This window comes from Acinetobacter sp. FDAARGOS_515 (assembly GCF_003938865.1).
Lineage (GTDB): Bacteria > Pseudomonadota > Gammaproteobacteria > Pseudomonadales > Moraxellaceae > Acinetobacter > Acinetobacter ursingii.
This window is the reverse complement of the sequence record NZ_RKIX01000003.1, coordinates 1845108-2306480: the sequence shown is the minus strand read 5'-3', so window position 1 is coordinate 2306480 and position 461373 is coordinate 1845108. Positions and strand designations below refer to the sequence as shown.

Here is a 461373-nt window from a genome sequence, read left to right as displayed (position 1 = left end):
TGGATACTTCGGTTTCACATTTATCAATATCTGCATCTTCAATATCCCCACGCTGCAATCCTTTTACGGGTTTATACGTGATTTCATTATGAGTAACTTCTTTTTCAGCACTTGTGAAGTACCATGCTTTTGAGCCGAAATTAAACTGGAATAAATCCTTTTTTGATCTGAATAAAATCATGGGGATAGCTCCAGAATTGGCACAACAGCCTCAACAATGTCTGCGCCAAGAAAATTGAATTCAACCGAATCAGAATTAAGACGATAAAGACCTAGATAGCTTATACGCTGAATATTGACTGGCGGTTCAGGGTTAAGGGTTAGGACTTTGTTATCTGCTGCGCTCGAAACATAAGTAACCTCATGTGCTGACCAAACATCATTTGCTTTAATCGCAATGTGTTTGCGTGAGATGAGGTAATTATCATCTTTTACGGTGATAGTTGATCCAGATCGAGAAACTAAATTTAGATTTTGTTCGTAAGTGGGCAGCCAAAATTGATTTAATTTTCCGCGTCTGCGGTAAAACCATTTTTTGTAATCATTAAATTCTTGTCGTGTTTTGATGATTACACGTAGGTTTTTCAAGATCTGCGGATTTAGCCAAGGCGTGAATTGCCCAAACAAGCCAGTATCGCCATCAACTATACTTTGTAATTGCGTAAATGAAATGTCCAGATAATCCCCATCAAGCAGCAATGGTATAAAATAAAGATCATCTCCTTTAAATTGCTCAGGATCTGGTGAGTTTTCATACTCAGGGTTATCAATAACTCTAAAGTTCACTGTCGACTTCATCATCAAGCCATTGATCTGACTTCCAACATCTCCATCAATAATGCATCTACGAATCGGCGTAATTGTCGCATTGGTTGCGGTGATTGCTTGGTTTAGTCGATACCCGTCAACATATACAGTTTCTTCATCAATTACTTGATAACGCCCAATCTCAGTAATTTCTACAACAATTTTCCCTTCGTTTGAATCAATTAGAGCCAAACTTTTGGCGGGCATGTAACCGAGTTTTAAGCTTGTATCAAATTCAATGAAGTCTTGATTGTTTATATCTGGAATAACCTCTCTCTCTAAAACTTGCGGAATGGCAAATTCTTTTCTCAGTCCTTCATATAAGCTGTTATACAAGGGTGCGATCTGGTTATATACAACCACATAAGGCATGGTGAAAGATTGCCGCGCCTGATCTCGCAACGGAATTCTTTCTTCAGCACTTCCATCGTAAGACGCATGAACATCCGTTTTAAATTCCAGTCGCTCCTTGGTTTCAAGTAAAGGGCAATTTGTGAGCAAAATAAGCTCTCCAAAACTTGTATTGATTTTCATAAATTGCTCACAATAAAAAACCGACCATAGTTGGTCGATTAAGAAATTGACGTTTCATCAACCCAAGGAGAGTTTTCCAAAATTATATGCATCAATTGAATTAATGTTAACCACAATCGATGTTCCAGCTTGTGAAGGGATAACTTTATCTCCGATGTAATACTGAGCATCAGTCAAATACAGTTTATGAATATTCTCAATTAAGTTGCTTTGCTCTTCATCTTCCTCTATTTCTCCTTTGGTTAATGATTGTAATGTTAAATCCTCAAAAGCTTTGAGGGTTGCATTTTGTTTAGCTTCCAAGAAAACACTTCTTGGCACTGGTCTACCAGAAATAATAACCCCATTGCATGCTAGTGTGATTGAATCACCACCATTACGGAAACGCTCAGGATCAGATTTTACAACAAGTGCTAGAAGTCTTATTTCTGTATTTCTTAAATCATTCATATTTTACCTTTATTATCAATTAGAAGTACCCTATTTAAGGCACACCTAACATACCACGAATTGTAGATTTGTGGAGTTTGATAAAGTTCATAAATACCTTAGCTCCATAAGGATTTGCCATGGCTTGTGGAATTTCCTTAGGGTCAATGAAGTTGTTAATAGTGAACTGACCAATTGATTCAGTGGCATTTGAGGACTTCTCATTTGCACTTTGCCTTTCATTCAAATAACGTGTTAAGTCTTGATTTTGCTGAGGATTCAACACTCGCTCACCGCCATCCAAAAGCCATGTTCCCTCTTTTGGAATATTGTCTATACCGTTGTGGGCCATGCCAGTAATACTAGGCGTAAATGCCTGCAAGGCGGCTTGTAGGACACCTGTTTGTGCTGTAGCCATTCCTACTGCGGGTAGGTTGTAGGGGAATGGTGCTGAAGCCCATGCTGCCGAAATTGCAGTATAGCCATTCATAATCACACTTGCCAAATTTGCACTTTTTTGAATTGCAACCATTGCAATATAAGCATCTGAGCTTTCCCCTGCATAACCTTTAATCAAGTCCCCCATTGATCCAAAAACAGAACTCATAGCTGATAAATTGCTAGAGTAAAGTTGGGTGTTTAACTCAATCTCCTTTTGATTGTAGTCTGTAGTTAATTCGGATTTGGCTTTGAGATATTGCTCATGAGCTTGCAAAAGCTGTGCGTTACGATCATTCTCATCTTTGATTAAATTAATACCTGAAACTTGATTGTTATAAGCATCATTTAACCCACTCATGTCTGAAGAATATTGATTTTGCAAACTATACCGAGCATACGCATCCGGATTTTGTCTCTGCATTAGTGCTTGAGCTGCATTTTGACCGTATTGAAAAACACTGTCAGATGCTTGATTCAGTGTACGAAACTGGTTCATGTCGTTCGCTTGTAGCAACTTTTTACGGTTTTCATCAAGCAGCTCACCATTTGCGAGAATTTCTTCGCGTTCACGCTGATAACGCTTAACAACAATCTCAGTTTCATTCAGATATGCTTCAAATGCAGATTGAACTTGTTCATCCTGCTCCCGTCGAACAGCCGCAATTTCAAAATCGCGCTTGCGCTGCAATCCAGATATTTCCTTAGCTCGTTCCTGCTCGTTGATTTTTGTACTGGTTTTAGCCAGCTCAATTTGACGCGCATAATAGTCTTCAAGCTGTTTAACACGATCTGTTTCAAATGCAGTCAAATTTGCATAATCCTCTTCACGTTGTACTTTAAGCTGTGTGGATTGCTCTTTATACAAGGCATCTTCCTGAGCTAAACGTGATTTTAATTCAGCCGTTCCAGTATAAGCTTGAGTTATTTTCTCAATCCGATCTTGATGATCTTTAGCAAGTTTTTCTGCGTCAGTATAATACTGAGCGTCAATCTCCTTGCGTTTATCATCCAGATCTTTCTGAGCTTGAGCCGCCAGTGTTTGTTGAGCCAAAATATCTGCCTGAGTTGGCATCAGAATTGAATTATCGACACTAGACTTGCCGTTTACACCTGCAAACCATTTTTGAAAGCCTGGAACGTATCCCGCAACCTCATTACGTTTACCTTGCGATAAACCACCTGCCAAATAATCCTGTAAGCCACCTGCCCCTGCGTTATAAGCCATTAATGCTTTTTCAAGCGATCCAAATGATTTGAGGTTCTTTTGAATATCCTGTGCAGCCGCTGTAGCCTGCGCCTCAACCGAACTATTAGAGCTGAGTCCATATTGTTTTCTAAAAATAGAGGTTGTTTGGAATAAACCTTTTGCGCCAGTAGGGCTAATCGCACTTGCATTACCAGAAGATTCCTTTAAAACCAAAGCCGCCAAAGTACCCGCAGGTAAACCGTATAGACCTTCAATCTGTGCAAAATTATTCGCTTTAGCAATTCCCTGAACTTTAGCAATAGCCGCAAGTTCGGATTTGTTAAAACTATAATTTTTAAGATTAAAGTTTTTCATGGTTGCATCAACAACAGCCTGCGGCAATCCAACTTTAAATGCATTTTCTCCATTGGCACTAGACTGAGCATCAGCTAAAGCATTGGCTTTATCAACACCAACACCACGACCCACTAAGCTCTTGATATACAAGTCACGTGAAGCATCTTTACTCAGTTGGGTGATATATTCACGTTGCTTTTGGGTTAAGTTCATCCAAGCTTTAGCTGAATCATTAACAACTGTAATTTGATCTTTTTGCGACTGATTCACCGCATCCGTTGAAGTTTTTAAAGAATCAACAACATTCTTTTGCGCATCCATTTTAGCTTTTGCATCAGTAGCAGCATTAGAGTATTTGACCATATTGGCGTTATAAACATCTGTCACATCAGATAATGAGCCGATCCGATTTGCCAATTCTTCCGCACTAATTCCACCTTGTAAAAATTGTTGTCGCCATTCGCGGATTTTATCTGCCGATTCACCTTGTTTTAATACCGTTTCTGCCAAGCTACTTGCATAAGACGCAACCTGATTTTTTGCCGCCTCATAAGCCTCGGTGTCTGCCTCTAGGTCTTTTGCCGCATCATAAGCGAATGCTCGTTGCTTAGCTTGACTTAAGCTATTGTAATGACCAACCAAATCACTAATAGATTTACCCTGCATATCAAATGCATCGGTAGCATCTTCGGTTTTGCGGGTCATGGCATAGTATGTGCCGCCAGCAATAGCTACTTGGACACCTAAAGCGATTAAACCTAATGGCCCACCCACTAGGCTTAACATTGCTCCACTTAGTCCACGTGTCACAGTGGTTAGGGTGATAGTTTCTCCCGCCATTCGCGCAAGTGCAACTTGATAACGTGTGTACTGAATTAAACTTACAGCCGCTTGATAACCTGCAATACCGAATGCGGCAGCCAAACGAACACCAACCACCGTTGCTAAAGCAGTAGCACCCGCCTCAACTTTGTCCCAGTTTTCAGCTATAGCTTCAATGACAGGAATAGCATCATTAATGAGTGTAGCCTGCAAGCCCTGCCACTGCAAATCTAAAAGTTGTAAATTAACTTTTGCTTCAGCAAGGCTTTTAACCATGTCGTCAGACATGATTGCGCCCGTTTTTTGCGCTGCATCACCCCAGAACTTAAAGCCCTGACCATTCTTTTCTAACAATGGAATCAGTAGCGAAGAATCACTAATAATCTGTTCCATATAAAATTTCATGTCATTAGCTGATGCGCCTGCTTTTTCTAATGAATTATAGAAAAGCTGTAGCGCCTCTGGCCCTGATAATTTTTGAAATTGTTGGATCGTGACACCTATTCGTGGTGCAATGTTGGTGAAGAAGTCGGCTAATGGCCCACCGCCAGTTTGCTGGAAATCTCCAATTCTGTCCTGCATGTCTTTCATTTTGTCTGCAAAAGACTCAATCGAAATACCCGCAGTTTCAGCACCCTTAGCGTAATACTGAAATTGGCTAACAGATGCATTGGCAAGCTTAGAGAATCTTTGAATATCATTGCCCGCATTAATCACCTTTTCACTATAAGCAACCATACCCGCAACAGATAGGCCGCCAACGGCAAGGCTCAATCCTTTTACCGCTATGGATGCAACATCCATTGATTCGGCTATACCTTTTCCAGAATTTCGAGCCTGACGCTCTGCCTTGTTTAGTGGTTCGCTGAAACTTGCTGTTCTGGCAACAAGATCAAGTGTTAGGCGGCCTAATGATGCTGTTGCCATGGTTTTCTCCAAATTTTGGGTAATAAAAAACCCACTCAATTGAGTGGGTCATATGAAAAAAAATTCTTACTTCGCAGACATTTGTATTGATGTTCCTAGACCTGACTGAGCTAATCGTATGGTGTATCCATCGCATTTGTAATTGTATTCCTCGGCCTCACCGTATTTATGATCTTGCTCTTTGTGATATGTCCAATTAATTTTTGGCAAGTCATACAAATCTATAATCACACGCTTCACCTTTTCAAAATTAAAATTATCAAAATCAAGTGCGACTCCGAAAGCATTTATCTTATAGCTATCACGATTGTAATTAATAAAATTAATTCCACTAATAGGCTCCCCGTAAAACCATTCTTTTTCAAATTTAGAATCAACAAAAACTGATCGCGTCTTATCGGATAATTTATTGATTATAGAGTTGTCTACTTCCACCGCCTTGTGTCTTCTAGCTAAATCGTTAACAGATTCTCCTATAAAAATATCCGCTATTTTTATTTTCTCTACAGGAACTAAACAAACCGCAGAATGTGCATTAACTGTAACTAAAGTCATTGATACTAATAATCTTCTCTTCACACAAAACCCCGTCAAATTATGTTTTGATGAGGTTATAATACTTCCAAAATTAAATCCATCTTAAGAAATCCATAAAATGTCAGAACAAATTAAAGACTTCACCAGACCTGATTACAAAAATCCAGTTATGGATATGTGGGAATTTTTCAATGAAAATCCCCATTTCACCTTATTAAAATATATCCCAATTAAAGGCGGGATAAGGTGTTTGTATGTGGTGGTGAGTTAATCATTTGCCAATCATACTATTCAAATAATCCTCAGCATTCATTTCAATGACTTTTGGTTTTTGTTCGTGGGGCATAAACACATAAGGTGAAATTTCCTTGCCGTTTTTACCCCGATTTGAGTTTGCATAGAATGCCAATACATTGCCTATAGCCTGCTCGATGCGTCTACCAATATTTAAGCTGCCGCGTTTCAGGCGATACGCTTTCCATATCGCCATTTCACTTAAACTGATGTTTCTTTCTGCTTCTTCGATGGTTTTGCCGCCGATTCCGTTGAGGACGAGTTCGCAGAGGAGTTCGTTTCGTTCAAGCTCTTCGTCCGTGACTTTCCCATGAAGTTATTCACATCATCTGCAAGTTTATACAAAGCAGCAATAAATGAAGGATCAGAATCATACACTTCTTGATGAGAATCAAAAAATGGAGTGCCCTTTTCATCAATGCAAATACTGCCAAGTAATTGACTTGCTTGCAATTGATCAGAGTCAATGGATTTTAATTTAGATTTTTCAGGATCGTCGTAATTGATATCCCAATCAAAGGCTTTGGCAGCATCACGACCAGCTTTAAAGCTCATGCGCTTGATAAAGACTTGGCCTTCAAGATCAACCACATCGTCAATCTGTAAGTCTTGATTTTTTGAGAGTTCTTTAAGCTCATCGATGTTTTGTGGTGTAACAACAACTGACCATTTCACTGTACGCTCAATTGGTGCGCCTGATTTTGTGATATTTTTCGCTTTTTTAAAATCAACTTTAGCCATTTTAATTCTCAAAAGTAAAAGCCCCTTTCGGGGCTAGATATTAGGTTTTAGGGGTGAATGCAACAGTTGTTTCACGCTCTAAAGTTACGGTGTAACCTACTAAAGCGTCTGCTTCAAAAGATGGAACTGGTGTAGAGATACCGCCTTTAAAAGACCACCATGAACGTGTAGCAGGCAATGTAACCACGGCACCTGCCGCTGTTGGTACTGCCGTACTTTCAGATGAACCTAGATAAAATTGCAAACCATCTTTTTTATCTTCGGCCCATTCAATCATCTTCAAATGCGATTCGTTTTCTGTGTCAAGGTTAAAACCTAGTGAACCCTGAGCAGGATCAGCCAAACCAGTGAGATAAGATTTGCTTTGTGTTTCGTCTAAGCATGTCTTCTCGATTCGAGTAGTTGAATCACCTCCTAGGTCAATTGCAGTTAGACATGCAAGTTGTGTGATAGTTGTTCCGTCGAATGCGAATACATTCGTACCTTGAACGCGGACTTCTGCCATGAGTAGTACTCCTCAATTTTAGGCATAAAAAAAGCACCCAGTTGGGTGCTATGTGGAAAATTCTATTTATCGATCTACAAACCAATTCGCATCAAATCCACGGCTAAAAAGCTTTGTGTCGATTTCATATCCGCTGATTCGTGGATTTAATATATAACTTTGGTTTTCTAGAGCTTTTCGGATTGCGTCACGGCCCTCGTAGGCGCGTTTTTGGTTAGTGTCATAGACCATTACTTGGTACATGATGTGATCGGTCTTTGCAGGGCAATCAAGGCTATTTTCAGCATTGCCGCCGACCTCTTGCCATACTGCATATGGTGTTGATGTTCCTATAGGCGCAATGTCTTCATAGATGCGAAGGTTGTCACCAAAGATGGCTTTGACCGCTGCATCCGCATTCAAAGTTTTGTATATAGGTAGATAAATCATAGGTTCGCCAATTCCTTATCTAGTTCAGCATCGAATACTTCTGCAAACTTATTTGTGACTTGCTGAATATTGTTTGCCAATGCAGGGCGCATGAATGGAACAGCAGTAACGCCTGATTTTCCGTACTCGATCCAGCGCCAATGTCGCGTATCACCACCGCTTGTTGGTTTTGGATTGGGATTTGAAAAAGATGCTCCACCATCCACACCAACTCGCATTACAATCTCATTGGGATTTCGAGTTTTACCAGCTGAAACTTTTATATTTTTGAAGATCTTCTCACTTGTTTCGGGATCATCAATTGCTTTAGCATTGTTACGAGCAGCATCACGTACGATATTCATTGCTTGTCGTGCAGCTTTACGAGCAATACTTTTTGTTCTTCGAGGATTAGCAAGTTTTTGAAGTTTACTTACCACATCATCAAGACCTCTAATCTCAACATCTACTCCTGCCATAGTTTTCTCCAAGTGTAAAAAACCACTCGGAAGTGGCTTTATAAAGTAGACATAAATACTATTATTTGATCTTCTATTGCTTTTAAGGCAAGACTTGGGGTTTCTCCAAATGCATAATAATCAGCATGGTCCTTAATGTAGTCAAAAGCTCTTAACGCATCATCATCACCCGCATCTAAATCATCAAATCTCTCCACAAATATTTCATGATCATCTCGGCAAACAGCAGCAGCCATCCAAGATTTATCTGATCCACCACCTCCATAGCGCAACCATCCAACCATAAAGACGTATCTTCCACTTACAAATGAATCAAACATTTTATTCTCCTTTAAACCACCTAAATTATGCACTATTTAGGCTTTTCCAAGCCTTGCCCCAACAAGAAAGTACAATAAATATTGCCTGTCTCATTATCATCAAGCGCTTGGCTTTGGATTGAAAAAGTTCGACCCTTCCAAATGACCTGCATCGTCGTGTTAATGTCTTCTCGATAGCGGATTTTCATTCGAGCAACCACTTCGGATTGATCAGCCTGAGCCGAAATTAAATCCTTAGCCGACAATGGTGTGACTTTAGCCCAAAGCTTTTTGTATTCTTGCCAAGAGCCTTCGATTTCAAAACCATCTTCATCTCGACCACCAGCAACGTAGTGTTGGATGGTGACTCGATGACATAGTTCGGGTGTTAAATCTGACATTTAAACCCCCATAATTCTAAACTTCTGCAATAGATCCCAATATGCCTGAGGTTTGCCGTCTGTACTTCGACTATAACGATATTGGACGTAAATCAATCTTGCTGAATCCAGCCAATCGTTATCTAAGATATCAGTTTCATTAATTCGATCAGCCTCAGCTACAATCACTTTCCGATCTAAATCGTTTTGAATTACCTCTTCTGCATCCGCAATCCATTTTAAAATCAACGAATCTTCATGATCTTCGTCAATACGACAGTGTAGTTTTGCCTGATCTAAATCAATCATTCTGATTTCACCTGTTTACTTGTTTTGACTGGCTTTTTTTCTTCCTGAAATTCAACCAAAACACCTTTATCAACCAAGTGTTTTACTGAAACTGGATCCGCTTCTCGAGTGTCGCCACTTTTATAAAACTGATCACCAAAATGTTCACGCTTCACTTCGTATTTCATTTCATGCTCCAAAAGGAAAGGAGCTTTTGCTCCTTTCCAATCAAGGTTAAACAGCTGGTGCTAAGTTGCCGTAAACAAATGCTTCAGGACGGTAAACCGCTAAAGCCAATCGTTCCTCAGCAAGGATTGTTACCAAGTTCTTAACGAAATCATCTTCGTTCTCTGTTGCCACCTCTACACGAGATAACCAACGGTCAAAGATTTGGGCGCCCATTGAGAACGCACCTGTTAAAAACTTACCTGCTGTGATTGCCTGAGTTGCCACTACAGGTAATCCCCACAATGTTGGGTTCAATGTACCTTGAGGATTGCCGATAATGTACTGACCTGTCGTATCTTTCAAAGTTTCGATGCTTGCCCAGTCAATCGGGTTAAGTACATGACCACTTGCTGGATATTCAGCTAAAACCGCTTGAAGCATTGCATAGCGCAAAGTATCAATTATGGTCTCAGATGATGGAGTTACGCCTGTTGGACGAACATAATCAGTTGCTTGAGGGATAATCCCTAACAAGTTTTGACCCGTTCCATCGCCATTAAGGATTTGTTGCTCTTCTTTAAAAGCTAACCCATAGCGCAAACGACCATCAATGTAAGACTGCAATTGCGAAGCATCATCAAGAATTTGGCGCGATGCCTTCATGTAATGAGCAATTACTTTTGCTGTGGTACTAACAAGATCAAATTGAATATCTGACTGAGGTTTTAATGCAGCTTCGGCAACCATGCCAGCATTATTGGTAAAGCCTGTTTCTTTTACATACTCAAGCGCATTACCATCCATACGACCTTGCATTAATAGGTCGCGAATCGTTAACTTGCGATCAGGTGGTGCGATGATACCTGCAAGACGAGTGGTTTGAACTAAATCACCAGCCGAACCTGCTGCATTAGTATTTGCAGATGTGATTGTCGCCTTAATTTCAAGATTTGCTTTACCGCGCTGACCTGCTGAACCACTTAGAGATTTGAATTGCTCTGATTCAACGAACTGACGACCTAAAGACTTTTGTTCTTCAGGTTGATCATTAGGACGACGAGCTAATTTTTGTTCCAATTCATCTAAGCGCGCTTTTGTTTCATTAAGCTTGGTAATTGCTTCGTCTGCTGTTTGTTTTGCGCCTTCAGCAATCTTGTCACCATGTTCACGTTTACCCTTGAACTCTTCGGCAATACCTTTGACTTCATCGACTTGTTTTTTAAACTCTTGAGCGAGTTGTTCTAAATTTTGATCAGACATTACTGACTCCTTTTAAAATATTTAAAGCATTTGTGATTGATTTCGCTTCTTTGATTTCTTCCTCTGACTCGCTCAGAAGAGGACGCAACCCTTTGCTTGCGATTGCAACGGATTGCGATTTTGAAAATCCTGACTCTCTCAAGAATTTTTCAAATTCAGGTAATGTTGGCAGTTCGCCTTCATCTAATTTTGATTTGACAGAACTCACCAATGTTTGTGGATTTGATGGGAAAGCAACAATTGACCCCTCAATTAGCTCAAGCTCTAAAAGCTCTCTAATATTTGTACTTGGGTCACGCTTAAATCTTTTTGTTATATAGCCAATCGACATGCCATCAATAGCGCCCACCTTCATTAATGCATAGGTTGCTTGCGCTCTAGGAACATCTGCATTAAGCAATTTACCCTCTACATATAGACCTTTTTCATCCTCTTGCATTAAGGTGAATATGCCAATCGGCTCTGATGGGTTGTGGTCCCAGAAGATTGCTGGATATTTCCCTTTTTCTTGCCAATCCGCGATTGTTTTAAGAAAAGCGCCTTTACGGATGACATCGCCATGCGAGTCAACATTGTCGAATACTGCTAAATAACCCGAAAAAAAACCGCCCTCCTGGACGGCTTGATCTTTCATTTTGAAACTTATTCTATTCATTGAGGATTCCCCTGATTTTCTCCAAGTGGCACCATTTGCATTTGCACTGTTAGTTTGTCTGCCGCTGGATCTGTTGATGCTGGCAAATCCTCCAACTCACGCGCTTCATTTCGTGTCATTAAGCCGTTCTGAGTCATCTTCACGTAGAAATCACCACGTTTAGCCACATCAGAGCGTAGCAAGCCATCTACGGAGAATTTAGGACGGTATTTGTATTTGTCTTGTGGTAAAAGCAACTTACGAGCAATTGTTTGTTCATAGCGGACTAACTGAGGATTGAGCGCATAAGTAAGAAACCCTTGATTCGTTTGCTCTAAACTTGATGCCCATGAGCTTGCTTTGCTTGTATGCCCAATTAATTGCGGTGGAACACCAAAAGCGCGACAGATTTCCTCGATTCCAAAGTAACGTGATTCAAGAAGTTGAGCATCAACAGGATTGATGCGGATGCTGCTGGCACCTGAAACCTTCATGCCAGCTTCAAGAATCATGTACTTTCCTGAATTTTCAGCTTTACTGAACTCAGAAAGACTCGCTCTCATGCGTTGGCGCTGATCAGTTGTTAGTGTCTGCTCGCCTGTTTCTAGGAAACCACCTACTTTTAAACCATTTTTAAACCAGTCTTGAGCTTGGTTATTAGCATCAAATTGCATACCAATGGTTTGAGCAAAAAACTGTATAGCAGACAGACCTACAAGCCCATCTAAAGTGAATCCTTTAAAGTGAAGAATCTTGTCTTCAGAATAAATTGTGGTCTTGCCGTTTTCAGTGTAATGAAACTCAATTGAACCTGATTTATTGCGCTTCACAATCATTTCACTTGGGAAAAGTGGCTCTAGGGCTATCACTTCGCCATTTGACCGCTTTGTGATTAGGTTGTATGAGTTCCCCCACAAGTCTAAACAAGCGCTTTGTACCTGCCAAAACTCACTAGCACACATGTCAGCATTCGGCGAATCATGCAAAATACGATAAAGATAATGGTCAACAGCTATACGCTTTTCACTATCATAAAGTTGAAGAGGCAGTGTTGAGATAGTTTCAGCACGTAATTTCACACACGCCCAAACCGCTGACAGTTTTAAAGCAGTCTCAGGTGTTACAACTGCTCCACCCGACGAAATATAGCTATCAAAAGGATAAGAAGTATCACCTTTTTTTAATTGTGTTCTTCCAGTCAATCGTGACCAGAAACGAGTCCAAAAACCCGTGTCTTGTAAATCGCTCATGCTATCACGACATCCTCTAAATAATTATCAATGTCTAAATTCTTGGCAACTGGATTAAGGCTCATCAAAGCCACCGCATTAAACGTAGCAATCAACGGGTCAATCTTACCTATTCCAGATTCTTGCTTGGTTATTCGCATACCATTACCGACCATAATCACCCGCGCATTCCCTGCCGCCCAAGTCATTAGTTGCTGCCCTGCATGGTAAAGGTTGCCTTCTGCTAATTTGCGCTCAGTTGTAAGGATGTAACCCATCAACTTGTAACCTTGAGGCACCGCAAACATTGAATCTTCAGGAATTCCCACTTCAAGCAAGCCATCTAAAAGACCACCTAAACCAAGTGGATCAAGACCAATCTTGTTGAGCTTGCCACTGTCATAAACTTTCTTGGCAATTGCTGCGAGTTGATCAATATCATCGCCCACCTGATCAACTACAGTGAGTGATTGTTCAGTCTGGAAATCTTGGTACTTTGGAATGTTTTCCTTTCGACGCTCTAAAGCTGTTTTATTGGCCCATGCATGATTCCAAAGCCACCAGATACGTGGGTCTTTTTTAAGTCTGCCAAGTACAGCGAAACCGAGCAAATCGTCCAACCCACCGCCATCGATTCCCATTGTGATGACTTCAGACTGTTCAATGATTTGGTCTAATCCAAAAACATGCTTTTGCTTGTTCCAGTATTCAGCGCCAGCCCATCTATTGGCACGTAGATTCATGCCGATTTCAACATTCAGGCGTTTAGCAAGAAAATCTCTTAACTCTATTTCATCCGCATCTTTTGCTTGTGCGTAATCATCAAGCAACTGCTCAGGATCAACACTTGAGCCATAGTTTGGGTTTGTGATGTGGAAATTTTCAGGTTTTAAGTGGTCGTTATTCTCAATCATCTGCTTTGGAAATTCGTAGATTAACGGCAAAAATCTTTGATTCTCTTTTATGCCGTCACGAATATCTCTTGCATAATCTAGCTTTTGTTTAAACACACCGCATGGCGTTTCGCTTGCCTGTGTGGTTAAGTAGATAACGCATGATTCAGGTCTTGAAGCCATACCACCTAATGCTTCTCGAAACATACTGCTTGCATGTGGATTTTTTTGAAATAAATGCAATTCATCAATCAAAATCCATGATGCTTTTTTACCACCCACCGTATTGGCTTCCGCTGCAACCACTTTTAATGTTGCTTGTGTGCCTAAGTGGGTGATTGTTTTTGTATGCTCTGAAATGTTTATCAGTGCGCTTAACTCATCATCTGCTCGAATAGCATCACGCATTGGGTTAAAGCTATTGTCCGCTACTTCTTTTGTGGGCGCTAACACAATAAGCTCGGCTGATCTGCGGTCATTTAAAATCAATGCAGTCAGCATGATGAATGCAGCTATTGTAGATTTTGAATTTTTCTTTGGGATAAGCAGCAAAAACTCTTTAATCATTCGTCTTTGTGTATCAGGGTTGTACGCCCCAAATATCGCAGCAACAAACTCAAACACCCATTCACGACTAATTTCACCCATTGTTGGGCTGCCCATTACATCAACCGCAATGAGCGACTTAAATATATTTAAAGCATGTTCAGCAACGTGTGGAAATAATGGCTTGCAAGGCATAAGGCTTTCACCTTTTACAATCTTGCTTTCCCAATCTTTACACGCTGTACTCCATGTAAGATTTTCCATATTTCACCCATTAAAAAACCGCCACTTGGGCGGTCTGTGCTATGCGATTAATTGAAGTTGATTTGATTGGCTTATGTTATCTAGTAACTTTAAGACTTCTTTTGGTATCTCGGAAAAGCACTTGGTGAAGTGTCCGCCAAAATAAATACTCGGTACTACATGAAATTTCCGCAAAATCCCATGAACACTTTTCTCTAAATCCCATATAAACCCAGCGTCTGCATAATGCAAAAACTCTATTTTGTATTCATAAGGCATTTGTTTTTCATTTGAATATCTTTCACGTATCTTTCTAGATGTTATACCAACCTTGTAAAATTCCTCGCCATTACCTGAACATTTCAAGATATAAAAACATGGCTTCTTTCTTGGTCTGCTACAAACTTCTTGCCAAAGCGATCTTCTGTGGTGGTTTTTATTACCACAATGTATGCATCCCCGTCCTGTTTTGTGCTGCACAGGATCTTGCCAAAACTCACCATGTGAGGGGCAAATTATGCAAACCTCAACACCTGACTTCTCGTATTTCACTTTTGAGTAATCGTACTTTTTACCATGCACTGCGATAAAATCTTTTATTACTTGATCTTGCGTATGTTTAGATTGCCTGCTAATGGTAATACCCATGCATTTTTGACAACCGTGCCCAACCCAATGTGACCGTGAGACTTGCTCGAAATCTCCATGGGTGCGACAAGTTATAACAACTTTCTCCTTGTTGTTTTTAAAATCAACTTTATCGTATAAATACCTATCTCCATGGGCATCCCTAAACCTTTTTAACACCTCATTCTGTGTTAATGGTTTCTTATTAGAACATTCTGCACACCCTATCCCTTGCGCATGGCTGTTTGCTACCTGCCAGAAGTCACCGTGATCTGGGCAGTTTATGCAAATCTTATCTTCAGATGTTTTGTATTCAACTTTTGAATAATCATATCTATCACCATGAATAGCTTTAAATCTTGCTATTGCTTCTTCTGTGGTAAAACTCCTGAACTCACTTCTTCTATCTAGAGCGCATTTTGGGCATCCATGCTTTTGGTTATAATGTCCCACAGGCTTCTGCTCGAAATCACCGTGCTTCTTACAAATTATAGTTACTGGAACATTGCTATTAACATAAACAACCTTGCTGTAATCGTATTTATCGCCATGAACACTTTTGAACCTATTGACAACCTCATCAAGAGGCATTTTATTTTTTTCTGAATTACACTTTTTACATCCATATCCCATTAAATGTACTTTTGCAACTTTGGTGAACTCCCCGTGTGTCGGGCACATTATAATAATTGTGGATGTGTCACCACCATAAACTGTCTTCGAGTAATCGTACTTGTCGCCATGTTTTGCAATAGCTTCAGTGATAAATTGTTCAGCTGTCTTTTTTCTTGCCATTTCTAACACTCCATAGACCATGAAGCGCAGAAATAAATTGAATACGCAGTAAAGCGCATATATTATTGCGGTCAGTCATAGTCGTTCCGTTATAACGATTGATGATTAGAAGCCCATTAAGATTGCCGTCTTTTTGGGCTTTGTTTTGTCTAATAATTATACCATATTAGCTTTTCAATTGTGCGGATAAGGTCGCAAATTTTCCGCTATTTGTTGCCTGTTTTGCTTCATCGGCTTTAGTTTCTTTCTTACCCTTTTCAGCAACTTTGCCGTGGACGTATGGCAGGGCTGACCGCGCGGCAGATAACCGCACGTCAAGATCGAGGTCGTTGTTCTTCCAGACCTCTTTTAGAAATTCCAGCGGGTCTTCAGCGTTATCTATGTGGACCTTATTATCGCTACGCTTGGTCTGCTCCTTTAGCCAGAACATGGCCGCCGCGGAGTCGCCTGTTGATGCTTTTTTTAGTAGCTGCTGGGCAACCATAGCGGATGCCGACGAAGCCGTACCCATCAACTGCTCGGAGTAGTGCTTCATTAGGGTTTTGTAATCAACGCCTAGGTTAGCCGCTATCTCGTTTCTAGTTGTACCAACGCTTGCCAGCGCTTTAACCTTTGCTCTCGTCTTCTCTGTTGGTTCATGTTTTGCGGTCATATCAAACACCATTTAGCTCATAATAAGCCCTGCGGTACTGCTTACAGTATTCTTTATTTTCCCCCACCCACCTCCTAACCAAACCTCGGCACTTGTCTTTGTTGGCTTGGTAGTAGGCTTTGGACTTTTTTTTATGACACTCAACGCATGTTGCGCGAGACTGGAATTGATACTCACATCCGCAATGCTTGCATGGTTTTGAAAGTTTATAATTAGATATCATTAAATTTGTCCCCTGTGCTTTCAAGTACAGCGTCTTTGCCTGTCAATGTCTGCCAACGGTTAATAATAACATCGCAGTATTTTGGATCGAGTTCCATTAGATAACCAGTTCTTCCAGATTTCTCACAAGCGATCATGGTTGTACCAGACCCGCCAAAACTGTCCAGAACAATGTCCCCGCCTTTTGTGTTGTTCATTAGACAATATTCAAAAAGCTCGACAGGCTTCATTGTTGGGTGTTCGCCATTTCTGCTTGGCTTATCAAATTCCAGTATGGTTGTTTGTTTTCTATCAGACGCCCATAGGTGACCAGCTCCATCTTTCCACCCATAAAGGCAAGGTTCATGCTTCCAGTGGTAATCCTGACGCCCCATAACTAGGGTTGACTTCTTCCAAATAAGACACTGGCGAACTTTCCAATTAGCATCTTTTGCCGCACCTCTAAAATTATAACCCTCCGAGTCTGCGTGCCAGATATAAAAAGCCGCACCAGGTTTCATGACAGCATCAGCAGCTACATAACAATCTCTAAGGAACTGACGAAAATCATCATCACCCATCGAGTCATTTTTGATTGTTAATGCATCCTTTGTTTTTCCTTCATAAGCCACGTTATACGGTGGGTCGGTCAACCACATATCAACAAGTTGGTTGTTGCATAACTTTTCTAAAGCATCAATGCTCGTACTATCTCCACACATCAAGCGATGCTTACCCAAAATCCAAACATCACCCTCTTTTGTTTTTGGCTCTGCTGGTGGCTCAATCACCTCACCATCTGCATCTTCTTCATATTCGGGCAACAGTTCCACATTCAATAAATCGCCAAGTTCATCCTCATTAAACCCTGTAAGCGATAGATCAAAATCAAGCTCTTGCAAACCCTCAAGCTCAACACGAAGCAACTCATTATCCCAATCAGAATTTAAAGCGATCTTGTTGTCAGCAATGACATACGCTTTCTTTTGTGCAGGCGACAAGTGACTAGCATCAACGCATGGCAATTCTTTAACGCCCAGCTTATTAGCCGCCATGACACGACCATGACCCGCAATAATGCCGTTATCACCATCAATGATAATTGGATTTAAAAAGCCAAACTCTCTAATGGATGCGGCAATTTGGTTTACCTGTTCATCACTATGAACTCGGCTGTTGTTGGCATAGGGAATTAAATCAACGATTGCGACCTTTCTGATTAGGTTTGACGCTGTGATTTCTTTGGTCATATTTCCTCTCTTACTTCCAGTTTATAAACATGGAAATAATTAATTTTTTGCCAATTTCGGTGAAATCTGATTTTTTCTTATAAGTGAGGAGGGCGGCGGTCTAGAAAAATAAAAGATTTTTAAGAAACACCTTCCCCCCACCTTTTCTCAAATTAATTGATAAATTTGATCACTTTTTTCTGCATTGCATTTTCTGCAAGCACATCTCAAGTTTGATTCAACATGTCCACCACCTTTACTCAATGGGATAATATGATCTACTTCTGGCGCATTATCTTTTATGGTTCCTCTCAATGTTTTTGGCGTATCAATGCCACATAGGTAACACTTCCACTTGTCACGCTCTAAAATCATTATTGGATCGATTGGTGCGGCTGTAATAGCCTTACGCTTTCTAGCATCACGTCTAGCCCGTTTAGCTCTGTATCTTGGTGTGGTTCTTTCGAGTGCACTCTCACATTTAGATGAGCAATACTTCTTAAGGCGTCCTTGATAAGGTGCTTCGCAAGCAGAACTGCAAACAACACAGAAAGAAACTCTAACAACCATCTTCATGTATTTAGTTTCTATTGCCCGAGCATCTATACCATTAGAAGCTATGTGTTCTACTCTGCATTCATTGGAGCAGTACTTAGATTGCCCTTGCTTCTTGGTATACAACGAGTTGCAGTTAAGGCAAGCACTAGTCTTTATTTCCCTGTTCTTTAGATATTTAATCTTGTCTCTGCATTTGCTTGAGCATGCAGTTGAATCCGCTCTCTTTGGTGTGAATGGTGTATTGCAAAGTGCGCAGTTCAGTGTAGGTTTACTAAAACTAGAAAAACATGCAGAATTATCTACAGTCATTTCAATCTCCTTTCAGATTGATTGATTAGAAAGCTCTATCGATGCCAGTCTTTAGAGCTTTTGTTTTGTCTAATTATTATACCACAAATTACTTAATTAATTGATTTTCTTCTTTTTGTTTGGTTGAGTCATGACAAGATTTGCAGAGTGCTTGCCATTGGCTTTCATCCCAAAATATCTCTTGGTTGCCTCTATGCGGAACAATATGATCGACTACGTTAGCAACCTCAACCCGACCTTTTGCCTTACAGTAAACACATAAAGGATTTAATCTTAGAAAGCGTTCTCTTGCCTTCTGCCATCTATACCCATATCCACGCTCAGTTGATGACTTATTGGAACGCCATGAGCTATCAATCTTTTGTGTCGTTCTCTGCGCCTGTAGTCTCGGTTTGAGTGTTTGTAGTTTCATTGTCTAGTCCAGCGTTCTCGATCTTGGCAGTTCGTCTTCCTGTTCGCTTAGTTGCAACAGGAGTTCGTTGCTCTGTTCCAGTGCTGCCAGAATTATCTGATCCTTGTTCGCTATCTGCTGAATCAGTGTTGTGTTCTGCTCCACTATCTTCTGCATCAGCGCCAGTAATTCGCTTGATAGCTGCTGCTGTTCTTGCTTTTGCTCGTTCATATTGTTGTTTAATCCATTCACGACGTTCTTCACATGATTTGCAGACCATGACCTATTCCTTACTCTCAAGCACATACATCAAATCTTCTGGTTTCTCTAAATAGAAATTAGAATTAACCATTGACCAATCATGTATGTCGTTTAGATATTCAGTAAATTGTTTGGTATTTGCGTGTGTTGTTGAAATCTCTTGAGCTACAAACTTTCTAAGTTGTTCATAGCTAGGATTCTGTTCTGCTTTCAAAGCTCTTAATGCAGCAAATGTATTCGGATACTCACCTACTCGATCACGTTCAAATATCTTCGATAGGCATACATACTTAAAGTGAGCTGATGCTTCGTCTTTGGTTTGCCCTGTGTGGTTAGCCCATTTAGTCATCCACAACCAATAAAGTGCGTTCTGATCGTTTGAACGCTTGGACTCTTTAGGTTTTATAGTTACAACTAACGGCTTATTCTCAAAATTAGCTTGAGTGTAGTTGTTATGCAGATAGTTAATCGTTTTGCCGATGTCCGAGTGATCTTTGATTGTGAACACTACTGCTTTCATGCTCACCTCAGTTATCTGGAAATATCGGATAGCTCAAAAGGGATACGTTAAAAACGAAACCCTTAAAATGTTTCTTCATCTTTAAGACAAAGCATCCTTTCAGTCTTTTCTAGCATCTTTGCGAACCATTCAACAGACTGCGAACGATTCATCTTTTGAAACTGGTCGTATTCCACATGATGCTGTCTGCACAAGGGGATTGTGAACTCATCACTTGCCTTTATGCCTAACCCCTTATTGTGAGCTGATTGATTACTATGGGCAGCGTCCACTGGTGATCTACCGCATACAACACAAGGTAGCTTTCTAATCGCTTCCAGTCGTTTACGGTCTCGCATAGCGTTTGATACTGTGTTGAATATTGCTGATCTGCTTATCTATGTCGTTAATGCGTTGACGACATGCTTGCTTAAACTGAAACGTTGAATTGAGATGATTAAGACTTTCCAATTTTTCTTTGTCTTGATGCAATGATTCAAGATTCTTCTTTGCTTCGATTAAATCCATGCAATCACCAATAAAAAAACAAAACCCTCAGCATTTCTGTGAGGGCTTTATGTGCCGTAATACGTTCGACAAATGCCACCGAAGTGGCGAGGGTTTAAGGCTTTTGTGCCGTTCATCGGCAGATTAAAAATATTTGAGAATATAGCTTGACTATGCAGGCATTTGTCCGCATAATAGCTACATAGACAGGAGATTAGCTTCGGTCAATAACCACTAGGTGGACATCATGAACAAATCAGAACTTTTCAAAGCAGCTCACAAACTTGCTAAATCAGTTATCAAATCAGGCGACAACTACCGCGTTACTTTCGGTGCAGCAATCAAAGCAATCCTTGAGGGTCTTGTCATGACTACTAAATCAATCGCGGATCAACTTATTGAAGCTGGCGCTAAAGTTTGGGAGAAAGGCAACATGAAACGCATCTACCTAACCAATGACATCGCTTTCAAAATGGGCTTTGGTATTAACTTCAACGACAAAAAACACAAATTGTTCTTTGACTTAAACACCAATCGTTTTGACGGCACTTCTAAAACTTTCGTTCAAGCGCTTAACGCTCAAATCTAATACCAACGCCCTCGAAAGAGGGCAACCAAAGGATTAAAAAAATGAACTACTCTAAATTTTTAACAGCTTGCGAAATGATGTTTGGCCGCTCTTGGCAGTCTCAAGTTGCTGACTATCTAATGATTAGCCGCAAAACAGTTTCTTCTTGGGTTGATCGTCAATCTATACCAAGTTGGGTTGAGATTGAAATCGCACCGCTCATCAATAGGCGAGCAGTTGAAGCCAAGTTTGCTTTGGATTCTTTATCAATGAGTGATGATGATTTTTATCATAATCGAGCAATCTTAAGCGGTGAAGTCTTTCACTATGACGCTGATCGCTATAACTTTGAAGATATTAAACAGTTTATCGAGAATCAGAAATGGACTGTTCTCGATTCTGCTAAATATCAAATCCGTGAAAAATGGTCACTTGAAAGTGTTTTGCGATGGGTTGAAGACCGCATGTTGAGTGAAAACGACATTGCTAGTTATTTAGAGCGCAACGATGCGGCACTTGATGATATCTATGAAATTCAAAATATGCGCGGTGATGCTTGCTCTGACGTAAAGTCTGAAATAGAAGCTATTTACGAAAAAATAAATTAACCAACAAGCCCTCTCCGCGGGGCTAGACGCTACTCATCAATCCATCATCTCGAAATGGGCTATCAATCTGATGTCTTAACTTTCATTCCGTATAGGTCGGGTTGTCATCCCAGATTTTGTATTTCTCTTAGGCCCACTCAGTACGTGACGAAATCGCACTGGATTCAAACCAATTTATACGGCTGGTTTCTGCATCCCACCGTTTGCGCTTTTAGCTGAACAAATGAATGTACAGCGTCACAAATCCGAATTGCCTAATGGCTGACGTTATTTCATAAGATCACCAGTGAGTCAGGTTTATTAAATCTCAGGCATTAAAAAAGCCCCACCAGTGGCAGGGCAAAACTACATATCAAACCAATCTTTTTCTTTTCCGCACTTACTGCACTTTAAAACAACGTGTCCATCATCTGTTCTTGATGTGAAAAAGTGGAAGCAGAATAATCTTTTTAGTAACTGAAGCATGTGAACCTCCAGAAACGCAAAAAGCCCATCGAATGATGAGCTTTTGAGAGTTGGTCACGTTACGGTGTAATACGACCAGTATAGAAATACTATACCTTAGTCAGTAAAATTTTACTAGCTTTATTTTCTCGCTTCTTTAAATGTCTTTTTACGATAAGCTTCAATTTCCTTTGCCGCACTATCGATTGCTGATTCTAATGACAAAAACATCAACTTCTCGTACTGTTGCCATGTAGATTCATATGACTTAAGTGTCATCTGCCAAGTTCGAATGCCTGCATAATAAAGCCGACCTTGTTTAGTGAAATTATTCTCAAGCTCAGGATTTAGAGAAAAATCAATAACCATGCGCGCTATTAAATCAGCCAGCTCTTTAATCTTAATTTTCTCAGGTTCCCTCCTTTTATCCAGCATGGCATTTGTTTTTAAAATTGCGGCTAAATGCGCCTGTATATAGCGATAGTCAATTTCAGATTTCTGGCCAAAGACAATTACCGAAGTAATTGACTTCTCTAGCTGCGTCTCCATTGCTGCAATAGCACCGAGACGATCTTCAAAATTAAGTGGTTTTTCTCCTGTGCCATGTACTACGGGTTCGAAACTTGGTGAACTCGCGGTAATGCCATGAGTCAACCATTCGAAACTTTTAAACTTCTCAACTGCTACTGCATTCATGCCATTCCCCTTATGCTGCTTCGAGCATCAAATACTTCTTAATCTCACTGATTGCTTCATCTGCACCAAAACAGACTTTGCACATATAGCCTTGAGCCTCTAATCGCTGAATCATGATTTGCTGGCTCGGCTGCAACTTGCCCTTTTGAGCTTTCAATTCAATCCACAGGCCGTGCACTTCACCATTCGGAACAATGAGCTGTAAATCTGGCACACCCGGCTTAACACCCATCTTCTTGAGCTTGGTGGCTTCAATAATGTTTCTTGAGCCGCCATTCGGGATATGGAACAGGTAATCACTCAATCGACCATCTTTAAACTTTGTTCTATGTGCCCATGACATGACTGTCATCTGCTCTTGATCTTCTGTTGGCACACGATTGAACTTTTTAGAACGTGCAATCTTTTTCGATTGAATGCGTTGAGCATTTTTGAATATTGTGTTCATACTTCACCGCCCTTGAGCGCTTGCTCTAATTCATCTATCAAGTCAAATAGATTGACTCCACCACAGTTCCAGTCATCAATTAGTTTTTGTGCAACATCCACCCGCTTTTGCAGCTCATCCACCTCTGTCTGGCGGTGCTCCCAAACTTGATCAGCAATCGTCATGCTAATGTTTGGATAAAACCCGTACTCTTCATGAAATCGGTTCCAGTTCGGCCCAAGATGATTAGCCATCATCTCTTCACCCGTCGTCTCAATGAGCCAGTTTTCTAATTCAATGTTTCTTTGCTTATCCATTTCTCACCTCACAACGTGGGCTAACATCGACCATGTCTAAGACTTCGCACTTCACTTGCTTATAAGACTCAACGAGTTCGTAGTCTGTGATGGCTTTTTCCAACATATTCCAACCATCCATACCTAAATTTGATTTAACTGGTTTCCTTTTGAAGGTTGTTTTTGCGGAGCCTAGACTTCCATGCCAACTTATAAGTTCTAGCGACTCAACCACCTGTTTGAGTTCTGAAAGATCTATTGATTCATCAATAAACTCTCGATCAGCAATCGCATTAACCCAATCCTTAAACCCATCAGACCATCTTGCGAAATAATCTGTATACCCTTCTGAGTGAGCATTTTTAATGTACGTATTCGTGTGGAATAGATCAGCACCTTCAGGCGCTCCACTTAAAACCCGCTTAGCCTCATCTATCCCATGCTCTGCTACAAATTTGTGTGCGTTCATACCACCACCTCGATGTGCTGAATCAAGCTTTCAAGCAGTACTGCTGCTCCATTTACTTGAGAAACCATTGCTGTGCATGACGCAGTTGCCCATGCGCTTACCGCTGTAAGGCCTTTTAAGTCTTGATCTACGGTTTGTAGCCAGTGCCGAGAGACGCCTTTCCAGCGCGTTTTAATGCCTCCTTGATCAACTTTGATATGCTTGGCACCGTCTAGCACCTCTTTCATGCTCATCGGTCTATCAAACTGCCATTCCATTTCATGCTCATGCATGGTCCCATCATCTGCTCGAGCAGTTGTCTTGATTACTAGATTCCAGATCTGTTTGCGCTCAACTCGATCAGCACGAAGTAGTGGTACAAACTCACCTTGATAGATCATGTTGAAATGCTCATCTGTCAGGCTGCCTTCAATCGATTCAACCAGCTCAGCCGTCGAGATGATTTCCCATGTTGCTGTTAATTTCTTTTTGATTTTTTTCATTGTTTTTTTCCTTTCAAATCACTTGATTTGATCAATCCATTCCTAATAGCCCAGCGAACACACAAGTCGCAGCGACATGAATGTTTCTTGTAGTGATCAGATGTGCCATGCTTTGGTTTTTCCACCTGATTTACAGCCTGTTTAATTTCGCCACCATTCGCCAAAAACTCGTCAACTTCCTGCTGTAATTTTTGAGACTGCTTTGTCTTGAGCTGTGATGCATTCATGCTTGAAGCTTGTGAGCCGTATTTGAATGCCATAACACCCTGCACTGCTGGATTTTGATTATTCATGCCGCACCTCCTTGCTCATGCAAACTTTCGTAATACTCAGGACTTAAGTCTGCAAAAGTTGATTTTGCTAAATCCGTTGCTAATCGAACTGTGCCAATCGATCCATTACGCGCCTTTCCGATAATGATTTCGGCTGTTCCTGCCTCTTTTGATTCGCGGTTATAGACCTCATCACGATAGATAAACATGATGATGTCCGCGTCTTGTTCTAAGTCGCCTGACTCTTTTAAATCAGCATTCATTGGGCGCTTGTTCGGTCTGTTTTCAAGATTTCGATTGAGCTGAGCCAATGCAAATACAGGGCATTCAAAATCACCCGCAATGCGTTTTAGTTCTGTCGAGATTTCGCCAATATCTTTGTCTGAGCGACCAAAGTTATTTTTTGAAAGCGGTGTGACACGCTGTATGTAATCAACAAAAATTGCTCCAACCTTCCCGTACTTGAGTTGAACTTTTTTTGCTGATCTGCGAATTGTTGCTACCGTTGCCCGGTTGTTGTCATCAATCATGAGCGGTGCTTTTTCTAAAACATTGCCTGCCGCGCTAATGTTCTTCATATCCTCGCTACTAGGGTTAATTCTCCCGGTAAGAACTTTGCGCAGCTCAATACCCCCAATGCCGCTAATGAGACGCTGTGCGATCTGGTGGCCCTTCATTTCGATAGAGCAGAATAAAACTGGTAGCGACTGGTTAATCATCATGTCTGATGCCAAGTTTTGAGCGAAAGTTGTCTTACCCATACTTGGACGCGCACCAATGATGACCAAATCACCTTTGCCTACTTCACCTAGTTTGTTATCCAGTTCGGTAAAGCCAGTGCGAATACCACCATCAAACGGTACGCCTGCATGCAGGGCTTGGTGACGATGAATAAACTCACTGATAGCGACTTTAGAAAACTCATGTGCATGTTTGAGTTTTTCGTCACCCGAGCCTAGATCAAGGTTTTGTATCAAATCTTGAGCTTTGTTGATGGCTGACTCTGCTGTATGCGTCACCATATCGACAGCAATTGAGTTAATTAACTTGCTGGTGTCTTGTAAACGACGACGAGATGCGAAGTCCTTGAGTTTTTTGATATGCGTTTCAAGCGTGTATGGCTGCTTGATTGCTGACATCAAATTCGTGATGAACTTTTCATCGATTTGATTATGCTCTAGCGTATTGGCTTTGATCAGCTCATACACTGTCACTTCATCAAACGATTCACCTTTTGCATGCTGTGCTTTGATGTGACCAAAAATGATTTGATGCTTTGTTGAAAAGAAATCAGATTGATCAAGTACCGAAACAAACTCATCTGCACCCTGATCAGATCCCATGATTGTTGAGAGAGCTGTTTGCTCAAGCGGGATTGAATATAATTCGATCATGCGTTCACCCCTTTGAATTTTTTAGCCACACCTTTGAATTGGGTTTGTGGTTGTTCAGCCGGGATGTTGTCTTGATGGTTTTGGATTTCAGTGTAATCAGGGTTGCGTTTGATGTGTTGCTCAAACTTGTCCGTAATCCAGTTTGCGAATGCGTAGTGTTTTGAAGATTCGGTTTGTTCTTTGTACTCGTAGTGAGCATTGAATGCACCGAGTTGAAATTCGAAATCAGGTAAACCAAAAATCAATTTTAGATTTCTTTGTTGACCCTTCATTTTCAAAATTTCCACCAAAGTTTTTTCTTGTGGAATCCAGTCGTGTTCGCAAGAGAGGTTCATTAAAAGATTCAATGGGAGATTCCCTATCCCAAAATTGGGTGCGTTACCGACCCCAAAATTGGGATCGTTACCATCCAAAATTGGGTGAGTTACCCCATCCGAAGCATCCCGTTTTTGGTCATCTTTAACTGCACCGTTTTTGGTATTGTTTGAACTAACCCGTTTTTGGGTTTCTTCTCTTTGATTGACACCAACAAGTTGCAAAACTCGAACCTGATTTGTAGCACCAGTTCTTTTCCCGGTATCCTCAACTAGGCCTAATTCAATAAGCTGACCAATTACTTTTTGAACAGTCTTAATGTTCAAAACGGTATCTTGAGCAAGTCTTGCATTACTCGGGAAGCATGTATTATTTTCACCAGCACGATCTGCCAACGACAAAAGAACCAATCTTTGTGCTGATGTATTGACTTGCGCTTTCCAAGCCCAATTCATCGCATCTAAGCTCATATACCGCCCCACATGCACATAGCCAGTTCAGCTTTTGCTCTGGCCACTGCAACTGAGTTTTCGAGTGTTTTGTTGAGCGTGTAAGCTTCAACTGCTTTTTGAAACAAACTAATCTTTCGATTTAGTTCGTTGTCTGCTAAAATTTGATAGTTCATTTGATTTATCTCCGATGAATACTTAAAGCCTGATCTTGTCCATCAGGCTTTTTCTTTGTCTAAATCCCCGCAAATCCCTTCCAATCCCTCTGAAATACAAACCTCAGTAGAGATATCCCGCACTAAAGCTTTTAATCCCAAGCGCTCAAAAGATTTTGCTTGTAAATTAAGTACATGCCACTCACCCACGATTTCTTTTTCAAGAAGAAAAGCAAGGTACTGAGCAAGGTCTTTACCCTTAATTTCAGCAAGTGTTTTTGCTCGTTCATGGATTTCAGGAGATAAACGAACATGCGTAGATTTTTTTTCGAGACTCATTTGAGTTTCCTTAGGCTGATAGACATTGGTTTCTTAAATAATTGAAATCAGCGCCCGGACACAAAAGATCACAGGACACACGCCCTTCACTAGCCTTATCAATTCGAATTGCAAGCTCTGCGCTGCATTTCTTGTTGACATAGATGATTTGCTGAAGGTTTCCAAGCGTGGTTAAACATGCTTTAGCAAAGTTCTTGCGATCTTCAATAGACATGCCTTGCAAGTAGTTTTTAAGTTGCTCGGTGCTTGAAGAAGACATGCTAATCTCCTTTTAGTTAAATATTTAGTAAATACTAATTTTAAATACTAATTATGTCAACAAGGATTTAGCAAACGTGAATTTACTTTTTACTAAAAAATAGCTGAAATACTAATTATGGATATTGTTTCTTTAAGACGCATAAATTTGCGCGCAGCGGTAGATGCTGCTATAGCCTCTGGTAGGTTTTCAAGTGATGCAGATTTTGCAAATCACTATGATATTAATCCAAGTCAAATTTCCCAACTTGTAAAAGGTCATGGGAGTTTTGGTGAGAAAGCCGCAAGAAATTTAGAGAAGAAGATAGGCTGGGAAGCGGGATTATTGGACGCAGCACCTGGTGTTGATGATCAGATCCAAAACTTTTTAACTAATACGGCGTCAGCAATTACTACAGATGAACTAACCCAAGAAGAGCGCGACAGTAAAATCTGGATTGATATGTACAACGTTAGATTTTGTAGCGGCATGGGCGAGTCTATTGAATTTCACTTTGATGAAATAAAAAAACAACTGTCTTTTGAGTCATCCTTCTTTGAAAAGAGAAACATAAAACCAAAAAACTTTAAACTCATTATTAATAAAGGCGATAGCAACGAGGAGTATTTGTTTGATGGTGATGCAGTTGGCATTGATACATCAGATACAGATATTCAAGATGGAGAAACATACGCCTTATATTTTGAGGGTGAAGCGCTTATTCGCCAAATATTTAAACAGCAAGGTGGTGTTTTAAAACTTCATCCTAGAAATCCTAAATATGATGATAAGTTGTTTGATACCAATGCGGAGAACTCGGACATAGGGTTGAAGATAATTGGTCGAGTGCGTTATAGATCTGGTTAATTTAAAAAAAACAAATAATTTACCCGCTCATCAAGGCGGGTTTTTTATTAACTAAAATAAATATTTAGCAAAAGACAAATAATTTACTAATTTTATTTAGTGTTTACTATTGACATATCATTTAGTAAATACTAAATTAAACCTCACCAAGACAACAAAAGCCCCTTAACTTTGGACGGCGAAGGGGCTTTTCATAACGATGGAGTTCATTATGGAACAAAACACATTGAAGCACAATACGGCGCACATAGTTCCGTCGCGCTTAAAGCATTGGGCATTAGGTTCTGCCCTAATCTTTGGCTTAACAGGCGCATACGCCCTAGTTTCTGAAAAGCCAGCACCAGTCGCAACCTACCCTGTAAACAAACCATCTGAATATGGCGTTTCTGCAATCAAGATCGATGGCCCTACTTCTGGACAAGCCGTAATCAAGCTCGATGGTTTCTTCATTTACACCAGTTTCGATTTCAAAGCTCATGAAGAAAACTACGGCGTAATTGGTTCTGAACATGAAGTGATTGAAATCACTAATTTGGCGATCGACCGCATTACCGCTATCAATGGTCATGAATACAACGATTTCACCACAAGTGAAGATGTTATCAACATCAAAAACCTTGTGGCAACGCATATTGAAAAAAATCATTTGGTTGGGGGTGTCTAATGGTCACTCCTACTCAACGCAAAACTGAGTTTATCAGCAACGAAAACGGCGAATTTCGCATGCGCCTTTACTCATATGAGTACATTGAAAAAGGTGGCGAAATCTACCGTGTTAGTAAATCGGGATATCTATATCTGATCGACGCTGTCGAACATGCTGAAAAACCTTGGATCCGCGACATATTCGAGCGAGAACGCAAATTCCAAAAACGTAAATCGGCTGCAATTATGTTCAGCGACCCATGCTTTAGACGTGAACGCTACTCAGCGAATCAACGTATTGCTTATAACAATGCCAAATATAACAGCAGGTAATCAAACTGCAAATGTAACTGAATAATGAGGAATGAATAATGAGTATTGCAACGTTAATTTTAGGACAGTCTGGTACAGGTAAATCAGCAAGCTTAAGAAACTTAAATCCTCAACATGTTTTGTTGATTCAAGTGATTAAGAAGCCCTTACCTTTTCGCTCACCAAATTGGACATACATCACCCCCGAAAACAAACAGGGTTCGATTCTTGTGTCTGACAACCCGCAATTTATCATCGATGTGATTAATAAATCTAAGCACCCAATCATCATCATTGATGACTTTCAATATGTCATGGCAAATGAATTCATGCGCCGAAGCACTGAAAAAAGTTTTGATAAATTCACAGAAATTGGGCGAAACGCTTGGGATGTATTCAACGCAGCAATCAACGCCCAAGATCATAAGCGTATCTATCTTCTAAGTCACACTGAAGAAGATAGCCAAGGCAAAACTAAGATTAAAACCATTGGAAAAATGCTGGATGAAAAGATCACACTTGAAGGCATGGTTACGATCTGTCTCCAAACCTCCGTGATTAATGAACAGTATATTTTTCAGACTAAAAATAACGGCAACTCTACTGTTAAGGCCCCTATGGGTCTCTTTGAAGAAGATCATTTTGAAAATGATTTGAATGAAGTAGATAAGACAATTTGCGAATACTACAACATCCGCAACTTCACGCAGCAGCAAAATTCTCAAACTCAACACGCATAAATTCTTAACTATCAACTGGAGCAATCTTCATGAATCAGCAATACAAACAATTTGGTTATAACCCTGAATCAGCAAAACAAGCGGACGGTAGTCTTCGCATCGAGGAGGCAGGCAAATATGTTGGCATTATTAAACATATGGAGTTCATAACTGCTAAATCTGGTACCACGGGATTTGAAATCGAGTTTGAAACTGATAATAAAAAATCGGCTTCATTCTCAATCTGGACTGAGAAAAAAGACGGTACACCCTTGAGTGGGGTTCATAAAATCAATGCATTACTCGCTTGCGTAGGTGCTCGCGGGCTAACCCCAACAAATGCGCAGTTGGAAAAATATGACTACGATGCCAAAGAGCGTGTTATGAAAAACTGCATTGTGGCACCTGAGGTTGCAGGCAAACGCATTGGTTTTCTTTTGCAGCGCGAAAACTACCAGAATGATAGCGGCGACTGGAAACACCAAATGAATTTCTTCTCTTGTTTTCACGCTCAAAGCGAACTCATGGCCAAAGAAATCGTAGAGCGCAAAACCTCACCTGAGGCGCTTCCAAAATCCCTTGCATCTCTAGTGGCGAATCCTACCACCACACGAAAACCTAAAAACAACGGAGGATACAATGGAGGCAATCAAGGATATGGTCAGAACAATAGTTATGGTCAAAGTGGATTTGACGACTATTACAACAACGATGTGCCGCCAGTTCTGAATAACTCGCAACATGATGATTTTCCATATTGAGGATTGATTCATGAATGCAATTATTTTAGATACCGAAACTAACAAGTTAAATGGCTACCCGATTGAAATTGCGTATGCACCTTGCTCATTTGAGCAAGGGGTGTTCAACATAAATCAAGATATGGTTTTTGATGAATACTTCTCTTACCCAGAGCCAATTAGTCTTGGTGCGATGGCGGTACATCATATTCTTGAAAGCGATATTGCCGAAAAACCAAGCTTTGAAACATTCAAACTACCAGGCAATGTTGAGTTTATGATTGGCCACAATATTGATTACGACACTCAAGCCATTCAGCTTTGTGATAAGACCGTTCAGGTTAAAGCAATTTGCACTTTAGCCCTATCAAGAATGGTGTGGTCAGATCTGGACGCACACAATCTGTCCGCAATTTATTACCACGTTATGGCTGACAAGGAGTTGGCAAGAAAACATCTTCGCAATGCTCACAACGCCAAAGCCGACATTTATTTTACTGGTGTGATTTTAAAACATCTCGTTGATGCATTGGCTATCAAAGATATGCAGTCATTGCACTTATTTTCTGAGAAAGCGCGCATTCCTCAAAAAATTACTTTTGGCAAGCATAAAGGCACAGCCATCAACAAGTTACCCAAGGATTATGTTGGCTGGTTACTTCGCCAGCCTGACACAGATAAATACTTGCGTAAAGCGCTGGAGATCGTGTCATGAAATTCCACTACTCAAGCCAGACACGACTTTTAGTCGTGTTCGGAAGCAAGATGGACCACCATTTTGAAAATGTGAATGCTTCCGAGATTGAATCATTAATTTGTGATGCGAAGTTTAAAGAAGCAATTTGGAGATCGAAATGAATACACCAGTTGATCTAAATGATGTCTTGTTTGCACAACTCGAGCGTCTCAGCAATCCAAATCTAAAAGGTGGAGAGCTTGAAGCGGAAATTCAAAAAGCTGAAGCCATTGAGAAAATAAGCGAGCAAGTCATAAAGAATAATAATATGCGCTTAAGTGCAGCAAAATTGGTAGCTGAGTATCGTGGTGTTAAAAATGCCGATTCAGTAGAAATTCCACAGAACTTAATTGGGTGATCTATGCCAAAAGGTGCTGCAATTAAATACACCTGGGAGCAATTAGATTTTATTAAATCCAATTGCTCCTTAGAGCGAAAAATATTAACTGAAAAAACAAATCTTAAGTTTGGGACGACCTTTACAGTTGATCAAATTAAGTCTTTATGTACACGCAAAAAATGGAATACAGGAAGAACTGGATGTTTTGAAAAAGGTTTAAAACCGTGGAATGTTGGAACTAAAGGTCTCACAACTGCGAATAAAACCAGCTTCAAGAAGGGTCAAAAGACCTGGAATAAAAAACCGATTGGCTATGAGCGAATATGCCCCAAAGATGGCTATATCTTAATAAAAATAGCCGAACCGAGTGTTTTTGATTTAAAGCATCGCATTGTATGGGAAAAAGCTAATGGTGCTGTGCCTTTGGACCATGTCATTGCTTTTAAGAATCAAGACAGAACCGATTGCCGTTTAGAAAACTTAATTTTAATGAGTAAGGCTGAAATGGTTCGTTATAGTCAAAGCTTCCACAAACTGGCCACCCCACAAAGCAATGAGGCGTGTTTATTAATGGCCAAGATTAAAAACAAAAAACACCAATTAAAGAAAGAGGTGTCGTGATGATTGATTTAGAAAAAGAATACAAAGCATTTGAAAATACTTGGATTTTGCTCGGTGCTTCATTTAAGAATTTTAAGCGTGGTAGCAACAATATGTATCACTTCTGCGGTGATATTACAGATTTAACTGATACTGAAAAGACATTAACTCTAAGTTGCATTAACACAGCGTTAGCAATGTGGTTACTCCAAGCAAGAGCTAAACAAGCCAAAATCGAAAAGCTCAAAGAGAAGTTGGCGAAGGTTGAAAGTGATGAGTTTGTGGTGGTGCCTAAATCAGAAATCGAAAACTGGTACTTAGATGAAAGCGAATGTGTTTGGTATGAAAAGGATAGCATAGATGGCTATCTTGAAGATTTAAATAACGGTGAAGTGCTTGAAGTTCAGCGTAAAGAATATGTGGTCATAAACAGTAATCCTGTATTTGCTACCAATGTTTTTACTGACTCTGACAATATTCAGTGGGAATTATTCGATTCAAAAGAAGATGCTGAAAAAGCAGCAGCACATTGTAAGGCGATGGTTGAAGCACAAGGAGATGGGGATGAGTGATCTTAATTTCGAGCAACTTTATTTAATGGCCCTAAAAAATTCCAAGAAGCCGAAGTACCTTTTAAATTGGGTTCATGTTTCAAGGCATGGTCCAGGATCAACTAAAGCAATCCAAATCTGTAAGCACTTTGGAATCGATCCCGAAGGCACAGAATTTAGAAAAGAAGCTGAAGGAGGTTGATGTGAGTAAACGATTAAATAAGCTTGATCAAATGACATCTGAGGAGAAGCTGGTTCATGCAAAACAATTCTGGATTGCGCCGAATGATGCAGTATTTCCACCCGAAACGATTGCTGTGGTTTTTAATGTTTCACTTTCTTGGTTGCAGCTAAAAAGATGCACTGGTGGTGGTATACCATTCATAAAAGGCGCAAGAAAAGTTAGCTATCAAAAGTCAGATGCTATAGAGTATTTTAATCGGCAGAAGTTAAAAAGCACTTCAATGCAAGCGGCCAATTGAGCCGCTTTAATTTTGTTTGCTATAGCGATTTTGGTGTATACCTTGTGTATACCAAAAATCCAAAATAAAAGTATACCCTGTGTATACTAAAAAAATATATTTCAATGTTTTTAATTGTTGACTGTTGTTGATTAACGCAATAATAAATTGATTATTAACGAAAAAATATTTATTATTATTGCTTAATGTTGAATGAAGTTTAGTGTAAACCTTGAACTTAAGGGTTCAAGGGTAAAGACATTGCAGCGGCATCTTCGGAGGCATTTTTATTTTTACATAACAACAATTTAGACAAATATCTCATCTCCAAAATTACCCATATTTCCTTCAAAAATAGACCCCTAATAGACTTCATAATTATTGTGTTGTATCGTTAGAAATTGCTTATCACTGCTATAACTGAAATGGCCAATCATATTAAATTTACAAAATCAGCAATAGACTCAATCCCACTTTGTCAGGATAAACAAGTTTTCTATCGAGATACTACGACAATAGGATTTGGTTTGTGCGTCGGTAAGACAAAAAGCTATTTTGCAGAAAAAAAGATGCCAAATGGCAAATCAAAGCGTAAAGTGATAGGAAAGCACGGCGTTTATACACTTGAGCAAGCCAGAGCTGAAGCTAAACGTCTACTTATTTTAATGGATGAAGGAGTAGACCCAGTTCAACAAAAAAAGCAGGTTCGCGTTAATTCTCTTTCTAATCAGGAACTATCTAGGTTAATTCCAACAGTTGCTGAAGCTTATATACTTTACAAGGATAGAAGACCTTTATCAAAGGACTCAATCTATTATTGGACTGTCAACACTCTCCTAGACAAATATCGTCTATTCTTTTTGCATAGGAGAGAACATTATGAGTGGACAGGGACTCATACGATAATGCTTTAGCTGAAACGGTAAACGGTTTATACAAAACAGAGGTGATTGAATATCTAAAAGCAGATTGGCAAGGTTTAGTAGATGTAGAACTTGCGACATAAAACTGGGTGGATTGGTTTAATAAAAAGCGTGTACATAGTGCTCTAGGTTATGTATCACCATTTGAGTTTGAAGCAATGTACTATGATAAGATTAACCCGTTAGGTCAGGTAGCCTAACTCAAATAAAAATATCTCCGACAAACCCAGTACGGTTCACACCGCGGATGCTGAAAAAGCCAGCCAAGTTTCGCCTGAATTGATGTATATTATCTTTCAACATTGGAGTGAAAGTTGCTTTATATAACGAAAGGTGACGGTTTTTCGCTGATGAGCGCGATATTCAGATATATAAAAGAGTTCATTGGACATCATCAGATGATTTAGCACAAAAATACGATTTAAGCGTGGTCTACATCTACAGAATCGTAAAACGCATGACAGCAATTGGAAAAGCCTTTCAAATTTCATCCAACAATATCCTAAAAAATCCCACAATTATCTATTACTTATATTATTAGATATCACAGACTAATATTCTTTGATCATCATCAATAAAAAATAAATGGTAATTATTATCATTTATATTTAATATACATATACCTTAGCAATCGTTCTATGCGAGGCTCTTAAATGAAAGAAGCCCATACATTTATTCAAGATCATAATGAATGTTTTAGTTGTCTCTATGCAGAAAACTATGCATGGTTATCACGTTGGTTATATCGACATTTAACTTCTACACTATATTTAGAAGATATTCTTCAAGATACTTTTTTAAAGTTATTCATTTCTAAACAAGCACATCAGATTCGGGAACCCAAGGCATATCTGGCTTCTACTGCCCGCTGTATTGCAATTGATAAAGCACGTAGAGAGATTATCGAAAAAAAATATCTAGAATTCTTAAAAGATAATCCCAATACCACAATACAGGAATCACCTGAACAAACCCTGATCGTCATTGAATTATTACAGAGAATTACTTTAGCGATTAGTGACTTACCTGATCGACCAAGATTATGCTTATTATTGTATTATATGGAAGGACTTAAACAGGCTGATATTGCAAAACAGCTTAATCTGACCACACGCACTGTACAGCATGATTTAGCCAAGGCTATGGTACATTGTCATCAATGGATTCAAAAAAACACCTGATTATCTCTTATGAACCAGCATTCACAACAGTCCACAGATGAAGTACCTGATATTGAATTGATGGAACAGGTAGCGATCTGGCTATTGAAACTCGAAAGTGAAGATTGTACCGAGCAGGATCGTATTGATTTCATTCATTGGCAACAGCAAAATCCAAAAAATGTTGAAATACTGAAACAAATGCAGAATACCTTTGAGCAATTCTCAGGCTTAAAAAAACAGTCTAAATCGATTCCCTATAAAGTGATTGAGCAGACCATTCAGCAATCAAAAACTAGATCTATTTTTAAATCCAATCCAATATTCATTGTTATCCTGACAACATTATTAACCAGTACTTTTTTATGGCAGGTCCTACCCACTTCTTATTGGTTAGCAGACACTCGAAATAATTATAATCAATGGTCTGAACATACATTAACTGATCATTCAGATATTAAAATTAGTGGAAATTCTGCGTATAACATTTTATTTGATAAAGAAAACCGTATCATTGAATTGCTTACAGGTAATATTCTAATCGATGTTGCAAAAGATACAAATCGTCCATTTATTATCAAAACAGAGTCTGCCCAGATTCGTGCATTAGGTACACGTTTTATTGTACAACATAACAAGCAGACCACTGTATTGACTATGCTGCACTCAACCACAGAAGTTACAGTCAAATTAGCAAATGGACAATCACAGGTACAACAGATTCATGCTGGAGAACAGATTATCATTGATGAGGATGGGTTGCATCCTAAGCAAAATATTTCTGTTGAATTGACAGAAAAAGCATGGAATGAACAAATGCTGATGATTAATCTGATGCCACTTGATCAATTACTCAATATTTTACAAACCTACGAAAAACAAAAACTTAAATATGATGCCGCAACCTTGCATCCAATTGAAGTCACTGCCACATTACCTCTTGATGGAACTGGTTTAAAATTATTACAACGTAGTTTACCCATTACAGTCCAAACCGATATGTTTGGACGAAAAGTTATTCAAAAAAAATAAAATTCTTTTTAAATCAAAATTTAAAGAACAATATTAAAAATATTTACCTTTTTATTTCGTCTTTTTGCTTCTCATCCGTCCTACATATGAAAAATGCAAAAGTTTAGGCTTTTTATCTGTCATTTCATTCTTTGTTCGGGGGACCAAAATGAAAGAAACCCATCATCGTTCAAGTTTTATCGTGAAACCCATTGTACTCTCCATTCATCTTGCTTTAAGCTCAGGCTTGATCTTATCTAGTCCATCGGCTTTAGCTAAAAGCAATCAGAATATCCGTTATAACATTCCAGCAGGAAAGTTAAATCAGGTTTTAAATCAGTTTGCAGCTGTTTCTGGCGTTGCTATTTCCATGAATGCTACTGAACTTTCCAAAATTCAGAGTCAGGGACTAAATGGAACATACACCATTGAACAGGGCTTTATTACCTTATTAGCAAACACATCTTTAAAAGCACATAAAACAGCTGATGGTTATATTCTAAAAGATCGAGTAGTTTCCAAAGATACAGCCCCGCCTACCCTCCGCTCCCCCTCACAGCAGAATGAAGTATCTTTACCCATAATTACTGTGACTGCTGACCAGACCAATCCTTATTTGGCAAATAGTCCAAGTTCCGTCGCAACCAAAAGTGAATTAACTCCCAGGGAGACACCATTTACCATTAATCAGGTATCACAAGAACTGATTCAAGAACGTGGTGATCAGTCAATTTTTGAAACTCTAGAAAGTTTTGCAGGAATTACCAGTGCCAGTAATCCAGGTAACATCGGACAAGGTATGAATCGTAACCTGAGTGTGCGTGGTTTTGAAATGGGACAAACCCTACTCAATGGTCAACGCATGTACAGTACAACAGGAGATGCACAAAACACCGATAATTTAGAAAGAATTGAAGTATTGCGAGGACCTGCTGGATTGTATTACGGTTCTGCCGAACCTGGTGGTGTGATTAATTTAAGTTATAAAAAGCCTAAAGCAGAAGCTGCTTATCAATTCATTACCCGAACCGATAGTAAAGGATCTTACGGTGGTATGTTTGATGCTACAGGATCGCTTACATCCGATCAAAAATTACGTTATCGGGCAGTTATTAGTTATAACCATCGTATTGATGATCAGGAACATACATGGTCAGAACCCCAAAGTGGTATGGTCGCATTAAGTTATTTACCTACTGACAATTTTGAAACTTCTTTGACCTATGAAAGACTAGAGACAAATTCTATTCCTGAACGGGAAAATAATTCGATTGATTACCGAACAGGAAAATTTTATGACATCCCGAGAGATTTTTTCTGGGGAAGTCTTGATGATCTTGCAACACAAACCACAGATAATATTTTGTGGGATATGAAATGGCAGCTTTCAGATGCCCTTAAAGTAAGTGCTAACTGGAATATTCAACAAACTACACAATTTTGGCAAATTACTCGTTCCGTTACAGGTAAAGGTGGAGCATCCGATTTAGAGGGTAATGTTGACCGTTTTGTGAATGCTCGTGATGCTAAAGGTCATAGCTATTCTGGCAATATTGATATCAGTGGCAAATTCAACCTCTGGAATTTTGAAAACCAATGGTTGGTTGGAGCTGGCTTAGGTTCAACTGATAGCAGTGCAAGTAGCGGAAGGGCTGTATCATCAGGTTCAAGAATTGGTCAAAAAGCTCATGTCGGCACAATCAACATTTATGACCCGATTTATCATGACTGGAATCACCGTGAACTGATTTATGCTGATGCCCGAACGCCTAGGGGTCAGCAAGAAGATAAAAACGTGTATTTACAAAATGTTCTCACTTTTCCTAATCAAAAAACTCGTCTGATGATAGGTGCGGGATGGACAGAATATAAAAGTACACCAGGTGTCGTAAGTACAACCGATCCAGTTAGAACTGAAAAAAAATGGACTCCTCGCATCGCAATAATGCATGACGTACTGCCAACTGCTACAGTCTATGCCAGTTATGGTGAAAATTTCACCCCAAATGACTTAGGCAAATATGATATGGCAGGTAAACAAATTACTGATGCTGTCCTTTCAAGCCAATTTGAAATCGGTTATAAGCAGGAACTTTTCAATCAACAAGCTTTGGTCAATTTGGCACTATTCAGACTGGATAAGGAAAATATCCTTTCCATGGTACAAAAAGATGGTGTGAGTTGTAATGCTGACCTAGAAACCATTCCTGATACGGCAGGTGGTTATGATCCAGTAAATTCAGATTGTCGTTATGCCTTGAATGGACTGGAACGTTCTCAAGGTGTTGAACTCAGTGCATCGGGTCAAATCAATGATTGGTGGTCAACTGATTTTTCATATGCCTACATCGACGCAAAATATAAAGAAGCAGATAATCCTATAAATGTGGGTCGCACCAAACCAAACATCCCTGAGCATAATTTTACACTCTGGAATAATTTCAAGCTCTATGACACTGACAGTTTTGGTCGTGTAAATGCAGGGATTGGTGTAAAAGCATGGAGTAAAGCCCACGATGCATGGGTACAGGACAGTTCAACTGAAGAAATTCGCAGCAATATTAATCCAGGTTACACCCTTGTCGGAATATTCGGGTCAATGCTGTTGGTCCAGGCTACATCGATACTCCATTATTAGACGAGCTTCCTGCCGAACAAAAACAGGGCCTAGTTTCTTTACATCCAATTGGAAGATTAGGCAATGCCGAAGAAGTAGCTAAATTAGTTTTGTTTTTAAGTTCAGATGAAGCCACTTTTATTAATGGAAGTTATTACAATATTGACGGTGGATATACTGCCATTTAAAAAGGCTTTTTTTATTTTAAAGTTCTAAAAAATTTGACCTACAATGCCCTTTTATAATGGGCATTGTTTAGATTTATTTTGGATAAATTAAACATTTAAATGTGTACATTCCCAACCTATTAAATATTTCTCAAAATTACAGGTTTTTTTACAGATTCCTATAATATTCCACCCGCCACTACGATTAGAGGAAAAGGGACTTTAGAAAGTGTGGTGTTTTAGGTAAAACGACCTATGGTCCAGCCGTTGCTACAGTGCGTCTTAGCCCACTTCCAGATGCAAGCATTCGTCCTTATATTGGAATTGGTGCATCTTGGATGATTGTGTTTAACAGCAAAGATGCCTTTGTCAAAGACTTAAAAATTAAAAATGCCATTGGACCAGTGGCTCAAATAGGCCTTGATATTCCGATCAATCCACGATGGAGTGCTGTGATTGATATGAAAAAAGTCTGGTTTGATACCCAAGCGAAAGGTTCTTTACCTGCTATGGGAGATGCGCCTATGCGTGCCGATATTGATGTTGATCCATTGGTGACTTTATTCAGTTTGGCTTACCATTTCTAAGTATCTACTGTACAACATCACGAGAAAACCGAGGTAAATATATCCTTTATTTGATTTAAAGCATGTATTTACCTTCGGTATAATAGAAAACTAACAAGTATTTGAATCATGTTTATTCATCATTTAAAGCACATTCATAATTACTTGGATTTTGCCCACAACGCACCTGTTTCAACAAGTGCATCATGCTTTTGTCATAATACCCTTCTTTAGTCATCTGGATTCGTGCTTCGCGCATAATTTTGACGTAACCTGCTTTATCTCCTTCTGGAACATCCATCCAGTATTTGGCTGGAATTTCGTTTTCAATTTTATCGACAAATTCAAATGCAGGCGTAAGCTGTTTGGCGATGGCTTCTCTCGCAATCGACCCCATGCCTGCTGGAAATTTATTACGATGCATAATCAATGTACCTGTAACCTGAATCAAAGGAAAACGAATAATTGCTCCAACAACTTTGCCATTTTTATCCGTCATGCCTTTATTCAATTCCATCGGCTTAAATAACAATGCTGGCCCAGCAATGATTTCAACCTCACGATTATTAAACTTTCCCCCAACACTTGTAAGATCGACTGAAACAGGTTGTGCACCTACATTTTGAACCAATTTCTTTTGGGTGGGATCAAATTGAAATACCGCGACTTTACGTCCTGCAGCTTTTGCTAGGGTATTAATATTTCGATCATTGACCATAATATAAGCAGCTCCTACTGGAACAATACCGACCACCTCATAATCTTTATTTACCATTTTTGAATCAAATTCGGGTTTTGCTAAAATCTGAATCACTGAAGCAAGTTGTTTATAAGTCTGTACTGCACCCAAAGCATCAATACTTCCGACAAACGGATTAAACTGTTTGGCTCTTAAATTACTAATCCCTGCACCATCACATTTTTTACTTCTAAAATCTTCTGTCAAAATACGTTCATCGGTATAAACATTGAGTTTAACCATAGTTGAAGCTTTTTTCTTTAACTTAGGATAATCAATATCAATTTTGATTTGTAAATTGGAAGGTCGCGTAACATTCACATTCACACCAAAGTCTTTGGCAACCCGAGTGATCCGAGGAAATTCGCTGATATAGCTGGTTGCCTGCTGAAAAGCTTCGCTGTTTTCGCCATTTGGTGAGTAAACACATAAGATGACTTGCTTTGGAATTTGTTGCCACGTCTTTGGATCATTGAGTAATTTTTTAACTTTTTGAGTGGAATGCTCAGAAAGAGACAAGTCTAGTTTTTCAGCATGACCATGTGGAATCAATAGAAATAAGCATATAATCAATAAAGATAATTTCATCCATAAATGATCAATTGCATGATTAAATTCAACGCTTATCAAATACTGTTTTTGTTTTAAATGATCCATCATCAAACTCCCTATTCATCATTTAAACATTAGGTGAGTGCTTCAAAAATAAAATTGACTCATCTGACATTTCCGATGGGCAGTTTCATCAATTTAAATTTTTTCTACATCATTTATCAATTTTGGTCTGAATTGGCTTTTATTTATTGGTTGCCGTATTTACTGCAAATGTTTTGTTCAGGGCTTTTAGATAGACTCAAATAAAGGATGAATAAAATTAGAGCAAATTAAAATGAAACGGACATTCTCAAATCTATGTTTAGCCCTAAGTTTAAGCTTAGGAACTACCGCAATCATCACTCATTCCAACACCGCGATAGCTGCCTCAAATATCAATATTCAGAACGTGTTACAACAAGAACGCGCTTGGGCAGGTTTACAAACTAAAAAATTAAAAGTAGGTGATATTGAATGGGTATATAGCGAAGGAGGTCAGTCCTCCAAACCGACTATTATTTTAATTCATGGGTTAGCGGGTAGTCGGGATAACTGGAATCGTGTAGCACGTTATTTAACGCCTAACTATCATGTCATCATTCCTGATTTGCCTGCACATGGCGATACGAAAGTTGCCGATGATTTTGACCTGTCTATTCCTAACTTAACTGAAAAGTTAAGACGGTTTGCTGAAGCTGGACATTTCGAAAAAGATATCAATATCGCAGGACATAGCATGGGTGGCGCAATTGCCCTCCTCTATACAGCACAATATCCAACTGAAACAAAATCTTTACTCTTGGTCGATAGCGCTGGTGTCTTTAAAACGGCGAATACGCCTTATTTAAAAAATCCAACGTTATTGAATGAATTAGTCGTAAAAAAAGCAGGCGATTTTGACAAACTGTTTCAGCTTGCCACGGCAACACCGCCCTTTATTCCCACTGAGTTAAAGACTGAACAAGAAAAACTCATGATTTCTCAGTCTAAAAGTACTCAACGCATGGTCGATCAGCTCGTTGCCATGTCCAAAGTATATACGCCTGAGACTTTTGCAATCGCGGCGAAATCTATCGATGTACCAACTTATATTGTCTGGGGAGACAAAGATAAAATTATCAATGTTGAAGCCGCCCAAGAACTCAAAGAGTTATTGAAAAATGCTGAGTCACCTTTGATTTTAAAAGATGTAGGACATATGCCCATTATGGAGGCTGATCAAATTTTGGCGCAGCAATATCTGATCTTTTTAAATAAACACAAGTAGAAATTAAACTCCGTAAATCAAACAGGAGCCAAATTTAGGCTCCTGTTTTTTATAGATTTATATTGTTAAAGTTTGCGTAATCTTAAAGCATTTAATACCACAGAAAGCGAACTCAAGGACATGGCAATCGCTGCAAACATCGGAGTGAGTAGCCAACCTGTCAGTGGATAAAAAATTCCTGCCGCAATAGGTACACCCAAACCATTATAGAGAAACGAAAACGCCAAATTCTGTTTCATATTTTTCACGCCTTGTTTAGCCAGATGTACTGCTTGGGCAACACCTTGTATGTCGCCTTTGACCAAAGTAATCTGCGCAGTTTGTTTGGCAATATCGGTGCCTGTGCCCATGGCAATCCCCACATCGGCTTGTGCCAAAGCAGGTGCATCATTGATGCCATCTCCTGCCATCGCCACGACCTTGCCTTCTGATTGATAGCGTTTCACGATCTCCAATTTTTGTTTAGGATCTAAATCACCATAGGCATGTTCAATCCCTAATTGCTGCGCAACCATTTGGGCATTTTTATGGTGATCACCTGTTGCCATAATCACTTCAATCCCATCTTGATGGAGTTGATCAATGACAGCTTTCGCATTTTCTTTAATCGCATCATGAATCACAATATAAGCAATAACGGCTTTGTCATTCAGCAGAAAACTAATCACATCACCTTGTTCACGCAGTTGATCTAGTTCAGCACTGACACTTGAGTCCAGCTTTAATCCAAGTTGATCAACCAATTTCTGACTACCCACATAATAGGTTTGCCCTTCAAATTGACCTTTTACCCCAAAACCAGTGACATCTTCAAAATCATCGACTTTTAACAATTCATCACTTTTCACAAGTTTTGTTAAAGTTTGCGCAATCGGATGCGTTGAATATTGTTCAATTGAGGCAATATAACGCTCTACGGTTTTTTGCTCTAGAGAATCATCCAATAACTGGATTTGTTTAAGGCTCGGTTTTCCTTCTGTCAGTGTGCCTGTTTTATCGATAATCAAAACATTGACTTTGCTTAAAGCTTCGATTGCTTCAGCATCTTTAAAGAGTACCCCTTTTTGGGCAGCACGACCTGTGGTTGCCATCACCGACATTGGCGTTGCTAACCCCAATGCACATGGGCAAGCAATAATTAAAACAGCGACAGCACACATTAAGGCTAAATCAAACTGTGCATGTCCAAACAGCATCCATGCTAAAAATGTAATCACGCTGATCGAGAGGACTGCCATCACAAAGTATTTGGCTGCAATATCAGCAATGCGTTGAAGTGGCGCTTTTGAACGCTGTGCTTCTGCGACAGCCTGAATCATTTTTGATAATGTGGTATTGGTTCCCACCGCAGTGGTTTGAATACGAATACTGCCTTGCTGATTGACTGTTCCCCCGATGACTTTATCTTCCACCTGTTTTTTTACAGGTACAGGTTCACCCGTCATCATGGATTCATCGACATAGGTTTTCCCGTCAATCACGATGCCATCCAGTGGAATCTGCTCACCAGAAGAAATCTGTAAAATATCATTTTCTTTAATCTGGCTGATGTCGACTTCCTCAACCACATCATCCCGAACCCGTTTGGCTGTATGTGGCTGTAAACGTAATAAGGCTCTTAAGGAATCGGCTGTTTGCGCTCGGGCTTTTAGCTCCATGATTTGTCCAAGCAAGCTCAAAGACACAATCATACAAGCCGCTTCATAATATACCGCAACGCCATGCCCTGTTTTTGCTTCCATTGGAATCAGTGATGGGAAAATGGTCGCAATCACGCTATAAATAAACGCCGCAAGTACACCAACTCCAATCAGGCTCCACATATTCAAGTGACGGGTTTTATAAGAAACCCAACATCTTTGCAAAAATGGATAACCCGCCCATAACACCACAGGAATACTCAAAACCAGTTCAATCCACGGTTGGATCTGCGGTGAAATAAAAGCATGGATATGTGAACCCATGGCCAAAACCACTACCAATAAAGTGAGAGGCAAAGTCGTCCAAAAACGTTTACTAAAATCCACCAACTCAGGATTTGGTGCTTCATCCAACGTCGGTTGCATTGGTTCCAAAGCCATCCCACAAATCGGACAGGTTCCAGGGCCTTTTTGTACAATTTCAGGATCCATGGGGCAGGTATAATCAATATCCATTGCGCCTTCTGGTACAGCGCGCTCATCCAATGGAATCAAATACGTTTCAGGATCATTTTTAAATTTATTTAAGCAGGAAGGATTACAGAAATAATATTCTTTACCCTGATAATGTGTATGCAAAGGACTGCTGCTACTGACTTTCATGCCACATACTGGATCTATTTCAGTTTGAGAATTTTCATGCTCAGCATGCTGATGCTCACCTCCGCTGCAACAACTTTTGGCTTGAGGTTGAGTCTTTTCAGTAGATACAGCCGCTTCAATAGACTTTGCTCCACAACATGACGACATAGCAGTTGAGTGGGTCACGTCATTTTGTTGATCCAACGGTTTTGAATCGTGACCACAACCACTTGAAACGGCTTTAGGCGGTGCTGGATGGGAACATCCACACCCTGATCCTGTCTCATGACTTGTGGTTTTTTCATTTCCACAACAACTTTTCTCTGATTTTTTCTCTGACTGTTGCATTTTTACAGCTGGATTAGAGCAATGACTGGATAGCGTAGATTCAGCTTCTTTAACTAGATATTTTTCAGGATGTTGTTCGAATTTTTGCTTACAACTGGCGGAACAAAATAAATAACGAGTTCCATCCAGATCAATATGATATTGACTGTCTTCGGCTACTGTCATTCCACAAATAGGATCAATAGACACGATTTTTTTCGGTGAAACCGTAGCTTTGGAACAACATGAAGTTTGCTTTGGCTCAGTCATGGTGGTGTTCTCGTATTCTTATGTGATTGTGTTAAGATAAATGCTGTACCTAGGTACGGAGTCAAGCTTTTTATTGAGGCAAATAAGAGGAATTAGCCATGCTAACCATTGGCAAACTGGCTAAACAGGCCAATTTAAATGTCGAAACGATTCGTTATTATCAACGTATTGGTCTCATGCGTACTCCAGACACTATCAGCCACTATCGTTATTATAATGATCAAGATATAGAAACTTTAAGTTTTATACAAAAAGCCAAAGATGCAGGATTACAGCTCAGTGAGATTAAAGAGCTTCTGCAATTACAACTGAATGATCGCGAACAAGTTCGCCATGTGATTGAACAGCGTCTTGAGAAAATTGATCTTCGTATTCAGGAATTACAAGGCTTAAAGCAGCGTCTCAGCAGTTGGGTCGATGAGTGTAAATCGGCACAAGCCGATTGTTGTCCTATTTTGCTAGATTTAAAACAGAGGAGCAATCTGTAAACACACCTGCCATGATTCATTTTCAAAAAAGCTGAGAAATAAAAAAACCTGAGTCCGAAAACTCAGGTTTTTTTATCTTACGATGCTCGGTGAATTATTCTTCACTCATCTCATCATTTTGAGAAGCAATATCTTCAGCTTGAGATTCAGATGCTTCCCCTTCAATCACTTGAAGAGTTTCATCATCTTCTTCCACGGCTTCAATCGACACCACACCCACTAGTGTTTCATCATCGCTTAAACGAATCAGACGAACACCTTGTGCATTACGACCTGTCATTGCCACTTCAGCCGCACGAGTACGCACCAAAGTACCGCCATCTGAAATCAGCATCAGTTCTTTGCTTTCATCAATTGAGACTGCACCAACTAACTCACCATTACGTTCGGAAGTCTTGATCGCAATCACCCCCTTACCGCCACGTTTCTTGGTCGGGAAGTCATTCACTGGCGTACGCTTACCATAACCATTGGCACTAGCACACAACACTTCACCCGTTTCTGGAACAACCACCAACGAGACAATGCGACTTACCACATTTGAATCTGAATCATCACTCTCATCAGAGTCATCATTCTCAACGTCTGCGTCTTCGCTATCCAGTGTTGCAGCTAACGCCACACGCATACCACGCACACCTTTGGCGGTACGCCCCATGGCACGGACATCGGTTTCAGCAAAACGAATCGCCTTGCCTTCGTTGGAGAACAACATAATTTGTTGCTTACCATCAGTAATCGCGACACCAATCAAGGTATCTTCTTCATTCAGTTCAATCGCACGTAAACCATTCGCACGAATATTGGCAAATTGCTCAAGTTCAACACGTTTGACTGTACCCGAAGCTGTTGCCATAAAGACGTAGTGATTTTCAAGGAATTCAGTCAAAGGTAAAATCGCAGTGATGGTTTCATTGGCATCCAGTGGCAATAAATTGACCATTGGACGACCTTTTGCACCACGCGAAGCCTGAGGAACTTCAAACACTTTCAAACGATATACCTTACCGACATTGGTAAAGCACAAGACCGTTGCATGGTTGGAAGCCACGACAAGATGCTGAATAATATCGTCATCTTTCATTGAAGTCGCGGATTTACCACGACCACCACGACGTTGCGCTTGGTAATCGGACAATGGTTGTGTTTTGGCATAACCCGTTTGAGAAACAGTCAACACCACTTGCTCTTCTGGGATCAAATCTTCACGGCAGAAATCAACACGAGATTCAATAATATCTGTACGACGTGCATCGCCATATTGTTGAAGGATTTGTGCCAATTCTTCACGAATCACACCCATCAAAAGATTGAAATCATTCAAAATGGCAGTCAGTTCAGCAATCTGACCTAGAATCTCGGTATATTCAGCATGTAACTTGTCTTGCTCAAGGCCGGTTAAACGATGTAAACGAAGCTCTAAAATCGCAGCGACTTGAGTTGGGGATAAACGATAAATATCGCCAGACAGACCAAATGGACGATTTGGATCTTCACCTTCGATTTCATCAGGACGTACTGAAATTGCACCTGCTTTTTCGAGCAAAGCAGTAACACCACCACCCGCCCATTCGCCCGCCTGTAAGCGTTCACGCGCTTCTGCTGGATTTGCAGAAGTCTTGATGGTTTCGATAATTTCATCAATATTGGCAAGGGCAACGGTGAGACCTTCCAAAATATGACCACGTTCACGTGCTTTACGCAATTCGAACATGGTACGGCGTGTCACCACTTCCTGACGATGTCGGATAAATGCCGCAATGATGTCTTTTAGATTCATCAATTTTGGCTGTCCGTTATCCAGACAGACCATATTGATACTAAAAGAATTTTCAAGCTGAGTATTGAGGAACAGGTTATTGACAATGACTTCAGCGTTTTCGCCACGCTTTAAGTCAATCGCAATACGCATACCGTCTTTATCAGATTCGTCACGTAACTCAGAAATTCCTTCGAGTTTTTTCTCTTTGACCAATTCAGCAATACGTTCAATCACACGTGCTTTGTTGACCTGATATGGAATTTCAGTGAAAACGATGGTGGTACGATTCGTTTTCTCATCTTCTTCAAAGTGATATTTACCACGAATATGCAAACGGCCTTTACCGGTACGGTAAGCATCGACAATGCCTGATTTACCGTAAATAATGCCGCCTGTCGGAAAATCTGGTCCTGAGATATGTTCCATCAATCCTTCAATCGAAATATTCGGATTGTCTGCATAGGCCAGACAGGCGTGAATCACTTCAGTCAAATTGTGTGGCGCCATGTTGGTCGCCATACCCACTGCAATGCCCGCTGCGCCGTTGACTAATAAATTAGGCACACGTGTTGGTAAAACATCAGGAATTCGTTCTGAGCCATCATAGTTATCCACCCAGTCTACCGTATCTTTTTCAAGATCGGCCAATAACTCATGGGTGAGTTTGGTCATACGAACTTCGGTATAACGCATCGCCGCAGCGCTATCACCATCCACAGAACCAAAGTTACCTTGGCCGTCGACCAACAGATAACGTAGACTAAAATCCTGCGCCATACGAACGATGGTGTCGTAAACAGCCGTATCACCATGCGGGTGATATTTACCGATCACATCACCCACCACACGAGCAGACTTCTTATAAGCTTTATTATAATCGTTGCCTAACTCATGCATTGCATAAAGTACACGACGATGAACTGGTTTCAGGCCGTCTCTCACATCAGGTAATGCACGTGAAACAATTACACTCATTGCATAATCGAGATATGAGTTTTTTAACTCATCTTCAATGGCAATCGGTCGGATTTCCGATACGCTCATGCATACTCCTTTCTATGCAGCAAAGCAAAAGCCAGCCACAATTTATGTATTAATCTCGCAAAACTTAGTTCAAAAAACTGAACTAAAAGTAAAAAACATAGCTAAAAAGTATAGCATAAATCATGTGGAGATTGTGATGGATTAATACAGCTTAGCCTTTAATATTTGAGTAAATTTATGCTGAAAAAACAGACAGTTCCAAACTGTCATTAGGAATAGAATAAATCAAATACTTAGCGCACATTGTTTTAGAAAATTTGTGAAATATTTAGCAGTCAAAGACCAGAAAAAACCACATTATTTTTTATCATTCTCAATAAAAAACGCTCTTGCGCAATAGATCGCGCAAGAGCGTTTTATCAACTTAACTCAATAATGAATTAAAGTTTAGATACCAATTCTGGCACAACAGTGTTCAAATCACCCACTAACCAGTAGTCAGCAACGCTGTTGATTGGTGCTTCTTCGTCTTTGTTGATCGCAACGATCACTTTAGAGTCTTTCATACCTGCCAAGTGCTGAATCGCACCAGAGATACCGATTGCCATGTAAAGATCTGGCGCAACAATTTTACCTGTTTGACCTACTTGGAAGTCGTTTGGTACGAAACCAGCATCAACCGCAGCACGTGACGCACCTTGCGCAGCACCAAGCTTATCCGCTAATGGGTCTAGGACTTTATGGTAGTTCTCACCAGAACCAACACCGCGACCACCAGAAACAACGATACGTGCAGCAGTTAATTCTGGACGATCAAGTTTTACAATTTCTTCATTTACGAAAGAAGAAACACCTGCGTCAGCCGCTTCACCCACAGTTTCAACCGCAGCAGAACCACCTTCAGCAGCAACTGGATCAAATGCTGTACCACGTACAGTACCAATGATCACAGCTTCATCAGATTGAACCGTTGCAATCGCATTACCTGCGTAGATTGGACGCTTAAATGTGTTTGCAGATTCAACAGAAATAATATCTGTGATCATGCTGACATCAAGCAATGCCGCAACGCGTGGTAAAATGTTTTTACCTGTTGTAGTTGAAGCTGCTAAAACGTATTTATAGCCACCTTCTTTCACAACATCAGCAATCAGTTTTGCTACATTTTCAGCCAATTGGTTGGCATAAAGTGCATTGTCTGCAAGTAATACTTTGCTGACACCAGCCACTTTAGCAGCAGCATCCGCTACAGATTGAGCGCCTGAACCAGCAACCAATACAGCAATATCACCACCGATTTTTTGAGCTGCTGCAACAACGTTTAACGTCGCACCGTTAAGTGCTTGGTTATTGTGTTCAGCGATTACTAAAATACTCATGATTTTATCCTTCTGTATTAGATCACTTTCGCTTCATTTTTTAATTTTTCAACAAGTTCGTCTACAGACTTCACTTGTACGCCAGCTTTACGCTCAGCAGGTGGCTCAACTTTAACAGTTTTAAGTTTAGTCCCTGTAGCAACACCATAATCAGCAGGTGATTTGGTATCGAGCGGCTTTTTACGCGCTTTCATAATGTTTGGAAGTGCCGCATAACGTGGCTCGTTCAAACGTAAGTCAGTGGTAATAATCGCAGGAAGTGTAAGCTCAACAGTTTGTAAACCACCGTCAATTTCACGAGTCACTTGAACTTTTCCGCCGTCAACTTTTACTTCTGAAGCAAAAGTACCTTGACCTGCGCCAAGCAAAGCAGCCAACATTTGACCGACTTGGTTTGAGTCATCATCAATTGCTTGTTTACCTAGAAGAATAAGTTCTGGTTTCTCTTGATCTACAACACCTTTAAGAATTTTAGCAACTTCTAAAGCGCCAATTTCATCAGTTGTTTCAACCAAAATACCACGATCCGCACCGAGCGCCATTGCAGAACGAATTTGTTCTTGCGCTTCTTTAGGTCCAACAGAAACCACTACGATTTCAGATACTGTTCCTTTTTCTTTTAGGCGAACCGCTTCTTCCACTGCGATTTCACAGAATGGGTTAATTGACATTTTAACGTTAGTAAGGTCAACCCCACTATTGTCCGGCTTAACGCGAACTTTAACGTTGGCATCAACCACACGTTTTACAGCAACAAGAGCCTTCATGTAATCCTCGGCTGTTTCAGCAAGTAAATGTTGAGAAGAGTTATATTAACGCTTCATATTGAATTTTTTAGGTGCTTTATCTTGCAATGTGTTTGGCATTTCGGTCAAGTCACAATTACACCAACCATGCGAAAAAATAATAAAAAGGCTGAAATGGTCAGTTCATTGTTTTTTTCATTGATTGTTTCCCCATGAAATTGCAGCAGTTTTTATGATTTATTAATATTTGATTTATAATATGTTTTATTTTGATTTATTTCATCAGTCTGACTGATAGGCGACTTTTTTTGCATAGCTTTTATACAAAAGTACAAATTTATTCAATACTGACTCGTCAGATCAAAAATGTCAGTCCACAATTTTTAAAAACCTAAACATGTCGAAATGTAACAATAAAACATAATAGGTCGGGTTATCGCAAAATTATTACGCTCTCGGATGCGCTTTATCGTAAGTTTGCGCTAAATGATCAAAATCAATATGTGTATAAATTTGAGTCGTACTCAAATTGGTATGCCCTAACATTTCCTGTACTGAACGTAAATCACCACTGGCACTGAGCATATGACTAGCGAAACAATGCCGTAATAAATGCGGATGCAAATCGACATTTACCCCTGCGCGTTGTGCCTGAATTTTAACACGGGATTCGATCTGTCGTGGGGTCAGTGCACCGCCATGTTGTGAAACAAAAATGGGGCTATCTGGCAATACACGACCCTTCCAAATCGTATAGATTTTTAACCACTCGATTAAGCTTTGTTTAGCTTTGCTACCAAATGGAATCACCCGCGTTTTATTACCTTTACCAGTTACACGTAAAAGCTGTCGTTTAAAATCAAGATCATTCATTTGTAAACTTTGCAATTCAGCCAAACGTAAACCACTGGAATACAACAATTCAAGCATGGCTTTATCACGTATCCAGAGCTGTTGATCCTTGATTTTTTTAGGTGCAGGTTGATCCAGTATTTGATTGACCGTTTCGATATCAATCATTCCCGGTAAGGGACGCGCTTTACGTTTAAGTTTAAAATCCTCAGTAGGATTCATATTGAGATAATTACTTTGCTGCGCCCATTTCATAAATTGGCGAATCGCCGACAACATTCGCTGGATACTACTACTACTCAAGTTGGATTGTTCAACTTTATAAGCCAGATATTCACGTAAATCTGACGCTTCTATCTCGATCAAATCTAGCTTTTTGACTTCACAAAACATAAAAAAATCAGTTAAATCGCGTTGATAAGCATGAATCGTGTGTTCAGACTGGTTTTGAATGATACGCTCTTTGAGCCACATGTCGAGGAGTTGATGATTATTAATATTCACATCATTGCTCCTAGTTTAATATTCAGTGTTGGTATCCATTTGATTTAAATATAACATAATTTCTTTCGCCACTTGTTCAGCATAGCGATTCGCGAGATCATGTTCTCCACCTTGAATGATCTTGAGCCCGGCATACTGAAAACGATCTTTCAGATATTGCCCGACAGCAACTGGACTTACCTCATCTTGATCACCCCAGATCAGTAAAATTTTCTGCTGAATCTGTGCCAATTGAGCTTCATAATTTATTTTAGTGGTCATGAACCAGTCAGGATAATTTAAAAATTCTTTGGCATAACTTTGTCGCCAATCTGCAACGTTAAACTGGCTCAGGTCAATCCCTCCTGAAGTCGCAATCAAGACTAAACCCTGTATCAATTCAGGCTTTTGTAAAGCTGCTGCGACTGCAAAAATGCCACCCATAGATTGAGCGACCAATATACATGGGCGATCAATTTTATTGAGCACATATTGCTGTAACTGTTCAAAATTATGAATGTCTGGATGGGCAGGTTCATTGGCAAAAGCAGGATAAGCAATGATTTGTGTCGTCATTACTTCGGGTAAATTTTTAATGAGAGGACACCAAAATTCGGTACTGCCCGATGCGCCGGGTAGAAAAATAAAATGTGACATAAGTTGTTTAATATAATAAGTTATTCATTTTAATAGAAAATTAAAAATAAAAAGCACCGCTTGAAATAAGGATGCTTTTATTTTTTAAACCGATACATTAACTTTGAAAATAACGTAAATCCAAACGACCTTCATAGACGGTAGACGTTGGTCCAGTCATCCAAACCACTTCACCTTCACGCCAAGCAATTTGTAACTTACCGCCTGCCAGTTCAACTTCAACTTCATTTGCGAGTAAACCACGGCGCATACCACTGACTGCTGCGGCACATGCCCCTGTTCCACACGCTAAAGTTTCGCCGACGCCACGCTCAAAAACACGCAAACGTACATGTTTTTCATCCAGAATTTGCATAAAACCAGCATTGACCCTTTGCGGAAAACGTACATGCGATTCAACTTGTGGTCCAATGGTTGCAACATCCGCAGTTAATACATCTGGCACAATCGTAACTGCATGGGGGTTGCCCATATTGACCACATCAATTTTTAAGCTTTGATCATTGGCAAGCTCAAGATGATAAAGTGCTTCAAACTCTTCCGTGACAAAAGGAATTTCATTTGGAGAAAATTTTGGAAAGCCCATATTGACTCGAACTAAACCATTTGGTCCCAATTCAGGTTCAACGATGCCCGCTTTGGTTTGCACCTTGATTTTGGTTTTATTGGTCAGTTGGCGATCATGCACAAAACGCGCAAAACAACGAACGCCATTACCACATTGCTCAACCTCAGAGCCATCTGCGTTGAAAATACGATATTTAAAATCTGCACTTGGAAAATCGGGCGGTTCAACTATCAGAAGTTGATCAAAACCAATCCCAAAATGACGATCAGCCATACGCTGAATGGTAGTAGTATCCAGATACGCGCGTTGACTGATTAAATCAACCACGACAAAATCATTACCCAAGCCATGCATTTTTGTAAATTCAAGCAACATGATTTTTTACTCCTCAGGTAATAAACGTTCTTTATCCCATAATGATTCAATCGTTTCACGCTCACGAATCAAATGAGCTTGATCTGCATTCACCATCACTTCAGCAGCACGACCACGACTATTATAGTTTGAACTCATGACAAAACCATAAGCGCCCGCACCCAGTACAGCCAAGACATCATCTTCTTTTAATGCCAACTTACGATCTTTGCCTAGAAAGTCGCCAGTTTCACAGATCGCACCGACCACATCCCAAGCTTTTTCATCAACGTCTGTATTGCTATCCACCGATTGGATATCCATCCACGCTTCATATAAAGATGGACGAATCAAATCATTCATCGCAGCATCAATAATCGCAAAATTACGATGATTGGTCGGTTTCAGCAGATCTACTTTGGTCAGTAATACGCCTGCATTGGCACTAATACTACGCCCTGGCTCCATGTACACTTTCAAGCCCAATTTTTGCAGTGCAGGTTTCAACGCATTGGCATATTCTTCAACGCTTGGCGGTGTTTCATCTTTATAACAAACACCTAAACCGCCACCGATATCAATATGTTTGAGGTCAATACCCAACTTTTTCAAATCGTCAATCATTACGATCACACGATCGAGCGCATCCACAAAAGGTTTGGTTTCAGTCAGTTGTGAACCGATATGGCAATCAATTCCTACAACATCTAAATTGGATAAAGATGTCGCGTATTGATAAGTTTCATAAACTGTATCACTTGGAATACCAAATTTATTTTCTTTTAATCCCGTAGAAATATAAGGATGGGTTTTGGCATCGACATCTGGATTGACACGTAATGAAATTGGGGCTTTTTTACCCAGTTTTGCTGCAACTTTTTGAATGCGATCCAGTTCGGCATACGATTCAACATTGAAACAGGCAATCCCCACCTGCAAGGCTTTTTCAATATCTGCTTCTGATTTGCCTAAACCAGAAAATACGATTTTGGCAGGATCACCACCCGCTGCTAATACACGGGCAAGCTCGCCCCCTGTCACAATATCAAAACCAGCCCCAAGCTTGGCTAATACATTCAACACCGCAAGGTTTGAGTTTGACTTCACCGCAAAGCAGATTTGATGATCGATAAAATCAAAAGCACGATCCATATCCAGATAATGTTTTTCAAAAGCTGCTTTTGAATAAACATATAACGGTGTACCAAACTGTTCGGCAAGCTGAAGCAGTGAACATTGCTCAGCATGCAATATCCCTTGAATGCGGGAGAAACTCATGAATGTATCCTTATCTTTGAGACGTTAAGGGGATGGTGTAGGTTCTGAAGCTGAGGATTTTTCTTTTTCCTCAGTTGCATTTTTCTGAGCTTGTTGCTCAGCATCTTTAGATGAATACAGTAAATATTTGGCACGTTTGTCATAATTTGGATCAGAAGGTAAATGTAATGCACCTGATTGACCGCATGCCGTGAGCGCAGCACCGCTCAGTAATATACTGATAGAGCAAATGACTTTAAGCATCTGAACACCGAACTTTTACAATTCGGAGCAGTATAGCGTGATCATCTCAGCAGCTAAAGTCTAAACATAAAAAAACGCCAGTTTATACTGGCGTTCTATGGATTTATTCAGACCTATTTCTTTTTAGCAAAGAAATAACCTATAGCCAAAATAATAAACCAGATTGGACTAACTTTTAATGATTCAAGTGTGGTTTCATCCAAAGCAAGGAAATAGATGGTTGCAAGGAAGAATAAGATCACCACCCAACAGGTAAACACACCACCAGGTAATTTAAAGATCGATTGCTCATGTAGTTCTGGTCTATTTTTACGGTAATTAATATAACTCCACATAATAATAATCCATACACAGATAAACAAAATCGTAGATAATGTGGTCGCCAAAGTAAAAGCCGTTACTTCATCATTTGTACCTGTTTGTACCTTATAGATGTACTGAACAAATGCACCAATAAAGATACAGATAGAAGAGAAAATCAACGCTTTTGCTGGAACTGCTGACTTAGACAACATGGCAAAGAGTTTTGGTGCTTTTTGATCTGTTGAGAGACCAAACAACATACGGCTAGTCGAGAACACGCCACTATTCATGGATGACATTACAGAAGACAGTACGACCAGATTCATGATAATCGCAGCAGAGGCGATACCTGCTTGTGAGAAGATATTCACAAATGGACTGACTTTAGGATTGATTTGATCCCACGGAGTCACACACATCACCACAAACAATGCCAATACGTAGAAAATAATAATCCTAATTGGAATCGAATTAATCGCTTTTGGTAAGTTACGTTTTGGATCCTGTGTCTCCGCAGCCGTCGTTCCGACCAGCTCTACCCCAACAAAGGCAAAAATGGCAATCTGAAAACCTGCTAAAAAGCCATCTAGTCCTTTTGGAAAAAAGCCACCATGAGTCCAAAGATTACTCACACTAGCGGTCGTACCCGAAGAGTTGGTAAAACCTGTAAAAATCATCCACAAGCCGACAGCAATTAACACAATAATTGCTGTGATTTTTACCATGGCAAACCAAAATTCCATTTCACCGAACAATTTTACCGTAACCAGATTTAATCCAAGTACAAATAAAATGGCAACGGTACTAATCAGCAACCCTCCTAGCGCAGTGAAAGATTCACCGCCATTGAAGAATTCCAGATAATAAATAATGGCGGATAAATCTGCGATCCCAATCGTGACCCAACACAGCCAATACGTCCAACCGACAAAATAACCCGCCCATGGGCCGATCAAATCAGTCGATAAATCAATAAAAGACTTATATTTAAGATTGGATAACAGTAATTCGCCCAGCGCGCGCATGACGAAAAACACCATGATACCAATCAGGCCATAAATAAAGAGAATAGAAGGACCAGCCAAACTAATGGTTTTACCTGACCCCATGAATAACCCTGTACCAATCGCCCCACCAATTGCAATTAATTGGAGATGACGGTTGGATAAGCTGCGTGAGAGTTCACCTTCTCCAGAATGTGAACCAAAATTTTCATTTGACATTGTTTTTTTTAACTCTCAAATTTTGTACTTTAAAATTAGCCTAAAACCATTAAAACAAAAAAGTTTTTTTAACTTATTGTTTTATTTTTTTAATAAATAACGCCTATAAGATGTTTTTTTAGACATACTTACTCCATTTTTAAGCTGTAATTGAACTTATCCCTGAGATTGCAGTTTACGTGCCAAAGTATTTTTTGGCGATATTTTCCTGCAAAATTTGTGTTTAAAGTTCCCAATTGTTACATTTCACTGGTTTATTAATTCCAAGATGCACTGAATATGAGCAAAGTTAAAACGGTTTATCGCTGTGAACAATGTGGTACAGATCATCCCAAGTGGTCAGGTCAGTGCTCAGAATGCGGTGAATGGAATAGTTTGCTTGAAGTGCGTGTTGAACCCGCTTCCTCACATCGTGCTAAACCTAAATTAGGCGGTTATGCTGGTCAAACTTCCGCAGTCACCATCTTAAATCAAATCTCTGTGTCGCACGAAACAAGAGTTGCAACAGGGATTGGTGAATTTGATCGGGTACTCGGTGGTGGGCTGGTGACAGGTTCAGTGGTGCTGATTGGGGGCGATCCCGGCATTGGTAAATCGACCATTTTGCTACAAACCGCAACTTATATGGCCAGTAGTAATAGCTCTGCACTCTATGTAACAGGTGAAGAATCCCTATCTCAGGTTGCATTACGCGCCCAAAGGCTCGACTTACCGACCGATAAACTCAAAGTCATGGCTGAAACCTGTGTAGAACGGATATGTGAAATTTTGGCTCAGGAACGCCCTGCCGTTGCCATATTAGATTCCATTCAAACCTTATATACAGAAACTTTACAATCTGCCCCCGGTGGTGTTTCCCAAATCCGTGAATCTGCTGCTTTACTCACACGTTTTGCCAAACATAGCGGAACAGCCCTATTTATCGTGGGTCATGTCACTAAAGAAGGTGCATTGGCTGGCCCACGTGTACTTGAACATATGGTGGATTGTGTTTTGTATTTTGAAGGGCAATCAGATTCACGCTACCGCATGATTCGTGCGGTAAAAAACCGTTTTGGTGCAGTCAATGAACTGGGCGTTTTTGGCATGACCGATAAAGGTTTACGTGAAGTCGCCAATCCTTCGGCTATTTTCTTAAGTCGTTATGATGAAGCCATTCCGGGTTCTATTGTCATGATCAGCCGCGAAGGTACTCGCCCACTTTTAGTCGAAGTACAGGCGCTGGTCGATGATGCGCATGGACAACCACGTCGTGTTGCATTAGGTTTAGAACAAAACCGTTTAAACATGTTACTTGCAGTGATGCATCGTCATGGTGGCGTTCAAACTTCTGGACAAGATGTTTATGTCAATGTGGTGGGCGGCTTAAAAATTACCGAAACAGGTTCAGATTTGGCAGTCCTTTTAGCCTGTGCGTCTAGCTTACGTGGTAAAGCCTTACCACAACAATTGGCTGTATTTGGAGAGGTTGGATTATCGGGTGAAATACGCCCCGTCCCAAACGGTCAAGAACGTTTAAAAGAGGCCGCCAAACATGGATTTAAATATGTCATTTTGCCGCGTGGCAATGCTCCGCAAAAGACCGTTGATGGGGTACAAATTATTGCGGTTGCAAGGTTGCACGAAGCATTAACAGAAGCCATGCAACTAAGTGACGAGTTAAATTAAATCGTGCGATATGATTTGACATAAAAAAACATATTTTTGTTATTGAAATTCGTCAAAAAAGCCTGCATAAATACACTTGTAAATTGAATTTATATAGGAATTTTCGATGGAAGTACGACAGCGTAGTTTATTGGCAGGTGTTTTGATGGTCGCCTTGGTCGTTGCACCGCTTGCTGAAGCAAAACGTGCAGGTGGCGGCAAAAGTCATGGTATGTCACGTTCAGCCGCTCCAAGCCAGTCTTACCAACAACCTCGCCAAGTGACTCCTGCACCTCAAACAGCACCTGCTGGTACACCACAGCGTTCTGGTCCGGGTGTCGGTTCAATGGTTGCTGCGGGTGTGGCAGGTGCTGCTGTGGGTGCCGTTGCTGCCAATGCGCTGGCGGATGACCGTCATTCAACTTCTCCTGAGCAACAAGCCACTCAACAGGATGCAGCAGCTCAGCAGGCAAAAGCTGAGCAAGAAAAGAAAAGTGGCATCCCGGGCTGGATCTGGATTATCTTGATTGCTGCGATTGCTTTCTTTATTTTCCGTAGATTTAGCAATAAGCAAAAAGTTGCTGGCAATAATCCGTTTGCGCCAAACAATAGTGGAAATGCTGCACCATTTGGACAAAACACATCGACAAACCGCGCTAATTCTGGTGATAACACCAATATTTTTGGACAAAGTGTCGGTGGCAATGCAAATGCAGCACCATCTTCTGCACCGTTTGGTAGTGCTTATACCAACAGTGGTAGTCAGCTTCCTGATGGAACAGAACCTGCAACTTTCTTACGTGTTGCACGCCAGCGTTTTAATCATATTCAATCGGTGAACTCTGCTAGCAATATTGAAGAAATTCGTCGTTATTTGACACCAGATCTTTATAGCTCGATGTATAACGACATTATGGCGAATCAAGATCAGGACGTTGCTGAGTTTAGTAACTTAAATGCAATGGTGGTCTATAGCACAACGGAAAATGGTCAGTATGTAGTCAGTGTGCGTTTCACAGGCACAGTGAGTGAAGACCTGAATAGCTTACCGCAACCCTTCTCTGAAATCTGGCACTTTGTTAAGCCAGCTGGTTCAAGTGAAGATTGGAAAGTGGCTGGGATTCAGCAAGACTAACGTTTCGCTAAAAATAAAGTAAGCCGCATCAGCGGCTTATTTTTTATCTGTGATCTTAATATTAATCATCAGATACGTTATTAAAATCACACTTTTACTACGCTATTTCTGCTGGAAAAGCAATCACCTGATCAATACGCATGTTTTCTGTTGCGATCATCAGTAAACGATCAATCCCCAAAGCAATACCCGAACAAGCAGGCATATGTGGTAAAGCCGCCAAAAGATGTTCATCAAGTGGCATTTCGGCTAAGCCTTGTTGCTTACGTTCAAGATTATCTGCTTCAAAACGCTGTCTTAATGTTTGTGCATCCAATAATTCATCATAAGCATTGGCCAGTTCTAAACCTTCAATATAAACCTCAAAACGTGCTGCAACCTGTTCACCGTCATCATCAATACGCACTTTAGCCAGTGATGCCATTTCTGGAGGAAAATCAGTTAAAAATACGGGCGTATCAAAGCCCAGACTCGGCTCAACAAAATGCGAAAATAATAAATCCATATAGGCGAGTCGATCATCGCCCAAATCTAGCGTCAGCCCGACGCGTCGCGCGGTATCTTTTAATTGATTTAGATTGGCTTGCAATGGATTAATATCCAGACGATCCTGAAAGGCATGTTTATAACTGAGTATCATCGGGCGAATCTCATCAAAACGATGATACAAACAACTGTGTAATAAATCAGCCGTTTCATGCATTAAGTCTTTAAGATCAAATTCAGGGCGATACCATTCCAACATGGTAAACTCGCTATTATGTTTACGTCCATGTTCATCATCACGAAATACTTTACAAATCTGATAAATCGGGCCACTGCCACTGGCCAGCAAGCGTTTCATGGCAAACTCAGGCGAGGTTTGTAAATATTGAATACGCTGTTTGCCTTCAATATGGCGTAATGCACGAACGGATGCCAAATGCACATCGGTTACCCCTGCCTGAGAAATAATCGGGGTTTCGACCTCTAACACATCACGCTCTGCAAAAAATGTACGAATAGTCTGATACAGTTTGGCACGTGCTTTAAGTGCCTCAATCGAACAGGTCGGTTGATACGTTTTTAAATTTAAATCCGACTGTTGACTCATGCCACAGGCCCTCCATACGCAGCCCATTCACGGCGCAGTGGATATTCTTTTCGTAATCGATCGAAAGCTTGCTGATCAACTTGCCCTTCTTTGACACAAGCACGTAAATGTTGATCGTCGCGCTGAATATTATAAATCTCTGTTAAATATCGTTGTAAAACTTGTTTTAATGATGAATCTTTAAAGTATGCTTCACAGAGAGGAAGCTCAGATTCAAATGTTTTTTCGGCTTTAAAACCAAAATGCTGACAAAAAGCCTGATACACCATTTCTGTACCACGCGCTTTACCTTCCAAACTGTAACCTGCAATATGGGGTGTGACCAAGCTGACTAAATCTAATAGTCGCTCAGAAATGACAGGTTCATGTTCAAACACATCCAGCACCACTTGACGCTGCGTTTTTTGAATATTTTCAATTAAAGCCGCTTCTTCAATCACAGGCCCGCGCGCACTATTGATCAAAATCGTTTGAGCTGGAATACATGCGAGTCGATCGGCATTAATGAGATGATAAGTCGGATAATCGCCTGTTTTGGTGAGTGGAACATGGATTGAAATGGCATTACTACGTTGTAGTAATTCATCTAATGAAACATTTTCAATTTGATCAAGCTTTACATAAGGATCATAGCCAATAACGTGCCAATCCAACAATTTTGCCATGTAAGCCAAACGACGACCGACATTGCCCAAACCGATAATACCTAAGGTAAACTGCTGTTCTTGTTGTAAAAGCTCTGGTCTTAAATGTAATAACGCGGTAATGACATATTCCACCACCGCCTGTGCATTACATCCCGGGGCATTACTCCACGCAATGCCTTGTTGTTGCAGTGCAGTAATATCCATATGGTCTGTACCAATAGTCGCACTGCCTACAAATTTTAATGCGCTATGATCGATTAAAGCATGATCGACTTTGGTCACAGATCGAATAATTAAAGCATCGGCATCTTTGACATCTCCATGCTGCAAATGTCGACCACCACGATGTTCAACTTTGCCAAATTCAGAAAAAAAATAGTCGGTAAATGCCAGATTTTCATCTGCAATCATCTTCATAAGCTGTTCCAATCACTCGCTGGCATTTATCATAACGCGTCACTCGGCACGTGACTACGCTCGTCATTTATAAATCGAATTTTTTACCAGCATCCATTTTTAAATTTTTATGCTCAATGAATTGTGAAATCTATATTTGCTTATTTCTTGTTTGGTTCTAATATCAAATGCAACATATGGGTCGCAGTGGTATGTCTGATGTGATCTATTCGGGCATAAAAATAACGTTCTGATAGAGCATCGCCAGATAAATCTTCAAGTATCTGAAAACCCATTTGATTCACGAGATCATGCAATTCTAATGAATTAAATTGCCCCATCAATGGTTCGCGTAAGATTTTTGTGAATTGAGCAACAGCTTGAGTTCCTATTTTTTCAATCCCCCGAAGTGAATCAAAATTAATCGAATAATCCAGAACAATTTCACTTTGCTTCGCTGCGAAACTGGCAATACTACTTAAGGTCTGTAAGGTGGTTTCAGGCTGTAAATAGTGCGTTGTACCTAGCCATGAATAAAAAGCAGGACGATCTTGAGCATAGTTACTACGAGCTAGAACCTCTCCCAAAGCTTCCTTTTCAAAATCGATGGCGACAAATTCGACATTGGCAGGAATATCACCCAGTTGTTTAAGTTTTTGGATTTTTAAACGCTGTGTATCGGGATGATCAACCTCAAAAATTTTTAAATCTGGATAATGCTGTGCCAAACGTAAGGCAAATGAATCTAAGCCTGCCCCAACAAGTACATATTGATCAATTCCCTTTTCAATCGCCTGTTGCAATTGATCTTCAGCATAACGCGAACGCCCCACGACCTGAGCTGTTAACAAACCTAACGTTCGATTAAATGCTGGTGAGTTAAAGAATCTATTCACCAAAGGCAAGCTTAATAAGCTTTTCCACGCTTTATTGGTCATTTCAAATGCATAAGCATCGGCAAAAATCGGATCATGCACGAATAAATAATGGTGGGCGCGTAATGCTGCAGCGGCTTCTGCGGTACGACTTGACCTTCCTTGTTTCATGTCATCTTCCTTTGAAAGCAAAATCAAAATAAAAGCAGTCGATTGAAAACAATAGACTGCTTCATTTGAAAATAAACCAAAAAATTAAGCGTCTACTTTACTTTTGCTTAGATTAGCTTGGTAAGTCACTTCATAATCGCGTAGGTTCAAAGTTTTTAAACGCTGTTTTAATTTTTTTAACGACCACGGCCATGCGGCGAAGTTACGCCCATTGGCATCCAAATAATAACTTTTACAGCCACCTGCATTAAATACGGTGGTTTTTAAATGCTTTTGCACCAATTCATTATGCGCATGGATGACTTGGGGTTTAACACTTAATTTGGCAATATTGTGTTTTTTGATTTTTTGCAAACCATCAACAATATAATCCAATTGCGCTTCGGCTAAGCCAATAAATGAATCATACACCAACACATTTGGTCCGAGTACCAAAAACGCATTCGGTACATTTTCAATATTGGTTCCCAGATAAGCTTCTGGAGAACTACTTTTCCAAAGATCATTTAAACATTCCCCTTTGTCATTATAAACACGGCGACCAATAGGAGGATGAGAGACTTCAAAGCCTGTTCCCCAGATGATGACATCAACTTCATGACGTTCACCATTGGCAGCAATTACCGTATTGCCTTCTACTTTGACCAAACCCTGTGGAATTAAATGCGTATTTGCCGCTTGTAAAGCAGGATAGTAATTGTTGGCAAATAACAAGCGTTTACAACCGATGGTAAAATCTGGCGTCACATTTTTGAGTAATTCAGGATCTTTTACCTGAGTTTTCAGCACTTGTTTAAATACTTCACCGACAGGCTTTAATACAGAAGGATTACGTAAACCAAAGTTAATCGCATTGAGTGATTGTGCTACGGTTTTACGCCATGTTGATTGAATCAATGGAAATTTTTCAATGACAGATTTACCAAACTCACCCAGTTGCATATCTGGTTTTGGCACGACCCAAGGTGCAGTACGCTGAAAAACAAAGAGTTCTTTTGCTAAAGGTTGAATTTGTGGCACAAATTGAATCGCTGAAGCACCTGTCCCAATCACGGCAATACGTTTATCAGTTAAGTCATAGCCATGATTCCACTTCGCCGAATGAAACATCTCGCCTGTAAAGGTTTCGATGCCCTCTAATTTTGGAATTTGCGCTTCGGTAATTGGTCCTGTCGCAAACACGACGGTACGAGAAAGATACTGTCCTTTGTTGGTATCAAGCACCCAAATATTACGCTCATTGTCCCAAGCTGCTTTTTCAAGTTCAGTTTCAAATTCAATTTTTTCATGAACATTAAATGTATCGCTAACTTCTTCTAAATAACTGAGAATTTCAGGTTGACGCGCAAATAGATGACTCCATTTGCTACTTGGTGCAAATGAATAAGAATATAAAGCCGATGGTACATCGCAACCGCAACCCGGATAGGTATTTTCACGCCATGTCCCGCCTACACGACCTGCTTTTTCAATGATTTTATAATCGTGATAACCAACTTGATCGAGTCGAATCGCTGCTGCAATGCCCGAAATACCAGCACCGACAATAAACGTGTCATAAATATGCTGGGGTAATACTTTGCTTTCAGCCGAGTTTAATTTTTTTGCTTGAGCTGTCATTTACAATATCCTTGTACTTGAAAAATAGATCTTTTAAAACGGCATTTGACCGAATTCCTATCTAAATTTCATCGTGGGTTATTTCATTAATCGGTAGGAAGTCCCTAGAAATTTTGCATAAAGATTGGGTGCTGTACGTTTCATCAACCAAAAAAGCTTGGCATCGAACTGTGGAATGGTATAAAGCTGATTTTTATCCAAACGATCCAGTGTCAATTTTGCGACTTTATCGCTGGTGGTAAATGCCAAATGAGTCAATGCATAATCTAAAATACCTTTATGCGGGACTTTGCCATTTTTTATAATGTTGGTGGGTACTAGGGTTGGGCATAGTACATTCACCTTAATATCAAACTTTTTAAGCTCAGCAGACAATGTTTCTGATAATGCTCGAACCCCTGCTTTACTGACGTTATACACCGTCATTTCTGGCGCCGCAGTATAAGAAGCCGCCGAGGCTACATTGATAATGGCACCATATCCAAGTTGCTTAAACTTAGGCACAAATGCGCGACAGCCATGAATCACGCCCCATAAATTGACATCCATACACCATTGCCAATCTTCCATCGTCATTTCATCAAACTTACCACCCAAACCGATGCCTGCGTTATTAATGACCAGTGTGACTGGATTTTTCAGTAATTCCTCAGCTTGTTCAGCCAACTGTGCGACTTGTTCAGCTTTGGCCACATCACATTGCACAGAAAATGCAGTCGCGCCCAGTTGTTCAATCAGACTCACTGTTGCTTGAGCTGCCTCCAGATTGATATCTGAACACACCACAGTACCGCCACGGCGGGCAAGCTCTAATGCAAAGCTACGTCCAATACCACTGCCTGCGCCTGTTACAACAGCATAAGACTGTTGGCTTGGCTTTTTATGTTTTGAGCCAAATAATTTCATGGCATATCCTTTTTCCTGTCAGCATCTTGACTGAACATCTCTTTGTTGAATAACGTAGGACTTAATGACGTACTGGTGGTGTAAATGTTTTGATCAGATAAGGCGCAATCGCCCCACCTTCGGAGAGGAGTTTGTCTTTGTAATATTCGAGATAAGCCGAGGTGTCATGGTCATTCGGATGAAAATCAGGACGTAAATAATCAAATATCTGTCCCATCGTACTACCAAATACACCATCTTTCGGACTAAAAATCAGGCTGACACCGCGACCTGCATCTTTCCAGAACTTTCGGGTCAACATATCTTTTGGCTTGCGTAGCATAGGAACAAAAAGAGTGGAAAATGGAATCAAACCTAAAATCGTCCCCAATGCGATAAAGAATCCAGCAGCACGAAGTGAATAATTACCATTGAGCAGCTGATAAACATCGTAGGCAATATCTTTATGTTCCGATTCTTCCAGCATATGCCACATCCACATGGCACGTGTTTTAGCATCATCAGAATAATAAAAATTCTTTTCATGCTTCATCATGTATTCGGCAAGCACTGCGGTAAAATGTTCAATTCCCGCCATCATGGAAAGCTTAAGCGGCTGTGGAAACTTTAAGAAAATATTGTCAAAGAATTTTTCGCCCAAAAAACGATATAAAGCGACTGGATAATTAATGGCTTCGTGTGCAATCGCATCATTAAACTCATTGTGTAATTTGGAATGAATCGCTTCTTGTCCAATCAAAGAAGTTACACGCTGTTTGAGAACAGGATCTTTTACCATATCTCGGTGAAAACGAGCTGTTTCAATAACTAAGTCTTCACCATAAGTCAAAAATACAGAAAGCGTGGCGAAAAAAATCGTGGCAAACTGATTATTCATATAAAATGACATATCAATTTCCTGACCTTCAAATCCAATGGCTAAATGACGAATTGGAATGGTCTGTTTCAAAGCATAATCAGGTTGTTCAAATTTAGGCGATGATTTGAAAGCTTGGACTGATTTTTTTACTGCGGTCGTGATCATGGCGACACCTACTTAAAGCATTCAATTTGTTACAACATTCAATATTTACGAAGCTCAATGATGCAAACTGAAATATTGTTCGCACTTTACTAACCATTTCATCCTAATCTGATCTTATGTTCGGATTCAATTCGGGTCTAAATGGCTGAGCTTATCTGTAAAAACCGAAGCGATTAAATTGAATACCCCAGTTAAATCTCCATAACATATTGTTTTTATTAAGAGCAAAATTATAAATTAGCAAAAAATAATCGCAATAATGAGCTTTTAAGCAAATGACATCATGCATTTATTTATCTTGATAAAATTGGATAAAATTCAGAATTTTTTGCTGTTCGGATTTATGTTTTTTAATTTGGTAAATATGGCCCGACATGATAACTTGAATAAATATTCGGATTTCAAGGATGTGATGTTGAGTACACGCAAACCGCGCCAGACTCGCGCTAAAGTCACGGTGGATACCATTATCGAAGCAGGTTTTATCTCTGTGGCCTTGCATGGCACCAGTGGTACAACGACTCGACATATTGCAGACATTGCAGGCGTGAGTGTGGGTTCACTCTACGAATATTTTAAAAACAAAGAAGAAATTTACGATGCGATGGCACATTCTTTTGTGCAGGAAATTCTGGAGATGATTCAAAATCTCACTCCGATCATTATGGATATGGAGCTAGAATCGGTCATTGAACTTATTTTCTATACCTTTCGCGATTTATTGACTCAAAACAATGAACGTTATTTGATCTGTTTACGTTATGCAAGTGAGCTTAAATATGACAAATATATCAATCAGATTGAACGTGAACTGATGAATATTGTCATGAAATACATGATGAATAATCCAAAATATCTGAAAGTAAACAATCTGGCGGTCACAGCCTATGTCAGCATCAATAGCGGAATCTTTAATATTGCCCGCCATTTAATTTTGCCAAACCCCTATATTACCTTTGATGAATTGGTGCAGGGTTTAAAAACCATGATTATGAGCTACATCAATGTCGAACTGGCAAAAAGTGAACGCTAAACGAAAGTGTCACGTTTGGCGATCGTCGACTGTGGTACTTAGGTTTTTCACCATAATTTCCAGATTATTGCGAATTAAATACGCCAAATGAATATCGACACCCTGTAACATCTGATGTTCGAGTTTTTCAACAATTTGATTACACGCTGCCAATTTTTCCAGACCTTTTCCAGTGACGGTCAATAAAATACGACGACCATGCGTTGGATCTGGTGTTTTTTCGATCCAGTCATTGACCAGCAAATCTTGTAAAATCTTATTGGCAGATTGCGGCTTAATAAAAGAACGCTCTGCTAATTGGGCATTTGAAAGATTCGGCTTTGCTGCCAAAACTGATAAAGCAGTAAATTGCGGCAAACTAATATTTAAATCTTTGAGATGTTCGGTGAGATGTTTACTAATGATTCGATCCACACGGGCAATCATATAGCTGAGTCTTGGTTCATCTTCTCGTTTTTTTTCAACTGAACTTGAGTTTGGCATCATGTTTGATCATCAAAATTTAAAGAAAGTATGAAGCCCTGCCCCATACTTTTCATTTTACTTAAGTTGTACTTTGGCTATGTGCTAACTGTACTGCCTGTTTAGGCTTTCTGACAAGCAGCAACGCAGAAATTGCAGCAATCAAAATCACAGGGATACTTGAACCAATGACGATTGTGGCACTTTGCCCTAATGATAATAAAAATCCTGCAAACAATGGCCCTGCAAATGAACCAATTCGTCCAATGGCAACCGCAGCACCAACACCTGTACCTCGCATTTCGGTTGGATAATACATCGCAGCTAGTCCATAAAGTGCAGATTGACCACCTACAATAAACAAACCACAACCCACCGCAGAAAGTGCCAATAAAGCGACTGTTGGAGAAATCGATAAACAGCAAAGCGCGATCAAGATTCCTGCATAAATAAATTTGATGACCGTTGCCATGCGCATTTGATCCAATAACATCCCCATCAGGATTGATCCGAAAATCCCCCCAATGTTATAGCCCATTTGTACATAGTTAGCTTCTAGTTTGGAGAGTCCTTGTGCGCCCATGAGTAGCGGCAACCAGTTCAGCAAGAAATATAAAACTACGAGTGTACAGAAGAAACTGACCCAAATTTGCAAGGTCGACATACGTCTTTCTTTGGCAAATAGCACTTCAAAAAAAGGCGTTGGTGCTTGTGTTTTTTGTTGCAAATAACTTTTTGACTCGGGTAGATACTTCATCAATAACGGAATTAACAAGATAGGCGCAATACCGCCCACATAGAAAATATGTCGCCATTCGCTATCGCCTGCTAACAACATTGCAACCACCGAAGTCAGCAATCCACCAAAAGGGATCCCGCTATACATAATACTGACTGCGGTCGCTTTTCGATTTTCAGCAACAGCTTCAGAAGCCAAAGTGATCATCATCGGTAAAGCGCCGCCCATACCCAACCCTGTAAAAAAACGGATAAGTAAAAGCAAAGTATAATTTTCGGCATAGGCGGTGAGTAAAGACATCACACCAAAAATGAGAATACTCAGAATTAAAATTTTCTTACGTCCAATAATATCGGCAAGTCGTCCACCAATAATTGCACCAGGCAAGGTTCCAATAATAGCAGCACTAAATGCCCAAGCCATTTGAGCATTATCCAACATAAACTCCGCACGCATACGTGGCGCTGCTACACCCATTGATTGAAGATCAAAACCTTCAAAGATTGCGATGGCAAAACACAGTAGTAAAGTCAGTTTCGCCCTTCCTGACGGATTCAATACTTTATCCATAGTCCTTTCCTTATTTAGACCATATTTCCATGACATTTTTTATTGTGTAGTGTTTAAATAACACCGCTAAAATATCAGTTAAGCTTATAAAAAAATCAATAGTATTTTATAAATATTTTTTAATTTAATTTTTTTATTTATATTTTTCATTCAATTATAAAAAATATAAAATATTTCACAAAAAAGACTTGAATGTAAGTTTAACTGATATTAAATTAAATCCAGAACAACACCATTGTCATTCAAGGAGAATACACATGACATATGAAAAACGCTGGGAAACCGTTGATGTACAACTTGAAAATGGTATCGCATGGGTCATTTTAAATCGTCCCGAAAAGAAAAATGCCATGAGTCCAACCCTTAACCGTGAAATGATTGATGTACTTGAAACACTCGAACTTGATCAAAATGCCAAAGTTTTAGTTTTAACAGGTGCTGGTGATTCTTGGACTGCGGGAATGGATTTAAAAGAATACTTCCGTGAAGTAGATACACAACCTGAAATTTTTCAAGAACGTATTCGCCGTGATTCATGTCGCTGGCAATGGCAACTCCTCAGAATGTACTCAAAACCCACGATTGCGATGGTGAATGGCTGGTGTTTTGGTGGCGGTTTCTCTCCATTAGTGGCGTGTGATCTTGCGATTGCAGCAGATGAAGCAACTTTTGGACTATCTGAAATTAACTGGGGTATTCCACCGGGCAACCTTGTGAGTAAAGCAATGGCAGATACTGTCGGACACCGTGCATCGTTATATTACATCATGACTGGTAAAACCTTTAGTGGCAAAGAAGCCGAGCAAATGGGATTAATTAATAAAAGCGTTCCATTAGCTCAACTTAAAGCGGAAGTCACTGAATTGGCAAACTGCCTGCTTGAGAAAAATCCTGTAGTATTGCGTACCGCCAAAAATGGTTTTAAACGTTGCCGTGAACTGACTTGGGATCAAAACGAAGACTATTTATATGCCAAACTGGATCAGTGTAACCACCGTGATACAGAAGGTGGTCGTGAAGAAGGACTGAAACAATTCTTGGACGAAAAATCGATTAAACCGGGTTTACAGAGCTATAAGCGTACTGGTTAACTTTTGATTTTTATTGGCTATGTAAGGACACAACCCATGCAAAATGTACAGTTACTCATCCACGGTCAATCGCTTGACGCATCTAATGGCGCAAGCTTTGAACGCATCAGCCCGATTAACGGTCAGGTTGCTAGTATTGCATCTGCCGCAACGCTTGAAGATGTTGACCGTGCCATTGAATCGGCGCAACAAGCTTTTCAGATTTGGTCAAAACTGTCTCCAACTGAACGTCGTTTACGCTTATTAAAAGCAGCAGATTTAATGGATCAACATACTGATCAATTTATTCAGATTGGGATGCAAGAAACAGGATCGACTGCGACTTGGTATGGGTTTAATGTGCATCTTGCCGCCAATATGCTGCGTGAAGCTGCTGCCATGACCACCCAGATTGATGGCAGTCTGATTCCCTCGGATGTCCCGGGTAATCTGGCGATGGGGATTCGTGTTCCATGCGGTGTGGTGGTTGGAATCGCACCGTGGAATGCACCTGTGATTTTACCCACTCGTGCTTTAGCAATGCCGCTTGCCTGTGGTAATACCGTCGTATTAAAAGCATCTGAAGCCTGCCCTGCCACGCATCGTCTAATTGGACAGATTTTAAATGAGGCTGGATTAGGTGATGGCGTGGTCAATGTCATTACCCATGCCCCAGAAGATGCGCCACAGATTGTTCAGCGTTTAATCGAACACCCTGCGGTAAAACGAATTAATTTTACGGGTTCCACCAAAGTTGGGAAAATCATTGCAGAAACTGCGGCGAAATATTTAAAACCAGTGTTGCTAGAACTTGGTGGTAAAGCACCTGTTGTCATCTTAAATGAAGCTGATCTGGATGAAGCAGTCAATGCCGTTGCATTTGGTGCCTTTTTTAATCAGGGTCAGATCTGTATGTCGACTGAACGAGTGTTAGTGCAACAGGGTATAGCCGATCAGTTTATTAAAAAACTCATTGCAAAAACCAAATCACTAAAAGCTGGCAATCCGACTGATCAGCAGAATATGTTGGGTGTGTTAGAAAGCCGTCGAGCTGCCGAGCGTATTCAACATTTACTTGAAGATGCAAAAATCAAAGGTGCAGATTTACCTTTAGGCATTCAAGTTCAAGACACCACCATGCAACCTACGCTGGTACTGAATATTCAGCCTGAAATGTTGCTATACCGCGAAGAATCTTTTGGGCCAGTCTGTACAGTACAACGCTTTGAGACGCTTGAAGAAGGTATTGCACTGGCCAATGACAGTGAGTTTGGTTTGTCATCTGCTGTATTTAGCCAAAACTTTGCTCAAGCCTTTGAAGTCGCCAAGCAGATTGATTCAGGGATTTGTCATATTAATGGTGCCACTGTACATGATGAAGCACAAATGCCATTTGGTGGAACCAAATCGAGCGGTTATGGACGTTTTGGTAGTAAGGCTTCCATCGCTGAATTTACCGAATTGAGATGGATTACGGTTCAAACTCAATCACGCCACTATCCGATTTAAAGGTCAATTTAACTGAAGCGGTTAAATAACCACAATAAACATTGAATGAATAAAAAAATTGCATGATGCAAAACAAGCGCAGCAATGCGCTTTCCACGGAGTGAAAGAAATGCAAATGAATGCCACTCAATCACAAGATCGTGAACGGTTTGTTCAACTAGGATCACATGATGTTGAGTATCAATATCAAGGTCAGGTCCTTTATATTCAACCTACAGAGCAATTAAAGCCCTATCCGCAAAAGCTTACAGATCGCCTGATTCATTTTGCAAAAAATAAGCCTGATCATATTTTTGCTGCAAAACGTAATGCTCAGGGTCAATGGGTCAAATTGAGTTATGCCGATACCTTGCAACGCGCTTGGCACATTGCTCAGGCATTGCATCAACGTAATTTAAGTCAGGAACGACCATTACTCATTCTGTCGGGTAATGATCTTGAACATTTAACCTTATCAATGGCTGCAATGTTGGCAGGTGTTCCATTCTCTGCCATTTCTCCTGCTTATTCTCTGATTTCTCAGGATTTCGGAAAGCTTAAACATATCTTTGAAGTCCTTACTCCGGGCATGGTCTATGCCAGTGATGGTCAGGCGTTTAACAAAGCGATCCAAACGTGTGCAACATCCGATATCGAAATCATTACCAATACGGGAATTGTTGGGCAGCAGCAATGCACCTCTTTTCAATCCTTGCTGGATACCCCTGTGACCAATGTTCAGGAGTTTTATCAAACACTGGATGAACACCAGATTGCCAAATTTTTGTTTACCTCTGGTTCGACTAAACTGCCTAAAGCTGTACCAACCACGCATTTGATGCTGTGTGTGAATCAGCAGATGTTATTACAAACCTTTCCAGAATTTGAGCAGACCCCGCCTGTATTACTGGATTGGTTATCTTGGCATCATACTTTTGGGGGTAGCCATAATGTCGGCATCGCTCTGTATAACGGCGGTACAATTTATATCGATGATGGCAAACCCGTTGCAGGCAAGTTTGATGAGACCATTCGCAACTTAAAAGAAATCTCCCCGACAGTCTATTTAAATGTGCCAAAAGGTTGGGAAGAACTCACGGATGCTTTGGAAAAAGATGCTGAGTTACGTGATCGCTTTTTTAAAGATGTCAAAATTCTATTTTTCGCAGGTGCAGCATTGTCCGAAGCAGGCTGGAATCGTCTGGATAAAATTGCACAAGCACATTGCGGTGAAAAAATTCGGATTATGAGTGGTCTCGGTATGACTGAAACTGCGCCTTCTTGCGCCTTTACCACAGGGCCAAAAGTCATGGCAGGCTTTATTGGTTATCCTGCGCCTGGCTGTGAAATTAAACTGGTGCCACACGGCGATAAAATGGAATTTTGTGTGCGTGGTAAACACGTCATGCAGGGTTATTGGCGTTTAAAGTCCGATCAACAAAGTATCGTATTTGACGATGAAGGCTTTTTCCATACAGGTGATGCCGTGCGTTTGGTATCCCCCAATGATCCAACGCAAGGCCTGATGTATGACGGACGAATTGCAGAGGACTTTAAGCTCAATACTGGTACTTTTGTTAATGTTGGAACCCTACGGAATAAAGTCCTGATTCAAGGCAATTTACTGATTCAGGATGTCTGTATTACAGGGTCTAACCTAAATGCCATTGGTTTTCTGATTTTTCCAAAATTGGACGCTTGTGCACAATATGCAGGTTTAACTTTTAAGGATCATCTTGCCGAAGAAATTTTAAAACATCCCAAAGTACAGCAATGGTTCCGCCAATTTTTATTAAATTTTAATAAAGACGCAACAGGAAGCTCTAATCGAGTGTCGATGCTGTATTTAATGACTGAACCGCCACAACTTGATGCAGGAGAAGTCACCGATAAAGGAAATCTGAATCAGGGCAACATCGCTAAGCGTCGAGCGGATTTGATTGAAGAACTTTATCAAAAGCAAACGGACAATCCCCTGATTATTCGGATTCCTGTCCTAAACCACTAATCCTTTGAAATTAGATAAGAAGTTCAAATTTACTTTTGAGCTTCCTCCTTAGTTTTGCCCTAAAAAAGGTGAAATATGCAACACGATACGGAATTTGAACTATTTCGAGATAATTATCGACGTTTTCTAAAAGAACAAGTCGCTCCTTATTATGAACAATGGGAACAGGATGGCCTAATTCCACGAAAGCTTTGGAATCAACTGGGTGAAAATGGTTTTTTATGCGTCGATGTTCCAGAAGAATATGGCGGTTATGGCGCACCTATCCATTACTCACTGATGCTAGTTCAAGAAACTGCACAGGCAGGATTTACCTCTTTGGCAGTGGCCATTGGTGGGCAAAATGAATTAGTTTCGCCCTATATTCAAAATATCGGTACTGAAGCACAGAAAAAATATTGGCTTCCTAAAATGGTCACAGGTGAAGTGGTCACTGCGATTGCCATGACTGAAGCCAATGCTGGTTCTGATTTACAGGCGATTCGTACACAAGCCATTTTGGAAGATGATCACTATCTGATTGATGGTTCAAAAACATTTATTTCCAATGGCTTACATGCAGACTTAATTGTACTGGTGGCAAAAACCAACCCACTGGCAGGTGCCAAAGGTATCTCATTGTTTTTAGTTGATGCTCATTTAGAAGGTGTAAAAAAAGGACGCTCACTGAAAAAAATTGGTTTACATGCCCAAGATACCGCCGAACTATTTTTTGATCAGGTCAAAGTTCCCACTTCACAACGTTTAGGCAATGAAGGACAAGGCTTTGCTTACTTAATGCAAGAATTACCGCGTGAACGTCTGAGCATTTCCATGATGGCACTTGGGTCAATTTTGGGTGCAATTGAACTGACTAAAGACTATGTCTTACAACGCAAAGCCTTTGGTCAACCCTTAAGCCAAATGCAAAATACCCGATTTGTACTTGCCAATGCGCAAATTAAAGCCAAAGCCGCACAAGCCTTTGTCGATCAATGTGCTGAGATGTATAGCCAACAGCAACTCAGCGTCAACCACGTCGCCGCACTGAAATGTTTTATCACCGATACCCAATGTGATGTGATTGACCAATTACTACAACTGTTTGGTGGCTATGGCTACATGCAGGAATATCCAATTTCACGTTTCTTTGTCGATGCCCGCGTGCAAAAAATTTACGGCGGAACCAACGAGATTATGAAAGAAATCGTGGCGCGTGAACTCTTGGGAAAATAATTTAAATTTTAACAGCGAAGCAAGGCAGAAAGAACCAACAGGTCTTGCTTAAAACAACAATGATATTTCAGGATGAAATGCTATGTCTAAATTATGGGTGTATTCCACGCTTATGTTTTCTGGTTCTATATTTGCGGGAAGTTTTGTCGATAACAGCAGTGTAGAACTGACTACACGCAACTTTTATTTTGACCGCGATTATCAGGAGCTTTCCAAATATCCAGCAGCGAAGGACTGGACACAAGGCTTTATTTTCAAGGCAAATTCAGGCTATACGGAAGGAACAGTGGGCTTTGGTCTGGATATTCTCGCCACCGCTGGTTTTAAGCTGGATGCCAGTGCCAAATATGCAGGAACTGGAAATCTACCGCGAGACACTGCCACCAATGAACCCGCATCAAGTTACGGTGAAATCGGTGTCACGGGTAAAGCTAAAATTAGTCAGACTGAACTTAAAATAGGAACGCTTAGACCGATGAATCCTGTTTTAGTCGCTTCTCCTGCCCGTTTGTTACCACAAACTTATCGTGGAATTTCACTAGAATCTAAAGATTTAAAAGATTTTGAATTACAGGCTGCTTATATTGATAAAGTGAATCAACGTGATTCGACTAATTTTGAGAATATCAGAATTTCAGCGGTGAATGGACGTTTTAAAAATGCTGAAACCGATGGATTGTACTATGCAGGCGGGTATTACAATGTCAATCCAAGTTTACGTTTAGGTTTATTCTATCTGGATGTGAATAATCTTTATGATCAATGGACAACAGGTTTTTTACACAAATGGGAGATCAACCCAACCACACGATTGAGTAGTTATTTACATTATTATCGAAGTCGTGATGAAGGCAATGCAAAAGCAGGCTTAGTCGATAATGACTTATATCATGCGCATTTTGAACTGAAGCATCAAAATCATAAATTTATTTTTGGAACGTTTCAGCATCATGGTGAAACTGCGTTTCCTTATTTAAGTGGTGGAGAAACAGGACTACTGATTGATACATGGCCAGGCGAGTTTCTCAATCCCAAAGAACAAGCTTATAGTTTCCGCTATGAATATGACTTTAAAGATTATGTTCCGGGTTTACACTTTATGACACGCTATACCATGGGTCGTAATATTTATGCACCCAATCTGGGTGGAACCAATTTAAAAGAACGAGAAACTGATTTTGATCTGGGCTATACCATTCAAAACGGTTGGCTCAAAAATCTGGGACTTCGCGCACGTTATGCCATCTATGACAATAACATGTCGGCCAACGCCAATATCAAACCTGTGAACGAAACCCGTATCAATATTGATTATACGTGGAAATTTAAATAACACTGATAGGCTCTAAATCATCGGGAGCCTACTTCAATTTAGGGAAAATAAAAAATGGATATGACTGACAAACTTCCTCCTATTCACTATTTGCTAGGCGGGCATCATATTCAATGGAACGATCAAGCGCAGCAACTTGAAATTGATTATGTCGCATTAGAAAGTTTTACCAACCCTAGAGGTACAGTTGAAGGGGGTATGATTTGCGCAATGTTGGATGATGTGATGGGCTTATTTGCATTTCTGGCGAATGATCGACAACCTGCCACCACGATTAATCTGACAGTAGATTTTCTACGCCCATGTCAGGTCGGTGTCGTGCAGACCAAATGCCGCTTTGTAAAGCAAGGTAAATCTATTTTAAATATCGAAAGTGAAGCATGGCAAAATCATAAAATGCTGGCACGAAGTACAGCTAATTTTATGGTGCTTTAAGTTTCAGTTGAACCCACAAAAGAGAAAGAAAACCCGTTGCTTTCTTTCTCAAACCATTCATTACTTAATTTTAAAAACGCTGAGAGATACTCAACTTAAAGTCACGTCCAGTACCTGTCATATATTCTCCCAGATACATTTTGTAGTCACGATTAAACAGGTTATCAATAGAGAAATTCAACTGAGGGCCATTTTCACCGACTGGCTGCCAATCGATAAAAATACCGTGCAAAGCATAGCCTTTAGTACGAGGCAATGAAAAACCAGAAGCCCCAATTGAATGATCTGTATTTAAAATACTTCTGGTTTGCGCGTCTACAAAAATTCCACGCCAGCCCATGGTCAAATCATGTTCAGGAACATTGACACCTAGCGTAGCTGTCGCCTTGCGTGGAGGTATTTGTTCAATCCATGTTTTTTGATTAAACCACGGATTAACAGGAGAATTATCACGTTGACCGCGCACATAAGAATAAGTTAAACCTGCAAAATAGGTGGGCTGATTATAAAATAGCTCTGCTTCATAAGCTTTGATGGTGTAATCAGTAATATTTCTGTAAAAACCATGATCATATTGGCCATTACAAACACTGGCATTCGCACTTCCACCCTGTGCAATAATCTCGGCTTGTGCCTGACAGAAAACTGAACGATTACGAAAAATTTCGTCTGAACCGCGGTTATGATAATAGCTAAGACGGATCTGTAAATGATCATCATCTGTCAAAAGCTGATCAAAATTCATTTCATTGCCAAGTCTTATCGCCAACATTTTTTCGGGACGCAAATACAGACTGGTCGCAGATACCGTAGAACTTGGACCATCATTATAATATTGTTCATCAACACGTGGCGCACGCCATGTTTTGCTAATATTAGCAAACCACGTGAGGTAATCTGCCTGTTTCCATGCCAACGCTAAACGGGGTGACCAGCCTGTATAACTTTTTTCTGAATAATCATGACCTGCTTCAGCCGTGCTATAACGTGGAGCCAGATTGCCATAACCCTGATTGATAATATTGTCATAACGTAAAGACGGCGTAATCGTGACTGCCCCAATTTGATATTGGTCTTCAACAAATGCGCTATACATTTGCTGATCACCTGCGGGCATATAATTCGGTTGATAGAGTCCGTAATTATATTGAGGATTATTCAGATAAGAGCGAACCAGCATCAAAGAGTTTTGCTTCATCTTTTGATATTGTGCCCCGATTTTTAGCTTATGTGTACCATACGCCGTATCAATATCACTGATATTTAAAAGTTTTAGTGCTGTATTGGTATAGTTCACCCAGCTTTCATCGCCAAGATTGGCCGCTGAAAAAGAAACCCCTTCCAAACGTTTATCATGTTGTTTGGTTTTTGAATAAGAAAAATTTGCTTTGAAATTAATATAAGGATTCGCAGCAGGATTGAACTCATAACCAGCGGAATAGCTTGTATCTTTTTGGTCACGATAGACTAAACGGCGTTTCCACGCTTCGTCATAGCCATACTTTGCAATATCTGCGGCACTCGGAACAGCATCCTGATCACGCATTGCAGCAAAAGGTTCCCAGCCTGTATGGCTACTTTGCATGGCATTGAAAGAAATCTTTTGGCTTTCATCTGGACGAATATTCAGTTTTGCTAAATATGTGTCCTGTTCCTGAGCTGAATATAAAAAAGAGGTTCCATCTGGACGCTCTACATTACCGCTATCGCGTTTGGTATAGTAAAACAGCCCATCCAACAGATTATTTTCAGTTTTTCCATACACTGCACCCGTATAAGTATTTTGTTGGTTATTACTAAATCGCGAATACTTTAGAAATGCGCCGACATCTTTATTTTGTTTTAATAGATCTTGCGCATCTCTGGTTTCCAGTGTCACCTTTCCGCCAAAACCGCCATTACCAACTTCAACATTATGCGGACCTTTATCGACCGTGACCCGTTTTAAAATTTCAGGTTCAATAAAGACTGACCCTTGTCGATATTTATCAAAAGATTTGACCGAATCATCCAGTGTAATGGGAACATCTTCAACTCCTCCCATACCCAGAATATTAATCGTTTGTCCGCCGGGTCTAGGAGAGCCAGCCGAAGATACTCCTGGCATGGTGTCTAATAGTTGTGCAACATTATTGGCCTGATAACGATCAATCGCGGTCTGATTTAAAACGCTTTGCCCAAACTGAACCGTATCTGAATTTTCTGCCTGCGTAGAAAGGGTTGGCATTTGGTATAACTGATGATTATCCTGATTGAAAATTGAAGATGAATTCAGTTGCCCTTTTTTTATGGCACTTGAAGTCCCCACATTTTTTTCATCAGACTGTTCATGCTCTAGTTTCTTATCCACCAATAAGTAACCTGCCGATGATTTCATCATCTGAAACGGTGTATGTTCAATCAATCTGGCAAATGCTTGCTCAACGGTGTAATTGCCTTTTATCGCATTTACTTGGTAACGATTGGTTTTCTTTGCATCCATCAGTAATGAAACATTGGCTTGCAATGCAACGCTATTGAGTGCCTGAGTCAGAGAACCACGCTCCACTTGAAAGTACGCAGAACTATTGCTATTTGCAGCGTATATAGGGGCTGAAACGCAACTGACAGAAATTGCCAGAGAAACGGCCAACGCTATTTTTTGTAGGGAATATTGGGAAGATAAAATGTGCATTAAAACGATAGCCCCATATAAATGATAATCATTAACCAAGCCAATTAGCAAATAATTGCTGTTCTTCCCTATATGACGCACCACCATCCAAAAACACGCAATTTGTCGTTATTTTCTAACTTTCAAACTGAATAATAAAAACATGACTTCCTATTTTTTGAATATTTAATTGTGGATATTGAGCTTTGATTAAGCTTAAGGTTTGCTCCACATCCTGTTGGGCATCAATCACCCCGTTGACTTTGAATGACTCAAGTACAGATGCGCGATAAATAAAATAAACGTGATGCTGTCGATTTAGACGTTCTAGTAAATCAGGTAAAGCCAGATTATTGGCTAAAATCTGGTTGTGTTGCCATGCAAATTCAGTAGATCGAATTGCAATCGGTTGAATCGGTCCAAAGCCATGCGCGTCAGCTTGTACCTTTTCACCAGCATGTACACGCTGACGTTGATTGACCTGCTTCGCACTTGCTTCAACACTTGAATGCAACATGCTAATACTGCTGTTTTCACGATTTTGATGCACAATAAATCGTGTTCCTAATGCCTTGTAATCGGCTTGCTTTGATTGCACGATGAATGGCCGATGTTTGTCTTTTGCGACATCCACATAAATCTCACCCTGAACCAGTTCAACCTGACGTATCTGTGAATTAAAATGCAATTTGATGGCAGATTTAGCTCCTAGCGTAATTTTTGAACCATCTTTAAGTACAAATGACTGCATATTTCCCGTCGAAGTTTTATAATCTGCGGTGTAATAAGCATAGGGAAAATAATGGTAGGTCAAAATACTGAATAGCCCAATAAAACCAATGCCCAATATCCCACGACCAAAAGCCTTTTTTAGCTGTTGTTGACTTTGTTGAGTGTGTTTTAGCGACTTTTGCAAGGTCTGGCTATGAATACGGTGTGTTTCCTGAAGTTGTTTTAATTCGTCAGAAAAGCGACTAATTTTATCGAATTGATCATGATATTCGGGATGCTGTCGTTGCCAATGCTCAAATTCGACTTGAGCTTGAGAACGTTCAATCGGATCATCTGTGTTTAAACGAATAATCCATAAAGATAATTCTTTTTGTAATTTTTTTGGGTCAGTCATGTTCCGACTCAAGCAACTGTTCTCGCGCTTCAAGACATAGATTTAGACAATCTGCTAAATAAGATTGCGTCGTCCTTAAAGATTTACCAATCCGTTTAGCGATTTCACTTTGATTGTAACCTTCAAAGTAATACATCAGAAAAGCTTTTCTTGCAAATACTGGGCTTTCGTTTAAAGCGATTGTTAAAAAATCTAAAATTTGTACCACTTCTTCAAGTTGATTATTTGATAATTCAATCTCTTGAAGTTGTAACTCCCCTGCCAGAGTTTCCAGATAGCTTTGCTCTAATACATAACGTCGATGCTTATCAATCAGTACATTTTTGGCAACATTGACTAAATAAGCTCTTGGTTCCTGAATTCCGAGTAGTTTTTGCCGAGTTTGTAATAACTTAACAAAAGTATCTTGCACCAGATCGGCTGCATTAAAAGGATAACGAATGCGATAGCTAAGCCACTTTTGAAGCCAATCATGATGATCCAGATACATTTCATGAATGAATTGTTTCTGTGCAGTTGGGGAGAAAGATTGATCCATAGCAAAATATTGAATGAATAATATAAACAAGAATTATTATCATTTATTAATGTGATTATTGTAAACTATTTCTGAACGATATTTTCTATAAAAAAGCTGCATTCCTTATTGCGTCTTTTTCTATCCTCCTTCGTCATAGCGTATATAGACCTTTATTTACTCCGCAAATATACATCTTTATTTAGGTAACGATATGAACCAATCCGTTGGCAAAACAGACATTCAACATCATATAAGTTCGGCACTATCACTTCGCTTAAAAACTGAAACAGCAGCAGAACATGAACATATGCATCACTTAATGGCTCAGGCAGATGTTTTTGCAAGTCGGATGCATTATGCAAAATTTACACTGGCTCAATATTATTTTCAGCGTGATGTTGAGGATTTATTTAAATATCCAGAAATCATTGATTTTATTCCTGATCTGGATGTTCGTGGTCGCTCAGACGCAGCGTTTAAAGATTTACAAGATTTAGGAGTTTCACCTACAGATCTTAATATCGCGAGTCAGGATGCCAATGCACTTGAAGCGCTAGGCTGGATTTACGTTTCTGAAGGTTCAACGCTCGGAGCTGCGTTTTTATTTAAGGAAGCCAAAACCAAGCTGGAACTTTCTGAAGAATTTGGCGCACGAAATCTGGCGGCTTATCCTGAAGGCAGAGCAAAAGTCTGGAAACGCTTTGTTCAGGCACTCGATGATGCAGGTTTAAGTCAAACTGAACAAGATCAGGTCGTGCAAGGTGCAATGGATGGTTTTGCCCGCTTTGCATCGCTGTTAACCACAGCAAATACAGATCAGTAAAATGTCAGTACCCACCCATCCGTCCAAGTTGCCCTCAACCTCTGATCACCTAAATCATGATCAGATCGAGCTCACTACATCTAAAAATATACATCATGAAAGCTTATCTAAATCCAGCTTTTTAAGAATTGTATTTATAGGTCTGTCTTGCTTGAGCCTGAGTATTGGTGTGATTGGTTTGTTTGTTCCGGGTTTACCTACAGTTGAGTTTGTATTACTCGCAGCTTTTTTTGCAGGAAAAGGCTCTTCCAGATTACATCGATGGTTTTACCAGCATAAATTATTTGGTCCCATGATTCGTAACTGGCAAGATCAGCGTCAGGTTTCCAGAAAATCAAAATATATGATGGCTGTTAGTATGACACTTGCTAGCAGCATCTTGATACTTCATGTACCTCATTTCTGGTTTAACCTTGTATGTATTGTATGCATGCTGCTCGTTTTTATCTGGGTTTGGCGGCGACCTGAACCCGAGAAAATTTAAAATGCAAAACACAAGTCATAAAAAAGACCACACATCGTGGTCTTTTTTATCAGAACAAACTACTGAGCAGTATATCCGCCATCCATCACTACAGCTTGTCCTGTCACTCCACCTGCCTTATCACTGCACAAGAAAATCGCATAATCGGCAATTTCCTCAACACTAAGAAGGCGTTTTTGCGGCACCATCGCCAAAATCACATCTTCCAACGCACTGGTTTCACTCACATTTCGCGTTTTAGCCAAATCTGCAATTTGCCCACGAACCAAAGGTGTATCCACATAGCCAGGACACAAAGCATTTACTGTAATACCATCACGTGCACATTCGAGTGCAGCGACTTTGGTTAAGCCAATCACACCATGCTTAGCGCTGTTATAGCCTGCTTTACCTGCAAAACCGATCAAGCCATTAATCGATGCCATATTGATAATACGACCTGATTTTTGTGCTTTCATAATTGGAAAAGCATGTTTAATGCCGATAAATGAACCTGTTAGCATCACCGCAATCAGTTTTTGATAAACTTCAGTTGGGAATTCCTCAATTGCTGCCACATGTTGAAACCCTGCATTATTAATTAAAATATCCAGTGTTCCGAATGTTTCTTGTGTTAGTTCAATTGCAGCTTGATAGGCTTGTTCATTGGTCACATCACAAGGCGCCGAAATAGCAGTAAAACCTTCGCTTTTGAGCTGTTGTGCAGCTTCTTCACATTTTTGCGCATTCATATCTGAAATAACTACTTTTGCACCTTCCAATGCAAATTTTTTCGCAATTTCCAGACCAATTCCGCTCGCAGAACCTGTAATAAAAGCCACCTTACCATCGAGTTGTTTTGTCACGTTCTTTCTCCTGCCTCATTTATAAAATGCCTTGGTTTTTTAAACCAAAACAAGTTCATAGCTTATTTTGATCAAAAAATTACACAATTCCGAACCATGTAAATGCAGCTATCGCCACAAATACTGCAACTGTTTTAATGATCGTAACTGCAAAAATATCTTTATAAGATTGCTTATGTGTTAAACCTGTTACAGCGAGTAAGGTAATGACTGCGCCATTGTGTGGAAGTGTGTCCATGCCGCCCGATGCCATTGCCACAATACGATGCATCACTTCGGGCGGAATACCCGCAGCCAAAATAGCAGCATTATACTGCTCTGCCATCGCACTCAAAGCGATACTCATCCCGCCTGATGCTGAACCTGTAATCCCTGCCAATACAGTTGTGGTCACCGCACCATTCACCAAAGGATTAGTAAATGCCGTTCCCAATGCATGACTCACTAAAGCAAAACCGGGTAAAGCCGCAATAATCGCACCGAAACCATATTCGGACGCGGTGTTCATGACAGCCAAAAGCGAACCGCCAATACTGGCATTTACACCTTCTTTAAATTGGCTCGCCACACGACCATAATCAAATAAGATAGCCGCGATAATCCCAACCATCAGTGCCAAACCGACCGCCCAGATCGCACCCGTTTTTGCAACATCAACCGTATAATTTGCAAGACCAATTGCATTAAAATCAAAACCGTTTGGGTACCATGTTTTAATTGCTGTCGATAAATATTTATTCATCACAGCAACTAACACTAAAGGAACGAAGGCTAGAATCTGACGAATAACCGAACCATTATCATGCGCATTTTCCTGTACAAGATTTACATCAGAATCAACACTATTTGCAGAATTATCTGAGACAAAACCTGCATAGCCTTCCCCTGCTTGAGCAGCCACACGTCGACGCCACTCTAGGTATAACAAACCTGTACTCAATACAAAAATCGCACCAATAATCCCTAAAAATGGAGCAGCATAAATATTGGTTCCAAAGAAAGTGGTTGGTATCACGTTTTGAATTTGTGGCGTACCCGGTAGCGCGTCCATGGTAAAGGTAAATGCACCAAGTGCAATCGTGCCGGGAATTAGACGTTTAGGGATGTTAGCTTGCTGAAATAATTGATTGGCAAATGGATAAATCGCAAATACAGCTACGAATAAACTGACACCACTATAGGTCAAAATTGCGCCGAGGATCACCACGGTCAAGATTGCTTTTTTTGCACCAATCAAATTCACAATAGTTTTTGCAATCGACTCAGCGATCCCTGACATTTCAACCACTTTGCCAAAAATTGCACCGAGTAAAAATACCAGAAAATAATCCTCGATAAAGTTGACCATTTTCGGCATGAAAACGCCTGAGTAAAAAGGCAAGACATTACTTGGATTGATTAAAAAAACCGCCAATAATGCACATAACGGTGCCATCAGGATGACTGAAAACCCGCGATAAGCGGTGTACATCAGTAAGACTAAAGACAGCAGAATAACAAATAAATCCCACATATTCTTTCTTACTCCATTATGAAGAATATAGATTAGGTTTAACTCAAATATTGTGCCTAATATTTGATAACAGTTTGCCTAATAATAAATAAATACAATTTGTCCAAAATGAGCCATTAAATATACTTAGCAAATAAGATTTTATATTTATTTTAAAATATCAATATTTTTACGAAATACAAGAATATTATTTAAAAGACTGTTAAATAAAAATTTAAACATTGAAATATAAGATTTTTATTTAAGTAAAACGACTTATCTATTTATTTAAAAAACAAATGAATTATTTAATAAAACTCATTAATTATTAGTTTTCTTTCATAAGTCCCTTTTATTTCTTCCTATAGGAGAAAAATAAAGAGAGTTTAAAAATTATGAAAGAAGTCTATTTAATGAAAAAATTCTGCTTTTAATATTTTGATTTGGATCATTTCAGCCACATTTTAAAAAACTGTTTTTTTAATATAAAACTGAGCTTGATTTAATTTTACAAAAAAACAAGTATATCAATCGTAGAGTTAGATATAATTTTTCTTTAAAATCAAAAACTTTTGATTAGGATGGAATCTATAAATGACGCTCAAGCAACTCAAAGCTTTTTTGGCACTGGCTCGTACTCTGAATTATGCCAATGCATCGACTGAGCTTCATTTAAGTCAGTCCGCCTTGAGTTTGAGTATCAAATCATTAGAAGAGGAATTGGGTGGAAAGCTATTTAAGCGTAATACTCGCCGTGTCGAACTCACTCAGGAAGGAAAATCTTTGATCCCTTATGCTAGAAAGTTACTGGCAAACTGGGAAGACATGGAAAATGATGTAAAACAACGTTTTAAACTTAATCGCGGTACTTTAAATATTGCTTCAATGCCCTTTGTTACCCATGCAATTTTACCCGAAGTCATTCAGACTTTTTCAAATGCCCACCCTAATTTAAATTTTTCAATTCATGATATTCCCAATGAAAAAATTATTGAAAATGTATTGGACGGAATTTTTGAACTTGGAATTTGCTTTCAGCCAATTCTAAATGAACAGTTGGAATTTAAAGCTTTATTTGATGAAGATTTTTTAGCACTCATTCCCAAAACACATCCGCTAGCCAGTAAAAAAAGCATCACTTGGCAGGAATTATATGCCAATCCATTTATTACCTTACAACACCCTTCAATCGTGCGTTACCTCCTTGAACAAAACGCCTCACGCTTAGGTCTGGTGCTTGATTTAAAAGTTGAGTGTCACCAGATTAGTACTTTCTCAAGTTTTGTGGCTTTAGGCATTGGAGTCAGTGCAATTCCACGCCATTTTCAACATTCGATCGATAAAGAGTATAATGTGTTACTGGAAATTGAAAATAGTCAGGTACACCAAGCGGTCGGTATTATTTATAAAAAAGACACTGAACTTTCAAATATTTCCAGCGAATTCATTCAGACACTTTCAAGTTATCCTTACGAAAAAATCCTTCAATTTTAGTAGCCATAGAAAATCAACGATCAAAAAACGATATTCGCACATTAAACAGATTCATTAATTTTTCTCATTAATCCTTTAAAATTTTCAACTTCCTTAAATAAATTACAGATGTTAATAATAAGAAAACATAGGGACGTTGAGTAAATACAATGAATAAAGTGTATGCAAGTGCAGAACTCGCATTACAGGATATTGTTAAGAATAATCAGACTCTTGCTGTGGGTGGTTTTGGTTTATGTGGTATTCCAGAAGCATTGATCAATGCATTAAAACAAACCCAAGTCACTGGTTTAACCTGTATTTCCAATAATGCCGGTGTAGATGATTTTGGTTTGGGAATTTTACTTCAAACCAAACAAATCAAAAAAATGATTTCATCTTATGTCGGTGAAAATAAAGAATTTGAACGCCAATATCTTAATGGTGAGCTTGAGGTTGAACTGACGCCGCAAGGAACTTTGGCAGAAAAACTTCGCGCAGGCGGCGCAGGCATCCCAGCATTTTATACTCAAACTGGCGTTGGAACACTCATCGCTGAAGGCAAAGAACAGCGCGATTTTGATGGTAAACCTTATATTTTAGAGCCTTCTTTAACCGCTGATATTGCATTGGTCAAAGCTTATAAAGCGGACAAAGCAGGTAATTTGATTTTCCATAAAACGGCACGTAACTTCAATCCCGAATGTGCAATGGCAGGGAAAATTACCATTGCGGAAGTTGAACAAGTGGTGGAAATTGGTGAGTTAGATCCTGATGAAATCCATCTGGCAGGTATTTTTGTACAACGTATTGTACTTAATGCACACCCAGAAAAACGAATTGAGCAAAAAACCCTAAAAGCACAGGAAGCATAATCATGGCATGGACACGTGAACAAATGGCACAACGTGCCGCCAAAGAATTACAAGATGGTTTTTATGTCAATCTTGGTATTGGCTTACCGACACTGGTCGCTAATTATATCCCAGAAAATGTTGATGTCTGGCTTCAGTCCGAAAATGGTTTATTGGGCATTGGAGAATTTCCAACCGAACAAACGATGGATGCAGATTTAATCAATGCAGGTAAACAAACGGTCACCGCACGTGCGGGCGCTGCATTTTTTTCCAGTAGTGAATCTTTTGCCATGATCCGTGGTGGACATGTCAACATTGCGATTTTGGGCGCAATGGAAGTCTCTGAAAAAGGTGATCTTGCCAACTGGATGATTCCGGGTAAAAAGATCAAAGGCATGGGCGGCGCAATGGATTTGGTCGTGGGTGTACAACGTGTCGTGGTACTCATGGAACATTGTGCCAAAGATGGTACGCCGAAAATTGTATCTGAATGCAGTTTGCCGCTGACAGGTCAGGCTGTAGTACATCGTGTCATTACCGACTTAGGCGTGATGGATATTACTGCTGAGGGTATCGAACTAATTGAACTTGCAGATGGTGTAACAGTTGAGCAAATTCAGGCTGCCTCAGGTGTCAAACTCATTACGGCCCTAGCAAGCTAAATATTCTTTTAAAGGAAATACTGGCATATAGAAAGTGAATTAGAAAAAAGCGGTGATCACTTTTGGATGAATGATCACCTTTAATATCAGATGGAATTTGATCATGAATAAACAACCTGCAATTTTAGAACGGTTTGCGATTAGTATTAGTAACTGGTCAGAAAAATGGTTTCCTGACTCATATATTTTTGCATTACTTGGCGTGATTATTGTGGCTACTGCTGCACTGTTCATTGGCGCACCAGTCAAAGAAGTCGCCAGTTCTTTTGGTAATGGCTTTTGGAGCTTAATTCCATTTACCTTACAAATGACCATGCTGATTATTGTTGGTTATGTGGTGTCTGTATCACGTCCCATGAAAAAACTGATCCAGAAGATGGCCAGAATCCCACATTCGGGACGCAGTGCCATTGTGCTAGTTGCCACTGTCAGTTTGCTCATTTCTTTGGTCAATTGGGCCATTAGTACCATCTTAACTGCACTTTTGGTGATCGCCCTCGCCAAACGTAAAGAACTCAACATGGATTATCGAGCTGCTGCCGCCGCAGCGATTATTGGTATGGGAGCAACATGGGCACTGGGGATTAGTTCCTCTGCGGCTCAATTACAGGCCAATAAAGCCAGTTTGCCTGAGTCTATTTATAATCTGACCGGTGTCATTCCGTTTACGGAAACTATATTTTTGTGGCAATCGATTGTGATGACTGCCATATTGATCATTGTTTCGATTGTCATTGCCTACCTGTCTGCACCCAAAGGTCAGAATGTCAAAACCATGCAAGATTTTAATCTGAACTTTGACGAAGAAGAAAAACAGGAACTTGAACAAACGAAATCGAAACGTCCGGGAGATTGGTTAGAAAATTCACCCATCCTGACCATTTTAGTGGTGGCATTGGGCTTAATCTGGATGATTCTGGAGTTTTCTAAAAACAATCCAATTATTGCGATTTCTAGTCTCAATACTTATAACTTTATTTTTCTGATGCTTGGTCTGGCCTTACACGGCACACCACGCAATTTTCTGAATGCAGTGAGTAAAGCGGTTCCTGCTGTTTCAGGCGTTCTTATTCAATTTCCACTTTATGGCAGTATTGCCTACATGATGACTCAGGCTGTTAATGCTGAGGATTTATCACTTTCGCATTATATTGCACACTTTTTTGTTTCAATTGCTTCACATGATACCTTTGCTGTGGTCATGGGAATTTATTCTGCCATTTTAGGCTTTTTTGTACCATCTGGCGGTGGCAAATGGATTATCGAAGCACCTTATGTGATGCAAGCAGCCAACGATTTGAAATATCATCTGGGTTGGTCGGTACAAATTTATAATGCAGCAGAAGCATTACCCAACTTAATCAATCCATTTTTTATGTTACCGATGCTCGGTATTTTAAAACTCAAACCTAAGGATGTGATTGGTTTTACCGTGACACAATTGGTTGTACATTTACCTTTAGTGCTTTTTTTACTGTGGATATTAGGACAAACTTTGACTTATACCCCACCCGTATTTTAAACAATCATAATGAAGTTCAAGCTTATAAGCTGAACTGATACTTCAAGGAATCATTTCATGACAAAAATTGTGATCGTCGCTGCTACACGTACACCCATGGGCAGCTTTCAAGGCAGTCTTTCTGGTTTAAGCGCACCTGATCTGGGGGCTGTTGCCATTCAAGCTGCTCTCAAACAGACGAATATTCCCGTCGATGAAATTGACGAAGTCATTATGGGCTGCGTACTTCCTGCGGGCGTTAAACAAGGTCCTGCACGTCAAGCAATGCGTAAAGCAGGCTTACCTGATCATGTCGGTGCAACCACGATCAATAAAGTCTGTGGTTCTGGTATGAAAGCTGCCATGCAGGCAAGCGATGCCATTAAAGCAGACAGTATTAAAATTGCTGTGGTGGGTGGTATGGAATCCATGAGCAATGCCCCTTATTTATTGCCGAAAGCCCGTACAGGTTATCGCATGGGGCATGGTCAAGTCATCGATCATATGTTTATGGATGGTTTGGAAGATGCGTATACAGGACGTGCAATGGGTTCGTTTGCTCAGGACATGGCAGATCAAAAAAGCTATACACGAGAACAAATGGATGAATTTGCAATTCGCTCTTTGACTCGCGCACAAAAAGCAATACAGGAAGGCTATTTTGAAGCTGAGATTGTGCCTGTTACGGTCACTACTCGCAAAGGTGACGTTGTGGTTGATACCGATGAAAATCCAGGCAATGCGAAAATCGATAAAATTCCAACATTGCGCCCTGCTTTCGCCAAGGATGGCACCATTACTGCTGCAAACTCAAGCTCCATTAGCGATGGTGCATCGGCCCTGCTGATTACATCTGAGCAGGAAGCCAAGCAGCGCGGTCTAAAGGTTTTGGCTGAAATCAAAGCTTATACGACCAATTCTCAATTACCTGAAGAATTCACTATTGCTCCCGTAGGTGCGATTGAAAAACTACTCAAGAAAGTCGGTTGGTCTGCCGAAGAGGTCGATTTATGGGAAATCAATGAAGCTTTCGCTATGGTAACCATGGCGGCGATTGATGCATTTAAACTCGATCCTGAAAAAGTGAATATCAATGGCGGTGCTTGTGCCTTGGGTCATCCATTGGGTTCATCAGGTTCACGCATTATCGTAACTTTGATTCATGCGCTAAAACGACTGGGCAAGCGCAAAGGTATTGCAGCGCTGTGTATTGGTGGAGGCGAAGCAACTGCGATTGCGATTGAAATCGTTGATTAATCAATTCTCTAAATCTTCCAAGAAAGGCAAAAATAAACATTTTGCCTTTCTTTATGGAAAAAAGATAAAAGTTCATTTAGAACAATTGACTTCTTTCATCATCGTTTAAACCCTGTTTATTTTTTTCCATACGAAGAAATAAAAGGAACTTAAGAAAGAAGTCTAGTATTTACAGATACCAAATACTGTCTGTTAATTGCTGAATCTCATTAATATCATGACTGACATACAGCATTGGAATCTGAATTTCTTGTTTAATTTTTTGAAAAAAAGGAATAATTTCAGCTTTATGTGCTGCATCCAAAGCGGATAAAGGCTCATCTAATAATAAAAGTTGCGGCGAATACAGCAAGGCTCGCCCCAATGCGACACGCTGCTTTTCTCCACCAGATAATTTAGAAGGCATACGATTTAATAGATGATCAAGCTTTAATAAGTCAACAATATAATCTTCTTTAAAATATCTTTTTTCAGGTGCAATTCGCCTCAATCCAAAACATAGATTCTTTTTGACATTCATATGCGGAAATAACTGTGCATCCTGAAATACCAATCCCACACGGCGTTGTTGAGTACTTAAATTAATCTTTTGTGAAGCATCAAACCATGTATGCTCCTGCACTCTAATCCAACCTGCTTGAGGTGTATTCAGTCCTGCAATCGCATGTAAAATACTGGTTTTACCTGAACCCGATGCGCCAAATAAACCAACCACACGCTGATCCGACTGAAAAGTCTGATCTAGGCTAAACTTTCCAAGTTGCAACTGGATATGACAATTCAACATCGTTGTTCTAGCCTCGCTTGTTTTTTTGATAACGATGAAACCATTGCGCAAACCACAACGTAAAAAAAGCAACGCTTAAAGAAAGAATAATCAAACGCCAAACTTGATGTTCAGTATCAGGTTGTTGCATCAAACTATACATCGCCAAAGGCAAAGTTCGGGTTTCACCTGCAATATTGCCGACAAAGGTAATCGTCGCACCAAACTCCCCCAAACTACGACAAAAACATAAAATTGCACCCACTAAAATTCCACTACTGGCTAATGGCAATGTGATGCTAAAAAATGTGCCCAATCCTGATGCACCTAATGTTTTAGCCGCCATTTCCAGACGTTGATCAACCAGTTCAATCGCAAGCCGAATCGACTGTACAAATAAGGGAAAACCCATCACCGCGGCGGCCAAAGCAGCGCCTTTCCAATTAAAAGCTAAACTTAAACCCCAAGCATTCAGATACTGCCCCAACATGCCATTGTTACCAAAAACTTGTAGTAGCAAATATCCAGGAACAACAGGCGGTAAAACCAATGGCAAAAAAACCAAAGTCTCAAATAGAGATTTTCCCCAAAATTCTTTTCGTGCCAATAACCAGCCCACAAACAAAGCTGGAATTAAATTCACCAATAAACTAAAAGCAGCCACCTGACAAGATAACTTGAGAACCTCAAGCTCCTCTGCCGAAAGAGAAAAAAACATTATTTAGCTGGTAATAACACAGTAAAACCGTATTGTTTAAAAACGGTATTGGCCTGTTTTGTCTGCAAAAATTGATAAAATTTTACGGCGGATGGGTTATTTTTGATGAGACCTAGTGGATAAATAATCGGTGCGTGGGTATTTTCAGGAAATACTCCCACAATTTTAACATCTTTACTAATGGCAGCATCAGTTGCATAGACAATACCTAATTGACATTCACCACGCGCAACAAAATTTAAAGCAGCTCTGACGTCCTCTGTTTCAACCAATTTGGGCTGAAGTTTTTGCCACCACCCCAGTGAAGTAAGTGCCTGTTTTCCATATTTGCCGACTGGAACGCTTTTGGTATCTCCTGTACACCATTTCCCTTGAAAAACTGTACTTGGATCGACATTTTTATCCATCTTAATAGTGTTGATTGTCGAATTTTTAGGTGCAATTAAAACCAGTTTATTGCCCAATAAATTAATACGCTGATTAGACACAATCAGTTTTTTATTTTGCAGATAATTCATCCATTGTTCATCTGCCGAGATAAATACATCAGCAGGTGCGCTGGCTTCGATTTGTTTAGCTAAAGTTGAAGAACCAGCATAAGACGTTTTAACTTCAATTTTAGTTTGCTTTTCAAACGCTTTTTCTAAATCTGTAATTGCATTGGTTAAACTTGCAGCGGCATATACAGTGACATCATTGGCTGCATGAGCTTGGATAGCAAAGCCTACGATACAACTGAATAGCATTGAAATTATTATTTTTTTTGTGTGATGAGTCGACATGATGATTGCCTTTTTTCAATATGTTTTCAGAAATATATCGATAATTATGTAAATATACAATTGAAAAGGTAGAAATAAGCTCTAGTTTTCTGGTTAGAGATATAAAATAAATAACCACTCAGTTAAGCATCGACCCAGCTCTATCACTCTAAGCAAGGATCTGGTTTGGAAAGTTTAAAAAACCAAATCCTATAGAATCACAATAAAAAAACATCGTCATTAGGATATTGCTTTAATTTTGAGCTTTCACTCTTTTTTTTGATGAAATAATTTGCCAAAACACGCTTTTATTTATATGATAGCCGCCATTGGAAGCGTGGCAGAGCGGTTTAATGCACCGGTCTTGAAAACCGACGAGGGTGTGAGTCCTCCGTGAGTTCGAATCTCACCGCTTCCGCCAAATATCGAAATAACCCTTTGTTTGCTACAAAGGGTTATTTTTTTAGCTGCTATTTTAGCTTTCGCCTATTCCTCTATAAACTCTAAATTGGATTAAAGCCATTTCTATAAAATATAACATTTTAAGTTGAGCTTTTTTTCAAACGCTATAATTTCAAATATTGGTTTTTTAAATCTGTTTTCGCCAAGACGTTTGACGTTAAACATTTACTCAGAATTCAACCGTTCCTGTAGCAACCAATGTTGTAACGGCACAAAGACCAGTCGGGTTAATTCAATGAGAATAATACCTAACAAAATGCCCGCCAAACGAATCCAGCCATTATCCATGCTCAGTAAACTAAGTTGATCAGGCACCATCACGACGATATACACCAGAGAAAATTGGGTTCCTATATAGGCAAAACTCTGTCCACTATTTTCAATATGCCGCCCAATAACAATTCCAAGTGCAATTGCCAATGCAGCAAAAGCATAATTTATCGCGCTCAAAGGTAATAATATAAATGCCAATCCAGCACCCAACAAGCAGCCAAATAATCGATATAAATTTCTCATTGATATCAATTTTTTATTATTTAGATCTGGTAGCGGAATCATCAGAACCGCTAAGATCGTAATCGCGGTTTGAGTCAGTAAATCTACCGAAAAGTACTGGATTAAAAAAGGCACGACTGCAATTGCCAAGGCAGCTTGTACGGTATGAATGAGCGTCAGTTTTCTGTAACCCTCAAACTTTGCGATTTCGACCAAGCCACTTTTATTGGCCGTTAAGGAAAATCTTGGACGAATCAGGTAGGTAAAAAAGAGACTAACCAGCATACAGGCTACAGTACCCGCTATCACTTCAATACTTCGCGTTTTGGCAAATTGGCTCATATCGACAAAGGGATACATTAACCCATCAATAATCACCATCGCAAAAGTCAGACCAAAAAACAGCCATGCATAGCCATACCGTGTAGTCATGGCAAAATATAGCGAAAATGCAGCAAAAAAAGCCAAAACCAGACTGTTCATCCACAGGCTTTTAGAAATATAAAGTTCAATCCAACATGCCAATAAAGCGCCAACTACTGTTCCCAAAATTCTCAGCATTCCACGAATACAGGTATCGACAATATGTGAACGCAATACCATATAACCACTAAACGCAGCCCATCCAATATTTTCTGCGCCAAAGTAATGAGCAAATAAAATAGCAAGGAATACTGAACATAAAATTTCAATTTCATCCAGTGTACGCTTGGGCGTATGACTCTCCCAACGAAATTGTTGCAGGATTGCAGACCATAAACCTTTTGCTGATTCAAATACTTGCATAGTGATACTTATATGCCGAACTGCATTAATTGTAATGGATAGCTAAAGCTGAAGATTTGTATTCTTGTGACTGATTTCTGGATTTTCTTCAATAAAAAAGAGGGGAAAATTACTTTCCCCTCTTTTGTAGATTAAATCATTTATACAGTTGATTTAATCTTCCAGAATGCGGCTATGTTTTTGTTGATCTTTCATGCGGAAGAAATACACCAGACAGATCGCACACATCACCGTTACATAGATAAAGTAGAAATTTTCGTGGCCAATGTTTTTAAACTGTAGCGCCACAAGTTCTGATGTACCACCAAAAATCGTATTGGCAATCGCATAAGGAAGTGCCACACCAAGCGCACGAATATGGGCGGGGAACATTTCAGATTTAATGACTGCACTGGTTGAGGTATAACCAGATAAGAACATCATACCAAACAGAATCAATAAACCTGCAATCACAGGACTTGATGTCGTTGCGATAGTACTAAAAATTGGATAAGTAAATAAAACGCCACCGATACCAAAGAAAATCATGACGGCTCTACGACCAACTTTATCGGAAATAGAACCCATCACGGGTTGTGCAAGCATGAAGATAAAGATGGTGACAGCAGAAACCATCGTCGCGACTTCTTTAGAAAAGCCAGTCGTATTCACCATAAATTTTTGCATATAAGTGGTATAAGCATAGAATGAAATCGTACCACCCGCAGTTAAGAATAAAACACCTAATGCTTCTTTGGGATGATGTTTAAACAATGCAAATGCACTTGATTTGACTTCTTGTGTCGCGTTTTTGAAAGATTGAGTCTCTACCATACCACGACGGATAATAAAGACAGACAATGCTAAAATTGAACCGACAAAGAATGGAATACGCCAGCCCCACTCGTACAATTGCGCCTCAGTTAACACTTGTTGCAAGATGATTAAAGTTGCAAGTGCCAGAAGCTGACCAGCCATAATGGTCATATACTGGAAACTTGAGAAAAAACCACGTCGGTTTTTTCCTGCCATTTCACTCAAATAGGTCGCGCTTGCACCATATTCTCCACCGACACTCAAGCCTTGGATCAATCGCGCAATAATCAAAATAACAGGAGCCATCACCCCAATCTGTTGATACGTTGGTGCAATCGCAATCAGGATTGAACCGATACACATCAAGGTAACAGAGAGTGTTAAACCTGCTTTACGTCCCTTACGGTCTGCAAAGATACCCATCATCCATGCGCCAATGGGACGAATCAAGAAACCAACCGCAAAAACCGCTGCTGCTTGAAGCAACTCAACGGTCTGGTTACCTGCTGGGAAGAAAGATTTTGCGAAATATAAAGTGAACATACTGTAGGCAAACCAGTCATACCATTCGACTAGATTACCCGCTGAACCGCCCAAAATAGATTTAATGCGTGTTTTCTGATCCAGATTCGCATTTAATTTTTTATCAACCGCCTGATCGATACTCATTTGGCTTCTCCTTAGCCATTTACATGTTTAGAACCAGTTAGCCCTAGCTAGTTCTACCTAAACCATCATTTTGCGTAATAGTTAACAAAGCCAGTTTGATTAAACAATGCGAAAAAAAGTCAGTTCAAAAATAAAGGCCTTTTAAAATTAAATAATTTCTTGTTTTTTATTGATTTATTTTTATTAAATTTATTCATTATTCGATCATTTAAACTGATGGAACTGATCAGAATAAAATATAAGCAATAAAAAAACTCCCAGAGTCCAACTGAGAGTTTTAAATAACATATCTAACCCGAATCCTGCTTAAGCTAATGATTCCATAACTTGAATTGTTGGCTTATTCCGATGAGTTAATTGATATGCACATAACGATGCATAAATTCCGCTAAGAAATCCATGAATACTACGTGCTTTACTCGTCACTAAATTGTATTGTCCTTTCAATAAGCTGAATAACGTTTCTATCTTATTGCGTTGTTTTAAATGATATTTATCTGATGAACAGAGTTGAATAGCCTGCATGTTCTTTCTATGGTAAGTAATCAAATCAACCCCTTGATCTTTTAACCTGCTTTTTAAATTTTGACTGATATAGCCACGATCCGCATAAAGCTTTGCGTCTAAGCCTTCAACCAATTGTTCAACCATTTTTATGTCAGCAACATGCCCATTAGATAAGCCTGAGCTAACGATCTCACCGAATTGATTCATCACGATATGTAACTTACAGCCATAAAACCATCCCATTGAACTTTTACCGCGAGATGCAATCTTGGCTAATGATTTATGACGCTGAATACGCTGATTTTTACAGACAGGCAGAGTCGTTGAATCAATCCATAAATATTGTTTGTATTCACCTTTCATCAAAGCGACATGTAAAGCATGTAGAGCTAATTGATGCATATTGATCAGGTGAATCATCCTTTGGTAACAGGGTAAGCGTTTAAATAAATGATTTTTATCCTGCTTCAACCATGAAAAGAAAGCTTTGAAATTGTTGAAATGAGAACACTTATACCAAATGGCGATAAAATGTATTTCTGAGAGACTCAGCTGGGCTGGTCGAATTCTTACAGAGCGACGACTTTGTTTGAGAAACTTCCAATAAGTTGCTTCAAATTTAAGAAAGAAATCATCAATGATGCAGAATAATTCGGTACTATTGAACATCATGAACCGTACCGGGTTTGTCGGAGACTTTTTTATTTAAGTTAGGCCACCTGACCTAACGGATTAATCTTATCATAGTACATTGCTTCAAACTCAAAAGGCGATACATAACCCAGTGCACTGTGTACACGCTTTTTGTTGAACCAATCTACCCTACATGGTGAAAAGCTGTATTTATCTCCTCTCATAGATTTGTTCAATGGAGAAATTATTGCATTCCAAACCCAACGTAAACCACATTATGCTTTAGTTAAAAACATGCTTAGTGAGGCTTTGAGTAACCTCAAACCTGATGAAAACCCTATTTTACACTCAGATCAAGGTTGGCAATATCAAATGCGCCATTATCAGCAACAGCTTAAAGTGCATGGTTTGACACAAAGTATGTCACGTAAAGGGAATTGCTTGGATAATGCGGTAATAGAGAGTTTCTTTGGAATACTTAAATCGGAATGTTTCTATGGTGAAGAATTTAAATCAGTTGATGAGTTGGAGCAAACAGTGAAAGATTACATTCATTATTATAACCATGAACGAATCAAGGTTAAATTAAAAGGACTAACCCCTGTACAATACAGAAATCAGTCCTTATTATCCGCTTAATTCACTGTCCAACTTTCGGGGGGCAGTTCAGGTCGGGTTGGATTTTTTTATTCTACGTTTAATTTTCCTTTGAAACCTTAACTTTGAGTCATCACTTTTCTTTGTCGAATTTCTTTCATTAATATCATCGAGAAAATAACATTTAAAAGCGCCAGTAACGCGATGCTATAAAGTACCGTATTTGCACCAAACGCATCAATCATATACCCAGCAATCAACGGCGTCATGGCTTGTGCAATGAGTGATGGACGAGCCAATTTTCCCATAAGACAGGCATATTCCTCTTTTTTGACCAAGGTCAGCGGTAAAGTGCCACGTACGATAGAACGTAAGCCATTGCCTGCGCCATAGATGATCATTGCAAGTGCAGCATATTTGAGTGAGATACACAGCAAAACAATCCCGACCACCAATAAAACAACTGATACCAAAAGCGATTTAATCGGATGATCAAACTTAATCACCAAATCCAGCATGCGTGATGCCACCTGACTTGGTCCAATCAAAGCACTAATCGCAATGGCGCTGGCTAAAGCCAGACCATTTTCTTGCAAAATATCAATCAATTGCACTGTCATCACTGTCATGATAATTGAAGTAATCATAAAAATAATGGATATCAAGTGATAGGTTGATTTGGGCAAGCTCATCGAATTGGTTTTATTTTTTTGCTGTAGCGCAGACGCTTCAGCGATTTTTTTTGGTTTAGGCAATGCATAGTGATAAATCGGCCAGATCACAATAATCATCAAGACTGCACCAAATACACAAGTCGCTCGCCAACCAAATAACGAGACTGCATAAGCCTGAACGGGCCAGACTATCGTAGTACAAAAGCCAGAAATGAGCGTAACGCTCACTATCGCAACTTTGGCATTTAAACCAAATAGATTACCCAAGACTGCAAATAACGTGTCATACAGACCAATCGCCATCCCTAGCCCAATTACAATCCAGGCCAAAAAGAAAAAGGCCAGATGATAACTAAAGGCCAGAATGAACAACCCTAAAGCCGTGATGATCCCGCTCATGGCCAGAATTTCCTTGCCACCATGACGGGAAATTAAGCGACCAATATAAGGCAGTGCAAATGCGGAAACCAAAATACTTAAAGATAAAGCACCGTAGACCAGTTCACGTCCCCAGCCCATTTCGGACATAATTGGACGCGCCATGACTGCCAATAAAAAGAAAGATCCTCCCCATACGATAATCTGTGCGATTCCAATGAGGAGGACTGAGAAAAAAGAAGGTTTATCTTGATCAGCTAGTTTGAACACAGCCTTCAAGCGGGGTGCTAACATGTATTAATCCATAGGATTTTGCGGCAATTGAACTTAACAATCGCGATTGCAGCTTATACATTTACCTCAACCTCATGATTCAAATAATTTTGAATAAAACCTAAAACGATATCTGGCTTTTCTGCATGCAACCAATGCCCTGTTCCTTCAACAGTTTCAATGTGCGCTTGCGGAAATTGCTGTTCTATTTCGGCTTGATATTGAGGCAAAATGTACTCCGAATTTCCACCACGGATAAACAAACAAGGTTTATTCCAAGGCTGGATTGGATTCCATCCCACAAGATTTCCATAATTGGCTTTAAATGCATCTACATTATATAGCCATTGACCTTTTACAAAGGATTTAAGTAAAAACTGCACAATCATCTCATGCGGTAGATACTTTCTCATAATTTCTGCCGCCTGAGTACGGCTTAAATTTGGATTATGTTGTTCAATCACAGCATCAATCGCAGCAAACATGCCTTCATGGCGCTCACCTGCATAAGGCACAGGTGCAACATCCAATATGACCAATTGCTCAACGCGTTCAGGAAATAAACCAACGATTTTCATCGAGGTTTTTCCACCCATAGAATGCCCAACCAGAGAGAAACGATTAACCTGTAAATGATCGAGTGTTTCAACCACATCCTGCGCCATCAACTCATAACTCATATCTGCTGAATGTGGCGACCCACCATGATTACGCAAATCCATTTGAATCACATGATGATTCTGATTGAGCTTTCTTGCAATCATGCCCAAATTTGACAAGCTACCAAATAAACCGTGCAACACGACAACAGGCATCTCAGTCACGGGGTTCGGTGAAGCGTGATATTCAGCATTTAAAATCATGGTATTGAGTCCCTATTCAATCTTGGCTTATCTCTGACAAAAGATGGGTTGAAAAACCGACTTTGATCAGTTGTGTATCAATGGCATCCTAAAGCTGATAATAAATGTACTGTTCTTTCTCTGATAGGTAAAATATAATTTTAAGATCACTGTCATACTATTTTACTATTTATGATCAACTTTCGTTTGATTCGTCATCTATGGTTGTTCTTAACTGTTGCAGAAGAACAACATTTCGGTCGTGCCGCAAAAAAACTTGGAATGTCACAGCCTCCTTTGACTGAGCAAATTAAGGTTCTGGAGCATTCTTTAAACTTACAGTTATTTGAACGTTCACGACGGGGCACCAAACTGACACCCGCTGGACGTGCCATTCTTCCTGCGGTAAAAAAACTGGCGGATCAACTGGAAAATTTGGAAATTGCAGTTCGAGAAGCGGCGCAAGGTCAGATTGGAACCATTACTGTTGGGGCAATTAGTGCTTCGATTATTGAGGTTTTACCTAAATTTATTGAACATGCCAAACTGCATTTTCCCAATTTGACCATTCATGTCAAAGAAATTGACACAGTGGAAGCAATTCCCGCACTGGAAAATGGCGATATTGATTTGGCTTTCGCCCGTCTGGAAGGTGATTTGGGGAATCATATTGCATCTCGTCCCCTAATTCGCGAACATCTTGCGGTCGCGCTCCCCGAAAAACATCCTTTGGCAGCACATCAGGAAGTCTCTCTTTCTCAGTTGAGCCAAGAACAATTTATTATGTTTGCGCGCAAAATTAGCCCTTTATCTTATGATATTTTGACAGGAATGTGCCGTAAACAAGGTTTTTTTCCAAAAGTCATTCATGAAGTACGCTCGGTTGCCTCACAAATTGCGTTTGTGGGATGTGGGCAAGGCATTGCATTGGTGCCTCAATCCATCACACGCTTTTCATATCCCAATGTGGTTATTTTACCTTTGGCAGAACATCTAGAATTTATTACTACCGCCATGGCATGGCGTAGCGACCGCGATAATCATTTGCTCGAATCACTTCTGGAAAGTTTAGATCTGGATCACAAACAGGCTGTTGACCCAGAAACACCTTTATTTAACTAATGTAGCAGGCAAAGCTTCTCGATATTGCGAAGCCTGATCACCGATGACGTCCCATGTCGCTTTCGAGTTGACATAGGCATGTGAAATCACGTTGACATTGACTGGTTCGTTGATCAATCCTGCACGTAAGCGAATGACCTCAGGTTTATCCAAACGTGCGCTATAAATTGGTGAACCACATTGTTTACAAAATACCCGCTTTTTATTTGGTGTTGCAAAATACGCCTGTAGAAGTTCTTCCCCCTGCACAATTTCCAGATCTTTGGTTTCAACCTGTGTAATTGCAGCAAATGCACTGCCTTGGGCTTTTTGGCACTGTTTACAGTGACAGACATTGATTGGATTTAAAGGAGCCAATAGTTTTAATTGAATGCCACCACATAAACAAGACGCTGTAAACATCTCACCTTTTCCTTGTCAAAGTTTTATCAAAATATCGCATATTCCAAATATTACACCAATAGCAATTTGGTTTTTCTCAATTTTATTCTTATGAATCATCTACGCTAAAATGGTGATTTTTAATTTTGTTTGGCTTTGTCGCACAAAGCTATTCTTAAAGGCTTCATCAGTAATATAATTTCCAAATGAAGAAGCCTGCATCCAAAATCTATCGCACAACGAATTAGTCATCTTATAATCAAGCGAGGAAATATTTCAATTTGGTTCGATCCGCAGACTCAATGGTATGCTCAGCCACAAGCTGAACATGTGAATACTAGTACCTCCACTGACACCAAGATTTTAACATAACTTTTCTTTTAATCGCTCATAGGGTGTTTTGCCATTCATAGCTGCATGAGGTCGGGCATAATTGTAAAATGCCTCCCATTCGACTAGCTTAGCTCTTAAATCCACATCATCGGTATAGTCTAATAATTGGTAGAACTCCATTTTATCCGTCTTATGAGATCGTTCGACCTTACCGTTATGTTGGGGTGTACGTGGTTTAATATAGCGATGATGAACGGCCAGATCATTCAGATGCCAATGGAATTTAGACTGAAATTCATGACCGTTATCAGTCTGAATGGTATGGATACGGAAAGGAAATTTGTCGATCACATAATTGACGAAATCAATAGCAATGGCTTGATTATGTTTTCATAAATCTTTAATGCCCTAATTCTGGTTGCATCATCAATAGCAGTATATTGATATCGTTTGACTTGTTTTCCATTCTGATCTTTAAAAAAGAGAAACTTTACATCAACTTGAACATGATACCCTGGTACTTGTTTTTCATAACGCTGAGGAGCAGGAATAGATCGTTTACGCTGATTCTGAGGCAACCGATTCATGCCATGGCGTTTTAACACATGGTATACCCCAGCTGCTGAAATCTTAATTTGGTGATAGCGCCATAAATACCAACTCATCCGTAGCTGTCCAAAATAATAGTGTTGACGTAAATGAATAATCTTCTCTTCGATCTCAGCTGGCGTGCGTAGTTTAGGGTTCTGTGGGCATGGCTTACTATTGACTAAACCAATTTCTCCTTTGGATCTATAATTCTTCTTCCAACATAAAAAGTATCTCGTGAAATACCAAAATATCGACAGGTCAATGCAACATTGCCATTTTGTTCAGCGTGAGCAAACACTTTTAATTTATGGGCAATTTCCCGTTAGGCTTTTGTACTCAAAATTGAAACTCCTTTGACATGAGGTAAAATTTACCAAAATGTCAGTAGAAGTCTCAATTTTCACACTTTAAGCTTATCCAAAACCGCTACATCATCAACTAATGGCGGATAGATGTTCAAGTCTTTTATTTTTACGCTAAATAATACGGTAACGAACAATTACCGTATAAATGATTCAAATAGTTAAATTATTAACTCGAGTCCCGCCGAGCGCACCATTTATTTTTTTATTACATACCACTGATTTTTACTTTTAGATCTTTAAAAGATGCACAGAGGTGGATCAGGAAATTTGAACAACACTTATAAGTGATATTTTGCTCCCCAAATGATGTTATAAACATCAATATATGGAGTATTTTATGGCACGTAGACCAAGAAGAAATCATTCAAATGATTTTAAAGCTAAGGTAGCACTTGCTGCGATTAAAGCAGAAAAAACACTTGCTGAATTGAGTGCTGAATTTGATGTTCATCAAAACCAAATTATCGACTGGAAAAATCAACTGATTTCAGCTTCCTCGCAAGCTTTCGATCAATCAAAAGCTCCAACAGAACCACCCATCGATCTAAAAAAACTACATGCAAAAATCGGTGAGCAGGCATTAGAAATTGATTTTTTAGAAGGTGTGTTGAAGAAACTGGGCCGCTTCAACCACAAAAGTTAATCGATGACTCACTTCAGATTTCAGTATCTAAGCAAGCTCAGCTGCTGAAAGTCTCCCGTGGTTGTTATTACTATCGCCCAAAACCTGTGAGTGCATCAGATCTGAAGCTAATGCGGTGTATGGATGAGTTACATATGCAATACCCTTTTGCAGGTAGCCGGATGATGCGTGATTTGTTGAATCGTCAAGGACATCATATAGGACGACGTCATACACGTACTTTAATGAAGAAAATGGGCATTAATGCGTTATATTGCAAACCAAATTTAAGCCAGGCTAATCAAGCTCACCGCAAATATCCATATCTGCTCAAAGGATTGGCTATTCAGCGCAGTAATCAAGTGTGGTCTACGGATATAACGTATATCCCTATGGCAAAAGGCTTTGTTTATTTATGTGCTGTGATTGATTGGCATAGCCGCAAGGTACTTGCGCATAGAGTATCGATTAGTATGGAGGTTACATTTTGCATAGAAACATTAAATGAAGCTATTGAAAAATATGGTCGACCTGAAATATTTAATACAGACCAAGGCAGTCAGTTTACCAGTGATGCATTTATTGATGTATTGAAATCAAATGGCATTCAAATCAGTATGGATGGTAAAGGTCGATGGGTTGATAATGTGATGGTTGAACGATTATGGCGGAGCGTTAAATATGAAGAGGTGTATCTCAAAGCCTACAGCAATGTTTTGGATGCGAAGAAGCAATTAAACGCATATTTTGAATTTTATAATTTGAAACGACCTCATTCGAGTCTGGACAAAATGACTCCAGATGAGTTTTACTATGACCAGCTACCACAACAAAATAAGGTAGCTTAACTAGAGCAGAGTATCACTTATAAATAAGCTTTTAGTTGTTCAAACATGTGGGACCACCTCTCACCGACTGCTCCTATATTACCAATTGGGCCATTTTGTACCCCATTGAAAACCGTAGCATTACTTTGCCCAGTCGTGCCTAGAGTCACATTACTTAAACCAGCATCCAATTTGCTCGAATCACCGGTATTTCCAAATACAAAACCGCCAGTCTCCACACCAGAATAGAAGTTATTTAGAGAAAAGCCATTGGTCGTATCTGTCGCTTTTAGACTTAAATTAAAAGTAATCCCTGTAGAATAAGAGTTCGCAGGAGTCTGTGTATCCGTATAATTTGATACTAATGTAATTGGACACCCAGCACTACAAATCGAACTAATCGCGCCTCCAAACTGGATCATATGCCCCTGCGGAGCATTGCCGAGCTGAATGTTCATTTTTGGTGCATTACCAGACACAAAATTTACATCGATATTACTGCCAACACGTAGGAGTTCTTTGACATCACTATTTAAATTCGTTCCTGTGAATATGGATTTGGAACCCGTTGAGCTAGAAGTTGAATTTGTTCCTGCCAAGTAAATCGAAAAAGGTGAAATCGTCAGGCCAGTGATTTGATTTGCAAAGGAAACCGCCAAATTTGCAAATGCTTTATTATTGATACCACCATCTGTATCAGCGACGATATTTAAACTTGGAGTATTATTTGCACCATTAAAAGTAAGCGTTGTTGGGCTTGCATTTCTACTTGCCACAACTAAACTTGCCCTATTAGCATATGAAGTTGCCTGTGCACCATAACCATTTGTATCAATCAAAGAAACTTGATTAAATTGTACTTTATTAATACCTACACCAATATTAATACCATCCTGCCCTGTAGTAGCTGACAGACTTTGGTCGTCTAGTGGCTGCATTGCAAAAGTCAAAGGAGCAAAGCAAATAAGACTTATACATCCGAGTATTTTATTTTTTTTCATTGTCCTATTCCTTAAGACAAATACAACTTGATTATTTATCATACATATTACAATAATTAAAGCACATGTAAGATTTTATCCGACTAAAGGCTGATTAGCAGAATTTTAGATTTGCCTAAAAATTATCCTAGGTTATAAATCAAGAATAAAAAATCAGCATAAAGTAGATCAATTAAAAAAATCATATTCGATATGAAATCAATCTGTCAAAATACTCCGTCACGCGGTGTAATTTTCATTTCACTCGTTAAGCGTCCACCTGTAATTGCAAGTTCTGCTAGACGTTGTGCACTCCCTACTGTTCCGTTCACTGAAGGATAAAAGTCTATATTCTTAACTCTAAAAACTTCAGCAGCGGTTTTATTCGGATTAAAGTTAAAACCCAAATTAAAACCAACGTTATTACTATTCACAACTATTTTATTATCAAATGCAACTGTACCAACAATATTATCCAAGCCCATCGTTGAACCATCTATAGGATCTACAAGCTGAATTGAGTTATTTTGAGTTTTATCCAGCTCTAATAACCCAATAAAGTTCAGCGCATTTTTATCTTCTTTAGGAGTTCCATCACTATTATAGTCGGAAGCTGTTAAAGAAAGTGGGAGAATAGAAAAATTAGCTTGTCCAGCTAGCCTTAATTTAATAGCTGCTAATACATCATAATTTTTCGTGAAGCTGTCTGAAGATGCATAACACCCGCTACTACTCGGACAAGTCTTATATTTAGCTCCTGGTAAATAACCAGCAGCGAGTTGTGCTGACATGGCCATAAGTAGTTTAGGCATACTGACATTAATTCGACCATTTTCAAAACCCATACTACCTGTACCATTAAGTAGCATATCAATATTGCGTAGACCTACATAGTAATCAGTTGGGTTGTTATTATCATTGGCATTTGCTCCACCATCAATTAAGATAATTGACGTTGATTTCGAGCCATCACTACTTACGCCCTGTGTACTAATTGAACCACTAAATCCAATTCTTTCGGAACCACTTATTGCCGTTTTCTGAATAACACCATTATTATAAGCAACCAAGTAATCGCCGCTAGCAGATCCATTACTTAAACGTGGACTAAATGCAAAATTAGCATTTAAGTTATAAATAGGTAATCCCAAACCCCATTTAGTTGTCGTAGATACTGGACTTACTACGCCATTAGCATCTGTATAAATAAATTGACCTCGACGAGACAAGGCTGAAAAATTCATCCCTCGTATTGCCAACACCGTATAAGGAGTATTATTAGTTGAGAGTGTTTGGATGTAGTCATTTGTGTTGACTAATTTATTCGCATCAACTGAGTTACCTAAATATGTTGAAGTCAGTGCTGTATTGGTAGGTAATGTAATTTGATTGGCATTAACTAAATTAAAATAGATACCATCCATGCTTAAACCAGCATGATCACTATTTAGTGCGACTCCAGAAGTTGTTTCTGTACCTATGATATTTTTACGTGTCAACAATGGAGTAATATTGGCGAATCTTAATCCGTAGGTCTGATTACCTGCTCCACCTAACTCCAAACTTGTTGCCTCAACTCCTGACAAATTGTCACGATCACTTGTAAATTCACCATTTAGACGAAATGCAAGACCAGTATCGCCTGCAATTGAGTTACCATTTGTCACACCTAAAATAGTCGATGCAGTATCTTGAGTACCTCTTAACTGCAATACCCCATTGATCATACGACCATTGGCGCCTGCGCGTATTACTCCTTTTGCAGAGTTTGCACTTATCATTGTTCCATTACTTGCTACATTGGGTTGCAGCATAAACTCTAGATTCAATCCAGATTTACCATTTACATCTCTTTTAAAATCAACATAACCAATATCAGTGGCACCACTTCCTGCAACAGGATTTGTTCTTAAAACTAAACCCTCTGTCGGGTCAACATACATATAACCTTTGGCACCAAAATTAAAATTAAAATCATTCATTACAAGCGCATTATAAGTTGAGCTATCTTGTTTTTGACTTAAACCAATATCTAGCCCTTTTATACCTAAATCTAGTGAGGAGAATCCCGTTTTACTAAATAGGCCATCAGCAGTCGTCATGTGCATCGTTATCGGTGTATTCGCAGTATTTTGAATACTTAATTTTCCAAATGAAGCTGCATTCGTACAGGTACTAATCGAATCTGATGTTTTACATAGAGTAAATTTATCTGCCTGTACGGTTCCCAAATTAGCAGCAACATCAAGATCAAGACCAGTTTTGCTGCCATTTGCCAAACTACCTGCATTCATTTTTACAGTCACATTTGACTGATTTGCATTGGCTGTTGTTATTTTCACGCCAGTCAAACTTGCTCTTAAACTATCCTGAGTATTTGCTGTTGCGGAACTTCCAGTTTTATCATCCCAATAAAGCTGATCAAAACCAACTGAACCATAACTAACATCAGCTACAATCCCATCCTGCCCATCCACTGCCCGCATATCACTATCGTTCATTGCCTGCATGGCATGACTATTTTGCATAGAAAATAAAATGCTACAGCTAAGAACATTTAAAAGAATTTTTTTTTGTTTATTCAGTTTAGCCGTCATTTTCAAACTCCCTTTTTATTTTACTTAACAGCGTGGATGAGTTGAATCACAACTAAAAATCATGACTTTACCATTTAATGCGAGATTCCCTGTCAGTTTCATTCCTGTGAAACCAACCTCTCTTCCATTGTCATATCCACTAACAGTATATACACCATTTGAATATGAGTTCACATTAGCAGTTCCCCCAGATGTATTTGCCAAGTAACCCGCTTTATCATCGCCTGTACCATTATCGGTTTCAATGGACATTGTATCAAAGCCAAAATTACGAAAGAGTATAGGACTATCGTATTTTGCGCCCAGCTGGATTGCTGGTTTTATAACCTCTTTACCACTATTAGTACCACTATCGGCAGTGTATTTTAGATCAACGCCATCCAAACCTAACTTTTGAATGTTAATCGTTCCCTGAATGCCTTTAAAAACAAGCCATTGACGATTTGTGGTTACATTTCCATTTTGATCATTTGCAAAACGGTTATTAAGATTAATTGCCAATCGGCAATATCTTAAATCTGAACATAAGGTGCTATCGAACTGACCTGTTGCAGTCTGATTTAGTGTCACTTTTAGGGAAATATCAGCACCCGCCTGCCCTTCAACTTTTTGTAGTTCAGTATTGTTCAGTTGCTCTAATGCCGCATGACTAGGTAATGAAATCAACACCGCCAAACTTAAAAGAATTTTCTGCATATTCAGCTCCCTATAGACCTTTGGTCGTAATTTTCATATGCTGAATAAGTACACCATCTATTGCAGCGGATCCCAAATTAACCGCTGTACCAGTACCATCTTTAAAAGTAATACCTTTTGCAGATGAAGACGTATCAGCCATAATAGATTTTGTCGATGAATCGTAAGCTACATCACCAATAGTAATACTACTATGAGTAGGATTTCGCGTAGAACTACCACAATCAAACTGGCTACAGGTTGAACCAAAATACGTGTTGCTAGCAGTATTGCTATAGTCTGTATAAATCTGATTATAAACTGCCGCTACATCAGGTATTCTTGTTACTTCCAGAACAATATTTTTTCCATCCTCAGCCACACCTAAAATAACAGGTTGGTATAGACTACCTAATGCTAAATTGATATGCGCATTATATAAATACATCCCTTCAAGCGAATTGAATGTTGGAGAAACTCCACCATCTATAGAGGTGGTCCCACATGTTTGAACAACTAAAAGCTTATTTATAAGTGATACTCTGCTCTAGTTAAGCTACCTTATTTTGTTGTGGTAGCTGGTCATAGTAAAACTCATCTGGAGTCATTTTGTCCAGACTCGAATGAGGTCGTTTCAAATTATAAAATTCAAAATATGCGTTTAATTGCTTCTTCGCATCCAAAACATTGCTGTAGGCTTTGAGATACACCTCTTCATATTTAACGCTCCGCCATAATCGTTCAACCATCACATTATCAACCCATCGACCTTTACCATCCATACTGATTTGAATGCCATTTGATTTCAATACATCAATAAATGCATCACTGGTAAACTGACTGCCTTGGTCTGTATTAAATATTTCAGGTCGACCATATTTTTCAATAGCTTCATTTAATGTTTCTATGCAAAATGTAACCTCCATACTAATCGATACTCTATGCGCAAGTACCTTGCGGCTATGCCAATCAATCACAGCACATAAATAAACAAAGCCTTTTGCCATAGGGATATACGTTATATCCGTAGACCACACTTGATTACTGCGCTGAATAGCCAATCCTTTGAGCAGATATGGATATTTGCGGTGAGCTTGATTAGCCTGGCTTAAATTTGGTTTGCAATATAACGCATTAATGCCCATTTTCTTCATTAAAGTACGTGTATGACGTCGTCCTATATGATGTCCTTGACGATTCAACAAATCACGCATCATCCGGCTACCTGCAAAAGGGTATTGCATATGTAACTCATCCATACACCGCATTAGCTTCAGATCTGATGCACTCACAGGTTTTGGGCGATAGTAATAACAACCACGGGAGACTTTCAGCAGCTGAGCTTGCTTAGATACTGAAATCTGAAGTGAGTCATCGATTAACTTTTGTGGTTGAAGCGGCCCAGTTTCTTCAACACACCTTCTAAAAAATCAATTTCTAATGCCTGCTCACCGATTTTTGCATGTAGTTTTTTTAGATCGATGGGTGGTTCTGTTGGAGCTTTTGATTGATCGAAAGCTTGCGAGGAAGCTGAAATCAGTTGATTTTTCCAGTCGATAATTTGGTTTTGATGAACATCAAATTCAGCACTCAATTCAGCAAGTGTTTTTTCTGCTTTAATCGCAGCAAGTGCTACCTTAGCTTTAAAATCATTTGAATGATTTCTTCTTGGTCTACGTGCCATAAAATACTCCATATATTGATGTTTATAACATCATTTGGGGAGCAAAATATCACTTATAAGTGTTGTTCAAATTTCCTGATCCACCTCTTATAGCAGGCGTATTGAGTAAATTATTTAAACTTGAACTTGCTGCTGTTTCCTGAGTACTAAATCTTAAAACACCATCATCATTTGATGTATTTTTCGATGACGTATTAAGAGTTTTAGTCTTTATTGCCTCGCCAGTATCCCATTTCCCATTATTATTTGTATCACCACCTGCAGCAACCTGGCGATTTCCATTACTGTCTAAATCAGCAACTGTAATAGTCCCAGCACCTAAACTACTTAAAGTATTAAATCGTAATAAACCAGCAATACCCAGTGTATTATTATAGCTCGATACTGTTGAACCATCTAAAGTTTGAAAGAGTTTAAGATTACTTCCATTAATGCTTAGACCATTCCATATACCTTGTAAGCGGACTCTATTCGCTCGCATATTTGCACTATTGGTTTTGCAATCAATTGAACCGTTTAAACAAAATTCAGCAGTACTACCTTCTATTTTACTCGGATCTCTTACAAATGCATCCGCCCATAAACCCAACTTGAGATTATAATCATCAGGCGCTGTACTCGGATTTGAATAAACACTCTGATCATATAAAGGAGCTTCATACGTCAAATAACTCACAGGTTTATTAACACCTGAAAAGTTTGGAATATTGGAGGCAGTCAACACTTTTAATACCCAAGGATTTACTGCAGTTCCCCAACTTGAAATGTTAGTTCCACTATATCGAGTATTTACATTATTATCATTTTTGGAAAGTGCGAGACCATATAAATAAATATCTGCTTTACCTATTTTATTCGTTGCTGTCTGATTGTAGGTTTGGATAGTTGAGCTTAAAGGTCCTACAGGGATAATATGTAAATATCCTGTTCCTGGATTAGTGTTATCTAAAATATCAGTTTTTGATGTAGAAGTACTTGTTGTACTGTTTGCACCATTTAATTGAAATGAAAAATCCGTAGGTAGTAATGCAATGCCCTCACCCGTGGTTTCACTTAATTTTTCATCAGAAATTTCTTGCAGAGCAAAACACGGTTGACTTAAAAATAAGCCAATTATACTTGCTAAAACGGTTTTTTTAAAATTTACCGTATAAGTAATTGCCGTCATCATGACCATCCTTTTATACGATGCTCCGCATCATATTTCTTTTTCTATGAATCCTTGAGCTTACTTAAATCATCCGAACTTAAGAGAAATTATTGACAGTTTTTGCCAACCTCTGCTCAATTTCTATTATGCGCATTAATTACGCAAATGCAAAAAAAAACATGTAAAAAAAAACTTTTCCGATAAATGAAAGAGCCAATCTTTTTCTGTAAATGATTGGCTCTCGAAATTTCAATAATTACCATTAACAAAACTTTAAATTACCATAACAGTTAGGTGCAAAATTCTGATTTGTAAGCACAAGATTCGTCAATCCCATAGGAACTGAGGCTGAATTTGATAGATCTACAGTACCTGTATCAATCTTTCCAGCGACTACACAACTCAAAGCCAATATACCACAGTTGACGGCATGAGATTTCTGCCCTAAATATGCACTTACTTGATCCAGCGTAGCCGATACAACATCTTTTGTAATATCCACTGTTTTCAACGGACTTACATCACCAATATCAATTGGGTTTGAAAGCTCTAACCACCATCCTGTCTGAGCAGTAGATTTAGCATCAGGCCAAATTAAGTTTTGCTTCTGCATAGAAAGAGATGCAGCAGTACCATTTAGATTTACTTTATGAAAATATCCCAAGTCCTCATTAACCGTTACATTCACGCCTAAATTATTAATTGTTCCGCTCAGATTACCAGATACTCCTATTCCTAAATCTGTGTCTGCTTTAATTGTTCCTCCCAAACCTATTCCACTGACGGTTGCTGTACCCGTTAAATTTGCACTCGTAATACGCTTACCTGTAATGACCTGAGAAGGAAGTACTAAACTACCCGATGCAGCACTTAGAGTTAAGTCATAAGCAGTAGATCTAAAGTTTGTAGTAATAAGCCCAGTCGAACTTTTTGCCATCCCAGTGATTACTTTTCCCAGTGCAGATTGAGTCAATCCAGAATTTACTGCACCCGTGCTTACCGTACCCGTAGTATCCTTGGTGACCATATAACCACTAAAAGAGTTAATGCCACTTTTAGCATCTCCATTTTCCAAACCAAAAGTAAGTAACCCTTGTATAGATTCGGCACTTAAACGAAATCCACTCACTTCACGTGTAGAAGCAGAATTTGGATTCTTAATCGCAAATTGAATAAATGGATTGGTGATGGTTGCAGATGAGCTTGCTCTACCTGTACTGGTATCTGCTACTCCACTTAAGCTCAAATAATCGATATCAATATCACAAGCCCCCGCTCCGTTTACTCCTCCACACCCTAATTGCAATTTTTTGATATTCGCATTTAAGTCAACCTGAGCTTCCATACCCAATTTATAAAAGCCAATGTTACTGCCCGTATTCTGATTTTGAGAGTCTGTTGGCGAAATATAAGAAAGTGTCATTAAACCCTGACCTTCCACTTTTCTCAACTCACCATCACTTAATGAAGTAATATTGGCATGAGAATATGAAAAAAAAGACATTAAACTCAAAGGCAATATAGAAAGCATAATCGCTCTCTGTTTTTTGTTTTTCTTCATCTTGAGATTTCCTTATAACTTATATGACACTCCTGTCATTTGAAGAATAAAATCGCACTATTACCCATTTATAAATCGATAAAAGTACGATATATCATCAACTCAAGACTAGTTTAAACAGAAAAAATTAGACACATTGGTTCACAAAAAAACAAACATCATGAAGAAATCGTGAAGATATGAGAATATCTAGCTCATGCTAACAAAATTTTAAATTACCATAACAATTACTTTTTAAGTATTGAGAAGTTAGCTGCAAGTTATTCAAAGTTAGATTTGCTGTTTGACTACTTACATCAATATTAAGTTTCTTCTTAATAGCATTATTAGTTGCAGCCCCTAAACCATCAATAAGACCAATAGGAATATCATCACTATTCATTAATGATTGTGTAATAAAACCAGCAACTTGAGGTAATACTGCAGAAATATCTGCTGCATTTGTAGAGGTTAGATACCCTAAGTCAATTGGATCTTTAAAGGATAACCACCATCCCTTTTGCGCGATATCGTCATTGTTTGCTCCTGGCCAACGCAAGACCTGATTCTGCAATGCAAGATAACCGCCCGTTCCTCTTAAAGGAATATTATGGAACATATTAAGTGCTTCTGAAAATGTAACATTCAGATTCAAGCCATCTAATGTTGAACCTGATGCCATCTGGAATTTAGCTGTAGAAACAACACAAATCCAGAACACCTCAATACAGCTAGCACTATTGCCATTTGGAGTAATACTCTCACCAGTATTATATTTCTTATAGTTAACTAAATCCACAGCTAGTTGATTCACAAAACTACCAGTTGGAAGTCCACCACATGCCGATGCACTTGCCCGATCTGAATTCGCACAATCCAATGCAATATGAGGAATAGAGACATTAATATTATTTACAACCGCTGCCGTCATCCGATTCCCCGTAATGACTGAAGTCGTATTTTTAGTAAAAGGTACAGTCATACTAGGTACAGAAATACCTTTAGTATCACTATTACCACTTCCTGTATAACTTACGAAATCACGTTGGCCACCAATCGTTGAATTTAATTTCCCAGCAATTGCTTGACATGAACCATTTGGCATACCAACAATCGCTGCACAGTTAGAGCTACCACTAACCCCAAAAGTAGATGCAGCAGTTGTGACTTGACCACTCAAATTGGCTAATTGTAGATATCCGCTTAAACTCTGAATCCCATCTGTTGCAGATAAGGCGTTATTATTATCCAGACCAAGACTTAATAAACCTTCTATTGCTTCAGCACTTAAGCGAAAGCCTACCATTTGTCGCGTAGCTGCAGTTTGAGGATTCTTAATTGCAAACTCTAGAAAGGGATTTGTGATTTGCGCACTCGTCGACGCTCGCGGATTTGAAAAAGTTGGGCTACCTAACTGCGCTCCACTAGTTACCGTACCATCATTTAAGCCACTAAGTGATACATTTTTAATATCAATATCACAGGCACCAGCACCATTTGCTCCCCCACAGCCTAATTGTAAATTAGCGATATTGGCATTCAACTCTACTTTTGCCTCCATACCTAATCTATAGAAGCCAATATTACTACTGCTATCTCTTAGTTTTTCTAAATTAGTGCTATCGTTTGGAGCTATATAAGATAAGCTCATTAAGGCCTGACCCTCGGTGGCCGCAAGCTCATTATCAGACATTGAAATCAAACCAGAAGCAGCATTTGCAATTCCGACACTAAAGGCTGTACAACTCATCAGAAGTAAAACACTTAACTTTGTCATACCGATCTCCATATCAATCGAACAAAATAATAATTTATTCTTATTGGACTTGTTTTCTGTGCAACAGAAAATAATAATTTTCGATCTTGATTTCAACGAAAAACGAGGTTTTGTTGAGATTAAAATCAACTATGTTTTAACTATTTTATAACAAAAAAACCTTAAATTATTCATCATTCATCGGTTTTTACAAATATTAGAAAATTACATTATTAACAATTATTGTTTCCTAAAACAAAAAACGGCTTAGATTAAGCCGTTTTAACAATCAAATAGAAATTTATGCCTTCGGCAACGTCACACCCACTTGACCCTGATATTTACCACCACGGTCTTTATAAGACGTTTCGCACACTTCATCACTTTCAAAAAATAACATTTGCGCCACGCCTTCCCCTGCATAAATACGCGCAGGTAGATTGGTGGTATTGGAAAATTCCAATGTCACATGACCTTCCCACTCAGGTTCTAGCGGAGTTACATTCACAATAATTCCACAACGTGCATAGGTCGATTTTCCTAAACAAATTGTCAGGACATTACGCGGAATACGAAAATATTCCACTGTCCGAGCCAATGCAAAGGAGTTTGGTGGAATAATGCAAACATCAGATTCAATATCGATAAAGCTTTTTTCATCGAAGTTTTTAGGGTCAACAATTGCAGAATGAACATTGGTAAACACTTTAAACTCTGGAGCACAGCGCACGTCATAACCATAGCTGGATACGCCATACGAAATCAGTTTTTCGCCTTGCGGGTTAAAGCGAACCTGATTTTCTGCATACGGTTCAATCATGCCGTATTTTTCGCTCATCTCGCGAATCCAGCGATCAGACTTAATTGCCATTGTGATATCCCAATACTCAAGATTTTACTGTTCGCTACTTTAACGTAATTCATTCCCAATGAAAATCATTCAATGAAATGAAGGCATTTTTTGATGCACAATTTAGAATTTTAAAATTGCAGAATAACTTAACGGAATAGAAAAACTCACCAGAACCAAAGATGCAGTCCGTTGCAAATTACATGCATTGAGCCAATGAATTTTATTTGAAGCCAAGACAGAACCAAGAAAAATCCAAAAAACAGCAATTGGAAGGATCAAACACAAAAAACTCAAAATATGCACAACATAAGTTTGCACATTCACCCATGCACTTTCAGGGAAAATAGCAGAAGCAAATAACAATGCCTTCGGATTTAACAAAGTCGCGCAGAATAATTCACGTGGGCGAATAGTGGGTTGATTTAAATTAATTTCAAGATCAGCGGTTCGCCATAATTTGATGCCCAAATACAAAATATAAAATGCACTAAGAAGCTTTAATATGGTGGGCAAAAGCGCAAATGTTTTGGAGACATGATCAATCATCATGCCCCATGTACTAATCGCAATCACATAGCCAATCGCTTCGGCTGGAATCAATTTAAGCGAACGACGAATCCCCATCTGGATACCAGATGAAGCCAATAGCGTATTGGTAGGGCCGGGAGTCAGAAGTAATGCAGTCACAAGACCAACAAAAAGCAATGAAATCATAAAATGACCTCACTAAGTAATCTTGCAAGACTAATCCAAACGATTTAAAGAAGCAAAACAAACTTTGCAAAACCTTTTAAAAAACAATAAGAGTTTTGTAAAAAGATTGTAAAATCACATAATTAATTGATTAGACTGCATAGTCAGCATTTTTACTGCTCATTACATATGCTTTTTTAATAAAACAACAATAATATAAGCAAATGATAAATATTCATTTATTTTATTGATTTAAAAGCAATATAAACACCTATAAGATATATGGAATTGACTTCAATCAACGAAAGGCGTAATTTATAAAGATCAACCTATAGTGTTTTCTTTTTAACCCAAGTTTAAATCCATTTTAAGCTTTCGCTAAGTTTTCACTTTCACTATGTCTGAGTACAGGCGTTTTATGATCGATCTAGTTCTTTGATTTATAAGACATACTCAGACAACACTCTCCGAACATCAGTCTATGGCAAAGCAATTTTTTCAATCCTGGCTTCCTTCTCCACAGAAAGTCTCCAGTCTGAAATTTATGCGGATTTTTGGGCAAAGAACCTTAAATCCAGTGCTTTGGTATGTCAATCGAAAATCCATAGCAAAGGCTGTATTCATCGGTAGCTTTTTTGGCTTACTACCTATTCCATTTCATAGCATTTTCATTGTCGCAGCGATTCTATTTTTTGAAGTCAATTTACCTGTAGGTCTTGCTTTAGCATGGTTGAGTAATCCATTCACTCTCGTTCCTATTTTGTATATTGGCTTCTGGATTGGCACTCAAATTTTTCATGTGCACATGATTAATAAAGAAATGATGCTGGGTGTCTTGCATCAAATTTGCAATTGGGTCAAACACTTGGGTCATGGTCATATTGATTTGAGTCTCGCCAAAATTTTAATGTCTGGCTTAATCATTGAAGCTTTCGTGGTTGCCTTAGTTTTATATCTGATTACCGAAATTTTCTGGCGTTTCAGCATTTACCGTCATTGGAAAAAACGTAAGGCAAATCAGTTAAATACCACCCTACCCAACGTGCATAGAAAAACCACGCCTTAATCTTTTAATTGTTCACTCATATACTGTTCAGCAACTTCAAGTACAAAATCCTGACAAGCTTCACCCGTTCCAGCATCGTAGGTACCACCATTGGTAATGTTATTCGATACCACTCGAATCCCAATAAAGGGAACACTAAACTGGCTGGCAATTTGTGCTACAGAGGCAGCTTCCATTTCTTCGACTGATGTCCCATAGTTTTGGTAAAAGAAGTGAATGCGATCAAGTTCATTGTTCCAGACGTCTGCTGAACCGATTGTTCCCTCAACGACTTTGCCTTTTTGATAAAGATGTTGTGTACGGTGCGCCGCTGCCAGCAATTTTGAATCTGCTTCAAATTTACGAATTGCAATCGGTTCTGGATCGGTTTCATCCTCAGGTAATACATCAAAGGCTTCAACCCACTCAAGTGAGTTTGATCCCGCACCCACTGCTTTGGAAGGTGTTTTAAACGCGCCAATATTGGTTGCATATTTACCTAATATAATGTCATACACATTGAGTTTAGGATCATGTCCCCCTGAGGTTCCCTGATTAATGATCGCGATAGGTTTATAGCGTTCAATCGCAATCGCAGTGGCAGCCGCAGAATTACTCATCCCCATGCGCGTTTTGGAAATAATCATTGGATAACCATGATAAGTCCCTTTCCAGAATTTCCAGCCCCCAATCGTTTCAATTGAAACTTGATCCAGTTTAGAGGCCATGCGTTCAGATTCGACAGGTAATGCACCTTGAATCACGATAGGTTGCAGTTTTAATTTTTGATCTTGATTGTTTTGAGTCACTGCCGATGAACCCTCATTATTGCATGCACTAAGCATAATGCAGACTGAAAATGTTGCGATAGCCAATACTGATTTAAATTGCATATTTCACTCAAATATTCTTATTAAATAACAATTGAATCATTAGCAATTGACATGCCAGCTTTGATTTTAATGTTTATATTATTTGTATGTAATAAAAGAAAAAGCCCGATTTTTGATCATTTCGGGCTTTAAAATTATTTAGAAAATTCGTTTATCATCACGCTGACGCTGCGGTTGTTTTTGTAGTTGCTGCCAGACGGTATCTGCAATTTGAAGATAACTCTCTGCTGCATCATCCATTGCGATCACACTCGGTTTACCACTATCGGCATTTTCACGAATTTGCACATTTAAAGGTAAACGACCTAACAATGGAATGTGATATTGCTCTGAAAGTTTATGGCCACCGCCTACCCCAAAAATCTGTTCTTCATAGCCACAATTTGAACAAATATGGGTCGACATATTTTCAATCACGCCCAACACTGGAATATTGACCCGATTAAATAGTTCAATACCTTTGGTCGCATCCATTAGCGCAACATTTTGTGGCGTGGTAACAATCACTGCACCAGTCACAGGAATACGCTGTGCAAGTGTTAATTGAATATCACCCGTTCCTGGCGGCATATCAATGACCAAGACATCCAGATCAGGCCATAAGGTTTGGTTGAACAGTTGCATCAGGGCACCTGTGGCTTTTGGCCCACGCCATGCGACAGGCGTATTATGATCCCCTGTTAAATGCCCAATTGAAAGTACCGCCAAACCATACGCATCTAAGGGTACAAAATGCTCATTTTCAATCATGGGAGTTTTGCCCGCATTACCTAGCATAGTTGGAATGCTTGGCCCATAAATATCGGCATCCAACACTCCAACTTTTAATCCTTTTTGTTGTAAGGCAAGTGCCAAATTGACCGTTGTGGTTGATTTACCCACACCGCCTTTGCCAGAAGACACCAAAATCACGTTTTTAATACGTGGATGTGCAGCCACATCTCGTTGTTTAGGCGCTGCTTTTTGAATAGGCGGATTATTAGGATCTTCTGAAACTGGTGCAGATGCATCCACCACTGGCGGTAAGTTTGAGCTTTGAGCTGCATGTTTTTCGCTATGAGATTGATCTTGCCCTAACTTGGCTGATTTCTGCTGAATGACATGCAAATTGAGTTCTTCGATTCCGCATTGCAGCAAAGCAGCCGCCAAATCATCATGAATTTGTTGTAAATGATCAGCCTCGTGTGGGTAAGTATTGATGGTCAGTTGTAAAACACGACCTTCAACATTGACCTGTGTAATACGATCTTTGATTAAGTGTTCAGATTGAGGCAGTTGATATTGTTGTAAGATACGCTGGATTTCTTCTTCTTTCACCTCTTGAGCAGGTGAAAAAACCGATTTTAATGAAGAAAGCCACGACATATATTGCACTCCAACTATGGAATTTTAAACTGAACGATGTGCTAGTTTAACAGTATTAGTTTATAGGCGCGTACTTGATTTTGCTGATATGCTTTGAACATATATTTTATAAACAAACTGCCCATATCATTATGAGCAGTTATTCAAAACATCAGCATATTTTTAAGTCAATTGAAGACTAGGTCTTATCATTGCCTTTAAATTTATTCAGTACATCAGTTGCACTTTTTTTAAGCTCGTCAATTTTTTGACTGGCTTGAACTTTTAATTCATCAAACTTTTCAGAAGCTTCATGTTTCAGTTCATTGGCTTTTAGTTTAGCTTCATCCAGTTTTTGACTTGCTTCTGTTTTTAACTGTTCATATTTGTCTTGAGCATCTTGTTTCGACTCATCCCATTTATTTTTGGCTTCATCGATTTTTTCATCGGCTATTGCCTTATTTTCAGCGTACTGTTCAGAGGCATCTTTTTTCAAATCATCGAATGCCTTTTCACCTTTAAGTTTTGCTTCTTGAGCTTGGTGTTTAGCGTCATCTAAGGCTTTTTCACCCTCAATCTTTGCTTGTTCAGCTTTATATTTGGCTTCATCACCTAATTCACTAGCTTTTGCTTTCAAATCATCAAGTTTATTTTCAGTTGTCATTATTACGCCCTCATTGTTCATTTTAAAAATGTTAGGACACGCTGGTTAAGCGCGGATCAATGTACTTGAATCTGACTTTATTTATACCTTGCTTTAAATTTTTTTTAAGTAAAAACTGCAATTTGAAACAAAGTAGATACAGGATGTAGCGAAACTTTTGTTATTCATTTTAAAGGAATAATTATCAAATCCTTTGCTGAGAATGTTTGCAACGGTTGCGGTAAATCAGAATCATTGTAACTCCGCCATTGACTCATATATTTGCTGAATTTGTGCTCGCATATAAATAAAGTCTGTTGAGATTTGATGCATGTATTGTGTTATCAGCTAAAATTATAATAAACAAGGCATGCAACGAAAGAAATCGTTACTCACTTACTCAGTTTCATTACGACATTTATGGCTATTTTTGGCGATAGCCTTCGGGACAAAGCTTTAAACCTATGCTTTAAGTTTATTTTCCTCTGCTGTTCAAGTAAAATCATTGATCTTCTGATGAATACGAATGAGAGAATGAAATCCGTGCGTAAAATTTTAGTCACCAATGCCCTTCCTTATGCCAATGGTCCGATCCATATGGGTCATTTACTCGGTTATATCCAAGCGGATATCTGGGTTCGTGCCATGCGTGCAATGGGACATGATGTGACTTATGTCTGCGCGGATGACGCTCACGGCACAGCGATCATGCTTCGTGCTGAAGCCAATGGTATTAGTCCAGAGCAGCAAATTGCCAATGTTCAAAAAGAACATGAACGTGATTTTTCTGGTTTTGGAATTAGTTTTGATCATTATGATTCAACCCATAGCGAAACTAACAAATCACGATCACAGGAAATTTATCTCAAAAACCGTGATGCCAATAATATTGCTATTCGCCCTGTGACACAGCTTTTTGATCCTGAAAAACAGATGTTTTTATCAGATCGATTTATTAAAGGCGCATGCCCGAAATGTAAATCGCCAGATCAGTACGGCGATAGCTGTGAAGTTTGTGGTACAACCTACAATGCCACTGAATTGATCGATCCACGTTCGACCCTAAGCGGTGCAACACCTGTCGAAAAATCGTCTGATCATTACTTCTTTAAACTGCCAAATTTTTCTGAATATTTGCAAAAATGGACACGTGACGAAGGTCGCTTACCAGTTTCAATTGCCAACAAGTTAGATGAATGGTTTGAAGCAGGTTTGGCAGACTGGGATATTTCCCGTGATGCGCCTTATTTTGGTTTTGAAATTCCAGATGCACCGAATAAATATTTTTATGTCTGGGTCGATGCGCCGATTGGCTATATGTCAAGTTTTGAAAACTATATAAAAACCAAACGTCCAGACTTAAACTTTGATGATTACTGGAAAAAAGACAGTGAAAATGAAGTCTATCACTTCATTGGTAAAGATATTGTCTATTTCCATGCATTGTTTTGGCCTGCAATGCTTGAAGGTGCAAATTACCGCACGCCAACAGGTTTATTCGTAAATGGCTTTTTGACGGTCAATGGTCAAAAGATGTCGAAATCTCGCGGCACATTTATCAAGGCTGAAACTTATTTAGAGCATCTAAATCCTGAATATTTGCGTTATTACTTTGCCTCTAAACTATCTGATAAAGTTGAAGATTCGGATTTGAATCTGGATGATTTTATTCAAAAAGTAAACTCAGATTTGGTCGGCAAAGTCGTGAATATTGCCAGTCGTTGTGCCAAATTTATCAATAAAGATTTTAACAATACTCTATCTGCAAACTGTGTGGAATCTGATCTAGTTCAAAGCTTTATTGATGCAGGCGATTCGATTGCCAAAGCTTATGAAGAGCGTGAGTTTAGTTCCGCCATTCGTGAAATCATGGCGCTTGCAGATCGTGCCAATCAATATATTGATGAGAAAAAACCGTGGGCGCTGGCAAAACAGGAAGGCCAAGAACAACAAGTTCACGAGGTGTGTTCTGTTGGTATCAACTTATTCCGTCAATTGGCGATTTATCTTGCGCCAGTATTGCCAACGCTTGCAACGCAAGTACAGGCTTTCTTACAACTCGAAAGTTTTGATTTTGCATCGCGCAAGCAGATTTTAGCTAGCCATGAAATTGCTCAGTTTGAACCATTAATGCAACGTGTTGATCCGAAAGCGGTGACTGCAATGGTCGATGCATCTAAAGATTCTTTAGCTGCTACGACTGAAACACCTAAAGCAGAAAAGAAAAAAGACAAAAAGACTGAGAAAAAAGTTGAAGCGCCTGCTGCAACGGATAATTCTGAGATCATTAAAATTGATGATTTCTTAAAAGTGGATTTGCGTGTGGCGCAAGTGCTTGAAGCAGCAATCGTGGATGGTTCTGATAAATTGCTGCAACTCACCTTAGATGTCGGCGAAGCTGAACCGCGCAATGTGTTTAGTGGTATCCGTGAGTTTTATCAGCCAGAAGACTTAAAAGGCAAATTAGTGGTAATGGTGGCGAATCTTGCTCCACGTAAAATGCGTTTTGGTATTTCTAACGGGATGGTACTTGCTGCGGGTAATGGCGAAGGGGTTTGGGTGATTTCACCTGAGTCTGGTGCTAAAGCGGGTGATAAAGTGTCTTAATCTATCGTTTTTAAATGAGAGCCTCTACTGATGTAGAGGCTTTTTTAATTTTAGAATAAATTTGTTCACGGGGTAGAATTAACCTCGATGTTTACAACTTGTGTAGCCACATTTAAATATTCATATGCCACACTAACTTTGATGGAAAAATTTTTATCTCTTGTAAACAGATACTCACAAAAACAAGCATAGGAAGCGTGAGACATATCACTAAACGAAGCAATAAATCTTTTTTCTTTATTATGTATACCTTCATCCTGATGATAACCAATCAGATTTAACATTGTATAAATCTGATTAACTTTTTGAAAAATATAAAATTCACTTTCTGAATTAAATCCTTTTTTCAGTTGAAAAAAATCATCTAACTCAAAATTAACTAATTCGGCGTTATTTTTTTGCAACATTTTCCATATTTGCACTAAAACATTTGGAAATTCAATTTTTCTTAGATGATTAAGATCGACTTTCAATGAGTCTCTAAATTTTTTATATGCTGCTTGTTCTTTATTAGCATCCTCTAAATGCTGTACTGATAATTGAACAAATGATTCATATTCTTTTTGTTGCATTCTAAGTTTAGGAATTTCAACTTTATACTTTTCTATTTCAGATAAAATATATTCATCTTTACTCTCATAACTTTCTAGAAATTTTAGAGAACTCTCCAAAAATATCAATAAATTATTTAAATTATCAATTTGCTCATTTTCAAATTTGTTAAAATCCTTAATTCCACCAAATATTGCAAATAAATTATTTTTCAATGGATGTACAAATTTATTTAAATAGTTATTTTCTATAAATTGGTTAAAATGTATTAAAGGCTCTTCCCAAGACCTAAAAATAGTATTGGTTACGTCACCATTCTCAGTTATTAAAGTAATAAAATGAGCATTCAATTCTTTAAGTACATCTAAAAAGGCTAAACCATAAACACTACTTTTCCCATTAATAACTGATCGATATATTTCTTCGAGAGTAGTAGGAGAATAAACAGCTTGAACTTCATTTTTTAAAAATTGGAATAGCTCAGATTCCTTGGATAGCAAACACTTAGGTTCAGTGAATAAATCTAAGATATTTTGATCTAAATATGCTAAAGGCTTACCTGAGTATTCTGGTTCGTTCATAAGTTACTCTTATTCAATAATTGATTATCTTATAGTCATGAAAAATTTAAGACAATATGTTACAAATACTTATGTCATTAATTTTATAAGAATCCTATGAAAAATTTAAAATCACTACTCCTAGTACTAACTCTAAGCACAGCAACCGTGAGCGCTATTTACGCGGCTCAACCTACTATTCCACCTCAAAAACAAGTCGCAGGTTACTATCAATATCAATCAGGTAATACACAAATCACTGCCCTGCTCGACGGCACAAACTTTATGTCGCCTACGCTGTTTAAAGATATTCCACAAAAACAGGTTCATGAGATTTTAAAGAAATACTATGCCGATCAAGACAAAGGCGTACAAACCTCTGTGAATGCCTTTTTGGTCAATACGGGTAAATCATTGGTTCTGGTCGATAGTGGTGCAGCAAGTTGTTTTGGCGCACATTTAGGTTCAGTTTTAACTAACCTAAAAGCATCAGGCTATCAACCTGAACAAGTCGATAGTATTTTACTCACTCATTTACATCCAGATCATGTCTGTGGCATCAGCAAAGATGGAAAAGCGAATTTTCCTAATGCCACAGTGTATGTATCACAAGATGAAGCCAATTATTGGTTAGACCCCAAACAAGCCGAGAAAATACCACAAGCCAAACGTGCAGGCTATTTAAGTACAGTGGAGAAAATCAAGGCGGCTTTAGCACCTTATCAGATCAAACAACGCTTTAAAACCTATAAACTCGGTGATGAAATTCAGGGATTTAAAGTGATTAACACGGCGGGACATACACCAGGGCATTTTAGTTATGAACTTAAAACCAATGCTGAAACAGTCGTATTTATTGGAGATATTGTCCATTCACATACGATTCAGTTTGACCGACCTGAAACCGCAATTGAATATGATATAGACGCAAAACAAGCCGTCCAAACCCGCTTAAAACAATTTGCCAATTTTGCCAAAAATGGTCAGACGATTGCTGCGCCACATTTACCATTTCCTGGAATTGGTCATATATATTCAGCAGATGGCAAAAGCTATCAGTGGATTCCTGTGCATTTTAAAGATTGACCCGCTCTTCTAAATTAAAATCAATCTTTTCTATTATTTCATAAGAGGAAAATCACTTTGCCCAATTGATTTTCCTCAATCATATTTTGTATCAAACAGGCACTTTTTCAGTAAATAATTGAGTCAGCTTTTCAACTAGTAATTGAGGTTGAATCGCTTGAGGTACATGCCCTGTTTGCATGCTAATGACTTGTAAATGATCAGGTTGTAACTGTTGCATCAAACGCTGCATATTGATCAATAACGACTGATCATAAAGCGCCTCTACATAAATTCGCGGCACACGACCAAAACATTCAGGCGTTAATACTGGCTTTAAATCTCGTCCTGTTTCTGGTTGTGGTCGTAATTTTGCAATCAATTTTTCTGCAAGTTCTGCATCACAATCTTGCAAAAAGATTTTCTTCGCACCTTCAGGACTCACAATACTATAACCCTCTTGAGTAAAACTCAGATAAGGGGAAATTCCAGCAAAATCCTCATCTGGAAAATGCTGCTCGCACAGTTTTTTAAAATCCAGAAATGACATGTTTGACGGCAGCATCATCCCAACTAAATAAATGAGATTTGAAATTAAATCTGGAATTTTTTCTGCTACTGCTGAAATGGTTAAGCCCCCGCCACTATGTCCGAGCAATACGACAGGTTCACCAATTTTTTGAATCGTCTGCACAACAAAATCACAGTAATTGTCCTGATTGGCAGTAAGTTGAGTGTCACTATTCCAACCATTATCAGGCAAGTCAACAGCATGTACTTGCCAGCCCGTTTGCTCCAATAATGGCTTGATCAAGTCAAAGGACCAGCTTCCTTGCCAAGCACCGTGTACCAATACAATATGCTTAGCCATAGGTTCTCCGATACATTTCAATATGATGCTTTTCGACTGTTGTCGGTGCAAATAAAGCAGGTTCGTTTTCAGTTTTACAATTAGGCAGACATTGCACTTGATAATCTGGATTTCCACCAAAGAAAAATGGAACCGAATAACGCTGTTTGCCTGATTTATTAATCACTCGATGCAAAGTCGATTTAAAGCGATTATTGGTCCAACGTGCAATTAAATCTCCGAGATTAATTACATACGTTCCTTCAATCGGTGGCGCATCCATCCAGCTTTCACTGTTTTGATCCCAAACTTGCAAACCACCTTGCTGGTCTTGAAGCAATAAGGTTAATGCACCAAAATCGGTATGCGCCCCACAGCCTTTTTCATTTGGCTCGGGATTTGCAGGTTGTGGTGGATAATGTAATAAGCGTAAAGTCACCAATGAATCATGACAGAAATCATCAAAATAATTTTCTGCTAGTGACAATGACAAAGCTAAACCACGCATCAAATGTTTAGCCAACACTTCGAGTTCAGCCTGATAGCGCTGCATCGTAGATTCAAATTCTGGAAACTGTGTAGGCCATTGGTTGGGCCCATGATTAAAACGTTGAGCTAGCACCTCTTTACTTTCTTGGGCATATTCCCGCCCCGAATAAAAACCTTCTTTTAAATCAGCGGGCGTTCCTGCTTCTAGCGTTTGGTTTTTTAAAGGTTCATAACCCCGATTGGCAATTGAGTTTTTCTTATGTACTTTTTCTTTTTCGTTCATGGGCAAATCAAAGAATTGTTTGCTTTGTTTAAAAACTGCCTGTTGTAATTCAGTGGCAATTCCATGATTTGAAATATAAAAAAAGCCTTTATCTTCACATGCCTGTTTCATCTGTTGCGCGACCATCTGACGCTCTTTCACATCAGCACTAAATAGACCTGATATATCAATCACAGGAATTGAAACACTCATACCTTACTCCATTGCCTAGACTTATATATGACTTGTACCTGTTCAGGATTGAGCAATTGCTGTGCCACCGATAGTGTCCATCACTGTTATATGTTTTTTCATATTTTAAAATTCATGTTTATTTAAATAATTAGAAGATGGCATGCATGTTGCAAATTTTACTCTTGCCATACACACAAAGTTGAAAGGGTTTGATATGAACGATGAAACTAAAACCGCATCTCCAGAACATGAACATCTTGGAATGGGTAAAAACTTAACTTATGGTTTTCAGCATGTCTTGACCATGTACGGTGGTCTAATTGCAGCACCACTGGTTGTAGGTCTTGGTATTGGGCTATCTCAGGCAGATATTGGTTTGCTCATTACTGCTTCTATTTTAGTGGCGGGACTAGCAACCTTACTGCAAACGCTGGGTTTCAAATGGTTCGGTTCTAAACTTCCCATTGTACAAGGGACTTCTTTTGCAGCCGTTGCCAGTATGATCGCAATTGGTTCAAATGGGGGCAGTTTTCAGGCCATTCTTGGTGCAATTATGGTGAGTTCGATTTTCGGGATCATTATTGCACCATTTTTTTCCAAAATTGTACGATTCTTTCCGCCAATCGTTACAGGTTCCATTATTGCCATTATCGGAATTTCACTTTTACCAGTGGCGATTCGCTGGATGATGGGTGGCAATCCTAAAGCTGCGAACTGGGGTTCAATGGAAAATATAGGTTTGGCAGCTTTTACCTTATTTGTTTTATTGCTGCTCACCAAATTTGGTACTCCAGCCATCAAACGTTTAGCCGTTCTACTTTCCATCTTTTGTGGTGCGATTGCTGCGTTTGCATTAGGTTTGGCTGATTTTTCTAAAGTCAGTGATGGTGCATGGGTCGCATTGCCTAATATTTTAGGCTTTGGTATGCCAGTGTTTGAATGGCCTGCGATTTTAACCATGAGTATTGTTACGATTGTGATTTTGACTGAAACCACAGCTAGTTTGCTCGCAATTGGTGAAATTGTAGATACCCAAGTTGACAATAAACGTATCGCTGATGGTTTACGTGCAGACATGCTTTCATCCGCACTTGCTCCTCTTTTTGGTGCCTTCATGCAATGTGCATTTGTACAAAATGTAGGTTTGGTTGCCATTACAGGAGTCAAAAGTCGCTTTGTAGTTGCCACTGCGGGTGGAATTTTAGTGGTCTTGGGTTTACTTCCTGTATTTGGTCGTCTCGTTGCTTCTATTCCAATGCCTGTACTGGGTGGCGCTGGTTTGGTGTTGTTTGGTAGTGTTGCAGTCAGTGGTATTCGTACCCTGTCTAAAGTCGATTATCAAGTTCAATCTAATCTAATTATCGTCGCCGTTTCACTTGCAGCAGGTCTCATTCCACTGATTAGCCCTGATTTCTTCCATGCAATGCCAGATGCAGTACAAACCCTATTTCATTCTGGTATCAGTATTACCTGTATCATGGCTGTTCTGCTTAATTTGTTCTTCAATCACTTACATGTAGGAAAAAAGCCACAAGTGAGTAATTTACCAGAAGTCGCTGCAACTGCTGAAAATCACTCCTGATATCATTTGCTTCAAACCCGTACTTTGTGGAATGCCAGTCGAGTTAAAACGACTGGCATTTTTTTTGATGAGAATAGCGCCCCATAGTCATATATCCCACTATATCTATTGATTTATATCAATTATCTAGCATGGTGTAAAAACTGAATCTTGGTACACGCATTGCTTTTCAAATATAAAAATATTTGAGCGAAATCTGCTATGTCACGTCTCTGGATCAAACATCCACTTGCTATTTTTACCGCCAATCAGCAGGATGCAACGAATGGCGTTGTGATTGAAAATGGTCAAATTATTGAACTGGTTGCACAAGGCCAAGCCCCTACTCAACCTGTCGATCAAACATTTGATGCCCAAGATTGTGTCGTTATTCCAGGGTTGATCAATTCCCACCATCATTTTTATCAAACATTAACTCGTGCATGGGCGCCTGTGGTGAATACACCATTATTTCCATGGTTAAAAAATTTATATCCTGTCTGGGCAAAATTAACGCCTGAACAATTACATCTTGCTACCCAAGTGGCTTTAGCAGAATTGGTCATGTCTGGATGCACTTTTGCGGCCGATCATCATTATTTATTTCCACAACAATTAACCGATGCCATTGATATCCAAGTGCAAGCAGCACAAGAGTTAGGGATTCGTGTGATGCTGACGCGTGGTTCTATGAGCTTGGGTGAAGAATCAGGCGGTTTACCTCCACAGCAGACAGTACAACAGATGGATCAAATTTTGCTGGATTCAGAACGTCTTGTTGGGAAATACCATCAGCGTGGTGCAGATGCCATGGTCAATATTGCGCTTGCACCATGTTCTCCTTTTTCAGTCACACCAGAGATTATGCGAGAAAGTGCAGCAATGGCGCAGCGTCTAGATGTGCGTTTGCATACTCATCTGGCAGAAACGCTAGATGAAGAAGCCTTTTGTCTACAAATGTTTGGCATGAGAACGGTAGATTATCTGGAAAGCGTTGACTGGTTAAGCGATCGAACATGGCTCGCGCATGGCATTCATTTTAATGCTGAGGAAATACAACGTTTAGGTCAGGCAGGCGTTGGCATTTGTCACTGTCCGCATTCTAATATGCGTCTCGCCTCTGGGATTTGCCCAACTCTTGATTTAATGCAGGTGGGTGCAACGATTGGTTTAGGTGTTGATGGCTCTGCTTCTGGAGATGCTTCAAATCTAATTTTAGAAACTCGTCAAGCCATGTATTTGCAACGTCTTAAATATGGTGCAGAACGAATTACCCCAGAATTAGCATTCGGCTGGGCAACTCAGGGTTCAGCAAAATTATTAGGCCGTGAACATGATCTGGGAGAAATCGCAGTTGGTCATCAAGCTGATTTTGCTTTATATAAACTGGATGAACTAAAATTTTCAGGAAGTCATGACCCAATTGCAGCATTGCTGCTGTGCGGGGCAGATCAAGCTGAACATGTCATGGTCGGCGGCAAGTGGATTGTTAAAGAACGTCAATTACTCAGTGTTGATATTGAAAAGCTACAAGCTGAACATCGTTTAGCTGCCAAGAAATTATTAGCGGCTTAAATTTTTTTAAAGAGACGTTGAAACGTCTCTTTTGCTTTTTAAATTTGATTATTGATTTTGCTTAAGGTGAGTATCGTTTGCCAATAATGGTGCTAATTTAAAATCTTTGTCATAGACAGGCATTCCCGCGATACTCATACTTCGCGCGGATGTAGAAGATTGAATACTTTCGCTCTGAACCTTTGCCCTCATATCGCATCCCATCACAGCAACACTGGAACTCACAACCAAGACATATAGAAATATCCTTTTCATACGACCACCTGATTATTTTCATTATTTTTATCGTCAGATTATCACAACCTGTTTAAATTATGAGCAAAAAAACATTTCAAATTATATTATTCAAATGCAAATATATACGTTCTGAAACGGACAGCGATGTTTTTTCATTTTATGATCATTCTTTTTAGACCCATATATTGAGTTTTTATGAAGCTTGCAGAAGCATTATTGCTCAGAAGTGATTTGCAGAAAAAACTCCTTTCCTTGCAGCAACGTATTCATAAAAATGTACTCGTGCAAGATGGAGATACACCCAGTGAAGATCCAGAACAACTTATAGATGAAGCTGTTCTGGTGAATAAACAATTATTTCAACTTATACAAAAAATCCATCAAACCAATGCGCAAGCGCAAGCCAATAATGGAAAAGCTTTACTCGATATCCTCAATCAGCGCGATCAACTTACCGCTGAACATCGAATCATTCAGCAAGCAATAGACAATACGCAAAAAGATACAGATCGTTATAGTGTTCGTGAAATTAAATGGATTAAAGCTGTTTCTGTTTCTAAGCTACAAAAACAAGCAGATGAAATCAGTCAAAGTTTACGTTTAATCAATCTTGAAATTCAGGCATCCAACTGTCAGATAGATTTAGGGGAATAAACTGACTATGATCAATCTGGGCATATTGGGCGAGTACACGACCTTTTTATACGGTTTGTAAGGTCTAAAATTCACAAACCGTCTGATAGAGGTAGTGCGCCTGCTTCGCCAAATCTTTACATTTTAGGCGCAGCACATTGCATATATGATCTATAACACGTGACGAATGACCACCACGTACTGACAATATGCCCACCATATTATATTTTAGCTTAACGACTTGAGAAAATAAGTTTTAGGCCTAATACCGTCACAATCCCACCTGTTACTCGATCAATCAAAGTTTTAGCTTTGATATAAACACGGCGCGGTTTTTCAGACGATAAAAGTAAGGCAACGAGCGAATACCAACCTGCATCAATTACAAAACAAATCACAGGCAAAGCCACATAATAATAATTTGGAATTTCTTTAGGTAATAAGGCGGTAAATACACTGGCCAAGACCACCGCAATTTTTGGATTACTCAGTTGTGTAATCAAACCATAACGATAGGCACTTTGATAAGTCATAGTTTGTTGCTGTTGGGCATCCATCTCAATCGGTGATTTAGCATGTTTTACAATCTTATAAGCCAGCCAAAGTAAATATAGCCCACCACCAATTTTTAGCATGAGATAGGCCGATGGCACAGCCAATAAGATCGCTTGTAAACCCATCACTGCCAGTAAACCAAAAAATGCCGCGCCTGTGCCAGTCCCCAAAGCGGTAAATAAACCATGCTTACGTGATTTAGCAATCGAGTTTTGCGCCACATAGATAAAGCTTGGGCCAGGACTCATTGCACCTAACATCAGCGCCATCGCAATAGAAAATAAAGGCAACAAACTTTCCACGTGGGTATCCATAGCGTCAGTGATCATAGACATGAATTTTAACGCATTACTCAGGCTTTGTAAGAACCAAATACATGACTTCGCTTTGAAATGAACCATCTGGCTGTATTTGATAATAATTTTTTACCACATCCGATGCTTTTTGCTGTAAATAACGTAATGTTGCCACAGCTTCTGCTGGGGTTTGCATTCGCTCGGCCCAACTTGCAAAATTTAACTGCAAACTTTGTTTTTGCATTTGCTCAATTTTAAAACCGGCACGCTCAGCAAATGTCATCCATTCAGCTAAAGAATAATCGCGAACATGACTTGGATCACGAATGATCTCAATACTCTGTAAAAAGGTATCTAGTACAGGTTGTTGATTCCCTAAGATATCAACAAATATCACTTTTCCACGCGGCTTAAGCACACGATAGATTTCACTCATTGCTTGTGAAACATTCTGCCAATGATGTGCAGAATAACGACTCACAACCGCACATATACTCTGATCTGCAAAATCAAGTTGTTCTGCTGCACCTTGCTGTCCTGTGACATTATTTAATCCGCGCACCTTCGCCTGTTCAACCACCAATTGCACCATCTCAGCAGTTAAGTCATAAGCAATCACCTGCTCCACATCAGGCGCAATATGATACGTAACATGCCCGCCACCGCAGCCTAAATCTAAAACACGTTGAAAAGCTTGTTGCTGTAAAACCTCACGTATTTTGTCAAATTCTGCTCCTTGTGCATGGACTGAACTATTTAGATAAGCCTTTGCTTTGTCTTGATATTGTTGCTGATTCACTTCATATTGAGTGGTCATCTTGATCTTCTCATTAGTAGTTATGTTGAGCTTAATCTGAAGAATATAAAAAATAAAATAATGAATTTTTTAATTATTAATAACTTTTAGTTATTTTTTACAATTTGATAATAATTTCTCTGGAAGATCGGACAAAAACGTCCGTAAAATATATCGATCAAATTCAGCATCCCCCCTCTATGAGTAAACATATCAAACGTGCAGCTAAAAATCGGGAAGATTTACTCGAAGCTGCGGTTGAGATGTTTAAAATTCATGGAATGAGTGTTCCGTTACAAGTCATTATCGACCATGCGGGTGTGGGGCGTGCAACTTTTTATCGAAACTTTACTGACCGAAAGGCTTTAGTCTATGCCTTACTTGAGCAAGCCGTTTCTCATCTGGAACTTCGTGCGGAACAATATCGTATGTACGATGATGGTTTAATTCGATTAATTAAAAGTCATGTCCATAATTTAAATAATCTTTCGGCTCTGATGGAGTATTGGCGAGTGCTGGACCAACACGATGAAGTGCTGATTTCACTGATACAGCATCATCAACAGATTGTGCAGCCACTCATTGATCGGGCGATTGAAAAACGAATTTGTCGTCCTGACTTTAATTTTGAAGATTACCGTAGCATTGTTTCCATGTTGTCGTCGTCTTTTCGCGGACATGATGAAACACAAAGAATTCGATTTGCCAGTCGTGCAGTCGAGTTATTACTCAATGGCATTTGTTTGAATAACGGGGTGTATCATGGCTGAGAGTCCGCGTTATCTGGAAACACCACCAGACTGGACAGATGATGAACGTCCCGTATTACCGGGTTCGCCGCCTTCAATTGAACATCCCTCTCATAAAAGATATCTATATTTTATTATTGGAACTTTTATTGCCCTCACCGCAGGGCTAAGTAATGGTTTTATTACCGCTAATTTACCTCAGTTACAGGGTGAATATGGACTAACGCCTGTTGAAAGTGCGTGGCTTCCTGCGGCTTATGTCATGGCGAATGTCAGTTCTAACCTCATTTTGTTTAAAGCCAGACAACAATATGGTTTACGCCTCTTTACTGAAATTGGTCTGCTTGCGTTTATCGCAGTGATGATCCTGCATATTTTCGTACAAAATTATCACATGGCTATTTTTGTACGTTTTATCAGTGGGATGGTTGCAGCACCACTTAGCTCTCTGGGTATGTATTACATCATGCAGGGCTTTACCAAAGAACACCGTTTAAGAGGTCTGTATATTGGCTTCGGCTTCGGTCAACTCGGTGTACCACTGGCATGGATCATTTCGCCTGCATTGGTTACGGTCAACGACTGGACGGTCTTATATACGTTTGAGTTAGGTTTGGCAGTGTGTTGCTATGCCATGGTGGTTTCCCTCAAGTTACCCCGTAGTTTACGTATTGCTGTTTTTGAACGACAAGATATTGTTACCTTTTTATTGCTGGCACCGGGTTTCGCCTGCATCTGCGCGGTTTTAACACAAGGACCTTTGCTGTGGTGGTTTGATTCGCCTTGGCTGGCTTATGTGTTAATGACGGGTTTTGTATTACTGGTGTTTGGCTTTATTTATGAACATCATCGTAGTAACCCCCTGATTATGACCCGCTGGCTAGGTACTTTTGCCGTGCTACGCTTTGTGTTTGGAGCGTTGTGTCTGCGCTTTTTATTGTCAGAACAAAGTTATGCCGCGGTGAATTTTCTAAAAACCATGGGCATGGGGCCAGATCAATTTGTTGGGCTATATAGCGTGATCTTTTTTGGGATGTTGGCAGGCGTTTTATTTAGTGCGGTCACATTTTCTCGAGAACGAACATTATTACATCTGGTTTTAGCCTCCTTTTTGATTTTGATCGCCAGTAAACTGGATGCACATTTGACCAGTGATATTCGTCCACAAAATTTCTATCACAGTCAATTTCTGATTGCCTTTGCCAATGGATTATTTATTGGTCCCCTACTTTTGGTGGGATTTGGGCGCGCTTTGAAGGAAAGCCCAGCACATGTGGTGACATTTATCGTGTTATTTTCTGCCACACAAAACTTTGGTGGCTTGATTGGTTCATCGTTTTATAATACTTATCAAAAACGTCAAACCCAAGTGTATCAAATGGACATCAGTCGTAATTTGGAACGAACTGATCCAACCATTGATCAACGTTTAAAACAATATCAGGCAAAATTTAGCCCCAACATTGCCGATCCTGTTCAGGATCAATTACAGGCAACCAAAACCTTATCGCAAACTGCAAATCGTGAGGCTCAAGTCCGAGCTTATAACGATGTGATTAATTTTAATAGTATCGTGGCGATTGTGTTATTCCTTTGGGGATTGTGCAATATTATCTGGGCGAAGTATCTTACTTATCGTGAGAAACTGACTGCCTCATCGACATCATCCTAAGTGGCGTGTTTGAGTATAATTTATGAGTGACGAGCAAAAAACCAATCCACAGAATGAACCTGATTCGAATCAAACAAATCAGTCTCAATCTGGAACGACATCTTCTGCCACGCCACAACCTGCACCGCTCAAACCTGTCCAGCGCGTCGGGAAATTGATTCCAACCAAAAAATCGACATTGGCAATCATGTTTATCGTGCTGTTGGTCGGCTTAGGACTCATTATGTGGGCATGGCGTATTGGGCCATTTCATACTGCCATTGAGCAAACTGACAATAGCTATGTCAAAGGTAAAACCACTGTCCTTTCGTCACAGATTAATGGTTATATCAAAGATGTACTGGTCAAAGATTTTGACTACGTCAAAAAAGGTCAAGCTTTGATGCATATTGATGCCACAACTTATGACCAAAAAGTGACGCAAGCACAGTCTGCGGTTGAACAAGCAAAAAATAGTCTGGCCAATCAAACTCAGACGATTGCTCAGCGGCAAGCCGATATTGCTGCGGCTCAAGCTAAAGTTGACCAAGCTCAGGCGCAATATGATTTATCGATGACACAATTACAACGCTACCAACAACTGGGCGATAGCGGCGCAGCCTCTAAATCAGAACGTGATAAAGCCGCAGCAGATGTAAAAAATAATCTGGCGTTACTCAAACAAGCTCAGGCCAATGTAAATGTTGCACAGGAAGCCCTAAAAACCGCGCAAGTCGCACAAACAGGTTTAGAAGCGCAAGTCACCAATGCACAGGCACAACTGGATCAGGCAACGACCACCAAAGATTATAGTGTGATTACTGCGCCAATGGATGGACAATTAGGTGAAGTCAATCCACGTGTCGGGCAATATGTCGCAGCAGGTTCACAGTTATTGTATTTGATTCCTCAACAAACTTGGGTGATTGCCAATTTTAAAGAAACTCAGATCGCCAATATGAAAATTGGGCAAAAAGTCACTTTCACCGTCGATGCCTTAGATCATCAGAAATTTACAGGTCATGTTGAGCAAATTTCCCCTGCTGCGGGTTCAGAGTTTAGTGTACTCAAAGCGGATAACGCGACAGGTAACTTTACCAAAGTGGTACAGCGAATTTCTGTAAGGATTGCGATTGATCCGAATCAAAAAGGCTTGGAACGCTTACGTCCCGGTATGTCGGTGATCACTTCGGTAGATACATCATCCAAGGCTATGGACTAGCTATTTTTCTTATTGATATGACGTTTTAATTCAGGCTGTCTTCTATGTTCAACGCTATTGCACAAGCTGTGGGATATCAAACTCTCATAGATCAGCCTGACATACATCTTGATTTAAAACGTCTGGATCTCATTCATCCACATATTTCAGGCAATAAATTTTATAAACTGAAATATAACTTACAGCATGCGAAACAACTGGGGCTGGATACCCTGATTACTTTTGGTGGCGCATTTTCTAATCATATTGCGGCAACAGCCTATGCAGCCCATTATTTTGGTTTTCAGAGTATTGGCATCATTCGTGGTGAAGAACTGGCTGATCAACACTTAAATCACACTTTGTGCACTGCCTCGCAGTTTGGCATGCAACTCGAATTCATCAATCGACAGGATTATCGTAATAAAGAGCAACCTGATTTTTTGGCGGAATTACAATCTCGATTTCCAAACGCCTATATTATTCCAGAAGGCGGAACAAACTCTCTTGCCATTCAAGGTTGCAAAGAAATTTTAAGCGAACAAGATCGACAAAATTACGATGTGATTTGTTGTGCGGTGGGAACTGGCGGCACGATCACAGGATTGATTGAATCAAGTCACTTCAATCAAAATATTTTGGGTTTCTCTGCATTAAAAGGCGATTTTTTAACGCATGACGTTGCCCATCTTACCGCAAAGAACAATTGGAAGATTATAGATGAGTATTGTTGTGGCGGTTATGCCAAGACTTCAGCTCAGTTAATCGAGTTTATTCAGCTTTTCGAAAAACAATATCTAATTCCACTTGAGCCCATTTATACAGGAAAAATGCTATTTGGCATTTTTGATCTCATCGAAAAAGCATATTTTCCTCCTCATACCCGAATTTTAGCAATTCATAGTGGTGGATTACAGGGCAGGCAAAATCTTTTATAATGTCGCGCTTTTATCACGCTGAGTAAATTTATGTCCATGCATTACGATGTCATTGTTCTGGGTGCAGGTGCGTCTGGACTAATGCTGGCGGCTCAGGCTGCACGGCGTGGACGCAAAGTTTTAGTGGTCGAAAAAGCCAACAAAGTCGGGAAAAAAATCCTGATGTCTGGCGGAGGTAAATGTAACTTTACTAACCTCTATGTCGAGCCTGAAAATTTTATTTCACATAATCCACATTTTGTAATTTCGGCCTTATCACGTTATAGCAATTGGGATTTTATCGGCTTGGTCTGTGACTATGGCATCGCCTATGAAGAACGTAAGCATGGACAGCTTTTTACCTTAAATGGTTCCAAAGATATTTTAAATATGCTTTTAGCTGAATGCGATAAAACGAAACTGGTCAACATAAAAACGGACTGTGAAGTAAAAACTGTTAAGCAAATAGACCATCAACTTTTTGAAGTTCAAAGCACACACGCAAGCTTTACTTGTGAATCTCTGGTGATTGCATCAGGTGGCCTTTCAATTCCAACACTAGGTGGTTCAGGAATTGGCTATGAGCTAGCTAAACAATTTGGTCATCAAGTTTTTCCAACTCGCGCAGGATTAGTCCCCTTTACTTTTTCTGATCAATTTAAAGAAGTAACCACACGCCTGAGTGGGAATGCTTTGGAGGTGACACTTTCCAATGATAAAAACAGTTTTACCGAGGCACTACTCTTTACTCATCGTGGTTTAAGTGGTCCAAGTTCACTGCAACTTTCGAATTATTGGCAAGCAGGTGAATCTTTTCAGATCAACTTTTTTCCTACCCAAGACTTAGCTGATTATTTGAAACAAAAAAAACAGCAGCAACCCAAAGTCTTGTTACGCACGTTATTATCCGAACTGACCGCAAAAAGCATTGTGCTTGAGTTACAACAACTGATTTGGCCTAACTATGCAGAAACCGCGATTGCTCAACTGAGTGATAGCAACTTAGAGCAGATTGCAGCGCAGCTTCATGGTTTTGTAGTGAAACCCTCAGGGACTGAAGGCTATCGTACCGCCGAAGTGACTTTGGGTGGAGTAGACACCGCTGAAATTTCATCCAAAACCATGCAGAGCCAGAAAGTTCAAGGACTCTATTTTATTGGTGAGGTTTTAGATGTGACTGGACATTTAGGCGGTTATAACTTTCAGTGGGCATGGTCATCGGCCTATGCCGCTGCACAATATGTATAAATTACATCAAAATTATGGTGCAGCATCAATCTGATTGGCTTCGATTGAAGGAATTTCATCTACACCTGTTTTTTCTGTTTGTGTCACTTTATTTTTGGCAAATACAAACTTATAAGCACTGACCAAAAATCCGACAGTAATACCCGCAATCACAATCGGGGCGATAAAACGATTCGGCTGCTTTTGCATCTTTCACTCCTCTATTATTTTTATGACTCATGGATTAGATTTCTTTCATACGTCCTTTTTATTTCTTCTTTAGAGAGAAAATAAAGCAGGCGAAACAGTGATGAAAAATCTATTTTAACGATCTAAAAAAACGACCACTCTGGATAGAGTGGCCGATTCTGGTGCAAAAATCAAAACTTATTTCGGTTGATCATCGGGTTTTGATGTTGGATCATCCTCACCTTCGCCTTTAGAACCATAAGGGTTATTTAAAGGTTTATGAGCTGGGTCTACATCAAACGTGGTTGGAACATTATGATCCGTTGCCGCCTCTGAGGGTGCAACAGGCGATGATGCTACAGGTGTTTCAACCACAACCGCTGATTGAGTTTTCGCAATTGGATTGGGTTTATTTCCCTCAGCTTTGGCTTTATCAATAAGATCGGTCAAAACACGTTCCGCAGGTTGACGACCACCCAGACCAAAAGCGAGAGCAAAAGCGACTGCCACCGAACCAAGTGTGAGTCCAAAAGCCAGATTGACGATTGAATCGGCAATACCCATTGCGCGTAGACCCATCGCTAGAACCAAGCCCATAATCAAGATACGAACCAAATTACCTAACCAGCGTGAGCTGTTATATTCACCGCGTTGAACAACATTTGCCACGATATTGGCTAACCAGAAACCCACGACCAGAATTAAAGCACCAAGTAAAATGTTGGCGCCGAAGGCAATGAAGATCGCGACCAGATGACTAATTTGATCAAAACCAAGACGATTCGCTGCTTCTGCAACCGCAAACAACATGGTAAAGAATACGATTAAGACACCAACCACATGCGAGATTTTAGTCGCTCCCAAGAAACGCTGTAAGTCAAACTTTGCAGGAACATCATCGACACCAGTACCTGCCAAAATATCTTCAACCAGTTTTGCGACAAAACGGGAGACGACATAGGCAATAATCAAAATCAGACCAGCAGCAATAATATTTGGTATCGCAAACATGATCTCATTGAGCATGGCTGTTGCTGGCTGAGAAATAGACTCAATTCCAAGCGCTTCAAATGCAATAATCAATGCGGTAATAAAGATCAGCGCAAAAACCAGAGAACCTAATACATTGGCGATATTGCTGTTTTTAAAGAGTCCTATTTTCTCAGCTTGAGCTTGTAAACCCACACTGTTAACCAAGCCTTCGGTAATTCCTCTTACAATTTTTGCCAAAATGTAGCCAACAAAAACGATCACGCCTGCAATAAAGATGTTTGGAAGATATCCGACAACTTCAGCTACCATCGCTTGGACAGGGAGTAAAAGACCTGAGAGTCCTAAAATCGAAAGGACAATAGGTAAAAACAAAAGCAGAATTAACCAATAGATAATATCTGCAATATTTTCACTGAGTGGTCGAACACCGACTTCAGTGCTCAGTTTCTCATCAAGTTGAGTCTTAGACAAAGCTTTGGATAGTCCTGCTCGCACCAAACGCGCCAAGATCCAACCCACAAAAGCCACGACAGCCGCTGCAATAAGATTCGGCACAAAAACCAATACTTGGGTGATCATGGCACTAAATGGCCCGCTGACACTATAAATATTCAGTACGTTTAACGAAGCAATCAGCGCAATAATCAACACAAACCAAAATATAAATTTTGAAATAATTGACTCAAAGTCTGGTGCTTTACCCGTTGCGGTCGATAAATGACGATTGGTTCCAATTAAATTGAGTAATTTTTTGACACCCGCAGCGATAATCAGTGCCAAAATCCAACCAATAATAAAAACTGCAATTGCCGCGATAATGGGCTGAAACATATCCCAATAGTACATAAATCCATAATGGGCTTGCGCAGCCTCATTGTTAAAATAATCGTTCATATAGGTCATGCCCTCTTTGTTATATTAATCACGGCTTAGTCTTGATGAAGTTAAGCTGTAAAATGGTTTTAAGAATGGATATTATTTGTGATCTATCTCAACATATTTTGTGCTTATTTTTTATTCAAGATGCAATATAAAAACTACTACAAAAATGAAGTAAAAGATTGCAAAAAAGCCATCTAATCACATTAGATGGCTTGTTAAAAATTAGAATCGATAACAATTTATGACTGTTGGCTATTGGTAGTTGAATTATTTGGCGTAGCAGGTTGTGCATTTGGATTTGGATGATCTGGTGGTGCATCACTTGCATCTGGTTTATGATCAGCGACCATATACATAATCAATGCCACTAAAAAAATTCCCACAATTGCCAAAATATAAACTGGCAAACGACGTTTCTTTTCGGTCTCTTCTGGTGACGAAGTATGTGGTGTTGGTTTATTAAAATCATGTGTCATCGCAATCCCCTCTTTTATTTTCCATTGTTCTTTATCATAACAAGCACTTATGTAGCATTGTGTGAAAAAGCATAGCGCTATCGTGTTCTTTGTTTCTGCGTTGTATATAAAAATAGGCTATAATAGCCCACCCATTTTTTTGCTCAGGTCTTTATGTCGTATCGTCAGCAAAGCGTCACTCTGGATTTAGACACTGACGTCACACATGAATGTTCTTTACATTACACTCGTGATGAACATCTGATCGGAATTATTAGCTTTAATAAAGCAAGCTATAGCTTGAAATGGGGTGATCTGGAATATTTTAGACGTCGCACTGAAGAATTTTCAGTGATGCCTTTTCCAGATTGTATCAATGCGATGATCATTGATATTCGAAACGTGAATTCATTTCTGGACAATGAAGTTCCCATACTACCGTGGCGTCTACTTGAAGAAGAATGTCCAATTCGTCTGGTGGTTCCACAAGAGCGTTTAGAACATTATGCGGGATTCTTTGAGCCAACGTGGTTGAGTACAGATCTGGATTCAGCCATTCAGGAATTACGTGAATTTATGGACATGTTTGTACATTAAAACCCATATTTATATGGGTCATATTTAAGTCATGGTATCTGTTCATGTGATTTGATGACATGGGTGCTTTGAATCACCCGTGCTCTGCTTTGCTCGTACACTGCTATAACCGCCCTTGCGCTGCTATAACCGCAGCTCATCACCAATAATTTTCCACGGCAATATTGCCTTCACCACGACGGTTCATGGTTAAACCACGGCGTTTTAATGCTTCTTTGGTATCTTCAACCATTTGTGGATTACCACAAAGCATGACATGACTGGTTGCAGGATTTAACGAATAACCAACCGCTTTTTCCAGTTCACCATTTTCAATTAACACTGGCAATCTTTCGTGTAAAACAGCATTTGGATCACGCGTAATCACAGGAACGAACTTAAATCCAGTATGCCCTTCACCAAAACTTGCCGCAATCTCTTGTATACGATCAACATAAGCCAATTCAGAAACGGTACGAACACTATAGACCAAATGAATTTGCTGGTAATTCTGCCATGTCGCAAAATCCTGCAACATCGAAAGAAAAGGCGCCAGCCCTGTACCTGTAGCTAATAGCCATAAATCTTGAGGTAAAGGTAGTTGATAACGTGCCAAGGTTAAAAAACCATAAGAAATTTTTTCTAAGTAAAGCTCATCACCCACTTTGAGATGTTGCAGATTAGACGTAAATGCACCATCAGGCACAACGATAGAAAAAAACTCAAGAGTTTCATCAAATGGAGAGGATACAATCGAATAAGCACGCACCACCAAATCATCCCCTAGCTTTAATCCAATTCGGGCAAACTGACCTGCGCTGAATTTAAAATGCGCTGGACGCGTCATAGTAAAACTAAATAAATTTGAAGCCCAACGCTGTACAGACAACACTTTTTCGACGCTAAATTTCTCAATTGACATAATTTCAACATGGCACGACAGGGTATGCTCATGTTAGCATGACAGCAGAAATTATGACTACTTTTCAAGGGTAAGGCTTGATTCATGCGCATGACATTACGTCAGTTGGCTGTCTTTGTGGCAGTCGCTCAAGAAGGAACAGTAACCAAAGCCAGCGATGCCGTCCGCCTGACTCAAAGTGCTGCCAGTATGGCATTGGCTGACCTTGAAGATGGATTAGGGGCTCCACTCTTTGACCGTTTAGGCAAACGCCTACAATTAAACGATCTAGGTCGTTTTTTATTGCCTCAAGCTTTGGAAATTTTGGGGCGTTGTGAAGCATTTGAACAAGCCGCTAAAGGTGAATTACAAAGTATAGATTTGCGTTTAGGCGCCACTTTGACCATCAGTGACTATTTGATCCCAGACCTGATGGCAGATTTTCTACAAATTCATCCTCAGGCACATTTGCAGTTGCAAGTCGGGAATACTCGCCAGATGATTGAAGCGGTGAATCAATTTCAGCTTGATTTAGCACTCATTGAAGGTTCGTGTCATTTACCACAATTACAATGTATCCATTGGCGGAATGATGAACTTGCTGTCTGCTGCTCGCCTGACCATCCTTTAGCGAAATTGGATCGAGCTTTAACACCTCAGGATTTTTTAAACGTCGAATGGATTTTACGTGAAGAAGGTTCAGGAACGCGAGAAGTCTTTGATAACGCCATTTTACAGGATGTTCCTGATGCCAATATCCGTCTTACACTGGGTCATAATGAAGCAATTTTAAAGATTGTGGCAGGTGGTTTAGGAATGTCTTGTATTTCTAGACTTGCCATTGAACCTTTAATTGAAAAAGGACAGTTGGTAATTTTAGAAACGCCTTTTTGGGAATTGACTCGCCCACTGCATGTATTGGTACATCGTCAAAAATATCAGGGACCAGGTTTAAAAGCCTTTATGAATTTCTGTGAAAATCGTGTGAATTGAGAATTTAAAATATAAATAAAAAAAACCTTTCATATGAAAGGTTTTTTTATAGGAAGCATTATTTAGAAGTCAAATGTTACGCCCAGTTTATAAGTGCGACCAGCTCCAATTGTGGCAAAACCACTTTGAAATACACCATCCCAATATTTTTTATCTGTTACATTATCAACATTGGCACGGAAAGTTGTATTTACTCCGCCTAGTTTAGTTACATATTTAGCGCCTAAATCAACCAAAGTATAGTCTGGTAATTTTAATGTGTTGCCTGAATCTAAATACTGATCATCAATGTAAGTAACAAAAGTATTAACACTTAATCCTTCAATCAAAGGAATTTGATAATCTAAACCTAAGCCTGCGGTAAACTCTGGTGTACCTTCAACTGTATTTCCTTGATTTGATGCAGCTTTTTCATAATTAGTATCAATATAAGCCAAGTTCCCATAAACAATTAAGTCATCAGTTACTTTGCCAGATACACCATACTCAATTCCTTTAGATTTAGTTTCGGCACCATCTGTTGTTACTGTAGTAGTTTTACCTGCTACATAGCGTGAATCGTTTGTCGACAAATTTAATGTCATAGTGCTTGGTTTTTCAATCTGATACATTGCTAAAGTATGCAGCCAACGCTCACCTTGAAATTTCGCACCAATCTCATACTGTTTAGTTTCAAATGGCGCAAAAGTATTACCGTAGTTTGCATCAGCAGTAGAAGTAACCGTCGATCCTTGTACTAATGCTTCAACATAACTGGTATAGAACGATAAGCTATCTCCAAATGGCTTCACTACAAATGCAATACTTGGTGAAATCTTATCTTTGCTATAATTGCTCCATGTCTTAGTAGTCGCGTTAATTGAATCAATATCCATATCCTGATAACGTGCACCTAGGATTATTTGCAACTTGTCATTTAACATAGACATTTGATCAGTCAAGGAGTCGCCGCGTTAGGTAATGCAACATCGCCATTCCACGTTCTCAAATCAACCGCATTAGCACTGTTGTAACCTGAGAAATTGTTATTATTATTTTCAATATGCTGATAACTTGCACCCAACATCAACTCATGTTCACGACCAAATAATTGATACGGCCCTGACGCAGAAACATCTAAACTATGTTCTTCAGGATTAAAGTTATTTTGTGAGGCGGCGAGAGATGCATAATGTGCTTTATAAGTTGTTGTACCTTTGATGACATCCTGATCAGAATAATTGACTGAGGCTACACCAATCACTCCAAACAATGACTTAATTTGCTGTTGTGTATAGTTATAGTTTGCCTGCAAATTCCAACGATTTTCAAATTCATGTTTTGCTTGTGCAAATAGATTAATAGTATCAACCCGACTATATGCCCATTTTGCATTTGCATTAAAGCTAGGTGTGTAAGGGCTAATGCTACCGTCAATACCATACATATCAATCCCATGCACCCCAAGACCCGTAACTTTATTACGACTCAGCATACCACCTACAGAAACCGTTGTTTTAGGGTCAATATCAGCATCGATAATGCCATAGAGTGTCCCTGACTGATTATCTCCCCAAGCTTTCCATGAGTCGCCCTGACCATACGATGCCACAGCGCGACCACGAATAGAACCTGCACTATTTAAACCACCTTGTACATCAAATTGTGATCGGTAAGTATCCCATGAGCCACCACTCAGTTTAACCTCTCCAGTTGAGACACTACTATTGGCATGTTTTCTATTAAAATTTACACTTGCGCTTGGATAACCCGCACCATTAGTCAAGCCAGTAGCACCCTTAATTACGGTCACGTTTTCAAAAACAGCGGGGTCAAAATTACTCAGAGATGATCCATTTTTGCCATCAATCGCTGGTGCTGTCATAACACCATCAACTTGATAATTTACGATTTGTTTACCACGCGCATAATAAAATACATATTCTCCCCCATTGCCTACTGCACCTTGCGCGCCAAAACGCTGTACATATACACCCGGGGTCTGATTCAATACATCTTCAACACTTGTTAAGTTTTGATCATCGATTTGTTCTTTTGTAATTACACTTACAGACTGAGGTGTATCTTTCAGAGCCAAATCCATTTTTGTAGCAGATTTAGACTTTTTGACGGTATAACCTTGCTGCTCTTGATCGTCAGCTTTCAGTTTTATCGTCGGTAAGATATCTTCAGCGTGAATAAAACTACTACCAGCCGCCATAAACATCATCACTGAAATTGTACGGGCTAATATTTTGGGTTGAGTATTAAACATTAAATGTACCCCTGTATAAAATTAGCGCAATCCTATATCAATTGATAATAATTATCACTAACATTATTCATACTATCTCCATAATTGTAATTGTATTTTTTTATTCACCTAAGCTAGTAAACAATTATTTCCATTTAATATTTATAAAAAATTTAAGGTTATTTTAATTTTTAAAAAAACTTAAACAGTAATTTAGCTGGAATCCACATCCCTTTTTTGCAAAAAAAAAGCCACCAAATTGGCAGCTTTTTAAAGGAGTCTTTTTAATCTTTTTGGACACTACCAAAAATCTTATCTCCTGCATCACCAAGGCCAGGCACGATATAACCTTGCGCATTCAATCCATCATCAATCGATGCGGTATAAATTTCCACTTCGGGGTGCAATTCCTGCACTTTTTTAATGCCTTCAGGTGCAGCAACCAAAATCATGACACGAATATCTTTACATCCGCTGGCTTTAAGAACATCAATCGCAGCAACAAGTGAGCTACCCGTCGCTAACATTGGGTCGATAATCATCGCGATACGGTTGGCGACATCTGGAACTAATTTTTTATAATACGTTCGCGCCTGTAAGGTTTCTTCATCACGCTCCAAACCGAGTACACTGACTTTGGCACTAGGAATCAGGTTAAGTACGCCTTCTAACATACCGATTCCTGCTCGTAAAATCGGAACAATGGTAATTTTTTTACCTGCAATACGCTGGGTCGTGACTTTGCCCGCCCAACCATCAACCTCATGATCGACCAGTTGCAAATCTTTTGTCGCTTCATAAGTCAGAAGCATTGTGACTTCTTGAGCAAGTTCACGGAAATTTTTTGTGCTGATATCCGAACGTCGCAATAAGCCAAGTTTATGACGAATCAGAGGATGACGGATTTCTTGAATGGGCACGGGAGAACACCTAAAACAACATTAAACTTGATATATTATAAATAGTTTTAGTGACAAAAATTAAAAAACCTCCACGAATGGAGGTTTTTTTTGTTAAAACACAAGCTTAATGCTGTTGTGATAACACAAAATGTAACGGTGATAAAATCTCGCCTTCCAAGGCTAGCTTAATCACTGGATCTGGATAGATACCAATAATTAAAACCAATGCAGCCGCAGCCAAGACCATGATTCCACCTACTTTTTGCCCCCAATGCTTATCCGCATCGATACGAGGAACCTCAGGCGGAGTCATATACATGACCACCATCACACGTAGGTAATAATACAAACCAATACCACTACCCACAATAATCATGGCTGCAAGGAACCAATGCTGAGTCGTTACCGCAGCCATCACCACAAGGAACTTACCAATAAAGCCCGCAGTTAATGGAATACCTGCTAAAGACAGCATCATTACGGTTAAAGTCGCAGTTAATACAGGACGACGCCAGAATAAACCACGATAATCCGCAAGACTTTCAGCTTCATCGACATTGTTATATGGACTAGACATTAACGCAACCGCACCGAATGCACCAATGGTAGTCAGCACATAAGTCACGACATACACTGTAACGCTACCCAAACTTGCGTAGGTCATGCTGATTAAAGCAATCAACAAATAACCAAAATGCGCAATCGATGAATAAGCCAAAATACGCTTTAAATTGACCTGACGAACTGCAAGTAAGTTACCCGCTAAAATAGATAACACGGCAATGATCGTTAAAATCGTTACTAGTGAATCGACAAGGATCGCACCAGAAGTCAGCATATAACGTACAAATAGACCAATTGTTGCCACTTTAGCCGCGGTCGCCAAAAAGGTCGCCATTGGCGCTGGCGCACCTGCATAAACATCAGGTGTCCATTTATGAAATGGTGCCAGTGAAAGTTTAAAGGCAACCGCAAAAATGACCAGTGCAAGCCCTAAAATCACCATTGGTTGGCGAATCGAATTAAATAATGCTTGTACAGAATCATAGAAAGACAATGAACCTGTATAGGCATAGATATAAGCCATACCCATCAAAAGCATTGCAGAAGCAGTTGCAGAAAGTACAAGGTACTTCACACCAGATTCAAGTGAACGACTACGTTGATAGGTATAAGCCAGCAAGCCATAAACTGGGATCGACATTAACTCAAGGCTAATGAAGAAAGAAGCATAATGCGCGCTTGCAACCATCAGCATTGCCCCTGATACAGAGATCAAAAGCAATAAGTAAAGTTCTTCGCGATTATCTTTATAGGTTTCAATATACGCATGCGATAAAGTACAGCATGCAAGTGAAGCCACGATAATGAGTAATTGATAAATCAGTGTAAACGGATCGATCATAAACATTCCCATGACATTCGATGGTACAAAATGACCACCAAACATCGTAATGAGAATATAAGCTGCGGCAAGGTTTAGACCCACCACTGAAGCTGTTGCAATTAAATTATGATTACGTTTAATTGCAATCAGGATCATCACAACGACTGCGGTCAACGCCACAATCATCACGGGTGCCAAAGGCATAAGCTGAGAAAAAGACATTGTGAAGTTCATGGCTTATTGGATCTCCACATTACTAAGCTGAGTCGCTGCTTGCTGAGTCAAGTCAACCACAGGTTGTACAGGACTATAGCTATTGGCTAACCATTGCATGCTTGAGTGAGATACGTCGAGGAAGGTTTGAGGATAAAGACCCAACCAGACCAAACCAATCAGACACACCATCAAAATAACAAGCTCACGTAAATTCAAATCTTTAAGCGGTTGAACATAGTGCTGTTTTTGTTCAGGGTTTGGCTCACCAAACAATGCTTTATGAATCAAAATCAAACCATATAGCCCTGCAAAGACCAAACTCACCGCAGCGATAATCGTGAACGCAGGATATTTATTAAATGAACCCATAAGGATCAGGAATTCACCAATAAAGTTACCTAGTCCTGGTATACCCACCAAAGCAGCCACAAAGAACATCAGGAAGAATGGTAAATATTGAAGCTGTCCACGTAATCCACCCATCAGGCGTAAATCACGCGTATGTAGACGCTCATAGACTTGACCAGACATAATGAATAGTGCAGCAGAAGATAAACCATGTGCCAGCATCATGATCATTAAACCCTGATAGGTCAGGATATTACCGGCATAAATCGCAAGAAGCACAAAACCCATGTGCGAAATTGAGGTATACGCCAACAAACGTTTCATATCGGTTTGCTGATAGGCACACCAAGCACCGTAGAAAATACCAATCAAACCAAAAATAATCGCGATATCTGCAAATTGTGCCGAAGCCGCTGGGAAGAATGGAATCACAAAACGGAGTAAACCATACGCAGCAGTTTTAATCAAAATACCTGCCAAGTCTACTGAACCCGCGGTCGGTGCCTGAGCATGCGCATCGGGTAACCAGCCATGCAGTGGAAATACTGGTAATTTCACTGCAAAACCAATAAACATACAGATCATGAAGGCATAGGCAACCGCAGGTGCTTGCTGATCAAGTGTGTTGGCGACTGCAAGCAAGTAGTTGTAATCAAATCCGATCGAACCTGTCATCATGTAGCCATAGACCACCAGACCCAGAATACCAATCAGCATGATTAAACCTGCAATCTGGGTATAAAGGAAAAACTTGGTAGCCGCATAGACACGTGATTTTCCGTCTGCACCACGATGTCCCCATAGTGCGATCAGGAAGTAGATTGGAACCAGCATCATCTCCCAGAAGAAGAAGAACAAGAACAAATCAACTGCAAGGAAAACCCCGATCACGCCACCCAAAGACCATAAAAGGTTTAGATGGAAGAAACCGACATTTTTCTGGATTTCACCCCATGAACAACCAACTGCCAAAACACCCAGTAGTGCAGTCAGGCCAACCATCAAGAGTGATAAACCATCAATAGCAAGATGGATATTAATCCCTAAAGTCTGAATCCAAGGAAGATTAAACTCTGCTGTCCACGTTGGAACTCGAGCACCAAGCTCATAATGAAATTGACCACTTTGCCAAAGTGCAAGCGTCAATCCCAAAGTCACGAGCATACCAATTAAGGCAATCCAGCGCGGTAAATGCTGATCAAGTTTATCGACCAACCAGCAAACAAAACCAGCAATGAAAGGAACTAAAATCAGCGCGGGTAAAATTAAATTGTTTTCCATTTTATTTCCCCACCACCTGAATAACGATAAGGATCATCAACAGCACGACGACACCGAGCGACATACTGGAAGCGTATTCACGTACTAAACCAGTTTGACGTGAACTCGTAAATTTGTTGCCGCCTTTCACTAAGGCAGGCAATACCAGCCACATGCTATCGATTGGATCTCGACCTAAAAGTTTTGCTATAAACAAATAAGGTTTTACAAACACGATGTTATACAAGGCATCAAAACCAAATGCAGTACGACAAATATGCACTAAACCTGAACCCAAACCACTTTGAGCAAAAGATTTAACTGCCGCGTAAGCAAATACAAACAGCAAGATTCCTATGATTAAACCCGCAATCGCAATACCGCTTGCCAAATGTTCTGCGTGAGAAACCGCAGCTTCCAAACTTTCTGGAATCACAAAACTTGGAATATTAGCACTGCTTAAAAGCTTCAAAACTGGAGCTTGTAAGAAGTAACCGAAACCTGTCGATAAGAATGCAAGAATAGCCAAAGGTCCCCAGTAAGTCACACCATGAATAGCATGTGCTTCTGTTTTTTCTTCGCCAAAAAATACCACCCAGATTAAACGGAAGGTATAAATAGATGTTAAGAATGCACCTGCAACCCCGACCCAATACAAGGTATTGTAAAGTGGTAAGTTTGCAATCACAGATTGTGCATACACTGCGCCTAAGATCGCATCTTTAGAGAAGAAGCCAATGGTCACGATTGGAAGCGCAGCAAGTGCACCGCCGCCGATGACAAAACACCAGAATACAAATGGAATCTTTTTACGCAAACCACCCATCTTGAAAATATTTTGTTCATGATGACAAGCTAAAATCACTGCACCAGAAGATAAGAACAATAACGCTTTAAAGAATGCGTGAGCCAACATATGGAACAGACCTGCCTGATAGGCTTCTGCACCCACTGCCATAAACATATAACCCAACTGACTCATCGTTGAGTAAGCCAAAATACGTTTGATGTCGGTTTGAACCAATGCTGCAAAACCTGCGACGAGCAAAGTTACAGCACCTGTAATTGAAATGAATTGCATCACTGCTGGCGCCATTTCAATCACGGTATGCATACGACTAGTCAGATAAACCCCTGCTGTCACCATCGTTGCAGCGTGGATAAGTGCTGAAACAGGCGTAGGGCCTGCCATCGCATCGGCCAACCATGTTTGTAATGGAATCTGCGCAGATTTACCTGCCGCACCCAAGAACAACATTAAAGCGGTCCAGATCGAAAGCGATGAGCTTTGTGTCATCACTGTCGCCGCATTTTCAACGATATAATGCGTATTTAACGTACCAAGTTGTTGATAAAGCAGGAACAATGCGATAAGTAAGAATACGTCACCGACACGTGTTACTGTAAATGCCTTGATCGCAGCCCAGCCATTGTCTGGATTTGAATAATAAAATCCAATCAATAGATATGAGCACAGACCGACGCCTTCCCAACCCAAGAACAATAACGCCAAGTTATCGCCAAGCACCAACACCAACATGCTGGCAACAAACAGGTTGAAATATGAGAAGAAACGCGCATAGCCTTCTTCGCCGCGCATATACCATGAAGCAAAGATATGGATGAGGAAACCCACCCCCGTAATCATGCCTGTCATGAGTAATGACAAACCATCAAGATATAGCGTAATACCCGGTGCAAAACCACCGACATTAAACCAAGTCCACAAATGTTGGACAAAAAATGGTTGTCCACTGCTGGTAAATGCAAGTCCGGCAATGAGAGCAAACAATGCCGAGAGTCCAACCGAGCCGACACCAATAATGGCTGCGACATTTTCAGAGAGCTTGTCGCGCCCTACCGCTAATAAAATAAAACCGATCAGCGGAAAAAGAATCGTTAAATATAAAGTACTCATCCGCGCATCTCACTAGCAGCATCCACATCCAGATGGTGGAAGCGATGGTAAAACTGAAGGACGATCGCAAGACCAATACAAGCCTCTGCCGCAGCAAGAGTCAAAATCAGGATAAACATAATCTGACCATCAGGTTGTGCCCATGCACTTCCTGCTAAAACAAATGCCAATGCCGCAGCATTCATCATGATTTCAAGGCTCATCAACATAAAGAGAAGATTGCGTCGCACCATTACACCGTAAAAACCCAGTGCAAAAAGAATGGTTGCAACAATCAAACCATGTTCTAAAGGGATATTGCCCATTGTTATAGTTCCCCTTCTGCACTTGGTTCACGTTTACCTAAGTGGAATGCTGCAACTAATGCTGCAAGCAATAACATCGCGGCAACTTCAACCAATAATAAATAATGAGTAAACAAAGCTTGACCGACTGCTTTTGGACCGATCACTTCACGACCCATGACTTGTCCCGGTACCGTGTAATCACTTGATAACATCCAGACCAAAGTCAAACCGAGCAGAAAGCTCATCAGTGCTGGAACTGCCCATGTTTCAGAGCTCAACCACTTACGTTCTTGTTCCACAGTATGCTGACCTAAATTCAGCATCATCACCACAAACACGAACAGAACCATAATTGCACCAGCATAAACAATCACTTCAAGTGCACCAGCAAATGGCGCACCCACGATCATGAAGATACCCGCTACCGCAAGTAATGAAACAATCAGACTGAGTAAAGCATGTACAGGATTCGCATTGGTCACCACACGAATCGTAGAGACAATGGCCACGAGAGCCATCAAATAAAATGGCCACATCATGGTAATAAACTCCGTACATCGATAGGTGCACTTTCTTTTTGCGCTTGACCTTTACCTTTACCGTCAATTGCCATACCCGCAACACGGTAGAAATTGTAATCAGGATATTTACCTGGACCAGAAATCAACAGGTTTTCTTTTTCATAAACCAGATCCTGACGCACATATTCGCCCAACTCAAAGTCTGGAGTAAGCTGAATCGCAGTGGTCGGACATGCTTCTTCACACATACCACAGAAAATGCAACGAGAGAAGTTGATACGGAAAAACTCTGGATACCAGCGTCCGTCTTCTTTTTCTGCTTTTTGCAGTGAAATACAGCCGACTGGGCAAGCAACTGCACACAAGTTACATGCCACGCAGCGCTCTTCACCATCTGGATCACGAGTCAGAATAATACGGCCACGATAGCGAGGCGGTACAATTTCCTCTGCTGGGACTTCAGGATAAAGAATTGTGTCTCGTTTACGCGTAATGTGGGTAAAGACCATCCACAAGGTACGAACGATTGACCCAACTCCAGCTAGAACTTTATACATTTTGTACTCCCTGCTGTCTTAGGCCTGATTCATCAGAATCACAGCACCAGTCACGAGTAAGTTGACTAACGCCAGCGGCAAACAAATTTTCCAACCAAAGTTCATGACTTGGTCATAACGCGGACGCATTAAAGAACCACGAGCCAAAATAAACATCATCATAAAAAACGCTGTTTTAATAATGAACCAGAACACAGGCGGAACAAACGGAATTTCAAGGTTAAATGGCGCAAGCCAACCACCAAAGAATAAGGTCACGATCAAGGCAGAAATCAGTACGATATTCACATATTCTGCAACGAAGAACATGCCCCACTTCATACCACCATATTCAACGTGATAACCTTCAGCCAATTCTTGTTCAGCTTCTGGTTGGTCAAATGGATGACGATGCGTGACCGCAACACCCGCGATCACAAATACCATAAAGCCAATAAACTGCGGAATGATAAACCAAACATCGCGTTGCGCTTCCACAATTTCACGCAGGTTAAATGAACCTGCGATGGCAACAACGCCCATCAGGGAAATACCCAAAAACACTTCATAAGAAATGGTTTGAGCCGCAGAACGTAAACCACCCAGTAACGAGTATTTGTTGTTTGATGACCAACCACCAAACAGCACGGCATAAACTGCAATACCCGCCATTGCCATAAAGAACAATAGACCAATACTCATGTCCGCAACGCCAAGCGTCGGACTGATTGGAATCACCATAAATGACAGTACCGCAGTTGCCATTGCCACTGCTGGTGCCATACGAAAGGTCAATTTATCGGCAAACTTTGGTGTCCAGTCTTCCTTGAACATGATCTTCAGCATATCTGCCACGATCTGAAACATACCGCCTGGCCCTACACGATTAGGACCATAACGGTCTTGCCAGAGTGCCAAAAGACGACGTTCAATAAATGACATTAAAGCTGCAATCACAACCACTACCAGCATAATCACAATCGCTTGAACCACAGCATAAGCAATTGGCCAGTTCTCAGCCCAAAGCGGTGTTTGACGCATAATTTCTTGTTGCATGAATTACACTCCTACCGCGACTGATACAGGTTCGGCCAAAGACACCGTCGGTGCCAAACCAATTGGATAACCGATATAACCCGTTGGTAAATATTCAATCACCTGAACAGGTAAGCTCACTGTGGTTTCACCCGCTTGTAATGAAATACGTTCACCATCTTTGAGATTCAAACGAGTTGCATCTTGTTCACCCAAAGCAAAAGTGGCTTCAGGAATACGAGACTGCATGGCAGGTGTCTTAATGGTAAATTCACCCGATGCAAAAATGTGATGCATTGGAACCAGACGGAAACTTTCAGGATTCACCGTAATCGCTGCTGGTGCAACAAAGCTACGTGCAGGACGTTTGGGTAAACGATCAAATAAACGAATACCTGAGTCGCCACCTTTTAAGTGACCACCGACTTCATCTTGGTATTTATTCCAAGATTGTGGTGAGTTCCAACCCGGCGCCCATGCAAATGGAACCAATGACGATGCTTTTTGTGGCCCCACATAACCTTCCATCGAGAAAGTTAAAGCCGAATCGACATCCACAGGTTGTTTTGGTTCATGTACAGAAATTGGCGCACGAAGTGCGGTACGACCTGAATAACGACGTGGTTCACGCGCAATTTTTAAACCATGAACACGGTAGCCTGCATCTGGTGCAACGTCCTGAATCGCTTCAAGCACAGGAACATTTTTCACCACAGACTCAATCACGTCATCCAATAGTGTCCAGTTAATCGCTTTACCGTTGAGTCCTGTTTCGATGGCATGTAACCAGCGCCAAGATTCTTTAATGGCATACTCTGGCTTGTAGTAGCTTGGATCATAGACTTGGTAGAAACGTTGCGCACGACCTTCCTGACTCACGACCGTACCATCACCCTCAGCAAAACTTGCCGCTGAAAGCACGATATCGGCCTGTTTCACAGTTTCAGTTTCACTGTGATCCAACACAATTACGCTTTGCGCTTTGGCAAGAGCAGCTTTGACTTGAGGTGCAGGTAAACGACGGAATAAGTCATTTTCCACGATCACGACAGTGTCATAATCTTGTGCAAAGGCTTGTTCTAAGCTTTGACCACCAAACAATGCCAGACCCATTGAGTTCACTTCAGGCACAGTCAGTGTAAGACCAGCATTGCCTAGATTTTGTGCGACTTGCGCAGCCGCTTCCATAATCGCAGGATCTTGTAAGCTAGTACCCGAAATCACCAAAGGTTTTTTCGCAGCTTTTAAGCTGTCAGCAATGCTTTGAGCAAAGGCTTTGGCATCATCATCTAAACCATTCAGGGTTTCACCTTTCACGGCTGCCGCAATTGCAAAACCAAGACGCGCGATGTCGTTTGGTGATGCAATTACTTCACCTGTTGCTACATCCGCTAACCGAGTTTGAGTCGCTGCCAAAATATAAATCGGAGATTTCTCATCCTGACCAATACGTTGTACAGGTTCTGCTAACCAGTCTGGAGTACGACGATCTGCCGCCATTTGCTTAGCTTTATTTTTCGCTGCTTGACGAACAGATAATGCCATACGTGGTGCAGTTTGAGTGAGGTCTTCACCCAAGATTAACACTGCATCATAGCTTTCAACTTCACGCATATTCGGGTTGTAAACACCCTCGGTTTGCATGATTGAAGCCGCAAGCTCAACCAGATTTTGCTCTTTTTGTGACAAACCTGTTGAGTAGTTGTCTTGTCCGACTAGCTCACGTAATGCATAGTTCGATTCAAGGCTGGCACGTGGAGAACCGATTCCCAGTACTTTTTTACCTTGAAGTTTTAAGATGACTTCATCCAGTGCCTGATCAACCGAAACTGAACTGACTGCTTCACCGACACGGAACTGTGGCTGACGCGGACGATCTGCACGGTTCACATAACCCGTACCAAAGCGACCTTTATCGCAGAGGAAGTATTGATTGACTTCACCGTTAAAACGGTTTTCTACACGGCGCAATTCACCATAACGCTCACCCGGAGAAATGTTACAACCTGAAGAACAGCCCTGACACACGCTTGGTGCATACTGCATATCCCATTTACGATTATAACGTTCAGAGTGAGTTTTATCGGTAAATACACCTGTTGGACAAACTTCTGTCAGGTTACCTGAAAATTCAGACTCCAAAGTGCCAGACTCTGGACGACCAAAATACACACGTGAAGCATTGGCATAGACACCAAAGTCAGTCCCGCCTGCGTAGTCTTTGTAGTAACGCACACAACGATAACACGCGATACAACGGTTCATTTCATGTGCAATAAACGAACCCAACTCTTGGTTATAGTGCGTACGTTTAGTAAAACGATAACGACGACGGTCATGACCTGTCATTACGGTCATATCTTGTAAATGACAGTGACCACCTTCTTCACAAACTGGACAGTCGTGCGGGTGGTTGGTCATTAAAAATTCAACCACTGACTCACGAAAATCAACCGCTTCTTTATCTTCGATTGAAATAAACGTATTGTCAGCCGCGGGTGTCATACATGACATCACTAAACGTCCACGGGTATCGTCAGCATTTGCATACTGAGTCACCGCACATTGACGACATGAACCCACAGAACCTAAGGATGGATGCCAACAAAAATATGGAATGTCGATGCCTAGGGACAAACATGCTTGTAGCAGGTTTTCTGACCCATTGACTTCATATGATTTTCCATCGACATGAATTGTAGCCATAGTCGAATTCCTTAAACTTGTTCTACGTGGCTGGCTTGGGCAACAGGACGATTGGTCACTTTTGCTTCAAACTCGCTACGGAAATATTTGAGTGCGCCCATAAGCGGCTCCATCGCACCCGGTGCGTGGGCACAGAAGGTCTTACCGATCCACAACTTTTTGGTGAGTTCAGACAAATGCTCGATGTCTTCCATCTTGCCTTCACCATTTTCAAGTGCTTTCAGTGCTTTGACCGCCCAAGGTAAACCATCACGACATGGTGTACACCAGCCACATGATTCACGCGCAAAGAACTCTTCAAGGTTACGTACCGCAGAAACCATACATTGGGTTTCATCCACCACCATCAACAAGCACGTACCCAAACGCGAACCTGCTTTCATGATGCTTTCAGAATCCATCGGAAGATCAATATGTTCAGCTGCTAAAAAGTCAGTGGATGCACCACCCGGTAACCATGCTTTAAGTTTAAGTCCATCACGCATACCACCCGCGTAGTCTTCAATCACTTCACGCGCAGTCGTACCAAATGGTAACTCCCAAAGTCCCGGGAATTTAACTTTACCTGAGGCACCATAAATTTTAGTACCTGGATCTTTAGATTTACCCGCAGACAAACCGATATACCACTCAGGGCCACGTAACATGATCGCGGGTAAGTTGTTATAAGTTTCGACGTTATTGACGATAGTTGGACGACCCCATGCCCCAGCAACTTGAGGGAATGGCGGTTTAGTCCGTGGATTAGCACGACGACCTTCCAGCGAGTTAATCAATGCGGTTTCTTCACCACAGATATAACGCCCCGCACCTGTGTGTACAAACAGCTCAAAATTCCAGCCTGTATCCAGAATATTGTCACCCAAATAACCTTTGGCACGAACTTGTTCCAAAGCTTCATTTAAGTATTGAGCCGCTTCAATATATTCACCGCGAATGAAGATATAACCCTGCGTTGCCTCTAGGGTATACGCAGCGATCAACATGCCTTCAATCAATTGATGCGGAAGACGCTCCATCAACAAACGGTCTTTGAATGTGCCCGGTTCCATTTCATCGGCATTACAGATGAGATAGCGTGGGCCACCATCATTCGGTGCCATCAACGACCATTTAATTCCTGCTGGGAAACCTGCCCCACCACGACCTTTGACCGTTGCCGCTTTAATGACTTCTAAAACTTCTGCGGGTTTCAACTCAATGGCTTTTTTGAAGCCTGCGTAACCCTCTAAAGCTTCATAATCATCAGCATTACGGACATGTTCCTGTTTACTCAAACGCCAAGTGAGCGGATGAGTTTCTGGATTACCTTCGCCATAAATCGGTTTTGGTTCAGTATTCATACATACTTCTCCAATAACTGTTTGACCGAAGATACATCTACCAAACCATGGGTATCTTCATCAATCATAAGTGTTGGGCCTTTATCACAATTACCTAAACAGCAGATTGGTAATAAGGTAAAACGGCCATCTTGCGTGGTTTGACCATATTGAATACCCAGCTCACGTTGGAACGCTTCAGCCAAAGTTTCAGCACCCATCAAGAAGCAGGCAATCGAGTCACACAATAAAATTACGTGACGACCCACAGGTTGGCGATAAATACGGTTATAAAATGTCGCCACACCTTCCAAATCTGCAACGCTAATCGTTAATAACTGCGCGATTGCATTCATCTGTGCATCATCTACCCAACCATTACGGCGTTGTACGCACTTCAGTGCATCCAATGATGCAGCACGTGGATACGGATAGTGATCAATGTGATGCTCAATTTCATGGATTTCATCCGCAGTCAAAATCCCTTCAACATTCACACGTGGCTTTTTATCAGTCAAAATCATCATAATGCGTACCCCTTAGCGATCCACGTCGGCCATAACCACATCAATGGTTGCCAGATAAATGATCAAGTCTGAAACCAGACTGCCGTTAATCACCGATGGAATTTGCTGTAGATGGGTAAAGGTCGGTGTACGAATACGAGTACGATAACTCATGGTTGATTTATCAGACGTCAAATAATAGTTAGACGCGCCTTTCACCACTTCCGCCATCACAGATGCTTCACCCGCTGGCATGACAGGTCCCCATGACACACTTAAGAAGTGCGTAATCAGGGTTTCAATATCTTGCAGGGTTTTATCTTTCGGTGGTGGAACTGCCAGAGGATGATCTGCTTTATACGGACCAGATGGCATATTATCCAGACATTGTTTCACGATTTTGAGCGATTCTTCGATTTCGCGATAATGCACCATGACACGAGCATAGGCGTCGCCTTCGTATTCAAGCGGCACTTCAAAATCGTAATTTTCATAACCACTGTATGGACGATATTTACGCACATCAAAGTCAATACCTGTGGCGCGTAAACCAGTGCCTGTTATCCCCCAAGCCAATGCAGATTTTGCATCATATTGAGCAACATTACGGGTACGACCTTCAAATACTGAGTTTTTAAGCGCTGCGGTATGATATTCCTTCAAACGTTTTGGCATCCATTCGAGAATATCGCGAATCAGTTTTTGCCAGTTGTTTGGAAGATCATGCGCTGTTCCACCAATACGGAACCACGCAGGATGCATACGAAAACCTGTGATCGCTTCAATCGCATCATAGATTTTTTGACGGTCGGCAAACATATAGAAGACAGGGGTCATACCACCCGCATCCTGAATCGCCGTACCGATATACAACAAGTGGTTATTGATACGGAATAATTCCGACATCATGACACGGATACATTGCGCACGTTCAGGCACTTTAATACCCGCAAGCTGCTCAACGCCCATGACATAAGGCATGTTTTGCGCACAACCACCCAAGTAGTCGACACGGTCGGTATAAGGAATGAACGAGTGCCAAGTTTGACGCTCAGCCATCTTTTCCACACCACGATGGTGATAACCGATATCAGGCACACAGTCTTTGACTTCTTCACCATCTAACTGTAACACCACACGGAACGCACCATGTGCAGATGGATGGTTAGGACCCAAGTTCAGGAACATGAAATCCTCATCGGCATTTCCACGTTTTAGTCCCCAATCTTCTGGGACAAAACGCAAATGTTCCTGTTCAAAATCCTGCTTGGCTTTGTTCTGCATATACGGGGTATATTCGGTCGCACGTGCAGAATATTCTTTACGCAGTGGATGCCCTTCCCAATAAGTTGGCAACAAAATTCGACGCAGCATCGGATGCCCTTCGAAATTGATCCCGAACATATCGTAAGCTTCACGTTCGTACCAGTTGGCATTTGGCCAAATATTGGTGGCTGTTGGAATGTTAATATCATTCTCATTCAGCGCTACTTTGATACGAATATCACTATTACGTTCTAATGATAATAAGTGATAGAACACCGTGAAATCAGATGCAGGCAAACCATCACGGTGGGTACGTAAACGCTCATCCACCGCAGATAAATCAAACAACATCACATAAGGACGTTCTACTTTACGCAAAAACATCAGTACATCTTGTACGCGTGCGCGCTCAACCCAGACAGTCGGAAACTCTTCACAAGTCGGTTGCACGTAGAAGTTTTCACCAAACTTGGTTTGGAGTTCCTCTACAATTGCAAATGCTGGGCGTGAATCAACTGGAGTCGATTCTGGCATAGCAATGTCAGTTTCAGCCATTGGCTTGGCTTCCTATTTAATACAAATTCAGTCAATTTTTCTGATGAAACATATCCAATCGATATATCAAAACTTCATCATGAATAATTATTTAATTTCATCCATAGAGCGTAGGTTTTTCACCGCAATACGCTCAGCATTTTTGCGATCGCGTTCTGGCATCATCTTTGGCTTATACACTGGCTTAAGATCATCACCGATTACGGCAGAAAGTGGACGGCGCTCTAATTGAATTTGGTCTTGGAGTAGCATTAATGCTTGGATTAATGCTTCAGGACGAGGCGGGCAACCTGGGACGTACACGTCAACAGGAATAATTTTATCGACGCCCTGTACAACCGAATAAATGTCGTACATACCGCCTGAATTTGCACAAGCCCCCATGGAAATGACCCATTTTGGCTCAAGCATTTGCTCATAAAGACGTTGAATAACGGGCGCCATTTTGACAAAACAGGTTCCAGCAACAATCATCAAGTCAGCTTGACGCGGTGAAGCACGAATAACCTCGGCACCAAAACGTGATAAATCATGCACACCTGTTAAGGTGGTTGCATACTCAACGTAACAGCATGAAGTCCCAAAGTTAAATGGCCAGACTGAGTTTTTACGTCCCCAGTTGACCACATTATGCATCACATCTTCCAGACGGGTCATGAAGACATTTTTATTGACTTCTTCTTCAAGCGGATCAGTGACAATTTGGCGTTCTTGCAAAGGATATTGATCAGCACTCGGATTCGCACGGGTTAATGTATATTTCATCCCGAGTTACTCCTGTTCAGATGAGGTTTGAGTCGCTGAAATAGACTTCATACGACCTGAGGATTGAGCTGGAATGTGACCTGTAGGGTCCATCACCAACTCCTCAATAGAATTGAAGCGGGTAATATCAGCAATATTCATCTGTGCAGAACCCACTTTGGCCTTAATTCCTGCTGATTTACGACGATCTGCTGGTGCCCAGTTCAATGCACCTACAGCAAATGCATAAACTAAAGCAATCAATAAATCGACAACAAAAATTACAACCGTCGTAAAACCAAGCCAACCCACTTCACGGACAGAGGTTGCCCATGCGTATAAGTAAAGTGCTTCAAGGTCAAAAACAACGAAGAAAATCGCGACCAAATAAAATTTTGCAGACAAGCGGATACGTGCCCCACCTGCGCTCACAACACCTGATTCAAATTGCTCTTGCTTCGCGCGCCCCCACGATTTACCCCCTAGGAGCAAGGGAACGGTAAGCATAAAAACGCACAGAAATGTAACACCGATCACGAAGGCAATAGTTGCCCATTCGTATGGAGTAATGGCACTCATGCGGGGATAACTCCTGGCAGGCCTATTATTTAACAAAGAATGTATGTATTGGCCTTCAAATACACCAAACATAAAATTAATCCCGCCAATTGTACCTGATTTCTAATTTCTGTTGCTAGGTGAAGTACCTTAGTCTTTAGGATGATTTTTTGGACAATTTTAGAAAATATAGGGCTTGAACGCTAAATCCACTGGTATTTATCGGTTTATCAAATCAATTCTCATATTATGATTATTTTTTTCATTTTCTTACATTTTAACCAATATTTCGGACAATTTTGTCCTAAATCATGATTACACCTTTAACCATCACTTATCCTGTATTTTTTTGAATTATTTTGCTATTTTCTCAAGAAATACTCTCAATCTCAAACTTAGCTTAAAATCAGCCTACATTAAACGGTGATTTTGCTGAAAATTAAAGCTCTAAAAGACTATCTCAAGTTCAAAAGAGCATGCTATTTTAAGAAGTAGATCATGCTGAACTCGAGTGGTATTTTTTACTTCAATTCAAATTTGGATTGAAATAAAACTGATTAAACAAGCAGAATTTCTAAATGAGGAAAATATATAAAATTAGATCTATAAATCTTTGCAATTCAGTTACATGCTTTAATTAACTTTATACACATCAACCTTGAGCCAATGTGTATGCTAAAAACAAAGAATAAGGAGTAAAATCAATGAGTCTGCACTATACACATAAGCCAAACTATTTTCTTTATGCTCAATTGCTCATTCGACATATTCAAGAATATGTGCAAAAGCATCCCGATGCAGACAATGCAATTTTTGATTTACGTGATATTTATGATCTGTTTCGTCAGGATCTCGCATCAACTACAACCAATCTAGAAGGTATTCTTAACATTACGGATGAATATCGTATTGAAACCATCAATGGTGATCAAAAAATTATTAGTGGTTATAAAATCGATGCAGAAAATAACTTTCTCTTAATCGATTTTGATCAAGATGCTTTAACCAGTTTACGCGCAGGCAAAGCCCTGATTGCACCAGATGCGACCTTACAAGAATAAACTGATTCAAATCAGACAAAAAGAAAGCACTCTAATGAGTGCTTTCTTTTTGTTTTGACAGATTTTTTTGTTTAAGCTTTTGATTAAAGCGTTTTGCTGGCCAAAGCATAATAAAACGCGCACCACCCAAATCAGGACTTTCATCCACACTAATGGTTCCACCAAACCAGTACGCAATCCGACTCACAATAGATAACCCTAAACCATAGCCACCTGAAGCCCGTGTACGACTATCATCCAGACGGGCAAAAGCTTCAAAGATACGTTTCCGATCTTCTTCAGGAATACCAGAACCATCATCCTCTACACAGACAAAAGCATTTCCATCTGCGCGGATACCACCACTCAAGCGAACTTTATGATCACAATGACGTACTGCATTACCCACCAGATTTTGTACAACACGATGCAAATAACGACGTTCTGCATCTGCTATCACATAATTCGGCGGCGGTATCAGCTCAATTTCTTTTTGAGTTTTTAGCGCTTCAGTTTCAACCGCAACCTGATCCAACACATCAATCAGAGCAATTTCCTCAAAATCTAGCGAAGGTGTCCCCTGCTCTAGCTTGGCATAAGTCATGATTTCATCAATCAAGGTATTTAAAGCCTCAATATCTTTATCAATCATTTCCATTTGCTGAATCCGATAATTGTAATCATCTTCTTCAGCCAGCATTTCCATTCCGAAACGGACGCGTGCCACAGGCGTTCGCAGCTCATGCGAAACTGCGCGCATCAATTCGCGCTGCGCTTCAATCAAACGCTGGATATGATCTGACATATTGTTATAGCTCGATGCCAGATTGGCCATCTCATCACTACCATCAATAGGCACCCGCAAAGATAAATCGCCAGACTTCATGCGATTTAGAGCAAATCGTACCTGTCTGATTTTTCTCTCTAGCGGCAAGATCAGTCCATAAACCCCTAAACTCAACAAAAATAAGCTAAATAAGGTAATTCCTGCCGATAACTGAAATGGCATCCAGTTAAACATAGGCACTGGACCTAAAACCAAAACCTCAGTCGGATTATTCGGCATTGGAGAAACAATAGAGATTGTGGTTCCACGTACCGTAGCGCTGTCTTTATACAACATCACACTTTGATCCTGACGCAAGCGACCAATTTGCTCAGAATCCAGCTGGATATCTTTAACATCCTGAATGGTGATTGGATAAGAAAAATGCTTTTGAATACGATTAATGTATTCTTTTTCCTGACCTGGATAATAAATCAAGTAGTCCAAAATAAAGATGGGAAGCGCTTTCATTTGGCGCTCACCAATTTTATCTACTTTGACATAAAGGAAATGTTGACTATCTTCGGGCAAACCAATAATGACGTAAGCAATGCTGTTTTCAGCATCATAACGAACAACTGATTTTTGTTCTTCAATACGTTTCTTTTCTGTTCTGGAAAGCTCAATTTTATTTGACGCCACATAATAAATCGGCAGTTCAAGTAAATCAGAGGCATCTGAAATCCAGTCCAGTTTTTGTTGTTCTCCCGGCTGTCGAGCAACACCTTCACTGATGACAAAAGAAATACCATCCGTCAGGGATTCACGATATTCCTGAGCACGTTGGTAATTGATGATCTGAACCAGCAAGTAGCCAAATAAAGCCACCAACATAACCAAGACCACCAAACCCGCATAAATGCGTAAGAAGATACTGTGTTTAAACACTCGATCAACCTTATTGGGAGATTTTTACTAACAATGGATGTTTCACATACCATTGGTTTCTTTTACAAATAAATAGCCTTTGCTACGCACAGTTTTGATACGTTTCGGGTTCTCTGGATCATCGCCAATTTTTGGACGAATGCGTGAAATACGCACATCAATCGAACGATCCTGTCCATCGTATTCAATCCCACGCAGACGCTCAAAAATATCTTCACGAGACAAGATGCGACCTGCATTTGAAGCCAATAGCCAGAGTAAGTCATATTCCGCACTAGTGAAATCGACTAGATCACCATTCAAGGTCACTGAGCGTCCACCATTATCGATGACCAAATCATCAAATTCGATGCGTTGTGCTACTTCATCTTCAACCGTTTTATCAGTACGACGTAACAAAGCACGAATGCGCGCCAATAATACACGAGGCTGTACAGGTTTAGCCACATAATCATCTGCGCCCATTTCCAGACCCAAGACCTGATCCATATCTTCAGTACGCGCAGTTAACATCAAGATCGGCGAATGGTAGTGAGGACGCACTTCTCGACAAACGGTTAAACCATCTGCACCTGGTAACATCACATCGAGTACGACAAGATCAGGCTGTTCACTGATAATACGACGGATTGCACGATTACCATCTGTTTCAACCCCAACCTCTAGCCCATTACGAATCAGATATTCCTGCGTTAGACGTGCAAGACGCTCATCATCTTCAACAATCAGAATCTTAGGTAACTTTTCTTCCTGGCTCATACAATGCCCCTATTTATATATTTAAGTGTATCTGTTTAAAATCCGACAGATAGACATGCTTCATAGAAAGCAATATACACACGTTTACATTGTAAACAAGTCCTTGTTCACCAAACTGATACACGCCAGTTGTATTTTGTTGCAATTTTATTAGCTGTTGAATTTTCAGTGATTTTATTATTTTGGTTTAAAAATTACCACTTATCTTAATTCGCTAAATAGTACGTATAAATATTAAACAAATTATTTCTATAGCCGCTTTTTAAGCCTGTAAATGTCTGTTTTTTGAGTTATCCACATAGTTATCTATACGTAATTTTTTAGGACTTTGCTAAGCTATGCATCGCAGAATCAGACAGATAATGAATGAATAAAAAATTAATAAAATGTCAAGATTGATATCACATTAAAATTCCCGTATCTTGTGTTTAAAACAAACACTAACCACTAAGTCTTGTGTTTATTCCTCAAATATCGAGCCACCTTTTTGCCCGATTGAAACGGTCCAATGAACATAACTATAGATGACAATGGAGCTATGCTGACATGAGCGTAATCACTTCAACTCCTGGCCAACTTCAGGTGATTAAACGCACTGGGGAAGTTGCTGTATTTGATGCAGAGAAAATTTCCGTTGCGATTGGTAAAGCATTTCTGGCGGTCGAAGGACAACAAGGTGCAGATTCAAGCCGTATTCACGACCGTATTACTCAACTTACAGAAATGGTCATGAATACTTTTAATCGTCGCTTACCTTCTGGCGGCACGATTCACATCGAAGAGATTCAGGATCAGGTTGAACTGGCCTTGATGCGTACAGGCGAACAAAAAGTTGCGCGTGCCTATGTCATCTATCGTGAACAACGCGCTAACGCTCGTCAACAGGCCGGTGCAAATCATCACCCGACTTTACAGATTACGGATGCCAATGGTCAGCTCCAACCATTAGATCTCGATGCGCTATCAGCAGAAGTTGAGAAAGCGGCTGAAGGTCTGGAAGGGATTGATGTTCAAGCGATTGTTGATGAAACAGTTAAAAACTTATATAACGGCGTGAAAGCGAGCGATATTGCCACGACAATGATGATGGCAACACGTACCCGCATTGAACATGAGCCAAATTATACCTATGTCACTGCGCGTTTATTGCGTAATGAACTGGTTGCCAAAGGTCTTGAATTTTTAGGTTTACCTGAAGATACGCTTGAAAGTGATGCGCTTGAAATCTTCCTGAAAAAAGGGGTTGAACTTGAGTTACTCGATCCAGAATTATTAAACTTTGATCTTGCCAAACTTGCAGCAGCAATCAAACCAGAGCGATCAAATCAGTTTACTTATTTAGGTTTACAAACACTATACGACCGTTACTTTATTCACTCAGATGGCATACGCTACGAACTTCCACAATTGTTCTTTATGCGTGTTTCCATGGGGCTGTCCATTAATGAAGCCAATCGTGAAGAACGTGCCATCGAGTTTTATGACTTATTGTCTAGCTTCGACTACATGGCATCTACGCCGACCCTATTTAACTCAGGCACATTGCGTCCGCAGTTATCTAGCTGTTATTTAACCACTATTGGTGATGACCTCTACAACATTTATGGAGCCATGCGTGACAATGCAATGCTATCAAAATGGGCAGGCGGTTTAGGTAACGACTGGACACCTGTACGTGCCCTGAACTCTTACATCAAAGGCACCAATGGTAAATCTCAAGGTGTTGTTCCTTTCCTGAAAGTCGCCAATGATACTGCGGTTGCCGTAAATCAGGGTGGTAAGCGTAAAGGTGCGGTGTGTGCGTATCTTGAAACATGGCATCTAGATATCGAAGAGTTTTTGGAATTACGTAAAAACACAGGTGATGATCGCCGTCGTACCCATGACATGAACACCGCTAACTGGGTGCCTGACCTCTTTATGCAACGTGTGTTTGAAGATGGTGAATGGACATTATTTACCCCGTCCGAAGTTCCAGATTTGCATGATCTAACAGGTCAAGCTTTTGCTGAACGCTATGCGCATTATGAAGCGATTGCTAAAGAGCAAAACTTCCTTTACAAGAAAGTTCGTGCTCAGGACTTATGGCGTAAAATGCTGTCGATGCTGTTTGAAACAGGTCATCCGTGGATTACATTTAAAGACGTATGTAACTTGCGTTCACCACAGCAACATGTGGGTGTGGTTCACTCATCAAACCTATGTACTGAAATTACCCTAAATACTAATCAGGATGAAATTGCAGTCTGTAACTTAGGTTCGATCAACCTTGTACAACACGTACAAGGCGGCGCTTTAGACCGTGAAAAATTGGCACGTACCATCAAAACAGCCGTGCGTATGCTCGATAACGTCATCGACATTAACTACTATGCTGTACCACAAGCCAAAAATTCGAACCTGAAACATCGTCCTGTTGGTATGGGTATCATGGGCTTCCAAGATGCTTTATACGAAATGAATCTGGCGTATGGCTCTGATGAAGCAGTTAATTTTGCTGATGAGTCGATGGAAGTCATTAGTTACTACGCCATTCAAACTTCAAGTGATCTTGCGCTTGAACGTGGTGTTTACTCGACCTTTAAAGGTTCACTCTGGGATCAAGGTATTTTACCAATCGACTCTTTAGACCTTGTTGGTAGAACACGCCCTGAACGTATGTTTGAAGTGGATCGTACTCAACGTTTGGACTGGGATACTTTACGTACCAAAGTGCAAAAAGATGGTATGCGCAACTCAAATGTCATGGCGATTGCACCAACTGCTACGATTTCTAACATTTGTGGCGTGTCTCAATCGATTGAGCCGACATTCCAAAACCTGTATGTGAAATCTAACCTTTCTGGTGAATTCACCGTGATCAACCCTTACCTTGTTCGCGCATTGAAAGATCGTGGTCTTTGGGATAGCGTGATGGTCAATGATCTGAAACATTTTGAAGGTTCAGTACAAAAGATTTCACGTATTCCAGAAGAACTGAAAGCGATCTTTGCCACTGCATTTGAAGTTGAGCCACGCTGGATTGTGGATGCTGCCTCACGTCGTCAAAAATGGATCGATCAGGCACAGTCGCTGAATCTGTATATTGCAGGTGCCAACGGTAAGAAACTGGATATCACTTATAAAATGGCATGGTTACGTGGTCTAAAAACTACGTATTACCTCCGAGCTTTAGGTGCAACCTCGGCTGAGAAATCCACCATCAATACTGGCGCATTAAACGCAGTTAAAGCAACTACGGTTGCAGCCCCTGTTGCAGCAATTGCTCAGGAAGTAAAGCCTGAAGTGACAGCAGAAGATGGTTTCACGACGGCAGCACCAGTACCAATGGCTTGTTCAATCGACAATCCAGACTGTGAAGCTTGTCAGTAATGACGAATACGCAAGGAAATATCAGAACAATATTTCCTTGCACAATAAAAGGTAAAGATCATGTTACATCTCAGTCATAACTACACATTAGGTCTAGCTGTACTGATTTTTGCCTTTTTATTCTTTTACGCGCCTATGGTTTACGCTTTTTTTAAGATTCGTAATCAACAGCGTAATCAAAATAAGTAGTGGGGATATAGGTTCTATTGAATAATTTTAGAACATCTATCGACAAAACTTAATTTTGCTTACACATAATAAGCGTATAGTAATGGCATCTTCGTAGAAAGGTGTCAATAAAGATATTAACAACGAAGAGAGAATTTGATTATGTCTATCCTGAGTTGGGACGATTTCGAAGATGATTCGCAAAAACCGGCTGCACCTGAACACAAGTCTGCGCCCGTCGAACCGCAAAAAGCGCCAACTGCGCCGCTGGTATCTGATGCAGAGCCATCATCGCCGCGTGTGGCAAATGTACAACCCGCTGGAACCGCTACCAGCCGATCAACAGATTCAACCGATTCGGTGGCTCGAGCATCTGAATCCTTAAAAAATCTGGATATTACAGTGGGTCTGGAAGAGCTTGAAACGGGTGCAAATCGCGTACAAGTTGATGATAAAGCCATGATCAACTGTCGTGCGGACTTAAACCAGTTAGTGCCATTTAAATATGAATGGGCTTGGCAAAAATATCTGGATGGGTGTGCCAACCACTGGATGCCGCAAGAAGTCAACATGAACCATGATATTGCATTATGGAAGTCTGAAAATGGTTTGACTGAAGATGAACGTATTATTATTAAACGTAATCTTGGCTTTTTCTCGACTGCGGATTCTTTAGTTGCCAATAATTTGGTTCTGGCGATTTATCGTTTAATTACCAATCCTGAATGTCGTCAGTACATTTTACGTCAGGCGTTTGAAGAAGCGATTCATACGCATGCCTATCAATATTGTATTGAATCTTTGGGTATGGATGAAGGCGAAATCTTCAACATGTATCATGAGATTCCAAGTGTGGCGCGTAAAGCAGCTTGGGGCTTGAAATATACGCAATCTTTGAGTGATCCAAAATTTGAAACAGGCACACCTGAAACTGATCAGCAATTATTACGTAATCTGATTGCATTTTATTGTGTACTTGAGGGAATTTTCTTCTACTGCGGCTTTAGTCAAATTTTGAGTATGGGTCGTCGTAATAAAATGAACGGTGTTTCTGAACAGTTCCAGTACATTTTGCGTGATGAATCCATGCATGTGAACTTTGGTATCGATATGATTAACCAAATCAAGATCGAGAATCCGCATTTGTGGACAGCCGAGTTCCAACAAGAAGTCATTCAAATGATTCTTGAAGGTACCTTGCTTGAAATCGAATATGCGCGTGACACAATGCCACGTGGCGTACTAGGCATGAATGCAGCGATGATGGAAGAATACTTAAAATTCATCTGTAACCGTCGTTTGGCTCAGCTTGGCTTACCTGAACAGTATCCAGGTGTGAACAATCCATTCCAATGGATGTCTGAGATGATGGATTTGCGTAAAGAGAAGAATTTCTTCGAGACTCGTGTGACAGATTATCAGACCGGTGGGGCGTTGAGCTGGTAAGTTAAAATCTCGTCGCTGAATGACAGTTGATGTGAGATTTTTGACACATATTTCGAGATTGTTACAGATTCCATCAACTACATTAATTCAAAAAAATAGAGCCTAATGGCTCTATTTTTTTCTTACTTGATGGGAGGTAATAGCTTTCTGGATTGTATTATTTCAAATCCTTCAGGTAATGGTTTAAATTTATCACTATCTTGAGTCCACCTCTTTGCATGGCTCTGAAAAGCTCTTAATTCTTTAATATCTAGAGTAGCAGCTACTACAAAGTCATTTTCGCCGCCTCTAACTCTTGCTAAGTCGCGATTATATGATTTTTTAGCTGGAACCCGAATTCGACTATCCCCATATATTCTATTATTTACCAAAATCGTATATGCATGAACGTCTAAAGCAGCAGATTCAATTAATGTAGAGAAAGTTTCTAAATCTTGATTCCAGCTAAGAATTGAGAGTGCATCTACTTTTCCTTGAAAACTTATTCTTGATTTACTATTTTGCAATTCAGAGCACACCATTACTCCAAAATAAAAATTATTGTGAATATAAATTGGCTTTCTAAGTGATCTTAAAATACCATCTTTACATCTACGTCTTGTTAGATCAAAATCCCACTCTTTACCATATATACTTATTAAATCTTTATCTTCAGCTACAGCAGGTTCTAACTTTGGCTGCCAAATTTTAGAAAATGTTGAATACCCTAAACGATTATCAGCTAATATTAATACTGCTTCACTGATAAGTTTATTAGTACCAGTGTGACGGTATTCTGTTCCTGCTATAATACTAATCCCTAGAGAGCAGAGCCTTGATGCAATACTATCAACCCAATCTAATGGTATAGATAGTTCAGGAAAGATTACATAATCCGGTTTAGGTTTTAATTTTAAAATATCATTAACCAAATTAGATATTCTTTGATATCTATCCAAACTTAAATTAGGTTTATTTGCTGCTGAACTAGCCCAATCTTTTTCTGTAGTCTTTAAATTTGTTAAGGCAATAATAACGTTGTCTCTATTATTTGTGCCTATCTTTAAGAATCTACGTGGTTTTTTTGACTCAGGATTTCTTCTTATGCTGTCAATTTGCTTATCATTTTCTATTGCTAGTAAGCTTGGTTTAATCCACACGCCTCGCATAGCTTGTGTATAATTAGCCCAAATTAATGCAGGTCTAGTTGGACAAACTTTTCCTTCATTAGTTAAAAGACCTACACATTCTGGTGCTAATTCGGATATTTCTAAAGGGGTGTAAGGTCTTGTTGGAAACAAATATGGCATGTAATTTTCATAAGAGTATTTGCTCTGCTCAACATACTTTAGTCGTTTTTTATATGATGACTTAAGGAAATTTTTTAGTGAATCAAAACTAATTAAATCGATTTTTTCAAACTTCATTTTAATTAATTTATTTTTCTCACCCAAAGAGCTTTCAAATAATTGCTTAGACTCTTTGAAATTCAAAATTTCTTTATATGGAATTTTAGCTAAATCAGCCTTAGCGACCAATGGAGCATTATTATAAAAATCAATAATGTCTGAATCAAAAATTAATAAGTCATTAATAGAATGTATGCTATCTATCAATTTTTTAAAAAATAATTTTTCAATTGCCTTTTGTTTAGTTTCCTTCTCTTTAAATAATTGTTTAGGATCAAAATATTTTGTAGCTGCATCTATAAATAATATTGTTAGCGAACCCGAAACATATTTCCATACTTCTTCTCGAAGCTGACATTCTGTACCATTAATTTCACCCAATGGTTCAAAAATTCGATTTTTTATAATATCTAGTGCTTGATAGGATTTAAGCACTATTAACAGTGCTTGCTGCCATTCATTCAGACTAATAGCAAAGCCAAGAAGACGAGGTAAATAATTGAAATGATCAAAAATAACATCTGCTCTTAAGATATGATTATGAGCAAATTGATAAAACTCGTCTCTCTGCTCTTTCCATACCTTTGGTGGTAAATCTCTAGCAAGAGTTTCCACATGTCTTAACTGTAAAGACCAACTTAATCTTCTTAGAGTTAGACCATCTGCACGACGTAATGTATCTGCATTTTCACCAACACTTCCAGCAGCTGATAAAACCTTTGCAGCTGTTGATTTATCAAGTTGATCAGGAGAAGGCATTAAACGATGTTCACTTGAAAGCTCATAAATATCTTTTTCAATACTATCAAGTAAATCTAAACCCATTTGCCCCTGCAAAATAAATAACTTTTGCTTATTAGATTGCAAACAAATTTGGGTTTTATTATTTTTAAAATATGGTTGATTAATAGACCAATTGGTAGGTTCATCTGCATCTTGTACTAAGACCTTTTCCCCTATACGCTCCCTTAAAAACTTCATCAGTTTATCACTATTTGTAATATCCCCCGCATCTCTTAAGACTAAGAACATATCATCCACATAGCGACCATAATGTATTGGAGTTAATTTTTCATTAATCAATTTATCCCACTTATGAAGTATCATATTAGAAATGATTCTACTCGCAGTTAATCCTATAGCTAATCCACCTGTTATACTTTCAGACTGATCTGAAATTTTTTTAGAAAAATTAGCAGCTTCTACTGCCCATTTTTCTAAAAAATCAGCTAATTGTTGAGTAAATAAAAGTTCATTCTTATCAAGCTCAAAATCAAAGGAGTCAAGAAATTTTTTAGATGAAATAATTTTCGGATCAATATAATGATAATAGCTTTTCAAATCCAAAGAGACAGCTATCACACTTTTATCTTTTTCCAATTCACATCTAATAGCATTTAATCCGTCATTACGCCATTTTTGATAAGGTTGAAAATAAGGCAAAAAAGAACCTATAGCACTAATATGAAAAGGTTTATATGTACCAAGAGGAGAATCATTATCAATGCGTTTAAGCCTCGCACCATAGCAGGATTCTGATAATTTTTCATCAAACTTCTCTCCAATCATATTAATCCATAAAGCAGAAATAATATGAGTTTCTACAGGAAAATCCCCGATTATTCGAAAAGAAGGTTCTAATTTATTTTCAGAAAATAAATTATCTAATATTTTTTCAGGATTAGAAAAGTGTACATGAGCTATAGAAGAATTATTTTTCTTTTCAATTTTTAATTTTTTCGGAACGACTCGATAATCACCTAACAACTTTTTATTTACCTTAAATCCTTTCTTTCTCTTGAGTTGTGCAAGTAGATCATTTAAATTTTCGAGCAAGTTTTGTTCGTATTTAGCAAATTTTACAGCTGTTGGAAATGTATTCTCAAAAAAACAATCTGCTTTAGCTTTTCTATAAGCGACTAATAAATCCTCCAGTTGAAGATTTTCCCATCCTGTAAAAACAGCCTGATACGACATAAATTCCCCTTTCAATTATTTTATTGGTGTTATGAAATGTAACATCATCCACTTGTAACCATTTAATACTTCAGCTTTACTAAATCGATTCTTTTCTTCCGACCAAGCATAAAAATCTTTCAAAAGCTGTTCTTCAGTAACAGATCGTTTTTTCTCTAACAAACGTAACCAACAAGCAAAAAGTGTTGCAACAATTTCTATATGGTCAGACTTACTTGTTCTAAAAAGTCCTATTAAGTCATAAATCTCAGATCCATCCTTAGCAAAGTACCTATTAAATACCGATTTATGATCATTACATCTACTGAGAGGTTTGTACTTTAAGTCCCGCTTAGGATCGTAACTAAACCACTCACGATCTTTAAACTCTTTATCTAAATAACGTGCCATAACTGGATCGTAAGGACCAGCAGCATGTTGTTTAAAATCAGCAGCTAAATCCATATGTTTTAGTTGTTGGCATAAGTAGATCAACTTTTGCAGTTTTAAATGACCAAAAGTTGGTTCTGTATGTAATTGAAACGTGATTTCAGCAGCTAAAGACAAAAGTTTCACATCATCGTCAACACTTTCTTCTGTAAACAAATCAATTTGATCAGTACTTTTTTGCTTCGAATTTTTAACTATCTCAATTGGCTTTTCAAACTGGACAATATTGTCTGTAGTTTCAGATTTACTCTTATCGTTTGAATCATTCAATGCACTACTAACTAAGCTATCAGCCAAATGAAGTTTAGTTTTACGTAATTTACTTTGTAGAACCTGAAAGTGCCCAATAATAGAGAAGAGTTGATTTACTTTTTTAACAATACGTCTTTGCTCATTTAATGGTGGTAAAGGTATAACAATATTCTGTGATTTTGTCACAGAGATATTGTCTTGCCCTGCTGTACCAATCAATTCAATTTGATTCAGAAATGAGCCTTCACATAAATATGTATACAGATATTCTGAAATATCAGGAATTAAAACACCAAAGAAAACTATGGCTTGGTTACAGTTCCATTCTGGATAATCATCAGGAATAATTGCAATTTTACCCAAAGGTGGACCAACAATGTTCATGACAACATCATTAGGATAAAGTCTTGAGCGACTTAGCTTTCCTTTATGAATTTCATCATCAATAAATTGCTCTTTATAAGAAAAATCTATCTTCTGATCTCTAATATTATAGACTTTAAGGAAAGGGATACCCGACTGTGTGAATTTATCTGCGCTAGGTGTAGAACCTGAAGAAATTGGACGACAAAGATCAGCGATTTTTGTGTAAATCCACCCACTAGGCAAATCAAAAGGCTTTTCTTCATCACTTATTTCAGGCAAAGGCTTGGACTTCTTAATCCTCCCTTCTTTTTCTAATCTTGCTTTCTCTTGAGCAATTTGTTCTAGCAACTGGCTTGCTGGTTCATCGCTGGGGTCTTGTTTTACTAGTTTACCCATTACAGCCAACTGCAAAATCGTTTGCTTTAACTGCTCAATACTGTATTCAGTGGTAAATAAAAGATCAAAGTTTTCTGAAATACGTTGCCAATTCTGTTGGAACTCATCAACATTAGATGAGTAAATCAAAACATTTAACAATGTATCAACTAATTGATCATGTGCTTCTGAGCTTAAATTGTGCTGTTGTTCAAGTTGATCACAAAATTGCATAAGCTCATCGACTTTAGCAACAATACGTTGTTGTTCTTCTAATGGTGGGATGAGTATTGGTAAAGGGTAAATTTTAGCTCCTGAAATTACAGGCTGAGCAGTAGCACTTGAATTTTCTTGTAAATCAATTGATTTAAGTAAGAGTTCTAAATATCTAATTATAAAACAGTCTTTGGAAAATTTTGTAAGGAAAGCATTATCTGTTACCCAAGCCTGAGGTTCAGTAATATGAATTGAACCACAATAATAGCCTACACGACCAATAACTAAGGTCGGTTCACAAACATTGTATGAATCATGGTAACCAGCAATACCATTTCCCCCATAAACAGGAATTGAACCTTCTTGATTCATTTGTTTTGAGGTTAAGCCATCTCCTGAATTTATTTTTATAGTTTCCCCTAGAATTGAAACAATCCAATTTTCATGAGGCACGCTAATAGTTTTGTCTTTTACTTTTTTAAAACTATTTCTTGAGATAAATTTTAAATCTAAGGAAGCAAGGTCTACTGAGTTTTCATTAGGTCGATATGTATCTAATTTTCCATTAGTAGCTAAATGGACTATCAAATTTCGTAATTTTGAAATCCCATAAATTGAATATCTAGAACCTGAACTACGTCCACGTCCCGACTTTTTCTCAGTTTCTGCTGTTAACCAAATATCTAAATCCTCAGTAATGAGTTTTTTAACATCTGTCATTTTACTCATCCCGAACTATTGACCTAAAGCTTCATCTAAAATTGCTTTTAATTGCTGACGAATTTTAGCAACCTCAGCCTCAAGGCTCTCATATTTAGCCAAAAGCTCTTTAGGGTCTTTTACATCCTCTTCAACCTGATGCGGATTTTTTATATCAAGATTATAGCTGCGACCAATAATATCTTGAAGTGATACTTTCCATGCCTGTTCATTTGCTACACGACTCGCAAAATTATCACCTTCTTTGCCCCACCATGCTTTTAAAGTGTCGAACTCTTTAAGCTGAAGCGGTTTAGTTTTGTTATACGCTTTTACACCTTGTGGCAAATGATGCTCATAGAACCATACCTCTTCTGTTTTCTTGCCTTTGGTAAAGAACAATATATTGGTACTAATCGATGTATATGGTGCGAATACAGACTTAGGTAAACGAACAATCGTATGTAGATTACAATCTTCCATTAATTTTTCTTTAATCGCAGTTTTAATGCCTTCACCAAACATAAAACCATCTGGTAATACTACTGCTGCACGACCATGCGCTTTTAAAAGCTGAATGATCAACACCATGAATAAATCGGCAGTTTCACGAGTCTGGAATTTTGAAGGAAAATTCTTTTCAATGCCTTGTTCTTCCGTGCCACCAAATGGAGGATTAGTCAGAACTACATCTACACGCTTTTCTTTAACCCAATGATTCAAAGAGTAAGAGAGCGTGTTATCTCTAATAATTTTTACTGGTACATCAATGCCATGCAGAATCATATTGGTTGTACATAGCAAATGTGGCAAAGGCTTCTTTTCAATTCCGTAAATACTATTTTGTAATATCTTCTCATCTTCAGCAGTTTGAACATAATTTTCACGCTTATGTTCAATTGCAGAAGTAAGGAATCCACCTGTACCGCACGCAGGATCAAGCACAGATTCACCTAATTGAGGATCGATCATCTGCGCCATGAAAGTTGTGACTGCACGTGGAGTATAAAACTCACCTGAGTTCTTAGCAGCTTGCAAATCACGTAATAATTGTTCGTAAATATCACCAAAGGCATGACGTTCTTTAGATTTATTAAAATCAAAGCCCTTTTGAATCTGGTTAATGACTTTACGAATCAAACCTCCAGATTTCATATAGTTATATGCATCAGCAAATACATTTTGTACTACACGAGCGCGTGGATCATCATTTTCAACAGCTAAATTTTGTAATGCAGGAAACAATTCATTGTCGATGAAATTTTTAAGCTCATCTCCTGTCATACCTTCATCATTTGCTGCCCAATTACGCCAACGGAATTTCTCAGGGATTGGTGATTTAAAAGTTTTACCTTCAAATAGAGCCAAAGTTGCTAGTTCATTTTCTCGATCATCAACAACTTTAAGGAACAACATCCATACCAACTGCCCTAAGCGTTGGACATCACCGTCTACGCCAACATCTTCACGCATGGTATCCTGAATGGATTTAATTGTTCCTGAAATGCTCATACTACAACTGCATCAATAAAAATTTGGCGGCAATTGTACCAATCAGACGATTAAGATGCATCCTCATATAAATGATCTCCTAATTCTTTTAAAGCATTTGTATATGCTTCAACCGACCCAAATGACTGAATAATTTCAATGATTGACCCCATTTGATTAAACGGAGGAATTTGTAAAATCTTTACATCTTCAATTGGCTCAATCCCTTGATCAGCATATTTATCTAGTAAAGCATCTAATACCTGACGAGCCTGATCATTATATTTGGTAAAATAGTTACGTTTACGCACATTGTTAGCACGTTCTTTTTTAGTTAATGCAGGCTGATCGAAAGCAATATGGCAAATCATATCAAAAGGATCAAAGTCTTTGCCCACTTCATCCTCTAACGCTTCAAAAATTACGCCCTGCTTTTTGAACTCATCAATAATAAGTGACTTTTTATCAGTACCTTTCCATTTTCTTAAAAATGCATCTAAAGATTCATAGTCTTTTAAAATATGCTGACGAGTATAATCTTTCAGAGATTCAGTCACTAATTTTCCATCGTTATCATAAAACTGAACTCGCTCTCCAATCACATTAACAGCAACATCATTTACATAGAATTTTCTTGGTGGCTCGCCATCACCCCCACCAGTATCGTCACCATCAGAAGTACCACCTGTTGTTGAATCATCATCAGGATAATCTGTCTCATCACCTTCATCTCCAATATCTGGCTCATCAAGTGGTACGACAGGTTCATCTGGTTTAGGCTCATAAATGACAACAGGTTCACCGTCAAAAGCTGGATCACTAAAAAGTTCTGTCGCCTTTTTGAAATCCATAATCGTAAACCAAGTTTTTCCAAACTCTTCATTGATACGTGTACCACGACCAATCATCTGTTTAAACTCAGTCATGGATTTAATATGCTGATCAAGCACAATCAATTTACACGTTTGTGAATCCACGCCTGTAGTCATCAGTTTAGACGTTGTTGCTATGACAGGATAACGTTCCTCAGGATTAATAAAGTTATCTAGTTCAGCCTTACCCTCTTTATCATCACCAGTAATACGCATGACAAATTTACGATTTTCTTTGATTCGTTCAGGGTTCAAGTTAGCTAAAGCTTGTCGCATACGCTCTGCATGATCAATATCATCACAGAACACAATTGTCTTGGCGTAAGGATCAGTATTCACCAAAAATTCTGTAATTTTTTGAGCGACAAGTTCTGTACGCTTCTTTAAAACAAGCCCTTTATCCATATCTTTAAGGTTATAGATACGATCAGTAATTTCGTTGCCATGCTGATCCTTTTTGCCTTTTTCTGGTCGCCATCCTTGTAGGTCTTTATCTATGTCGATACGCACAACTTTATAAGGTGCAAGGAAACCATCTTGAATCCCTTGTTTCAACGTATAGGTATAAACTGGATCACCAAAATAAGTAATGTTTGAAGTATCTTTGGTTTCTTTTGGAGTCGCTGTTAAACCAACATGGGTGGCTGAACTAAAGTATTCTAAAATTTCACGCCATGATGAATCTTCTTTTGCACTTCCTCGATGACATTCATCAATCACAATTAAGTCAAAGAATTCAGGACTAAACTGCTTGTAGATGTTCTTTTCTTCTTCTGAACCAGTTACTGCTTGATAAAGCGATAAATAAATTTCATAACTCTTATCAATCATACGTTTTGAAATTTTAGTCATGTGCTGACCAAAAGGTTTGAAGTCTTTATTTTTAGTTTGATCAACTAAAATATTTCGGTCTGCCAAAAATAAAATCCGTTTTTTTGCACCCGACTTCCATAAGCGCCAAATGATTTGAAAAGCTGTATAGGTTTTTCCTGTACCTGTTGCCATGACAAGTAAAATACGGTTTTGCCCTCGCGCAATCGCTTCTATCGTTTTATTGATTGCGTTAACTTGGTAGTAACGAGGAATATTTCCAGAACCATCATCATAGTAAGGATATTCAACGATTTGCTTTGATTCAGGAGTAGTCAAACCATTATATTGTTCATACAGTTTCCATAACCGTTCAGGTGAGGGAAATTCTTCCAATTCTAGTTCTTGCTCAACTTTTCCAAATAGACCCGTTTGGTCATGGAATAAGAAGCCATCGCCATTGCTTGAAAAAACAAAAGGTACTTGTAAACAATCAGCATAGGCTAAAGCCTGCTGCATACCAGCTCCTAGACTATGATTATTATCTTTAGCTTCAATGATCGCTAAAGGAATATTTTTCTTGTAGTAAAGAACATAATCAGCACGTTTACGCTCACCACGAGTATGTAGTTTTCCACGCACCATTATTTGACCATTGGTAAAAGTCACTTCTTCACGGATTTGATGTGCAGTCCATCCTGCTTGTTCTAAGGCAGGGTTGATAAATTTACTACATATATCTCGTTCAGATAGTTTCTTCTTATCCATTCTAAAGCCATATATTTGATCTTTATAATTAGAATAAAGAATTTTGCAAAGTTTTGATAGTTAATCAATGATTTAATAGAAGTAACAAAGAACAACTTTAAAAGCTGACTATACAACATAAAATTAATTAGCTAAATTTTAAACCCCATCAAATTCTAGTTACTATTTAGTAAGTACACTTATACCAGCCCTGCTTATCATCCCATATAACTTGCCCCGACTCTAACGGTGTCTGTTTATATAGAACATTTGCTCCTGATGAGATTTGATTGAAACTATTCAACCAACCTTTAAAATTAATTTTTAAATTGACATGATCATTTGAAAAACTTTCTAAATTAGCTATGACCAAACCATCAACTTGACGATAAGTTGGCTGCCCTAGAACAATAGTTCCTGTAAATTCAGATAGTCTTGCATTTTTACAAATCGTTTGACCAATATCTTTAGGTTTAGGAGCATTGGTTATGAGATTTCTTTCATAGTTATTTTTCAATTGTTGTTGTTCAAGTTTGTATTGTTCAATAGCTTGCTTTTTCTTATTGTCTTCAATATTTTTCTTCGACTGATATGCAGTCACACCACGATAGACTTCATCATCCGAAATAACCATAGTCTTAAGAGTGACAAAGTTCAAAGGCTGCCCCATTCCTCCAATACGAGATGAAATAGGTTCAATCGAGATATTCCATGGAGTTTTTGCCGCACATTTGAATGTACCTGTGGCTGAAACAAGCCGTTGATTATTCAAAGCAGAAATATGTGTACCACTCAAATACTGGAACATGCTCTTAGACATTTGAAAGAAACGACCATCTTGGCTAGCACATAAATTACTCATATAGGTATAAGGAATTAAGGCATCGGGTACAGCATCTTCAAATAAGTATTCCTTACCATTTCCGTCTTTACCGTTTAGAGACTTAGAATTAATTAAATGATTTGGTGTGTTATAAGCTTTTACATCACTAGGCTTAATTGAGTTAACTGTTACACATCCTGCAAATGGTAAACATACGCTTAGAAAAGTAAATAAATTTATATTTTTCATTTAGATGATCCACAACAATATATAAAACCAAATATTTTTACTATTATTTAGTAAAGTAAGATTAGCACAAAAGAGGATTATAATCCCCAAAAATATTAATTGAAATTACGATGTCTTAAATTTGGAGTTATATTTTATGTCTAAATTCCCAGATGACTGCCGAATGACGCCTGAAGAAATTGAAGAATTACGTCAAGATACTAAGAATGCCGAGAAATCAGCTGCATATTTAGCATTGCTAAGCCAGATAAAACCATTCGACTTATCAAAAGTAAAACAGCTACAAGATGTTGAGCAGGAAAAAATAGAAAAGATGAAATGAAAGCTTAAAAGACCTCATTTCGCAATTCAAAAAGACACGAGTACAAAAACGCGAAAGCTCGGACATATCTTGCCGAGCCTCGGAATTGGGGTTGCCTAATCTTATAGGTACTCCCTAGTGACCAAGGCTATACCACTTTGATTGCTCAGTCAAATGTACAGGTGATGTATGAATTTAATTGTTATTGAAAATAGAATGAACTCTTGCTCAAGCTTTAGGTAATAAAGTTTGAGGTTCAACTTCAAGCATATGTGCAATTTCATAAAGCTTAAGAACTGTGATATTGACTTCACCCCGTTCAATTCGACCAAGATAACTACGATCAATATTACAAAGTAATGCTAATTTCTCTTGGGTAATTTTTTGATCAACTCTGCATGTGCGAATTGCATGTCCAATTTTTTGTGCTAAATCGTTCATAAGTTCTATTCCCATAAAGAATAGAACTATTCATTTTTGAGGACTAAGTATCCACGGCTTATAATCCTCATTGCTTACAGCGTTGCAAATGCACTCACAAAACCTTGAATTATTGATAATTTCTTATCCGTCAAATACTAATCACTGCAATTTTCTTTAATACGATTAAACACAAATACATAAAAAGGACTATAATCCTCATTTTTACTGTACAATTTCAGATGGACGAAATTAAGCATGCGCTAAAATCAGAATTTCTTTTGCTAATTGAGAACGAAATTCTTCTTACATGGTACAAACCCAAAGATCTTTGGATCAGATTTGGGAGTCAATCTCAAGCAATTAAATGGCAAACCTACTCTCTTATACGAGAATTAGAGAGATTTGGATATGTAAGAAAAAAATATGATGAATCTGGTAATTTTTATTATTCAGAAACGGATAAATTGACTGAATTTAGGGTTATACATTGTAAGGAAAAAGCTATAAGAGTCTTAACTGAAAAACTGAAATTAATTGAACTTGAGAAAACAGAAAAAGTTATGGAAATACAGCTAACTATAGAACTTAGCAAGCAATTTCCTGACATCAACTTTTGTCTTAAAAATCATATAAAAAGCAACCAAGATATTTTAACAAATTTAGATTATAAAAAGAATATTATATCCAACAGAGGTGGTCCCACATGTTTGAACAACTAAAAGCTTATTTATAAGTGATACTCTGCTCTAGTTAAGCTACCTTATTTTGTTGTGGTAGCTGGTCATAGTAAAACTCATCTGGAGTCATTTTGTCCAGACTCGAATGAGGTCGTTTCAAATTATAAAATTCAAAATATGCGTTTAATTGCTTCTTCGCATCCAAAACATTGCTGTAGGCTTTGAGATACACCTCTTCATATTTAACGCTCCGCCATAATCGTTCAACCATCACATTATCAACCCATCGACCTTTACCATCCATACTGATTTGAATGCCATTTGATTTCAATACATCAATAAATGCATCACTGGTAAACTGACTGCCTTGGTCTGTATTAAATATTTCAGGTCGACCATATTTTTCAATAGCTTCATTTAATGTTTCTATGCAAAATGTAACCTCCATACTAATCGATACTCTATGCGCAAGTACCTTGCGGCTATGCCAATCAATCACAGCACATAAATAAACAAAGCCTTTTGCCATAGGGATATACGTTATATCCGTAGACCACACTTGATTACTGCGCTGAATAGCCAATCCTTTGAGCAGATATGGATATTTGCGGTGAGCTTGATTAGCCTGGCTTAAATTTGGTTTGCAATATAACGCATTAATGCCCATTTTCTTCATTAAAGTACGTGTATGACGTCGTCCTATATGATGTCCTTGACGATTCAACAAATCACGCATCATCCGGCTACCTGCAAAAGGGTATTGCATATGTAACTCATCCATACACCGCATTAGCTTCAGATCTGATGCACTCACAGGTTTTGGGCGATAGTAATAACAACCACGGGAGACTTTCAGCAGCTGAGCTTGCTTAGATACTGAAATCTGAAGTGAGTCATCGATTAACTTTTGTGGTTGAAGCGGCCCAGTTTCTTCAACACACCTTCTAAAAAATCAATTTCTAATGCCTGCTCACCGATTTTTGCATGTAGTTTTTTTAGATCGATGGGTGGTTCTGTTGGAGCTTTTGATTGATCGAAAGCTTGCGAGGAAGCTGAAATCAGTTGATTTTTCCAGTCGATAATTTGGTTTTGATGAACATCAAATTCAGCACTCAATTCAGCAAGTGTTTTTTCTGCTTTAATCGCAGCAAGTGCTACCTTAGCTTTAAAATCATTTGAATGATTTCTTCTTGGTCTACGTGCCATAAAATACTCCATATATTGATGTTTATAACATCATTTGGGGAGCAAAATATCACTTATAAGTGTTGTTCAAATTTCCTGATCCACCTCTAACATTATTAACGATATAGAATCATATATTTATTAATAAAAATAAAATATTTAACTAATGTTTATTATATTGATAATAAAAAAATAAATCCAAAATAATAAACACTTGCAAAAGATAAAAAAACAACTATTTTGAGATTATGTTTAAATTATTATTCTTATTATTATGAAGACAAATCAGCAAATCAAAGATGATTTTGAGCGAGCAGGAATTAGTATTTCTGATTGGAGCTTAAAACATAACTTCTCAAGAGATCTAGTTTACAGAATCCTTAACACAAATCGATTGCCTAAGAGAGGTGAAAGTAAAAGAATTGCGATCGCTTTGGGCTTAATTGGAGAGGAGAAAAAAACATGACTTAAAAAATAAAGCGGATTCATGGAATCCGCTCTACCCGTTTGCAATCAAAAGATTACTAACTATGTGGTGTTTTTAGTATCTCTTGATTGCAATGTCCCGTCAAGTCTTGAGCAGCATGATTAATGCTGCACAAAGGCTTGTCTCATCCTAAAAATGTGAGAGCAATCATGCAAGTAAGTTATACAGAGCACAAAACAGCACAACTTAATCAAAATTTACTAAGAAAATTTGAGGAAGCTTTTCAAAAACAAACACATGTATCATCAAAACATATTGGTGAGCGTAGAATAAAATCACGTATTGGTAGCCGTGTTTCACTTTTTCCAAGTGCTAAAAATGAAGGACTCATCTGCCTTGAAAGCAATTTAGAACTAGCGCACGCAATAAGCCTTGAGCGTAATGAAGATATACTTCAATATCGAACACAAGCAGTTCAAATCTTCATTAGTGATCAACATTTTATTATTCCTGACTTTATTGTCAAAACATCAAACGGATTTGAAGTCCATGAAATAAAGCCAAATTTAGAATCTCTTTCAGAAAATAAAATTTCAAGATTCAAATTAGTAGAAAAAATTCTAAAAAATTACAATATCAAATTTAGAGCTTTTGATCGAAGTACTCTTCTATCGAAAGAGGACTATATTTTTCTTAATATCAGTTATCAACGAGCAAATCATAAAGAAATAATTAAAATCGAACTAAAAAGAGCTGAGTCAATCATAAAAAATAAAATATTTAACAGTAGAGATGAATTATATACTTTGATGAAATCAAATAATTTAGAAAAAAGTATTGCTGATTATTTTATCTTTTATAAAAAAGCATTGGGGTTTTGATCATGAAAAATAATTTCAAGCTAAACATCGGTGATCGCTTTACGTATTTAAATGAGAACTATGAAATATGTTATATAGAAAATGAGGTTATTCGATATTCAAACTTCGCTAGTGGAAGTATGCATTTCATAACAGAATATAATTTAATCAATAAGATTTTGAGTGGAGATATAAAATTTACGACTTTAAGCATCCAAAAATTACATAAAAACCAAGCATTAACTATAGAAGAAATTTCTAAATATCTCACTTATATCTTTAGCAATAAAATTCCCTGCACAAACAAAAAACTTAAAAGTGCAATTTTAAAATTAAGGAAGGACAACCCAGATCTAAGAGAGATATCAGCAAGTACTTTAGCCAGATATATTAAAAAATTTCGAGATGACGAAAATTCATTCAATTCTTTTTATCAAGAAACAGGAGGGAATAAAAGTCTTAGATTTTCAGTCGAAGCTGAAAATATTATTAATGAAGTGATTATTGAATTTATAAAAGAACAAGAAGATTTCACTCCTGCTGATGCTCATTTGATTATTAAAAATCGAATCAAAGCACTAAATACTAATGCAAAAATTCCGTCAGAGCGGACAGTCTATCGACGCTTCAAAAGACTTGATCCATATTCTGTGATCAAAAATAAAAAAGGTCGTAAGGAAGCAAACCGAATTTTTAAGGCATCTGGTCAAAGCTTAAACTCTTGCGGTCTACTCGCAATAGTCCAAATTGATACACATGAAATTGATTGTATTATTGTTGATAAAAGTGGAAATATTCTCGGTAGACCTCAGCTTTGTATCGCAATAGATGTTTACACACGAGCAATGGTAGGTTGGCACTTATGCATGTTACCTGCTAGTGCCACAAAAACATTATTAGCATTAAAAAGTATGTTAATAAGACCACATCATGGTTTGATGGGCGGTTTACCTTCAATAATAATCCCTGACAATGGTGCCGAGTTTAATAATAATGCTTTAGCTAATTTTTGTAATAATTTTAATATTACAAAATCAGAATCTCAACCATATTGTCCGGATAATAAAGCACATATTGAAAGCTTTTTTAAATCATTAAATGAAAATGTTATCCATAAACTTAAAGGTACCACATATTCATCACCGCAACATCGAGGAGACTATAACTCCACTGGAAATGCTTGTTATACGTTAGAAGTTTTAAGAGATTTAATAAATGAATGGATTGAGAATATTTATCATAAAAGAATTCATTCAAGCACTCAACGAAGACCTGAATCGATGTGGAAAGAAGCATCAAGAATATTTCCAGTACTAACACTTTCTGAGTTAGAAATTGAACAAAAATGTCGAACTGTTTTTCGATATAAAATTAATAAAGGGCAAATTAACTTAAAAGGTCTAAGATATAAGTCTCAAGCCCTCGCTACATTAAATTATCGCTTCAAAGAAAAAGTCACCATTTATGTCGATCAGTTAAATTTAAGTAGTATTTATATCCAAGATCCTTTTAATCAAAACAACTTTATTCAGGCTGACTCAATATACCCTCATGCGACCGCGGATTTAACTTTAGCGGAATGGCTAGAAGCTAAGGAAATATTGCGAGAAAAGTACAATACTGATCCGCAAGAAATTAAGAATGAAGAGATGTTATATCTTGCACGCTTAAATTTTTTACTAAAAATACAAAATCTTAATAAGAAAAATAAGCGCTTTAGGCAAGTTAAAAATGATCTAGAAACAATGATTTTCGAGCAAGAAAAACGTTTAGATATCACCAAACTTACTGTTGAAATGCCTCAGAATCTATCATCCTCAAATCATCAGGAAGAGATTCCACAGCTTACTTATGACAATTTAGAAACTGATCTAACCGATTTTTTCTATGAAGAGATTAACTTAGATGAATAATAATTCACACATTCAAACACTTTCAAATTTAAGAAATTTTATTTGCCATCATTCTGATTTTTCAAATGCACTAAGTGCGATTGAAGAATGTATGCAAATGAGCCAAATGAATAATCAACCTAATGGTTGTTTACTACTTGGAGATGGAGGTGTTGGAAAATCAACGATATGTAAACTAATTAAAAGTAAGCATAAATCTTATAAATCTATTGAAGATAACATGGAGAAACTGATTGTTACTGCTTTCTACTTTCCCGTTCCCTCTCCTATCACCATTAAAAGCTTAGCGATCCGCATGCTTGAAGAGTTAGGTTGTACAGATCATCGAGGTACAAGTGAACAATTGAATTATCGTTTACGCATTCTATTAAAAGAATGTAAAACACAGCTCATTATGCTTGACGAATTTCATCATATATACAGTTCCAGTGCTCAAAAAAATAAAACGTCTGAAAATGTTGCAAACTGGATCAAGACGTTGGCTGATGAAACTAAAATATGTATATGTTTGATCGGTCTACCTAATATTCAAGAAAATTTATTTATTGATAGTCAATTAGCTCGCAGATTTTCTCGTGTTCTAAAGCTTAACCCATTGAAATTGGACAATCATCAAGAAGGAACTCTTAGGCCATTTCTCAAGCAAACATCTATATATATGTCTAAAAATTTTAATATTTCATTTGATCCAGACATTACGTCAAACGATCTATTAAAGCGTATTTTTTTGGCAACTACGGGTTATCAGGCATATGTCATGCAGCTTATATATCAGAGTTGCTTATGTGCCTTGAAAAACAATCGTTCCATTGTTGCTTTAAGTGATTTTCATGAAGCTTACGCTTTGAAAAGCATCTTATATAAACCAATGACACAAAAAGAAATTTTTAAAATTAACTCTACACAAATTACTGAAGTTCTAATTTAAATTATGAAAAAATTAATGCTTTCTCATACCCCAATTCCATTTCAAGATGAGTTCATTGCAAGTTTCTTACTAAGAGCTTCTTTTTCAAATGGCTACCAATCTCCAAAACAAATGTTAAATAGTGCAGGTATTTCAGTTTATATACATTCATATGATTCAATATTTACTGACGAGGTTAAAGTTAAAAAAATCATAAAAAATATTAACTTTTCAGATGATTTATTGAAGCTTGTTATTAATAAAACCCCACCAACTTATCAACATTTTTTCTGGAATAACAATAAAATAGTTCGACCTGAACTCTTATCATTTAGCTTAAACAAATTCTGTTCAATTTGCTTAGAGCTTGATGGTTATTGGAAGAAAAACTGGCTCTTAAATCCTTTAACGGTTTGTCCTGATCATAAAATTGATTTAACGATTAACTGTCCAGAGTGCCATAAATTTTTACCAACAAATCGTAGATCATTATTTGAATGTCCGATCTGCAAGTTCGATTTAAGAAAGTGTTCTAAAAATCCATCTAAAATAGATAATATTAAAACCAATCAATGGTTACTAGAAAATTTAGCATTAGATGATGCCAACTTCATAGAAATTTTTTTTGATATTTGGACAGCTTTGCATGAATACTTTTTAAATTTAGAAAAAGAGATCGATTATTCTTATATTTTAATATTATGTCATAATTACTTCTTTTCCCAAGAAATATTTAAGGAAAAAATTATAAAAGAAATAGAAAGAAATCTGGCTTATGCTCATCCAAGAATTCAATTACTTCCTTTTCTTAGAAAGAAATCTAGATTTGGTAATTTTCTTGAGAAAATACTCTCCCCATTTAGAGAACATAACGCTTTATCACCCAATCTTATTGTTAGAAAAATAAGCAAGATAGATACAACACACATATTGGATGTAAGTTTTATTGCCTTTCATAAGAGATTAAAATCAGGAATTCTATATCATGAGGAACTCATGAAAAATGACAAAGCCCATTTCACAACTAGAATTATTGAAGATTGGTTGGTCAAAGATAAAAATAGCATTAATAAGCCTTATATATACAACAAGCCATCTCTTTATTCAGATGACTCAAATGATTATTTTGGCTCTATAGAAATTAGCAAGATACTTTGTATTAATATATGTCTCACCCATAAATTTTTAAAAATACCGAGTATTCCTACTACTAAAAAATTTATCAATGACCATAAAAAGTATTGTTTAGATAAAAAATTTGTTATAGATTTTAATGAAAAGTATATTTTTTTATCACCTTTAGCAAAAAAACTGAATGTTTCAGTAGTTACCTTAAAAGACAAACTAGCTAGCTTGAATATTAAACCCATTATTGAAAATAAGCTTTATCCGGCTTATTTTTCTAGAGATGATGTAAAACATATAAATAAATCCATTATTGAGAACATAACGACATACGAACATAGTTTTGGTCGAAAGAAACAAGGAACTTGTTCAAAAAGTAAGAATAATGATTTATTAAGTCTAAATGAAGCAGCACTACTCTTAAACATCTCATCTCAACAAGTAGCTCAACTAATCCAACATAATTGGTTGATTATTGATGACCCAGAAATACGTCCTTACATCATTCTAAGACGCAGTATTGATAAGTTCTTACAGAGGAAAAATGATCCCTCATTCATCGAAATCGATGAGGCACTAAAAATCCTCAACTGTACATTTAATGAACTCCAGAAGAATTGGGTTATGACAGGTTTCTTAACTATTCGACGTGTGGGGTATTGGCGTTCTATTCCGAAAAAGCAACTGAACTATGTGCTTGAAATTCAGAAAGAATTCTTTACTGCATCAGAGGCTAATGTTCATCTAGGAATGCATCGAACTCATATTACAAATTTAGTAACTCGGGGCTTAATCAAACCACATCTATTTGGAAATCATAATTATTCTATTAGGTTATTCAAAAAAACGGATGTAGAAAAATTACGACAAGCAGGTTATGGTAAGGGACATACCAAAGACTTCTAAGTAATGCTAGTAAAACTAGTTGACTTGCATTTCAATGAAGCTAAGAAATTAACTTTATTCTCTAAGATCGTAATAATGAATGTCATCGATCAACTGTTTTTTTTCTTATCTTTACGGGGCTTTATCAAGTCTCGTAAAGATTCACGTCATCCTTCACCTATTTGGACACATAAAAATAATATTAGTTATGATGATGCATTACGCTTAGATATCTTAAGTGATTTATCTACTAATAGAGATCCTAGAAGCCGCTATCAATATGACCGCCTGAAAAGTGAAGATTTTATTACGCTGCAGCAGTCGTTAAAAAATTTATTTTTATTAAAAACTATAAATGGATTTCTTGAAATTCAGGATATTACTGGTATTTGTGCTAGTCGAAGTGACATCACAAATCGTAGATCAATGGAGGATTTTGTCGAACAAGACTGTCGTGAATATTTTGAAATAGATGTAGAACATTTTCAAAAAAATTTAAATCACTCTGACATTAGTATAATTCATGACCATGATACTCTTGATCATTTTTTCTTGTGTGGCTGGAACCCCACTCTTTATTTAGTGAATGGTAAAGGAGGTTCTCATCATTTCGCATCAATGCGCCATATCGCTGCTAAATTAAATATACAATTTTACCTAACAGGCTCTCTTAAGCTGATTTATCTTAATGCCTCAGCAGTGTCAAACTTTAATAATAAATACAAAGCTTACTTATTAAGTTACAACGATCAATCAAAAATACAGCAAATAATTGATTTATATAATCTTCCTTACGTTTTTTTCTATAATCCAAAGTTTTTACCACAAAATTCTTGCCTACTAATATTCAAAAAAGTACATTGGAAATTGTTTAGTTTTCAAGAAAAAGACCTAAACACTGTATTGACTAGTTTTAATGATGAACTAGAAATACACTTAGCTAATCAACAAAAAAATATTGTATTTCAAAAATTTATTAAAAATTAGACTAATTCAGGAGATTAGTAATGTTCACAAAAATATTTGTACCAATCAGCAATCACTATGGATACTTAAAGAAACTTGAATGTTTTAAGCTGGAAACTCAATTTGCGCAAAACTATACCTCCCCTCTTCCCCCAGAAATGGAGTCAATTAATCACAAAAGAGCAGTCTGGAACATTAATCTTGGCAATAATAAAATATGTCGTATGCGTAATGATTTCGGATGTATTGATGATAAATTTTATATAGTTCATGTAGATGCATTGAAATTTTACTACTACTGGTTAGTTTCATCTATTTATCTAGATGATCAACATCGCTCAAATCATTGTATTCTAAGAAAGGATATGCCAAATGATTATAAATTCAAACATGCTATTGATGGTTTTTCAATAAGTGAACACAATCCTGTTCCTCTTGCATTTGTTTCAGCACGATTCGAACGCGGTAATCCTTATATTGGTTTTACAGATGGGGTGACACGTACAATGTGGCTGTTAGTGAATGGTGCAAAATCCTTCCCTATTGAAGTTCGTGATAAAGAGTCTGCAAAACATCTATATGAATTTGCAGGGATTGGAGAACCTCCGATAACGTATGAAGAATTAAGAAATAAGTTCAATGTAAAAGTACCTTATTACGAAAGTCGTGAATTTTTAGAAAGCCTCTATGATGAAATTTGAATAGCTTTTTAAGTTAATTTTTAAAAAAATCTTAACTTATATGGCAAGGATTTTAGAAAAGTCTTAACTTATGTGACAAAATTATGCTGAGATTATGTGTCAATAAAAATAATAAGCTTTTGTTTTTATTAAATAATTAAATATCAAACTATTTGTCTTTTACCGCTCGTCACGCGACACATATGTTGTCATAGAGACCATAGTAAAAAGGCTGCAATTCGCAGCCTTTTTTTCAACTTAATGACTAAAAGGACTAAACTCAACTGAGTCAATACTTAGTGGTGCAATACCACGCTTAAGGCACTCTGTTGTCCATCTTTTCGTTTTTTGTATGTCTAACAAATTGGCTAAATTATCGACTGATTATTCATCTCTAAGCTCAAAAGAAGTAATGAAAATTAATTTATGTATAAAATTTTTTGAGCCATAAATTATGAAAAAGCCCACCGAAAGATGGTTTTGTGTGTCAATAATTTTGGTGGCTATTCAAATAGCTATCTAATTATAAAAAATAAAAATTAAGAATCTGACTTCATAAAATATGATGTACTTGAAACGAAATAGCCATGTTAGTTATTTCTAATCTATTTTATTATTTAAGGTCACATAAAAATAATTGCCATGCATCACTCAATTGAGCTTCATCTAGAGCTTTCTTGAGTTCATCAGACATAAAAATTGAGTGATTTAATTCTGGATCTTGCCATAAATCGACATCACATGCTAAAACTTCTTTCTCTACTGCTATCGCATAATCGGCATAATCGGCATGGTATAAGCTAAAAAGTTGGTAACCTTCATGCTTGGTATATGAACGTTTGTCCAACTCTTGTGTACAGTATTCTGGGCATAAATAGCTTTTTAGCTCAGCAATATTGAAAAAATAGTAAGTCTGAGCATTTACAGGTTCATTTAATTGAATATCAAAAAATGACAATGGATAAAGTACACTTTCCCCTAAACGAAATTGTTTTAGTACATTTGCACATGCTTCAGTGACAATCACAAAGCCATCTTGGGTACGAAAAAAACTTGGTAATTTAACTGTTTTGCTAAAACCATGTGCATATAAAATAGTCGGCACATTGGCTAGGTCTAGCTTTTCAGCTTTATGGTATCTTTTAATTATTTCTATACTCTTTTGAGTCATTTCATTTTTTTTCTCTTTTTCCTCTGGTAATCCCCCCTAAAAATAAAAGGATGTAAAAGTAGAATTTTCTCTTAAGATAGAAGCAGGAGATTCTGCATGAAAACATCTAAATTTACTGACAGCCAAATCATGTCCATCTTGAAGCAAGCTGAATCAGGTACACCTGTTGCCACTCTTTGCCGTGAACATGGCATGAGTAATGCGACTTTTTATAAATGGCGTGCCAAATATGGTGGTATGGATGCTTCATTAATTGCTCGACTGAAAGAACTAGAGGCAGAAAATGCCAAGCTTAAAAAGATGTATGCTGAAGAGCGGCTCAAAGCTGAAATCATTCAGGAAGCTATGTCAAAAAAGTGGTAAAGCCATCTTGTCGTCGGCAGATGGCACAACAAGCCGTTGCTTATCATGCTATCAGCATTCGCTTGGCCTGCAAGGCATTTAGTATCAGTGAAACTTGTTATCGCTATCAGGCAAAGCTAAAAGATGAAAATGAAATTATTGCTCATCATTTGATAGAGCTGACTGAGCAACACACCGATTGGGGCTTTGGATTATGCTTTGATCATCTGCGCCATATTGAGCAAGAATGTTGGAACCATAAGCGTGTATATCGTATTTACTGTGAGTTGGCGCTGAACTTACGCATTAGACCAAGACGCAGATTGAAACGACATGCACCTGAGCCACTGAAAGAACCGATCCGACCTGATCAAGTATGGTCTTTAGATTTTATGCATGACCAGCTAAGTGATGGACGAAGTTATCGCTTGCTGAATGTGATTGACGATTATCGTCGTGAGGGTTTGGCAATTGAGGCTGGGTTATCATTGCCAGCACTGCGCGTCATCCGTACATTGAACCAGTTGCTTGAATGGCGCAATAAACCTCTAGCGATTCGCTGCGATAATGGACCTGAATTTATCAGCCATGAATTTGTTAACTGGGCAAAGTTGCATGACATACGTATCGACTATATTCAGCCTGGCAAGCCACAACAAAATGCATATATCGAGCGCTACAATCGTACGATGCGTTATAGTTGGGTGAGCAAACATTTGTTCGATACATTGGAACAAGTGCAAGACTATGCAACAAATTGGTTGTGGTTCTATAACAATGAACGACCACACAAAGCCAATGGAGGTAAACCACCTCTAATGGCTGCTTAACCTCTACTTTTAACTTCGGTTATTTATGGGAGGATTACCCTCTGCCGATGCTTCCATTTTATTTAGTTTATTAAACTCAGGATAGTTAAATAAACCAGGGAAAGATAATTCAAATACTCGATAGTTTTCATCAAACATAATAGTGGTAGTCCATACTTTGTCAGACATAATTCTCTCTCTTTTAGGTTTTGGTAAGGTTAGAGCTGGAATAGTAGCATTGAGCCTATTTTTTATAAGTTAAACACTCTAGTTCTACGACAAAATTTGTCGTGTGAAAAATAAGCTATCAGCTCCGTTCGTTTTATATATTAATTACAAACAGACGTATTTTTAACAAAAAACTAAAATTATTTTACATAAGTTTCACAATTACTGCTTTTCATGAATTTATGTGCTCTTATCAAAATGACACCAAATGTGTCACTTCTTTGTGATAGTGACATGGGCTGTGTCGTTATATTTTCTCATCATGTGTCGCAAAGATTGCTAAGTTTTTGAGTTTAACAATTCAAAAATGACAGAGGATGTGTCGCGTGACGCCGTCACCGTCACGCGACACATCCTCTATCATTAATAAGAAATATAATACACCCAGTAAGTAATCTAGGTTCCTTACTGGGGACTTTAAAAATATATTATGGACTACCACCATTCTTCTAGACAAATATCGTCTTTTTTCGGATTTTCTCAAAAAATTTCTAAATGAAATACTTATAACAACTTTACACGACCTTACTACAACCCTTAAACAGTAGTGGCCCACTTATCACAACTTTAAATCAAATCATTCATAAAAACTAAACCGTTCAGTCAAATATTAAATATGAAAATTCAAGTGAATTTTTGTTGATTAAATTTTAAAACATGGTTAGATTTTTCAAACTCATTGTTGATAAACAATGAATGGACAAATTTTAAGTATGCGTGGTTGAGTCAAATGAAAATTCAGGGACTGAAACAAATAAGCTTTGCTAGCTTTGTGACAGCAATAACATGTTTTAATTTAAGTCATGCGGATGATGCTTTCAGTCCTCAAAGCAAGTATTTGTTTGGTGACTGGAATGGAAAACGGACAGAGCTCGCTAGTCAGGGCGTAAATTTTGATGCCAATCTTTATGTCGATACCGACTATCTGGCAGATGGTGGCTATAAACCACGAGATGGTGCAACCTTCGCAAGTCAGCTCTGGTTAGGCAGTAGTCTGGATCTGGAAAAAATGTTGGGCTGGAATGGCGTTTCAGTTCGTGCCATTGTCACTGCTCGTCAGGGACAAAGTACCAGTGTTGATAATATTTCTTATCCGGGTGCGCCACAAATGGCCAATACACAAGCCACTTGGGGTCGCGGCAATGTCGACTCTCGCTTGACTCAACTCTCGATTGAAAAGATTTTTACAGATACGGGTTGGAGTGTTCGCGTTGGTCGTATCGGTATGGGTTCATACTTTAATACGATGGGATGTGACTTCCAAAGCACCTCGTTTTGTACCGCACAAAACGGAAAATGGATGGGTAATGTTTGGTATAACGAACCAGTGGCGCAATGGGCAGGCATTGTTAAATATCGATTTACCCCTGAACTCTCTGCCCAAGTGGGTGTATTTGAGTTTAACCCGACCAATATCAAAGAAAATCAAGGTTGGAATTTAAAATCCGACCACATGGATGGTGTCACTGTCCCTGTTGAACTGCATTATCAACCTAAACAAGGGATTAACCATTTACCGGGTAGCTATCGTCTAGGTGTTTTTTATAACAATGCCGATAAAACCCAAAACAAAGATGTCCTTACAAGTGAGCAGAAAGACCGTGCTTATGCAGGTTGGTTTACCGCAGATCAACAATTCACTTCTGTGGATGGTGGCAAACGGGGTTTATACGGATTTACCAATATTTCCTTCCATGACACCGCTGTGAATAAAATTGACAATACTCAACAAATCGGGATTCGTTATCTGGGCTTATTAGATGATCATCCCACTGATATGTTAGGCTTAGGTGTCAATCGCATTCACGTCAATGATCGTTATCGGGATGGCATCTACAACAAAAAAGCCTTAATTAATGAAGATGCTGAATACAATATTGAATTGAACTATTCGCACTATGTCACACCGTGGTTGATGTTACGCCCTGTAGTGCAATATGTCATTCAACCGGGTGCGACCGATAAAGTGGATAATGCACTGGTACTCGGTTTGACCACTAAAGTGATTTTCTAAATTTATTTTGTATTTAAAATGCCGTGACTCCAAGCTCACGGCATTTTTATTTTGAACATGCATGAATGGTCATTTTTCAACTTATCAGCAAAAAATAACATCGCCTTACTTTTTTATTGAATCCATCTCTGCCAAGATAAAAACACTATAAAACAATGCTAGAGAGGTAATGCCGATGATTTCAACAAACCTCCCCCTCACCGATATTCATCGACATCTGGATGGCAATATTCGTGCACAAACCATTTTAGATTTGGGACAGCAATATCATATTGCCCTGCCCGCTCAAACGCTCGAAGAGTTACGTCCACACGTACAAGTCATGGATAATCAACCCGATTTACTCAGTTTTTTGGCAAAACTGGACTGGGGTGTCAAGGTTTTGGCAAGTCTGGAAGCATGCCAACGGATCGCCTATGAAAATATTGAGGATGCCAAGCAACAAGGTCTGGACTATGTCGAATTACGTTTTTCTCCGGGTTATATGGGCATGACTCATCATCTGCCTTTAGCAGGTGTGGTTGAGGCGGTGATTGACGGCGTACAACAGGGTTGCCGTGATTTAGGGATTCAGGCAAATTTGATTGGTATTATGAGTCGCACTTTTGGACAAGCCGCTTGTCAGGCTGAACTCGATGCCTTACTCACCCATAAAACCCATATCACAGCTTTGGATTTGGCAGGTGATGAACTGGGATTTCCTGGAACACTTTTTCTGGATCAATTTAAACAGGCTCGGAATGCAGGCTGGCATATTACCGTTCATGCAGGCGAAGCCGTAGGGCCAGAAAGTATCTGGCAAGCCATACGGGAACTTGGAGCAGAGCGTATCGGGCATGGCGTCAAAGCTATTCATGATCCAAAGCTGATGGATTATCTAGCTGAACATCAGATCGGGATTGAATCGTGTATCACATCAAATGTACAAACCAGCACGGTCAGTTCAATTGAAAAGCATCCCATCAAGGACTTTTTACAACATGGAATTTTGGCGACGATCAATACCGATGACCCTGCGGTAGAAGGCATTGAAATTCAGCATGAATATCGAGTTGCAGCACCACAAGCGGGTTTAAGCGAAGATCAGATCCGAACTGCACAGGAAAATGGTCTCAAAGTGGCTTTTTTATCTGAACAGGAAAAGCAATTATTAAAAAATCAGGCTTTGGCTCGTCAACATGAAGTCGCATGATTTTTAAAACGTACAAACCTTATCTTATAAATGGCTATGAAATGTAGCCATTTATTGAGATATATTCGTTGTCACTGAATTTTTCTGTTGCAAGTTAGCAATATGTGTACGATTGGTTTTCCATGAAGGCTCCAATATTTCTTTTTCGATCCGATATTTAATGCGTTTTTGCTTCATAGTTGGAATCACCTCCTGATTAAATTTTTTCACATGTGTGATCCAATCTTTACCCCGACAAACATGTTCAGGCATGACGGTTTTAAACTCGCTACGTGATGTAAATACAATGACTGAATGTAGATATTCAGGAGCAACCACATCTTCAAGAATTTGCTCCAATACTTTTAAATGCTTGAAGTTCTGATGAATTGGGTTTTGAAAACGATAACTTTTTTTATAGATTTTTTGCGTCCATTGTTTTTGATTAATACTGCCAAAAATCCAGCCTGTATAATTTTTAGTTTCTATAATAAAAACGCCATATGGACTAATCAAAATATGATCAATTTGTGTTGTTCCATTTTGCTGATCGGGAATCGTGCAGTTATTCAGCATGATATATTCTTCGCCTAAATGACGTTTCGCATGATCAATCACCATACTCTCACCCATTTTTCCTTTAAATGCAGGCGAAGATAGATAAGCAAGAATCCCCATGATAACAATGAAAAAAACGATATATAAAAACATCTCATTATCCTTATTTTATAGAGGTGACAGTTTAGCCAATTTAAATACGATGCTTGAATTCCAAACGCAGTAAAATTTCTTTTTTATCTAAACCGCCTGCAAACCCTACCAATGCTCCTCCCGCTCCAATTACACGATGACAAGGTGCGACAATTGAAATCGGATTCTTACCATTGGCGGCCCCTACAGCGCGAACCGCTTTTTCATTACCAAGTTGCTGAGCAATTTGTTTATAACTGCGAGTTTCCCCATAAGGAATCGTCAGTAAGGCACTCCAGACTTGTTTCTGAAAATCTGTTCCTTCAAAATCAAGTGGAATATCAAATACCTTGCGCTGACCTGAGAAATACTCGATTAATTGCTGTTGGGTATTCAATAAAATCGGATGGGATACGTCTTCAATCAACTCAGCCAGACGCACTCTTTTTGGATTTTCATTGTCCCAAAGAATAGCCACCAAAGCCTGCTCATTCGCCACTAATTTGAGCTGTCCAACAGGCGAAGCCATATAACAATAAGATAACTGCATACCAAATAACCTTAAGTAGGTGATGACAGTTTCATGAGCACGAGACCTGAGACGATTAAAATCGCAGCCATCATGCGCATTGCTCCCATAGGTTCATGCAAAATCAAAATACCCACGATAAAAGAACCAATGGCACCAATTCCTGTCCAGACTGTATAAGCCGTACCAAGCGGCAAGCTCCGCATTGAAATTGATAATAATATGACACTCAACACCATAAATAAGATGGTAATGACACTTGGCAGCAAACGGGTAAAACCGTCTGACATTTTCATCGAATATGCCCAGATGACTTCAAAAAGTCCCGCCAAAATTAAGATTGCCCAAGCCATTTTTGCTCCATAATCAGGCGTCAGGTCGTCCTGACATTGTTTCCCTCATCTGGGGGAGGTCGTTCCTCCGAAACGATGATTATAGTCAATTTAATCGGGATGACCAATTTTGATTTTGAAACGTTTATTGTTCACGCCAAATGATTTTATCCACTCGCATCAATTCACACGCTCCCGCACCCGTATCCTCACGTGATAAGGAACTTCGCCAACGCCAGCCATCGCTTGACTGAATTTCGATTAAAGCGCCTTTGAGGAAAACTAAATCATCTTTTTTTAGCTGCTGCAATTGTTTGGCAATCTCTGGCGTTGCAGGAACCAGATGCATATTGGCACTGTGTGTCGAAATATCATTCAATGAAATTGGAGGAATTGAATCAATACGCCAATGGTACCAACGATTGCCTTGTGAAATATCAATCTGTTTATAAATACTGGGATTTGCCATTTCGCCCCATCCCACCGCAATATCCATCGGTGAAAATTGAGCTTCTCTCCCAGCGTGATAGTCCTCACGTGACAAAACCCTGAATGTTCCTTCATAAGCCTGTAATTGTTGAATATGAATGTTGTGATCTGAACTAAAGGTCTGAATATCGGGCGCTGGTTTTATCCATGTTGTCCAAGCACCCCACGCGACCGCGATGATCAATAAAAAGTACATCCATTTACGCATTTGTGTACTCAATATTTTGATGGTTTCAGTGCAAGTTTATTTAAAATCAGAATATTAAACACTCTTAAAAAAATTAAAAATATCACCAACATGGCCATCATCAAATCAATACTTATGTTCTGTGTGAGTTGAAGTAGCACACCAGCCATCACCAACGTGATTGCAATTGTTACATCTATATTGCGCACTAAATGACTCCAGTGCAAAGGTCGATGTTTAATATAGTCTTTAGCAATCAAATAACGCGATAAAATAGTCGCTGTCAGGATCACCAATCCTTGCAACAGCACAAATCCCGCCAATGCAACCTGTGCATTAAAATAATCATATACAATGCCGATCATTAAAGCAGTGGCTGCGACCAGTTCAAACCACGCCAATGCCTGAATTAATCTATTTCGAAGCAAAGGCTCAATCACGATGGCATTATTGGCAACCAAATAAATCACGGCATCCATCAGGATCAACAAACTCATCGCCAAGAGACTAAACGAGGTCGCCAGAATCGCCATACACAAAGTGACCAGACACAAAATAATATAAATTGAAGATAGCCACGACAGGATTTGCGTGGTTTTGATCACGGGTTTTAAGGTGGTGGTGACAGGCACAAAATTAGATAGGGTTTGTTGATAATCCGCCTGTTTCACTTGGTTCTTTAATAAACTGGTCAATACCTCTACTTCACCATCATGGAAAATGGCCATATGTTGAGTTTGATGATCCATCTCAATATATTTGACCTGATGGCATTGCACCAAAGCCTTGCGCAATTCGCGTTCATGCGCCATATCCAGTTGGGGAATATAGTAATAACTCACCCATTCCGACTGAATATTCTCTTGTTCTGAAAAATCATATTCATCATCTGCAAGTAAATTGCCGTCTGTGTGTAACTCCCGTTGCGATTGAAAAAAAGCATTTGAAAGTAAAAAGCGTTGGTACTGTTGTTTTAGGCTCATTGACGCACCAGATTAGATGCAAAAAGAATGTCATCAGGTTAATTGTGATGACATTCTATACAGCTTTATTTTGACGAATCAATTAAAACTTGAAAGTAATCCCTGCACCATACAGCCAGCCCGATTCTGAACTGGTTGCAACTTGACGACTGGTTTCACGATCCCCTTTTTCATAACGATAGGCGACATCCATAAACGGCATTACTTTTTTGCTGATCTCATAACGGGTTTGAACGCCTGTTTGCAAAGAGCTTAAGCCTGTCTTTTTTGCATTATCAGATTCATCCCGAATTAAAACATCCGCTTTAAGATAAGGCTGAGTAATGAGCTTTTGCGTCAGCAAAATGTCGCGCTCAGTTTCCAGACTTAAGCTGACATGTTGATCTTTACCGACATAAACATAGGCATCGGTTTCAAAGAAATATGGGGCTAAACCATGTAGACCAAATGCTGCATCCACCGCTTCCTGACGATGTGTATCAAAGGCTTCACTGCGATAACGCAAGCCGACTTGAGCATCCCAAAAATCAGCAATGTTTCGGCTATATAATGCCGAAATCGCATAATCAGCTTTCTCAGATTCTGACTTTTCACTGTGAGCTTTGATGAAAAGTTTATTTTGATCTGTGCCAATCCAAGTTTCCAGTTCAGTATTAAACTCGCCCTGCCCGTGTTTATCCAATCGCCATTGATTATCCAGTTTCGTTGCCTGATAAATCTGTCCACCATGTTCACGGCGATGATCATGATCTGAATGATCATCAACGCTCACATTTGAGCTGACTTCTCTGTTTGTCTGTGCCCTATTTTTTTCTGGCATTGGCATTTCAGCATGATCTTGACCCTCCGACATCGACATATTGGACATCATCATGTCATGCCCTTCATGAGCAAAAGCCCATGAGCTCATCATAAAGCCTGTTGAAAACATCAACACCGTCATCATTTTAGTGGTGCGCATGTTGGCCTCCTTGAACAGGTTGTTCAGTATTTTCAGATGAAATATGAGGCAGTGTATCTTGATCGACTTTTGCCACAATCAGTTTATTCATCATGCCCGCCGACATGTGGTACAACAAATGACAATGAATTGCCCATTCACCTAATTCATCTGCGGTTAAAAGTGCTGTCACTGTTTTACCGGGCGGCACAATGAGAGTGTGTTTATTTGGAAGATTTTGTATAGATTGACCATTTTCCAATTGTACAAACATGCCATGCAAGTGCATTGGATGTGCCATCATGCTGTCATTAATAAATTTCAGTCGAATTCGCTCTCCATATTTGACCTGTAAAGGTTCAGCCTCATTATATTTTTTGCCATTCATAGTCCAGATATAACGTTCCATATTTCCGCCCAAACCAATCACTAATTCTTTGGTCGGCTGACGCGTATCTGGTTGCGAGGTGAGTGATTGTAAATCCTGATATTGCAATACCTTTGCACCTTCTGGAGTCGAAGCATTGGCCCAACCTTGTACGGTTTGTTTTGACTCGGATAGGGTTGGCGGATAGGATGTCTCATGCTGCGTCATTTGCTGATGTGACATTTCTTGAGTCATCTGTTTATGTGACATCGCATCATGATTCATGTGTTCTGACATATCTGGTATCGATGATGCTTTGATTGATGAAGGTTTAGCTCTATGTGACATCTTCTGCGACATTGGCATAGCAGCGTGATTTGTATGTTCTGAACTATCAGACATGTTGCCATGTCCCATGTCTTGCATTGTGAGCAATGCACGTGGTCGTGCGTCTGGAATGGTGATCTGCTGTGGTGCAGGCATCGCCACATTTTGCAGACTTGCCAATGCAAACCCACTCCGATCAATCGATTCAGCCTGTATTTGATAATGCGCGGCTTTCGGCTCAACAATCACATCATAAGTTTCTGCTGTCCCAATTCGAAATTCATCCACTAAAACAGGCTTGACAGCTTGCCCATCAGCACTGACCACGGTCATTTTCAAGTTGGGAATACGCACATCAAAAAATGACATCGCAGATGCATTGATAAAACGTAATCGAACTTTTTCACCCGAAGTAAATTCGCCAGTCCAGTTCTGTTCTGGCGTTTTACCATTGACCAAGAAAGTATAGCCTGTGACATCTGACAGATCGGTTTTCAGCATCCGCATCTGATTCCACATTTTACGATCTTGCCACGTGGCTTTCAGCCCTTGTTGTTTGACCTGTTGCAATACATCGCCTAATGTTTCACGCTGATTTTGATAATATTCGGCTGACTTTTTCAGATTTTTCATCAATGTTTCACTCGATGAATCATGAAAATCTGACAGCATCACCACATAATCCCGTTTAGTTTGTTCCTGCGCTGTCAGTGGCTTGTTATCTTTAGGATAGACAATAAAAGCGCCATATAAGCCATCCTGCTCTTGTCCCTTACTATGCGCGTGATACCAATACGTTCCGTTTTGACGGATTTTAAAACGATATTCAAATGAACCGTCAGGTTTGATGCCTTGAAAGCCATTAAATCCAGGTACGCCATCCATAATGCCGGGCAACAATAAACCATGCCAATGAATCGAAGAATCCTGATTTTTCAGGCTATTATGAACATGAATAACCGCTTCATCACCCTCTTCAAATTCAAGTTTGGGAGCAGGAAACTGACCATTAACGGTAATTCGCTGAACAGGTGTTCCCGTGATATTGACGGTTTTTTCAGCAATATCCAAATGGTATTCTTTGACCGCCGCTAGACTAAACGGCGAAATAGCCAAACACAGTCCTGTAAAAAGGACATTTCTTAATAAAATAGACATGACTAACCTCAAAATTTAAAACTGAATATTTAGTTTGAATTTGAGATTAGGCTTTGGGTGGTCTGAGAATTTCTTGCCAAAAACCAGAAAAATGCTGACCTCTATAATCCGTATGAGAATCTGAGATGGCAGCAAAGACAGTTTGTTGCGGCAATGCTGGCATCACATGTTCAACATACGTATTTAGATTTTGACAATGTAACTGATGACAATCCTGACAGGACTGTGCGGCGTTAGAAGCATGTAAGGAAGTTGGTTGATTACAATGCAACATACTTGTATTGGCATGTTTAAAATCATGCGACGCATGCGCTGCTTTTGTAGCTTGCATGCCCATGTGATGACACGACGATTGATCAGAAACATGCGACATCGATTGAGCAGTCTGTTGCATCATAGAGGCATGCATATTTTTGACTGAAGCAACAGCCACACCACTCCAGCTCATGATAAAAACCATAAGCAACACAAACCACGTCTGTCTGCGCTGAGCTAGATGCAAACTGGAAATCCTCACAAATACATTGATCAGTCGATATATAAACACAGCATAACCAAGTTTATGACTTGATACAAATCTGAATCATTTTATCCCCATCCATCAAGGATAAAACTGTTTTTCAATTCTGGAACGTTGATGAGCATCAGTAGATAAAAATAGGCCGATTTTGACAATTTTTATCTACATTTTATGAGAATTTATTTTGATCACTTTCTATTTTTTAACCAATATCCGTGACATGGCTCACAGATTAAAAATAAAGCAAAATAAATGACTTAAATCGCATAAAAATAAATCAGATCGAATGAGTTTTATACAGATTTTATGGATTTTTTAAACGATTGATATCGTTTTGATTATTCTATCAGCAGCTTATCCACCGCCTTATCAACATAGTTATCCAGAGAGTTATAAACAAAGTTATCCACATGAGCAGCAAATAAAGCATCGCTTTATTTCTGGCGTAAAACGAATAGTTTTGCGCTATGAGTAAAGACAATAGTCAACGCTTTACTGAGAATGCAATACAGCGGGCTTTGTTGTATATCTAAGAAAAAAGAGAAATAAAATACTACGCACCATATGAATGCTTATGCGGTGCGTATAATGATGATATCGAAAAATAGGATTAAGCGTTTTGTGCACCGACTTTTGCCAATTCAGCACGCATTTCATCAATGACCGTTTTATAATCTGGTTTTCCAAAAATCGCTGATCCTGCCACAAACATGTCTGCACCCGCTTCCGCAATTTCACGAATATTAGCAGGCCCAACCCCACCATCGACTTCTAAACGAATATCGCGACCACTGGCATTAATCAGTTGACGTGCCTGACGGAGTTTTTCTAAAGTCATCGGAATAAATTTTTGACCGCCAAATCCAGGGTTAACACTCATCAATAAGATCTGATCGACTTTATCCAATACATAATCTAAATAGTGTAAAGGTGTTGCAGGATTAAAGACCAAGCCCGCTTTAGCCCCTCCAGCCTTAATTAACTGTAAGGAACGATCGATATGATCCGAAGCTTCAGGATGAAACGTAATAATATCCGCGCCTGCTTCAATAAAATCGCCAATCATACGATCGACTGGCGAAACCATCAGATGCACATCAATGGGCGCCTTGATCCCATAATTTTTTAAAGCTTTACACACTCCTGCACCAAAAGTTAAATTGGGTACATAATGGTTATCCATCACATCGAAATGCACCACATCCGCACCTGCCTCCAATACTTTTTCAACATCTTCACCTAAACGTGCAAAATCAGCAGAGAGAATAGAGGGTGCAATTAAATAAGGCTTGGACATGCGGGACCTGGCAAATAGCAAACAAAACCTGATTATAACAAAAACTGACTTTGCTGTGGATCAAACTCAAAACTCAGCACTGCGATCATTTGCAAAAAAATAACACTCTGTTTTATTTTCTCTATCGATTTCAGCGTTAAATTTGTTAGGGTAATTCCTATTTTCTCAACCATCTTTTATAGGTAAGCCTTTATGCAAAGCTCGACCTCGATTAGTACCCCAGAAGCACGACGAATTGCAAAACGTCTGCTCAATCATTGGAAACATAAATTTGAAGTCGCGGAGTCAGAGCAGGATTATAAAATTTTTATGCCGACTGCAACTGTGACTTTGACACCGCTTGAACACCATTTAGATGTGCTGATCAGCAGTGAAAATGCAGAAGATATTCGTTTGGAAGGTGTAGTCCTCGATCATTTAAACCGTATGGCACAACAAGAATTTCAGGCAGATTGGACACGGCAATAGGAGAAAAGCTGTTCTCCTATTGCTCAGGTCACTTAAATGAACACTTATGATTGAGACTGATGTTTCATTTCAAAGGCTTTAACAGCTTTAATTCGATCAGGCGTTGCTGGATGGGTTGAAAGAAATTTAAATGGTGAATTCTGATCCTGACTTTCATCTTCAGCACCCAGTCTTTGTAGAAAGTTGGCAAAATGAATAACCTGAATTTGATGACGATGCATGGTTTGCAAAGCGTATTGATCTGCTTCAGCTTCAAAATTTCTTGAATAATTTGCTCCTGCCAAAGCCAACGGCATGGTGGTGAACAGATCGGAACTGTCCCCAGTAATCGCAACATATAACACGCTTAGTCCCAAACTAGACAAAGCCTGTTGCAAACTATGGCGTTTGATTAAATGTCCTTGCTCATGCGCCAAAACACCTATAATTTCCTGATCATTCTTTGCCAGTTGCACTAGCTCATCGGTCAAGATAATGGTGTGATTGGGTAATGCCAAGGCATTCGCTCCAATTTGACCGCCTCCACGAAAAACCAGTTGAGCAGGTTGCCCTTCTGCGACGTAGGCCAAATATTCTTTTTGAATCTGTTGTTGACGTGACTTTGGCAACTGACTCGGCGTTGTCCAATCGACTACATATCGTTCAGCCTCATTGCCAAGCTGAGTTAAACTCTGCTCTGGTAACTGATACGCCACAATATGTGCAGCTTGTGGAATCCCCCATTTTACAATCCCAAATGCAAAGGCCACCATAAAAAGCACACTACACAAAATCAGCGTAGGTGAACGTTCAAGTTTCCAAATGGAATGATGCAGTTTTTTATTTCCCAGTTCAAACCAATCTGGTAACTCGTCACTAAACTCTATGCGCGCATCATCAGGCAGTTCAATCACGGGTTTCAGTTCACCCAAAGCACCAATCAGGATCATGTCCTGATACTGATATTGGCGAATGGATTCACCATCCTCCTCATAACGAACTTGTACGCTGTTATGGTCGAATGGAGAAATCTGAGCTTGGCGTGGTTTGGATACCACACCATCATAAAAAATAACAGAAGTAGATAAAGACATCATAAGCACTTATCGATGTTATAAAGAAATATCGATATCAAAAATATCGCTAATTTCTTCTGCAACGGCACTAATATCATGTTGTGCCAAATTTATCATTTCATCAGGGTCGTCATTTAAGGTTAAAGTAAGTGACTCAATCTGATATTTATAAATTCGCACCGCAGCCCAAGCCGACATTAACCCCAAAGTCAGCGCTTTGACAATCCAGTTGGTTGCAACAATCCAAGTATAACGCCACTGATTACAGTCAGTTGCAAACACACTTTGACCGATGGACACATTATTCCATGTCGTAATAAATATTCTGGCAACCACTAATGGCCCAATAAACAATAAACCAAAGATATATACAGCAATTGCCATATAAATTCCCGCAGAATTACCTGAACGAATTAACCCGAAAGCCAGCCCACCTGCAACTGCTAAAATCACCAAAAAGATTAATACTGGGAAATAAACGGCTTTCATATATTCAGACCATTTGGCATGTAATTGAAAGTTGAGCTGTCCAGCATACAAGTGATTGATACAATAACGTTTATATAAATAAATCAAATATGGAGTAAAAATACCCAGCGTAAAAATATAAATTAAAATAGATTTTAAAAACAGCACATACGCCTCTTTGGAACTTCCTGCAAAGTAAAATCGGCTATTGGCATATTTACTATTTCTAGCTGTAAAGCGCAAAGTAGCACGAATTAACCACGGTACCGCCAGATATAAAATCGCTATACCAATCAACGTAGCCGTCATTGAATACTGGGAAATGACTGAAATAGCCACATAAATTCCAATCGCAATCAAACGTCCAAATAAGATTTTTGTGGGAATACCCGTAAAATCAAACTTACGATGAAAAAATTCGGTATTGCCATAAAAATAGCGAAGACGGCGTACTTTTGCCCAAGGTGCATAAATACTTAAAGTAATAATGGTTAATACAATATTTACGATCCAGATACCAAAATATTCCATCGCCTGACCATGAAACTGAAAGCGATACTGTTTACCTGAATATTCTAATCCTGTTTTTTCAGGAGGTACTGGTGCAGAAGGATAATCTAATTCATCATGATTTAAAGGAAATGATTCTGAGTTTTGCATTGTTTGCCTAGTATTTTATTTTTGATCATTTGAACAAATTTTACAGAGTAAAATGAATAAAGCCCCGATATGTTACTCATATTACAGGGCAATTTCTAGTCAGACGAGGCTATTAAATGAAAATAGTTCTTATTTGTAAATTCAACTTTTCAATTGAACCGCATGAAACTGCAAATGGTCATCCATGAAGCTCTGAATAAAATAATAGCCATGATCATAGCCCGCATGCTGCCTTAAACTCAGTTTTTGTCCCACCTTATGACAGGCTTGCTCGAATAAATCGGGATTTAACTGACTATAAAACTGATCATCTAAACCCTGATCAATCAAGATTTCAGCAAATAATGCCCCTTTTTGTTCTACTAATGCAGTGGCATCATGTTGTTTCCAGACACCACGATCATCACCCAAATAATTTGAAAAAGCTTTCTCGCCCCACGGGCATTGACTTGGCGCACAGATCGGTGCAAAAGCAGAAACTGATTTAAACTTTTCAGGATATTTGAGTGCAAGTGTTAAGGCACCATGTCCACCCATACTGTGGCCAAAAATTCCGATTTGATCTTGAATCACAGGAAATTCCGCTTGCACTAAAGGATAAAGTTCTTCAAGCAAGTAATGTTCCATTTGATAATGTTCTGCCCACGGCGCTTGAGTCGCATTAATATAAAACCCTGCACCCAACCCCAAATCCCAATGATCCCCTTGAGCCACATCTTCACCACGTGGCGACGTATCTGGCGTGATTAAAATCAGATCAAGTTGAGCAGCCAATCGTTGTGCATGCGCCTTAATCGCAAAGGTTTCCTCAGTACAAGTCAGACCTGCAAGATAAAACAATGCCGAACATTGTTCGCCTTTCAATGCCGCTGGTGGCAAAAATACCCCAAATTTACTTGTACCTTTTAATGCGTTGGATGGGCATTGATAAATACGTTGTTCACCATCAAAGCAGCGATTTTTTTGCAACATATGCATATTTTTTATCCTCGTGTTTGGCAGCAGTCGTAGTTTGAGGGAGATTTTGTTGAGGGAATAAATGTTGTTCAAGTTGTGGCAACATCAATTCCATATTTTTACCCATGACCCATTGTGGTTCTGAAGGTTCAAAGCCTTGTGCAGACTCCCACTTGGCAACCGTATCCTGAGCTTGCTTAAATGCATCTTTCATCGTATGTTGATCACGCATCGCCTGATCAAACAGGGCACGACCAAAATAAGTATAATCCGCTTCATTGGTACAGCCGAACGACTGACGATCTGCCGCAGAAGCTGTGATAATCAGCGTATCAGGTGACTGAAGTGCAGGAATAAAACTTCCAGAAAAGCACGACGAAATCACAATCACTCGCCAGCGAATCCCTGATTTATCAAGAGTTTCGCGTAACCATTTTGGATCAACCTGATGCAAATCTAACGGCGCATTTTCCATTTCAAATTCGTTAGGCGCACCATGCGAAGTCATGTATAAAAACAAAACGTCGCTTTCTTTATTCATTTGCTGACCCATACGACGTAATGCAGCCCCAATACTTGTTTGAGAAGCTATAGGCACCTCTGTGCGGGTATCTGGGTTATTGATTAACATCATCGAACGGCCAAACGTGCCAAAACGTGTGTCGAATTGTTCCTTGATCCGCATAATTTCCGACTTGAATACATCTTGATAGCTAGCACCCGCAACACCGAGAAAATACCAGTGACTTTGCGCAAACTCACCATATTGGATCTGTTCAAGCGACTGATTGAGTAAGCGACTTTGGGCATAAAAAGCATCTTCAGTAAACGTCGGCGCAACGTCTTCAACTTTCCAGATCGGCTGACTACGAACCGAACCTTGCCAAACCACCAGTGTGACTAGCGTGGCAATCATAATCAAAGCACGTTCCCACCACGGCCATTTTAGCTCACGTGCAAACACCCAAACCACAGCCAAACTTTGCCAGACAAACAACACCATAAAGAGTGTCGGTAAATAATCATAAGTAATGTAAGGGAGGTAATCGAGCTGTCCCAGAAACTGAATAAAACTTTGCAGTAAGGCGATATTGGTATCCAGCACTAACCATAAAATGGCAGGCACCAACATCAAGCGGGCATTATTGGTTCGCTGTGAAAGAAAAATCCCGACAATAAGAGCTAAAAACGGCCAAAGCGCATAACTCACTAAACCTTGAGAATTAAATTGACCATCCTGCCCTGCGACCAACCAGCTAAATAATGTATTAGCCGCGCCGCCGAGTACTCCCCAGACCAACAATTGAAAAATCGAGGGATGGACAATTTGTAAACAACGGCGTGACCCTAAAAATAACCACATCCCAGCAATTTGGTTGCTTTTGAAATCATGCCAAAAATTGATGGAGGGTTTCAGGTCAATCATAGAAAATTATTCAGGAGTGATAATGCATAATCAGTTTATGCTTGCGTGGAATTATATCAATAATGCTTTTATCTATATAACAAATATTTGGATATTATTGAAGCAATGATCACAATTCATCACAGAGCAAGCTGAAAATACGCATCAAAACGGCAAGCATCCCCCAACCACTGATGATCGGGCGTTTGTTGATTAAGAAAAATAGCATGTCGCGGACGTTTCACAATGACCCGTTTCGCTACTTGTTGTGCCAAAGGCAGTAACGCATCGCCTAAATCCATTTCACCCTGCTCTGGCAAAAGTAAATGCAGAAGTTGCATTTGTTTTTTAACCTGTGCCTGTTTTTTAATGGCCTGTTGGTGTTGATCACGCTGTGGAAACATAGGGTCAAGATAGATCACATCTACCTGTTGATGCTGCTGAATACATGATTGCAAATAATCCGCAGAATCCGTGAAAACCAAATGTATCCGATCAACAATCTGTTTTAAAAATGGATCATTCTGTGCTTGAAAATGGCTATCTTCAAGCAACGTAAATAAAATTGGATGTCGTTCGAGCAATGTCACCTTTGCACCCAAATGCGCCATCAGTAAGCTATCGTGACCTAAACCTGCTGTCGCATCGATCAATTGTGGCGCTTCGCTAAGTTGACAGGCACGTGCAATCATTTCTGACTTAATACTGGCGCGTTTTAAACGGGAAACTTCTGCTTTCCAATCGGGTTGCATTTTCATGCCATTAGCACATAGCCAAAGACCATGCTCATCTACACAAAGTGCCAAATCAGGATGCTGTCTAAAAAAACGCGCATTGAGCTGTTCCACTTCACACACATCAATCTCTACCCCTCGCTGAGACAAGACTTGCTGATAGTGATGCGCAGCATTTAAATAAGAGGCGGTAGAAAATAATTGCATGATGATTAACTAAAACTCCTGATTACCACAATTTCCAGCCCGTAAAAGCAAAAAGTAAAATAATGAGCCCAGAAAAAATTCGATACCATGCAAAAATCATAAAGTCGCGTTTTGCCACATAAGCCACCAAAGCACGAATCAATAATAGCGCGGAGATAAATGAAACCAGCAGTCCTACAGCTAAAACGATCCAGTCCTGTTTTCCTTGAAATACATCATGACTTTGATATAAATCAAGCAGTCCTGCACCAATAATGACAGGAATTCCAAGAAAGAAAGAGAATTCGGTGGCGGCTTTACGCGATACACCTAAAAACATCGCACCAATAATCGTCGCACCAGAACGTGAAGTCCCCGGAATCAAAGACAATACTTGAATTAAACCAATCCAGATGGCTTGCTTAAAGGTGATATTTTCAACTTCAACCGCGTTGACTTTGGGTGGATTTTTTTCGATCCACATAATGATCAAACCACCTACGATCAATCCCACGGCAACGGCAATATCATTAAATAATAAATCTTTGACGGTTTGCCCAAAGGTGAGACCCAGCAAGATAATCGGTATAGAAGCGATGATCAGACTAATCGCCAAATGACGCCCTTTGGCTTCACCTGTCACCATACCAATAGCTGCACCCCAAAGGCGTGACCAATACTCATAAATCACCGCGGCAATTGCGCCCATCTGGATCGCAACCACAAAAACTGCACTTTTCTCAGGTGTCCAAAAATTTAATAATTCAGAGGCTAAAATTAGGTGTCCAGTGCTCGAAATTGGAAGAAATTCTGTAATTCCTTCCACAATTCCCATAATCGCCGCTTTTAAAAGCAGTAAAAAATCCATCATTTTTTCTCGTTCGGCTTACCTTGTTCTGCAATTTTTTTCCAAGCATTGTCCCTTAAATAGACGGGTAATGCCTGCTCAGCACTAACCCAGTGCTTTTGTTTGGCATAATATCGGGCGAGTATTGCAATATCTCGGGCAGACGGGCTGATCATACTGTGTTGTTCTGAAATTGGAGAGGAAATAAGTTTAGCTCCCGATCCTACACAGCTAAACTTGGCGAAAGACGTTGCCACGTCGTAACTGAACAGTTGTTCTTCGCCTTGTAGTTGCATGATGCCATCTGTATCACAGTTAAAATTTGCCAGATACACTTCCTGCATCCGCGCATCCAAAACCGCAGTCACCTGACTGAGTTGCAATTCACGATAAGCCGCTTGTGCCAAAGCTTGCAGAGTAGAAACAGGAATCACAGGCAAATCATTGGCCCACGCCAGCGCTTGCGTCACTGCCGCATTAATACGGACACCACTAAAGGAACCTGGCCCTCGACTAAATGCAATTGCAGTTAGATCGCTATAACTGAGTTGTGTCTGTTGCAGTGCCTGCTCAATCATCGGCAAGATGGTACGTGTTTGCGCCTTCGCTTGCGTATCCAGTTGAAAGAAAAGCTCATTTGATTCATCAATCAAACAAACTGAACAATGATCATTTGCCGTTTCCAATGCCAGCACGTTCATGCAACTTCACGCCATTATCTTTTAAAAAACGTGGGCTATCATACTCTACAACACTAATTTAGGCGAGAATTTGAGTTTTGCTGATACAAAAAACTGTGCTCTAGCAATACAACGAAAAGCACGCACTAAAATGAAAACGGCTTAAGTTGCATAAATCTTTTATAGTGTTCTGCATAATGTAAAGCACTCAGACGTAATTTTGCAGCACCAGTTTCGTCCAGTGTTTTAACAATTTTACCTGGAGAACCCATGACCACTGAGTTATCTGGAATCACCTTACCTTCTGGAATTAATGCATTCGCACCAATAATACAATTTTTACCAATGACCGCATGATTTAACACCACAGCATTGATCCCAATCAGACTATTTTCACCAATCGTGCAACCATGCAACATGGCTTGATGTCCAACCGTGACATAATCCCCAATATGAAGCTCAATTCCTGCATCGGTATGTAATACAGCATTTTCCTGAATATTGGTAAAATGCCCTAGACGGATTGGACTATTATCTGCACGAATCACGGCGCCAAACCAGACACTGACCTGTTGCCCTAATTTCACCTGACCAATCACTGTGGCATTGTCTGCAATCCATCCGTCCCACGGTTCAATCAATGCTTTTGGTGAATGTCCTTCAAAGCTGTACATCATAATGGTAACATCCTGTTTAGTTGGTGGTGGAATTAAAATTTGCGGGGCTGAAAATGTGGCGAATTTAAAAGAAAAGGCCAGTCTTTCTGATAATTCAACCCGTAATGAAACAATGAAATTAACATTCTTGCAGTTAATCCCCAAATGACCTCATTTTCTACTTGTAGACTCGGAAAATATAGTGATTGATGTGCATATTTCACCTCATATGGTGTTGCAGGCGCGCTGAGGAGTTGATTTAACGATGCAAAAAAAATGCGATCAATTTCGGTCGGTTGAGCAATCAAATCAACGTTAGGAGGAATGAGTCCTACAATGGGTTTAACTAGCATCCCACTACGCGCACGTTGCATCGGTAAATCACCAATCAACTCAACATCGAAAGGATTGAGAGCCGTTTCTTCTTGAGCTTCTCTTAATGCGACTACGATATTACTGGTATCACCAGCATCACGTTTCCCACCTGGAAATGAAACTTCACCCGCATGATTGGATAATTGGGTGGAACGGCGCGTCAACAAAACTTTAGGATGGTGTTCATTGGTAATCGCAATTAACACTGCAGCCTGTGCAGGCGAAGTACGTTTTGAGAACCGTAAGCGTTGCTGCAAAAGATGCGTGAGTTCCTGCTCTACCATGCTTCTCTCTCTGTTTTCTTATCTTTTCATCATAGCTGAAAAATGAGTGGCTTCGTATAGAAATGATGCGAAAGTCCAAAATTTCAGTTATGCTGAGGCATCCTTATCCTTGATGATCATTATGAGTTTTTGCACCGTTTGTGGACATGAAACTGAAGATAAAATTCCGTTAGGCGACCATCAGCTTCGTCGTGTATGTACACATTGTGGGAATATTCATTATGAAAACCCAAAACTGATTTGTGGCGCTTTGGCTATTTGGGAAAATAAAGTCTTGTTATGTCGTCGTGCCATTGAACCTCGTTATGGGTTATGGACACTGCCAGCGGGATACATGGAGTTATTTGAAACCATGGAACAAGGTGCGGCACGTGAAACACGCGAAGAAGCTGAGGCTGAGATCGACATTGAACATTTATATTGCATGTACAACATTCCCCGCATTGGCCAAATCTATGTTCTATTTAAAGCGAACTTAAAAGAAGGTTATTTTGGTGCTGGCGAAGAAAGTATTGAATGTCGCTTATTTGAAGAACATGAGATTCCGTGGGGGGAACTGGCTTTTCCAAGTGTAGAACGCACATTAAGACATTATTTTGAAGACCGAAAAATACAAAAATTTCCAGTTCATTTGGAAACATTAGGTACACGCTTAGATCATACAGGTTAACTTTAAAATAGTTAAAAATCCTAGAGATAAGTCGATATAAACAGGGGAATCATGATGATTCCCCTGTTTTAATTTTTAGAACTGATTACTTTTGTTTAATCGTATAACAGCTTGGTAGATCGATACTTAAGGTACCATTCACACGTTTGGCCAAGTCTTGCTGTGCAGGAGTTGGTGCAGGTGAGATATCTTTAATGTTGTTATAGACTTTTTGATAAGCCGCATGAATATTAATCCAGTTCGCTTCTGCATTACTAAAGTTCGTAATATTCACGCCACGCGTCGTATTATGATCGGTTAATAGGTTGTGTAAGTTAATTTTTACGCCGCCTGAAGTCAATGTTTGAGAGGATTGTCCTGTATCACTTCCTGCTCGAACAGAGAGATTCTGGTTCAATCCTAAAATAATTCCTTCCAGTAATCCAAATTTTGCATTGGTTAAAATCATTCGAATAGTTAATGATTTATCGGTTTCAGCATAATTACCTGAACCCGTAGTCCCAATTCTAAACTGTTGAACGCCATTGCTGTCCACCATTGTCGCTGGATTTATGCTCGCACAAGTACCCGACATATCATTCGCTGTAGCATCAGGTCGGATATCCGAACGAATATCACCATTCTCATCAATCACAATTCCCAGTTTGACATCCTTAACACTGGTATCACTAAATTTAAAATTCAAAGTTGCATACATTGGGAAAACATAATATTCGCCCGACTTCACATTATTTGGTGTCGTTAAGATTTTCTTGTCGAGATAGGTAATCGGATTGGTTTTCGAGACATCAATGCTGCCATCAAACTGTTCTGGGCTAAATTGCTGTGTCCACTTACCATAGCTGGCCGCATCCCCCTCTTTAGAACCAGTTGCCTGTTTATAGACAGCCTCTGTTCCTGTGATGATGTAACCGTTAATTAAACGGCCTTGGGTAATTTTGAGTGGATCACCACTTTGATCCGCCATAGAAAATACAAAAGGACTACTCGCCAACTTTTTAGTTAATGGATTAATCCAGTTCGTTTGCGCCTCAGCATTCATTTTCTTTGGTGCGATTTTACTAATGAGTGTCAGACGTTTTAAGGAATCGCTGATGATCGTCCCCTCACTGGTCTTATCATCAGGCTTGCCTTTCCATTGCAAACCATAACCAAATGTGTGTCCAGTACGATCCGAGAGTAAGTACATATTGGCAATAATTTCATTGCCTAATAAGCTCTTACCATGGAAACCTTCAATATATTGCTGATCGACACCACTTTCGGCAGGGAGTGGCCATGGTAAAAAGTCAGATTGGAAGCTACCCGCATTTTGCATATTCAGCATTTTCACCACAACATCGAAAGCGGTCTGATCACTGACTTCTGAAACATCGACCCATGGTTTTAATAGCGCCGCATAACTACCATCTTTAAAATTGCTCACATCAATCGACTGGCTAATATTTTTCAGATTACTTTTATAATCTTCATCTAATTCCATCGGCTGAAGATCACCAATCGCATTCTTTTCGTTCACTGCTCCCGCAGCCTGAAAAATTTTAACTAAGCCCATCGCAACTTTAATGGTTTCATCATTTGGATCTAGACTGGCAGGGGCTTTACCAACCATCGCTGTCGCTATATCGACTAAAGAAATAGGAGCATCTGATATTTTCAAAGAAGTGATCGTTTTTAAATCGACCGCACCTAATTTAATCTGCTTATCCGTTCCCTGTCCCTTGATCGAAAATGTTACAGTATCACCTAATTTACACGCACCAGAGACCGCATTAGAGCTATTTTGAGTAATAAAGTGATTCGTTGTATCGCTACTACAATCAAAGTTTAAACCTGCTACTGGGTAATCAAAAACAAACTCAAGACAATCCGTAGAAGTGGTAGAACAACTGGTACTTGCAGTAACGCCGGTACTTCCTGGAGGATCAACATGAATATTGCCACCCTCTCCACCACAACCATTTAAAGCAGCCATGAGAGCTGTTAATGTAAAAGGAATCCATATTTGCTTTTTCATAATACAATCACTTTATTACCTAACGGATCGCCGTTAATTTTATTTGTCCTTGATTTGATAAAGATTTTTCCTGAACATCTAATGCTGAAGCTAATGGGGTCAACAATATATAAGATGTCTGATCTGGAAGTCTTATCGTTCCTTCAATTGCCGCATGTTGCAACATGGTGGCTGGAAATTCCTGATTTTTGTAGCCACTTACACCTTCAAGTATGCATCCTTTCTGATCCAGAAATACCACAAAAGGCCAGTAAAATGTTGGATTCTGTTCAGTCGTAGCATAAGAGGTCAGTTTCAGTTGTTTCAATGGTGCAGATAATTTAACCACATCATAATCAAAAGTGTCTTTGATGGGTTTTCTTGGCCATAGTCCTATTTGCTTTTCAACATTGAAGAGTTTGGCATCTTTCATCTTCTTACCTGTAAAACATGCTGTCTCTAGACTTTCAACCACTTGCTCTTTCGGCATGCGATAATAGGTTGAAGATAAGGCCAATACTTCTTCTGCTTTTTCATTTTGATTCTTTTTCAACATCGACTGTAAAAAGGACTTATTTACCCCTTTTTCACGTTGTTCTGGCTGCATACGCACCGCACCGAGTCGAGCATCAACAATGCCTTCAGGCATCACGTAAAATCGTTTTTTACCTTCAAGATTAAACTCTTTCTCTTCTAAATATTCGCTATCAATATATTTTTCGCCATTTAACTCATCGATGTGTTGATCAGCTTCATTATGAGGTGGCTGATCAGTTGAGTTTAAATGAGTTTCGGTCTTTACTTTTTGAGTTTGTGGCGTTGTTGAGGATACTTTGGCTTGAGTCTGAGTCTGAGCTGACTGTGCAGGCTGTGCTTGTTTTCCTTGCTTTTGATTTGACTGAACTTGTGCAGACGCTACATTTTTTGTTTCAGAAGATTCTTTTTGCTGAACAATTGTTTCAGGCAAAGTTTTAGTCACACTTTTTGCTGTTATAGGAACAGCTTCTTTTTGTAAATGATCTGGTTGTATAACCTGTGGTTGAATGATTTTTATAGACTCTGAGCGAGTCGCTTGAACTGGTTTAGATTCAACCACCTTAGACGTATCATCTGGCTCGGTAACTACTTTCCGATAAGTTGCCTTTTTAGATTCCACGGGATCACGTGGAATCACCAAAGGACGACCATCCGGCCCAATAATTGTAAAAAAATCGGCAGCATATCCCATCGGTACTGTTCCTAATGAAAACAGTACCCATGAAACATACGCCATTGATTTTTTACTTTTAAACATACTTACCATCTTGTTCTGTAGTTAATCCCTAAAATCGTAACTTGTGTATTAGTACGAACGTTTAATCCTGCATAAGGGTTCAAGATTAAATTATCAATCCCACAAGCATTTGACAACGAACTTGAGCATGCAGGAATGTTGTCACGACTGCGTAAGAAAGCTAAGGTCAAATCAATATCTGTATCCGCATCAAATCGGTAACCTAATCCCAAACCAAATAATTGTGCATTATTGATTGGAATCAATGTATTACGTTTATCATCTGGTGTTGCAGAAGCGCGAGGCTCATACCCAGCACGTAGCTTCAAACGATCAGTTGCCGAGTACTCCACACCAATCCCCCAACTCCATGGAGAGGTAAATTTTAAAGGTACAGATAAAGTGCTATCCGTCACCCCACTCGAAAGCAATTTTGCAATTTTAAGCGCTGAAACTTGACGATCAAATTCAAATCTGAATTGATCCCACTGCTTATAATCTGTCCAGCCCACATCAAAATTAATTTGTAAGTCTGGAAAAACTTTATACTTGATCCCTGCCTGAAAATGCGCTGGATATTTTAAATCCATCGAAACCAAACCAGATTCACTGGCTGGAATGTAAGATGGAAATCCTAAAATAGCAGCAAAAATTTGGCCCGTCGCAGATGAGTTTAAAGCTCGAATCAATTCACGCGGAGCATTGGCATTATCAATATAATATTTGCCTTTCATTCTTGTTTTACTTTCGCTTTGATAAACCATACCAAAAGCAAAATCATCCGAAGGTTCCCACATTAAGCCCAAGTTATAACTTGGCGCTAATGATTGCTCCATGGTCGCTTTGAGTTGACCAAATTTACCAAATGGATTGAGACCTTCATTGGCATTACATAGACCTAATAGTAAAAGATCGGTAATGATGTCTGAATTATCACGAAATGGCGAACAGACCACATCATCCACCATACGCAACACACCAATCAATTCATTAGGGAAGCGTAAATCTGTTTTTAAGGAAATTGCCTGATAAGACATACCCAATGATGCACCTAGAGACAACTCATCATTGACTTGGAATGCAAATGATGGTGATAGGTAGGTAATGCGCTCAAATGCAACCTGTTGCCCCATAAAATTGCCAGGATTTCCATTTTCAGAGCCATAACCTACGATCAAAGGTGCATAAATTGCGGTTGCATATGTGACTTTTGAACCCGGTGGTTTATAGGCAATACCTGCTGTAGGTGCAGCGATAGGAACACCCTCACCTAAATCCACCATCTTTTTTAAGATAGGCACATAAATACTGGCATATTCCACATCTGCATTCACTGTACCTTTGAAATCGGTACACAAGCTAGATGGGTTTTCAGGTGCATCATTACAGACCAAAGGATCATCAGAATAGCCAAATACGTTATAGCCTGCTGGTGCAGAAAGATCACGTTTTACATTAAAGTTTGCAACAATCCCTTGTACATCAGTTTGTAAACCTTCAATTTTAGCCAACCCTGCTGGGTTAAAATGAATCGCACTAATTCCAGGAGGATCTGCGGTCACCGCATTTCCCAAAGATAATGATCGAATATCAACTGATAAGTTTTGTCCAAGCTGTGCAAAAGTCACACTTGAAAAGCCCGTTAAGAAAATCGTAGCAGCTAACGGGCGTAGTCTTGGGTATAACATACCGACTACTCCCTTTAGTTACGAATTTTCTTGGCAAAACCAACAATATCCAATGGGAAAGATAGACCTAATGAAACATCAGGCGCATCTTCAGTTAGACCAATTCCCAACGTACCATTTACAATGGTATCTGGTGAAACACGTACCCCAAGTGCAATCGAGAATGTTGCACTGGTTTGATCGGCTGGTTTATAAGTTTCGCCAGTGTTATAGGTGAACTCACTTTGAGTATTAAAACTTTGCTGATAAGACATCGTCAAAGAAACATCGTAGTTAAACGAATACGCAAAACCAAAAGCAAAGCCACCACTAATCCCAGGATCAAACTCATCAATAATTCGTGTACCACGAATCTGATTTAAACCTGTTTCTTTGAAACCATAGTTGGCCGAAACCGAAGCGAATAATACGACTGGATCAATATATTTACGAGTACTTGCGCCAATCCCTGCTGAATAATAACCTTTACCTGTAGATAGGTCTTTGGTTGGGTTGACTTCATAAGGGCTATCGCCTGTTTTAGTCGAAATATTACCAAACAAAATCAGAGGTAAACGACCTGCTTTTAAAGGAAACGGTTCCCAACGTGCACCAAATGAAATATCACCCAATCCTGCGGTGGTCGTATCTTTTAAATTATCTGATTTCGCAACAAATGGAAGCGAGGTCGATAATGTCAAATTATCGCGTAGACCGTATTGCAAGGTAAAGGTATTGGTCAGGGTGTGGGTTGCATCTTCATCTACTCTTAGCTGTGCAACGCTACCATCCTGAATGGCAAGGTTTAACTGACTATCTCGATAGTAGGTATAATCGATATCATAATACGTCGAGATCTCGCCTCTTTTGATCAAAGAATACTGACGCTCATTTGAAGTAAATACTTCTTGCAGGTTACTTTCCTGTGTTGCATCGCCTTCTTGTTTCTGTAATGCCTCAGCTGCACCGTTTGACTGAACAGTTTGAGCTGTATGAGGTGGAGCAACTGGAGCGGGTTCAATCGCAGGTGCATCCTCAGGTTGTACAGCTGTTGCATTTGGATCAGGTTCTGTAAATGCAGTTGCTGGCTTAGATGCTGTTGGCACATCCTGTGCCTTTACATCTGCCGCATATACACCACCCATCATAAAAATTTGAATACTGACTGCAAGTAGAGTTTTATTCATCCATTGAGCTCTCATCATCTATTTCCTACCACTTATTTTTTTTCTGACTATTTACGCTTGTAATACAAGCGCATAAAAGTATTAATGTTCTGACCATAAGTATCTGATTCTTTATTTAAATCAGGCCCTCTGCGTACAGTTGATGCTCTATCTGCAATCTTTTCCATATAAAAAGTCGGATATTGAATATCAACAAGTGCATATTTATTAACGGTTGCATCTTCCACATGGCGCATATCAGCATCTTGTAGTGCCAACATATTTTGTCTTTGAGCTTCAGGAACATTAATTAAAAATAAAGTGTTATTTTCCCAAATCTCTTTGAATCTTTCCTGATCAAAGCTGATGTTTCCCAAAGCGGGGTCAGCTACATAAACGCGTCCATTTTTATAAGCTTTGTAAACGACAAAATGTTTAAATCCCGCATAAGAGATTGGAACAATTGCAGGTTGTCCTTGTTTAATCAGATCAGAGAACTCCCCCCGATATCCCCCACTCTCTAGACCTAACGCAGTCACAAAACGCTTCATATCCAATAGTGAAAAGCTTCGACGTTCTACAATACGGTTATATTCACCAAAGCGTAAAAGCCCGTTCATGGTTTGCTGCTCGGTTAAACGAGTACCCACATAACCATTTAACAAAGTCGTTAATGCGGCCGAACCACAACTATAGTCATAGGCTTGACGGACGATGCCTCGGAATTGATCTTCAACCGCAGGTTTAATATTGACCTGTTCGCGGTGAAAACGAGTGAATGAAGGTTCACGTGAATCGAGAACTTCTGTGTAGTTGACAGTACCCGGCGGCTTTTCCTTAATATCAAAGGCTTGAGTCGCAAAGTAATAAATCAGTGCCGACCCCAATGTAATCTCTAACATAATCTGACTTTTCTACTTTTGGCATCTGATGCCCTTACGTTGCTATTATTTTTAGAGTAAGTACTCTACGTTCCTTGTCTGTTGAAGATACCTTTTTTTTTATTTTTTTGACAGAATGCGTCTTTTTTTGTAACTGATGTAAATAAAAAAACGCGCATCAATGCGCGTTTTTCTTTATGGATAAATCTAAATGAGATTAGTGACCAGAAATTGTAATTTGTGAACCCGCTGTAGTACCAGCAGCACCATAGAAAGTTTTTACACCACTAATTTCAACATCGCCAATTGAACCAACTGATGAGCTACCTAGATGGATACCTTTAATATAAATATCATTACCAGCAGCGTCATTTGAAGTAATTTGCAGACCAGTCGTTAATACTTTCACAGATGCATCAACATTTAAGTCACCTGTTGTGCTACCAGTAGAAGCAACCTTAATGCTATCCAGTACGATGTCGCCACCAGCACCTGCTGATCCGTCATGAATTGATAGGTTAGCCAGCTCTAGACCACCAACCATAGTTGTTTTAAGATTAATCATAGCACCTTGTGGAGCTGTACCTAATTGGATATTGGCATCCATTTTACCAGTTTTCAAAGTCAAACCATTCAAGATTTTATTATAACCTGTAGTTTCAACACCACGAGCTACTGAACCTGCTGTATAGGTTTTACTTTTCGCAATACCAATTTCACCAATTTTGATATTCAAACCAGAAACTTGCGCCGCAATATTCAAGAATGCACCATTAGCACCACCGCCATCGGTATCAATAACTAAATCAGCAAGGTTATGCGATGTTAAAAGAGATGCAGTATTTGGTGTAATTTCAATACCATGTGTAATTGTACCGTTTGTACCATCACCATTTGCCTTAATTACGATAGCACCACCAGTACTTGTACCACCTTTAGTTGTATCAGAATAACCATCGTTATCATGGATCGCTAATTGATCAATGGTTACTTTAGAAATACCGATACCAATATTCAGACCATCTTGACCTGTGGTCGAGCTAAGCGCAGCATCATCCATTGACTGCATTGCCATTGCATTTGCACTGATCGCAATTGAAGACACCAAAGCAAGTTTAGTAAACATTTTCATTCCGTACTCTCCCAAGAGCATTTATTTTTTTTGGTTTTCACTACTCTATGTTTCTACGGTTTTTTGAATTTCCCCAGTAGAAACGTCCTATCCATGAGTAGCTGAATTTGCCTCTCTAAATTACAACTCTGTTAATTTTTGTTCAACTGCTGTTAATCAAATTTGATGAACTACCCGATAAACGGTTCGGTAGCTTATGTCTGTTGGCGTTCTGTAGTAAAATCACGGTTTCATCTTTATTCATATTTTTAGGCTTGTCTCAGTGAAGTTTTTTTGTAAGTTAAATCAAAATATTAGATCTACTTCTGAAATATTATTCAAACTTCACTCTACACATGGACTGGTTTTTCTAGAGGATCAAAATCATCCAGTGATAGCATTTAACCCTCGACATTATGTAGTTTATAACAATAAACAATTTAAATATTTTAAAATTAATTCAATTTATCAATATGAAATGATGGATGAATTCACTATTGACAATTTTATTCAATTCCATTCTGCAAATAATCCTCAAACAGCAGCAACTTTTTCAGGTGGCTATATTGGCTTCATCTCTTATGATTATGCAGCCCATCAATTTACTCCTGTCAAAGAACGTTTACAGCCTTCTTTTTATATCGGGCAGTACGATAGCTTTTTAAAGTTTCACGATGATCATTGGTATTTTTATAGTGATGCGGATGATGCTGAACAACAATGGCAACAACTTGAAATCTTACTCAATCAAAAGACTCAAATTGAGACTTTATCTTTACAACAAACACTACGCCCACGTTGGTCACCCGCAACTTATCGTCAAGCATTTCAACGGATTCAAGATTATATTTTAGCAGGTGATTGCTATCAAATTAATTTAACTCAAGAATTTATCGCCAAAGCGCAAGGTTCACTGTTAAGCCGTGCTGAACACCTTTGGAGCCTTACCGATGCACCTTACGCAGGGTATTTAAAACTGGATGATTTTGAATTGCTCAGTTGTTCTCCAGAGTTATTTATTGAATTTAATCAACAGCAACTTATTACACGTCCAATTAAAGGTACGATGCCGCGTTTTGATGATCCTGAACTGGATGCTGCATCGAAACAAAAATTAAAAGCTTCCGAAAAAGATCAAGCTGAAAACGTCATGATTGTGGATTTGCTTCGTAATGATTTAAGTGTTTATGCAGAAACAGGTTCGGTCAAAACCAATAAACTGTTTGAAATTGAAAGTTTTAATCAGGTTCATCACATGGTCAGTGAAATTGAAGCGACATTAAAGCCAGACGTCAATCCGTTTGAAGTATTGATGTCCGCGTTACCGGGTGGCTCTATCACTGGAGCACCTAAAATCCGTGCGATGCAAATTATCGAAGAACTCGAAGGGGCACCACGTGGAGCGTATTGTGGTTCACTCGGTTATTTTAATTTTGATGGTTCTGGTCGTTGGAATATCCTGATTCGCAGCATTCAAAAGTTTCAGGATGAGCTTTCGGTTTGGGCGGGGGGTGGAATTACCATTGCGTCTGATTGCGATGCAGAATATCAGGAATGTTTTGATAAAGTGTCCGCCATGCTCGACTTACTCAATACATGGCAGATCAAAGATTAAGTTTTGACGATAAATAAACTTAAAGTAGTGTCTTTAAAGTCTCTACAAGACGTTGGTTTTGTTGATCTGTACCAATAGTAATTCGTAAGTATTGATCAATCCTTGGTTTATTAAAGTAACGTACAAGCACGCCTTGCTCACGTAATTGTATTGCTAACTCAGCAGCATCGCGCGCGGGATGTGTCACAAAAATAAAATTGGCTTTAGATGGCAACACCTTAAAACCAATTTCTTTTAATTCCTCAACCAACTTATCTCGACTTTGAATCACCTTTTGGCATTGTGCTTCAAAATAAGCCTGATCTTCAAATGATGCAACCGCCGCTGCAATCGCAAATCGATCCATCGGATATGAATTAAAACTATTTTTTACTGCTTCAAGTGCAGCAATCAAATGTGCTTGAGCAATGGCAAAGCCGACACGCAAACCTGCCAATGAACGTGATTTTGAAGTCGTTTGACACACCACTAAATTGTCATATTGATTGACTAACCCGACCGCAGTTTCAGCACCGAAATCAATATAGGCCTCATCAATCACCACCACACGATCAGGATTGGCTTGTAAAATCTGCTCAATCTGTTGCAGTGACAAAGCAATACTCGTCGGTGCATTCGGATTGGTAATAATAATGCCGCCATTGGCTTGACGATAATCATCCAACACGATTTCAAAATCATCATTCAGTGGAATTTGTTGAGTTTTCACACCAAAAAACTGACTATAGACAGGATAAAAACTATAGGTAATATCTGGATAAAGAATCGGTTGATCCTGAATAAAAAAGGCTTTGAAAATATGAGCTAAGACTTCATCCGAACCATTACCCACAAAAACTTGTTCAACGCTCACATTTTGCTGAGTGGCAATTGCTTGTTTCAATTGAGTCGCATCGGGATCTGGGTATAAACGCAAAGCATCTGCTTGGTGTGCCAATACGGCTTGCACCGCTTCCACTACTTTTGGAGAAGGTGGATACGGATTCTCATTGGTATTAAGCTTGAGTAAATTCTGGATTTTAGGCTGTTCACCCGGTGTATAGGGTTCTAATTCACGAACTTCTGGACTCCAGAAACGCATTTGTTCTGTTGTAAACGTCATTTTATATTCTCTTGTTGCCCTCTCCTAACCTCTCAAAGAGAGAGGAGTCTTCAAACCTTTCGCATCGCTCCTGACAAGTTCCCTCTCTTTTTAGGAGATGAGGAGCGATATAGTTTCGAAAAGGAGAGGTTTATATTGATGATAGCGCTAGACCACGACACCTATTTCTATTTTAAACGTCATAACGATAACGAGCAGAACGTGCATGGGCATCCAGATTTTCTTGTTGCGCCAACAAATCCGCTGTTCTGGCAAGCGTTTTAACACCCGCTTCTGAACACATAATCAGGCTTGAACGTTTTTGGAAATCATAGACACCAAGCGGTGAAGAAAACCGCGCTGTACCTGAGGTCGGCAAAACGTGATTTGGCCCTGCACAATAATCCCCAATCGCTTCTGGTGTATAGCGTCCCATAAAAATGGCACCTGCATGACGGATGTCTTGGCTCATGGCTTCGGCATCATCCAGACAAAGCTCTAAATGCTCTGGTGCAACTTGATTGATGAGTTGAATTGCTTCAGCTCGATCTTTCACCAAGACCAAAGCACCTCGATTAGCAATCGATGTGCGCGCAATATCGGCTTTAGGCAATGCAGCTAAATGTTCCTCAATCGCGTGCGCCACATCCTCTAGTAGGTCTGCATCAGGCGTAATAAAAATCGCTTGCGCAACAGTATCATGTTCAGCTTGTGACAAAACATCCATCGCTAGCCATTTGGCGTTGTTTTGGCCTTCTGCATAGACCAAAATTTCAGATGGTCCCGCAATCATATCAATACCGACCTGACCAAAAACTGCACGTTTGGCAGCCGCTACAAAGCGATTCCCCGGCCCAGTAATTTTATCCACCGCAGGAATGGTTTGGGTTCCATAAGCCAATGCTGCTACTGCTTGAGCGCCACCAATGGTAAAAATACGATTTACACCAGCCAAATAGGCAGCAGCTAATACCAATGGATTCAGCTCACCCTGCGGTGCTGGAACTACCATGATAATTTCAGGAACGCCTGCAACGTGTGCAGGAATCGCGTTCATTAATACAGAAGATGGATAAGAAGCTAAGCCACCGGGCACATAAATCCCGACCCGATCTAAAGGCGTAACTTTCTGACCTAAGGTATTTCCTAATGAATCGACATAAGTCCAGCCTTCTTGTTTTTGCGCCTGATGAAAACTACGAATACGTTCAGCAGCCAATTCGAGTGCTTCACGAATTTCAGGTTGTAGCGCATCAAACGCCGCTTTGAGCTGTTCTTGGCTCAGTTCCAGATCTGAAAATTGATGCGCTGGATGTCGATCAAACTGTTGAGTGAGCTTAAGAACATGATCATCACCATACTGACGAACATCAGCTATGATTTGATCTACAGTTTTTAAAAGTTCAGGATCATTAACAGTCTCAAACGCCAACAAATCTGCAAAGATTTGTTTGAAGTTTTGATCTTGAGTCGATAAACGTCGCATCAATTTACCTACAAGGTTTTGAGTGAAAAGAAAAACTTAGTTTACCTTGTTTCGGATGGTTTGTGGGTAATCAATCATCAATGATCTGACTTTGTTTTATCGAAAATAAAATTAAACTATATTTAATTTTCTAATCAGGTATTCACGTCAGGTTCATCCCAGTCTGCATCATATTGAATAAGCCAATTGAGTGCGGCATGACGTTCAAGAACAACCGAAGCATTTAGATTTGCAGGTGTCGGACGTTGTTTTAATCTCGCCTCAACACATGCCCAGTCATAACGATAGATAAGATCGGCCTCATCCAAAATTTGTTCGATTTCCCTAAGTTGAGTTTTTTGCATAAATGTATCAAATGAATCACAAGATGAAACAGCTTGGATTGCAAAATCACAATCAACCACTTGGTCTGGATAATTTAATTCATCTACAATTCCCAAAGCCCAAAGCAAAACCCAATAAGATTCATATTTCCACACCATATTGATCACATCTTGAGGCGCCGCTTGATCATTGAGTATGGCACTTTCTTTAGCCGTGAGTTGATCAGCCACTTCATATTGATTGAATAATCCAATAAAAAAATCTTTGGTTGGTTGATCATACTTATTGTTGTTAATATCACAGGCAATCTGAACGGTGAGTAAACAAGTAATTGCACGTTTCGCGATTTCCTCAGCAGAGCGAATACAAGCCTCATCAAACGATTCAATGACGGGTAAATGTTCAATATAAGGAATACCTTGTTGTCTTAATTTAGATATTGATTCTTGCTTACGTTGTTTTACACTTTTCATTATAAAATCCCATAATAAAATTATGGTTTTATTCTCTACGCTTGCTTCATAAAGATCAAGCCATAAAAAACCGCCAAAAATTGACGGTTCAGAAATACAAGACATTTAAGGAGTAAAATTAAGATTGGCGATCACTGACTGCTTGTTCGACTTGCGACAAGATCGGGTCCAGTAAAGTCTGTTTACGCTTAAAGCTGGCTTTATTGACAATCAAGCGTGAAGAGACTTTCATAATCTCGTCCAATGGCTCTAAACCATTGGCACGTAAAGTATTTCCAGTATCGACCACATCGACAATATAATCACCCAAACCCACTAAAGGCGCGAGTTCCATCGAACCGTAGAGCTTAATCACATCCACTTGCTCACCTAAGCTTGCATAGTATTGACGCGTTAAATTGACATATTTGGTGGCGATTTTTAAGCGACCTTGTGGACGTTGCATGCCGACTTTACCAGCGGTCATCAATTTACAATTCGCTATTTTGAGATCAAGCAATTCATAAACGTGCTGTGCACCGTGTTCCATCAACACATCTTTACCCGCGACACCAATATCGGCAGCACCGTTTTCAACATAAGTTGGCACATCAGAAGCACGTAAAATTAAAATACGCACTTGCTTGTGTGTCGTTGGAAAAATTAATTTACGTGACTTTTCTGGGTCTTCAAGCAAATTTATGCCCGCTGCTTCCAGTAAAGGCAGAGTTTCTTTTAAAATTCGACCTTTACTGAGTGCCAATGTTAAACCATGATCAAAATTTCCCATGACGTTAAAGTTAGGATCATCGTTTCTCATATCATTCATTAACTGACTCGCTTAATGTTCGCGCCTAAACTTTGCAATTTCTGTTCAATATTTTCATAACCGCGATCAATATGATAAATACGGTCAATCAGCGTATCGCCCTCTGCAACCAATGCTGCCAAGACCAAAGAGAAAGATGCACGTAAATCCGTTGCCATCACAGGAGCGGCTTGTAAGGTTTCAACACCAGTTACCACTGCATCGTTCCCTTCAACTTGAATGTTGGCTCCCATACGCGCAAGCTCAGGTACATGCATAAAACGATTTTCAAAAATCGTTTCTGAGATCGTAGCAAAACCACGACCAATCACATTGACCGCCATCAACTGCGCCTGCATATCGGTTGGAAATTCTGGATGAGGAAGTGTTCTAAAACTCACCGCTTTAGGACGTTTGCCTTGCATATCCAGCTCGATCCAATCATCACCACGGGTCACTTCTGCACCCATTTCTTCAAATTTCTCAAGAACTGACTCAAGCAAACTTGGATCGGTATGTGTGGTTTTCACGCGTCCGCCAGTAATCGCAGCAGCCGCAAGATAAGAACCTGTTTCTATACGATCTGCAACGACTGCATATTCGCAGCCATGCAAACTTTCCACACCTGTAATGATGAGTGTATCAGTATCAATACCATCAATTTTAGCGCCCATTTTCACGAGCATATTAGCCAAGTCGGTAATCTCAGGTTCTCGTGCAGCATTGCGTAGTGTGGTCACACCCTCGGCTAAAACTGCTGCCATCAGAATATTTTCAGTCCCGCCGACTGTAACCATATCAAAGGTAATATCTGCGCCTTTTAAACGCCCATCGACCGTGGCATGCACATAGCCATTTTCAACTTCGATGTGCGCACCTAGAGCTTCTAAAGCTTTCAAATGCTGATCGACAGGGCGCGAGCCAATTGCACAGCCACCTGGCAAAGATACTTGTGCATTGCCATAACGTGCCAATAAAGGACCCAACACCAGAATAGAAGCACGCATGGTTTTCACCAATTCATATGGTGCAAACTGATTAGATAAAGTCGAAGTATCTGCCTTAACCGTATCACCTTGATATTCCATGGTAATACCTAAACCAGCAATTAACTTCACCAATGTATTGACATCTTTTAGATTTGGAACATTGGTCAAGGTAATAGGAGAATCTGCTAAAATCATAGCAGCCAGTAGGGGCAAAGCTGCATTTTTTGCACCTGAAATGCGCACTTCCCCTTCGAGCTTAGTACCACCCGAAATTAAAAATTTATCCATTAATTATTATGCTCCGAAAAGGCTTGCTTTGCGCCATTCGGCTTTGGTCATTGCCCGAATTGTCACCGCATGGACGGCACCACTTGCAATATAAGAATTCAAAGGCGCATAAACAGCTTGCTGACGCGCAACACTGCGCTTACCTTCAAATTGATCATCTACAATACGCAGGTCAAATTTTCCCGCCTGACCAGTGACAGCCACTTCCGCATCTGGAAAAGCTTCTTGTAAAATTTGAGTGAGCTGCTCACTATTCATTGCTAGACCTCATATACAAGCTTAGGCGTAAAACGCATTATTTTACTATAAATCATCGATATAATTCAGCACATGATCATATTTTATAAATAAAAAAAGAGGCTAATTGTTAGCCTCTTCAGAAAATAAAAATTAAATATCAACAACGAGTTGCTGATGATTACACTGTATTTTGCGATGTTTTTGTAATTGTCGTTTTAATTTTTCACTCAGTTTTTTAATCGACATATACATATCATCGGCTGAAGCCTGAGCAAAAAGTTCTACGCCAGGCAAACGTACAATCGCCTCCGCGATGTGATTCGCACTTCCTTTATGCGTTCTTTTATCGATTTGATGGTCTTTGGAAAGCTTCACTTGCATACTATTCACCTGATCCAGATGTTTAGTCAGTTGATCAAACTTACTTTTAATGTTTTGCTCAATTGCAGGCGTTATGACTAAATGATGTCCACGAATTGTTATTTGCATAATTCTATCCCTCACCTTCTTTCAGGATATAAAGTCATAGCCAAGCCGATCTAATGACAAAACAGAATTCTGCATCACAATCATTAAACCATTTCAGCTACTCCTTTGGTGAAAAAAAAGATTCATTATTTTGCAACAATGAATCTCTAGAATAGTCATACTTTAAAAATCAGATCAAGACTTTTCGTTCAGATGACGAAGGAATATGTAACGATTCTCGATATTTCGCCACGGTACGACGAGCCACATCGATACCCTCTTCTTTTAATAATTCCGCAATCGCATTATCAGACAAAGGCTTACGGGGATTTTCTACTGAAATCATTTTTTTAATACGGGCACGAATTGCAGTTGAAGAACATTCACCGCCTGAGGTCGTACCCACATGACTTGAAAAAAAGTATTTCAATTCAAATAAACCACGTGGGGTCAGCATATATTTATTGGTGGTCACTCGTGAAACTGTAGATTCGTGCAACTCCACTTCTTCTGCCACATCACGCAATACAAGCGGTTTCATCCCTTCCGCACCAATCTCAAAGAAAGCTCGCTGATGTTCTACAATACAGGTCGCAACTTTTAATAATGTTTTATGACGTTCATCAATACTCTTAATAAAATTTTTAGCTTCCAGCATTTGATTACGTAAATAGAGATTTTCATCACTCTGATCGGCTCGACGAATCATATTTGAATAAAAAGAATTAATTCTTAGCTTAGGTAAAACATCAGGATTTAATTGCACCTGCCAGCTATTATCTTTTTTATTTACAACCACATCTGGAATTTGATAATCAGACTCCTGACTTTCAAAGTCTGCACCCGGATAAGGTTTTAATGTTTTTAATAAACCAATTGCTTCTTTTAATTGACTCATATTCAAGCCTGTGGATTTCAAAAGCTTATTTAAGTCATTGGCAATTAATAACTCGTAACACTGTAACAAACTCAGTGCTTCACGACGAAATGGTGTTTGAATATCCATCATTTCTAATTGAATTTTTAAACATTCAGCCAAATTCATTGAAGCAACACCAACTGGATCAAGACGCTGGATATGCTTAAGCACCACCAGAATTTCATCGTGCTCTATTTCTTCATCATAGTCTGCTTCTATCAGCAAATGCTGTGCTGCTAATAAAATTTCTTCAATTTCAGCATCAAGAAAACCTTTATCATCCAGACAATCAATAATGCAATAAGCAATTAATTTATCAACTGTAGAAAAATGCAATAAATTAACTTGCTCTAAAATATGTTCTTTTAAAGTATGATGAGCTTGGCGATTATCTTCCCGCTCTTCAAATTCTGGCGATGCTAAAGCAGTGGATTGATGCGTATAGACATCATCCCAATCGGTATCGACAGGAAGGTCATTAGGTAAATGATCAGCATTCAAATCTTGTGTTAAATCATTAGTATCACTGCTTTCTAAATGAGTTAGACTTTCTGTGCTACTTTCATCTTCTATTTTTTCAAGCAACGGATTACTATCCAGTTGAATCTGAATTTCTTGTTCAAGCTCAAGACTCGAGAGTTGCAATAAACGGATTGCTTGTTGTAATTGAGGGGTAAGCGACAAACTATTCGCAACTTTCAATCCAACAGATAGCTTCATAAACCGATACCCTAATCACGCCCGCCAAGCAAAAAATATGCCTACATGCTATTTATAGCATAAGTTTTAACGATATCCTATTCAAACTATATCATTCAATAGCGTTTAATCAACCTGATGAGTCAATTTTTAATTTATATAAATTTTTCCCAAAAAAAAGCACCCTCATCTGTATAAAGATGAGGGTGCCTTAGATTTAAAAGCTGGCGATGACTTACTCTCACATGGCTAACGCCACACTACCATCAGCGCGAAGAGGTTTCACTTCTGAGTTCGGGAAGGGATCAGGTGGTTCACTCTTGCTATTGTCGCCAGCAAACTGTTGTGGTGCTTTGGGGTCTTATTCACATTACTTAATAATGTATGCCTTACTTACAAACCAAAGAGTTATTAACGGATTGGAAATTGAGTCGGTATTGTAACTAGTTTATTGACTAAATCAAGTTTTGTATTGAATTTATCTTGAATACAACAACTGTTTGGGTGTTGTATAGTCAAGCCTCACGAGCAATTAGTATTGGTCAGCTTCACATATCACTATGCTTCCACATCCAACCTATCAACGTCCTAGTCTTGAACGGCTCTTTAGGTGACATATAGTCACAGGGAAATCTTATCTTGAGGTAGGCTTCCCGCTTAGATGCTTTCAGCGGTTATCCCTTCCGAACATAGCTACCCGGCGATGCGACTGGCGTCACAACCGGTACACCAGAGGTTCGTCCACTCTGGTCCTCTCGTACTAGGAGCAGATCCTCTCAAATTTCCAGCGCCCACGGTAGATAGGGACCGAACTGTCTCACGACGTTCTAAACCCAGCTCGCGTACCTCTTTAAATGGCGAACAGCCATACCCTTGGGACCTGCTTCAGCCCCAGGATGAGATGAGCCGACATCGAGGTGCCAAACACCGCCGTCGATATGAACTCTTGGGCGGTATCAGCCTGTTATCCCCAGAGTACCTTTTATCCGTTGAGCGATGGCCCTTCCATACAGAACCACCGGATCACTAAGACCTACTTTCGTACCTGCTCGACTTGTGGGTCTCGCAGTTAAGCGCGCTTTTGCCTTTATACTCTACGCGTGATTTCCGACCACGCTGAGCGCACCTTCGTACTCCTCCGTTACTCTTTAGGAGGAGACCGCCCCAGTCAAACTACCCACCAGACATGGTCCTCGCCCCGGATTACGGGGCAGAGTTAGAACCTCAACATTACCAGGGTGGTATTTCAAGGATGGCTCCAATGCAACTGGCGTCACATCTTCATAGCCTCCCACCTATCCTACACAAGTAAGGTCAAAGTTCAATGTCAAGCTGCAGTAAAGGTTCACGGGGTCTTTCCGTCTAGCCGCGGGTACACTGCATCTTCACAGCGATTTCGATTTCACTGAGCCTCTGCTGGAGACAGCGCCGCCATCATTATGCCATTCGTGCAGGTCGGAACTTACCCGACAAGGAATTTCGCTACCTTAGGACCGTTATAGTTACGGCCGCCGTTTACTGGGGCTTCGATCAAGAGCTTCGCTTACGCTAACCCCATCAATTAACCTTCCAGCACCGGGCAGGCATCACACCCTATACGTCCACTTTCGTGTTTGCAGAGTGCTATGTTTTTAATAAACAGTTGCAGCGGCCTGGTTTCTGCGGCTGCCAAGCGCTCAGGGAGCAAGTCCCATCACCCTCAGCAGCGTACCTTCTCCCGAAGTTACGGTACCATTTTGCCTAGTTCCTTCAGCAGAGTTCTCTCAAGCGCCTTGGTCTACTCGACCTGACCACCTGTGTCGGTTTCGGGTACGATTCCTGTGTAACTGAAGCTTAGAGACTTTTCTTGGAAGTATGGTATCAGCCACTTCACTGTACAAGTACAGCTTGATATCGACTCTCAGCATAGAGCACCCCGGATTTGCCTAAGATGCATGCCTACTGTCTTCCACCTGGACTACCAACGCCAGGCTGACTTAACCTTCTCCGTCCTCTCATCGCATTACACAGAAGTATTGGAATATTAACCCATTTCCCATCGACTACGCCTTTCGGCCTCGCCTTAGGGGTCGACTCACCCAGCCCCGATTAACGTTGGACTGGAACCCTTGGTCTTTCGGCGAACGGGTTTTTCACCCGTTTTGTCGTTACTCACGTCAGCATTCGCACTTCTGATACCTCCAGCATGCTTCTCAACACACCTTCATCGGCTTACAGAACGCTCCCCTACCACGTAACTCTAAAGTTACATCCGCAGCTTCGGCACATAGTTTTAGCCCCGTTACATCTTCCGCGCAGGCCGACTCGACTAGTGAGCTATTACGCTTTCTTTAAAGGGTGGCTGCTTCTAAGCCAACCTCCTAGCTGTCTATGCCTTCCCACATCGTTTCCCACTTAACTATGATTTTGGGGCCTTAGCTGGCGGTCTGGATTGTTTTCCTCTTGACTACGGACGTTAGCACCCGCAGTCTGTCTCCCGGATAGTACTCATAGGTATTCGGAGTTTGCATCGGTTTGGTAAGTCGGGATGACCCCCTAGCCGAAACAGTGCTCTACCCCCTATGGTATTCGTCCGAGGCGCTACCTAAATAGCTTTCGGGGAGAACCAGCTATCACCAGGCTTGATTAGCCTTTCACCCCTATCCACAAGTCATCCCCTGGCTTTTCAACGACAGTGGGTTCGGTCCTCCAGTTAGTGTTACCCAACCTTCAACCTGCTCATGGATAGATCGCCTGGTTTCGGGTCTATACCCAGCAACTAAACGCCCTATTAAGACTCGATTTCTCTACGGCTCCCCTATGCGGTTAACCTTGCTACTGAATATAAGTCGCTGACCCATTATACAAAAGGTACGCAGTCACCGAACAAGTCGGCTCCCACTGCTTGTATGCATGCGGTTTCAGGATCTATTTCACTCCCCTCACAGGGGTTCTTTTCGCCTTTCCCTCACGGTACTGGTTCACTATCGGTCAGTCAGGAGTATTTAGCCTTGGAGGATGGTCCCCCCATATTCAGACAAGGTTTCACGTGCCTCGCCCTACTCGTCATCATGATGTGTGCCCTTTCGTGTACGGGACTATCACCCTCTACGGTCGCACTTCCCAGAGCGTTCCGCTAAAACACACATCACTTAATGGGCTGATCCCCGTTCGCTCGCCGCTACTAAGGGAATCTCAATTGATTTCTTTTCCTAAGGGTACTGAGATGTTTCACTTCCCCTCGTTCGCTTCAATAACCTATGTATTCAGTTATTGATACCTACCTTATAGTAGGTGGGTTCCCCCATTCAGACATCTCCGGATCAATGGATATTTGCCGCCTCCCCGGAGCTTTTCGCAGGCTATCACGTCTTTCTTCGCCTCTGACTGCCAAGGCATCCACCACATGCACTTAATTACTTGACTATACAACCCCAAACAGTCGTTAATACCTACAAGTAGTATTACCAACATTACAGTTTGAAGTACTGTGCACTTAAGCACCGTACAGCTTCAATCTAAATTCATATACCAAAACGCTTGATTCAGTTAATTTGCTAGTTCTCAATTAACTCTAAGATCAGAATGACTTCTTCTCTCTTTGTTATTGAGTGAACAATTTATTTCAGACTCAATTCTCAATCTGTTAATGAATTAATGTAACCTCGTCAGCTACATTAAACTGTGATTAATCACAGAGCTTAATAAATCATTATATTTATTAAGCTCTATAATTTACTCTAGCCCGTACTCTCTTAAGTACGTGGTGGAGACTAGGAGAGTCGAACTCCTGACCTCCTGCGTGCAAAGCAGGCGCTCTACCAACTAAGCTAAGTCCCCAGCTTATATCATTTACGTATCTTTAACTCTGTACTCATTAATCTATTCGTCAGAATGGTGGGTCTGACAAGACTTGAACTTGTGACCCCACGCTTATCAAGCGTGTGCTCTAACCAACTGAGCTACAGACCCTGAGAAAGTTTTAAAGCACCGCTTTAAAAGTTTCGCAAGACAAACAGCTTCGCTGTGCGTAGTGTTTGATTCTCGCTCTTTTTTTAAAAGCTTCTCTCTAAATCTTTTTCATTCAGATACCAGAAGAACAACTTGTTGTGGATTCTTACCAATCAACCAATCTTTTCGTTAAGGAGGTGATCCAGCCGCAGGTTCCCCTACGGCTACCTTGTTACGACTTCACCCCAGTCATCGGCCACACCGTGGTGAACGTCCTCTTTGCAGTTAGACTATCCACTTCTGGTGCAACAAACTCCCATGGTGTGACGGGCGGTGTGTACAAGGCCCGGGAACGTATTCACCGCGGCATTCTGATCCGCGATTACTAGCGATTCCGACTTCATGGAGTCGAGTTGCAGACTCCAATCCGGACTACGATCGGCTTTTTGAGATTAGCATCCTATCGCTAGGTAGCAACCCTTTGTACCGACCATTGTAGCACGTGTGTAGCCCTGGTCGTAAGGGCCATGATGACTTGACGTCGTCCCCGCCTTCCTCCAGTTTGTCACTGGCAGTATCCTTAAAGTTCCCACCCAAAGTGCTGGCAAATAAGGAAAAGGGTTGCGCTCGTTGCGGGACTTAACCCAACATCTCACGACACGAGCTGACGACAGCCATGCAGCACCTGTATGTAAGTTCCCGAAGGCACCAATCCATCTCTGGAAAGTTCTTACTATGTCAAGACCAGGTAAGGTTCTTCGCGTTGCATCGAATTAAACCACATGCTCCACCGCTTGTGCGGGCCCCCGTCAATTCATTTGAGTTTTAGTCTTGCGACCGTACTCCCCAGGCGGTCTACTTATCGCGTTAGCTGCGCCACTAATCCCTCAAAGAGACCAACGGCTAGTAGACATCGTTTACGGCATGGACTACCAGGGTATCTAATCCTGTTTGCTCCCCATGCTTTCGTACCTCAGCGTCAGTGTTAGGCCAGATGGCTGCCTTCGCCATCGGTATTCCTCCAGATCTCTACGCATTTCACCGCTACACCTGGAATTCTACCATCCTCTCCCACACTCTAGCTAACCAGTATCGAATGCAATTCCCAAGTTAAGCTCGGGGATTTCACATCCGACTCAATTAGCCGCCTACGCACGCTTTACGCCCAGTAAATCCGATTAACGCTCGCACCCTCTGTATTACCGCGGCTGCTGGCACAGAGTTAGCCGGTGCTTATTCTGCGAGTAACGTCCAGTAGCTGGTAGTATTAATACCAGTACCCTCCTCCTCGCTTAAAGTGCTTTACAACCATAAGGCCTTCTTCACACACGCGGCATGGCTGGATCAGGGTTCCCCCCATTGTCCAATATTCCCCACTGCTGCCTCCCGTAGGAGTCTGGGCCGTGTCTCAGTCCCAGTGTGGCGGATCATCCTCTCAGACCCGCTACAGATCGTCGCCTTGGTAGGCCTTTACCCCACCAACTAGCTAATCCGACTTAGGCTCATCTATTAGCGCAAGGTCCGAAGATCCCCTGCTTTCTCCCGTAGGACGTATGCGGTATTAGCATCCCTTTCGAAATGTTGTCCCCCACTAATAGCCAGATTCCTAAGTATTACTCACCCGTCCGCCGCTAAGATCAGTAGCAAGCTACCTCTCTCCGCTCGACTTGCATGTGTTAAGCCTGCCGCCAGCGTTCAATCTGAGCCATGATCAAACTCTTCAGTTAAAATCATTTCGCACCTTATTAAAGACAAGGTGCCAATTCTGGCTCATCAATTACTGACAAATTCTCTCAAATAAACTTCGAGTAATTTAAACCAATCAATTAATGATAATATTTCGATCAATCAATTAGTAAAAATCCACACAAGTTGTTCTTCTATATTCTTAATGATCTTCTTCATGCTTCGTCAGCATCAAGCTAGGTCGGCTATATTACTCTCAATCTCTTAAAAGTCAACAGGCAATTTAGATATTTTTAAAACTCATTTTACTCAACCAAAATATCAATCAAATCCCTCAAGACCCAACCAACACCCTGTTTTTCAACAAGTTTTTATCCGCATCACCACCGATGAGTGCGCATTCTACAGCATTCCACAACCAACGCAACCCCTTTTATTTAATATTTTGAGTGTTTGATCGGTTTTTAATCTTTTTATCTTTTTTATAACATTTTTTACCCAGTTTTGTTTTAATAACAGCTATGATCCTATTATTCAATAGAACCATCTTTATATAGAATGGTATAAAATCTTGCCGCAAGAGGCGACTAAGGATTCTTATGCATTACTCAAAACTCGTCTTTATTGGACTTCTTTCAACTGGCATGTCTTTTCATCTTTTTGCTCAAGAGAGTACAAATGATGTGGTGACTGATGCTATAGAATACTCGTCTATTCCTGAATCTGATACACCTGAACACCGTGCACGATTTCAGAAGTTAAAGGAAATCAAAGACGATCTTAAAAATGTTAAGGCCAGTGATTTCAAGGTAAATGCGAATGCTGCACAGCCTGATCAAGTTAAAGATCCTTTACAGCCACTTAATCGTCAATTTTATGCTTTTAATGATGCTTTAGATCGAACTATTGTGCGTCCGATCGCTGTTCAATATACCCAAAAAACACCTGAACAAGTTCGTGGTTCTTATCGCCAGTTCCGTAAAAATTTAGGCGAACCGTGGAATGCTGTAAATCAGTTAATTCAGGGTCGACCTTCTCGTGCAGCAAAAACATTTGGCCGTTTTACGATTAATACTTTAACAACCCTGGGCTTAGCCGACCCAGCACGTCGCTTAGGCTTACCCGCTGAAGAAGAAAGTTTTGGGGTAACGCTTGGGTATTATGGTGTTCCATCGGGGCCATTTTTGATGTTACCGTTCTTTGGTCCAAGTACGTTACGTGATGGTTTTGGACTTGCTGTAGATAGTCAAGCACGTCCACAAAAATATATTATGGATGATCAAGACGGTTTATATTGGTCGACCAATATGTTGCAAGCGATTGATACTCGTGCGCAAGTTCTGGATATTGAGCAAATTCTGCAAGGCGACAAGTATGCAGTCATTCGTGATCTATACTTACAGCGTAAAAACTTCCAGATTGCAGAGAAAAAAGGCAATTCCGCAGAACAGATCCAGTTTATCGATGATGAATCAGATGATTCAGGTGATCAAAATTAAGCTTTAGCTTACATAATGTATTCATTTAAGATTGTTAGAGATTGAGTTTTTCTAGCAATCTTTTGATTTCTATAGTACATCTATTATAGTAAATGTGATTATTAATAAGGTTCCATTTAATCGTCTATGTATTTTATTCAACCGACACGTTCAGTCCCTCATTTAGATAAAGCCCTTGATGAGCTACCGAGCCTACAAGTCATTCACATAGATGATCTGGAATTATATGACCCTACGATTATCGCGATTGCAGACGTTCAAGATTTTTTACAATACCAGTGGGCACTACCTACCGTAGTTATTGCACGTGAAGACGAAGGTGCAGCTCTTGCTCAAGCTTGGCAACTTGGTGCGCTTGCAGGTTGGATTTGGGGGAAATTGCCGCAGAATCCTGTAGAAGCTTTATTGCAGATTGATGCTCAATATAAGCGTAATCAAGATAGTCGTGATCTTCCTGCTGCGGCTGAATTGCAGAAGAAACTCCTGCCCAATACCCTCGATTTACTCGACTATAAAATTGAAACTTTTTTTCAGCCTTCTGCGTATTTATCAGGTGACTGGTATGATTACTGGAAGCTTAATGATAAAGAAGTATTATTTTATTTAGCCGATGTTTCTGGACATGGGGTCACCAGTAGTTTACTCACTTCATGGATGGCGGCTTTTCATGGACGTTCTAAAACGCCACGCGAGTTAATCAAAAAACTCAATGGAATGCTGTTACAGGAAAATATCGAAAAGCATATTACGATGGTTGCAGGTATTTTAAATTTACACACCCATCAAATTCGCTGGTCAAGTGCTGGTCACTACCCGCCTCCGATTATTTTTGAACCCAATCAACCGCCTAAAATTTTAAACACCAGTAGTTTTCCGCTGGGTTTAACGGATGATCTGGATATCGAAGAATTCGAATTTACCTTAAATCGTCAGACTCGGTTTATTATTTGTTCAGACGGTGCACTCGAACCTTTTGATGGTGGACTAAATGAACAGTTTGCTCAATTGGTTGATCATTTACAAAAACAGTCTTTTCAAGCCCCTGAACATGTTGCTGATGACATTGCAATTCTAAGTCTTTGTCGACTGAATTAGCAGCATAATCAATAGCATGTCTTTTTAGTATTCCTTATCCGACTGTTAGATACTTGAGTATCTAAGCGCCCTATGTGATAATTTTGCAATCCTTCTCTGAAAATGGCATTTATATGTCAACAGGTCATGTTGAATATGCAAGCTTGAATGGAACGCATATTTTCAAACTTATTGGTGAAGTACGCGCCCAGTCTTGCATAAGTCTAGACAAACTTCTAAATCGAATTGAACAACAGCAAAATGTGGTTGGTGCAATTGTCGATTTAACTGAAACAACTTTTATTGATAGTACGGTTCTTGGAATATTGGCAAAGCTAGGTCTAAAACTGAAGCAGGTCCATCATATTCAGGCAGTCATGTTATCAACCAATCCGGATATTACGACTCTGGCCAATAGCATGGGGCTAGGGCAGGTTTTTGTTATCTTGAATTATTGTAAAGAACCACAAGTGTGTACGCGTGAATTATGTGAAGAAGAAATTACACATAACACCATGCTTAAAACAGTACTTGATGCACATAAAACCCTGATGCAACTAAACGAAAATAACCAGAATATGTTTGAGCCTTTAGTCAAACAACTACAAAAAGAACAAGATACAATGGATCAAGTATCTGCTAAGCAAAACGCTTAGCCTCCAGATATTTTCAGGATAAAATTGGCATATGACTTTACTTTCTGTTGCACAAATGAATTCTCAAAATGAGATCGACGATAATTTTCGTATGATCGAGTCTTTGATTCAACAGAGTAAAGCGCAACATGCAGAGTTGATCGTATTTCCTGAAAATTTTGTCTGTTTTGCTGCGGGGAAACAGCGTGAAACAGCAGCACAATTTGAACATATCCAGCAGCGTTTAGAACGACTGGCGCATCAATATCATATTTGGATTATTGCAGGGACATTGCCCTGCCCATTTCGTCCTGATGGGTCGATCATTCAAGATGGGCGTGTACGTACAGTCAGCTTATGTATCAGTCCTGAAGGGACACAGGCACGTTATGACAAAATTCATTTGTTTGATGTGCAAGTGGGTGATGCTGTCGGAGGGTATCAGGAATCCAAGTTTTTTGAACCCGGTGATCAGCCTGTGGTCGCCAAAACACCGTTTGGCAATATCGGGATGATGGTCTGTTATGATCTTCGTTTTCCAGAACTGGCATTAACTCTTCGAGCGCAAGGTGCACGCATTTTAACTGCTCCAGCGGCTTTTACTTATACGACAGGTCAAATGCATTGGCAGCTTTTATTACAAGCTCGTGCAATGGATACTCAATGTGATGTATTGGGTGCAGCGCAACAAGGCTGGCATGGTGAAAAGCGCCAAACTTGGGGACATACAGGAGCAACCAATAGTCGTGGACAGCTTTTGCAGATGATCCAAGATGAAGGCGCAGGACTCATCACAATCGAATTCAATGCCAAAGAACAGGATCAAATTCGAGCATCAATGCCACTGATGCAGCATCGACGTTTAATTTCTTTTTGATACATCATATTTTTTTATTACTGAAATCATTTATTTAAAGCTATAATCCAATATCGCATCTTTTTTATATTGAAGAATTTTTATGCAACAAGATTCATCGGGTTTACAACTAGATAATCAGTTGTGCTTTATGATTTATTCTACGAATCTTGCATTTCATCAGATTTATCGAAAAGTTCTAGCATCCTTAGGGCTAACGTATCCTCAATATCTGGTGATGCTCGTATTGTGGGAAAAAGATCAGGTGACCGTTTCTGAAATAGGCGCGCGTTTATTTTTAGAATCCTCCACCTTAACTCCGCTTTTAAAAAAACTGGAATCACATCAACTGATTCAACGTCAACGCTCGTCTCAGGATGAACGACAAGTGATTATTACCTTGACTGATTCAGGGATTAATCTGCAAAAAAAAGCACTCGAAGTTCCTGAAAAAGTCATTAGCACGACATCCTGTGATTTAGACCAGCTGTTAGCACTCAAAGATCAATTACAGATTTTACGCAATAATCTGCTTATGCATAACAAATAAAATTTAAAAATATTTTGAATATCATCTTGCTAAATTAATTAAATCGCATACTATATACTTAAGCACAAATTAATATCACACAATTTATTTAAGCAATACTCAGTCATCATGATAGGTTTATTCATACCTAAACAATGATAAGCATTTATCTGGATAAACAATGCATCTAAAGGTGAATGTACTGAGTTAAAGTAAATAAATCGTTAAATAGATTTTGATATTGAAGCCATTAGCACTGTCGTCTTAAAGGCTAGTTTTCAAGTTAGATTTTTTGATGAGATGAGCCATCATAAAATTGACTGCTAGACAATTAGCTAAAGAATAGGCTTTCAATATCACCCCCAATGCATACTCCCTCTCATGCATAGCACAAAGCACCTTAATCGGTGCTTTGTGCTTTTTAAATTTTAAAATTTTGTTCGCTATTCTTCAGCTTGATTGGTCACACGTAATACTTCTTCCAATGTGGTTTTCCCCGCCAATACTTTTCTTAAACCATCATCACGAATTGAACCTGAATATTGACGAGCGTAGCGCTCTAGTTCAAATTCAGCAGCATTGCCGTGAATGAAACGGCGCATTTGGTCATCTACAGGGACAATTTCATAAATGGCAGTTCGCCCAGTAAAACCTAAATGTGAACAATGCTCACAACCTTGAGGCTCTGGTAGTTTTAAGTTTTCTTCAGCACTAATATGCTGAAATAATTGACGCTCAAAATCATCTGCTTCGCGCCAAGTCGCGCAATGTGAACATAAGGTCCGGACCAAACGCTGTGCGATTACCCCAATTAAGGAACTAGATAGCAAAAAGGGTTCAATTCCCATATCTTTTAGACGAGTGACTGCACCAATTGCAGTATTGGTATGCAACGTAGATAAAACCAAATGCCCTGTCAATGAGGCTTGTACGGCAATTTCAGCTGTTTCCAGATCGCGGATTTCTCCAACCATCACAACATCGGGATCTTGACGCAGCATGGCTTTTAAAGCACGGGCAAAGGTCATATCCACTTTGGTATTGACCTGAGTTTGCCCAATTCCCTCTAACTGATATTCAATCGGATCTTCAGCGGTCAGGATATTGCGAGTATTGTCATTTAAATCAGAAAGCGCCGCATATAAAGTCGTGGTCTTACCCGAACCTGTCGGCCCTGTGACTAAAATGATGCCATGCGGACGATGTACCAAATGCGTCAAGCGTTCGTAATCGTTTGACATGAGTCCCAAATGGGTCATGTTTAAGCGGCCCGCCTGTTTATCCAGTAAACGCATCACCACACGTTCGCCATGTGAAGAAGGCAAGGTAGAGACACGTACATCCACTTCTCGACCCGCTAAACGCAACGAAATACGACCATCCTGAGGAATACGTTTCTCGGCAATATCCAGTTTTGCCATGACTTTAATACGTGAAACCAATAAAGGCGCAAGTTCACGGCGCGGCTGTACAATTTCACGTAGTTGACCATCGACACGCAAACGCACTGAAAGTTTTTTTTCAAAAGATTCGATATGAATATCTGACGCATTGACCCGAATGGCTTCAGACAAAAGTGCATTAATCAGCCTGACAATCGGCGCATCATCTTCCTGATCCATTAAATCTTCAGCTTCTGGCACCTGATCTGCCAAACTTAATAAATCTGGATGGTCTTCAAGCCCCGCGGCAACTTGTTGCGATTCCCCTGTATCGCCTGCATAACTCGAACTCAGTAATGCATTAAAACTCTGATCATCGCAAATTTGATGTTGAGCTGGTTTCCCTACGATCCGTCTTGCTTCCTGCAAGGCAATCCACTCTGTATTTTGACGGCGTACAATAAAGACTTGATCCCCTTCATAACGCAACAAAACGCCATGACGTTTCGCAAAACTATATGGAATTTGTATTTGTTTAAGTATTTGCATCACAAATTTATAATGATCAAAAATAGAGTTTTGAGTGTACTCTAAGCGTACTACAGCGTGAAGTCTGTTTTTACAAACTCACCAGAGGAATTTTTTAACTTGGAACAACAGCAATACGATCATCTCGAACCCGAGCAAACTAATTTAAGGTGGTGGGGTGAACAGAAATTTGAACTCAGCGAATCTAAAGCATGGCAGTTTGGGTCATTGCTCTTTCGTTTGACACGCGGAATTAATGAATGGCGACTGGAATATTATCGTCCACAATACCAACATGACTATGAACAACAATGGCAGAGAATTGCAGATCCACATTTTGCCTTTCCACAAGGGGCAAAAATTGAACGCTATATGTTTCGCAACACCCATAATGAATTTCAACTGATGCCACGTTTGGCAGATCGTTCTGTGGTTATCAAACCCGTCGACCCCATTTATATTCCAGCAGGTGAACGTGGCACACTTTATATTAGTACGCCATTATGGATTGCAGGCTTTGTTGAAAATCAGAGAGAGCCTATTTTCGATCTTCCAGTGATTCGCCCCAAAGACACCTGGTTTGGCCCTGATCATCGTACTGGGGAAATGTGCTATGCCACAGCAGTTGATGGTCGCACCGATTTAAATCTACTTAAACCCCGCGCATTTCGAGCTGTTACTCCAGTTGAATTTCATAATACCAGTAGCCAGCAATTACGTTTTGATCGTATGAATGTTCCTGTGTCTGCTTTGCCTTTATTTTATAGTGAAAGCACCAATCGCTTATGGACATCTCAAATTAAAGTCATACACGAAGGTTCAGATCGTCCACCGCGTATTCGTCTGGAAAATCGTACGCCCCCATTGGCAGGTGAAGTCACTTATGTACATCCACCACGCTCGCCGGGTGGTGCCTTGTTTAACATGTTTGATTCATTTTTCTAAGGAGGCATTATGGCAGATTCCAATATCCCCAAAGATGTCGCTGTCAGCCTCAAAGGGATTTTTACCAATATTAATCTGGATCGACTGAGTGAAATTCTGGTCGCTGTTGTTCTATGTTTAATTGGCTTTATTTTTGCCCGCTTGGTTTCAAATACGTTTATCCGAACCGTAGGCATGCGCTTCAATGCACACCAACGAATGGTTTGGCGACGCGGGATCTTCTACTTTATTTTTATTATTTTTGTGATGGCTAGCCTGAAAGAAGCAGGCTTTAAACTCAGCGTATTTTTAGGCGCAGCCGGAATTTTAACTGTCGCTTTGGGTTTTGCTTCACAAACCTCAGCCAGTAACTTGATTAGCGGTTTGTTCCTGATTGGTGAAGGGTCATTTGAGGTCGGAGATACTATTCAAATTACCTTAATTCGTGGTCATACCATTGAAGGACAAGTGATTTCGATCGATTTGCTTTCGGTTAAATTACTGACATTGGATAATGTCTATGTACGTTTACCCAATGAACAATTGATTCGAGCTCCAGTCATGAATATGTCCAAGTATCCGATACGGCGTATTCCGATTACCCTCGCCATTAACTTTCAGGAAGACATCATGAAAGTGCGTAAGGTTCTTCTTGATGTTGCATCCAGATATCCTTTGGCATTAGATGACCCGAAACCTGAGGTGACTGTCACCGCCTTTCGTGAATCTTCAATTGAGCTGTTATTTTCAGTCTGGTGCCGTCAAGAGTTGTATTTAAAAACTCGCGATGAATTGCAAGAACGTATTCGTAATGGCTTTTTGGAAAATCAAATTGAGATTCCTGTACCGAAGATGGGTTTTGTTGATCGTCCACCAACAACGCCTTTAACGGAAGATGACATTGACTCCTATGCCAATACACAGGAACTTAAACGAGAACCAAAACTTTAGGCAACTTAACAAGGGTGGTTTGCCACCCGCTAAAATAGTGTATCTATAAGCTTTAAAATTTAACGCTCAATGCTTTCCTTATTTGATTGTGCTGGCGGCAATGGTGCCAGATAAGCAATGACCAACATGATAGCTCCAGCACCAATAAATGAAACCACACGCGTTAAGGTTCCACTCTGCGACAAATCAAGTACCACTAGCTTAATCACCACAATAGCAAGTAAGGCTGCCCCAACAAACCAAAGCTGACGGATTTGACGCTGACTCGAAAAAGTCATTAACACGAAAGCCAAAATTACCCAAAGTAAAGTTAAGCTAAGTTGTACCGTACCATTCGACCAAATTGTCCAGCCCCAAAGAGGTGTTGCCAAATACATATGTAAGGCCCGAACGACAATACTGCTAAACACCACCAAGGCAATCAGAATGTTGACCACTTTAGAAAACCATTCTAATGTTTTAAATGAAGCGGTAAAATTATGATGATAAACCATCCACAATAATCCAGATAACACGCTTAAGCACAATAAATCTACAGGATTGAAGATCGGTAAATAATAAGCCACAAAAACCTGATCACTTAAACTGACTATTAACAACCAAAACCAAGTCAGTGCCCAAACTGAAAACTGATCTAGCATAAGGTCATTTTTTCGCTTAAACAGCCAAATGCTATATAAGACAGGAATCACAGCGAAAGAAAGCAATGCAGCATCTGGCCAAAGTGCTGGACCTATTGTCGCTAAACTCAGCCAGAGTAAAGCGGCCCACCAAGCATTAAACTTCGAATCAATTTGCTGGTTTTTTTGAATGCTAATCAAGAGCAAGGCCAAAGTGGTTGCTGCAATGAAAAAGCTCATTTGCTGTAACGAAGCAATCCAATGAAAATGTGTGAATAGTCCCTGTTGAATCAGCTCTACGAAACACAAGCCGATAAAAATACTCAGAATCATCAACTGCGGAAACTGCCAATCCAAACGTGCGCGTAAATATACCACTCCAGTAAAGCCAAAATATAAAATTGCGGCGATCGCCAAATAAGGGCTTAGGCCCTGCCCGTGCCATGTAAAATACTCGACACCTGCCACTGCACCTGAATATAAAGCCAGACTCAAAAATAGACTGGCAATGACTGATGAATCCTGTCGAGAGGATGGATCTCGAAATAAAAAATATGCCGAAATGAATTGTGAAATCGCATAAATACTGGTGCTTAACACAGGAAAATGCTCATCTGACCAGACTTGATAAAATAGGACAACAGAACTGAGTACGACTAAAAATATCCCGAGATAACGACTTAATCGATACCGCTCAGAAACACCCCAAACAATTAAAGCTGTCCCTTGCACCACCCAACCAATTGCTGTCCAGTGCGCCCCTTGATATAACGGGAAAATCAGCGCAATAAATGCCACCGCTAAAATAAAAAAACTTTTGGCTAAAATTGATAATTCAGATTGTTTTTGTTTAATCCACCAGCCCAAAGCAGCATAAGTTCCTCCCAGAAGTGCTGCCCCCAGAGTCAGTGCTAGACTTGACTGTTGCACTAAAAAAGCATGTAAGGAAAATCCCAAAATCGGCACACTAAAAATCAAACCAACATCTACCAATGGTGGAAGTTGAATATTGGATTGATGGTTCAAGGAAGAATCATTTAAAGACTGATCTTTTAAAGAGCGATATTCTTTCTGAATCAATTGGCTATAACGTACACTCAGCCAGATAAACAAGGCGATATGCAACCATAAAATAAGATCAAGCGTATGATATTGTGCTGGATTTGCATAGAGAACAATGACGCTGCCCGCAAGTAATCCTGACGCGAAAAAAGCAATTTGATTGAGTATTTTCCATGGCTTGATAAAATTCATCGCGGCCACAGCCAGATTAATCATCAAATAGTAACTCAACAAAAAGACACTATCTGGATGCGATTGTGGAATCAATAAAGGTGCAAGATAAGCCATACTTAATGCAAGCATCGATAGATAAACCGCATTTTGTTTTAAGCTTAAAGCGACCGTAATAAGCAGCAAAACAGCAAAGCCAACACTTGCGATACTCAAATTTGCAATCACCGCATAATGATGCGCAAAAATTAAGGTCAGGAAAATAATTGCCAGACCTGCACCTTGCAAAGCAACTGCAAATAATGCGTTCTTTTTTCTCAAATAATAGCCAAATATAGTCAATGCACCGCCTGTAATAGCGATTCCCAATAACTTTATACTCAAACTCAATTGCCAATGTTCGCTGGCAAAACGCAATAACAGCACCACCCCAATCATTAAAATCGCAATCGCAACTCGTAAAATTGGATTACCATGCATCAGCCAATCCAGTGCTGGTTGCCACCATGCCGATTTTTGAGATGGTGGATTTAAAGCAATAGCATCATGAGTCTGATCATTCTCTAGGCTTGACAATATCGGTGTATCATCTTGAGATTGGAACCACACAGGAGTTTCCGATTGCTCCAAATGATTCAATTCAATTGGTTCAACATCAGAACTCAGTGATGTTTGTTGTATCTTTTTATGGTTTTCAAGATTTTTTAGGCGCTCATTCATCGAACTTAACATCTGAATCAGACTAAACAACACCAATCCACTTCCAACTAAAATAGCCGAACCACTGTGCAAATAGTAACCTGCAAGACCAATTAAAGTTCCAAGATATAGAGCCCATTGCGGTAAATATAAATGATCAACAGATGCAGTCACTTGATATTGCTGTTCAAGCTGTTGGATACGACGCTCAAAAGCTGTGAATTGTTGTACGATAAAAAAGATCAAAAGTACAATAACAACGGCCACTGCATTTTTGATCTCAAAAGCAAGTGCACCCAATAAAGCGACAGCAAGAATAATGATTATCGTGGGGTAGTACTTATCATTTTTATCCATATTAAAAAAACAAACTCAGTTATTTTAAAGCTATCTTACCTCATCAAAACATCTGCGTATATTTAGCCACCGTCCCTAGAGGCGAAGTTCTACATTTTGCTTCATTTTCACGTAGAATAAGACCCAATCGTTCGTAAGGAAGTATTCAATGCCACCATTTGTTTTGGTTGATGGGTCTTATTTTTTATTTCGTGCATTTCATGCACTCCCACCGTTGACGACCTCAACAGGATTACAAACCAATGCAATACGTGGTGCGATTTCTGCCATTCAAAAACTGATGCGCCGCACTCAGCCCACGCATATGGCAGTAATTTTTGATACCCCAGAACCGACTTTCCGACATGAACTTTCGCCTATTTATAAGGGCGACCGCCCAAGCATGCCCGATGAGTTAGCGCAACAAATTCCATATTTGCATGCCTTAATTAAAGCGTTAGGCATTCCTTTATACATGCTGCCGGGTGCAGAAGCCGATGATATTATTGGCACGTTGGCGAAACATGCGGAAAAAGAAGGTCATCAAGTCTTAATTTCGACTGGTGATAAAGACATGGCGCAACTGGTCAACGAAAAAGTCACGCTTGAAGATAGCTTCAAAGACAAACCGATGGATATTCAGGGGGTTTTTGATAAGTTTGGGGTATGGCCGAACCAGATCATTGATTACCTTACCCTAATGGGTGATGCCTCAGATGGCATTATGGGGGTACCCGGCATTGGCGCTAAAACCGCGGCTAAGCTTTTAACGGAATATGGCTCAATCGGTGGCATTTTAGAAAATGTCGATCAAATCAAAGGCAAAGTCGGTCAGAGCATTAAAGACAATGTCGATGGTATTGCCATTGATCATCAACTTGCGAGTATCGTCTGCGATCTGGACTTAGGTCTAACATGGGATGATTTAAAATTACGCGAGCCACATGTCGATAGCTTACGTCATCTCTATACCGAACTCGAATTTAGAAATCAGTTGCAATCTTTAGATCATCCTAATAATCCTGTCAGCAACAGCTATAAAGAAGCCAACAAAGAAATCGCTAAAGCTGAAAGTGCACAACCTATTGAAACAGAAGATCAATCTAGCATGACCAGTGATGATGATCAGCTTGGTGTTGCCAATTACCATACGATTCTCACCCAAGACGCATGGGACAATTTATTCAAGCGTTTACAGACTGAGAAACGTTTTGCCATTGATACAGAAACCACCAGTCTGGACTATCGTGTTGCCGAAATGGTCGGTTTTTCTATCGCTTTTGATGCTCATGATGCCTATTACGTACCACTCACACATGACTACGAAGGTGCACCAGAGCAACTTGATCGTAAGCAAATATTGGCACAAATAAAGCCCATTCTGGAAGATGATTCAGTCCAGAAAATTGGACATCACCTTAAATACGATGCACATATTTTTGCCAATCATGGCATTGATCTCAAAGGTTGGTATTTTGATACCATGCTGGCCTCTTATGTATTGAACTCAGTCGCCACACGTCATGGTATGGATGATGTAGCGCGAGTCTACCTAAGTCACTTGACCACAACTTTTGAACAAATTGCAGGAAAAGGTGCAAAACAAAAAACCTTTAATCAGATCGAAATTGAAGTGGCTGCACATTATGCTGCCGAAGATGCACATGTCACCTATCGCTTATATGAAGTGTTGGCAAAAAAACTAAAAGCTTCGCCTGAGCTTGAAAATATTCTGTATCACATCGAAATGCCTGTAGCATCTATCCTCACTGGTATGGAAGAAGCTGGTATTAAACTTGATCATGCCTTTTTGGATCAACTCAGCCTCGAATTTACTGACACTATTCAAGGTCTGGAAAATCAGGCGATTGAATTGGCAGGCGAAACCTTTAACGTCAGCTCACCTAAACAAGTCGGTGAAATTTTATTTGATAAAATGGGGCTAAAAGGCGGCAAAAAAACCGCAACAGGTCAGCACAGTACAGGGGAAAGTATTCTGGAAAAAGTCGAGCATCCGATTGCAGAAGTGATCTTAGAACATCGTACTTTATCGAAGTTGAAAAACACCTATACCGATCGTTTGATCGAGCAATCACACAACGAAACGCATCGAGTGCATACCAGTTATCATCAGGCATTGACTGCCACTGGTCGTTTATCTTCTTCAGATCCGAACCTACAAAATATTCCGATTCGTGGAGAAATTGGTCGTCAAATTCGTAAAGCCTTTATCGCTCCTGAAGGTCGCGTATTATTGGCCGCCGATTATTCACAAATCGAATTACGTTTGATGGCACATTTTTCTCAAGATGAAGCCTTGCTCGATGCATTTAAACACGGCCAGGATGTACACCGCCGTACCGCCGCCGAAGTATTGAACATTCCGCTAGAAGAAGTCACCCATGATCAGCGCCGTCAAGCCAAAGCTGTTAACTTTGGCTTGCTGTATGGTATGTCCGAATTTGGTTTGATTCGTCAATTGGGCTTTACCCGTGAAGAATCACAAAACTACATTAAACAATACTTCCATCGCTATCCGGGTATTTATGAATACATGCAACGTACCCGTCAAGTGGCGTTAGAGCAAGGCTTTGTGGAAACCATTTTAGGTCGTCGTTTATATACGCCAGACATTGATGCCCGAAATATGATGGTGCGTAAAGGTGCGGAACGTGCCGCCATTAATGCGCCATTGCAAGGCAGCGCGGCGGATATCATTAAACTTGCGATGATTGAAGTTGATAAAATACTGCCAAAGGATCAGGCCGTATTATTACTTCAAGTCCACGATGAACTCGTATTTGAAGTCGATACTGATTTGGCAGATGAACTGGCTCCAAAGTTGGCTGAAACCATGCAATCGGTGGTTGAAATTTCAGTGCCTTTAGTGGTTGAAGTCGGTAAAGGATTGAACTGGGAAGAAGCACATTAATCTTTAGAGAAAATCCAGATAAAACAAAGGCCGATTGATTCGGCCTTTGTTTTATCTAAGTTTTATTCATTTAAAACCACATCAATTTTACAATCCAGTCAGTAAAACTTTCGCAACTTCATTCATCAAGATTTCAGCAATATACAAAGCCAAAAATGCAATAATTGGAGAAAGATCAATCATCCCCATATTCGGCAATAATCGACGAAATGGTGCAAGTAAAGGTTCAGCCAATTCCTGAATCACTTCAATATATGGAGAACGTGATTGAGTAAACATCACCACCCAGCTCAAAATAATCGTAGCAAAAATCAAATAACGGCAGAAACGGATCAAATCCTGAATCATGGTCACAAAAGTTAAAATCAACAAATGGATCGGGCTATTTGGCATCGCACCTGATAGATACATCAACCCAAAAATTTTGAGTAAATAAAGCACGATTAAAAGTGCCAATGCCGCTAGATTGACACGACCTTTTGCCACTGTCGGAAAAATACGACTAAAAATATCCACAATTTTAGTCGCTTTGACCGTTGATAAAACTACAGGGTTATAAGGACTTACCCCTGTCAATTGCATTAAAAAGCGGAAGAACACCAATAAAATGGCAACATTAATTAAAATACCAAAAATAAGCGCAGAACTCGCCATACTGTTACTTTCCTACTTAATGGGTCTTGGTACTGTCACTTAGCTCATGTGCTAATTCTTGACTACGTTTTTGCGCAGCAGCAAGTGCTGTCTGGATATTTTGTGAAATCTGGGCGCGATCAAAGACTTCAAGTGCTGCTTGCGTCGTACCATTGGGAGAGGTCACATTTTTACGCAATTCCGCTGGGGTATTGGAACTGGTAATTGCCATTTGTGCTGCACCCAAAGCAGTTTGCAAAGTGAGCGCAGTCGCGACTTTTTCATCCAGTCCCATATTTTTTCCAGCGCGAATCATACTTTCCATTAAATAGAAAAAGTACGCTGGGCCTGAGCCTGAAACCGCTGTCACAGCATCAATTTGTGCTTCCGAATTTACCCAAATAGTTAAACCCGTTGCAGCCAAAATCTGACTGGCTAAATCACGGTCTTTTGTTGTCACATTTTCATTGGCATATAAACCATGGGCACCAGTCTGAACCAAAGCAGGTGTATTCGGCATGACACGTACAACTCGATCCGTTCCAGTCAATGCAGCAATCGTCTCTATTTCTGCTCCAGCAATAATCGAAACAATTAACTTACCTTCAAATAGACCATGTAGAGGCTTTAAAACCGTACCTAAAACTTGTGGTTTCACCGCTAAAACGACCACATCGGCATTCTTAATGGCTTTTACATTATCATCCACTGCCTGAATTTCTTTTTCATGCAATAACTGACGAATTGCCTCGACAGGATCAGACACCATAATCCGAGTTGTTGGTAATCCACGTGCCAGCAAGCCACCAATCAGGGCTTGCGCCATATTACCACCACCAATAAATGTGATATTTGAATTTAATGTCGCATTCATGAATTATGCTCAACTCGCAAATTATCTATCTCAGAACTTAAATGTGGCAACCAACCGTCATTTTCACAATATTTCGATTGTGCTAGCCAAAACCCTTTTGGGGTAAAAACCCCTAGCATAACATTATCTATGGCTAATATTTGAATTGTATGACGTAACCACGGCAAAATTTGTGCCTCTTGTATGGCTTTTTTTAATGGCCAATGCCCAACACGCCCATATAAATGGATTTTTTCACCGCCCTGACGAGAGTGTATCGTTAAGTTTTGCTTTAATAAATCAGCAGAAAGTCCTATCTCAGCAGAAATGATTTTAAATTTCCCTGAAATTAAAGAAATGCTTTGATCAAGATCTAAACAAATCGTACCCGTTACATGAGAACAATTTTTTGACGCTAAATATAAGGCTTTAGCAATTCGATAAAGTTGTTTTTGATAACGGACATAATAGTGTCCATTCCAATGCAAAGCCGACTGGGCATCTGCTTTGGCATCGATCACTTCTTGTTGTAAACGCGCCACCATTTCAAAAGGCGGTCGATAATCTGCCTCTCCTTTCATCCACGCCGATAAAAGCTGACGCTGCCGAGGCAAACTGAGTTGTTGTAATTTTTCTAAATCGACTTGCGTGTTATCACCACAGTATTGCATATCTTGGAGTAATACCTCTTGCAAAATATTGTGGGCATCCTGCATTAAAATACTGGTGCGACTCAAAGCTTGCTGCATTTTGGGATAACGTTGTTGCAATAATGGCCAGACATTTTGACGACACCATGCCCGATCATACTGGGTGTCAAAATTGGTCTGATCTTGTACAAATGGCAGATTTAATTGCATCGACCATGATTCAATTTGTTCACGCGACAACGATAAAAAAGGTCGCCACAATTGAAAATTTTCCCGATTTTCCAATGCTTGCATGGCAGACAGACCATTGACTCCTGCACCTGACAGTAATCGCAGTAAAACAGTTTCTGCCTGATCTTGTTGATGATGTGCCAAGACTAAAATGTCATGAGATTTTAAATGTTGTTGATATGCAGAATAGCGGGCAGTACGTGCCTGATTTTCCAGATTACCTGAAGCGATCTCAACTTTTTGAAGAATGACGGGAATATTAAGTTGCTGTGCATAGTTTTGCACAAATACGCCCCATTCATGGCTGGAAGCTTGTAATTGATGATCGACATAAATCGCACGAACGCGCGCTGGAAAAACAATCGACATTAAATGCAGCAATAGCATGGAATCCATGCCACCACTGCATCCAATTAAAAATGTGGTTTCAGGTGAAAACTGTTCAGCTTGATTTAAGAGGTGAGACCTAAATTTTCGCTGCCAAATTTCATTAAACGCTGGTAACGAGCTTCGCATCGTTCATCTGCATCCATCGGTAGCAATTCATCTAGCGCCTGTTTTAACACGACTTGCAGATTTTGCATAACCTGTTCTGGATGTAAATGCGCGCCTTCGCCTTCATTGACGACATATTCGACAATACCAATCTTTTGCAGCTTATCTGCGGTCAGTGCCAAAGCATCACTGGCTTGCTCTGCCTTTTCTGCTGTTTTCCATAAAATAGAGGCACAGCCTTCAGGTGAAATCACTGAATAGATACTATGTGACAACATAATCACACGGTCAGCAACGCCAATCCCCAACGCTCCACCAGAACCACCCTCACCTAATACTGTCGCAATGACAGGCACTTTTAAGTGAGACAGCTGCGCCAAGCTCGTTGCAATCGCTTCTGCCTGACCGCGCTCTTCTGCACCTACACCAGGATATGCTCCCATGGTATCGATAAAGGTAAAAACAGGCAGATTAAAACGTTCCGCCATATCCAGTAAGCGTTGCGATTTACGATAACCTTCAGGATTCGACATCCCAAAGTTATGTTTTAACTTTTCACGGGTACTACGACCACGATGCTGACCCACCACCATCACTGGGCGGCCTTCAAAACGTGCTAAACCACCGACCATTGCACCATCATCACCAAACAGACGATCACCATGCAAGGCATCAAATTCAGTGAAAATTTCACCGACATAATCTAGAAATTGTGGTCGATCAGGATGTCGTGCGATTTGCACGGTTTTCCACGCTTTAGACTGAGCAGCTTTACTTTTCATAAGTCGAGTATTATCCCTAAATTGGGGCGTATTGATGGCATATCGCACATGCTCAATCGCCCAACCAAGTCGAGTTAATCGATAAATTTTTCCGACTGAATATCCAACTCAATGTCCCAATGCTTAAATTGCTCTTGCTCATCATGCAGATCGGCAACCAGCAACGGCCATTGTTTTGCATCACCAGAAACACTAAGTTGCCATTGTTGACTATTTAGTACTGTCAATTCAATGGCAGGAAGCATCTGATCACTTCGGCTGTGATTGAGTAAAACAGCCAAACGTAGCAGTAGGCAAAGATAGACCAATTTGATGCCGCCGCCTTTTAAAACGTCCTGTTTAGCGTCATTACGCAATTTGCGGCGATGATAGGCAACCAACAAAGAGAGATGATTTTGGTCAATTTGTGAGAAGCCTGGAATGTCCGAATGTTGCAATAAGTATGCACCATGACGATGATAACCACCGTGACTGATCGCCAGACCAATTTCATGTAAATAGGCTGCGCGGCGCAATAAATCACTGTCTTCGTTGGTTAAATCCAGTTGCTGTGCCACATCATCAAACAATTGTTGCGCGGTATTGACCACACGCTCTGCCTGTTTTAAATCGGCATTGTAGCGCCCCATTAGTGCCTGTACGCTTCGGTCACGAATATCTTCATGCTTAAAACGACCAAGTAAGTCGTACATGACCCCTTCACGTAGCGCACCATCTGAATATGCGAGTTTATCGATATTTAGAACATCAAAAACTGCATACAAAATCGCCAGACCTGCTGGCAAAACTGCTCGCCGATCGTCTTTTAAACCTTCAAAATCGATCTCGGCGCTATGCTTAAATTTGAGGAGTTTATCTTTAAGTTTTTCCAAACCGTCACGTGTGACATTTTCCTGTTCATCGCTTAAGCCCAGATTGACCATAATTTGCTTGGCCGCTTTGATAGTACCTGAAGAACCAACTACGGTATCCCATCCTTCAGCTTTATAGGTATTGGCAATTGCAGATAATTCTTTACGTGCAGCAGTGACGGCCTTATCAAAAATTTTAGGGCTAATATCACCTTCTGGAAAAAAAGCTTTGGTATAGGCAACACAACCCATTTGTAAAGATTCGGTTTGAATTGGCTCAAACTCTTCACCAATAATTAACTCTGTTGAACCTCCACCAATATCAATCACTAATCTGCGGCCACCGTTCGCCATGGTATGCGAGACGCCCAAATAAATTAAACGAGCTTCTTCACGACCCGCAATAATTTCGATGGGTTTAGGTAATATTTCAGCCGCTTTTTGAATAAATTCATGACCATTTTTGGCCTGACGCAAAGCATTGGTCGCCACAATACGTAAACGGTTCGGCTGCACCGATCCCAAACGCCCGACAAAACGGGCCAGACACGCCAAACCGCGCTGTTGCGCGGCTTCGGTCAAATTTTTATTTTCATCAAGGCCTGCCGCCAATTGCACTTTTTCAGACATTGAAGCGACTTTTTTGACTTCACCATGATCTACACGTGCAATGGCTAAATGGAAGCTGTTCGATCCCATGTCGATGGCAGCAAGTAATTCTTCATCAATTAAAAAATCAGCCATTGAAACTAACCCCTACAGAATTGTCGCTTAGAGTAATTCACATACATGCAATTGAAAAGCCATTTTTGCCAATCAGTTGGCTGCTTTTATATAAAAATAATGCTGACCCAGCATTGTTTGTCACGATGATCAGCATTGCCAACATCTATTAGACAAATTAATCGAATCCTTGAATAATGTAAAATAACCCTTACATTGACTTAGAAGGCTATGTAATACTTCATGCCGATACGTTCTTATCCTTCTAAAAATTTCTTAAAAGATTTGGAGCAAGCTTATGTCTGCTAATATTGTAAATACCACTGATGCTGATTTCCAAGCAGATGTTCTAGACTCACAAACCCCTGTACTGGTTGACTTCTGGGCAGCATGGTGTGCGCCATGTAAAGCCATTGCGCCTGTGCTTGAAGATTTGTCTCAAGAATACGAAGGTAAAGTAAAAATTGTAAAAGTAGATGTGACTTCTTGCGAAGAAACTGCGGTGAAGTACAACATCCGTAATATTCCAGCACTACTTTTGTTCAAAGACGGTCAAGTTGTTGCTCAACAAGTAGGTGCGGCACCTCGTTCTAAACTTGCTGCTTTCCTGGATGAAAACACCTAAGTTTTTGCCAAACGATGCGAGTCCCTAATACGCTATTTCAAATAGCGTATTTTTTTTGCTGAAAAATTGACAAATGCGCTGATCTGACTTATATTTCTTGAGCAAGAAGTGCTGAAGGAAAATCACTTCACCTGCCTTCTTACAAAGCAAGACACAAAACATAAGATCGCCGCTCGGCACTAGCAATTGTTTTCATATATTTCATACCGAAACAATCAACCAGACTTCTGCGTTTGTGACTATGCAAGTGCGTATATTTCGCATTTGAAACTTGCGGCTGACTTTTGCTTCTCTTATTTGACTCCAACTTTATTTTCCTTATCAATCTGACCACTTATGAACTTAACCGAACTCAAGAAAAAACCGATTGGCGAACTCATTAAGATTGCTGAGTTTATGGGCCTTGAAGGAATGGCTCGTAACCGTAAGCAAGATATTATTTTCGCCATCTTAAAACGCCACGCCATGAACGGTGAAGAAATCTTTGGTGATGGTGTTCTCGAAATCCTCTCTGATGGTTTTGGTTTTTTACGTTCAGCTGCGGGTTCTTACCTTGCAGGTCCAGACGACATCTATGTCAGCCCTTCGCAAATTCGTCGTTTTAATTTGCGCACAGGTGACACGATTACAGGAACCATTCGCCCACCAAAAGAAGGTGAACGTTATTTTGCACTGTTAAAAGTCAACCAAATTAACTACGACACTCCTGAAAACTCTCGTAATAAAATTCTTTTTGAAAACTTAACGCCACTTTTCCCAACCGAGCAACTGGTCATGGAGCTTGGTAACGGTACCACTGAAGATTTGACCTCGCGTGTTGTAGATCTTATTGCGCCAATTGGTAAAGGCCAGCGTTCCATCATTGTTGCCCCACCTAAAGCGGGTAAAACCATGTTATTACAAAACATCGCACAGTCGATTGTTCGTAATAATCCAGAGGTTTTTCTGATCGTTCTGCTCATTGACGAACGTCCAGAAGAAGTCACTGAAATGGAACGTACCGTTCGCGGTGAAGTCGTGGCTTCCACTTTTGATGAATCTCCTGCACGCCATGTTCAAGTTGCCGAAATGGTGATTGAGAAGGCGAAACGTCTGGTTGAGCACAAAAAAGATGTCGTGATTCTACTCGACTCGATTACTCGTCTGGCTCGCGCCTATAACACGGTGATTCCATCATCAGGTAAAGTGTTAACGGGTGGTGTCGATGCGCATGCTCTCGAACGTCCAAAACGTTTCTTTGGTGCAGCACGTAACATTGAGGAAGGCGGTTCACTGACCATCATTTCAACTGCATTGATCGAAACTGGCAGTAAGATGGATGATGTGATCTACGAAGAATTCAAAGGTACAGGTAACCAGGAAATTACACTAGATCGTCGTATTGCCGAAAAACGCGTCTTCCCTGCAATGAATATCAAGAAATCTGGTACGCGTCGTGAAGAGCGTTTGATGGATGAAGATAACCTACGTAAAGTCTGGATTCTACGCAAACTACTGCATCCAATGGATGAGCTTGCTGCAATGGAATTCTTGCTTGATCGTATGAAAGAAACCAAAACCAATGATGATTTCTTCGATCAGATGAAACGAAAAGCAGCGAATTAATTTCGTTGTTATTTCATATCAAGGCTGCCCATATGGCAGCCTTTTGTTTTGGTTGACATTTTTTACATAAATATACAATTGTAGGTATTTAATGTTAAACCCCGTGTTATTAAATGATAAATTTCAAGATTAAAAAGAAAAAACGTTTAGCTTTTAGAGGCTTAACAATTATTTCTCCAATATAAACTGACTTTTTGATTGTTATTTTCTGTTAATAATTCGTCTATTTTATCGCTTTTTTCTCTTAATTTTATCGTTCAGCAGTAGTATTTCATCATAGGCAATGATAGCATATTTCCAGACCAGTTAGACTGCTCCATGCGTTGTTACCTAGCTTCGTTAGGAATAATTAAAGCACAAACAGGCTAACACCGGTTTTTTTTAATCTCACAAAATTTATGAGAGTGATGCCATGTTATTCAAGAAAATCGCTATTGCTGCTGCTATCGCTACTACTTTAGCTTTCGTTGGTTGTGCAAAGAAAACTGAAGAAGCTGCTGCTGACGCTAACGCTGCTGCATCTGAAGCTACTGCTGCTGCATCTGAAGCTTCTGCTGCTGCAACTGACGCTGCTGCTGTTTCTGCTCCAGAAGCTGCTGCTGCTGCATCTGACGCTGCTGCTGCTGCTGACACAGCTGCTGCTGCTGCAACTGACGCTGCTGGCGCTGCAACTGACGCTGCTGCTTCTGCATCAGAAGCTGCTCACTAATCTAGTATCTAGATTTAGTGTCAAAAAAGAGAGCTTTTTAGCTCTCTTTTTTTATCTAGACATAACTCACAATTAAATTAATAAATTCACGATTCACGATTCACGATTCACGATTCACATATTATTGCTTAGGATCATAATTTTCATAACCATAAGCTCCTTTCCTTTCTATTTATCAGTTCATTACTATTTTATTTTTTATAATAAAATCATGGCATAGTGCATTCATATCGATTTTTCAATATAGAGTCATCTAATAAAAAGTATTAGGTTCAGCGTAAATTTTATCTCGAATTTCAAACAAACAGCCTACACCCTCAAATATATAAGAACGGCAAATAAAGTGATCAAAGGTCATATCTAAATTTCTGGATTTTCTAAATCACCCAATTAGACATAAAAAATGGCAGGATTAAACCTGCCATTTTATAAAAAAGAAAAATCAAATGAACACAGCTCTAAAATAGAACAGTTTAATCCTGCTCATTTCCCACGCGCTGTCTAAATTTTTGACCCGCTCTAAAAGTCACAACACGACGTGCAGAAATCGGAATTTCTTCTCCTGTTTTAGGATTACGCCCAGGGCGCTCACGTTTATCACGTAATTCAAAGTTGCCAAAACCCGAAAGTTTGACATGCTCACCTGCGATGAGCGCTTGGCTAATCTCGTCGAAAAACAACTCAACCATTTGTTTTGCTTCACGACGATTTAAGCTCGTGAGCTCACTTAAATGATCCGCCATGTCTGCTTTAGTTAGTGCTGTCATGAGGCCCTCAATGTCGCTTGATAAGTGTTTTCTAACACTTCTATAATTTGATCCATACCAGATTTAATTTCAGCATCTTCAAGCGTACGTGAAGGATGTTGCCATAACAATGCAAATGCTAGAGAGCGCTTGCCTTGTTCAACACCTTGACCCGTGTACACATCAAACAACCAACTAGAATCCAAAAGGTCTCCACCTGTTTGTTTAATTAACTGCTGAATATCATTCACATTTATATTATCACTGATTAACAGCGCAATATCACGTCGAACCGATGGAAAACGTGATAATTCTGTAAAATTAGATACATAAGATTGCAAAACTGCACTTTGATCTAATTCTGCTACCCAAGTTACACCTGAATCCAGATCATTTTCAAGTGATGGATGTAAACGTCCCAAATATCCAATCGATTGACCATTCACCACAATCTCAGCAGATTGCCCCGGATGCAACCAAGCGCGTTCTGAACGGACATAATCAACTTGCACTCGCCCAGCCGCCAATATCTGCTCAACTTCACCTTTAAGATCAAAAAAATCCATAGGCTGTGCTTTAGCATGCCATTGTTCAGGAATACGTGAACCCACTGCAATTAAAGCCAAAGTCGGAATTTGTTTTAAATCATGGATCGACTGAGCATTTTGATAATCAAAACGCAGACCAAGTTCGAACAGACGTACCCGATTTTGTTGACGATTTAAATTGTATTGTACACACGGAATCAAACTCGACAGTAAAGTACTACGCATCACCGCCAAATCACTTGAAATTGGATTCGCCAATGCCAGCGGATGAACGGCTGGATTCAGTTGTTTTTCCAGTTTTAAGTCAGCAAAGCTAAAACTAATCGCTTCTTGATAACCCAGTGTGACCATCGTTTGACGTAACTGATCTTGCTCAAAACCATCTTGATAAGCACTAAATTTCACATCAATCTGTGGCAAACGAATCTGAATATTGTCATAGCCATGAATACGGGCAACTTCTTCAATCAAGTCCTGATAAATCGCCATATCGTAACGATGTGATGGCGGTACAACTGACCATTGGCCTTGTGCTTTAACCGTAACCACACAACCTAGACGCGTTAGAGCATCTGCAATAAACTCAGCCGATACTTGGTAACCCAGTAAAGCATCAACCTGTGCTTGATTGAGTTCGATCGAGTTACGTTGTGGCAATCGCTCAGTTTTTTCAGCTACTGTAATCGGACCAAACTCTCCGCCTGCATATTGTTGAATCAACTGTGAAGCACGATCCATTGCGATCATTGGTAATTCAAAATCGACACCACGTTCATAACGTTGTGAAGAATCTGTATGCAAACCAAAACGACGTGCACGACCTGCGATTGCAAGTGGGGCAAAGAATGCGCTTTCAAGGAAAATATCTTGTGTGTCATCAGTTACACTAGTTTCAAGACCGCCCATGATCCCTGCAATCGCCAATACTTTGACATCATCCGCTATGACCATAATCTCAGGATTGAGTTCAACTTCCTGTTCGTTCAATAGCATCAATTTTTCTTGAGGCTGAGCTTGACGGACCTGAATATCGCCTTGCAATTTTGCCAAATCAAAGGCATGCATCGGCTGACCCAATTCCATCAACACATAATTGGTAATATCGACCAAAATGCTATGGGTACGAATCCCTGAACGTGCTAAAGCTTGTTCCATCCAAGCAGGTGTCGCTGCTTTGACATTGACATTTTTGACAACACGGCCTAAATAGCGCGGTGCGCCATCAGTGGTCAATTGAACTTGTTTTTGCTCAGTAATGTTTGCTGCAATCGCTTGAATCTCAGGCTGAGTAACAGGCAACTGATTGATCACACCAATTTCACGGGCAATTCCACGAATACTAAAACAGTCACCACGGTTCGGCGTGATGCTAATATCAATGACGTTGTCATCAAGTTTTAAGTAATCACGAACATTGACACCCACTGGTGCATCATCAGGCAACTCAAGTAAACCGTCGATTTTGTCTTCCAGATCAATTTCTGAAGCACCACAGAGCATGCCTTGGGATTCAACTCCGCGCAGTTTGCCTTTTTTAATTTTAAAATCGCCTGGCAATACTGCACCAATGGTGGCAACAGGTGCTTTCATGCCTACACGTACATTGGGCGCGCCACACACAATTTGTAAAGCTTCGCCTGAACCAATATTGACCTTGGTGACACGTAGGCGATCTGCATCTGGATGCTGCTCAACCGTAAGTACTTCACCGACAACCACACCAGTAAATGGCTTGGCAACAGGTGCAAGTTCATCGACTTCCAGACCCAGCATGGTCAGTTGATCAGCCAGAGTTTCACTATCAATCGCTGGATTCACCCAAGTGCGTAACCAGTTTTCGCTAATTTTCATTTGTATAAAACCTTATTTAATCCTGAAAAATGTTTAAGCAAATTGGCGTAAGAAACGCACATCGTTTTGATAGAACATCCGCAAATCATTAATGCCATAACGCAACATCGCAAAACGTTCTACCCCTAAACCAAAGGCAAAGCCTTTGTATTTTTCAGGATCAATTCCTGCTGCTTGTAGTACATTTGGATGTACCATGCCGCAGCCTAAAACTTCTAACCAACGTCCGCGCTCATCCATAATATCCACTTCAGCACTCGGCTCTGTGAATGGGAAATAAGATGGACGGAAACGGACTTTTAAATCTTTTTCGAAAAACTCATTCAGCAAGTTGATCAATAAACCTTTCAACTCAGCAAAACTGGTATGTTCTGCAACGTACAAACCTTCGATTTGATGAAACATCGGAGAATGGGTTTGATCCGAATCACAACGATAGACACGACCCGGACACACAATACGAATCGGTGGTTGTGTGGTTTCCATGGTACGAATCTGCACACCAGAGGTATGCGTACGCAATAAATGATTGGCATCAAAATAAAAGGTATCGTGCATCGCGCGTGCAGGATGATGTCCTGGAATATTCAAGGCTTCAAAGTTATGATAATCATCTTCCACTTCAGGCCCAGTCGCGACCATAAAACCTGCTTTGGTAAAGAACTGACAAATACGTTCTTGCACCTGAATCACAGGATGAATACTCCCTGTGTGTTGACCACGTCCTGGCAAGGTAATATCAATCGTTTCGCTCGCCAGTTTTTGTTGTAATGCAGCTTGTTGTAACGCATTTTGACGCTCAGTCAGTGCGTTATTCATCGCTTCACGAACAGCATGAATAGCAGCACCTTGAACCTTACGTTCCTCAGGATCCATTTTGCCCAATGCTTTCGATTGTTCTGCAAGCTGGCTTTTTTTCCCTGTAAATTGAACTCGGACTTGATCGAGTGCAGCAAGGTCTTGAGCTGCTGCAATGGCAGCAAGCGCTTCGGTGGTCAGGGCTTCCAGTGACATAGTAACTCTCAAAGCAACAAAGTTATAAATAAAATAAAACTCTGCATTCTAACAGTTTTTAGACACAATGATGAAGATCAAACGCAGGAAAATTGCTGTTCAATGCGAGTGACCTCTAGTCATACGAATTATAAAACGTATAAGATTGCATTCAGCACAGATGAGAAAACTGAACTATGGCACTTGATCAAATCTGGAAACAACAACTTACTCTAATCACCTATGGCAATGAATATCTCAACCATGAACTCAGTTTTAGTCGTTGGTTACAGCATTCTATTTTTTATCAGCACTATTTTCAGTTTCGTGATCTGAGTTCACAGCACCTGCTGGCACAGCATTTTCAAGTCTGGCTTGAAGGATTAAAAAAGCAAGGTGTTTACCGCATTAGTCTACATCTTTCCACATTACTCACTGATGAACAAAATCCAAATGCCAATGTGGAGCTACTGCCCTTTGCCCATTTTATTGTGAGTCATGAAAAGAATAAAAAAACCGCATGGATCTTAGGTAAAGAACTTGCCGAATGGTACTTAAATGACAATGACTTTGAAATTCCAGCTTCACAACAGTCAACTTTGCATCAGGAAACATTTTGGCGCTTTGATCTGTCTGATAAGTTATCCAAAAAAATTGAAGCCGATTTAAAAGAGTCTGATTGGAACGAAATTCAAACCTTTATTGAAAATGAATTATTTCGCAGCAAGTACGCTCAAAATTTTGTTGAACCGCAAAATCTTGATTTACCCTATTATGGAATCGATGCCAAACTGGTACAAAAACCAGATGGATCACTTTTGCAGGACATGCAATATCTAGCGCTTATTCCAACAGATTATTCCGCCGATGTTGCGCATGAACTTTTGCATCGTACCGAAGCTTTGTCAGACTTTATTGAGCAGTTACGTCAACATCCTTATCGCGAATCTGGTGAAATGCTTACACCTGAAGATCAGATTAATCTGCGTAATTTTTCTCAGAAACTGGACGACCTGAGTGCCAAGCTGATTGTAAAGATCGCCAATCATTATAAGTCCGCACAGCGCACTCCTATCGAAATCGTATCCCCTCTCGATCCTCAAGCACAGACGCTATCGCAAAACAAAAAGCCATCTACCTCTAAAGATCATCAACATCATAAAGTAGGTTCATCGGGAGTGATCAAACTTATTATTCTGACCATTATTATTTGCGCTTGCGCATATTATTTTGGTCTATAACGATTTTGAATAAAAACCTAAAGTACGTTTACTTTAGGTTTTTAGGTTTATCTCTTAATAGCTGGGTTTTATTTTTATAATGACTTTGTGCCCACCATCATGTTGATTAACAATGTGATGAACATTTTCAATTTCACCTTCAACTTCGGCATCTGGTCCATAAAAAACTCGAATTGTTTCACCTTTTCTTGGCAAAATACTCAATTCCGTTTCAATTGCACCTTGCTCTAAACCTTCTACGCTGACTAACATGTTTTTATTCTCCTCAAGTTCTCTTGACTATAAAAGTTTCTTTACTGTAGAAAGATTCGAGGCTAAATGTCTAATCAAAGATGTTGGGGTTGTGTAATCTTCAATACAATCAATACATCATCTTATTCATCATAGTTTAAATCATCCTCATCAACGTTGATAAAATCAGGTACAGGCGTTTTCTCAAATTGTACAGCGAGAATCTTCAAATCTCCCTGTAGTTTTGCCTTAGCCACTCGATGCATACCATCCATGACTCGACCATCAGCGCTTAGAATGATTGGATAGGTTAAATCCGCCTGTTCGATAAGTTGAATATGTTCAAGAATTTGCAGTGTAGTTGGATATTCATCTGGAAACCAATACGCTTCATTTAGCTCCAAAATTTGATCTAATGAGATTTCTTTAACTTTAAAATCTTTTGACAAATCGACCAGTCGGTGTATATCCCAAATATAAGTATCATGACCAACCTGCCGAAAATGGTATTGTTTACGCATTTTATCTCTCTTTCTTTTATAATTTTTTGAAAAATCTGTCTCAACCATAAATCAACCAATAAAAAAGACCGCTAAAAAGCGGCCTTCTTTTGAATCTCTAAGCTTATGCAGCTAATGCACCTTTCGCTTTTTCAGCTAAAGCAGCAAATGCAACTGCATCATGCATAGCGATGTCAGCTAATACGCGACGGTCGATGATCACTTGAGCTTTTTTCAAGCCATCGATCATACGGCTGTAAGACAAACCGTTTTGACGAGCACCGGCATTGATACGCGCAATCCATAGAGCACGGAATTGACGTTTCTTCTGACGACGGTCACGGTAAGCGTATTGACCAGCTTTGATTACCGCTTGGAACGCTACGCGGTAAACGCGTGAACGAGCACCATAGTAACCTTTAGCGCGAGCAAGAATTTTTTTGTGACGACGATGAGCCACTACACCACGTTTTACACGAGCCATTTATAATCTCCTTAGATGTATGGGCACATACGACGAACTGAATTCATGTCAGAAACATGAACCATTACACAGCCGCGTAATTGACGAATACGTTTAGCAGATTTTTTGGTCAAGATGTGGCGCTTGAACGCTTGTTTACGCTTAAAACCGTTTGCAGTCGCTTTGAAGCGTTTAGCTGCACCACGGCGAGTTTTTAACTTAGCCATAGTAACCTCTTTTGAGCACCTGTTCGGCACGTTTGCACCATTGCAAATCGACCTGCAGGTAAGGAAGGCAGTATGATATAGCATCTTTGCTTAAAACAAAAGCAAATTCAGTTGAAATTGCATCGTATACACAGCTCTGAGTTTTAATATTTTACCCATCAAAAAACTTAGTTTTATAGCCTTGTTTTAAGAATTCGTGCTTATAATTAAAGCAAGATTCTCAAAATACGATAGTTATGAAAGCTAAGCAGGATGCTTTTGCCGCACTCCGATATCGCGATTTTTCCATTATTACGGTCAATCAATTTTGCCTGACACTTGCCATTTTGATTCAGGAAATTATTGTGGCCTATTCACTTTATAAAATTACCAAAGATCCACTCACTTTGGGTCTGATTGGTCTTGCAGAAGCGATTCCATTTATTAGTCTGTCACTCTGGGGCGGCTATATAGCAGATAAATTTAATAAACAACTGATTATGAAAATTTGTCTGTTCTTTTCATTTCCATTGCCCTTAGTGCTGTGGGGACTCTTTCACTTATATGGTTTAAATCAAATCAGTGTCCATGTCTTGGCATTAGGGATTTATGCGGTTATTTTCTGTTTTGGTGTGATTCGTGGCTTTTATAGCCCATCTGCGACATCACTTAAGCCGTTTTTGATTCCACGAGAGCTTTATACCAATGGCGCAACTTGGACAACCATAGGTTGGCAAAGTGGCGTGATTTTAGGGCCAATGCTCGGTGGCTTTATGCTGGCTTTTTTAGGTCGTGAAACCAGTCTATTAAGTGTTTCCATCCTTCTGTTCATTTGTTTTTGTTTAATCATGTTGCTGAAAAAAAGAAGCTTTCCCGCAATTGAACATGAAAATATGTGGTCAAGTTTGGGAGAAGGCTTTCGTTTTATCTGGAAAACCAAGATTGTGCTCTGGGCAATCTCACTGGATCTGGTTTCCGTCTTATTTGGTGGCGTAGTGGCGTTACTGCCAATTTTTGCTGAAGATATTTTAAAAGTTGGTCCCGAAGGTTTAGGTTATTTAAGAGCAGCTCCTTCTATTGGTGCGCTCTTTACCATGATTGCTTTAACCCGATTTCCACCAACACATCATGCATGGCGTAATATGTTACTGGCTGTAGCTGGTTTCGGCATATTTACCATTATTTTTGCTTTTTCAAGTCACATGTGGCTGTCACTCTTTGCTTTAGCCATGACAGGCGCTTGCGACAGTATTTCTGTAGTGGTGCGTCAAACCATTCTACAAATCTTTCCACCCGAAAATATGCGCGGTCGCGTTGCCGCGGTCAATGGCATGTTTGTTTCGAGTAGTAATGAGCTAGGGGCGTTTGAATCAGGTTTAGCTGCTAAATATATGGGAACTCTTGCAGCAACCCTGTTTGGTGGCTGTATGACGCTTGCAGTGGTGATATTAAGCTGGACGAAAACCAAAGATTTATTTCATGTGGATATTAATAAAGGCACCGATCCCTAACTTTAAGGTATGTTTTCACACAAATAATATGATTTTTCATTAGATACCCTCAAGTCTGCATTTTTTTGTTGCGTGTATTTCCTGAACAGGGAATACTTCGCAACAATGCTTTTACAATCACAAACCATCCAAGATGAAACAATCTATTTTTTGCCTTGCACTTTTTGCAAGTGTATCCATCACCCAAGCTGATGCAAAAGAAAACTCTTCACAATTGGCACCACAAAAAAGCTCTGCCCTTCCCGCACATTTGACAACTCGGCTTGAATGGCGTGAGTTTCCAAAGCTCAATTATGACAATGCAGATTTACAAGGACAGGATTGGGCTGCGATTTTACGTGTCGCGGCAGATGAAACAGGAACAGTCACTCAAGTCAAAGTTCAGGAAAGTACTGGTAATAAAAAGCTGGACGATTTGCTCGTAAAAGCAGTAGAACAAGCCAAAGTAAAACCGTTCCAACAAGATGGAAATCTTATTTCGACGATAGGTTACCAAACTTTTAATCTGGATTATAAAGACCGCGATGACTCAACTGCTGAATGTATTTATCATTTTGATTCAAAGAACTGGTTAAAACAGCAAACAGCCAAATCAGTTCCTTTTCGCTATGTTCAGCAACCTACATTAAATGTGCCACGTGATGAACTTAAAGGCAAAGATCGCTTGGTGCGTTTTAATTTTAAAGTGAATAAACAAGGTGAAGCAACCCAAGTCAAAATTAACAAAGGCTCAGGGATTTACGCTTTAGATGCACAGGTGATGCAAGCCATTTCAAATACCCAAGTAGATGTTCCTAAAAAACTTTGGTTCTTTAAAAAATCCAAGCTTAAAGATGAAATCCATTTTAAACTGGATAAATGTTCTGCACTCTAAAGTTTAAATTGACCAGAAACATCGCTTTCTGGTCAGTGAATCAATCCGATATAAAGTAAATAAATAAACAAATAACGTCCTGCTTTCGCAAAAGTGACCACTATTACAAAACGCCAGAAATTTTCTTTCAGGACACCTGCAATTAAGGTAATGGGATCCCCAATGATCGGTACCCAACTTAGCAGTAAGGAATAAAAACCATAACGATGATAAATCTTTTGTGCTTTTTCCAATTGCTTTGCTGAAACAGGAAACCATTTTTTATGTTTCAAATGTTCAATTTGTAGACCTAACCACCAGTTGACACACGAACCTAATACATTACCCAACGTCGCCATCCACAATAAAAGCACGACTGGATGCTGTTGAAGTACGAACATCGAAAATAATACGGCTTCGGACTGCAATGGCAACAATGTTGCTGCACCAAATGCAGACAAAAATAAAAGAAAATACGCCATCAGAGAATCTTTGACAAAAAGCCATTACTTTTTATCAAAGATTGAATGATCTTTCAGTAAAAAATCAGATGATTTGAATGGATAAAGCTTTCTGTACGGCTGGGCGCGCAGTCAAACGTTCTACATAATCCTTCACATAAGGATAGTCATTTAAATCAATGGATTGCCACTCATGACGTAATACCCACGGTAAAATTGCCATATCTGCGATCGAGTACTCACCTGCCACAAATTTTTGTCCAATGAGCTGCGTATTAAGTACGCTATATAAGCGTTTAGTTTCAGTGACATAACGCTCGATGGCATAGGGAATTTTTTCTTTGGCAAAGCGACCAAAATGATGATTTTGACCCAGCATTGGGCCAAAACCGCCCATTTGCCACATTAACCATTGCTCGACTTCAACGCGTTCTTGCTCATCTGTCGGGTAAAAAAGTCCCGTCTTACGACCCAAATATTGTAAAATTGCACCCGATTCAAAAATCGAAATTGGTTCATGATTTGGGCCATCTTGATCAATAATGGCAGGGATTTTATTGTTCGGTGATATTTTCAGAAAGTCTGGCTGAAACTGATCATTTTCTAAAATATTAATTGGAAAAATTTGATATTCCAGCTCCATTTCTTCGAGCGCGATGCTGATCTTATGTCCATTGGGGGTTCCCCAATAATATAGGTCTATCATGAAATACCTTCTTATCCTATTTTTCTATCTTTAAGTCTTTGTATACGTTTATAACATGTTTTTTAACATCGAATAAAAGTATAAAGAGTGATTTAGTTTAGCAGTGACTTTGCTTAACAACCTTAAAGAAAATCATAAAATGAGAATCTAAATCTTTATCTAGTCAGTCGATGCTGTTTATTCTGATATGGTTTTGCCTGCTTATCGACAAATTTACGCCCCGGATTTTCTCCGTTTATCCACTCCTCTACAGGAAACGGATCAAATAGATTCACCTTAAATAATGTAGGAATGACTAGGATGAGTTCCTATTTTTCTTTAGATTTTTTATAAAATGAGAGTGAGCTGATTATTTTTTCAATTATCTATAAATCTAAACATAAAAAAAGCAGCAACACAAAAAAACGCAGCGTTTAGGCTGCGTTTTTTGAAATGGGTAAAAGCTTACTTTTTCTTTTTCGGTCCAAGTAACATGCCCATTTGACGACCTTCCATTTTCGGAGCCTGTTCAACCACACCAAAATCGGTCACGTCTGCTTCAATTTTTTGCAATTGCGCCAAACCTAACTGTTGGTGTGCCATCTCACGACCACGGAAACGTAACGTGATTTTAACTTTGTTCCCTTCTTCAAGGAACTTTAAAATCGCACGAAGCTTGACCTGATAATCACCTACATCCGTTGCTGGACGTAGTTTGATTTCTTTGACCTGTACTTGATGCTGTTTTTTCTTCGCATCTTTTTGCTTCTGCTTCAAATCAAACAAGTGCTTGTTGTAATCCATGATTTTACAAACAGGTGGTTCTGCATTAGCAACAATCTCGACTAGGTCAAGATCTGAATCTTCGGCAGCACGCAACGCTTCAGCAAGTGAAACGATCCCTTTTTGTTCTCCATCTGCGGCTACGAGGCGTACTTCTTTTGCACGGATCTCGTCATTAATCGCAGGACGGTTACTTTTTGCACCTTGTTGTTGGTTACGATCAGGCTGTTTAATCTTTCTTACTCCACAATGTACCGGCCACGTTCGGCAACGGCAGATTTCACTAAGTCAATGAATGCATCAATTGACATAGTACCTAAATTTTTTCCTGAGCGAGTACGAACATTAACAGTACCTTCTTCAACTTCACGGTCACCAAGAACCAAAAGGTACGGAATACGCTCAAGTGTACGCTCACGAATCTTAAAGCCGATTTTCTCATTTCTCAAGTCAGAAATCGCCCGAAGACCATTTTCTTTGAGTTTTGCCACCACTTGTTGGCATGCCTCAGCTTGCGAATCGGTAATATTCATGACGCAAGCTTGTACAGGTGATAACCAAGGTGGCATAAAACCCGCATAGTGTTCAATAAGTATACCAATAAAACGCTCAAAACTGCCAAGTATTGCGCGATGTAACATGACAGGCTGATCACGCTCATTGTCTTCTGTCACAAACGAGGCATCCAGACGCTCTGGCAAGTTAAAGTCACATTGAATAGTACCGCATTGCCAAACACGACCCAAACAGTCTTTTAATGAAAACTCAATTTTTGGACCATAGAATGCGCCTTCACCGGGTTGTAATTCCCAATCCAGTCCAGCAGCATCTAAGGCATCTGCCAATGATTTTTCTGCCAGATCCCAAAGTGCATCTTCACCCACCCGCTTTTCAGGGCGAGTTGAAAGTTTCATTTGTACATCTTCAAAACCAAAGTCTTTATAGACATCCAAAGTTAATTGGATAAAGTCTGCAACTTCTTTTCCAATCTGTTCTTTGGTACAGAAAATATGCGCGTCATCCTGAGTAAAACCTCGGACACGCATAATGCCATGTAAAGAACCAGATGGTTCATTACGATGACATGAGCCAAACTCGGCTAAACGAATCGGCAAATCACGGTAAGATTTTAAACCCTGATTAAAGACTTGCACATGGCAAGGACAGTTCATCGGTTTAACAGCATAATTGCGATTTTCAGAATGTGTGGTAAACATGTTTTCAGCATAGTTTGCTGCATGTCCAGATTTTTCCCATAAACTAAAATCGACAATTTGCGGGGTTTTGATTTCCTGATAACCATTTTCTTGCTGAACTTTACGCATGTATTGTTCAAGAACTTGATAAATCGTCCAGCCATTGGCATGCCAAAACACCATACCCGGCGCTTCTTCTTGCATATGGAACAAATCAAGCGCTTTACCAATTTTACGATGGTCGCGTTTTTCAGCTTCTTCAATACGTTTGATATAAGCCGCTAGCTCTTTTTTATCTGACCAAGCTGTGCCGTAAATACGTTGTAATTGCTCATTTTTAGCGTCACCACGCCAATAAGCACCTGAAATTTTAGTCAGCTTGAAGTTCTTTAGAAATTTGGTATTTGGCACGTGAGGACCACGGCACATATCCACATATTCCTGATGATAGTACAAGCCCATTTGGGTTTCTTCAGGCATGTCATCAATCAAACGTAATTTATAAGTTTCACCGCGAGATTGAAATTCTTTGATCACCTCAGCACGTGGTGTCATTTTTTTAATGACATCATAATCCTGATCAATCAGTTGTTTCATTCGTGCTTCAATCGCCGCCATATCCTCTAAAGTAAATGGCTTTGGACTAAAGATATCGTAATAAAAGCCCTCTTCGATCACAGGCCCAATCACCATTTGCACGTCAGGGAACAATTGCTTAACGGCATGTCCAACCAAATGCGCACAAGAGTGACGAATAATCTCGACACCTTCTGGGTCTTTCGGCGTAATAATTTGTACTGTTGCATCTTCGGTGATTAAATCACATGCATCTACAAGGCGATCGTTGACACGACCCGCAACGGTATTTTTAGCAAGACCTGGCCCAATACTCTGAGCAACTTGCATAACAGAGACAGCTTGATCAAATGATTTTTGATCGCCATTTGGCAATGTGATAATTGGCATAAGAAAATCCTTAAGGAGTGATGCCCCGCACAATGGAGCATATCACCGCGAGATTATGATCGAGGAAGACCTCAAAAGATAAAAACGGTGGATAATATAAAATTATGGCAGAATTTTACACGGGTTAAGAGTTTGAGAAAACAGCTACACTTAAAAAAAGATAAGTTTCTCAATTTTTTGCATTCATGTCTTAGTTAATGAGGACAATTGGAGCATTTACAAGCTCAATCATATAAAAACAAATAGACGCAAAATTATTGCTCGGATTGGTTTATGAAGCGTTTATGATAAAAATAACCACAAGTTTTTTTCATCCAGCATTTAAAGCTCATAGATTGCAACCCATACTCTAAGACTAAAGCCTAAATGATTTGATGAAATTAAACCCCTATCTTTTAATCAACAATCATTAAAACAATGACACGGAGTCTATTGCCATGAATGCTTATGATGAGCTACCAAAAACGGCTGCCAATTTTGTAGCACTTTCACCCTTACGGTATCTAGAGCGCGCCGCTTATATTTATCCAGATCAGGCAGCTATTATTCATGGTGCGCGTCAGCTCTCATGGAAACAAACCTATCAACGCTGTTGCCAATTTGCACATCAATTACAAAAGTTAGGGATTCAAAAAAACGATACAGTTTCGGTCCTACTTCCGAATATCCCTGCCATGATTGAAGCACATTTTGCTGTTCCTATGGCAGGCGCTGTACTAAATACCTTGAATACCCGACTTGATGCCAAAACCATTGCGTTTATGTTGGAGCATGCAGAAAGTAAAGTACTTTTAGTCGATCCAGAATTTGCTCATGTTGCTCGGGAAGCACTAGCGCTGATCTCACAACAAATTTATGTCATTGATGTTGCTGATCTCGAATATGAATCTGAACTTTCCAATCCGATTGGTCAAATTGAGTATGAAACATGGCTGAGTCAAGGCGATGCCAATTTTGAATGGTCACTTCCCAATGATGAATGGGATGCGATTAGTCTGAATTACACCTCTGGCACCACAGGTAATCCAAAAGGTGTGGTTTATCATCACCGCGGAGCTTATCTCAATGCAGCGAGCAATATTATTGCCTGTGGTATGACGCCTCGTGCCAGTTATTTATGGACACTGCCACTATTTCACTGTAATGGTTGGTGTTTCGCATGGACGATTGCAGCCAATGGCGGCACCAATGTCTGTTTGCGTAAAGTAGATCCAGAACTTGTATTTGAGCTGATTGCCAAACATAAAGTGGATTATTTCTGTGGCGCACCCATCGTATTATCCATGTTAATCAATACCCCTAAAGACAAACAGGTTCATTTTGATCATCGCGTTGAAGTCATGGTTGCTGGAGCAGCTCCACCTGCTGCGATTATTGAAGGGATGCGCCATATTGGTATCAATGTGACCCATGTTTATGGACTCACTGAAACCTATGGCCCTTCTGCGCTTTGTGCCTCTCAAGCAGGCTGGAATGATTTATCAATTCAGGAACAGGCGCAGTTACATTCTCGTCAGGGTGTGCCTTATCCATTACAAGACAGTATGCGGGTACTTGATCCTGAAACCATGCAACCTGTGCCTGCCGATGGACAAACACTGGGGGAAATTATGTTCCGTGGCAATATTGTGATGAAGGGTTATCTTAAAAATCCGAAAGCGACTGAAGAAGCGTTTGCAGGCGGATGGTTTCATAGCGGCGACTTAGCCGTTTGTCAGGCCGATGGTTATGCCAAAATTACCGACCGTGCCAAAGATGTAATTATCTCAGGTGGTGAAAATATTTCATCGCTTGAAGTGGAAGAGGTGTTATATCAGCATCCAGCGGTCATGACCGCCGCAGTCGTTGCCAAACCTGACCCACGCTGGCAGGAAGTGCCTTGCGCTTTTATTGAATTAAAACAAGGCATCAGTGTCAGTACCGATGAATTGATTGCGCATTGTCAGCAACAATTGGCGCGGTTTAAGGTCCCTAAAGATATTGTGATTACCGAGATTCCAAAAACCTCAACAGGTAAATTACAGAAATTTATTTTACGCGACTGGGCCAAACAACGTGCCACAGGTGAGTTTAATTAACGTCAATAAAAATGCCAGTCAACACTTAATTTGACTGGCATTTACTATAAATTCATCGTTTGAAACTGTCAGTAAAATCAATTATCCGATAGTAATGCTACTTGCTGTACATAGTTAAAAAGCTTTAACTTGGAGGCTGCAAGTTCTTCTTCGTTTACCGCTTGAGTGATGTCACGTTGAATACGCAATACATGCTGACGCAAGGTATGACGTTCAGAAGCATTATGCAGTTTACTAAATTCATTAATCGCAGGATCACCTTGTTCAATCATACGATCGACCCAGCGCTGTAATTGTGCCTGTTTTTTGAGTCCCTGTTGTGGGGTCAAATAGGACAAAATAACCGTTTCATCTTCATTGCGTAGCAACTTACCCACACGCTGAAATTGACGACGACGTGCTTCAAATGAAGTAATCGTTTGCGCATCGAGCAAAGCATCAATTAAACGTTCATCTACAGGTAACTTCTGGATTTGTTTCGCAGAAAGCTCTGCCAACTGTTCACCTAATGCTGCCATACGCTGCACAGCTTTCTTCTGTTCGGTTTTACTTGCACGCCCTTCTAAAGAATCAAAATCTTCTTCACTGTAACGCTTATTGGGACGACGTGCCACGGTTAATCTGCCTCATAAAATTTTGCTGCGAATAATGCCTTGATTTCCTCTTCTGCTTTTTCAGCATCAGCGCCGTCAATCACCAAACGCAAAGTCGTGCCCTTACCAGCACCAAGCATCAGCAAGGACATAATATTTTTAGCATCGACGAGCTTTTCGCCTTTACCAATCTGAATAGAAGATCGAAATTTCGTTGTCACTTCGATCAGTTTCCCCGACGCACGTGCATGTAGGCCAAGTTTATTAATTACATCAACAGTGGTATCAATCATGACCAGTGCTTCATTTCTCTATGTAAAACCTGAATAGACCATTTTGCCTCAAGTGCCTTTTTTAGTCTATCTACAATATAGACTGAGCGATGTTGACCGCCTGTACAACCAATCGAAATGGTCATGTAATGTCGATGCCCTTCTGCAAAAACAGGCAACCATTTATCTAAAAAATGATAAACATCATTAAACATATCATTGGTTTGTTCACTGGCTTCCAAAAACTCCTGAACAGGTTGATCTAATCCTGAAAATTTACGTAACTCCAAATCCCAATGCGGATTAGGCAAATGCCGTACATCAAACACATAGTCCGCATCTAAGGGAATACCATGTTTATAACCGAACGACTGTAAAATCAGAATTAATTTGTCTGACTGCCCCAGTTTCGAAAGTAAAGTATGCTTAAGATCATGCACACTTTTATCCGTGGTATCGATATGTACCGTTGAGCGAAATTGAATCGGCATCAAGAGTTGTTTTTCTTCTTGAATACATTCATTCAGACTTTTAAAACGACTCGCCAATGGATGTGGACGACGCGATGAACTAAAGCGTGCAATTAACTCTTGATCTTGTGTGGTTAAATAAATCACATCGACTGAACCATGTCGCTGTAATTGTTCAAACACCTGATCAAACTCCTGTAAGTCTGCCCGGGTACTTCGAACATCTACACCAAGTGCCAATTGTTCCAGATTATTTTCATGATCTAGTTTAGACACAATTTCTGGCAGCAATGCCAAAGGTAGGTTATCAATACAGTAATAACCCAGATCTTCTAAAACCTGCAATGCTGAGGATTTACCCGATCCAGATTGTCCTGTGACGATAAGAATACGCTTCATGGCATGGCTGTCCTTTTATGAGTATTATGCCTTAAATTGAACCTGCAAATTATCAATCAGACGTGTTGAACCTAATTTTGCCGCCACAAACAATACGATGTCCTGATTAAATATCTCAATGGGCTGCAAGTTTGGCTGACGTGCTTCGACATAGTCCACAACAAAGCCCGCAGCTGTCAATTGCGTTTTGATACTTTGTAACACATCAGATAATGAATGACCCGCATGCAACTCTTTTTCAGCCTGTTTCAGCGATTGGTAAATAGTCGGTGCAATTTTACGTTGATCTTCGGTCAGATAACCATTGCGTGAACTCAATGCCAGACCGTCTTCTGCACGCGCAATCGGCACTCCAATCACTTCAACAGGAATATTTAGATCTTTTACAAACTGGCGAATCACCGCCAATTGTTGATAATCTTTTTGTCCAAAGAATGCAAAGTTTGGTTGCACAATATTGAACAGTTTCGTGACAACAACTGCAACACCATCAAAATGACCTGGACGTGATTGACCACAGAGGTCATTGGTAATACCACCGACCGTGATATTGGTCAAACGTGGTTGCTTGCCATACATTTGTTCAACCGTGGGTGCAAAAATAATGTCACAGCCAACATCTGCCAATAAATGACTGTCTTGCTCTAAGGTACGCGGATAGCTTTCGAAATCTTCGCCTTCACCAAACTGGATTGGATTCACAAAAATACTAACCACAACAACATCACAGAGTTTTTTTGCTTCACGCACCAGATTCAAATGTCCTTGGTGCAAATTCCCCATGGTTGGTACAAAGCCAATACTTTTACGCGCCGCACGAGCAGCTTGTAAAGATGCCGCCAATCCATGAATGGTTGTTTCTGTTTTCATGAGTTATAACTCGACCTGAAAAGTATGTTCTGGTGCTGGGAAAGATTGATCTTGCACAGCTGCATGGTAAGCTTTAAACGCATCCACAATCGCAGTTTCACCTGATTGTTCTTTCATAAAGTTACGTACAAATCGTGCCACGCGCCCGAATGTCAAACCCAGCATATCTTGTACCACCAAGACCTGACCATCGGTTTGATGACCAGCCCCAATCCCAATAACAGGAATGTTTGGAAATAATTCAGCGATTTCCTGACCCAATTGTGCAGGAACACATTCCAATAATAAAATCGCAGCACCTGCGTCCACCACCGCAGTACAGTCTGCGATTAACTGATCTGCGGCTTCACGAGTTCTGGCTTGTAATTTATAACCACCAAACACATGCACAGATTGTGGAGTTAAACCCAAGTGTACACAAACAGGAATACCGTTTTGTGTCAATACACGAACAGATTCACTGAGCCATGCACCACCTTCGATTTTGATCATTTGCGCGCCTGCCTGCATGACTTTTTTGGCACTTTGCAAAGCATCATTTAAGGTGGCATAGCTCATAAAGGGTAGATCAGTCATGATAAATGCATGGCTGTTTCCACGCCGTACCGCAGCGGTGTGGTAAGCCATATCATCAACAGTCACAGGCAACGTAGAGTCATGACCCTGAATTGCCATTCCCAGAGAATCACCAATCAAAATTGAATCAACCTCAGCAAGCTCCATCGCTTTGGCCATGCTCGCATCGTAGCAGGTCAGGCAGGAAAACTTACGTCCTTCGCTTTTAAATTTTCTTAAGTCACTTAGACTAATCATCATGATGTCCTCTATCAACCAACCCGAACAGGCAAGTTATTTTTCAACCCAGTTGCGATCCGCCACAACAGTTAAAGACGGATGTTTTACCAGTTCTAAATCTTTTAGCGTTTGACCTTTTACAATGAGATCAGCATCAATATCCAACAAAGGTACAATCACAAAATCACGTTCAAGTAACCCAAGATGTGGCACAGTCAAACGCTGATTTTGAATATCTTGCTCAGCATAAATAAGTAAATCCAGATCCAATGTACGCTCACCCCAACGGCGCAGACGTACTCTACCTGCTTCTTGTTCAATACGCTGTAATTGATCCAGCAAATCCAAAGGTTCAAGCGAAGTGATTAACTGTGCCGCTGCATTATAATAATGCGGTTGATCCTGCGGTCCCATCGGAGGACTTTGATAAAGTCGAGAAACCTGAACCTGACCCAAATCTTTTAAACGCTGAACTGCATATTGAAGAATCTGACGGGAATCACCTAAATTACTGCCCATCCCAATATAGGTGACAACACTCATTGAGTGGGTCCAAAAACAACCTGACTCAAATCACGCTGTACCCGTTTACGCTTCATAATTGGGTGATCAGTATTGAGATTTGCCGTCGAAGATTCGGGACTACGAGCCACATGGTCTTTACTATGCGGTTGTTCACGGCGCGCGCGGCGACTACGTGCTTCTGGTACGTTGACTAAAGGTTCAATTTCAGCCGTAGTGTCTTTAGATTCGTTTGCTTCAATATTTTGTTTACGGCGCGTCTTAGCACGTTGCCGATTATATTGGCTAATCGCAGTTTCTTTTTCATCACTCGACAGGGACTGATAATGATCCCACCATTGCCCCATGCCTTGCGTTGAATCATCACCCGATTTTTCACGCAACAACAAGAAGTCAAAACCTGCACGGAAACGCGCATGACTTGCGAGTGCTTCAATTTGTTGAGGTTTAGGATTAAGTAAACGTACCTGCATTTCCCAAACTTCACGAATAAAAGTTTCTGCAAAACGAGGAATAACAGTACGGGTGGCTTGGCGCTTAAGTACGTCTAAACCTGCCTGCGCACGGGCTTCAGCAGGAACAATGCCTTTCGCCAGATAAAAATCACAACGCTCTAAAAAAGGCTTCCATAACAACACTGCATAGAAAAATGCAGGGTTAATGGTTTTACCAATTTGAATACGCTGATCGGTATTTTTTGCGGCACGTTCAATAAATTTGCTGATATCTGGCTTGATATCTGCAAATAATTGCTTCCAGATATCAAATTCGATGAGCATTGGTAAAACACGAGCCAAATGCCCCATCGTGAATAATTTTTGCGATTCATCATATAAACGATGTGGCGATACATCACGTAACAGTTGCGTCATGTCCACATCAAAGATTTTTAAAATCTGTGGATCAATATCAAAATTTAATTTGGCTGCAAAACGCAGTGTACGAAGCATTCTGACTGGATCTTCTTCAAAACGCTGTTTCGGATCACCCAATAAGCGTAGTGTTTTATGATCAATATCGGAAATGGCATCACAAAAATCCAGCACAATACCTTTGCGTGGTTGATAATACAGCGCATTAATTGAAAAATCACGTCGAGCAAAGTCTTGTTCGATGGTGCCCCAGTTATTATCACGCAAGATCATACCTGATGTACTGGTGACTGCCTTTTTAGGCGGCGCACGGAAAGTCGCAACTTCAATCAGTTCACGACCAGAATACACATGTGCCAACTCAAAACGTCGTCCAATAATACGACAACGTCGTCCAAAAACTTCTTTTACCTGAGCAGGTGTAGCATTGGTGACGGCATCAAAATCTTTTGGATTAAGACCTAACATGAGATCCCTAACCCCACCACCAACGATATAGGCTTCATAGCCCGCTTTGGTCAGACTATCGATCACATCTAAGATAGAAGAAGGAAGTTGCGTTGTAGATAAACCACATTTTGACGCGCGCAAAGTTTGCAAAAGACGCTGTCTCCTACGTCTGAACGTAAATGATAAGATGCGCTAATCATATCTCTAACCCGCCTAAAGGGCAATTTGATTCTCTCAATGATTAGGCACTTAGCTCAAAAATCTTGTTAAATCCTGCGTATTATAAACCAAGATTTGATTTATTTTTTTCAATAAATTTTGGCCCGATCCCTTTAATATTGAGCAAATCATTGACTGATCTAAATTGACCATTCTGGTTACGATAATCAACGATCGCTTGTGCTTTTTTCTCTCCAATGCCATTGAGCTGTTGCAGTTCCTGTGTAGAAGCTGTATTGAGATTAATCTTGCTTCCCAATTTTTTTGAAGAATTATTTTTAGATGATGATTGTTTTGATGTTGCTGAAGTATTTTGTAAGCTTGGCTTACCCAAATAATAGTCCGTTGTAGAAGAAGATGCTTTTAAACGCTGATCATGCGCTTGTTGCTGAGTTTTCCATGATTGATAAGATTGATCAAATTGTTGAGCATGTAATATGCTTGAGAATAAACACAAAATACTGATCTGAATCCAATAGAGTGAAAGTTGTCGTAACGTAATCATCTTGTGTAACATTGCCATTTTATAAAGACCTGATTATAAAGACCCAAGTTTTAATTGTTGTTTCGCCTGATCCCAGAGCGCATCCATTTCTTGTAGACTCATCTCTTCTAAAATTTTTTGTTGTAAAGTCGCTTGCTGCTCAATATACGCAAAACGTTGTCTAAACTTAAAAATGGTGGCCAGAAGTGCGGATTCGCTGGACAGCCCAAGTTTACGTCCAACGTTGATCAGAGAAAATAGGCAATCTCCAAATTCTTCATGTATTTCATCGGATTGTTGCGCCTGAAGTGCCTGTTCAAACTCGCCAAGCTCCTCTTTTACTTTGCCATAAGCATCTTCAATCGTCTCAAAGTCAAATCCTAGCTTTGCCGCTTTCTTTTGGAGTTCCTGTGCCTGATTGAGTGCAGGACCATGTTTGATCTCATATAAACGTGACTTGGGTTTACCCTGTTTTTCCTGCTGCTTAATCTGTTGCCATAACTCGCTCACCTGATCAGGATCAAGTGCTGAAAACTGTTCCGCTTGAAATACGTGTGGATGACGACGAATCAGTTTTTCACAAATCGCATCGACCACGTCCTGAAAATCAAAAGCCCCTTGTTCACTATACATTTGTGCCTGAAACACCACTTGTAACAGTAAGTCACCTAGCTCATCTCGAATCTCATCCAGATGGCCTTCGCGAACCGCAGCTTCAACTTCATAAGCTTCTTCAATCGCATATGGGGTTAGACTTAAAGGCGTTTGCTCACGATCCCACGGACACTTTTCACGTAATTCACGCATAATATTGAGTAGTTGTTGCATGTTTAACTCCTTTATAAGTCATCGAAGCGCATTCATTTCAAAAACAGATTTGTTATGATGTGGACTCAGCGCATTGGAAATGCGCATGCTCTTTTAACAAAAATCTATTAAAACCGTTTACCCAAAACAAATGAGAAAAATATGGCTCAAAGTATCCTGATTACAGGTGCAGCTCAAGGGATTGGGGCTGAAATTGCACGCACTTTTTATCAACACGGCTATCTGGTCGGTATTTTTGATATTAATGAGATCCAGAGTCAAAAACTTGCTAAAGAATTAGGTTCTCGTGCCTTCGCAGGCTATCTGGATGTCAGTGATTACGACAACTGGCAGCGTAGTTTGCAACAGTTTGCACAATGGGCAGGTGAACTTAATGTTCTGGTCAATAATGCAGGCATCCTCTACTCGGGTGCATTTGAACATACCAATATCCAAGCCCATCAGCGAACCCTTGATATTAATGTCAAAGGCGTACTCAATGGCTGCCATGCAGCTTTAGCTTATCTCAAACAAGCTCGTTCGGCTCGCATCATTAATCTGTCATCGGCTTCTGCCATTTATGGACAGGCGGATTTGAGTTCTTATTCAGCCAGTAAATTTGCAGTCCGTGGACTGACTGAAGCGTTGGATGTGGAATGGCAAAAATATGGTATTCGGGTTTTGGATGTCATGCCGCTCTTTGTACAAACCGCAATGGTTAAAAATATGGATGCAGGCAGTATTCAAAATATGGGCATTACGCTCACGCCATCTGACGTTGCCAAAGAAGTGTTAAAACTCGCGCAACAAAAAGATCATGTTTTTCGGGCAACGCATACACCGATCGGTGTAAAAGCCAAAGTTTTGTATCAATTATCCAGCATCAGCCCGCAGTTTTTAAATCGTTTGAGTAACTTAATGATCAGTCGAAGAAAGAAACTCTCCAGATAACAGTAAACCTCTCGCTAAAGACGATCCAGATAAAATAATCCGACTCGACTAGAAAGTTTGTGGCTTAGGCAGAGGCGGAATTATTTGCTATAGTGCTTTTACAGCCCCTGATCCCTCCTTTGCCATGTATTTCAATTCACGTTATCCAGACTTAAGTCCAAAGCTTTATCATCAACAAATGCCTGTACCACTGAAAGGGGCTCAAGCAGGGCATTTTAATGCTGAACTGGCGGATGATTTACAATGGTCAGAACAAGATAAACAGCAATGGGTTGAAATTTGCAGTGGACAAAAAACCTTTGCAGAATTTCCGCCACTGGCTATGGTCTATGCGGGACACCAATTTGGACAGTGGGCGGGTCAACTCGGTGATGGTCGAGGCTTATTGATCGCTCAGATTTTGAATCGTTCAGGTCAAACTATCGACTTACATTTAAAAGGTGCAGGTCTGACGCCTTATTCGCGGATGGGCGATGGTCGTGCGGTGTTGCGTTCAGTGATTCGTGAATATCTGGCAGGACATGCTTTAAACAGTTTAGGTATTGCGTCGAGTAATGCGGTGGGTTTTACGACATCAAGTCAGGGTGTACAACGTGAAACACTAGAACAAGGCGCAATGTTATTACGCAGTTCCGATTGTCATATTCGTTTGGGGCATTTTGAATGGATCAATCAATATGCGCCTGAATTACTCGCAGAATTTACTCAAAAATGTATCGAATGGCATTATCCAGAAGCTATGGAAACTGAACAACCAATTCTGGCTTTTGCACAAGGCGTGATTAAAAACACGGCCAAAATGATCGCACAATGGCAACTGGTGGGATTTGCTCATGGGGTCATGAATACCGATAATTTAAATATAACTGGTTCAACGCTGGACTTTGGCCCTTATGGGTTTATGGAGCGCTTTCGCCCCAATTGGATCAATAACCACTCAGATCATCAGGGTCGTTATGCCTATCAAAATCAGCCAAGCATTGCGCATTGGAATTTATGGATGTGGCTCAACAATCTCATTCCTCTAGCCAAGCCTGAAGATAAAGAAAAGTTTAAAACGCAATTAGCCGATTGTCTCGAAGATTTTGAACCGACTTTTTTAGCAGCCTATACCGAAGGTCTATGTCAAAAAATGGGACTGCCTAATGTTCATAAAGATAGCTTTGACTGTGGTATGGCTTTTCTACGCATTTTGCAAACCGAACAACTGGATTACACGCAAAGTTTTCTGCGCCTACAAAATCAGCAATACAAAGCGCTTCGTGATGATTGTCTGGATATTCGTCAGTTCGATGAGTTTTTACAAAGTTACCATGCTATTCGTGAACAGCAGGATATTGAACAACTGAATGCTCAGATGCAACAGTCCAATCCAGTTTATATTTTAAGAAACCATATGGCGCAAAAAGCCATCGAACAGGCTGAGCGTGGTGATTTGAGTGAAGTCGAACGATTATTTAGTTTATTACGTCACCCGTTCACCCCACAACCTGAGCTGGAACGACCTGAAGATTTAGCACCACTTCCTAGCGATCTCCCTGAAGTGATGGTGAGTTGTTCGTCCTAATCAGGGTTGAAGAATAATCACAGTTATCCCCATTTTCTGTGGATAACATTGTGATTATCCACAGGATAATTTCTTATGACGAATCAAATATAAGTCTTTGAACATAATATGTAGAATAAACAACCAACTTATTATGACTGCCAAAAGATGACTGGACATGGGGTTGTGTTGCGGTGTCAAATCGTGACATGGATGAAATTTGGCAATGAGTCAAAAATAACACAACAATCGAGATCTATCCTTGTATGAGGAACATCAATGAACGCAGAAAAAATACAAAAATTGGCTATCCAGATTGCGCTGGAACAACCTGAAACTGTGTTATCTCATCCCTTTGGCCCTCAGTGTAATGTGATCAAGGTCTTTGACAAAATTTTCTTATTAACAGGCGAACTGAAGCAACAGAAGTTTATCAATCTCAAAATTAAACCAGAACAAGCAGATGAATTAAAAGAGTTATATCCCTCAATTACATCAGGCTATCACATGAACAAAAAACACTGGATTTCGATATTTGAGGGGCAGAATATTGACGCAGATTTTATTGAAGATATGGTTAAATCTTCATACGCGCTCGTGGTCAGTAAATTGAATAAAACCCAAAAAATGCGTATCAAGCTTCTGTCGAGTAAATAAGTAAATTTTGGATGAGCAGCAATCCATCATGCTGCTCATATTATTTTTTAATCTTCTGGATATTCAAAACGATAGCCAACCCCATAAACGGCCTGAATCCATTCATGACGATTGCCTGTATCCGCAGCCTCAGTCACCTTTCGGCGTAAGTTTTTAATATGACTATCAATGACACGATCCGCCACATCAAAACTATCTGGATTAATATGATCTAATAACTGTGCACGCGAATAAACCTGTCCGACATGTTCCAAAAACAATTCCAAAAGACGAAACTCAGTAGGCGTTAAACTTAACGATTTTTGTTGATACCAGATTCGTTGCTGCGCTTTATCAATTCGGAATAAATCATTTTGCTCAGGTTCTGCCTTACGGTCTAAACGACGCAATACCGCCTGTACTCGCGCAACCAGCTCTTTAGGACTAAATGGTTTACACACATAGTCATCTGCGCCCATATTTAAACCAAGCACACGGTCAATTTCTTCGGTGCGCGCCGTCACCATAATAATCGGTAAATCGGACTGTTCCCGAACTTTACGGCAAATGGTCAGTCCATCCATACGTGGCACCATCAAGTCCAATACCATTAAGCTAGGTTTACGCTGTAAAAAGCTATCATACGCTTCCTGACCATCATGAAACATACTGACTTCAAAACCTGCGGCTTGCAGATAGTCACGCACCAGATGAGCCAGTTCAACTTCATCTTCAACCAACATTACATGTTTCATCGTCAATTATTCCTTATGTATAGACTGTGTTTTTGGAAAGGTCAAAATACAGCGTAGACCACCCAGCGGTGAATGTGCAAAGCTTAAACGTCCACCCAAAGCCTGCGCAAGCTTACATGAAAGTGCCAGCCCCAAACCTGTCCCCCCTGTACTGCGGGTACGGGAATCATCTACACGGTAGAAGCGTTCGCCTAAACGTTGAAGCTGTTCATCATCGACACCCAATGGACTATCATCCACAATGACACTCCAATGCTGACTGGTTTCCTGCGTATGAATATGAATCTGGCCGCCTTGTTCAGTATAGCGAACACTATTACTCAGCAAGTTGACCATAATTTGTTTAAAACGGTCTATATCCAATTGTAAAAGTGTACCTTGACCATTTATAGAAACGTTAAGCCCTGCTTGTTCAAACTTCGGCTTAAAGTTATCAACTTCTTGTACCATCGCCTCCCATGGATTGACCTCGGTAAAATAACATTTTAGTTGCTGTGCATCTGCCTGAGCCAAATCACCCAAATCCTGTGTGAGTTTCTTCAGGCTCGTCACCTGACGCATCATGGCATCTAAATGTTCAGGGCTGGCTTTGCGAATCCCATCTTGCATGGCTTCAATCTGCGCCTGTAACACACTCAGCGGAGTTTTTAATTCATGCGAAGTATCCGCCACCCATTGTCGGCGTGACTGTTCATGTTGATCCAAAATTATCGCCAACTGGTTTAATTGTGCGGCCAGATCGCCGAGCTCATCATTCCGTTTAATCGTGACCTGATGTTGATAATTCCCCTGCGTCAATTCACGAGTGGCGTTCAATAAACGCTGAATTGGTTTTTTAAAATAGGTCGCGAGTAATAATGCCGCCACTAAACTTGCCAGTACAGAGAAAGTATAAATTAACAGTAAAAAGCGTTTTTGATTACTAAAGAAGTTGATACTTAAGGCATCATCCTGATCCAGTACAGGTTTTAAGCCCAAATAACCGACAACCTGATTACCAACCATAATCGGTCGAAAAGACAGTTGTTCATTCGATGGTTCACCAACGACAAACTGATGATGAACATCATACAGCGAAAGGCGTGAACTTAGCCCCAATCGGTCAGGCATGGAAATAAAGCGCTTTTTGCCGTCTTGCGGCATCATGCCCGCCATTTCAGAAAGACGGGGTGGTCGATGGGGATCTTTATTTTTGTCGTTGGGACGAAATAAATTTTGATTGGAACTGAGTGGAAATTTAAGCCCTTCAAATGGCTGATATTCAGAAGGTAAATTATCCTCAATAAATTTGCGTTCTTGCTCATCCAAAATTGGACGATTTTGAAACTCAATATTATGTGAAAGTTCTGGAGAAAGACTCAACAAGGTTTGTTCTTTAAACATCCGCTGTTGCAGTGCAATATCATATTGACGGCGCAACCACCAACGAGACAAACGGTCATAATCGTCTGGAGCAGCATCCCCTTCAATCTGTAAAATCTGCGCCTGAATCGCATTGCCCCAGTCATGATAAACGCTGTAAACATTGCCCAAATTGGTAATAAGATGATCCAGCTTTTGCATTTCAACATCTGCCACATATCGGGCAAAGTTTTTCTGCATGGTCCAATGCAAAACGCCCAGACTTAATGTAGTAATGACCAATGTAGTCAATAATACAGTCAGAAACAGACGCAAGGCGATGGGCACACGACGAATCTTCAAAAGTAAACTCTCATTTTTCTTCTATATTCACTATTGTAGCGAACACTCACTCAAAAAACTCTCCATTGTTTCTTCATGTTTATTACTTAATCTTTAATGCATGAAATCAACATAAATGTGGGGATCAAAATGAATAAGTTATCTAAAGTTGTCATGCTTGCTGCAACAGTGGTCACGATGGGAAGTCTAGCTGCCTGTCAATCTACAACAGGTCCGCAAGAACCACCCGCGCGTCATATGATGGATGACGGCCCTCAAGGCAAACATTTTATGAAACGTCATAAATTAACCCCTGAACAACGCGCTGAAATGCAGCAACGTCGTGCTGAACGTCAAGCTCAGTTTGAACAAATTCAACAAGCCTGTGTGGGTAAAACAGTAGGTCAAGCCATTCAAGTCAAAGTGGGTGATAAAACCATTGATGGAACCTGTCAAATACGTTTTAAACCGAACAAAATGGACGATCGCATGGCTCCACCTGCTCCAACCGCACCAGTTAGAGCCTCATAAGCAAAATCTAATCGTTAAAAGACGCGCAAGCGTCTTTTTTTGTGGACACAACTTTTTACGTTTTTTGACTATTCCTTTCATAAAAAATTAGATAAAAGTGTTTAGACTCAATGTACTTAGGTGTTTCAACAGCATTTTCTTTGACTTTACAGTCATGGATGTTCACGCGCAAATGCTTGTACATATAAATAAGTTGTTGCACGATGTAAAAGTAAAAGATGTGTCATCAGACACCATTATCGTTGATTAGGATTATAACTCTGGTTTAACCAGTATTGAGGAACCCGATATGCCACAATACAAAGCGCCGCTACGTGATATGCAATTTGTTTTGCATGAATTATTAAATGCCGAAGAACACTATGCAAAACTTCCTGCATTTCAGGAAAACGTCAGCCGTGAATTGGTGGATCAATATTTAGAAGCCGCTGCGGATTTTTGTGAAAACGAACTTTCTCCACTGAACCAAATCGGTGACCGTGAAGGTTGTACATGGAATGACGGCGTTGTCACCACACCTACAGGTTTTAAAGAAGCCTATCAAAAATATATCGAACTCGGTTTCCCTTCTCTTGCAGTGCCTGAAGAACATGGCGGTCAAGGTTTACCGGGTTCACTAGGGACGGCCATTTCTGAAATGGTCGGTGCAGCAAACTGGGCATGGGGCATGTACCCAGGTCTATCTCATGGTGCGGTACGTACTATTGAGCATCATGGTTCTGATGAGCAAAAATCAACTTATTTGCCAAAACTTGTTTCTGGTGAATGGACAGGAACCATGTGTTTAACTGAATCTCATGCGGGTTCAGACCTTGGTATCATCCGCTCTAAAGCTGAACCAAATGAAGATGGTAGTTTTGCAATCTCTGGCGAGAAAATCTTTATCTCTGCTGGCGAACACGACATGGCTGAAAACATCATTCATATCGTGCTTGCGCGCTTACCTGGTGCCCCTAAAGGTACCAAAGGTATTTCATTATTTATCGTACCAAAATTCAATGTAAATGCTGATGGTTCTTTAGGTGACCGCAATGCCGTTCGTTGTGGTTCTATTGAACATAAAATGGGTATTCATGGTAACGCGACTTGCGTCATTAACTTTGACAATGCAAAAGGCTTCTTAATCGGACCTGAAAATCGCGGTTTACACGCCATGTTTACCTTCATGAATACAGCGCGTATTGGTACAGCGGTTCAAGGTTTATCTGCATCTGAAGCATCGTTCCAAGGTGCATTGGCTTATGCCAAAGATCGTTTGGCGATGCGCGCTCTTTCTGGTCCTAAAGCACCTGAAAAAGAAGCAGATCCGATTATTGTACATCCTGCTGTACGTAACATGTTATTGACTCAAAAAGCATTTGCGGAAGGTGGTCGTGCTCTTGTTTACTTCTTGTCTCAATACGCAGACGTAGTTGAGCAAGGTACAACTGAAGAAGAACGCAAATTTGCGGACAATATTCTTTCATTGTTGACTCCAATTGCGAAAGCATTCCTGACTGAAACAGGTTCAGAGTCAGCCAAACACGGCGTACAGGTATTCGGTGGTCATGGCTTTATTTCTGAGCATGGCATGGAACAAATTGTTCGTGATACACGTATCTCTTGCCTATACGAAGGAACCACTGAAATTCAGGCACTTGATTTGTTAGGTCGTAAAGTTCTACAAACTCAAGGTGCGATGCTACGTGATTTCACCAAAATCATTCATAAATTTGTTGAAGCGAACAAAGACAATGCAGCCTTGAAAGAGTTTGTTGAACCTTTGGCTGCCTTGAACAAAGAATGGGGCGATCTCACTATGCAAATTGGTATGCGTGCGATGCAAAACCCTGATGAAGTCGGTGCAGCAGCAGTTGATTACCTATACTTCTCTGGTTATGTCACACTGGCTTATTTATGGGTACGTATGGCATTGGTTGCTCAGGAAACATTAGCGGCAGGTACAACAGATGTTGACTTCTACAACGCTAAAGTCACCACTGCACGTTTCTACTTCAAGAAAATCTTGCCACGTGTTCGTTCGCATGTCGATGTACTTTCAACTGGCTTAGAACCACTTATGGCATTAGATGCAGAACACTTTGCGTTCTAATCTGAACCTGCCTAACATGTGTGCATGAGTGAAAACAATTGCATACTAATAAAAAAGGACTGATCAGTTTTGACAGTCCTTTTTTTATCAAATCAATGTTAAATTAATGCCAATCAAAACATACTGATGAATTACATTTTCTGTGTAATATTAAACACATAAATGTAAAAAGAACAAAGGTGAAAAACGATGCCAATTTACAACGCTCCCCTTGCAGACATGCGCTTTATCTTAAATGACGTATTCAAAGCAGAACAATTCTGGCAAGCCAATGAAAATCTGGCTCATATTGATGCTGCAACTGCTGAAGCCATTTTAGAAGAAATGGCTAAATTTGCACAAAACGTAACTTTGCCCTTAAACCGTACTGGTGATGAAGAAGGCGCACGTTATGAAAACGGCAATGTCTTTACCCCTGCTGGTTTTAAAGATGCATTTCAACAGTATGCGCAAGGCGGTTGGATCGGTTTAGGTGCAGATGAAGAATGGGGCGGTCAAGGCATGCCAAAAATGCTGACTGTTCTTGCCGACGAAATGCTATTTGCTACTAATCCATCGTTTATGCTCTACCCGCTTCTTTCTGTCGGTGCAGGTATGGCACTCAACAGTTATGCATCGCAAGAGCAAAAAGAGACTTATTTACCTAAAATTTATTCAGGTGAATGGTCAGGTACTATGTGCTTAACTGAGCCACATGCAGGTACAGACTTAGGGATTATTAAAACCAAAGCTGAACCGAATGCAGATGGTACCTATAACATCACAGGTACTAAAATCTTCATCACAGGTGGTGATCACGACCTTGCTGAAAATATCATTCATCTAGTCTTGGCTAAAACACCTGATGCACCTGCAGGTTCGCGTGGTATTTCGCTCTTTATCGTACCAAAATTTATGGTTAATGAAGATGGTTCAGTCGGTGAACGCAATGCGGTTGGTCCAGGTTCGATTGAACATAAAATGGGCATCAAAGCTTCTGCTACTTGTGTCATGAATTTTGACGGTGCCAAAGGTTTCCTTGTCGGTAAGGAAAACGAAGGTCTGGCTGCTATGTTCGTCATGATGAACTATGAGCGTTTATCAATGGGGATTCAGGGTCTTGGCGCATCTGAATTTGCCTACCAAAATGCGGCTCAATATGCGACAGATCGTTTACAGGGTCGTAGTGCAGCAGGTGTACAATCTCCAAATAAACCAGCAGATAGTATTTTAGTGCATGGCGATGTCCGTCGCATGTTGCTGAATGCCCGTGCCAATAATGAAGCATCTCGTGCTTTTGCAGTGTATGTGGGTCAACAACTCGACATTACCAAATTTTCAACGGATGCTGAAGCTGTTAAAAAAGCCAATAATCGTGTTGCATTGCTGACACCGATCGCCAAAGCGTATTTAACAGATACTGCTTTCCAAGCGACGCTTGATGCGCAAATGTGCTTTGGTGGACATGGTTATATTCGTGAATGGGGCATGGAACAATGTATTCGTGACCTGCGTATTTCACAAATTTATGAAGGTACTAATGGCGTTCAGTCACAGGATTTAATTGGTCGTAAAACCATTAAATCTGGCGGTGCATTTATTGCTGAATATATTGCCGAAATCCGCGATTTTGCCAATACGCTCAGTTCTGACCTGAACTTCATTAAAGATGCAACACTTGATGCAGCCACTGAAGTTGAAGCGGTAACTCAATTTATTTTGCAACAAGCAGCAGAAAATGTTGATTTCCCAAATGCAGCAGCCGTTGATTATTTGCATGCTGTTGGCTTACTCAGCTTTGCCTATATGTTTGCCAAAATTGCAGCCGCTGCACAAGAAAAATCAGGCGATTTCTATCAAAATAAACTTTCTCTTGCTCAGTACTTTGTTGCGCGTATCCTGCCAGAACTTGAAACTCGCATCAAAAAAATTGAAGCAGGCTCTGAGTTAGTCATGAGTTTTAGTGAAGAATACTTTACCACTCAATCCTAATTGATTCTTTCAAATCAAAACGCCTGATTCATTAGGCGTTTTTTTATACTCTTAGATTTTCAAATTACGTCAATCAAAACGTCATGTGCATGAAATTTGCTTGATATTTAATAACCATCATCTGTCATTATAAGAAGCTTAGTCATGCCCACTCTCAAGTCCCCCAAAAATCTAGAGGCTTTTCTGGATAAACTCGGTAATCGCGCCGTCGAAGCTTTTCATTATCTGGCGTTGTTTATTATTGGCTGTATGGTGGCATGGTCAGCAATTCATACCACCATCGATATTTTTACCGTTAAAAAATATGCCACGATTGACGACATTTTATTGTTATTCATCTATTTAGAACTTGGCGCAATGGTTGGAATTTATTTTAAAACCAACCACATGCCAGTGCGATTTCTCATTTATGTTGCCATTACTGCATTAACTCGCTTATTGATCTCAGATATTCAACATAACCATCAGGCCGATGTTGATCTGCTGATCGTGACAGGCTCGATCTTGATTTTGGCTATCGCGATTTTAATCGTCCGCTATGCATCATGGCATTATCCATCTGTCATTCGGGATAAACATCAGGAACGTCCATTGGCCAAAGGAGAAACCCCGCGACCAGAAGATGATGAATTGGCATAAAAAACCACTACCCTGCTCAGATAATGGTGTTTGAGAAAAATCGTCTTAATGCCCGCCAAAAAGAATCTGGGCAATAATTCCTGTAGCAACAGCGACTAACACATAGCGTCCATCGATATATGCCCAGCGGTGTTGCGGTGGAGGCGGTGGCAGTTGATAGTCATACCAGTTATTCACATAATAACGTTCCGCTAAATATTGCGGTGGCAAACGATAACTGGGTCTGAAATCATGTACTCGGTAATATCGTGGCGGTGGTGCATAATAGTAACGATTTTCGATCACCCTAGGTGGCGGTGGTCCATAAGCTCGCCAATCGTGACGATGCCAATCTGCATGTCGATCTGGCCCGCCATGATAATGCCCCCAACCACGTCCACCCCAATCTGGAGGCGGTGGATCAGCCAGTGAAAGTGTGGATACACCAAGCATACACACACAAAGTGAAACGGAAATGATCCTTTTCATATCCAGTTGTCCGCAATAACACCAAGTCTAAAGTGTAGAAAATGCTCTGGGAGAAATCATGAATAAAAGACCCATATCTGCAATCAATTGTTATGATTTTAGTGGGTTGTAATACGCTTCATATTTCATTGTAAATTAACTTAAAAAACCTCCATAAATCCAAGTAAAGAGGACACTTCAAGCTTTGGCACAGGCTTCATCGTTAAGTCTCACTTCAGTGATGAAATCGGCTTTCTGCGTAAAATTAAAAAGGCTGAGTCCTGTACAGAACTCAGTCCTTAGAAACCGCTTAATCAAACCATCCAAATTTTGGGGGTCAGATCATTGCGATGCTGGATTTTATGATGACTCAAACAATTTATCGAACTGCATAAATACGATGGTTACTATTTGATACCAATAAATAGCGACCATCTGCTCTTACCCAATGATAGCCACGTGGCGGTGCAGATAAGCGCGAATTACGCCAATTTGACACGTGATAACGGTTGTCACGATATTGATAAGGTAAGCGATCGCCTTTTCTAAAACTCACATAACGATCACGTTCATGATGTGAGTTTGACCATTTTGGTGGTGCTTTAGGCGGAGCGTGATGATAATGACGATCGACGCCACGATATTGATTCCAGTCATTGGGTGCTGCCATCGTGGTGGCCGAAATACCCAAAGCCAGTGCAGCCAGTGTCATCTTCAATGATATTTTCATGAGTTCATCCTCTTTTGATCTGTCTCCAGATTAGGCGACAGTCAAGGAGAAAGCATGGATGAAAAGCCTGATTTTGCTAAAGATTGTAAGCTTGCTTCCTTAAAGATGAAGAATATGTAACACACCATGATTCCTCAATATCGTCGATTAACGTACAAGCTCAATACGAAAGTTATCATCTGAAATCAGTAAATAATGCCCGCCTACTGAATACCAGCGTGTTCCCCATGTTGGCTCGTCAAGCTGATGTCCAGACCAGTCATTGAGATAATATTGTTCATTACGATATTCGATAGGTAAAGTATTACCACGAACAAATACATAGCGCTCAGTTCGATACTCATACTGAGTATGAGGCTGGTAGTGATATTCAATATAACTCCCCTGATGAGGTCGCTGCGGATAATGAGGATAATGTCCATTTGATGGAGGACGATGCCCATAATAAGGCGGTGGAGGTCGATTCCATTGCGGTGGTCGTGACGGTGGTTTAGGACGTTCTACACCACGATAATTTCCCCATTGATTTTCAGCCATACTTACAGTGGAGAGACTGAGTAAGATTGCAACCATACAGGCATATACACCATAAATACGCATCGTATCGCCCTTCTTATTCTTTAAATACCCTATTATATTAGCTTAAAAACAAACAATTTCTGCATAATAAATGTAGGTTCCATTTAAAGTTGTACTGCGTGGCATGCTTCACATTTCTTTATTGAAAAAGCCGCTATACTAGAGGTTCCTTGTATGACTGGATTGAGAGCTTGTGGCTGAATTAAGTTTTGAACGCCTTTATCAATTTTTTAGTAAAATACCAAGCATTCAGGAAAGCCGAATCGATGCACATGGCGCGGATGGTAAAGATGCATGGTGGTTTAAATTTCAGATTGATGTTGAACACCCGCTGGCTTGGCAAACGGTGCAAGAGCTGGGACATGTGTTGAATTATTTATCGACCAATGAACGGTTACCCACCCAGTTTTTTCCAGTTTCTCCTCCACCCTATATGAATGGTGAACCAAAAGAATTTTTGGCGTGGGTCATTCAATGTAATCATCCAGATTTTACGCCAGATGTTGTGTGTGACTGGCTCGAAGCACGTTTACCCAATCCGGTAGAAGATGAAAGCCAATGGAAAATTTCAACCGATTTGGCAGGACTGGATGAATTATCAGCTCAAGAATTGGATGAACTAATTCCTCCAACGCATTAACAGCCGATATAAAAAATCAAAAAGAGAGCAATAATCTCTCTTTTTGATCAGCATTGGATTCGCTTTTAAGCAAAATCATTAAAAAGTAGAAAGTCCCGACCATTCCATAAAACGATAAGTCCAATATTTGAGCTTGGACTCATCTGCATATTTGGAATAATCGACACTCATTTGACGACCATTCAGATTCGACCATGCAGTATTAAAGTAACGCTCCGCATCTTGAAAAACGGCATCCTGAGTTTGTCCTTGCACCAACATATCCGTTTCCAGATTATAATTTTTCAAATTACGTGCAGTAAAATTAGCCGAGCCTAAAATCATCTCAGCCTGAGTCGGGTTAGATTTAATGATCATTTTACTGTGGCATTGTTCACCATGAGTGTCGCACCAACGCACAGGAACGCCTGCAGCATGTAACTCTGAAGCCACTTGACGATTGGGAATGCCATTTTTTTGACGTCCAAAAGCATCTTTATTCGGATCAAGTAAAACCCTTAATTTCACGCCACGTTTTTGCGCTGCTTTTAAATCATTCACAATTTGACGTTCGGACAAATAAAACATCGCCAGATCAATTTGATCGTTGGCTTTTGCGGACTGAATTAAATCCACTACCGCATGATATATTGCCGCTTCAGTCAAAACCTGAACTTGGGGCGCCTGATGACTGGCGTTGATTTCACCCATCACCATCATAGGTGATGAACCCGAAGACATTTGCGCCACACTTTGTTCAGTTTTCAACAGATCCATGGCTGTTGGGCCTGACACCAATAAAGCGACGTTGGAATGGCGTGAACTGCCATCATGAGGATTGGCTGAAGTCACCAAAGATTTCCAGCCGTCATCGGTATTCACCACCAAGGTCTTACGATGATTTGCCTTAAAATTAGCCAGTTGCAAATAACTGCGTAAAGTAATTTTTTCCTTGCCAAATGGATTTGGTAACCAGCCCTTTTCAGGATTATTACCTAGATCCTGACAACAGAGATACCAGAGTCCAGACCAAGTTGGATTCGAGGCACGTAATGGAGTGAGGTTAGTTTCGATGATATCAATGCCTGCCTGACGTAATTGTCGATAATGTTCAGGCAAGATACCGCCGTAAACCGAATTAATCGGATCAGTAATCAGCGTAATTTCAACATTCGGAGATTCGTGCCGTTTTTGAATCAAGGCTTGGGTAAGTTGCTGTGTTAATGGTCGCTGTGTCAGTTTGGATTCACCTGTTTCTGAATTAAATAAGAACATATCCAGAACAATGGTGGTTTTCGCCTGATGGATCAGATTCAAAATTTCATCAAAAATTTGATGATCCTGCTGTTGTTGACCTTGAGCATTCACATAAGTTTGATCAGAAAGAAATTTAACCTCTGCATGACGTAATTTACCCGTAAAATTTAAACCATCGGGTAAGGGTTTATAGACATGATAAATCGCGGAAGCAATATAACTCAGGGCTAATACACCTGCGATCAGTGCAACGTAACGACGCCCCGACCAATTCAGCTTTTTGTGAATTCGTTGAAAAATACGCATAACAAACAACCTAAACAATTAGGTTCAGGCTAGAGTTTATTTCCTTATTTTTCAAGACACATTTGGTTAAATTGGCTTATCTCAAGCTGCAAAAACACAAAAGGAAGATCTCACATCTTCCTTCAGGTAAAAATATTAGAGATTTAAAAATTAAAATCGATGCCCACACTAAAGTTTCGACCTATTTGTGGCACATCAGAGAGGAAAGACTCGTGTAAATAGACTTTACTATCGAGCAGATTATTGGCTTTGGCATATAACTGGTAGCCTGTTTTTGGGTTCAACTGCCCCTGATAAGCCAAGCCTAGATTTACCATATTATAACTCTTGCCTTCGGTTTCGTAGTTGGCAATATCATCCTGATGAAAGACATGATAGTACTCGGCTGTACCAGAGTATCCTTCACCAAAATCTGCCTTGATACGTGTTCCCATTCGCCCACCCGGAATACGTGGTGCATTACCATTATCATAGAGCTTGGCACGCACATAATCACCAAATAAGCCTGCATTATAGCGCGCACTCATCTGGTAGCTAATATCACCATCAACGCCATAAAAACGTGCATCTGTTTGGTCATAATGTATAGAACGAAAATCTCCCTTACGGTCGATGGTATTTGCATAGATAAAGTTATCAAACCAATTATGGTAAACAGTTAAGTTGTACTGAAGCGCGTCTTGGTCGCCATGGAAACCCAAATTGATATTATTGGATTTTTCTTGTGTTAATTCGTCATTACCAAATTCGAAACTTTTTGTGGGTCCATGTAATCCTCCATTCGAATATAATTCCTGAGCCATTGGAGAACGTTCTTGATGGGATGCATCAAGTGAAATTTTATGATTCGGTGTAAATTCCCAAGCGCTTTCACCTGCAACAGAATAGGCCGTACCATTAAAGTTTTTCTGATCTGAGTCCACACTTGTATCTTGATGATCAATACGTGTAAAGAGTTTCGTCGTGACTGGACCAAACTGTTTCGTCTGTAAGGCAAATAAACTGTAACGTTCGGTGTCTGTGGGTGCCATCAAAGCTTCTTCGCCATCGATGGTCAGTTTTTGGCGAGTAAATTGTGCGCCCATTTGACCATTCCAACCTGCCCACGGATGATTGTCTAAAACAATACGCATATCTGTACCTGTACTATGAAACAGTGTAGCTGGCGTATCGCCATCCATTTCGGCATGTTGATACGTCGTGTGGTTGGCCTGAGCAGTTAAGCGGCTAAATCCCACAAATGGATCATTCAATTGGGTTTTAACGTCATAACGTTTTTGTTTTAAATTAATCCACGATGAACTTCCATTTTCACCGTCGTCCTCATGTTCCGCAGGAATGGTCAACATCATGTTGTGGTCAGGTTCCCAGTCTGAATCGACATCTCCAGGAATACCATATTTATCATGACGTTCACTATAGGAAACTCCGGTATAACCACGATCATAAATCCATGACAAGCCTGCATGATAATCATGGGATTTAGCAAAGGTGCTATCTTCACGGCGTGAATCGCTTTGTAGATCATTCGGTAAAATATAGTTATTGGCATCGCGTTTTACAGCACCCAAATTTAAAGCAACCTGACGCCCCAAACCGATTGTGGTATCACCCGAATAAACCAAACCATCATCACCCGTGTTATAACGCGCACCTATACGCCCTTCATAGCCATTTTCTGGCATTGTTTCAGGAATTTTATGATCGATCACATTGACCAAACCACCAACAGAACCCGCACCATACATTAATGTTTCCGGGCCTCTTAAGACTTCGATCTGATCTGCCGAATTGGGATCGACCGTGACTGCATGATCAGGTGAAACCGAAGAAACATCTAATGGATCGCCCCCATTTTGAGTAATCTTGACACGTGCCCCATCCTGACCTCGAATCACAGGGCGGCTTACGCCCCCCGTGTATTGAGCTGAGTAGATACCTGCCTGACCATTTAAGGCATTGCCAATTGTAGTTGCACCCTGAACCAATTGGTCTTTCCCGATGACCGTGTCACCTGCTGCATGATTGAGATGATCTTTTGGCGTAGACTGAGCTTGCAATTCAATTGTAGGTAAATCATTGACATCGACTTCCTGTTGAGAATTTTGCGCAAAAGCATGTTGTATAGACAATGAAAGAATAGAAAGTGCAAATATATGTGTTTTTTTAAACATGATGATCATCCAGATGCTAATCACATGTTACGTTATAATATATTATATATTTTTCAAGAAAATTCAGTGCGGTATCATTATTTCCATTAGCAATATGACTTTTATGGTTTCGACAATAAATTAAGTCTAATTTAAGCAAAAGATGAATAGAACAATATAACATTTCAAAAACATGAAGCCTATATCATAGGCTCCATGTGAATATTTAAAAACCACTGCTTTAGAAACTAAAATCGATCCCCAACGTAAAGTTTCGTCCAACTTGAGGGATGTTGGATAAAAACGATGCATGGTTATACACTGTTTCATCCAGCAGGTTATTGGCTTTTAAATAAACCCGATAATCCGTTTTATTACTGACTCGTGCTGCATAGGCAACCCCTAGATTCACCATGTTATAGCCGTCTGTCTCAGTTTCATAAGCTGCGATTTTGTCTTGGTTAAACACGTGAGAGTACTCTGCCATTCCAGAAAAACCGTCTCCAAAGTCCGCATCAAAACGTGTTCCTAAACGTCCTCCAGGCATACGTGGTGCATCACCTTCAGCATCAATTTTTCCGCGAACATAATCTCCAAACAACGTCGTTTTATAACGTGGAGAAAGTTGATAAGAGATTTCACCTTCTACCCCATAAAAACGTGCTTCATCTTGTGTGTATTGCACAAGTCGGAAGTTCTCATAACGATCCAGTGTACGAGCATAGATATAGTCATCAAACCAGTTATGGAATACATGTACATGATAATTCAGCTTGTCCGTATCGTAATGAAACCCCAGTTCGATATTATTGGATTTTTCTGGGTTTAGGTTTTCATTGCCAATTTCATAAGTATTGGTGGCGAGATGTTTCCCATTGGCATAAAGCTCTTGTGCCAGTGGCATACGCTCCTGATGCGAAGCGACTAATGACAATTTATAATTCGGCGCAAATAACCAATTGGCTGCACCTGAATAAGAAAAAGTATGGTCATTGTAATCTTTTTGCGACGAATCAATATCAATTTGTTGCTGATCAAAACGTGCTGCCACTTCAAAATGTACATCTTTCCACTGCGTATGTTCTAAAGCAAATACGCTCCATTTATCCGTAGTACTCGGCCCTGCAAAGATGGATTCTTCACCGGTAATATCCAGCTTTTGACGGCCAAATTGTGTACCTAACACCCCTTCCCACATGCCAATCGGCTGATGCACCAACTCTAAACGAGCATCATAACCTGTACTTTTAAATGTCGTTGCAGCTTCACCTTCCTCAATTTCATCATGTTTATAGTCTGTATAACTGGCCTGTGCCAGTAACTTTTTAAAGCCTGCAAATGGATCATCCAGCTCTGTTCTAAAATCATAACGTTCAGATTTGAGGTCGACCCACGGGCCAGCATGATCATGTCCATCCTCATCATGATCATGACCGTCGTGATCATGCTCATCATCATGGCCATCATGCCCACCACAATGTAGATGTGTACCATGCGGATGACAGCTTTCATACTCATGGCTATGACCCGGCAAACCGTATTGATCCTGACGATTGGTATAAGAAACTCCAGTAAAACCTCGATCATAGATCCATGACAAACCTACACTGACGTTCTCTGATTTGGCAAAGGTATTATCGACTCGACGCTCTCTTTCACCTTCATGAACATAATCAGGTGCAATATAATTGTTAGCATCACGCTTTAAACCTTCAACACGTAGCGCGACCTGATCACCCAAACCAACTGTAACTCCCGCAGCTGCTAACTTTTCATCGCTGCCTGTGTTATAGCGCAGTCCAATCTGCCCCTCATATCCACCTTCAGGCATTTGAGTTGGAATTTTACTATCGGTAACATTCACCAACCCACCCACTGTACCTGCACCGTACAGTAAAGTTGAGGGCCCTCGAATAATTTCAACTTGCTTCGCCAAAATTGGATCGACTGTGACGGCGTGATCGGGAGATAAAGTGGAAACATCCATCGTTTCAGAGGCATTGTCTAAAACTTTGACCCGCGCACCATCTTGCCCACGAATAACGGGACGACTTGCACCTGGTCCAAACTGATTGGAATAAACCCCAACCTGTTGACTTAAAGCTTCACCAATTGTTGCGCCACCCTGCCGCAATTGATCATTCTTAATAATATTGTCAGCAGCCGCATAATCCACAGCACTTTGCACCAGAGGATGTGCGCTAACTTCGATAGTTTCTAATTTTTGTATCCCAGTCTGTTGCTCTGCTGCGTGTGTTACGCCACAGATCGCTGCAAATAACGATACAGTCAGTGCATTCTTTTTAAAGAACATATAAAGCCTCGAATTCTTAAAATCTTAAAATCTTCTTAATTTTTGTTATAATATAACATTTCATTTGTTTTGCAATAAAAAACATTCATTCTCTAAAGCTTTACACTCAGACCCGATCTTGATCCAAAATTTATTTCTTTATATTTATGCCTTTTACTTTATCCCATGCGGTTCTTGCTCCCCCTATCGCCAAAATCACTCGATACAAATTGCCCATTGGTGCGTTGGCAATAGGCTGTATGACACCAGATTTAGTACGATTATTTACAGATGAAAATGTCACGATTAGCCATGAATGGGCAGGCTTAATTATTCCAGATTTATTGCTTGGACTTATTTTTTGCGTACTGTGGTATGTACTGTATCGCCCTGTGTTGTATTACTGGCTCTCTCTACAAGATGATTTAAATCTGGCTACTTTTAATCGGTTCTGTAGTTTTTGTATGGCTTGTATATTGGGAGTCATCATAGGCTGTGCAACACATATTCTCTGGGATGGACTCACACATGACGATTTTAGAACCTTTGCATTTCAAGGCTTACTCAGTCAGGACATCGTATTTTTAGGGCGAACTTATCCTATTCATCGATTTTTACAACTTACAACCTCTGTGGTGAGTTTGCCGATTTTAGGCTGGATGTGTTATCGGTATATAATTGAATATCGTATTCAAAAACAACGCGCATCATATCAATCATTAAGTCTTGTGATATTTCTCTCGCTCGCTGTAGGCAGCTATTTTCTTTTTAGCTATTGGCAACAACTCGACACTCAGCTCTGGCATACAGATACCTATGCCGTTACAGGCAAAGCGATTAATTATTTTTCACGTGGTTTTCTCATCAGTTTTAGTTTGAGCTGTCTCATTTTTATTCTGATGAAATGGCTTAAGGCATTCAGTGCTCAAAAACAGAATTAAGCTTTCAATTTGCTGTGTTTTTTTGCTGTTTTACGCTCAAGTTCTTGTGAGTGCTCCTTCAAAAAGGCATAATCGCTGATTCACTGGCGGTACGCTGTTTACGTATACGCCCCTACAGCCAATATAGTTTGGATTTTAAAATATGATGCGAACTCATTACTGTGGCTCTTTAACAGAAGCCCAAATTGACCAGACCGTAACTCTTTGCGGATGGGTACACCGTCGCCGTGATCACGGTGGGGTTATTTTCCTAGACATGCGTGACCGTGATGGTTTAGTGCAAGTCGTAATCGACCCTGATACCCCAGAAGCCTTTGCCACCGCAGACAAAGCGCGCTCTGAATTTGTTCTTAAAATTACGGGTCGTGTTCGTCGTCGCTATGCAGGCACTGAAAATGCCAATATGGTCAGTGGTCAAATTGAGGTTTTGGGCAAAGAAATTGAAGTTCTTGCACAATCTGAAACACCGCCATTCCCATTGAATGATGACAATATCAATGTCTCTGAAGAACATCGTTTAAAATATCGTTTCCTTGATATCCGTCGTCCTGAAATGTTAGAGCGCTTACGTTTACGTTCTAAAGCAACGACTTTAATTCGTAACTATTTAGATGACAATGGTTTTCTAGACGTTGAAACACCAATTTTGACTCGTGCAACACCAGAAGGTGCGCGTGACTATTTAGTCCCAAGCCGTGTTCAAAATGGAAGCTTCTACGCCCTACCGCAATCACCACAATTATTTAAACAATTGTTGATGGTGGGTGGTATTGATCGTTATTACCAGATTGCCAAATGTTTCCGTGACGAAGACTTACGTGCGGATCGTCAACCAGAATTTACCCAAATCGACATTGAAACATCATTCTTAAATGATGATGACATTATGGATTTGATGGAAGGCATGACCGTTAAATTATTTAACGATTTGCTTGGGGTCAAGTTCGATAAATTTGAACGTATGACTTATAACGATGCCATGCGTGATTACGCATCTGACAAGCCAGACATGCGTATTCCACTAAAATTGGTTGACGTTGCTGACTTAATGCAAGACGTTGAATTTAAAGTTTTTGCAGGTCCAGCCAAAGATCCTAAAGGTCGTATTGTGGCTTTACGTGTACCAGGTGCAGGTTCATTGCCACGTAGTGCGATTGATGAATATACTAAATTTGTCGGTATCTACGGTGCGAAAGGTTTAGCTTATATTAAAGTCAATGAGCTAGAAAAAGGCATTGAAGGTTTACAATCTCCAATCGTGAAGTTTATTGAACCGATCGTACTTGATCTGCTTAAACGTGTCGGTGCAGAAAATGGTGACATCGTATTCTTCGGTGCGGATAAAGCCAAAGTTGTGAATGATGCGATGGGCGCGCTACGTGTTAAAATCGGTCATGACCTAAAACTTACAACATGCGAATGGGCGCCACTTTGGGTCGTTGATTTCCCAATGTTTGAAGAAACTGACGATGGTAAATGGACATCGGTTCACCATCCATTTACTTTGCCAAAATCAAGCGTTGAAGAAGTTAAGTCGAATCCTGGTGAGGCACTTTCTGTTGCATACGATATGGTGCTTAATGGTACTGAAATCGGTGGTGGTTCACTACGTATTTATACTTTAGACATGCAAAAAGCGATTTTTGAAGCTTTGGGTATTGGTGAAGAAGAAGCCGAAGAAAAATTCAGTTTCTTGTTAAATGCATTGCGTTATGGTGCTCCTCCGCACGGCGGTTTGGCTTTTGGTCTGGATCGTTTAGTCATGCTAATGACAGGTGCTTCGTCTATTCGTGATGTGATTGCATTCCCGAAAACCAAGACAGCTGAATGTCCATTGACGCAGGCACCTGCACCAGTGGAACCAAATCAGTTACGTGATTTGGGTATTCGTTTGCGTGAGCAGCCTAAGAAAGAAGATTAACTGACTGTAAAATCTTTAAAAGAAGCCAGCAATATGCTGGCTTCTTTGTACTCGCATGAGCCATGTCGCAACAATCATCATGACATGAATTGAGATTGATTCTCTATAATGGCATAATAGGTCTTTGCTCTCCCTTGGATTCATTCAATATGGCTATGCGTCCTGAAGTACGTCGTCGTACCCTTGTTCTTGTTGCATTTTCACTCATTCAATGGGGATTTGTTTTATATATTTTAAATAACCAACTGTTTAATTTAGATACCTATCAACGTATTTTATTATTCTGCGTAAGCTGCTTAGGTGGTGGTTTCCTCATTATGGCCTCATTACTTTATATGGTCATTAAAGGTAATGCGGATCAATAATTTTGGCCTAATCTTTTGATTTTCACACTGCTGATTGGAGAGCAATTTTGCCACTTCGTTCACTTAAGATATTACATATAGCCAATTTTAAACCCGAAAATAATGGAATGATGTTTTATAACACTGACGCAAAAGTTCAACATGGTCTCATGGAACTTGGTCATTATGTATATCCTTTTGATTATAAATTTATGGTGAGAAAAAGTAATATTTTCAATACGACATCTCTTTCTCATAAAAAAGTGCATAATCAACTTATTGATTTATGTAAAAATATTCATTTTGATCTTATTTTAATTGGTCATATTCATTTACCTAAAACACTATTAAAACAACTAAAAACAATTAATGATTCTAAAATCGCAATGTGGTTTGTAGATCCAATTAACGAACCACACCGGCTGGATCATTTCAAAGAAATGCAAGATGAAGTTGATCATATTTTTATCACTACTGCGGGTGAACACTTAAAACAACTTTCAGAAGTGTGTCCACATCCTCTATTTGCATTTACACCGAATCTAAGTCTGGCTTCAATTGAACACTCTCGATCTGATTGGCACAAATACGACTACGATTGTGTATTTTGTGGCTCGAATAGTAAATATCCTGAACGTGAACAGTTTATTAAAAATTTAGTTGAAGAACTTCCAAATTTGAAGTTTAAATTAGGCGCCTGTTTAGGACATCCTTCTTTATTTGGATATGAGTATCAAGCTGCCGTTCAAAACAGTTTAATGGGCATTAATTATTCCAAGTATAATAATATCTATATGTATAGTAGTGATCGTATTGCACAGCTTACAGGTATGGGCACTTTAGTATTTACGGCTAGGACACCAGGGTTAGATATTTTATTTCCAGAAGATAGTATTATTTATTTTGAAGATTTTAATGAATTACTCAAAAAAATTGATTACTATCAAAAGCATCCATTACAGGCTATTGAAATTGCAAAAAAAGGCTATGAAATTGCGCATACCCGTTTCGAGGCAAAGACGGTTTTGCAACAATGGTTAAATTTAATTTATAATCAATCTTTAGATTCGGTTTGGCAAGATGAAATTTACACTAATGGCAGCAAACTAGAAGCCTGAGTCACCCTCTATTCTTTTTATACTGGATTAAATAAAATCCAATTATTTAAACTGTGAAACCAAATGAATTATTTTAATAGTTTTATCAAAGAGTCTTTTCGTCTTTTCAGTGAACAGCCGACTTTTATTCCAGACTTAGACATTGCTTTTGCTATTGATAAAAACTACTTAAAACCTTGTGGAATTACTTTATTCTCTATAGCAAAGAACAATCAAGATTTAAAAATTAATTTCCATATTTTTACAACGTATTTTGATTCATTTGGCTATGATGAAATTATAAGCCAGTTTAAAAATACACAAATCTTTGTCTACATTCTAAATACTGAACCTTACGATAAATTACAAGTCAATGGGCATTTCACAACTGCAATCTACTACCGATTATCGATAGCAAATATTTTTAAAGATAAGTTGGACAAATTTATATATCTAGATGCTGATATTTTATGTGTTAGTAGTCTAAAACAGATTTGTTCAATTAATATTGAAAATAAAGTTCTTGCAGCAGTTCAAGATAAATGCATGAAACCAACTTATATTGAAAGCATTGGCTTAAATCCAAATGATAAATACTTTAATTCAGGCGTTCTTTTAATTAATACAAAAGAATGGAACAATTTTGATGTATTAACAAAATTTAATACGCTTATTTCAAAAAGAGATTATAAGTTCCCAGATCAAGATGTGCTTAATATCTTACTGAAGAATAAAATGATTTTTATTGATCAAAAATTCAACTATTTTACTCGAGACGATATTTCACCAGCTCTTATACATTTTGTAAGCTCTCCTAAACCTTGGAGCATCGCAGCCTCCCACGGAGAATTGTATTTAAAGTATTACTATCAATCGCCTTGGAAAGACCAACCACTTGATGCACCTAAAAATTCCAAAGAAGCAAAGAAGTTTGCTAAAATATTATGGCGAAAAGGAAAATATCTAGCTAGTATTCAATGGTATATATTATATATACAAAAAAAATTTAGCTAAATATCCTAAAATTAAAAAATGATTACTGCTATTTTATAATTTTAGGAAAAATTTAGTCTTATACATGTAAAACAATAAAGGACTTGTATATTTAAACTTTAACTTAAAAGTATTAAGGCATCTATGATCTTTTATATAAAAAATGTCTTCTTTAAACATATTGTAAAATTTTAAAAAATGATAAAAATTCTTTTTTAGCATTACCCCATATAAACACTCAATCAGCTTAAAATATACACATTCAAAACACTTGATATTTCTATATAATCGATAAAAACTAATAGCATAATAAATACTATCAAAAAATAGTTGATTTTTTTTAGCTGTTAAACTACTTTCATTCAATCTATATATCAAAAGATGATCGACTAATTCATAAATCTTCAATTCATCCCGATATAAAAACGGAAATGCCAAAACATCTTCAAAAATATAACCCTCAACAAATTCAAAATCTTTCAATAAGTCTTTTCTGAATACTCTCAACCAAGGTTGCCATTTATCCTTAATAAAATTTTTTATTTTAAACTCTTGATTAATAATGTGAGTTGACGTCTCATCAACAAAACACATATCAACAATTTCATTATTTTCCTTTTTCATATAAGCATTATAATGAATAATTGAAATATCATTATGATTAGTAATAATATCTAAAATTTTTTCTATATATTTTGGGCTAACAACATCATCAGGATCAAGAAAAGTGACGAATTGTCCAGTACAGACTCTTAGTGCATTATTTCTAGCACTGCTTACACCTGCATTAGACTGATTTAAAATCAAACAATTAATATCATGCTTATCAATAGAATCATTTAAAATCATAATAGACTGATCTTGAGTTCCATCATTAACAAAGATTAACTCAATAGATGCTTCTATTTGAGGAAATAAGCTATCCAAAAACTCCTGTATATATTTCTCTACACCATACACAGGAATAATTATAGTTAATAATTTATTCATTTTTCTTTAAATTCATACAATTAGCAAATTATCAATTTTTACTTCATATAAAAACTGATGACTTCATTGATCAGACTATTATGCTCTTTCGCAATTTGCTCAAAACAATATTTCTCTAAAGCCTCTTTTTTACCTTGCTGAGCATATTTTAAAGCTTCATCAGGATGACTAATTAAGTATTCAATTCCATCTGCTAGACTAATCGCATCATCAGCTTTAGCACACCATGCATTTACTTGATGCTTTGCTGTCTGTCGAATACCAATATCATCTGTGGTAATCAATGTCTTTCCCCATGCAAATGCATCTAAAATTCCAATTCCTTGGATCTCAGTGATTGATGGCAAAGCAATTATATCTGCTTGCTGTATTAAATTAATTTTATCGTCCCCACCAATCCAGCCAGGGAAACTCACAAGATCATCCAAACCTAACTGACTTGCCTGAGCTTTACATTGTTCAAGCATTTCGCCTTGACCCGCTAAAACTGCGCTAAATGGTATTCCTCTTTGCTTTAATAAAGCTAAAGCATCAATTAAAACATGAACACCTTTATTAGGTACCATTCGTGTCAGCATGACAATATTTACAGACTGCTTAAGTGGCTTAGGACTTGCTTCAACCTTTGGTAAATAAGTAAGATTTGAAATGACACGTTGCGGTTTCTTTTTTTCCTCGTTACTTTGTAACGCTTGAACAAGCTCTTGCACATAAGGCGTAATATGTAAAAATGCGTCTGCACGCAAGGTTCTTTTAACATTATGGCTGTGGTTGACCGCAAGTACTGGTATTTTCTTTTGCATGCCCAGCATCGCATTTTTAAATAACCAAACAGCTTTTCCACTATGCGCTACAATTAAATCTGGCTGTTGTTCCTGAATAAATTTGCGTACTTTTAACGCGGCCGCAATACTATAAAAACCTGTATTTGGAATCACATGAATTGGCCATTCACCACTATTCAAATGCGCATTTTCCTCCCCACGTAGTAATACTATCTCATGACCATAACTTTTTAGTGTATTAGCGATATCCAGTACAGCTTGCCAACGACCACCTGTAGCATCCCCATATACCGTATTGATGATTTTAAATTTTTTCAAGAGAAGAGCCTATCTTTCAATAATTGTGCTAATTTTTCACTAGGTTCGTATTTTAATGGTTTTAGTACATTTTCGCTATCCTGATCCATATTGGATAAATCTGAAATGGGTTGCACTGTAGCTAATTCAGTTCGTTCAATTCGTTGCAATACCCCACCAAACCGCTGATCAGGATTAAATTCAAAAGGATAATAGACCACTAAAGCTCGCATAGCACTGATCGTTTCCATCATCATCGACATCGAATCAGCCCCACAATATACCCGATCAGAAAGTCCCAAAAAAGCATGTAGAACCTGACGTGGTGCTTCACTCCACCACACCGCATCAATGATTATATCGTCATTCAAATGTTGCTTTAGTATGTTTTCAGCCTGCCCCCCTGTACGTCGTGAGGTACTGATTAACCATCGAATATCAAATTGATGTGCAAGTTGATTCATTTGCTCTGCCAGTATTTTCCAGTCTGAATCCTGATAAATAGCACCGGCTCCATTACCTCCAATAAGCATCGTCCACACTGGTTTCGTTAATACAGCGTGTTCGTCGCGCCATTGTTCAGCTTGCTGAGCCAATACTTGTTGATCAATCGCCATAGGCGATACATCAAGACTTATAAAAGGTTTAGCGAGATCAGGTTCCAGTACCAAAATAGCATCAAAGAGCTTTGCATTTAAATGCCGAAGTGAGCCACAAAATATACTTTTGGCATGCAAAACTTTAGAAATCCAAATGACTGCATAAGCCGTGTTTCCGCCTGCACCAACAATAATATCCGGAGATTGTTGCGGAAGTACATCACCCCGATAAAAATAATGAAGTTTATTCAAATCAGGAAGAGTTGAATTGAGCAACCAACTTAATGGACGTCGTAAAAAACCCTGATTAAGTTTCAAATCAATCCAACAAACGTCTAACTCGAATAAATGCTGTAAAGCAAATAAAACGCCTTTAGATTGATTAAAATGACCTGGCACACCATCACTGATAACCCAGACTTTTTTAGTTTGTTTAAGCGTGTCCGTCATCTAAAAGTTCCTGATATACCCTTGCCGTATGTTCAACCATGGCATTGATGGTCAAATGTTGCTGTGCAAAATGAAAAATTGGTTCAGCGTCTTTTTGTAACTGTGAAAAATGTTGAATATGCTGCTGCAATAATTGATGAAGTGCCTGTGTATCATTAGCAGGACAAATCATAGAGGGTAATAACACCTGCGAAACCATACCAACATCTGATGAAATCACTGGTCGTTTTAACAACAGTGCTTCAGAAAGCGTATAAGGACCACCTTCGTTCCGAGAAGAAATGACCAAGAAATCTGATTGCAGCAATAAATCATTAATATCATCACGATGCCCCCAAATTTTAATACGCTGAGATAACTGTGTTTGTTCAATTTGTTGCTGTAAGACCTGTCGGTCAGGTCCATCCCCAACAATCCATAGCCCTGCATCAACTTCTTTCCAAGCCTCAATAAGTAAATCAAACCCTTTAGCTTTCACTAAACGCCCAATGGCAATCGCTTGTAGGGGATAAGTTGCAGATTTACTATTTATAATAAAATCAGGTGGCCTCACACCATTCAATACCACGCGAATCTTGGATTGAGATGAAAATTGATTGGCAACTCTTTGACTCACCGCAATAATCCGATCATAACGATTAAAAGCTTTAATATTCTTTTTTAAATTATGTAATGTGGCAACATTCGGGACATTTAACCATTTTAACATTGGTGCAATCATCGAGACTGCTTTGTTCGCTTGGACGTGTAAGACATCCGCTTGGATAGATTTAATCGTTTGATAAAGCTTCCATAATAGAATCGGGTTATTACGGCTCTTCGATAAATCAAGGGAGTAGAACTGAACATTTTCAACACGTGATCGATATTTTTCATGAGCAATCAAACTGACACGATGTTTCAGTTTTATCAATCCATTAGCAAGCTCAATCACGTGTTTCTCAAGTCCGCCTTCTTCATCGCCTGCCATCACCATACAAATATGCATAATAGCTCCTACAGCCCACGTTTCCCAAGTTTCAATCTTAGTTTCACTGCAAATAGTGAATCCTTGCCGCTGATTTTAATGCGTTGAAGCTGAAAAAAATCAGGTTGATCATTATCAATCCCTTCAACAGTAGTTACAGCATTTGTATAATTTGCCTGTCTCACCAGTTCCACATCACGTTCAGAGTAAATACCAAAAGGATAAGCAAAACTACTTACTGCTTGACCAGTGATCTGTTCAAGTTGGTGTTTGGACTCCACTAGTTCATCCAGGCATTGCTGATCTGTGAGTTTCGCGAGATTGGCATGCGTCAAAGTGTGTGAACCGATTTCAACTAAACCCCTTTTCGCTAAAAAAAGAATTTGTTCATCACTGAGTTTTGGTTCTCGTGCCAACTCACCGCTATTATGATGTGCTTTTTTATAAGTTGACCAATCTCTATCATGACGATCGACAACGACGTAAATAGTTGCCTTAGCCTGATATTTCTCAAGGATTGGAAAAGCATTTTCCAGATTATCTAGATAACCATCATCAAAGGTAATTGCAACGGTTTTTTCAGGATGTTTACCCCAGTTTTGCTGTAACTCCTGCATAGTAACAAAATGAAAACCTTGCGCTTTCATCCATGCTACCTGTTTTTCAAATTCAGCAGGTTGAACGCGTAATTTATTAAATTTCGCTCCATCAATATGTTCTCGTACCATGTGATACATCAGAATACGTGGTCGCTTCCAATCAATTGCAGGCTTCCACCACGCATATTTATAGCTGAATATAATCATTGCCAAAACAAGAACTAAAGCGAGATAAATCACATCATTGACCTGAATAGGATTTCAATAAACATGTTGCCACACGCTCTGCTTCTTTAAAAGTCTGTTGTTGCGGAAGTTGAGCAGTTTTAGTCTGTGTCCCAACAATATGATCTAGGATTAGAGCATCAATCACATGTGTAATACGGTCCTGTTTCAATCGATCCATTGCAATCACCCCAACACGGCAACCTGCCGTCAATGCTTCAAAAATCATCGAAACACTATCTTCTGTCACATAAACCGTTTCCGCCAGTTGCATTTGTTCAAAAATCCAGCCTTGTGGAGTGTGTTCTACAGGGAAAATGTCTAATTGCGACGCATAATCTTGTTTTTTTAAACGATCCAAGAAATGCTCAGGCGTTCGTCGGGAGGTCGTCAAGATCAACTGACAATGTGAATTGTGCTGAACAATCTGTTCTATTGCCGTTAAAACTTTATTTTCGTTCCATTGATGTCGTTTTGAAGTTCCGCCAAGCGCAATTAAAATCCGATTGGCTTGATGACGATGTTCATTTTCAATTGGATTTAAAGCACCTTTGGTGACAATTACTTGATCAGATGCAGCAATACCATCATGTTCAGGAATAATGGCGTAGTCAAAACAGTGAATAGGTAAGCTGGGTTTCATCAAGATTACAGTTTTCGCTTGAGGATAAACTTTTCCCAATAACCAAACTCGAAGATGAGTATGCGAACCTACCCCAAAAATAAAATCAGGCTGTTGCGCAATACCACTCACTTGATGGCTAAATAATCCTTTAAAAATACTCAATAAAGCTAAGTTTTCTAGCTGAATTTCTTCAAAACTGGTATTGGGATTTTGCTGATGTATGGCTTGATATAAACCTAAAGCTTGTGATCGATGTCCCGCCTTTGCATCACTCACATATACGATATGCATTTTATTTTCCCAATATCACAAGCACAAAAAAGGCGAAACATCAGTTTCGCCTTTCATCTTAACTGATTCAATTATTTAACGTAAGTTAACCAGTGTTCATATTTTGGATTTTTACCTTGAACGGCATCAAAGAATGTTTTTTGAATAATCGTCGTGATCGGGCCACGACGACCTTCACCAATTTGACGATCATCATATTCACGGATCGGTGTAACTTCAGCCGCAGTTCCAGTAAAGAACGCTTCATCTGCAATATAAAACTCGTCACGGGTAATACGACGCTCAACCACTTCATAACCCAAATCTTTGGCAATGGTAATAATCGTTTGACGAGTAATACCATCCAATGCGCCACCCGCAATATCAGGGGTATGTAACACACCATCTTTTACCAAAAATACGTTTTCACCAGAACCTTGGCACACATAGCCTTGTGGATCCATCAACATCGCTTCATCATAGCCTGAATGCGCTACTTCCTGATGAGCGAGAATGGATAAGGTATAGTTACCAGAAGCCTTAGCTTTACACATGGTCACGTTTGGATGATGGTGGGTAAACGAAGATGTTTTAACACGAATACCTTGCGCCATCGCTTCTTCACCCAGATACGCACCCCAGCCCCATGCTGCAACTGCGGCATGAATCGTGTTATTAGTCGCGGCAATTCCGAGTTTTTCAGAACCAATCCAAATAAGTGGACGCAAATAGCATGAAGCTAATTTGTTTTCACGCACCACATCAATTTGCGCTTGCTCAAGAGTCGCCTGATCAAATGGAACTTTCATTTGATAAATTTTTGCAGAGTTCAGCAAACGTTTAGTGTGGTCTTGGAGACGGAAAATTGCTGTGCCTTTAGGTGTTTCATAGGCACGGACACCTTCAAAGACACCCATACTGTAGTGTAGCGTATGAGTTAAGACGTGGATTTTCGCATCACGCCAGTCAACCAATTGTCCATCTTGCCAAATAAAACCATCACGATCAGCCAAATTCATGGCACACACTCCAAATTTTTACACAATCATTCACTCTCCAGCACCACCGTTGATACTGGATCTATTAATCTTTGCCATAACTTGCAAACGACCTCGCGGGTATCGCGCCAGTCCGCAGCACTGACTTGCATGGATTGATTTGCAAGGGCTAAGCGGTGGCTCTCGGCTCGTTCACTGAGATAAGCGTGTATCAATGCTGTGGCATCTTCACTGGATAAGCAGCCTGCTTGAGCAGCATCTTCAAGAATTCTTACATTGTCGGAAAAATGGGCGAGATCAGGATTCGCACCACTCCATGCAAGCACCATATACTGTGCCATAAATTCGATGTCAACGATACCACCTGCGTCCTGTTTTAAATGAAAAATCCCATGTTTTTTTTGTTCTGAGGAAGAACCTAAATGGTCTTTCATTTTCTGACGCATTTTTAATACTTCTTCCTGAACGTATTTTTCGTCACGTGGCTGGGTTAATATTTGTGCACGCAAGTGGGCAAATTTATTTCTTAAATCCATTTCACCTGCGATAGAACGTGCGCGCACCAATGCCTGATGCTCCCATAACCAGGCACTTTTTAACTGATACTGTTCAAATGCTTTCAGACTCGTGACCAATAGCCCAGCTTCGCCAGAAGGTCGTAATCGGGTATCAATTTCATACACGCGACCATCCAGCGTTTGCGTAGTCATGAGTGATAAAAACTTTTGGGCAACGCGAACAGCAAACTCAAAGCCAGTAATGGCTTTTGGTCCATCGGTTTCAGCTTGCTCATCAAAATAATGAATAAAAACCAGATCCAGATCAGAACCGTATCCCAGTTCGATTCCACCGACCTTGCCATAGCCGATCACGGCAAAGCCAGTATGTTCCAGTGAACAGCGTTGCCCTTCTGCATCCAGTGGATAACCATGTCGTTTCACCACCGTCTGATAGGCCAGATTCAATGTCGCAATCACACTCACTTCTGCAATATCCGTCAATGCATCGGAGACTTTCATCAGTGGACTTTCAGCTAGAACATCACTGGCAGCAACCGTCAGTACATTGCTCTTTTTAAATAAACGCAGTACCCGCATTTGATCTTCAACTTGATCAATTTCAATCCGTAGTAATTGTTGACGTAGTGAATCTTCGAGATCTTGACGCTTTGGCAATTCAAAATCCATCGATAAAAATTCATCTAATAGAACAGGATATTGAGTCAATTCTTCACAAATCCACGGACTTACCGTTGCCATTTTGACCAATCGTTGCATAGCCCCACGGCTTTCCATCAACATGACCAGATATACGGTACGACGCATCACCGACTCAACTAAAGGCATCAAACGTGTCAGTGCAACTTGCGGTTTATCCGACTGTAAGACGGCTTCAATAAAATGCGGCCAAAAATCTTTTAAACGCTGTACCGCTTTAGACGGCAGTTTTTTCAGGGCATTACCATGCCAAAATTCATGAATCAGATTTTTGGTTGAATCATCTAGCACTGCATCTAAGCGCAGTTCAAGCTGAGTTTCGGTTTCTGCTGGTGAAGCAACTTCTTCCTGAATCAGATTTTTAAACTGATCACTGACCCGTGCACGTTTTTCATTTAAAACCGCTAAAAAAGCATTCCATGAATCATAACCAAGCGTATCAATCATACGCTGTCGCAAATCAGGCTCTACAGGCAACATCTGCGTTTGCTGATCATTTAAAGCCTGTATCGCATGTTCAACACGTCTTAAGAATAAGTAAGCATCTTCAAGTTCAATGACTGCCTGCGAATCTAGCAGACCGACTTGTCCCAAATGGTGCAAGCTCACCAGACATTGGCGATCCTGCAATTCGCGTTTGGACCCCCCATAAATGAGCTGAAAAACCTGCACAATAAATTCAATTTCACGGATCCCGCCCGCTCCTAATTTAATGTCATCGGCAATATTACGACGAGCGACTTCTCGCTCAATCATAGCTTTCATTTCACGCATGGCTTCAAAGGCGGAATAATCAACATAACGACGAAACACAAAAGGTCGCGTCATTTCTAGTAAATGATCACCGCGTTTTCCACCACTAATAATACGTGCCTTGATCCACGCATAACGCTCCCATTCTCGCCCATGCTGAATCAGATATTTTTCTAGTGCCACATGACTAATTGCTAAAGCTGAACCATCTCCCCAAGGACGCAAGCGCATATCAACCCGAAATACAAAACCATCTGCGGTGATATGATCGAGCAAATAGATGAGTTTTTGCCCCCATAAAATACAAAACTGCTGAACATCAATCGACTTACGACCATTGGTTTCACCCTGCTCATCAAAGGCAAAAATCAGGTCAATATCACTGGACAAATTGAGTTCTTGAGCCCCCAATTTCCCCATGCCTACCACGATCAAATCCTGAATCTGACCATCGTAACCAATCGGTTCGCCATGCTTGGCAAGTAAAGGTGGAAGCGCAAACTGCTTGGCTGCACAGATACAGGCATCTGCAAAATCTGAAAGTTCACGGGTAAGTGTGATCACATTAGTGAGTTGATTGGCATCTTGCCAAATCCAGCGGAACATGAGTTTGGCACGTAAGATACGCAATGTGCGCATCCACTGACTTTCATCTTGAATGTCTTTTAATTCTTGTTCAACACGCTTAAAAATATCGTTAGTAGTGAGTGCATGATGAAATTGATCGATTGCATAATCTTGTTCTAAAGCAGTTTGATGTAAACCCAATACCTGCTCGGCATATTGACTCGCTCTTAATGTTTTTTGCAACTGCTCAGTATTCATAACAAACCTGCAACTTCTATTTAACATAGTTATAACAGTTGCAGGTTCATTTAGGGAAATCTATTTATGCAACAGTGACATCGCCGCTATCTTTTTGAGCAAGCAACATTCCAGTTCCATCCGTCGAGCAAGGCAATACCACTTTGAATATCGTGCCTTCTCCCTCTTTGGAACTGACTGAAATTTTTCCAAGATTGAGGTCAATAAATCGTTTACATAACGTTAAACCCAGACCCGCACCTTTTTCCCCATCAGTTCCTCTTAAACTTGCCGTAATTCGAGGATGGAAAACGGTAGACATTTGCAACTCTGTCATGCCCAAACCATTATCTTCGATCTGAATTTCAATACCATCATTGGTAAAACTGGCACGAAGTGCCACAAAACCATAACCATCTAATCGTGTAAATTTTAAGGCATTTGAAACTAGATTTTGGATCACCGAAGTAATCATATTGATGTCGGCATATACTTTTAAATCTTCTGGAATTTCGTCAATCAGCGCAATTTTCTTTTTAATCGCCAATGTATTTAAGACCTTAATGACAATCGAGGTTGCTTGTTTGAGGTTAAAGTTAATTGGATGATAGACAAAGCGACCACCTTCTGCCATCGCCCATTCCAACAGGCTTTCTAACAGATTGTAGGTCGACTGTGACGTTTCATATAGATAGTCTGCAATATTTTGCACACTTGATTCGTCTAAAGTATCACGCTCTTTGGCTAAAACTTCAGAGAAGCCCAGCAAACCATGAAACGGCGCACGCAAATCATGTGAAATAATAGAAAAAAACTTAGTTTTACTAAAATTCAAAGCACACTGCTGTTCATATAATTCATTCAAAATCTCATGATTATATTTAAGCTCAAGATAACGCGAAAAATTCATCCCATGTTCAGCAAGCAATGAAATTTTAACTGGATCAAAGCTTTGCTCATCATTATCAAAAAATAATGCAATTCCTATCGATTCATTATTTTTTAAAATATTAACGGCAATAATACGATGATGTTCTACGCCGCCTTCATTCATATAGGCTGAAAAATCCATATAATGCGGATGTTTTTGATCAATAAAAACGCGATCTTCAAAAAATTGCGCATTATTACGTTTTTGTAATTTAAGTACCGCATGAATCTTCTGATCAGCATGATGCCAAAAATAAGTTTCTTCATGGAAACATAAAATTGCCTTTTGAGCCCCGATCAAGTTTTTACCAAATTCTAAAAACTGTTGAATCAGATTATGCTCACTTTTTAGACCAAGGAGTAGCGATAAGCGGCAAGCACTTAGCTGATCTGCTTGATCAAGCTCTAACAACTGTAAACTCATGGTCCGCCTCATGGCAATTGTGATTATTATGGTTAGAATATGGAGAATAAAAACAAAATAATAAAAAATAAAAATGAAAAAATTACACCACTTACATTTAGCAAATTTTTACCAAAAAATCAATGATAAAAGTAAAATAATCTTAAGCTTATGATAACTCACTGCTTTTAATTGTAGGGTTATTCCAAGAATAAATACCCCATTTTTTTAATATTTAATTCGATTAAATCATTCAAAAAATATACTATACAATGCAAAGTCAGATATTTTTTTATTCCATGATTTTCAAACAATTAATTCACTCATTACAACTCAATCTAAGAAAGTTAATTCTGCTTCTGGCTATTTTTAGCGTGATTAGTCTGTTTATTATTTCATTATTAGTAAGTTACTATATTCAAAAAAATCAACTCATTAACAACTCCCTTTCAGTCAATATGGAATATGCATCCAAGATTGCCAAAGGAACTAATAGTCATTTCAAAATGATGCTCAAAGAGTTGGACTATAGTGCCAAACTCTTGGGTCAATCCTTTGACAATGAACAAGTCATGCAAGCGGAAGTCGATCGGTTGAAATTTCAGTCTGATTATTTTAATAGTGTGATTGTGTCTGATCGTAATGGGAACATTCGAAGTTTTGCCCCTGAACAATTAAAACTCAATAAGAAGGTGGTAAATCACACGCTTGGCTTTGAAATGTCACTCAAAAATCAGTCAACGGTGGTCACACCGCCTTATTCATCTATTACAAAGAATTTAATTGTATTTTTATCTCAACCTATTTTTGATCAAAATCATCAATATCTAGGGTTTATTGGCGCTGCGATTTATCTCAAAAAAGACAATATTTTGAATGAACTGCTAACCATGAAATATGGTTATAAAAAGAGTTACATGTATGTCATTGATAGTAATCAGCATATTATTTTCCATCCTGATGAAAAACGGATTGGTACTTTAGACACACAAAATAGTGAACTCAGTACCATGCTGAAAGAAAAAAATGGCAAGATTCAGATCAAAGATGGTTCAGGTGAAGATAATTTGGCTGGATTTGCATCTATTCCAACAACTCAATGGATTGTTATTTCTCAACAGCCCACGCGTGAGCTTTTAGCACAAGCATCTTCAATTATTGTAAAAATTATTGCTGGTATGCTGTTTTTTTATGTGTTTATCTTTTTTATTGTATGGCGAATTTCTTATTTAATTTCAGCACCATTGGCTCAACTCGCCAAGATGGCAAGCCATTTAAATGCGACCACAACAGAACATAAAATTAAGGAAATTGATCCTTGGTATTATGAAGTGCTCAAATTTAAATTGTCCTTATTATTAAGTTCTCAACAATTCAAACAAAAGATTTCTGAGTTAAATTTTTACGTCAATACCGATCCACTTACCGGTTTTTATAATCGTCGTGGTATGGAATTATTTTTAGATGAGTTTATTAAATCTGAAACACATTTTTTTGTGATTGCACTTGATATTGATCATTTTAAAAAAGTGAACGATGTTTATGGGCATGAAAATGGTGATGTCGTCTTAAAAATTATCGCAGAAAAAATTAAGGAGAATTCACGAGATATCGATGCATGTTGTCGTATTGGTGGCGAGGAGTTCATTATTTTAGCACCAGCGATAGATTCTTCTACTGGTCTTATTATTGCTGAACGTATTCGAGAGGCAATTGAAAATACAGTGATTCCAGAAGTCGGGAAAGTGACTATTTCCATTGGTCTTGCCTATTGGCCAAACTCTTCCAAGGATATTAAACGTGTTTTTAGAGTGGCAGATGAAAAATTATATGAAGCAAAAGCTCAAGGTCGTAATCGTGTTAAATATTAGACTGCTTTCATGATGGTTTAAACCCTCTTTATTTTTCTCCCACAGGTAGAAATAAAAGGGACTTATGAAAGAAGTCTATTCAAAATAGAGTCAATTATTAGCATAGGATTGAAGCGTGAAAAATGAAACTTCCACTGACATTTTGGTACATTTTATCTGATGTCATAGGCTTTTCAATTTGGAGTAAACAAAAGCAAATTTTAATTCGCCCCTATGTTTCCACATGAATGACATGATCCTTTGTTCCCACCACTTTTGCTCGCTGTGGATGAGTTTCAGGTCGGTGTTGTAAGGGGGTGTATCAAAATACGGTTATGATGCTACGGCGCATTACAGTTAATTCGCTGGCATGGCATTGTTGTAGATGGCATGTTGCTAAGATAGTTTTAAGTCAAATTTATTTGATAAATAAAAAATGATGCCGCAGCATCATTTTTTTATCGAATAAGGGTTTTGTTTTTACTCATCATCCATCATCGATGCACTCATACCAACCGTATTAAAGCCAGCATCTACATACATAATTTCACCTGTGATCCCTGAAGCCCATGGTGAACACAGGAATAATGCAGCATTGCCCACTTCTTCAATGGTCACATTACGTTTTAGTGGCGAAATTTTTTCATTGGCATCTAACATCTTACGGAATGATTTAATCCCTGATGCCGCCAAAGTACGAATTGGTCCTGCTGAAATCGCATTGACACGAATACCATCCGCACCCAAACTTGATGCTAAATAACGCACACCTGCTTCAAGTGAAGCCTTTGCCATCCCCATAACATTATAATTTGGCATCACACGCTCAGAACCTTGATAAGTCAAAGTCAATAAACAGCCTTGACGCACTTGTAACAAAGGCTTTGCGGCACGTGCCATCGCCACGAAGCTATAAGCACTGATGTCATGGGCTATACGAAAACCATCACGATCAGTTACGTCGGTAAAGTCACCATCTAATGTATGTGCTGGGGCAAAACCAATTGAATGCACCACCCCATCCAGACCATCCCAGTGTTTTGCCAACTCTACAAAAGCATTGTCAATTTCAGCATCCACAGCAACATCACAAGGAAAGACTAATGATGAACCAAATTGCGCAGCAAACTCATCAACACGTTTTTTTAATTTTTCATTTGGATAGGTAAATGCTAGTTCAGCGCCTTCACGATGCAATGCTTGTGCAATACCAAAAGCAATTGATAATTTGCTTGCAATACCAGCAATCAAAAAACGTTTACCAGTTAATAATCCTTGTGCCATGGGTAACTCACTTGAAAAAATTTATATGCATAATGCCAAGCTTCTGGCATTTGCGAAATTGCATAATGCATCTTTTTTACCTTTTCATAAGAAAACTGTATAAAAAAATCTCTCATTTCGAAGCGATTTTTTTACGGACTGGTAAAGCAATGAACTTTTTAGTCATTCGACAAAATGCCAATCAAACGCAAGAATGAAATATACATCCAGACTAAGGTTGACAATAATGCAATCCCACACACCCACTCAAACGCTTTAGGTGCATGCTGCGCAGCCGCAGATTCAATTAAATCAAAATCCAGAATCAGATTAAGCGAGGCAATCACAGCAACAAATGCCGCAAAACCTATCCCTAACCAATTACTTTCAAAGATGTACGGTACACTTGATGCAAATGCTAGTCTCATCACCAGTTGCACCAAAAATACAATCGCAATTGCAATGGTGGCAGACATGACCACAGCTTTAAATTTTTCAGTAGCGCGAATAATTTGGAATTTATATAAACCAAACATCACCAAAGTCGTCACAAAAGTGGCCAATAACGCCTGTAAAGGTGCACCTGGAAATTTCGCCTGAAACATAAACGAAATCCCACCTAAAAATGCGCCCTCAAATAAAGCATAAGGAATCGCCAAAGTCTGGGCAGTGTTCGGTTTAAAGGTTGCAACTAACGCAAGAATCAAACCACCGATTGTCCCTACCCACGTTGCAGCAGAAGCCAATGCAAAATTCAAGCTAAAAGCACAATAAAAAAATACAGCCAAACCTGTAATGGCAGCAACCAATGTTAAAGCAATCGATTTCTGTACTGCACCAGCAACCGTCATGGAATGTCCCACATCGCTGTAGGTTTCAACCCGAGTTAGAATAGGGTTATTACTTTGCATACTTATCTCGTTGTTTTAATAAAATTAATCATATAAACATTGTAAGGGTGTTTTATAAAAAACCAATGTCACAAAAATTTGTTTTTGTAACAACATTTAGTCTAAAAAGATTAGATTTAGTATTAGCATCTTTATGGCTTTGTCTAAACAAGATTGTGAAACACAGAAAATTAGAAATATAAAAAGAGTTTAAAACAAGAATGAAAGAAGTCGAATAAAATAAAAAGCAGATTAACCGATATCTGAAGATGAATATTGATGATTGAAGCAATCTTCGTAACCATATCCTTGTTATTGATCAGCTAAAGCATAAAAAAACCACCCGAAGGTGGTTTTTTAATATCGAGTCAGATTAGTGACCACCACCATTCACAGCTTTCGTCATATCCTCTACCACTTTCTTGGCATCACCAAACACCATCATGGTTTTTTCGTTATAGAACAAGTCATTGTCCAGACCTGCATAACCCGTTGCCATAGAACGCTTGATCACCATAATCGTACGTGCTTTATGTGCTTCCAAAATTGGCATACCATAAATTGGAGAGCTTGGGTCATCTTTTGCAGCAGGGTTGACTACGTCATTGGCACCGATCACCAATACAACATCAGTCGCTGGAAAGTCTGAGTTGATCTCGTCCATTTCCAAAATATCTTCATAAGCAACATCAGCTTCTGCCAAAAGTACGTTCATGTGACCCGGCATACGACCTGCAACAGGGTGAATCGCAAAACGAACTTTTACACCTTGTTCTTTCAGGATTTCACACAACTCTTTCACTGCATTTTGTGCACGGCCCTGAGCCATACCATAACCCGGTACAATCACCACGCTATCCGCATTTGACATCAGGAAGCCTGCATCGTCTGCTGAACCTGAGCGATAGTTACGTTGAACTTGTTCGCCTTTAGCAGCACTTGCAACCGCAGCGCCGCCCATTGCACCACCAAACAATACATTGATGATACTACGGTTCATCGCTTTACACATGATGTAAGACAGAATTGCACCTGATGAACCCACCAATGAACCCGCTACAATCAACATATTGTTTTCAAGCGTGAAACCAATACCCGCAGCAGCCCAGCCTGAGAATGAGTTTAACAGTGACACCACAACTGGCATATCACCGCCACCGACAGGGGCAATCCACACCCAACCAAACGCTAGTGCAAGAATGGTCATTGACCAGAATGCAGCCATGTTGCCTGTCGTAAAGAAATAAATCCCACACGCCAACATTGCAATAAAAATCAAGGCTTGAACAGGTTTTACCCATGAACCAGAAATGGTTTTCGCCCATTTCTTGGCTGCCAATTTACCATAGGCAAATACAGAAGCAGTAAAGGTAATCGCACCAACGAAACAACCGACAAACAATTCGAATAAATGTACTTTACTCATGTGGGCATGTTGAACACCCGCAGCAGTTAACGCCGCTTCATTTTGTGCAAATAATGCAGTCAGTTGATTGTTGTGTAAAATTGCAGCAATCGCAATTAGAACCGCAGCCAAACCGACTAAAGAGTGCATTAAAGCAACCGTTTCAGGCATTTGGGTCATAGGAACGGTACGTGCACGGCTAATACCAACCACTGCACCCAATACCATTGCCCCTACAATCATCCAGACTACAGGATGATCAGCCACAAAAAACGTGGTCAATACAGCAATGGCCATACCGACCATACCGTAACGGTTACCTGAGATCGCTGTTTTGGGGCTAGACAAGCCACGCAACGTCAAAATAAAAAGAACTGCACCAATCAGGTAGAACCAACCCGCATTGTCTCGAATAAATTCCATGTTTCAGTCCTCTTATTTCTTCTGCTTCGGCTTAAACATTTCCAGCATGCGCGCAGTCACTGCGAAACCACCAAAAATGTTAATACTGGCCAAGAACACGGCAATTGCGCCAAGCACACTCACGACATTAATAGATTGGAAATCCACATTTCCCTCAACCCCAATCATTGGCAGACCCACCGTCTGAATCATCGCACCTACGATAATGATCGAAGATAAGGCATTGGTTACTGCCATAAGTGGCGTATGCAATGCAGGTGTCACGCCCCAAACCACGTAATAACCTACGAAGATGGCAAGGACGAAAATTGTAATCGTTTCAACCATGAGAGATCTCCTTAACCACGTTTCAGCAGTACTTGACCGCCATGAGTGACCAATAGGGCTTTTTGAATTTCTTCTTCTGGATTAATTGAGAAATTCTTGTCGGCATCAAATAATGTCTCAACAAAGTTAAAAACATTACGTGCATAAAGTGCAGAAGCTTCGGTCGAAAGTGTCGATGGAATATTCGGAACACCCAAAATTTTCACACCATTTTCAGTAAATACCGTTTCACCGACTTTAGAGCCTTCCACATTTCCGCCAGTTTCAACTGCCATATCCAAAATGACCGAACCTGGTTTCATTTTAGCGACGGTTTCAGCTTTGATGAGACGCGGCGCATTACGACCCGGCAACAGTGCAGTGGTAATCACGATATCAGCATTGGAAACCGCTTTATCCACGATTGCTGCTTGGTCTTTGATGTACTGTTCGCCCGGTGTCCAGCCGTAACCATTTTTAGCTGCTTCATCTGCACGGGCTTGTTCTTCTGGCGACATTGGTACGTCTAACCATTTTCCACCCAAAGACTCTACTTGTTCTTTCGCTGTTGGACGTAAATCAGTCGCTTCAACCACAGCACCAAGACGTTTTGCAGTTGCAATGGCCTGAAGACCTGCTACACCCACGCCCATAATCACCACACGCGCAGGTTTTACTGTACCCGCGGCAGTCATGAGCATCGGAAACATACGTTGATATTCAGCCGCAGCTAATAACACAGATTTATATCCCGCCAAGTTGGCTTGAGAAGATAAAACGTCCATATTTTGGGCACGAGATAAGGTACGCGGTAATAGCTCTAACGCAAATGCAGACACGTTTTGACTCGCGAACTGATCTAAATCAGGATTACGATATGGGTCAAACATTGCCACAACAGTGGTATTGGCTGAAAGTTTTTGAATTTCGTCGCTTTGTGGCGCGCGAACTTTCAAAATCAATTGGCTGCCCTGATAGGCATCATCCTGAATGGTCGCACCAACCTGCTCATAGGCACTGTCGATATAAGCAGCTTTTACTCCTGCCCCACGTTCAATGACTACGTTGTGGCCAGCGCCAATCAACTTCTTTACTGTCTCAGGTGTCGCGGCGACACGATGTTCACCCGCGACTGTTTCAGTTGGGATTCCGATCTGCATGAGCGTTCCTCAAGCTAATTTCCTTAAGTGTAAACATCGTGATAAACGATGTTTCCCCCAGAGTGTGTTCTTGTTGAATTTTTGGATTTTAAGCAAACTTTTGGAAAATGCTACCCATTATTTATTTAATAAATACCCATATTTTGAACTAATGATTCACGTTTTATTTCGACCGATATACAATTCATCGGTTTTGCCTTAAGTTTGAGGCAAACAATGCCCTCCAACATGGCTTTTCAATGAAACGTTTTTTATCTGCAACACAAGTCGGCTCTTTATTTGCCCTATGTGCTGCATTTCTGTTTAGTACCAAAGCAATCTTTATTAAACAAACCTATGCTATTTCACCATTGGTCGATGCAACTGTACTGATGGCTTTACGCATGGGAAGCGCGTTACCGTTTTTCCTGATCATTTGCTGGTTGAATCGGCATCATAATCAGAGCATTGCCAAGAAAGATTGGCTGCTTTTGGTTTTAGCTGGGCTATTAGGCTACTACTTTGCCAGTTGGCTGGATTTTAAAGGTCTGATGTATATCAGTGCCTCTTTAGAGCGGATTATTTTATTTTTATATCCTACCCTCACTGTACTCGCCTCCAGTCTGATCTATCGCCAAAAAATAAATGCAAAAAGTTGGTTTGCCATTTTTTTGAGTTATGGAGGGACGGTTCTGGTGATGCTGCAAGAGTATAATATTGCACCAATTCAGGGCGGTTTTTGGTTGGGTGTTAGTCTGGTTTTCGCCAGTGCTGTGGCTTTTGCCTCTTATTTGCTTATGACCCCTTCTTTAATTCAAAAATTTGGTTCGTGGAACTTTACGGGTCTGGCTTTGAGCGTCGCCTGTGCAGGAACACTACTGCATTTTTTTATAGAAACAGCGCGACCGATCCAACTGTTACAACAATTACCGCTAAGTGTGTGGTGGTACGGTCTAGGGCTCGGATTCTTTGTGACAGTTTTACCTACTGTATTATTGATGCAAAGTATTCAACGTTTGGGCGCATCTCAATCTGCAATGATTGCCTCCATTGGCCCGATTCTCACCATTTTATTAGCAGTTGCTTTTTTAGGTGAACATTTAAATACATGGCAATGGTTAGGATGTATTCTTAATATTATTGGAGTTCTGATGATCAGTTTAAGTAAGAATCGACTGAAACATTAAACCTCTGTTTGATCCAGCCGATCCAACGCAAGCAATACCTGTTGAAAATGCGCGCCTGACGATTCTTGAGCAAGATAATCATCTGGATTACGTAATGGACATTGATCCATCGACAAGCAACCACAACCGATGCACCAATCGAGTTGTTGCCGTAATTGTAATAACGTCAAAATCTTGTTATCCAGTTGCTCTTTCCAAAGCTTGGACATGTTTTGCCAATCCTGTTTAGAGGCAATTTGCTCCTGAGGCAACACTGAAAAAGCTTGTTTGACTTCCTCTAAACGGATCCCAACCACTTGTGCAATTTTAATAATAGCCACGCGCCTGAGCATTGCTCTGAGATAACGTCGCTGATTACCATTGGTACGGACACTCCAGATCAATTGCTTTTCTTCATAGAAACGTAAAGTTGCGACACTCACACCACTGCGTTTTGCCAGTTCGCCAATACTTATAAATTGCTTGAGATGATTATTTTGCATGATACGCTTGACCTCAAGTTAACTTGAGCTTTGATACTAGCATGGCATCGTTAATCTAGTTGAGAAAATCAGCCATGTTCATATCACCTCACCATCTTCGTATCATCAATCCAGATACATTGTATAATCCACAGCCATTCGGATATAGCCATATTGTTGAAGTACAGCAGTTTCGACGTATCATACACATTGCGGGTCAAGGTGGTGAAAACCCAGATGGAGAACTTTCCGCAGATTTTGCCCAACAAGTCAGACAAGCTTTTGGTAATGTACAAATCGCTTTAGACTGCGTGGGTGCAAAACTTCAAGATATTGCCATGTTACGCGTTTTGATCGTTGCTCATAATGAAATAAAACACCATATTCTGATTGAAATTATGCAGCAATTTTGGTCTGAGCAGAAATTTCCAGCCTGTACCCTCATTCCAGTTTCACAACTTGCAAAATCTGAGATGCTTTTTGAAGTTGAAGCAACCGCCTACTTAGATTAAATAAGAGAGCAAAAATGCAACATACATCTGACATCAGCCAAAACAAAGCTCTACTCTGGTTGATGGCAATTGCCTGTGGTCTGTGTGCAGGAGCAAATTATTATTGTCAGCCTTTAATTCACTCGATACAGGCTGACTTTGGCGTACCAGAAGCTCAAGCAGCACTTACCGTAACCTTTGCTCAGGTTTCTTATGCACTTGGTTTGTTGTTTATTGTTCCTTTAGGTGATGTGGTCAATAAAACCAAATTTATTCCTTTATTGATGTTTCTTGCAGGCATTGGCTTATTGCTATGTGGCTTTGCAATCAACCTGCCAATGTTATGGATTGGAACAGTTATGACCGGGCTTTTTTCGGTTGCTGCACAGGTACTGATTCCGTTAGCCACTATGGCAGTGAAACCTGAAAAAATAGGGGAAGTGGTCGGCTTTTTAATGAGTGGCTTATTGGTCGGCATTCTGCTTTCCACCAGTCTGGCAGGTTTATTATCCAATTTATTTCACTGGAAGGTCATTTATTTACTTAGCGCCGTATTCATGTTTTTCACCGCCTATTTACTTAAAGGTCGATTGCCTTATGTGATGCGTTTTCAGTTAAATTATGCGCAAATTTTCAATTCTATGCGTCATTTACTATTTGAAGAAAAGCGTTTGATCTTACGTGCGTTGGTCGGTGCTTGCGCCTTTGCTTCAATGAGTACTTTATTTTCGACTATGGCACTTTTATTATCCTCACCACCCTTTCACTTAAAAGACTTTATGATTGGTATTGTCAGTCTAATTGGTGTTTTCGGTGCATTGTCTACTTCTTATGCAGGGAAACTGGCTGATCGTGGTTATACGATTATTCTGACTTGGGCGGGTTGTGGATTACTGCTCATCAGTTGGACATCTTTTTTCTTTGCCAAAGTCTCACTTATGTTTTATGTGATCGGTTTTGGTTTGATTAACTGGGGATTAGCGCTAATTCATACCAGTAATCAGAACATTATTTTTAATCTACGCCCCGATGCAAAATCACGCTTAAATGCGATTTACATGACCTTATACTTTGCGGGTGCAGCCAGCGGCTCAGCGATTGGAATCTTTGCATGGCGACATGGCGGCTGGGTCATGACCTGTAGCGCTGGATTAGCACTCACATTACTTGCTGCATTGTTTGCACTGATTGATCGAATGTATTTCCATCAAAAAAAGCAACTTGTTTGAACTTAGGAAAACTGAACAACTGGAAAAAACTGTTTATCAGCATCGAAGTCTTGCGTATGTTCCAACATAATATGCATAAAAACAGGCAATAACGTGGTCAATATTTGACAAGCAGCATCGATCAATTGACGAAAAACCTGACTTTGATTGACCAAGCCACCTAAACTCATTTGCATCTGTAACATCGAAATACGTGCAAAAATGAAATTTAAAATTTCTGCATAGTTAGCGACATGTATGGCATTTTTCAGTTGAGTTCTTTCATTCAATCGATGCTCTTGCCATTGTGCTTCATTCAGCTTTTGATGCTGAAATAACCAAAAATGATACGATAAATAAGGACTATCCAAAAATATTTGCATAGTCGCATCTAATTTTGAAGTGAGATTACGCATAATCTTAGCTTCGTGATCTAAATCGACTAATCGTTTCAGGAAAGATGAGAGCTGCTGTAAACGCTGTGAATAGGTTAATTCGATATCGTTTAGATAAAGCGCATTAAGGGCGATCGAGTGATAAAGTAGTTTTGCTTCGAGTTCATGCTGTAATTGACCTGCTTGCTTTACCCAACTCAATGCACGCTGCAATCTTAAATCCAAGCCTTGAGAAAGCGATAATCTCTTTTCTTTAAAAACTTCTTCAAAAACAAACATGGCAATCCCGCTTATTGTCATTATATGTCAGTAATTTCACCTTAACTTGAAACTCCGCTTCGTTTCAATATTTTTGTCTGTTGAGTCATTTTAGATTGAAGCTGCGTCATATAAAAATTGCAGATCATTTTTTACTGCGCTCATCCACTCAATATGGACTGTGTCCCCTCTTCTAGACAAAATTAAAATTGGGTAAAGGTTTAAATTTTTAAAAATATATTTAAAATCAATGAAATAGTAGATCAATTCAATAGTTTGACTACATTTCCACTTTTGCGGGTTAAAACTCGGTTCTAAATCATCTTAATGTATAAGATTGATCTCGATACTGGCATGTACAATTTCTTCATGAATGGATAAAGCCTGTTTGATAGCTTGAGGCGTTAAAAACTGATTGCTTGTTTGTAATGATAAAATACAGGCAAACTTCCCTTTACCCACTTGCCAAACATGTAAATCCATCAGCTTGATCATGCTATCAAATTGTTCAATGACTTGCTTAATTTCCTCTACAACAGGTTCTTGCATTTCAGCATCCAGAAGAATTTTTCCAGTTTGTCGAATCAAACCCCATGACCATTTTGCTACAAGCATTGCTCCGATAATTCCTAATACAGCATCCAAGAAATTCCATCCAAAATATTTACCTGCGAATAATGCAATAATGGCAAGTACTGAAGTGGCAGCATCCGCCACCACATGGATAAAAGCGGCTTTTTGGTTTAAATCCTGATGATCATGTCCATGAGAATGTTCATGTTCTGAATGATGATGTGAATGGTGATGATCTGAATGATCGTCATGTAATAACCAGGCACAGACTAAATTCACCATTAAACCCACCACGGCAATTCCGATGGCGTCGTTATAGTAAATGATTACAGGATTGAATAACCTTTCGATCGAACTAAAACCCATCACGATCGCAACGACCATCAATAATATGGCACTGCTATAACCTGCTAAAACTTCGATTTTCCAGCTTCCAAAACAAAATCTGGAATCGGCTGAATAATAACGTGCCGCGCGATATGCAAGATAAGCCAAACCAAGTGCCACCATATGGGAACTCATATGCCAGCCATCTGCCAATAAGGCCATTGAGTTAAATATCATACCGCCAGAAATTTCAGCAATCATCATGACACCGGTCAGGATGGTCGCCCAGAGAATTTTCTTTTGTGCTAATGGATTGCCTTTATCAAATTGATGATGATGTTGATCTAATAAAATATTATTCGTCATTTTTTTAGGAATCCAATATACTCCCCCAGAGTATATTTAAATTATTTGAGTCCGTCTATGAGCCATCTGCATGACAACCGCAAAATCTTAAATCGTATTAAGCGTGTACAAGGACAAATGAATGCTGTACATAGCGCCATGAGCAATGAAGATGTTTCATGTCTTGATGTATTACAACAAGTGGCTGCTATCCGTGGCGCGATCAATGGTTTGATGAATGAATTGGTAGAGCAACATTTAAAAAACCACGTACTAGAGGAAAATCAATACAATGAACAGGAACTCGAAAAATTTTTGGAAGTATTGAAAAAATATATCTAGAAATTTTGATCTTCAAAAAGTTAGGATTTCTAATTCCAACTAAAACTTAAGTTTTTGGAAAATTTCAAAGTACTTGTCTGACTTTCTGACTAGAAGACATTGCAATCAAAATCACTTTATAAAATATATAATCAGATCTTTACTTGAATTTCTTCAACACATAACTTAAACCATTACCCAATTTAGATTAAATATGATTTCTACTTCTCAAAATTCGATTAAACAGATATTTTATTCTTGATGATTCTCTTCACAATTTCTACATAATTTTATTTTTATTTGAAGATTAAAAATAGACTTCCTTCATAAATCATTTTTCAATCAATTTAATAGTTTATCTTTCACCCAATCTAAATTGTATATGCCAGCAAGTAAATTAAACCGCAGGTTTAATCGTTTACGACGATTTCTATATACACAAGATAAAATCTTAAAACATTTCATCCTTCCAAATACATGCTCTACTTGAATTCGTCTACGACCAATCTCTTTATTTAACTTTTTTAATTCAGAATCTAGTTTTTCAGTTTTCTTTGCTTTAGATGGCATGAGGCATCCAAAACCCAATTTCTTTATCCCTAAATACCCCTTATCAACGATAAAAAAGGGCTTAAATTTTAATTTCCTCATGCTTTTTTTAAATATTTTAAAATCATGCATGCTTCCATGACTTCCACATACACTCAGTATTTCACCTGTTGTATAGTGCATAGATAGCTGAAATTTAAAGGTATGTCGCTTTTTTTTACCGCTATACCATTTCTTCTGTTTTTTTTTGGACGTTGAACTAATATTTCAGTTGCATCAATCACAACAACTTCCCAATCCACTTCATCTCGATTAGGAAGTTGTTTTGGCAAGTTAAATTTTCCAGAACGGATTAAGGTATCTTCAATAACACGTGTGATACGAATTGCACTCGTTTCAGATACACCGTAACTCATACCAAGATGGAAAAATGTTCGATATTCTCTCCAATATTCTATACATAAGAGCAAACGATCTTCCAACGGTAATTTATGCGGTCGTCCTTTACCAATATGACGGGGTAACTGCTTATTTATCTCGGCCAGCATGAGGTTAAATGTAGCCCAACTAACACCGGTAAGCCTACGAAACTTAACGTCTGATAATTTTTGAATATCTTTGAATTTCATCCAAGGATTATCCCTTGAATTAAATAATTTTGCTGATTAATTTAAGATCAAATAAATTGTACGTTTTTTGATTTATGAAGGAAGTCTAATATTATACAAATTAATTCTTAAGACTTACTTAAGCTTTTATTTTTTATTTTTAACTCTAAAACATAGGCATTCTTTATACTAATTGTTAAAATACCACTTTTCACATGTATTAATAGAGTTATCATGGAAAGTAATAACTTGGAAGAAGTTGTTTTAAATATCTTAAAAAAAGCAAAAATGCGCGCTACTTTACCTAGAATTCATGTCGTACAGACATTAATTGAGGCAGATAAAGAAATAACCGCTTATGAAATTGAGAGAAAAGTTGCTCAAAAAAACAGTAAAAACGTTTATATATCAACAATATACTCATCTCTCAGAGCTTTGGAAATGGCAGGCGTGATACAACGCTTTAAAATAGGAGATCAACAGGCTTACTATTCAATAAAAAAACAAAATGGTTCTATTCGATTATATTGTGAAGAATGTGAAAAAACCTATTTATTAGACAATGATAATATCGAAAAGGATATCCTTGATATTTCTAAAACCAGAAATATATCTATTAAATCTTTTTCTGTTTTTATACAAATAAAATGTGAAGAATGTATGGAGAAAAAACAAAATTAACTCCTACTAATAATCATTATTATTAAGCTTAAAATATTTAAAAATATTATCTTTTTCTACAAATTTATCGAAAATAACAATGTAAATAGATTGTATCTATAATTAAGAATCATTACTATTCGCATACTGTTTATTATTGACTATTAACTATTGGGGCAACAATGGCTTTTATCAAAACGCGAAAGAAAATTGTTTCATCTGCAATTGCTTCTTCATTATCGGTGGTTGCTGTACCTACATTTGCACAAGACAATGTGACTCAACTTCCAACTATCCAAAGTGCAGCAACAGCAACACAACAAGAATCTTTAAAAGTTGATCATTCTGCAAATGCAAAATTTGTTGCTCCTTTACTTGATACGCCAAAATCTGTTGCGATTATTTCTCAACAATTGATTGAAGATACAAATGTTACGACGTTGAGCGATGCGTTACGTACTGTACCTGGGATTACTTTGGGCGCAGGTGAAGGCGGTAACCCAAATGGTGATCGTCCATTTATTCGTGGTTATAGCTCTGAAAGTTCAATGTATATCGATGGCATGCGTAACTCCACTTCACAAAACCGTGAAATGTTCGCAATCGAACAAGTTGAAGTCACCAAAGGTTCTTCATCGTCAATGGGCGGTGCAGGTTCAGTCGGTGGTAGCATCAATATGATTTCTAAAGTAGCCAAGAAAGGCGACTCTTTAGAAGGTTCTATTCAAAATGGTACAGATGATTATCATCGTATTACTCTAGATGCGAATAAAGACTTTGGTAATGGCATTGCTGCTCGTGTTGCAGTTATGGGACATGAAAATGACAAAGCTGGACAAAGTGATGGCACAGAATATAAACGTGCGGGTATTGCACCAAGTATCACGTTCGGTCTGGACAGTGCTACTCGTGCCACTTTAAGTTACTATTATTTAAGAACGGATGATACTCCTGACTCTGGTGTTCCTTATAACAATCCAAATAATTATGCTGCTGGTTCTGGAAAGCCAATTGATGTTAAACAGGGTATTTATTACGGCTGGAAAGACCGCGATTTTCAAAAACAGGAAAATCAAATTGGTACCATCAAACTTGAACATGATTTGACTGACAATATTACAATCAGTAATACCGCTGTTTATAACAAATCTAAGAATGACTATGTATGGACTCAACCAGATGATAGTCAGGGTAATTTTATTAATACAACGACAGGTGAATTAAAAGATACAGGTATCTGGCGTCGTGCAAACAGCCGAATTACAGATACTGATACTTTTTCTGATCAACTGTCTTTAGCGGGTAAATTTAATACTGGTACACTGAAACACAGTTTCAATGTTGGCGCTGAATATAGTAAAGCAGAGTCAGATAAAGGTAGCTATACCATTACCGATCCAAATACAAAATCAATTACTGGCGCTGTTGCAAACGGTGCATGTAGCTTAGGTTTGGTCGCTTCTAATGGCTGGTGTACATCGACTTTCAATCCTAATTCAAGTGATCGTTTCCTCGGAACTATTACGGCCAACAAAGCCGTAACCACGACTACATCTGAAACGACCTCTATCTATTTATTGGATAATATTGAATTTAACCCACAATGGTTGTTAGACCTCGGTTTACGTTGGGACAAGTTTGATACTGAACTAAAAACCAATGCCACTGGTGCTAAATTAGAGAACAATACTGATTTCTTTAGTTATCAAGCGGGTCTAACATTCAAACCAACGGAAAATGGCGCAATCTATGCAAGTTATGCAACTTCTGCCAACCCTGTAGGCGCCGATGCTGGCGATGGTTCTGAAACAGCAGTCAATGCAAACAATCAGGATCTAGATCCAGAAAAAGCACGTACCTTTGAAGTGGGTACGAAGTGGGATCTTTTCAACGATAAACTGAATCTAACGGCTGCCATTTTCCGTACAGAAAAGCAAAATACACGTATTCAAATCGATCCAACCACTTATACCAATGGCGGGGAAAGTAAGGTTGACGGTATTGAGCTAGGTCTAAACGGAAATATTACGGATAAATGGGCGGTATCAGCAGGCTATACTTATTTAGATAGTGAACAAACTGATCCAGGACCATCTTGCTCACGTACTGGTGTATGTTCTCCAAACAATCCAGCTAAAGGTAAGGATCTTCCAAACGTTCCGACCAACAGCGCAACACTGTGGACAACTTATAAAGTGTTACCGCAGTTGACTTTAGGCGCTGGTGCAATTGCCATGGATAAAGTCTACGGCAACGCTGCCAATACAAAATGGGTACCGGGTTATGTGCGTTATGATGCCATGGTTCGCTACGATGTGAACAAAAATATCAACTTACAGTTGAATGTAAATAACCTATCTGATACACGCTATTTTACCAAAGCTTATGCATCTCACTTTGCTACTGAAGCAGAAGGCCGCAGTGCTGTTGTTGCATTAAACTTTAAATACTAATTCCATATTTTAATTATGGGATTTAAGATAAAATAGCCTCATTCCGAGGCTATTTTATTTTTTATTTATGATCAATTGATCATCTGATAGGTATCACAATGATTCATCATATTCCAAATGTCTTAAGCAAAGAACAAGTTCAATATTTTCGTGAAGAAATGAATAAAATTGAGTGGGTCGATGGAAAAGTGACCGCGGGAACACTTTCAGCCACGGTCAAACAAAATCAGCAACTTCCAGAAGACCACCCTTTAACGCATCATTTAAGTAATATTATTTTAGAGTCGCTTGGGCAACACCCTTTATTTTTATCTGCTGCGGTTCCTCTGGATATTATTCCTCCCCTCTTTAATCGCTATGAAAATAATGAAGCCTTTGGTTTTCATGTCGATAATTCGATTCGACGCATTCGAGGAACAAATGAACGTCTAAGAACGGATTTATCCTGTACGGTTTTTTTAAGTGAACCCGAAGAATATGAAGGTGGCGATTTGGTAGTTGAAGACACTTATGGCTATCATGAAGTCAAATTACCCGCAGGCGATATGATCTTGTATCCATCGACCAGCTTGCATGAAGTGACTGCCGTGACTTCTGGCTGTCGTATTGCTTCATTTTTTTGGGTGCAAAGTATGGTACGAGATGATGCAGAACGTTATATGTTATTTAATCTGGATCAAACCATCCAAAATTTACGGATGCAATTAGGCGATAAACATCAGGAAGTGATCAAACTTACTAACTTGTACCATAATCTGATGCGTAAATGGGCCGAGTTATAATTGCAATATTTTGATCTAAAGTGTGCTCGCCTTGCCTCTTTGTTAGAATTTAATCTTCATACAGGTGCTTCATGATAAAAATACTCTATATCGAAGATGACCTCATGATTGGTAAATCAACTTTCCGATTACTCAAACATGAAAAATTTAATGTCGATTGGGCCAAGACAGGACTCGAAGCTTTAGATTTACTTTTTAATCATGTTTATCATCTGGTTTTACTTGATCTAGGTCTACCTGAATTAGAAGGTTTGGAAGTTCTTAAACATATTCGTCAAAAATCTGATTTAAAACAATTAGGGGTCATTATTATCAGTGCACGAGATCAAAGCCGAGATAAAATTCAAGGGCTTAGACTCGGTGCAGATGATTATATTGTAAAACCTTACGATTTTGATGAGTTGGTCGCCAGGATTGAATCAGTTCTGCGTAGAGGTAAATTTTCGACGATTGAGGAAATCTGCTTTGAAGTCGGAGATACTCAAATGTTTCCCAACACGCGTAAAGTATTAAAACAAGGACATATTGTTGAGCTTTCTGCAAAAGAATGGGCAGTTCTAGAGCCTCTCATGATGTATCCTAATCAGATCTTTTCTCGTCAGACACTTGAACAAAAACTTTATGACTGGGATGTAGAACTGAATAGTAATACCATTGAAGTGCATATCCATAAACTACGACAGAAGTTGGGTAAAGATTTGATTCGTACCGTCCGAGGATTAGGATATTGTATTGAAACTCGCTAAAACAGGAGAAAGATGATTTTTAGCAAACTGCTGCATTTCTATCATAAACAACCTCTAAGCTCTCGAATGACTTGGAGTATTTCTGTTTTAAGTATTATTTTACTGGTTTTGATTGCAGTTTCTGCGTATCGAATTGCGCTGGAAGAATCACAGGAAGTGATTGATAAACAAATGGAAAAAATGGCGGAATTTCTTGCCAGTGTCAATATTCCACCTCGACTTTCGAGCTATGATCCTCACCGTCGCTATGGCGAAAGAGATGTTTTTATTGATATTGTTGACCTTGATCAACTTCCTGTTTTAATTAAAAATCATAACTATCTGGTCGGTCATTTGGATCAGGCCCAATTTATTAGAAAGAATAGCCATCGCGGCCAAATTGTAGCTTATGTTTTGCCGCTTGCCGATAAGCAGATTCAGATTAGCCAGTTGGTTTTTGTACGAAAAAATTTAGCCCGTGAATTGGCATTCAATATGCTAATCCCCTATTTTATTTTTATGCCTTTTGCAATTTTAGGCGTTTACTTTCTGATCCGATATCATTTAAGACCCCTTGCCGAGTTAAAGACTACCTTTTCGCAGCGAGATTATAATGATTTATCTGAGGTGCAAGTTAAGAACTTGCCCGTTGAGATTACCCCTGCCATAGATGAACTCAATTATTTATTTAAAAGAATTGAAGATGCCCAACAACAACAGCAAAAATTTATTGCCAATGCAGCACATGAACTCAGAACACCACTGACTGCCTTAAGTTTACAAACGGCCTTGCTGATTAAAACACCAAAAGACAATCCTTTTTATCAGGAAAATATTGATGATCTGGAACAAAATCTAAAAAGAATGTCACATCTGGTGCATCAACTCATGACGCTGGCGCATCAGGAAGCACTTTCGAGTGAAGCATTGTATCCTCTGAATTTACTTGAAATCATACGCCAATGTACAGGTCAATTGCTTGCCAATGCTCGTAAAAAAGATATTGATGTACAGGTCAATATCGATAATTTTAATGAAAAAATAGAAGTCCAAGCCACGCTTAGCGCATTGGAAAGTATTTTCCTCAATCTGATTGATAACGCGATTAAATATAGTCCTGAACATGGTCAAATTCTCATTAAATTATTTGAACAATCTGATGGTATTTTGGTCGAAATTCATGATAGTGGTCGTGGTATCGCACCAGAACAATATGATCATGTCATGCAGCGTTTTGTTAGACTAATGGAAACACAATCTCAGATTGTCGGCAGTGGACTTGGCTTATCCATCGTAAAATCTGCATTAGAATCGATTCAGGCCCATATCCAGCTAGATCGCTCAGAAATATTAAATGGTTTAAAAATAAAGTTGTATTTCAGCCTATAAACAGATCATGGTCTTAGCGTCATCAGAAAATTCTTGGCGTAAATTTATCCTGTTTACTTCTTATTGAAGATTAACACTTTGCTACCTCGATAAGCCGTACTTCAGATTGGATTTCTCCCCATCACGCCATTAAGGATTCTTTTTTTCAATTCTTCCAGAGAAAATTTAGAACGGATATTCAAACTATTGGTGTTTGTTACTCACATTAAAAAACCAATTTTAATGAGGTGACTCAATCTCATAAAAATGGGTCGAACAGACCATTGAGCCACGCTAAACCGCATCATGATTTTCACAAGGAAAATAGAAAATACGTGTCGCTTAGAGCAATGCTCCAAAGGATCAAGAATTCAATATGTTGAGAGCTTATCGTCTCAATATTATTTTAAGCAATGTGCATAGCATCTTATCAAATTTTTTAAATTTTCCAGTTTTTCTAAACAATATAGATTTGCGATGGATTCGTTCTGATAAGGTGCAGATAAAAAACCAATGATGATTACTTTTTTTAAAGTAACTTTTTGAGGCAATAAACTACAATTATTGATGACTTATATTATGAAAATCTTAATTTTTATCACTTTTTAGATCTTTTTATCAACCAACTAAAAAATAATAAATAAATTTTACATTTGAGGCTAGATTGTTATTTTTCTTTAAAATTCCTCCACAATTGTGAGCTATGCTGCGCAAAAATTAACTCCAAACGGAATAAGAATCATGAAACAAGCTCATGTTTTCTGGAAGATTTCACCGCTTAGTTTTGCTTTACTTTCGATTTGTTCATATTCATGGGGAGCGGATGCAGAACCCTCAGCAGCAGCAAGCAATAGTGCAAGTGCTCTATCTGAATCTAGTCCTGCAATACCGCCGACCCAAACCCTAAAAACCATAACTCTTAAAGCGGCGTCGGAACCAAACAGCAAAGATAATGATATCAGTGCAATTCCTAAAACCATCATTACCCGCGAAGAAATGCTGCAATATGGCGACCAATCCGTCAGTGATGCATTACGTCGCGCCGCTGGTTTTCAAATGCCTGCGCCTGGTCAAGGGCCACGTGGGAACAATCCAGCATCGGGTATGCGTTTTCGTGGTGGTGCAGGTCCTACATTTCTCATCAATGGAGAACCTGTTCAGGGCGGACCCCGTGGTGGCATGTCTGTCATTGATACCATCACTACCGATATGATTGAGCGTATTGAAGTGGTGAAACAACCAAGTGTTGCTCAAGCTTCTGTGGCCTCTTCTGCGGTCATTAATATTATTTTAAAAGAGCCTTTAAATACCTTAATCAATGGCAATGTACGTGTCGGCTATGGCATCGCCAAATCCAGTCCGCAAGAAGAAGTTCGCAAGCAAGTCAGCGTACAAACCGATGGTCGTGATAACCAATGGAGCTATAGTCTTTCTGCCAATCAAATGTGGCAAGATACGACTTCAGTAACCAAAACCATTGATAATAATGGCGAACGTCAACAGCAAAGAACCACCGACCGCACCATGCAAATGTTTTCTCCACGTTTGGAATATGCGATTGATGACACTCAAAAGTTGGTAGCCGATCTGTTTTATCGCAATACCAAAAGTGATGGAACACGTCAGGATCAAATTCAAAAAGATCAAAATGATAGTATTCGCTTAAATACGCGCTATGAAAGAAAAACGGATGATGGCTCGGATAAAGTTCGTATTACAGGTGAACATCAAAATGAAACGGAACTGACAGGTACTCGTCAGGGTGACGTTTATACCGATGAAACAGTGAACGAATACGCCATTGGTTACGATGGGGTCAGAAAGCTAGATCCAAATAAACAAATCAAATTTGGTTTTGAAGCCCGCAAAAATGAACTGGAAAGCAATGTTGCCAATACACTTGATGAAGAACGTTATGCACTTTATGGCGAGGGAAGCTGGCGTTTTACCGATCAACAAACCGTCACATTAGGTGTACGACAAGAATGGATTAATCGCAGTGGTCTGGTCGATTATAGTGATCAACATGCAAGTCCAGTTTTGGCGCATCGTTATGATTTTGACGACCATTGGTCACTACAAACCAATTTAAGCAAGGCATTTCAGGCACCTAATGCCAGCCGTTTAGCACCAACTGTGACTATCTCGACCGATAGCGATGCAGGAAGTTTGAATAATCCAGATCGAGGCGGTAATCCAGACCTAAAACCTGAACAAATTACTGCGATTGAATCAACACTCGGCTACAACACACCTGCGGGTGGTTTTAATTTGACAGCATTTAATCGTGAAATTAAAGACTATATTGAAAATGTGATTCAGCTTGAAGGTTCGCGCTATGTGCAACGTCCAATCAACCAAGACAAAGCGACTGCTTACGGCGCTGAACTGACGGGGCGCTATGCGATTAAAGAAACTGGAGCAGGACATAGCTTGATGCTGACAGGACAGGTTTCAACTATTCATGTCAGTATTGAAGATACAAATGGCAATGAACGTTTGGCCAGTGACGTTGCGCCTTATACCGCCAGTTCTGGCCTGTCATATAGCTATAAACCATGGAAACTTTCGAACAGCGTAAATATCAGCTATACCCCCAAATTCACACGCGCACTGGATAATCAACCTTATGACCGTACCACCAATCAGCGAGTCACAGTTGATCTAAGCACCACCAAAAACTTTAGCCATAACTGGGGTGCAACTTTGAGTTTAAGAAATATTCTCGGTACAGATTATAAGGAATATTTGCGTAATCAATCTGATGGCAGCTTATATCAAGCCAGAATCAATGAATCGATTCCCAATATTCTGTTGACGATCGAGAAGAAATTTTAAGATTAGACACCCGAATCAACGGTTCTTTTATCCCACATTCAAGCCTCCTTCGATTACAAGAAGGCTTTTTTATGGCTTAAATTTTAACGACTTTTTATGTGCTTTAATGATTGATAGCCTATAATTATTGATATTAATACACATCACGTTGATAACGATGCTGTTCACGAAGTTGTTCTAATTGGATTTCACCTAAAATCTGAATCAACACCTGCTCCACCTGTTGCGCCATGCCACTTAAGCTACCGCAGACATAAATGGCAGCACCATCTGCAATCCATTGTCGGAGCTGATCTGCTTTTTGTAACAGTCGATCCTGCACATAGATTTTTTGTTGCTGATCCCGCGAAAAAGCATAGTCAAGATCTGTTAAAAAACCACGCTGCTGCCAGTGCTGTAACTGCTCTGCATAAAGATGATCATATTGTTGCTGCCGCTCACCAAAAATCAACCAGTTGCGTTGTTGTTGCCAGTGTTCACGTTGATGTAAATGCGACATCAGCCCTGCGATTCCCGTTCCATTACCAATTAGAATCAGTGCTTGCTGTTGTTGAACTAGATGAAAGGATGGATTTGAACGGATCTTTGCTGAAATGTTCTCGCCCATCGCCAAAGCAGCCGTGAGCCAACCCGAGCCTAGACCCAGACCATGTTCGGCCTGTTGCTGGCGAATCACCAATTCCACATAACCCTGCTCTGGAATACTGGCAATCGAATAATCACGGCTCGGCAATGGATCGAAACGCTGCACCCAAGCCTCCACCGCTTCATCAACCAAACGTAGCGGAATATTTCTGAGATTATTGTGGCGTAATTGTTGTTTCAACTCAGGCTGATGAAGAATGTCATCTGCAATGGCGTGTGCTTTTAGAAACGACTGAATCTCCATTTCAGCATTGCCACATTGAACTTCGAAAATATCACCAGATTGCCAATGCATTGTTTCAAGAGCATACAGTTGCAACTGAAAAATCGGCAATCCTGAACTGCCTGTATTTAAACATTTCCGTTGTTGTAATTGAAATTGCTGCCATGCCTGATGCTTAGTTTTTACATCCAGTTTAATCTCAGTCAATTGTTCAATTTGAGCCTGCCATTGCTCCAAATCATGCGGATTCAGCGCATTGACACAAATCATTTCAAAAAGTGGTTGTGCCTGCTGAGTCTTCAACCATTGATCCAAACGCTGCCCGAATGCACAAAACTGCGCATAACGACGATCACCAAAGGCTAGAACTGCGTATTGCTGTTCAGATAAATCCAGTGATTGCACTAACATTTTTTTGGCAATCGCTCGCGCAGTATCGGGTGCATCACCCTCACCATAAGTACTGACGCACCATAAGATTTTCTTGGCGGCGGTTAATTCGGAGATCGACAAATATTGTAGATCCAGAACAGCACTGAGCTGCCCCGATTGCTGTAATTGATGGACAAATTGTTTGGCATAATGTTCTACATGACCAGACTGACTGGTATAAACCACCAGATAACCCTCATGACTGACATTCACCTGTGCAGAAGATCGACGCTGATTGAATAATAAAATCACAATCACGCAAAGATGCACAAATAATAAAACTGAAAGTACAACCAGAATGCAAATGATCGCAGAGGTCATCAAAATGTCCTCATACTGCACACCAAACCAAGAGTATCAAAACCGCCAGACTGGCCGCGGTCAGCAGCAGATGTGCCACTAAACGAGTTTTTATACTTAAAAATAAAATATAACCTGCCAGAGAAAGCAATAAAATGAGAATCGCACTGATATCGATCAGCCAATGCCATGACGTTCCGACATTTTTACCGCGGTGTAAATCATTCAGTACGGATACTAAGGTGGCTGATTTTTGGGTAATTTCCGCCTCACCTGTATCCAGTAGTACAGAAATATCGGTTGTTCCTGCGGGGCTTTCCAGTCGGATCATCACTTCATCATCTAACACTTCACTGCTGCGATAACGTCCAACAATGCTTTGCTTTTGACGAATGTAATCCAATAACGCCATACTAGGATTTTCCTGATGCTGGATTTTTTCCAACACCTCTTGAGGAATGGATATTTGATGAGTTTGCTCCTGGGCAGAAGATTTAAACCAGTCTGGATTATTTAAAAATAAACCCGTGAGAGCAAAAAAGATTAAAACCAGAAAGGCAAAAGCAGAAAGCCAGCCATGCACATAACGTGCATGGCGGTAAAAATCACGGCGTTGGTACACGAATAAAATCCCAGTCTATATTTTTAACGATTAATTCACTTTCTGGAAATTCAGTTTTAATGCGCCAATTTCTTTTTGCGCTGGGAGATTTTGGCTAGATGTTTTGGCTTTTACATCCAAATCAAAAGTCTGATAAGAATGCTCGCCATGCTCCCGCGAAGTTTCGACATGCACAACGTATTGACCTGCGGCAACGGCTTTACCTGTATCATCCTTACCATCCCAAGCCAATTTATACTGACCCGGTTGACGTGATGGTTTGGCGACGGCATCCAGATTTGGCATTTGACGACCATAACGACGCCACCAGACATAGTTCGAATTGATCCATTTTTCGTCTTTGCCCCAAACTGCCAGTGTTTTCACCAGTTTTTTATTGCTGTCTGTCACCCAAACTGAAACATAAGGAATACGATAGTTTTCAACTGCAATTTTAGGAATAATAAGCTCAAGAATAGCCTGATAACCTGCTGGCCATGACGATGATGCACCCACAGCAACATTTAATAGGTCAGCCTGTGGACGTGCCTCCACCATTTGTCCCCAACCCGTAGTCTGATAGCCATCACCATTGCTCATCGTCATTTTGGCTTCGTAGCCGATTAAGGACTCAATGAGTGCCATGCCCTGTTCTGGAGGCATCGCAGCAAGTGCCGTTGCTAAAGCGTCTGCATCGGCTGCACAATGGCCCACCACCACGCATTGTTCTACATGTTGCAGGGGCAATCCTGTTTTTGGATCAATTAAATGGCTTTGTCTTGCCAAATCGCGATAACCTTTACCACTAAAAGCAATCGCTTGATTATTTAAGTTTAAAACCTGTTCAGGTAAGGCATTATCATATTTTGCCTGTGCGCTTTGTACACCGACTTTCCAGCCAGACTTTTGTGGCGCTTGCCCCCAAACCCGTAAATCGCCACCGATATCAATCATCACACCTTGTAAAGCAGGAACAGCTTGACGCGCCGCGACTAAAGCACGATCAATAATATAACCTTTGGCATAAGCATCAGGCGCAATCTTGACCGATTTATCTAGTTGAATTCGATTTTGCTGTGCATCCAGATGAATCGGTTGTTGTTGTATCTGCTGAATAACTTGCTGACGGGTATTTTCATCTAATTGATGTACCCCGTTATTTTTTTCCCATAGGCCAATCAACTGCCCTAAACGTGCATCAAACGCGCCGCAACTTTTACTGCGCCAATCTTCACATGCCGCAATCACTTCAAATAATTCATTTGAAACCTGTGCATCTTTTTGATGGTTCAACGCGCTAATTTCACTATCTGTTCGCCAAGTCGAAAGAATCTGATCTAAGCGGGCAATTTCCTGTTGAATTGCTTGAAATGCTTGGTCTGCCTGATGAGCATTAACCCCCATCATCACTACATCTAAAGAGGTTCCCAAAACATGATCTTGGTGAAAACGATGTGAGTTAAGGTTTAATTCAGACGTAGAATCTGATGATAGCGAAGTTGCAGCAAATGCATCGATGGTCGTCAGTGGAGAAATAAGCGAAATCGCAATGACGATGGGTTTTAAACGAAACACAGATGAGGATTGTTTAAGAACATTTTTCAAAGCAGGATGCGGCATGCTCATTCTCCAGAATTTTCTGCAAAAATAATATTGAAAATGATATTTATTATCAAGTAAATTGTTAGGAAAATGTTTTATTGCGTTACGTTATTTTTCAGAGAGATTTTTATATGCGTACTTCTTGGCTCAAAGCGTTGATTTTAATATCGGCATTGCCTGTTTTAGCATCGGCTCATACCGCGAGTCCTTATATTTTACCCGATGTATTTGATACGTCTTCAGCAAATTCAGTGAGCTTTCAAAGTTCAATTACGCTTGAAAAATTCTTTGTTCCTAGTTTTAATTTTAAAACCAATTATGTGATTAGCACGCCATCAGGACAACAAAAAAATCTTGATGCTGCTGCTGCCTTGAAAAAATTTAATGTCGCAGAGTTTGATCTGAATGAAGATGGAACCTATCGTATTCGCACCCAAAACGCGACAGGCAACCCAAGCAAGTATGCATTAGTCGATGGTCGTTGGTTACGTGTTCGTGCCAACCGTATGCCGATGCAAAATCCAAATCAGGCGAATAAACCTGCTGAGACTGCAAAAACTGAACAACGCCCTGCCGCTCCTGCCAATAACCAACCGCCACGATTCGTGAGTGAAGATCAACTCCCAAAAAATGCACAAGTGATCGAAGTGACCAATCATTTGATTGCTGAAAGCTTTGTGACCAAAAGTAAACCGTCTGCCATTCCAGCCGTGAGTAACAAAGGCTTTGAAGTCAAACTTCTTAGCCATCCGGGTGAACTTTATGCAGGTGAGGCTTTAAAAGCTCAAGTATTGTTTGATGGTAAGCCTATTCCCAACCTTGAAATCGATGTATTTAAAGGTGCCGATAGTTATGATTTAAACGCCCAACGTGAACAGCCACATACGAAAACCAATAACAAAGGTGAAGTTGAAATCAAGTTTGAAAAAACAGGAATTTACCTGATTACAACCGCTTACCCAGAAGCAAATCCTGATGCAACTAAAAAACCAGCCAGCGATATTTATACCTATGGTTTAACGGTTGAAGTTGCAGAATAATAGTTTTTCATTCCTGTTTAGTTCCTCTTGATATTTCTCTTTGGGAGAAATATCAAGACCTATCAGAGAGTTAAAATAAATCATATTTAACCATAAAGATCAGACAGTTTTATCTTTTTAAACTGCCTGATTGTTTAATCACGTTTTCATTAATGTTCAATCAACACTATATTTTTTTAATTACTACAAATCAGATTTGGCAGTTTTTTTAAAGCGTGACACTAAAATTCAAGATGGTGAGAGCGCTTATCTTTTCTAGAACGAAGCAAATACATTCATATCAGGAACTATATCGTGCCGTAGCTCACTTTATGCACTACTTTACTTAGGCAAATTCTGTAGCTGCATTGAGTATTAGTTCTGGTTCAGCAGATCTAGCCCAGTTTGTTGCATCAATTTTCTTATCAAAAACTTTTGTTTTTCTAATGCCATTCAAAGCTACATCGGCAATCCACTTTTTATTAGGTCGCTGATATACCGAAATACTCATCTATAGCAACACTCCTTTTTATGTAGACATCTTTGAGCTACAAAGTCGCTCTATGAGTGGAAAACGGGTGGAAACTTATACCGAAAAATACCGTAAAAAAACACAAACCCCAGAAACGACAAAACCCCGAAACCTTTGTATATCAAGGTTTCGGGGTTTATCTAAAATTCTGTGAAGAATCAATGGTCCCGAGGGTCGGAACCTCAGTAGCCTTATAAAACAAAGATATGAGATGAAGTGAGCGGAGACAAAGCGGAAATAGTACGTTTTATGGTGATTTTAAAGCCGAAATATCTACAATAGTCTGAATAATGAATTTATCAATTGCAAAAAAACTAAACGTGGTTTCGGAAGATGGTAACAAAGGTAATCAATAGTGAATATATAAGTTTAAGTTAATGAAATTAATAAATAAATATACAATTTTTAAAAGGTAACTTATCGGTAATTTATAGGTAACTTATCACTCTTAAAAAAGGTAATCAGCTATTACCTTTTATCCATTTGATTTAATTATATTTATTAGAAAAACAATGTCTATGATTACCAAAGATTACCTCTAAAAGGTAACCAAAATAAATTGTTTAAAATTAAAAACTTAAATAAAAATTAATATCAAAAATATAGGCCTGTTACCTTTTCTGAAAGATTCCCATAAGTTTTGCAAAGCCTGTTTTTATAGATGGTCTTAAACAAAAATTTATAGTTGTAGAAAAACGAAGAGCTGTGTAGAAATCTGTAGAATCAATTCTTATTGTTTTTGCTGTATCACAGACTGTATCTATCAATACTTGGATACAGAAATGACAAGTATGAATTTTTGTAGTGTTTTCGACGTATTTACTGCCCAGGTGTGGTGGGGGGACAACCGCCCGCCGCTGGTTCAAATTTTAGATTTTATGGATTTTAGTAAAAAAAAAGCCCTCCAACATGGAGGACTTGAAGTTTTGTAGCTATTGAGCCATCAACTCTTTTTGTCTGGCTTACTCTTTTCTGGCCAAGCTTGATCTAGTCGCTCTGCATCAATTGCGTGTGCATCAGCTGATCTTGCGATTTCTTGACCACGTTCTGCCATTGTGTTGAGTACGGAATTGCAGGTCTTTCCATATTCAATGAGGGCTTGGTTGGAAGCTGTGGACATACGTTTGTCTGAATCATTGATTTGTTTTGACAACCGGTCAACAGCCAAAGCACTATCACTGGCAGCATCCAATGCAACCTGTAAGTTTTTATTCGCATTTTGTTCTGACTCCAAAAGTTTATCACTCCAATTTTTTTCTGTTTGGAGCGTATCTACAGTTGCTTGGGTTTTGGCAAGATCACGTTCTGTTTCTGCCAATACTTTTTCTGAGTTAAGTAAATCAATTTGATGTGACTTACTTGCGCCATTGATCATGGAAAAAGACAATGCGATGGCTAATGCAATCATCACAATGTATTTCCAGTATTTAATTGCCAACGCAATATTCATTTTTTGTCTCACTGTTGTTTGAACTGAAACTCTTTAAAATCTTTAAATTGGATAATGTGATCACCAAACCATTCATTAATGGCATTACTAAATAGATTTTGAAGAGGAATAATTTCTGAATACCAATAAGCTTCACGTGCTTCAGATATAGATCCAAAGCCTCCAGCATTAGAGGGAATAATCCCGAGAAGTTGAGGCGGGGTTCGCTGTGATGCAAGAACATCATCACGAGTCACATTTTTTATATTTAAGAATTCATCCTTGGCAGCCAATTCACTAATCGGAATAAGTTGCAGCCCATCTTTCTTCCCACCAGGTGCATGTAGAAATAAATTTCGAAAGTTCCCAGGACCGCGAGAATCCTTCATTGCCTGTTTGATCCCTTCAACATCATCATCGTCTATTTGAGAATCCGTCATGTAGAGGATGAAACCAGCATGGGATCCATTGTTATAATATTTACGACGAAATAGTGTTGCCGATTCATTCAACCATGCAGATTGGAGTGCTGAAATATATTCTGGTGAACCATAAATTTCTTGGTCTAAATCTACTGATTTGATATGGCATACCGTACCAGTAGGAAAGATAAACTCATCATATCCATTTACAAGTTGAAGAAAATCATTTGGATCCTTCATACGACGAGTATATTTGGCCATAAGACCTTTAAGCCTTAAAGGATCATTCAGACGGTTATCAATTCGTTGTAAATACGAGTTGCCAAAGACCAGATAGTCAATTGCTAAACGTTCAAAATCTGAAGTGTTTACCAATTTGTTTGGTCTAAGTGAGGATACGAGTTGATTCTTTTTGTAAAAAATGGCGGTGGATAAATAAGGCATTGCCTTAAAAGATTTCGCTAGCCCATGCGTACTAATATGTGGTTGATAATAGTTACCGCAAAGCCAAGTTTCATAAAATTGTGAAAAATCACTTTTATTGAGTACTGGCTCAGCATCACCGAATGTAAATGCCTGTACTTTGCTGTCGGACATTAGTAAATCTCCATAGATGATTTTTTCGAGCTTCCATCGTTATCTAGTGACAACGGCTCGTTAAAGAAGGCGTGGAAAATAGCGAATGCCAAATCAGCATGACCAATGTTTTCTGCTCTTGAAGCCTCAAAGGTCATTTGTTTTTGAGATGCTGTAAGTGTTTTTTTAATAGCCATCAATGACTGAGCAACTTCTGTTGCTCCAGCATCAAATTCAAAACGTCCTTTGTTGATGACATCCATTCCCTTCATAACTAATTGGGTTTTGACATCAACTGAATATGTAAAGGTAGTTAGGTTTGGAAAAAACTCTTGTACCAATTGGGCAATACCAGTCCCCATCCCTGATTTATCCATCCCGATGTAAGCCACTCGGTATTTTTGGCAAATCTTTTTAATGAATGCTGCCTGGCTGGCAAAATCCATCCCTTTGAATTGATGGTGTTCAAGTAGGCGAAATTTGTTGTAACCAGATTCTGGGGGAGCTATGACAACTAATCCAGCACTATCCCCTGATTCAGCAGGGTCGTAGCCTACCCATACAGGTTTATTACCAAATGGCCTTAGGGCCAAAGGTTTGAAATCTTTTGTCCATAAATCCCAAGAATCCACCATACATGGCTGGATGAGGCTAAGCGGAAATACACTTTGGCCATCATCGACAAATTCACACATGTATAAATTTGCAAATTCATCAGCACTGTTTTCAGCGATTAATTCTTCAATATCAAATAAATCACAACCCTGACGTTCTGCATCATAGATGTTGACGATATGTCTCCACATCTGGTCATTACATAGAGCACCATTTCTTAGAGTCTCATGACTGGTATCAATTTCTACTTGCTTATCTTTGGTACGACCTTTGTTATAGGCTTCACCCGTCCAGAATTTATATGCTTCATGAGATTTACTTGACGGTGTAGAGAAATAGGTTTTTTTATACTGTTTCTGAGCTGCCATAGCAGATGCCACTTTTTTCAGCGTAGCAAAACCATGTACCCAGAAAAATTCATCAAAATATAAATCACCATGATAACTTTGAGCAGTCTTAGCATTTGTGCTTAGGAAAATGAGTTGAACTGTTTCATTTGTCGGTAAAGTGATAGTAATTGGATCACCTTGTAGATCCACACCAATTGATTGAAGTACAAAATCTTTAATATAAGTTTTAAAGCCGTGAGCCTGGGCTTTTGACGCAGATAGAAAAATCTGATTTCGACCAGTTGTTACAGCCTTAATTAAAGCTTCTCGGGCAAAATAGAAAGTTGCACCAATCTGGCGTGATTTTAATAAGGCACGGTTTCTTTGTTCACGTGCTCGGTACCAGACTTTTTGATAATCAAATAATCCATCATCAAAGTCTTCAAGTAATTTTTCGATCTGCTCTTCGGTGAGAACATTTTTAGGTGCTGATTTACGTGGACCAGCATTTCTATTTTTTAGGTTCGGATTAAGATCAGTTTCATTACCACCATTGTTGTATTTATTGATTTTGGCCATACGCTCCAGCTGACGCATAAGCAAATCAATTTCTTTAAAATCATTTGGTGTTTTTTTCTCAAGAATAATCAGTTTTACAAGTTGGGCTTCTAGTGCTTGTGCAACACGTCCTTCAGGGGCTTGTTCATCCCATTCGTCTCTTGCTTTCCATGCATGGACATTTTTGACATTTTCTTTTAAGTAATCTGCAATCGAGCTGATTCGCCACCCCATCCAGTATAAAAACTTTGCTAAGAGGCGGTTATCAAAAGAAAGAGGCGGATTTTCAGATTCTTTATTCATTGGCTCATTAAGCCAATGCTGTTGTCCTAATTCATGTGCTTGGTCATGTAAAACACTCTTTTACATGCTACACCGATTGATTGTTTTAGCTGTAATTCCGATTCTGCTTACTACATTGATAACGAATTTTCTAATACAAAGCAGGATTTACCCCTCATGAGTAAGAAATCCAAGTTTTATCGAGTTGCTGTTGCTGGAGCCACCACTGATGGTCGCCAGATTGAAGCATCTTGGATTCAACAAATGGCAAAAAATTATAGCCCAAATACCTATACAGCTTTGGCAAATATTGAGCATTTGCGCGGCATTATTCCAGACTCTCCTTTCGGCAATTATGCAAAAGTACTGGCAGTAAAAGCCCAGGAAGATGAGATTGCTGGTCAAAAGAAATGGGCTTTATATGTTCAGCTTGAAGCGTTTGATAATTTGATCGAAATGCACGGCAAAAATCAAAAACTGTTCAACTCGATTGAAGTCAATCCGAGCTTTGCTGATACCAATGAAGCTTATTTGGTTGGACTCGCATTTACTGATACTCCAGCATCCTTAGGCACACAAATCATGGAATTTGCAGCCAAGAATCCTGATGCCAACCCTTTCACATCAAAAAAACAATCTAAAGAAAATTTATTTACAGCTGCTGAAGAAGTTGCACTTGAATTTGAAGAAGAATCACCTGTTTCAAACTTATTTTCCAAAGTAATTGACTGGCTGAATCCCAAACAGGAAGAACAAAGCCAGAAGCATAATGGGCAATTCGGTGAGATCGCAAAATCAGTGGAAGAAATTGCCAAAACTTTTGGTAACACAGTGAAAGAGTTGAATGATCTGAAAAAAGATTATTCACAGCTTCAGTCCGATTTCAATGCGCTCAAAACCAAGTTAGGACATGAGCAAAACCCAAAAACACCGCCAGCACCTGAAAGCAAAGGCAATTTCTCAGAAAAAGTTGAGTACTAATCACCATGCAAAATTTAACACGTGAAAAATTTACCTACACTGTCGCAAAAATTGGTGAAGCAAACGGTGTAGCAGATCCATCCAAAAAATTTACTGTCGAACCATCCATTGCACAGAAAATGGTAAATTCGATTCAACAATCCTCAGAATTTCTTCAAAAAATTAATATTGTCCCTGTTGAAGAGCTTGAAGGTGAAGCAATTGGATTAACACAGAGCCAAACCATTGCTGGTCGTACCAATACCAAAGGTGGTACAGCACGTAAACCAGTTGATCCTACTGGCCTAGACTCCAATACTTATCAATGTAAAAAAACGGATTTTGACGTAGCTTTACGCTATGAAAAAATGGATGCATGGGCTAAGTTTTCTGACTTCTATGCAAAATGGAAAGCATTTGTTGAGCGTGCCATTGCATTAGATATGATCATGATCGGCTTCAACGGTAAATCAGCTGCAACCACGACTGATCGAAATGCAAATCCATTATTGCAGGATGTCAATATTGGTTGGCTCGAAAAAATTCGTACCAAAGCACCTGATCACTATATGAAAGAAGTTGTCAAAGACTCAGGAAAAGTAAAAGTCGGACCAACAGGTGACTATAAAAATCTTGATGCTGTCGTAGTTGATGCAGTGAGCAACCTGATAGGTGAAGTTCACCAGGATGCAACGGATCTAGTTGTCATTTGTGGTCGTCAATTATTGAATGATAAGAACTTCCCACTAGTCAATGATTCCAAAGACAATACTGATACATTGGCGGGTCAAGTTTTATTGAGCCAGAAGCAAATTGGTGGATTACCCGCTGTACGTGTTCCATTTTTCCCAGAGCATGCTTTATTAATTACATCACTTAACAATCTGTCGATTTATTATCAAGAAACTGGAAAACGTCGTGCTGTAGAAGATAATTCTTCTATGGACCAAGTTGAAGAGTTCAATTCATCAAATGATGCTTACGTCGTTGAAACATACGAAAAAGTCGCATTTGTAGAAAATATCGAAATTCAGGGATAAGGTGATTTATGTTGAGTCCAGCTCGACGACATCGCCTTCAAGCATTAGCAGCCAAAGCAGCTGCTAATGCAGAGAATGAATTTGGCGGTGTACGTGAAGATGCCAGTGTGTATATGTTGCAGTTGGCAGAATTAAAAAATGACCAAAACTTGCTTCGAGGCATTAAATCAGAAATTGAACGTGCTCAATATAAAGCAAATTTGATTCCAAAATATATGCCTTATGTGGATGGCGTTCTGTCTGTCGAAGATCGTACACCACTTATGAAAGATCATGTTGTCACAAACATTATGGTGTGGTGTTTTGATGCAGCTATGTTTGAAGATGGGCTGCGCATTGCGGAATATGCCTTAAAACACGGCATTGAGTCACCAGATACATTCAATCGTGATACGGCATCCATTGTTGCTGAAGAAATTGGAAACGCCGCTAAAGCAGCACATACCGCAGGTGAATTTTTTGATGTATCCATTTTGGAAAAAGCCAATAGCATCACAGCGTCTTTTAGCATGCATGATCAGATCCGAGCAAAACTCTATGTCGCGTTAGGTCGAACTTACTTACACCAAGAATTGTACGCTTTGGCCGTGAATTTCCTGAAACGGGCCATTAAACACAATGAAAATTGTGGCGGTAAACAAGAACTTCAAAAAGCCGAACGCCTTTTGAAAAAACAATTAGAAGAAAATCCACCTCAACCCTTACTCAATGCTGATGGTTCATCAGTTATAGATGACTATGGCAATCAGGTATTTGAGGGAGTCTCTTCTTAACGAGTGCCCAGCACCCACCGAGGGGCAGATCTGATCAAAAGCAACATGATTTGTTCTGTTTTTTGATTCAGATCTCCACCCCTCAACCAATGAGAATAAATATGTCTGGTTTAATTGCAAACGGTAGCTTCACACATCAAGACCAGGTGATTAGCAGCGATCCTTTTTTTCCAGCGGTATCTAGCAATCACATTCGTGAAGTTTTACGTCTTGATTCCAGTGTAACCAATCAGCGTCTGATTCCGGCCATTGAAGCGGCTGTCATTCATGTCAATGACAAGTTGGAAGATTTAATCACGAAAGCTCCAACATTGGGGGAGATGACATCAAAGCAGATCAATGGAAAATCTGTTGCTGTTGTTCTGTATTTTCGGGCCGTGGCTGCTTCTACTGGCGCGGAGTTGTGTGAGCGTTACCGCTCATATGACACCACAAATAATGGTGCACAGAAGGCTGAAGAACTAACACCAACAATTGATGATTATAAGCGTGATCTTCGTTTTGCTATCCGGGACTTGAAAAAAGTACCTCGTTTAAATGTGGAGTTGGTTTAAATGAAAATAGTTTACGCCATCCAAAATGACACTGTGGATGCCATTTGCTGGCGTGAATATGGACGAAGCACAGGCGTAGTCGAACAAGTGCTCGAAGCAAACTCACACCTTGCAGAATTTGGTCCAATTCTTCCGATGGGTACCCAAGTTCAGTTACCAGACATTCCAACACCACAAAACAAAACCCAAAGTATTCAGCTTTGGGATTGAGATAATTTATGCCTGAACCAGCAACCACAACAACATCGGCAAGTGTCATTAGTCTAAGTGCAATGTCCATTCTGCCATTTATCAATGGTAATGCATTGTTAGGGGCAGTACTCGGTGCAGCATTCATTGCAAGTTATGAGAAAGATTTATCCGCTGCCAAGCGATTTATTAATCTCATACTTTCCACTGGTATTGGCTATATCAGCACGCCTTTAATTACAGAAAACACCTTCATTACGGCAGATGCCCTTGCAGCTTTAATTGCATCCACATTTTGCTTGTTCATCCTGATCAAAGCCGTCGACTGGGTAAAACAAGCCAAACTTTCAGACATTATCAAAATAATTCGAGGTGGAAAGACATGATCGAATTTGCATTTCAAGTGATTGCCTTATTGGCCTATTTATTTTGCGGCATCCGTATTGTGTGCTTCAACCATAATGGCAATTACAACCGAAAATATGCTTGGTTTGCCACATTATTGATTGCCTCATTTTTAGGTCAATCCGTCCATATCATTTTCTTCAAAGATCCCGTAACGCTATGGGATGCCATTTTTGCACTTGTCTTGGCTTTATTAATTTATCGAAGCCAGGGAAATGTCGCTAAACTCATCTGGAGTAAATCATGATTTTAAAATATGGTGCCAAAGGTGACCCTGTCACTCAATTGCAAAAAAAATTAACTGGTCTTGGTTTTGTGGTACAAGCCGATGGTGACTTTGGCCATAAAACCGAAACTGCATTAAAATCATTCCAAAAAAAAGTTGGTCTCGTTTCTGATGGTATTGCTGGAACAAAAACTTGGTCTGCACTGAATGGTTTTGATATCTCGAAATTTTTAAAAGATTCAGATTATGTGAATGGTGCGAAACGTTTAGGCGTACCAGAATTGGTACTTCGTGCTTTTTCCGAAGTTGAAAGTGATGGCGGTGGATATTTAGATAACGGCAAATTAGAAATTTTATTTGAACGTCACCGAATGTATTTTTATTTGGCACAGTACAAAGGGGTGCAATTTGCCAAACAACAAATGCAACGCTACCCCAATATTGTAAACACTGCCACTGGTGGTTATAAAGGTAAAGCAGCAGAACATACTCGTTTAAGTCTAGCCAAACAGATCCATGAACAAGCTGCCCTTGAATCAACATCTTGGGGACAATTTCAGCTTATGGGTGAAAATTGGAAAGATCTTGGCTATGTAAGCGTTCAAGATTTTGTGGCTCAGATGCAAAAATCCGAATCTCTTCAATTTGAAGCATTCCTTCGTTTTGTCGAGTTTAAATCTGGCACGATTGGTAATAAAAAAATAAAGCTTTTGGATGCTCTACGTGCTGAAGATTGGGCGACAGTTTTTACGCTTTACAACGGTAAAAACTACAAAAAATTGGGTTATGACAGTAAATTCATTCAGGTCATGAACCGTCTGGATCCCGATTATTTAAATGGAAAAGCAGCATGAAAAAACCGCATGCCTTGCGTGAGTATTTGCTAAATGCGATTCCTGATCTTCCCCAAGATCAGGATCGCCTTCTTATATTTGCCAACGATGGTAAATTAATGAGTACCGCAGCCACAGGCTATAGTTTTGAAATGAGCTATACGCTAGATTTGATTGTTACGGATTATGCTGGTGATGTAGATGTTTTCGGTATTGTTCTATTTACTTGGATTATAGACAATCAGTCCGAGTTAATGGCCAACTTAAATAAAGCCAAAGATTCTATTAGTTTTGAAGCTGAACTGATTGATAACACTAAATATGATCTGCATTTCAAAATTCCTTTAACTGAGCGCGTCATCGTTAAAAAAAATGCTGAAGGAAAATTTGAAATGTCCTATCCACCTGAACCTCAATATACCGAATTTGAAACACCGACTGATTTTGAGTTGATTGATAAAGATGGCACACCATTGGCATCATGGACAACGGCAAATAAACAAGGACGTTCTTTGGATATGCCTTTTCCTGGTAAAAACCCATGAATAATATTCAAGATCTAGCAGTGTACTTGCAGCCCATGCTAGATCGCTTATCTGCTGGTGAACGAGCAAAGCTTGCCAAAAAGATTGGACGTGATTTAAGAATTAGCCAACGAAAAAGAATCACAGCACAGCAAAACCCCGATGGTTCAACCTATACTGCCAGACGTACCCGTTTACGTGAACAAAAGGGTAAAATCAAACGTAAGATGTTTGCTAAAATTAAATCCAATAAATACCTAAATATATTGAGCAACAGCGAATCTATTGCTATCGGATTTATTGGTCGTATTGGCAATATCGCCAATGTCCACCAATACGGCTTAAGAGATCGTGCCACCAGATCCGCACCAGATACAGTTTATCCAAAGCGTGAAATATTAGGTTTTTCGCCTGAAGAAATCCAAAATATTGAATCTTCATTTTTAAAACATATCAATATATAACCTCTTCTATCATGTAAAAGTCAGTTTTACATTCTTAAACAACTGCAAAGCTTTTTTAGTTACAGCAAAGTGTTGGCATGAGTGCTGACCTTAATCGTCGCCTTGAAAATCTAATTCGATTTGGAACTATCAAGGCTATAAATCCGTCTAAACCTATCCCGCGTGTCGTGGTCAATCTCGACAGTATGGACACGCCTGAAATTCGTTTTTTCAATATCCGTTCTGGTTCAGATTCTACTTGGGATGCACCATCCATTGGTGAAGAAGTTATCGTCCTTTCTCCCTGTGGTGATATTGGACCATCTAGTGTTGTTTTATATGGCCTATATAACGATGCGCATCCAGCCCCATCTGATGATTTGAATCAAAAAATCCGCATGTTCTCAGATGGCTGCCTTATTGCCTATGACCTTGCTGCCCACCAATTATCAGCTATTTTACCTTCTGGTGGTAAAGCCACAATTACTGCTGATGGAGGCATCACTGTAAATGGTGACACCACCATCAATGGCAATCTTCAAATTAATGGTAGTACCGCCATGACAGGAAATAATACGGTGCAAGGTAGCCAACTGGTCCAAGGATCTAGTCATTCTACAGGTAGTTTTAGCAGCGAAGGTGATGTTACTGCCAGTGGTATTAGTTTAACTGCTCATAAACATAGTGGCGTTCAATCTGGTGGTAGTACGACTGGAGGCCCACAGTAATGATGTCCCGTGAAGATGGTCGACTGCTGAGCAGCGAACTAGATCATATTCGCCAATCTATCCAGGATATTTTAACTACACCCATTGGTACCCGGATTATGCGTCGTGAATATGGCTCTCTGGTTCCTCGCTTAATTGATGCACCTTTTGATGACATTACGACATTACAACTTTATGCGGCAACAGCAACTGCCCTTTTACGCTGGGAAGATCGCATTGTACTTAATTCCATTTCTCTTGGGTCAGATGAACAAGGCTCTTACTTTTTAGATATGAATTGCAATCTGGTAGATAGCAATCAACCAGCCTCCTTAAGTATTCCCCTATCTATTGGATCTGCCTTATGAGTGTTGATTTTAATTCATTACCAAAGCCCAATTTTGTTGATGTCATCGACTTTGAAACCATTTTGGCTGAACGGAAAGAATATTTCATTTCTCTTTACCCGACTGATGAACAAGAAACGGTTCGTAAAACTCTGAGCCGTGAAAGTGAACCCGTTAATAAGTATTTACAAGAAAATGCTTATCGGGAAATGATTTTACGCAATCAGATTAATGAAAAGGCTTTGGCCACACAGCTTGCATTTGCAAAAAATGAAGATTTAGATGTCTGGGGAGCCAACTTTGATGTCACTCGGCTATTGATTACCGCAGCCGATAATACTGTAACCCCACCTTCATCTGCTGTTTACGAAGCAGACGAAGATTTTCGTTATCGCATTCAAAAAAAGCTAGACGCATTAAGTGTTGCTGGCCCTGAGTCAGCTTATGAGTTCCACACTTTATCTGCTGATAGCCGTGTTGCTGATGTGAAATGCTCATCACCATCCCCGGCACATGCACTTTTAACTATTCTTCAAAGAGATACCGCTAACAACGCATCGACTGAAGAGTTAAACAGCATTGTTTACAACTACGTTTCTGCTGAAAAAAAACGCCCAACAGGTGACCGAGTTTTGGTGCAATCGGCAGAGATCATTAATTACGGAATCGAAGCCGTATTGGTGACTAAAAACGTACCTGAAACAGATCCTGTCTTAGCGGCAGCACAAGACAATGTTTTAGCTTATACCACCGAACCAAAGCGGATCGGTAAAGGTGTATTTTTTTCTGATCTTTATTCAATTTTGAAAGTTTCTGGTGTTGAACGGGTGGAATTAATCAGCCCAACTGCCGAGCTACATATCAATAATTTTCAGGCAGCATTCTGTACCAGCGTAAAATTGACGGTGAGGAATGAATAATGAATTTACTTCCTCCAAATACTACACCCTTTGAAAGAAAGATCGTCGAAACCGCATCAAAAGCAACTGAACTCAACACTAATTTATCAAGTTTGATTCGTATCGATGATGCTCCAACTGATTTTCTATCTATTTTAGCTTGGCAGTTCTCGGTAGACCGTTGGCAAGATGACTGGTCTGATGATGTTAAACGCGCACAAATCAAAAACTCAATCAAAGTTCATAGCCATAAAGGCACGAACTATGCCTTACGTCAAATTGTAGAAAGTTTCGGTTATTCACTGACAGTTCATGAGTGGTGGCAAGAAACACCAATGAATGAGCCAGGCACATTCCAGATCACTATTGAAACCAATGGTCGTGCACTTTCAGAAAAAACTTCCAAAACCTTAGTTGAACTCTTAAATGATGCGAAACCTCTTACACGTGAGCTGAAGGGTATCGAGATCAATGTCATCAACGTACAAGGTGAAACCAACGTGGCATGTGGTTGTTATGGCGGTGATGACGTAACCATCTACCCGAAAATTGATGATCCCAATTCCCTAATTTATCCAGTTTTTGCTTTTTACGAGCATGAAATCACCAGTATTTATCCCCTATAGAGCATAAAAATATGGCAGCACTTTATCATTCGCTTTTTACTGAAAAAGGTTTGGAATTACTTCGGGAATCTATTCAAAATGGAACGAAACTCGGTATTACCCATATGTCATTTGGCGATGGTAATGGATCACTTCCTACGCCTGATGCAAAATTCACGCAAATGGTAAATGAAGTTTATAGAACAGCATTAAACCGCCTTGCACCCTCTAAAGAGAATCCAAATTGGTTGGAAGCGGATGGTGTTATTCCATCAGCAGTAGGTGGCTTTAATATCCGTGAAGTTGGTTTATGGGCTGGCAACGACATGGTTGCTTATGCAAACTACCCTCCAACTTACAAACCAAGTGGTGATCAAGGTACAGCTCAGATCAAGACAATCCGAATAGTTTTACAAATTGATAATACTGCCAATTTTGAATTGAAAATTGATGCTAGTGTTGTCATGGCGACTATTCAAAGTGTTAATGATGCAAAACAAAATATCTACGAAAATACGACGGGAAAAGTTGAATGCTTAAATGATTTAAACGATTTAATCGCTTGGAATGGTCGCACCGTATACTCGAAGTCTTATCATATGCCGACAAACTTTGCTTTAGCACAACCTTATCTTGGCGGTGGCACAAGAGTTTATGTTGAGTCGAGAAAAAACGAAAATGATGGCTTTCTATGTGTGAATGGATGGGTACTACAAGTTGAAAATAACATAATTACACCTGACCATGCTGGTGCAAAGGCAGATGATAAAAATTTTGACAGCAGCGAAGCACTACAAAAATGCATTAATCTGGGTTTTATAGTACAACTGAAAGGAGTTTATTATACTCAATATCCACTAATTTATAGTAATGACACTAGAATTATTGGCACTGGTGAAGACTCAACTTGCGGAATTGTAAAAACGACAAACAATAAATTAAATCTTGGAAATAAGATAATTAATAATGTCACAATGAATTTCGATGTCGATGCTGTATTAATTGCTATTCCTACAAAAAATTGGTATGTCAACAATGCTCATCTTGATGGTTTTTTTGTCAGTTATGACTCTTCTTTAGCAAAAAGAGGAATAGGTTTATATTCTTCTCTTATTGCAATGTGCTCGTTTAAAAATATTAAAATATCTAATTGTGAATACGGAGTAAAAACTGTTGATGCTTGGATGGTGACATGGGAACGAGTTCAGGCATCAGCTGACTGTGGATTCTGGCTTGGTGCGACTGACACTAATTGGACTGCAAATGGTACATCAAATACTTTTATCTCATGTTGGTCTACAAATACAAAACAGGGATACAGTGCTTGGAAAATTTATTCTTTACAGTATTCGACTTTTTTAAGTTGTGGTGTAGATCATTGCGGTGAAGACGGTAAGCCTGCTGAATCTGTCTTTGATATTCGTGGATCTGATATTGTGTTTTTAAGTATGGGTTCTGAAATCATACATGCGTACACATATTTGCATTCTGAAAATTCAAATTTAATCTTTAAAAATTTAAGTGTACAAGTTGTTCATAACAAATATAAAAAATCGAATCTGAGTTGGTATAATGCAAATGCAATGTTCCAAATTCTTAACAAATCAAGAGTTACATTAGAAGGTGGGCATTTTGATTGTTTCTATACATCAGTTAATTCTGAATTTTCCGCTGCTTTCGCTTTTGTTGAAGGTAACTCTTTATTCGTTACAGATAAGACTCTAAAACACTTCAGTTCTCTTGAAGAAGTAAAAGCGACTGATGGAATATTCTCATTTACGAAGTATGGTATTTATAAAGACACTGCAGGATCAATTGATGTTGCATTTAAAAATGACATCATTAAAATCGGAAACCGATTTGGAACACTTAATACTACAGAAAGTATATGTGACAGACCATTTAATATTGTTGGTAAAAACTTAAATGATCTAAGAAATCTAGGTGCAATCAATTTTGTTAACGGTTCGAATAGTGATGCGACAACCGATAAAAATTATCCCAAAAATGGCACAGGACATATAGTACAGCAGATTTCAGCTCAAGATCATGCATCAAAACCGAACAGTGTACAATTTGATTATGCATTTGATAAATCTATAATTAACGGTGCTGAAAGATCAATGGGAAATATCTATGTAAGATATGGAGCATGGAACGTAGATTACTCAAGCTGGTTTAAGATTTGGACTGAATCAAACACAACAGTCACAGCAGATGGTACTTTAAAAGCAGCATCACCAATCGTTAAATTATATTCAGATCATATTGAATGTAATGATGAGGCAGAGGAGCAAAATCCTTTATTTGAAAAAATTGGAACTGGTCATTATCTAGTAAAAAATACGCTTGGCTTTGCGCAAGAAGGCTGGTGGATCGAAGTACCAAGTGACTCTAATGGCAATAAAATTTGCGCAATAAAATATCAAACACTACAAGATGGAGATATTGAAGTTAGAACATTTAAACGTAAGTTTGACATCGAAACAGCTTCAATTATTGCTGATGAAGATAATCCAATTGATATTCCAGCAAACATGAATGGAGAACAACGCTGGATTGATATTCGATTATATCAATTAACGAAGGACGTATTGGTAGATCAACCTATCATGTAAACCCCGCTTTTACATGATCCACAACTTAAACTTTTCACAATCTCATGCAAGCCTGTTTGTTGAAATAAAACCTCAATAAACAGGCTTTTTTATGGCAGATACATTTCACCATGGAGTGCGAGTCGTCGAAATCAACGAAGGGATTCGACCAATTCGTACCATTGCCACGGCAGTACAGGGCCTTGTTGCCACTGCCGAGGACGCAGATCCAGACGTTTTTCCAGAAAACACTCCCGTCCTACTGACTAACACACAAGCTGCTATTGCTAAAGCTGGTACTAAAGGCACCTTACGCACTGCTCTTCAAGCAATGGCCAACCAAGCAAACTCAATGTGTGTCGTGGTACGTGTACCAAGCGCAGTAGATGAAACAACACAAACGGCCAATGTGGTAGGCACAGTGACTTCAACAGGAAAATACACTGGCCTAAAGGCGTTATTAACAGCGAAATCTAAATTGGGTGTTCAACCACGTATCATCGGTGCACCAGGACTCGATACGCAAGCTGTGGCCACTGAGTTAGTCGTTATTGCCAAGAAGTTACGAGCATTTGCATATGCTTATTGCTGGGACTGTCAAACCAAGGAAGAAGCTGTTGCATATCGTGAAGCATTTGGTGCACGTGAGCTCATGCTCATCTGGCCAAACTTCGTGGCGTTCAATACAACTACAGCACAAACTGAAACAGTACCAGCAGTTGCTGTTGCAATGGGACTACGTGCGAAGATCGACAACGAAATCGGTTGGCATAAAACCCTTTCAAACGTGGCTGTTTCTGGTGTAACCGGTATTGATGCAGATGTGACTTGGGATCTACAGGATCCAGCGACCGATGCAGGTTATTTAAACCAAAATGAAATCACGACTCTGATTCAGCATGATGGTTTCCGCTTCTGGGGTTCCCGTACATGTTCGGATGATCCGCTATTCCCATTTGAAAACTACACCCGTACAGCGCAGGTATTGGCGGATACCGTCGCTGAAGCGCATATGTGGGCAAATGATTTACCGCTGCATGGCTCACTGGCCACCGACATTATTGAAGGCCTAAAAGCCAAAATTCGAGAGTTAGTTCGTAACAAATACATGATTGGTGGTGATGCCTGGTTCGATCCTGAATCCAACACTAAGGACACCCTGAAAGCAGGCAAATTGGTCACCGACTATGACTACACCCCTGTCCCACCGTTAGAAGATCTAACTTTCCGTCAACGCATCACAGATCAGTATCTTGCTGACTTTGCAGCTACCGTGACGGCTTAAGGAGTTTAATGCATGGCCTTACCAAGCAAGCTTAAAAACATGAATTACTTCAATGAAGGTAATAGTTATTTAGGTCAAATTAAAACGGTCACTTTGCCTAAATTGACACGTAAAACCGAAGATTACCGTGGCGGTGGTATGAATGCACCCGTCAAGGTCGATCTAGGTTTTGGTGACGACGGGTTGGTACTTGAATCTACTTTCGGTGGCCTAGAGCTTTTAACACTTCGTCAGTTTGGCATGGAAAAAATTGATGGTGTGTACACACGTTTTGCGGGTGCATATCAGCGTGATGATACTGGTGAAGTGGATTCAGTCGAGGTTGTCGTTAAAGGTCGTCATGAAGAAATTGACATGGGCGACCAGGAACCGGGTGAAGATACTGAGCATAAAGTTGTCACCAACTGTACTTATTACAAATTGACTGTAAATGGTGTGGTTGAAGTTGAAATCGACATTCTGGGCTTCAAGGAAGTGATCAACGGTGTTGATCGACTTGAAAAACAGCGTAATGCCATTGGCTTATAAGTTTCCTTCCCTTGCATAGGCCAGTCCTGTGCAAGGTTTTTTTCTTTAGTTTTTAGGATAGATCAGTATGAATTTGCAAGTTGAGCAAGCAACAAATCAAGACTTCATCAAAAACCCAAATGAGGAAGTAGTGACTTTAGAAGAGCCAATTCGTATGGGTGACAATATGATTACTCAAATCACCATTCGTAAGCCAGGCGTAAAAGCATTAAGTGGTACGAGTCTACAGGCCATTTACCAGCATGATGTGGATGCACTTTGTAAAGTACTGCCACGGGTAACTTCTCCAGCTCTAACCCCTCAACAGATTTATCAAATGGATCCTGTTGATTTTGCCCAATTGGGAGGACATTTGGTCACTTTTTTGTACCCGAAAGCCTTACAACAGGAAATCAAGGCTCAGACGGCATAACGCTGGTCGATAACGTCGATGAAGCAATTGCCAATATTGCCGTTATTTTTCACTGGCCACCCAATACCTATGATGACATGGATCTAAGTGAACTGAGCAAATGGCATCGTATGGCACTCAAACGTCATTCATCACAATAATATAGAGTCCACCCATGGCAAATTTAAAACTTGAAGTCCTTTTTAATGCAGTCGATAAATTAACAGGGCCCATGAAAACAATTGTCGGTGGCTCTAAAACTTTGTCGGATGCCTTTAAAAAAACTTCAGCAGAATTAAAAGCGTTAGAAGCCCAGCAGCGCAAGGTTACAGGTTTCCGACAGCTTCAGGAACAATCTGAAAAAACGTCACAAGCGATTCAGAAAAATAAAGAAACAATTAAGCAGCTTAAAACTGCAATGAATATTGGTGCACCAACAGAACAAATGGTCAAAGAGTTGGCACGAGCTGAAGCTGCACAAAAACGCCTTAAAGATGCTCAGAAAAAACAAGGTACAGAAATGACCGCCTTGGTACGAGAACTCAATCAGACAGGTATTAGCATTGATAGATTGGCTGATGATGAATCAGAGCTGAAGAACAAGATTCATCTCACCACAATGGAGATCAATAAACAAAAAGATTCTTTGGAACGACACCAGAAAGCCCAGAAACAATATGAGCAAATGCAATCACGTATGGCCAAAGCATCGGATCTGGCAAAAAAAGGTTTAATGGTGGCTGGTGCTGGTGCAGCTGCTATGGCAATTCCAGTGCATCTGGCCATTGATTATGAATCGGCCATGGCTGATGTGAAAAAGGTCGTGAATTTCGATACACCCCAACAGTTTAAAATCATGGGCGATGACATTATTCGACTTTCAACCAAACTTCCTATGGCCGCAAAAGATATTGCTGCCATTGTTGCTGCTGGTGGACAATCAGGTATTGCCAAAAATGAATTATTAGGTTTTGCCGAATCCGCTGTAAAAATGGGTGTTGCCTTTGACATTACAGCACAGGAATCTGGACAAGCCATGGCAGAAATGCGCACAGCCTTCAAAATGACGCAGCCTCAGGTTGTAGATCTGGCAGACAAGATCAATTATCTAGGTAACAACACACCAGCAGCAGCCAAGGGTATCATGGACATTGTTCAGCGTATTGGCCCCTTAGGTGAAGTCGGTGGCTTTGCATCAGGATCTATTGCAGCACTTGGGGCAACCATTCGCGGTATGGGTGTGGCGGAAGAGGTTGCGGCCACAGGAATTAAAAATATGATGCTAGCTTTGGTCGCTGGAGAGTCTGCAACCAAAAGCCAAAAAGCAGCATATAAAGCATTAGGTCTAGATGCTGGCCAAGTGGCCAAGGATATGCAAACCGATGCCGAAGCAACCACATTAAAAGTCATTAAATCAATTTCCAAGCTGGATAAATATAAACAAGCTGCTGCCCTGAAGGAATTATTCGGCTCAGAATCATTAGGTTCAATTGCTCCACTTTTGACCAATATGGATGCTTTGGAAAAAAATCTTGGTATGGTTGCAGACAAATCTAAATATGCAGGCTCTATGCAAGCCGAATATGCAGCACGTGCAGAAACCACGGCAAATAATATCCAATTAGCCAAGAATCAAATGGCAGGCTTGGCCATTACTATTGGCAATGTATTATTACCCCCGATCAATACAATGCTAGGCAAATTCAATGCAATCATGACTATTGTTCAAGCGTGGGCAGCACGTAACCCGGCTTTAGCTTCCACACTGGTAAAAATAGCAGTGGCGGGTATTGCCATCATCGCAATAGTCAGTGCCTTAGCCTTGGGTATCGTTGGACTACTTGGTCCGATTGCTATGCTGAAAATGACCATCTCTACTCTGGGAATTGGGTTTGGGGCATTAGGGGCAATATTTTCACCAGTTGGACTGGTGGTGATAGGTGTAATTGCTGCGATCGCTGGAGCAGCTTATCTCATTTATAAAAACTGGGAACCTATCAAGGGTTTCTTCAGTGGAATTTGGACTTCGATTAAAACAGCATTTAATGGTGGTATTTTAGGTGTATCAGCTCTCATTATTAACTGGTCTCCTATCGGTTTATTCTATTCAGCATTTGCAAAAGTTTTATCCTGGTTCGGGATCGATCTCCCCGCGAAGTTTACGGACTTTGGAGCCATGATTTTAATAGGACTAAAAAACGGTATATTGTCCAAGGTGAATGCAGTCAAAGATGCCATTACAGGTGCGGTCAGTGGTGTCATTGAAAAAGCCAAAGGAGTTTTGGGCATTCACTCCCCTTCACGTGTATTTATGGGTATCGGCGATTACACCATGCAAGGTATGGCCATGGGGATTGCTCAAAATCATAATTTACCAGTCAAAGCTACCCAACAAGCTACCCAGAATGTTGTAGGAACGGGAGCTACTGTCAAAACTACGCCAGTTACGCCTATACGCTCTCAACGAGCCGCCAGCTTCATTAGCCAAGATACGATCCAGATCACCATCAAAGCTGAACATGGTCAACCTGTACGTGAAACTGCACGTGCTTTACGTGCTGAACTGCAACGGATTCAACAGGAAGAGGTTGAAGCACGACGCAGATTTTTAACGGATACGGAGTAAATCATAATGATGATGGCTTTAGGTTTATTTGTATTCTCGCTACGTACAACTTCATATCAGGAACTACAGCGTGTCACCAATTGGCGACATCCTAGTAATAGTCGAGTTGGAGCTACACCAGCTTATCAATTTACTGGCAAAGGGGAAGACACTATTACCCTAAAAGGTGTCATTTACCATGAGATTACTCAAAGCCGTGTCACGCTAGATCAGATCAGGAAAATGGCCGATACAGGCAAAGCATATACTCTAATTGAAGGTACAGGGAAAATTTACGGTCTTGTCATTATTGATAGTCTAGATGAAACCAAAACTTTTTTCTTTAAAGATGGTGCAGCACGTAAAACTGAGTTCACTATCACTCTAAAGGTCATCAAAGAATGGCAGCCAACTCTACTAGGTAGTTTAATTGGTATGGCAGCTGGTGCATTAAACAGGTTGATATAAATGGAAACTCAAGTTGTAAGTCGGTTAAATGATGCAGCAGATACCTATCAATCTGAAACTCAATACCCCTTTCCAATTTACAGGCTTGAGGTCGATGGCAACGACATTTCCCCTCTTGTTATTGATCGACTCATGTCATTAACCCTCAAGGATAATCGTGGATTAGTGGTCGATTCTGTTGATCTTGAACTAGATGATTCTGATGGGCAACTCGAAATTCCATCTGAAGGTGCCATTATTCAAGTGTGGTTAGGGTGGTCTAATAGTGGATTGGTGGATAAGGGTAAATACAAAGTTGAGTCTGTTACACATCGAGGTGCACCAGATGTTTTAACCATTACAGCATTTAGTAATGATGTATCTGAAGGCTTAAAGCAAAAGCGTGAACGTGCCTGGAGTAACCTAACTCTCCAGCAAATCTTTCAAAGTATTGGTGAAAGTTATAATCTCAAAGTGATTATCCATGAAAAATTTGCTTCAGAGAACATTAAATACATTGCACAAAATGAAAGTGATGCAAATCTGATTACCCGGATAGCCGATGAACATGATGCGATTGCTACGGTTAAAAATGGTCATCTCATATTATTACCACGGGGTGCTAGCCAAACTGCTTCTGGCCTAACTTTGCCGACAGCCATGATTTATCGAGCAGATGGGGATAGTCATAGTTATACCACAGGCACAGGAACAGATCGCATTAGCGCAGTAAAGGCCTATTACTACGATACAAATAAATCCAAAAAGCTCTATGTCGTGATTGGTGACAATGAAGACAATCTCAAAGAGATCCGTTATGTACACCGGGACAAAAAAACTGCTGAACTAGCTGCTCAGGCAGAATATAACCGGTGCAAACGTTCTTCACAAAAACTCTCTTATACCTTTGCCTTTGGCCAGCCTAATTTGATTCCCGAACAGGAATTTATTTTCTCTGGATTAAAACCTCAAATTGATGACATTATTTGGCTCGGAACCAATGTTACCCATACATTAAATGATAGTGGCTATACCACAAGCGTTGAATTAGAGGTTCAAATCCCAAATGCTGATGATGTGTCCAGTTTATTTGAACCAGATAAAGATCAGGATAAAGAACTAAAAAAACAAAAAAAGAAGAGAACTGGCCGAAACTGGGCAGATTATACCGGAGTAATAGTATTTTATCGGGAGAATGGAAAGGATTTAAAATTGACCTCAGGTGATCAAAGCCATCCCTATAAGCACACCACCACTTATCAAACTAAGAAAACTGCTACGACTGGTTTAAAAAAATATCAGGCTCGTATTGATAAAGCAAAAAAAGGGAAATAAAAAAAGTCCTTGCTGGGGTAAGCAAGGACTATAAAAAGGCATCATTTTTCGATACATATGCAATCATATATCACTATTTATAGTGATTATGTATTATCATTGTAAAACATAATATCGATATATGGTGATTATATATGCCAGGAAAAAAGCCTTTGAAATGTCCACACTGTGGCTCTGCTTTTTCTATACGTCATAGTGAACAAGAAAGCCCTGTACTGCGACGTTACAGAGGTCAATGTCAAAATCTAGAATGTGGTTTTACCGCCATAGGATTTATGGAACTCAAGTTCCAGCTATCCCCTCCCTCTATCCCTAATCCAGAAATTCATTTACCTGTTTCTGATCATGTTAAAAATGCAGGGAGAAGCACATGCCCGACAACATAGATCTCGCACAAGAACTACAACTTAAACAGGTTCAAATTCAACCCAAAGATTTTAGTCAGGCATCGCTCACTGAATGTGAAGAATGTGGCAATGACATTCCAGTGGAACGTCAACGCTATGGCTCTATTACCCTTTGTATCGAATGCAAAAATACACAAGAAAAACTTTCCAAGAGATTTTACTAATGACAAATTTTCTGATTTTTTTCATTGTTGTTTTTATTGTGGCATTACTCATTTTATGGATGATGCTGGATTATCAATTTACCCGTTTAAAACGACCATTGGTCATTATAGTCTGTGAAGAGCTTAAGACTGAAGATAAAGAAATGTTGTTGGATACCATCAAAAATCATAAAGATCAAGTACAAGTGGTGGATCCATGTGGCTATATCCAGTCCTGATCGGGATGATCCTTGGCATGACGATCAGTAGTGCCTTATTTGTTTATATCGTCGGATAAAAATAAAGCCCTAACAATAGGGCTTTAATCATCTAACTGCTCGATTAAACTCTTTTTCATAATCTTTAGCTTGCGTAGGTGTAAAATCTTTATCTAATCGCATTAAAAACAGACCTTTTTTATACATATACTGATTCAACATAGGAGCATTCAAAGTAATGTTTTTAATGTATATATAACGTCTATTTAAATCTGCTATGTTTTTAAACCCTTCAATTGTTCCACCTTTGAACTGTGTGGGATCTAAATCGCTAATTTCATCCTCATTTTCTTCTGAAAAATCATGTGGATCTATACGTTCATCGGCCCAACTTATTTTTGAAATATACTGATTCGGTCTACCAAGCTGTTTATTAGGATCATCATTTTCATCAAATGGATATATTGCGCCAACATTATCTGCAACCCGCATATCTAGAAAAACATCTTCAGCTGATTTTGAAAAAACGGAGGTATTTAAAAGCAACAATGATAAAGGAACGAAATACTTAATTTTAGACATTTTTCAGGTCACTATCAGAAAAAAAATAAAACTACGGCTATCCCAATCAAAACAGCCCAAAAGAAAATTTTAAATATAAACCAAGTATCGCTACTTTCATCATAATCAGATTTACTATGTGACTTATGCGATGAATACGACAATCCTGTTCCTGGTACACCGACTGTAGTTCGAGTGCCTTTTTTTCCAACGCTAACACGTGCGCCTTTAACACCAGCAGAAACACTGCTAATTCCTTTCTTACTCACATTAAGTTTTACACCTGGTGCGACTTTAAAACTTTTTCTAAAATTTAAGCCCATTGTAATCAAACCTTACCGCATTTTCTTTTTGAAGCACTGACGGAGCCGTCATTACATAAAAATTTACCCTCAGCAGTACAGGCCTTCACACCACCTTTGCTTTTAGAACAAGGCTGATTACCACGAGCTTCCGCATAAGAAACAAAACAAATAGACACGATCATAGCGACTAATACTTTTTTAAACATTATAAACCCCACCAAAAATTATTCTTAAATTAAAGTATTGACTCCAAAATAGTAACTAAGTTACTCTATTTTTACCAGAGCAAAATCTCTGGTCAGGCGTGAGAACCTGAAATATTTTACTAACAGGCGCAAAAAGTCCGCCATGGGCTATTTTTTTGCGTAAAATTCAGCTTTGCTGCCTTTTGGCAGGCTGGACAGGGCAGCTTTCGGGCTGGCCGTTACCTGTTAGGACGGTATTCTCACCCCTGTTCAGTCTGTCACCATTACCGTGAGAAGTGATGGTGTCAGGTTTACAACTTGACTAACAGGACAAGCAAATGAAAACATTCGCTTCTATGCACTCGTGCACTTCAAAAACAGTACAAGAACATTCCCCTATTTACGATATGGCGGCTTATCAAAAACGCCAGCGCAAAATCAAACGTCAACGAATTCTCAAAAATCTCACCGACACAGCCATCTTTATCAGTGTGGCGGGCTTTACCTTCTCAACCTTATTTTGGGGAGTATGAGCCATGAACGCACTCATTCAAATCGACGATGCTGTATTTATCCAGAATGAACAAGTCAAAACCACCAGTCTAAAAGTGGCGGAGTTATTCGGTAAACAGCATAAAAATGTCTTACAGAAGTTAGAATCATTGGAATGTTCATCAAGTTTTAGCGAGCTGAATTTTCAGCCCGCTGAATATTTGGATGAACAAGGTAAACCTCGTCCAATGTACGAAATGACCAAAGATGGTTTTATCTTCTTGGTCATGGGCTTTACTGGAGCTGCTGCTGCACGTATCAAAGAAGCCTACATCAACACCTTTAACCAAATGGCAGCCATGCTCTACAACGCACAAGGCACCCATTCACACATCCATGTCGGTGCTACGGTTCAGCTCAAAGCAGGCGGGCCAATCTACACCGTCAGTAAGATCCATTACAACGGCAGCGGCATGATGCAAGATGCCGAAGTCATCTGGCACGACCGCGCCAAACTGTGTCGGGAAGTCATCCCCGTGGCGTGTCTATCACTCGATACCAAAAACCTCACCCAGAATAAAACCCTCAGCGACTTCTGGCAGAGCGTACAGCACTATGGCATCGAACGACTCAATCACAGCCGTAGCGAACAGATCCTGGCACTCAACATGACACAGGTCTACCAGAGCATTGAAGGCTTACCACCCAAAACACAGCTTTCAGCCATACTCATGCAAAGCCGAAGCCCCTACCCTGTGTATATGCAGCATAACTACGCGGTCAGTAGTGTATTGACCCAGAAAACTTTGAAATGTTGGGTGTTTAAAACTCATCAACCGCTTATGTTGAATTAGTTACATATTCAAGTGAAATAGTGCGACTATAATTGTCGCACCCTAGTATTTTTTTAAGCCGACATTCAGCAAAATAGCGACTTCTTAAGAGGAAGGAGAAATATGTACAGTCTTATCGATATTCACGACACAAAAGCAATGACCGCGGAACAAAAACTGATAGAAATTGAAAAACCAATAGAAAATTTACAATTGACGCTATCACTTTTAACCAAAATGCAGCAAGACATTGCGTTGGAAGCAGAAGAACTCTCTGCTATGTTTATCACCTTACATAAGCAGGTTGTCGACATTCAAAGAGCCATCCAATAAATAATGCCTATTTCTTTGATTGCTGGGCGTAAGTGTCAGCAATCAATAACAACCCTTTCTTTGCATCTACATCTAAAGCCCGGTAAAGATTCAACAAATTAATTTCATCTTCAGGTAAATCACTACTTTTAATCTCAGTACTTCCCCATAAAATAAACTCGATATTGAACCCATGATCTTCCAGTAAATCGAGCTGATCCATATCAAGCGGTGCATTATGCTTCTCGTAGCGCACAATTGAATTCTTTTTTACCTTTAATATTTCAGCAAGTTCATCTTGAGTATTGATCCCCAAACGCTTTCTTTCATCGCGTAAACGTGTACCACGATTATTTAAATCATCATTTTTCATACTTTTTCCTTAAAAGCACTTTCAAATCATCTTTTATCGTGATAATTTATGTTTACTTAGTCACTAAGTCACGATTAATGAGGATTTAAACATGCCAACCAAAAACCTTCAATTACAAAAACAGAATCGCGACAACATTATTGCTGTCCGGGTGACAGACAGCGAGTTAGAGCTAATCGAAAAAGCAGCCTACGAATCACGCAAAAAAAAGACCCGTGTTTTGCTAGATGCCTTCCTTGAAAAATGCGCGGCAACGGATTGTAAAGCATAGTTTTTCAAGAAGTTATCCTTACTGCAAAACACACTAAAAACTAAAACACGGCTTTACAATTGAGTGATTCATGACAGATATTTCCAGACGCATAGACGAACGTCTTAACCAGATCTTCAACTTTAAACGTGAAGGTGACTGGTACAGACAAGGGATATGCCCACAGTGCAGCAAAAAAGAATGCTACACCCACGCTATTACCCCACGTGTGGTGAAATGCGGTCGCTTAAATAACTGCGGTTATGAAGAACACGTCAAAGATATTTGTGAAGATCTCTTCAAGGACTGGTCAAAAGAATTTCCAAAGACTGAGGTCAATCCTCATGCCGCAGCGGATGCCTATTTACGTCATGGTCGTGGACTTGATATTGCACCGCTTAAAGGTCGATACACTCAGGACACTTTTAGCCACGAAAAAAAATATCCAGGACTTTACACCGGTACAGTTCGTTTCAAACTGGCTGAAGGTATTTATTGGGAACGCTTTATCGACCGTCCAGAACGCTTTGGCCGTCAAAAGGCTAACTTTATAGGTGAGTACAAAGGTCTGTACTGGACGCTTCATGACCTTGACACCCTTTGCAATGCTTCATCGTTTTGGATAACTGAAGGCATCTTTAATGCAATCGCACTGATTCAAGCTGGTCAGCCCGCTATTGCTACCATGACCACCAGTAACTATCCATCCGTATTACTCAAACTGATCGAAGAACGCTGCCATGAACTGAAGAAAGATAAACCACGTTTAATCTGGGCATTTGACAACGACAAAACAGGCAGAGATACAGCCAAGAAATTTCACCTCAAAGCCCTTCAGGAAAAATGGGCATCTTCAGCCGCTCTACCACCGCATCAGGTCAAAGGCAAAAACCTAGACTGGAATGACCTCTTGATGCACGACCTACTCCACAGTGAGGAACGTGCCAAGTACCGTCATTACGGTGAACTACTCATTGCCGAATCAGCCGAACAAGCAGGACTGCTGATTTACAACTTCAAAGAAGGTCGCCAAAAGACATTCTTTTTTGAGCACAACTATCATTTATATAGCTTTAACCTGGATTACGACAAATATAACAAAGCGTTAGATCGTATCGAAAAAGAAGCGATTGATAATCCAAGCCTTGCTGATATGCATGACGAACAAAAACGTGAACAAGCTTTACGTGATGCTTCTGCTGTTCAAGAAGTTTGTAATCGATTAATTAAACCTATTTATTTCCAACGTAATGAAATCACTGATGAATCTTGGTATTTCGTTCAAGTCATGGGAAAAGAGGTTGATTTCAATATCACATTTACCTCAAGCATGATCAAAAATGCTGAAAAATTTAGTGATCGTTTGCTTGGTGTTTATGAAGGTGCATGGTGGACTGGATCTACTGCTCAATTGATCAATTACATCAAACCACGTACAGAAAATATAAAACGGGTCAATACCACAGATTTCATCGGTTATTCAAAAGAGTTCAAAACTTATATTTTCAATGATTATGCAGTCCATGACGGCAATATTGTTCATATCAATGAACATGACTATTTCAAAGTTAAACGTATGGAAGTTAAAACACTGGCACAAACACCATATATTGTCATAAACCCTAAACAAGAGTTTAAGCCATTCTGGTGGAAAGACTTTTATCGTGTCCGGGGTGATAAAGGTCTCATCGCTCTGGCGTGGTGGACAGGCTCTTACTTTGCCGAACAAATCCGCTCGATACATAGCTCATATCCATTTATCGAGATTATTGGCCAAGCGGGTGCAGGTAAATCACGCCTGATCGAATTTTTATGGAAACTCTCTGGCCGTAAAGATTACGAAGGCTTTGATGCCAACAAATCCACCAACGTGGCCATTTACCGTAACTTTGCCCAAATCGCCAATCTTCCAGTGGTACTCATCGAGGGCGACCGTAATGATGCCCAAGGCAATAGCGTCAAACAAGCCAAGTTCAGTTGGGATGAACTCAAAGATGCCTTTAACGGCCGTGCCATTCGCTCCAAAGGTTTAAAGACTGCGGGCAATGAAACCTATGAGCCACCTTTCCGTGGTGCCATCATGATTTCACAGAATAGTGCGATTGCAGCATCTGAAGCGATTTTGACTCGTACTTTACACTTAGCGTTTGATCGCAAAGGCCAGTCACTCGAAACCAAGCGTATTGTCGACTCACTCGACCGCATTGAGCTAGAAGATGCATGTACCTACATGACCCATTGTCTACGCAAAGAAAACGAGATCCTCAATACTTATCAGGAACGCTTAAAGAGCCTAGAAGATCAATATCACCATGTCGGCATTACCCATACCCGGATTGCACTTTGCCATGCCCAGATTGCAGCTTTAATTGAAGCGATCGCAGAGCATGTACTCAATGGCTATCTGGACTATGAAGAAGTCGCTTCAGCACAAACGATGCTCATGGATATGGCTCAAGCCAGAGTCGATCAGCTTAATGGTGATTGTCAGGAAGTGGAACAGTTCTGGGAAGCCTTTGAATATCTACAAAGTGGCAGATCTAGCGCATTTAGTCTGAACCACCATGATAACGATGCCCAAACCGTGGCCATCAATCTTAATGAAATTTATAAAGTGGCTGCCATGCAGTACCAGAAGCTGCCTGAAATTACCGTGATGAAAAATTTACTCAAATCATCACAACGCTACAAATTCATCGAATCTAACCGAGCTGTCAGCTCAAACAGATATCCAGCAGACAACGTGAAAAACCTCAATGCCGACAGTGAAATGCCCGACCGTCGTCGCACCGTCAAATGCTGGATTTTTTCCAACCCAAGTTATGGAGTTACACAAGCATGATTACACAAGAATTGCCTGAACTTGATCCAAACGAATTGCCATTCATTGATAAAGAACAACCACAACAGGAACTTAAAATTGGAGACAAAGTTGTTCGAGTGAATAAATCAACCAAACCTAAACTTTGGGAAATTCTTAGTGAAAGCAATGTCTTTATGAACAATTTTGTCTGTCATTGTAAAGATGAACTTCTTCAACACTTTCATAAATCAGAGCTAAGACTTGCATCATCCGAAGAGATCCAAGCGAGTCAACGTATCGATCATTAATTTTTATACCCTCAACTGAAGGAGAGAGCTATGCCAACACAACAAGACCTAGATTATGTAGGTCAAAAAATCATTGAAGTACTACGTGAAAAATTCCCAAATGACGCAGGATATGTCCAAGAAAAAATTGATCGATTGGCTCTCATGCCCAATAAATACGAAACCTTTTCATGGGCTTTAGGTCAACTCGACCATGAAAACCTATTTTTATTGTACGAAAAATTAGGCATGGATCTTAGAGGTCACAGATTTTACAGCCATTTATTTCAATGCCTTTAATTTAAGAACACATACAGAAGTTGCCGCTTCTGCATGTGTCACACAATCACCGGAGAGCAATTATGCAAAACGATTCTAACGTAGAAAACCAAGCAAGTGAAAAGTTTACATCTCAGTTAGCTAAAGACATGTTTAACAACAATGTTCATTTCAGCACTATTTTACATGTACCAACATTAAATGTTGCACACAGAGTTCCTGAAGGCTTTGAAGAATTTCTGGGGGATATGGACTCTAAAAACGCTACTGATTTGGTTGAGCAATATCCTCAATTAAAGGAGTTTATAGACAGCATAAATAAATACACTGACCGCGATTGGAATGAAGAACATGCCAATGATCTAGTTCTTAATCATAGCAACTTTGAATTTCTAGTAAATCTACATATAGCAATTCCAAGAGGCTTTAGTTTTACAGAAGATGGAAAGTTTCTCTCTTGTTCTATTGGTGGACATTACCGTTGCCAGTGGATTTTTGCTACCACGATGGTTGATGCAGCAAATCAAGCTATACGTCTAGCAATTGATATTCATGATATTGAGGAACAAAAGCCCGTAAAGAACAAGGCTTGGAGGGCAAAAATCATGTCTAAATATCACTGTAAATGTGGCGGTCTTATTCTTCCTGATTTTGATTCATTTAAGGTCAGTGATGAAGTCAACTGCATGATTGAAACAAGTAGACCAATCGGTGAAGGTCGCTTGAGTGTAAACCAACGAGCGTTTACTGGAAAAATCATCCGAATCGATGGCGATGTTTTTCAAATTAAAGCTAAAAATAAAACCTATGAGTTTCATCGTGGTGAATTTTCACCAATAGATGCACCGGGACCAATTGAATATTTTCGCCTAGGTAAATGCCGTTGTGAATTAGACCAGGAGAACAAACCATGAGAGGAGTCAACAAAGTCATACTGGTGGGTGTACTTGGAGCAAATCCAATTCCAAAACAATTTCAAAATGGTGGCAGCCATGCCCAGTTTTCCATTGCTACATCAGAAAAATGGCAAGACAAACAAACGGGAGAATGGCGTGAATCAACCGAGTGGCATCGCATTGTCGCCAACGGTCGACTGGGTGAAATCGCATGCCAATTTCTTAAGAAAGGTTCCAAGGTCTACATTGAAGGTTCACTGCATACACGTAAATGGACAGATCAAAATCACCAGGAACGATATATCACTGAAGTCAGAGCCAATAACTTTCAGTCACTTGATAGCGCACCACAAGCCAGTGCAGTATAAGGATAAACTATGACCATAAATATTGATTCTATTATTGAAAAAACGCTTCTTAAAATTATGAAGCAGATTGATGCAAAACCAATTATCCCTATCGATTGCCAGCTTTGGGATGAACAGGACATTGCCAATTATTTTAAATATTCACTTGATTACACCAAGCGACATATTATTAGCAATCACCATTTCCCACCGAGCCGAGAGTTGCCTACATCGGCGAGGAGTGACCGTACCGTGTCACGTTGGAAAGCTACTGATGTTATTTCATTCGGGATGGCATTTGACAAAACCAATGTGAAATACAATTAATCCAGAGCCACCGTAAGGTGGCTTTTTTAAGCCAGTAACCGGCTTAAACCAGTTGTTTGATTCAACTCATCCAGAATCTCATCATTGGTCGGGTTGTAATAGGTCAATGCCTGTTTTGGATCCTTCCAACCAAAAATCTTACACAAAGTCAGCGCATTTTTAATGCGTCTGGCCATAAGTGAAGCAGCTTCATGTCGTGAATCATGAAAAGTTAAATCTGCATTTTCCAAACCAGCCTGTTTACGGGCCTTTCTAAATAGTGCATCCCGTGAAGAATTGCTGACAGTAAAGACTTTAGGACTCCCCTTCCGATCAATTTTCATAGCCAATGACCACAAATGCAGTGCAAAATCATCCAAAGGAACCCTACGGGAGGATCCATTCTTCGTATCATCCAGTTGAACATAACGACTGGCCAAAACAATATCACGCGGTAAACGATTGACAATCTCTCCAGATCTCATACCCGTGGCCAAAGCAATCAACCAGATCAAAGCCACTTCCTGCATTTTGGTTTCTGGCACAGTACCTGGTTTATATTTCAATGCAATTAGCATTTTTTCTAGTTCGTGCTCTTCTACCCGACGTTCCCGGTTATCTGGCTTCTTTGGTTTTCGTATTTCCTGAACAGGATTAAAGTTAATCCACTTTTTATCCAGCTTGCACCAGTTAAAAAATGAGGATAACAACGAATAATCACGCAATACGGTCGATGCTTTTAACGGGCGTATAGATCTCTTGGTAACAGCATCTTCCCACTGCTTAATAAATTCACTCTTATACGTCTGGAGTGGCCAATCAACATTAGGCAACACTTCTTTAAAATACTCTATACGTTGGCGTTCTTTTTTGGCAGTCTTTTTAAATATTGAAACTTCATCGCTATAACGCTGTAGAGCTTCACGCAATGTAAGTACTACTTTGCTCTGTAAAGCTGCTTCTGTAGCAGCATTTAATATCAGATCTCGTTCAGCTGCTCTCCCCCAGTTCGTTGCATCAATTTTCTTATCAAATGTTTTTGTTTTACGAAGGCCTTCAAGTTCAACATCTGCCTTCCACTTTTTATTTGGTTTTTGATAAACCGAAATACTCATCTAAAACAACACTCCTTTTTTATGTAGACAGAACAGAGCTACAAAATCACTCTGCGGGTGGAAAACGGGTGGAAACTTATACCAAATAATCCCGAAAAATACCGTAAAAAAACACAAACCCCAGAAACGACAAAACCCCGAAACCTTTATATATCAAGGTTTCGGGGTTTATCTAAAATTCTGTTAAGAATCAATGGTCCCGAGGGTCGGACTCGAACCGACACGTCATCGCTGACAGTGGATTTTGAGTCCACCGCGTCTACCAATTTCACCACCTCGGGAGAGCTGATGCTTGCTTTGTGTTGCGTATAATAGCGTGTTTTAAAAACTTGTCAACGACAAGACTCTAACTATTGCCTACTTTTGCAGCAAACAAACTTTTATCAGGATAAAATCATCATGACTCCCTTCCAAAAGCCAAAAAGACTATACTAGGCGCAAATTTTGTAATGTCCCGTATTATGCAGCTTTCAGACTTTAACTTTGATCTTCCAGATGAACTTATTGCTCGTTATCCACTTGAATCACGCAGTGCTTCGCGTCTTCTTCATTTAGATGCACAAGGTCAATATCACGATCGTATGTTTACCGAGATTGTCGATTTATTAAATGAAGGTGATTTACTGGTTTTAAACGATACCAAAGTCATGAAAGCGCGTTTAAAAGGTAAACGTGCAAGTGGTGGCGCCGTTGAAGTTTTGGTTGAACGTATGCTGGATCAAACCATTGCCCATTGCCATATAAAAGCCAGCAATACCCCGAAAGCGGGCGCAGAGCTATTTATGGGTCAAGATGGAGTCAAGGTCGTTGTACAAGGCCGTCATGAGAATTTATTTGTGGTGGAATTTTCTCAACCTATATTGTCAGTCTTAGATCGTTATGGACAACTTCCCATTCCACCCTACTTTAATCGAGAAGCGGAAGCCATTGATACAGAACGCTATCAAACGGTGTTTCATGATCCTGAAAAAATTGCCAGCGTTGCGGCACCAACTGCAAGTTTGCATTTTGATGAAGATTTACTCAAAAAACTAGAACAAAAAGGCATTCAAAAAACGTTTGTCACTTTGCACGTCGGTGCGGGAACATTTATGCCTGTGCGTACAGATGATATTACAAATCATACTATGCATAGTGAATGGTGTGATGTACCAGATGCCACTGTCAAGTTAATTCGTCAAACAAAGGCACGTGGCAATAAAATCATTGCTGTTGGAACGACTGCAACTCGTGCATTGGAAAGCGCAGCACAAGCACATCAGGGTCAGATTGCGGCTTGGACAGGCGATACTCAAATTTTTATCTATCCAGGTTATCAGTTTTGTGTGGTAGATCGCTTGATTACCAATTTTCATTTGCCTGAGTCGACCTTATTGATGTTAGTTTCGGCACTCTCAAATCGTGACAATATCCTGAAAGCCTATGCCCATGCAGTCGAATCAAAATACCGTTTCTTTAGTTATGGCGACGCCATGTTGATCGATCAGGCCCAATAAGGTAAATCATCAAGATGCCAGTCGAGAGCTTACAACGCGCATTACATATTCGTCGTAAAAAAAATGCGCATGTATTTCGTAATATTGCGCGGCTTTGGGAGATTGGCGAACAAGTCGAAACGCATCAGCAAATTTTGGATCAACTGCATCCATGGGGAGATCATCCTACACTCCGTTTTGACAATGGTTTACCCAAGTTTCTGATGCTGCTAGGTGCCCTCAGTTTCTTTGCCATGTTTGCTTTGCCCAGCATAGGTTTGCCTTTTATTTTTGGTTTTTTTAATGGTATTGTTTTATTGTTTTTAGCTTTTATTCTTTATGAAACAGATGATGCTATTCAAGAAGTTGTTCGCTATCTGGAAGAAAAGTCGATTGAAACACGCTACCATTTAAAATTTGGGCGAACTCCTGAACATTTACCTTTAGGCATGAGTTCAACCTCATTGATTAATCAACTCAAAAATAGCTTTCCCCTGTTTAATAAAGGTTCCACCTCCAATCAAATTCCGTGGTATGCCAGTGCAAATATCAGTGATGATGAGAACCATCAATATCCTGCTTTTATTTTCCAATATACCTATATCGAAGAAACGCATATTCATGATGCAGATGGAGACAAAGTTACTATTCGTCGTACAGAAAAAAATCAGTGGGGCGTTTTTATCTTTGAGACACAAATACGCGGACTTGCGGTAACTAATTTACGTCGGGACATTGGTTTCCCATACGAAGTCCGCTGGAACAGTAGTGATATCCAGATTAATCAGCAATTACAGATTTATGGGATGGATCAACTACAATTGGTCAAAACACTTAATCCTGCATTATTACTGCGCTTGTCTGATTTTTTTAAATCGCGTAAAGGTGAACTGATTTTTCATTCTCATCAAAATATGATGTGCTTTTTAGGTGAGGCAGATTTATTTGAAGTCAGTTCCAAAGCACGAGAAATTCAGGATATTTCAAGTTTGCGTGGACATTTACGCACCTTTCGATTAAAACATTATGAACAACTGTGTTCTGATCTCAGCACTTTTTTAAAATAACAATTTTGGGGAATACGATGGGTTTGTGGATTTTTCTGCTCATTATTTTAGTCATTATTATTTTTGGTATTTTCATTCGCAATAAAATTGTATTGCATTTTAATGCAACCAAACGCGCATGGGCTGATGTAGCGACTTATGAACGGCAAAAATTAAAAGTATTGGACGAACTTGCACCAATGGTTGAACAATATGCCAGTTTTGAAAAAGGCACTTTGGAAAAAGTCACTGAGTTACGCCAAAGTATTCTTAACCTGAATGTCGATCATACAGATATTGCTCAATTGCAACGTATTGAAAACTTAAATAAAGAATTAATGCGTAGTTTGAATGTAGTGGTAGAAAACTACCCTGAACTCAAAGCCAATGAAATCTATTTACGTATGATGAATGAGATTGATGAGCAAAATGATAATGTCAGTGCGGCCATCACCATTTTTAACCGCAATGTCGAACTGTTTAATAATCATATTGAAGTATTTCCCAATAATATGATTAATACTTTAACCTTAGGCAAGAAATCGATTCGTCCATTTCGTGATCATGCTGCTGCGCAAAGTTTTGATTATCGTCCTAATTTTTAAATCCTGGTTTTGAATAAAGTGATCATTGCTCTATCCTGAGTGATGAATCACGCTCTTCAATCTAACCGACAAAGCAATATTAGGTACAGTTGATCGTAGAATTTGGCTTTTTATCGATCTCATAACATTTAGTAGTAGAACTCCCTGCATAAATCTAGGAAAATAGCGCTCTTTATTTTAGCCATCAGCGAACTGTTTTTTCGCCTCGATTTGGAAAGTTGCATGAAGTTTGAAAAATTAGGTCAGTCGGGGCGCGCCCGTCGTGGCCGTTTGACTCTTGAACACGGCATCGTTGAAACTCCTGTATTTATGCCCGTGGGTACTTATGGTACGGTCAAAGGCATGTTGCCACGTGACATTGAAGAAATTCAGGCACAAATTATTTTGGGTAATACCTTCCACTTGTACTTGCGCCCTGGTCTTGAAGTCATCAAAGAGCATGGTGGATTGCATGATTTCATCAAATGGAATAAACCAATCTTGACCGATTCTGGTGGTTTTCAGGTGTTTAGTCTCGGCGCAATGCGTAAGATTAAAGAAGAAGGCGTGACGTTCCGTTCACCGATTGATGGCTCAAAAGTATTTTTGTCCCCTGAAATCTCTATGGAAATTCAGCAGGTGCTTAACTCGGATATCGTGATGATATTTGATGAGTGTACGCCTTATCCTGCAACCCATGAAGAAGCACAAAAGTCTTTACAACTTTCGCTACGTTGGGCAAAACGCTGTAAAACCCATCATCATGATGAACTGAAAAATACCAATGCATTATTTGGCATTATTCAGGGTGGCATGTATGAAGATTTGCGTGATGAGTCGTTGAAAGGTTTACTTGAGATTGGTTTTGATGGTTATGCCATTGGTGGTTTATCAGTCGGTGAGCCGAAAGATGAAATGATCAAGGTGCTGGATTATCTGCCAAATAAAATGCCGCATGATAAACCACGTTATCTGATGGGCGTTGGGAAGCCTGAAGATATTGTGGAAGGGATTCGTCGCGGGATTGATATGTTTGACTGCGTGATGCCCACCCGTAATGCGCGGAATGGACACTACTTTGTGACAGACGGTCTGGTTCGCATCCGCAATAGCAAGTATCGTCATGATCAAAGTCCGCTTGATCTGCATTGTGATTGTTATACGTGCAAAAACTTTACTCGTGCCTATCTGTATCATCTTGAAAAATGTGGTGAAATGCTGGCATCGATGTTAGGAACTATCCATAACTTACGTTATTACCAGCGCTTTACCCAAGATATCCGAAATGCTTTGGATCACGGGACTTTCGATGAATTTGTGACAGACTTTTATACCCGTCGCGGTTTAGAAGTTCCCGCTTGTCCTGTAGATTGATGCAACTAGATTTGCGCTCAACAAAAAGACAAGGTAAATTGCAGAACGAACTCGTATTTTGTCAGGATTTGACAATCCTTTTTTAATTTAGGTTTTAAGTTTAGGAAATCGAAATGAGCTTTTTAATTTCTTCTGCTCACGCAGCACCAGCAGCGGCACAAGGCCCAAGCATGGTCACCAACTTACTGATGATTGCAGTATTTATTGCGATCTTTTATTTCTTGATCTGGCGTCCTCAATCTAAACGTGCCAAAGAGCATCGTTCCCTCATTGAGAGTCTAGGTGTTGGTAGTGAAGTCGTTTTTGCGGGTGGTTTGATGGGCCGTATCACTAAAATCGAAGGTGATTATGCGGTAGTTGAACTGAATCGTGGTAATGAAGTTAAAATTCAACGCGCAAGTGTGATTTCAGTTCTTCCTGAAGGCACTCTAAATAACCTTTAATCATAAAAACAGTCGTGCATGTTGCACGACTTTTTCATTTTAAGAAGAAAGCGAATGCGTTACCCTGCATGGAAATATGTACTGATTGTGGTTGTACTCATCATCAGTACACTCTACGCGCTGCCAAGTTTGTATCCAGATGAACCTGCTGTTCAGATTTCAGGTGCCAAAGCCGGTACTCAAATTGATCAGAGCATTGTACAAAAAGCAGAGCAAATTTTAAAAACTGCCCATATTCCAAGCCATGACAATAGCTTCAGTGCCAATGCGGTCTTGTTGCGTTTAAGTTCATCTGAAGATCAGCTGAAAGCACAGGATGTCTTACGTCGTGATTTAGGTGAAAACTACGTGGTAGCACTCAATCTTGCACCCACAACTCCAGAGTGGTTGCAGAAGATTGGGGCGAAGCCGATGAAGCTTGGTCTTGACTTACGCGGTGGTGTCCACTTCCTGCTTGAAGTTGATATGGACAAAGCCATTGCGCAACGTATGGAAACATCGGCAAGTGATATTCGTCGTCAATTCCGCGACAACAACATCAAGTTCAATAGTCTTTCACTCAATAACAATGCGATTACCGTTCAGTTTGCCAATAATACTGACCGTAATGCAGCGATGGATTTCTTACGTCGTAATGGCAATGAATTCACCCAACAGGCGGTGGCAACGGATAACGGTTCAAGCTTGCGTTTGACTTATACCGATGCTCGTCGTCAGGAAATTCAGTCTTATGCGGTAAATCAGAACTTAACCACACTGCGCAATCGTATTAATGAATTGGGTGTGGCAGAAGCACTGGTACAAACTCAGGGTAATAACCGCATCGTGGTGGAATTACCGGGCGTACAGGATACTGCCGAAGCGAAACGTGTTTTAGGCCGTACAGCGAATCTGGAATTCCGTTTGGTTTCAGACCAGAACGATCAATATATTGACCGCTACACAGGAAAATATAATGGTCAGCCATTACCGCCAGGTACAGAAGTATTTGCGTATGAATCATTGGATAGTGGGCGTCAGTTATTATTAAATCGCAACCGTATTTTGACCGGTGAACGTGTACAAAATGCAAGTTCTGGCTTTAGTCAGGATACAGGTGGCGCAGAGGTAAACATCACACTGGATAGTGCGGGTGGTAAGCTGATGGCGGATGCTACACGTAATTCTGTCGGCAAACGTATGGCGGTATTGTTTATTGAAAATAAACAACGCATTAGCTATGTGGCTGATCCTGTGACAGGTGCGCAAACTGAAGTTCGTACGCCTTATACAGAGTCGGTAGTCATTAATGCCGCAACCATTCAAGCCGTTTTAGGTTCACAATTCCGTATTACTGGACTTGCATCTCCACAAGAAGCTTCTGAACTTGCTTTGATGTTACGTGCAGGCGCATTGGCAGCCCCAATGTACTTTGTTGAAGAACGTGTGGTTGGTCCAAGCTTAGGTCAGGAAAATATCGACAAAGGTATCTTATCGACCGAAGTCGGCTTTATTTTAGTCGCCATCTGGATGATCGTGTTCTTCCGTCTGTTTGGTTTGATTGCCAACTTTGCCTTAGTGTTTAACCTTGCCATGATTTTAACGGTAATGTCGTGGATTGGCGCTTCCCTCACCCTGCCAGGTATTGCAGGGATCGTGATCACCATTGGTATGGCCGTCGATGCCAACGTTCTGATCTGTGAACGAATACGTGAAGAAATGAAATGGGGAGCATCGCCCAAACAAGCCATTGTTGCGGGTTATGATCGAGCATATAACACTATTTTTGACTCAAACCTCACTACGTTCCTTGTTGCATTTATTCTATTTGCGATTGGGACAGGCCCAATTAAAGGCTTTGCTGTCACCTTGATGATTGGTATCGTCTGCTCGATGTTTACTGCAATTACAGTAACTCGTGCGATTGTCCAGCTCATTTATGGCAAACGTCGTAATTTGAAAAAGTTGAGCATATAAGGAGATCGATGATGACTGATGTGACTCAACCTAAACAATACGGCCGTCCAGACAACGAACGCATTATCCCGTTCATGAAGATCGCCAAACCAGCGGCAATCTTCTCGATTCTACTGACACTTGCCAGTATTTTCTTTATCGTGACCAAAGGTTTAAATCTTGGTCTTGATTTTACGGGTGGTATCTCAGCAGAAATTAATTATTCACAGCCTGTCAATCAAGCTGCGGTCAGTCAGGCTTTAGAAAAAGCAGGCTTTAAAGATGCTGTAGTGCAAACTTTAGGCAGTAATAAAGACCTGCTGGTACGCATGCCTGTACAAGAAATTAAGGTAGATGACTTGGGTAAAGCGATTTCTCAAGCAGCCCAACTTCCAAACAATACGGCTATGGTACACAAAGTCGATGCAGTTGGTGGACAAGTCGGGAATGAGCTTTATATCCGTTCTGCGGGTGCTGTGGCTTTGGCCCTTTTGCTCATGCTCATCTATGTCACCATCCGCTTTGAGTTCAAACTGGCACTCGGTGCGATCATGTCATTATTCCATGACATTCTGATCATCATTGGGGCGTTTGCATTGTTCCAATGGCCTTTTGATCTAACTGTTCTTGCAGCAGTATTGGCGGTGATTGGCTTCTCACTAAACGATAATATCGTCGTGTCAGACCGTATCCGTGAAAACTTCCGTAAGATTCGCGGTGCAACTCCTCGTGAAATCGTAGATATTGCTTTGACTGAAACCTTACGTCGTACCATTCATACTTCTATGACGCTACTTCTTGTTGTGGTGTCTATGATGTTCTTGGGTGGAGATGGCTTAAAATGGTTCTCTGTCGCGATGTGTGTCGGGGTATTTGTCGGAACTTATTCTTCGATTTATATCGGAACAGCCTTTGCCTTATGGCGTGGCCTAAACCGTCAGGACTTCATCGTTCAGGTTAAACCTGAGTTTGAAGATGATATTCCTTAAATATCTTTGAAAAAGTTAAGACGTAAAAATGCCAGTGAAATACTGGCATTTTTTATGACGATCTATTTGATCAAAGCTCTTTATTTTCTAGTTCTTTCTCTCTATCTAATTGTCTTTGACACTCTTGCTGATTGATACCCTCAAGCTTAATCAGTAGATAAATAATGGCATAATAATATCGAGTCAATAAGGCAAAAAATAAGAACGTATAAAATGAAGACAAATCCATCGTTCGTTTCGCAATAAAAAATTTCTCATAAAGTTCACTACCTAATGAACAAAATGCACAAATTAAAAATAAATAATAAAGACAACTGATATCCCGATCAGTGATTTTTAATTTCATATGGTTTTCCAATTTATTTTCTAAAAAGTTTTATGTATTCATGTTTATAATCTGAATGTTGGGCAAAATAAACTGACCGCATCCCATGCCCGAACGCCAAGCCACACTTAGCATGGCACGTCCTAAATCAAAGCATTGATAGGCAAATACACCTAAACGTTCATCAATAATCTGACCAGTATCATGTATTGGATGCATCTGGGTATTTAAGGTATTTAAATCCAGACGAATGCCCATACCATGCGCTTTTAGCAATGCTTCTTTGGTGGTCCAGACCTTAAACCAATAATTGATGTCTTCCCCTAAAGCTTTCCAACATTGGTATTCTTGTGGATGAAAAGCATGTTGAGCCAGTGCTTCAAAGCGGATTTTGCGATCTAGGCTTTCTACATCCACGCCTAAGTCCTGAACATTTAAACTCAGTGCCAATGCATAGTCATCCTGGCTATGCGAATGATTAAATTGTAAGGGATGATCAAGTAGATAGGGTTTACCTTGCTCCGCAATCGCATATTGTAATTGTGAAATAGGCACATGTAAAAATTTTGAAATTAATTCATCACGATACTGATAAATTTTGTTTTTTTTATAAGCTTGATATTCGGCACGATTAGCAAAATCATGAACGGATAATTCAAGAAGATCGGCCAATGATCGAATATACACTTGAATATTTTTCATCTTCATTGGCTCACCTCTGGATAAAACTATTTTAGACTGAGTTAAAACTTAACAATATCCCCTTTTAGCGCCACACTTGTCACCGCCATGCCTTTATAGCATTGGTAAGTCGTGCGATTTTTCGCTTCATTGGATTTGAAATAGCTCACAATATTAGTGACTGCATTGCCGCCTTTAGCCTTTGCTGCACTTTGTAACTGGATCAAAGCAGAACGTAATACCCAGTCACAAGACGTTTCTGCCGATTTGGCAAAGCCATTGGTCTTTTTGTTAGTGACAATACCTTGCTGTAACACTCTTCCACCAGATTTGGTTCCACTCAAATAAAATTTAACAGAACCATCTAGCGCCCCATCTGCGACTGCACGATCCACAGCCGCTTTAAAATCTAGATCATGCACTTGATCTGCTGCCTGTACAGTTCCCATTAATCCCATACACAGTACAGCAAGGCTGAATTGTTTCTTAAGTGACATTGTTGTATTCCTCTTATTTCAGGTTTTTAAAAATCAAGGAGGTATTAATTCCCCCAAAAGCAAAATTGTTACTCATGATAATATTGGCATTTAAAGGTCTTACCTGCCCTGTAATATAATCCAGATCACCGCAAAGCGGATCAACTTCATCTAGATTTAGGGTTGGAATGAATTGCTTCCGATGCATCATTTCGATACTTAGCCAAGCTTCAATCGCGCCACAAGCCCCAAGCGTATGACCAAAATAACTTTTCAGTGAGCTAATCGGTTTTTTCCCCAACACTTGCGCGGTCGCTTGGGTTTCAGCAATATCTCCCTGATCAGTCGAGGTGCCATGTGCACTAACATAATCAATCTGATCTGCTGTCACGCCCGCATCTTTTAAAGAGAGTTGCATACAGCGCGCCATCATCTCCTGATCAGGACGGGTGACGTGTTGTCCATCGGTATTGCTGCCATAACCCAAAATTTCTGCATATATTTTGGCACCACGGGCTTTGGCATGCTCATATTCTTCTAAAATTAAGCAACCAGCTCCCTCACCAATCACCAACCCATCACGTTTTTGATCAAATGGCCGCGGGGTTCGTTCAGGTTGATCATTCATGCCACTGGTGGCCAATAACACATCAAAAACCGCAGCTCCTGCGGCACTGAGTTCCTCTGCGCCGCCAGCCAGCATCACGGTTTGTTTGCCATATTTTATGGCTTCAAAAGCCTGACCAATCGCCATAGAACCTGAAGTACAGGCACTCGATGTCGGTAAGGTTAGACCTTTTAAACCGAAATAAACGGTCATATTCACCGCACTGGTATGTGACATCATTCGGATATACGTGGTCGCATTCATTTGGCTCATGTCGTTATCAATCAACATACAACCAAACTCACGTACGGCATCGACACTTCCCGCAGATGAACCAAATGCCACACCTGCATCACCACTTTTTAAAATGGGATCATTTAATAAACCTGCATCTGTCAGCGCATTTTCAGCACAGACCACTGACATTAAGGCTACTCGGCCCATTCCGCGTGTGACTTTGCGATTAAAATGTTTGGGAACCGTAAAACTTTCGACAGGCCCACCCAGCTTGGTGCGCAAATCAGTATATTTTTCCCAATCGGGCATATAACGAATGCCGCTTTTAGCCTGAGCAAATTGTTCAAAAATCGCATCTGCCGTTTCACCAAGCGAAGTAATTCCTGCCATCCCTGTAACCACAACACGCTTCATTAGATCAGCCCTCCATTGACTGAAATCACTTGTCGTGTGATATAGGATGCATCATCGGAACACAAAAATTTCACGACACTGGCAACTTCGTCCACATTTCCCATACGTTGTAATGGAATCATTTTTAAAGCATGTTGCTTGACTTCTTCAGTCACCATTTCAGTTTCAATTAAACCTGGAGCGACACAATTGACCGTAATTTTCCGCTTTGCCAACTCTAGTGATAAAGCTTTGGTCGCCCCAATTAAGCCTGCTTTTGCTGCACTATAATTGACCTGACCACGATTACCCATCACCCCAGAAACTGAAGACAAAGTCACGATACGCCCCCCTTTTTTCAAATGAATCATGGGCATAATTAACGGTTTAAGCACATTATAAAAACCATCCAGAGAGGTCGAAATCACGTCATCCCATTCATGATCACTTAATGCTGGAAAAGCAGCATCATGAGTTAAACCCGCATTTAAGACGACACCATAAAATGCACCATGAGTTTCAACATCTTGCTCAAGCATCTGACGCACAACTTCACGTTCAGTCACGTCAAACATCAATACGTGGCTGTTTCGTCCCAAATCTTGAATTTGCTGTGCTACAGCCTGCGCTTCTTCAATACGCGAACGCGCATGAACCGTAACATCAAAACCTGCCTGTGCTAATTGCAAAGCAATCGCTTTACCAATTCCCCGACTTGAGCCAGTGACTAAAATTCGTCTATTCACACATTTTCCTTATTATCTTGATCGCCTGTCGGCTCATAAACACTTAAGAGGGCTGAGATTTTATGATTTTTGTACGCAATCTCACAGGCAAATTGTCCCAAACCTTCATGCAAATATTGCTGCTCGACTCGAATGATCAAGGTACTTCCCATTTCAAAAAAAGGCACGGGCAGATTTAATTTACGTGTTCCCAATAAAAAACCAACTTTGGGAATATTGCCTTGTTGTTGCCCTTTCCATCCTGAATAGGCACTAATGGTTTGTGCCATCAGCTCGATACTCGACCATGTAGGTAAACCCTCTGCTTCACAAAATAAGAGTGCTGCACGAACGTTCAGATTGGCAACGGCAGATTGTTCAGATATCTCGACCAAATCATCGATAAACACCATTGGTTCTTGATGAGGAATATATTCAATTGCTTTTTGCTGAATATTCATGGCAAAGTTCTTCCAAAAATCAAACTGACATTACTGCCACCGAAAGCAAATGAATTGCTCATGACATAATTTAAAGGTCGATCAACAACTGTTTGTGGACTGACCTTACTGTGATGAACAAAATGTTGATCTGCAAGCGCAGGATCAATTTCACCTTGTTGATGCAACGGTAACCATGTCTGATCGAGCAGAACCTGTTGGCAAATATAAGCTTCAACGGCACCCGCAGCCCCCAGACAATGTCCTGTTTTATGTTTGGTGCTACTCATCGGCACACGATCATCTGCAAAAACCTGCCGTACCGCCTTAATTTCCATCACATCATTTTGCGGTGTGGCTGTACCATGCAAATTCAAATAATCAATCTGACTGGCATTCAACTGAGCATCCGCCAAAGCGCGTTGCATCGCTTGAGCCGCCCCTAGTCCTTCTGGATGCGGTGCAGAAATATGCCATGCATCCATCGATTCACCACCACCAAGAAACATTACTGGAGCAGAATCTTTGGTCAATAAAAACAAACTGGCGGCTTCGCCAATATTAATGCCATCCCGTCCTATGCCACAGGGTTGACAAATATCCTCAGATAAACTGTCCAGACTATTAAAACCATTTAAAGTTAAACGACATAGTGTATCAACGCCGCCCACCAAAACAGCATCAGCCAGATTTGCATTGAGTAAACGTTGCCCAGCAATAAATGCTTTGGCGCTGGATGAACATGCGGTTGAAACTGTGTAAGCTGCACCCTGCCAACCTAAATAGGCCTGTAGACCTTTGGCCAGTGCATTCATTTCCTGTTTATGATGATCAATCATCAGCTCGGTTTTGCCATGAAAATATTCTGCTAGAAGCGGTTCATTATCGCCAATACCCGAAGTCGATGTTCCCATGACAATCGCTAAACGATTAGGATGGATGTTGGCTGTTAAATCTCGCAAAGGGATTTCAATTTGTTGTAAAGCCGTCACAGCAAAACGTAAATTACGAGATGACCAAGCTTCACAGTCATTTGGTAAGTTTTCTATCAAATGTCCTGTATATGCCCCTACCCAAACTGAACGCTCAGGCAGCCATTCAGATTGTATAGATAAGCTGGTTTCTGGCAGGTTTAAACGCTGACGCAACTGTTCAGGACAATTGCCTAAAGCCGAAAGGCTACTGCTCAGTTGAATACCAACAGCAGAAGAATGTTGTTTTTGTTGCATCATTTTATCTATTCATTGGACTGTAAAGTATTTTCAATCAGTGAAAACGTCATTTGATAAGGCACCTGTACATTTTCGAGTTCCATCTTATCTTTTGAAAAATATTGAATCTTCAAAACCAATTTTTTTTGAATATAAATTTCGCCACCTGCTGCATAGATTTGATCCTGAATAAGCTCAGGATGGATCATGGTCTGTTGTTGGGCAAAATCAGGATAGGTCGCCAGCAAAATATCCCGAATTAAAAATTCAAACGGTAATAAACGCATTTGTTCGATACGCTGTTTCACCTGAATATGCTGACCATTATATTCAACCTGAAATAATTGCTGTCCCGTTAAACTTAAAGCAATGAGCTCTAATACCTGTCCTTGTTGCTGCTGATAGAGTAGAAAGCTAAAACTCTTTCCATGCCATTGCACATCTACCTGATCCTGACGCTGATACGCTTGCTGTGGCCATGTCGCATTTTCAAGACCTACAGCTTTCGGCATGAGCTGTTGACAAGCTGTACATGCCGTAAATATACAACTCAATAACAGCAAGCGAATCGATGGCATCTTAAATTTCCGATAACTGTGCTGGAGAAGCATCTTCACGACAATATTCAGCCAGAGTGGCGAGGCGACGTTTGGCATTTTTATACATCGGATTACGTTCGTCCCATGCATAACCTGCCAGAAGTGACGCGATCATCCGTTCAATCTCAGGATTTTTATGTGTGGAAAATACTACATCCTGAAACTCGCCCGTATACCATGCTTCCACATAGGCACGAAAAACATTGATTCCCTGACGAAGGGGTTGCTCATATTCTGTTAGCCAGTCGATTTGCTCTCCCTTGATCGCACGTTCCACCAATGGAACCGCCAAACTAGAAGATTTCAACGCAATGGTTACACCTGATGAAAATACTGGATCTAAAAACTCTCCTGCATTACCTAACAAGGCATAATTGGGCTGTGCCAGATGTTTGACATCAGCCGAATAACCGACCAATGTTCGCACAGGTGTATCAAATTTAGCCTGTGCTAGAATTTTAGATAGACTGGTATCGTCTGCCAAAATTCGTTTCAGTAAAACTTCATTTTGATCCTGCTCGGCATTGCCAGTCAGATAGTCATTAAAAAAATCCTGCTCGGCAACCACACCAAATGAACTTCGTCCATCTGCAAAAGGAATCAACCAAAACCATGCCCGATGATTTTTATCATGCACAGTAATCAGGATTTTATGACGATCAAATTCAGGATTGTTAGCAATACCATCTTCAATATGGGTAAACAATGCACGGCGTACAGGAAAACTCGAAGGCGCTTCTAAATCTAAAAATTTAGGTAAGATTCGCCCAAAACCACTGGCATCCAATAAAAATTTTGCCTGTAGTTGATAGGAGTCACCCTGTTCAGGTTGAATCGTTAAAATCGGCTGCGCTGTTTCAACATCGACTGCAATGACTTCGTGCCCAAATCGAATATCTGTACCTAAAGCTTGCGCCTGCTCGGCCAATAAGCGATCAAAATCAGCGCGACGAACTTGCCATGTCGTACCAGGTCCTTCACTAAACTTTTGGGTAAAATCATAAAAGCTACGTTGTTTTCCACGTAAAAATGCTGCACCGTTTTTAAATTGAAAGGCGCATTTTTCAACATGGTCGCGTACAGTATCTAATAAACCCGCTTCTCCTAAAAAGACCATACATTGAGGCAATAAAGATTCTCCTATCGAAAAACGCGGAAAATGCTGTTTCTCAATAATGCAGACTTTAAAACCTTTTTGACGTAATAAAGCAGCTGCTGAACTGCCAGATGGTCCTGCCCCAATAATCATGACATCTGTTTGTTGTATCGTATTTTGTTGCAAATTTTGCATGGCACATTGACCTTTTTAATCTCAGCTCTTTGACTGATAACGTGAAATCACCACATGTTGCTCATCCGATGGCGTAAACAACGTGGCATAAATAAATGAAAAAATGACCCCAAAAAGTACCGTTAAACCAAAACAATGAATCGCATAAGTATGACTCAATGATAATAAACCAAAGCCGAGCAAAGTTGACATCATACATAAGAATAATGCCATTCCAACCACTTGCGGATGATCATGGCCATGTCGATAAAAAATCGCATAATCCACACCAATACCCACAATTAGAAAAGTCCCCATGATACTAAATAAATTGAGTTCAACGCCCAACCAAGCCTGTATCGCAAAAGTCGTAAGTAATGCCAGACTCACTGGCATCACCAACGGCACAATAGAGCGCCAGCCATAAATAACACCTAGACCGATCGCCAGTGCAATCAAGGCATAGACGAATAAAGACTGTGCCTGTAAACGATGTTGTTTAAATAAATCGGATAACTGCATCATCGGTTGTTGCAAAATCACGTGTTCATTTTGCAACTGTTTTAAAGCACTGACATCCTTAACTCCATTTAAAAGCACCAAACGCTCATTAGAATGCACCTGTAAAAAGGCCAATGGATGCTGCTTAAAATCCTGTAGTGATAATAAGGGTAAAGTAGCTAATTGTTGCTGCCATGTTTTTACGTCATTTACGGGTAAGCCCATATTTTGCGCGTACTGCTCTAACACAGATTCTGGAATCGACTGAAGTTGGGCAATATTTTGTTGCTGTTGTTGCTGCGTAGGAATCCATTGTCCTAAAGCCTGAAAACTTGTGAGTTGATCTTGATGTTGTAAATGCTGTAACTTTTGAATCAACACTTGTTCATTGGCTTGCATTTGTTCTGGCGTACGCCCCCGCACCACAAAATAGTCGCTACCCTGCTGCCCCATAAAGCGTTCACGCACATACTGGTCTTCCTGCTTTAAGGATTTATCCATACTTTGCAAATTGCGAATATCATCATTGGTTTTTAAGAAAAATAAACTACTCACTCCGATGCACACAATACTCAACAAAGTGACATAGCGAATTAGTCGATGCTGCTGAAACCAGATTCTAAATTCACCAATCCACTTTAATCGTTGAATAGCAGGTTCAGCATTTAAGGCAGGTAAACGCGGCAATAATAAAATACTGGTCAACCACGCCGAAGCCAAACCCACAATGGAAAACACGGCAATTTGTTTAAAGCCCGGAAATGGCGTAAAACTCAAAAACACATAGGCCACGATGGTGGTCATCAATCCCATAAACAAGCTCGGCAATAGCGGACGTAGAACTTCAAAACCACTCAGCTTACGGTGCTGAGATTGCATTGCCATAAAGTAAAAGGAAAAATCGACACAGACACCAATTAGACTTGCCCCAAACACCAAGGTCATCAGATGAATTTCACCAAAGATCCAGTGGGTGGCGGCAAAAGCCACTAAACACCCTGTCGAAACAGCAATAAACTCAGTCAATAAAGGGCGTAACGAACGAAAACCAAACCAGACCAATAGCATTAGCCCCAGACTTGAACCTACACCGATGGTCGAAATCTCCTGTTTTGCCGACTGCGTACCATAGTTGGAAAATAATAATGTTCCAGTCCAGTGACTTTTAACATTCATCTGAGCAAGGTGTTGTTGGGTCGTATCAATCCACGCTGAAGCCTGCTCTTGATAATCAATGTTATAAGGGCTTTGTTTTAATTTTAGGCTAAACAACCGTGAAATTTTGTCGTGATCATGAATCGTAGCAAAACCGTTTTCCAGTTCGACATTGTCATGTTGTACCTGTTGACTCACTCCAAGCAAATAACGGCTAAACAGCATGAATGGATCTTGTTTTAAGCTCTCTGCGCTAATCGGCAAACCTGGTGTAAACAATTGCATCAGGCTTTTTTCAGTTAAACTTGCATAATCTTTTTGCGCAAGTAACTGCTGATCATCCGTACTGAGTAAACCTGCACGGTGCTGATATAAAATTCGCCCGAGTTGTTCCGTATCTACTTGTGGCTGTAACGGTTCAAACAACGAGCTTTGGCTCACAGCACGTTGTAAATCATCCGTTGCTTGTTGTAATTGTTGACTATCTTGAGCATCAATCACGACAAAAATATTACTGTTTAGCTGTTCACTGACATAGTGCTGCGTCTCAGCTAAATCTGCATCCTGATTCAGTTTAGGCAGTAAAGCAAAAATATTGGTCTGAATATGAATCTCTTTTTTGAGCCATGCCACACCCATGATCAAACTGATCACCATGAGCATGACCAGCCAGACCACGCTACATTTATTTTGCCAATTGGAAAAGTGCTTGTTCATCAGTCGTGAGTGCCGCTGGTTGTGAATGTTGCTGACTAAAATGAATCGTGGTTATATTACGACCTTGTTCTGCAATCACAATTTGATTGACATATTGTTGTCCCTGTACATCCACCTGTACAAATAACTTTTTAAATAAGCTACTTTTAGGACGCAAACTGATTGACCAACCTTGGGCGGTGATACTGGTTTTATTGACGGTAAAATGTTGATCTAAAAGTGCTGAGTTACCCGACATCAATTGCAAAAATAAAGTCGCCACTGAACCATAGGGTGACTTGCCGACATCAAGCTGACTCATGGTGTTTGCTGTTTTCTGAACCAGTTTTTTGGGCGTTACCACAAGGTCTGCTTGGACTGGACGCTGTAGCTGCCACAGCACACCATTACTTTTAGCAAAAACCACATCACCGTTGGAAACAAAAGTTTTTTGGAGAGATGCCAGTTTTTTTTGCTGTTCAAATTTGGCTCGTACCAACGTGGTTTGTGAAAGCTGTTTAAAAATCTGTTCTGCTTGTGGTGAAGCTGCCTGCACAGTAACCGAAAGACTTAAAACCCAAAATACGAAAGTTGCGAGTAGAACAAAATTAAATCTTTTTTTATGTTGATTTAAAATAGCAGCCATCATGGTTTTTGCTCCTGCGCGGATTGAAACTCAGACCATGCATTCAGACAATCCAATAACACTTGCGGAGACTGAAAACACATTTCCCGTGTTTGAATTTCAACGGCGACCTGCGTGGTATAACCTTTGGTCAGTCGTTTTCCAGTCGCTTCATCAAAAATCACATAATCAATTTTTAAACGATTTTCCCACTCTTTTAACATTGCACGTACCCGAATTTTTTGCTCAAACTGAATACCCTGTACATAGCGTACATGGCTTTCAATCACAGGCCACGCATAACCTGAAGCCTGCATTTGCATATAGTTATAATGAAACTGATCCAAAAGCTTACAGCGCGCGATTTCAAAATATTTCAGATAATGCCCATGCCAAACCACATTCATAATATCGACATCATGAAAAGGAACCTCAATAACGACTTCAGCTTGCATAAGCTTGCTCCTGTTGCAGCATCCAATCCGTATTAGACAGTTCAAAGTTGGCAAAACGATCCATTATTTGTTGTAATTCAGTTTGTAATGGTCGGTCTTCCACCACCAATGCAAAACTGTGTAAGGTCCAGTCCATAAATGCTCGCAGCACTGGCGAAAGCTGTTGCTTTAAGCCTTTTAAATGAATTGCCTGCACACTGGCACAACATAAGGCAGCGACCACTTGTTCAGTCAATACAATCACACGTTCGGCATCTCGTGCCGCAATTGTGCCCATGCTGACTTTATCCTGATTGTGACATTCCGTTGAACGCGAAAAAATGGAGGCCGATAAGGTTTGTTTCAATGCTTCGGCTGTCCATGCCGATACCCCAATTTGTACCGCTTTAAAACCATGATTTAAAGGTAAGCGGTCTGCTGTTGCACCCGTTAAATTACGCGGTAAGCCATGATTCATTTTATGATCGACCAATTGCGCTAATTGCCGATCCAGTAAATCAGCAATATTGGCAATCATGATTTTTAAACTATCCATCGCTTGGGCAATATGTCCGCCATAAAAATGCCCACCATGTAAAACCCTCAAGTTAATCGGATCAATCAAAGGATTGTCATTACTCGAATTCAATTCATTTTCAATAAATTGACGTAACCAAACTTTAGAGTCTTCAAAAACGCCAATGATATGTGGCGCACAGCGTAATGAGTAACGATCCTGCAAACGTGGACTTTGATGGGCGGTTTGCACTTCGCTTTCTAGCCAGTCACGTAATTGTGCTGCAACTTTCTGCTGTCCTGCATGTGGCTTTTGGGCAAACAGCACTTCATCAAAATGTGTTGGATTGCCGTCTAATGCAAACACATTTAATGCCGTAATTAATGTTGCAGCATGGGCAACTTGCTCAGCACGTTTATAATTTAAACATGCCATTGCTGTCATGACGGCTGTTCCATTCATCAAAGCCAGTCCCTCTTTAGGGCGCAAAATCAAAGGCTCAATACCTTTTGCTGTATACACCTGTTGGACAGGTACAATTTGACCTTGGTAATAGACCTCTCGCTCACCGACCAATACCCCCGCAATATAGGAAAGCGGGGTTAAATCGCCGCTCGCGCCAACAGAACCTTCGGATGGAATGACAGGAATTACATTTTGATTGAGTAACCAAACTAGACGCTCTAGTAACGCCAGTGAAACCCCAGAATAGCCTCTTGCCAAAGAACATAATCGCGTAACGACTACAGCGCGCGCAGTCACCAGTTCCAGATTTTTACCTAGGCCACAGCCATGAAAACGAGAAAGATGTAAAGGCAGTTCATTCACCTGATGCGCAGGCACTTCAACTAAACAAGAATCTCCATAACCTGTTGTAACTCCGTAAATAACACCTTCCTGCTCTAATAATTCGTCCAGAAAGTCAGCGCCTTTTTGAATAAAATCACGCCACGTTTGTTGTTGTGGTAATGAAACCTGACAATACCCATGTGCAACACGCACCACATCTTCAATACTTAATGGCTCTATCCCTACGGTAATGAATTGTTCTATGCCCGTATTTAATATACTGTTATTCAATTTACTTCGTCCAAAAATGATAAAAATTAAACCATTGATACGGTGCGCGTAAGCAATGCTGCTCAAGCAAAGCCACATATTGTCGCGTCACCGTCTGCATGGCTTGCATACGGGTCTTTCGTGGTAAATCGATGACATCTGCAATTTTATGGATATGCACTTCAAAATGTTGCTGCTGTCGATAACAAAACACTGCCAAAACAGGCACTTTGAGTAAACTTGCCAGTATCCACGCACCCTGTGGCCATAGTGCATCTTTACCAAGAAACTCAATATGTTGAACGCGATCAGATTGCACAGGCGCACGATCTGCCGCGACAATCACCCATTCACCTTGTTGCATTTTTTCTTCTAATAAAATGGCTGTTTCTAGTCCCAATTCATCGACAGAAATCAGATTCACGTCAGCTTGATCGTTGAGTTTTTTCAGAAAAGCATTAAATTGTGTGGCGTGTTTTTGATAGACCAATACATTGATTTTCTGAGAATGTTGAGATTTAACAGCACGTAACAGTTCAATATTGCCAAAATGCGATACGACTAATAATGCACCTTTCTGGTACGCCTGTTGAAAATGCTGATGACCAAACAACTGTAACTGTTGTTCAGGGATATTCCCAAGCCAACCTTCCATTTTATCTAAGATACTGATTCCGAACTGGATAAAATGCTGATAGCTATTTGCCCAAGACGGTAAAGCCGAAAATGGAGAATGACCACCTGCGAATACATGTAATTGACGCAAATAATCAAGTGACGCCTGCCGTGCAGAAACTGCAAACAGCCAATACCACAGAATAATAAAGTACAATACGACCTTACATAACCAACGCCCACCCAAACGATAAAAATAGAGCACTAGCGTGAGCAGCCCCAGTCCACCTCGCTCTTTACGATCGCTCCAGTTAGAAGATTGGCGCTGCATGTTTAGCCTTGTATTTTTTGTTTAATGAGTTTGGGCAAACGCCATAGCATGCCCGCAAATAAGCGCGCATGTGCCTGACTCATTCCCAGATTATCGCGCCAGACATCAAAATGAGAAATCCCATGTTCAGGATAAATCACAGGCGTTGGGACATTTATAAATTTGGCATTTTCCCACTTTAGACGGACTAAAATTTCACTGTCGAAGCCCATACGTGGTTGGAACTTTGCTTGTTTTAAAATTTTTAATGTTGGTGCTAAAGGATAGATCCGGAAACCACACATGCTGTCTTTAATATCGAAAGACAAACTATTAATCCAAACCCAGACATGCGTGACATATCGCCCATACAAGCGTTTTTTGGGGACGGATAAATCAAATACAGGTTGACCAATCACCACTGCATCAGGATGCTGCTGCGATAACTGCAAAAACTGATCAATATCTGTCCATTGATGTTGTCCATCCGCATCTATCTGCAAAGCATGGCTGAGTCCCATTTGCCCCGCATAATTCAACCCCGTGATGACCGCCTGACCTTTACCTTGATTATGATCATGCTCAATCAAGTGAAGGTGCGCATAAGCCTGATCCAATGCTTTCAATCGCATGGTACATTCATCATGACTACCATCATTCACCACAATTATAGGTAAATGATACTGGCTTAGAGCTGCCATTAATTCATCAAGATAATGCGGATGATTAAACACAGGAATAACAAAACCATAAGTTTGCATCAAACTGTCTCCTCATCCGAATCTTTCAATGCAAATAACAAACGCCCTGATGCCAAAGTTTGCTGTACACCAGATAGCTCAAAACTGACTTTATGCTGTTTGCGCGTCAGTTTTAACTCAATAACATGATAAGGCTGGATTAAATGTTGAAATTTAAGTTGTTCATAACCATTGCACCAGTCTAAATCCCCCCAGATTTGTCTGGCAAATGTCTGGATAAATCCAATCTGCCCCACACCGGGGTAGATCGGATGATTGGGGAAATGCCCTTTAAAACACAGCAGTTCGGGCGTAAATTCCAGTTTCAGTTGATGGCATTCATTTACTTGCAAACGCGACAAAATCACAGGTTGCAGCATTGGCTCAAACAAACTTTTTAAATAATGTTTATCCAATTTTGACTGCGTGTTTTGTGGAAGCTCTGTCAAAAATCGCCATAAACGGGGAATTGCGATATTTTCCAAGCCATCACTTAATTGTTGTTTTATCTCAGATACAAATGCGTGTTTACCTATGCATTGTAACTGTTGACGTGCGGCATCGTGCAAAACCACAATACATGCCAAAAACTGACGCTGTTCCTGCTCGACCAATAAAGCATGACATTGTTTTACCGCTGGTAATGTTTTAATCGTTTGTTCAATCGCATCCAAACTCAGACGTTTTTCTTCCAGCTTGATCAAACGATCGGCACGACCCAGTAATTTAAATCCAGTTTTTGGGTTATTGGCATTTTCCCATTCTGCCAGATCCCCAGTTTCAATCCAGTCAGAACAAAAGGCGTGTTCAGTTTGTACATTTAAAAGCTGTTGCTGGATGTTAATATTCACATCTGCAAAGGCTTGCCATGCACTTTCATCTTCAGTTCGATAGGCAATTCCACCCGTCTCCGAACTTCCTAAAATCTCAGTAATCGTATAATTGAATAAGGGTCGAACACCATTTTCCAATTTTCCGCCAGAAGAAAATACCGCCTGACTATCTACAAGTTTTAGATTTAACGTCCAACGTTTGAGTAAAGCTGGACTAGAAATCACATAGTTTTGCAGTCCAAATTCAGCAAACTGCTTTTGGATCGCAATCACATCTTCTGGAAAAGCCAGTTGCGGACTATAAAAACTTCGCCCTGTAAATAATGGCCAGAGCAGTTTAAACAATAAACCATAAATATGCTGATGACTGACCGTCGCCAATGCAAGGACTTGTTCAGTTAGGCAAAATGTCTGATCGAGCCCCTGCACTTCCTTAAACAACTGCGCTAAGGTGCGTTCAATCCGTTTCGGTTCGCCGGTTGAACCAGAAGTGTAAAAATCGATCTGCGCTTGTTCAAGAAAATTCTGACTAAAATCAAGTACAAAATTCGAGTTTATTTCAGTAAATGTCTGACGTGATAAAAAATAAATATGTTGTGAAGCTAAATTTTGTTCAAGCTGTGCCACCCGATGTGGAGGCAACACAATCCTTTTCTTTGCTTGAAGTGCTGCAAACAATAACACCAGAAACTCATAGCTGTCTTGATGCCAAAGCGCCCAGATGCATTCAGGTCGCAAAGAAAGTAATTGCGCCTGCTGTGATACATCTTGCCAAAATGCAGCAAAAGAAATTTGCTGTTGGTCAACGGTAATCGCTAAAGTCTGTTGTGACTGAATAAATGGATTAAAGGAATTGTTCATCATTATTGTTCAAACGCTGATGGCGTTTTCTTAAAATAAATTCACCAAGTAAAAGAATGCCCATGAGGACATAAGAAATAAAGCCGTTATATAACACCCAAATCTGGGTCGGTGCATAAACAATCGTACACCAAGCCATAGCGGCATTGAATAGAAAAAAACCACACCAGACCATGGTGACTTTTCGCGTCCATTGCACGCCAGACTCAGGTAAATCGGGCTGCATGATACGTGCGAAACGCTCAATCATGGAAGGTGGTCGCCATAAGGTCGATGCAAATATACCCAAAGCGCCTAGACTCATCAGAACTGGATAAAATTTAAGCCATGCATGATCATTCAACATCACGCTTAAACCACCACATAAAATGGCAAACATAGAAAGTGGCCATAATAATGCATTGGATTTAAACACAAGGCGTGACATCCCCACCATCACCAACAATATACTGACGGCAAAAAAATGACCGTTGGATAAACTCCAACCCACAATAAAAGGATAAGCAATGAAAAAAATCGCTGTTATCCATTTCAAAAAGTGATTCATTAAGCGGTCATATTCTGAATAACAGTCACAACATCGTGTACTGTTCTGACATTTTTAAAGTCCTCAGGTTTGACCTGCTTCCCTGTCAACTCTTTAATTTTGACGATTAAATCCACTGCATCAATACTATCAACATCCAGATCCGAATATAGATTGGATTCTAATTGGATTGTTTCAGGCTCAATTTCAAATAAATCCTGCATCCATTCACGTAAGGTCGAAAGAATGTGTTCCTGACTTAACATAGCTACCTCTTATACTTCTTGTTGAGCTTCAACCAAAGTCACTAGACTTTGAATTGAGCGAAAATGCTGTTTGGTCTCATCCGATTCAGCATTTAAATGAATGTTGTAACGTTTTTTGAGGGCAAGCCCTAATTCCAAAGCGTCTATTGAATCTAGCCCTAGCCCCTCTCCAAATAATGGCGCCTGATCATCAATATCCTGAACGGTGATGTCTTCAAGTGCTAAAACATCAATAATCATTTGTTTTAATTCGTTGGCCAAATTGCTCATTTAGATAACTCTTGCTTAAAAAATTGCTGTAAATACTGATTGAGGGCACGGACATTTTTAGGACTGACCGTCAAATCAGAAAGTACCTCTGAAATATGAATGGCATCCAAAATTTTAATCTCAATATGAAAGGGCTTCGCAGGAATGTGATACCACTTTTCATTTTTGGTTAACGTCGTGGGTGTGCAACGAATCAACACAGGTCGAATCGGTACATCGGCACGAATTGCAATATTGGCAGCGCCACGCTGAAACTCATTAATCTGTTCATCTTTTTGTGTCCTCGTTCCCTCAGGAAAAATGATGAGCGATGGCGCATTATCTTGCTGTAAGCTTGTCACGCAATCATGGATAAATTGATTAGATCCTGCATTTAAAACGTAACCTGCGCTGCGCACAGGACCTCGTGTAAATGGATTTGACCAGAGCGACTGCTTTACTACGCAATTGGCTTGTTGCATGAGTCCAATGAGGATCACCACATCGATCAAAGTCGGATGATTGGCAATCACTAATTCTTGTCGGCTTTGCTGTAATTTTTCCAGACCTTCCACCGAATAAGTCATGATGCCCAACTTGACCATCATTTCGGTAAAGCCTTTAAAACTGGTACGAATCACCTGTTGAGCACGTTGTCGACGAGTCGCCTGATCCTGTGCAGTTAAATTTACCAAAGGTGCAACCACAGTCGCGATTGCCACGCCCCCAATACCAAAACTGGCAAAACTGAAACCGGTTGCTGCAACACGCCAAATATAATTGATCTTATTGTTTAATAATGCCCGATTTAACATTTTTGCCATCCTAGCCATGCTGTTTGCTGCTGATCTTGCCAGAAGGAATAAAAACTGAGCGCATCAATATCCTGAGTCTGCTCAACTGCGTTCAATTCGACATTGGCATGTTCCAAGCTCAGTAAAGTCGATAGTGTAAATGGCTCAAAAGGTTGTCGATCCTGATAAATTTCAGGTAATGGCGCGTCATAATAAACCACTAAAACGGTTTTAATCTGAGGCTGAGTTTTTAAAATCGCATAGGCTTCGATCATTGCTTCTGACCAACCGCAACTTAAACTGGTCGAAATAGTCTCGTCTTTACACAAAATAGAATAAAGACCCGCAATGGCATTATGAACCGAAGTTGAAAACTGTGTAGGTGATGGCGTTTGATGGGTTAATACATCTTGTAAAATACCCAATGTTTTGGCCTCATCGCCATACTGAGAAGCCCATACAATATAATCAGCAGATTGCTGCGCCAGAGTTTGCATGGCGGCATTTATCGCCAATTTTGCCAAAGGCGAAAGTCGTCTGCGCTGCATTGCAGGCAAAGACTCCAATGCTGTACAGTCATGTTGTGTACAACACAGTCGAAGCGCAGAAAGATGAAATCTGATCATGCTGAATGCGAGCCCATGGCAAAGGTGTTAGAAATTGGTGCAAAATTATAGCACCAGTCTTCAAATTAACAAAAAATTACATTTTAACTGAAATAACAAAAAGATGCAGTGTCTTTAAATGCAAAAACCCCGAAATGGGATCGGGGTTTTTTATTATGCACAATTTAACGCTTAAATTTTTTCTCAGCTTTCTTAAATTTTTGAATATAACGACGTTTACGCGCAGCGACGCGTTCATCGATTTGCGATTTACGTCCTTCAAATGGATTTTCTGAGGTCTTAAAGTCAATTCGTACAGGCGTGCCTTCAAGCTTATAGACTTTACGAAACACATTTTCCAGATAACGACGATAATCCGCTGGGGTTTTATCGACTTTATTACCGTGAATGACAATTGTCGGAGGATTTTGTCCACCCATATGCGCATAACGCATTTTAATACGCTTACCGCTAATCATCGGCGGTTGATGCGCATCTGTTGCATCATTTAAAATTTGAGTTAATTTCGCAGGTGAAACTTTTAAATGCGAAGAATCATAAGCACGGTGAATCGATGGATATAACTCACCTACGCCTGTGCCATGCAAGGCAGAAATCAGATGTACTTTTGCCCACGGAATAAAATCAAAACGACGATCAACATCCAGTTTACATTGCTTGCGATCGTACTCGGTCATGTTGTCCCATTTATTAATGGCAACCACCATGGCACGACCCGCTTCAAGCGCATAGCCAATCAGATGTAGATCTTGCTCAACCACACCTTCACGAGCATCCAAAACCACAACAATCACATGCGCATCTTTAATCGCCTGTAGTGTCTTTACGATTGAAAATTTTTCAATCATTTCATCCACTTTACCTTTACGGCGCACCCCTGCGGTATCGATCAAGGTATATTGGCGACCATCACGCTCATAAGGGATATAAATCGAATCACGTGTCGTTCCAGGCTCATCAAATGCCACAACACGTTCTTCGCCTAACAAACGGTTGACGAGTGTTGATTTACCGACATTTGGACGACCAATAATCGCGAGTCTTAGTCCTGTATTTTTGTCATGTTCTTCTGGATTTTCATCTTCAGGAACATCTTCAAGCACATCTTCAAGCATCTGCGCCACACCGCGACCATGGCTGGCTGCAACATGGATCGGTTCACCAAAGCCTAGTTTATAAAACTCGACTACGGCTGCTTCAGCGTGTACACCATCCACTTTATTGGCAACTAAATAAATTTTCTTACCCAGACTGCGTATTTCACGGGCAATTTGTTCATCTGAAGCAAGTAAGCCTGCACGAGCGTCCACCACAAAAATAATAATGTCAGCTTCATTGATGGCAGTTTTTGACTGTTCCGCCATGTAAGCATCGATCCCCGCTTCGCTTTCGCCAATACCGCCTGTATCTACCACAATAAAGGATTTATTCTGGTAAACGGCATCACCATATTTACGGTCACGCGTAAGCCCCGCAAAATCGGCAACAAGTGCATCACGACTCTTGGTAATCTGGTTAAATAGCGTTGATTTTCCGACGTTGGGACGACCAATGAGCGCAATAACGGGTTTCATAAAGTAACCTACATTCAAGATCAGCCATTTGGCATGAACAAGGAAATAATAAGGAAGATTTTAGGTCATAGACCTGAATAAAAAACAACGGGGCTTTGAATATTATATACTCAAACACCCCGACGAATTTGAAGCAAAGAATTCGCGAATGACTAGTTTAACACAAGCCCGTCTAAAATTAACGGTTTTGCCAAACAGTAAATTCACCTTTGCGTGTGGAAACATAAAGCTGGTTATCCACTACACGTAAAGTTCTCACTTCACCACTGGTTTTGGAACGACCCACAAGTTGTCCATTGTTTGGATCAATCAGGTGCAAATAACCATCTAAATCACCGACCACCAGATCAGAACCTAATACCACTGGGTTACTCAACTGACGGTGCATCAAAGCATCACTTTCCCACGCTTTTTCGCCTGTGGTCAGGTTATAAGCCACAAGTTTACCATCAGTTTGTGCTACGAATACTTTGTCGTTACTGACCTCAGCACGTTTATTGCTGCTAGCGTCTTCACTCCAAACCACTTGCTGTGCAGCGACATCAATTACAGTGATTTGTCCCTGATAACTGGTCGTGACCAAAAACTGCCCCACGACTACTGGATCACCATCGATATCAATCAGACGTTGTACGTCTGAGCGACCTTCACTGACTGCAACGCGACGCTGGAAGCGTGGTACACCACTGATCACATCAATGCCGTATACATAAGCATTGGCCGATGCCACGATCACGGTATGATCATCCAGCATCACTGGAGAAGGCTGTCCACGCAAGCTAAATTGTACATTTGGCATTTTATACGCCCAAAGCTGCTGTCCAGTCTGTAAATCGTGCGCAAAGACTGTACCGTCATTGGCAATGGTCACTGCACGTCCATCTTTGATTAAAGATGGACTCAGCAAAGCACCACTTAACTGTGCCTGCCATTTTTTTTGACCTGTACTTTCATCCAGTGCAAACAACTCACCTTTGGCACTACCCACTAAGACCACGCCTTCTTTGGCTTCGACGCCTGAAGTCAATCCGTGTTTATTGACACGAGTTTCCCATAGACGTTGTTTACCACGATAGGCAGCAACTTCGCCTTTTGGATCGACAATAAAATTCACACCATTATCAGAGTCAAGCTGTAAACGTAGTGGATCGGCTTTGTCTGTTGAAGAAACGCTTTGTGAAAAAACGGGAACCAGTGTTTTGGCCTGTGCTAATTTTGGCAAAGGATTTGGTTTCGGTTCTTCTACTTTAAGTTTATTCGTGGAGCAACCAACTAAAGCTGCTGCAACCAAAGCAAGCGCAAACGGGAGTGTAAATTTTCTATCCATTAAGACTTATCCACCTGTGTGTCTATAATCGGGCGTTCAATCTCAGGATCATCTACTAAAACGCCAACACTTTCGAGTTTAATTTGTAAAATTTGGCGCTCTTGCTTGCGCTTTGCCAAATCATCCCACGCACTTTGATAGGCTTTTTTCGCAGAAGCAATATCTTTCTTCGCGACATAAATGTCACCACGCGCTTCTTCAGCCGTGGCCTTAAATGCAGGATCTGCGACCAATGCCAATGTTTTTAAGGCATCGTCATATTTATTTTGTGCAAGTTGGGCATATGCCAAACGAAGTTTAACCAGTTGCAATAGACCATCATCATTAAGTTTTGAGTTTTCAACTTTCTTCAATGACTTTTCTGCTGCGGCATAATCGGCTTTGTCATACGCCACTTTTGCCAACATCAGTTCAGTTTGAATGGCTTGTACTGAATCTGGCGCATCTTTGGTAATTTTATCTGCTGAGGCATATAAGTTACTAAGTGCATCTGGATTTGATTCAGCGCCTTGTGCCTGATCCATAAGTTGTTGCACTTTTGCAGTACGCACCTGATTTTCAGCCAGTGTTTTTTTCTGCCAATATTGCCATCCAAAAAAGGCGATGAGCGCAATCAAAATACCGCTAATGATGGCAGAGCCATATTTTTTACCGAACGACTTTAGATTATCCAGTTGTTCTTCTTCAGTTAACGCACTCATCTACGTTCCTTTCCTTTCAGCTTTTTCGCTTATTTTGCCAATTTTTCAGTTAAAAATGAAACCAGTTGTTCGATCGCGACAGTGGATTGTTCAGCGGTTGCCAACTCTTTTATGGTCAACTCACCCGCATTCCATTCACGCTCACCCAAAATCATGGCATAGACAGCGCCAGACTGATCGGCTTTTTTCATCTGGCTTTTCATGCTGCCCTGTGAACCAGTTTTGATACGTAGTGAACTATTGCTTGTTTCAAGCTGATCACGTAATTGTTCTGCCAAAATCAGTGCACGACCCTGATAAGCAGGTTCAGCCACTAAAAACACATCACAATCACGGACGACCTGCGCTTGTTCAATTTGCTCAAGAAGCAGCAATAAACGCTCCATTCCCATTGCAAAACCAACAGCAGGAACAGATTGATCCGCTTTCCCTTTCAACTGCCCCACCAAACCATCATAACGTCCACCTGCACAAACGGTGCCCTGTGAACCCAATGCTGTAGTCGTCCACTCAAAAACAGTTTTGTTGTAATAATCCAGACCACGTACCAGCTTTTGGTTGATCACAAAAGAAATACCTGCATCCGTTAAATACTGTTGCAGTTGTTTAAAGTGATTCATGCTGTCTTCTTGAATGAAGTCATGCAATTTCGGCGCATTTTCTAAAATCTTCTGAGTCGATTCAATTTTTGAATCTAAAATTCGCAGAGGATTAGTCGTTAAACGGCGCTGTGAATCTTCATCCAAAGCATCTTTATGCTGAGTCAAAAACTCAACCAAAGCTGCACGATATTCTGCCCGTTCGTCTATTTCGCCTAAAGTATTCAGTTCAAGCTGGACTTTATCCGCCATTCCTAGACGTTTCCATAAACGCGCAGTCAGTAAAATCACTTCAGCATCAATATCAGGGCTTGCCACACCAAAGGTTTCCACACCAAACTGATGGAATTGACGATAACGCCCTTTTTGTGGTTTTTCATAACGGAACATCGGCCCAAGATACCAGACACGTGGTGTAGCCCCACGTAATAAATTATGCTCTAGCAACGCACGAACACAACCAGCCGTACCTTCAGGACGTAAAGTTAATGAGTCTGGCGGCGTTCCCTTGTCAAAAAAGGTATACATTTCTTTTTCAACAATATCCGTCGCATCACCAATCGCACGTTTAAATAAACCTGTTTGCTCAACAATTGGTAACCGAATTTGTTGATAGCCATAAGTATCCATTAACGATGCCAGATGTTGTTCTAAACGTCTCCATGCAGCCGTTTGGCTCGGAAGAATATCGTTAAAACCCTTGATTGCAACAATTGAACTCATGACTTACTCAAAACTTGTACGAATAATTTCTTTAGATTTTGCTTCTTCAATCGCTTTTACACGATCACGCACCATTGATTCGATTTCCTCAACCAGTTGATCGGTATCAATTAAATGGCTTTTTTCACCATTACGATAGACCAATGAACGAGGAGATGCCCCAACAACTCCAATATCAGCTTCTTTGGCCTCACCCGGCCCATTGACTTTACAGCCAATCACGGAAACATCCATGGGTGTACGTATATCTTCCAGACGTTCTTCTAGCATCTGCATCACTTTAATCACGTTAAATTCCTGACGTGAACAGCTTGGGCAAGCAATAAAGTTAATGCCGTTAGAACGTAATCCCAATGATTTTAAAATATCAAAGCCGATTTTAATTTCATCTTCAGGTTCTGCTGCCAGTGAAATACGCATGGTATCGCCAATGCCTTCCATCAGCAAACCACCCAATGCAATCGCAGACTTCACTGTACCTGTACGGTAAATCCCTGCCTCAGTCACCCCTAGATGTAATGGGTTATCAATCTGTTGGGATAATAAACGATAGGCATCCATGGTCAAAAATACGTTAGATGCTTTAACGCTGACTTTAAATTCGTGAAAATCCAGTCGATCTAAAATATCAATATGACGTAGTGCAGATTCAAGCAAAGCTTGACCTGTCGGTTCGCCATATTTTTTCTGCAAATCTTTTTCTAAAGAACCCGCATTGACCCCAATACGAATCGAAATGCCATGGTGACGCGCTGCTGCTACGACTTCACGTACTTTTTGATCAGAACCAATATTCCCAGGGTTAATCCGTAGACAATCTGCACCATAGTCTGCCACAGCCAGTGCAATTCTATGATCGAAGTGAATGTCAGCAACCAACGGAACCGTAACGCGCTTACGAATTGCTCCAAAAGCCTCCGCCGCTTCCATTGATGGAACAGACACGCGCATGATATCCGCGCCTGCATCAGCGCAACGTTGAATTTGCGCAACTGTCGCATCGACATCACAGGTTTCAGTATTGGTCATGCTTTGCACGCTAATCGGGGCATCACCACCGACATAGACTGAACCCACACGAATTTTTCGTGTTGGGCGACGCTTGATTGGATTTTCGATCATGGTTTCACTCTCATTTAATCTTCATTAACGAGATAAACGGAAATCTGCTTTTCCATTTACCGTATATGGAGACAATGAAATCGGTTCTTGGTTTAGACTTAATGACACAGCAGTTGCATCATCCAGACGAATTTGAAACGGTGATTGGCCATTTAAAGTTAAAGTTGATGCCTGACGACCAGTTGCCAATACTTTACCTGTCGAATCAACAATATGTATCGAAGTTGGACGATTAAAATTAAGCACCAACTCATCTCCAGAAGTTGCTGCTCCATTATTTAATGGCAAGACTTCAACATTGGAATTTTGCGGTGCGACCGTATTCGTTTTCTTGGCAGACCAATTTTGCAGCATCGTCACAATGACGCCAATTACAATCAGGGCTAAAATCAGAATCAGACTACGTTTTAACCACTTTCTATTGCGGTCACTTTTTGAACCTGGGAGTTTCCCCATGATTTTAATCGGCGAATTGGTTAAAGCATGATTCGGTAATAAACCGGTATCGTTCGCATAAATCTCATCAAAACGCTGAATAATCGCAGTTGCATCCGTCTTTAAGTATTTCGCATAAGAGCGATAATAGCCTTTGATAAATGCAGGTTCTGGCAGGCTTTTATAGTCATCTTGCTCTAAAGCAGTTAAGGTTTTAAGTGGCATATTTAAATCAGATGCCACATCATTTAACTCAAGCTTCTGGGCAAGACGAATCTGACGTAAGTACTCACCTGGACGTTGAACATTTCCTAATGCTGAAGTAGGTGAACTTGAGCCAGTTGGCTGCTGTGAATTAGGATTTATTTCCATACGGCCTCAGTACTATACTGTAATTGCAAATAACGTTTATATTCTGAACTATCGGGAAATAAAGCACGCAGTTGATTGATCAGTGCCTGCATTCCCATTCGATCACCATTGGCTCGCGCAACACGAATCCCCACCCAAAGTGCACGCGCCCCCTGATTGGTTTGCCCCACTGTACGCACATATTGTTCATACATTTGAGTCGCCGCTGGCATTTGCTGTTGCAAATAAAAAATCTCTGACAACTCTAACATAGATACATAAGAGTCGCGGTTTGCCTGTAAAGCTTGTTTGAATGACTTTTCAGCATTCACACGATCGCCAAGCAATACGTAGATACGCCCCAGATTTTCAAGGGCACGATAACGCTGATCATACCCAAGTGTTGCCCCTGCAATCGTAAATTGTTCAATCGCGTCATTATAACGTTTCAATTGGTATAAGTACGTACCATAATTATTACGAGCTTGTGCATTGGTAGGCTCTTCCGAGATTGCACGTTTAAAATACGTGTCTGCTTTCTCGAGATTTGTTGCACTACCTTCTTGTTGTAAGAGTACACCCATCATCATATTGGCCATGGAGTCACGCGAGTTCACCTCCAAAGCCTGATCCAATGCGCGTTTAGCAGCATCCAGATCACCAGACTTGATATATTCAGCTGCAAGTTGTGTACGAACCTGCACCGCTTTTTTAGGGTCTTTGGTTGTTTTTTGAGATTGGCATCCCGTTAACAGCAACGCCATTAAACATGCTGAAATCCAGACTGTGGAACGTGAAGTGAATCTACTCAACAACTCTACCCCCAATATATTATCCCTGTGAACGAATAATCTCTTGTCGCTCTGCAACTTTCTTTTTCCATTGTTCAGCACGACGGGTACGATCCGCGACCTGTCCTACCAGTTGACCACATGCCGCATCAATATCATCGCCACGTGTCTGTCGAATCGTACACACAAATCCAGCATCAGACAAAGTTTTTTGAAAGGCAATAATCCGATTTCGGCTAGAACGACCATATGGCGCATGCGGAAATGGATTAAATGGAATCAAATTTATTTTACTTGGTAAATTTTTTAATAGTTTAATCATTTGTTGTGCATGTTCAGGGTGATCATTTACACCATCTAACATCACATATTCAATCGTGACATGTTTACGCGTACTTTCATTGCCACCTTTTGCCAGATAACGCTGACACGCTGCAATCAATTGCTCAAGTGGATATTTTTTATTGATTGGAACTAACTCATTACGCAGTTCATCATTAGGTGCATGCAAAGAAATTGCGAGAGCGACATCAATATCCTGTGCAAGTTGATCAATCTTTGGAACCACGCCAGAGGTAGATAACGTTACACGGCGCTTGGACATCCCATAAGCAAAGTCATCTAACATCAACTGCATCGAACTCAGGACTGCATCGTAATTTAACAATGGCTCACCCATGCCCATCATCACGACATTGGTCACAGAACGCTCACGCTCTGCTACAGGCACATCTTCCATATAAGACTGATTGGCGACCCAAAGTTGTCCAATAATTTCATCAGGATTTAAATCGCGTTGGAAACCTTGCTTACCCGTAGAACAAAAAGAACAATCCAGTGCACAACCCACTTGGGATGAAATACACAATGTTTTACGAGATCCTGTCTTGTCTTCAGCAGGAATCAAAACGGTTTCAACCAACGAACCTACACCATCACCCACACGGAACACCCATTTACGGGTTCCATCTTTGGAATAATGACGATGTACGACTTCAGGCGCTGTAATTTCACAGACCTGTTCAAGTTTGGTGCGCAATTTTCCTGAAATATTGGTCATTTCAGCAAAATCAGTGACAAAATACTGATGAATCCACTTCATCACTTGTCCTGCACGAAACTTTTTCTCTCCTAATTGTTCAAAAAATCCTTCTAGTTCTGCGCGAGACATACCCAATAGATTAACTTTGGCACGGACAGCATTTTGCACCGCATCAGCAGGCTGTGCATGTTCTGTTGGTGCTGGGAGATCTATTACAGAAGCCATGAGATTACCTAAACCATAGAAGTGACGAAGAAATATTGCCTAATATTTCAGCAAATTTATTCAGAGAAAAATAAAAAACCAGATAAGTATAATACCACTTATCTGGTTTGGATGCTCTCGATTAACGAGTGCGTGGGAAGATCTCTTCAGCAGCGAAGAAATACGCAATTTCACGCTCAGCAGATGCTACAGAGTCAGAACCATGTGCAGCATTTTCATCGATGCTTGTTGCGAAGTCAGCGCGGATTGTACCTGGTGCTGCTTCTTTCGGATTCGTTGCGCCCAAAATTTCACGGTGTGCAAGAACTGCATTTTCGCCTTCAAGTGCAGAAACAACCACTGGACCAGAAGTCATAAATGCCACTAGGTCAGCAAAGAAACCGCGCTCTTTGTGCTCTGCATAGAAGCCTTCAGCTTCTGCTTGAGACAAATGCTTGTATTTGATCGCAACTGGTTTTAAACCCGCTTTTTCAAAACGTGCAATGATTTCGCCAATGTGGTTTTTACCAACAGCATCTGGTTTGATGATTGATAAAGTACGTTCGATTGCCATGAGTGGCTCCTCGCTTAAAATTTTAAACGTAAAAAATTGGGCGCATTATACCGAGGTCAACGGTAATAATCAGCCTTGATTGTGTAAAAGTTATCAATTTCCGATGATTTTTTAGCGAACTTCGTCAATCCATGCCATTTGAATGGCTTCTAACAGCCCTTCAGTCGATTTTGCAGGATCATCAGAGAAATCTGGCAAAGCACAAATCCATGCGTGTAAATCAGTAAAACGAACCCATTGTGGATCTACATCTGGGTGTGCATCACTCAGTTCAATTGCGATATCAATGGTATCCGTCCAGCGTAAGCCCATGGTCTGTCCTGTTACATCAATCAAATAAAGGCTACTTTAGCAAATTTCAGGCAAAGCGAACATGCGAACTGTTGGATTTATTAAAAGGCAATGCACATGCAAACTTATAAATGAATATTCATCAATGGCGCTGCAAAAATAATTCCGCACCCCACCACAGTCCCAATCACAGCCCCCACAATCACATCACTTGGATAATGTAATCCCAATACCATACGAGACAAAGCCACCAAAATGGTAAATGGCAACATGATGACGATCAAAATTGGCTGGATATAGCCCAATGCAATACTCGCCATAACCGCATGTAAAGTATGCCCTGATGGAAAACTAAAATGATCCAGTGGACGTTCACCCAGTACAATGACCTGATGCACCTGATAAGGGCGCGGGCGTGTGGTTTTATGTTTTAGAAATTTATAAATTCCAGTTCCTACAGAACCACCTAATAATAAGTAAATGATTTGTAGACCATAAAACAACCCTTGAGATAGCCAAACCATAAACAGCATGACGTACCAAAATAGACCATCACCCAGCCGACTGATGATTTTAAAGAAATGCGCAATTCGCTGTGAATGCGAAAAATGGTTCAGGTACAAACAACCTTTTAAATCTAAATCCAGTATTCTAATTTTAGCGTTTTTAAAATTCATGGTGACACTCCTCTCACTTAAACGGAGATTTATACTCGGTAGAACTCTTTGACCACCTGATATAAGGCTTGTTCCATTTGATATACAGGTTGTTGCCAACCGCTTTGTTTAACATGCTTAAGTGCATGTATTCCCATCTGTTTTAACTGTGATCTTGCTGGCAATTGATATAAGGTTTGAATAAATGTATTGACTTGACCTAAGGGACTCAGCCAACCACTTACCCCATGCTCTACATACTGACTGGCACAAGCATAATCATAAGCCACTACAGGTAACCCACTTGCCATTGCCTCAAGGACCACGTTACCAAAGGTTTCTACCTGACTAGCAAACACAAAGACATCAGCACTTGCATAAGCAGTTGCAAGATTCTTGCCAGTTAAACTTCCTGTAAAAACAACCTCACAATTCTCTGCCATCTGTTCCAGACGTGTGCGATCAGGTCCGTCCCCCACAATCACCAGTTTAAATTTTCGATGCTGCATCCGTTGCATGGCCGCATAACTTTGAATTAATAGCTGGATTTCTTTTTCGGGAGATAAACGTCCGACATATAACATGACGGTCGTGTCATCGGCAGCATGCCAACTTTCTCTTAATTTCTGACAACGATACTGCGGAGAAAATTTTTCAGTATCCACACCCCGCCCTACGATACTTAAAGGACAGGTAATCCCAAAACCACGCAAGGCTTTTTCAGTATCCTTACTCGGCACACAGGTCATATCCGTGCTGTTATGAAACCAGCGTAAATAGCCCTGAATCGGTTTGAGCAAAAAAGCCAGATCAAAAAATCGACTAAAATCCTGAAAAGGCGAATGAAACCCGCTAGACACAGGAATATTTCGAGCCTTTGCTGCTTGTAGTGCCGTCAGCCCAAGTGGCCCCTCTGTCACGATATGCACCACATCTGGTGAAAATCCAGCTAAAGCCTTACTTACCTTCAAATATTGAGGCCAGCCAAACTGCAAACCAGGATACTTGGGTAAAGTTTGTGCGATCACCAGACATTCTTTATTGGGTGAAAATTCTTCGCATTTTAGACTTTGCTGTGGTCGTACCAGTAAAATTTTGTGTCCCTGCTGCTGTAAACCCTTGCACAGTTGCAATAAAGATAAAGCCACGCCATTAATTTCGGGTGGCCATGTCTCAGTGACAATGGCAATTTTGAGTTTGGGACGTACCAATTTATCCAGTTCATGCCAATTTTGTTGAATTTGCGCATGTCTGTTTTTAAAATAGAATTTAAAACTGTCTGGGAAATTTTCTTGTTTTAGCAGCGTTGTAGCGAATGAACCTTGCATACAACTATCCATTTGATTTATTTTCATAGCTCAAATATTAGACAATCGTTTTTACATTTTGATGATATCCAGATGACAGTTTTTTGACACAAAAAAAGCATATCGAAATATGCTTTTTTGCTCACTTAAAACCAATCAATGATTTTGTAATTTGGCATAATCTAATAATACATTCGCCGCTTCATTCACAAAGGTTTCTTCCTCTGGTAACGGCGGACGCGCATTGATCTTCATTTTGGCACGAGACTCGCTCAATGCATCTAATGATGCCTGATAACTTTCCCAATTACTAAAAGGTTTTAACCCTGTCGCTGCACGACGCTGATTTTCGGCATCGAGTGTTTGTTTTTCCAGTCTTAAAATTTCCGCCTTACGCTGATCAATATCTAACACAATACGTTTTTGATCTTTGGTTTCATCCGCGATCGCACGGCGCGCCTCAAGATATTTAAATTGAGGATCAACCGCAACACGGGCTTTAGATTCCTGAGACAGCTTTTCTACGTAAGGCTGGATTGAACCTTCACGCTTAAATGGCGCCGTTGGAATGGTATCCCACTTCAATGCATTTTTAGCTTTACGTTCACCAAACTCCTCATCATAAATATCCACGAGCTTGATGTCTGGAATAACGCCTTTATTTTGAGTACTTCCACCTGTAATACGATAGAACTTACGTTGTGTTAAAGTCGCCTGACCATGTGCCAAGGTATCAAGTTGAACTTGGGCTGTCCCCTTACCTGTGGTGGTACTTCCAATCACGATCCCGCGCTCATAATCCTGAATGGCAGCGGAGTAGATTTCACTCGCAGAAGCTGAAGCCAGATTTACTAAAATTGCCAATGGACCTGCATAAGTTTGTGCGCCGCCATCATTATCTTCAAACACACTCACATTGCCATTACCATCACGAATTTGCACCACTGGCCCAGATTTGATCACCTGTCCGAGCATACGTGCCACTTCTTCAAGTGAACCGCCTGGGTTATTGCGCAAATCAATTAAAATACCATCTACTTTTTTGGCAGAAAGTGATTTCAAAGCATTGTTGGTATCTTCAGACACTGAACGATATTCAGTTCCCGCACGGCGCGCACGATAGTTTAAGTAGAACGAAGGAATTTCAATCACACCAAAGGTATGCTTTTTGCCATCACGCATAATATCAACGGTACGTGAACGAACACCTGCATCTTCTTCCTGAATCACATCACGCACCAAACTTACAGTACGCGCCTGACTCATGGAGGCACCTGGCCCGAGTAACTTGATCGTGACTTTGGTTCCGCGTTTACCACGAATCAACCCGACAATCTCAGCACTCGACCAGCCGACCACATCGACCATTTTGTCGCCATCCTGAGCAACCCCAACAATGCGATCGCCAGATTTCACCTGACCCGACTTACTTGCAGGACCACCTTCTACAATGGTTTCAATTTTAATATAGTCTTCATTACCGCGTTCAGGACGGATCGAAACCCCAATTCCTTCTAGCTGTAAAGTAGTTTGGCGATTCAACTCCATCGCATCAATCGGTGGATAGTAATTACTGTGCGGATCGTAAGTTGCCATCATGGCGTTTAAGGTTTTGTCCAACACATCATCACTCTTCACGCGACTAATACGCTCAAGCTGACGGGTATAACGTTTTGTGAGTGTTTGAACAGGTGTTAAATCTTCTGGACTGGTTAAATCCTGACCATTTGCCAGCTCTGGATTGTCTTTCAAGGCTTTTTGTTTAGCCAGATCTTCTTCTTTGCTAATGGTGAGGTTAATCAGCTGCGACACCAACATTTTACGCCAGTAATCTTGCTGTTCAGCGGTATTTTTAAAATACGCGGCTTTCTCACGATCAGTATCAATGAAAACATTCGGCTGATGTAAATTTTGTGGCTTTTTCAGTTCAGATAACATGTACTCATAAAAGGCACGTAGGCGTTTACGGTACTGATCATGTATCGCATACGGACCTGTCAAATTACCTGCTTTCAGCGCTGCGCCAAAAGTCGAGCCATATTTTGTTTTATAGTCCTGTACTTCAGAAGCCAAAAATAATGAATGATCAGGATCCAGACTATCCAGATACATATCTAAAATACGATTGGAAGTATTGGCATCCAGACGCATATTTAAATAATGCTGACGGTCGACCAATGTCGCTAACTGGCGTGAAACCAGAGCTTGTTCCTGAGTCGGTTGAATGGTTTGAGAGATGGCCGCAGGTGCAGTATCAGTTGCCGCAATTGCTTCGTTTATCGCATGTGTGAAGAACAATCCACCAGTCGCGACTGCAACTGCACAAGCTATCGTTTGAAGTTTCATAAATTTTTAATACTTCCTTGGATTTTCCAATATTACCCGCTGTGCCATCGACCCCGAATGTCACAGATTCAACATCTTAACCAACTTAATTTGTGTATGTCGTGTAGTTTTATCATATTCTATGCTGGCAGAATGTAGCAAATCATTGCAAAATTCCGCTATTGTTTTATCCAAAAATTAGACGAGCAACCTTTATGATCGGCGCTTTGATGCTAGACATTGCTGGCACAGAACTTACACAAGAAGATATTGAACTCTTACGCGCTCCGCAAGTCGGTGGCGTGATTTTATTTGCACGAAATATTGAATCGCCACAACAAGTGCGTGCATTAACAGATCACATGCGCCAAATCCGTCCAGAGATCTTAATTGCTGTCGATCAGGAAGGCGGACGTGTCCAGCGTTTAAAAACCGGATTCACCTTATTGCCTGCAATGGGACGTTTTGGTGAGTTATATCAACACCAACCAGAACAAGCGATTCAATTGGCTGAGCAATGTGGCTGGCTCATGGCAACTGAGGTTTTAGCGGTTGGTATTGATTTTAGCTTTGCACCCGTTTTGGATATCAATGACCTAAGTGATGTGATTGGCGATCGTGGTTTCGCCAAAAATCCGCAGGATATTGTGCCATTAGCATCAGCCTTTATGAAAGGTATGCAACAAGCAGGTATGGCAAATACGGGCAAACATTTCCCAGGTCATGGCTCTGTGCAGGCAGACTCTCATGTTGCCGCAGCGATTGACCATCGTAGTTATGATGAAATCTATCAAAAAGACATGCAGACGTTTATCCAATTGATGCCACAACTGGATGCACTCATGCCTGCCCATGTGATTTATGAACAGGTCGATCCTAATCCTGCTGGTTTTTCACCATTTTGGGTTCAGGAAATTTTGCGTAAGCAGTTAGGTTTTGATGGCGTGTTATTTTCAGATGACCTGAGCATGCAAGCAGCTTGTGTTGCGGGTGGAGCTGATGCACGTTTACAGGCGGCACTTTCTGCAGGCTGTGACATGGGATTGGTGTGTAATGACCGCTCATCGGCTTGTTTGGCACTCGATTCGATTGAACATCTAGCTTTACCACATCAAGAACGTTTGGAACGTATGCGAGGCAAGATCCCGGAATTAAAGATTGGCAGTACGCTTGAATTAGGAGATGTGTGGCAATCTCATAAAGCGCAGATCGAAAAATTCAAAGATAGCTTTTAAGGCATTGAAGGTTATAATAAAGTCGCTTTTACATCATGAATATATGGGTATATTCATGATGTCTAAAATTACGCATGGATGATAAATAAAATAACAGGCTCAGGAATATGACCCAACCGCTTTCAAAACATCGACATATCTCTTTTACCGCTCATTACACAGGTTACATCTGGTATCAAATGGGGATCTCACATCAGGTCTTTGCCACCAAAAAGGGCAAGTCCTTAGCTGCACTGGTTCACCCACTGGAAAGTTGGGCAGAGAAATATGTCGGTGGCAGTATGCGCAGCACACTCAAACAACGACACACCTTATTGGATGATCAACTTAAAACGCTCATTGAGCAACATCCTCAGTTACAGGTTTTGGAAATCGCCAGTGGTCTTTCACCACGAGGTTGGTGGTTTAGACAACATTATCCAGAGATCACTTACCGTGAACTAGATTTACCAGACATGGCACAAACCAAACAGGCTGCATTGCAACAGATTGAAGCCAATGCACCCGACATGCTTTCAGTTGATTTATTTACCGCAGAATTTAATCAGGCATTTGACTTATTTGACCCCTCACTTCCTCTGGTGGTGATCAGTGAAGGGCTGATTAATTATTTTGATAAACCTTTGTTAGCTCAATTAATTCAGTCGATTGCTGAATATGGTCAGCCATTTAAAGAATTACATTATCTCACCGACTTGTACCCAGAACCAGTCAAAAACAAGTTGGCAAATATTATCTGGAGTAGCAGCAAACTTCTCAAATGGATGTCTCGCAGCGCCTTTAGCTTTCATTTTACCACCCCAGCCGATGTTGAAACTTTTTTTATGGAAAATGGTTTTGATCAGGTAAAAGTGACACAACCAAAAGATTATTTTGATTCAGACACCGTACAACAACAGAATAATCAGGAACACTTAGGCGATCTGGTTTGGACGATTCATGCTATCAATAAGAAACACACTTAGAATCGATAGATAAAGCAAAGTTTACACAATAAAAAACAGCATCAAAGATGCTGTTTTTTATCCCCAAATAACGCGGCAAGATACGGCTTCTCAGATATCTCTATTCGCGTTACACCACCTCAGCGTACTGAAGTTGATGTTCTTTTTGTCGTGCCACATAGCGCAGCAAACGATCTGCAACCGCAAAACTACCGTGTTTAAAGATCGCTCTTACTCCAGATGACTCCACCTGAAAAATCAGACATTCGATACTAAATGCACCTTCTTCATCTTCTAAATGAAGAGCCAAGTCTCGTGGATAACTTTCGACACGATTCGCTTCATTCGGCTGATTCAATTGTAAAAGTACACCAAAGAAACTTAAATCACTAATCATTACTTTGAACTGCTCAGGCAAATAACGGTGCGTCAGTTGCGTATGTGGTTGCATGACTTCTATACGCTCTTCACCGCGACGATCCATATGTTTGATTTGTTCACGGGTCATCGGAATAATTCCATCCAAACCCTGAATCGATTCACCATTTAAATAGGTTGCAAACAAATGCATGGTTTCTTTACGGCGTTGAAGCTGCGGCACATGGTCCGCATTGGCGATCAAGGCAAACTGCATATCAGGGCATTGCAAAGCAAAATTGGCATTTTCAAAAGGCAAAGTAAAACTATCATACTGTCCAGCGGCAACCAGCGTTTTGCACTGTGGAATCGGCACATCTTTTAAACGCAATAGCCGATTACAGTTAATCTCATAACGCAAACGTTCAGTCTTGGTAAATTCAGCCATTTGACGGAAGAACAAACGCTTTGCTGTAGGTGACATTCGAGTCTTGTCAAGTTTGGCATGATTCACCAGATACAAAATCACGGCTTGACCAAATTCTTCCATCCGATCTTCTTGCATCAACTTCAGTGACTCTTCCAAGATCATGCGCCAGCTTTTACGGGTCTTTTGCATCACTCCCATTAGGACCATACGGTCAACCAGTTCAGGACGTTGGTGCGCAAATGAAGAAGCAACCACTGAACCTAATGACATGCCCATCATAGAGACTTTGGAAATACCGACGATATCCAGCCATACACCAAGCATTCTGGATAAATCCGATAATTCAAGCGTTCCCGCAGAAACACCTGTATCACGGTTGGTAATCTGCTGATTCGCACCCATTGAAGGTAAATCAATCAAAATGACAGGTCCGCAAGCAAACAGTTGTTCAACACAATATTTATAAGAGTTGAAATTTTGAAATGCCCCGCCCACAATCACAATGGGAGTCTGATGAATTGTACGCACATCAGCCATGGCCATGAATTCGACTTTCCAGCCATCAATCCATGTTTCACGAGCAGATTGCTTAAAAATATCTTTATGATAAAGATCAAAAAAACCAAAAGGTGAACCCGCTTGGTGAAGATCCGCGTCCATCTGGATAATGGAATTCATTTCCTGCCTCCTGCCTGCGTTGTTTTTTATCTATGCAGGCTCCGTTCCATGCGACACAATGGCTATGCATCCTTACTCAATTTTTTTGTATAACGTCAATAGCCTTATTGTTTCATTCTATACAGATGTGACTTTTTTAAGCAACCCTTTCTATAACCACTCATCTAGTTTCGATCTTTTTCAAGTTTCAAAATATTTAAAGTCGCGTAATAATTTCACAGTTTTCTACAAAATCACGCACTAGCTCATCTTTACCGCATTATGATGACTATACCAATCTGGTCATAGCCTGTTACTATGCAATGTACCTTTATGGATTTTTAACCGATCAAAGACTGCTATGCACGATTCAATTGAACACTATATGCAAACAGTAGGTCAAAATGCGCGTCAGGCTTCCCGCTTGTTGGCCAGCGCATCGACCTTAACGAAAAACAATGCGCTTTCAGCCATTTTCACTGCGCTAGAAGATCGTCAACCGCAAATTTTAGCGGCGAATGCGATTGACATGCAAAAAGCGCACGAAAACAACCTGGATAGTGCTCTACTTGATCGTTTAGAACTTAACCCCTCACGCTTTAAATGCATGTTACAAGGCTTAAAAGATGTGATTGCGCTTAAAGATCCAATCGGTGAAATTACTGATATGTCATATCGTCCTACGGGTATTCAACTCGGTAAGATGCGTGTGCCTTTAGGGGTTGTCGGCATGATTTATGAATCACGGCCAAATGTCACACTTGAAGCAGCATCTTTAGCGTTAAAATCTGGCAATGCCATTATTTTACGTGGCGGCTCAGAAGCGCTTGAGTCCAATAAAGCCATCGCCGAAGCCATTCAGTATGGGCTTAAAAAAGTGGGCTTACCTGAGCATGCCGTCCAAGTGATTGCAACCTCTGATCGTGCCGCAGTCGGTCAACTGATTACCATGAGTGAATATGTCGATGTGATTATTCCACGTGGGGGTAAAGGTCTGATAGAACGAATTACCCTTGAAGCACGTATTCCTGTTATTAAACATTTAGATGGCAATTGTCATGTTTTTGTAGAAGCTGAAGCTGATCTACACAAAGCTCTCCCAATTGCGCTTAATGCCAAGACTCATCGTTATGGTGTATGTAATGCCATGGAAACGTTGTTGGTCGATGAAAATATCGCAGAAGAGTTTTTACCGCGTATTGCTGAACTTTACGCTGAAAAACATGTCGAGCTTCGGGGTTGTGACCAAACTCGTCGTATCCTCGGTGAAAGCGTCAAAGTCGCCACTGAAGAAGACTGGTATACCGAATATCTAGCGCCCATCCTTGCGATTAAAGTGGTATCGGGTATTGATGAAGCGATTCAACATATTAACAAATATGGTTCTCACCATACCGATGCAATCATTACTGAAAACTATTCCTTAGTTCGCAAGTTCTTGGCCGAAGTAGATTCAAGCTCTGTGATGATTAATGCTTCTACACGTTTTGCCGATGGTTTTGAATATGGTTTAGGTGCCGAAATTGGCATCTCGACCGACAAAATCCATGCGCGCGGTCCTGTGGGTTTAGAAGGTTTAACCTCACAAAAATGGATCGTATTTGGTGACGGTCAAATTCGTCAATAAAATAATATGTCTTCTGGTTTTGTCGTTCAGTCGACAGAGCCAGAAAATGATTCAGCATTGAATCATGAAGTTATTTTTTAAAAATAGAAACATTTTTATTAAATAAATTGCAACATGATCAAACTATAAAAAATAGCGGTTCAACGTTATATTGGGTTTAAAAGAAAATTCGTTTAGGTTGGTTATTCGTTGGTTTTAACCCATGAATGCTAACGATAAATTAAAGATTGTTCGATAGTGCTTAAGTCTAATCGGCTAAAGTCTAGCTTGGACAGAAAAACGACACATGTTACAACATGTCATATTGATATTCGGACTGACAAAATCAGATTTGAAAATCAATATATTAAGGAAACAATTTAAAATATTTTGGGTGCAATACCGTGTCTACATCCGTTTTAGTGATTAACTGTGGTTCTTCCTCTATCAAATATGCTTTGGTTTCAGATCGTCGTGAAAACCGTATTTACGGTTTGGCTGAAAATCTAGGCACAGCAGAAGCTCGTATTAAAGGGATTACGGTCGGCGGTGAGCCCCTTGAATTATCAATTCCACACGCCGACCATGAAAAAGCACTTGAAACATTGTTGGCACGCTTAGCCAACTATAAGCCGCAGGCAATAGGACATCGTGTGGTACACGGTGGTACATTAACCAAAGCGGAATTACTCACCCCAGAAATTATTGAACGTATTGTTGCTGCAACGCCATTAGCACCCTTACATAACCCTGCACATTTGGTTGGTATTGATGCCACTATGCGTTTGTTTCCCGAATTACCCCAAGTGGCTGTATTCGATACCGCATTTCATCAAACAATGCCTGAACATGCTTATCGCTATGCCTTGCCGAAATTCTTTTACACGGAACACAATGTCCGCCGCTATGGCTTTCATGGTACAAGCCATGCGTATGTATCTGATCGCGCCAGTGAACTGGCTGGACAATTCCGACAAGGCGGCTGGTTAAGTGCACATTTAGGCAATGGTAGCTCGACCTGTGCCATCTGGAATGGTGAAAGTATTGATACCTCGATGGGTTTAACCCCACTTGAAGGGATCGTGATGGGAACCCGTAGTGGTGATGTCGATCCAAGTATTCATAGTTTTATTGCCAACAACTTAGGTTGGGATATCGACAAGATTGATAAAATGCTCAACAAAGAAAGTGGGTTGTTAGGTTTATCTGATAATTTATCTAATGACATGCGCACATTGATCGAAGCCTCAGAAAATGGCAACGAAGATGCAAGACTTGCCATTGAAGTATTCAGCTACCGTTTAGCTAAATCATTAGCTGGTTTAAGCTGCGGTTTACCCAAAATCGATGGCCTGATTTTTACAGGTGGGATTGGGGAAAACTCAGCCTATATCCGTGAAAAAACCATGACATATCTACCTCATTTTGGTTTTAAACTAGATAAAGATCAAAACAATACACTACAACGTGGCACAGAGGGTCGGATTGATGTACGTCAAGGACCACAAATCTGGGTGATTCCTACAGATGAAGAAGGACGTATTGCCAAAGAAACTGAGCAAGTGGTGCAACAGGCAAAAAAGCTTGACGTTGTGATTGGCTAATCGTGCAGAGCTTATTGAGAGATAAGTCCTCTCAATAAGCAAAATACAAATGTTAAAAATATAATTTTATTTAAGGTCATTATGAATACAATTTTAATGATTCCAACCGCTGAAGGTGTTGGTTTAACCTCAGCCTGTTTGGGGATGGTGTATGCGTTGGATTGCAACGGCATTAAGGCTGGGTTTTTAAAACCATTTTCTCAGGAAAATCAGAATCAGTTTGATCGCACTACATCTCTCTTTCATCATTTATTTCAACGTGATACTGTCCAGTCAATTTCTCACGAAAAGCTGCTGCAATATATTTCAGCAGGTGAAATGGATGATTTACTTGAAGAAGCCGTTAGCCTGCATCGTACCATTGCGGCTCAGCAGGATGTAATTATTGTTGAAGGTTTACTGCCCAACGGACAAGATCATTTTGCCAGTGAACTCAATGCAGCGCTTGCACAAGCACTTGATGCCAAAGTGATTTTGGTCAGTACCGCAGATATTCAAAATCCACGAAAAACCGCGGAAAGAATCGAGTCACATTTACGTCAGTTTGGTGGTGTCAATTCAAATCGCACCGCTGGCGTACTCTTTATGCGTACACGCGGTTTGCCTGAAGAATCAGCTCAAATTCCACTTACCATCGACCCTTCGCTGCGCCTGAGTGCTGAAATTGAAAAATTTAGTCTGGAACTACAAGAATACAATCGTCATTTAGGTACCAAAGAACTGCCGATTATCGGCATGGTGCCTTTTAGCAATACCTTAAGTGTGCCACGTACATTAGATATTGCTTCGGTGATTGATGGTGAGTGGGTTCATTTGGGTGAAGCCAAACAACGACGCATTTTGCATTCCAGTTTAATTGCTTCAAGCATTGAATATGAACTCAATAAATTTGTCGCGGGCGAACTGATTATCAGTGCTTCCGAACGTACAGATGTCCTTTTGGCAAGTAGTCTGGCAACCAGTAATGGGATTCCTCTGGCAGGTCTGGTGCTGACCGAACGCACAGCGCCAGCCACCCAAATTCTGGATTTTTGCCAACACGCGATTAAACGCGGCTTACCTATTTTACATACCCAACTCAACACACTGGAAACCGCACAACGTCTGGCAGATTTTGGTAATGAAATTCCAGTTGATGATACTGAACGTGCCGAACAAGTCACTCGTTTTGTTTCGAGTCATATCGATACCGAATGGCTCAAAACTCAAGTCAATGGTAACCTCAGACCTCGCTTATCCCCTTCTGCCTTTCGTCATGAATTGGTACAAAAATCGATTGCGGCTAAAAAGCGAATTGTACTCCCCGAAGGCGATGAGCCGCGTACCGTACAGGCCGCTGCCATTTGTCAGTCACGTGGATTGGCACATTGTATCCTATTGGCGAAGCCAGAATCTGTGGTGGATGTGGCTAAAGCGCGTGGCATTGAGCTTCCAGATGATCTGGAAATTATTGATCCAGATACCATTCGAGACCAATATGTCACACCAATGGTCGAATTACGCAAAGGCAAACTGAACGAATTACAAGCCAAAGAGCAACTTCAAGATACAGTGGTTCTTGGCACGATGATGCTGGCATTGGATCAAGTTGATGGTTTGGTTTCAGGCGCCATTCACACCACAGCCAATACTGTTCGTCCTGCATTTCAGTTGATTAAAACTGCGCCCGAATATTCACTGGTTTCATCCATTTTCTTTATGTTGTTACCCGATGAAGTCTATGTGTACGGTGACTGCGCAATTAATCCTGATCCCGATGCCCAACAATTGGCTGAAATCGCGATTCAGTCGGCGGACTCGGCGAAAGCCTTTGGGATTGAACCACGTATTGCCATGATCAGTTATTCAACAGGCACTTCGGGCACAGGTGCAGATGTTGAGAAAGTAGCTGAAGCGACTCAAATCGCCAAACAGCGCCGCCCCGATCTATTGATCGATGGCCCATTACAATATGATGCAGCCTCAGTCGAAAGTGTTGGCCGTCAAAAAGCACCAGACTCCCAAGTGGCAGGTCGAGCCAATGTCTTTATTTTCCCTGATTTGAATACAGGCAATACCACTTATAAAGCAGTTCAACGTTCTGCCAATGTAGTCAGTGTTGGCCCAATGTTACAAGGCTTGAATAAACCTGTGAATGATTTATCTCGTGGTGCGTTGGTCGATGATATTGTGTTTACCATTGCACTCACCGCCATTCAGGCAGAGCAACAGGTTGAAGCAAAAAGCAGCAACTAAAGTATCTTAATTGATAACTCCATAAAAAAAGTCCCTTGAAATATCAGGGACTTTTTTTATAAAAACCAAATTATGAATTTAGTTTAATTGATCTTTATTCACTGGCATCATAAGAGAACTGGATACCTGCTGTACCGCCAGTTTCAATGAATAATTTGATAAAATCAGGCACTGTTTCTTTACGCTGCCAGTCACGTTGTAATTCACAGAATAATTGCGCCACACTAATTAATTTACCGCCCGCCTGTTCAATACGGCGTAATGCAGCCTCGTGAGCAGCCAATGATGTTCCACCTACTGCATCAGCAACCACATAGACTTCATAGCCTTCCTGTAGCGCATCAAGTGCTGGAAAGGTTAAACAAGCTTCTGTCCAAAGCGCAGTCATAATCAGTTTTTTCCGACCTGTAGCCTTGACAGCTTCTTTAAACTCGACATCTTCCCAAGAGTTAATAGAAGTACGGTCATACGTTGGATAATCTGCCAACACTTTACGTAACTGAGGAATCGGTGGTTTGTTTAAACCTGTTTTGACATTTACCGTTGAATGAATAATCGGTAAGCCATAAACAATCGCAGCTTTGGCACTGCCGACAATATTATTGATTAAAAGTTGACGATCCATCGAAGCAATCGAGTTAACTTGTACTGGTTGATAATCGATACAAATAAAAGCTGAATTTTGAGGTGTTAATAGATGATCTTGCTTTGGATCACGAATGGCTTCACTGGTCATTTTTTATTCCTTTTTGATCTTTGTGATAGAAATCATTCTCATCTTATGCCGACAACCCTGCAAAGAATATGACTATTTTTAGGACATAGTTTTTCATTTTGTAATGTAGATAAAACTATATTTTTATGGATGCAATATTCGCCTACATAGTCATTAATTCATCATGGAATATGATTCATTTTTTTGCAAGCCAAACGGTATGCCCTGTACATTCAGCATCTTCTGCAACCATTTTAACCACATCAAAACTATATTGAGCCAATAATGCGCGGTATTCTTCGGCATCCAAACTGGCATGATACAAAGGCTCTCCAAACATCTCTCCAATCGCCTCACAATGACTCGGCCCACTGGTAAACATCAGGGCGGCTCCGCGCTTTGCATGCGCTGAAAATTGTGCAAACATTTCACGTTGATCATCTGGAGTGAGATGGAAAAAACTATCCCATGCCAAAATGCCATCAAACTGTTGATCAAAACGAAAATGTCGCATATCGGCATCGATCCATGTCTGTTCAGGAAAAGATTCCCGCGCCATTTCCAACATTACCTCTGAACGATCTATCCCTGTCACCTGACAGCCATTTTCGATGAGATACGCTGCAATCGGATGACCTGAACCACAACCCAAATCCAATACACTTGCATCAGTAGCTGGTAATAATGCCAAAAAATGATCTAGCCAAGCTTTTTCATAGAGATAATCACCGCGAAGCTCTGTCCAGTCGCGTCCATATTTTTGGTAAATTTGAATGATTTTTTGGGCTAAACGCTCATTATTCATTTATTTTCACTCTTTTTTCATCATTATGATGGGTATTTTAATCTGATTTTAAAAGCTTAGACCTTCGACCAAAATCTCGGCAAAACCGCCCACAGCAGTGTCATTTTGTCATATAATCTTTGCCGCTAGCTAACTGCCCGCTCAAGAGATTTTTGATATGACCACAATTATCAAACAAGATGACTTGATCACTTCGGTCAAGGATGTCCTTCAATTCATTTCTTACTATCACCCGCAAGACTTTATTCAAGCCATGAGTCGTGCCTACGATCGTGAAGAAAACCAAGCTGCTAAAGACGCGATTGCACAAATCCTGATTAACTCGCGTATGTGCGCAGAGGGTCATCGCCCAATCTGTCAGGATACGGGGATCGTCAACGTTTTCCTTGAAGTGGGTTTAGACGTTAAATTTGATCTTAGCATGAGCTTGGATGATGCCATTAATGAAGGTGTACGTCAGGGTTATTTAGAGAACTCGAATGTACTTCGTGCTTCTGTTTTAGCGGATCCTGCTTTTGGTCGTAAAAATACCAAAGACAACACCCCTGCGGTGATCCACTACAAACTCGTTCCGGGTAATAAAGTAGATATTACGGTTGCAGCCAAAGGTGGCGGTTCAGAAAATAAATCTAAACTTGCGATGTTAAATCCATCTGATTCGATTGTGGATTGGGTACTGAAAACTGTTCCAACCATGGGTGCAGGCTGGTGTCCACCGGGCATGCTCGGGATCGGGATTGGCGGTACTGCTGAAAAAGCCATGATGCTTGCCAAAGAAGCATTGATGGAAGAAATCAACATGGACGAGTTACTGCGTCGCGGCCCTCAAAGCAAGATGGAAGAACTTCGTATCGAGATCTTTGAGAAAGTCAATGCACTCGGAATTGGCGCGCAAGGTCTTGGTGGTTTAACCACAGTACTGGACATTAAAATCAAGGATTATCCTTGCCATGCTGCGGGCAAACCTGTCGGTATGATTCCAAACTGTGCGGCGACTCGTCATGCACATTTCCAACTGGATGGTTCTGGTGTTGCTCATATTCAGGCACCAAAACTTGAAGACTATCCTGCTGTAACATGGGATTCATCTAAATCTAAACGTGTGAATTTAGATACCATTACTCAGGAAGAAATGAACTCATGGCAGCCGGGTGATACCTTATTGCTCAGTGGCACCATGTATACAGGTCGTGATGCAGCACATAAACGTATGGTCGATATGATCGACAACGGCGAAGAATTACCTGTTGATCTTAAAGGTAAATTTATCTATTACGTGGGTCCAGTTGATCCGGTAGGCGATGAAGTGGTTGGCCCTGCTGGTCCGACAACCGCAACCCGTATGGACAAGTTCACCCGTAAAGTGCTTGAATACACTGGCCTGTTCGGCATGATTGGTAAAGCGGATCGTGGTCCAACGGCGATTGAAGCCATTAAAGATAACAAAGCGACTTACCTCATGGCAGTCGGTGGTGCAGCTTATCTGGTGTCTAAAGCGGTGCGTGAAGCTGAAGTGGTTGCCTTTGCTGACTTAGGTATGGAAGCGATCTACAAATTTGTCGTTGAAGACATGCCTGTTTCAGTGGCTGTTGATGTGAATGGTACATCCATTCACGCGATTGCACCTAAAATCTGGCAAGCTAAGATTGGTAAAATTCCAGTCACAGATGCTGCGGCGGTTTAAATACTTATCTAAGATATAAAGAAAGCACCTTTCGGGGTGCTTTTTTTGTCAGTAAATTTTATCCAATCTATACAAAATCATTAACGTATCGTTTTATTTTCTAATTGATTAGTTCTTAATAAAAAAGTATTCACGATAATATTTCAGCTCGGCAATCGAATCACGAATATCATCCATCGCTAAATGCGAAGCATTTTTTTTCAAGCCGCTCATGATTTCTGGACGCCAGCGTTTAGCCAGTTCTTTCACACTCGACACGTCCAAATTACGGTAATGAAAAAATTGTTCGAGTTCAGGCATCAAACGATGTAAAAAACGGCGATCCTGACAGATCGAATTACCACACATGGGCGAGCTTTTTGGGCTAACCCATTTTTTTAAAAATTCAAGCGTTTGCTGCTCTGCATCCTGAGCGGTTAATTTGCTACGACGCACACGTTCAATCAAGCCCGACTGTCCATGTTGACGTGTATTCCATTCATCCATAGCATTTAAAATACGATCTGGCTGATGCACCGCCAAAACTGGACCTTCTGCCAAAATATTTAAATGATCATCTGTAATAATCGTTGCAACTTCAATAATCTGGTCATTGTCTGTGTCTAAACCAGTCATTTCGAGGTCAATCCAGATTAACCGTGTATCTAATGTGCTGCTCATGAATATGGAATCTTAAAGGCTTGAAAAACATCAATAGTAGCAAATTAATTACATCTTGGCTGTAATTCCATAGCCAGTTCATGCTATTTTTGCCACCTCAAACAGTGGGTTTTAGGAATGAATGGCTCTAATTCGTAAACGGCGCTTAACTGAACAACAGCAACGCCGCATAGACAAACAACATAAGGCACGCCAAGAGGAAATCGAGACTTCTCATGATCTGGAAGGCTTGGTTGTGCAACACTATGGTCGCCAACTTGAAGTACAGGCTTTATCTGTACCCGAGCCTCATCCTGAAAAGCCCATAGTTGCTGAGGGTGAACCAGAACCATTCTGGAAACCCATAGCAATCGGCAGTGTCTGGCGTTGTCATGCGCGCACCAATCTTGAACTCTTGGTCACAGGTGATCGAGTCAAATGGCAAGCCGATCCCAATACAGGTTTAGGCATTATTACGGCCATTCATCCACGCCAATCCTTACTCACTCGTCCTGATCGCTACCATAAAGTCAAACCTGTGGCAGCCAATATCAGTCTAATTGTGATTGTCTTTGCGCCATTGCCAGAACCAGCACCGAGTCTGATTGATCGATATTTAGTCGCCTGTGCAGATGCCAATATCCCTGCACTTTTGGTGCTTAATAAATCTGATTTACTTCAAGAGCATGATCCAATTTTGACCTTGCTCGATGAATATAAAACGCTGGGTTATGAAAGTCTGATTTGTCAGGCCAAAGGTGATTTATCAGCGTTACATGAACGACTCGATGGTGAAACTGTGGCATTTGTTGGGCAGTCTGGTGTCGGTAAAAGTTCACTCATCAATGCCATCGTGCCAGATGCAGAGCAAAAAACCAATATCATTTCAGAGAACTCGGCATTGGGACAACACACCACCACGTCCACTCGTTTGATCAGTTTTGGTCAAAATGGTGCGTTGATTGATTCTCCGGGGATACGTGAATTTGGGCTTTGGCATTTAAATGCAGATAAAATTCGTGAAGGCTTTCCAGAAATTGCATCGCACTTGGGACATTGCCAATTCCGTAATTGTACGCATACGCATGAAAAACAGTGCGCACTCAAAAATGCGGTTGTCGCGGGTGAAATTTTACCGCGTAGACTTGAAAGTTATTTGCGTTTAAATGAAGAAATTCAGGATGCGCAACAAAAAAGTTAATTTTCTATCAAAATTACCCTTGAACTGGTGATTTTGATCACCATGTATATGAGCTATACTCTACGTCAATTTTAAGCTGAATTAGGTGACTTGTGGAACGCTGGTTAGAGTTTATGGGGAATCACCCCTTTTTGTTTGGAATCTTGGCTGTTTTAATTGTGCTGTTCTTTGTTTTTGAAGGGCAACGTAATGGTCGTAAGATTTCCCCACAATCACTTGGTATTTTAGTTAAAGCGAAAAATGCTCAACTGATTGATCTACGTGATGCGGGTGATTTTCGTGAAGGTCATATCAGCGGTAGCCGTAACATTCCATATAGCCAACTGACTAGCCATATTGATGAGTTAAAATCAAGTGATCGCCCATTGGTGTTCATTTGTAATTTAGGTCAGGTTGCAGGCAGTGCCCTGCAAAAAGTTGGTCATGCTGACAGTTATCGTCTTGATGGCGGAATTAGTAACTGGAAAGCACAAAACCTGCCACTGGTGAAAAGCAAAACCAAAGCTTAAGGAGAACTTTATGTCTGCAAATATCACGATTTACTCGACCACAATGTGTCCGTATTGTGTGCGTGCAAAACAGCTTCTTGAGCGTAAAGGCGTTGAGTATAAAGAAATTAATTTATCCAATGAAGCACCAGAAGTACGCGTTGAATTGATCCAACGCACCAATCATCGCACTGTGCCTCAAATTTTTATTAATGATCAGTTTATTGGTGGTTTTGACCAGCTTTATGCTTTAGAGCGTGATGGTAAACTCGACCCGTTACTGGCCTAAACTCGCTTAAATTGTAAAGGAAAGAAGAATGAGTGAAGAACAACAAACTCAACCACAACTCGCTTTAGAACGTCTTTATACCAAAGACATTTCATTTGAAGTTCCTGGGGCGCAAGTTTTTACTAAACAATGGCAACCAGAGTTGAATATCAACCTTTCATCTGCTGCTGAAAAAGTTGATCCAACTCACTTTGAAGTGTCATTAAAAGTAGTGGTTCAAGCCAATAATGATGGCGAGACAGCGTTTATTGTAGATGTCACTCAAGCAGGTATTTTCCTGATTGAAAATATTGAAGAAGAACGCCTTCCATACATTCTAGGTGCTTACTGCCCGAACATTCTGTTCCCGTTCTTGCGTGAAGCAGTCAATGATATGGTGACAAAAGGCAGTTTCCCTCAATTACTGTTGACTCCTATCAACTTTGATGCTGAATTTGAAGCCAATATGCAACGTGCTCAGGCAACCGTTGCTGAAGGTCAGGCTTAATTGCCCAAATAAAAAAACCACCGTTTGGTGGTTTTTTTATGTCTAATATTCGGTCAGGCTTTATTTAAATTTTTTATGATTTTCATTGCGAATATTAAGCAGGTTTTTGCCTTCTACTTTCGCCTGAGCCAATTGATTGGCTTTGACCAATCCAGACGTCTTATCAATTTCAGCGACCAGTTGATCAAGTCCAGCCTGATAGGCTTTAACATCAGCGCTATGATCTGGCTGATTTTTTAATTTATTGGGTTTCGATGTTTTAGAATCAAGCGCAGCCATTCGCATTTTTGTCAGTGCAGAACTGGCATCATTGGCATTAGTCGATTTATTAAAATCTGCATAAGCAGTTGCAATTGTTACCATGTTGTCATGTAAAGTGGCTGCCGTCGCAAGGTGGCTCAATCCAAAACAACTTAGAAACAATGCACTGAACCATACTGTCTTCATCGGTGTATTCCCTGTTTAGTCAATCATTTGACAGCTCAAACATAACCAAGTTTCAAAAAAAGAAAAAGCGCCTTTTGTTGGAGCTTTGTCTCAAATTTAGCTACATAAACACAGCCAGTTTAAATTTTGCGTTTTAAAGCGTCAGCAATGGCTTCGACCAATTGCTGCGAAATTTCCTGTTTAGAGGCTTTTTCAAGTTCACGTTTCTTCATATGATAACTTTGTGCAAAAAACACCGTCATGGCATTTTCATCTGAAGCAAAACCAATATCTTTACGTGAGACATCGTTACAAGCAATCATATCCAGTTTTTTCGCCACCAGTTTGCCTGCTGCATATTCTTCAACATTTTGCGTTTCTGCGGCAAACCCCACCATAAATGGGCGCTGTTGTTGCTGTGCAATGGTCGCAACAATATCTGGATTTTTAATCAGTGAAACTGCCAACTCATCGCCTGCTTTTTTAATTTTTTGATCTGCCACTTGAGCAACGCGGTAATCTGCCACTGCTGCCGTTGCGATAAAAATATCACAGCCTTCATCTAGCGTTTGCATACTGGCATCCAGCATTTGCACAGCTGAAGCAACATTGACACGTTGCACACCATTTGGCGTATCCAGCGTTACAGGGCCTGCAATTAAAGTCACCTTCGCACCTGCTGCATAACACGCTGCGGCTAGAGAAAAGCCCATTTTCCCCGTACTATGATTGGAAATATAACGCACAGGATCAATCGCTTCACGTGTAGGCCCTGCGGTCACCACCACATGCTTACCTGCCAATAATCCAAATTTTTCTGCGATGGCACGTTGGGCTTTATGAAAATATTCGCGCACCTGATAAGCCAATTGTTCAGGTTCAGGCATACGCCCCAGACCAACATCCCCACAAGCTTGCGAACCTGCATCAGGCATAATCACATGAATGCCATCTTCCACCAATGTTTGTAAATTACGCTGTGTGGCTTTTGCTGCCCACATTTGCTGATTCATGGCAGGCGCGACCCAAACAGGCGCTTTAGTCGCCAAATACAAGGTGCTGAGTAAATCGTCTGCTAAACCATGCGCAAATTTTGCCAAACTATCACAGCTTGCTGGTGCAACCAAAACCAAGTCGGCCCAACGCGCCAACTCGATATGCCCCATGCCCGCTTCTGCTTCAGGATCTAGTAATTCGGTATGTACAGGATTACCTGAAAGTGCCTGAAAAGTTAAGGGGGTAATAAATGCTTGTGCGCCGTGGGTCATCACCACACGCACATTAAATCCATAATCTTTTAGCCGACGAACGATAATCGCACTTTTGTAGGCTGCTATGCCGCCAGTAACCGCTAGGATGATGTTTTTATGAGGAATAACACTTAAATCAAAGCTCACAAACAGCTTACCTTTATGTTGCAGTGGCGCTCACAATAGCATTAAATACGCGCATACCCAAGTGATTGGCTATGAAATCAGAATTAAAATAATGGCAATAAGTGATATTTATAATGAATCATTCTATTAAACAATCGATCAAAGCGTGGCCACAACAAGAACGCCCACGTGAACGCCTGCTAGAACAAGGCGCAAGCAGTTTATCAGATGCAGAATTACTGGCGATTTTCTTACGTTCAGGCTCCAGACAGCACTCTGCGGTTGAACTGGCTAGACTCCTGATTCAGCATTTTGGGGGACTTAATCCTGTATTTGACGCTTCACAGGAAGAGCTGTGTCAGTTTCATGGAATGGGCGCGACCAAATATTCACAATTAATGGCAGTCAAGGAATTAGGCAGACGTTATTTGAATAATCATTTTTATCGAGATCATTTAAATCTGGATTCATCTCAACTGGTACTCGATTATTTACGTTATGAGTTACAAGGTGAAACGCAGGAAGTGTTTGCTGTCCTGTGTCTGGATAGTCAGTTACGCAAGTTACATTTCAAAAAACTGTTTTTTGGCTCTACCAATTTTTGCAGTGTTTCAATCAAACAAACCTTGCGTTATGCCATTCAACAACATGCTAGTTTTATCGTGATTGCACATAACCATCCCTTTGGTGAAGTACGGCCTTCGGTCGAAGATATTGAAATGACCCAACAGTTAAAACAGGCTTGTGAATGTGTCGAGATCAAGTTGATTGATCATATTATTGTGGCTAAACAGGCAACTTTTTCATTTGCTGAACAGCGACTGCTCAATTTATAAAATCATGTTGCAATTGTATTGACAAAGCCTGACCAACTGGTAAAGATCATAAAAAAATCCTTGCCCGTTGAATCATGATTGTACGCGACCAAACCGATCTCATAAAGTTACTGTTTTCTTGGCGCGGAACAATTTTACCCAAAATTTTACCTGCGCTCGGCGTGGTGATGCTGCTCTCTGCGATTGTCGGTGGGCTTGAATATACTCAGATTTATCATTTCCCAGAACTTCCCCTTGTCGGTTTTACCCTCATTGGCGTCGTACTTTCCATTTTTTTAGGCTTTAAAAATAGTGCCTGTTATGATCGTTGGTGGGAAGGCCGTAAACTCTGGGGAGCCTTGATCGCCAATGCACGACATTTTGATCGGGACTGCCGTATTTTGCCACAAGGTCGTCGTGAGAAAGTCATTCAACATGTGATTGTTTTTGCCAATACACTTCGCGATCGCCTGCGTCATCAAACAGCACATCCGACTGAGCTGACAGAAACCACAGGAATGAGTCAACAAGCCCTGACGCAGCTCTATCAACAACATAATGCACCACAATACACTTTAAGCCTGATTCAATGGGAGTTAATGCAATCGCTTAAAGAAGGTGAGATCAGTGACATTATTTACACGCAGTTAAATCGCTATGTCACCGAACTCAGTCTAGTACAGACCGGTTGCGACCGTATTGCCAACACCCCTATTCCCTTTGCTTACTCGGTTTTGCTGAATCGTACCGTGTTCTTTTTCTGTTTTATGTTGCCTTTTAGCGTGGGGCCTATTCTGGGTTTAGGGACGCCATTACTGGTCGGGATTTTAACCTATACTTTTTTAGGGCTGGATGCTTTAAGTTCTGAAATTGAAGAACCCTTTGGCACACAAAGTAATGACCTTCCACTCGACTCGATGGTGCGGCTCATCGAAATTGAGTTATTAGGAACTTTAGGCAGACCAACCCCACCGCCTATTCAAGCACAAGATCATAATTTGTTATAACCTCTAGCCTGTTCTTATAATCTCACGCACAGATCTTATAGAAAATGCTTCAGATCAGTGAAGAATAAATTGAGAGTCAACAATTGATTTAAAGCGCTCTGTAAATTGTCCATTCCAATACGGATAATAAGGATAAGCTGGATAAATCGCACTCGCTTGATTCAATTTTTCAACATGTTCATGGGATAAATAAATATCTTTGGCCTTTAGATTATCTTGAAGTTGTGTTTCATTTCGAGCGCCAATCAGCACACTCGCCACAGTGGGTCTTTGTAATAACCACTGTAAAGAAATTTGAGGAATGGTATAACCTGTTTCTTCCGAAATTTCTTTCAAAGCATCAATCACTTGGTATAAATGATCTTCGTTGACAGGAGGAGCAAATTGAGCAGTATCATGCAAGCGACTTTCAGCAGGGATCGGATGTTGTCGATCAAATTTCCCTGTCAAACGCCCCCAGCCTAATGGACTCCAGACCACAGCGGCAATTTGTTGATCATCATTTAAAGGCATTAACTCCCATTCATAATCCCGACCGATCAATGAGTAGTAAACCTGATTGACCACAAACTTTTCATAACCATAATGATCGGCAATCGCTTGTGCCTTCATTAATTGCCAACCTGAAAAATTTGAAACGCCGATATAACGTACTTTTCCACTTCGAACCAATTCATCCAGTGTTTTCATCAGTTGATGCAATGAAGTAAAGCTATCAAATTGATGGAGTTGCAACACATCAATATAATCTGTACCCAAGCGCTTTAAAGACTGCTCTACGGCATATTGCAAATAGTTGCGACTAAAACCTGCCGCATTTAACGCATCTGAGCTTCGAATACCGATTTTGGTAGAAATAATCGTGTCTTTTCTATCTAAGGCTAAAGCCTTGCCCAACATTGTCTCAGACTCGCCATCGGAATAGACATCAGCAGTATCAAAAAAATTAATTCCAGCATCCAGACACATTTGGATCATACGATTAGCTTCGGTTTGACTCGGTTGTCCCCAAGCAGAAAAAAGTTGACCTTTGCCGCCTAAAGTCCCTGCACCAAAACCAAGCTCAGAGACTTTTAAACCGGAGTTTCCTAAAAAATGATAATTCATTACTCACTCCAACTTCGTGTTTTATCTTGTTAAATTCACAATAGCGCAATGACATTTTCAAAAAAACCATGATAATGAGAAAATACTTTTCTGATTTTATTGATCATGAATACAGAAGATTTTCAATTTTTTATTCGCGTTGCAGATCTGGGCTCTATCAGTAAAGCTGCACAAGAAGCTAATATTTCGGCATCTGTTGCCAGCCAAAGGATTCAGCGATTAGAAAACAATCTACAGTTACGTTTATTTCATCGAAGCACAAGAAAATTAAACCTGACGGAAGAAGGAAAAATACTCATTGAGCACGGTCGCCCTTGGATTTCTGATTTTTTAAATGTACAACAGTCGTTAAAAGTCAAAGACCATACTCTCAATGGAACACTCAGAATTACAACATCTTCAACCTTTGGAACGAAAATTTTAACGGCTATTATTGCTGAGTTTTCTCTTTTGCATCCTGAGCTAAAAATTTATCTGGATTTAAATGACCAAAATATTGATCTCATCAAATATGGTATGGATTTGGCGATTAGAATTGGTCAGTTGAGAGATTCAAGCTTAATTGCAAAACCATTAACCTTAAATAAACGCTTATTGTGTGCATCTCCAGATTATCTGCAAAAATATGGTTGTCCCCAGACCCCATCTGAATTGACATTGCACCGATGTCTATTACAACAGCATGAAAATGGTTTAACGGATCATTGGCAGTTGCTTGATGAAAATGCTGAATATCAAACTATCCGTGTCAATGGATATTTTACAACGAACTCTGGTGAAGCAATCAGACAGGCATCCTTATCTGGATTAGGCATATCCAATCATTCGATCTGGCATATCGCTGATGATTTAGCCTCAGGTAAACTGGTGCAAATCCTTCACAATTATCCCGTCGAATCTACTTCGATTTATGCTGTATGGCCAAATCGAAAACTTGTTCCACCCAAAATCCAATTCTTCTTAGAATACTTAAGCCATTACTTTCAATATCAATATCCGTGGTATGACGATAATACGCATTAAATTTTTATCTAAACACATTCCAAATCCCCTGTTGATCCGCTTTAGGCACAGGTGTATGCCCAAGTTTAATCCACGGCATATTATCGCCGTGAAAATCACTGCCAATTGAAACTTTTAAATCCAACTGTTCGATCATTCGATCGACCATTTGACGAGTAGATAATGGCTCACCACTCGGTGGTAATTCCACCGCATCGCCTTTAAGTTGTGCAAACAGTTCAATCAAATAACGGACATTGGTCGCCGATAAGTCATAGCGCGTCGGATGCGCCAATACAGCATATCCTTCACTCTGATGAATGATCTGAATAGTCTCTTGCAGACTCAAACCATCAAATTTTACAAAAGCGCGTTTACCTTCTTTTAGAAACCGATCAAAAGCCTGCTGTGGACGTGAAACAATATCCTTGTTCACTAGGGTTTTAGCAATATGTGTTCGCGTGATTCGATCTGCCTCTCCATCGACCAAAGTCAGCACATCTTCATAAATATCCTGTCCGATACAACTTTTAAGTAAATGGCAAATTTGTTTGGCACGTTCTGCACGAATCTTTTTTTGTATCGTAAGTGCATCTTGTAGAGGTTCAGGCTGTTGCATATCTAAGGCGACAATATGCACACCATAGCTCTTTTTCGTGGCTGGGCGTGACCATTGACTGGAGATTTCAACACCAGAAATGATATGAATATCATACTGTTGAGCAGTTTTTCTAACGAGTTCCACACCATCCATCGTGTCATGATCAGTCAAGGCCAGCGTATGAATACCACATTCAACTGCCGATTTGACCAATGCATCTGGTGACAAAGTTCCATCAGAAATATTGCTATGTGTATGTAAATCTATGCCTTGCATCTTTATACTATGCCACTTCGTTGATCCAGTTTAGATACTCTAACATGAAAGCACTTTTAGACTTTGTGCCCCTCATTATTTTCTTTTATTTATACAAAACCGTTGATCCCAAAGATACGCATCATCCCTTATTACAATTGATTGGATCAGCAGGTGGTGTTGATAACAATAATATTCTCGTCGCGACAACGGGTCTGATTATTTCCATGTTGATTATTTATGGTGGATTGTTCATTACTCAAAAGTTCCGTCTGGAAAAACAGCAATGGATTGTGCTGTTTATGACCGTCATTTTTGGCGGTATTACCTTGATGCTCAGTGATGATTTCTATATCCGTTTAAAAGCCGTGATTTTGAATCTGATTTTTGCAGGGGCATTTTTACTTTCACCGATGTTCAGCAAAGATAAGAAACCACTGATCCAACGTTTATTTGGCCCGATTTTTGAACTGAGTGAACAAGGCTGGAAAAACTTAAACTTTGCTTGGGCAGCCATGTTTGTGGTGATGTCGCTGTTACATTGCTTTTTTGCCTTTATTTTTATGCATGGCAAATATTGGGGTGAATTTACAGCTTTTGGTGACATGATCGTCATGTTTTCCTTTATCATTATTCAGTTTATTGTACTGCGTAAATACTTTAAATCGCCTGATGCTTAAATTGCTTTAAAATCAAACACTGAGATTGACCTATGCCATTATTTGTAGTCACCTGTACCGACAATGACGGAACTGTAGAAAAACGTTTAGCTGTTCGCCCTCAACACCTTGAACGATTACAAAAACTGGATGATGAAGGTCGTCTGATTGTGGCAGGTGCAATGCCTAAAGATCCGACCAATCCACAAGCGGGTTTTTATGGCAGTACCATTATTGTAGACTTTGACAGCCGCGAAGCACTGGATACATGGCTCAAAGATGAGCCTTTCCTGCTTGAAGGGATTTATGCAAACATTGAAGTTAAACCATTCAATAAAGCATTTCCGAAAGAGTAAAATTATGTCAACCATTTCCAAAGTGCTTATTGGTTTATCACTATTATGTTCAACGGCATGGGCTGTTGAAGCTGTACCCAACGCAGCAGCTCCAACACCAGTGGCAGCAACCGCCACGACAACCGCAACTGCAAAACCAGCGCCTGCCAATAGCGCTGTTGTGGCTGACCCAAATGCAGAAACCAAACCGTTAACAGCCGAACAAATTGCAAAAGCCAAAGCTGATCAGGACAACAAAATCAAGGCATTGGTTAAAGATCAGGCAGGACGACTCAAACAACTGGAACAAGCCAATCTGGATGCTTTAACTCAGAATCAAGAGTTACAACTCAAAAATGATAATCTGTTGGTTCAAGTTCAAGTCTTACAAAGTGAACGCAGTGCGCAAATGTTTTTGTACGGCGGTGCAGTCATGGGCGTAGGTGTATTTCTGGGCTTTCTGATTGCCAGTTATATTCACACCAAACGTCGTCGTCAGTGGTAAAATTCATCCTTTAAAACGATTTTAAAGGTTTTTCAGTGACAAGCTCTGGTATTGAAACGGCTGAACTGGATTGGGAATCTGTCGATGGCATTGATATTCCCATTTCCAGACAGTTTGGCGATGTTTATTTCTCTAAAGCCAATGGCTTACTTGAAACCCGACATGTCTTTTTAAATGGCAACGATCTCAGTACGCGGTTAAGTCAACTACAACCTTTTCAATATTTCTGTGTCGGTGAAACAGGGTTTGGTACAGGCTTAAATATTTTAACCTTGTGGCAACTCTGGCAACAGGTACGTCCAGCTAATCATAGCCATTTACATGCCATCAGCGTTGAGAAATATCCTTTAAGCAAAACCGATTTGATCCGCGCATTAAATGCATGGCCTGAACTCAAACCTCTTGCGGACCAACTTATTGCACAATATCCCCTTCCAATCGCAGGCTGTCATCGTTTAAGTTTTCCTGAAGAACGATTTAGTCTGGATCTATGGCTAGGTGATGCACATGATGTTTTCCCTATGATTGAAAAAACCAAAGCGGTTGATGCATGGTTTCTGGATGGCTTTGCGCCCTCATGTAATCCAGAGCTTTGGGAAGAACAGGTGCTCAATCACATCGTCAGGCTTTCTGATATTGGGACAACTTTTGCATCGTTTAGTGTGGCAGGTGTATTGAAACGCGGCCTTAAAAAACATGGCATCACGATTTCCAGACCCAAAGGGTTTGGTCATAAACGTGAAATGCTCAAAGCAATCTGGCAACAGACTGAAGAAAAAACTGAATCATCTGCTATAGATCAGCCTACCGAAGCCTTTAAACCACAAAATATTGCGGTTATTGGGGCGGGAATCGCGGGTTTGAGTGTGGCATGGACATTGGCTCAACGTGGACACCACATTACCATCTATGAGCAGAAGCACCCCCTCTCAGGTGGATCAGGCAATCCGTTGGCCTTGCTTAATCCAAAACTCTGTCCGATTGAACAAGCGCATGAGCATTTAATGACCCTGACCTGGCAATATGCTTTAAATTTTTATCCAAAATTTGAAGCTTTTCGTGCCATTCAAGTCAACCAAATAGCACAAAAAAACCCACAAGACTTACTCGATCTTGCAGAACAATATCCAGTTGGATTATTACAAACGCAAACGCCTGAACAGAATCAAATTGCCACGACCTTGTCCAGTTTAAAGCTGACACAGGCTGGCGCGGTTTCTCCGCATCAGCTTCGTGATCAAATCCTGAAACATCCAAATATTGATCTTAAAGTCGGCAAAATTACGCAACTGATCGAAACAGATTCGATGGTTCAACTCATGCAAGATCAAGATGTTTTAGCAGAGGCAGATCAAGTCGTCGTGTGTTGCGCTAAAGCCAGTTCAGACTTATTTGACCAATACCCTGTCCTAAAGCCGATTCGAGGTCAAGTCAGTTGGCTAAACAATAGCGAACACCCTTTAGCTCAAGACCAAGCGTATAGCTATGGCGGTTATTGTATGCAGCTGGATGCTGAACATTTAATTTTAGGCGCATCGTTTTACCCAAATCGGGAGGATGAAGATGTTCTCCTAGAAGACCATGTGCATAACTTTGATTTAATCCACAGCGTCTATCCAACTTATGCACAACACTTGCCAGATCCTGCCTTTTGGCAAGGACGCGCCTCTATCCGAGCGCAAACGGCTGATTATTTCCCATTACTCGGACAAGTTCAGGAAAACTCGCGTATCTTTACCTTTGCAGGTTTAGGTTCTAAAGGGTTTTTATTTGCGCCATTGTGTAGTGAAATATTGGCAGCCTTGATGTTGTATGAAGCCTGTCCCGTGCCAGCATCATTATTACAAAAATTAAATCCGCGCCGTTTCTTCAAAAAAGTTAAAACCAAGAAACCTTATTTTAATGCTTGATCCATTTTACCCACTAAACCGTGTAACGCTTCTTAATGATTCTTGCTTGAAAAACAAAAGGCGCTTTCAGCGCCTTTTGTTTAAATAACTTAGCGATTAAGCAGGAATATCACGTTGTGAAACTGAACGAATCGCTTCTTTTAACGCATCATAGCCATGAATCGCAGGGAATTGAGGAAATTCAGCAATCACATTATCTGGCGCATCAAACAAAAAACCATGATCCGCTTCGCCTAACATGGTGGTATCGTTATACGAATCGCCTGCTGCAATTACACGGAAATTCAGACCATGCAAAGCTTTCACAGCTTCACGTTTTTGATCTGGTTGGCGGAGTTTATAAGCTGTGATCATACCTTTATCATCTGTCTCCAATTTATGACAGAAAATCGTAGGCCAACCTAGTTGTTGCATCAAAGGATGTGCAAACTCATAGAAGGTATCGGAAAGAATGATCAATTGAAAATGAGTACGCACCCATTCCACAAACTCTTTCGCCCCAGGCAATGGCCCCATATCGGCAATCACCGACTGAATGTCGTTTAAGCCTAAACCATGTTGTTTTAAAATATTTAAGCGCTGTGTCATGAGCACATCGTAGTCTGGAATATCGCGCGTAGTGGCTTCAAGCTCTTTGATGCCTGTTTTTTTTGCAAAATTAATCCAGATTTCAGGAACTAAAACACCTTCCAAGTCTAAACAAACGATTTCCATGCTCACTCCAGCGGATTTTAAAAATGGCATTAGTTTAACATGTAGACTTTTCTGCACACACAATCTTTTAAACTCAAATTGAATGATTATTCAGGTTGACGCTTCAAATTAGATTATAATAATCTGCAAAATCAGTTGATATCTAATAAGGCACACTGGAATGAGTTTAGATTTAGAACGTATCAATGCAGAATTAGGCAATGATGCTGAAAAGTTGATTGAATGGGCGCTGAGCCTGAATGAAAAAGCCATTGTGACGACGAATTTCCGTCCGTTTGAAGCCGTGATTTTGCATATGCTGACACGTGTTAAACCAGACATCCAAGTCGTGTGGATGGATAATGGCTACAACACCGAAACCACCTATAAATATGTGGACGAAATTACCAAACGACTCAATCTCAATCTACTCACCTATCTACCGAAACGTTCTCGCGCCCATCGTGAAGCTTTGGAAGGGCCAGTACCTGCACTAGATGATCCAAAGCATGAAGCTTTTACCGCAGAAGTCAAACTAGAACCATTTGAACGTGCTTTACGCGAAACTGCACCGAAAGTCTGGTTTACGGCTTTACGCGCCACCGATACCGCAGTTCGTGCGGAAATGGACGCGGTCAGTATCAATCCAGATGGACTGATTAAGGTTGCGCCATTACTCAAATGGACATCGAAAGACCTGTGGGAATATATGCAAAAACATAATCTTCCTGATAATGAAGATTATTTTGACCCGACCAAGGGTGAAGAACATCGTGAATGTGGCTTACACTTAAGTCATTAATGGCTTAGTTTTGAAAAGGTAGCTTATGAAAATGGCTACCTTTTTTATTGATCAAATGATTCAATCAAAAAATGGCTTTCAAAGGTCATGTTTATCTCTTTATTAAAGGAGATAATGAAAGAAAACCTAAACAGCGATGAATAACCGCCCCATAGAGACTTCATTTTCAAAAGGACGAATAAGTCAATTTATAAACAACAAGTATTGAGTAAAATCAATGCTTCTGTGTTATCTCAACATTCATCACATTTTATTGGCTTTATGTACATTTTTGCTTATATACTAGTCATACACTTCTAATAGACACGTGTTCTATAATTCTAAAAACGTAGCTCATCAAGGGTTATTGATATAATTGCAGTGAGGCAATCCAAGCTATGCGCCCATTACACCCAATTGACTTTATATTCTTATCCTTAGAAAAAAGACAACAGCCTATGCATGTAGGCGGTCTGTTTTTATTTGAAATTCCAGAAAATGCCCCAGATACATTTATGCAAGATCTGGTCAATGATATTCGCAAATCCAAAACCATTCCTGTCCCGCCATTTAACAATCGACTGAGCGGCCTCTTTTGGGATGAAGATGAAGAGTTCGATCTGGACCATCACTTTCGACATGTCTCCTTACCCCACCCGGGACGTATTCGCGAGTTACTGATTTATATTTCTCAGGAACATAGCACCCTCATTGATCGGGCAAAACCGCTCTGGACATGCAATATTATTGAAGGGATTGAGGGTAATCGCTTCGCCATGTACTTCAAAATTCATCACGCGATGGTAGATGGCGTTGCAGGGATGCGTTTGATTGAAAAATCACTATCAGATGATCCAACAGAAAAAAGTATCGTTCCCCCTTGGTGTGTCGAAGGCAAACGCGCAAAACGTTTAAAAGAGTCCAAGCCGGGACGAATCAAAAAAGTGTTAATGGGCTTGAAAGATCAACTGCAAGCTACGCCACGGGTGATGCAGGAACTTTCTCAAACACTGTTAAAAGACTTCGGGCGTAATCCTGATTATGTTTCAAGCTTTCAGGCACCGAGTTCAATATTGAATCAACGTGTCAGTTCTTCACGCCGTTTTGCGGCACAGTCATTTGAACTAGATCGCTTTCGTCATATTGCCAAAGCACTCGATGTCACCATCAATGATATCGTTTTGGCGGTGTGTTCTGGTGCATTACGCGAGTATCTAATTAGCCATCAAAGCTTGCCAAATAAACCATTAATTGCGATGGTGCCAGCTTCGTTACGCAGTGATGACTCTGACGTCAGTAATCGAATTACCATGATTCTGGCAAATCTGGCGACCCATAAAGATGATCCTTTAGAACGCTTACAAACGATTCGTCGTAGCGTACAAAATGCCAAACAGCGCTTTAAACGCATGACCAGTGATCAGATTTTAAACTATAGTGCTGTGGTCTATGGTCCTGCTGGACTGAATATCTTATCTGGCATGATGCCAAAACATCAGGCATTTAATCTGGTCATTTCCAATGTTCCAGGCCCACGTGAGCCGCTTTACTGGAATGGCGCTAAACTAGATGCACTTTACCCTGCTTCTATTGTCCTTGATGGACAAGCGCTAAACATCACCATGACCAGTTATCTGGATAAACTTGAAGTGGGTTTAACCGCTTGTCGTAATGCATTGCCACGTATGCAAAATTTATTGACACATCTGGAAGATGAAATTCTTCGTTTTGAACAGTTGATTGCAGAAAAACAAAGTATGCAACAACGTGAAACTCAAATCAGTGCAGTCAGTTAAGCCATCACGAGAATAAAACAAGGGGCTTGATATGCCCCTTATTTTTTAATGGTACGACATTGTTTGAGTAATTGATGACACACTGAGCGGATCATCGCGGTGGTAATTTGTACTTCTTTACCTTGATCGTCCACCATATAACATGTATTCACAACATTGCTGCTGTCCATGACATGTTTTAAACCTTGACCAAGTAATCTTTCACTTACATTCATGCTAGAGAACCTCGACTTGCTAAGACGTCTAAAAAGGGAGAATTTGTCTTTGGCTACTGGATATGTCTAGTATTTAAAATTCGCAGGCGAAAGTAAAATTTCAGTTGTAACAAGGATTAAGCGAAATCCTGTTACAATTTCAGCTTAAAATGATGTCATATTGCTCTTGCGTGTATAAATTTTCGACCTGAAATTTTATGACACGATTCACAAAATGCTCCAAATCCGCGACAGCAGTAGCTTCCGCCGTCAATAAGCGATCGATCACCGCAGGATGCGCAACGACAGTAAAGCCACTCTTGGATTCAAATGCTCGGGTATATCTTAAAATTTCTCGAAATATCTCGTAACACACTGTTTCTGCTGTCTTCACATAACCCCGCCCCTGACAAGTCGGGCAAGACTCACACAGCAAATGTTCCAAAGATTCGCGCGTGCGCTTGCGCGTCATTTCTACCAAACCAAGCTCAGACACTTGTGTAATTTTGGTTTTGGCATGGTCACGTTCCAGCATTTTCTCGAGCTGACGCATCACTTCTTCACGATGCAGAGCCTCTTGCATATCAATGAAATCAATGATGATAATACCGCCCAGATTACGAAGTCGTAACTGACGTGCAATGACCTGTGTCGCTTCCATATTGGTTTTAAATACCGTGTCTTCGAGACTGCGACCGCCTACATAAGAGCCGGTATTAACATCAATGGTGGTCATAGCTTCAGTTTGATCGATCATCAAATAACCGCCAGACTTTAAGGCAACCCGAGTCTGTAAAGCCTTTTGAATATCTTCTTCGACATTATATAAATCGAATAATGGACGCTCGCCGGGATAATGAATCAATCGATCTTTGATATTGGGGACAAATTCATCGATAAATTCCACCAATTTTGCATGAATTTCACGTGAATCTACATATACCTTTGAGGTTTCTTCGTTGGCTAAGTCTCGGATTACCCGCTGTGGTAAAGGTAATTCTTCAAAAATTAGATTTGGAACAACACCACCTTTTTGCTTACGTTGAATAAACTCCCATAGCTTCGCCAAATAGCACATATCCTGCGCAATCGATGCTTCATCAATCCCATCAGCCGCCGTTCGAACAATCACGCTCCCTGGTAAATTGTGTTCTTTTTGAATGCGCTCAATCATGCTACGCAGACGATCACGTTCTTCTTCAGATTCAATCCGCTGTGACACCCCAATATGATTACCATAAGGCATCAGAACCAGATAGCGTGAAGGAATGGAGAGATCAGTACTTAAACGCGCGCCTTTAGTGCCCAGCATATCTTTCATCACTTGCACAGTGAGAATTTGCCCCGGATGTAAAAGCTCAAAAACATTTGGCATTGGCTGCGAACGTGGCCAAACCATGTCATTGATATGTAGAAATGCAGTTCGGGATAATCCAATATCGACAAAAGCCGCCTGCATACCCGGCAATACACGAACCACTTTTCCTGTATAGATATTACCGACCAAGCCACGTTTGACTGTCCGTTCAACAAATAATTCGTTGACTGTTCCGTTTTGGATTAATGCCACCCGACACTCCATAGGCGTGACATTAATCAGTAGTTCTTCTGACATACTCAAACTCAAAATGTTATAAAAATTCTTGTTCCAGAGTTAAAGAAGATCAAGCGTCCAATCTAATCGATTAATTAAAGCCGCCGTTTTCCCCTATAAACTTAACTCTTTTTAATAACTGTATTGTCTCAAATAAAGGCAAGCCCACCACATTGCTATAACTGCCTTCAATTCGAGGAATAAATTGGGCAGCTGCTCCCTGTATGGCATATGCGCCTGCTTTACCCACAGGTTCCCCTGTTGCCCAATAATTTTCCATATCTGCTTGAGTTAAATGCTGAAATTCAACTCGAGTCTGTACAACTTGACTCAAAAAATCACTTGCAGTGGCTACACAAATTCCAGAAAAAACATCGTGCTGACGACCGGACAATGCGGTCCAGATTTCAAAAGCATGCGCTTTAGATTCTGGCTTTCCAATGATCTTACCATCAAGTCCCAAACTTGTATCCGCTGCTAATATCACAGCATCTGGACACTGGCTAAAAATAACTTGAGCTTTTTCTCGTGCCAGACGTTCAACATAACTCGAAACGGATTCATTGTCCTGTATAGATTCATCAATATCTGGACGGACAATATCAAAGTCCAAACCAAGTTGTCTAAGCAGCTCTTGTCGTCTGGGCGAGCTTGACGCCAAAATTAAATGCGCCATTTATGTAAACAATAATAAATGATCGGCCAACATAAAATACTGGTCATCAACGGTTGCCAATGGCGAGCAATGGAAAAATGGAAGCCTCCCATGATTTGCGCCATCCACATAAAAACCAAATGCGCAATCAAGGCTAAAATCACAATCGTCCATAAGTTCATAAACGTTAAAATCCGTCTTTCACGAGTGAAATAACGCACAATAAACGTGATCAAAACAAAACTCAGCGCATTGAGTCCCAATGGCGAATCGATTAATAAATCGGTAAATAATCCAGTGGCAAAGGCGAACCAGACGCCACACCACGTTGGCTGACACAGCACCCAGAACAGCATGACCATCAACATCACCAATGGTCGCCAGCCCGAAACCTCATAGGACAATGGATAAATCATTAAAATCGAACTGATAATTATTGAAATAATAATAATGATCAGAGGATCTTTACGCTTTTCATATTTTAACTTAGCGATTGGCATACGGTTGCTCCATCGCTAGGGATTCAGAAAATAACACCACAACATGATGTCCACTGGCCAACTGCGCCGCAGGAGTCACATCAATTTCAGAGAACTCACCCGAATTATGTCGACGAACCAACGAGACCGTTCCCACCAGATAACCTGCGGGGAAATGTTCGCCCAATCCCGAACTATAGACTTTATCCCCAATTTGTACATTGGCACTTGTGGGAACATATTCCATTTTTAAACGTCCAAGATCGCCAGTTCCAGACACGATGGCGCGCATCCCAGTCCGTTCCAAACGCACAGAAAGTGAATGTTCTTTATCTGAAAGCAGCATGATACGTGAACTATGAGGATAGACATTAATGACCTGCCCCATAATCCCCTTATCATCCAAAACTGTTTGACCGACTTTAATCTGATTGGTCTCGCCGCGGTTGATAATAATGATATGACGCAATGGATCTGCATCTGTCCCGATCACTTCTGCAATTTCCATACGCCCATCAATAATTAAAGGCGTATCCAATAATCCTCGCAAACGAGTATTTTCCGCAGAGAGTTCAGATAATTTTTGTAGGCGCACCTGTGCCTGAAGCAACTCAGCCTGCATCGCTGTATTTTCACGACGTAACTGGGTTTCAGACTTGGTTTGTTGGTTGAGCCATTCTCGCGACAGTACAGGGTAGCTGGCTAGTGCATAAATCGGGTTATATGCAGCATAGGTCACATCCCTCGCAGGCTTGATAACATGGGGCATGCGCCAGTTAATAAACAGCAACACCAGACATGTAATAACCGCGATGACAAACGAGCGAAAAGATGGCGGTTGTCTTGAAAAAAGATTCGGTTGCACCGCCTCGTCCTTAAAAAGTATTAACCAACAAAGAGCATGTCATGATTTGGGTTATCAAAGAACTCCAGTACTTTACCGCCACCACGTGTCACACAAGTCAGAGGATCTTCTGCAACGACCACAGGTAAGCCTGTTTCCTGAGCAAGTAACTTATCCAGATTACGCAATAAAGCACCACCGCCTGTTAAGACAATTCCGCGCTCTGCGATATCAGAAGAGAGTTCAGGTGGAGTTTGTTCAAGTGCTGATTTCACCGCACTGACAATGCTTTGAAGTGGATCAGAAATCGCTTGCATGACTTCATCAGAAGTCACGGTAATTGAGCGAGGTACACCTTCTGCCAAATTACGACCACGAACTTCTATTTCTAAGGTCTGACCATCTGAAACAGCCATGCCCACTTCTTTTTTGATAATTTCAGCGGTTGTTTCCCCAATTACACAACCGTGTGCTTTACGCACATAATGAATAATTTGTTCATCAAATACATCCCCCCCGATACGGAGTGAGTCGGCATAGACACAGCCTTGAAGTGAGATAATCGCAATCTCGGTGGTACCACCACCCACATCAACCACCATCGAACCACAAGCCTGCTCAACTGGCATACCAGCACCAATCGCAGCGGCCATCGGCTCTTCAATTAAACGCACATCACGCGCACCTGCATTAAATACAGCCTCACGGATGGCACGGCGTTCAACTAAAGTTGATTTGCATGGCACACACACCACCACACGTGGTGCGGGTGGAAATAAGCGTTTTTCATGTACTTTACCAATAAATTGGTTCAACATGGTTTCGGTGACTTCGAAATCAGCAATCACACCGTCTTTCATTGGACGAATCGCAGAAATATTGGCTGGTGTACGACCTAACATTTGTTTAGCATCGAGACCTACCGCAGCTACAATTTTCTGCGAACCACTGTGACGAATCGCCACAACAGTCGGCTCATTTAATATAATACCTCGGCCTGGTGCATAAATAAGTGTATTTGCTGTACCTAAATCAATGGCTAGATCTGGCGAAAACAAGCCAATTAGTCGTTTTAGAATCACGGGTCGTTCTCAGTTAAACTTTATATGGACGCAAGTTGGCAACTTTAACTAAATGTGATGCTTTGAACAAGTCAATCGCTTATTATAAGCCACATTATTTGCAAATTTTTAATACTGACTTAGGTGATGTTATGTCTACATCGGATGCTCAGCATTCAGATTTAAATGCACAAACCGTATCTCAAATCGCCAATCTTGCTCGATTGTCGCTTAATGATACGCAATCTAGCGACTATGCTCAAAGTCTAAATAAAATTTTAGACATGATGGACAGCCTAAAAAGCATTGATACTGAGGGTGTTGAACCTCTGAAAAGTCCGTTTGACAACCCGCAACCCTTGCGTGCCGATGTGGTCACTGAAAGCAATCATCGCGATGAATATCAAGCAGTTGCACCTAAAACGCAAGACGGACTTTATCTGGTTCCACGCGTCATTGAATAGTTAAAAACAGATAAATCCTTGGTGATTTATCTCCCTAAATTTTAGAATTTGACGATATAGAATTTTTACTTATGACAGATTTACATCGCTTATCTATTCGTGAACTTTCCGAAGGTTTAAGCCAAACGAAATTTTCCTCACGCGAATTGACTCAACATTATCTGGATCGTATTGCCAAGCTTGACACAAAGATTCAAAGTTATGTGACTGTTACACCTGAACAAGCACTGGCTGAAGCAGATGCAGCAGATATAGCATTAAAAGCTGGCAATGCCACAGTATTGACGGGCATACCGTTAGCACACAAAGATATTTTTTGTACCCAAGGTATTAAAACCACTGCGGGTTCAAAAATGCTAGACAATTTTATCTCCCCTTATGACGCCACCGTGGTCGCTAAAGCCAAAGCAGCAGGCTTGGTCACTTTAGGTAAAGTGAATATGGATGAGTTCGCTATGGGCTCAACCTCAGAAAGTTCATATTTTGGTGCGACCAAAAACCCGTGGGCACTGGATCGTGTTCCTGGTGGCTCATCTGGCGGATCTGCTGCTGCGGTCGCGGCTGATCTGGCGCCTTTTGCGACAGGTACAGATACAGGTGGTTCCATTCGTCAGCCTGCATCATTCTGTGGCTTAACGGGCTTAAAACCAACCTATGGTCGTGTGTCTCGCTTTGGCATGATCGCCTACGCATCATCACTGGATCAAGGCGGCCCAATGGCACGTTCAGCAGAAGACTGTGCTTATTTGATGAATGTGATCGCAGGTCATGATGCCAAAGATTCCACATCGGTCGAGAAAGATGTAGATGACTACGTTGCCAACTTGAATGCGACATCGCTAAAAGGCTTACGCATTGGTATTCCAAAGCAATATTTCAATGTGGCAGGTCTAGATGCTGATGTAAAAGCACGCGTTGAAGAATCATTGAAAAAATTAGAGGAAATGGGTGCGATTCTGGTTGAGATTGATCTCAACATGACAGAAAGCTACGTCCCTACCTATTACTTGATCGCGCCTGCGGAAGCTTCGTCTAACTTATCGCGTTATGACGGTGTACGTTATGGTTACCGCTGTGAAAATCCAGTCGATTTGATGGACTTATATAAGCGCTCACGTTCTGAAGGTTTTGGTGCGGAAGTGCAACGTCGTATTTTGATTGGAACCTATGCGTTATCAGCAGGATACTACGATGCTTATTATGTAAAAGCTCAAAAAGTACGTCGTTTGATCCAACAAGATTTCTTAAAAGCCTTTGAAACTGTTGATGTGATTGCAGCACCATCCGCTCCAACGACTGCCTATAAAATTGGAGCAGATTTAACGCCTGTTGAAATGTATTTGGGCGATATCTATACCCTTGCCGTGAACTTGGCAGGTTTACCTGCAATCAATGCGCCTGTCGGCTTGGACAGTCAAAATCTGCCTGTCGGCTTACAGTTGATTGGTAACTATTGGTCCGAATCACAATTGCTTTCGATTGTGCATCAATATCAACAAGACACCCACTTCCACACCCAACGTGCGGCAATTGCTGAGGAGAATGCATAATGGCTGAAGCTCAAAAGTTAAAGTTGATTGATGGTTGGGAAGTGGTAATTGGAATTGAGATTCACACGCAACTTGCCACCCAATCTAAAATTTTCTCAGGTTCATCGACTGAATTTGGTCAAGACCCAAATACACAAGCGAGTCTTGTCGATTTGGCTATGCCGGGCGTGCTGCCAGTGCTAAATGCAGAAGTGGTGAATCTTGCCATTCGTTTTGGTTTGGGCATCGATGCTTATATCGACAAAGCATCGGTGTTTGCGCGTAAAAATTATTTCTACCCAGACTCGCCAAAAGGCTATCAGATCAGCCAGATGGATAATCCAATTGTGGGTTTGGGTCATATCGACATTCAGCTTGAAGATGGTGAAGTTAAGCGTATTGGCGTGACCCGTGCGCATCTTGAAGAAGATGCAGGCAAATCCATTCATGACCAATTTGAAGGTCAGTCGGGAATTGATTTAAACCGTGCGGGTACACCTTTACTTGAAATCGTATCTGAACCCGATATGCGTTCAGTCGAAGAAGCCGTTGCCTATATCAAATCGATTCATACTTTGGTTCGCTGGCTGGGTATTTCTGACGGCAACATGGCAGAAGGCTCGTTCCGTGCGGACTGTAATGTGTCACTGCGTCGCCCGGGTCAGCCATTTGGAACCCGTTGTGAATTGAAAAACCTCAACTCCTTCCGCTTTATCGAGCAGGCGATCAATGTTGAAATTGAACGCCAAATGGAAATTTTGGAATACGGTGGTTCGATTGATCAGGAAACCCGTTTGTTTGATCCAAACAAAATGGAAACCCGCTCCATGCGTTCAAAGGAAGAAGCGAACGACTATCGCTACTTCCCAGATCCAGATTTGTTGCCTGTGATCATTGCTGATGAGCAAATTGAAGCAATCAAATCCACCATGCCAGAACTGCCTGCGGCTCGTCGTGCTCGCTTTATCGCTGATTTTGCTGTAACAGAATATGATGCGCATGTGCTCACACTGTCCCGTGAAATGGCCGATTTCTATGAAGCGGTTGTGGCTGCTTCTGGCGGTGCTGCACAAGGAAAAATTGCGGCAAACTGGGTGATGGGTGAATTCTCAGGCGCTTTAAACAAAGCAGGTCTAGAATTAGCTGAATCGCCTGTATCCGCTGAGCAATTGGGCGGCATGATTGCGCGTATTGTGGATAACACCATTAACGGCAAAATCGCGAAGCAAGTGTTTGGCTTTATGTGGGAAGCAGAGGGTAAATCTGCCGACGAAATCATTGCTGAGAAAGGCTTAAAGCAAGAAACCGATACGGGTGCGATTGAAGCAATTATCAAAGACGTGCTTGCAGCCAATGAAAAAATGGTTGAAGAGTACAAGTCTGGTAAGGAAAAAGCCTTTAACGGTCTTGTTGGTCAAGTCATGAAAGCTGCAAAAGGTAAAGCCAACCCAGCCCAAGTAAATGAATTAATGAAGAAATTGATTAGTTAAACTAATCTAATTTCAAAATAAAACCCGCTTTAGAGCGGGTTTTCTTTAAAATATGAAAAATCAACAAATGTTGATAGCATTTCATATAAAACAACTTTCCAATGATTAACACCATAACCTTGTATAATTAACCTTTCAGATTTTTTCTTAAAATGCAATGCCAGATCAACACTACTTATATTACCAAGCTCACTTGGATCACTTAAGTCATAAATTAATTCTGTATTAAAGAAATTCTGCGCATCAAAAGTTATATTATTATTAATCTTAAGCTGCATGAAAGTTTTTTCAATTCTTTCAACGCTTATAGGACATTGATCCAATTTTTTAACAAAATACTCAAAGGAATAAATATATTTATTTTCAGCCTCATCTTTTACTCTTTCACTCAACCTCACATCTAACCAACTTATATGATCAATGTCATCAAAATATGGATGTACTAAAACAGGTTTTGAAGAATCAGGGCTATAAGCATGTTTATTATCATTACATTCCTCACATGAAGGAACTAGATTAATGGGATTAACTGCCAAAAAAATATACTTACTCTCGGGTAAAAAATGATCTACAACTTCTATTTTATGATTATTACAATAACAACATCTTTTACTTTTACTACTAGTAAAACCATCCAATTTTATTCGATTATAAAATTGATTAATCTTTGTATACTTTATATCATTCTTACTAAAATAATACTTATAAAGCTTCACAAACCAATTATTTTCATGAGTTTTACTTTTTTTACCATCAGCATCAATAGGTATATTAAATATAGCTGGTATATCTAATTCCTCCAATTTAGACTGACGAATCAATTCTAAGTATTTTTCACTTTGAGCATAAACGTGGTCTTGCATATTAACCATATAAGTTTTAACACTATCATTATCAATGAAGTTAATACATATAGGATAGGTATCTTCAATAGTAAAATCAGGCAATGGTTTCTTAAACATCAGTCATTCTCTTTTTTCATTTTATTAATGATTGAGATTATTATACTTTGAGCCTCATCTCCCACTTCACCATTAAATTTTTCTACTACTAAATCATAAAGCTTATTTAAGCTTAAACTTGAATTTTCATCAAAGATTCTTTTTGCAGTATCTTCAAGTAATGTATAGAAACCACTTTTCTTACTTTTTAGGTTAAAAACCTCTTTAGTTAAAGTACTAACACTTTCACCAAATGTTTCAATCGGAGGACGATCAGCTCCAAACTCATCACCTTCTCTTGAAATAACCCATACTGACTTTCTTGGAACCTCTTGTAAGATCACAGGAGAATGTGTAGCAATAACAGCCACAGCATTTCTTTCAATCATCAACCATGACAATGCACGAATGTATGCAGAAATTAAAGGAGGATGTAAATATGTTTCTGGCTCATCATAAATAACTAAAGATTTCTCAACAACGTCCACCACCAACTTTGTTAAACTAAGTAAAATAATTTTATGCCCACTACTAAAATCATTAAATCTCTCAATCAATTTTTTATTTTTTTCTAAAATTTCCTTCTCTTGAGATTCGCTTAAATCGTTAACATTTATATCTTTATCTCGCAAGATGGAAATATTAACACTATCCATTAGCTTAGATAAATTTCTATTTGCAAAATAGCCATCAATCTCAAGAATTTCAATTAATTTCAACCATTTCTTTCTTAATATTTCTGAGAATTTACATTTGAATATAGAAATTATAAAATCTTTATTCGTACTAGATATATTCTTATAATTTTCTGTCCTATGTACTGTTGGATCTTCTCTCAATCCAATATATGAATATTTACTTGCATTAACAGCATCTAAATCAACCCCTTGAAATAGTCTATCAAATGGACTATATGAAACCACCACTAGATTTTGCAACAAGTTTACATTAGAACCATGTGTTAAAGAATAATCAATACCCCCTTCAAAGTACTCTCTTAATATATTATTTAAAAAAGTTGTTTTACCAACACCATTACCGCCAATTATAATATGAATATTAGTAGGGGGAAGAGAGTTTGGTTTAACCCTAAAATCCAGCTTCCTACTTTCATCATCATTAATAAAATAGTTAAAATAAAAGTAATATGGAGTTAGCTCAACCCCTCCATTCGCCATTCTATTAATTTTATTCCTAACTTCATCCTCCTTATAATCTCTCATTAAAGAAATTCTGATAACACTCAAATTCTTACTTAAAGCCTCATCCAATGTACTTAAGTTTACAGCTAAGTCACTTAATGAATTAAGAATAAACTTAACCTTTTCAACATCAAAAAACTCATTTAGCTTTTTATAAAAATAAACATCACCAATACTATAAAACCCTCTTTCTAATTTTGTAAATTTTCTAGGAATAAATTTAACATAATTCAAGGGCTCATCTTTATTTAACTTATTTTTCCAATCATCATCAAAAGCAATTTTCAAGAAACCAAAATCATGCTTAACATATTTTTCATCAATAAAGCTTACATAAAATTGAGTCCTATAATCATAATCATTCCACATATCTTCTTTAAGAAGAAAATATGGAGCCAACCTAGTACTTAAACTATCTTGATCACGATTCCCAATAATATAAAAATTCATACTTACTTTCTTATTAAAGTTAAAGTCTTTACAATTTTCTCACAATGCATAAAAAAATAAAACTTTACAATATTAAAAATTTTAATTTTATAACTATTTACAGCTTATTATAATTAATCATCATTACTAACACACCTTAGTATGTCAGTAATGACTTCTCTTACAACACTCATAACTTAAAAGAGTATTAGGCTTATCACTGCCCTCTTAACACACCCAACTTATTCCAAATATCAGGCGTTAAGAAAGTCGTAACCAATTTATTTAAATCAACCCGAATCCTGCTTAAGCTAATGATTCCATAACTTGAATTGTTGGCTTATTCCGATGAGTTAATTGATATGCACATAACGATGCATAAATTCCGCTAAGAAATCCATGAATACTACGTGCTTTACTCGTCACTAAATTGTATTGTCCTTTCAATAAGCTGAATAACGTTTCTATCTTATTGCGTTGTTTTAAATGATATTTATCTGATGAACAGAGTTGAATAGCCTGCATGTTCTTTCTATGGTAAGTAATCAAATCAACCCCTTGATCTTTTAACCTGCTTTTTAAATTTTGACTGATATAGCCACGATCCGCATAAAGCTTTGCGTCTAAGCCTTCAACCAATTGTTCAACCATTTTTATGTCAGCAACATGCCCATTAGATAAGCCTGAGCTAACGATCTCACCGAATTGATTCATCACGATATGTAACTTACAGCCATAAAACCATCCCATTGAACTTTTACCGCGAGATGCAATCTTGGCTAATGATTTATGACGCTGAATACGCTGATTTTTACAGACAGGCAGAGTCGTTGAATCAATCCATAAATATTGTTTGTATTCACCTTTCATCAAAGCGACATGTAAAGCATGTAGAGCTAATTGATGCATATTGATCAGGTGAATCATCCTTTGGTAACAGGGTAAGCGTTTAAATAAATGATTTTTATCCTGCTTCAACCATGAAAAGAAAGCTTTGAAATTGTTGAAATGAGAACACTTATACCAAATGGCGATAAAATGTATTTCTGAGAGACTCAGCTGGGCTGGTCGAATTCTTACAGAGCGACGACTTTGTTTGAGAAACTTCCAATAAGTTGCTTCAAATTTAAGAAAGAAATCATCAATGATGCAGAATAATTCGGTACTATTGAACATCAGGGCTAGAGCTTTAGGTTTGGTGTGGTAACTCAACTGATGGCTCTAGTCCCCTTATTTTTCAAGTCAATTGCTTATCCGCGATTCGGGTTATCTAAATTTATCTAAATTAACCCGAATCCTGCTTAAGCTAATGATTCCATAACTTGAATTGTTGGCTTATTCCGATGAGTTAATTGATATGCACATAACGATGCATAAATTCCGCTAAGAAATCCATGAATACTACGTGCTTTACTCGTCACTAAATTGTATTGTCCTTTCAATAAGCTGAATAACGTTTCTATCTTATTGCGTTGTTTTAAATGATATTTATCTGATGAACAGAGTTGAATAGCCTGCATGTTCTTTCTATGGTAAGTAATCAAATCAACCCCTTGATCTTTTAACCTGCTTTTTAAATTTTGACTGATATAGCCACGATCCGCATAAAGCTTTGCGTCTAAGCCTTCAACCAATTGTTCAACCATTTTTATGTCAGCAACATGCCCATTAGATAAGCCTGAGCTAACGATCTCACCGAATTGATTCATCACGATATGTAACTTACAGCCATAAAACCATCCCATTGAACTTTTACCGCGAGATGCAATCTTGGCTAATGATTTATGACGCTGAATACGCTGATTTTTACAGACAGGCAGAGTCGTTGAATCAATCCATAAATATTGTTTGTATTCACCTTTCATCAAAGCGACATGTAAAGCATGTAGAGCTAATTGATGCATATTGATCAGGTGAATCATCCTTTGGTAACAGGGTAAGCGTTTAAATAAATGATTTTTATCCTGCTTCAACCATGAAAAGAAAGCTTTGAAATTGTTGAAATGAGAACACTTATACCAAATGGCGATAAAATGTATTTCTGAGAGACTCAGCTGGGCTGGTCGAATTCTTACAGAGCGACGACTTTGTTTGAGAAACTTCCAATAAGTTGCTTCAAATTTAAGAAAGAAATCATCAATGATGCAGAATAATTCGGTACTATTGAACATCATGAACCGTACCGGGTTTGTCGGAGACTTTTTTATTTAAGTTAGGCCACCTGACCTAACGGATTAATCTTATCATAGTACATTGCTTCAAACTCAAAAGGCGATACATAACCCAGTGCACTGTGTACACGCTTTTTGTTGAACCAATCTACCCAATTTAATGTCGCAAGTTGTACATCCGCTAAACCTTGCCAATCTGCTTTTAAATATTCAATCACCTCTGTTTTGTATAAGCCATTCACCGTTTCAGCCAAAGCATTATCGTATGAATCACCTGTCGTACCGACTGATGCTCGTAAATTTGCTGCTTCTAAACGATTGGTATAGCGAATAGAAAGATATTGAACACCTCTATCGGAATGATGAATTACATTCTTTGGCATGCCTCGATCGTGCAATGCTTGCTCCAATGCATCGAGCACCATATCTGTATTCATCCGTGTAGATACTTTCCATCCAACAATTGCTCGCGAGAACACATCAATAATAAATGCAGTGTAGACCCAGCCAGAATTGGTTTGAATATACGTAAAGTCACTGACCCATAATTGGTCAGGTCGATCAGCACTAAAATTCCGTTTCACTAAATCATCTGCTCGTTTTTGATCATCTCGGCTGCGGGTAGTTTGTTTGTTCTTACCACGCCAAACACCTTGTATATCTAGCTTCTGCATCAATCGAGCAACTGTACAACGTGCAATAACATAGCCTTCACGTTTCAATTTTTGCCAGACTTTACGTACACCATATCGACCTGAACTTTCTTTCCAAATACGTTTGATTTGTTCTGCATGATGTAAATCATGCTGAGCACGTTTCGCTCGATGTTCTGGGTTATCAACGAGATCTAAAGCCCGATAATAGGTCGAAGCTGCAATCGGTAAAATTCTACAAATCGCTTCAACACCATATCGATCTTTATTGTTATGGATAAAATCCACCATTATTTGTGTGGGCGGTCGAGCTCCGCCTGGGCGAAAAAAGCGGCTGCTTTACGTAGAATTTCATTGGCACGTTTTAATTCTTTAATTTCACGTTCCATTTGCTTCATTTTTTCTTGGTCAGATATCTGTTGTACTTTGGCAGGATTTAGTTGATCCATATGCTTTAAATACCAAACACGCAATGTTTCAGGAGTACAACCAATCTTAGGTGCAATAGCTGTGATTGCTGCCCAAGTAGAAGGATAATCTTTTTCAGATTCAATTAGTAATTGAACCGCTCTTTCTCTAATTTCGGGGGTATAGTTTGGTTTTTTCATCGGAATAGTCTCTCAGAATATTGACCCTCCGACAAACCCGGTACGGTTCATCAGGGCTAGAGCTTTAGGTTTGGTGTGGTAACTCAACTGATGGCTCTAGTCCCCTTATTTTTCAAGTCAATTGCTTATCCGCGATTCGGGTTAAATCAATATAACGCAAGGTACCTTGCAACTGCTGTCTGACCGCAGGGTCTTTAACAATATCCTGCCCTGCACTCTGCCCTAACTGTTGGAAAGCCTGTCCAACGGCTTGAATTCCTTCAGCCTGAATCACGGCTTTGGTTTGTGTCGAACATTGTTCCACAATCACACGCTGTAAAACTTGAGCAAGTTTCTGATCAAGTTGATCTTTTTGTGTAGGTGTAATATTACTAAACGCTTTTAAATCTGGATGTACCGATAATGCTGCATAGGTCCATTGCAATACTGTAGTCTTATCTGTAGCAGTCGTCGATTTGACCAGACAATCACTCAATTGATCGACAGCGGGGCCAGCACTCGCGATTTGAGTCCCACCCAAACTACTTAACAGAACAAGTGAAGTTCCAAGAATTGAATATTTGCGGCGAATCACAGTATATAAGCGAGACATTCATCTAACTCCAATCAACAATTCCCTATTTCTATCACAGTTAGATTCGGTACATCTGTAACTTGGCTGTAAATATGCGCTTATCCTTGCCCTGCATAATTCCAATCATCAGGAATATTGGGCTGCTTTGGAGCTTGATTTAAATCAATATTCAGGTTGCGACTGCCTTTATAAGATTTTTCACCCGAATCAGACACAGGAGATACCTCTAGATGGTAATGATAGCGGAACTGCCACAGCATCGGTTTAAGTGGGCGAATATCCAGACTTAAACCATCTTCATCATGACATCGATCTTTAGCCTGTTCATAATCCTGTTCTGAGAAACAAGCGCGAATCATTCGAGTAAAACTAAAGGGATAATCTGTTATAAAGCGTTGTGTTTTTCCCTGCTCAAGCAATTCATAAAAACTAGCGCGCTCAATGCTCGCACCTCCACCTGAATACATCTCTAAAAAGGGTGCAATCACCGCAACGGCATAACGCGTTGGTGTCATTGGAAAAAGCTTAGGAAATATAAAGGATGAGTCATCATCATTTGTATCTTCTACAGCAAAAGGAAGTTGCCATTGACCATCTAGCTTCAAACCTGATTGAGATGGATGAAAGACGGCAATGCGGTCATTTTTAAGCAACCACAACTTGTGATCGGGTGCTTTAAGACTCCGTAATCGTTCCGTCTGATCACAAAATGATTTTAGTAGTGTACAAATTTGCGTTTGCTCAACTGTAGTTAACTGATTTTTCTTAAATTCAAGAATATTTAATGGAGCTGCTGAGGCTGTAATCGTGATAGCCATTAGCAATATTGCCCAAATACATTGTCTGGAAGTTTTATTATTATGATTCATATTTTATACACTCTTTTGGTTCACATTTTCTTGACGCAAGATTTAATTAACGTTCAGTCATATTATCTTCATGACTTTATTTAGCAACTTTAGCAATGCAAAATAACTTAATCACATTCGACTAAAGAGACAAGAGGAATAACTTAAAGCATCAAGGCGGTTATGCTATGGTTGATACACGCTTGAGATCAATTTTTATGCTTTTTTTCTTGGCAATAAACACAACAAAAGAGGATTAACGCATGTCCAAACAAATTTTAATGTTGGTCGGTGACTATGCTGAAGATTATGAAACAATGGTTCCTTTTCAATTTCTGACCGGCTTAGGATATACCGTACATGCGGTTTGTCCTGAAAAGAAGGCGGGTGATCAGATTGCAACCGCCATTCATGATTTTGAGGGCGATCAAACCTATAGTGAAAAGCGTGGTCATAATTTTGCCATTAATTATGATTTTAATGCCGTTAATACGCAAGATTATGTTGGGCTTGTGATCCCTGGTGGGCGCGCGCCAGAATATTTACGCATGAATGAACGTGTGGTCGCCATTGTCCGTGAATTTGACAGCGCACAAAAACCGATTGCTGCTGTTTGTCATGGTGCTCAGTTATTGGCCGCAGCA

449 protein-coding genes, 4 tRNA genes, 3 rRNA genes, 9 pseudogenes and 1 other annotated feature (2 of these 466 running past the window's edge) are annotated in these 461373 nt (G+C 40.0%); of the genes and pseudogenes, 183 read left to right on the top strand and 282 right to left on the bottom strand.

Annotated elements, in window-relative coordinates; translation table 11 throughout:
* The 27 genes from EGS47_RS12755 to EGS47_RS12630 form a co-directional block, all read right to left on the bottom strand.
* Window positions 1–181, bottom strand: the beginning of a protein-coding gene (locus EGS47_RS12755) for a phage BR0599 family protein (RefSeq protein WP_125269711.1). Its footprint begins 809 nt before the window's first position; 181 of the gene's 990 nt are visible here — the first part of the coding sequence; it begins with the start codon at window positions 179–181; its stop codon lies off the left edge, out of view.
* Window positions 178–1341 carry a hypothetical protein gene (locus EGS47_RS12750; protein WP_125269710.1) on the bottom strand — a complete coding sequence of 388 codons (1164 nt, stop codon included), beginning with the start codon at window positions 1339–1341 and terminating at the stop codon, window positions 178–180. Before EGS47_RS12750 ends, EGS47_RS12755 begins: the two co-directional genes overlap by 4 nt.
* A 57-nt stretch (window positions 1342–1398) precedes the next feature.
* The gene (locus EGS47_RS12745) at window positions 1399–1791 is read right to left on the bottom strand and encodes a hypothetical protein (RefSeq protein ID WP_125269709.1); all 393 of its coding nucleotides are present in this window, start codon (window positions 1789–1791) and stop codon (window positions 1399–1401) included.
* Window positions 1792–1825: 34 nt separating this feature from the next.
* Window positions 1826–5503: a transglycosylase SLT domain-containing protein gene (locus EGS47_RS12740; protein ID WP_125269708.1), complete on the bottom strand. Its 3678-nt coding sequence runs from the start codon at window positions 5501–5503 to the stop codon at window positions 1826–1828.
* Window positions 5504–5569: 66 nt separating this feature from the next.
* Window positions 5570–6058 carry a hypothetical protein gene (locus EGS47_RS12735; protein WP_125269707.1) on the bottom strand — a complete coding sequence of 163 codons (489 nt, stop codon included), beginning with the start codon at window positions 6056–6058 and terminating at the stop codon, window positions 5570–5572.
* A 253-nt stretch (window positions 6059–6311) separates the two neighbouring features.
* Window positions 6312–6530 carry a hypothetical protein gene (locus EGS47_RS12730; protein ID WP_171394547.1) on the bottom strand — a complete coding sequence of 73 codons (219 nt, stop codon included), beginning with the start codon at window positions 6528–6530 and terminating at the stop codon, window positions 6312–6314.
* Window positions 6531–6535: 5 nt separating this feature from the next.
* A complete protein-coding gene (locus EGS47_RS12725; RefSeq protein WP_125269706.1) occupies window positions 6536–7075 on the bottom strand; it encodes a phage tail assembly chaperone family protein, TAC in 540 nt (179 codons plus the stop codon).
* Window positions 7076–7115: 40 nt separating this feature from the next.
* Window positions 7116–7580 carry a phage tail tube protein gene (locus EGS47_RS12720; RefSeq protein ID WP_125269705.1) on the bottom strand — a complete coding sequence of 155 codons (465 nt, stop codon included), beginning with the start codon at window positions 7578–7580 and terminating at the stop codon, window positions 7116–7118.
* 66 nt (window positions 7581–7646) lie between these two features.
* Entirely contained in the window at window positions 7647–8009 is a 363-nt protein-coding gene (locus tag EGS47_RS12715) for a DUF3168 domain-containing protein (protein WP_125269704.1), read from the bottom strand.
* Complete coding sequence (locus EGS47_RS12710) at window positions 8006–8467, bottom strand: HK97-gp10 family putative phage morphogenesis protein (protein WP_005003613.1); 462 nt, start codon at window positions 8465–8467, stop codon at window positions 8006–8008. The genes EGS47_RS12715 and EGS47_RS12710 overlap by 4 nt, the downstream gene beginning before the upstream one ends.
* Before the next feature lie 38 nt (window positions 8468–8505).
* Complete coding sequence (locus EGS47_RS12705; RefSeq protein ID WP_005003610.1) at window positions 8506–8787, bottom strand: hypothetical protein; 282 nt, start codon at window positions 8785–8787, stop codon at window positions 8506–8508.
* A 32-nt stretch (window positions 8788–8819) separates the two neighbouring features.
* On the bottom strand, window positions 8820–9167 hold the full coding sequence (locus tag EGS47_RS12700) for a phage head closure protein (protein WP_125269703.1): 348 nt from the start codon (window positions 9165–9167) through the stop codon (window positions 8820–8822).
* Entirely contained in the window at window positions 9168–9455 is a 288-nt protein-coding gene (locus tag EGS47_RS12695) for a head-tail connector protein (RefSeq protein WP_125269702.1), read from the bottom strand.
* On the bottom strand, window positions 9452–9622 hold the full coding sequence (locus tag EGS47_RS18435; RefSeq protein ID WP_171455421.1) for a hypothetical protein: 171 nt from the start codon (window positions 9620–9622) through the stop codon (window positions 9452–9454). Before EGS47_RS18435 ends, EGS47_RS12695 begins: the two co-directional genes overlap by 4 nt.
* 46 nt (window positions 9623–9668) lie before the next feature.
* The gene (locus tag EGS47_RS12690) at window positions 9669–10862 is read right to left on the bottom strand and encodes a phage major capsid protein (RefSeq protein WP_125269701.1); all 1194 of its coding nucleotides are present in this window, start codon (window positions 10860–10862) and stop codon (window positions 9669–9671) included.
* Window positions 10855–11517 carry an HK97 family phage prohead protease gene (locus EGS47_RS12685; RefSeq protein ID WP_125269700.1) on the bottom strand — a complete coding sequence of 221 codons (663 nt, stop codon included), beginning with the start codon at window positions 11515–11517 and terminating at the stop codon, window positions 10855–10857. The genes EGS47_RS12690 and EGS47_RS12685 overlap by 8 nt, the downstream gene beginning before the upstream one ends.
* Window positions 11514–12746, bottom strand: a complete 1233-nt coding sequence (locus EGS47_RS12680) for a phage portal protein (protein WP_125269699.1) — start codon at window positions 12744–12746, stop codon at window positions 11514–11516. The genes EGS47_RS12685 and EGS47_RS12680 overlap by 4 nt, the downstream gene beginning before the upstream one ends.
* A complete protein-coding gene (locus EGS47_RS12675) occupies window positions 12743–14428 on the bottom strand; it encodes a terminase large subunit (protein ID WP_125269698.1) in 1686 nt (561 codons plus the stop codon). Before EGS47_RS12675 ends, EGS47_RS12680 begins: the two co-directional genes overlap by 4 nt.
* 39 nt (window positions 14429–14467) lie before the next feature.
* On the bottom strand, window positions 14468–15829 hold the full coding sequence (locus EGS47_RS12670) for a DUF723 domain-containing protein (RefSeq protein ID WP_125269697.1): 1362 nt from the start codon (window positions 15827–15829) through the stop codon (window positions 14468–14470).
* A gap of 166 nt (window positions 15830–15995) precedes the next feature.
* A complete protein-coding gene (locus EGS47_RS12665) occupies window positions 15996–16481 on the bottom strand; it encodes a hypothetical protein (RefSeq protein WP_125269696.1) in 486 nt (161 codons plus the stop codon).
* 212 nt (window positions 16482–16693) lie between these two features.
* Window positions 16694–17932: a site-specific DNA-methyltransferase gene (locus tag EGS47_RS12660; protein WP_125269695.1), complete on the bottom strand. Its 1239-nt coding sequence runs from the start codon at window positions 17930–17932 to the stop codon at window positions 16694–16696.
* A gap of 147 nt (window positions 17933–18079) precedes the next feature.
* Window positions 18080–18778, bottom strand: a complete 699-nt coding sequence (locus tag EGS47_RS12655; RefSeq protein WP_125269694.1) for an HNH endonuclease — start codon at window positions 18776–18778, stop codon at window positions 18080–18082.
* An 88-nt stretch (window positions 18779–18866) separates the two neighbouring features.
* Window positions 18867–19190 (bottom strand): HNH endonuclease, encoded by a 324-nt coding sequence (locus EGS47_RS12650; protein ID WP_125269693.1) that lies wholly within the window; start codon window positions 19188–19190, stop codon window positions 18867–18869.
* Window positions 19132–19449 carry a hypothetical protein gene (locus tag EGS47_RS12645; protein ID WP_228711808.1) on the bottom strand — a complete coding sequence of 106 codons (318 nt, stop codon included), beginning with the start codon at window positions 19447–19449 and terminating at the stop codon, window positions 19132–19134. Before EGS47_RS12645 ends, EGS47_RS12650 begins: the two co-directional genes overlap by 59 nt.
* Window positions 19450–19452: 3 nt before the next feature.
* A complete protein-coding gene (locus EGS47_RS12640; protein ID WP_125269692.1) occupies window positions 19453–19950 on the bottom strand; it encodes a hypothetical protein in 498 nt (165 codons plus the stop codon).
* 62 nt (window positions 19951–20012) lie between these two features.
* Window positions 20013–20288 carry a DUF968 domain-containing protein gene (locus tag EGS47_RS12635; RefSeq protein WP_125269691.1) on the bottom strand — a complete coding sequence of 92 codons (276 nt, stop codon included), beginning with the start codon at window positions 20286–20288 and terminating at the stop codon, window positions 20013–20015.
* The gene (locus tag EGS47_RS12630; RefSeq protein WP_125269690.1) at window positions 20275–20457 is read right to left on the bottom strand and encodes a hypothetical protein; all 183 of its coding nucleotides are present in this window, start codon (window positions 20455–20457) and stop codon (window positions 20275–20277) included. Before EGS47_RS12630 ends, EGS47_RS12635 begins: the two co-directional genes overlap by 14 nt.
* A gap of 226 nt (window positions 20458–20683) precedes the next feature.
* On the opposite strand from EGS47_RS12630, the gene EGS47_RS12625 reads away from it, so the two are divergent.
* Window positions 20684–21025, top strand: a complete 342-nt coding sequence (locus tag EGS47_RS12625; RefSeq protein WP_125269689.1) for a hypothetical protein — start codon at window positions 20684–20686, stop codon at window positions 21023–21025.
* A gap of 41 nt (window positions 21026–21066) precedes the next feature.
* The gene (locus EGS47_RS12620; RefSeq protein WP_125269688.1) at window positions 21067–21612 is read left to right on the top strand and encodes a helix-turn-helix domain-containing protein; all 546 of its coding nucleotides are present in this window, start codon (window positions 21067–21069) and stop codon (window positions 21610–21612) included.
* Between the two features lie 585 nt (window positions 21613–22197).
* Here the strand turns inward: EGS47_RS12620 and EGS47_RS12615 are convergent.
* From EGS47_RS12615 to EGS47_RS12570, 11 genes are read right to left on the bottom strand one after another with little or no spacing between them, the layout of a single operon-like run.
* On the bottom strand, window positions 22198–22752 hold the full coding sequence (locus EGS47_RS12615; RefSeq protein WP_125269687.1) for a hypothetical protein: 555 nt from the start codon (window positions 22750–22752) through the stop codon (window positions 22198–22200).
* Window positions 22753–22762: 10 nt separating this feature from the next.
* Entirely contained in the window at window positions 22763–23200 is a 438-nt protein-coding gene (locus tag EGS47_RS12610) for a VRR-NUC domain-containing protein (protein ID WP_125269686.1), read from the bottom strand.
* Window positions 23197–23496, bottom strand: coding sequence for a hypothetical protein (locus EGS47_RS12605; RefSeq protein ID WP_125269685.1), 300 nt, complete (start codon window positions 23494–23496; stop codon window positions 23197–23199). The genes EGS47_RS12610 and EGS47_RS12605 overlap by 4 nt, the downstream gene beginning before the upstream one ends.
* A complete protein-coding gene (locus EGS47_RS12600; RefSeq protein WP_125269684.1) occupies window positions 23489–23944 on the bottom strand; it encodes a hypothetical protein in 456 nt (151 codons plus the stop codon). The genes EGS47_RS12605 and EGS47_RS12600 overlap by 8 nt, the downstream gene beginning before the upstream one ends.
* On the bottom strand, window positions 23941–24426 hold the full coding sequence (locus tag EGS47_RS12595) for a hypothetical protein (RefSeq protein WP_125269683.1): 486 nt from the start codon (window positions 24424–24426) through the stop codon (window positions 23941–23943). The genes EGS47_RS12600 and EGS47_RS12595 overlap by 4 nt, the downstream gene beginning before the upstream one ends.
* Entirely contained in the window at window positions 24423–24719 is a 297-nt protein-coding gene (locus tag EGS47_RS12590; protein WP_125269682.1) for a hypothetical protein, read from the bottom strand. Before EGS47_RS12590 ends, EGS47_RS12595 begins: the two co-directional genes overlap by 4 nt.
* Window positions 24716–26092: a replicative DNA helicase gene (locus tag EGS47_RS12585; RefSeq protein ID WP_125269681.1), complete on the bottom strand. Its 1377-nt coding sequence runs from the start codon at window positions 26090–26092 to the stop codon at window positions 24716–24718. Before EGS47_RS12585 ends, EGS47_RS12590 begins: the two co-directional genes overlap by 4 nt.
* Window positions 26089–26877, bottom strand: a complete 789-nt coding sequence (locus EGS47_RS12580) for a helix-turn-helix domain-containing protein (protein ID WP_125269680.1) — start codon at window positions 26875–26877, stop codon at window positions 26089–26091. Before EGS47_RS12580 ends, EGS47_RS12585 begins: the two co-directional genes overlap by 4 nt.
* The gene (locus EGS47_RS18430) at window positions 26874–27032 is read right to left on the bottom strand and encodes a hypothetical protein (RefSeq protein ID WP_171455420.1); all 159 of its coding nucleotides are present in this window, start codon (window positions 27030–27032) and stop codon (window positions 26874–26876) included. The genes EGS47_RS12580 and EGS47_RS18430 overlap by 4 nt, the downstream gene beginning before the upstream one ends.
* A 42-nt stretch (window positions 27033–27074) precedes the next feature.
* On the bottom strand, window positions 27075–27350 hold the full coding sequence (locus tag EGS47_RS12575) for a hypothetical protein (RefSeq protein ID WP_125269679.1): 276 nt from the start codon (window positions 27348–27350) through the stop codon (window positions 27075–27077).
* A 10-nt stretch (window positions 27351–27360) separates the two neighbouring features.
* Window positions 27361–27609: a hypothetical protein gene (locus EGS47_RS12570; RefSeq protein ID WP_125269678.1), complete on the bottom strand. Its 249-nt coding sequence runs from the start codon at window positions 27607–27609 to the stop codon at window positions 27361–27363.
* A 117-nt stretch (window positions 27610–27726) separates the two neighbouring features.
* Here EGS47_RS12570 and EGS47_RS12565 point away from each other — a divergent pair, with 117 nt between their 5' ends.
* The 19 genes and pseudogenes from EGS47_RS12565 to EGS47_RS12475 all read left to right on the top strand — a co-directional run.
* Window positions 27727–28455, top strand: coding sequence for a S24 family peptidase (locus EGS47_RS12565; protein ID WP_125269677.1), 729 nt, complete (start codon window positions 27727–27729; stop codon window positions 28453–28455).
* A gap of 211 nt (window positions 28456–28666) precedes the next feature.
* Window positions 28667–29119: a hypothetical protein gene (locus EGS47_RS12560; RefSeq protein ID WP_125269676.1), complete on the top strand. Its 453-nt coding sequence runs from the start codon at window positions 28667–28669 to the stop codon at window positions 29117–29119.
* Window positions 29119–29433 (top strand): hypothetical protein, encoded by a 315-nt coding sequence (locus EGS47_RS12555; protein ID WP_125269675.1) that lies wholly within the window; start codon window positions 29119–29121, stop codon window positions 29431–29433. Before EGS47_RS12560 ends, EGS47_RS12555 begins: the two co-directional genes overlap by 1 nt.
* A 38-nt stretch (window positions 29434–29471) precedes the next feature.
* Window positions 29472–30152, top strand: coding sequence for an ATP-binding protein (locus EGS47_RS12550; protein ID WP_125269674.1), 681 nt, complete (start codon window positions 29472–29474; stop codon window positions 30150–30152).
* Window positions 30153–30181: 29 nt separating this feature from the next.
* A complete protein-coding gene (locus EGS47_RS12545) occupies window positions 30182–30892 on the top strand; it encodes a hypothetical protein (protein WP_125269673.1) in 711 nt (236 codons plus the stop codon).
* A 10-nt stretch (window positions 30893–30902) separates the two neighbouring features.
* On the top strand, window positions 30903–31586 hold the full coding sequence (locus EGS47_RS12540; RefSeq protein ID WP_125269672.1) for a 3'-5' exonuclease: 684 nt from the start codon (window positions 30903–30905) through the stop codon (window positions 31584–31586).
* Between the two features lie 139 nt (window positions 31587–31725).
* Entirely contained in the window at window positions 31726–31965 is a 240-nt protein-coding gene (locus EGS47_RS12535) for a hypothetical protein (RefSeq protein WP_125269671.1), read from the top strand.
* A 3-nt stretch (window positions 31966–31968) separates the two neighbouring features.
* Entirely contained in the window at window positions 31969–32568 is a 600-nt protein-coding gene (locus EGS47_RS12530) for an HNH endonuclease signature motif containing protein (protein WP_125269670.1), read from the top strand.
* Window positions 32568–33119 (top strand): hypothetical protein, encoded by a 552-nt coding sequence (locus tag EGS47_RS12525; protein ID WP_125269669.1) that lies wholly within the window; start codon window positions 32568–32570, stop codon window positions 33117–33119. The genes EGS47_RS12530 and EGS47_RS12525 overlap by 1 nt, the downstream gene beginning before the upstream one ends.
* Window positions 33112–33300 (top strand): hypothetical protein, encoded by a 189-nt coding sequence (locus EGS47_RS12520; RefSeq protein WP_125269668.1) that lies wholly within the window; start codon window positions 33112–33114, stop codon window positions 33298–33300. The genes EGS47_RS12525 and EGS47_RS12520 overlap by 8 nt, the downstream gene beginning before the upstream one ends.
* Before the next feature lies 1 nt (window position 33301).
* Entirely contained in the window at window positions 33302–33580 is a 279-nt protein-coding gene (locus tag EGS47_RS12515; RefSeq protein WP_416376708.1) for a DNA-binding protein, read from the top strand.
* A gap of 404 nt (window positions 33581–33984) precedes the next feature.
* Window positions 33985–34371: pseudogene (locus EGS47_RS12510) on the top strand (Arm DNA-binding domain-containing protein); the annotation flags it as partial.
* Window positions 34372–34451: 80 nt separating this feature from the next.
* Window positions 34452–34682 (top strand): annotated as a pseudogene (locus EGS47_RS12505) (integrase core domain-containing protein); the annotation flags it as partial.
* Window positions 34683–34843: 161 nt separating this feature from the next.
* Complete coding sequence (locus EGS47_RS18915; protein ID WP_080633180.1) at window positions 34844–35023, top strand: hypothetical protein; 180 nt, start codon at window positions 34844–34846, stop codon at window positions 35021–35023.
* A 112-nt stretch (window positions 35024–35135) separates the two neighbouring features.
* A complete protein-coding gene (locus tag EGS47_RS12495; protein WP_119686577.1) occupies window positions 35136–35663 on the top strand; it encodes a sigma-70 family RNA polymerase sigma factor in 528 nt (175 codons plus the stop codon).
* A 9-nt stretch (window positions 35664–35672) separates the two neighbouring features.
* Window positions 35673–36674 (top strand): FecR family protein, encoded by a 1002-nt coding sequence (locus tag EGS47_RS12490; RefSeq protein WP_119686576.1) that lies wholly within the window; start codon window positions 35673–35675, stop codon window positions 36672–36674.
* 148 nt (window positions 36675–36822) lie between these two features.
* The gene (locus EGS47_RS12485; RefSeq protein ID WP_125269667.1) at window positions 36823–39291 is read left to right on the top strand and encodes a TonB-dependent siderophore receptor; all 2469 of its coding nucleotides are present in this window, start codon (window positions 36823–36825) and stop codon (window positions 39289–39291) included.
* Window positions 39243–39458: an SDR family NAD(P)-dependent oxidoreductase gene (locus EGS47_RS12480; protein WP_119686584.1), complete on the top strand. Its 216-nt coding sequence runs from the start codon at window positions 39243–39245 to the stop codon at window positions 39456–39458. Before EGS47_RS12485 ends, EGS47_RS12480 begins: the two co-directional genes overlap by 49 nt.
* A gap of 224 nt (window positions 39459–39682) precedes the next feature.
* Window positions 39683–40024 (top strand): annotated as a pseudogene (locus EGS47_RS12475) (OmpW/AlkL family protein); the annotation flags it as partial.
* A 112-nt stretch (window positions 40025–40136) separates the two neighbouring features.
* Here EGS47_RS12475 and EGS47_RS12470 read toward each other — a convergent pair.
* Window positions 40137–41330 carry a putative solute-binding protein gene (locus tag EGS47_RS12470; protein WP_228128625.1) on the bottom strand — a complete coding sequence of 398 codons (1194 nt, stop codon included), beginning with the start codon at window positions 41328–41330 and terminating at the stop codon, window positions 40137–40139.
* A gap of 301 nt (window positions 41331–41631) precedes the next feature.
* Between EGS47_RS12470 and EGS47_RS12465 the strand changes: the two genes are divergently transcribed.
* Window positions 41632–42603, top strand: coding sequence for an alpha/beta fold hydrolase (locus EGS47_RS12465; protein WP_005005056.1), 972 nt, complete (start codon window positions 41632–41634; stop codon window positions 42601–42603).
* Window positions 42604–42668: 65 nt separating this feature from the next.
* On the opposite strand, the gene EGS47_RS12460 is transcribed toward EGS47_RS12465, so the two are convergent.
* Window positions 42669–45482 carry a heavy metal translocating P-type ATPase gene (locus EGS47_RS12460; RefSeq protein ID WP_119686574.1) on the bottom strand — a complete coding sequence of 938 codons (2814 nt, stop codon included), beginning with the start codon at window positions 45480–45482 and terminating at the stop codon, window positions 42669–42671.
* Window positions 45483–45580: 98 nt separating this feature from the next.
* Between EGS47_RS12460 and EGS47_RS12455 the strand changes: the two genes are divergently transcribed.
* Entirely contained in the window at window positions 45581–45970 is a 390-nt protein-coding gene (locus EGS47_RS12455; protein WP_004998803.1) for a MerR family transcriptional regulator, read from the top strand.
* 94 nt (window positions 45971–46064) lie between these two features.
* On the opposite strand, the gene gyrA is transcribed toward EGS47_RS12455, so the two are convergent.
* From gyrA to EGS47_RS12410, 9 genes are all read right to left on the bottom strand, one after another.
* Window positions 46065–48776, bottom strand: a complete 2712-nt coding sequence (gene gyrA, locus EGS47_RS12450; RefSeq protein ID WP_119686573.1) for a DNA gyrase subunit A — start codon at window positions 48774–48776, stop codon at window positions 46065–46067.
* 380 nt (window positions 48777–49156) lie between these two features.
* Complete coding sequence (locus tag EGS47_RS12445) at window positions 49157–50095, bottom strand: electron transfer flavoprotein subunit alpha/FixB family protein (protein WP_004998809.1); 939 nt, start codon at window positions 50093–50095, stop codon at window positions 49157–49159.
* 17 nt (window positions 50096–50112) lie between these two features.
* Complete coding sequence (locus EGS47_RS12440; RefSeq protein WP_004987127.1) at window positions 50113–50862, bottom strand: electron transfer flavoprotein subunit beta/FixA family protein; 750 nt, start codon at window positions 50860–50862, stop codon at window positions 50113–50115.
* 426 nt (window positions 50863–51288) lie between these two features.
* Window positions 51289–52167 (bottom strand): site-specific tyrosine recombinase/integron integrase, encoded by an 879-nt coding sequence (xerA, locus tag EGS47_RS12435; protein ID WP_162897699.1) that lies wholly within the window; start codon window positions 52165–52167, stop codon window positions 51289–51291.
* A gap of 45 nt (window positions 52168–52212) precedes the next feature.
* Entirely contained in the window at window positions 52213–52833 is a 621-nt protein-coding gene (locus EGS47_RS12430; protein ID WP_119686571.1) for an alpha/beta fold hydrolase, read from the bottom strand.
* A gap of 97 nt (window positions 52834–52930) precedes the next feature.
* The gene (gene dapF, locus EGS47_RS12425; protein WP_005005073.1) at window positions 52931–53776 is read right to left on the bottom strand and encodes a diaminopimelate epimerase; all 846 of its coding nucleotides are present in this window, start codon (window positions 53774–53776) and stop codon (window positions 52931–52933) included.
* Window positions 53777–53782: 6 nt separating this feature from the next.
* A complete protein-coding gene (gene lysA / locus EGS47_RS12420) occupies window positions 53783–55033 on the bottom strand; it encodes a diaminopimelate decarboxylase (protein WP_119686570.1) in 1251 nt (416 codons plus the stop codon).
* Window positions 55034–55057: 24 nt separating this feature from the next.
* Window positions 55058–55276 carry an LPS translocon maturation chaperone LptM gene (lptM, locus tag EGS47_RS12415; protein WP_004987140.1) on the bottom strand — a complete coding sequence of 73 codons (219 nt, stop codon included), beginning with the start codon at window positions 55274–55276 and terminating at the stop codon, window positions 55058–55060.
* Window positions 55277–55389: 113 nt separating this feature from the next.
* Entirely contained in the window at window positions 55390–56802 is a 1413-nt protein-coding gene (locus tag EGS47_RS12410) for an amino acid permease (RefSeq protein ID WP_004987143.1), read from the bottom strand.
* Window positions 56803–57081: 279 nt separating this feature from the next.
* Here EGS47_RS12410 and radA point away from each other — a divergent pair, with 279 nt between their 5' ends.
* Window positions 57082–58470, top strand: coding sequence for a DNA repair protein RadA (gene radA, locus EGS47_RS12405; RefSeq protein WP_004987144.1), 1389 nt, complete (start codon window positions 57082–57084; stop codon window positions 58468–58470).
* 106 nt (window positions 58471–58576) lie between these two features.
* A complete protein-coding gene (locus EGS47_RS12400; protein ID WP_005005079.1) occupies window positions 58577–59584 on the top strand; it encodes a Tim44 domain-containing protein in 1008 nt (335 codons plus the stop codon).
* A 97-nt stretch (window positions 59585–59681) separates the two neighbouring features.
* Here the strand turns inward: EGS47_RS12400 and epmA are convergent, their stop codons facing one another.
* The 6 genes from epmA to EGS47_RS12370 form a co-directional block, all read right to left on the bottom strand.
* The gene (gene epmA / locus EGS47_RS12395) at window positions 59682–60677 is read right to left on the bottom strand and encodes an EF-P lysine aminoacylase EpmA (protein WP_005005082.1); all 996 of its coding nucleotides are present in this window, start codon (window positions 60675–60677) and stop codon (window positions 59682–59684) included.
* On the bottom strand, window positions 60674–61741 hold the full coding sequence (locus EGS47_RS12390; RefSeq protein ID WP_005005085.1) for a 4-phosphoerythronate dehydrogenase: 1068 nt from the start codon (window positions 61739–61741) through the stop codon (window positions 60674–60676). The genes epmA and EGS47_RS12390 overlap by 4 nt, the downstream gene beginning before the upstream one ends.
* 140 nt (window positions 61742–61881) lie before the next feature.
* On the bottom strand, window positions 61882–62766 hold the full coding sequence (locus EGS47_RS12385) for a class I SAM-dependent methyltransferase (RefSeq protein WP_005005086.1): 885 nt from the start codon (window positions 62764–62766) through the stop codon (window positions 61882–61884).
* Between the two features lie 84 nt (window positions 62767–62850).
* Complete coding sequence (locus EGS47_RS12380) at window positions 62851–64386, bottom strand: flavin-containing monooxygenase (RefSeq protein ID WP_005005089.1); 1536 nt, start codon at window positions 64384–64386, stop codon at window positions 62851–62853.
* A 78-nt stretch (window positions 64387–64464) separates the two neighbouring features.
* Window positions 64465–65292, bottom strand: a complete 828-nt coding sequence (locus EGS47_RS12375) for an SDR family NAD(P)-dependent oxidoreductase (RefSeq protein WP_005005093.1) — start codon at window positions 65290–65292, stop codon at window positions 64465–64467.
* A gap of 61 nt (window positions 65293–65353) precedes the next feature.
* On the bottom strand, window positions 65354–66316 hold the full coding sequence (locus tag EGS47_RS12370) for a metal-dependent hydrolase (protein ID WP_125269666.1): 963 nt from the start codon (window positions 66314–66316) through the stop codon (window positions 65354–65356).
* A 415-nt stretch (window positions 66317–66731) separates the two neighbouring features.
* Between EGS47_RS12370 and EGS47_RS12365 the strand changes: the two genes are divergently transcribed.
* A complete protein-coding gene (locus tag EGS47_RS12365; RefSeq protein WP_010588861.1) occupies window positions 66732–67349 on the top strand; it encodes a TetR/AcrR family transcriptional regulator in 618 nt (205 codons plus the stop codon).
* Window positions 67350–67358: 9 nt separating this feature from the next.
* On the opposite strand, the gene EGS47_RS12360 is transcribed toward EGS47_RS12365, so the two are convergent.
* Together EGS47_RS12360 and mhpT are read right to left on the bottom strand one after the other, a co-directional pair.
* Window positions 67359–67832, bottom strand: a complete 474-nt coding sequence (locus tag EGS47_RS12360; protein WP_026039959.1) for a MarR family winged helix-turn-helix transcriptional regulator — start codon at window positions 67830–67832, stop codon at window positions 67359–67361.
* A 61-nt stretch (window positions 67833–67893) separates the two neighbouring features.
* Window positions 67894–69120 carry a 3-(3-hydroxy-phenyl)propionate transporter MhpT gene (mhpT, locus tag EGS47_RS12355; RefSeq protein ID WP_004987178.1) on the bottom strand — a complete coding sequence of 409 codons (1227 nt, stop codon included), beginning with the start codon at window positions 69118–69120 and terminating at the stop codon, window positions 67894–67896.
* A 251-nt stretch (window positions 69121–69371) separates the two neighbouring features.
* Between mhpT and EGS47_RS12350 the strand changes: the two genes are divergently transcribed.
* The 6 genes from EGS47_RS12350 (at window position 69372) to EGS47_RS12325 (ending at window position 76669) form a co-directional block, all read left to right on the top strand.
* A complete protein-coding gene (locus tag EGS47_RS12350; protein ID WP_171063250.1) occupies window positions 69372–70211 on the top strand; it encodes a p-hydroxycinnamoyl CoA hydratase/lyase in 840 nt (279 codons plus the stop codon).
* A gap of 36 nt (window positions 70212–70247) precedes the next feature.
* A complete protein-coding gene (locus EGS47_RS12345; RefSeq protein ID WP_004987182.1) occupies window positions 70248–71699 on the top strand; it encodes an aldehyde dehydrogenase in 1452 nt (483 codons plus the stop codon).
* A gap of 100 nt (window positions 71700–71799) precedes the next feature.
* Complete coding sequence (locus EGS47_RS12340) at window positions 71800–73686, top strand: feruloyl-CoA synthase (RefSeq protein WP_171063251.1); 1887 nt, start codon at window positions 71800–71802, stop codon at window positions 73684–73686.
* Between the two features lie 75 nt (window positions 73687–73761).
* On the top strand, window positions 73762–74901 hold the full coding sequence (locus tag EGS47_RS12335; protein ID WP_004987186.1) for an acyl-CoA dehydrogenase family protein: 1140 nt from the start codon (window positions 73762–73764) through the stop codon (window positions 74899–74901).
* An 82-nt stretch (window positions 74902–74983) separates the two neighbouring features.
* Window positions 74984–76234, top strand: coding sequence for an OprD family porin (locus tag EGS47_RS12330; protein WP_004987188.1), 1251 nt, complete (start codon window positions 74984–74986; stop codon window positions 76232–76234).
* Between the two features lie 54 nt (window positions 76235–76288).
* Window positions 76289–76669: a PaaI family thioesterase gene (locus EGS47_RS12325; RefSeq protein ID WP_004987194.1), complete on the top strand. Its 381-nt coding sequence runs from the start codon at window positions 76289–76291 to the stop codon at window positions 76667–76669.
* Window positions 76670–76739: 70 nt separating this feature from the next.
* On the opposite strand, the gene EGS47_RS12320 is transcribed toward EGS47_RS12325, so the two are convergent.
* The 3 genes from EGS47_RS12320 to EGS47_RS12310 are packed head-to-tail and all read right to left on the bottom strand — an operon-like array spanning window position 76740 to window position 80986.
* The gene (locus tag EGS47_RS12320; RefSeq protein ID WP_125269665.1) at window positions 76740–79430 is read right to left on the bottom strand and encodes a TonB-dependent receptor; all 2691 of its coding nucleotides are present in this window, start codon (window positions 79428–79430) and stop codon (window positions 76740–76742) included.
* A 28-nt stretch (window positions 79431–79458) separates the two neighbouring features.
* Window positions 79459–80448 (bottom strand): FecR family protein, encoded by a 990-nt coding sequence (locus tag EGS47_RS12315; RefSeq protein WP_125269664.1) that lies wholly within the window; start codon window positions 80446–80448, stop codon window positions 79459–79461.
* On the bottom strand, window positions 80441–80986 hold the full coding sequence (locus EGS47_RS12310; RefSeq protein WP_004987201.1) for a sigma-70 family RNA polymerase sigma factor: 546 nt from the start codon (window positions 80984–80986) through the stop codon (window positions 80441–80443). The genes EGS47_RS12315 and EGS47_RS12310 overlap by 8 nt, the downstream gene beginning before the upstream one ends.
* Before the next feature lie 193 nt (window positions 80987–81179).
* On the opposite strand from EGS47_RS12310, the gene EGS47_RS12305 reads away from it, so the two are divergent.
* Window positions 81180–81791 (top strand): biliverdin-producing heme oxygenase, encoded by a 612-nt coding sequence (locus tag EGS47_RS12305; RefSeq protein WP_004987202.1) that lies wholly within the window; start codon window positions 81180–81182, stop codon window positions 81789–81791.
* Between the two features lies 1 nt (window position 81792).
* A complete protein-coding gene (locus tag EGS47_RS12300; protein ID WP_004987204.1) occupies window positions 81793–82275 on the top strand; it encodes a YbaN family protein in 483 nt (160 codons plus the stop codon).
* Between the two features lie 59 nt (window positions 82276–82334).
* Here the strand turns inward: EGS47_RS12300 and EGS47_RS12295 are convergent, their stop codons facing one another.
* Together EGS47_RS12295 and EGS47_RS12290 are read right to left on the bottom strand one after the other, a co-directional pair.
* Window positions 82335–83120 carry a 3-hydroxybutyrate dehydrogenase gene (locus tag EGS47_RS12295; RefSeq protein WP_004987210.1) on the bottom strand — a complete coding sequence of 262 codons (786 nt, stop codon included), beginning with the start codon at window positions 83118–83120 and terminating at the stop codon, window positions 82335–82337.
* A 79-nt stretch (window positions 83121–83199) separates the two neighbouring features.
* The gene (locus tag EGS47_RS12290) at window positions 83200–84633 is read right to left on the bottom strand and encodes a GntP family permease (protein WP_004987212.1); all 1434 of its coding nucleotides are present in this window, start codon (window positions 84631–84633) and stop codon (window positions 83200–83202) included.
* A gap of 573 nt (window positions 84634–85206) precedes the next feature.
* Here EGS47_RS12290 and EGS47_RS12285 point away from each other — a divergent pair.
* From EGS47_RS12285 to EGS47_RS12265, 5 genes are all read left to right on the top strand, one after another.
* Complete coding sequence (locus EGS47_RS12285; RefSeq protein ID WP_004987214.1) at window positions 85207–86106, top strand: LysR family transcriptional regulator; 900 nt, start codon at window positions 85207–85209, stop codon at window positions 86104–86106.
* A 149-nt stretch (window positions 86107–86255) separates the two neighbouring features.
* On the top strand, window positions 86256–86960 hold the full coding sequence (locus EGS47_RS12280; protein ID WP_004987215.1) for a CoA transferase subunit A: 705 nt from the start codon (window positions 86256–86258) through the stop codon (window positions 86958–86960).
* Window positions 86961–86962: 2 nt separating this feature from the next.
* Window positions 86963–87604 (top strand): 3-oxoacid CoA-transferase subunit B, encoded by a 642-nt coding sequence (locus EGS47_RS12275; RefSeq protein ID WP_005005129.1) that lies wholly within the window; start codon window positions 86963–86965, stop codon window positions 87602–87604.
* 103 nt (window positions 87605–87707) lie between these two features.
* The gene (locus EGS47_RS12270) at window positions 87708–89126 is read left to right on the top strand and encodes a short-chain fatty acid transporter (protein WP_005005134.1); all 1419 of its coding nucleotides are present in this window, start codon (window positions 87708–87710) and stop codon (window positions 89124–89126) included.
* Window positions 89127–89183: 57 nt separating this feature from the next.
* A complete protein-coding gene (locus tag EGS47_RS12265) occupies window positions 89184–90362 on the top strand; it encodes a thiolase family protein (RefSeq protein ID WP_005005136.1) in 1179 nt (392 codons plus the stop codon).
* Window positions 90363–90531: 169 nt separating this feature from the next.
* Here the strand turns inward: EGS47_RS12265 and modC are convergent, their stop codons facing one another.
* The 3 genes from modC to modA are packed head-to-tail and all read right to left on the bottom strand — an operon-like array spanning window position 90532 to window position 92592.
* Window positions 90532–91149 (bottom strand): molybdenum ABC transporter ATP-binding protein, encoded by a 618-nt coding sequence (gene modC / locus EGS47_RS12260; protein ID WP_005005137.1) that lies wholly within the window; start codon window positions 91147–91149, stop codon window positions 90532–90534.
* Window positions 91150–91156: 7 nt separating this feature from the next.
* Complete coding sequence (modB, locus tag EGS47_RS12255; RefSeq protein ID WP_005005141.1) at window positions 91157–91846, bottom strand: molybdate ABC transporter permease subunit; 690 nt, start codon at window positions 91844–91846, stop codon at window positions 91157–91159.
* Window positions 91846–92592, bottom strand: a complete 747-nt coding sequence (gene modA / locus EGS47_RS12250) for a molybdate ABC transporter substrate-binding protein (protein ID WP_228128626.1) — start codon at window positions 92590–92592, stop codon at window positions 91846–91848. Before modA ends, modB begins: the two co-directional genes overlap by 1 nt.
* A 346-nt stretch (window positions 92593–92938) precedes the next feature.
* Between modA and EGS47_RS12245 the strand changes: the two genes are divergently transcribed.
* Window positions 92939–93028: transfer RNA gene (locus tag EGS47_RS12245), tRNA-Ser, on the top strand.
* 206 nt (window positions 93029–93234) lie between these two features.
* Here the strand turns inward: EGS47_RS12245 and EGS47_RS12240 are convergent.
* From EGS47_RS12240 to EGS47_RS18845, 4 genes and pseudogenes are all read right to left on the bottom strand, one after another.
* Window positions 93235–94350: an FUSC family protein gene (locus EGS47_RS12240; RefSeq protein WP_005005145.1), complete on the bottom strand. Its 1116-nt coding sequence runs from the start codon at window positions 94348–94350 to the stop codon at window positions 93235–93237.
* 153 nt (window positions 94351–94503) lie between these two features.
* Window positions 94504–95814: an MFS transporter gene (locus tag EGS47_RS12235; RefSeq protein ID WP_005005146.1), complete on the bottom strand. Its 1311-nt coding sequence runs from the start codon at window positions 95812–95814 to the stop codon at window positions 94504–94506.
* Between the two features lie 306 nt (window positions 95815–96120).
* Window positions 96121–96990 carry an IS982 family transposase gene (locus EGS47_RS12230; RefSeq protein ID WP_005001054.1) on the bottom strand — a complete coding sequence of 290 codons (870 nt, stop codon included), beginning with the start codon at window positions 96988–96990 and terminating at the stop codon, window positions 96121–96123.
* 41 nt (window positions 96991–97031) lie between these two features.
* Window positions 97032–97142, bottom strand: a pseudogene (locus tag EGS47_RS18845) (IS3 family transposase); the annotation flags it as partial.
* 7 nt (window positions 97143–97149) lie between these two features.
* Between EGS47_RS18845 and EGS47_RS12225 the strand changes: the two are divergent.
* Window positions 97150–97593 (top strand): annotated as a pseudogene (locus EGS47_RS12225) (IS3 family transposase); the annotation flags it as partial.
* A gap of 77 nt (window positions 97594–97670) precedes the next feature.
* Here EGS47_RS12225 and EGS47_RS12220 read toward each other — a convergent pair.
* Together EGS47_RS12220 and EGS47_RS12215 are read right to left on the bottom strand one after the other, a co-directional pair.
* Window positions 97671–98897 carry an MFS transporter gene (locus EGS47_RS12220; protein WP_005005162.1) on the bottom strand — a complete coding sequence of 409 codons (1227 nt, stop codon included), beginning with the start codon at window positions 98895–98897 and terminating at the stop codon, window positions 97671–97673.
* A gap of 53 nt (window positions 98898–98950) precedes the next feature.
* Window positions 98951–99739: an alpha/beta fold hydrolase gene (locus tag EGS47_RS12215; protein WP_005005163.1), complete on the bottom strand. Its 789-nt coding sequence runs from the start codon at window positions 99737–99739 to the stop codon at window positions 98951–98953.
* A gap of 171 nt (window positions 99740–99910) precedes the next feature.
* On the opposite strand from EGS47_RS12215, the gene EGS47_RS12210 reads away from it, so the two are divergent.
* Window positions 99911–100840 carry a LysR family transcriptional regulator gene (locus EGS47_RS12210; RefSeq protein ID WP_004998929.1) on the top strand — a complete coding sequence of 310 codons (930 nt, stop codon included), beginning with the start codon at window positions 99911–99913 and terminating at the stop codon, window positions 100838–100840.
* On the opposite strand, the gene EGS47_RS12205 is transcribed toward EGS47_RS12210, so the two are convergent.
* Window positions 100829–101242 (bottom strand): GFA family protein, encoded by a 414-nt coding sequence (locus EGS47_RS12205; protein WP_005005165.1) that lies wholly within the window; start codon window positions 101240–101242, stop codon window positions 100829–100831. The two genes, EGS47_RS12210 and EGS47_RS12205, sit on opposite strands and share 12 nt — an antisense overlap.
* A 234-nt stretch (window positions 101243–101476) precedes the next feature.
* On the opposite strand from EGS47_RS12205, the pseudogene EGS47_RS18910 reads away from it, so the two are divergent.
* Window positions 101477–101584 (top strand): annotated as a pseudogene (locus EGS47_RS18910) (IS5/IS1182 family transposase); the annotation flags it as partial.
* Here the strand turns inward: EGS47_RS18910 and EGS47_RS12195 are convergent.
* A pseudogene (locus tag EGS47_RS12195) lies at window positions 101585–102461 on the bottom strand (IS481 family transposase).
* 386 nt (window positions 102462–102847) lie between these two features.
* Between EGS47_RS12195 and EGS47_RS12190 the strand changes: the two are divergent.
* A protein-coding gene (locus tag EGS47_RS12190) for an IS3 family transposase (RefSeq protein WP_223235881.1) occupies window positions 102848–103980 on the top strand; the annotation gives its coding sequence in 2 pieces (ribosomal slippage) (window positions 102848–103100 and window positions 103100–103980; 1134 coding nt in all).
* 17 nt (window positions 103981–103997) lie between these two features.
* Here EGS47_RS12190 and EGS47_RS12185 read toward each other — a convergent pair.
* From EGS47_RS12185 to EGS47_RS12140, 10 genes are all read right to left on the bottom strand, one after another.
* Window positions 103998–104960 (bottom strand): DUF6160 family protein, encoded by a 963-nt coding sequence (locus EGS47_RS12185; protein ID WP_125269662.1) that lies wholly within the window; start codon window positions 104958–104960, stop codon window positions 103998–104000.
* Window positions 104961–105166: 206 nt separating this feature from the next.
* Window positions 105167–107536 (bottom strand): DUF6160 family protein, encoded by a 2370-nt coding sequence (locus EGS47_RS12180; RefSeq protein WP_005005181.1) that lies wholly within the window; start codon window positions 107534–107536, stop codon window positions 105167–105169.
* Window positions 107537–107560: 24 nt separating this feature from the next.
* Entirely contained in the window at window positions 107561–108232 is a 672-nt protein-coding gene (locus EGS47_RS12175) for a hypothetical protein (RefSeq protein WP_005005183.1), read from the bottom strand.
* A gap of 10 nt (window positions 108233–108242) precedes the next feature.
* Complete coding sequence (locus tag EGS47_RS12170) at window positions 108243–108659, bottom strand: hypothetical protein (RefSeq protein WP_228711806.1); 417 nt, start codon at window positions 108657–108659, stop codon at window positions 108243–108245.
* A gap of 103 nt (window positions 108660–108762) precedes the next feature.
* Window positions 108763–109895, bottom strand: a protein-coding gene (locus EGS47_RS12165; protein WP_223235881.1) for an IS3 family transposase whose coding sequence is annotated in 2 segments (ribosomal slippage) — window positions 108763–109643 and window positions 109643–109895 — 1134 coding nt in all. Because the reading frame shifts where the segments join, the coding sequence is not laid out codon by codon here.
* A gap of 49 nt (window positions 109896–109944) precedes the next feature.
* Window positions 109945–111066, bottom strand: a complete 1122-nt coding sequence (locus EGS47_RS12160) for a hypothetical protein (RefSeq protein WP_228711805.1) — start codon at window positions 111064–111066, stop codon at window positions 109945–109947.
* Between the two features lie 241 nt (window positions 111067–111307).
* Window positions 111308–112606: a hypothetical protein gene (locus EGS47_RS12155; RefSeq protein ID WP_005005190.1), complete on the bottom strand. Its 1299-nt coding sequence runs from the start codon at window positions 112604–112606 to the stop codon at window positions 111308–111310.
* A 199-nt stretch (window positions 112607–112805) separates the two neighbouring features.
* Window positions 112806–114362, bottom strand: coding sequence for a hypothetical protein (locus tag EGS47_RS12150; protein ID WP_005005193.1), 1557 nt, complete (start codon window positions 114360–114362; stop codon window positions 112806–112808).
* Window positions 114363–114642: 280 nt separating this feature from the next.
* The gene (gene dcd / locus EGS47_RS12145) at window positions 114643–115212 is read right to left on the bottom strand and encodes a dCTP deaminase (protein WP_004998977.1); all 570 of its coding nucleotides are present in this window, start codon (window positions 115210–115212) and stop codon (window positions 114643–114645) included.
* Window positions 115213–115314: 102 nt separating this feature from the next.
* Window positions 115315–115908 carry a LysE family translocator gene (locus EGS47_RS12140; protein ID WP_005005194.1) on the bottom strand — a complete coding sequence of 198 codons (594 nt, stop codon included), beginning with the start codon at window positions 115906–115908 and terminating at the stop codon, window positions 115315–115317.
* A 460-nt stretch (window positions 115909–116368) separates the two neighbouring features.
* Between EGS47_RS12140 and EGS47_RS12135 the strand changes: the two genes are divergently transcribed.
* Window positions 116369–116953, top strand: a complete 585-nt coding sequence (locus tag EGS47_RS12135) for a DUF2062 domain-containing protein (protein WP_005005195.1) — start codon at window positions 116369–116371, stop codon at window positions 116951–116953.
* Here EGS47_RS12135 and EGS47_RS12130 read toward each other — a convergent pair.
* The 3 genes from EGS47_RS12130 to EGS47_RS12120 all read right to left on the bottom strand — a co-directional run bounded on the left by EGS47_RS12130 (window position 116950) and on the right by EGS47_RS12120 (window position 119833).
* The gene (locus tag EGS47_RS12130; RefSeq protein WP_005005196.1) at window positions 116950–117825 is read right to left on the bottom strand and encodes a 5'-methylthioadenosine/S-adenosylhomocysteine nucleosidase; all 876 of its coding nucleotides are present in this window, start codon (window positions 117823–117825) and stop codon (window positions 116950–116952) included. The genes EGS47_RS12135 and EGS47_RS12130 overlap by 4 nt on opposite strands.
* A 138-nt stretch (window positions 117826–117963) precedes the next feature.
* A complete protein-coding gene (apbC, locus tag EGS47_RS12125; protein WP_005005197.1) occupies window positions 117964–119190 on the bottom strand; it encodes an iron-sulfur cluster carrier protein ApbC in 1227 nt (408 codons plus the stop codon).
* Between the two features lie 178 nt (window positions 119191–119368).
* The gene (locus EGS47_RS12120) at window positions 119369–119833 is read right to left on the bottom strand and encodes a hypothetical protein (RefSeq protein ID WP_004987312.1); all 465 of its coding nucleotides are present in this window, start codon (window positions 119831–119833) and stop codon (window positions 119369–119371) included.
* A gap of 513 nt (window positions 119834–120346) precedes the next feature.
* Here EGS47_RS12120 and metG point away from each other — a divergent pair.
* Window positions 120347–122419: a methionine--tRNA ligase gene (gene metG / locus EGS47_RS12115; protein ID WP_323807941.1), complete on the top strand. Its 2073-nt coding sequence runs from the start codon at window positions 120347–120349 to the stop codon at window positions 122417–122419.
* Window positions 122420–122484: 65 nt separating this feature from the next.
* Here the strand turns inward: metG and EGS47_RS12110 are convergent, their stop codons facing one another.
* Window positions 122485–123552: a hypothetical protein gene (locus EGS47_RS12110; protein ID WP_005005199.1), complete on the bottom strand. Its 1068-nt coding sequence runs from the start codon at window positions 123550–123552 to the stop codon at window positions 122485–122487.
* Window positions 123553–123648: 96 nt separating this feature from the next.
* Here EGS47_RS12110 and EGS47_RS12105 point away from each other — a divergent pair, with 96 nt between their 5' ends.
* Window positions 123649–124617 carry an MBL fold metallo-hydrolase gene (locus tag EGS47_RS12105; RefSeq protein ID WP_005005200.1) on the top strand — a complete coding sequence of 323 codons (969 nt, stop codon included), beginning with the start codon at window positions 123649–123651 and terminating at the stop codon, window positions 124615–124617.
* A gap of 91 nt (window positions 124618–124708) precedes the next feature.
* Here the strand turns inward: EGS47_RS12105 and EGS47_RS12100 are convergent, their stop codons facing one another.
* Both EGS47_RS12100 and EGS47_RS12095 read right to left on the bottom strand, forming a co-directional pair.
* The gene (locus EGS47_RS12100) at window positions 124709–125467 is read right to left on the bottom strand and encodes an alpha/beta fold hydrolase (protein ID WP_005005201.1); all 759 of its coding nucleotides are present in this window, start codon (window positions 125465–125467) and stop codon (window positions 124709–124711) included.
* Window positions 125460–126410, bottom strand: coding sequence for an isopenicillin N synthase family dioxygenase (locus EGS47_RS12095; protein WP_005005202.1), 951 nt, complete (start codon window positions 126408–126410; stop codon window positions 125460–125462). The genes EGS47_RS12100 and EGS47_RS12095 overlap by 8 nt, the downstream gene beginning before the upstream one ends.
* A 196-nt stretch (window positions 126411–126606) precedes the next feature.
* Between EGS47_RS12095 and EGS47_RS12090 the strand changes: the two genes are divergently transcribed.
* Both EGS47_RS12090 and EGS47_RS12085 read left to right on the top strand, forming a co-directional pair.
* Complete coding sequence (locus EGS47_RS12090; protein ID WP_119686470.1) at window positions 126607–127974, top strand: nucleobase:cation symporter-2 family protein; 1368 nt, start codon at window positions 126607–126609, stop codon at window positions 127972–127974.
* Between the two features lie 201 nt (window positions 127975–128175).
* The gene (locus EGS47_RS12085; RefSeq protein ID WP_119686471.1) at window positions 128176–129528 is read left to right on the top strand and encodes an 8-oxoguanine deaminase; all 1353 of its coding nucleotides are present in this window, start codon (window positions 128176–128178) and stop codon (window positions 129526–129528) included.
* Window positions 129529–129576: 48 nt separating this feature from the next.
* Here EGS47_RS12085 and EGS47_RS12080 read toward each other — a convergent pair whose 3' ends face one another.
* On the bottom strand, window positions 129577–129783 hold the full coding sequence (locus tag EGS47_RS12080; RefSeq protein ID WP_004987331.1) for an NF038215 family lipoprotein: 207 nt from the start codon (window positions 129781–129783) through the stop codon (window positions 129577–129579).
* A 177-nt stretch (window positions 129784–129960) separates the two neighbouring features.
* On the opposite strand from EGS47_RS12080, the gene EGS47_RS12075 reads away from it, so the two are divergent.
* Window positions 129961–130419 carry a DIP1984 family protein gene (locus EGS47_RS12075; RefSeq protein WP_119686472.1) on the top strand — a complete coding sequence of 153 codons (459 nt, stop codon included), beginning with the start codon at window positions 129961–129963 and terminating at the stop codon, window positions 130417–130419.
* Between the two features lie 212 nt (window positions 130420–130631).
* Here EGS47_RS12075 and EGS47_RS12070 read toward each other — a convergent pair whose 3' ends face one another.
* Both EGS47_RS12070 and EGS47_RS12065 read right to left on the bottom strand, forming a co-directional pair.
* Window positions 130632–131267 carry a LysE family translocator gene (locus tag EGS47_RS12070; protein ID WP_034700220.1) on the bottom strand — a complete coding sequence of 212 codons (636 nt, stop codon included), beginning with the start codon at window positions 131265–131267 and terminating at the stop codon, window positions 130632–130634.
* Window positions 131268–131301: 34 nt separating this feature from the next.
* The gene (locus EGS47_RS12065; protein WP_125269661.1) at window positions 131302–132066 is read right to left on the bottom strand and encodes a class I SAM-dependent methyltransferase; all 765 of its coding nucleotides are present in this window, start codon (window positions 132064–132066) and stop codon (window positions 131302–131304) included.
* A gap of 179 nt (window positions 132067–132245) precedes the next feature.
* On the opposite strand from EGS47_RS12065, the gene EGS47_RS12060 reads away from it, so the two are divergent.
* Genes EGS47_RS12060 through EGS47_RS12040 form a run of 5 tightly spaced genes read left to right on the top strand, consistent with a single transcriptional unit; the run spans window position 132246 to window position 137811 of the window.
* A complete protein-coding gene (locus tag EGS47_RS12060) occupies window positions 132246–132815 on the top strand; it encodes a TetR/AcrR family transcriptional regulator (protein ID WP_004999006.1) in 570 nt (189 codons plus the stop codon).
* The gene (locus tag EGS47_RS12055; RefSeq protein ID WP_004987339.1) at window positions 132808–134466 is read left to right on the top strand and encodes an MFS transporter; all 1659 of its coding nucleotides are present in this window, start codon (window positions 132808–132810) and stop codon (window positions 134464–134466) included. Before EGS47_RS12060 ends, EGS47_RS12055 begins: the two co-directional genes overlap by 8 nt.
* Window positions 134467–134488: 22 nt before the next feature.
* Window positions 134489–135667 carry an HlyD family secretion protein gene (locus EGS47_RS12050; protein ID WP_004999007.1) on the top strand — a complete coding sequence of 393 codons (1179 nt, stop codon included), beginning with the start codon at window positions 134489–134491 and terminating at the stop codon, window positions 135665–135667.
* Between the two features lie 44 nt (window positions 135668–135711).
* Window positions 135712–136584, top strand: coding sequence for a 1-aminocyclopropane-1-carboxylate deaminase/D-cysteine desulfhydrase (locus tag EGS47_RS12045; RefSeq protein WP_004999009.1), 873 nt, complete (start codon window positions 135712–135714; stop codon window positions 136582–136584).
* Window positions 136585–136614: 30 nt separating this feature from the next.
* Window positions 136615–137811 carry an NAD(P)/FAD-dependent oxidoreductase gene (locus tag EGS47_RS12040; RefSeq protein ID WP_125269660.1) on the top strand — a complete coding sequence of 399 codons (1197 nt, stop codon included), beginning with the start codon at window positions 136615–136617 and terminating at the stop codon, window positions 137809–137811.
* 12 nt (window positions 137812–137823) lie between these two features.
* Here EGS47_RS12040 and EGS47_RS18425 read toward each other — a convergent pair whose 3' ends face one another.
* The 3 genes from EGS47_RS18425 to EGS47_RS12030 form a co-directional block, all read right to left on the bottom strand.
* Entirely contained in the window at window positions 137824–138000 is a 177-nt protein-coding gene (locus EGS47_RS18425) for a hypothetical protein (RefSeq protein WP_004999014.1), read from the bottom strand.
* 177 nt (window positions 138001–138177) lie between these two features.
* Entirely contained in the window at window positions 138178–139866 is a 1689-nt protein-coding gene (locus EGS47_RS12035; RefSeq protein ID WP_034700203.1) for a mechanosensitive ion channel, read from the bottom strand.
* 227 nt (window positions 139867–140093) lie between these two features.
* The gene (locus tag EGS47_RS12030) at window positions 140094–140330 is read right to left on the bottom strand and encodes a hypothetical protein (protein ID WP_119686478.1); all 237 of its coding nucleotides are present in this window, start codon (window positions 140328–140330) and stop codon (window positions 140094–140096) included.
* A 153-nt stretch (window positions 140331–140483) separates the two neighbouring features.
* On the opposite strand from EGS47_RS12030, the gene EGS47_RS12025 reads away from it, so the two are divergent.
* Window positions 140484–140906 (top strand): hypothetical protein, encoded by a 423-nt coding sequence (locus EGS47_RS12025; RefSeq protein ID WP_119686479.1) that lies wholly within the window; start codon window positions 140484–140486, stop codon window positions 140904–140906.
* A 139-nt stretch (window positions 140907–141045) separates the two neighbouring features.
* Here the strand turns inward: EGS47_RS12025 and EGS47_RS12020 are convergent, their stop codons facing one another.
* Window positions 141046–141807, bottom strand: coding sequence for a ferredoxin--NADP reductase (locus tag EGS47_RS12020; RefSeq protein WP_119686480.1), 762 nt, complete (start codon window positions 141805–141807; stop codon window positions 141046–141048).
* Between the two features lie 84 nt (window positions 141808–141891).
* Here EGS47_RS12020 and gigC point away from each other — a divergent pair, with 84 nt between their 5' ends.
* Complete coding sequence (gene gigC / locus EGS47_RS12015; RefSeq protein WP_119686481.1) at window positions 141892–142779, top strand: LysR family transcriptional regulator GigC; 888 nt, start codon at window positions 141892–141894, stop codon at window positions 142777–142779.
* Window positions 142780–142841: 62 nt separating this feature from the next.
* On the opposite strand, the pseudogene EGS47_RS18690 reads toward gigC, so the two are convergent.
* The 15 genes and pseudogenes from EGS47_RS18690 to ndhC form a co-directional block, all read right to left on the bottom strand.
* Window positions 142842–144988: pseudogene (locus tag EGS47_RS18690) on the bottom strand (TonB-dependent siderophore receptor).
* Between the two features lie 308 nt (window positions 144989–145296).
* Window positions 145297–145932 (bottom strand): uracil phosphoribosyltransferase, encoded by a 636-nt coding sequence (upp, locus tag EGS47_RS12005; RefSeq protein ID WP_119686951.1) that lies wholly within the window; start codon window positions 145930–145932, stop codon window positions 145297–145299.
* Between the two features lie 106 nt (window positions 145933–146038).
* Complete coding sequence (nuoN, locus tag EGS47_RS12000) at window positions 146039–147535, bottom strand: NADH-quinone oxidoreductase subunit NuoN (protein ID WP_125269659.1); 1497 nt, start codon at window positions 147533–147535, stop codon at window positions 146039–146041.
* A gap of 3 nt (window positions 147536–147538) precedes the next feature.
* Window positions 147539–149146: an NADH-quinone oxidoreductase subunit M gene (nuoM, locus tag EGS47_RS11995; RefSeq protein WP_119686953.1), complete on the bottom strand. Its 1608-nt coding sequence runs from the start codon at window positions 149144–149146 to the stop codon at window positions 147539–147541.
* 1 nt (window position 149147) lies between these two features.
* The gene (nuoL, locus tag EGS47_RS11990) at window positions 149148–151043 is read right to left on the bottom strand and encodes an NADH-quinone oxidoreductase subunit L (protein ID WP_119686954.1); all 1896 of its coding nucleotides are present in this window, start codon (window positions 151041–151043) and stop codon (window positions 149148–149150) included.
* Window positions 151040–151348, bottom strand: a complete 309-nt coding sequence (nuoK, locus tag EGS47_RS11985; RefSeq protein ID WP_004987386.1) for an NADH-quinone oxidoreductase subunit NuoK — start codon at window positions 151346–151348, stop codon at window positions 151040–151042. The genes nuoL and nuoK overlap by 4 nt, the downstream gene beginning before the upstream one ends.
* Before the next feature lie 2 nt (window positions 151349–151350).
* Entirely contained in the window at window positions 151351–151866 is a 516-nt protein-coding gene (gene nuoJ / locus EGS47_RS11980) for an NADH-quinone oxidoreductase subunit J (protein ID WP_171063253.1), read from the bottom strand.
* Window positions 151866–152408: an NADH-quinone oxidoreductase subunit NuoI gene (gene nuoI, locus EGS47_RS11975; RefSeq protein WP_004987388.1), complete on the bottom strand. Its 543-nt coding sequence runs from the start codon at window positions 152406–152408 to the stop codon at window positions 151866–151868. Before nuoI ends, nuoJ begins: the two co-directional genes overlap by 1 nt.
* An 18-nt stretch (window positions 152409–152426) precedes the next feature.
* On the bottom strand, window positions 152427–153443 hold the full coding sequence (nuoH, locus tag EGS47_RS11970) for an NADH-quinone oxidoreductase subunit NuoH (protein WP_004987391.1): 1017 nt from the start codon (window positions 153441–153443) through the stop codon (window positions 152427–152429).
* 3 nt (window positions 153444–153446) lie between these two features.
* A complete protein-coding gene (nuoG, locus tag EGS47_RS11965; protein WP_119686955.1) occupies window positions 153447–156128 on the bottom strand; it encodes an NADH-quinone oxidoreductase subunit NuoG in 2682 nt (893 codons plus the stop codon).
* A gap of 11 nt (window positions 156129–156139) precedes the next feature.
* Window positions 156140–157471: an NADH-quinone oxidoreductase subunit NuoF gene (gene nuoF, locus EGS47_RS11960; RefSeq protein WP_005005223.1), complete on the bottom strand. Its 1332-nt coding sequence runs from the start codon at window positions 157469–157471 to the stop codon at window positions 156140–156142.
* The gene (gene nuoE / locus EGS47_RS11955) at window positions 157468–157977 is read right to left on the bottom strand and encodes an NADH-quinone oxidoreductase subunit NuoE (protein WP_004987397.1); all 510 of its coding nucleotides are present in this window, start codon (window positions 157975–157977) and stop codon (window positions 157468–157470) included. The genes nuoF and nuoE overlap by 4 nt, the downstream gene beginning before the upstream one ends.
* Window positions 157978–157989: 12 nt before the next feature.
* A complete protein-coding gene (nuoC, locus tag EGS47_RS11950; RefSeq protein ID WP_004987402.1) occupies window positions 157990–159777 on the bottom strand; it encodes an NADH-quinone oxidoreductase subunit C/D in 1788 nt (595 codons plus the stop codon).
* Between the two features lie 87 nt (window positions 159778–159864).
* Window positions 159865–160542 carry a NuoB/complex I 20 kDa subunit family protein gene (locus tag EGS47_RS11945; protein WP_004987404.1) on the bottom strand — a complete coding sequence of 226 codons (678 nt, stop codon included), beginning with the start codon at window positions 160540–160542 and terminating at the stop codon, window positions 159865–159867.
* Between the two features lie 6 nt (window positions 160543–160548).
* The gene (ndhC, locus tag EGS47_RS11940) at window positions 160549–161100 is read right to left on the bottom strand and encodes an NADH-quinone oxidoreductase subunit A (RefSeq protein ID WP_004987406.1); all 552 of its coding nucleotides are present in this window, start codon (window positions 161098–161100) and stop codon (window positions 160549–160551) included.
* A gap of 683 nt (window positions 161101–161783) precedes the next feature.
* Between ndhC and EGS47_RS11935 the strand changes: the two genes are divergently transcribed.
* Complete coding sequence (locus tag EGS47_RS11935) at window positions 161784–162140, top strand: hypothetical protein (RefSeq protein ID WP_004987409.1); 357 nt, start codon at window positions 161784–161786, stop codon at window positions 162138–162140.
* Between the two features lie 31 nt (window positions 162141–162171).
* Here the strand turns inward: EGS47_RS11935 and bfmS are convergent, their stop codons facing one another.
* Complete coding sequence (gene bfmS / locus EGS47_RS11930) at window positions 162172–163833, bottom strand: sensor histidine kinase BfmS (protein ID WP_049176395.1); 1662 nt, start codon at window positions 163831–163833, stop codon at window positions 162172–162174.
* A gap of 42 nt (window positions 163834–163875) precedes the next feature.
* A complete protein-coding gene (gene bfmR, locus EGS47_RS11925) occupies window positions 163876–164592 on the bottom strand; it encodes a response regulator transcription factor BfmR (protein WP_005005226.1) in 717 nt (238 codons plus the stop codon).
* Window positions 164593–165138: 546 nt separating this feature from the next.
* Here bfmR and EGS47_RS11920 point away from each other — a divergent pair.
* The 3 genes from EGS47_RS11920 (at window position 165139) to EGS47_RS11910 (ending at window position 169578) form a co-directional block, all read left to right on the top strand.
* On the top strand, window positions 165139–167964 hold the full coding sequence (locus EGS47_RS11920) for a ribonucleoside-diphosphate reductase subunit alpha (RefSeq protein ID WP_005005227.1): 2826 nt from the start codon (window positions 165139–165141) through the stop codon (window positions 167962–167964).
* A gap of 57 nt (window positions 167965–168021) precedes the next feature.
* Window positions 168022–168153 carry a preprotein translocase subunit YajC gene (locus tag EGS47_RS11915; RefSeq protein WP_171063255.1) on the top strand — a complete coding sequence of 44 codons (132 nt, stop codon included), beginning with the start codon at window positions 168022–168024 and terminating at the stop codon, window positions 168151–168153.
* A gap of 141 nt (window positions 168154–168294) precedes the next feature.
* On the top strand, window positions 168295–169578 hold the full coding sequence (locus tag EGS47_RS11910) for a ribonucleotide-diphosphate reductase subunit beta (protein ID WP_004987419.1): 1284 nt from the start codon (window positions 168295–168297) through the stop codon (window positions 169576–169578).
* A gap of 122 nt (window positions 169579–169700) precedes the next feature.
* Here EGS47_RS11910 and EGS47_RS11905 read toward each other — a convergent pair whose 3' ends face one another.
* The 5 genes from EGS47_RS11905 to EGS47_RS11885 all read right to left on the bottom strand — a co-directional run bounded on the left by EGS47_RS11905 (window position 169701) and on the right by EGS47_RS11885 (window position 180272).
* Window positions 169701–172943 carry an RNA-directed DNA polymerase gene (locus EGS47_RS11905; RefSeq protein ID WP_005005247.1) on the bottom strand — a complete coding sequence of 1081 codons (3243 nt, stop codon included), beginning with the start codon at window positions 172941–172943 and terminating at the stop codon, window positions 169701–169703.
* 15 nt (window positions 172944–172958) lie between these two features.
* Window positions 172959–175301: a restriction endonuclease subunit S gene (locus EGS47_RS11900; protein WP_005005248.1), complete on the bottom strand. Its 2343-nt coding sequence runs from the start codon at window positions 175299–175301 to the stop codon at window positions 172959–172961.
* A 15-nt stretch (window positions 175302–175316) separates the two neighbouring features.
* Window positions 175317–176792: a type I restriction-modification system subunit M gene (locus EGS47_RS11895; RefSeq protein ID WP_035272208.1), complete on the bottom strand. Its 1476-nt coding sequence runs from the start codon at window positions 176790–176792 to the stop codon at window positions 175317–175319.
* A gap of 50 nt (window positions 176793–176842) precedes the next feature.
* Window positions 176843–179221 carry an EcoAI/FtnUII family type I restriction enzme subunit R gene (gene hsdR / locus EGS47_RS11890; RefSeq protein ID WP_119686956.1) on the bottom strand — a complete coding sequence of 793 codons (2379 nt, stop codon included), beginning with the start codon at window positions 179219–179221 and terminating at the stop codon, window positions 176843–176845.
* A 166-nt stretch (window positions 179222–179387) separates the two neighbouring features.
* Complete coding sequence (locus EGS47_RS11885) at window positions 179388–180272, bottom strand: hypothetical protein (RefSeq protein WP_005005254.1); 885 nt, start codon at window positions 180270–180272, stop codon at window positions 179388–179390.
* 136 nt (window positions 180273–180408) lie between these two features.
* Between EGS47_RS11885 and EGS47_RS11880 the strand changes: the two genes are divergently transcribed.
* Window positions 180409–180594: a hypothetical protein gene (locus EGS47_RS11880; protein WP_005005255.1), complete on the top strand. Its 186-nt coding sequence runs from the start codon at window positions 180409–180411 to the stop codon at window positions 180592–180594.
* A 207-nt stretch (window positions 180595–180801) separates the two neighbouring features.
* Here the strand turns inward: EGS47_RS11880 and EGS47_RS11875 are convergent, their stop codons facing one another.
* Window positions 180802–181014 carry a helix-turn-helix domain-containing protein gene (locus tag EGS47_RS11875; protein ID WP_005005256.1) on the bottom strand — a complete coding sequence of 71 codons (213 nt, stop codon included), beginning with the start codon at window positions 181012–181014 and terminating at the stop codon, window positions 180802–180804.
* Window positions 181015–181235: 221 nt separating this feature from the next.
* Here EGS47_RS11875 and EGS47_RS11870 point away from each other — a divergent pair, with 221 nt between their 5' ends.
* Window positions 181236–181715, top strand: a complete 480-nt coding sequence (locus tag EGS47_RS11870; RefSeq protein ID WP_125269658.1) for a hypothetical protein — start codon at window positions 181236–181238, stop codon at window positions 181713–181715.
* Window positions 181716–181746: 31 nt separating this feature from the next.
* Here the strand turns inward: EGS47_RS11870 and EGS47_RS11865 are convergent.
* Window positions 181747–182879 (bottom strand): IS3 family transposase gene (locus EGS47_RS11865; protein ID WP_223235881.1). Its coding sequence is split into 2 segments (ribosomal slippage): window positions 181747–182627 and window positions 182627–182879, totalling 1134 coding nucleotides; the frame shifts between segments, so codons are not numbered across the junction.
* A 253-nt stretch (window positions 182880–183132) separates the two neighbouring features.
* Here EGS47_RS11865 and EGS47_RS11860 point away from each other — a divergent pair.
* The 7 genes from EGS47_RS11860 (at window position 183133) to EGS47_RS11830 (ending at window position 190642) form a co-directional block, all read left to right on the top strand.
* On the top strand, window positions 183133–183324 hold the full coding sequence (locus EGS47_RS11860; protein WP_035272210.1) for a BcepMu gp16 family phage-associated protein: 192 nt from the start codon (window positions 183133–183135) through the stop codon (window positions 183322–183324).
* A 125-nt stretch (window positions 183325–183449) separates the two neighbouring features.
* Window positions 183450–184166, top strand: a complete 717-nt coding sequence (locus EGS47_RS11855) for a Tn7 transposase TnsA N-terminal domain-containing protein (protein WP_228128610.1) — start codon at window positions 183450–183452, stop codon at window positions 184164–184166.
* A gap of 2 nt (window positions 184167–184168) precedes the next feature.
* Window positions 184169–186058, top strand: coding sequence for a DDE-type integrase/transposase/recombinase (locus tag EGS47_RS11850; RefSeq protein WP_005005260.1), 1890 nt, complete (start codon window positions 184169–184171; stop codon window positions 186056–186058).
* A complete protein-coding gene (locus tag EGS47_RS11845) occupies window positions 186051–186986 on the top strand; it encodes a TniB family NTP-binding protein (RefSeq protein WP_005005261.1) in 936 nt (311 codons plus the stop codon). The genes EGS47_RS11850 and EGS47_RS11845 overlap by 8 nt, the downstream gene beginning before the upstream one ends.
* Before the next feature lie 3 nt (window positions 186987–186989).
* The gene (locus EGS47_RS11840) at window positions 186990–188996 is read left to right on the top strand and encodes a TniQ family protein (protein WP_005005263.1); all 2007 of its coding nucleotides are present in this window, start codon (window positions 186990–186992) and stop codon (window positions 188994–188996) included.
* 75 nt (window positions 188997–189071) lie between these two features.
* A complete protein-coding gene (locus EGS47_RS11835; RefSeq protein WP_035272212.1) occupies window positions 189072–189962 on the top strand; it encodes a DUF6685 family protein in 891 nt (296 codons plus the stop codon).
* Window positions 189963–189982: 20 nt separating this feature from the next.
* Window positions 189983–190642 (top strand): plasmid fertility inhibition factor family protein, encoded by a 660-nt coding sequence (locus EGS47_RS11830; RefSeq protein ID WP_005005266.1) that lies wholly within the window; start codon window positions 189983–189985, stop codon window positions 190640–190642.
* Between the two features lie 592 nt (window positions 190643–191234).
* Here EGS47_RS11830 and EGS47_RS11825 read toward each other — a convergent pair.
* Entirely contained in the window at window positions 191235–191792 is a 558-nt protein-coding gene (locus tag EGS47_RS11825; protein WP_005005267.1) for a hypothetical protein, read from the bottom strand.
* A 96-nt stretch (window positions 191793–191888) separates the two neighbouring features.
* Here EGS47_RS11825 and EGS47_RS11820 point away from each other — a divergent pair.
* A protein-coding gene (locus tag EGS47_RS11820; protein ID WP_119687015.1) for an IS3 family transposase occupies window positions 191889–192964 on the top strand; the annotation gives its coding sequence in 2 pieces (ribosomal slippage) (window positions 191889–192141 and window positions 192141–192964; 1077 coding nt in all).
* Between the two features lie 9 nt (window positions 192965–192973).
* On the opposite strand, the gene EGS47_RS18415 is transcribed toward EGS47_RS11820, so the two are convergent.
* Window positions 192974–193132, bottom strand: coding sequence for a hypothetical protein (locus EGS47_RS18415; RefSeq protein ID WP_005005271.1), 159 nt, complete (start codon window positions 193130–193132; stop codon window positions 192974–192976).
* Between the two features lie 769 nt (window positions 193133–193901).
* On the opposite strand from EGS47_RS18415, the gene EGS47_RS11815 reads away from it, so the two are divergent.
* Together EGS47_RS11815 and add are read left to right on the top strand one after the other, a co-directional pair.
* Window positions 193902–195185, top strand: coding sequence for a carbohydrate porin (locus EGS47_RS11815; RefSeq protein ID WP_005005273.1), 1284 nt, complete (start codon window positions 193902–193904; stop codon window positions 195183–195185).
* A gap of 175 nt (window positions 195186–195360) precedes the next feature.
* Window positions 195361–196377, top strand: a complete 1017-nt coding sequence (add, locus tag EGS47_RS11810; protein WP_005005287.1) for an adenosine deaminase — start codon at window positions 195361–195363, stop codon at window positions 196375–196377.
* A gap of 51 nt (window positions 196378–196428) precedes the next feature.
* On the opposite strand, the gene EGS47_RS11805 is transcribed toward add, so the two are convergent.
* The 9 genes from EGS47_RS11805 to rpe form a co-directional block, all read right to left on the bottom strand.
* A complete protein-coding gene (locus EGS47_RS11805) occupies window positions 196429–197067 on the bottom strand; it encodes a nuclease-related domain-containing protein (protein ID WP_005005289.1) in 639 nt (212 codons plus the stop codon).
* Between the two features lie 40 nt (window positions 197068–197107).
* Complete coding sequence (locus tag EGS47_RS11800; protein WP_005005290.1) at window positions 197108–197596, bottom strand: methylated-DNA--[protein]-cysteine S-methyltransferase; 489 nt, start codon at window positions 197594–197596, stop codon at window positions 197108–197110.
* A gap of 11 nt (window positions 197597–197607) precedes the next feature.
* Window positions 197608–197928, bottom strand: coding sequence for a DMT family transporter (locus EGS47_RS11795; RefSeq protein ID WP_005005292.1), 321 nt, complete (start codon window positions 197926–197928; stop codon window positions 197608–197610).
* A gap of 124 nt (window positions 197929–198052) precedes the next feature.
* Window positions 198053–198604 carry a hypothetical protein gene (locus EGS47_RS11790; protein WP_005005294.1) on the bottom strand — a complete coding sequence of 184 codons (552 nt, stop codon included), beginning with the start codon at window positions 198602–198604 and terminating at the stop codon, window positions 198053–198055.
* An 8-nt stretch (window positions 198605–198612) separates the two neighbouring features.
* Window positions 198613–199566 (bottom strand): hypothetical protein, encoded by a 954-nt coding sequence (locus EGS47_RS11785; protein WP_005005296.1) that lies wholly within the window; start codon window positions 199564–199566, stop codon window positions 198613–198615.
* An 82-nt stretch (window positions 199567–199648) separates the two neighbouring features.
* Window positions 199649–200527: a copper resistance protein B gene (locus EGS47_RS11780; RefSeq protein WP_005005301.1), complete on the bottom strand. Its 879-nt coding sequence runs from the start codon at window positions 200525–200527 to the stop codon at window positions 199649–199651.
* Window positions 200514–202358 carry a copper resistance system multicopper oxidase gene (locus EGS47_RS11775; RefSeq protein ID WP_005005302.1) on the bottom strand — a complete coding sequence of 615 codons (1845 nt, stop codon included), beginning with the start codon at window positions 202356–202358 and terminating at the stop codon, window positions 200514–200516. The genes EGS47_RS11780 and EGS47_RS11775 overlap by 14 nt, the downstream gene beginning before the upstream one ends.
* Window positions 202359–202404: 46 nt before the next feature.
* Entirely contained in the window at window positions 202405–202806 is a 402-nt protein-coding gene (locus tag EGS47_RS11770; RefSeq protein ID WP_228128612.1) for a hypothetical protein, read from the bottom strand.
* 682 nt (window positions 202807–203488) lie between these two features.
* A complete protein-coding gene (gene rpe, locus EGS47_RS11765; protein WP_004987442.1) occupies window positions 203489–204175 on the bottom strand; it encodes a ribulose-phosphate 3-epimerase in 687 nt (228 codons plus the stop codon).
* A gap of 192 nt (window positions 204176–204367) precedes the next feature.
* On the opposite strand from rpe, the gene EGS47_RS11760 reads away from it, so the two are divergent.
* Window positions 204368–204643: a DUF2218 domain-containing protein gene (locus EGS47_RS11760; protein ID WP_005005311.1), complete on the top strand. Its 276-nt coding sequence runs from the start codon at window positions 204368–204370 to the stop codon at window positions 204641–204643.
* A 44-nt stretch (window positions 204644–204687) separates the two neighbouring features.
* Here the strand turns inward: EGS47_RS11760 and EGS47_RS11755 are convergent, their stop codons facing one another.
* The 9 genes from EGS47_RS11755 to EGS47_RS11715 form a co-directional block, all read right to left on the bottom strand.
* On the bottom strand, window positions 204688–205716 hold the full coding sequence (locus tag EGS47_RS11755) for a M48 family metallopeptidase (RefSeq protein ID WP_171064980.1): 1029 nt from the start codon (window positions 205714–205716) through the stop codon (window positions 204688–204690).
* Window positions 205717–205734: 18 nt separating this feature from the next.
* Window positions 205735–206826, bottom strand: a complete 1092-nt coding sequence (locus tag EGS47_RS11750) for a YjgN family protein (protein WP_119686321.1) — start codon at window positions 206824–206826, stop codon at window positions 205735–205737.
* A gap of 141 nt (window positions 206827–206967) precedes the next feature.
* Window positions 206968–207804: an S-formylglutathione hydrolase gene (fghA, locus tag EGS47_RS11745; RefSeq protein WP_119686322.1), complete on the bottom strand. Its 837-nt coding sequence runs from the start codon at window positions 207802–207804 to the stop codon at window positions 206968–206970.
* On the bottom strand, window positions 207773–209209 hold the full coding sequence (locus tag EGS47_RS11740) for a C13 family peptidase (RefSeq protein WP_005005325.1): 1437 nt from the start codon (window positions 209207–209209) through the stop codon (window positions 207773–207775). Before EGS47_RS11740 ends, fghA begins: the two co-directional genes overlap by 32 nt.
* Window positions 209210–209328: 119 nt before the next feature.
* On the bottom strand, window positions 209329–210129 hold the full coding sequence (locus EGS47_RS11735) for a class I SAM-dependent methyltransferase (protein ID WP_119686323.1): 801 nt from the start codon (window positions 210127–210129) through the stop codon (window positions 209329–209331).
* Window positions 210130–210151: 22 nt separating this feature from the next.
* The gene (locus EGS47_RS11730) at window positions 210152–210976 is read right to left on the bottom strand and encodes an undecaprenyl-diphosphate phosphatase (protein ID WP_119686324.1); all 825 of its coding nucleotides are present in this window, start codon (window positions 210974–210976) and stop codon (window positions 210152–210154) included.
* Complete coding sequence (gene tsaB, locus EGS47_RS11725) at window positions 210976–211656, bottom strand: tRNA (adenosine(37)-N6)-threonylcarbamoyltransferase complex dimerization subunit type 1 TsaB (protein WP_119686325.1); 681 nt, start codon at window positions 211654–211656, stop codon at window positions 210976–210978. Before tsaB ends, EGS47_RS11730 begins: the two co-directional genes overlap by 1 nt.
* A gap of 125 nt (window positions 211657–211781) precedes the next feature.
* Window positions 211782–212309 carry a gamma carbonic anhydrase family protein gene (locus EGS47_RS11720; RefSeq protein ID WP_162897685.1) on the bottom strand — a complete coding sequence of 176 codons (528 nt, stop codon included), beginning with the start codon at window positions 212307–212309 and terminating at the stop codon, window positions 211782–211784.
* Between the two features lie 35 nt (window positions 212310–212344).
* Window positions 212345–212950 carry a CoA pyrophosphatase gene (locus EGS47_RS11715; RefSeq protein ID WP_004999107.1) on the bottom strand — a complete coding sequence of 202 codons (606 nt, stop codon included), beginning with the start codon at window positions 212948–212950 and terminating at the stop codon, window positions 212345–212347.
* Window positions 212951–213071: 121 nt separating this feature from the next.
* Between EGS47_RS11715 and EGS47_RS11710 the strand changes: the two genes are divergently transcribed.
* Window positions 213072–213620, top strand: a complete 549-nt coding sequence (locus EGS47_RS11710) for an NUDIX hydrolase (protein ID WP_010588995.1) — start codon at window positions 213072–213074, stop codon at window positions 213618–213620.
* Between the two features lie 85 nt (window positions 213621–213705).
* On the opposite strand, the gene EGS47_RS11705 is transcribed toward EGS47_RS11710, so the two are convergent.
* From EGS47_RS11705 to EGS47_RS11680, 6 genes are all read right to left on the bottom strand, one after another.
* On the bottom strand, window positions 213706–215637 hold the full coding sequence (locus tag EGS47_RS11705) for a hypothetical protein (protein WP_119686327.1): 1932 nt from the start codon (window positions 215635–215637) through the stop codon (window positions 213706–213708).
* A 19-nt stretch (window positions 215638–215656) separates the two neighbouring features.
* Window positions 215657–216910 (bottom strand): putative pilus assembly protein FilE, encoded by a 1254-nt coding sequence (filE, locus tag EGS47_RS11700; protein WP_228198117.1) that lies wholly within the window; start codon window positions 216908–216910, stop codon window positions 215657–215659.
* A 2-nt stretch (window positions 216911–216912) separates the two neighbouring features.
* A complete protein-coding gene (locus tag EGS47_RS11695; RefSeq protein ID WP_125269657.1) occupies window positions 216913–218577 on the bottom strand; it encodes an OmpP1/FadL family transporter in 1665 nt (554 codons plus the stop codon).
* Window positions 218578–218591: 14 nt separating this feature from the next.
* A complete protein-coding gene (locus EGS47_RS11690; protein ID WP_119686330.1) occupies window positions 218592–219761 on the bottom strand; it encodes a hypothetical protein in 1170 nt (389 codons plus the stop codon).
* A 29-nt stretch (window positions 219762–219790) separates the two neighbouring features.
* On the bottom strand, window positions 219791–220624 hold the full coding sequence (locus EGS47_RS11685) for a C39 family peptidase (protein ID WP_004987466.1): 834 nt from the start codon (window positions 220622–220624) through the stop codon (window positions 219791–219793).
* 196 nt (window positions 220625–220820) lie between these two features.
* A complete protein-coding gene (locus EGS47_RS11680; RefSeq protein WP_004987467.1) occupies window positions 220821–221735 on the bottom strand; it encodes a DUF6160 family protein in 915 nt (304 codons plus the stop codon).
* 262 nt (window positions 221736–221997) lie between these two features.
* On the opposite strand from EGS47_RS11680, the gene EGS47_RS11675 reads away from it, so the two are divergent.
* Window positions 221998–223329: an anthranilate synthase component I family protein gene (locus tag EGS47_RS11675; RefSeq protein ID WP_004987469.1), complete on the top strand. Its 1332-nt coding sequence runs from the start codon at window positions 221998–222000 to the stop codon at window positions 223327–223329.
* 19 nt (window positions 223330–223348) lie between these two features.
* On the opposite strand, the gene hisC is transcribed toward EGS47_RS11675, so the two are convergent.
* From hisC to EGS47_RS11610, 13 genes are all read right to left on the bottom strand, one after another.
* A complete protein-coding gene (gene hisC / locus EGS47_RS11670; protein ID WP_004987474.1) occupies window positions 223349–224431 on the bottom strand; it encodes a histidinol-phosphate transaminase in 1083 nt (360 codons plus the stop codon).
* 172 nt (window positions 224432–224603) lie between these two features.
* On the bottom strand, window positions 224604–225896 hold the full coding sequence (gene hisD, locus EGS47_RS11665; RefSeq protein ID WP_004987476.1) for a histidinol dehydrogenase: 1293 nt from the start codon (window positions 225894–225896) through the stop codon (window positions 224604–224606).
* Between the two features lie 134 nt (window positions 225897–226030).
* Window positions 226031–226693 (bottom strand): DUF4272 domain-containing protein, encoded by a 663-nt coding sequence (locus EGS47_RS11660; protein WP_004987479.1) that lies wholly within the window; start codon window positions 226691–226693, stop codon window positions 226031–226033.
* A 118-nt stretch (window positions 226694–226811) separates the two neighbouring features.
* Entirely contained in the window at window positions 226812–227501 is a 690-nt protein-coding gene (hisG, locus tag EGS47_RS11655; protein WP_004987483.1) for an ATP phosphoribosyltransferase, read from the bottom strand.
* Window positions 227501–228757: a UDP-N-acetylglucosamine 1-carboxyvinyltransferase gene (gene murA / locus EGS47_RS11650; protein WP_004987486.1), complete on the bottom strand. Its 1257-nt coding sequence runs from the start codon at window positions 228755–228757 to the stop codon at window positions 227501–227503. The genes hisG and murA overlap by 1 nt, the downstream gene beginning before the upstream one ends.
* Window positions 228758–228763: 6 nt before the next feature.
* Complete coding sequence (ibaG, locus tag EGS47_RS11645) at window positions 228764–229015, bottom strand: BolA family iron metabolism protein IbaG (protein WP_004987487.1); 252 nt, start codon at window positions 229013–229015, stop codon at window positions 228764–228766.
* A gap of 132 nt (window positions 229016–229147) precedes the next feature.
* Window positions 229148–229486, bottom strand: a complete 339-nt coding sequence (gene hpf, locus EGS47_RS11640; RefSeq protein ID WP_004987488.1) for a ribosome hibernation-promoting factor, HPF/YfiA family — start codon at window positions 229484–229486, stop codon at window positions 229148–229150.
* Between the two features lie 169 nt (window positions 229487–229655).
* Window positions 229656–231104 carry an RNA polymerase factor sigma-54 gene (locus EGS47_RS11635; protein ID WP_004987489.1) on the bottom strand — a complete coding sequence of 483 codons (1449 nt, stop codon included), beginning with the start codon at window positions 231102–231104 and terminating at the stop codon, window positions 229656–229658.
* 201 nt (window positions 231105–231305) lie between these two features.
* Window positions 231306–231420: ribosomal RNA gene (gene rrf / locus EGS47_RS11630) — 5S ribosomal RNA — on the bottom strand.
* Window positions 231421–231594: 174 nt separating this feature from the next.
* Window positions 231595–234488: ribosomal RNA gene (locus EGS47_RS11625) — 23S ribosomal RNA — on the bottom strand.
* 338 nt (window positions 234489–234826) lie between these two features.
* Window positions 234827–234902: transfer RNA gene (locus EGS47_RS11620), tRNA-Ala, on the bottom strand.
* A gap of 55 nt (window positions 234903–234957) precedes the next feature.
* Window positions 234958–235034 (bottom strand) — tRNA-Ile (locus EGS47_RS11615).
* Between the two features lie 169 nt (window positions 235035–235203).
* Window positions 235204–236740 (bottom strand): 16S ribosomal RNA (locus EGS47_RS11610).
* The 16S, 23S and 5S rRNA genes sit together here with 2 tRNA genes alongside, the layout of an rRNA operon.
* 558 nt (window positions 236741–237298) lie before the next feature.
* Here EGS47_RS11610 and EGS47_RS11605 point away from each other — a divergent pair.
* From EGS47_RS11605 to EGS47_RS11585, 5 genes are all read left to right on the top strand, one after another.
* Window positions 237299–238198, top strand: a complete 900-nt coding sequence (locus EGS47_RS11605) for a VacJ family lipoprotein (RefSeq protein WP_004993081.1) — start codon at window positions 237299–237301, stop codon at window positions 238196–238198.
* 126 nt (window positions 238199–238324) lie between these two features.
* Entirely contained in the window at window positions 238325–239293 is a 969-nt protein-coding gene (gene gigA, locus EGS47_RS11600) for an RsbU family protein phosphatase GigA (RefSeq protein WP_004993079.1), read from the top strand.
* 113 nt (window positions 239294–239406) lie between these two features.
* Window positions 239407–239928 (top strand): anti-anti-sigma factor GigB, encoded by a 522-nt coding sequence (gene gigB, locus EGS47_RS11595; RefSeq protein ID WP_004993077.1) that lies wholly within the window; start codon window positions 239407–239409, stop codon window positions 239926–239928.
* A gap of 31 nt (window positions 239929–239959) precedes the next feature.
* The gene (locus tag EGS47_RS11590) at window positions 239960–240784 is read left to right on the top strand and encodes a carbon-nitrogen hydrolase family protein (protein WP_004993075.1); all 825 of its coding nucleotides are present in this window, start codon (window positions 239960–239962) and stop codon (window positions 240782–240784) included.
* A gap of 82 nt (window positions 240785–240866) precedes the next feature.
* Window positions 240867–241313: a MarR family winged helix-turn-helix transcriptional regulator gene (locus EGS47_RS11585; protein WP_004993071.1), complete on the top strand. Its 447-nt coding sequence runs from the start codon at window positions 240867–240869 to the stop codon at window positions 241311–241313.
* A 422-nt stretch (window positions 241314–241735) separates the two neighbouring features.
* Here EGS47_RS11585 and gspE read toward each other — a convergent pair whose 3' ends face one another.
* Entirely contained in the window at window positions 241736–243223 is a 1488-nt protein-coding gene (gspE, locus tag EGS47_RS11580; RefSeq protein ID WP_004993069.1) for a type II secretion system ATPase GspE, read from the bottom strand.
* 99 nt (window positions 243224–243322) lie between these two features.
* Here gspE and EGS47_RS11575 point away from each other — a divergent pair, with 99 nt between their 5' ends.
* Both EGS47_RS11575 and EGS47_RS11570 read left to right on the top strand, forming a co-directional pair.
* Window positions 243323–244147, top strand: coding sequence for a hypothetical protein (locus EGS47_RS11575; RefSeq protein WP_004993066.1), 825 nt, complete (start codon window positions 243323–243325; stop codon window positions 244145–244147).
* A gap of 9 nt (window positions 244148–244156) precedes the next feature.
* Window positions 244157–245077 (top strand): mechanosensitive ion channel family protein, encoded by a 921-nt coding sequence (locus tag EGS47_RS11570; protein WP_004993064.1) that lies wholly within the window; start codon window positions 244157–244159, stop codon window positions 245075–245077.
* Window positions 245078–245136: 59 nt separating this feature from the next.
* On the opposite strand, the gene EGS47_RS11565 is transcribed toward EGS47_RS11570, so the two are convergent.
* Entirely contained in the window at window positions 245137–247986 is a 2850-nt protein-coding gene (locus EGS47_RS11565) for a DUF2339 domain-containing protein (protein WP_125269656.1), read from the bottom strand.
* A 148-nt stretch (window positions 247987–248134) separates the two neighbouring features.
* Between EGS47_RS11565 and polA the strand changes: the two genes are divergently transcribed.
* Window positions 248135–250897, top strand: coding sequence for a DNA polymerase I (gene polA / locus EGS47_RS11560; RefSeq protein WP_125269655.1), 2763 nt, complete (start codon window positions 248135–248137; stop codon window positions 250895–250897).
* An 87-nt stretch (window positions 250898–250984) separates the two neighbouring features.
* Here polA and EGS47_RS11555 read toward each other — a convergent pair whose 3' ends face one another.
* The 5 genes from EGS47_RS11555 to ppx all read right to left on the bottom strand — a co-directional run bounded on the left by EGS47_RS11555 (window position 250985) and on the right by ppx (window position 256136).
* A complete protein-coding gene (locus EGS47_RS11555; protein WP_044434997.1) occupies window positions 250985–251551 on the bottom strand; it encodes a YggT family protein in 567 nt (188 codons plus the stop codon).
* Between the two features lie 16 nt (window positions 251552–251567).
* The gene (gene proC / locus EGS47_RS11550) at window positions 251568–252404 is read right to left on the bottom strand and encodes a pyrroline-5-carboxylate reductase (protein ID WP_004994642.1); all 837 of its coding nucleotides are present in this window, start codon (window positions 252402–252404) and stop codon (window positions 251568–251570) included.
* Window positions 252401–253780 carry a tRNA lysidine(34) synthetase TilS gene (gene tilS, locus EGS47_RS11545; protein WP_125269654.1) on the bottom strand — a complete coding sequence of 460 codons (1380 nt, stop codon included), beginning with the start codon at window positions 253778–253780 and terminating at the stop codon, window positions 252401–252403. Before tilS ends, proC begins: the two co-directional genes overlap by 4 nt.
* Window positions 253717–254541 (bottom strand): acetyl-CoA carboxylase carboxyltransferase subunit alpha, encoded by an 825-nt coding sequence (locus EGS47_RS11540; RefSeq protein ID WP_125269653.1) that lies wholly within the window; start codon window positions 254539–254541, stop codon window positions 253717–253719. Before EGS47_RS11540 ends, tilS begins: the two co-directional genes overlap by 64 nt.
* 74 nt (window positions 254542–254615) lie before the next feature.
* Entirely contained in the window at window positions 254616–256136 is a 1521-nt protein-coding gene (ppx, locus tag EGS47_RS11535; RefSeq protein WP_004994646.1) for an exopolyphosphatase, read from the bottom strand.
* A gap of 277 nt (window positions 256137–256413) precedes the next feature.
* Here ppx and trxA point away from each other — a divergent pair, with 277 nt between their 5' ends.
* From trxA to EGS47_RS11520, 3 genes are all read left to right on the top strand, one after another.
* Entirely contained in the window at window positions 256414–256740 is a 327-nt protein-coding gene (trxA, locus tag EGS47_RS11530) for a thioredoxin (protein ID WP_004993046.1), read from the top strand.
* Between the two features lie 336 nt (window positions 256741–257076).
* Entirely contained in the window at window positions 257077–258345 is a 1269-nt protein-coding gene (rho, locus tag EGS47_RS11525; protein WP_004993042.1) for a transcription termination factor Rho, read from the top strand.
* Between the two features lie 412 nt (window positions 258346–258757).
* Window positions 258758–259054 carry a hypothetical protein gene (locus EGS47_RS11520; protein ID WP_004993040.1) on the top strand — a complete coding sequence of 99 codons (297 nt, stop codon included), beginning with the start codon at window positions 258758–258760 and terminating at the stop codon, window positions 259052–259054.
* Between the two features lie 473 nt (window positions 259055–259527).
* On the opposite strand, the gene EGS47_RS11515 is transcribed toward EGS47_RS11520, so the two are convergent.
* From EGS47_RS11515 to pheS, 3 genes are read right to left on the bottom strand one after another with little or no spacing between them, the layout of a single operon-like run.
* On the bottom strand, window positions 259528–259821 hold the full coding sequence (locus EGS47_RS11515; protein WP_004993038.1) for an integration host factor subunit alpha: 294 nt from the start codon (window positions 259819–259821) through the stop codon (window positions 259528–259530).
* Complete coding sequence (gene pheT / locus EGS47_RS11510) at window positions 259818–262199, bottom strand: phenylalanine--tRNA ligase subunit beta (protein WP_125269652.1); 2382 nt, start codon at window positions 262197–262199, stop codon at window positions 259818–259820. The genes EGS47_RS11515 and pheT overlap by 4 nt, the downstream gene beginning before the upstream one ends.
* Before the next feature lie 33 nt (window positions 262200–262232).
* On the bottom strand, window positions 262233–263213 hold the full coding sequence (gene pheS, locus EGS47_RS11505) for a phenylalanine--tRNA ligase subunit alpha (RefSeq protein WP_004993033.1): 981 nt from the start codon (window positions 263211–263213) through the stop codon (window positions 262233–262235).
* Window positions 263214–263389: 176 nt separating this feature from the next.
* On the opposite strand from pheS, the gene EGS47_RS11500 reads away from it, so the two are divergent.
* Window positions 263390–264433, top strand: a complete 1044-nt coding sequence (locus EGS47_RS11500) for a hypothetical protein (RefSeq protein ID WP_004993030.1) — start codon at window positions 263390–263392, stop codon at window positions 264431–264433.
* A 54-nt stretch (window positions 264434–264487) separates the two neighbouring features.
* On the opposite strand, the gene EGS47_RS11495 is transcribed toward EGS47_RS11500, so the two are convergent.
* The 4 genes from EGS47_RS11495 to rpmI all read right to left on the bottom strand — a co-directional run bounded on the left by EGS47_RS11495 (window position 264488) and on the right by rpmI (window position 265854).
* Window positions 264488–264685, bottom strand: coding sequence for a hypothetical protein (locus tag EGS47_RS11495; protein WP_004993029.1), 198 nt, complete (start codon window positions 264683–264685; stop codon window positions 264488–264490).
* Window positions 264686–264807: 122 nt separating this feature from the next.
* Window positions 264808–265185 (bottom strand): hypothetical protein, encoded by a 378-nt coding sequence (locus EGS47_RS11490; protein WP_004993027.1) that lies wholly within the window; start codon window positions 265183–265185, stop codon window positions 264808–264810.
* A 103-nt stretch (window positions 265186–265288) separates the two neighbouring features.
* On the bottom strand, window positions 265289–265648 hold the full coding sequence (gene rplT / locus EGS47_RS11485; protein ID WP_000124858.1) for a 50S ribosomal protein L20: 360 nt from the start codon (window positions 265646–265648) through the stop codon (window positions 265289–265291).
* An 11-nt stretch (window positions 265649–265659) separates the two neighbouring features.
* A complete protein-coding gene (gene rpmI, locus EGS47_RS11480; protein WP_002054552.1) occupies window positions 265660–265854 on the bottom strand; it encodes a 50S ribosomal protein L35 in 195 nt (64 codons plus the stop codon).
* Between the two features lie 236 nt (window positions 265855–266090).
* On the opposite strand from rpmI, the gene EGS47_RS11475 reads away from it, so the two are divergent.
* Window positions 266091–267344, top strand: a complete 1254-nt coding sequence (locus EGS47_RS11475) for an MFS transporter (RefSeq protein WP_004993022.1) — start codon at window positions 266091–266093, stop codon at window positions 267342–267344.
* Between the two features lie 133 nt (window positions 267345–267477).
* Window positions 267478–268218: a TonB family protein gene (locus EGS47_RS11470; RefSeq protein ID WP_004993020.1), complete on the top strand. Its 741-nt coding sequence runs from the start codon at window positions 267478–267480 to the stop codon at window positions 268216–268218.
* A gap of 32 nt (window positions 268219–268250) precedes the next feature.
* Here EGS47_RS11470 and EGS47_RS11465 read toward each other — a convergent pair whose 3' ends face one another.
* From EGS47_RS11465 to thrS, 4 genes are all read right to left on the bottom strand, one after another.
* The gene (locus EGS47_RS11465; protein ID WP_004993018.1) at window positions 268251–268679 is read right to left on the bottom strand and encodes a YqaA family protein; all 429 of its coding nucleotides are present in this window, start codon (window positions 268677–268679) and stop codon (window positions 268251–268253) included.
* A gap of 64 nt (window positions 268680–268743) precedes the next feature.
* Window positions 268744–269364: a glutathione S-transferase N-terminal domain-containing protein gene (locus EGS47_RS11460; RefSeq protein WP_004993015.1), complete on the bottom strand. Its 621-nt coding sequence runs from the start codon at window positions 269362–269364 to the stop codon at window positions 268744–268746.
* A gap of 444 nt (window positions 269365–269808) precedes the next feature.
* On the bottom strand, window positions 269809–270360 hold the full coding sequence (infC, locus tag EGS47_RS11455) for a translation initiation factor IF-3 (protein ID WP_080632311.1): 552 nt from the start codon (window positions 270358–270360) through the stop codon (window positions 269809–269811).
* A 5-nt stretch (window positions 270361–270365) separates the two neighbouring features.
* On the bottom strand, window positions 270366–272288 hold the full coding sequence (thrS, locus tag EGS47_RS11450; protein WP_004993008.1) for a threonine--tRNA ligase: 1923 nt from the start codon (window positions 272286–272288) through the stop codon (window positions 270366–270368).
* A gap of 437 nt (window positions 272289–272725) precedes the next feature.
* Here thrS and EGS47_RS11445 point away from each other — a divergent pair, with 437 nt between their 5' ends.
* Entirely contained in the window at window positions 272726–274366 is a 1641-nt protein-coding gene (locus EGS47_RS11445; protein WP_004993005.1) for an acyl-CoA synthetase, read from the top strand.
* 77 nt (window positions 274367–274443) lie between these two features.
* On the opposite strand, the gene yjgA is transcribed toward EGS47_RS11445, so the two are convergent.
* The 9 genes from yjgA to mazG all read right to left on the bottom strand — a co-directional run bounded on the left by yjgA (window position 274444) and on the right by mazG (window position 281140).
* Entirely contained in the window at window positions 274444–274980 is a 537-nt protein-coding gene (gene yjgA, locus EGS47_RS11440; RefSeq protein ID WP_005002502.1) for a ribosome biogenesis factor YjgA, read from the bottom strand.
* Between the two features lie 2 nt (window positions 274981–274982).
* The gene (locus EGS47_RS11435; protein WP_004994657.1) at window positions 274983–275252 is read right to left on the bottom strand and encodes an HPr family phosphocarrier protein; all 270 of its coding nucleotides are present in this window, start codon (window positions 275250–275252) and stop codon (window positions 274983–274985) included.
* A complete protein-coding gene (gene rapZ, locus EGS47_RS11430; RefSeq protein WP_004992999.1) occupies window positions 275249–276100 on the bottom strand; it encodes an RNase adapter RapZ in 852 nt (283 codons plus the stop codon). Before rapZ ends, EGS47_RS11435 begins: the two co-directional genes overlap by 4 nt.
* Before the next feature lie 24 nt (window positions 276101–276124).
* Complete coding sequence (gene panC / locus EGS47_RS11425) at window positions 276125–276970, bottom strand: pantoate--beta-alanine ligase (protein ID WP_005002500.1); 846 nt, start codon at window positions 276968–276970, stop codon at window positions 276125–276127.
* A 3-nt stretch (window positions 276971–276973) separates the two neighbouring features.
* The gene (panB, locus tag EGS47_RS11420; protein WP_010588722.1) at window positions 276974–277783 is read right to left on the bottom strand and encodes a 3-methyl-2-oxobutanoate hydroxymethyltransferase; all 810 of its coding nucleotides are present in this window, start codon (window positions 277781–277783) and stop codon (window positions 276974–276976) included.
* 36 nt (window positions 277784–277819) lie between these two features.
* Window positions 277820–278308 (bottom strand): 2-amino-4-hydroxy-6-hydroxymethyldihydropteridine diphosphokinase, encoded by a 489-nt coding sequence (gene folK, locus EGS47_RS11415; RefSeq protein ID WP_005002497.1) that lies wholly within the window; start codon window positions 278306–278308, stop codon window positions 277820–277822.
* The gene (gene pcnB, locus EGS47_RS11410) at window positions 278305–279759 is read right to left on the bottom strand and encodes a polynucleotide adenylyltransferase PcnB (protein WP_005002496.1); all 1455 of its coding nucleotides are present in this window, start codon (window positions 279757–279759) and stop codon (window positions 278305–278307) included. Before pcnB ends, folK begins: the two co-directional genes overlap by 4 nt.
* 130 nt (window positions 279760–279889) lie before the next feature.
* A complete protein-coding gene (locus tag EGS47_RS11405; protein WP_005002492.1) occupies window positions 279890–280351 on the bottom strand; it encodes a ComEA family DNA-binding protein in 462 nt (153 codons plus the stop codon).
* A 15-nt stretch (window positions 280352–280366) separates the two neighbouring features.
* A complete protein-coding gene (mazG, locus tag EGS47_RS11400; RefSeq protein ID WP_005002490.1) occupies window positions 280367–281140 on the bottom strand; it encodes a nucleoside triphosphate pyrophosphohydrolase in 774 nt (257 codons plus the stop codon).
* A 141-nt stretch (window positions 281141–281281) separates the two neighbouring features.
* On the opposite strand from mazG, the gene EGS47_RS11395 reads away from it, so the two are divergent.
* From EGS47_RS11395 to EGS47_RS11385, 4 genes and pseudogenes are all read left to right on the top strand, one after another.
* Complete coding sequence (locus tag EGS47_RS11395; protein WP_005002488.1) at window positions 281282–282070, top strand: SDR family oxidoreductase; 789 nt, start codon at window positions 281282–281284, stop codon at window positions 282068–282070.
* Between the two features lie 124 nt (window positions 282071–282194).
* A complete protein-coding gene (locus EGS47_RS11390; RefSeq protein WP_005002480.1) occupies window positions 282195–283637 on the top strand; it encodes a protein adenylyltransferase SelO in 1443 nt (480 codons plus the stop codon).
* Between the two features lie 137 nt (window positions 283638–283774).
* Window positions 283775–283846 (top strand): annotated as a pseudogene (locus EGS47_RS18685) (L,D-transpeptidase catalytic domain protein); the annotation flags it as partial.
* A 49-nt stretch (window positions 283847–283895) separates the two neighbouring features.
* Window positions 283896–284273, top strand: a complete 378-nt coding sequence (locus EGS47_RS11385) for an MmcQ/YjbR family DNA-binding protein (RefSeq protein WP_005002479.1) — start codon at window positions 283896–283898, stop codon at window positions 284271–284273.
* A gap of 47 nt (window positions 284274–284320) precedes the next feature.
* Here EGS47_RS11385 and EGS47_RS11380 read toward each other — a convergent pair whose 3' ends face one another.
* Together EGS47_RS11380 and baeS are read right to left on the bottom strand one after the other, a co-directional pair.
* Complete coding sequence (locus tag EGS47_RS11380; protein WP_004992959.1) at window positions 284321–285007, bottom strand: response regulator; 687 nt, start codon at window positions 285005–285007, stop codon at window positions 284321–284323.
* 6 nt (window positions 285008–285013) lie between these two features.
* Window positions 285014–286711 (bottom strand): sensor histidine kinase efflux regulator BaeS, encoded by a 1698-nt coding sequence (gene baeS, locus EGS47_RS11375; protein WP_005002477.1) that lies wholly within the window; start codon window positions 286709–286711, stop codon window positions 285014–285016.
* Between the two features lie 129 nt (window positions 286712–286840).
* Between baeS and EGS47_RS11370 the strand changes: the two genes are divergently transcribed.
* The 4 genes from EGS47_RS11370 to EGS47_RS11355 all read left to right on the top strand — a co-directional run bounded on the left by EGS47_RS11370 (window position 286841) and on the right by EGS47_RS11355 (window position 291923).
* Complete coding sequence (locus EGS47_RS11370) at window positions 286841–287221, top strand: hypothetical protein (protein WP_005002475.1); 381 nt, start codon at window positions 286841–286843, stop codon at window positions 287219–287221.
* Between the two features lie 289 nt (window positions 287222–287510).
* On the top strand, window positions 287511–289313 hold the full coding sequence (locus tag EGS47_RS11365; protein WP_004994688.1) for an acyl-CoA dehydrogenase C-terminal domain-containing protein: 1803 nt from the start codon (window positions 287511–287513) through the stop codon (window positions 289311–289313).
* Between the two features lie 189 nt (window positions 289314–289502).
* Entirely contained in the window at window positions 289503–291284 is a 1782-nt protein-coding gene (locus EGS47_RS11360) for an acyl-CoA dehydrogenase C-terminal domain-containing protein (protein WP_125269651.1), read from the top strand.
* 144 nt (window positions 291285–291428) lie between these two features.
* Complete coding sequence (locus EGS47_RS11355; RefSeq protein ID WP_104794975.1) at window positions 291429–291923, top strand: phosphate-starvation-inducible protein PsiE; 495 nt, start codon at window positions 291429–291431, stop codon at window positions 291921–291923.
* A gap of 45 nt (window positions 291924–291968) precedes the next feature.
* Here EGS47_RS11355 and EGS47_RS11350 read toward each other — a convergent pair whose 3' ends face one another.
* From EGS47_RS11350 to EGS47_RS11340, 3 genes are all read right to left on the bottom strand, one after another.
* Window positions 291969–292391 (bottom strand): RcnB family protein, encoded by a 423-nt coding sequence (locus EGS47_RS11350; protein ID WP_125269650.1) that lies wholly within the window; start codon window positions 292389–292391, stop codon window positions 291969–291971.
* 358 nt (window positions 292392–292749) lie between these two features.
* Window positions 292750–293100: an RcnB family protein gene (locus EGS47_RS11345; protein ID WP_004994696.1), complete on the bottom strand. Its 351-nt coding sequence runs from the start codon at window positions 293098–293100 to the stop codon at window positions 292750–292752.
* Window positions 293101–293247: 147 nt separating this feature from the next.
* A complete protein-coding gene (locus EGS47_RS11340) occupies window positions 293248–293700 on the bottom strand; it encodes an RcnB family protein (RefSeq protein WP_104794974.1) in 453 nt (150 codons plus the stop codon).
* Between the two features lie 172 nt (window positions 293701–293872).
* Between EGS47_RS11340 and EGS47_RS11335 the strand changes: the two genes are divergently transcribed.
* On the top strand, window positions 293873–294319 hold the full coding sequence (locus EGS47_RS11335) for a hypothetical protein (RefSeq protein ID WP_004992938.1): 447 nt from the start codon (window positions 293873–293875) through the stop codon (window positions 294317–294319).
* A gap of 78 nt (window positions 294320–294397) precedes the next feature.
* Here the strand turns inward: EGS47_RS11335 and EGS47_RS11330 are convergent, their stop codons facing one another.
* From EGS47_RS11330 to znuD (EGS47_RS11320), 3 genes are all read right to left on the bottom strand, one after another.
* The gene (locus tag EGS47_RS11330; RefSeq protein WP_104794973.1) at window positions 294398–295861 is read right to left on the bottom strand and encodes a phospholipase D family protein; all 1464 of its coding nucleotides are present in this window, start codon (window positions 295859–295861) and stop codon (window positions 294398–294400) included.
* A gap of 143 nt (window positions 295862–296004) precedes the next feature.
* Window positions 296005–298035, bottom strand: coding sequence for a zinc piracy TonB-dependent receptor ZnuD (znuD, locus tag EGS47_RS11325; RefSeq protein WP_034699456.1), 2031 nt, complete (start codon window positions 298033–298035; stop codon window positions 296005–296007).
* A 220-nt stretch (window positions 298036–298255) separates the two neighbouring features.
* Complete coding sequence (znuD, locus tag EGS47_RS11320) at window positions 298256–300328, bottom strand: zinc piracy TonB-dependent receptor ZnuD (protein WP_125269649.1); 2073 nt, start codon at window positions 300326–300328, stop codon at window positions 298256–298258.
* A 146-nt stretch (window positions 300329–300474) separates the two neighbouring features.
* Between znuD (EGS47_RS11320) and EGS47_RS11315 the strand changes: the two genes are divergently transcribed.
* From EGS47_RS11315 to EGS47_RS11295, 5 genes are all read left to right on the top strand, one after another.
* The gene (locus EGS47_RS11315; protein WP_125269648.1) at window positions 300475–301248 is read left to right on the top strand and encodes a DUF4184 family protein; all 774 of its coding nucleotides are present in this window, start codon (window positions 300475–300477) and stop codon (window positions 301246–301248) included.
* A gap of 142 nt (window positions 301249–301390) precedes the next feature.
* Window positions 301391–303169, top strand: a complete 1779-nt coding sequence (gene aspS / locus EGS47_RS11310; RefSeq protein ID WP_005002444.1) for an aspartate--tRNA ligase — start codon at window positions 301391–301393, stop codon at window positions 303167–303169.
* 149 nt (window positions 303170–303318) lie between these two features.
* Window positions 303319–303534, top strand: a complete 216-nt coding sequence (locus tag EGS47_RS11305) for a hypothetical protein (protein WP_005002441.1) — start codon at window positions 303319–303321, stop codon at window positions 303532–303534.
* 107 nt (window positions 303535–303641) lie between these two features.
* Window positions 303642–304631 carry a glycosyltransferase family protein gene (locus EGS47_RS11300; protein WP_371863725.1) on the top strand — a complete coding sequence of 330 codons (990 nt, stop codon included), beginning with the start codon at window positions 303642–303644 and terminating at the stop codon, window positions 304629–304631.
* A gap of 63 nt (window positions 304632–304694) precedes the next feature.
* Entirely contained in the window at window positions 304695–305624 is a 930-nt protein-coding gene (locus EGS47_RS11295) for a glycosyltransferase family 8 protein (RefSeq protein ID WP_005002436.1), read from the top strand.
* 33 nt (window positions 305625–305657) lie between these two features.
* On the opposite strand, the gene EGS47_RS11290 is transcribed toward EGS47_RS11295, so the two are convergent.
* The 9 genes from EGS47_RS11290 to EGS47_RS11250 all read right to left on the bottom strand — a co-directional run bounded on the left by EGS47_RS11290 (window position 305658) and on the right by EGS47_RS11250 (window position 316536).
* Window positions 305658–306593: a glycosyltransferase family 2 protein gene (locus tag EGS47_RS11290; RefSeq protein ID WP_005002432.1), complete on the bottom strand. Its 936-nt coding sequence runs from the start codon at window positions 306591–306593 to the stop codon at window positions 305658–305660.
* A gap of 38 nt (window positions 306594–306631) precedes the next feature.
* Window positions 306632–307696: a glycosyltransferase family 4 protein gene (locus EGS47_RS11285; RefSeq protein WP_005002431.1), complete on the bottom strand. Its 1065-nt coding sequence runs from the start codon at window positions 307694–307696 to the stop codon at window positions 306632–306634.
* The gene (locus EGS47_RS11280; RefSeq protein WP_005002428.1) at window positions 307693–308724 is read right to left on the bottom strand and encodes an ELM1/GtrOC1 family putative glycosyltransferase; all 1032 of its coding nucleotides are present in this window, start codon (window positions 308722–308724) and stop codon (window positions 307693–307695) included. Before EGS47_RS11280 ends, EGS47_RS11285 begins: the two co-directional genes overlap by 4 nt.
* Entirely contained in the window at window positions 308708–309712 is a 1005-nt protein-coding gene (locus tag EGS47_RS11275; protein WP_005002426.1) for a glycosyltransferase, read from the bottom strand. Before EGS47_RS11275 ends, EGS47_RS11280 begins: the two co-directional genes overlap by 17 nt.
* Before the next feature lie 8 nt (window positions 309713–309720).
* Complete coding sequence (locus tag EGS47_RS11270) at window positions 309721–310497, bottom strand: polysaccharide deacetylase family protein (protein WP_371863738.1); 777 nt, start codon at window positions 310495–310497, stop codon at window positions 309721–309723.
* Window positions 310498–310531: 34 nt separating this feature from the next.
* Window positions 310532–311431: an ELM1/GtrOC1 family putative glycosyltransferase gene (locus tag EGS47_RS11265; protein ID WP_004992905.1), complete on the bottom strand. Its 900-nt coding sequence runs from the start codon at window positions 311429–311431 to the stop codon at window positions 310532–310534.
* Between the two features lie 71 nt (window positions 311432–311502).
* The gene (locus EGS47_RS11260; protein ID WP_004992903.1) at window positions 311503–312429 is read right to left on the bottom strand and encodes a branched-chain amino acid transaminase; all 927 of its coding nucleotides are present in this window, start codon (window positions 312427–312429) and stop codon (window positions 311503–311505) included.
* Between the two features lie 26 nt (window positions 312430–312455).
* Complete coding sequence (gene glnE / locus EGS47_RS11255; RefSeq protein ID WP_005002420.1) at window positions 312456–315203, bottom strand: bifunctional [glutamate--ammonia ligase]-adenylyl-L-tyrosine phosphorylase/[glutamate--ammonia-ligase] adenylyltransferase; 2748 nt, start codon at window positions 315201–315203, stop codon at window positions 312456–312458.
* A gap of 64 nt (window positions 315204–315267) precedes the next feature.
* Window positions 315268–316536, bottom strand: a complete 1269-nt coding sequence (locus EGS47_RS11250; protein WP_005002418.1) for a sensor histidine kinase — start codon at window positions 316534–316536, stop codon at window positions 315268–315270.
* A 278-nt stretch (window positions 316537–316814) separates the two neighbouring features.
* Between EGS47_RS11250 and EGS47_RS11245 the strand changes: the two genes are divergently transcribed.
* On the top strand, window positions 316815–318386 hold the full coding sequence (locus EGS47_RS11245; RefSeq protein ID WP_228711803.1) for a sensor domain-containing diguanylate cyclase: 1572 nt from the start codon (window positions 316815–316817) through the stop codon (window positions 318384–318386).
* Between the two features lie 459 nt (window positions 318387–318845).
* Here the strand turns inward: EGS47_RS11245 and EGS47_RS11240 are convergent, their stop codons facing one another.
* The 5 genes from EGS47_RS11240 to EGS47_RS11220 all read right to left on the bottom strand — a co-directional run bounded on the left by EGS47_RS11240 (window position 318846) and on the right by EGS47_RS11220 (window position 323812).
* On the bottom strand, window positions 318846–319649 hold the full coding sequence (locus tag EGS47_RS11240) for an enoyl-ACP reductase FabI (RefSeq protein WP_005002413.1): 804 nt from the start codon (window positions 319647–319649) through the stop codon (window positions 318846–318848).
* Window positions 319650–319807: 158 nt separating this feature from the next.
* The gene (locus EGS47_RS11235; RefSeq protein ID WP_005002411.1) at window positions 319808–320539 is read right to left on the bottom strand and encodes a Bax inhibitor-1/YccA family membrane protein; all 732 of its coding nucleotides are present in this window, start codon (window positions 320537–320539) and stop codon (window positions 319808–319810) included.
* A gap of 352 nt (window positions 320540–320891) precedes the next feature.
* Complete coding sequence (locus EGS47_RS11230) at window positions 320892–322346, bottom strand: NAD(P)(+) transhydrogenase (Re/Si-specific) subunit beta (protein WP_005002409.1); 1455 nt, start codon at window positions 322344–322346, stop codon at window positions 320892–320894.
* A 12-nt stretch (window positions 322347–322358) separates the two neighbouring features.
* Window positions 322359–322673, bottom strand: a complete 315-nt coding sequence (locus tag EGS47_RS11225) for a proton-translocating transhydrogenase family protein (RefSeq protein ID WP_004992891.1) — start codon at window positions 322671–322673, stop codon at window positions 322359–322361.
* Between the two features lie 11 nt (window positions 322674–322684).
* The gene (locus tag EGS47_RS11220) at window positions 322685–323812 is read right to left on the bottom strand and encodes a Re/Si-specific NAD(P)(+) transhydrogenase subunit alpha (RefSeq protein WP_004992889.1); all 1128 of its coding nucleotides are present in this window, start codon (window positions 323810–323812) and stop codon (window positions 322685–322687) included.
* A 239-nt stretch (window positions 323813–324051) separates the two neighbouring features.
* Here EGS47_RS11220 and EGS47_RS11210 point away from each other — a divergent pair, with 239 nt between their 5' ends.
* Window positions 324052–324978, top strand: a complete 927-nt coding sequence (locus tag EGS47_RS11210) for a DMT family transporter (RefSeq protein WP_125269646.1) — start codon at window positions 324052–324054, stop codon at window positions 324976–324978.
* Here the strand turns inward: EGS47_RS11210 and soxR are convergent.
* On the bottom strand, window positions 324975–325460 hold the full coding sequence (gene soxR, locus EGS47_RS11205) for a redox-sensitive transcriptional activator SoxR (RefSeq protein WP_004994734.1): 486 nt from the start codon (window positions 325458–325460) through the stop codon (window positions 324975–324977). The genes EGS47_RS11210 and soxR overlap by 4 nt on opposite strands.
* 74 nt (window positions 325461–325534) lie before the next feature.
* Here soxR and EGS47_RS11200 point away from each other — a divergent pair, with 74 nt between their 5' ends.
* Complete coding sequence (locus EGS47_RS11200) at window positions 325535–325951, top strand: RidA family protein (RefSeq protein ID WP_004992879.1); 417 nt, start codon at window positions 325535–325537, stop codon at window positions 325949–325951.
* A 14-nt stretch (window positions 325952–325965) separates the two neighbouring features.
* Window positions 325966–327159 carry an MFS transporter gene (locus EGS47_RS11195; protein ID WP_125269645.1) on the top strand — a complete coding sequence of 398 codons (1194 nt, stop codon included), beginning with the start codon at window positions 325966–325968 and terminating at the stop codon, window positions 327157–327159.
* 2 nt (window positions 327160–327161) lie between these two features.
* Here EGS47_RS11195 and EGS47_RS11190 read toward each other — a convergent pair whose 3' ends face one another.
* Together EGS47_RS11190 and dmeF are read right to left on the bottom strand one after the other, a co-directional pair.
* Window positions 327162–327812: a hypothetical protein gene (locus EGS47_RS11190; protein ID WP_004994738.1), complete on the bottom strand. Its 651-nt coding sequence runs from the start codon at window positions 327810–327812 to the stop codon at window positions 327162–327164.
* A 303-nt stretch (window positions 327813–328115) separates the two neighbouring features.
* Complete coding sequence (dmeF, locus tag EGS47_RS11185) at window positions 328116–329057, bottom strand: CDF family Co(II)/Ni(II) efflux transporter DmeF (protein ID WP_005002401.1); 942 nt, start codon at window positions 329055–329057, stop codon at window positions 328116–328118.
* A gap of 57 nt (window positions 329058–329114) precedes the next feature.
* On the opposite strand from dmeF, the gene EGS47_RS11180 reads away from it, so the two are divergent.
* Window positions 329115–329378: a metal/formaldehyde-sensitive transcriptional repressor gene (locus tag EGS47_RS11180; RefSeq protein WP_005002400.1), complete on the top strand. Its 264-nt coding sequence runs from the start codon at window positions 329115–329117 to the stop codon at window positions 329376–329378.
* 321 nt (window positions 329379–329699) lie between these two features.
* Here EGS47_RS11180 and EGS47_RS11175 read toward each other — a convergent pair whose 3' ends face one another.
* Together EGS47_RS11175 and EGS47_RS11170 are read right to left on the bottom strand one after the other, a co-directional pair.
* Window positions 329700–330170: an IS5/IS1182 family transposase gene (locus EGS47_RS11175; protein WP_077165880.1), complete on the bottom strand. Its 471-nt coding sequence runs from the start codon at window positions 330168–330170 to the stop codon at window positions 329700–329702.
* Entirely contained in the window at window positions 330062–330454 is a 393-nt protein-coding gene (locus EGS47_RS11170; RefSeq protein WP_171455400.1) for a helix-turn-helix domain-containing protein, read from the bottom strand. Before EGS47_RS11170 ends, EGS47_RS11175 begins: the two co-directional genes overlap by 109 nt.
* Before the next feature lie 294 nt (window positions 330455–330748).
* On the opposite strand from EGS47_RS11170, the gene EGS47_RS11165 reads away from it, so the two are divergent.
* From EGS47_RS11165 to EGS47_RS11140, 6 genes are all read left to right on the top strand, one after another.
* Window positions 330749–331195 carry a Fur family transcriptional regulator gene (locus EGS47_RS11165; protein WP_004992871.1) on the top strand — a complete coding sequence of 149 codons (447 nt, stop codon included), beginning with the start codon at window positions 330749–330751 and terminating at the stop codon, window positions 331193–331195.
* Between the two features lie 161 nt (window positions 331196–331356).
* Window positions 331357–333627 (top strand): TonB-dependent receptor, encoded by a 2271-nt coding sequence (locus EGS47_RS11160; protein WP_005002398.1) that lies wholly within the window; start codon window positions 331357–331359, stop codon window positions 333625–333627.
* A 98-nt stretch (window positions 333628–333725) separates the two neighbouring features.
* The gene (locus EGS47_RS11155; protein WP_004992868.1) at window positions 333726–334409 is read left to right on the top strand and encodes a Fe2+-dependent dioxygenase; all 684 of its coding nucleotides are present in this window, start codon (window positions 333726–333728) and stop codon (window positions 334407–334409) included.
* 71 nt (window positions 334410–334480) lie between these two features.
* Complete coding sequence (locus EGS47_RS11150; protein WP_005002392.1) at window positions 334481–335155, top strand: response regulator transcription factor; 675 nt, start codon at window positions 334481–334483, stop codon at window positions 335153–335155.
* Window positions 335156–335167: 12 nt separating this feature from the next.
* Complete coding sequence (locus EGS47_RS11145; RefSeq protein WP_005002387.1) at window positions 335168–336523, top strand: sensor histidine kinase; 1356 nt, start codon at window positions 335168–335170, stop codon at window positions 336521–336523.
* 720 nt (window positions 336524–337243) lie between these two features.
* Window positions 337244–339340: a TonB-dependent receptor plug domain-containing protein gene (locus tag EGS47_RS11140; protein WP_005002386.1), complete on the top strand. Its 2097-nt coding sequence runs from the start codon at window positions 337244–337246 to the stop codon at window positions 339338–339340.
* A 133-nt stretch (window positions 339341–339473) separates the two neighbouring features.
* Here the strand turns inward: EGS47_RS11140 and EGS47_RS11135 are convergent, their stop codons facing one another.
* The 3 genes from EGS47_RS11135 to EGS47_RS11125 are packed head-to-tail and all read right to left on the bottom strand — an operon-like array spanning window position 339474 to window position 343161.
* A complete protein-coding gene (locus EGS47_RS11135) occupies window positions 339474–340961 on the bottom strand; it encodes a sulfite reductase subunit alpha (RefSeq protein WP_119686798.1) in 1488 nt (495 codons plus the stop codon).
* Window positions 340962–340971: 10 nt separating this feature from the next.
* Window positions 340972–341562, bottom strand: a complete 591-nt coding sequence (locus tag EGS47_RS11130; protein WP_119686797.1) for a PepSY-associated TM helix domain-containing protein — start codon at window positions 341560–341562, stop codon at window positions 340972–340974.
* Between the two features lie 30 nt (window positions 341563–341592).
* On the bottom strand, window positions 341593–343161 hold the full coding sequence (locus tag EGS47_RS11125; protein WP_125269644.1) for a DUF2271 domain-containing protein: 1569 nt from the start codon (window positions 343159–343161) through the stop codon (window positions 341593–341595).
* Window positions 343162–343274: 113 nt separating this feature from the next.
* Here EGS47_RS11125 and EGS47_RS11120 point away from each other — a divergent pair, with 113 nt between their 5' ends.
* Window positions 343275–344183: a DUF4198 domain-containing protein gene (locus EGS47_RS11120; RefSeq protein WP_035271830.1), complete on the top strand. Its 909-nt coding sequence runs from the start codon at window positions 343275–343277 to the stop codon at window positions 344181–344183.
* Window positions 344184–344508: 325 nt separating this feature from the next.
* Here EGS47_RS11120 and EGS47_RS11115 read toward each other — a convergent pair whose 3' ends face one another.
* Window positions 344509–344673 (bottom strand): hypothetical protein, encoded by a 165-nt coding sequence (locus EGS47_RS11115; RefSeq protein ID WP_005002377.1) that lies wholly within the window; start codon window positions 344671–344673, stop codon window positions 344509–344511.
* An 803-nt stretch (window positions 344674–345476) separates the two neighbouring features.
* Between EGS47_RS11115 and EGS47_RS18410 the strand changes: the two genes are divergently transcribed.
* Complete coding sequence (locus EGS47_RS18410) at window positions 345477–345626, top strand: hypothetical protein (RefSeq protein WP_171455418.1); 150 nt, start codon at window positions 345477–345479, stop codon at window positions 345624–345626.
* A gap of 11 nt (window positions 345627–345637) precedes the next feature.
* Here EGS47_RS18410 and EGS47_RS11110 read toward each other — a convergent pair whose 3' ends face one another.
* Genes EGS47_RS11110 through EGS47_RS11100 form a run of 3 tightly spaced genes read right to left on the bottom strand, consistent with a single transcriptional unit; the run spans window position 345638 to window position 348926 of the window.
* Complete coding sequence (locus tag EGS47_RS11110) at window positions 345638–346144, bottom strand: hypothetical protein (protein WP_125269643.1); 507 nt, start codon at window positions 346142–346144, stop codon at window positions 345638–345640.
* Between the two features lie 8 nt (window positions 346145–346152).
* A complete protein-coding gene (locus EGS47_RS11105) occupies window positions 346153–347142 on the bottom strand; it encodes a phage portal protein (protein WP_125269642.1) in 990 nt (329 codons plus the stop codon).
* Window positions 347142–348926, bottom strand: a complete 1785-nt coding sequence (locus EGS47_RS11100; protein WP_048765480.1) for a terminase large subunit domain-containing protein — start codon at window positions 348924–348926, stop codon at window positions 347142–347144. The genes EGS47_RS11105 and EGS47_RS11100 overlap by 1 nt, the downstream gene beginning before the upstream one ends.
* Before the next feature lie 156 nt (window positions 348927–349082).
* Here EGS47_RS11100 and EGS47_RS11095 point away from each other — a divergent pair, with 156 nt between their 5' ends.
* The 25 genes from EGS47_RS11095 to EGS47_RS10970 all read left to right on the top strand — a co-directional run bounded on the left by EGS47_RS11095 (window position 349083) and on the right by EGS47_RS10970 (window position 367387).
* Complete coding sequence (locus tag EGS47_RS11095) at window positions 349083–349886, top strand: GPO family capsid scaffolding protein (RefSeq protein WP_125269641.1); 804 nt, start codon at window positions 349083–349085, stop codon at window positions 349884–349886.
* Between the two features lie 5 nt (window positions 349887–349891).
* Window positions 349892–350905, top strand: coding sequence for a phage major capsid protein, P2 family (locus EGS47_RS11090; protein ID WP_125269640.1), 1014 nt, complete (start codon window positions 349892–349894; stop codon window positions 350903–350905).
* 8 nt (window positions 350906–350913) lie between these two features.
* Window positions 350914–351678 carry a phage terminase small subunit gene (gpM, locus tag EGS47_RS11085; protein WP_125269639.1) on the top strand — a complete coding sequence of 255 codons (765 nt, stop codon included), beginning with the start codon at window positions 350914–350916 and terminating at the stop codon, window positions 351676–351678.
* Window positions 351679–351779: 101 nt separating this feature from the next.
* Window positions 351780–352232, top strand: a complete 453-nt coding sequence (locus EGS47_RS11080) for a head completion/stabilization protein (protein WP_125269638.1) — start codon at window positions 351780–351782, stop codon at window positions 352230–352232.
* Window positions 352233–352442, top strand: coding sequence for a tail protein X (locus EGS47_RS11075; RefSeq protein ID WP_125269637.1), 210 nt, complete (start codon window positions 352233–352235; stop codon window positions 352440–352442).
* Between the two features lie 8 nt (window positions 352443–352450).
* On the top strand, window positions 352451–352807 hold the full coding sequence (locus EGS47_RS11070; protein ID WP_125269636.1) for a putative holin: 357 nt from the start codon (window positions 352451–352453) through the stop codon (window positions 352805–352807).
* On the top strand, window positions 352804–353073 hold the full coding sequence (locus tag EGS47_RS11065; protein WP_125269635.1) for a phage holin family protein: 270 nt from the start codon (window positions 352804–352806) through the stop codon (window positions 353071–353073). The genes EGS47_RS11070 and EGS47_RS11065 overlap by 4 nt, the downstream gene beginning before the upstream one ends.
* Window positions 353070–353906: an N-acetylmuramidase domain-containing protein gene (locus EGS47_RS11060; RefSeq protein WP_171455417.1), complete on the top strand. Its 837-nt coding sequence runs from the start codon at window positions 353070–353072 to the stop codon at window positions 353904–353906. The genes EGS47_RS11065 and EGS47_RS11060 overlap by 4 nt, the downstream gene beginning before the upstream one ends.
* A complete protein-coding gene (locus tag EGS47_RS11055; protein ID WP_048765500.1) occupies window positions 353903–354430 on the top strand; it encodes a phage tail protein in 528 nt (175 codons plus the stop codon). The genes EGS47_RS11060 and EGS47_RS11055 overlap by 4 nt, the downstream gene beginning before the upstream one ends.
* Window positions 354427–354873 (top strand): phage virion morphogenesis protein, encoded by a 447-nt coding sequence (locus EGS47_RS11050; protein WP_048765504.1) that lies wholly within the window; start codon window positions 354427–354429, stop codon window positions 354871–354873. The genes EGS47_RS11055 and EGS47_RS11050 overlap by 4 nt, the downstream gene beginning before the upstream one ends.
* Before the next feature lie 77 nt (window positions 354874–354950).
* Complete coding sequence (locus EGS47_RS11045; protein WP_125269633.1) at window positions 354951–355580, top strand: phage baseplate assembly protein V; 630 nt, start codon at window positions 354951–354953, stop codon at window positions 355578–355580.
* On the top strand, window positions 355580–355927 hold the full coding sequence (locus EGS47_RS11040; protein ID WP_048765507.1) for a GPW/gp25 family protein: 348 nt from the start codon (window positions 355580–355582) through the stop codon (window positions 355925–355927). Before EGS47_RS11045 ends, EGS47_RS11040 begins: the two co-directional genes overlap by 1 nt.
* Window positions 355924–356826, top strand: a complete 903-nt coding sequence (locus tag EGS47_RS11035; protein WP_125269632.1) for a baseplate J/gp47 family protein — start codon at window positions 355924–355926, stop codon at window positions 356824–356826. Before EGS47_RS11040 ends, EGS47_RS11035 begins: the two co-directional genes overlap by 4 nt.
* Window positions 356826–357431: a phage tail protein I gene (locus tag EGS47_RS11030; protein WP_125269631.1), complete on the top strand. Its 606-nt coding sequence runs from the start codon at window positions 356826–356828 to the stop codon at window positions 357429–357431. The genes EGS47_RS11035 and EGS47_RS11030 overlap by 1 nt, the downstream gene beginning before the upstream one ends.
* A gap of 11 nt (window positions 357432–357442) precedes the next feature.
* Window positions 357443–360028, top strand: a complete 2586-nt coding sequence (locus EGS47_RS18680) for a phage tail protein (RefSeq protein WP_228711802.1) — start codon at window positions 357443–357445, stop codon at window positions 360026–360028.
* Window positions 360029–360119: 91 nt separating this feature from the next.
* Window positions 360120–361292, top strand: a complete 1173-nt coding sequence (locus EGS47_RS11015; protein ID WP_125269630.1) for a phage tail sheath protein — start codon at window positions 360120–360122, stop codon at window positions 361290–361292.
* Window positions 361293–361304: 12 nt separating this feature from the next.
* Entirely contained in the window at window positions 361305–361820 is a 516-nt protein-coding gene (locus EGS47_RS11010; RefSeq protein ID WP_048765515.1) for a phage major tail tube protein, read from the top strand.
* A gap of 67 nt (window positions 361821–361887) precedes the next feature.
* Window positions 361888–362232, top strand: a complete 345-nt coding sequence (locus tag EGS47_RS11005; RefSeq protein WP_125269629.1) for a phage tail assembly protein — start codon at window positions 361888–361890, stop codon at window positions 362230–362232.
* Window positions 362160–362372, top strand: a complete 213-nt coding sequence (locus EGS47_RS18905) for a GpE family phage tail protein (RefSeq protein ID WP_308463939.1) — start codon at window positions 362160–362162, stop codon at window positions 362370–362372. Before EGS47_RS11005 ends, EGS47_RS18905 begins: the two co-directional genes overlap by 73 nt.
* Before the next feature lie 14 nt (window positions 362373–362386).
* Window positions 362387–364837 carry a phage tail tape measure protein gene (locus EGS47_RS10995; protein WP_125269628.1) on the top strand — a complete coding sequence of 817 codons (2451 nt, stop codon included), beginning with the start codon at window positions 362387–362389 and terminating at the stop codon, window positions 364835–364837.
* Between the two features lie 6 nt (window positions 364838–364843).
* The gene (locus EGS47_RS10990; protein ID WP_125269627.1) at window positions 364844–365284 is read left to right on the top strand and encodes a phage tail protein; all 441 of its coding nucleotides are present in this window, start codon (window positions 364844–364846) and stop codon (window positions 365282–365284) included.
* Window positions 365285–366598, top strand: a complete 1314-nt coding sequence (locus EGS47_RS10985; protein ID WP_125269626.1) for a contractile injection system protein, VgrG/Pvc8 family — start codon at window positions 365285–365287, stop codon at window positions 366596–366598.
* Between the two features lie 134 nt (window positions 366599–366732).
* Window positions 366733–366984 carry an ogr/Delta-like zinc finger family protein gene (locus tag EGS47_RS10980; RefSeq protein WP_125269625.1) on the top strand — a complete coding sequence of 84 codons (252 nt, stop codon included), beginning with the start codon at window positions 366733–366735 and terminating at the stop codon, window positions 366982–366984.
* Window positions 366969–367169: a TraR/DksA C4-type zinc finger protein gene (locus EGS47_RS10975; RefSeq protein ID WP_048765524.1), complete on the top strand. Its 201-nt coding sequence runs from the start codon at window positions 366969–366971 to the stop codon at window positions 367167–367169. The genes EGS47_RS10980 and EGS47_RS10975 overlap by 16 nt, the downstream gene beginning before the upstream one ends.
* Window positions 367169–367387, top strand: coding sequence for a hypothetical protein (locus EGS47_RS10970; RefSeq protein ID WP_125269624.1), 219 nt, complete (start codon window positions 367169–367171; stop codon window positions 367385–367387). The genes EGS47_RS10975 and EGS47_RS10970 overlap by 1 nt, the downstream gene beginning before the upstream one ends.
* An 87-nt stretch (window positions 367388–367474) precedes the next feature.
* On the opposite strand, the gene EGS47_RS10965 is transcribed toward EGS47_RS10970, so the two are convergent.
* The 3 genes from EGS47_RS10965 to EGS47_RS10955 are packed head-to-tail and all read right to left on the bottom strand — an operon-like array spanning window position 367475 to window position 368438.
* Window positions 367475–367948, bottom strand: coding sequence for a hypothetical protein (locus EGS47_RS10965; protein WP_125269623.1), 474 nt, complete (start codon window positions 367946–367948; stop codon window positions 367475–367477).
* Between the two features lie 14 nt (window positions 367949–367962).
* Window positions 367963–368250: a DUF4236 domain-containing protein gene (locus EGS47_RS10960; RefSeq protein WP_125269622.1), complete on the bottom strand. Its 288-nt coding sequence runs from the start codon at window positions 368248–368250 to the stop codon at window positions 367963–367965.
* A gap of 5 nt (window positions 368251–368255) precedes the next feature.
* A complete protein-coding gene (locus tag EGS47_RS10955; protein WP_125269621.1) occupies window positions 368256–368438 on the bottom strand; it encodes a hypothetical protein in 183 nt (60 codons plus the stop codon).
* A gap of 317 nt (window positions 368439–368755) precedes the next feature.
* On the opposite strand from EGS47_RS10955, the gene EGS47_RS10950 reads away from it, so the two are divergent.
* The 3 genes from EGS47_RS10950 to EGS47_RS10940 all read left to right on the top strand — a co-directional run bounded on the left by EGS47_RS10950 (window position 368756) and on the right by EGS47_RS10940 (window position 370075).
* Window positions 368756–368950 (top strand): hypothetical protein, encoded by a 195-nt coding sequence (locus EGS47_RS10950; RefSeq protein WP_125269620.1) that lies wholly within the window; start codon window positions 368756–368758, stop codon window positions 368948–368950.
* Window positions 368951–368953: 3 nt separating this feature from the next.
* Window positions 368954–369763: a Rha family transcriptional regulator gene (locus tag EGS47_RS10945; RefSeq protein WP_125269619.1), complete on the top strand. Its 810-nt coding sequence runs from the start codon at window positions 368954–368956 to the stop codon at window positions 369761–369763.
* Between the two features lie 102 nt (window positions 369764–369865).
* On the top strand, window positions 369866–370075 hold the full coding sequence (locus tag EGS47_RS10940; protein ID WP_048765545.1) for a hypothetical protein: 210 nt from the start codon (window positions 369866–369868) through the stop codon (window positions 370073–370075).
* A gap of 7 nt (window positions 370076–370082) precedes the next feature.
* On the opposite strand, the gene EGS47_RS10935 is transcribed toward EGS47_RS10940, so the two are convergent.
* Window positions 370083–370427, bottom strand: a complete 345-nt coding sequence (locus tag EGS47_RS10935) for a helix-turn-helix domain-containing protein (RefSeq protein WP_048765548.1) — start codon at window positions 370425–370427, stop codon at window positions 370083–370085.
* Window positions 370428–370518: 91 nt separating this feature from the next.
* Here EGS47_RS10935 and EGS47_RS10930 point away from each other — a divergent pair, with 91 nt between their 5' ends.
* The 7 genes from EGS47_RS10930 (at window position 370519) to EGS47_RS10895 (ending at window position 375616) form a co-directional block, all read left to right on the top strand.
* Window positions 370519–370698 carry a hypothetical protein gene (locus EGS47_RS10930; protein WP_048765550.1) on the top strand — a complete coding sequence of 60 codons (180 nt, stop codon included), beginning with the start codon at window positions 370519–370521 and terminating at the stop codon, window positions 370696–370698.
* Window positions 370699–370768: 70 nt separating this feature from the next.
* Window positions 370769–373519 (top strand): toprim domain-containing protein, encoded by a 2751-nt coding sequence (locus tag EGS47_RS10925; protein WP_048765552.1) that lies wholly within the window; start codon window positions 370769–370771, stop codon window positions 373517–373519.
* Window positions 373516–373788, top strand: a complete 273-nt coding sequence (locus EGS47_RS10920; protein WP_048765554.1) for a hypothetical protein — start codon at window positions 373516–373518, stop codon at window positions 373786–373788. Before EGS47_RS10925 ends, EGS47_RS10920 begins: the two co-directional genes overlap by 4 nt.
* A 30-nt stretch (window positions 373789–373818) precedes the next feature.
* The gene (locus EGS47_RS10915) at window positions 373819–374067 is read left to right on the top strand and encodes a hypothetical protein (RefSeq protein WP_048765556.1); all 249 of its coding nucleotides are present in this window, start codon (window positions 373819–373821) and stop codon (window positions 374065–374067) included.
* A gap of 584 nt (window positions 374068–374651) precedes the next feature.
* The gene (locus tag EGS47_RS10905; protein WP_048765557.1) at window positions 374652–374960 is read left to right on the top strand and encodes a hypothetical protein; all 309 of its coding nucleotides are present in this window, start codon (window positions 374652–374654) and stop codon (window positions 374958–374960) included.
* Entirely contained in the window at window positions 374957–375310 is a 354-nt protein-coding gene (gene ssb / locus EGS47_RS10900) for a single-stranded DNA-binding protein (RefSeq protein ID WP_048765559.1), read from the top strand. Before EGS47_RS10905 ends, ssb begins: the two co-directional genes overlap by 4 nt.
* Window positions 375311–375319: 9 nt before the next feature.
* Window positions 375320–375616 (top strand): hypothetical protein, encoded by a 297-nt coding sequence (locus EGS47_RS10895; RefSeq protein ID WP_048765560.1) that lies wholly within the window; start codon window positions 375320–375322, stop codon window positions 375614–375616.
* 26 nt (window positions 375617–375642) lie between these two features.
* Here EGS47_RS10895 and EGS47_RS10890 read toward each other — a convergent pair whose 3' ends face one another.
* Window positions 375643–376710, bottom strand: coding sequence for a tyrosine-type recombinase/integrase (locus EGS47_RS10890; protein WP_048765563.1), 1068 nt, complete (start codon window positions 376708–376710; stop codon window positions 375643–375645).
* Window positions 376711–376904: 194 nt separating this feature from the next.
* Window positions 376905–376991: transfer RNA gene (locus tag EGS47_RS10885), tRNA-Leu, on the bottom strand.
* 180 nt (window positions 376992–377171) lie between these two features.
* On the opposite strand from EGS47_RS10885, the gene queA reads away from it, so the two are divergent.
* From queA to secF, 7 genes are all read left to right on the top strand, one after another.
* Window positions 377172–378206, top strand: coding sequence for a tRNA preQ1(34) S-adenosylmethionine ribosyltransferase-isomerase QueA (gene queA / locus EGS47_RS10880; protein ID WP_010588619.1), 1035 nt, complete (start codon window positions 377172–377174; stop codon window positions 378204–378206).
* Between the two features lie 14 nt (window positions 378207–378220).
* On the top strand, window positions 378221–379252 hold the full coding sequence (locus EGS47_RS10875) for a hypothetical protein (protein WP_004992753.1): 1032 nt from the start codon (window positions 378221–378223) through the stop codon (window positions 379250–379252).
* 17 nt (window positions 379253–379269) lie between these two features.
* A complete protein-coding gene (locus EGS47_RS10870) occupies window positions 379270–379836 on the top strand; it encodes a LemA family protein (protein WP_004992751.1) in 567 nt (188 codons plus the stop codon).
* 222 nt (window positions 379837–380058) lie between these two features.
* Window positions 380059–381189 (top strand): tRNA guanosine(34) transglycosylase Tgt, encoded by a 1131-nt coding sequence (tgt, locus tag EGS47_RS10865; protein WP_005002316.1) that lies wholly within the window; start codon window positions 380059–380061, stop codon window positions 381187–381189.
* 113 nt (window positions 381190–381302) lie between these two features.
* Window positions 381303–381632 carry a preprotein translocase subunit YajC gene (gene yajC / locus EGS47_RS10860; RefSeq protein ID WP_004992746.1) on the top strand — a complete coding sequence of 110 codons (330 nt, stop codon included), beginning with the start codon at window positions 381303–381305 and terminating at the stop codon, window positions 381630–381632.
* 54 nt (window positions 381633–381686) lie between these two features.
* Entirely contained in the window at window positions 381687–383588 is a 1902-nt protein-coding gene (gene secD / locus EGS47_RS10855; protein WP_119686318.1) for a protein translocase subunit SecD, read from the top strand.
* A gap of 8 nt (window positions 383589–383596) precedes the next feature.
* Entirely contained in the window at window positions 383597–384556 is a 960-nt protein-coding gene (gene secF / locus EGS47_RS10850; RefSeq protein WP_010588618.1) for a protein translocase subunit SecF, read from the top strand.
* Window positions 384557–384626: 70 nt separating this feature from the next.
* Here secF and EGS47_RS10845 read toward each other — a convergent pair whose 3' ends face one another.
* The 34 genes from EGS47_RS10845 to EGS47_RS10675 all read right to left on the bottom strand — a co-directional run bounded on the left by EGS47_RS10845 (window position 384627) and on the right by EGS47_RS10675 (window position 416370).
* Window positions 384627–384902 carry a hypothetical protein gene (locus EGS47_RS10845; RefSeq protein ID WP_119686317.1) on the bottom strand — a complete coding sequence of 92 codons (276 nt, stop codon included), beginning with the start codon at window positions 384900–384902 and terminating at the stop codon, window positions 384627–384629.
* A gap of 30 nt (window positions 384903–384932) precedes the next feature.
* Complete coding sequence (locus EGS47_RS10840) at window positions 384933–385589, bottom strand: 4'-phosphopantetheinyl transferase family protein (protein ID WP_119686316.1); 657 nt, start codon at window positions 385587–385589, stop codon at window positions 384933–384935.
* Between the two features lie 35 nt (window positions 385590–385624).
* A complete protein-coding gene (locus EGS47_RS10835) occupies window positions 385625–386059 on the bottom strand; it encodes an excinuclease (protein WP_125269618.1) in 435 nt (144 codons plus the stop codon).
* 13 nt (window positions 386060–386072) lie between these two features.
* The gene (locus EGS47_RS10830; protein ID WP_004992730.1) at window positions 386073–387296 is read right to left on the bottom strand and encodes a beta-ketoacyl-ACP synthase; all 1224 of its coding nucleotides are present in this window, start codon (window positions 387294–387296) and stop codon (window positions 386073–386075) included.
* On the bottom strand, window positions 387296–388021 hold the full coding sequence (locus tag EGS47_RS10825) for a 3-ketoacyl-ACP reductase FabG2 (protein ID WP_004992727.1): 726 nt from the start codon (window positions 388019–388021) through the stop codon (window positions 387296–387298). Before EGS47_RS10825 ends, EGS47_RS10830 begins: the two co-directional genes overlap by 1 nt.
* On the bottom strand, window positions 388018–388455 hold the full coding sequence (locus EGS47_RS10820) for a hotdog family protein (RefSeq protein ID WP_026039868.1): 438 nt from the start codon (window positions 388453–388455) through the stop codon (window positions 388018–388020). Before EGS47_RS10820 ends, EGS47_RS10825 begins: the two co-directional genes overlap by 4 nt.
* 2 nt (window positions 388456–388457) lie before the next feature.
* On the bottom strand, window positions 388458–389672 hold the full coding sequence (locus EGS47_RS10815; RefSeq protein ID WP_125269617.1) for a beta-ketoacyl-[acyl-carrier-protein] synthase family protein: 1215 nt from the start codon (window positions 389670–389672) through the stop codon (window positions 388458–388460).
* A gap of 5 nt (window positions 389673–389677) precedes the next feature.
* On the bottom strand, window positions 389678–390229 hold the full coding sequence (locus tag EGS47_RS10810) for a DUF3261 domain-containing protein (RefSeq protein ID WP_119686310.1): 552 nt from the start codon (window positions 390227–390229) through the stop codon (window positions 389678–389680).
* 1 nt (window position 390230) lies between these two features.
* Window positions 390231–391541 (bottom strand): NAD(P)/FAD-dependent oxidoreductase, encoded by a 1311-nt coding sequence (locus EGS47_RS10805; protein ID WP_119686309.1) that lies wholly within the window; start codon window positions 391539–391541, stop codon window positions 390231–390233.
* Between the two features lie 21 nt (window positions 391542–391562).
* Window positions 391563–393893 carry an MMPL family transporter gene (locus tag EGS47_RS10800; protein ID WP_119686308.1) on the bottom strand — a complete coding sequence of 777 codons (2331 nt, stop codon included), beginning with the start codon at window positions 393891–393893 and terminating at the stop codon, window positions 391563–391565.
* A complete protein-coding gene (locus EGS47_RS10795; protein ID WP_005002305.1) occupies window positions 393862–394521 on the bottom strand; it encodes a LolA family protein in 660 nt (219 codons plus the stop codon). The genes EGS47_RS10800 and EGS47_RS10795 overlap by 32 nt, the downstream gene beginning before the upstream one ends.
* Window positions 394518–394952 carry an acyl-CoA thioesterase gene (locus EGS47_RS10790; RefSeq protein WP_005002303.1) on the bottom strand — a complete coding sequence of 145 codons (435 nt, stop codon included), beginning with the start codon at window positions 394950–394952 and terminating at the stop codon, window positions 394518–394520. Before EGS47_RS10790 ends, EGS47_RS10795 begins: the two co-directional genes overlap by 4 nt.
* The gene (locus tag EGS47_RS10785; RefSeq protein WP_005002298.1) at window positions 394942–396528 is read right to left on the bottom strand and encodes an HAL/PAL/TAL family ammonia-lyase; all 1587 of its coding nucleotides are present in this window, start codon (window positions 396526–396528) and stop codon (window positions 394942–394944) included. Before EGS47_RS10785 ends, EGS47_RS10790 begins: the two co-directional genes overlap by 11 nt.
* Before the next feature lies 1 nt (window position 396529).
* Complete coding sequence (locus tag EGS47_RS10780; protein ID WP_005002293.1) at window positions 396530–397453, bottom strand: hypothetical protein; 924 nt, start codon at window positions 397451–397453, stop codon at window positions 396530–396532.
* Between the two features lie 2 nt (window positions 397454–397455).
* Window positions 397456–398193, bottom strand: a complete 738-nt coding sequence (locus tag EGS47_RS10775) for a glycosyltransferase family 2 protein (protein ID WP_005002286.1) — start codon at window positions 398191–398193, stop codon at window positions 397456–397458.
* Window positions 398193–399869: an AMP-binding protein gene (locus tag EGS47_RS10770; RefSeq protein WP_005002284.1), complete on the bottom strand. Its 1677-nt coding sequence runs from the start codon at window positions 399867–399869 to the stop codon at window positions 398193–398195. The genes EGS47_RS10775 and EGS47_RS10770 overlap by 1 nt, the downstream gene beginning before the upstream one ends.
* Window positions 399850–400413, bottom strand: a complete 564-nt coding sequence (locus EGS47_RS10765) for a septation protein IspZ (RefSeq protein WP_005002282.1) — start codon at window positions 400411–400413, stop codon at window positions 399850–399852. Before EGS47_RS10765 ends, EGS47_RS10770 begins: the two co-directional genes overlap by 20 nt.
* Window positions 400413–400658 (bottom strand): acyl carrier protein, encoded by a 246-nt coding sequence (locus tag EGS47_RS10760; RefSeq protein WP_004992699.1) that lies wholly within the window; start codon window positions 400656–400658, stop codon window positions 400413–400415. Before EGS47_RS10760 ends, EGS47_RS10765 begins: the two co-directional genes overlap by 1 nt.
* A 9-nt stretch (window positions 400659–400667) precedes the next feature.
* Window positions 400668–400928, bottom strand: a complete 261-nt coding sequence (locus EGS47_RS10755; RefSeq protein WP_004992697.1) for a phosphopantetheine-binding protein — start codon at window positions 400926–400928, stop codon at window positions 400668–400670.
* Window positions 400925–401722, bottom strand: a complete 798-nt coding sequence (locus tag EGS47_RS10750; RefSeq protein ID WP_005002279.1) for a lysophospholipid acyltransferase family protein — start codon at window positions 401720–401722, stop codon at window positions 400925–400927. The genes EGS47_RS10755 and EGS47_RS10750 overlap by 4 nt, the downstream gene beginning before the upstream one ends.
* Window positions 401716–402327 carry a beta-ketoacyl synthase chain length factor gene (locus EGS47_RS10745; protein WP_035271824.1) on the bottom strand — a complete coding sequence of 204 codons (612 nt, stop codon included), beginning with the start codon at window positions 402325–402327 and terminating at the stop codon, window positions 401716–401718. Before EGS47_RS10745 ends, EGS47_RS10750 begins: the two co-directional genes overlap by 7 nt.
* Window positions 402328–402491: 164 nt before the next feature.
* Window positions 402492–403901, bottom strand: a complete 1410-nt coding sequence (der, locus tag EGS47_RS10740) for a ribosome biogenesis GTPase Der (RefSeq protein WP_004992690.1) — start codon at window positions 403899–403901, stop codon at window positions 402492–402494.
* 178 nt (window positions 403902–404079) lie between these two features.
* A complete protein-coding gene (gene bamB, locus EGS47_RS10735; RefSeq protein ID WP_005002275.1) occupies window positions 404080–405228 on the bottom strand; it encodes an outer membrane protein assembly factor BamB in 1149 nt (382 codons plus the stop codon).
* Window positions 405228–405929: a YfgM family protein gene (locus EGS47_RS10730; protein WP_005002273.1), complete on the bottom strand. Its 702-nt coding sequence runs from the start codon at window positions 405927–405929 to the stop codon at window positions 405228–405230. The genes bamB and EGS47_RS10730 overlap by 1 nt, the downstream gene beginning before the upstream one ends.
* A gap of 29 nt (window positions 405930–405958) precedes the next feature.
* Window positions 405959–407251, bottom strand: coding sequence for a histidine--tRNA ligase (gene hisS, locus EGS47_RS10725; protein WP_005002271.1), 1293 nt, complete (start codon window positions 407249–407251; stop codon window positions 405959–405961).
* Window positions 407252–407254: 3 nt separating this feature from the next.
* Window positions 407255–408373 (bottom strand): flavodoxin-dependent (E)-4-hydroxy-3-methylbut-2-enyl-diphosphate synthase, encoded by a 1119-nt coding sequence (gene ispG / locus EGS47_RS10720; protein ID WP_004992682.1) that lies wholly within the window; start codon window positions 408371–408373, stop codon window positions 407255–407257.
* Window positions 408374–408397: 24 nt separating this feature from the next.
* Entirely contained in the window at window positions 408398–409180 is a 783-nt protein-coding gene (locus tag EGS47_RS10715; RefSeq protein ID WP_004994849.1) for a helix-turn-helix domain-containing protein, read from the bottom strand.
* Window positions 409171–409923 carry a type IV pilus biogenesis/stability protein PilW gene (pilW, locus tag EGS47_RS10710; RefSeq protein WP_004994852.1) on the bottom strand — a complete coding sequence of 251 codons (753 nt, stop codon included), beginning with the start codon at window positions 409921–409923 and terminating at the stop codon, window positions 409171–409173. The genes EGS47_RS10715 and pilW overlap by 10 nt, the downstream gene beginning before the upstream one ends.
* Window positions 409924–409990: 67 nt before the next feature.
* Window positions 409991–411217, bottom strand: coding sequence for a 23S rRNA (adenine(2503)-C(2))-methyltransferase RlmN (gene rlmN / locus EGS47_RS10705; RefSeq protein WP_125269616.1), 1227 nt, complete (start codon window positions 411215–411217; stop codon window positions 409991–409993).
* A gap of 121 nt (window positions 411218–411338) precedes the next feature.
* The gene (gene ndk / locus EGS47_RS10695; protein ID WP_004994861.1) at window positions 411339–411770 is read right to left on the bottom strand and encodes a nucleoside-diphosphate kinase; all 432 of its coding nucleotides are present in this window, start codon (window positions 411768–411770) and stop codon (window positions 411339–411341) included.
* Window positions 411771–411881: 111 nt separating this feature from the next.
* Window positions 411882–412082, bottom strand: a complete 201-nt coding sequence (gene iscX, locus EGS47_RS10690; protein WP_004992669.1) for a Fe-S cluster assembly protein IscX — start codon at window positions 412080–412082, stop codon at window positions 411882–411884.
* 104 nt (window positions 412083–412186) lie between these two features.
* Window positions 412187–412738, bottom strand: coding sequence for a phosphatase PAP2 family protein (locus EGS47_RS10685; RefSeq protein ID WP_049174902.1), 552 nt, complete (start codon window positions 412736–412738; stop codon window positions 412187–412189).
* 29 nt (window positions 412739–412767) lie between these two features.
* Window positions 412768–414045: a glycosyltransferase family 4 protein gene (locus EGS47_RS10680; RefSeq protein ID WP_119686304.1), complete on the bottom strand. Its 1278-nt coding sequence runs from the start codon at window positions 414043–414045 to the stop codon at window positions 412768–412770.
* 135 nt (window positions 414046–414180) lie between these two features.
* Window positions 414181–416370, bottom strand: a complete 2190-nt coding sequence (locus tag EGS47_RS10675; protein ID WP_004992662.1) for a carboxy terminal-processing peptidase — start codon at window positions 416368–416370, stop codon at window positions 414181–414183.
* Between the two features lie 194 nt (window positions 416371–416564).
* Between EGS47_RS10675 and nagZ the strand changes: the two genes are divergently transcribed.
* The gene (nagZ, locus tag EGS47_RS10670) at window positions 416565–417584 is read left to right on the top strand and encodes a beta-N-acetylhexosaminidase (RefSeq protein WP_119686303.1); all 1020 of its coding nucleotides are present in this window, start codon (window positions 416565–416567) and stop codon (window positions 417582–417584) included.
* A gap of 107 nt (window positions 417585–417691) precedes the next feature.
* A complete protein-coding gene (locus tag EGS47_RS10665) occupies window positions 417692–418549 on the top strand; it encodes a class I SAM-dependent methyltransferase (protein WP_119686302.1) in 858 nt (285 codons plus the stop codon).
* A 109-nt stretch (window positions 418550–418658) separates the two neighbouring features.
* On the opposite strand, the gene EGS47_RS10660 is transcribed toward EGS47_RS10665, so the two are convergent.
* Window positions 418659–419993, bottom strand: a complete 1335-nt coding sequence (locus EGS47_RS10660; RefSeq protein WP_119686301.1) for an alpha/beta fold hydrolase — start codon at window positions 419991–419993, stop codon at window positions 418659–418661.
* Between the two features lie 340 nt (window positions 419994–420333).
* On the opposite strand from EGS47_RS10660, the gene EGS47_RS10655 reads away from it, so the two are divergent.
* The 3 genes from EGS47_RS10655 (at window position 420334) to pta (ending at window position 425417) form a co-directional block, all read left to right on the top strand.
* On the top strand, window positions 420334–421599 hold the full coding sequence (locus EGS47_RS10655; RefSeq protein WP_119686300.1) for a glutamate-5-semialdehyde dehydrogenase: 1266 nt from the start codon (window positions 420334–420336) through the stop codon (window positions 421597–421599).
* 383 nt (window positions 421600–421982) lie between these two features.
* The gene (locus EGS47_RS10650; protein WP_049174892.1) at window positions 421983–423182 is read left to right on the top strand and encodes an acetate/propionate family kinase; all 1200 of its coding nucleotides are present in this window, start codon (window positions 421983–421985) and stop codon (window positions 423180–423182) included.
* A gap of 81 nt (window positions 423183–423263) precedes the next feature.
* Window positions 423264–425417 (top strand): phosphate acetyltransferase, encoded by a 2154-nt coding sequence (gene pta, locus EGS47_RS10645; protein WP_044434787.1) that lies wholly within the window; start codon window positions 423264–423266, stop codon window positions 425415–425417.
* Window positions 425418–425511: 94 nt separating this feature from the next.
* Here pta and EGS47_RS10640 read toward each other — a convergent pair whose 3' ends face one another.
* Both EGS47_RS10640 and EGS47_RS10635 read right to left on the bottom strand, forming a co-directional pair.
* On the bottom strand, window positions 425512–426153 hold the full coding sequence (locus tag EGS47_RS10640) for a hydrolase (RefSeq protein WP_004992640.1): 642 nt from the start codon (window positions 426151–426153) through the stop codon (window positions 425512–425514).
* Window positions 426154–426328: 175 nt separating this feature from the next.
* Entirely contained in the window at window positions 426329–426937 is a 609-nt protein-coding gene (locus EGS47_RS10635) for a class I SAM-dependent methyltransferase (protein WP_005002247.1), read from the bottom strand.
* Between the two features lie 157 nt (window positions 426938–427094).
* On the opposite strand from EGS47_RS10635, the gene EGS47_RS10630 reads away from it, so the two are divergent.
* Window positions 427095–428621: a fumarate hydratase gene (locus EGS47_RS10630; protein WP_005002245.1), complete on the top strand. Its 1527-nt coding sequence runs from the start codon at window positions 427095–427097 to the stop codon at window positions 428619–428621.
* Window positions 428622–428729: 108 nt separating this feature from the next.
* On the opposite strand, the gene orn is transcribed toward EGS47_RS10630, so the two are convergent.
* Entirely contained in the window at window positions 428730–429281 is a 552-nt protein-coding gene (gene orn, locus EGS47_RS10625; protein WP_004992630.1) for an oligoribonuclease, read from the bottom strand.
* A gap of 121 nt (window positions 429282–429402) precedes the next feature.
* Between orn and rsgA the strand changes: the two genes are divergently transcribed.
* The 4 genes from rsgA (at window position 429403) to secB (ending at window position 431725) form a co-directional block, all read left to right on the top strand.
* Window positions 429403–430461, top strand: a complete 1059-nt coding sequence (gene rsgA / locus EGS47_RS10620; protein WP_005002243.1) for a ribosome small subunit-dependent GTPase A — start codon at window positions 429403–429405, stop codon at window positions 430459–430461.
* Window positions 430462–430553: 92 nt separating this feature from the next.
* The gene (locus EGS47_RS10615; protein WP_004992628.1) at window positions 430554–430970 is read left to right on the top strand and encodes a rhodanese-like domain-containing protein; all 417 of its coding nucleotides are present in this window, start codon (window positions 430554–430556) and stop codon (window positions 430968–430970) included.
* A 10-nt stretch (window positions 430971–430980) separates the two neighbouring features.
* Window positions 430981–431238, top strand: a complete 258-nt coding sequence (grxC, locus tag EGS47_RS10610) for a glutaredoxin 3 (protein ID WP_005002241.1) — start codon at window positions 430981–430983, stop codon at window positions 431236–431238.
* A 28-nt stretch (window positions 431239–431266) separates the two neighbouring features.
* Window positions 431267–431725: a protein-export chaperone SecB gene (secB, locus tag EGS47_RS10605; RefSeq protein ID WP_004992624.1), complete on the top strand. Its 459-nt coding sequence runs from the start codon at window positions 431267–431269 to the stop codon at window positions 431723–431725.
* A gap of 60 nt (window positions 431726–431785) precedes the next feature.
* On the opposite strand, the gene cybC is transcribed toward secB, so the two are convergent.
* Both cybC and coaBC read right to left on the bottom strand, forming a co-directional pair.
* Complete coding sequence (cybC, locus tag EGS47_RS10600; protein WP_004992623.1) at window positions 431786–432172, bottom strand: cytochrome b562; 387 nt, start codon at window positions 432170–432172, stop codon at window positions 431786–431788.
* A 119-nt stretch (window positions 432173–432291) separates the two neighbouring features.
* A complete protein-coding gene (gene coaBC, locus EGS47_RS10595) occupies window positions 432292–433548 on the bottom strand; it encodes a bifunctional phosphopantothenoylcysteine decarboxylase/phosphopantothenate--cysteine ligase CoaBC (RefSeq protein WP_005002231.1) in 1257 nt (418 codons plus the stop codon).
* Between the two features lie 113 nt (window positions 433549–433661).
* On the opposite strand from coaBC, the gene radC reads away from it, so the two are divergent.
* Both radC and EGS47_RS10585 read left to right on the top strand, forming a co-directional pair.
* Window positions 433662–434363, top strand: coding sequence for a RadC family protein (gene radC, locus EGS47_RS10590; RefSeq protein ID WP_044434784.1), 702 nt, complete (start codon window positions 433662–433664; stop codon window positions 434361–434363).
* Between the two features lie 74 nt (window positions 434364–434437).
* Window positions 434438–435349 carry a bestrophin family protein gene (locus EGS47_RS10585; protein ID WP_004992618.1) on the top strand — a complete coding sequence of 304 codons (912 nt, stop codon included), beginning with the start codon at window positions 434438–434440 and terminating at the stop codon, window positions 435347–435349.
* 54 nt (window positions 435350–435403) lie between these two features.
* Here EGS47_RS10585 and EGS47_RS10580 read toward each other — a convergent pair whose 3' ends face one another.
* Window positions 435404–436456: an aldo/keto reductase gene (locus EGS47_RS10580; protein WP_005002224.1), complete on the bottom strand. Its 1053-nt coding sequence runs from the start codon at window positions 436454–436456 to the stop codon at window positions 435404–435406.
* A 105-nt stretch (window positions 436457–436561) separates the two neighbouring features.
* On the opposite strand from EGS47_RS10580, the gene EGS47_RS10575 reads away from it, so the two are divergent.
* Window positions 436562–437479: a LysR family transcriptional regulator gene (locus EGS47_RS10575; RefSeq protein ID WP_005002221.1), complete on the top strand. Its 918-nt coding sequence runs from the start codon at window positions 436562–436564 to the stop codon at window positions 437477–437479.
* A 4-nt stretch (window positions 437480–437483) separates the two neighbouring features.
* Here the strand turns inward: EGS47_RS10575 and EGS47_RS10570 are convergent, their stop codons facing one another.
* Window positions 437484–438335: a PHP domain-containing protein gene (locus EGS47_RS10570; protein ID WP_005002219.1), complete on the bottom strand. Its 852-nt coding sequence runs from the start codon at window positions 438333–438335 to the stop codon at window positions 437484–437486.
* A gap of 44 nt (window positions 438336–438379) precedes the next feature.
* On the opposite strand from EGS47_RS10570, the gene EGS47_RS10565 reads away from it, so the two are divergent.
* Genes EGS47_RS10565 through mnmC form a run of 4 tightly spaced genes read left to right on the top strand, consistent with a single transcriptional unit; the run spans window position 438380 to window position 441723 of the window.
* Window positions 438380–438994 (top strand): septation protein IspZ, encoded by a 615-nt coding sequence (locus tag EGS47_RS10565; RefSeq protein WP_005002216.1) that lies wholly within the window; start codon window positions 438380–438382, stop codon window positions 438992–438994.
* A gap of 32 nt (window positions 438995–439026) precedes the next feature.
* Entirely contained in the window at window positions 439027–439329 is a 303-nt protein-coding gene (locus EGS47_RS10560; RefSeq protein WP_004992606.1) for a YciI family protein, read from the top strand.
* A gap of 4 nt (window positions 439330–439333) precedes the next feature.
* Complete coding sequence (locus EGS47_RS10555; protein ID WP_005002213.1) at window positions 439334–439813, top strand: hypothetical protein; 480 nt, start codon at window positions 439334–439336, stop codon at window positions 439811–439813.
* A 35-nt stretch (window positions 439814–439848) separates the two neighbouring features.
* Complete coding sequence (gene mnmC, locus EGS47_RS10550; RefSeq protein WP_005002210.1) at window positions 439849–441723, top strand: FAD-dependent 5-carboxymethylaminomethyl-2-thiouridine(34) oxidoreductase MnmC; 1875 nt, start codon at window positions 439849–439851, stop codon at window positions 441721–441723.
* Window positions 441724–441819: 96 nt separating this feature from the next.
* On the opposite strand, the gene thrH is transcribed toward mnmC, so the two are convergent.
* A complete protein-coding gene (gene thrH, locus EGS47_RS10545) occupies window positions 441820–442437 on the bottom strand; it encodes a bifunctional phosphoserine phosphatase/homoserine phosphotransferase ThrH (RefSeq protein WP_005002209.1) in 618 nt (205 codons plus the stop codon).
* 160 nt (window positions 442438–442597) lie between these two features.
* On the opposite strand from thrH, the gene EGS47_RS10540 reads away from it, so the two are divergent.
* Window positions 442598–443218 carry a phosphoadenosine phosphosulfate reductase family protein gene (locus tag EGS47_RS10540; protein WP_005002207.1) on the top strand — a complete coding sequence of 207 codons (621 nt, stop codon included), beginning with the start codon at window positions 442598–442600 and terminating at the stop codon, window positions 443216–443218.
* A 377-nt stretch (window positions 443219–443595) separates the two neighbouring features.
* A complete protein-coding gene (locus EGS47_RS10535; protein WP_005002205.1) occupies window positions 443596–444993 on the top strand; it encodes a WS/DGAT/MGAT family O-acyltransferase in 1398 nt (465 codons plus the stop codon).
* A gap of 38 nt (window positions 444994–445031) precedes the next feature.
* On the opposite strand, the gene EGS47_RS10530 is transcribed toward EGS47_RS10535, so the two are convergent.
* The 6 genes from EGS47_RS10530 to EGS47_RS10505 all read right to left on the bottom strand — a co-directional run bounded on the left by EGS47_RS10530 (window position 445032) and on the right by EGS47_RS10505 (window position 449841).
* A complete protein-coding gene (locus tag EGS47_RS10530) occupies window positions 445032–445208 on the bottom strand; it encodes a PA1571 family protein (RefSeq protein WP_004992592.1) in 177 nt (58 codons plus the stop codon).
* Between the two features lie 139 nt (window positions 445209–445347).
* Entirely contained in the window at window positions 445348–446802 is a 1455-nt protein-coding gene (rng, locus tag EGS47_RS10525) for a ribonuclease G (RefSeq protein ID WP_004992590.1), read from the bottom strand.
* A gap of 70 nt (window positions 446803–446872) precedes the next feature.
* Window positions 446873–447457 carry a Maf-like protein gene (locus EGS47_RS10520; protein WP_034700446.1) on the bottom strand — a complete coding sequence of 195 codons (585 nt, stop codon included), beginning with the start codon at window positions 447455–447457 and terminating at the stop codon, window positions 446873–446875.
* Window positions 447445–447936 carry a rod shape-determining protein MreD gene (mreD, locus tag EGS47_RS10515; protein WP_125269615.1) on the bottom strand — a complete coding sequence of 164 codons (492 nt, stop codon included), beginning with the start codon at window positions 447934–447936 and terminating at the stop codon, window positions 447445–447447. The genes EGS47_RS10520 and mreD overlap by 13 nt, the downstream gene beginning before the upstream one ends.
* Window positions 447923–448780, bottom strand: a complete 858-nt coding sequence (gene mreC / locus EGS47_RS10510; RefSeq protein WP_004992584.1) for a rod shape-determining protein MreC — start codon at window positions 448778–448780, stop codon at window positions 447923–447925. Before mreC ends, mreD begins: the two co-directional genes overlap by 14 nt.
* Window positions 448781–448800: 20 nt before the next feature.
* The gene (locus EGS47_RS10505; protein ID WP_004992581.1) at window positions 448801–449841 is read right to left on the bottom strand and encodes a rod shape-determining protein; all 1041 of its coding nucleotides are present in this window, start codon (window positions 449839–449841) and stop codon (window positions 448801–448803) included.
* Between the two features lie 131 nt (window positions 449842–449972).
* Here EGS47_RS10505 and gatC point away from each other — a divergent pair, with 131 nt between their 5' ends.
* The 3 genes from gatC to gatB all read left to right on the top strand — a co-directional run bounded on the left by gatC (window position 449973) and on the right by gatB (window position 453303).
* Entirely contained in the window at window positions 449973–450284 is a 312-nt protein-coding gene (gatC, locus tag EGS47_RS10500) for an Asp-tRNA(Asn)/Glu-tRNA(Gln) amidotransferase subunit GatC (RefSeq protein WP_125269614.1), read from the top strand.
* A 71-nt stretch (window positions 450285–450355) separates the two neighbouring features.
* Complete coding sequence (gene gatA, locus EGS47_RS10495) at window positions 450356–451834, top strand: Asp-tRNA(Asn)/Glu-tRNA(Gln) amidotransferase subunit GatA (RefSeq protein ID WP_125269613.1); 1479 nt, start codon at window positions 450356–450358, stop codon at window positions 451832–451834.
* Window positions 451834–453303, top strand: coding sequence for an Asp-tRNA(Asn)/Glu-tRNA(Gln) amidotransferase subunit GatB (gene gatB, locus EGS47_RS10490; protein ID WP_125269612.1), 1470 nt, complete (start codon window positions 451834–451836; stop codon window positions 453301–453303). The genes gatA and gatB overlap by 1 nt, the downstream gene beginning before the upstream one ends.
* A 29-nt stretch (window positions 453304–453332) precedes the next feature.
* On the opposite strand, the gene EGS47_RS10485 is transcribed toward gatB, so the two are convergent.
* The 7 genes from EGS47_RS10485 to EGS47_RS10450 all read right to left on the bottom strand — a co-directional run bounded on the left by EGS47_RS10485 (window position 453333) and on the right by EGS47_RS10450 (window position 460699).
* Window positions 453333–454265 (bottom strand): HNH endonuclease, encoded by a 933-nt coding sequence (locus tag EGS47_RS10485; RefSeq protein WP_005002197.1) that lies wholly within the window; start codon window positions 454263–454265, stop codon window positions 453333–453335.
* The gene (locus EGS47_RS10480) at window positions 454265–455896 is read right to left on the bottom strand and encodes an AAA family ATPase (protein ID WP_005002195.1); all 1632 of its coding nucleotides are present in this window, start codon (window positions 455894–455896) and stop codon (window positions 454265–454267) included. Before EGS47_RS10480 ends, EGS47_RS10485 begins: the two co-directional genes overlap by 1 nt.
* A 285-nt stretch (window positions 455897–456181) precedes the next feature.
* The gene (locus EGS47_RS10475; RefSeq protein ID WP_005001054.1) at window positions 456182–457051 is read right to left on the bottom strand and encodes an IS982 family transposase; all 870 of its coding nucleotides are present in this window, start codon (window positions 457049–457051) and stop codon (window positions 456182–456184) included.
* Window positions 457052–457176: 125 nt separating this feature from the next.
* Window positions 457177–458046: an IS982 family transposase gene (locus tag EGS47_RS10470; protein ID WP_005001054.1), complete on the bottom strand. Its 870-nt coding sequence runs from the start codon at window positions 458044–458046 to the stop codon at window positions 457177–457179.
* 41 nt (window positions 458047–458087) lie between these two features.
* Window positions 458088–459307 (bottom strand): IS3 family transposase gene (locus EGS47_RS10465; RefSeq protein WP_125269079.1). Its coding sequence is split into 2 segments (ribosomal slippage): window positions 458088–459031 and window positions 459031–459307, totalling 1221 coding nucleotides; the frame shifts between segments, so codons are not numbered across the junction.
* Window positions 458916–459032: a sequence feature (AL1L pseudoknot), on the bottom strand. It overlaps the preceding gene by 117 nt.
* Before the next feature lie 112 nt (window positions 459308–459419).
* Window positions 459420–459899: a hypothetical protein gene (locus EGS47_RS10455; protein ID WP_125269611.1), complete on the bottom strand. Its 480-nt coding sequence runs from the start codon at window positions 459897–459899 to the stop codon at window positions 459420–459422.
* Between the two features lie 80 nt (window positions 459900–459979).
* On the bottom strand, window positions 459980–460699 hold the full coding sequence (locus EGS47_RS10450; RefSeq protein WP_227546610.1) for a hypothetical protein: 720 nt from the start codon (window positions 460697–460699) through the stop codon (window positions 459980–459982).
* Between the two features lie 293 nt (window positions 460700–460992).
* On the opposite strand from EGS47_RS10450, the gene EGS47_RS10445 reads away from it, so the two are divergent.
* Window positions 460993–461373, top strand: partial view of a DJ-1/PfpI family protein gene (locus tag EGS47_RS10445; protein WP_005002188.1) — the 5' portion only. It continues 198 nt past the right edge of the window; 381 of the gene's 579 nt are visible here — the first part of the coding sequence; the start codon lies at window positions 460993–460995; its stop codon lies off the right edge, out of view.

Coding starts and splice junctions, on each gene's coding strand:
- EGS47_RS11340 (WP_104794974.1), bottom strand. CDS start 293,700: ATGCGTATTTATGGTGTATATGCCTGTATGGTTGCAATCTTACTCAGT.
- EGS47_RS11100 (WP_048765480.1), bottom strand. CDS start 348,926: ATGAATAAAGAATCTGAAAATCCGCCTCTTTCTTTTGATAACCGCCTC.
- rng (WP_004992590.1), bottom strand. CDS start 446,802: ATGTCAGAAGAACTACTGATTAATGTCACGCCTATGGAGTGTCGGGTG.
- EGS47_RS11210 (WP_125269646.1), top strand. CDS start 324,052: ATGAAACGTTTTTTATCTGCAACACAAGTCGGCTCTTTATTTGCCCTA.
- secB (WP_004992624.1), top strand. CDS start 431,267: ATGAGTGAAGAACAACAAACTCAACCACAACTCGCTTTAGAACGTCTT.
- EGS47_RS12180 (WP_005005181.1), bottom strand. CDS start 107,536: ATGACGGCTAAACTGAATAAACAAAAAAAAATTCTTTTAAATGTTCTT.
- EGS47_RS12360 (WP_026039959.1), bottom strand. CDS start 67,832: ATGCCAAACTCAAGTTCAGTTGAAAAAAAACGAGAAGATGAACCAAGA.
- hisD (WP_004987476.1), bottom strand. CDS start 225,896: ATGCGACGTTTATCGACTCAAGATCAAAACTTCAAACAAATCTTTGCA.
- EGS47_RS10560 (WP_004992606.1), top strand. CDS start 439,027: ATGCCATTATTTGTAGTCACCTGTACCGACAATGACGGAACTGTAGAA.
- metG (WP_323807941.1), top strand. CDS start 120,347: ATGAAATCCGTGCGTAAAATTTTAGTCACCAATGCCCTTCCTTATGCC.
- EGS47_RS11305 (WP_005002441.1), top strand. CDS start 303,319: ATGGCTATGCGTCCTGAAGTACGTCGTCGTACCCTTGTTCTTGTTGCA.
- EGS47_RS10745 (WP_035271824.1), bottom strand. CDS start 402,327: ATGATCAGATTTCATCTTTCTGCGCTTCGACTGTGTTGTACACAACAT.
- EGS47_RS12470 (WP_228128625.1), bottom strand. CDS start 41,330: ATGAAATTATCTTTATTGATTATATGCTTATTTCTATTGATTCCACAT.
- EGS47_RS11945 (WP_004987404.1), bottom strand. CDS start 160,542: ATGAAATATACATTAACCCGTGCGAATCCGAGTGCTGATCAATATCCT.
- EGS47_RS11520 (WP_004993040.1), top strand. CDS start 258,758: ATGTTATTCAAGAAAATCGCTATTGCTGCTGCTATCGCTACTACTTTA.
- EGS47_RS18430 (WP_171455420.1), bottom strand. CDS start 27,032: ATGAACTATCAAATTTTAGCAGACAACGAACTAAATCGAAAGATTAGT.
- EGS47_RS11065 (WP_125269635.1), top strand. CDS start 352,804: ATGATCGAATTTGCATTTCAAGTGATTGCCTTATTGGCCTATTTATTT.
- aspS (WP_005002444.1), top strand. CDS start 301,391: ATGATGCGAACTCATTACTGTGGCTCTTTAACAGAAGCCCAAATTGAC.
- EGS47_RS11570 (WP_004993064.1), top strand. CDS start 244,157: ATGGCAGATTCCAATATCCCCAAAGATGTCGCTGTCAGCCTCAAAGGG.
- EGS47_RS12285 (WP_004987214.1), top strand. CDS start 85,207: ATGACGCTCAAGCAACTCAAAGCTTTTTTGGCACTGGCTCGTACTCTG.
- EGS47_RS11555 (WP_044434997.1), bottom strand. CDS start 251,551: ATGGCGAGTTCTGCGCTTATTTTTGGTATTTTAATTAATGTTGCCATT.
- EGS47_RS10660 (WP_119686301.1), bottom strand. CDS start 419,993: ATGAATTCCATTATCCAGATGGACGCGGATCTTCACCAAGCGGGTTCA.
- EGS47_RS11360 (WP_125269651.1), top strand. CDS start 289,503: ATGCCAATTTACAACGCTCCCCTTGCAGACATGCGCTTTATCTTAAAT.
- EGS47_RS11780 (WP_005005301.1), bottom strand. CDS start 200,527: ATGCGCACCACTAAAATGATGACGGTGTTGATGTTTTCAACAGGCTTT.
- EGS47_RS12280 (WP_004987215.1), top strand. CDS start 86,256: ATGAATAAAGTGTATGCAAGTGCAGAACTCGCATTACAGGATATTGTT.
- EGS47_RS10985 (WP_125269626.1), top strand. CDS start 365,285: ATGGAAACTCAAGTTGTAAGTCGGTTAAATGATGCAGCAGATACCTAT.
- EGS47_RS11695 (WP_125269657.1), bottom strand. CDS start 218,577: ATGTTATACCCAAGACTACGCCCGTTAGCTGCTACGATTTTCTTAACG.
- EGS47_RS11135 (WP_119686798.1), bottom strand. CDS start 340,961: ATGACCTCTGCGATCATTTGCATTCTGGTTGTACTTTCAGTTTTATTA.
- EGS47_RS12445 (WP_004998809.1), bottom strand. CDS start 50,095: ATGAGTATTTTAGTAATCGCTGAACACAATAACCAAGCACTTAACGGT.
- EGS47_RS10980 (WP_125269625.1), top strand. CDS start 366,733: ATGCCAGGAAAAAAGCCTTTGAAATGTCCACACTGTGGCTCTGCTTTT.
- EGS47_RS11350 (WP_125269650.1), bottom strand. CDS start 292,391: ATGAAAAGGATCATTTCCGTTTCACTTTGTGTGTGTATGCTTGGTGTA.
- EGS47_RS12150 (WP_005005193.1), bottom strand. CDS start 114,362: ATGACAAAGTTAAGTGTTTTACTTCTGATGAGTTGTACAGCCTTTAGT.
- EGS47_RS11470 (WP_004993020.1), top strand. CDS start 267,478: ATGAAACAATCTATTTTTTGCCTTGCACTTTTTGCAAGTGTATCCATC.
- EGS47_RS11115 (WP_005002377.1), bottom strand. CDS start 344,673: ATGAGTATTTCGGTATATCAGCGACCTAATAAAAAGTGGATTGCCGAT.
- EGS47_RS11540 (WP_125269653.1), bottom strand. CDS start 254,541: ATGAAAAGTAAAGCTGCTCAGTCTAAAGCGTGGAAAACCGTGCAAATC.
- EGS47_RS12065 (WP_125269661.1), bottom strand. CDS start 132,066: ATGACCACTCAATATGAAGTGAATCAGCAACAATATCAAGACAAAGCA.
- EGS47_RS10780 (WP_005002293.1), bottom strand. CDS start 397,453: ATGCAGCGCCAATCTTCTAACTGGAGCGATCGTAAAGAGCGAGGTGGA.
- EGS47_RS10715 (WP_004994849.1), bottom strand. CDS start 409,180: ATGGAAATAAATCCTAATTCACAGCAGCCAACTGGCTCAAGTTCACCT.
- add (WP_005005287.1), top strand. CDS start 195,361: ATGATTTCAACAAACCTCCCCCTCACCGATATTCATCGACATCTGGAT.
- murA (WP_004987486.1), bottom strand. CDS start 228,757: ATGGATAAATTTTTAATTTCGGGTGGTACTAAGCTCGAAGGGGAAGTG.
- EGS47_RS11830 (WP_005005266.1), top strand. CDS start 189,983: ATGTTCACAAAAATATTTGTACCAATCAGCAATCACTATGGATACTTA.
- EGS47_RS12525 (WP_125269669.1), top strand. CDS start 32,568: ATGATTGATTTAGAAAAAGAATACAAAGCATTTGAAAATACTTGGATT.
- nuoM (WP_119686953.1), bottom strand. CDS start 149,146: ATGGAAAACAATTTAATTTTACCCGCGCTGATTTTAGTTCCTTTCATT.
- EGS47_RS12100 (WP_005005201.1), bottom strand. CDS start 125,467: ATGGCTAAGCATATTGTATTGGTACACGGTGCTTGGCAAGGAAGCTGG.
- EGS47_RS12725 (WP_125269706.1), bottom strand. CDS start 7,075: ATGGCTAAAGTTGATTTTAAAAAAGCGAAAAATATCACAAAATCAGGC.
- EGS47_RS12585 (WP_125269681.1), bottom strand. CDS start 26,092: ATGATCGAATTATATTCAATCCCGCTTGAGCAAACAGCTCTCTCAACA.
- EGS47_RS10485 (WP_005002197.1), bottom strand. CDS start 454,265: ATGTTTAAGAAACCATTGCCTGATTTTACTATTGAAGATACCTATCCT.
- EGS47_RS12240 (WP_005005145.1), bottom strand. CDS start 94,350: ATGCAAGTATTTGAATCAGCAAAAGGTTTATGGTCTGCAATCCTGCAA.
- EGS47_RS12205 (WP_005005165.1), bottom strand. CDS start 101,242: ATGTTTACAGCGTCTTGTTTATGTGGTGGCATTCAATTAAAACTATTG.
- EGS47_RS12560 (WP_125269676.1), top strand. CDS start 28,667: ATGGAACAAAACACATTGAAGCACAATACGGCGCACATAGTTCCGTCG.
- EGS47_RS10930 (WP_048765550.1), top strand. CDS start 370,519: ATGCCAACCAAAAACCTTCAATTACAAAAACAGAATCGCGACAACATT.
- EGS47_RS11850 (WP_005005260.1), top strand. CDS start 184,169: ATGAAAAATAATTTCAAGCTAAACATCGGTGATCGCTTTACGTATTTA.
- rpmI (WP_002054552.1), bottom strand. CDS start 265,854: ATGGCTAAGTTAAAAACTCGCCGTGGTGCAGCTAAACGCTTCAAAGCG.
- EGS47_RS10470 (WP_005001054.1), bottom strand. CDS start 458,046: ATGTTCAATAGTACCGAATTATTCTGCATCATTGATGATTTCTTTCTT.
- EGS47_RS12300 (WP_004987204.1), top strand. CDS start 81,793: ATGTCAGTACCCACCCATCCGTCCAAGTTGCCCTCAACCTCTGATCAC.
- EGS47_RS12305 (WP_004987202.1), top strand. CDS start 81,180: ATGAACCAATCCGTTGGCAAAACAGACATTCAACATCATATAAGTTCG.
- EGS47_RS10890 (WP_048765563.1), bottom strand. CDS start 376,710: ATGAGTATTTCGGTTTATCAAAAACCAAATAAAAAGTGGAAGGCAGAT.
- EGS47_RS11290 (WP_005002432.1), bottom strand. CDS start 306,593: ATGAATAAATTATTAACTATAATTATTCCTGTGTATGGTGTAGAGAAA.
- EGS47_RS12025 (WP_119686479.1), top strand. CDS start 140,484: ATGTCGTATCGTCAGCAAAGCGTCACTCTGGATTTAGACACTGACGTC.
- EGS47_RS12590 (WP_125269682.1), bottom strand. CDS start 24,719: ATGAATAATCAAAATCCAGCAGTGCAGGGTGTTATGGCATTCAAATAC.
- EGS47_RS11050 (WP_048765504.1), top strand. CDS start 354,427: ATGAATAATATTCAAGATCTAGCAGTGTACTTGCAGCCCATGCTAGAT.
- EGS47_RS12020 (WP_119686480.1), bottom strand. CDS start 141,807: ATGTCAATTGAGAAATTTAGCGTCGAAAAAGTGTTGTCTGTACAGCGT.
- EGS47_RS12310 (WP_004987201.1), bottom strand. CDS start 80,986: ATGGATCAATCTTTCTCCCCAACTGCACAGAAACAATTCATTCATGAA.
- EGS47_RS11465 (WP_004993018.1), bottom strand. CDS start 268,679: ATGGCGTATTTTCTTTTATTTTTGTCTGCATTTGGTGCAGCAACATTG.
- EGS47_RS11860 (WP_035272210.1), top strand. CDS start 183,133: ATGAAGACAAATCAGCAAATCAAAGATGATTTTGAGCGAGCAGGAATT.
- EGS47_RS12715 (WP_125269704.1), bottom strand. CDS start 8,009: ATGATTTATCTACCTATATACAAAACTTTGAATGCGGATGCAGCGGTC.
- EGS47_RS10565 (WP_005002216.1), top strand. CDS start 438,380: ATGAAAGCACTTTTAGACTTTGTGCCCCTCATTATTTTCTTTTATTTA.
- EGS47_RS11165 (WP_004992871.1), top strand. CDS start 330,749: ATGGAAAGTAATAACTTGGAAGAAGTTGTTTTAAATATCTTAAAAAAA.
- trxA (WP_004993046.1), top strand. CDS start 256,414: ATGTCTGCTAATATTGTAAATACCACTGATGCTGATTTCCAAGCAGAT.
- EGS47_RS12675 (WP_125269698.1), bottom strand. CDS start 14,428: ATGGAAAATCTTACATGGAGTACAGCGTGTAAAGATTGGGAAAGCAAG.
- EGS47_RS12610 (WP_125269686.1), bottom strand. CDS start 23,200: ATGAACACAATATTCAAAAATGCTCAACGCATTCAATCGAAAAAGATT.
- EGS47_RS12730 (WP_171394547.1), bottom strand. CDS start 6,530: ATGGCGATATGGAAAGCGTATCGCCTGAAACGCGGCAGCTTAAATATT.
- EGS47_RS10475 (WP_005001054.1), bottom strand. CDS start 457,051: ATGTTCAATAGTACCGAATTATTCTGCATCATTGATGATTTCTTTCTT.
- EGS47_RS12720 (WP_125269705.1), bottom strand. CDS start 7,580: ATGGCAGAAGTCCGCGTTCAAGGTACGAATGTATTCGCATTCGACGGA.
- nuoC (WP_004987402.1), bottom strand. CDS start 159,777: ATGGCTGAAACTGACATTGCTATGCCAGAATCGACTCCAGTTGATTCA.
- panC (WP_005002500.1), bottom strand. CDS start 276,970: ATGAAAACAGAAACAACCATTCATGGATTGGCGGCATCTTTACAAGCT.
- dcd (WP_004998977.1), bottom strand. CDS start 115,212: ATGGCAATTAAGTCTGATCGCTGGATTCGCGAGATGAGCGAAAAATAC.
- ibaG (WP_004987487.1), bottom strand. CDS start 229,015: ATGAATAGTGAGCAGCTCACTCAAATTTTACAAGAAGCTTTTCCAGAT.
- EGS47_RS10830 (WP_004992730.1), bottom strand. CDS start 387,296: ATGAAGCGTGTTGTGGTTACAGGGATGGCAGGAATTACTTCGCTTGGT.
- EGS47_RS11150 (WP_005002392.1), top strand. CDS start 334,481: ATGATAAAAATACTCTATATCGAAGATGACCTCATGATTGGTAAATCA.
- EGS47_RS12625 (WP_125269689.1), top strand. CDS start 20,684: ATGAACAAATCAGAACTTTTCAAAGCAGCTCACAAACTTGCTAAATCA.
- rpe (WP_004987442.1), bottom strand. CDS start 204,175: ATGTCCAAGCCTTATTTAATTGCACCCTCTATTCTCTCTGCTGATTTT.
- EGS47_RS10795 (WP_005002305.1), bottom strand. CDS start 394,521: ATGATGGCTGCTATTTTAAATCAACATAAAAAAAGATTTAATTTTGTT.
- gigC (WP_119686481.1), top strand. CDS start 141,892: ATGCGCATGACATTACGTCAGTTGGCTGTCTTTGTGGCAGTCGCTCAA.
- EGS47_RS10945 (WP_125269619.1), top strand. CDS start 368,954: ATGAACGCACTCATTCAAATCGACGATGCTGTATTTATCCAGAATGAA.
- gspE (WP_004993069.1), bottom strand. CDS start 243,223: ATGCAAATACTTAAACAAATACAAATTCCATATAGTTTTGCGAAACGT.
- EGS47_RS11235 (WP_005002411.1), bottom strand. CDS start 320,539: ATGCAAAGTAATAACCCTATTCTAACTCGGGTTGAAACCTACAGCGAT.
- EGS47_RS10845 (WP_119686317.1), bottom strand. CDS start 384,902: ATGAAATTAAAAATCACTGATCGGGATATCAGTTGTCTTTATTATTTA.
- pta (WP_044434787.1), top strand. CDS start 423,264: ATGAATACAATTTTAATGATTCCAACCGCTGAAGGTGTTGGTTTAACC.
- EGS47_RS12050 (WP_004999007.1), top strand. CDS start 134,489: ATGAGTGACGAGCAAAAAACCAATCCACAGAATGAACCTGATTCGAAT.
- EGS47_RS12530 (WP_125269670.1), top strand. CDS start 31,969: ATGCCAAAAGGTGCTGCAATTAAATACACCTGGGAGCAATTAGATTTT.
- EGS47_RS12665 (WP_125269696.1), bottom strand. CDS start 16,481: ATGACCGCAAAACATGAACCAACAGAGAAGACGAGAGCAAAGGTTAAA.
- EGS47_RS12160 (WP_228711805.1), bottom strand. CDS start 111,066: ATGATGACGGCAATTACTTATACGGTAAATTTTAAAAAAACCGTTTTA.
- dapF (WP_005005073.1), bottom strand. CDS start 53,776: ATGTTGCTTGAATTTACAAAAATGCATGGCTTGGGTAATGATTTTGTC.
- EGS47_RS12735 (WP_125269707.1), bottom strand. CDS start 6,058: ATGACTTTAGTTACAGTTAATGCACATTCTGCGGTTTGTTTAGTTCCT.
- EGS47_RS12440 (WP_004987127.1), bottom strand. CDS start 50,862: ATGAAGGCTCTTGTTGCTGTAAAACGTGTGGTTGATGCCAACGTTAAA.
- EGS47_RS10730 (WP_005002273.1), bottom strand. CDS start 405,929: ATGAGTGCGTTAACTGAAGAAGAACAACTGGATAATCTAAAGTCGTTC.
- EGS47_RS12110 (WP_005005199.1), bottom strand. CDS start 123,552: ATGAACGAACCAGAATACTCAGGTAAGCCTTTAGCATATTTAGATCAA.
- tilS (WP_125269654.1), bottom strand. CDS start 253,780: ATGCGAAGCTCGTTACCAGCGTTTAATGAAATTTGGCAGCGAAAATTT.
- EGS47_RS11170 (WP_171455400.1), bottom strand. CDS start 330,454: ATGCTGGCCGAGATAAATAAGCAGTTACCCCGTCATATTGGTAAAGGA.
- EGS47_RS12400 (WP_005005079.1), top strand. CDS start 58,577: ATGGAAGTACGACAGCGTAGTTTATTGGCAGGTGTTTTGATGGTCGCC.
- EGS47_RS11040 (WP_048765507.1), top strand. CDS start 355,580: ATGATGTCCCGTGAAGATGGTCGACTGCTGAGCAGCGAACTAGATCAT.
- EGS47_RS10575 (WP_005002221.1), top strand. CDS start 436,562: ATGAATACAGAAGATTTTCAATTTTTTATTCGCGTTGCAGATCTGGGC.
- nuoN (WP_125269659.1), bottom strand. CDS start 147,535: ATGAACTTCACAATGTCTTTTTCTCAGCTTATGCCTTTGGCACCCGTG.
- secF (WP_010588618.1), top strand. CDS start 383,597: ATGATGACTGATGTGACTCAACCTAAACAATACGGCCGTCCAGACAAC.
- EGS47_RS12460 (WP_119686574.1), bottom strand. CDS start 45,482: ATGACTGAGCCAAAGCAAACTTCATGTTGTTCCAAAGCTACGGTTTCA.
- EGS47_RS11775 (WP_005005302.1), bottom strand. CDS start 202,358: ATGTCTATTTTATTAAGAAATGTCCTTTTTACAGGACTGTGTTTGGCT.
- EGS47_RS12635 (WP_125269691.1), bottom strand. CDS start 20,288: ATGCGAGACCGTAAACGACTGGAAGCGATTAGAAAGCTACCTTGTGTT.
- EGS47_RS11840 (WP_005005263.1), top strand. CDS start 186,990: ATGAAAAAATTAATGCTTTCTCATACCCCAATTCCATTTCAAGATGAG.
- EGS47_RS11735 (WP_119686323.1), bottom strand. CDS start 210,129: ATGCAATTATTTTCTACCGCCTCTTATTTAAATGCTGCGCATCACTAT.
- EGS47_RS11500 (WP_004993030.1), top strand. CDS start 263,390: ATGGCACTTGATCAAATCTGGAAACAACAACTTACTCTAATCACCTAT.
- EGS47_RS11825 (WP_005005267.1), bottom strand. CDS start 191,792: ATGACTCAAAAGAGTATAGAAATAATTAAAAGATACCATAAAGCTGAA.
- rapZ (WP_004992999.1), bottom strand. CDS start 276,100: ATGAAGCGTATTCTTATCGTCACAGGACAATCTGGATCGGGTAAATCC.
- EGS47_RS12495 (WP_119686577.1), top strand. CDS start 35,136: ATGAAAGAAGCCCATACATTTATTCAAGATCATAATGAATGTTTTAGT.
- EGS47_RS12685 (WP_125269700.1), bottom strand. CDS start 11,517: ATGAATAGAATAAGTTTCAAAATGAAAGATCAAGCCGTCCAGGAGGGC.
- EGS47_RS11090 (WP_125269640.1), top strand. CDS start 349,892: ATGCAAAATTTAACACGTGAAAAATTTACCTACACTGTCGCAAAAATT.
- EGS47_RS11220 (WP_004992889.1), bottom strand. CDS start 323,812: ATGCAGATCGGAATCCCAACTGAAACAGTCGCGGGTGAACATCGTGTC.
- EGS47_RS11005 (WP_125269629.1), top strand. CDS start 361,888: ATGAATTTGCAAGTTGAGCAAGCAACAAATCAAGACTTCATCAAAAAC.
- EGS47_RS11380 (WP_004992959.1), bottom strand. CDS start 285,007: ATGAAACATGTAATGTTGGTTGAAGATGAAGTTGAACTGGCTCATCTG.
- EGS47_RS10770 (WP_005002284.1), bottom strand. CDS start 399,869: ATGATGAACAATTCCTTTAATCCATTTATTCAGTCACAACAGACTTTA.
- ppx (WP_004994646.1), bottom strand. CDS start 256,136: ATGGCTGATTTTTTAATTGATGAAGAATTACTTGCTGCCATCGACATG.
- EGS47_RS12035 (WP_034700203.1), bottom strand. CDS start 139,866: ATGAACGATTATTTTAACAATGAGGCTGCGCAAGCCCATTATGGATTT.
- nuoF (WP_005005223.1), bottom strand. CDS start 157,471: ATGAATACTGAACCAAAACCGATTTATGGCGAAGGTAATCCAGAAACT.
- EGS47_RS11605 (WP_004993081.1), top strand. CDS start 237,299: ATGCATTACTCAAAACTCGTCTTTATTGGACTTCTTTCAACTGGCATG.
- EGS47_RS11275 (WP_005002426.1), bottom strand. CDS start 309,712: ATGCATATTTGTATGGTGATGGCAGGCGATGAAGAAGGCGGACTTGAG.
- EGS47_RS11920 (WP_005005227.1), top strand. CDS start 165,139: ATGAGCGTAATCACTTCAACTCCTGGCCAACTTCAGGTGATTAAACGC.
- EGS47_RS10965 (WP_125269623.1), bottom strand. CDS start 367,948: ATGTCTAAAATTAAGTATTTCGTTCCTTTATCATTGTTGCTTTTAAAT.
- gigB (WP_004993077.1), top strand. CDS start 239,407: ATGTCAACAGGTCATGTTGAATATGCAAGCTTGAATGGAACGCATATT.
- EGS47_RS12080 (WP_004987331.1), bottom strand. CDS start 129,783: ATGAAAAGGATATTTCTATATGTCTTGGTTGTGAGTTCCAGTGTTGCT.
- EGS47_RS11180 (WP_005002400.1), top strand. CDS start 329,115: ATGAGCCATCTGCATGACAACCGCAAAATCTTAAATCGTATTAAGCGT.
- EGS47_RS11390 (WP_005002480.1), top strand. CDS start 282,195: ATGTATTTCAATTCACGTTATCCAGACTTAAGTCCAAAGCTTTATCAT.
- EGS47_RS12410 (WP_004987143.1), bottom strand. CDS start 56,802: ATGTCAAATGAAAATTTTGGTTCACATTCTGGAGAAGGTGAACTCTCA.
- EGS47_RS11230 (WP_005002409.1), bottom strand. CDS start 322,346: ATGGAATTTATTCGAGACAATGCGGGTTGGTTCTACCTGATTGGTGCA.
- EGS47_RS11870 (WP_125269658.1), top strand. CDS start 181,236: ATGGACGAAATTAAGCATGCGCTAAAATCAGAATTTCTTTTGCTAATT.
- EGS47_RS12315 (WP_125269664.1), bottom strand. CDS start 80,448: ATGACTGACCCAAAAAAATTACAAAAAGAATTATCTTTATGGATTATT.
- EGS47_RS11295 (WP_005002436.1), top strand. CDS start 304,695: ATGAATTATTTTAATAGTTTTATCAAAGAGTCTTTTCGTCTTTTCAGT.
- EGS47_RS11660 (WP_004987479.1), bottom strand. CDS start 226,693: ATGAAAAGTGTAAAACAACGTAAGCAAGAATCAATATCTAAATTAAGA.
- EGS47_RS10450 (WP_227546610.1), bottom strand. CDS start 460,699: ATGGCTATCACGATTACAGCCTCAGCAGCTCCATTAAATATTCTTGAA.
- EGS47_RS10970 (WP_125269624.1), top strand. CDS start 367,169: ATGACAAATTTTCTGATTTTTTTCATTGTTGTTTTTATTGTGGCATTA.
- mazG (WP_005002490.1), bottom strand. CDS start 281,140: ATGCAACAACTACTCAATATTATGCGTGAATTACGTGAAAAGTGTCCG.
- EGS47_RS11120 (WP_035271830.1), top strand. CDS start 343,275: ATGCGTACTTCTTGGCTCAAAGCGTTGATTTTAATATCGGCATTGCCT.
- EGS47_RS11875 (WP_005005256.1), bottom strand. CDS start 181,014: ATGAACGATTTAGCACAAAAAATTGGACATGCAATTCGCACATGCAGA.
- EGS47_RS10870 (WP_004992751.1), top strand. CDS start 379,270: ATGGGTTTGTGGATTTTTCTGCTCATTATTTTAGTCATTATTATTTTT.
- EGS47_RS10895 (WP_048765560.1), top strand. CDS start 375,320: ATGACCATAAATATTGATTCTATTATTGAAAAAACGCTTCTTAAAATT.
- EGS47_RS10635 (WP_005002247.1), bottom strand. CDS start 426,937: ATGAATAATGAGCGTTTAGCCCAAAAAATCATTCAAATTTACCAAAAA.
- EGS47_RS12620 (WP_125269688.1), top strand. CDS start 21,067: ATGAACTACTCTAAATTTTTAACAGCTTGCGAAATGATGTTTGGCCGC.
- soxR (WP_004994734.1), bottom strand. CDS start 325,460: ATGCAAAATAATCATCTCAAGCAATTTATAAGTATTGGCGAACTGGCA.
- hisG (WP_004987483.1), bottom strand. CDS start 227,501: ATGAATGATATGAGAAACGATGATCCTAACTTTAACGTCATGGGAAAT.
- EGS47_RS11125 (WP_125269644.1), bottom strand. CDS start 343,161: ATGCCGCATCCTGCTTTGAAAAATGTTCTTAAACAATCCTCATCTGTG.
- EGS47_RS12485 (WP_125269667.1), top strand. CDS start 36,823: ATGAAAGAAACCCATCATCGTTCAAGTTTTATCGTGAAACCCATTGTA.
- EGS47_RS10750 (WP_005002279.1), bottom strand. CDS start 401,722: ATGTTAAATCGGGCATTATTAAACAATAAGATCAATTATATTTGGCGT.
- EGS47_RS11095 (WP_125269641.1), top strand. CDS start 349,083: ATGAGTAAGAAATCCAAGTTTTATCGAGTTGCTGTTGCTGGAGCCACC.
- EGS47_RS10805 (WP_119686309.1), bottom strand. CDS start 391,541: ATGCAAAATTTGCAACAAAATACGATACAACAAACAGATGTCATGATT.
- der (WP_004992690.1), bottom strand. CDS start 403,901: ATGAAACCCGTTATTGCGCTCATTGGTCGTCCCAACGTCGGAAAATCA.
- EGS47_RS11895 (WP_035272208.1), bottom strand. CDS start 176,792: ATGAGCATTTCAGGAACAATTAAATCCATTCAGGATACCATGCGTGAA.
- EGS47_RS12465 (WP_005005056.1), top strand. CDS start 41,632: ATGAAACGGACATTCTCAAATCTATGTTTAGCCCTAAGTTTAAGCTTA.
- EGS47_RS12070 (WP_034700220.1), bottom strand. CDS start 131,267: ATGGATACCCACGTGGAAAGTTTGTTGCCTTTATTTTCTATTGCGATG.
- EGS47_RS10810 (WP_119686310.1), bottom strand. CDS start 390,229: ATGCCATCGATTCGCTTGCTGTTATTGAGTTGTATATTTACGGCATGT.
- tsaB (WP_119686325.1), bottom strand. CDS start 211,656: ATGAACGTGCTGGCATTGGAAACGGCAAATGATCATTGTTCAGTTTGT.
- EGS47_RS12690 (WP_125269701.1), bottom strand. CDS start 10,862: ATGTCTGATCAAAATTTAGAACAACTCGCTCAAGAGTTTAAAAAACAA.
- znuD (WP_034699456.1), bottom strand. CDS start 298,035: ATGTTTAAAAAAACACATATATTTGCACTTTCTATTCTTTCATTGTCT.
- polA (WP_125269655.1), top strand. CDS start 248,135: ATGCCACCATTTGTTTTGGTTGATGGGTCTTATTTTTTATTTCGTGCA.
- EGS47_RS12045 (WP_004999009.1), top strand. CDS start 135,712: ATGTTCAACGCTATTGCACAAGCTGTGGGATATCAAACTCTCATAGAT.
- EGS47_RS11190 (WP_004994738.1), bottom strand. CDS start 327,812: ATGTTTGTTTTTGAAGAAGTTTTTAAAGAAAAGAGATTATCGCTTTCT.
- EGS47_RS12570 (WP_125269678.1), bottom strand. CDS start 27,609: ATGTCTTCTTCAAGCACCGAGCAACTTAAAAACTACTTGCAAGGCATG.
- EGS47_RS11355 (WP_104794975.1), top strand. CDS start 291,429: ATGCCCACTCTCAAGTCCCCCAAAAATCTAGAGGCTTTTCTGGATAAA.
- EGS47_RS18435 (WP_171455421.1), bottom strand. CDS start 9,622: ATGAAATACGAAGTGAAGCGTGAACATTTTGGTGATCAGTTTTATAAA.
- EGS47_RS12710 (WP_005003613.1), bottom strand. CDS start 8,467: ATGGCAGGAGTAGATGTTGAGATTAGAGGTCTTGATGATGTGGTAAGT.
- EGS47_RS10775 (WP_005002286.1), bottom strand. CDS start 398,193: ATGCAAACTTATGGTTTTGTTATTCCTGTGTTTAATCATCCGCATTAT.
- EGS47_RS12090 (WP_119686470.1), top strand. CDS start 126,607: ATGAACGATGAAACTAAAACCGCATCTCCAGAACATGAACATCTTGGA.
- rsgA (WP_005002243.1), top strand. CDS start 429,403: ATGGCTCTAATTCGTAAACGGCGCTTAACTGAACAACAGCAACGCCGC.
- EGS47_RS11495 (WP_004993029.1), bottom strand. CDS start 264,685: ATGTTAGTCAGCGTAGAAGGTTTAGAGCAAGGTGCAATTGAAACGGAA.
- gatB (WP_125269612.1), top strand. CDS start 451,834: ATGGCTGAAGCTCAAAAGTTAAAGTTGATTGATGGTTGGGAAGTGGTA.
- EGS47_RS12580 (WP_125269680.1), bottom strand. CDS start 26,877: ATGAGCTTAGATGCGATGAATTGGGCTTGGAAAGCGCAAGTCAATACA.
- EGS47_RS11680 (WP_004987467.1), bottom strand. CDS start 221,735: ATGAAAATGTTTACTAAACTTGCTTTGGTGTCTTCAATTGCGATCAGT.
- nuoE (WP_004987397.1), bottom strand. CDS start 157,977: ATGATGATTTTGACTGATAAAAAGCCACGTGTGAATGTTGAAGGGATT.
- EGS47_RS18680 (WP_228711802.1), top strand. CDS start 357,443: ATGGCAGCACTTTATCATTCGCTTTTTACTGAAAAAGGTTTGGAATTA.
- EGS47_RS11690 (WP_119686330.1), bottom strand. CDS start 219,761: ATGATGAGAGCTCAATGGATGAATAAAACTCTACTTGCAGTCAGTATT.
- EGS47_RS11460 (WP_004993015.1), bottom strand. CDS start 269,364: ATGATAGACCTATATTATTGGGGAACCCCCAATGGACATAAGATCAGC.
- EGS47_RS11370 (WP_005002475.1), top strand. CDS start 286,841: ATGAATAAGTTATCTAAAGTTGTCATGCTTGCTGCAACAGTGGTCACG.
- EGS47_RS12030 (WP_119686478.1), bottom strand. CDS start 140,330: ATGACACATGATTTTAATAAACCAACACCACATACTTCGTCACCAGAA.
- EGS47_RS11730 (WP_119686324.1), bottom strand. CDS start 210,976: ATGGATTTTTTACTGCTTTTAAAAGCGGCGATTATGGGAATTGTGGAA.
- EGS47_RS11045 (WP_125269633.1), top strand. CDS start 354,951: ATGAGTGCTGACCTTAATCGTCGCCTTGAAAATCTAATTCGATTTGGA.
- EGS47_RS12575 (WP_125269679.1), bottom strand. CDS start 27,350: ATGAGTCTCGAAAAAAAATCTACGCATGTTCGTTTATCTCCTGAAATC.
- EGS47_RS11060 (WP_171455417.1), top strand. CDS start 353,070: ATGATTTTAAAATATGGTGCCAAAGGTGACCCTGTCACTCAATTGCAA.
- EGS47_RS11685 (WP_004987466.1), bottom strand. CDS start 220,624: ATGTTAGAGATTACATTGGGGTCGGCACTGATTTATTACTTTGCGACT.
- EGS47_RS11490 (WP_004993027.1), bottom strand. CDS start 265,185: ATGCGTAAACAATACCATTTTCGGCAGGTTGGTCATGATACTTATATT.
- EGS47_RS10925 (WP_048765552.1), top strand. CDS start 370,769: ATGACAGATATTTCCAGACGCATAGACGAACGTCTTAACCAGATCTTC.
- EGS47_RS11740 (WP_005005325.1), bottom strand. CDS start 209,209: ATGATTGACCTGAAACCCTCCATCAATTTTTGGCATGATTTCAAAAGC.
- thrS (WP_004993008.1), bottom strand. CDS start 272,288: ATGCCAATTATCACATTGCCAAATGGCGATCAAAAATCATTTGATCAA.
- EGS47_RS12520 (WP_125269668.1), top strand. CDS start 33,112: ATGAGTGATCTTAATTTCGAGCAACTTTATTTAATGGCCCTAAAAAAT.
- EGS47_RS10940 (WP_048765545.1), top strand. CDS start 369,866: ATGTACAGTCTTATCGATATTCACGACACAAAAGCAATGACCGCGGAA.
- EGS47_RS12210 (WP_004998929.1), top strand. CDS start 99,911: ATGATCAACTTTCGTTTGATTCGTCATCTATGGTTGTTCTTAACTGTT.
- gpM (WP_125269639.1), top strand. CDS start 350,914: ATGTTGAGTCCAGCTCGACGACATCGCCTTCAAGCATTAGCAGCCAAA.
- EGS47_RS11300 (WP_371863725.1), top strand. CDS start 303,642: ATGATGTTTTATAACACTGACGCAAAAGTTCAACATGGTCTCATGGAA.
- EGS47_RS11910 (WP_004987419.1), top strand. CDS start 168,295: ATGTCTATCCTGAGTTGGGACGATTTCGAAGATGATTCGCAAAAACCG.
- EGS47_RS11245 (WP_228711803.1), top strand. CDS start 316,815: ATGATTTTCAAACAATTAATTCACTCATTACAACTCAATCTAAGAAAG.
- EGS47_RS11585 (WP_004993071.1), top strand. CDS start 240,867: ATGCAACAAGATTCATCGGGTTTACAACTAGATAATCAGTTGTGCTTT.
- EGS47_RS12095 (WP_005005202.1), bottom strand. CDS start 126,410: ATGAGTGTTTCAATTCCTGTGATTGATATATCAGGTCTATTTAGTGCT.
- EGS47_RS10765 (WP_005002282.1), bottom strand. CDS start 400,413: ATGAATCACTTTTTGAAATGGATAACAGCGATTTTTTTCATTGCTTAT.
- EGS47_RS12075 (WP_119686472.1), top strand. CDS start 129,961: ATGAAGCTTGCAGAAGCATTATTGCTCAGAAGTGATTTGCAGAAAAAA.
- xerA (WP_162897699.1), bottom strand. CDS start 52,167: ATGTGGCTCAAAGAGCGTATCATTCAAAACCAGTCTGAACACACGATT.
- rho (WP_004993042.1), top strand. CDS start 257,077: ATGAACTTAACCGAACTCAAGAAAAAACCGATTGGCGAACTCATTAAG.
- mreD (WP_125269615.1), bottom strand. CDS start 447,936: ATGCCAATCGCTAAGTTAAAATATGAAAAGCGTAAAGATCCTCTGATC.
- EGS47_RS10640 (WP_004992640.1), bottom strand. CDS start 426,153: ATGACCAGTGAAGCCATTCGTGATCCAAAGCAAGATCATCTATTAACA.
- EGS47_RS11405 (WP_005002492.1), bottom strand. CDS start 280,351: ATGGCAATGTTACACAAGATGATTACGTTACGACAACTTTCACTCTAT.
- cybC (WP_004992623.1), bottom strand. CDS start 432,172: ATGAAGACAGTATGGTTCAGTGCATTGTTTCTAAGTTGTTTTGGATTG.
- EGS47_RS11010 (WP_048765515.1), top strand. CDS start 361,305: ATGGCCTTACCAAGCAAGCTTAAAAACATGAATTACTTCAATGAAGGT.
- EGS47_RS11755 (WP_171064980.1), bottom strand. CDS start 205,716: ATGTCTTTATCTACTTCTGTTATTTTTTATGATGGTGTGGTATCCAAA.
- EGS47_RS10835 (WP_125269618.1), bottom strand. CDS start 386,059: ATGTCACTTAAGAAACAATTCAGCCTTGCTGTACTGTGTATGGGATTA.
- EGS47_RS12750 (WP_125269710.1), bottom strand. CDS start 1,341: ATGAAAATCAATACAAGTTTTGGAGAGCTTATTTTGCTCACAAATTGC.
- EGS47_RS12330 (WP_004987188.1), top strand. CDS start 74,984: ATGTCTAAATTATGGGTGTATTCCACGCTTATGTTTTCTGGTTCTATA.
- EGS47_RS11805 (WP_005005289.1), bottom strand. CDS start 197,067: ATGTTTTTATATATCGTTTTTTTCATTGTTATCATGGGGATTCTTGCT.
- EGS47_RS10580 (WP_005002224.1), bottom strand. CDS start 436,456: ATGAATTATCATTTTTTAGGAAACTCCGGTTTAAAAGTCTCTGAGCTT.
- EGS47_RS11900 (WP_005005248.1), bottom strand. CDS start 175,301: ATGACAGATGTTAAAAAACTCATTACTGAGGATTTAGATATTTGGTTA.
- znuD (WP_125269649.1), bottom strand. CDS start 300,328: ATGTTCTTTAAAAAGAATGCACTGACTGTATCGTTATTTGCAGCGATC.
- EGS47_RS10530 (WP_004992592.1), bottom strand. CDS start 445,208: ATGAATGTAAGTGAAAGATTACTTGGTCAAGGTTTAAAACATGTCATG.
- EGS47_RS11750 (WP_119686321.1), bottom strand. CDS start 206,826: ATGCAAAACTCAGAATCATTTCCTTTAAATCATGATGAATTAGATTAT.
- EGS47_RS10630 (WP_005002245.1), top strand. CDS start 427,095: ATGACCACAATTATCAAACAAGATGACTTGATCACTTCGGTCAAGGAT.
- EGS47_RS10990 (WP_125269627.1), top strand. CDS start 364,844: ATGATGATGGCTTTAGGTTTATTTGTATTCTCGCTACGTACAACTTCA.
- EGS47_RS11770 (WP_228128612.1), bottom strand. CDS start 202,806: ATGAGCTGGAGTGGTGTGGCTGTTGCTTCAGTCAAAAATATGCATGCC.
- EGS47_RS11475 (WP_004993022.1), top strand. CDS start 266,091: ATGAAAGCTAAGCAGGATGCTTTTGCCGCACTCCGATATCGCGATTTT.
- EGS47_RS10685 (WP_049174902.1), bottom strand. CDS start 412,738: ATGAATTTTAAAAACGCTAAAATTAGAATACTGGATTTAGATTTAAAA.
- EGS47_RS11385 (WP_005002479.1), top strand. CDS start 283,896: ATGAACGCAGAAAAAATACAAAAATTGGCTATCCAGATTGCGCTGGAA.
- EGS47_RS12220 (WP_005005162.1), bottom strand. CDS start 98,897: ATGTTAGCACCCCGCTTGAAGGCTGTGTTCAAACTAGCTGATCAAGAT.
- gatC (WP_125269614.1), top strand. CDS start 449,973: ATGTCTACATCGGATGCTCAGCATTCAGATTTAAATGCACAAACCGTA.
- dmeF (WP_005002401.1), bottom strand. CDS start 329,057: ATGACGAATAATATTTTATTAGATCAACATCATCATCAATTTGATAAA.
- EGS47_RS11795 (WP_005005292.1), bottom strand. CDS start 197,928: ATGGCTTGGGCAATCTTAATTTTGGCGGGACTTTTTGAAGTCATCTGG.
- modC (WP_005005137.1), bottom strand. CDS start 91,149: ATGTTGAATTGTCATATCCAGTTGCAACTTGGAAAGTTTAGCCTAGAT.
- EGS47_RS12670 (WP_125269697.1), bottom strand. CDS start 15,829: ATGGCAAGAAAAAAGACAGCTGAACAATTTATCACTGAAGCTATTGCA.
- EGS47_RS10540 (WP_005002207.1), top strand. CDS start 442,598: ATGAGTTTAGATTTAGAACGTATCAATGCAGAATTAGGCAATGATGCT.
- EGS47_RS12040 (WP_125269660.1), top strand. CDS start 136,615: ATGTCCATGCATTACGATGTCATTGTTCTGGGTGCAGGTGCGTCTGGA.
- ispG (WP_004992682.1), bottom strand. CDS start 408,373: ATGATCGAAAATCCAATCAAGCGTCGCCCAACACGAAAAATTCGTGTG.
- secD (WP_119686318.1), top strand. CDS start 381,687: ATGCGTTACCCTGCATGGAAATATGTACTGATTGTGGTTGTACTCATC.
- EGS47_RS11815 (WP_005005273.1), top strand. CDS start 193,902: ATGAAAATTCAGGGACTGAAACAAATAAGCTTTGCTAGCTTTGTGACA.
- EGS47_RS12185 (WP_125269662.1), bottom strand. CDS start 104,960: ATGAAAAAAAATAAAATACTCGGATGTATAAGTCTTATTTGCTTTGCT.
- EGS47_RS12235 (WP_005005146.1), bottom strand. CDS start 95,814: ATGAGTATCGATCAGGCGGTTGATAAAAAATTAAATGCGAATCTGGAT.
- ndhC (WP_004987406.1), bottom strand. CDS start 161,100: ATGAGTGCCATTACTCCATACGAATGGGCAACTATTGCCTTCGTGATC.
- gigA (WP_004993079.1), top strand. CDS start 238,325: ATGTATTTTATTCAACCGACACGTTCAGTCCCTCATTTAGATAAAGCC.
- EGS47_RS10815 (WP_125269617.1), bottom strand. CDS start 389,672: ATGATGCAACAAAAACAACATTCTTCTGCTGTTGGTATTCAACTGAGC.
- EGS47_RS11800 (WP_005005290.1), bottom strand. CDS start 197,596: ATGCAGTTATCTTATTGTTATATGGCTTCGCCTGTTGGACAGCTCAAA.
- EGS47_RS10875 (WP_004992753.1), top strand. CDS start 378,221: ATGCCAGTCGAGAGCTTACAACGCGCATTACATATTCGTCGTAAAAAA.
- EGS47_RS12555 (WP_125269675.1), top strand. CDS start 29,119: ATGGTCACTCCTACTCAACGCAAAACTGAGTTTATCAGCAACGAAAAC.
- EGS47_RS10755 (WP_004992697.1), bottom strand. CDS start 400,928: ATGAGCAATTTGGCCAACGAATTAAAACAAATGATTATTGATGTTTTA.
- EGS47_RS12700 (WP_125269703.1), bottom strand. CDS start 9,167: ATGTCAGATTTAACACCCGAACTATGTCATCGAGTCACCATCCAACAC.
- EGS47_RS11080 (WP_125269638.1), top strand. CDS start 351,780: ATGTCTGGTTTAATTGCAAACGGTAGCTTCACACATCAAGACCAGGTG.
- nuoK (WP_004987386.1), bottom strand. CDS start 151,348: ATGGGCAATATCCCTTTAGAACATGGTTTGATTGTTGCAACCATTCTT.
- EGS47_RS10455 (WP_125269611.1), bottom strand. CDS start 459,899: ATGTCTCGCTTATATACTGTGATTCGCCGCAAATATTCAATTCTTGGA.
- EGS47_RS11345 (WP_004994696.1), bottom strand. CDS start 293,100: ATGAAAATATCATTGAAGATGACACTGGCTGCACTGGCTTTGGGTATT.
- EGS47_RS10675 (WP_004992662.1), bottom strand. CDS start 416,370: ATGAAACTTCAAACGATAGCTTGTGCAGTTGCAGTCGCGACTGGTGGA.
- EGS47_RS11015 (WP_125269630.1), top strand. CDS start 360,120: ATGGCAGATACATTTCACCATGGAGTGCGAGTCGTCGAAATCAACGAA.
- nuoJ (WP_171063253.1), bottom strand. CDS start 151,866: ATGTGGCCATTTTATTTGATGGCTCTCGTGGCCATTGTCTCTACGATT.
- EGS47_RS11565 (WP_125269656.1), bottom strand. CDS start 247,986: ATGGATAAAAATGATAAGTACTACCCCACGATAATCATTATTCTTGCT.
- epmA (WP_005005082.1), bottom strand. CDS start 60,677: ATGAGTCAACAGTCGGATTTAAATTTAAAAACGTATCAACCGACCTGT.
- EGS47_RS11240 (WP_005002413.1), bottom strand. CDS start 319,649: ATGGCACAAGGATTATTAACTGGTAAACGTTTTTTGATTGCTGGTATT.
- EGS47_RS12120 (WP_004987312.1), bottom strand. CDS start 119,833: ATGACAACTGAAAATAAACTTGATGATTTGAAAGCAAAAGCTAGTGAA.
- EGS47_RS10935 (WP_048765548.1), bottom strand. CDS start 370,427: ATGAAAAATGATGATTTAAATAATCGTGGTACACGTTTACGCGATGAA.
- hisC (WP_004987474.1), bottom strand. CDS start 224,431: ATGACGTTTACAACAGAACAAATGCGTTTCTGGAGTCCAGAAGTTCGT.
- EGS47_RS12055 (WP_004987339.1), top strand. CDS start 132,808: ATGGCTGAGAGTCCGCGTTATCTGGAAACACCACCAGACTGGACAGAT.
- EGS47_RS11785 (WP_005005296.1), bottom strand. CDS start 199,566: ATGAGCCTAAAACAACAGTACCAACGCTTTTTACTTTCAAATGCTTTT.
- EGS47_RS10915 (WP_048765556.1), top strand. CDS start 373,819: ATGCCAACACAACAAGACCTAGATTATGTAGGTCAAAAAATCATTGAA.
- EGS47_RS12345 (WP_004987182.1), top strand. CDS start 70,248: ATGCAAAATGTACAGTTACTCATCCACGGTCAATCGCTTGACGCATCT.
- EGS47_RS12155 (WP_005005190.1), bottom strand. CDS start 112,606: ATGAAGAAAAACAAAAAACAGAGAGCGATTATGCTTTCTATATTGCCT.
- thrH (WP_005002209.1), bottom strand. CDS start 442,437: ATGGAAATCGTTTGTTTAGACTTGGAAGGTGTTTTAGTTCCTGAAATC.
- EGS47_RS11070 (WP_125269636.1), top strand. CDS start 352,451: ATGCCTGAACCAGCAACCACAACAACATCGGCAAGTGTCATTAGTCTA.
- EGS47_RS11315 (WP_125269648.1), top strand. CDS start 300,475: ATGCCTTTTACTTTATCCCATGCGGTTCTTGCTCCCCCTATCGCCAAA.
- hpf (WP_004987488.1), bottom strand. CDS start 229,486: ATGCAAATAACAATTCGTGGACATCATTTAGTCATAACGCCTGCAATT.
- lysA (WP_119686570.1), bottom strand. CDS start 55,033: ATGAGTTTCTCCCGCATTCAAGGGATATTGCATGCTGAGCAATGTTCA.
- EGS47_RS11705 (WP_119686327.1), bottom strand. CDS start 215,637: ATGAAAAAGCAAATATGGATTCCTTTTACATTAACAGCTCTCATGGCT.
- EGS47_RS11155 (WP_004992868.1), top strand. CDS start 333,726: ATGATTCATCATATTCCAAATGTCTTAAGCAAAGAACAAGTTCAATAT.
- ssb (WP_048765559.1), top strand. CDS start 374,957: ATGAGAGGAGTCAACAAAGTCATACTGGTGGGTGTACTTGGAGCAAAT.
- EGS47_RS11880 (WP_005005255.1), top strand. CDS start 180,409: ATGTCTAAATTCCCAGATGACTGCCGAATGACGCCTGAAGAAATTGAA.
- EGS47_RS12605 (WP_125269685.1), bottom strand. CDS start 23,496: ATGGATAAGCAAAGAAACATTGAATTAGAAAACTGGCTCATTGAGACG.
- EGS47_RS11515 (WP_004993038.1), bottom strand. CDS start 259,821: ATGACAGCACTAACTAAAGCAGACATGGCGGATCATTTAAGTGAGCTC.
- EGS47_RS12380 (WP_005005089.1), bottom strand. CDS start 64,386: ATGACAGCTCAAGCAAAAAAATTAAACTCGGCTGAAAGCAAAGTATTA.
- EGS47_RS12270 (WP_005005134.1), top strand. CDS start 87,708: ATGAATAAACAACCTGCAATTTTAGAACGGTTTGCGATTAGTATTAGT.
- EGS47_RS11435 (WP_004994657.1), bottom strand. CDS start 275,252: ATGATTGATACCACTGTTGATGTAATTAATAAACTTGGCCTACATGCA.
- nuoL (WP_119686954.1), bottom strand. CDS start 151,043: ATGAGTACTTTATATTTAACGATTCTTTTTCCGCTGATCGGTTTTATT.
- EGS47_RS11105 (WP_125269642.1), bottom strand. CDS start 347,142: ATGTCCGACAGCAAAGTACAGGCATTTACATTCGGTGATGCTGAGCCA.
- radC (WP_044434784.1), top strand. CDS start 433,662: ATGAATCATTCTATTAAACAATCGATCAAAGCGTGGCCACAACAAGAA.
- EGS47_RS10905 (WP_048765557.1), top strand. CDS start 374,652: ATGTCTAAATATCACTGTAAATGTGGCGGTCTTATTCTTCCTGATTTT.
- EGS47_RS10520 (WP_034700446.1), bottom strand. CDS start 447,457: ATGGCGCATTTAATTTTGGCGTCAAGCTCGCCCAGACGACAAGAGCTG.
- EGS47_RS12655 (WP_125269694.1), bottom strand. CDS start 18,778: ATGACTGTAGATAATTCTGCATGTTTTTCTAGTTTTAGTAAACCTACA.
- EGS47_RS11200 (WP_004992879.1), top strand. CDS start 325,535: ATGTTCATATCACCTCACCATCTTCGTATCATCAATCCAGATACATTG.
- EGS47_RS12385 (WP_005005086.1), bottom strand. CDS start 62,766: ATGAAACAAGGAAGGTCAAGTCGTACCGCAGAAGCCGCTGCAGCATTA.
- EGS47_RS12745 (WP_125269709.1), bottom strand. CDS start 1,791: ATGAATGATTTAAGAAATACAGAAATAAGACTTCTAGCACTTGTTGTA.
- hsdR (WP_119686956.1), bottom strand. CDS start 179,221: ATGGATAAGAAGAAACTATCTGAACGAGATATATGTAGTAAATTTATC.
- hisS (WP_005002271.1), bottom strand. CDS start 407,251: ATGAGTTCAATTGTTGCAATCAAGGGTTTTAACGATATTCTTCCGAGC.
- EGS47_RS10955 (WP_125269621.1), bottom strand. CDS start 368,438: ATGTTTAAAAAAGTATTAGTCGCTATGATCGTGTCTATTTGTTTTGTT.
- EGS47_RS12265 (WP_005005136.1), top strand. CDS start 89,184: ATGACAAAAATTGTGATCGTCGCTGCTACACGTACACCCATGGGCAGC.
- EGS47_RS11225 (WP_004992891.1), bottom strand. CDS start 322,673: ATGGTTGAAACGATTACAATTTTCGTCCTTGCCATCTTCGTAGGTTAT.
- EGS47_RS12370 (WP_125269666.1), bottom strand. CDS start 66,316: ATGATCACGACCGCAGTAAAAAAATCAGTCCAAGCTTTCAAATCATCG.
- nagZ (WP_119686303.1), top strand. CDS start 416,565: ATGATCGGCGCTTTGATGCTAGACATTGCTGGCACAGAACTTACACAA.
- radA (WP_004987144.1), top strand. CDS start 57,082: ATGAGCAAAGTTAAAACGGTTTATCGCTGTGAACAATGTGGTACAGAT.
- EGS47_RS11590 (WP_004993075.1), top strand. CDS start 239,960: ATGACTTTACTTTCTGTTGCACAAATGAATTCTCAAAATGAGATCGAC.
- EGS47_RS11035 (WP_125269632.1), top strand. CDS start 355,924: ATGAGTGTTGATTTTAATTCATTACCAAAGCCCAATTTTGTTGATGTC.
- EGS47_RS12085 (WP_119686471.1), top strand. CDS start 128,176: ATGTCACGTCTCTGGATCAAACATCCACTTGCTATTTTTACCGCCAAT.
- gatA (WP_125269613.1), top strand. CDS start 450,356: ATGACAGATTTACATCGCTTATCTATTCGTGAACTTTCCGAAGGTTTA.
- EGS47_RS12550 (WP_125269674.1), top strand. CDS start 29,472: ATGAGTATTGCAACGTTAATTTTAGGACAGTCTGGTACAGGTAAATCA.
- nuoI (WP_004987388.1), bottom strand. CDS start 152,408: ATGTATAAAGTTCTAGCTGGAGTTGGGTCAATCGTTCGTACCTTGTGG.
- orn (WP_004992630.1), bottom strand. CDS start 429,281: ATGAGCAGCACATTAGATACACGGTTAATCTGGATTGACCTCGAAATG.
- nuoH (WP_004987391.1), bottom strand. CDS start 153,443: ATGCAACAAGAAATTATGCGTCAAACACCGCTTTGGGCTGAGAACTGG.
- EGS47_RS12705 (WP_005003610.1), bottom strand. CDS start 8,787: ATGTTTGATTCATTTGTAAGTGGAAGATACGTCTTTATGGTTGGATGG.
- EGS47_RS12430 (WP_119686571.1), bottom strand. CDS start 52,833: ATGTCACATTTTATTTTTCTACCCGGCGCATCGGGCAGTACCGAATTT.
- pheT (WP_125269652.1), bottom strand. CDS start 262,199: ATGAAAATTAGCGAAAACTGGTTACGCACTTGGGTGAATCCAGCGATT.
- EGS47_RS11055 (WP_048765500.1), top strand. CDS start 353,903: ATGAAAAAACCGCATGCCTTGCGTGAGTATTTGCTAAATGCGATTCCT.
- glnE (WP_005002420.1), bottom strand. CDS start 315,203: ATGAATACTGAGCAGTTGCAAAAAACATTAAGAGCGAGTCAATATGCC.
- EGS47_RS10840 (WP_119686316.1), bottom strand. CDS start 385,589: ATGAAGATGAAAAATATTCAAGTGTATATTCGATCATTGGCCGATCTT.
- EGS47_RS11330 (WP_104794973.1), bottom strand. CDS start 295,861: ATGCGTATTTTTCAACGAATTCACAAAAAGCTGAATTGGTCGGGGCGT.
- EGS47_RS12540 (WP_125269672.1), top strand. CDS start 30,903: ATGAATGCAATTATTTTAGATACCGAAACTAACAAGTTAAATGGCTAC.
- proC (WP_004994642.1), bottom strand. CDS start 252,404: ATGAATGCGACATTAAATTCAAATATCACATTTATTGGTGGTGGTAAT.
- EGS47_RS11140 (WP_005002386.1), top strand. CDS start 337,244: ATGAAACAAGCTCATGTTTTCTGGAAGATTTCACCGCTTAGTTTTGCT.
- EGS47_RS12600 (WP_125269684.1), bottom strand. CDS start 23,944: ATGAACGCACACAAATTTGTAGCAGAGCATGGGATAGATGAGGCTAAG.
- EGS47_RS10480 (WP_005002195.1), bottom strand. CDS start 455,896: ATGAATTTTTATATTATTGGGAATCGTGATCAAGATAGTTTAAGTACT.
- tgt (WP_005002316.1), top strand. CDS start 380,059: ATGAAGTTTGAAAAATTAGGTCAGTCGGGGCGCGCCCGTCGTGGCCGT.
- EGS47_RS11885 (WP_005005254.1), bottom strand. CDS start 180,272: ATGAAAAATATAAATTTATTTACTTTTCTAAGCGTATGTTTACCATTT.
- EGS47_RS12695 (WP_125269702.1), bottom strand. CDS start 9,455: ATGATTGATTTAGATCAGGCAAAACTACACTGTCGTATTGACGAAGAT.
- EGS47_RS11280 (WP_005002428.1), bottom strand. CDS start 308,724: ATGACGGACACGCTTAAACAAACTAAAAAAGTCTGGGTTATCAGTGAT.
- EGS47_RS11075 (WP_125269637.1), top strand. CDS start 352,233: ATGAAAATAGTTTACGCCATCCAAAATGACACTGTGGATGCCATTTGC.
- EGS47_RS12680 (WP_125269699.1), bottom strand. CDS start 12,746: ATGAGCGATTTACAAGACACGGGTTTTTGGACTCGTTTCTGGTCACGA.
- pheS (WP_004993033.1), bottom strand. CDS start 263,213: ATGTCACTGGAAGCCCTGACCACCGAAGCGCTTGCTGCCATTGCAGCA.
- EGS47_RS10585 (WP_004992618.1), top strand. CDS start 434,438: ATGATTGTACGCGACCAAACCGATCTCATAAAGTTACTGTTTTCTTGG.
- pilW (WP_004994852.1), bottom strand. CDS start 409,923: ATGGCGTTGCTGTTAACGGGATGCCAATCTCAAAAAACAACCAAAGAC.
- EGS47_RS11760 (WP_005005311.1), top strand. CDS start 204,368: ATGCAAAGCTCGACCTCGATTAGTACCCCAGAAGCACGACGAATTGCA.
- EGS47_RS12320 (WP_125269665.1), bottom strand. CDS start 79,430: ATGGTGGTGCGTCATATAGGGAAGAACAGCAATTATTTGCTAATTGGC.
- EGS47_RS12175 (WP_005005183.1), bottom strand. CDS start 108,232: ATGCAGAAAATTCTTTTAAGTTTGGCGGTGTTGATTTCATTACCTAGT.
- EGS47_RS12390 (WP_005005085.1), bottom strand. CDS start 61,741: ATGAAGATGATTGCAGATGAAAATCTGGCATTTACCGACTATTTTTTT.
- EGS47_RS12130 (WP_005005196.1), bottom strand. CDS start 117,825: ATGCAATTTAAATCAGTATTGGCTATCGCAACATTTTCAGTCTGCATT.
- gyrA (WP_119686573.1), bottom strand. CDS start 48,776: ATGAGCGTATCGGAAATCCGACCGATTGCCATTGAAGATGAGTTAAAA.
- EGS47_RS10555 (WP_005002213.1), top strand. CDS start 439,334: ATGTCAACCATTTCCAAAGTGCTTATTGGTTTATCACTATTATGTTCA.
- EGS47_RS11160 (WP_005002398.1), top strand. CDS start 331,357: ATGGCTTTTATCAAAACGCGAAAGAAAATTGTTTCATCTGCAATTGCT.
- EGS47_RS11935 (WP_004987409.1), top strand. CDS start 161,784: ATGAGTCTGCACTATACACATAAGCCAAACTATTTTCTTTATGCTCAA.
- EGS47_RS12170 (WP_228711806.1), bottom strand. CDS start 108,659: ATGTATTTATATAATGCGCATATCAATTTAGCATTAGGTAGTCTATAC.
- EGS47_RS10975 (WP_048765524.1), top strand. CDS start 366,969: ATGCCCGACAACATAGATCTCGCACAAGAACTACAACTTAAACAGGTT.
- apbC (WP_005005197.1), bottom strand. CDS start 119,190: ATGTCGTGGCTTTCTTCATTAAAATCGGTTTTTTCACCTGCTCAAGAG.
- EGS47_RS12615 (WP_125269687.1), bottom strand. CDS start 22,752: ATGAATGCAGTAGCAGTTGAGAAGTTTAAAAGTTTCGAATGGTTGACT.
- EGS47_RS10535 (WP_005002205.1), top strand. CDS start 443,596: ATGCGCCCATTACACCCAATTGACTTTATATTCTTATCCTTAGAAAAA.
- EGS47_RS12455 (WP_004998803.1), top strand. CDS start 45,581: ATGCTAACCATTGGCAAACTGGCTAAACAGGCCAATTTAAATGTCGAA.
- EGS47_RS10920 (WP_048765554.1), top strand. CDS start 373,516: ATGATTACACAAGAATTGCCTGAACTTGATCCAAACGAATTGCCATTC.
- fghA (WP_119686322.1), bottom strand. CDS start 207,804: ATGCATATGTTGCAAAAAAATCGCTGCTTTGATGGTGAACAACGTATT.
- EGS47_RS11720 (WP_162897685.1), bottom strand. CDS start 212,309: ATGTACAGCTTTGAAGGACATTCACCAAAAGCATTGATTGAACCGTGG.
- EGS47_RS10950 (WP_125269620.1), top strand. CDS start 368,756: ATGAAAACATTCGCTTCTATGCACTCGTGCACTTCAAAAACAGTACAA.
- rplT (WP_000124858.1), bottom strand. CDS start 265,648: ATGGCTCGTGTAAAACGTGGTGTAGTGGCTCATCGTCGTCACAAAAAA.
- EGS47_RS12535 (WP_125269671.1), top strand. CDS start 31,726: ATGAATACACCAGTTGATCTAAATGATGTCTTGTTTGCACAACTCGAG.
- EGS47_RS12290 (WP_004987212.1), bottom strand. CDS start 84,633: ATGTGGGATTTATTTGTTATTCTGCTGTCTTTAGTCTTACTGATGTAC.
- EGS47_RS12375 (WP_005005093.1), bottom strand. CDS start 65,292: ATGAAATTATTTGGCTCAAAACATAAAAAGCCAAGCCAACAGTCTTAT.
- EGS47_RS11265 (WP_004992905.1), bottom strand. CDS start 311,431: ATGCATATCGTATATGTGAGTGATGCAAAGGCGGGACATCGATCACAA.
- EGS47_RS12645 (WP_228711808.1), bottom strand. CDS start 19,449: ATGGTCTGCAAATCATGTGAAGAACGTCGTGAATGGATTAAACAACAA.
- EGS47_RS11030 (WP_125269631.1), top strand. CDS start 356,826: ATGAATTTACTTCCTCCAAATACTACACCCTTTGAAAGAAAGATCGTC.
- EGS47_RS11250 (WP_005002418.1), bottom strand. CDS start 316,536: ATGAGTTTACAGTTGTTAGAGCTTGATCAAGCAGATCAGCTAAGTGCT.
- mhpT (WP_004987178.1), bottom strand. CDS start 69,120: ATGGATAAAGTATTGAATCCGTCAGGAAGGGCGAAACTGACTTTACTA.
- bfmR (WP_005005226.1), bottom strand. CDS start 164,592: ATGAGCCAGGAAGAAAAGTTACCTAAGATTCTGATTGTTGAAGATGAT.
- EGS47_RS11835 (WP_035272212.1), top strand. CDS start 189,072: ATGAATGTCATCGATCAACTGTTTTTTTTCTTATCTTTACGGGGCTTT.
- EGS47_RS12650 (WP_125269693.1), bottom strand. CDS start 19,190: ATGAAACTACAAACACTCAAACCGAGACTACAGGCGCAGAGAACGACA.
- EGS47_RS11110 (WP_125269643.1), bottom strand. CDS start 346,144: ATGAATATTGCGTTGGCAATTAAATACTGGAAATACATTGTGATGATT.
- modA (WP_228128626.1), bottom strand. CDS start 92,592: ATGCTATTCAGTTGTATCGTAGGCTTTGCTATCCAAGCTCATGCAGCC.
- EGS47_RS10760 (WP_004992699.1), bottom strand. CDS start 400,658: ATGTTAAGTCAGGAACACATTCTTTCGACCTTACGTGAATGGATGCAG.
- EGS47_RS10995 (WP_125269628.1), top strand. CDS start 362,387: ATGGCAAATTTAAAACTTGAAGTCCTTTTTAATGCAGTCGATAAATTA.
- EGS47_RS18415 (WP_005005271.1), bottom strand. CDS start 193,132: ATGTCTGACAAAGTATGGACTACCACTATTATGTTTGATGAAAACTAT.
- grxC (WP_005002241.1), top strand. CDS start 430,981: ATGTCTGCAAATATCACGATTTACTCGACCACAATGTGTCCGTATTGT.
- EGS47_RS12215 (WP_005005163.1), bottom strand. CDS start 99,739: ATGATTTTAAATGCTGAATATCACGCTTCACCGAACCCCGTGACTGAG.
- EGS47_RS12135 (WP_005005195.1), top strand. CDS start 116,369: ATGGCAAAGCAATTTTTTCAATCCTGGCTTCCTTCTCCACAGAAAGTC.
- ndk (WP_004994861.1), bottom strand. CDS start 411,770: ATGGCAATCGAACGTACTTTATCAATCATCAAACCAGATGCTGTTGGT.
- EGS47_RS11260 (WP_004992903.1), bottom strand. CDS start 312,429: ATGAATTTGGCTGATCGTGATGGTTTTATTTGGCAAGATGGACAATTG.
- EGS47_RS10665 (WP_119686302.1), top strand. CDS start 417,692: ATGACCCAACCGCTTTCAAAACATCGACATATCTCTTTTACCGCTCAT.
- EGS47_RS10960 (WP_125269622.1), bottom strand. CDS start 368,250: ATGGGCTTAAATTTTAGAAAAAGTTTTAAAGTCGCACCAGGTGTAAAA.
- EGS47_RS12060 (WP_004999006.1), top strand. CDS start 132,246: ATGAGTAAACATATCAAACGTGCAGCTAAAAATCGGGAAGATTTACTC.
- EGS47_RS18425 (WP_004999014.1), bottom strand. CDS start 138,000: ATGCAAAAGCAGCCGAATCGTTTTATCGCCCCGATTGTGATTGCGGGT.
- EGS47_RS11710 (WP_010588995.1), top strand. CDS start 213,072: ATGAGTTTTTGCACCGTTTGTGGACATGAAACTGAAGATAAAATTCCG.
- lptM (WP_004987140.1), bottom strand. CDS start 55,276: ATGCTTAAAGTCATTTGCTCTATCAGTATATTACTGAGCGGTGCTGCG.
- EGS47_RS12140 (WP_005005194.1), bottom strand. CDS start 115,908: ATGATTTCATTGCTTTTTGTTGGTCTTGTGACTGCATTACTTCTGACT.
- EGS47_RS12660 (WP_125269695.1), bottom strand. CDS start 17,932: ATGACCAAAGAAATCACAGCGTCAAACCTAATCAGAAAGGTCGCAATC.
- EGS47_RS10655 (WP_119686300.1), top strand. CDS start 420,334: ATGCACGATTCAATTGAACACTATATGCAAACAGTAGGTCAAAATGCG.
- EGS47_RS11445 (WP_004993005.1), top strand. CDS start 272,726: ATGAATGCTTATGATGAGCTACCAAAAACGGCTGCCAATTTTGTAGCA.
- EGS47_RS11905 (WP_005005247.1), bottom strand. CDS start 172,943: ATGTCGTATCAGGCTGTTTTTACAGGATGGGAAAATCTTCAACTGGAG.
- yajC (WP_004992746.1), top strand. CDS start 381,303: ATGAGCTTTTTAATTTCTTCTGCTCACGCAGCACCAGCAGCGGCACAA.
- EGS47_RS10790 (WP_005002303.1), bottom strand. CDS start 394,952: ATGCAAGCTGAAGTCGTTATTGAGGTTCCTTTTCATGATGTCGATATT.
- EGS47_RS11145 (WP_005002387.1), top strand. CDS start 335,168: ATGATTTTTAGCAAACTGCTGCATTTCTATCATAAACAACCTCTAAGC.
- EGS47_RS11195 (WP_125269645.1), top strand. CDS start 325,966: ATGCAACATACATCTGACATCAGCCAAAACAAAGCTCTACTCTGGTTG.
- EGS47_RS10680 (WP_119686304.1), bottom strand. CDS start 414,045: ATGCAAGGTTCATTCGCTACAACGCTGCTAAAACAAGAAAATTTCCCA.
- EGS47_RS11855 (WP_228128610.1), top strand. CDS start 183,450: ATGCTGCACAAAGGCTTGTCTCATCCTAAAAATGTGAGAGCAATCATG.
- EGS47_RS11395 (WP_005002488.1), top strand. CDS start 281,282: ATGGCTCAAAGTATCCTGATTACAGGTGCAGCTCAAGGGATTGGGGCT.
- EGS47_RS18410 (WP_171455418.1), top strand. CDS start 345,477: ATGACAAGTATGAATTTTTGTAGTGTTTTCGACGTATTTACTGCCCAG.
- EGS47_RS12545 (WP_125269673.1), top strand. CDS start 30,182: ATGAATCAGCAATACAAACAATTTGGTTATAACCCTGAATCAGCAAAA.
- EGS47_RS12595 (WP_125269683.1), bottom strand. CDS start 24,426: ATGAAAAAAATCAAAAAGAAATTAACAGCAACATGGGAAATCATCTCG.
- EGS47_RS10570 (WP_005002219.1), bottom strand. CDS start 438,335: ATGCAAGGCATAGATTTACATACACATAGCAATATTTCTGATGGAACT.
- EGS47_RS11365 (WP_004994688.1), top strand. CDS start 287,511: ATGCCACAATACAAAGCGCCGCTACGTGATATGCAATTTGTTTTGCAT.
- filE (WP_228198117.1), bottom strand. CDS start 216,910: ATGTTTAAAAGTAAAAAATCAATGGCGTATGTTTCATGGGTACTGTTT.
- EGS47_RS10800 (WP_119686308.1), bottom strand. CDS start 393,893: ATGAACAAGCACTTTTCCAATTGGCAAAATAAATGTAGCGTGGTCTGG.
- EGS47_RS12230 (WP_005001054.1), bottom strand. CDS start 96,990: ATGTTCAATAGTACCGAATTATTCTGCATCATTGATGATTTCTTTCTT.
- modB (WP_005005141.1), bottom strand. CDS start 91,846: ATGTTTTTTTCTCTTTCGGCAGAGGAGCTTGAGGTTCTCAAGTTATCT.
- EGS47_RS11270 (WP_371863738.1), bottom strand. CDS start 310,497: ATGATTATATTCAGCTATAAATATGCGTGGTGGAAGCCTGCAATTGAT.
- EGS47_RS12640 (WP_125269692.1), bottom strand. CDS start 19,950: ATGAAAGCAGTAGTGTTCACAATCAAAGATCACTCGGACATCGGCAAA.
- queA (WP_010588619.1), top strand. CDS start 377,172: ATGCAGCTTTCAGACTTTAACTTTGATCTTCCAGATGAACTTATTGCT.
- EGS47_RS12630 (WP_125269690.1), bottom strand. CDS start 20,457: ATGGATTTAATCGAAGCAAAGAAGAATCTTGAATCATTGCATCAAGAC.
- EGS47_RS12490 (WP_119686576.1), top strand. CDS start 35,673: ATGAACCAGCATTCACAACAGTCCACAGATGAAGTACCTGATATTGAA.
- bamB (WP_005002275.1), bottom strand. CDS start 405,228: ATGGATAGAAAATTTACACTCCCGTTTGCGCTTGCTTTGGTTGCAGCA.
- nuoG (WP_119686955.1), bottom strand. CDS start 156,128: ATGGCTACAATTCATGTCGATGGAAAATCATATGAAGTCAATGGGTCA.
- EGS47_RS12275 (WP_005005129.1), top strand. CDS start 86,963: ATGGCATGGACACGTGAACAAATGGCACAACGTGCCGCCAAAGAATTA.
- EGS47_RS11635 (WP_004987489.1), bottom strand. CDS start 231,104: ATGAAGCTATCTGTTGGATTGAAAGTTGCGAATAGTTTGTCGCTTACC.
- rlmN (WP_125269616.1), bottom strand. CDS start 411,217: ATGGCTTCTGTAATAGATCTCCCAGCACCAACAGAACATGCACAGCCT.
- EGS47_RS11715 (WP_004999107.1), bottom strand. CDS start 212,950: ATGGTAGAGCAGGAACTCACGCATCTTTTGCAGCAACGCTTACGGTTC.
- EGS47_RS12565 (WP_125269677.1), top strand. CDS start 27,727: ATGGATATTGTTTCTTTAAGACGCATAAATTTGCGCGCAGCGGTAGAT.
- panB (WP_010588722.1), bottom strand. CDS start 277,783: ATGATTAGTCTAAGTGACTTAAGAAAATTTAAAAGCGAAGGACGTAAG.
- EGS47_RS12740 (WP_125269708.1), bottom strand. CDS start 5,503: ATGGCAACAGCATCATTAGGCCGCCTAACACTTGATCTTGTTGCCAGA.
- iscX (WP_004992669.1), bottom strand. CDS start 412,082: ATGGGCTTACGCTGGACGGATACCATTGATATCGCAATTGAACTGAGT.
- folK (WP_005002497.1), bottom strand. CDS start 278,308: ATGAGTGTTGTCACCTATATTGGGATGGGCAGTAATTTAGGTGATTCC.
- EGS47_RS12325 (WP_004987194.1), top strand. CDS start 76,289: ATGGATATGACTGACAAACTTCCTCCTATTCACTATTTGCTAGGCGGG.
- EGS47_RS12105 (WP_005005200.1), top strand. CDS start 123,649: ATGAAAAATTTAAAATCACTACTCCTAGTACTAACTCTAAGCACAGCA.
- EGS47_RS11790 (WP_005005294.1), bottom strand. CDS start 198,604: ATGCGTAAATGGATGTACTTTTTATTGATCATCGCGGTCGCGTGGGGT.
- EGS47_RS12335 (WP_004987186.1), top strand. CDS start 73,762: ATGCAACACGATACGGAATTTGAACTATTTCGAGATAATTATCGACGT.
- EGS47_RS11845 (WP_005005261.1), top strand. CDS start 186,051: ATGAATAATAATTCACACATTCAAACACTTTCAAATTTAAGAAATTTT.